This is a genomic window from Bacillus sp. NMTD17 (assembly GCF_002998735.1).
Taxonomy (GTDB): Bacteria; Bacillota; Bacilli; order Bacillales; family Bacillaceae; genus Bacillus.
Genome location: NZ_PVRH01000002.1, coordinates 1 through 461,373, shown reverse-complemented (window position 1 = coordinate 461,373; position 461,373 = coordinate 1). Strand labels below are relative to the sequence as shown.

Sequence of the window (461,373 nt, the reverse complement as noted above, 5' to 3'; positions counted from 1 at the left end):
AAGTGCTGCCAGCTTTCCTTTGCTTGTACGGATGAATTCAAAATGCTGCTTTTTTAAATAGAAGCCAGCTAAAAACATCGGCAAAAACACAAACGTACGCGATAAGCTGAGCGTATTGCTGATGCTGTCCACGTAACCGACAAGTAACGCAATCGACAAACTGACGATCATCGCCCAGTGAAACGGAAGTTTAGAAAAAGGAATGAGCAGCAAATTCCAAAAAAATAAACTAATTAAAAACCATAAAGACCATTGCGGATCAATTGGATTTAAATTGGCCATGCTTTGATCCTGCAAGAGATAATAGTAAACTGAATAGATCACCTGAAAAATTAAATATGGGATGATCAGCTTAACGGCGACTTTTTTCATAAAACCTGGCTTTCTAAAGCCTTTTGCAAAGAAGCCGGAAACCAAGATAAAGGCGGGCATATGAAAAGTATAAATAAACTTGTATAAATAGAGCATCCAATCATTATCATGAATGAATGATCGTAACAAATGACCAAAAACAACTAGAAAAATCAGAAGAAATTTCGCATTATCAAAATAACTATCTCGTGAAGATGCCATAACATCACCTTTCCTGCTTGATTTCAAACATAAATGTCTCTGTGCACTGTTCCCGTATTTGCCCCATTTTAAAATACATTTTGGCTCATTTCGCTATTTGATGTGAAATTGTAGAACGGTTGTAAAAGAAGCGTAAGAAAAGAGAATCGCAGTTCGATCCTGTCATCCAAATGAAATAAATGAGACAGTCTTCGTGTAAAAAGTTATTTTTTTTTATGAGTCGAATGAAGGAACAATGAAAATATTGTAGAAATATTGTAGAGGAATGAGGCTGGAAAAGGAGTGTAAGAGAATGACTGAAACGCTCGATGGCGCAGAAGATATCAGAAAATTAGAAAAAGAGAACGAATATTTGCGAACAGAGTTGATGCAGCAAAAGAGGCTGTTAAATAAGACGTTAGATGCCATTTTCATATTTGATCAGCACCTCAATATTATCCAAGCCAACGAAGCGACATGCAGGCTTGTACAGACATCGAAAGAAGACCTCCTCAATAAATCCGTTCTAGATTTCCTATACGGCATCCCGAAAGACAAAATTGAATGCTCCCTTGATTTATTTTTTCGAAAAGGAAAGTTAAGAAGAGAAATCTCCATTCAGCTTGAAAACGGGGAAACAAAATACATTGAATTTGTCGCAGAGCATGACGTCGTGAATCAGCAATATATCGTGGTCATGCGAGATATTTCCTCAAAGAAAATACTAGAACGAGAACGCTCCATGAATGAGCAGCTGTTCAAAGATTTGTTTGACCGAGCCATTGACGGGATGGTCATTTTTGATCAGGATGGCTGCATGATCGACGCCAATCACTCTTTTTGTCAGAGCTTTGAGCTGCAAAAGACCGATTTAACCGATCGTTATTTAAATGAATTTGTCGAAGATGAAAATCTTCCAGCCTTGCAGCACCTTTTAACGTCACTTAAAGAAACAGGGAAAGCCAAGGGAGAGCTTCCCGTTACCCTTCAATCTGGCCAGCAAAAATTATTCGAGCTCACCATTACATCAAATGTCATGAGCGGTTTTTATATGTCCATCATGCGGGATATTACAGAAAAAAGGTTAATGGAAGAAAAGCTGTTAAAAAGTGAGGAACGCTTTAGAGAAATTTTCGAAAATGCAATGGATGCGATCATCATATGGGCAGATGATGGAGAGATTGTGAGAGCCAATGAATCAGCCTGCCGAATTTTTGAATTGCCTATGCACTCACTGATTGGCAAGAAACTCACAGACTTTCTCGTGAAATCTGATCAGAGATATAGGCCGACTAGAAGACGTTATATTCGGAATCATGAAATAAGGGAAGAGCTGTTGTTCAGAATGGCAAATGGTCAGTTTAAAGAGCTCGAGTTTACATCAAAGCATGCGGTATTAGAAGGACAGCACTTAACCATTTTACGTAATGTGAGTGATCGAAAAAGAATGGAAGAGGAGCTGCGCGAAAGTGAGCTCAAATTCCGTAAAGTATTTAATGGATCAATGGACGGCATTGTTCTTTTTGATAACCAGTACCGCATTATCGAAGTCAATCCATCCGCAAGCGAGCTGCTCGGATTGAAAGACGATCATTTAACGGAAATGAACCTTTTCCATATCCTTGCGCCTTATCAAATTGAACATTTGGCACAGCCTGCTCAGGCGATGTCGTTAGATGAAATGGACAATGAAGTTCCGTTTGTGCTGAACCATCCAGATCAGCGTATATTGGAATTCTCTTTTAAACGCAACATTATTCATAATATGAATTTGGCGATCTTTAGAGATGTGACAGAGCGGAAGGAATTAGAAGAGCGGGTGAGAAAATCAGATACCCTTCATGTGGTGGGAGAGCTTGCCGCTGGAATTGCGCATGAAATTAGAAACCCGATGACAGCATTAAAAGGCTTCATTCAGCTGTTAAAAGGGAATATAGAAGGGGAGTATTCGCTCTATTTCAATGTCATCACATCTGAGCTGAAAAGAATTGAATCCATCATCACCGAATTTTTGATTTTAGCGAAACCGCAAGCCATCGTATATGAAGAAAAAAATGTGGTGCAAATTATGAAAGACACGATGGATCTTTTGCACGCACAGGCGAACCTCGGCAACGTTCAAATGCATCTCAATGTGTTGGATGAGATTCCGCTCATTTATTGTGAACAAAACCAATTAAAACAGGTCTTTATTAACATTTTAAAAAATGCAATTGAAGTCATGCCGAGAAAAGGAAATGTCTATGTGAGCATTCAGCGGAAGGGCGAAGAGCATATTGTCATTTCACTGCGGGATGAAGGCTGCGGAATGGCAGAGGACAAGCTCAAGCGTCTAGGGGAACCATTTTATACGACAAAAGAAAGAGGAACTGGACTTGGCTTAATGGTTAGTTATAAAATTATTGAAGAGCATCAAGGAACGATTGAGGTAGAAAGTGAGGAAGGGGTAGGAACCGTCTTCCATCTCACGCTTCCACTGAGGCAGAAGAAACAAGAAGGAGAGCACTAACGTGTATTATACCGTCTATCACGCACCAATTGGGGCATTATACATACTAGAAAAAGACGATGCCATCATCGAGGTGATGTTTGATGATGAGCCATTTTTAGTAAAAAAGCAGAAAGCCGATCTAAAAGAAGAAGAAACGCCTGTATTACAAGAAGCGAAAAAGCAGCTAGATGAATATTTCAAGGGAGAGCGCCAAGTATTCGATCTCCCGCTCAAGCAAAAGGGATCTCCGTTTCAAGAGCAGGTGTGGGAAGCACTTTCGACTATTCCATATGGTGAATCAAAAAGCTATGCAGACATTGCAGAAGCGATTGGCAACCCAAAAGCTGTAAGAGCGATTGGACAAGCGAACAGACGCAATGCATTACCTATTTTTATTCCCTGTCACAGAGTGATTGGAAAAGACCGCTCTCTGACGGGCTATGCAGGAACAAAAACAGACATGAAAGCGGTCCTGCTAGAATTAGAAGGTATCCCATTTGTTCAAAAATAAATCGATTGACCTGTTCCAAATGTTTGTCAAGCGACATATCCTTTTATTAAGCTAAAAAAGTTGGTTGAGGGAAAAAGGAGGGCGCTAGGGAATGTTTTGGGGCAAAAAAAATAAAATGTATGCCGTCACATCACTATGTGTCAAAATGAACGTTTTGACAGAAGAACAGAAAAAAGAAATCTTAGCAAAAACGAGTGAAATAAAAAAGCGCGGTGCTCTTAAATAATAAGTACACGGCGCTTTTTTTATGATCAGAGTGAGATGTTTTCAGCGAACAGAGTATCAATCTCTTCTGTATAGTTCGATGTGATAATCCCTTTCTCTGTAATGATACCTGAAATGAGATGGTGAGGAGTGACATCAAAGGCGGGATTGAATACCTGAACATCAGGCGGTGCAATTTGGACGCCGTTTAATTCCTTTACTTCCAGCGGATCGCGCTCTTCAATTGGAATATCTGCCCCGTCTTGGGTTGATACATCAAAGGTGGAAAGCGGTGCAGCTATAAAAAACGGAATTTGAAAATGCTTAGCTAAAATGGCGAGACTTAACGTTCCAATCTTATTCGCCGTATCTCCATTACGGGCAATACGATCAGCTCCGACAATGACAGCAGAAATTTTCTTTTCTTTCATCGTATGGGCTGCCATGTTATCTGTGATGAGCGTCACATCTACGCCGCCTTGCATGAGTTCCCATGTTGTCAGCCTAGCCCCTTGAAGAACAGGGCGTGTTTCACAGGCATAAATGTGAAGATCGAGATTTTTCTTTTTGGCTAAATAAAATGGAGCAAGGGCTGTTCCGTACCGGCTTGTGGCGATGGAGCCTGCATTGCAAATGGTCATAATACGATCACCCGATTTAAAGAGCTGGAGTGCATTTTGACCGATTTGTCTGCATGTTTCTTCATCTTCAATTTGAATTTGAATGGCTTCATGGACAAGGTCTGTTTTGGCTGCATTGACCGAAGCTGCACGCTCAATGCGCTGCAATAATCGCTCTAAAGCCCAGGCTAAATTCACAGCGGTTGGACGAGCACTGTTTAAATATTCTTTTATCTGAATGACTTCTTGTTTAAAAACATCAATTTCTTCTGTCTCAATGTCTTGGGCACTGAGCGCCAGTCCAAAAGCTGCTGTAATGCCAATGGCAGGTGCTCCCCGCACTTTTAACGTGACAATGGCATCATACACGTCTTCTTTTGTATATAAATGCTCAAACTCAGTTTCGGCCGGTAATTTTTGCTGATTCAAAATGTTAATATGGTTTTCTTCCCATTCGACAGAACGGGGGACTTCAAATTCTTTAGACAAAACCCGTCACTCCTTTACAGATTGATGGAATAATGCGACGAGGTCAGACGCTGCTTCCACTGCATGATATTGTTTGATCATTGTTTTTCCGAGCGTTAGTGCTGCTTTTTTCTGCTGAATCCTTCTAGATGGTGATGGAATCGCATCGAGATCAGCGGCATGAGCAAGGCCGATTGTTCGGCGGACAAGCTCACAGCCCGCAAAGCCTGCCGCTTCTTTTAAAATACGGTCAAAGGTTGTTGCTAAAAAACTGTCAGATACACTAAATGCTTCAATGCTGTCTTCTTTCCAAGCTTTTGCGAACACTTCTTTGAATGTCGCCCATACATTGATGACATGGTCAAAAAGGTGCTGCTGATCGTGTTCATTCTCACGAGACAAAGCATTGAGGAACAGGTTAGCGATAAAGTGGCCAATATCGAATCCAAAGGGACCGTAAAAGGCGAATTCTGGATCAATGATTTTTGTTTCCGTCTCATTTGCAAAAATACTGCCTGTATGAAGATCTCCATGAACGAGTGTTTCAGCAGATGTCAGGAAAATACGCTTCAGTTCGGCTGCTTTGGCCTGCACTTCAAGATCTGCCCAAAGCGCTTCGGCAGCTTCTCTTAATTCTTCTTCGAAATCATTTGTGCCGCTATCAAAGAAAGGATCTGTGAAGACGAGTTTTTCAGTAATGTCACAAAGGTCCGGATTCGTAAATTGCTTCACAAATTGTTTTTTGATTTTAGGATTTGTGGCAAAGTCAGAAGTGTAAAAAAGTGTTTTTCCTAAAAATTCTCCTACATGATCGGATAAATGCGGATATTGTTTTCCGGCAATTAGCCCTTTTCTGACGATTTCCAGGTGTGATAGATCCTCCATTGCCGTCACAGCAAGAGCTGTATCTGAATAATAGACTGCAGGTACAAGGTGCGGCGTATATTCTGACTGCTTGATCAGGGCAGCACTTTCAATTCTCGCACGGTCTAATGTAAGCGGCCAGCTCTCTCCGACCACCTTGGCATAGGGCAGGGCCTGTTTGATGATCAATCCTTTTTCTTGTTTGTGATCAAAAATATGAAAGACGTAATTTAAATTCCCGTCACCGATTTCCGTACATGTCAAATGACTGCTTTCTTGGATCAAGCCAAGTCTAATTGCGAGTGCAACTGCCGAGCTTTCTGTTAATTCTTCATATGATGCCGTAAGTGTAACCAATTGCTATCCCTCCAAATCATATAAAAAAGCCTCTTTCTCCTGAGAGAAAGAGGCTTGATGGCGTGTATGCTCAAAGCCTCTCTTATCTCTCAGCACATACGTCTGATGGAATTAGCACCGTGCCCTATAAGACAATTGTCTTGGCGCTTACTTGCTGCGCCCCACTTCACAGTGGTATTAACGGTCGGTTGCTGTTGGGGTCAAAAGGCCAAATCCCTCGCCCAACTCTCGATAAGAGAAATCAATATGTAATTATTTCGTGTCTGTTTGCATTTCTTAATTCAAGATATTATCAGAGCTGCGCTTCACATGTCAATCTTTTTTCAAAATTGCTTTACAATTCATAAAACAATCCATTACAGTGTTTGTATTGTTACGTAACTTGAATAGAAGGTGAAGAAATGGAATTCCAGCAATCAGATGTATTGAAACAATTACCGAAACAATTTTTTGCGTCTCTTGTCCAAAAGGTGCAGAAAAAGATGCAGGAAGGGGCAGATATCATTAATTTAGGGCAGGGAAATCCTGATCAGCCAACCCCTTCGCATATTGTAAAAGCCATGCAGGAAGCGGTATTAAAACCTGAAAATCATCAATACTCGTCATTCCGCGGAACAGCGAAATTAAAAAAGGCTGCCGCCGCCTTTTATGAAAGAGAATATGGTGTCACGCTTGATCCGATGAAGGAGATTGCGATTTTATTTGGCGGGAAAGCGGGACTTGTTGAGCTGCCGCAATGCCTGCTGAATCCTGGAGATACACTCCTTGTCCCAGACCCTGGTTACCCTGATTATTGGTCAGGTGCCGTGCTTGCTGGAGCTCAGATGGTGACGATGCCGCTTCTTGAACAAAATGATTTTTTACCTGACTATGATCGATTGCCTGAGAATGATAAGAAAAAAGCAAAGTTGATGTATTTAAATTATCCTAACAATCCGACAGGTGCCACGGCAAGTCGTGCATTTTTTGAAGAAACCGTTACGTTTGCGAAAGATCACAAACTCTGTGTTGTCCATGATTTTGCCTATGGCGGCATTGGGTTTGATGGGAAAAAGCCGATCAGCTTTTTGCAAACAGATGGAGCGAAAGAGACGGGTATTGAAATTTACACATTATCTAAAACGTATAATATGGCCGGCTGGAGAGTAGGTTTTGCAGCAGGAAATCCGTCTGTTATTGAAGCGATCGAGCTTTATCAGGATCATCTGTTTGTCTCACTGTTTAAAGCAACTCAAGATGCAGCAGCGGAAGCCCTATTAAGCGACCAAACGTGCGTACAGGTGCAAAATGATCGATATGAGAAAAGGCGAAATGTGTGGATTGCTGCCTGCAAGGACATTGGCTGGGAGGTCACAGCACCAAAAGGGTCATTTTTTGCTTGGCTAAAGGTGCCAGAAGGATATACATCTGAATCTTTTTCTGACGTATTATTAGAGAAAGCACATGTTGTTGTGGCTCCGGGGAATGGGTTTGGTACTCACGGTGAAGGGTATGTGAGAGTTGGGCTTTTAACAAGTGAGGAGCGGTTACAAGAAGCCGCTCGGCGTATCGCTGCCTTGAATCTGTTTGAAAATAAGCCATTGACAACATAAAAAAATGGTGCGATAATTCAGACAATATTTAAGAAAATTGAATATTCTTATCAAGAGTAGGCAGAGGGACTAGCCCAATGAAGCCCGGCAACCGACTTCCATGAAGCACGGTGCTAATTCTTGCAGCAAGCGCTGAGAGATAAGATTCGGATGAATGACACGAAACAACCTCTTTAAGGCGCTGACAAAGCACTTGAAGAGGTTTTTTATTGACCATATGCATGACGAAATTGAAAGGGGATTCCTAGTGAGTGAATTACTGGCAACATACGTATTAACACATCGAGAGGATGAACAAGTGAACCGAAAAGCGGAGCAGATCGCACTTGGTTTAACAGTGGGATCATGGACAGATTTGCCGCAGCTCAAAAAGGAGCAGCTTCAAAAACATAAAGGGCGGGTAGAAAAAGTATCAGAAAAGGTTGCTTCAGCCGAAAATGGCGTATATCAATCTGAGGTGACCATTGCTTATCCTGAGGCTAACTTTTCAGCTGATATACCGGCCGTTTTGACGACGATCTTTGGAAAGCTTTCACTTGATGGAAAAGTGAAGCTAGTCGACATACAATTCTCGGATAGATTTAAAAGAAGCCTGCCAGGACCGGTATTTGGAATTGATGGCATACGCAAAAAAGCAGGCGTGTTTGATCGTCCGTTGTTGATGAGTATTTTTAAAGGTGTCATTGGCCGTGATATGGCGGATTTAAAAGAGCAGCTCCGTTTACAAGCATTAGGCGGCGTTGACTTTATCAAAGACGATGAAATTTTATTTGAGAGCCCGCTAGCCCCTTTTGAAGAACGAATCAAAGAAGGAAAAAAGATATTAAAAGAAACATATGAAGAGACAGGGCACCGAACGTTATATGCCGTTAATTTAACAGGCAGAACCTTTGAACTGAAGGATCGAGCAAGAAAGGCAGCTGAACTTGGAGCGGATGCACTCTTATTCAATGTCTTTGCCTACGGACTAGATGTCATGCAAAGCTTAGCTGAGGATCCAGATATTCCATTGCCTATTATGGCCCATCCCGCAGTAAGCGGCGCTTTGACATCATCGCCTGAATATGGATTTTCGCATTCTCTTCTTTTAGGTAAATTAAATCGATATGCTGGCGCTGATTTGAGTCTTTTTCCCTCACCTTATGGGTCGGTCGCACTTCCGAAAAAAGATGCCTTTGGAATCTATGAAGCTTGTGTAAAAGAGGATTTGGTTCAAAAAACGTTCCCAGTCCCGTCAGCAGGCATTCATCCTGGAATGGTTCCAGTATTGATTAAAGATTTTGGACTCGATCATGTGATTAATGCTGGTGGAGGAATTCACGGACATCCGCGTGGAGCCATCGGTGGAGGGAAAGCATTTCGATCGATCATTGATGCGGTGATACATGGAGAGTCGATCCAAGAGAAGGCAGCTTCTTGCCAAGACTTAAAAGCAGCACTTGAACTATGGGGAAGGGTAGCAGAATAAATGAAAAAACCAATTGTATGTTGTGATTTTGATGGAACAATTACAAAAAATGATAATATCATTCGCATCATGAAACACTTTGCACCAAGTGAATGGACGAAGCTGAAGGATGATGTTCTCACAAAGGAGATCACCATTCAAGAAGGCGTCGGGCAGATGTTTCAATTACTGACGAGTGATCAAAAAGAAGCTATTCAGTCGTTTATTTTAGAAGATACAGAGATTCGAGAAGGATTCAAGCAATTTGTTGATTATGTGAAAAAGGCTGATATTCCTTTCTATGTGCTAAGCGGCGGGATGGACTTTTTTGTCTATCCCATACTCGAGGGCATTGTGGGCAGAGACAATATTTATTGCAATCATGCCTCATTTGGGGAAGATCATATTCAGATTGAATGGCCGCATGTCTGCGATTCGCAATGTCAAAATGGCTGCGGATGCTGCAAGCCGTCAATCATTCGAGAGCTGACCCATGAGAAGGACTTCATCATCATGATCGGAGATTCAGTCACCGATGTGGAGGCAGCAAAGCATGCGGATCTCACATTTGCGCGCGACTACTTGCTGAATGAATGTAAGGAGCTTGGGGTTGTATATAAAGAGTATGAAACATTTATTGATCTTAAAGCGCAATTTGAACAAATAAAGGAAGTGAAGGAATGGCAGACGCAAAGAGCAAGCGCTGGCAGGAGCTAGCAGACGTCAAACGTGAACTGGCACAAAGAGACTGGTTTTACGGAACAAGCGGCAATTTATCGATCAAGGTGTCGGATGATCCAATCACGTTTTTGGTGACGGCAAGCGGTAAAGATAAACGAAAAGAAACGGATGAAGATTTTGTTTTAGTGAACGCAGCAGGCAAGCCTGATGATCCGAACGAACAGCTTAGACCTTCAGCCGAAACACTGCTTCACACATACGTGTATGAGCGGACGAAAGCAGGTTGCTGCCTCCATGTCCATACAATCGATAATAATGTGATGTCTGAGCTGTATGGGGGTAAGGGCGAGGTTCGTTTGAAAGGAAACGAAATCATCAAGGCGCTTGGTTACTGGGAAGAGGATGCAGAAGTGTCGATACCGATTATTGAAAATCCAGCCCATATTCCGCATCTTGCAGCACAATTTGCAAAGCATCTCACTGAAGAGTCAGAATCAGGTGCGGTGCTCATTCGAAATCACGGCATCACTGTCTGGGGAAAAACAGCCTTTGAAGCAAAACGAGTATTAGAGGCGTATGAATTTTTATTTAGCTACCACTTAAAATTAACGCTTTATCAAAAGCAGCTTGTCAGATAAAAAGGAGGAAAAGCACATGGCGACGATTTTGATTCATAACGAAGAAAACACATTACTTGAAAACGAGCAAGAGGTAGCAGCATATTTAGAAAAGCAAGGGGTCATTTATGAACATTGGGATATTGCAAAGCTGCCAAACCGGTTATCAGAAAAGTATGATTTAACAGATGAGGAAAAGGAAGAGATTTTGACTGTTTTTCAAAAGGAAATCCAGCGTATATCTGAAAAACGAGGGTACAAAGCGCAGGATGTGATTTCATTATCTGACGCCACACCAAATCTAGATGAGCTGCTCCAAAATTTTAAGCGTGAGCATCATCATACAGATGACGAAGTACGTTTTATTGTAAGCGGGCATGGAATCTTTGCCATTCAGGGTAAGGATGGCGTCTTTTTTGATGTGAGACTGAATCCAGGCGATTTAATTTCTGTCCCGCCACATATTCGCCACTACTTTACACTTCAAGAGGATCGCAAAGTGGTCGCAGTTCGCATATTTGTCACAACTGAGGGCTGGGTGCCAATTTACGAGGAAGAAACGGTTTAATGACAGGAGCTGATCATTCCGCATGAGGCGGATGATCAGCTTTTTTTTAGGAAAATAGGCATAAAATGAGAAAGAAAATAGTTGATTTTGATCTTCTGCATAGGATAAAATTCTGTTTAATCCATGTATCAGTCCTGTCCAAATTTGAAGTTTACCCCCAAATTAGATTGGGTAAGAGGTCTTTAGGCTGTAAAAAATTAAATAAAATAAGCATATTTAATTTAATTTACAAATAAAGTATAATTTTGGTGTCGGATCATTTTGAGCATAGACAGTCGAATTCATTGCGGGAGCTGAGATCATGAATATTTATGTAAGGAAAGAACAATTGCTGATGTCCATTGATGAGAAGAGAAAACAGATGGTAGAAGCTGCTCAAGCGGAAGGCTACACTGGTGAGACGACAATTAAATATAGTCAAGAACTAGACAACCTGATGAATGAGTATCAGTATCTCCTTTTTCATGAGAAACAATCTGCCCCCTCCTTTCATGATCTTGTATCTCAAATGAGTCTTCTATCTGTGAACCGCCCTTCTTATTGACATGAAAAACCGGTCTTGCCTAAGCAAAACCGGCTGAATGTTTCAACTATGCTGAGTGAGCAGAAGGAAGCATGATCATGACGGTTGTTCCTTTATTCACTTCGCTTTGAATATCAATTGTCCCGCCATACATCGAAATAATTCGTTTACACACGACAAGCCCAAGACCTGTACCTTTTTCCTTCGACGTAATAAAAGGAAGGAAGATATGCTTTAACATTTCTTCTGGTATGCCTTCACCCGTATCTTTCACTTTAATGATGACATGTTCTGTTTCAGCCTCAATCAAAATCTTCAAATGACCGCCATTTGGCATCGCTTCTAACGAGTTCTTCGCTACATTTAATACGACTTGTTTAATGTGATCCTTTGTGCAATATACCCCAACATCTTGAATCGTATTAATTTGCAAATCAACCTCAACATTATAAAGGTTCGCCTCAGAGAAAACGATCGGCATGATCTCACTTACAATTTCTTTTACAGAGTTATTCTGCCATTTTTCTGCCGTTGGTTTCCCTAATACAAGAAACTCACTGACGATTTGGTTGATTCGTTTAATTTCTTCTTCAATGACAGAAAAATAGAGCTGATCTTCTTCTGAATGATACTTCTTTTGCAAAAGCTGTATAAATCCGCTGATCCCTGTTAATGGGTTGCGAATTTCGTGTGCCGTACTTGCTGCGAGGGTTCCGATTAATTCAAGCTTTTGCGCTTCATTTTGGTGACGCTCCTGCTGGGTTTGACGCCTTAAAATGATATATTGAACAAGTGTGAATAAAATATTTAATAAAATAAAAGCACTGGATAAAGGGATCAGCATAACAGACAGCACTTCACCTGTAGACGCGCGCTGCGGAAAGACCTCCAGCTTCCAGCTGTTTTCATCTAAATATGTAGACACGGTGCTGCCATTTTCTGATGCTGGCTGCGGACCACTTGTAAACACCACATGTCCATTTTGATTCAGCATCTTAAAATGAAGATCAGGGTTCAATACATTCATAATATTTCTTAAATAATCAATTTGAATGGCGGCGACTAGCACATTGGTGACTTCTTCATTTTCATCTAGCACAGGCACGCAAATGGAGAGAATCCGCTGTTTTGTAATTCGGCTCACATAGTTATCTGTGATCACCGTCTGCTTGGTCACTTGAATGCGCTTAAAGTAATCTCTAAATGACAGGTTGATTTTTTCCTTTAACGGTGTGGTGCTTACTGATACATTTCCTTTTTTGTCTAGGAGATACAGACCTGAAAAACGAGGTTCTTGTTTATAGATTTTCTCTAGGATGTTTTGTACTTTTTTTGTCTCAAGAGGCTGGTCAAATCCCATGGCAAGTGAAGTTAATCTCGCTTCTGTTTCACTAATTAAATAATTCATTTGGTTTTTGTGAATATTTAACATAAGTGTAGCAGTTTGTTTGTTTTTTAAGTCGATTTTTTCCGTTTCTTTTTCGTAGATAAAATAACTAATGATTAGGGTTGGAATCATGACCAAAATAAGGTACAGCCTGATCTTCTTCCAAAACCCTTTCAGTATACTCATCATTCATCGCTCCAACGTATTACCTAATAGACTTATTATAGCATTGAACCTATCTTTATTACGATGACTTGTGTGATTTTTAAAAAATTAGGTGATTCGTTCTGGTCTCATTTTCATGCTAAAGATGGATCAAGATGTTGACATTTTACTTATTGTTTATTAATGTCACATTAGTGGGTTGCATTTCATAAAGGATGATAAAAAAATGGAAAATCATAATGTTGAGAAATCTTTGAAATTATTTATTGTATTATCACGTGCCTATCGCTCAATTAATCATCACATGAACAAACATATTGTGAAGCACGGGCTGAATCCGACTGAATTTGCAGTATTAGAATTACTGTATCATAAAGGGGATCAGCCTCTTCAGCAAATCGGTGATAAGATTTTACTTGCAAGCGGCAGCATCACGTATGTGGTCGATAAATTGGAGAAGAAAGAACTCCTCAGTCGTAGGGCCTGTGCAGAAGACCGCAGGGTGACATTTGCGCATATTACCAAGCAGGGACGAGCTTTGCTTGATGATATCTTCCCAGATCATGCGAAAGAAATTCATGAGATGATCAGTGTCCTTAGCGAAGAAGAGAAGGATGCCTGCATTGATATGCTCAAACATGTGGGACTGCGTGCAAAGCATTTATATGATCATACAGAATAAATAGAAAAGGAAGCCGAGGGCTTCCTTTTTTATTTCGCTTTTTTCTCAATCGGTAAAATGAGTACTTCTACGCGTCGGTTTTTACTTCTGCCTTCTGCTGTATCGTTTGAAGCAACCGGCTTGAATTCACCGAAACCTTTTGTACTAAAGTTCTCTTGGTCTAAATTGCTGTTCTCAAGAAGAATACTCAAAAAGTTTACAGCACGAATGGCACTTAAATACCAGTTGGATTCAAATTCTGAATTTCTGATCGGTACATTATCAGTATGTCCGCTAATGACGATGTCACGAGCGGGGTTTATGACAAGTAGTTTTGAGATTTCCTTTGCTAACGGGACATCTTGAGGGCGAATAACCGCCCGGCCAGAATCAAAGAAGATACTGTCTTCTATCGTAATGAGCAAACCTTCGTCCGTGAGCTTTGTTTCGAGCTTAGCTCCAAGTTTCTTATTGGCAATGAAGGAGTCCACTTGCTTTTTGACCTTTGTGAGAACGGCATGGTCTCGAGCTTTCGCTTTGGCTTCTTCATCTTCTTCGGCTGCTTTCTTGGTCTGGTTGCTATTTTCAGTTTCTTCAGTGCTTTGCATGCTGGTTTGATCCATGACACCTGTACCACCCGTAAAGACGACATTAAAAGACTTTGCCATCTGTTCGTATTTTGCCGCATCAATCGAACTAGATGCAAATAGCACAATGAAGAGAGCGAGTAGAAGCGTCAGAAGATCGGCATAAGGGATCAGCCAAGATTCATCTACATGGTCATCGTGATCATGTTTTTTACGTTTCCTAGCCATTTTGTTTTTCTCCTTCTTCAATGACAAGATTTGCACGTTCTTTCGCTGGTAAGTACATGAGAAGTTTTTGTTCAATCACTTTTGGAGATTGACCTTCAAGAACAGAAAGGATCCCTTCGATCATAATCAGACGAAGCTTTACTTCTTCCTTTGATTTACGCTTCAGCTTGTTGGCAAATGGATGCCATAACACATACCCGGTAAAAATCCCAAGCAGTGTGGCAACGAAGGCTGCACTGATTGCATGTCCTAGTGCTTCAATATCTCCCATGTTTGCAAGTGCGGCAATAAGTCCGACAACGGCGCCAAGTACACCAAGCGTCGGAGCGTATGTACCTGCTTGTGTAAAGATTAATGCGCCTGACTGATGTCTTTCAGACATGGCGTCAACCTCTTCTGTTAAGACGTCGCGAATAAATTCTGCACTCTGACCGTCAACCGCCATGCTTAAGCCGTTCTTAAGGAAATCGTCATCTACTTCCTCAATGCTAGCTTCTAATGCCAAAAGACCTTCACGACGCGCAATTTGTGCCCAGTTTGAAAAAAGAGGGATCATTTCTTGAATCGTTGGAAGCTGGTTGTCTTTGAAAATTTTGCCGAACAATTTTGGTGTTTTCTTAATTTCACTAGATGGGAATGCGATGACAACAGCTGCAATCGTCCCAACAACAATGATCAATATAGCCGCTGGGTTGATAAGAGCGGTTAGACTCACACCTTTCAAAACCATACCGACACTCAGTGCAATAAATGCTAAAATAATACCAATTAACGATGTTTTGTCCATTATCTCACCAAATCCTTTAACTATCTTTTTCTATAGTTAATATCGGTGTCTTCTAGAAGGGTTTTAGTCAGAATATAAAATTAAGGCAGTTTCTGTGAAGAAATTTTGACGAAAGCGCTTTCTATTACCTTAAAAAAGAAACTCCCTCTGATATAAAGGGAGTTTCTTTTTAATTTCTTTGAGCAGTTTCATTTAAAAGCAGCTCTTTTAATTTTTCTTCATACATAATTTTGACAAGATCATAGCTCCAATTCATCATGTGATCCACCTCTTTTTCTTTTATCGTAAAGGAAAAGAGGCGGAGGGGGCGTCGGCGTGCGGATGGAACTTAGACACCGCAACATGATGGAGCTGTAGATCCTTCTTAGGATGTACTTATCCTTTTTTTACTACAATTTCGTTATCTTCAACATCTACAGTAAATCCTGAAAGCTTTTCTTCTTCAAGCAATATTTCCGTCATTTGATCTTCAACATGCTCTTGAATGGTTCTTCGCAGTGGACGAGCACCAAATGCAGGGTGATATCCAAGTTCTGCAATTTTTTCTTTCGCTTCTTTTGTCACATGGACTGTTAAATGTTGCTCTTTTAATTGCTCTGACAGCTCATTGAGCAGAAGATCCACAATCTTCACTAAATCATCTCTATCTAATGAGTCAAACTGAATGATGCTGTCAAAACGGTTCAAGAATTCTGGCTTGAAATAGGCGCTGAGTGAATCAATGAGTGATTGTTCCTCAATCGCTTCTTCCTGATCAGACTGGAAGCCGACTTTGACCGTTTTATCTGTGCTGCCTGCGTTACTTGTCATGATGATGACTGTATCTTTAAAGCTGACGGTTCTGCCTTGGCTGTCTGTTAACCGGCCATCTTCCATGATTTGAAGGAACATATGCTGCACATCAGGATGTGCTTTTTCGATTTCATCCAGCAAAATGATGCTGTATGGTTTTCTGCGCACTTTTTCCGTCAGCTGACCCGCTTCATCATGTCCAACATAACCAGGAGGAGAACCAATGAGCTTGGATACTGAGTGTTTCTCCATGTACTCACTCATATCTAAACGGATGATCGCATCTCTTGAACCGAATAATTCTTCAGCTAGCGTTTTTGACAATTCGGTTTTCCCGACACCTGTTGGTCCAACGAATAGGAAGGAGCCTGTTGGTCTATGTTTCGATTTTAAGCCGGCTCTGCTTCTTTTCACAGCTTTCGCCACTTTTTCAACCGCATGTTCCTGACCAATCACCCGTGCTTTTAAGCGGACGTCAATTTCTTTCATTTTGGTTTGTTCGTCTGCTTGCAGTTTGCCGACAGGGATGCCTGTTTTTTGTTCCACAATGGCTTGAATGGCTTCTGCTGTGACGACATGTTCTTTGTCATTTGTTTTGTTTTGAAGTCTTGCTTCAATGGCTTCTTCTTCATCTCGAAGCTTCGCTGCTTTTTCGTATTGTTCTTCTTTTAAAGCAGCTTGTTTTTCAGCAGCAATTTCTCTCAGACGATTCGTTAGTTCATCTTCACTTGCTGCATCAATGGAGAGGTTCGCTTTTGAACCTGCTTCATCCATTAAATCAATGGCTTTATCCGGCAAATGACGGTCTTGAATATACCGGGAAGATAATTGAACACACGCTTGAATAGCTTCGTCTGAATAAGTGACGCCATGATAACTTTCGTACTTATCTTGAATGCCTTTTAAAATCTCGATCGCTTCATCTTGTGTTGGCTCATCCACAATGACGGGCTGGAAGCGTCGTTCAAGTGCGGCATCTTTTTCAATTTGACGATATTCTTTTAATGTCGTCGCACCTACTAGCTGGAGCTCGCCTCGTGCAAGGGCTGGTTTTAAGATGTTTCCAGCATCCATTGACCCTTCGGCAGATCCTGCGCCTACAAGAAGATGGATTTCATCTACAAATAAGATAATATTTTTACGGCTTTGCAATTCTTTGATTAACTGCTTCATTCTTTCCTCAAATTGACCACGTATCCCTGTATTCGCTACAAGGGAGGAGACATCTAATAAATAGATTTGTTTGTTCTTTAATTTATTTGGTACATCGCCACTTGCAATTTTCAGTGCGAGTCCTTCAGCGATCGCTGTTTTCCCAACACCTGGTTCACCAATCAGAACAGGGTTATTTTTATTTCTTCTATTTAAAATTTCAATGACTCTTGCGACTTCTTCATCACGGCCGATGACTGGATCAATTAAACCAGCATTTGCGCCATCTGTTAAATTCCGGCCAAGTTCATCGAGTAAGCCTTTTTGCTTTGGCTGCTCTACGCTTTGTGCATGTCCTGCTTGCTCAGAGAAGAATGAGCTTCCCCCGAACAATTGAGGTCCCATTTTCATTTTTGATTGCTCCATCAAAGAGGTGTAGCAGTCTTCACATAAAACCATTTGGCTCCGGGACGAATTCACTTGCATATTCAGGCGAATAGTTGCTTCATTTACTTGACAATGTTGACAACGCATTTGCCATAACCTCCTTAAAATAAAGTTTGACTTTATTTGACCAATGAATGTTAAAGAAAATGGTCTGTTGTTTGACCATCTTTGACTATAGTATACTCTGACCTATTTTGACTTTCAACTGTTTTGCTCAAAGGCAGTTGAAAATCCTTTTTTGCATTTAATCATGGTTTGTCCTTCTTTTCAAGGAACTCGTCTCATAGGATAAAAAAAGACAATCGAAAGTGATGGGTGCGGAGGGGTCACATGAAACGTTCAAATGAATCCGCTTTTCAGCTTGCCTTTTTATATGTAGGAACAGTGGTTGGAGCTGGGTTTGCGACAGGAAAAGAAATCGTAGAATTTTTTGTTCGTTTTGGCTGGATTGGACTATTCGGAATCTTGATTAGCGGCGCTATTTTTACTGGACTTGGTGCAAAAATGATGCTCATTTCTAAACGAATTGAAGCAGAGTCTTATCAAGATATGAACCGGTTTCTATTTGGCACAGCTGCAAGCAGGTATATTAATGTCGTCATGTTTTTTATTTTACTAGGCGTCACTTCAGTGATGATTTCTGGCGCAGGGGCTATTTTTGAAGAGCAGCTTGGCATATCAAAGGAATATGGAATCTTTTTGACGATCATTCTGAGCGTCATTGTGCTTTTGAAAGGTTCAAAAGGATTATTTGGTGTCAATGTTCTCGTCGTCCCAATGCTTATTTTCTTTTCATTGATCGTATTTCTTGATTCATTCGTTTTTAGCAGTAGTGAAAGTTATGTTCTTGCGCTTCAAATGGGTGAGGGAGAGTGGATTTTATCAGCTATCTCATATGGAGCTTTTAATTTAGCACTTTCTCAAGCAGTGTTAGTGCCCGTCGCAAATGAAATGACCTCTGAAGCGGTGATTAAAAAGGGAGCTGTGCTTGGGGGCGTCATGCTGACCCTTATTTTACTGGCATGCTTTTTATCTCTTTCTTCATTAAATATGCTGGAGGCGTTTGATATTCCAATGGCTCAGGTAGTGTATCAAGTAGCAAACTCCATTCACCTCATTTATTTATTTGTGATCTTCGGCGAAGTCTTTACATCCGTCATAGGCAATTTATATGGACTCGAGAGACAAGTGAGGGCGTATATACGAATGAACAGTGTCATGACAATATCCCTTATTCTCTTATGCTGCTATGTGATTAGTAAAATCGGTTACGGTACATTGATATCAACGGTTTATCCTATTTTTGGCTATGTGAGCATCTTTTTTATCCTCTTTCTTTGTCTAAAAAAAGTGCCTGCATCTCTTGATAAGTAAAGAAGGGATAGCCTGCATGAAAAATATGTGGTACACTATCCTCTGTGAAAATTGAACAAAAATCCGTGTAAAACGGGAGAGGTTCTAGCAAAACCCTCTATAAAAAACTAAGGACTTGCCGTATCCTTGGATGTGGCATTTTTTATTTTTTATGGCTGGGACACCTCATACACTTGTAAAGGTGTCTTTTCTTTTGAGAAAATAGGGGTTTTCAAGAGCCTTTCAGATGCAGCTTTGTACGATTGTATAGATCTGCAAAAGGAGGAGAACAGAAAATGAAAAATGAAAAAGCAGTCGTTGTCTTTAGCGGGGGACAAGACAGTACGACATGTTTATTATGGGCACTTCAACAATTCGAAGAGGTAGAAACCGTGACCTTTCATTATAATCAGCGTCATCAAGAAGAAATTGATGTCGCCAAAAGAATTGCTGACAAGTTAGGTGTGAAGAATCATCTATTAGATATGTCTCTTTTGAATCAGCTTGCACCAAATGCTTTAACAAGAGATGACATTGACATTGAGGAAAAAGAAGGAGAGCTGCCTTCCACATTTGTACCAGGACGAAACTTAGTGTTCTTATCCTTCGCTTCTATTCTTGCATATCAAATCGGAGCAAGACATATTATCACCGGTGTATGTGAAACAGACTTTAGCGGCTATCCAGATTGCCGTGACGAGTTTGTAAAGTCTTGTAATGTCACAGTGAATTTGGCGATGGAAAAACCATTTGTGATCCATACACCACTCATGTGGCTCAATAAAGCAGAAACATGGAAGCTTGCGGATGAGCTGAATGCGCTGGATTTTGTAAAAAATGAAACGCTCACTTGCTATAATGGCATCATTTCTGATGGCTGCGGGGAATGTCCTGCGTGTAAGCTTCGGAAAAATGGCTATGACACTTATATGGAAATGAAGGAGGCAAAATAAGTGCTTTCTCAAATCTATCCACAAACGAATCATCCATACTCATTTGAATTGAACAAAGATATGCATGTATCGGCTGCCCATTTCATCCCAAGAGAAGATGCAGGTGCTTGTAGCCGCGTACATGGTCATACGTACACCATCAATATAACCATTGCGGGAGACGAGCTAGATGAATCGGGTTTCCTTGTCAATTTCAGTACATTGAAGAAGCTCATTCATGGTCAGTATGATCACACACTGCTTAATGATCATGAAGAGTTCTCGTCAACCGATCCATACGCGATGCCTACTACAGAGGTTGTGGCAAAGACAGTCCATGACAAAGTGGCAGCGTATTTATCGACTTTAGCGAACAAACCGGTATGTGTTCAGGTGTTTGTGAGGGAGACTCCAACAAGCTACTGCATTTACCGGCCGAAACGAGTTGAAAACAATGGCTAAAGCGATTCCTGTATTAGAAATCTTTGGTCCGACCATTCAAGGAGAAGGGATGGTCATTGGACAAAAAACTATGTTTGTCAGAACAGCTGGCTGTGACTACTCTTGCAGCTGGTGTGATTCCGCCTTTACATGGGATGGCTCAGCGAAGCATGACATTCAGTGGCTTCACGCAGAAGACATTGTCAAAGAATTAAAAAGAATAGGCGGACAGGCTTTTTCTCATGTCACCATTTCAGGGGGGAACCCTGCGCTTTTAAAACAAATGGAATCACTTATTGATTTGCTGCACGAAGAAGGAATTGATACAGCGCTTGAAACACAAGGGACGATGTATCAGGACTGGTTTTTGAAAATCGATGATTTAACCATTTCTCCGAAGCCGCCAAGCTCAAATATGAAAACAGATTTTACGAAACTAACACGAATCATAGATGAGCTGAAAAGCGGAAATAGATTGCAGCATGCAAGCCTGAAGGTCGTGATCTTTGACGATCATGATCTAGCCTATGCAAAGGATGTTCATGCGAAATATCCAGAGCTTCCTTTTTATCTGCAGGTAGGAAATGATGACACGACGACAGGTGATGATGCGTACTTATTGACGCATTTATTAAAGAGATATGAAGCGCTTGTCGATCAAGTAGCGCAAGATCCAGACTTAAATCGCGTAAGAGTGCTGCCGCAGCTGCACACATTATTGTGGGGAAATAAACGAGGCGTATAGAAAGGAAGAGAAGACATGACGACAAGAAAACCAGAAGAATTAGAAGGTGTCACTTTACTAGGAAATCAAGGGACCAATTATTTGTTTGATTATGCACCACAAGTGCTTGAAACGTTTCCGAATAAACATACAAATAGAGATTATTTTGTGAAATTCAACTGCCCAGAATTTACGTCACTTTGTCCGCAAACAGGTCAGCCGGATTTTGCGACAGTTTATATCAGCTATATCCCAAATGAAATCATGGTCGAAAGTAAATCACTAAAATTATATTTGTTCAGCTTCCGTAACCATGGTGACTTTCATGAGGATTGTATGAACATTATTATGAACGATCTCATTGAATTGATGGACCCAAGATACATTGAAGTGTGGGGCAAATTTACACCAAGAGGCGGTATTTCAATTGACCCGTATACGAACTACGGAAAACCTGGTACCAAATATGAAGAAATGGCATCATATCGTATGATGAACCATGATATGTATCCAGAAACGATTGATAATCGCTAATCAATAGGAAAAGACATGCCTGATGACATGTCTTTTTTTACGGGGTTAAAATGAATCAATCAGGCTGAACTTATAAAAAAAGAGAAGAGTCATGTCGCTCTTCTCATACAAATGGGAATAGAACTTGCTAGGACGGCTGGGGGCTACCAGCTCGTAAACATATTATATATGACAGAACGTATGTTTGTAAAGATAAATCGTGTTTTTTGCTTATCCTATTTGCTTTGAGATAAAATAGGGGGCAATGAACGGAAAACGGAGGCGTTTGAGTTGGCAAACAAAGAAGAAAAGACAGAGAAGCTGCTGATGGAGCTAAGAGAAGAGCTTCAAATGCTCGAACATCAAAACAAAGAACGATATAAATGGAGTGCCTCCACATTGCTTGGAGTGATTGCACTTTTGATTGATAAAGGCGTTATCACCCCCGAGGAAGTTGACATGTACAAGACGAAAGCGGAAATGCAAACCTTTCATACGCAAAAAGACTGACACCGCTTCATATAGTGTCAGTCTTTTTCATATGTGATTGTCAAAGAGAGCTAAACTGTCAAACGAGAGCAGCTTTGCTTCGTATTTACGTATGTAACGATAGTCTGAATTGAGGATTGCAAATTAATGTACGGAGTCTTTGATGATTTTATAGTTTTTATGATTAACGACTGTTAGTGAATCCAGTTCTAAATCTCTATAGTTGTCCATAATGGTGACATCCACAATGACAGAGTTTTCATTCACTTTTTCAACTACACCTGTTAAACCATTTCTAAATTCGATCACATTTCCAATTTTTGCAATCTTCAACCGATCCCTCTCCTTTAAAAACAGATTTCATTCCCTATTAAAAAGTATTTTGCAATATTTTCATACCAATGTAAAGGATAAAGACGTTTTTGTTTCGTTTTCGTTGTATGCTTTCCTAACGGATGGTATATTTAATATTTGATGATGGCTGTAAAGGAGCGGTTTTTTTGACTGAAGAACAAATCCTCACAATCCTTGAATCGTTACGAAATGGGACGGAAAAGCAAGTGACCATCCAAAAAGATGATTTTTTAACGTTTCGTTCGGTCTTGGTGAATCAAGATGATTTTAAGCATTTTCGCGGGATTGCGAAACATGGTGGAGATGTTATTTTTGAATATCTTACAGAAGCAAGAAGCTAAAGCTTTTTCTCATGAATGAGAGAAAGCTTTTTTATTTTAGTTCTTTTGTCACACTTCAAACGAGCTTGATACATCTGAAAAGAAAATGTAATAACCCATAATCAGGTGCATAAGGATGATTATAGGCGGAAACAGGACCTTTTTAAGCGCTAACAATGCCAGTTTATAAGCGATCAAACTAATAAATTCCATTTAATGACGGAATTTGGACAGGCATGCAAATCTTTGTGCGTGAAAATAGAAGGAGCTCTTGTTAGAGTGGACAAGTATCTTACCGCCTATTTTGATTAAAGGAGGAATGAGGCGAATGATGAAAATTCATACAGCTCTTTTTGTCATCCTTATGCTGGTCGCAGCCATGAAGATGGACAACCTACAAGAGCAGCAAGGCACATTAAGTCACGAACTTTCACAAGCACCTGTTAAGCATGAGCTTTCATATATAGATCAAGATGATCACGATCAAGTCATCCCAGCATTTTCAGAGGAGAAGCGTCAGCCGAAAGTCAAAATGCTTAGTACGTCTACAGAAGAAAAGTCTTCAAAAACGAAGCAAAAGAAAAGAGTAAAATCAGAAACGACGAATGAGGAAAGCGCCAAACGCTATTCTAATGAAGAAATGGAGCTACTCTCACGATTGGTACACGCTGAAGCGAAAGGTGAATCTTACGCAGGTAAAAAAGCTGTGGCAAGCGTCGTCTTAAACAGGGTGGAGCATCGCTCGTTTCCTGACAGTGTCAAAGGTGTTATTTATCAGCGAAATGCTTTCCAGCCAGTATCGAATGGAAGTATTCATGATAAAGCAGATCAAGATTCTGTTAAAGCTGTGAAACAGGTAGTGAAAGAACATGACAGAACAACAAAGGCCATCTATTTTTATAATCCCAAAACGGCAACAGATAACTGGATTCGTTCCCGCAAAATTGTAGAACGTATCGGTCGTCACGTATTTGCCGTATAAAGAAAAGAAGCGATCAATCAGATCGCTCCAGCGTGTAGACAAACCCTCGCATTCGTTGTCAGGTCTGCGCTCCGGTGCTCACGAATGTCAAATTCGCTCCGCGCCAGTGCTCGTCCTTCCTAGACTTCAAAGGTTTTCTATCACGCTGAAAGGAAGACAAAGGGCTAAAATAAAGATCATTTTTAGCCCTTTGTCAATATTCTAAAGCGATCAATCAGATCGCTCTTTTTTTTGTCTTCAATTATCAAAATATTTTCAGGACTTGTCTCATAGAATGTGAAAAGAATTTGCTTTTAGACAAAGGGGAGGCTACATGAATCGATTTGTAAAAGGGGTCATTCTGCTATCTGTCGCAGCTTTCATTGCGGAGTGTATAGAGTTTTTAGTCAATATGATTTTAGCGAGAGAGCTTGGAGAACATGGAATGGGTCTATATATGAGTATCCTTCCAATCATCATGCTTGTCCTTGTGATCGCCAGCTTAGAGCTGCCAGTCTCCATTTCTAAATTCATTGCAGAATCGCATGAGCGGCTCCACAAAAGTATGCTCCGCCATGCGTTTAAAATGACGCTTGTGGTGACATGTACAACAACGGGGATCGCAGCGATTGTACTGCCGTTCATTCCTGTATTTCAGTCATATCATCCGCTCATGAAAGGGCTGGTGCTGTCTCTTATTCCGATTATTGCGTTTACCTCTATCGCACGCGGCTATTTTATGGGAAAGCAGCAAATGGGCAGGATCGCTCTCGCCAATATGCTGAAGAAAACGATCCAGCTTATCTGCTTGTTTTTGTTTTTTCATTGGTATTCGTTTGATATTGAAACAGCGGTACTCATTGCCATCGGTGTCATTGTCGCGAGTGATCTCGTCGTCTTTATTTATTTATACTCCCAATACGTCATGGCGAAAAATGCTGTCAATGTCAGGTCTGTTGAATTAAGAGGGATTGACGTGAGAAAGCGCCTCTTAGCCGTCTCCATTCCGACAACGGGCATGCGGATTTTTCATGCGATCGCCAATGCGGTTGAACCGTTTTTAATCAAAGGAGCGCTTATTGCAGCAGGCATCTCTGGCACACTTGCTGTTGATCATTACGGCATGCTGGCTGGTGTCGCGATGTCGATTGGTTTTTTCCCGGCGTTTATCGCCCATTCCATCATGATTGTGATGATTCCCAATGTATCTGAAGCCTATGCATTAGGTCAGTATGATCTTGTGAAAAAACGTGTCAGGCAGGCAATACTCATTACGTTTGGGTACGGGGTGCCGGCAGTGATGGTGATGTATTATTTTGCTTATCCGCTCACACATCTCTTTTTTGATTCACCGCAAGCTGCTGTCTATTTACAGCTGCTTTGGCCGTACTTTTTATGCCATCTGTTTGTGATGCCATTTCAAGCGTGTTTAATCGGTATGGGGCTCATTAAAGATGTGTTCCTACATAATATATGGGTGCATGTCGTCTCGTTTTCTATGGTCTATTTTCTTGGTTCAATTGAAAGCTTAAATATGATGGGGGTTATATTAGGGATGAATACGGGGATGCTGCTGCTGACTGCACTGCATTATGCGACAATATGTAAGGAGCTCGGCGTTTCCATGTTTCTTAGAATGAAAAAAGCTTGAATGTCATTGTGATCGAGAGGGCAAGCTATAAGAAAACTGGGAAGGAAGATCCTGATGAATCGTAAATGTCTACCCGCCAGGCTTCTCATGATGACCCTGCTTCTATTACTCATAGGCAACGATGCTGAAGCAAAAGAATCCGTTATGGCGCCAAGGATAGAGGCTTCTACATTAACTGGTGATACGCAGATGATTCCGCCGAAAGGAAAAAAGACCATCCTGCATTTTTGGACAACATGGTGCCCGTCCTGTAAAATGGAGCTGCCCGTATTTGACCAAATCGTGAAAGAAAATCAGAGTGATGTTGATATCTTAACCGTGAATTTACTAGGGGCTGAACAAAGTAAACATGCGGTTGCCCAATTTGTGAAAGACAGAAAGTTTACATTCCCGGTCATTCTAGATGAGCACGGAGAAATGATGAAGAAATACCAAATCATCACCATTCCAACCACCTTTTTGATAAATGAAAAAGGGGAAATAGTGAAAAATCATGTAGGTCCACTGACGAAAAAACAAATCAAAGAGTGGACGGATTTTTAGAACGAAACCTTATTGTTAAGAACCAAGGCTCATTCCTTTGGTTCTTTTTTGTGTTCAATTGCTTTTCATCTGAATAAACTGTGCTCAGAAGAGACGGAATGGTCCACATCAATAATGATAATTATTATCAAAAAGAAATTATAATAATTATTAATTGAAAATTGATCAGAACCTGTTATAATGAATGACAGACCTATAAAAAGCTTGAAATAGCAGAAAATATAGATGAAAAAAGGAAACGGGCAACGATTGATGATGTGAAAACCATTATCAATTAGAGAGGAGAAAACAATCATGAATGAGAATACAGCACTTTATCAAACAACAAATCAAAAGGAATCGAAATGGTCCCTTCATCAATGGGCACAGCACGGAGAATTAATAGCAGCAGGTATCTCGGGGATTCTCATTTTGATTGGATGGATTCTAAAGGATGAGAGCATGTGGAGTATTCCTTTATTTATCCTTGCGTTTATGATTGGAGGTTTTGCAAAGGCGAAGGAAGGAATTGAAGAAACCATTTCGTCTAAAAGCTTGAATGTTGAACTTTTAATGATTTTCGCAGCCATTGGCTCAGCTATCATTGGATATTGGGCAGAGGGCGCTATCTTAATTTTTATTTTCTCACTAAGTGGTGCGCTTGAAACGTATACGTCAAATAAAAGCAAGAAGGATTTAACAGCTTTAATGAGCATCGCACCAGATGAAGCGACTTTAATTGAAGAAGATGGCACGACCATTCAAATCGCTGCTTCATCTTTAACACCAGGTGACCGTATCATGATCAAAGCTGGGGAACGTATTGCAGCAGATGGTGTGATTTTAAGCGGGAGAACAAGTGTAGATGAATCTGCGCTCACGGGCGAGTCTGTACCACAAGAAAAAGGGCAGGGCGAAGACGTGTTTGCAGGAACAGTGAACTTAAATGGTTCCTTAACAGTAGAAGTCACTAAACATAATGAAGAAACGCTTTTCCATAAAATTATTAAACTTGTCGAATCGGCTCAGGAAAGTGTGTCACCAAGCCAGGCATTTATTGAAAAATTCGAAGGTGCGTATGTAAAAGGTGTACTGATCACCGTCGCGATTTTAATGGTTCTGCCTCATTTTGTACTAGGCTGGAGCTTGAGTGAAACCTTCTACCGGGCCATGGTATTTATGGTTGTTGCATCACCTTGTGCGCTTGTTGCATCCATTATGCCAGCTGCTTTGTCACTGATCTCAAACGGCGCAAGAAACGGAATGCTTGTCAAAGGAAGCGTCTTTTTAGAAAAGCTAGGCACAAGCAGCATGATTGCTTTTGATAAAACGGGGACGATTACAAGCGGAAAGCCGGCTGTAGATCAAGTTGTGATAGCTAAAGGACAAGAGGAAGCTGCTTTTTATCAGGCGCTTTATCAAATTGAAAGTCAATCAAACCACCCGTTAGCGAAAGCGATCTCTGATATGGCAAAAGAGCACCACATAGAAAGATCAGCTCATGTCACCATTGAAGAAACCTCTGGTTTTGGTGTAAAGGCACAATTGAATGGAGAAACGTGGCGGATTGGGAAGAAAGACTTTGCCGGCAAGGCTTCAATGGACCGCGAGATCGAAGAGAAGGAAGATTATCTTTCTGAAAAAGGATACACAGTGGTGTATGTTCAAAAGGATCAAGAAGTCGTTGGCTGCCTTGGCCTTAAGGATCAAATTAGACCTGAAGCTAAAAAAATGATTCAAGAGCTGAATGATTTAGGCATACAAACCGTCATGCTGACAGGAGATCAGCAAAAAACGGCTGAAGCCATTGCGCAGGAAGCCGGCATCCAAACGGTTGTCGCTGAGTGCCTTCCAGATGAAAAGGTACATGAGGTCAATCAACTTAAAAAACAAGGTAATTCCATCATCATGGTAGGAGACGGAATCAATGATGCACCGGCACTCGCCACAGCAGATGTGGGGGTTGCGATGGGCGGAGGCACAGACGTGGCCTTAGAAACAGCAGATCTGATCTTAATGAAGAACAATTTAAATAACTTAACAAAGATGATCCGTCTTTCAAGAAAGATGAATCGAATCATTAAGCAAAATATCATTTTCTCATTAACGGTGATTTGTTTGTTAATTTGTGCGAATTTCTTACAAGTGCTTGATTTGCCTTTTGGCGTCATCGGGCATGAAGGAAGTACGATTTTGGTCATTTTAAATGGACTGCGTCTTCTTCGGGCATCTTAAGCGAATCATCATAGCGCACTTGGCTTCTGCCAGTGCGCTTTTGTGCGAAATATAGCAAAAACTGATACAATAGATCAGTAGAAAAACGTGTGAGGAGGATCACGATGAACCGAATGAAGAGCTTGTCTTCTTGGCTAAAGGAAAAAGACATTCAAGGTGCATTTATACATACAAAGGAAAATGTGTTTTATCTATCTGGATACTTCACAGAGCCGCATGAAAGAGTAATGGGGCTGTTTGTGTTTCAAGAGGCAGATCCATTTTTTGTTTTGCCTAAAATGGAAGTCGAGCAGGCGAAAAATGCTGGATGGTCAGGCGATATCATTGGTTATGAAGACCATGAGAATCCATTTGATTTCATTCAGTCAGCAGTAGAAAAACGCGGTGTAAGAGCAACTCAACTTGCAATTGAAAAAGAGTCGATTCCGCTTCAAAGAGCAGAGCAGCTTCAAGCTGCCACTGGGGCAGAAACTTTTGTCCGGGCAGAAGAAGAGCTCAATCAGCTAAGACTGATTAAAGATGAATCTGAAATTGCTACACTGAAAAAAGCCGCTCAATTGGCAGATGAAGGTGTGAAAATTGGGGTGGACGCCTTAAAAGAAGGAATCACCGAAACAGAAGTGCTCGCTGTCATTGAATATGAGCTAAAGAAAAAAGGCATTCAAGGCATGTCCTTTTCGACGATGGTTCTCTTTGGCGAAAAATCAGGAGAGCCTCACGGAAATCCAGGGCAGACAGCCTTAAAAAAAGGCGATTTTGTGTTATTTGACCTTGGTGTCATTGTTGATGGCTATTGCTCAGACATTACAAGAACATTCATCTATCAGGAAGCTTCTGACAAGCAAAAGGACATCTATCAAACCGTCCTGAACGCAGAAATGGCGGCACTTGAAATGAGTAAGCCGGGCGTGAGAATTGGAGACCTGGACTTAAAAGCACGCGGGCTGATCACAGAAGCTGGATATGGGGCCTATTTCCCTCACCGCCTTGGGCATGGTCTAGGGGTGTCTGTTCATGAGTTTCCTTCTATGAGCCAGGCAAATGATGATCTTCTCCAAGAAGGCATGGTGTATACGATCGAACCGGGGATCTACGTTCCAGGAGTCGGCGGCGTCAGAATTGAAGATGATGTACTGATCACAGCAGATGGTCCAGTCACTTTAACCAATTATCCGAAAGAGCTGACGATCATCAAGTAATAAAAAAATCACGATGAACGTCCATGTCTTGGAAGTGTCATCGTGATTTTTTGTCACTCTTTTCGATCCTTATCAACAAAAAAATCATCAATTGATTCAAACGGTTTGATTTTATGTTCTTTTCCTAAAGGATGTAGTGCAAAACGAGCAGAAAACAAAACAGTCATACATAATATAATCCATATGATGATACCCATCTTGAATTCCCCTTTCCATCCAGTGATTTGTTCAGCTCACATACATCTTAAAGTATGAAACGCTTACCATATCAAGAGAAAGTAGGAGAAAAAATGCCAAACATAAGGGAGATTGCGAAAAGAGCGGGCGTATCTGTGACAACTGTATCACGTGTGTTGAATGATCATCCTTATGTCAAAGAAGAAAAACGAGAACGAGTGCTACATGCGATGAAAGAGCTCAAATATACGAGAAACATTCAGGCTGTACATTTAGCAAAGGGCTATTCAAATATGCTTGGCATTGTTCTTCCAACGATTGATCATTCTTATTTCAGCAGACTTGTCACAGGGATTGCCGAGAAAGCACAGGCGCGCGGTATGCATTTTGCTTTATTTCAAACAGGGTATGATCCTTTAAAAGAAAAAGAAGCATTGATGAGTTTAAAAGAGCGCCGCGTGGATGGGTTAATCTTTTGCTCAAATGCGTTAAGTGATCGAGACATTTTAAGGTGGCAGGAATCCGGGCCTATTATTTTTTGCCATCCGGCGCCTTTTGAAGACTGCTCAACGGTGTCGATTGCACATGATCAAGCATTTAAAGAAGGGCTGCATCATTTAGTAGCATGCGGACATCAGCGAATCGCGATTGTTCTAGCCAGAATAGAAGGCGCAAACAGCCAGTCACGACTTCAAGCTTATCAAAATATGATGAAATCGCTCGGGCAGGAGATTGATGAAGAATGGATCATCGAAGGGAAGCTCACACTTTTTGATGGAAAACAATTATTCACAGAGTGGCAGGAGATGAAGAATCGCCCCACAGCATTATTCATCACAAATGACGACGTATCAGCAGGCTTTTTATTAGAGGCGCAGCGTCATGATATAAAAGTAGGAGAATCTCCAGCCATACTCGGCTTTCAAAATGATCAATTGAGTGAGGCTTTGGGGATTTCCAGCATTGATATTCCGCTTAAACGTATGGGTCAGGAAGCGTTTGACTTGTTCGACCGGGCCGTAAAGGGAGAGACACCAGAAAAAAGAATGCTGCCATTTCGCCTGATCGAGCGATCAACCACCGTTTTCAAAAACAATCGTTGACGCACGTTTCATCTGTTTTGTACGATAAGAGGGATTGAATAAGAAGGAGGTGGGGATGTTCATGGAATCCTTCACCGTTGATAAAGCGTTAAATAATAATGTCATCATCGCAAGACACCCTTCTTGGGGCGAAGTGGTTCTAATTGGGAAAGGAATCGGCTTCGGGAAAAAATCGGGTGATGTTCTCGATCAAGACACATTTGAAAAAATGTTTGTACTTAAAAATACAAAAGAACAAACAGAATATAAACAGCTGCTTCACCACATTGATGAGAACATGATCGAGCTTGCCAATGACGTCATTTATCATATACGAGAAAAAATGGGGCACCGTTTGAATGAGCATATTCATATTGCCCTGACTGACCATATTGCCTTTAGTTTTAAGCGGGTGCAGCAAGGATATGATATCACCAATCCCTTTATGCTTGAGACTAAATCGCTGTATCCGAAAGAATACGAGGTCGCAAAGGAAGTCGTTGAGCTGATTAACGAGCGTTCAGATGTCGAAACAAAGCTGCCAGAAGGAGAGATTGGTTTTATTGCGCTCCATATTCACTCAGCTTTGACGAATCGGCCCTTATCTGAGGTGAACCGTCATTCGCAGCTTATTACGCAGATGGTCCAAGTCATAGAAGATTCATTTCATATGAAAGTAGACCGTGAAAGTATTCATTATTTACGCTTATTGCGCCATATTACATTTTCGATTGAGCGCATTAAACGGGAAGAATCATTAGAGGAGCCAGAAAAATTGCTTCATCTATTGAAAAATGAATATCCTTTATGCTACAATACTGCTTGGAAAATGATCAAAATATTACAACATGCATTGAAAAAGCCTGTACAGGATGCGGAGGCTGTCTACCTGACACTTCATCTGTACAGATTGACAAATAAAATTTCATAGTTTCCTTGAAACGTGTAACTGATTCGATCAGGCATGAGTGACTTAAGGTAAATACAGGATAAGATCCTGTTATTTGCGCAACCTTATATCACCATGCCTTTTTTGTGTTTGAAGGTGAAATGTAAACGGTTAATTATGAAATGTACGTCAGGGAGCGTCCCACATGTATGTTGTAAGCGAAAACAAAAGGAGGTTCAACCAGTGTTTAAATCACTTTTTGGTGTGTTGCAAAAAATTGGACGAGCACTTATGCTTCCAGTTGCGATCCTTCCTGCTGCTGGTATTTTACTAGCACTTGGGAATGCGATGCAAAATCCGCAGCTGATTGATGTGGCTCAATTTTTAAGCAATGATACAATTCAGCTTGTTGCAAGTGTCATGGAAAATGCGGGGAACATTGTCTTCTCGAATCTTCCGCTCTTATTTGCTGTAGGGGTTGCCATCGGTCTTGCTAATGGAGACGGTGTGGCAGGGATTGCCGCAATTATCGGTTATCTTGTCATGAACGTGACAATGAGCGCCGTATTAATGGCCAATGGATCGATTCCATCCGATTCCATCAAATTGGCTAAGTTCTTTAAGGAAAGCCATCCAGCGTATATTAATATGCTCGGCATTCCGACCTTGTCTACCGGCGTCTTCGGCGGGATTATTGTCGGGGTATTAGCAGCTTATATGTATAATAAATTTTACAAAATTGAGCTCCCGCAATATCTTGGTTTCTTTGCTGGTAAACGTTTTGTTCCAATCGTTACATCTATTTCAGCACTTATTTTAGGGCTTTTGATGCTAGTCATTTGGCCGCCAATTCAAGGTGCACTGAACTCGTTTTCAACAGGACTGCTCGCAGCGAATGAGCCGCTTGCTGCCTTTGTATTCGGTGTGATTGAACGCTCATTAATTCCGTTTGGTCTGCACCACATTTTCTACTCGCCATTCTGGTATGAGTTCTTTAGTTATAAGAGCTTATCAGGTGAGCTTGTCCGTGGTGATCAGCGTATCTTCATGGCACAGATCAAAGATGGTGTACAGCTGACAGCTGGTACATTCATGACAGGGAAATATCCGTTCATGATGTTTGGTCTGCCAGCAGCAGCACTTGCGATTTACCATGAAGCAAAACCAAAGAATAAAAAGCTTGTCGCTGGAATTATGGGATCAGCAGCCCTGACTTCTTTCCTAACAGGGATTACTGAACCGCTTGAATTCTCATTCTTGTTTGTTGCACCAGTGTTATTTGCAATCCACTGTGTATTTGCTGGATTATCCTTTATGATTATGGATATTCTAAACGTGAAAATCGGTATGACCTTCTCAGGGGGATTAATCGACTTCTTCTTATTCGGTATCTTGCCAAACAGAACCGCTTGGTGGCTTGTGATTCCAGTTGGTCTCGTACTTGCTGCTATTTATTACTTCGGATTTAGATTCGCCATTCGCAAATTTAATCTGAAAACGCCAGGCCGCGAGGATGAAGCAGCTGACGGTGCAGATAGTGCTAAGTCTGAAAAGGGTAATGACTTACCTTATGAAATTCTTGAAGCAATGGGTGACCAAGAAAACATTAAACACCTTGATGCTTGTATTACGCGTTTACGTGTCACTGTCAATGATCAGAAGAAAGTGGACAAGGACCGCTTGAAAAAGCTTGGTGCTTCAGGAGTTCTCGAAGTAGGAAACAACATCCAGGCCATCTTTGGACCACGCTCTGATAATTTAAAAACACAAATGCAGGACATCATTGCAGGCCGCACGCCTCGTCCAGCGAAAGACCCTTCTGCAAAAGAAGAAGTCAGCCAGCAGGTCGAAGAAGTCATTGCAAAACCGCTTCAAAACGAGCTAGGTGAAGAAATTTTTGCTTCACCAATTACAGGGGAGCTTCATCCGATTACAGATGTACCAGATCAAGTATTTTCAGGGAAAATGATGGGTGACGGTTTCGCCATCTTGCCAACAGATGGAACGGTGGTTTCACCGGTGAAAGGGAAGATCTTAAATGTATTCCCAACGAAACACGCAATTGGCCTGCAATCTGACGGTGGACTTGAAATTTTAATCCACTTCGGTATTGATACGGTCAGCCTTAAAGGAGAAGGATTTGAAGCATTTGTACAAGAGGGAGATCAAGTAGAAATCGGTCAAAAACTCTTAGAGGTTGATATTGATAAAATTAAGTCTGAAGTACCATCTTTGATGACACCAATTGTATTTACCAACTTAGGTGAAGGACAATTTATTGACCTTCAAGAACCCGGTGAAATCAAAGCTGGTCAAGAAAACATCATGAAAATTTCAAAATAATTTTCATAACTGCCGTTCTTGTTAGATGACAAGCTCGGCAGTATGATATAATATTGTGGATGTATTAATTGTATAAAAAGGAGATTGATAAAAATGGCTCAACAAACATTCAAAGTAACTGCAGATTCTGGAATTCACGCACGTCCTGCAACAGTTCTTGTACAAACTGCTAGTAAATATGATGCTGATATCAACTTAGAATATAATGGTAAAACAGTGAACCTGAAATCTATTATGGGTGTAATGTCTCTAGGAATTGCGAAAGGTGCTACAATCACAATCTCTGCTTCTGGTTCTGATGAAAATGATGCACTTGCTGCGCTTAAAGACACAATGAAAAGTGAAGGCCTAGGCGAGTAATGCAACAACTGAAAGGAATCGGTGCTTCAGCAGGCGTTGCGATTGCAAAAGCATATCGTCTGGAAGAACCAGATTTAACAGTTCACCAAAAAGACATCAATGATCCAGAGACAGAAGTGAAGCGTTTTGAAGAAGCAATTCATGTTTCTAAACAAGAACTTGAAGCAATTAAAGAACATGCGCTAAAAGAGCTTGGCCAAGACAAAGCAGATATCTTTTCTGCACACCTTCTTGTGTTAAGTGATCCAGAGCTGCTAAACCCAGTAAAGGATAAAATCAACTCTGATAAAGTAAATGCTGAATTTGCTTTAAAAGAAACAGCGACAATGTTTGTCACCATGTTCGAAGCAATGGACAATGAATACATGAAGGAACGTGCAGCGGATATTCGCGACGTAACAAAACGTGTAACTGGACATTTGCTAGGCGTTGACATTCCAAATCCAAGCATGATTTCTGAAGAAGTCATCATCATCGCTGAAGATTTAACACCTTCTGATACTGCTCAGCTGAACAGACAATTCGTCAAAGGTTTTGCGACAGATATCGGCGGTCGTACTTCTCACTCAGCGATCATGGCAAGATCTATGGAGATTCCAGCAGTTGTTGGAACAAAAGAAGCAACAAAAACGGTGAAAAACAATGATCTGATCATTGTCGATGGTATTAGCGGAGACGTCATCATTCAGCCTTCTGAAGATGAAGTGAAAGCGTATCAAAAAAAGCATGAAGACTACTTAGCTCAAAAAGCGGAATGGGCGAAACTGGTGGACCAGCCAACGGTCACAAAAGACGGCGTTCACGTAGAGCTAGCTGCAAATATCGGAACACCTGAAGATGTAAAAGGTGTACTTGAAAATGGCGGCGAAGCAGTCGGATTGTACCGTACAGAATTTTTATACATGGGCAGAGATCAGCTTCCAACAGAAGAAGAACAGTTCAATGCTTATAAAACAGTGTTAGAGAAGATGGAAGGTAAAGCGGTTGTTGTCCGCACACTTGATATTGGTGGCGATAAAGAACTCCCTTACTTGCAGCTTCCAAAAGAAATGAACCCGTTCCTTGGCTTTAGAGCGATCCGCCTTTGCCTCGAAGAACAGGAGATTTTCAGAACACAGCTACGCGCCTTACTTCGTGCAAGTACATATGGAAACTTGAAAATCATGTTCCCTATGATCGCGACATTATCAGAATTTAGAGAAGCAAAAGCCATTTTACTTGAAGAAAAAGAAGCATTGGTTGCGGCTGGTACAGACGTATCCGATTCCATTGAAATCGGTATAATGGTAGAAATTCCATCAACCGCTGTCATCGCAGACCAATTCGCAAAAGAAGTTGATTTCTTCAGTATTGGAACAAATGATTTGATTCAATACACAATGGCTGCTGATCGAATGAACGAACGAGTGTCTTATCTTTACCAGCCTTACAATCCAGCGATTTTACGTTTGATTACGCTTGTTATTGAAGCAGCGCATAAAGAAGGTAAATGGGTTGGCATGTGCGGTGAGATGGCAGGAGATGAAATCGCAATCCCACTTCTACTTGGATTAGGATTAGATGAATTCTCAATGAGTGCAACATCTATTCTTCCAGCAAGAACACAGCTAAGCAAGCTTTCTAAGGAAGAAGCTGCATCATTTAAAGAGCATATTTTATCACTTAGCACAACAGAAGAAGTGGTTGATTTCGTGAAGAAAACGTTTCAACATCACTAAGTGAATTCAAACCAGACAGTAACCCTGTCTGGTTTTTTTGTCGAATTTTATCATATTGGGTCATATCCGGCAGAGAGAAGGGCATCCTATAAGAAAAATGGAGGTGACCAGATTGCCTTTCTCAGACTATAAACCGGGTGATCAAGTATATGTGATTTATCGAAATCCACATGCAGCAAACGTAGCACAAATCAAAGAAGCAGAAATTGTTTCACATCCATATAACGAAGAGGAGCTTGCCCTATTTTTACTTGAAACGTATCATCCTTTAGCTCCAGATGATGCGGTCTTTCCAACATATGAAGAAGCAGAAGCTCTTTATCAAGATTTGTTTGAATAAGGGAGATTTTAGAAAGGATAAAAGCCATCCTGCGCGGTTAAAGTAACCGTATGAAAACCTATAAGGTAAGGATGTGCTAAATATGATCAAACCTTTTGTGCCCCAGCTTGTTTACATTGAACCAAGGGCGTTAGAGTACCCGTTAGGACGAGAGCTGAAGGAAAAGTTCGAGGGTATGGGTATTGAAATAAGAGAAACGACTTCACATAACCAAGTAAGAAATATTCCGGGTAAAAATGACTTGCAAAAGTATCGTAATGCGAAATCAACGCTTGTCATTGGTGTGAGGAAAACGTTGAAGTTTGATACGTCTAAACCATCTGCAGAGTATGCGATCCCATTTGCGACAGGATGTATGGGGCATTGCCATTATTGCTATCTGCAAACGACAATGGGAAGTAAGCCGTACATTCGAACATATGTGAATGTTGAAGAAATATTAGATCAGGCGGAGCAGTACATGAACGAGCGTGCGCCTGAAATCACGAGATTTGAAGCTTCTTGTACTTCAGATATTGTAGGAATTGACCATTTGACACATACACTAAAGGCAGCGATTGAATACTTCGGCCAGACTGATCTTGGTAAGCTTCGCTTTGTCACCAAATTTCATCATGTCGATCATTTACTTGATGCAAAGCATAATGGCCGAACAAGATTCCGCTTTAGTATCAATGCGGATTATGTCATTAAATATTTCGAACCCGGAACATCACCGTTAGATCAGCGGATTGAAGCAGCTGTTAAGGTTGCAAAAGCAGGCTATCCTCTTGGCTTTATTATTGCCCCAATTTACATTCACGAAGGCTGGCAGGAAGGATATAAAGTTCTTTTTGAAAAGCTCGATGCAGCCCTAACTGAGGATGTCAGGCACGATATCACCTTTGAAATGATTCAGCATCGTTTTACAAAACCAGCGAAGCGTGTGATCCAAAAAAACTATCCGAAATCAAAATTAGAATTGGATGAAGAAAAAAGACGTTACAAGTGGGGGAGATATGGAATTGGGAAATATATCTATCAAAAAGATGAGGAACAAGAACTAAGACAGACGTTAGAATCATATATCGATCAGTACTTTCCGTCTGCAAAAATTGAATATTTTACTTAAAGCAAGCCTTTATGGCTTGTTTTTTCTATTTAAATTTTCTTACAACTATTGAATGCGGTACCAATTTTGCCGATATACAAAATAAGATGCGAAAGTAGGATGTAGGGGTGATGAGATGTTTAAGAAACTTCAAGTGAGAATAGCTGTTTTCATCTCAGTTATTTTAATTTTAACCGTTGTGGCAGTTCAAGTGGGTTCCAACATGGTATTAACACCACTGATTGAACGAGATGCAAAAACGACCGCCACAGCAACGGCAGAAAGCCTGAAAGACATTATTACAGAAAAGCTTGATAATTACGGCAATACAATTAACAAATTGGCAACAGGTAAAATAACTGAAGAATTTGCGCAAAAGCAAACAAAGCAAACACTGGATTTTGAAAAAAGTGCAATAAAAAACTTGCAGGAACAGGATAAACTCATTTCGTTTGCTTATATTGGAACAACTGATGGCAAAATGCTCGGCTTCCCAGAGTTCGATCTTGGCGAAGGGTATGATCCATCTAAACAAGGCTGGTTTAAACAAGCAGCCGAAAAGCCTGATCAGGTTGTTTGGACAGATCCATATATTGATGAAGCAACGAAAAAAGTGATTGTCTCAGCCACGAAGGCGATTGTCAAAAATGGAAAGGTCATTGGGGTCGCTGGACTTGATTTGAAGCTGTCCTCCATTCAATCTTATATAAATGAACAAGAGATTCCTTATAAAGGGACCGCTTTCTTAGTTGATAACACAGGCACCATTTTGGCGCATCCAACAGAGCAAGGAAAAAACATATCAAAGGTCGCCTCTGTGAAAAAAGCGCTTGACAACTCAGGTATTGATGACAGCAAAGAACTGACGGTCATATCTAAAATCAAAGAAGCCGATTGGACGGTTGGTGTCAGCTTTGAGAAAAAGAAACTGCTTTGGATCACAGAACAAATGAATCAGACAAGTATCATTATATCCGTCATTGCTATTATTCTTGCGATGATCCTCAGCTTCTTATTGGCAAGAAGCATTACTACGCCAATCAAGCGTCTAACAGGGCATGTGCGTAAGGTGTCAGAAGGCGATTTAACAAGTACGCTTGAAGTGAAGTCCAAAGATGAAATTGGTCTCCTCACGAAAAGCTTTAATCAAATGATAGAGGACATTAGGGAGTTAATTGAAAAAGTAAAAGGGGCTTCAGACCAAGTAGTGACATCAACGGATGAAGTCACGCAAATTTCAAATGAAACCTTACTGTCGAGCGAACAGATTGCAACGGCCATTCAAGAGGTGGCAACAGGTGCGTCTAAGCAGGCTTCAGAAGCAGAAACGATTAATGAGAAATCAGAGCATTTATATGAAAAAGTACGTCATATGGGTGAGCTTGCCACGCAAATGCAAGCCAACTCAAAATCATCTGAAGATGCAGGCTATAGAGGGCTAGATGCACTAGGTATGCTCGTTCAAAAATCAACACAAGCGAACGAAGAATCGAAGAAAGTGGAACAAATGCTGCTTGACCTTGAACATAAAACGAAAAATATTGAAAACGTTGTGACCGCCATCTCTGAAATCTCTGATCAAACGAATTTACTTGCACTGAATGCAAGCATTGAAGCAGCGAGAGCCGGAGAAAGCGGACGAGGATTTGCTGTTGTTGCAGAAGAAGTCAGAAAGCTTGCTGAACAATCTGCGCAATCAACCAAACACATTAGTGAAACCGTCAAACTCATTCAAGATGAATCGAAGAAGGCGGCTGAAGCGATGACGGCAGCAAGTAAGATGAATGAGGAACAAGGTGACGCCATTAATGCAACAGGCGAGGCACTGAGTAGCATCACAATGGAAATGCAGGCACTTGTCGGCTCAATTGACAGCATTCATACACAGATCAATGAAATGACAGACGAACAGCAGAAAATGAATGACTCCATTCAAAGCATTGCTGCGATCTCAGAAGAATCTGCGGCTTCAGCTGAGGAAGTGCATGCGTCTACAGATGAACAAGTCCAAGCTTTAGAAAGAACGAAAACTTCGACTGAAATGCTGAACGAATCAAGCCAGGCATTACGTCAGGCGGTTGATCGGTTTAAGCTGTAATCAAGCGGAAAGGAACCTTGCGGCGTGAGCAAGGTTCTTTTTGTATGATAAAATAAAGCAGAGGAGGTGTTGACATGAATGTCAATTTATCTGGGAAAAAAGCATTGGTCGCTGCAAGCAGTCAAGGTATCGGAAAAGCGATTGCCTTTGCTCTAGCAAAAGAGGGAGCGGATGTGATGCTTTCAGGAAGGCATGAGCACACGCTGAAAGAAACGGTGAAAGAATTATCTCCGCTTGTAAAAGGAAAGCTGACTTATCAAGTATGTGATGTGTCTGACGCGCAGCAAATCAAGGCGCTCGTTCAAGCGGCAGCTGGTGATGAGAAGTGTCTAGACATTCTTGTGAACAATACAGGCGGGCCAAAAACAGGGACGCTTGAAACCTTAACAGATGAGGACTGGTTGGAATCATTTCAGCTTCATTTACTCAGCTATATTCGATTATTAAAAGAGGCCTTGCCTTATTTGAAAAAACACGGCGCACGCGTATTAAACATTGCGTCCATGTCAGTAAAAGAACCGATCCCAGGCTTGATGCTGTCAAATACTTTTAGACCAGCTATTGTCGGCTGGACAAAAACAGCCGCTCAGGAGCTTGCAAAGGATGGAATTTTGATTAATACGTTAGCCCCAGGGAAAATTGAAACAGACCGCGTTAAACAGCTGGACAAGCACCGCGCACAGGCAGAGCACCAAACAGTTGAAGAAATCAAAGCACAGGCTGAACGTGCGATTCCGCTTGGCCGCTACGGACAGCCAGAGGAATTTGCAGCATATGCAGCTTTTCTTTTATCTGAAGCAAGTACATATATGACAGGTCAAACACTCATCATTGATGGTGGATTGACAAAGTCTCTTTAAGGAGGAACATGGGGTGACAATCAAAACAGTTGGTTTTATTGGAATTGGTGTAATGGGACGCAGTATGGCAGAACATTTAATGGATGCTGGTTATGAAGTTCTCGTTTATACAAGAACAAAAGCGAAAGCAGATGCGCTCATTCAAAAAGGCGCATCATGGAAGCCGGCAGTGAAGGAAATTGCAGAACATGCAGATGCTGTCATCACAATGGTAGGATATCCATCAGATGTAGAAGAAATCTATTTAGGTGAAGAGGGGCTTGTGGCACATGCTACGCCTGGTACTTATCTGATAGATATGACGACATCGAAGCCTCAGCTGGCAAAAGAAATTGAAGTGAAAGCGAAAGAAAAAGGATTGTTTGCGTTAGATGCACCAGTTTCTGGCGGAGACGTAGGCGCAAAAAATGGAACGCTTGCGATCATGATTGGCGGAGAAAAATCAGCCTATGAAGCGTGCCTGCCCTTATTTGAGCAAATGGGCGAAAACATTCAATATCAAGGACCTGCAGGAAGCGGTCAGCATACCAAAATGTGTAACCAAATTGCGATCGCAGCAGGTATGGTAGGCGTTGCAGAGGCTATGGCCTATGCCGAAAAATCAGGACTTGATCCAGAGCACGTGCTCAAAAGCATCACAACGGGCGCAGCAGGAAGCTGGTCCTTGTCAAACCTTGCACCAAGAATGCTGAAAGGTGATTTCGAGCCAGGGTTCTACGTGAAGCATTTTATCAAGGATATGGGCATTGCACTTGAGGAAGCAGAACTGATGGGAGAAGAAATGCCAGGACTTTCACTTGCAAAATCACTTTATGAAAAGCTGAGCGAACAGGGCCAAGAAAACAGCGGCACACAGAGTATATATAAATTATGGGTAAAATAAAAAGACCTGTCCCATTTAGGGACAGGTCAGCGTGTAGACAAACCCTCGCATTCGGTGTCAGTCCTGCGTGCCGGTGCTCACGAATGTCAAATTCGCTCCGCTCCGGTACTCGTCCTTCCTAGACTGCAAAGGTTTTCTATCACGCTGAAAAGAAGACAAAAGGCTAAAATGAAGATCATTTTAGCACTTTGTTAACAATCTGGCCTGTCCCATTTAGGGACAGGTTTTTTAGATATCTTATTTTCCGATGAATTGCTGCGTCCAGTAGTTACCAGATTTCACATAACCAACACCGATATGTGTATAGCTTTTATTTAAGATATTTGCTCTGTGACCTTCACTGTTCATCCAAGCAGTCACCACTTCTTGAGGAGATCTTTGACCTTGGGCAATGTTTTCACCTGCTGTTTTGTAAGTGATACCGAATTTCTTCATTTGATCAAATGGAGATCCGTAAGTTGGGCTTGTATGAGAGAAATAGTTTTTATCTTTCATATCTTGAGATTTTGCGCGAGCAGATTTGCTTAGTTTTGAATCAACAGAAAGTGCTTTTAATCCTTGCTTTGCACGCTCTTTGTTTGTAAGCTCAACGACTTCTTTTTCAAATGCATTCAAGCTGCTGTCTGCTTTTGCTGTCGTTGTGTCTTTTTGATCAGCTTTTGTATTGTTATTGTTGTTTGTATTTTGTTTTGCTGGCGCACTTGGTTTAGAAGCAGTAGGTTTTTTCACTGATTCTTGTTTTTGTTCATTTTTTGCTTTGTTTACTTCTTTCACCACTTTTGTGCCAGTAACAGGTTGACCGCTTTTGATCAGCTTGTTTAAAAGAGCTTCGATCTCTTTTTGATTCGACTTGCTTAGCTTGTTTACATCTGAAGAGATATGTAATTTTGCAGCTAATGTATGAAGATCAATGGTTTGATGCTGTACATGTATTACTTGTTTCAGGTTAAGCTCCTTCGCATCAGCTGAATGTCCCCCAGTGAACGTGATGAGTGCAGCAGCCGTTAGCGCTGAAAAAAAGAATGATTTCTTCTTCATATTGTAACTCCTCCTAAAATCTTTGTTTTGTTTTCTCACAGAAAATCATAACATGGACTTTTTGTTATAAACGTACCAGCATCCTCCATTGACAATGCCTGTTTGTCATTTTTGTTAAAGTCACAAAAAAACCCGCCTCATATCAAAGGATAGGGAATTCTTCCATTTAATGAAAACGACATAAACATACCAATATTTTAAAGTGTTAGTATATTTTTTTGCATAATAGGGATTGACAGCTTTTTTTCACTTGTTTCGCTGTAACAACTATTACAAAAGTGTTACAATAATGAGTGGTAATTGTAAAAGATTGAAAGGATGAGAGGAGCTACATAAGTGGGAGAGAAACAGCATCAAGGTGGTGCCGAGCAGAAAAAATTCAAGCGCCGGAACGCCTGGAGGATTAATCTCTTTTTCTTCGCTGTCTTTAGTTTATTTGCTGGACTTGTGATCAAGCTTGGTGTGCTGCAGATCGTCAATGGTGAGGATTATAAAAAGCAAGCAAACCGAACAGAGGTCAAAACAGCATCATACCCGTCTCCGAGAGGAAAAATGTATGACGCGAGAGGAAGAGTCGTCGTTGATAACGAAAGTGTACCTGCCATCGTTTATACATCAGAAAGTGGTGTGAAGGCGAAGGATAAGATTAAAGTAGCAAGAAAACTTGCAACTTATATAAAAATGGATACTGATTTTTTGAGAGAGCGTGACATTCGAGATTTTTGGCTGGCAAGCCATCCGAAAGAAGCGGATAAGCTCATTTCAAAAGCAGAGCAAAAGAATCTTAAAGCAAAAGATGTCTATCCACTTCAAGTAGAGCGCGTGCCTAAGGAAGAGGTCAAGGCGATCGAAAAAAATGCAGAGGAAAAAGCAGTTGCAGCGATCTATCGTAGATTTACAGGCGGATATGCCTTTGAGCCTCAAATTGTGAAAGCAATGGACCCGAACGAAGAGAAAAAAGGGGACGAAAAAGTGGCTTTGCTTGATGAAACAAAAGAATCCAAGCAGACGTCATCCGTGAGTTTGACATATGAAGAGATTTCACTTGTGTCAGAGCATCTGGATGAACTGCCTGGTGTAAATGTCATCAATGATTGGACAAGAAAATACCCGTATGAAAAGACGCTTTATAATGTACTTGGCGGTGTGACCACACCAGAGCAAGGCATTATAAAAGAGCGTGAAGATTACTATATGGCAAGAGGCTACTCACGAAATGACCGGGTAGGGAAGAGCTATTTAGAGTATCAATACGAGGATTTTCTGAACCCAGAGAAAGCGACCGTTCAATATACTCAGGTTGGCGGGAAGCTGCTCGATGAAATCAAGCGGACAGAGGGACGAAGAGGACTTGATCTTGCACTGACATTTGATATGGAGCTGCAAAAGGAAGTCGACAAGATCGTCGAATCAGAGCTTAGATCCGCTAGTGCGAGAAACTATATGATGGACCGCGCATTTGTCGTGATGATGGACCCTAACACTGGGGATGTTCTTGCGATGTCTGGCAAGAAAATGGATGGCAGAGACGTCACAGATTATGCCATCGGAACATTTACGACCCAGTACGAAATGGGCTCTGTTGTCAAAGGAGCCACAGTACTTGGCGGTTATCAGGACGGGATGTCACACAACCAATCCTATATGGATACACCGCTTTATTTTGCAGGAAGTAATGGAAAGCCGAAACAGTCTTACAAAGTTCTTGGATGGGTCAATGACCTTCAGGCTCTCCAAAAAAGTTCCAACGTCTACATGTTCCAAGTAGCGATGAGAATGGCGGGCATCACCTATCAAAAGGATGGTCCGTTACCGGCAAGACCTGAGCACCTGCAAAAAATGAGAAACTATTATGCGCAATTCGGTCTTGGCGTAAAAACAGGGATCGACCTGCCGCAGGAATCAAGCGGGATGCAGACACATCCTAAGACGGTCGGCGGACTTTTGCTCGATGAAGCAATTGGCCAGTATGACACGTATACACCGCTTCAAGTTGCCCAGTACATGTCGACGATCGCCAATGGAGGAAATCGCGTTCAGCCAAGAGTGGTGAAAAGCGTTCACCTTCCAACGAAGAAGAATGAAGTAGGCCCAGTCGTGAAAAAATATGAGCCGAAAGTGCTGAACACGATTAACAATTCAAAAGCAGATATTGACCGCGTCAAAATGGGGCTGAAAATGGTCACATCAACAGGTGGAACTGCCGCTGGCCGTTTTGGTCAGCATGATGTCGCAGGAAAAACAGGGACGGCCCAAACCTTTTACTATGGTGCTAACCGCAGCTGGTGGGGAAATGCCACGTACAATTTAACCTTTGGGGGATATTATCCATCGTCCAATCCGAAGGTGGCTTTTAGTGTCGTGACACCTTATGTCTCAGATAAAGATTCCGTCATTAAAACCATCCCAAGTAAAATTATTGATAAGTACGTTGAATTACAAAAGAAATACGAAAAGCAGTAAACAGCAGAGAGCACAGCAAGAGAATGTGCTCTTTTTTGCTGAAAATATGGACGTTTCCCTCGATGACGGAAGGAAAATACGGGTTTTCTAGCGAATCTTTTTTATACATCAATCTAAGGACAACCCTAAAAAATGAAAAGGAGGGTCGGACGACGATGGAACAAAAAATGAAAGATTCGAATCAGCTTTATTCGAATATTGATTTACATGCCGTTCTTTCTTCTAATGGCCGCTTTCTCTACATTTCTTCTAACTGTAAGCAGCTTTTGCTCTATGAACAAAAGGATTTACTAGGGTGTTTTTTGAAAGACTTTGTTCATACCGAAGATCAATTTCTCGTCGAGAGTTATTTCTACAATCAGCACATGCTAGAGATTTCCCACTTTAGGCTACTTAGAAGTGACCTAACAGCTGTATGGATTGAAGCTAGTATTGATTTTGTTGCTTGTGATGAGTTAGACAGTGAATTAAGTAGAGAAATGATCCTAAAAATGAGGGTGCTGGACGCTGAACCGCAAAAAGCAGCATTTCAAACAACATCAGAAGTGTCAGAACAGTCGTTAGGCAGTCTGCCGGCTTTCCAACATGTCAGTGAAGCTGAACAATTGATTGCCATGCTGCCAAATCCGTTATGTATTACGATTTTAGGGGAAATTGTTTATGCGAATGATGCGATGCTTCAATTAATGGGGGTAAGTACAAGAGATGACATGATCGGCAAAACTGCATTTGACTTTATTGCTGAGGAGTACCATGACATTGTGAGAAGCCGAATTACGAGGCTGCAGCAAGGCCTTCCAGTCGGAATGATTGAACAGATATGGAAGCGGAAAGATGGGAGCAGCATTCATATCGAAGTGAAGTCATCACCTACGATCTATCAAAATCAGCGGGCAGAGCTTTTGCTGTTAGTGGACATTTCATCCCGTAAGAAATTCCAAACCGTTCTTCAAAAAAGCCGGGAGCGGTATCAGCTGCTCATCCAAAACTCCATTGATACGATTGCGGTCATTCATGATCATAAATGGGTGTTTATGAATGAATCAGGCATTAAATTATTTGAAGCCGAACATTACGATAAATTAATAGGAAAGGATATTTTCCACCAGATACATTCCTGTGACCAGCAAAAAGTGAAAAAGAGCTTGTCGCGTATTATTGAAAGAGCATCAGATTCCGAGATTGTCACGATGAGCTGTCATACATTTAAACACAAGCTGATTTATACTGAAATGGTGTGTATCCCAACCACATTCTTTGGGGAAACAGCCGTTCAAATTATTTTAAGAGATATATCGGAACGTAAGCAGACAGAAGAGCTCATGCTCCGATCTGAAAAATTATCGATCGCAGGTCAATTGGCAGCTGGCATTGCACATGAAATCAGGAACCCATTGACCGCTATCAAAGGCTTTTTGCAGCTCATTAAACCGAAAACAAAAGATCGCGATCAATATTTCGAGATTGTTTTCTCTGAGCTGAGCCGGATAGAGATTATATTAAGCGAGTTGCTCATGCTGGCAAAACCGCAGCAAACGGCATCGATGCAGACACTTGATTTGAAAAAAATCATCAGCGAAGTCACGGCTCTATTAGAAACACAAGCGAACTTAAATGGTATTTTAATGAATACAAGTGAGATAGAAGAGGATCTCCTGATGAACGGGGATCAAAATCAGCTCAAGCAGGTGTTTATCAATTTAATCAAAAATGCCGTCGAATCCATGCCGGACGGAGGTAAGGTTGACATTACGGCCAAAGCAGAAAGAGATGGGATTCTCGTCACCATTCGTGATGAAGGGGTCGGCATTCCTGAATCGGTCATGAAGCGAATAGGAGAGCCTTTTTTAACGACAAAGGAAAAAGGCACTGGACTTGGCCTCATGGTGACATTTAATATTTTAGAAAATCACAACGGGACGATCCGTGTGGATAGTCATCCCGAAAAGGGCACCGTATTTCACATCATGTTTCCTGCAAAATAAAAACAACGGCAAGAGAGCCGTTGTTTCAGTCTGTTAAATGAATTGAACGTTTTTCAAGGACGAATTGTTCTAGGCGGTCAAGTCCTTCTTTCAGTGTTTCAAGTGAATAAGCATAGGACAGACGCACATACCCTTCGCCGAGTGGAGAGAAAGCAGACCCTGGTACAACAGCAAGTCTTGTACTTTCTAACAGCTCCATACAAAAATCAAAGGAACTCATCCCAAACGATTCAATGGATGGAAAAATATAAAAAGCGCCAGAAGGCTTAATGACCGGAAGCCCCATAGAAATGAGCCGATCATATACATAATCGAGTCTTTTCTTATATTGCTCTCTCATGATGAGTGCATCATCCACACCATTTGTCACAGCTTCAAGTGCCGCCTTTTGTGAGACAGCCGAGGCACAAGACACGTTATATTGATGTACTTTTAATACATGTTTAGCAATTGGAGCTGAAGCAAATAAAAAGCCAATTCTCCAACCGGTCATGCTATGAGATTTAGACAGTCCGTTAATCACAATGGTCTGTTCCTTTAAGAAAGAGGCAATTGAATGATGCGGCCGGTCAAATGTCAGCTCGCTATAGATTTCATCGGATAAAATAAAGATGTCTTTTCCTTCAAGGAGCTGGGCAATCTCTTTCAATTCTTCTTCCGAAAGCGTGACACCAGTTGGGTTCGAAGGATAAGGAAGCACAACACACTTTGTCTTTTCCGTTAATGCATCCTCAATCAGCTTGGCATTTAATTTAAAGCCAGCATTCGTTGTGTCGATATGTACAGGCTTCCCGCCACACATTCGAATGATCGGTTCATAGCCAGGGTAGACAGGTCCAGGTAAAATGACCTCGTCACCCTCTGACAAAATGGTTCGAAACGCAGCATCAATCGCTTGACTTGCACCTGTCGTCACAATGATTTCTGACTCTGCATCATAATCAAGATTGACTTTCTTCTTGATGTAGTGCTGGATCGCTTGTCTTAGCTCTAGGAAACCAGCATTATGAGTGTACGAGGTGAAATTCTCGTCAATGGCTGCTTTGGCAGCTGTTTTGACATGATGCGGCGTATAAAAATCGGGCTGGCCTATCGTCAAAGAAACGACATCCTCATATGACGATACGAGATTTGAAAATGTTCGAATGCCTGAAATTTCAATATCCTTTACTCTTGGATTCAGCAAATGCTCCATTTCTCATCACCTTAAAAATTTATGTTTTTATCCTATTTTACCATTCACTGCATAAATGTCACCCGCGAAAGGCACTGGATATCATTATCTGTAGTCTATTCTCCTATTCATCACAGCATGAGTGATATATTGAAGAAAGAGCAACATTTATTATAGCGTAACCTCACGAGAAAATACAGGCTGCGGTGAACAGGATTAGAAAACGTCACAACTGTGTAAACTGAAAGAACGTGAGAATCAGGTCATGGGAATTGCTTTCATAGACATACGATCTCCTAAAGGAGGACGATAGATGGAACAATCAGCGAAGACATCGAAAATCGCGTTTCTATCCGTGATGAGTAACACATTTGTTGTCATCTTAAAAATCATTGTGGGGCTGCTCACTGGATCTGTTGCGGTTTTATCAGAAGCCATTCATTCTTTTCTCGATTTAATGGCATCTTTTATTGCATTTATCTCTGTTCGTATTTCAAGAAAGCCAGCAGATTCTAAACATCCTTATGGACATGGAAAAGTCGAAAATATTTCAGGAACGATTGAGACCTTGCTGATTTTCGTTGCTGGCATTTGGATCATATACGAATGTGTTCACAAATTAATGCACCCAGAGCCAGTCAAGCTGCCTGTGCTTGGCATTGTGGTGATGCTGATAGGCGCGCTCATCAATTTTATCGTATCGAAGGTTGTGAACAAAGAGGCGGAGCGAGTGCATTCTGTTGCCATGAAATCGAATGCATTGCACCTGTTAACAGATGTGTATACGTCACTAGGGGTCGCATTCAGTTTATTGCTTGTAGCATTAACCGATTGGTATTTCTTAGATCCGATCATTGGAATGATACTCGCTCTCTTTATTATGCGTGAAGCATTTAAACTCATGAAAGAAGCCTTCCCGCCGCTTGTAGACGCCCGGCTAACACCCGAGGAAGAAAAATCGATAGAAGCAATCATTCAAGGATTCAGTCAAGAGTTCATCGAATATCATGACTTTCGAACAAGACGATCCGGTGCAGAGGAATATATTGATTTCCATTTGATTGTAGATGGTAAGACAACGATTGAAGATGTTCACCAATTATGTGATCGAATTGAAGAGAAGATTCAGCAAGAATTTCCGCATGCACAAATCTTTATTCATGTAGAACCTGAAAGTGAAAGAACTTCACAAACGTAAAAAAGGCGATCAACCAACTTAGGTTGTATCGCCTTTTTTTACGCTTCATCTATGAAATGAAATCAATATCCATAAGCAGTATCGTAATCTTCATACCAAGAGATATAAGCTGCGTCATCATTTGACAAATCATGCTTCATGTCCAAAAAATCAGCTTCGCAAATATCTTCAATCACAGTCATTTCGTTGTTCTTTAATAGTACGACAGTTCCCATCATGAACACCTTTCTTTAAAAAATCCTTGACTATTGTACCATGTGAAGAGCGGTTGTCAACAGCAGAATGGAAACAAGACGAAAATATCACAAAATGTTAAAAAATCAGGAGGTAAAAGAACTAGAAGTGCCATGATTTTCACAAATTTTCAGTATTTATTCACATAAAACATTAAGAACAAACTGATCTAAAATATATGTAAAAGTGTACAACTCCATTGATCTTACTATATTCATAAGATATAATAACGAATGATTATAAGAAATTTATAGAAAACATACATAATAAAGGAGAAATAGGATGGAAACAAACATAACAGAACCACACATTCAAGAAAAGAAGCATCCTGAGCTAGCAGGCGTGGGCTACCGCTTTCTTGCCCACCTTTTGGACGGCGTCATTATCAGTGTTCCTTATGCCTTCATTATGTTTATTTTGTTCACACTCTTTTTTGTCTCAAGCCCAGAGGCAGCATTTATGCTAGAGGATGACAGCTATTACTATTCCACAACCGTCATGACGGATGAAGAATGGGCTGTCATTATGGGACTTATCTTTTTCTACGTAGCATCGATCTTAATCGGTATCGTGTTGACATGGCTTTATTACGCTATTATGGAAGCATCAAAACTGCAAGGAACTCTTGGTAAGATGGCTCTTGGGATCAAAGTGACAAAAGTAACAGGCGAAAAAGTAACATTCGGACGAGCAACTGGCCGCTTTTTTGCAAAAGTCTTTTTGTCTCCAATCTTATGTATTGGGTACATCATTGCCTTTTTCACAGAGAAAAAACAAGCGCTTCACGATTTAATTGCAAGTACGATTGTTGTGAAGAAATAAAGAAAAAAAGCACCTCTGCTCAATCGTAAGGGGTGCTTTTTGTATAGATTGCTTGTATGGAAGAGTGAAGGATGACATAAAATAGAATGATAGTGAAAAATCAGGTAGGGAAGGGAGACAAACGATTGAGAACAGGAAAAAAGACCATGCAGAAAAAAGGGGCAGGCTTCGGGTTGTTTTTGACAGCACCTGTTTTGGCCTGGGCATTGTATGACTTTGCAAATACGATATTTTCATCCAATATGATCACCATTTTCTTCCCGTTCTACTTGCAGGAAACGATTGGAGAAAGTGCGAGAATGGATCAGATCGCCAGTACGTTTATTTCTTATGCAAACGCACTAGCCAGCATTTTTCTCGTCATTTTTACACCATTATACGGGGTTCTGATCGATCGTACAGGAAAAAAGAAGCGCTACATCACAGTGTTTACTTTAATATGTATAACTTGTACGTTTTTGATGGGGATCTTTGCTGGAATTGATTTCTCAAGCGAATGGTTTGGGCTGCCTGTCTCCTTATTAGTAGTGGTCACCTTGTTTGTGATCGCAAAATTTTTCTATCACTCGAGCCTAGTGTTTTATGACACCATTCTGCCCGATCTTGGGACAAAGGATGAAATACCGCTTATTTCTGGGTTTGGCATTGCCGTTGGTTATTTAGGGACGCTTGTCGGTCTCTCAGTTTATTTACTTGTCGGCAATGACCAATTTCATGAAGCATTTATTCCGACAGCGCTTTTATTCTTTCTCTTTTTCCTGCCCTTTCTCTTTTTTGTAAAAGACCCTCATCCGCTGCCGCAGCAAGAGAAAAAGGCGTCATTTTTCAGCGGGTATAAAGAAATTATTCGCACGTTTAAAGAGATGAAGCAATTCAAACCGGCTTTTATCTTTATGATTGCTTTCTTTTTTATGAATGATGCCTTACAGACAGCGATTGCGATGATGGCTGTTTATGCCAAAATCATCATTGGCTTTACCGCTGGGCAATTTATTCTGCTTTATCTGGTGTCGACCATTTCAAGTATCATTGGCTCCTTTCTATTTGGATATATCACAAAGGCGATTGGGGCAAAGCGCTCGATTACAGTCGTGTATGTGATTTTGATCGTGGCCCTGATTTTGGCTGTGACAGCCACAACGGAATGGGTTTTCTGGGTGGCCGGCAGTTTATTCGGAATTTCACTCGGCGCAAGCTGGGGGGCATCACGAATATTGATAATTGAGCTGACACCTAAGGAAAAGAGAGGACAGTTCTTTGGTCTCTTTGCATTCTCAGGGAAGGTGTCTTCCATTATTGGACCCATCATTTATGGCTCAGTCACTCTGCTGTTTGCAGAGCACGGAAATCTCGCAAGCCGCCTTGCACTAGGGTCTTTACTCATTCTTGCAGCGATAGGACTTGTGATTCATCAATTCGTACGAGAGAAAGCGTAAAGAAACGTCAACTTTTTACCTATGCTGCCGATATAAAAAGTACAATCTTATATTGAAGAATAGAGGGATTTCCGTGGCTTTAAACAAACAAGAAATTTTACTTGACTCTGGTACCAATGAATTGGAAATTGTGAAGTTTGAAATTGGTTCAAATCAATTCGGCATTAACGTCATGAAAGTAAGAGAAATCATTCAGCCGGTTGAGGTGACGGTTGTACCGCACTCTCATCAAGATGTAGAAGGGATGATTAGTTTACGAGGCGAGATTTTACCAGTCATCAATCTATTTTCCTTTTTTAATGTCGAGTCAGATCAGTCAGAACAAGAGAAATATATTGTGACTGAATTCAACCAACGGAAATTTGTGTTCCATACAGGAACGGTATCACAAATTCACCGCGTCAGCTGGGAAGAAATTGAAAAGCCAACTGCACTCAATCAAGGGATGGACCGTCATTTAACGGGCATCATTAAGCTTGATGAAAAAATGATTTTCCTTCCAGATTACGAGAAAATCATTTATGATATTGAATCCGCTTCTGGAGTAGAAACGTATCATATGTTTGACGGTGAGAAAGACGAGAGAAGAACAGGGAAGAAGCTTTATGTCGTTGAAGACTCTCCGCTTCTCATGCGTTTATTAACAAATGAATTAACCGAAGCAGGCTATAAAAACATTGTGACCTTTGAAGATGGCAAACAGGCATATGACCACGTCATGGACCTTGTCAGTAAAGGAATCAGTGTGACAGAAGAAATTGATATGATTATTACGGATATTGAAATGCCAAAAATGGATGGTCACCGATTAACGAAACTGTTGAAGGAAAATCCTTTAACGAGTTCCATACCGATTCTCATCTTCTCTTCGTTAATCACTGAAGATTTGCGCCATAAAGGGGAAACAATCGGTGCAGATGATCAAATTAGTAAACCAGAAATTCATCAGCTGATTGAAAAAGTCGATCACTTTATTATCTAAACAAAAAACCACTCGGCATGAGTGGTTTTTTTGTTTAAAAATAACTTTCCCCGAGTCGTTTGAAGACGGGCTTTGTGTAATGTGATTTTTGTTTTGTGGCGGTAGGTTTTTCTTTTAAACCGACATACGTTTGAAGTAGTTGCTTTGCTCGGTTTAATGACATATTCGCTTTCGGATTGCGATATGATTGATTTAAATTTCCTAAGTGTGGCAAAAATTCGAAGTCTTCTTTGGTTGGTGGCAGGTGAAAATAATAATCTCCAATTTCAATCAGCACGTCGGACTGTTGTTGACTATATTTGGGATTGTTAGAGAAATGTAGGCCCACTTTTCTTCCTTTACCTTCTTGCAATAGTTTTTGCAGCGCACGTTTTTTCAAAAGATAAAGAAACTTGGGGTTTGGTGCGGTTTTAGCATGGCGGTTAACAGTATAAATGGCTTTTGCGATGTTTTCTGCTGTAGGTTCTATGTCTTTAGTATGAGCATAATCGTCCATTTTTTCTCTCCTTTGTCTTTCGTCTTCCTGTGCTTAGTATAAATTATACGTTTTTATTAGTAAATTGCAAATAGAGTTATTGTAAAAGCGATAGGATTCATAGCCCTCTTATCTACAATAGCCATTCAGGAGGGTTCTAAAACGTGGTTGAATATAAAAATGGCAGAATGATCAGCAAAGACACAGCATCTATTCACTATGATTTTTCTTCTATCTGTTTCAGGTGGAAAGAATGCGGCGCATTTCATTTTCTATATGCTAAAGGTGTTGTATATTCATTCTTTTAAGCATAGTTGAAGCTGCTTTGGTAAGCAATTTCTGTATTGAAGTCCGTTTTTTGAAGCAGGATGAGGCTTTGTTGAACTTTCACATAATGAGGAGGTAACTTCTATAAACTTCTTTAATTGAAGGATCTGCAGCATTCAGAGCGGTTTAGCTGACCAGCATGAGGGATATCTTGAAGTAGCATCTTTTCGATAATGTTGGCAAATCCATTGCTGACGGTGTCATTGGTGGGCAAAGGAGAAGAGACGTTCATTGCAAGAAGGGCAGAAGAATTGACTGAATGAAATATATATGAAGTGAACTATTAGTTCATGATAACTACCTATTTAAATAAATGGGTAGTTTCTCAATTTGGATTCATTTTTACATATTTCGTCTGAAACTTTACCATATGCCTGACAACATGTCGAACATATGGTTTAACAACATGGTCTATTTCTTATGACTTGAATAAGCGCAATAAAAACAACCATTAAAATCAGTTTCATTCGTCATTTGTTTAGCTTCATCAATGGCGCTCTCGCCACTCATGTGCAGACCAATCAATTTACGGCTTGCAGCATCACCTAAAAATGCACAATCTTCTGTATGTACAACATACTGTCCTTGATCATCTTTTGTATGAATAAAATAATAACTTTTTAGCATACCCCTCACCTCCAACCTGACTATCCTACTATAAAACTTCCAAAGATGTAAAGAAATTTTATAAAAATTTTTGCAATTTTATACACGTTCCTGTTTTTTGAAAAAAAGAAATAAAGGCTAAATAATGAAAGGGATTGATAGAATGGATGTAAGAGGTAAAAGTTAAAAAAGAAGAATGGATCGATTGAAGGGTATGTTGACTCCTCTATTGGTTGATGTTGCTTCAAATAGCTTCAATCAACAGAGTAAATAACGTCGTAGGGCGTTTCAGCTATGAAAAAAAGGACTTCCTTTTAAAGAAAGCCCTTTTTCCTGTTCAATTATTGCGCTCCCTGGCCTTTTAGTTCTCGCTGCACGTCTAAGTCGGCAGCTTCTCTGCTGAACTTCGGCAGTGTAATGAAGTAAAAAAGGAAAACGAGTAAAATAATAACGCCCATTCCGTAATAAATATAAGAAACGTTTGTAATGAGTTTTGGAAATAGTACCGCAATCAGACCTAATGTCATGGATTGAGCAAACATGGTAAGTGGATCAACCCATCCTGACACACGTCCCATCAGACGAGGATGGACGATTCTCGGCAGCCAGCCGCCAATGACAATGTTGACCGGTCCAATACATGTACCAATGACAAATGATGTGACATAAAACAACCATAGTGTATGGGTGGAACCAAGTACAAAAATCAGAATGCCTGCAACCAAAATCGGAAGCGACATGAGATATTGCATCTTTACTTTTTTAGCGAGAACAGAGCCCATTAAGCTGCCAACAAGTAGACCGGCACCGATCGCGATTGTAAAGAAGGATGTATGCAGTTCAAAATGGTCCGGTGAAAGGCCATATTTCATTGTAAACATTGGAAGTACAGCAAATGCGCCATTGACTAGACCAAAAACAAAAAAGCCAAAAATTAAAGAAGCCAATAATTTATTTTTTATAATGTAAAGAATGCCTTCTTTAAAATCTTTTAGAGACGTTTTAATGGTCATGCCTCTCCAGCCTGCTTGTCCATTTGGCTGACGTGCTTCAATTGGAATGTTACATGAACGAATCAGGATGCCTGAAACAATAAAACTGATCAAATCAATGGTAATGGCACCGTGAAGTCCAATTGTCTTATACATAATAGCACCGATTCCAACACCAAATACCATGAATAAACTAAACAGCATTTGATTTAAGCCAGCGGCTTTGGCATATTGATCTTTATTTAAAATCGCCTGAACGAGAGAGGCTTCAGCTGGATAGAAGAACTTCGTAATGGCACTTCGTATAAACAAGATCAAGAAAATAAGTGGAAGTGAATTGAAATAAATCACAATGAATAAAACAATCGTCAGCCCAGCTCGTATCCAATCGCAATTCTCTGCGACTTTTTTACGATCAAAACGATCTGCTACTACACCGACCATAAAAAAGACAAAGATCGTTGGAAGTGAATACATGAGCTCTGCTAATGTGGCATAGGCGGGCTGATGACTAAAATGATCGAGCAAATAAAAGGCAAACGCCATATTGCCTACTGTTGTCCCCATTTGCGAAGCAAGTGCTGCAAAAAAGAGACGAACAAAATTTCTGTTTTTAAAAATATCCATAAATACGCTCCTTAACCTGAAGATCCCACTTTATATCATATAAAATTTTAAGCATTCATACAATTAATTTCTCCTACTGGCTAATGGTCACAGGTGTTCCGTTTGGAACGATTGAAGCAAGTTCGATGACATTCTGATTATACATACGAATGCACCCTCTAGACACAGCTTTACCAATTGAAGACGGGTTATTCGTACCGTGGATGCCGTAATGAATTTTCGATAGGCTCAGCCAATAGGCGCCAAAGGGACCTCCTGGGTTTGGCTGTCTGTTGACAATATAATAAGAACCTGTCGGTGTCATATTTAAAATTCTTCCTGTTGCGATCGGATACGACCGAATAAGCTGTGATCCAGAAAACAATACGAGACGTTTCCTTGAAATCGAAACAGAGATGCGGTAAGGGATCGAACTAGGATCGGGCAGACCAGGAATGATGATGACCTCATTTTGTACAGGCTCTTGACCTTGAAGTGACGGATTTGCAGCCTTTAAAGCATCTGTTGTTGTTCGGAAATCAAGTGCTATAGAAGCAAGGGTTTCTCCATTTTTCACCGTATATCGCAGCACCAAAGGACACTCCTTTCACTCAAATAAAAGAAGCCATGATGTCCGTCACTAGATATATATATGGACGGAATCAGGCGAAGGAAGGTTTCTCCTAACATTTGTCATGAGAAAGATCTTTGATTATACATATGCAAAAAGGAGCAATTTGGCTTCTGTCTAAATGCGAGAGGAGAGGGTGAAAAAGGTTAATTCAGGTTTGGCTAAAAATCGAAGTGGCAGTCTTGTTGTCCCAAGTCCGCGGTTGACATAGATTCGGTGCTGATAACTTCCGTATAAACCTTCCACATATGTATGGCCGTAAGGTGCTGTGAGAATGGGGCCATAGAAAGGAAGCTGCACCTGTCCGCCATGGGTATGTCCAGAAAGCTGCAAGTTAATGGGAGTTGTATTTAACTCCAATGCTGCATCAGGCTCATGTACGAGCAGTAACGTAAATAAATCAGAGGATACTTCCCGCTTAATCAGGTCATAATCCGGCACACTCATCATCAGGTCATCCAATGTAGCAATCTGAATATGCGCCCCTTCTTTTTCTAATTGAAACACATCATTTTTACATATTGTAAAACCGCAAGCTTTCATCGTTTTCTCATAAAGATCAACGCCAAATGGTCCGTAGTCATGATTTCCGCATATTGCGAGCTTACCAAACGGGGCATGGAGCTTGGTCAAATATGCTTTCGCTTTTTCATGCTCTTCAATCGATGCTTGAAAATCAACGAGGTCACCTGTGAACACAATGAGGTCTGGAGACTCAGCGTTGATTTGCTGGACGACGGATTCTAATTCTTTCGCAGGAAATGTATCACTTAAATGAACATCACTAAATTGAGCGATTTTAAACTGGTCAAATGAAGCTGGAAGTTGAGCATCCTGAATGGTCAGTGACACGGTATCGATCATGCGTGGTTCGATGTATCTGGCATATCCGTATCCACATGTTGTAGCTAAAAAACCGAGAATGCTCGCGCCAGCTGCTCCTTTTAAAAACTGTCTCCGAGAAAGTTGCTTCATATAAGACTCCTTTATAAATAAAATTAAGTATAGCATCATATTTGATGAATCTCCCATATGGTGCATCTAGGGTCAATCATGATATGATAGAAAATAATGAATGAATAGTCATTCAAAACCACAGAGGGGGAGAACAAATGACGAAACAAACAGTGATTGTCACAGGGGGATCAAGCGGAATGGGGAAGGCGATGGCTGCCCATTTGGCACACGGAGGCTGGAATGTCGTGATTACTGGAAGAACGGAAGAAACGTTAGAAAAGGCGGCAAATGAAATAAAGCAGAATGGCGGCTCGATCGCTTACTTCCAAATGGATGTGCGAAATCCAGAGGATGCCGATCAAATGGTCAAGTTTGCGGTAGATACATTTGGTGATGTGGACGCTCTGATTAACAATGCTGCAGGAAACTTTTTGGTTCCAGCAGAAAAACTGTCTCCTAACGGCTGGAAGGCTGTCATAGATATTGTATTAAATGGAACATTTTTTTGCAGTCATGCAGTGGGCAATTACTGGATTCGTCAAAAGAAAAGGGGAAGTATGATCAATATGGTGGCTACCTATGCATGGGGTGCTGGTGTAGGTGTGGCGCATTCAGCGGCAGCAAAGGCAGGTGTTTTATCTCTCACTCGAACGCTTGCAGTGGAATGGGGAAAGCAATATCGAATTCGCGTCAATGCCATCGCACCAGGACCAATCGAGAGAACAGGCGGTGCGGATAAACTGTGGGAATCGGAAGAGGCAGCGCAAAGAACATTAGATAGTGTTCCTCTTGGCAGACTGGGCACACCAGAGGAAATTGCAGAGCTTGCGAGCTTTTTATTATCTGAGCAAGCCTCATATATAAATGGAGATTGTATCACGATGGATGGGGGTCAATGGCTCAACCAATCCCCATTTTGAATGACGATGTAAGACCTGCTTTTGATGTGTTATAATCACACAAAGAGAGAAGCAGGTGATGAAAATGGTCGATCCATTGGATATTTTAACGAATATTGAAGATGTTTTCCCGCACTATCAAGCCATATTCAGTGCGGAAGAGCAAAAAGTGATAGGCTATGAGATTTTAGGAAGAATGAAGCTTGAGTCTGAAACAGTTAGCCTAGGCTCCTTCTTTACGGATTCATCTATTCCTGACGAATATAAAGTGGAAGTAGATCATAAAGTACTGACGCAAGCACTCGATCTTTTCACAACAGCAGATGATGATTTGCTCATTTTTATTAATCATGATGCCAATATCCTGATGCTTGATCATGGTGAAAGCTTTTTAGAACTTTTGAAGGAATATGAAGCAAGGGGCATTCAGCTTAATCGGTTTGTTATCGAATTTACAGAGCATACGTTTAGCGGCGATATTGAACAGCTTTACCATACGATAACGTATTTTCGTACATATGGTATTAAAATCGCCATCTCAAATATTGGAAAAGAAAGCAGCAATCTTGACCGGATTGCCTTGCTCTCACCCGATCTATTAAAAATAGATTTACACGCATTAAGGGCATCGGCTCCTTCTCCTTCCTATGAATATGTCTTGTACAGCATTTCATTGCTTGCGAGAAAAATAGGGGCGGCTTTAATTTATGAAGACATTGAAGCAAATTTTCAGCTGCAATATGCTTGGAGAAATGGCGGCAGATACTTTCAAGGGTTCTATCTTCACGAGCCGGTGGCGGAATTAATCGACCGCAATAAACGAAAAGATCAGCTGAGAGAAGAATTCCAGCAATTTATTGCCCATGAGAAAAAGAAACTTCAAACTGTCTACGAACATTCTGAAACATTTTATAAGCGAATTCATCAAGCGGTCACGATATTAAAAAAATCATGCAGCACAAATGATGAACTCATACAAAAGCTGGCATTAGAATTAACGGATTGCAGCTTTCGGATTTATATGTGTAATGAAGAAGGCTTTCAAATCACTGGTAATGTGTTTAAAAAAGAAAAAGAATGGCTGTTTCAGCCTGAATATATCGAGAAAAACTGGAGCTGGCGCCCTTATTTCCTAGCGAATATTCTCCAAATGAGAATGAGCGGGAAAGGATTTTTCAGTGATATTTACAGCGATTTAGAAACCGGTGAGAGGATACGTACGTTTTCTTATCCGTTAGAGGGAGACATGTATTTGTTTATAGACCTTCCGTATGCCTATTTATATGAGCAAGATGGATTAATTTAAAAGCAGCCGTTTAGGCTGTTTTTTTAAATAGAAAAAAGAAATAAAAAATGGTTGACAATGAAACTGATAATCATTATCATTTAGTTATAGAGAGAAGCTACTCTCTGTTCCCCAACCCCTCTATCAGATCAAGATCCAAAAAACTTGGCGCTACCCCCGCCAAGTTTTTTTGTGCTTTTCATCTTCCCCTCATGCATAGGACATCCCAATCCCTCCATACATCTTAAGTGATGATAGTTAGACGGTAGGAGGGAACGTCATGATCAAACGCGACAAGCGGCTGCTGATTGATTTGCCAAGACCAGATCACCCAGATGCAAATGGTGCTGCTGCTGTGCAAGAATTACTCGGCGGAAAATTCGGTGAAATGTCCACATTAAATAATTACATGTTTCAATCCTTTAACTTTAGAGGAAAACGAAAACTCAAACCGTTTTATGACCTCGTATCCAGTATTACGGCTGAAGAATTCGGTCATGTAGAACTTGTGACCACAGCTGTGAATCTTATGATTACAGGGACCACCCATGGCGGAGATCCAGATACGACACCGATGAAAGCGGCTGTCGATAAACGAAATACACAGCATTTTATTCAAACGGCTCAAACAGGCTATCCGTTTGATTCCATGGCAAAACCTTGGACCGGGGAGAATGTGTTCTCAAGCGGCAACCTGATTCTTGACCTCCTTCATAACTTCTTCCTTGAATGCGGAGCTCGTACACACAAAATGCGCGTATATGAAATGACAGATCATCCTACAGCAAGAGAGATGATCGGTTATTTACTCGTCAGGGGCGGAGTGCATGTTGTGGCATATGCAAAGGCGCTTGAGGTAGCCACGGGTGTAGATCTAGGAAAGATGTTGCCGATCCCAAACCTCGACAACAAATACTTTGATTCAGCGAGGAAATTTGAAGACCAAAATGTCCATACAAAGCTGTACACATTTAGTGATACGGATTACAAGGACATTAATAAGATTTGGAAAGGCAACCATCCGATTGATGGAAAGCCGCTCACAGTGATTGAGGGTACGCCTCAAGGAGCACCTGTGCCAGATTATAGAGAATTACCGGAAGAGTTTGCCCCAGGCATTTCCAAAGAGGATTTTGACGAAATTGCCAAACGGCTGATGAGATCTGCGGGTTTATAAAAAACATGGCGCATGAGATCAGAAAAAAGACTCAAACTAAAAAAACAGATTCTTTTTCTTTTTTTGAATTCAAGAGGAAAAATATCATCTGAGAACACTTTATGGTATGATGCTTTGTAGGACTTGTGTATAATCAATACGGGTTCATCTTGAGTTGTTTTTTTGAAAGGAGTCTTTTTTTAGAATGTCACAATTAATGGGTATCATTACAAGGCTGCAAAGTCTTCAAGAGACAGCAGAAGCTGCAAACGAACCGGCACAGCGTTATTTCGAAGTGAACGGTGAGAAAATCTGTAGTGTTAAGTATTTCGAAAAGAATCAAACGTTTGAATTGACTGTTTTTCAACAAGGGGATAAGCCAAATACTTTCCCATTTGACAACATTGATATGATTTCGATTGAGATTTTTGAGCTTCTACAATCCTAAGCTGAATCGTATGAAATGTTTTTTCTAAGGATTCCTTCGTTTATTTGCGGCAATATACATGTGTCATTATTGGCTGTGTACAAATGGAAGATGATCAATCAGCGCATATTTCGGATAAGAGACCATTAAAAAGGAGTTCCTTTCTGTGAGTGATTCTTTTTACTACAATCTTTCTGAAGATTATTTAGCGTTTTCTGATGTCGTCATGAGAATGAAAGACTTTATTCGAAAAGACCCTAGATCCGCCTATGTGTTATCAATTGGTACGGACTCTCAGGTCAATCAAAATGTCACAAGATTTATGACTGCAATTCATCTCCACCGGATTGGCAAAGGGGCTTGGGGCTGCCTCACACAACAAGTGATCAGCAGGCCTGTGCAAAGTCTTAGAGAAAAAATTTCATTAGAGACAGCGTTTAGCCAAAAGGTATGTGCAGACATCCTTGAGGGACCTTTAACAGAACTGATGGATTTGCTTCTTCCGTTTGCTGAGGAAGGGGCAGACCTCCGGTTTGAAGCCCATCTAGATATTGGCAAAAAAGGAAGTACGAAAGAGCTGATCCAGGAAATGACCGGAATGATCACAGCTATGGGAATTGAAGCTAAAATAAAACCCGACTCATACGCAGCATTTTGCTATGCCAATCGATACACAAAATAAATTCCGTCATTTTTCTCCAAACCTTGTCGAAACGTGCGGTTGACGATTCGATTCTAGTTCCTTATTCTAGCTGTATAGAGAGGAAGCAGACATTCAAAAGCCTGCTAATCAATATAAAAGCATATATGAAACAGGGGGCCTGATGTTGGATGAGCGTCATCGAAAATCGTTTTAATGAAGAAGAGAAAAAGCTATTATTAAACGTATTGCTGAATCAGGAATATGCTGTCGAATTACTAAGCAGTGAGATCAATGATATAGAATGTGGAACAAAAAATGTCGATGACAATACGTATAAGCAATTGATCACATTGTATGACAGAGTAAGGTTTGAGAATTAATATTGATTTAACATTCTATTAGATACTCGGGAGCTGAGTATCTTTTTTATGCAGAAAAAATCTTTCGACAAATTTCGTTTTAGTTTATGCTTAATGGTAAAGGGGAATGTATGATTGATGATCGAGAGAAAAGGGGTCGAAGAAACATGATAGAGATAGAACCAACTCAATTGCTTGAGTCAACAATAGCCGAGCATATGATTGATGCAGATAAAGTGGCACATGTTCAAATTGGAAATAACCTTGAGCATGCCTTATTGGTCCTAACAAAAACAGGATATACAGCCATCCCGGTTTTAGATCCTTCTTATCATCTGCATGGGTTAATTGGAACGAATATGATCATGGATAAGATCTTTGGTTTAGAACGAATTGAATTCGAAAAGCTGGACCAACTGAAGGTAGAAGAGGTCATGCTGACTGATATTCCAAGACTTAAAACAACGGACCCTGTGCTAAAAGGCGTTCACGCTGTGACGAATAATGGATTTGTTTGTGTAGAAAATGAGGAGCAAGTCTTTGAAGGAATATTTACACGACGTGTTGTATTAAAGCGCTTAAATGAAGTGATTCATGCCGCGAAAAAATGAGCTGAAGCCCAGCTTATTTTTTTTGCCTTCATAAGCTATAATTTATATAATGACCATATGGAATAAGAAAATCTTATAGAGAGAAAGGGGACGCCCATGCAGCTTCAGGAGTTACATATGCTTGTTGTGCTTAGTGAAGAATTGAATATGAGAAAGGCTTCGGAGCGGCTCTTTGTCTCTCAGCCTGCTTTATCCCAAAGATTGCAGACGATCGAAAAAGAGTGGGGAACCAAAATCTTTTTTCGTTCTCAGAAAGGGCTCACCGTGACTTCGGCAGGTGAACAGATCATTCAATTTGCAAAAGAGGTGACGGTTGAGCAAGATCGAGTGAGAGAACGAATCGATGAACTTGAAGGGGAAATTCACGGTACACTAAAGCTTGCGGTTGCATCCATTATTGGACAGCACTGGCTGCCGAAAGTGTTAAAGCGGTATGTCGAAAAATATCCAAATGCGAAGGTATCACTTGTGACCGGCTGGAGTAGTGAAATGCTCAAAAGCTTATACGAGGACCACGTGCACATTGGAATTATTCGCGGAAACCCTGATTGGAAGGGAACAAAGGAATATTTGATGACAGATCATTTATATTTAGTCGATTCTGTCATCAAAGACGTGGACGAGTTAATCGAGACAGAACGCCCGTTTATTCAATTTAAAAGTGACAGCACGTATTATCAGGAAATCCAGCACTGGTGGCACCAAAAATTTAAAGTGTCTCCAAAGCAGACGATTCTAGTGGACCAGATTGAGACATGTAAACAAATGGCCTACCACGGCATCGGCTACGCCATTTTGCCTTCAGTCACCTTATATGACCACGAAAAAAGTGTTCATAAAACACCGCTTGTTGACGTGAATGGAGAGCAAATCGGACGTGACACATGGCTGCTAGGCTATGAAGCTTCTTTTCAATTAAAACAGGTGCAAGCATTTGTCGGTGTGGTCAAAGAAATGCTTGAAAGTGATGCGGTGTAAGTACCTTCTTGGAAGAGGAAGGTGCTTTTTTAGGTAAATAATCAGTTTGATTAAATTTACTTATTGCACGCATATCCAATAGATAGATGGAGCGAATCATAGAGGAGACTTCGATCTTATGAAAAACAATCAATTAATCAAAATGAACAAACCTGAATGGGGAGATCGTTTGCGCGTGAGGTGGCGTGAACGTTTTGCTAGTCATCTTTCAATTAAAGAACAAAACGAGATATCAATAGATGATTTTTTATGGCATTTATGCAGTTTTGGAATGGTTACATGCCTTGAAAAGGCTGAAGCGATAGACGCATTTTTTCACCAATCAAAGGATAAATGTACTGTTTTTTATCAATTTGTTGACGAGGCGTATCTTTTCGAAAATGCCAGCTCTCTTTTAATCAATGATTTACCATATGAGTCTAATAATATGGATTATAACGATATGTATGTGATGGATTGGAATGAAAAATGGACATTTGTGATGACGCACGAAACGGATTATGGTCCATATTTTATTCGAATAGATGAATTGAACGAATGAGGAACCGATGATCTCTTCGATATGAAAAACCCGCCTTCCAATTGGAATGAGCGGGTTTTTCATTGGGTTATAGTAATGATTGGTCAAAGCTTTTTCATAAAATCATTTGACAATGAAAATCATTATCATTTAAAGTGTACATATAATAATTGAAAATGATTATCATTTAGATGAGGTGACCGATAGATGAAAGCACTAATTGCATTTGCGAGTATGTCTGGTAATACAGAAGATATGGCAGCAATCATAAAGCAAACACTTGAAGGAAAAGGGATAGATACGGAGATGATGGAATTTGATGATACGAATGCAGAGGACCTTTCTTCATACGATTATGTGTTCATCGGTTCTTATACATGGGGTGATGGTGATTTACCTTATGAAGCTGAGGATTTTTATGAAGAGGTCTCTACGCTTGAACTAAGTGACATCAAAGCAGCTGTGTTCGGATCTGGAGATTACAGCTACCCGAAGTTTTGTGAGGCTGTCCACACATTTCATAACATGCTCAAATCAACCGGTGCATCCGTATTTCCTGAAACATTGAAAATGGAGCTTGCGCCAGATACAGATGAGGATGTGGCGTGCTGTCAGGAATTTGCTACGAGCTTCTTAACGTGGGCGGCGTTATCTGAGAAACGAGTTGAAAATCATGTTTCATAAAGGAGCGACAGCTGTTGCTGCTTCTAAAAGTGGTGGATACTTTGTCGCTGTAAAACGGGAAGGTATTTTTCACTACAGTGTGGAGAGCGGGTGGCAGCAGCTCTTTAAGCTCAAGCATAAAATTCATGCCATCAGCTATATCGGACCTTATTTATTCGGTGTTGGTGAAAATGGCACAGTGATTAGATCAGGAGATGAAGGCAATACATGGGCGCTATCATCATTTCCAACAAATGCAGTCGTTTGGTCTATTACAGGACGCAAAGACGGGTTTGTGTGTGCACATGGAAAACATAGTATTTATGTGTCAAATGATTTCGGGATTTCCTGGGAAATTATGAAGCCATTTGCTCATGTGAACCACCCGCCTGTTATTCGTTCTTTATGTGCTGCAGGTGATCACCTTTATATTGGAACACAGATTCATGAGGTTCACGGAGGAATATGGATGTATGACTTGGAGAGTGAGCAGGTTTTCCTCCTAAACAGAGAGGAGCACCGGATGACAGCTTCTATGCTGCTCTGTCAGGAACATCTTCTTGTTTGCGCATTAGGATCAAAAAAAGGAAAAAAGGGGTCTGTTCAAATTTTAGATTTACATACAAATATGCTGCATGATATTCAATCACAGGCCTTTGCTAGAGAGGAATCATTTTTGGATGTGTCAGAGGATAATGGAATTGTATATGTGACCACCTCACAAGATGAACACGGATTTTCTAAAGTGTATCAGCTTGATATTGAGCAAAAAGAGCTCAAATGGTTTGATACGATCAAAGGACACGGTTTTCGTGTAGCCAATCAAAATGAAAACTTTTTCTGTGCTGGTTTATATGAAAGCAAGTTTGTGAGGCCATATGAGGAGCCGGCATTGATTCATTGATAAGGAGGAAGAAAAAGTGACAGAAAAGGTTTTATTGGTGTATGCCACGATGTCTGGGAATACAGAAGCGATGGCAGATTTAATTGAAAAAGGAATAACAGAAGCGGGAGCTAGCGTGGACCGGCATGAAGCGATGGATATTGATGCAGAGCTTCTCAATGATTACACGCACATTATGTTAGGTGCGTACACATGGGGAGATGGTGACCTTCCTGATGATTTTATTGATTTATATGAAGAAATGGAAGAGCTTGATTTAACGGGAAAAGCATTTGCTATATTCGGTTCTGGGGATACATCTTATGAGCATTTTTGCGGAGCTGTTGACCTAATCGAAGAAAAAGTGAAGGAACTTGGCGGTGACATTGTCTTGCCATCAGTCAAGATTGAGCTGAATCCAGAAGGAGAAGAAGAAGAGAAATTGATTTCTTTTGGCAAACAATTTGTTCATCTTCACCAGCAGGAAGCGGGGTAATCGGTCCCGCTTGTTTTATTTTCCATTGAAGAGTCAACTCTTTCACTTGTCATTAAAACTCTCCTTTGGTACAGTAATGAAGTATAAATTAAGAGGAGGACATACATACATGAAACAAATGGACGCTAATGAAATTATTTCATTTATTCAAAATAGTACAAAATCAACACCTGTGAAAGTCTACATCAAAGGTGATTTAGAAGGTATTAAATTTGGTGAACATGCAAAAACGTTCATCACAGGAAACACTGGAGTTGTTTTCGGTGAGTGGAGCGAAATCCAAGAAGCGCTGGAAACGAACAAAGACAAAATTGAAGATGTTGTCGTGGAAAATGACCGCCGCAACTCTGCAATCCCGATGTTAGATTTAAAGAACATTAAAGCACGTATTGAGCCAGGTGCTATCATTCGTGACCAAGTAGAAATCGGTGATAATGCAGTCATCATGATGGGAGCTTCTATTAATATCGGTTCTGTGATCGGTGAAGGTACCATGATTGACATGAACGTGGTGCTTGGTGGCCGTGCAACAGTAGGTAAGAACTGTCATATCGGTGCTGGGTCTGTTCTTGCAGGTGTCATTGAGCCGCCGTCTGCTAAACCAGTTGTTGTAGAAGATGATGTTGTCATCGGTGCGAACGCTGTTGTTCTAGAAGGTGTGACAATTGGTAAAGGTGCAGTCGTAGCAGCTGGTGCGATCGTTGTGAACGATGTGGAGCCTTACACAGTTGTAGCAGGTACACCTGCAAAGAAAATCAAAGACATTGATGAAAAAACAAAAGGTAAAACGGAAATCAAACAAGAACTGCGTCAGCTTTAATTCACATAATTCGCAGTTGAAGACATAGACGTGGATGATATATATCCACGTCTTATTCGTATAGAGGAAAGGAAGCGAGTTCACTTGTTAAATCGTGAGCAATTAATATCCATTCGAAGAGATTTACACCAAATCCCTGAGCTTGGTTTTAAGGAATTCAAAACACAAGCGTATCTCATCAAGCATCTTGGTGCTTATTCAAAAGATCGAGTTGAGATGGAAACGTGGCGCACTGGACTTTTTGTTAAAGTAAAGGGAACAAATCCTGAGCGCGTTTTTGCTTATCGTGCAGATATGGACGGCCTCTCTATTCCTGAGGAGACAGGGTATCCATTTCAATCAGTACATGAAGGGAACATGCACGCATGTGGACATGACCTTCATATGACCATCGCACTTGGAATCATTGATCATTTCGTTCATGAGCCAATCAAAGAAGATCTATTATTTATGTTCCAGCCGGCAGAAGAAGGTCCAGGCGGAGCTGAACCGATGCTTACAAGCGATGTGCTGAAAAAGTGGACGCCAGACTTTATTACAGCGCTGCATATTGCACCTGAATATCCTGTCGGAACGATAGCCACAAAGCCAGGGCTGTTATTTGCTAATACGAGTGAGCTTGTGATTGATCTTGAAGGAAAAGGCGGACACGCTGCTTACCCTCATTTAGCGAATGATATGGTTGTGGCTGCGAGTGCACTTGTAGGTCAACTGCAATCGGTTATTTCTCGTAATGTCGATCCTCTTGATAGTGCGGTCATTACGATTGGCACAATTACCGGCGGAACGGCTCAAAATATCATTGCCCAGCATGCAAAGCTTGACGGCACTATTCGTACACTTTCACCAGAGTCTATGGATAAGGTGAGAAAGCGAATTGAAGCACTAGCAAAAGGGATTGAAATTGGCTACGAATGCAAGGCAACCGTGCGATACCCTTCATCTTATTACGAAGTGGACAATTCAAAGGATCTGACAGAGGAATTTATGTCATATGTTGCCGGAGAAGGGCTTGCGAATGTGGTTGAATGCAGAGAAGCTATGACAGGAGAAGACTTTGGCTACATGTTGAAAAAATACCCTGGATTCATGTTTTGGTTAGGGGTCGATTCAGAATATGGCCTGCATCATGCAAAACTCATGCCTGATGAAAAAGCGATAGAAACAGCTGTAAACGTTATGACAGCTTATTTCAAAAAGCAAGCAGGTGAATGAATAATCAAGCTGCCTCCTGTACACCTTATGAACAGGAGGTGTTCTTGATTATGACAAAAATTGGTGTAGAACCATCTTTATCCGATGTAGAAGAACTACTGAAGCAAAAAGGGTATGACGTCGTACGTATTCAAAATGAACAGCAAATGGATCAGTGTGACTGCTATGTGGTCACAGGGCTGGATTCAAATGTTCTTGGCATTTCAGACACAACGACAAAAGCATCTGTGATTACTGCGTCAGGTATGACGGCTGATGAAATTTGTCAAGAAGTAGAACAGCGTGTTCAATAAAACAAACAAGAAAAAGAACCGGTAGATTATAACCCCGGTTCTTTTTGCTCTTTTTCTATATCGAGTACTTCTTTCATTTTTTTGCGCAAGATTCGTTCTACCCGCCATTGCTCCATTGTTTCGGTTTTAGCTATGATGCGCAGTACGAGGGAAGAGGAGCCGAACGCCTCCACGCCGACAACTTGAGGTCCTTCGATAATTTGAGGGATTTCTTCCCGAACCTCATCACACGCAGCTTGAAGGGCTGTGATCATTTGATCCACATTCTCTTCTGGAGATAACTCGATATCAACGAGTGCCTGCATCGTCCCTCTTGAATGGTTGCTCACGTTCAATATACTTCGATTTGGGATAAAATGAAGGGTGCCGTCAAAGCTTCGAAGCTGAGTGGTTCTAAGTCCAATTTGTTCTACGATCCCATCAAAGCCAGCAACTGTTATATATTCTCCCACATCGAATTGTTTCTCTAATAATATAAAGAATCCTGTCACAATATCACTCACTAGTCCTTGAGCGCCAAAACCGATCGCAAGCCCCACAACGCCTGCGCCAGCTAGCAAAGCGGTCGGGTTATAATGAAATAAGTCGAGGATCATGACCACTAGAATAAAAATCAATATGTAGGCGAAAATATTTAACGTGAGACTTTGCAGCGTCTGAGCTCTTGATAAAGAGACGTCATGCTTTTCAGAGAATGTGGAATAGGCACGCCTAATCATCTTGTTTCCGATGACTCTGATGATAAAATAAATCGCAAAAATAACGATTAGTTTTAGCAAAATCATACTGCTATTGAGGATAATGGAAACCCAATCTACTTGTTCAAATGCTTTCATGTTCTTCAAAACCTTTCTATGTATGCTCTAATAGAGAAGCTAATCATTTGTTCCCTTATGCAAGACATGTTAAACTTTTGTTTAAGTGGAGCAAGAGATTGTGACAAATCGTTAATTAAATTTATTATTAATTAATATTGACTAAAAACCGCTTAAGTATTATAATTGTAATTGTGAAGTTATTAACTAAATGAGAATTTCAACTTTTGATTCTCATTTTATATACAGCTTAGAAGTCTGTATAAAGATATTATTTTTTGGAGGGATTTACATATGGCAGAGCGTTTTGTAGGAAAACAAGCTCCACGTTTTGAAATGGAAGCAGTACTTGCTAACAAGGAATTTGGTAAAGTGAGTTTAGAGGAAAACATGAAGAATGACAAATGGACAGTTCTTTTCTTCTATCCAATGGATTTCACATTTGTTTGCCCAACTGAAATTACAGCAATGAGCGATCGTTATGATGAGTTCGAAGATTTAGATGCAGAAATCATTGGTGTATCTACTGATACAATCCATACGCATCTTGCTTGGATCAACACAGACCGTAAAGAAAATGGTCTAGGTGAATTGAAATATCCGCTAGCTGCTGACACAAACCACACAGTATCTAGAGAATACGGCGTTTTAATTGAAGAAGAAGGTATTGCACTTCGCGGTCTATTCATTATCAACCCAGAAGGCGAACTTCAATATCAAACAGTATTCCACAACAATATCGGTCGTGATGTAGATGAGACATTACGTGTTCTTCAAGCATTACAAACTGGTGGACTTTGCCCAGCTAACTGGAAGCCTGGTCAAAAAACACTTTAATTGATAGCTGAAGAAACAGGAGGGTCTAACTGATGTTAGACCTTTTTGTTTCGACACATACAATGGATGGAGGCGCTTCAAAATGAAATTACGTCAACCAATGCCAGAACTAACTGGTGCAAAAGAATGGTTAAATGGAGAAGTAACAAAAGAAGATCTAATTGGTGACAAACCAACATTGATTCATTTCTGGTCAGTCAGCTGTCATCTTTGTAAAGAGGCCATGCCTCAAGTCAATCAATTCCGTGATGAATACAAGGATCAACTAAACGTTGTAGCCGTTCATATGCCGCGTTCAGAGGATGACCTAGATCTAGATAAAATCAAAGAGGTTGCGAAAGAGCATGAAATCACGCAGCCAATTTTTGTGGACAGTGATCATCACTTAACAGAAGCCTTTGAAAATGAATATGTACCAGCATATTATGTATTTGATAAAACAGGTGCTCTGCGCCACTTCCAAGCTGGCGGAAGCGGAATGAAAATGCTTGAGAAACGTGTCAATCGAGTGCTTTCTGAGTCTGAAAAGGCTGCAGAATAGGCTTTCCCCCATAAATGGGGGTTTTTTCATGGACAAAAATAGGCGACCTATTGCACGGAATGGACTTTTTATGTACGTGTCATTCCTAAGAAAAGAGAAATTGAGGGAGTTTATTAAAAAATATTCCTGAAACAAAAGGGCATTAAGACCTATTTACTTTTTTGTTTTGAAATGAAAATGTAAAGATTTTAACTTTTTACTATTCAGAACGTTTTTGCACAAAAGAAATTTCAGTTTGGTAAATAACGATGTAAATCAAGTAGTATAAGTGTTTATTCAAATTTTTTACAATATTTTAAAGTTTGTCAAAAGCCTTTAGTGGCAATGAAATGGATGCCGATTGTTCCTCTTTGGCAAAATTTTAGTTGAAAATACCTATCTGATAGCAAACTGTAAAATGATAAAAAAATAGTTGATAAAATTAGTTTTCTAATCTAATATTTACTATAGAATATTTTTTATATGATGAGGGGGAAATCCATTGTTTAATGAGAGGGAAGCGTTACGATTACGATTGGAACAACTAAACGAAGCAGAAGTAAAGGTCATCCGTGAATATCAAATTGAGCGAGATGCGATTTATGCAAAATTAAGAGAATTAGACCGTCAAGGAACAGGTCTAGTGTCAGATACAAAAAAAGAAGTGCGTACAGAAAGAAAGACGGATTCGCTGCCTGTATTAGCTGAACTGGCTGCACAAGAAATGAGAAGCTACCAGCCGCCGGCACAATCACAATCAAATCCTGCATCATCTTTAGGAACAGGACAGCTAAACGGTGTACCTGTAGGTATTCCTGAAGGATCTACTAGACGCAGAAGAGGCACAGCCCGCCCTGGTTCAAAGGCAGCTAAGCTTCGTGAAGCTGCGATTAAAACGTTAAAGCGTCATAATGCGGCGATTAAAAGCTCTGAGCTTCAAAAAGAGATTGAAAAAGAGAGCGGTCTTGAAATTCCAAATATGACAACGTTTATGCAAAGCTTAATTAAAATGTATCCTGAAGTGAAAAAGCCATATCGCGGACAGTATATTTTAGAAGGCGACATTCAAACAGAAGACGAATAAATAAAAAGAAACTGCTGACGTAAAAGCCAGCAGTTTTTTATTGCGAGAATTACTTTTTTTGGTCAACTGTATAGACAATTTTTCGTTCCTTTGACAGGTGATCACGCTGTTTTTTGAAGCCATCGATCTTCACTGTCATGACCTCTCCATTTCGCTGCACCGCATCGACTTGTGCCTGGAGTATTTGAACTTGTTCGTTCAGCTTTTTCAAGATGGGTTCGATTTCTTCCGTTGTTTGCAGGAAGCTGTCTCGAGAGAATGGCTGTGAATTTGTTTGAGCTGACTGGTCAATATCAGCAAAATGAGATGCGATCCATTCCTCACTTTCTGCTAACTGCTTTTGATAGCTTGTGAGCGTTTCATAAAAAATCGTTTCCTTTGCTTTTTCAATTTGCAGTAATTTCTCTTGTGTTTCATAAAAACGCTCCTGAAGATGTCTGACGCCTTCCTGTAATAAATGGAGCTCTGAGTTTTTATCACCCAATGTTTGCTGCAGTTTCTCAATCACAGCGGATAAAGTATTTCCTTTTTTCTCCTCTTTTGCAAGCCGTTGATCTTGATCTTGCATCCGTTCATTTAATTGTTGAGAGATTTCTTTATATTTGATCACTTTTAAATGCAGCCGGTGTTTTTCTTCCGTTTCTTTTCTTCTATGAAAGGTTTCCTTTTGCAGCATTTCATGAAGAAGGACTATTTTATGTAATAATTCAGATTTGCTGTAGGAGAGATCCTGTATTTTTGAGGCTGCATCGTCTTGATCAATGGTCATTTCATCCAATTGTTGTTTTAATAGCGTGTAATCCTTTTTCATCTCATGATATTCTTGAGTTAACTTCTTATTTTTAGAATACGTATATGAGGACTGTAAATCAGAGATCATTTGTTGATATTTGGCTGTTTCAGCTTTTAAGTATAAATTCTCTTGAGATAGGTCATGGAATAGGGGAGAAGCATGGCGCCTGTTCATAGATAGACCCTCCTTATTCATGTTACCAATAAAGTATGCGAAATGAGTGCGATTAGAACAACCATATCCAAGGAGGGTGAGAGAATGGATGTAGTGAATGTCATTTTAGCTGGAGGAGCTTCCAGACGTTTTGGAGAGCCAAAGGCAAGTTATATGTATCAAGGAAAACCACTATATGAGCATGTGAAAAATCAGCTTTTGAAAGGACAGACGGTCATCATCAGCCATCCATCACTTCTGCCCTTTTTTAAAGAAAGAGGTGAACGAAGTGTGTGGTTAGATGATGAACAGGTGCGCGGATGCGGGCCGCTTGCCGGCATGTATACGGCGATGCAAAAGCAAGAAGCAGCATGGTATTTGGTGATGGCATGTGACATGCCCTTCATACGGAGGGAGACCGCCGAAGCATTATCGTCCTATTGCAGCGAGCACGTAGATGCTATCATCCCGCTTGTTCAGGGCAGATTACAGCCTTTATTTGCGCTTTATCACCGCCGCTGTCTGCCGTCCATTGATGCGTGTTTAAAAGAGAATCAATTAGCCATCAAAGAGTTACTTCAAAGGCTTAAGGTGCGCATCGTCCCAGAGGAGGAACTGAACGTAACACCAAATGAATTTCGAAATATCAATAAAAGAAGCGATTTACCTGAAAACGGTATGATATGATACATAAAAATGGTGAGGAGAGAACAGCATTGAATGACCGATATTCAAGACAAATCTTGTTCCCTCCGGTTGGGGAAAAGGGTCAGCGTGCGCTTGCTGACAGTCATGTTCTGATCGTTGGAGCCGGTGCACTTGGAACTGCCTCCGCTGAAGGGCTTGTCCGGTCTGGGATCGGCACGTTGACGATTGTTGATCGTGATTATGTAGAGTTTTCAAATTTACAGCGGCAGCAGCTGTACACAGAACATGATGCAAAGGCACATGTGCCAAAAGCAGCTGCGGCAAAAAAACGTCTCCAAGAGATCAATCATGAAGTGATCATACACGCCCTGATTGAAGATGCAGGCGCGAGGCTGTTAAGACCGTTATTTCAGAGCGCAGATATTGTCATTGATGCGACGGATAATTTTGAGACGAGAATGGTGATGAATGATTTATCGCAGGAAACGAAGACGCCGTGGATATATGGCGCTTGTGTGAGCAGCCAGGGGATGTATATGACCATTTTGCCGGATAAAACGCCGTGTTTATCGTGTGTCTTTACAGAACTGCCTGTTGGCGGCTTGACGTGTGATACAGCGGGGATTATTTCTCCAGCAGTTCAAATGGTTTCTGCTTATCAGCAAACAGAGGCGCTAAAATATTTAACAGGACATGAAGATCAAATCGAACGGAAATTTGTCACATTTGATCTTTGGCAGGCGACATCGTTTAAAATGGATTTGTCTCGTACTAAGCAGAAGAACTGCCCATCCTGCGGTGAAGAAAGAACCTATCCTTATTTACATGAGCAGCGTAAAAAAACGACGATTCTTTGCGGACGGGATACAGTTCAAGTTGTATCTAAAGATTTAGCAAATCTATCATTTCAGCATATGAAAGAGAGGCTGTCATCTATTTGTGAGGTGGAAGTGAATGACTTCTTAATCCATGTCCGCTATGAATCTTATCGTATTGTCTTTTTCAAAGGTGGACGTGCATTAATCCATGGGACGAATGATGAAAAAGCAGCCAATTCATTACTAGCAAGACTGCTAGGGATATAGGAGTGAAGTGTGATGGAAAGACGTCAGCCAATTCCAGTAGAAGAAGCCATTCAGAAAGTCCATCAATATGAAAAGCATGGAGAAGCAGAATGGGTGCCTTTAAAAAATAGCCTTGAAAGGTTCATTGCAGAAGATATTTTAGCAGATCATGATGTTCCTGCATTTGATCGTTCCCCGTATGATGGTTTTGCACTTCGGGCAGAAGATACAAAAGAAGCGTCAAGCGAGCATCCGGTTGAATTTGAGGTCATTGACCATATTGGTGCAGGAATGGTCTCAGCAAAAACCATCGGTCCCTTTCAAGCCATCCGTATCATGACAGGAGCAAAAATCCCGGATGGAGCAAATGTCGTCATCATGCTTGAGCTGACTAAGACCTTCGAAAAAGACGGCAAATCATACATGTCACTTAAAAGACCGCTGAAAAAAGGGGACAATATTTCTCGTCAAGGAGAAGAAGTACTTGAAGGAAATGTGATGGTCAAAAAAGGAACCAAAGTAACTCCGGGCGTTACGGCCCTATTGGCGACATTTGGATATGGTGTAGTGCCAGTTGTCAAAAAGCCAGTGATCGGCATCATCTCAACAGGTACAGAGCTTCTTCAAGTGAGTGATGCGATGGTGGACGGTAAGATTAGAAACAGTAATCTTAGTATGGTTTATGCCCAGATACTTGAGGCCGGGGGAGAGCCGCTTGATTTAGGCGGTGTGTCTGATGATTTTGACAAAAGCTATCATGCAGTCAAAGCAGCCTTAAGCAAGGTAGATTTCTTAATCACAACAGGCGGTGTGTCAGTAGGTGATTTTGACTTTCTCCCTGCGATTTATGAAAAGCTGGGAGCTGAGGTGCTGTTTAATAAAGTGGCCATGAGACCCGGAAGTGTGACGACGGTTGCTGCAATGCCAAATGGTCAACTGCTGTTTGGGCTGTCAGGAAATCCCGCTGCCTGTTTTGTTGGCTTTGAATTATTTGTGAAACCGATGATCTATAAATGGTCTTTGAAGAAGCAGCCGTTTCCTGCTTTTGCTGAGGCGAAGCTGACACACGATTTTCCAAAAGCCAATCCGTTCACTCGATTTGTCAGAGCGGCACTACAATTCACGGGCAGTCAGCTCAGTGTGACCCCAACAGGTCTTGATAAATCAAGTGCCGTGACCTCTATTGCAGATGCTAACTGTTTCATCGTGCTGCCCGGAGGAACAAGAGGTTTTAAGGCCGGTGATCAGGTCCATGTTCTGCTGTTTCAGCACGAAGGAGAGGGTTCCCCATGCTGGATGACACATTAAGCATATTACAGGTGGTCGGTTATCAAAACAGCGGCAAGACTATGTTGATTGAAAAGCTCTGTCAGCTGGCTGTACTTGACGGGCTGAAGCTAGGCTGCTTTAAACACCATGGACATGGCGGTAAACCAGATCGTCTTTTGAAAGAAAAAGACACCGATCGATATGTTCAAGCAGGTGCATTTGCCGCTGGCGTGGAAGGAGAGGGTGAATTTCACTTTTCAATGCAGCACATCACGTTAGAGCAGTTGCTCAACATGTGTCAGCATCTTCCATTAGACGCTGTCTTGATAGAAGGGTATAAACAGGCACCATACCGCAAAATCGTTTGTGTAAAGAATGAAGAGGAGCTCATTGATCTTTCAACTCTTTCCAATATACAAGCAGCTATTTATTTTTCTCAAGAGTTTCAATTAATCGAAAATTACTCGTTTCCAGTGTTTTCAGCCTTTGAAAAGGGCGCAGTCACATTTGGTTTTAACTTATTGAAGGGAGGCGTCTCTGCTTGAGTGAATTTTTTAAAATAACAAAAACGCCGATTGATGTAAACGAATTGATTCAGCATGTGACAAGGCGAAAGGCAGGGGCCATTACGACGTTTATCGGGACGGTCAGAGAGTGGACAAACGGCAAAAAAACATTGCGTTTAACTTATGAAGCATACATACCAATGGCTGAAAGCATGCTAAGTCAAATTGGACAAGAAATCAAGAAACAGTGGCCTGAAACTGAAGCAGCCATTGTGCACCGGATCGGGACACTTGATATAACGGATATTGCTGTTGTGATAGCCGTTTCATCTCCTCATAGGAAGGCTGCATACGAAGCGAACGAATATGCCATTGAGCGAATTAAGGAAATCGTTCCAATTTGGAAAAAAGAATATTGGGAAGACGGGGAAGCCTGGATAGGTGATCAGCTTGAAACGGTTTCATATCCAGAGGGGAAACCTAGCGATCTTCAACTTGCAAAGAAAGAAGGTGATCAGCTTGATTAGTGTATTATTGTTCGCCGGCCTTGCTGAGAAGGCCGGTAAACAACAAATCATCATTCAAAAAGATCAAACAACGGTTGATGAGATTAAATTAGAATTACAGGAGGTATATGGTGTTGATGCTGCACAAAACGTGATGGTTGCAGTCAACGAACTATATACGAGGGAAAACGCTGAAGTGCGTAGCGGGGACACTGTTGCATTCATTCCTCCTGTAAGCGGTGGATAATAGATATTAGAGGATTTGGTTATGGCCAGCGGCTGTAACCAATTTTTTATGTGTGAAAAGATTGTAGAGGTATTTGGGTGTGATCTTCGTAAATAAAACATCCCCTTCGTGCTTTAGAAATGTGAGGGTCGAGCTGCTGGATCAGATCATACAATTCGCTAATTCGTCTCACATTGAAATCTGTCTGGGCTTGAAGCTGTTCTTTTAATTCTTTTGTACTCACAATGCTTCCCTTTTTCTCTTTAATAATATCTACACATCTAGCAGCGTAGTATATTTTGTCATTAGAGGGTCTGCTTTCTTTCATATCAAGTAATTTGAGCTCATGATAAATTAGTTCTCTTTCCTTTCGAAAGTATTGCCATGCTTCTTGTTCCTTTTCATAAAGTAAAATCAATTGTGTTTTCAATTTTTCTCTTAACATTCACTTGACTCCATTTCCACTATCATTTAACCTACCTCTATTTTACATTATATGAAAAAATAACTTTTGATCAAGTAAAAACCTTATATTTTTCATTTTTTAATATGAAAGTATTGATACTAAAGGCTCATTCGTTCTATAAAAGAAACCAATCATAGTCCTATAAAGCCGGGATTTGTCGAAATTACTAGGATTATTTTAACAAAAAATTGTTGTGTCTAACTAAGACCATCCGAATTCAAAGGAAAAGGATATTTATTCCGAAAGACATGTGGTTTTTTGATAAAATGTTTTTAGGTCAGTAAAACCTCTATTTTTTGATATGAATATGGTCTGGTCATGGTGTCATTTGGAGGATGTCATTCGTGATAATAGAATAATAGATAAATTTTTTCCTCAATGAAAATAAGAAAATCAAATCATCCATCACTTATTGGCAATCTTTTGATAAAATAGAAAGAACAAGAGAGAACATGTGCGTTTGCATACTTGCATGACATAGAGAGGAGACATTTGATGAAAGAAAATATGCAAAAGCCCACGATCATTGGAGTGAGCACAAGACCTTCAGAGCACCTGAAAAGAGTATGGGAAAACCCGGTGGTTTGGTGGCCTTTATCCTGTGTGCTTCTTTTAACAGTGATTGTGACTTATTTGTCAGAGCTAGTGAATGAAGGAATGTGGGCAGATTTAAGCTTGCCGGTATCGGTCGTTTATGTGGTGACGCTAATTGGTCTAATTCTCGGACTTGTGATTAATGCTGCTATATATAAGTTCATCGTATTTTTAGCAAAGGGTGATGCATCGTTTCAGCAGCTGTTTTCAGCGGTCCTGTTTATTACACCAGTTACGATCATTGGTACGATTATTTCTCATCTGTCCGTCATCTTGTTCCATGTGCCAAAAAACATCACAATCACCTCATTAAATGCACTCATTCAAACTTCTGGTCCATGGCTCGGTGTGTTTGCTAATATTGATCTCTTTGTGATCTGGAATCTTGTTTTAACAGGCTTTTTATTGATCAAAGTCGGTCATATATCTCCAAGAATATCTTGGATCATGATAGGAGTCTTTTATGTCATTTCTTTCATTCTTCAATATGTAGGAACCGCAATCAACATATCAGTAAGCTGGGGGTAGAATGTCTTTATGAGAAAGAAAATCATCATCGGATCCATTTTTATTATTGTCATCGGTCTATTTATTGGCTTTAACATTGCGAAAAATCAATCAAAGCCTGCTTCGACAGCAGCTATTAAAACAGTAAAACCCACACAAAAAGAAATCACCACTACGGTAATGACGCCAGGGACACTTTCATTCTCTGAAGAGCAGTTCATTTATGCAGAAGAGGAAAAAGGACACTTGAAGGGGATTTCTGTGAAAGAAGGAGAAAAGGTAAAGGCTGGAACGCCGCTTCTTACATATGAAAATAGGGAGCTGGAGCTTGAAGAGCAGCAGCAAGCTCTTGCGGCTGAATCAAGTACGCTAAAACGCGAACAATTACAAAATAGACTGAGCGAATTAGATGAAAAACAAGCAGGCGACTCAGTCGCCCATCCTAAAAACGAGCGAGACCAGCTCGAATTAGAGCTGAAAGCGGCTGAATTAGAACAAAAACAAGCAGAGATCAGCCAAGAAAAAGTAAAAGCACAAATAGAAGATTTAACCGTACATAGTAAAATTGACGGTACAGTGATTTCCATTGAGCAAGAAGAAGGGGCAGGAAAGCCGGAAGAAAGACAGCCGATCATTCATATTGGCAATGAGAAAAAAATGATTGTGCGAGGATTGATTTCTGAGTATGACGCCATAAAAGTGAAAAAGAAACAAAAAGTAAAGGTTACATCTGATGTCATTCGCGGAAAGAGCTGGCAAGGGGTCGTGAAAAAAGTGGGGGCTGTACCTGCTCAGGCAGCATCCGAAACAACTGCAGGTGATCAAACGGTACAATATCCTGTTGAAATCGAAATAAAGGGAAAAAAACCTGAAGCGAAACCTGGTTTTAAAATGATCATGGAAATTGAAACAGATAAGCGTCAAGCCCAAACGATTCCTGAATCAGCTGTAAAAAAAGAGGATGATGGACAATACGTTTATGTTGTCAAAAAGAATGTACTTAAAAAAGTAAAAGTGGTGCTAGGGGAAACGTCAGGTCATGACCTTGAAGTGACAAAAGGTGTCAAGGCAGAGGATCAAATCATTGCTCATCCATCAGATGACATGTATGACGGAATGGAAGTGAATGCTGAATGATTCAGCTTTCAAACGTGATAAAAAGCTATGAGGTCGCCCAAGAAACATTTGATGTATTAAGTGAGATCGATCTTGTCATTGAAAAAGGCGAGTATATGTCCATTATGGGCCCGTCAGGCTCTGGAAAATCGACGTTAATGAATATCATTGGCTGTTTAGACCGGCCAACTACAGGACAATATCATTTTCAAGGAAGAGAGCTGTCAGCTGCAAAGGATCAAGAGCTTGCAGTGATTCGAAATCAATTCATTGGATTTGTCTTTCAGCAATTTCACCTGCTGCCGAGGTTAAATGCGAGGCGTAATGTTGAGCTTCCGATGATTTACGCTGGTATCAGTCAAAAGGAAAGAAAAGAACGCGCAGAAATGGCACTTGAAAAGGTTGGTTTGGCAGACCGAATGAAACATATGCCAAGTGAGTTGTCGGGAGGGCAAAAGCAAAGAGTGGCAATAGCCCGTGCTATTGTCAATAAGCCGCAGCTTATCTTAGCAGATGAACCAACAGGCGCTCTTGACTCAAAAACAAGCTTCTCAATCATGGAACAGTTTACTAAGCTGAATGAGGAGGGGACAACGATTGTGCTTGTCACCCATGAAGAAGAAATGGCTGCGTATACAAATCGGACGGTCGTTGTAAGAGATGGACGGCTCGTTGAAGATAGATTGACACAAGGGGACGCTATGAATGAAACTCTTTGAAAATATCAAAATAGCGATGAATTCTGTTTTAGCTCATAAATTACGTTCTATTTTAACGATGCTTGGGATTATTATTGGTGTTGGATCGGTCATTGCGGTCGTGGCTATCGGTCAAGGCGGCGAGCAAATGTTAAAAGGGTCGATTTCAGGTCCAAACAATACCATTGATATGACATATACGCCTTCTGACGAAGAGTTAAATGCAAATCCAAACGCTTTATTCGACGCCACATTTACTGAGGAAGACATAAAAAGCGTTAAGACAATCAACGGGGTGAATCAGGTTGCCTCTTCGACTGCACAAGGAATGCAGCTGAGATTTCAAGATACGACAGTGGATGCGACAGTTAACGGTATAAATGAAGGGTATACGAATGTACATTCATTACAAATAGCAGAAGGACAGAATTTAAGAGATATTGACTTTAGAAGCGGCAGAAGAGCCGCTCTCATCTCTGAAGGCTTACAAAAAGAATTATTTAATGGACAGAAGGCATTAGGCGAAATGATTTGGATGAACGGACAGCCTGTTGAAGTCATCGGTGTTTTAGCAAAACAGAAAGGGATGTTTTCATTTGATATGAACGAAATATTTGTCCCGTTTGCTATGCTCACCTCCACATTTGGGATCAATGAATATGATAAGTTGTCAATTCAAGTCGCACATGCTGATCAAATGAAGGAAGTAGGAAAGAATGCGGCTGCATTATTAAATGAAAATCATCATACAGAAGATGCTTATGAAATGATCAATATGGAAGAAATCGCAGAAGGCATTGGTCAAATCACATCTGTTATGACAACAATCATTGGCTCAATAGCTGGGATTTCTTTGCTTGTCGGCGGTATCGGTGTGATGAATATCATGCTTGTTTCTGTGACAGAGAGGACAAAGGAAATCGGTATCCGAAAGGCGATTGGGGCAACAAGGGCTCAAATACTCGTTCAATTTTTAATTGAATCTGTCGTCTTAACATTGATCGGCGGGTTGATGGGGATCGCACTTGGCTTAGGTGGCGCCGCGCTAGTATCACTAGTTGCCGGCTGGCCGTCCTTAGTATCTTGGCAAGTCATCTGTGGCGGTGTGCTGTTTAGTATGCTTATTGGGATTGTTTTTGGGTTAATTCCTGCGAATAAAGCAGCAAGACTAGATCCTATTGATTCTCTTAGATATGAATAATTCGGAGAAGAACAAAAGCATACAAACAGAGTGAATTCGCCTGTAATCCACCATCAAAAGCTTTTATGCACATCGCATAAAAGCTTTTTTTAGTTCCATTGAATGAACTGAAAAATGATAGAAATGCTAAGATCATGACTTTCATCTTAATGTCACATATTTTTCAGTTTACAAATGGTACATATAAAGGTAAGATGACCATGGTGAAAGATTTTGATAGTTATTGAATGTATTTGATTGTTTTGTATTGATAATGTTGAAAAAAGCGATTACAATAAAGGTGCGCGCAAAATGAATACGTTTTCAAAAGGGGGTGTTTTCTTGTTGACACCGGAAAGACATCAACTCATTATCGACTGTTTAGAAGAAAATGATGTCATCAAAATACAGGACTTAACGATTATGACAGATGCGTCTGAATCTACAATTAGAAGAGATCTATCAGCCCTTGAAGAAAAAGGATTTCTTAAAAGAGTCCATGGGGGAGCAGCCAAGATATCAAGTATCCGTCTTGAACCAGATGTATTTGAGAAATCTGCCAAAAACCTTCAAGAAAAGTCATTGGTTGCAGAGGCAGCTGCTTCACTTTTAAAACAAGGCGATTGTATTTATTTAGATGCTGGTACGACCACACAGCAAATGATTGAATATATCGATCCCGATCAAGATATTGTTGTGGTGACAAACGGTGTTATGCACATTGAAGCACTCATGAGAAAAGGCATTTCTTTTTACCTGATAGGCGGATCAGTGAAACATCGAACAGGAGCCATGGTGGGAGCCGCAGCTTTGAAAGCGATGGAAAATTACCGTTTTGACAAAAGCTTTGTTGGGACGAACGGCATTCATCCCGAGGCGGGGTTTACAACACCTGATCCAGAGGAAGCGCTCATGAAAAAAAGAGCCATGAAGCAGGCGAAAAAAACCTATATCTTATCAGATGCCTCTAAGTTTGGCGAAATATCGTTTTCAGCCTTTGCTAGTTTACAGGAAGCCACCATTATCACAAACGACGCAAAAGAGGATTCATTCGATAATTACCATGAAAAAACGGTTATAAAGGTAGTGAAAACATGATTTATACAGTTACTTTAAACCCATCAGTTGATTACATCGTACACGTGGAGGATTTCGCAGTCGGCGGTTTGAATCGTTCAACCTATGACAAAAAATATCCAGGTGGAAAAGGGATCAATGTCTCAAGGCTTTTAAAACGTCACGGTGTTGAATCAAAAGCGCTTGGATTCATAGGCGGATTTACAGGAAAATATATTCAAGACTTTTTACAAAACGAACAATTACAAACAGCCTTTCACGAGGTGTCAGAAGATACACGAATTAATGTGAAACTAAAAACAGGTGAAGAAACCGAAATCAACGGACTCGGCCCATCTATTACTGAAGCGCAATTTGAGTCGTTTCTGTCTCAATTTTCTTCATTGACTGAAGGAGATGTCGTTGTCTTAGCTGGCAGCATTCCTTCTTCATTGCCTCATAACACGTATGAACGTATTGCTGAGGTGTGCGAAAAGCAAGGTGTCAGAGTTGTCCTTGATATTTCCGGGGAAGCACTAAAAAAAGCAGCAGGCTTGAAACCGTTCTTAATGAAGCCAAACCATCATGAGCTAGGTGAAATGTTTGAGACGAGCATCTCATCTGCGGAAGAAGCCATTCCTTATGGGAAGAAGCTGTTAGAACAAGGTGCTGAACATGTCATCGTATCAATGGCTGGAGATGGAGCTCTCTTATTCAGTAAGGAAGGGGTTTATCAGTCCAATGTTCCAAAGGGCACGCTTGTTAATTCAGTTGGTGCAGGGGATTCAGTCGTTGCAGGATTTTTAGCCGGCGTTTCGAAAGGCCTTTCGATTGAAGAATCATTTAAGCTTGGCGTCACATCAGGCAGCGCTACAGCATTTTCTGAGGAGCTTGGAACAAAAGAGCTTGTCGACACACTATTACCACAAGTAAAAGTCACACGCATTTAAAGGAGGAGTCATCATGAAAATTACAGAACTACTCACAAAGCAGACAATTAAGCTTCAATTAGACAGCCAGCAGAAAGCAGCAGTCATTGAAGAACTAGTCACTGTTTTAGATACAGCAGGCAAGCTAAATGATAAAGAGGGCTACAAAGAAGCAGTGATCAACCGTGAAAAACAGAGCTCTACTGGTATTGGCGAAGGAATTGCTATCCCTCACGCTAAAACAGCAAGTGTAAAAGAGCCTGCCATTGCATTTGGCCGCTCGACAGCTGGTGTAGATTATGAATCACTGGACGCGCAGCCGAGTCATCTTGTCTTTATGATTGCCGCAACTGAAGGCGCAAACAACACGCACTTAGAAGCACTTTCTCGTTTATCAACACTTCTCATGCGTGAAGAAATCCGAAAGCAGCTTCTTGAAGCGGCTACTGAAGATGAAATCATCGATATCATCAATACGCATGACAAGGACGATGATGAAGAAGAAGAGGAAGTTCAAGAAGAGCCGGCTGTATCAGGTAAAACAGCTAAGATTTTAGCAGTAACAGCTTGCCCAACAGGTATTGCGCATACATTTATGGCAGCAGATGCTTTGAAAGAAAAAGCAAAAGAAATGGGCATTGACATTAAAGTCGAAACAAACGGCTCTGGCGGTATTAAACACGCCCTTACGGCAAAGGAAATCGAAGAAGCACCAGCCATCATTGTGGCAGCGGACAAGCAAGTTGAAATGGAACGCTTTAAAGGCAAACATGTCATTGAAGTACCTGTGACAGCTGGAATCCGCCGTCCTCAGGAATTAATTGAAAAAGCAGTCAATCAAGATGCGCCGATTTATAAAGGCTCAGGCGGCAGTTCTTCAAAAGACGAAAATGAGTCATCTGGCAAAGGTAGAAGTGGTTTCTACAAGCACTTAATGAGTGGTGTAAGCAACATGCTTCCATTTGTTGTCGGGGGCGGTATCCTTGTTGCAATTTCATTTTTCTGGGGAATTAACTCAGCAGATCCTAAGGACCCTTCATTTAATTCATTTGCAGCTGTATTAAAAGGAATTGGCGGAGATAATGCGCTTGCCTTAATCGTTGCTGTTTTAGCCGGATTTATTGCAATGAGTATTGCAGATCGTCCAGGTTTTGCGCCAGGTATGGTCGGTGGATTTATGGCGTCGGCAGCAGGTGCAGGATTCTTAGGCGGACTAATTGCCGGTTTCCTTGCAGGTTATGTCGTTGTGCTACTTAAAAAAGTATTCACATTCGTACCGCAGTCACTCGACGGGATTAAACCGGTTCTGCTGTATCCATTGTTCGGTATTTTCTTCACAGGCATCATCATGCATTACATTGTTAACACACCGGTAAAAATGGTGATGGATGGATTAACTCACTGGCTTGAAACTTTAGGTACTGGAAACCTTGTCTTAATGGGCATTATTTTGGCAGGTATGATGGCGATTGATATGGGGGGCCCAATTAACAAAGCGGCTTACACATTCGGTCTTGCGATGATTGCTGCTGGAAACTATGCACCGCATGCTGCCATTATGGCAGGCGGAATGGTACCACCATTAGGTATTGCACTTGCTACAACAATCTTTAGAAATAAATTCTCAAAACGTGACCGAGAAGCAGGGATTACATGCTACTTCATGGGAGCTGCCTTCATCACTGAAGGGGCGATCCCGTTTGCAGCGGCTGACCCTCTGCGCGTAATTCCTTCAGCTGTTATTGGAGCAGCAGTGGCTGGCGGATTAACGGAATTCTTTAGAGTCACGCTTCCTGCGCCGCACGGCGGACTATTCGTTTTCTGGGTAACAAATCATCCGGTTCTTTATATCATCAGCATCTTAATCGGTGCCGTTGTAACAGCGATTTTACTGGGTATTTTGAAAAAACCAGTCAAACTAGAAGCGTAATTCAGAAGAGAAGCATCGTGAAGAGCGGTGCTTCTTTTTGTTTAATCATGAACAAATTAGGAAAAAATATCTAATTGAATGGTTGTCTTGTGAATTTTTAAATGACATGTGATAAAGTAAAGTTATTCAATTCACGTTTCAAGTCTTTTAGCAGAAAGTCTTAGGAGGAAGCAGTATTTTGAACGAAGAAAACAAACAAAACGAAAATGATATTCAATCTGATGCAAAGCAAGACAAAACAGAGAAGAAAAGTTCACTGTTTGAATGGATCAAAGCCATTTTAATTGCACTTGCGCTCGTCCTGCTCATCCGTACGTTTATATTTGAGCCGTATGTGGTGGAAGGAGAGTCAATGGAACCGACTCTTCATGATGGGGAAAAGCTGTTTGTCAACAAAACCATTAACTATCTAGGTGGTGTCAAACGAGGTGACATCGTGATTATTAATGGAAAAGATGGCCAGAAGATTCATTATGTAAAACGATTGATCGGCCTTCCGGGAGACACGATTGAAATGAAGGATGATACGCTTTACATTAATGGTAAAAAAGTTGATGAGCCTTATTTAAAAGAGAACAAGGCACATGCGAAAGAGTATGAAGTGCATTTAACAGGGGATTTTGGTCCAGTGAAAGTACCGAAAAACGATTACTTTGTGATGGGGGACAACAGACTCAATTCCATGGACAGCAGAAATGGACTTGGACTCATTGAAAAGGATCGGGTTGTCGGGACATCAGAATTTGTTTTCTTCCCATTTGGCGACATTCGGCAAACAAAATAAAAGCACCCTTCTCAGGTGTGTGAGAAAAGTGCTTGAATGGACGACCCTTTAAAAGAAGGGTCGTTTTAATTTGGCGTGAGCACCGTAACAATGATCACAATCGCCAACACAGAAGCGAAGACAGACCCAGTAATGGCTAAAACGGACCGAAACAATCCGACCTTTTGATTTTCTTTCCCTCGCTTTTGTAAAAAGCGTTTCGAAAAGATGTGTACCAGTGTGTAAATAAGCACAAGCCCAATATAAAGGCCAAAATCCCTTGCATTAAAGCCTGTTGCAGATAAATAAATACCCATAAAGAAAATCAATAAACAGTATTCCATAAGTGTAAGTAATCTCAAATCGCACGAACTCCTTCAATAAATCATTCCCATTTATTATACCATAATGGACAAATTGCCTTCGTTCTTAGCGAGAGACGTTTCTATCAAACGTTATTCATGTTATACTTCATAATGATGAATGAGTGATGGAGGATTAATAAATGATTGCAGTAAATAATGTTAGTTTGCGTTTTGCTGATCGTAAACTATTTGAAGAAGTAAATATTAAATTCACTCCTGGCAACTGCTACGGTCTAATTGGTGCCAATGGAGCTGGTAAATCAACGTTTCTAAAGATTCTTTCAGGTGAAATTGAAGCTCAGACGGGCGATGTTCATATGAGCCCTGGTGAGCGTTTAGCGATTTTAAAACAGAACCATTTTGAATACGAAGAATTTGAAGTATTAAAAGTCGTCATGATGGGTCATAAACGTCTATATGATGTGATGCAGGAGAAAGATGCGATCTATATGAAACCTGATTTCTCAGATGAAGACGGGATTCGTGCAGCAGAGCTTGAAGGTGAGTTCGCTGAGTTAAACGGCTGGGAAGCAGAAAGTGAAGCAGCGATCTTATTAAAAGGTCTTGGCATTCCAGAGAGCCTTCAATCGAAGAAAATGTCTGAGCTTGGTGGTTCTGAAAAGGTAAAAGTACTACTAGCCCAAGCTTTATTTGGTAAGCCTGACGTTCTTCTTCTTGATGAGCCAACGAACCACTTGGACTTACAAGCAATCCAGTGGCTGGAAGAGTTCCTCATTAATTTTGAAAATACCGTGATTGTCGTTTCGCATGACCGTCATTTCTTAAACAAAGTATGTACACATATTGCGGACCTAGACTTTGGAAAAATTCAAGTATATGTCGGTAACTATGATTTCTGGTATGAGTCCAGCCAGCTAGCGCTGAAGCTCAGCCAAGATGCGAATAAGAAAAAAGAAGAACAAATTAAGCAGCTTCAAGAGTTCGTTGCCCGGTTCAGTGCGAACGCTTCTAAATCGAAGCAAGCGACCTCAAGAAAGAAATTGCTTGATAAAATCTCTTTAGACGACATTAAGCCATCTTCACGTAAATATCCGTACGTTCATTTTGCGCCAGAGCGCGAAATTGGAAATGATGTCCTTCAAGTAGAAGGTCTATCGAAAACAATTGATGGTGTGAAAGTACTTGATAACGTCAGCTTTATCATGAATCGCGAGGATAAAATTGCGTTCTTAAGCCGTAATGAGCTTGCTGTATCCACTTTATTTAAAATTCTTGCTGGTGAGATGGAGCCAGACAGCGGGACGTTTAAATGGGGCGTTACAACATCTCAAGCCTTTTTCCCGAAAGACAATAGTGAATACTTTGAAGGAAACGATGTCGATCTAGTGGATTGGCTTCGTCAATATTCTCCTAATGATCAAAGTGAAAGCTTCTTACGCGGGTTCTTAGGACGTATGCTTTTCTCTGGGGAAGAAGTAAAGAAAAAAGCAAGCGTCTTATCAGGAGGAGAGAAGGTTCGTTGTATGTTATCGAAAATGATGCTGTCAGGAGCGAATGTTCTGCTGCTGGATGAGCCGACGAACCACTTGGATCTAGAATCCATTACAGCGCTGAATAACGGTTTAATGAGCTTTAAAGGAGCTATGCTCTTCTCATCTCATGACCATCAGTTTGTTGAAACAGTGGCAAACCGTATCATCGAAGTGACGCCAAATGGCATCGTCGATAAACAAACAACATATGATGAGTTCTTATCAGATCAAGACATTCAAAAGAGACTCGATGAGCTTTATGCATAAATAAGCAAAGACATCCAAAAGTGGATGTCTCAGCGTGTAGACAAACCCTCGCATTCGTTGTCAGTCCTGCGTGCCGGTGCTCACGAATGTCAAATTCGCTCCGCTCCGGTACTCGTCCTTCCTAGACTGCAAAGGTTTTCTATCACGCTGAAAAGAAGACAAAAGGCTAAAATGAAGATCATTTTAGCCCTTTGTCAACAATCTGAGACATCCATAAGTGGATGTCTTTTTTTCGATTAAATCGCCCAGTTTCCATTACGGAAGATCGGTTCGCGTTTTCCGTCTTTTGTAATGCCATCAATATTCATTTCCTTTGAACCAATCATGAAATCGACGTGTGTAATACTGTTGTTCACACCATCTGCATCCAATTCTTCACGATTCATCTCTTTTCCGCCTTCGATATTGAACGCATACCCGCTGCCGATGGCAAGGTGGTTCGATGCATTTTCATCATAAAGGGTATTGTAATAGAGAATATTCGAGTTTGAGATTGGTGAATCGTCTGGTACGAGAGCAACCTCACCTAGATAATGGGAGCCTTCATCTGTTTCAACGAGCGAAGTTAAAATGTCTTCGCCTTCCTTCGCTTTCACATTGACAATTCGACCATTTTCAAATATTAATGTAAATTCATCAATGATATTTCCTGCATAACTGAGCGGTTTTGTGCTTGAGACAGTCCCATTTACACCGTCTTTTTTAGGTACGGTAAATACTTCTTCTGTCGGCATGTTGGCCATGAAAGAGACGCCGCGCTCACTCACGCTGCCGGCACCTACCCAAATGTGCTGCTCTGGGAGCTCAATCGTTAAATCTGTGCCAGGAGCATCATAATGAAGCTTGTGGTAGTGGCGCTCATTTAGTATTTTGACCTTTTCATTTAGTGACTCATCGTGCTTTTTCCAAGCCTCAACAGGATCTGCTTGATCAGCGCGTGCGACTTTAAAGATTTGATCCCATAATAAAGCGACAGCTTCTTCATCTGTATGGTCAGGGAAAATCTTTTTTGCCCATTCTTTTGATGCAGCGCCTACGACCGTCCAAGCAACTTTGTCTGATTGAACGTATTGGCGATATGTATGAAGGGCTGATCCAGCGGCCTTTTGCTGTGCAGCGATTTTTTTCGAATCAATGCCTCGCAGAAGGTCAGGGCTTTCTGACAAGATCGTGATAAAAGCGCCGCCGCGTTTTGCGATGGTTTCCATCATCTGTGCTTCCCATTCTGGGAATTGGTCAAACACATCCTGCGGTGCATGTTCATATTTTAAACGGGCAAGAACACCATCACTCCAGCGGATATGTACGTTTTTCGCCCCGCGCTCATACGCATGTTTCGCGACAAGACGAACAAGGTCTGCAGATTCAGTAGATGCAGATACGACGACTTCTTGTCTTTTTTGAACATTCACACCGACTTCAACAATGGTCTTAGCATATTGATCTAGTTGTTTTTCAAATGAACTCATAAAAACCCTCCTTTAGTCATGTTCATCATATCAGATTTAAGACCGAAAAGGAAAATGGGGAGCATGCTTAAAGCCAAAATAAAAAAGCCGCTTTCGTGCGGCTTTTTTAGCGGTTCAGTTGTTTCACAGGCTGTGCATTAGAAGGGGGCATATGTGAAAACGACAGGCTCATTCCTCCTAAAATAATACCCGTTAAAATAACTGTGACAACGACTCGTTTACCTAAATCAAGCAACATGTTCTTCCTCCTTCACGTTTATCCATTTCTCACGATATGATCGAAATGATAAAAAAAGAAGTAGAACAAGAAGATTATTTTAATGTTTTTTGCAATTTATGAATGACTTCTAGTGAACGACCTGTTCCGATTGCGACAGATTCAAGTGGATTTGCTGCAATATGAACTGGAACGACAATCTCCTGTGAGAGCCATTCTTGAATCCCATTTAACAAAGCGCCGCCGCCAGTTAAGATCACGCCGCGGTCTACAATGTCACCACTAAGCTCTGGAGGGCTGTCCTCTAATGTGGCACGAATCGCCTCTAAAATATGAAGAAGTGATTCTCGCATGGCACCTTGAATTTCATGAGATTCAAGTGTGATCGTTTTTGGAAGACCTGTCACCAGATCACGTCCACGTACTTCTAATGATTCCGGCTCATGCTCAATGAGACCATAACCAATTTCCATTTTAACCTGCTCGGCTGTCCGCTCGCCTATTAATAGATTATATTTCTTTCGGACAAACGTAATGATATCTTCATCCAGCTGATCTCCGCCAATTCGAATGGAATGACAAGAGACAACGCCGCCAAACGAAATAATTGCAACTTCCGTTGTTCCTCCGCCAATATCGACTACGACGTTTGCAACAGGCTCATCTACTGGGAGATCAGCGCCGATTGCGGCTGCAACAGGTTCTTCTATTAAATGCACGTGCTTTGCTCCGCAGTTTTTCACAGCATCGCTGATGGCACGGCGTTCAACAGCTGTTGAACCAGAAGGTGTACATACCACGACCGTTGGTTTTCTGAAGGTAAACCCGATATTTTTCCCTGCTTTTTTCATGATTTGTTTGAGTAAATCTGTTGTCATATCATAATCAGCGATGACACCGTCTTTCATCGGACGGATCGCCACAATTTTACCAGGTGTTTTCCCAATCATTTCTTTTGCTTCTGCTCCGACTGCAAGTACAGTTTTTGTTTCTGTATCGACTGCCACGACGGACGGTTCATTTAAAATAATTCCCTTATTTTTACTATAAACCAATATGTTAGCTGTTCCTAAATCAATTCCAATTTCGGCATTTTGAAACATGTTTTCACCCAATCTCTATTTTTGCTGTTTTAAACAATTTTACATTTAAAAGTTCAGAGGGTTGATGTCATTTGTGGGGGTTTGTGATGACCTTGAAATGAACTTGTAAAATTCAAGTATCATTTTGACAATCACAATAAATTTTCCCTTTGTTTTTTCTTTTATGAAAAAAATTTTTATAGAGGAGAAACCTTTTGAGAATCTCTTACGTCTACGATATATCAATTGGTGCAAAACAGATTGATCTTGAGCTAATGAAAGAAAGAGGGAACGAAATTGAAATCTATCGGAGTCGTAAGAAAAGTAGACGAACTAGGGCGTATTGTGATGCCAATCGAATTAAGAAGAGCACTTGATATTGCTATTAAAGACAGTATGGAATTTTTTATAGATGGGGAGAAAATCGTCTTGAAAAAATACCAGCCAGAGGGCGTTTGCCTCATGACTGGTGAGATTACATCGGAGAACCATGATTATGGAAATGGTCAAATTACATTAAGCGCTGAAGGCGCAGAACTACTGTTAAAAGAGCTGCAAGAAGCTCTTCAGCAGTAATTAAAATAGCCTGCTCTCTTCCTTTGTGCTGAGAACAGGCTGTTTTTTTCTGAAAAAGTTCCTTAAAAATGCCCCATCACCCTCAAAAAATAAGTGGAAAATGGTACAATTGACAAAGAATCTCAGGGCGGCAGGTGGAATCATTTGAACAAAACATATCAAGTGCGGATCGTGTTATCTGTTCTTGCATTTATTTTAATCTTAAGCTGGGATTTCTTTTATTATCTAGGCGGCTATCAAATTAATTGGCCGCTCGATCTAGCCTTTACAGTCTTGGTTTTAACAGGGATCTGGGTTGTCTCAGGCTATGTAGACCGCTTAAATCTACTTGTGTCAGACTTAAATAAGAGAGAAAAAGAAGCACACGAACTGACAGAGCGGCTGAATCGAATCACAGATAACTTGCAAGAAATCGTCTTTGAAACAAACGAGAAAGGTGAAATTATTTTCTTAAATCAAGCATGGACACAAATGACAGGCTATGACATAGATGAATGTCTAGGCACCATGTACAATCAGTACTTTGATCAAGAGGAGCGCGTGGTCCAGCATTTGTTATCTGTGATCAAGGAACATAAGGATGCGGGGCGGGTAGAACTGCAGCTTCTCCATAAAGAGGGAAAGAAGGTATGGGGAGACGTTCATTACAAGCTCTATTTTGATGAGCATCACCAGTTTACCGGAGGGATTGGGACGGTTGCTGATATTACGAAACAAAAGCAGGCAAAGCTTGAGCTTGAAAGATCCAATCAGCAATTGCAAATGCAGGCGCAAAAGCTGGCTGTTGCTGGACAAATAGCTGCTGGGATCGCCCATGAAGTCAGAAATCCACTGACATCAGTAAATGGCTTTTTGCAGCTGATGAAGACACAATATCCTGAAAGAACCGATTATTTTGACATTATCTTTTCCGAAATTAAACGGATTGATTTTGTTTTAAGTGAGCTGCTTGTATTGGCTAAGCCTCAAGCGGTCCATTTTCAAGAAGTCCAGCTTCATGAGCTCCTAGAACAGGTGATTACCTTATTAAAAACAAATGCAGTTCTTTCAAATATTGATCTCAAACAGCCATTTAAAAAGCAGGATGCCGGTGCTATCCTAGCAGACGCTAATCAAATGAAGCAGCTGTTCATTAATTTAATTAAAAATGCTATTGAGGCAATGCCTGAAGGTGGCAGCATATACATATCTACAGAAAAAGTATTGAATGAATGGAAGATTACCATTCAAGATGAAGGAAAAGGGATGTCTGAAGAGGATATTCAAAAAATATATGATCCTTTCTTTTCCACGAAAAAAGAAGGGACAGGGCTTGGTTTGACCATCTGTGCGACGATTTTAAAAGATCATCACGGAAGAATGGACGTATCCAGTGAGCTTGGAAAAGGCGCAGCTTTTCAAATCTATTTGCCTGTGTGTCAAAAAAGCAGGCAGCAGCAAGTTGAGAGGACGTGATGTCATGACGATGAAAGCTTTATTTGTATATGGGACGCTATTGCTGCATGAAGAGCACCACGAAGCGTACATGAAGGAAAGCAGGCTTTTAGCTAAATCAGCTTGGATGAGTGGAAGGATCTATGATACAGGTCAAGGATACCCAGCGTGCGTTCCCGCAGGAAAAGGCACTGTATACGGGGAATTGTACGAGGTGACCGCTGATGCGTTGAATAAGATAGACGTACTAGAGGAAGGGTATGACAAGCAGGAAATTAATGTCATGACGGATCAAGGTCAGGTAGAGGCCATGACATACACTTTGCCAGAGCAGAAGACATCAGCTCTGAAAGAAATAAAGAGAGGGTGCTGGAAAGCTTATAGACTGTGGCAGCAGAAGCCGTCATCCTTCTATTATTTTGCCTATGGCTCCTGTATGGACGATGCTAGATTTAAGCTGGCAGAAGTCGATCATCACTTCAAACAAGTCATCGGCGGCGGTGTACTAAACGGTTTTACCACGAGATTTACATTGGTGAGGCCTGATGGATCAAGGGCTGATATGGTAGAAGACGGCGGCGAAACAGAGGGTGTTTTATATGAGGTTCCTTTTGATGCCATTCGTTATTTGTATAAACGAGAAGGAGTATATGAGGGCACATATCGTCCGGCTTATGTCGATGTCAAAATAGGTGATCAAATTTATGAGGACTGTTTAACCTTTCTTGTGCTTCAAAAGAGCGAAGAAATCGCTCCGCCAGCTCATTATCGCAGTGAAATCGAAAAAGGAGCAGACCTCTACTTAAGTGAAGCGTTCCGCAAAAAAATTCGTTCGCATATGGATTCATTAATCAAACCGTAGTAAAATACATGATAAGTGAAATAAAAGGAGTCTGAACATGAAAAAGGAATATGCAGTCATTGGTCTTGGACGCTTTGGCGGAAGTATTTGCAAGGCGCTGAGCGAAGAAGGACTTGAAGTCATGGCCATGGATATGAATGAAGATCGAGTGAACGAATACGCGAAAATTGCCTCACACGCGGTCATTGGCGATTCGACCGACGAATCCGTTTTAAAAAATCTTGGTATTCGTAATTTTGATCATGTCATCGTTGCAATTGGCGAAAACATTCAGGCAAGTATTTTAACAACGATTATGCTGAAAGAGCTTGGCGTCAAAATGGTCACCGTGAAAGCGCAAAATGACTACCATGAAAAGGTGCTCAACAAAATTGGAGCGGATCGCATCGTTCATCCAGAGCGAGATATGGGCAGACGGATTGCACATAAAATTATTTCAAATAACGTGCTCGATTACCTCGAGCTGTCAGATGAGTACAGCCTGATTGAGATTGTTGCAAACAACAGGCTTGCGGGGCATTCTCTTTTAGATCTTGATATTCGGGCAAGATACGGCATCAACATTGTGGCGATTAAGCGCGGAAAAGAAGTCATCGTTTCCCCTCTGGCAGATGAAATGATTCAAAAAGAAGATATCCTCATTGTCATAGGGGCAGTAGCCGATATAGGACGCTTTGAAAAACGAGAAATGCAGAACGATTATTAAACACTCCGATGACGGGGTGTTTTTTTATATGAATGTGTACATGACAGGTGGACATTGAGAAGGAAATAGACACTGAAAAGGGTTGCTTTGTTCATGTATAACCTCAAAAATGAGTCATCATATTTTTCGTGCAATTATCACTATTCAGAAATAAAAAACAGTGTTTTGATATGGTTGATTTTCTCTAAATGTCATTGACTGGGCAAACAGATTCGTTTACGATAAGAAACATTATATTGTTTACTTGGAGGAGGCAGTGTCGTTGGATAAGGAGCTTTTCAGACATCAAATTGAGGTAGCAGCAAAGAGAAAAAAAGCAGCCCTCGTGATTAAACATGCGAAAGTCATGGATGTGTTTAACCAGGAATGGATAGACGCTGATGTCGCTGTTGAAAATGGACAAATAGTCGGGATAGGGGAGTACGAGGGAGAACAGGAGCTGGATGCAGCAGGTCAAATGCTTGTACCTGGTTTTATTGATGGCCACGTTCATATCGAGTCTTCTATGGTTACCCCTGCTGAATTCTCCAAAGCTGTCGTTCCGCGCGGTGTGACAACTGTCGTAACAGACCCGCATGAAATCGCCAATGTGTCAGGTATAACAGGCATCCGTTTTATGCTTGAAGAAGCGAGAAAAGCTGCCTTACATATTTATTTCATGCTGCCATCCTGTGTACCGGCAGTCAGTTTTGAACGATCAGGTGCTACATTAAAAGCGAAAGATTTAAAGCCCCTTTATCAAGAGAAGGAAGTGCTTGGTCTTGCTGAGGTAATGGACTATGTCGGTGTGGAGCAGGCAGAAGAAGATATGCTTCAAAAGCTGCTTGATGCTCAAAACGAGAATAAACTGATTGATGGCCATCTAGCAGGCTTAACAGACCGATTAATAAACGTTTACCGCACGGCCAATGTCCAAACAGACCATGAGGTGACAACAGCACAGGAAGCCCTTGAACGTGTAAAACGAGGCATGTATGTCATGCTGAGAGAGGGATCTGTTGCCAAAAACGTGAAAAACGTTTTACCTGCTGTGAATGAGAAGAATGCGAGACGTTTTTTCTTTTGTACAGATGATAAACATTTAGATGATTTAATGGCGCAGGGAAGTATTGATGAGCAAGTACGGATGTCCATAAAAGCAGGCTTAGATCCATTTTTAGCCTATCAAATGGGAAGCTTAAATGCCGCAGAGTGTTTTGGTCTTAAAACAAAGGGAGCCATTGCACCAGGCTATGATGCTGATTTTATGCTCGTCTCAGACCTTCATCATGTAGACATCTCAAGCGTATTTATTGCGGGAGAATTGGTTGCGCAGCATGGAGTGTACAAACCGAGTGTCGAAAAGATCGCACCGAGCTCAGCATTATTACAATCTGTTCATGCAGTAGACGTTCAAGAGCAAGATATTGCACTGCCTATCACAGACGATCAAAAAATGAATGTCATCCGTATTATTCCGAATCAGCTTGAAACAAAATTAGAACAAGTCACTCCTTCAGAAACGAACGGACAATTTACAAGTGATACAGACAGAGATGTATTAAAAATGGTGCTTGTCGAACGTCATCAAGGTTTATCTGAAATGGGGGTAGGGATTGTCAGCGGCTTCGGCATCAAACAGGGTGCGATTGCAACAACGGTTGCACATGATTCACATAACTTAATTGCAGTTGGCACAAATGATGCCGATATTATTAAAGCGATTGAGGCGTTAAAAGAAGCAGGCGGCGGTTTGACCGTTGTCAAAGAAGGCCAGTCTCTTCATACGCTGCCATTACCGATCTCCGGTTTATTGTCAGATCAGCCGGTACATCTCGTCAATGAAAGCCTCCATGAACTCCATGAAGCACTAAAAGAAACTGGTTTTTCCTTAGACTTTAATCCGTTTTTGACGCTGTCCTTCTTGGCACTTCCAGTCATTCCTGATGTGAAAATGACGACAAAGGGCTTGTTTGATGTCAGAAGCTTTCAGCACCTCCCAATTCAATCATAAAAGAATGAGAAACTGCATGTATACCTTGTATTATATGTGCGGTTTTTTTCAATGCTTGATGAAAAAAAGAGACACAGCCAGTCGGCTCGTGTCTCTTTTTGTTATTACACTTCCATAATAATCGGTAAGATCATTGGGCGGCGTCTTGTTTTTTCATAAAGGAAAGGTGCAAGTGTGTCCGTAATTTCGTTCTTAATTTCCGACCACTGAGTTGTCTTACGTTCCATTACTTTTTCAAGATGCTTTGAAATCAAATCTTGTGCGTCGTTGATGAGGTCTCCAGATTCTCTCATGTAGACAAAGCCTCTTGAGATGAGATCAGGACCAGCAGAGATTTTGAATTCTTTCATGTCCATGCTGACGACCACAATGACAAGACCTTCTTCTGAAAGAATGCGGCGGTCTCTTAAGACGATATTCCCGATATCGCCAATTCCGCTTCCGTCGATATACACGTTACCTGATGGAATTTTGCCAGCGACACTTGCTTCGTCACCTTTTAGTGCAAGAACTTCACCGTTATCCATGATAAAGCAGTTTTCCTCAGGAATTCCGCAATCATTCGCAAGTTTAATATGCGTTTTTTGCATGCGGTATTCACCGTGAATCGGCATAAAGAATTTTGGTTTAATTAAACGGAGCATCAGCTTTTGTTCTTCTTGTCCGCCGTGACCAGATGTATGAATATTATTGAGTGAGCCATGAATGACCTCAGCGCCAGCACGATAAAGCTGGTTAATGGTGCGGCTTACACTAATATTGTTACCCGGAATCGGTGAAGATGAGAAGACAACAGTGTCTCCAGGATTAATCGAAATCTGGCGGTGAGTGCCGTTTGCAATACGTGAAAGAGCAGCCATCGGTTCACCTTGGCTCCCAGTACAAAGAATGGTCACTTTGTTTGCTGGTAGACGGTTGATTTCATTATGTTCAATAAACGTGTTTTTCGGACATTTAATGTAGCCAAGATCTTGTCCAATATCAATGGCAGACTCCATACTGCGTCCAAACACAGCAACTTTTCGGCCGTTGGCAACAGCGGACTCAATGACTTGCTGAAGTCTGTGAATGTTTGAAGCAAACGTAGCAAAGATGATACGTCCGTCGACTTTTCTAAAGATGTCATCAATGCTTTCGCCTACGCGTCTTTCAGACATCGTAAATTCTGGAATTTCACTGTTTGTACTATCGGATAAAAGACATAGAACGCCTTCTTTCCCGATTTCAGCCATTTTTGTTAAGTTGGCAGGCTCGCCAACAGGCGTAAAGTCAAACTTGAAATCACCTGTATGTACGATGTTACCAGGAGGTGTCTTCACGACAATTCCATAAGAATCTGGAATACTGTGTGTTGTTCTAAAGAAAGACACAGCTGTTTTTCTAAATTTAATGGTATCTTCTTCTTCAAAAATGTGAAGTTTTGTTTGTCTCAAGAGACCGTGCTCTTCCAATTTATTACGAAGTAGGCCGATTGCGAGTTTGCCGCCGTAAACTGGAATATTCACTTGCTTGAGAAGGTAAGGGATACCGCCGATGTGGTCTTCATGTCCGTGAGTGATGAAAAGACCTTTGATTTTATCTTCGTTTTTAACTAAGTACGTATAGTCAGGGATGACGTAGTCAATTCCAAGAAGCTCATCTTCAGGGAACTTAATACCAGCATCAATTAAAATGATTTCATCTTGAAATTGAACGCCATACGTGTTTTTACCGATCTCGCCTAAACCGCCGAGCGCAAAAACTGCCGCCTGATCGTTTTTAACAAATTTCATTCCTCTCATAGCTCCAATACTTTAAAATTTTCACTTTCTCGTTCATAGTCTAAAAAAGCACCGTCTACAGGCTGAATGAATTCAATGTTGTAGCTATGTTTTTTCAACTTATCGCGTACGTCTCTTTCAGAAACCGCTTCAACGTATAGTGAATCTGTGTGTTCTCTTACAGGTACCTCAGTAGTACTTGCCTGAAAAAATACCTTATATATCATCCAAATCTCTCCTTAAATACCGTATGTTACACTCGCTAATTCTATTATATTAAAAAAACGCGCATAAGAAAAGTCTCTGAGAAAAAAGGACCTTCGGCAAATGTGCGGAAGATCCTTTTAAGCGATCGATTTTTTACGAAGCATGTCCTTCCATTGTCTTCTAATTTTCTTGCGCAGACGACGAAGCATCACAGGTCGCCTCCTTTCGGTTTGAAGTCAGATTAGACCATGTATTCCGTGCTCTCTTTATACTTGTATTATATGACGATTCCATTGAATGTTACATGGTTATATGTGGGAAATAGGCGTTTTCATAGGAAGTGGTTTCGAAAGAGGGAATCTTTCTGTATGATGAAAGGGAGTGGGTATACATAACAAGAGACAGGAGACGGGATATGAATAAAAAAGTCATCTTCTTTGATATCGACGGTACTTTATATGATCATGATAAAAAAATACCTGAATCAACGAAGCGAGCGGTTCGCTTATTAAAAGAAAAAGGTCATCATCTCTTTATTGCATCTGGGCGTTCGCCTTTTTTGATTCAGCCTATTTTAGAGGAATTAGGGCTTGACTCCTTTATTGCTTATAACGGTCAGTATGTCATGTATGAGGGAGAGGTCATTTACGGCAATCCGCTGAAACTGGAGCTGATGGAGCAAATTTATGAAACGGCGGATCGTCATGATCATCCGCTTGTTTTTATGGGGGAAAAAACGATGAAGGCTTCTGTGCCAAATCATCCGTTTATCCATGAGGGGATTGGGACTTTAAAAACAGAGCATCCTGAGCATGATTTGTCTTACTTTAAAGAAAACGAGATTTTTCAAATGCTGTTATTCTGTAAGGCAGAAGAGGAAGTCCAATACGAGGCGTTCCGCGAAGAAATTGATCTTGTCAGATGGCACGAGCTGTCAACAGATGTCCTGCCAAAAGGCGGGTCGAAGGCTGAAGGCATTAAACGAGTCATCGAAAGGCTGCCTTATGATCAAAAGGATACCGTTGCCTTTGGAGACGGTCTGAACGATCGAGAGATGATTTCATTTGCTGGAACTGGCGTTGCCATGGGTAATGCTGTGAATGAATTAAAAGATTTGGCTGATTTTGTGACAAAGCCAGTAGATGAAGACGGCATATTCCATGCAGTGACTCATCTAGGCCTCATTGAAGAGTAAAAAAAGAAGACCCTTAGGCTAATGGGTCTTCTTTTTATTTTATGATCTGCCGATCGCAACAGAGTTGTCTGGCTCAGCGAAGGGCTGATCCTTTTGAATATGATCATAAAACATAATGCCGTTTAAATGGTCGATTTCATGCTGAAAAACAATGGCCGGGAACCCTTTTAGGCGAATATCAATGTCTTCTCCTTCAAGCGTTGTGGCCTTCACCCTGATCTTTTGATATCGAGGGACAAATCCAGGAATGGCTTCATCAACAGATAAGCAGCCTTCACCAGTTGCTAAATAAGCTCTTTTGACCGAGTGACTGACAATGCGCGGGTTGAAAAGGGCATAGCTGTATTCCTCTCCATCTTCGTCCTCACAGTGAACAGCGATCATCCGTTTACTGATATTAATTTGCGGAGCTGCTAGTCCAACGCCGGGTCTGAGTCCATACTTTTCAGCCATGTCAGCATCCTGACTATTTTTGACGAATTCAATCATGTCAGCTAATTGCTGTTTTTCCTCTTCTGTCGGCGGGAGCTCGACCGCTTCAGCTGTTTGTCTTAATACGGGATGTCCGTCCCGTACGATATCTTCCATGGTAATCACAAATCTTCACTCCTATTTCCTTTGTATGTAAAGTATATAAAATGATACACAACATATGCAATGAAATAAAGAAGACCGGTCCTATGAGACCGGTCAGAGGCTTAAACAGCCATTAGCAGCAGCCGCCACCGCCGCCTAAGAATGCTGCGCCAACGATGATTAATAGGATGAAAAGGACAACGATTAAAGCGAATGTCCGTCCTCCGCCGTATCCGTAGCCACCGCCATAACTTGGGTAACAACAGCCACCGCCATATCCACCACCGTATCCATACCCGTGACCGCCGTATCCACCATACATACTTCCATGACTATAATTAGACATACTTTTGACCTCCTTTGGAAATACACTCGGCCTCTCATAAGTGAAGGCGAAGCGTGTAATATAAACTATGTATGAATGCACTATTTGTATAGTCATGCGCCTATCACTTGAAAAAAATCTTCTCCGGCTCATCAGGATGACCTCTTTCCTTGTCACAAGCGCCTATAAAAATTATAGTGGTATGTGGAGATGTAAAGGGGGAACCTTGTGATGAGACAGATGAGAAGAAGCATGAAAGCATGTGCTGCTTTAGCGGGGATATGTACCCTTTTGCTGGCGGGATGCGGAGGTCAAAGTCCATTTCATGACATGCAAGATGCGATGACGAAAATGAGCGAAAAAGAGGCATCCTTTGAAAAAGAGCAAGGTACACTGCAAAGCTATGAGAAAAAAGAGCAGCAGCTCTATACAAAAATGATTCAAACCACAAAAGATCATACAGAAACAGTGTCAAGCCTTTCTGATCAGGCGTTAGCATCTGCAGCGAAACGAAAAGAACATTTAAAAACAGAAAAAGACAGCATGGATGAATCGAAAAAAGAATTGAAAACGGTAAAGGAATCTGCCGGACGTATAAAAGATACGGATTTAAAAGAAAAAGCAGATGAAACGGTCAAATCGCTTGAGAAAAGATATGCGTCGTATGACCAGCTTTACAAGGAATATCAAAAGGCGCTGAAACAAGATCAGCATTTGTATCAATCTTTAAAGAAGAAGGACTTGGGATATGAAGAGTTGAAATCCAAGCTGAAGACGGTGAACCGTTCTTATAGCAAAGTCAGAAAAGAAGGTAAGAAGTTCAATCAATATACAAAGCAATTGAATGAGCATAAACAGGCTTTGTCTAAAGCGGCAGATCAAGAATCCCAAAAGAGCTGAAAAAAACAGCTCTTTTTTTATTTTTCGACAAAAACAAACATTTTCTATTGTAGTACAGTAGTACAATCTATACTAGTACAGTTCGAGGTGTTTGTTAAACAGATTGATACAGCTCACTATAAAAAGTAAAGCGAATACATTTATTTAAATAAAGCCGTTAAATCAATTGACGGACTATTTTTCTTGTTGTAAACTAGTCCTTGTTAACAGAAGTTGTATTAGTTTTTTGTGAACTATCGTTAATACAGTTAGAAGAACTCAAAAACGAGCGATCATCTAATGTTTCGACAACGATCCTAGTGGCTATTAAATACAGGAGTCATATGAGTATTTTGGGTTATCCTATATCTGTATGTATAAATGGATTCACGACAAATTGACTGTTAAAAGAAAGGAAGAGGTGACTTTAGAATGGCTGCAAAAACAAAAAAAGCAATTGTTGATAGCAAAAAGCAATTTGATGCCATCAAAAAGCAGTTTGAAACGTTTCAAATTTTAAACGAAAAAGGCGAAGTCGTAAACGAAGCGGCAATGCCGGATCTCTCAGATGACCAATTAAAAGAATTAATGCGCCGTATGGTGTTTACACGTGTATTAGATCAACGTTCAATTTCATTGAACCGTCAAGGACGTCTTGGCTTCTATGCGCCTACAGCTGGACAAGAGGCTTCTCAGCTTGCAACTCACTTTGCACTTGAGAAAGAAGATTTCATTCTTCCAGGATATCGTGATGTACCACAATTAATCTGGCATGGCCTTCCATTAACAAAAGCGTTCTTGTTCTCTCGTGGACACTTTGTTGGTAACCAAATGCCTGAAGATGTGAATGCACTTTCTCCACAAATCATCATCGGTGCACAAATCATTCAAGCTGCTGGTGTAGCTCTTGGTTTGAAAAAGCGCGGTAAAAATGCTGTTGCAATCACTTACACTGGTGATGGCGGAGCTTCACAAGGTGATTTCTACGAAGGTATCAACTTTGCAGGGGCTTACAAAGCGCCAGCGATTTTTGTTGTCCAAAACAACAGATATGCAATCTCTACACCTGTTGAAAAGCAATCTGCTGCACAAACAATTGCACAAAAAGCAGCTGCAGCTGGTATCGTAGGCGTACAAGTTGACGGTATGGATGCATTAGCTGTATATGCAGCAACTGCTGAAGCTCGTGAGCGTGCTGTAAATGGCGAAGGTCCAACATTAATCGAAACTCTTACATTCCGTTACGGTCCACATACAATGGCTGGTGACGATCCAACAAGATATCGTACAAAAGAAGATGAAAATGAGTGGGAGCAAAAAGATCCATTGGTACGCTACCGCAGATTCTTGGAAAACAAAGGCCTATGGTCTGAAGAAGAAGAGAATAAAGTCATCGAAGATGCAAAAGAACAAATCAAACAAGCGATCAAAGAAGCTGACGAACAGCCTAAGCAAAAAGTCACTGACTTGATTGAAAACATGTACGATGTGAAACCATTCAACTTAGTTGAACAGCTTGAAATTTACAAACAGAAGGAGTCGAAGTAAGCCATGGCGCAAATGACAATGATTCAAGCGATCACTGATGCGTTACGCACAGAACTGAAAAATGACGAAAACGTTCTCGTTTTCGGAGAAGACGTTGGTAAAAACGGCGGCGTATTCCGTGCGACTGAAGGATTGCAAAAAGAGTTTGGTGAGGATCGTGTATTCGATACTCCACTTGCTGAATCTGGTATTGGCGGTCTTGCAATTGGCCTTGGACTACAAGAATTCCGCCCAGTAATGGAAATTCAATTCTTCGGATTCGTTTACGAAGTATTAGATTCTGTTTCTGGACAAATGGCTCGTATGCGCTACCGTTCTGGCGGACGCTGGCATTCTCCAGTGACAATCCGTTCTCCATTCGGTGGAGGGGTTCATACTCCTGAGCTTCATGCTGACAGCTTAGAAGGTCTTATCGCACAACAGCCTGGTATCAAGGTTGTCATTCCTTCAACACCTTACGATGCAAAAGGACTATTAATTTCTGCAATCCGCGACAACGATCCGGTTGTGTTTCTTGAGCATATGAAACTTTATCGCTCTTTCCGTCAGGAAGTTCCTGAAGAAGAGTACACAATTGAAATCGGTAAAGCTGACGTGAAACGTGAAGGTTCTGACCTTTCAATCATCACTTATGGTGCAATGGTTCACGAATCACTTAAAGCTGCTGAAGAACTTGAAAAAGAAGGCGTTTCTGCTGAAGTGATCGACCTTCGTACAGTAAGCCCGCTTGATATTGAAACAATCATCGCTTCTGTTGAAAAAACAGGTCGTGCGATCGTTGTTCAAGAAGCACAAAAACAAGCTGGTATTGCTGCAAACGTAGTAGCTGAAATCAATGACAGAGCAATCCTTAGCCTAGAAGCACCAGTACTTCGTGTAGCTGCACCTGATACTGTATTTGCTTTCTCTCAAGCTGAGAGCGTATGGCTTCCAAACCATAAAGACGTGCTTGAAACAGCTAAGAAAGTTCTTGAATTTTAATTAAATGACAGAGGGGAAAAGAATTTATTTCTCTTCCCCTTTATCAATTACAAGACCGTGTAAACATACACAACAAGGATTCAACAAAATCTAGGAGGCGAAAAACAGTGGCATTTGAATTTAAACTTCCGGACATCGGAGAAGGTATCCACGAAGGTGAGATCGTTAAGTGGTTTGTTAAACCAAACGACGAAATTAATGAAGATGACGTTTTAGCAGAGGTACAAAACGATAAAGCAGTTGTAGAAATTCCTTCACCTGTTAAAGGAAAAGTATTAGAATTAAAAGTTGAAGAGGGAACAGTTGCAACTGTAGGACAAACAATCATTACGTTTGATGCACCTGGTTACGAAAATCTTCAATTTAAAGGCAGCGAAGAAGAAGGCGAAGCAAAAACTGAAGCTCAAGTACAAGGTACTGCTGAAGCTGGTAACGAGCCAGAGAAGAAAGAAGTGGCACAAGAAGAAGCGGCAGCAGCAACTGGTGCAGGCGCACAAGAGCAAGTAGATGCTGATCCAAACAAACGCGTCATCGCTATGCCATCTGTACGTAAATATGCTCGCGAAAAAGGCGTTGAAATTTACAAAGTTGCAGGTTCTGGTAAAAACGGCCGTGTGTTAAAAGAAGATATCGACAGCTTCGTTAATGGTGGTTCTGCAGCTCAAGAAGCAGCACCTCAAGCAGCTGAAAGTGCGAAAGAAGAAGCAGCTCCAAAAGCGGCAGCAGCTCCAGTTCTTGAAGGAGAATTCCCAGAAACTCGCGAGAAAATGAGCGGCATCCGCAAAGCGATCGCGAAAGCAATGGTGAACTCTAAGCATACAGCTCCTCACGTAACATTAATGGATGAAGTTGATGTAACGAACCTTGTTGCACATCGTAAACAATTCAAACAAGTTGCAGCTGATCAAGGAATCAAGTTAACTTACTTGCCTTACGTTGTAAAAGCTCTAACTTCTGCTTTGAAAAAGTACCCAGTACTTAACACTTCTATCGATGATAAAACAGATGAAGTTGTTCAAAAGCATTACTACAACATCGGAATTGCAGCTGACACTGAAAAAGGCCTGCTCGTTCCAGTTGTGAAAAATGCAGATCGCAAAGCAATTTTCGAAGTGTCTAACGAAATCAATGAGCTTGCAACAAAAGCACGTGATGGTAAACTGGCTCCAGCTGAAATGAAAGGTGCATCTTGCACAATCACAAACATCGGTTCTGCTGGTGGACAATGGTTTACTCCAGTCATCAACCACCCAGAAGTAGCGATCCTTGGTATTGGCCGTATCGCTGAAAAAGCGGTTGTTCGTGATGGCGAAATCGTTGCAGCTCCAGTCTTAGCTCTTTCCCTAAGCTTTGACCACCGTATGATCGACGGAGCTACTGCGCAAAATGCCCTTAACCACATCAAGCGTTTATTGAATGATCCACAATTAATTTTAATGGAGGCGTAATGTCATGGTAGTAGGAGATTTCCCAATCGAAACAGATACTCTTGTCATCGGTGCAGGTCCTGGTGGATATGTAGCTGCTATTCGTGCTGCACAGCTTGGACAAAAAGTAACAATCGTTGAAAAAGGAACACTTGGCGGTGTATGTCTAAACGTTGGCTGTATTCCTTCAAAAGCATTAATCAATGCTGGCCATCGTTTCGAAAATGCTAAGCATTCTGAAGACATGGGTATCAAAGCTGAAAACGTTACAGTTGATTTCACAAAAGTTCAAGAGTGGAAAGCTTCTGTTGTTAACAAATTAACAGGTGGAGTTCAAGGTCTTCTTAAAGGAAATAAAGTAGACATCGTTAAAGGTGAAGCTTATTTCGTAGACAGCAACTCTGTACGTGTAATGGATGAAAATTCAGCACAGACTTACACTTTCAAAAATGCAATTCTTGCAACTGGATCTCGTCCAATTGAATTGCCTACTTTTAAATACACAGACCGCGTGATCAACTCAACTGGTGCTTTGGCGCTTAAAGAAGTACCTAAAAAGTTAGTTGTTATCGGTGGTGGATATATCGGTACTGAGCTTGGAACTGCTTATGCAAACTTTGGAACAGAAGTTGTCATCCTTGAAGGTGGAGACGAAATCCTTCCAGGTTTCGAAAAGCAAATGAGCTCATTGGTTAAACGTAACCTGAAGAAAAAAGGAAACGTTGAAATCCATACAAACGCTCTTGCAAAAGGCGTTGAAGAAAAATCTGATGGTGTCACTGTTACTTTCGAAGTAAAAGGTGAAGAAAAAACAGTTGATGCTGATTACGTACTTGTTACAGTTGGTCGTCGTCCAAACACGGATGAGCTTGGTCTTGAGCAAGTTGGTGTTGAATTGACTGACCGCGGAGTTGTCAAAACAGACAAACAATGCCGTACAAGCGTATCTAACATCTATGCAATTGGTGACATCGTTGATGGACCACCACTTGCACACAAAGCTTCTTACGAAGGTAAAATTGCAGCTGAAGCAATCGCTGGAGAGCCAGCTGAAATTGATTACCTTGGTATTCCTGCTGTTGTATTCTCTGAGCCAGAACTTGCAACTGTTGGGTACACTGAAGCAGAAGCAAAAGAAGAAGGAATCGAAATCGTTGCAGCGAAATTCCCATTCGCAGCGAACGGACGTGCACTTTCTCTTGATGCAACTGATGGCTTCATGAAAATGATCACTCGTAAAGAGGATGGTCTTGTTATCGGTGCACAAATCGCAGGTGTTGGCGCTTCTGATATGATTTCAGAGCTTAGCCTTGCAATCGAAGCTGGAGTGACTGCTGAAGATATCGCAATGACAATTCACGCTCATCCAACTTTAGGTGAAATTACAATGGAAACGGCTGAAGTAGCAATTGGAAGCCCAATTCATATCGTAAAATAATGAACCTATTAAAACCCTCTCTTGATGGAGAGGGTTTTTTTGAGCGCTCCCATATGAAAAACCCCTCATGAGATGAGGGGCTTTTTCATATGGATATATAAGTGCAAGGGTAGGCCATTAATTTGTATTCACGCGGTCTAAAGCGTGGCATAAGGGCGATAAAATATCCTCTTTGCTGCTGACATTTCCTTCAATCTTCACAATGACTTTTTCATTATTTACAAGTAAAATAGCCGGCAATTCGTCTACTTCATTTTTCCAGCCTTTACGATCTTCTTTCACAATCATCTTTGACATTTCCTTCGGATATTCATTCTTTAAATCGAGGACTGCATCATAATAAGGACTTTCTTTATCAAGATTTTCTGCATCTGTAAAAAAGAGAATTCTTGGTTTCTGAATATGACTGACTTGGTCGGTCTGATTCGGTATGATATACGCAAATGAGCATGAACTAAGTACAAAGAGCATGGGGAATATAATGAGAAGTGACCTCATAAAATTCAATCTATTCACCTCAAAATCCTTTGGGGTTGTCCCAACATTTTTAGGAGCTGGTTACCTGTTAGTCACTCTAGTGTATCATGTCCTTTTTGACAATTTTCGATTGTTACTCAATTGTTACAGAATTGATATGAAGCAAAATACAATTGAAACGTTCCCTCAATATGATGAGAAAAAAGCACATATTCATAAAAAATATTTAAATGTGTCATACAATTAACCGTTGACAACTTAAATGTGACATCATATTATAGAGGTATGAAATAGATTAAACGCTTTCAAATTATGAATGAAGAAAAGGGGAATGTACGTGGGTACAATTATTTGTCAAGATTGCAATGAAACCATTGATCAATTTGAAAATGAAAAAGTGACAACGCTATACGGAACGTGTGGTCACTGTCATTGCTGTGATGAAGCCTCTGAATAAATAAAAAAGCATGCAGCTCCATTTGGGGCTGCATGTTTCTTTTTTATAAAATTGGTTTTTGTTCTTTAATCACGCGGATCATTTCAAGCGTTGAATCTTCTGGTCCTTGGACAGGGAGACCAATTTCAATGTTTTTAAAGATATATGAGATATTTTCTTCTGTGATAATTTCTCCTGGTATAAAAATAGGAATGCCTGGCGGGTACACCATAACAAACTCTGCGATGATGCGGCCCGCTGCTTCTTTAAACGGAACCACTTCTGTTGTGGCGTAAAAGGCGTCACGGGGCGTCATGGCAAGCGATGGAATCTCAGGCAGCAGGACTTCTGTGACCGCTTGTGTGCCGCTCTCACTTGTAGAGGTTGCGGCAATTTCCTTCATAGCCGTTATAAGCGTATCGATTGTTTCATCAGAATCACCAGGGGTCACAATACATAAAATGTTGTAAAGGTCAGAGAGCTCCACTTCAATCCGGTAGCTTTCTCTCAGCCATTTTTCGACATCATGGCCATTTAGCCCAAGGTCTTTAATTGAGATAATTAATTTCGTTGGGTCATAATCGTACGTAGAAGCTGAACCGAGTATTTCCTTGCCAATACACGTAATGCCATCAATTTGGTTCAAACGGTTTCTCGCTGATTCAGCCAAACGGATGGCTTCATCTGCAAGTGCCTTTCCTTCAGTGGCTAATCGCTTTCGAGCGACATCAAGTGACGCCAAGAGCAAATAAGAAGTAGACGTTGTCGTCAGCATGCTCAAAATCGATTGTACGCGATCTTTTGAGACAAGCCCTTCCTTCATATTTAAAATAGAGCTCTGGGTAAGGGAACCGCCGAGTTTATGGACACTCGTTGCTGCCATGTCGGCACCTGCCTGCATCGCAGATAGTGGAAGCTCATCGTGAAAATGAATATGCACGCCGTGTGCTTCATCGACAAGGACAGGCACATGAAATGAATGGGCAATGTCTACAATCGATTTTAAGTCTGCTGAAACCCCAAAATACGTCGGATTAATCACAAGCAGACCTTTTGCATCTGGGTGCTCTTTGAGCGCCTTTTTCGCTGATTCTGGTGTAATGCCGTGAGAGATGCCAAGTTCTTTGTCTATTTCTGGGTGAATAAAAACAGGAACTGCGCCAGAAAATACAATGGCGGACATAATCGATTTATGGACGTTGCGCGGAATGATGATTTTATCTCCAGGTCCGCATACGGTCATCACCATTGTCATGATGGCGCCGCTTGTTCCTTGAATGGAGAAAAATGTATGGTCAGCACCGAATGCTTCAGCAGCGAGCTCTTGTGCTTCTTTTATCATCCCTCGAGGTGAATGTAAATCATCGAGAGGTTCTATATTAATGAGATCAATGCTTAATGCATTGTCGCCAATGAATGCTCTGAATTCAGGGTCCATCCCGGCTCCTTTTTTATGGCCTGGAATGTGAAATTGGACTGGATTGGTTGCAGCATGCTTTTTTAGTCCAGTGTATAAGGGTGTATCATGTTGTGACAATTGCTTTCCCACCTTCATCGAAATACCTGCTATTATTGTGCCAATAATGGCAGATTTCATTGCATAAAACAAAAGAATTATATTATGAACTGATCGGAATGTAAAGCATAAAATCAATCGGTTTCTGATCGAACAGATGCTATAATAAAAGTTCAAATAAGAAATGAGTGTTAAAGTGAGGGACAAGTAAATGGAATATCAATATCCAATGGATGTCGACTGGACGACAGAGGAAAAGATTGCCGTTATTTCGTTTTTTCAAGCTGTTGAAAAAGCCTATGAAAAAGGAATTGCGAAGCAGGAGTTATTAGATACTTATAAACGATTTAAAGAGGTTGTGCCATCAAAAGCAGAGGAAAAGACGCATTGTGCAGCGTTTGAAAAGGAAAGCGGGTATTCTCCTTATCGTACAGTGAAATCTGCAAGAGAGGCAGAAGAGACAGCCGTTATACGTATGTAAGAAAAAACGAGCCTGCATGGGCTCGTTTCAGCGTGTAGACAAACCCTCGCATTCGGTGTCAGTCCTGCGTGCCGGTGCTCACGAATGTCAAATTCGCTCCGCTCCGGTACTCGTCCTTCCTAGACTGCAAAGGTTTTCTATCACGCTGAAAAGAAGACAAAAGGCTAAAATGAAGATCATTTTAGCCTTTTGTCAACAATCAGAAACGAGCCTGCATGGGCTCGTTTTTTTTATACAGATTCTTTTTGTGTAAAGCGGTATAGATAAGTCAACGTGCGGAAGGCATCTTCGATTTTTGATAAGTATTCTTCATTATTCATTTGAACGACTTCTTCTCTAGGCAGCTGAATGCCGCAAAGGAGTTCAGCTTTTTTCACCGTTTGGACACGTTCAAACAGCGTTTTCAGCTGTTCTGCATCAAGCTCGCTGTGACGCATGACATCTGGTTTCATATGATCTTTAGACCAAACAAAATCTTGTGGTATTTTCTTCTGAATGGTATCTAGTTCTTTTTCGAACAGCTGACCATACTCGCCTTTCACAGGAGATTCATAAATGAGCGCAAACCATACAAAGACATGTGTTTTCCAAAGCCCAATTTGAAAATGAGGGAGTTTTTTATACCCACGCTTGCTGTTTGCAAAAGCAACCCACGTATCATTTGGCGGATTGACTGATCTTCTAGCATGCTTTGCGACATGTACAAACATTTCGTCTCCTGTAATAGAAGAAAGAAGTGGTGCAAAGTGTTCACCAAGTGCCTCGAGCTTTGGACGGACTCTTTCTTTTAATACGGTCATTCGTTCATCTAAACCGTCAACTGTAAATGTCTCAAAATCTTCATCTCTAAAACGCATTTCACTCATATTATGCCTCCTGTATTCTTTAGCTGATCATATTTTATCATAGCTTGGGTCAAGCTCAAAAAAAGATGCACTGTCAGATCAAAGATTGTAGAGGAAGTAGGACAGCGTTTAAAAACAACGATTTTGTGGTACATAATAAATAGGTAAAGACACAATTTTTAGAATGTCGTTGCGGTTATGCGATCGCTTCATACGATATAAGCAAGAACCAATTCTCTTATCGATTGAATTTTTTATCAATGAAAACTGACAAGGAATGAATCATTCTCTGGAAGGGGCGTTGACCAAATGAAGCAAATCGTGAAGCAGGGGTATAGACAGGAGAAGAAGAATCGCATCGCTGTGTGGAGATTAGAGGTGGATTATGAGCTTTCTACGCTTCATGAAGCCATCGAGCAAAAAGATGACATCCAAATCGAACGCAGCAAACGAAAGCTTGAGCGCCTAAGAAAAGAATGGGAGCAGCTTAAAGGGTAAAACAAGGTGAGGTAAAAACGAACCAATTCATCGGTTCGTTTTTGTATGAAGCTGCTTTTTTCTTGCTTTTACGTACATAATATCAGTATGCTAATACAAATAGGTATTACATAGAAAAGAGGTTTACAGTCTGATGACAAACTGGGTGGAAATTGACCGTCTTGCAAAGCTTTGGGTAAAAGAAGCAGGAAGCCGTATTAAAGCGTCCATGCAGGAAGGTCTATCAATTGAAACAAAATCAAATCCAAATGATCTTGTCACTAATATCGATAAAGAAACAGAACGTTTTTTCATTGAAAAGATACAATCGACATTTTCAGATCATCACATTTTAGGAGAAGAGGGACAAGGGGAAGAGGTGACCTCACTGGATGGGATCGTGTGGATCATTGATCCAATCGATGGCACAATGAACTTTGTCCATCAAAAACGCAACTTTGCCATTTCAATCGGGATATTTGAAAATGGCATAGGGAAAATCGGTCTCATTTATGACGTCATTCATGACGAACTTTACCATGCGGTCAAAGGGGAAGGGGCCTATATGAATGATACCCTGCTTCCGCCATTAAAAGATGTAGCGATTGAAAAAGCCATTGTCGGCATTAACCCGACCTGGGCGATCGAAAGCCCTTATTTTGATGCTAAACCGTTTGCCCGTCTCGTGCGTGATGTGAGAGGGACGAGAACGATTGGATCAGCTGCCCTTGAGCTCGCTTATATCGCAAGCGGCAGAAGTGACGCATACGTTACGTTAAGGCTTGCGCCGTGGGATTATGCAGCAGGGTGTGTGATTCTAGATGAAGTAGGGGCTGTCTACTCAAATATACATGGAGAACGCCTAACTTTTCTAGAGAAAAACAGTATCGTCGCCGGAAATCGATCCGTTTGTGAAAAGATTTTACACGATTACATAAAAGGCAGAGGAAATAAAAAATAAACCAAATCACTTCATGAGAATGAAGTGATTTTTTGTGTTTGATGAAACTTTTTGGTAACAAATGACTAGTTGTCGATATGAAAAAGTCAAGCGATCATTCTTTATTGGCTGAAATAAAAACCCCCCATCTGGGCGAGGGGGGTTTTCGAGCTTAGCTTAATTTTTCTTTTGCCATTTGAACTGCATCATAGAACGTTTTTAATTGCTCTTGAGGAATTTTCTTCAGCATTTGGTTGAAAACAAGTAATTCAGTAGAGCTGAATCCAAGACCTTTTGCAATTTTTGAATCAATTACAACGTTTCCTTTTTTGTCTAGAACAAGTGCATCACCAGCAAGATCAGCAAGTCTGATCACTGATTTGAAAAGTTTTTCGAATTTAGCTGCTTCTTCTTTCGTAAGACCAAGTTCAACAGCTTTTGCTGCATCAAAGATCAATTTCCCTTTTTCGTTTTTAGTGATGCTTTCACTGAAAACGATTGTAAGAACAGCTGCGCGATCTAAGAATTTCTCAGCAGTCGCCGCTTCTTCTTCAGTTAGTCCGAGCTCAACAGCTTTTTTCACATCAAATGTGTAGCTGTTGTCTTCTTCAACAAATGAATTGATGAGAATGTTGATGACGCGCTCGTTTTTCTCCAATAATTCTTTAATGATTTGCTGCTGTTCAAAAGGAATCCCTTTGAAAGTTGCAGCACTTGCTTGCCCAGGAGCTACTGTTGTGAAAGTAAGGATAATAGCTAAAGCGAAAAATACAACAGAGCTGAGCGATTTGCTCAAAAACTTCTTCATGCTTCTTTTCTCTCCCTTTTCTGTTAAATTTTGTTGCAAGAACAGCATACCATGAGAAACTTTGTGGAAGAATAGGAAAATTGTAACTTTATGTTTGGTTTTGGAGAACTATAAACATTATTGTCGAAAAATGAAGAGGTTCATATTGCTTACTTTTGCCAATTCTATATGATATGTTTCGTCTCTACACTCGAGCTTTCATAGGTGGTTGGTCTTATTTTTACTCAAAATAAAAAGCCTTCTACATGTAGAATGTAAAAGGCTTTTGAGGAATTTTATGATTGCACGTTTAATTTTCTTTTTAATGTAAATCCTGTACCCATGAAAATCATGGCGAACATAATACTTAGACAAATACCCAGCACGTTTTTTTCTGCAAGAGATACCCCAATAAACGCCATACTGACAACTGCAAGTAATGCACATAATAATAGAAGCCATTTGATTTGTTTCATTTGTCTCCATCCCTTTTTTTAGAGTTAATATAAGTTTACAGAAAAACGATCGGCATTTAAAGGGGATTGTGATATAATATGAAAGTTATCTAATTATTTTAGGAGATGAAAATGTGAAACTTCGAAAAGATCTTCGCAACATCGCAATTATTGCCCACGTTGACCATGGTAAAACGACGCTTGTTGACCAATTGCTCCATCAAGCTGGTACTTTCCGTGCGAATGAAAATATCGCTGAGAGAGCCATGGATTCAAATGATTTAGAGCGAGAGCGCGGTATTACGATTTTAGCTAAAAATACTGCGATCCATTATAAAGATACACGCATTAATATTTTAGATACACCAGGACACGCCGATTTCGGTGGTGAAGTTGAGCGTATCATGAAAATGGTAGATGGTGTACTTCTCGTTGTGGATGCTTATGAAGGCTGTATGCCTCAAACACGCTTTGTGCTGAAAAAAGCACTTGAGCAAAACTTAACACCAATCGTTGTTGTCAACAAAATTGACCGCGACTTTGCTCGTCCGGCTGAAGTAGTCGATGAAGTAATTGACTTGTTCATTGAATTGGATGCAACAGAAGAACAGCTTGAATTCCCAGTTGTCTATGCATCAGCAATCAATGGTACAGCAAGTAACGATGCGAGCAAGCAAGATGAAAACATGGAATCTTTGTTTGAAGCCATTGTTAACCATATCCCTTGCCCAGTTGATAACCATGAAGAGCCGCTTCAATTCCAAGTGGCACTACTTGATTACAATGATTATGTTGGAAGAATCGGGATCGGCCGTGTATTCAGAGGAACAATGCAAGTAGGACAGCAAGTGGCCTTAATGAAAGTTGACGGCAGTGTGAAACAATTCCGTGTGACAAAGATTTTTGGTTTCCAAGGGTTAAAACGAGTGGAAATCAACGAAGCGAAAGCAGGAGATCTTGTTGCTGTATCGGGAATGGAAGACATCAACGTAGGTGAAACGGTTTGTCCGGTAGAACACCAAGAGGCCCTGCCAATCCTTCGTATTGATGAGCCGACACTTCAAATGACGTTTGTTGTAAACAACAGCCCATTTGCAGGCCGTGAAGGAAAATACGTGACATCACGTAAAATTGAAGAGCGCTTAGAGCAGCAGCTTCAAACAGACGTCAGTCTTCGTGTGGATCCAACTGATTCACCTGATGCTTGGGTTGTATCTGGACGCGGAGAGCTTCACTTATCCATTCTTATTGAGAATATGAGACGTGAAGGATTTGAATTACAAGTATCGAAGCCAGAAGTTATTGTAAAAGAAGTTGATGGTGTTCGATGTGAGCCTGTTGAACGCGTTCAAATTGATGTACCAGAAGAGCACACTGGCTCTATCATGGAATCAATGGGCGCAAGAAAAGGTGAAATGATTGACATGATCAATAATGGTAACGGTCAAGTTCGCCTGATCTTTACAGTGCCATCACGTGGTTTAATCGGATATACAACTGAATTTCTTTCATTAACTCGTGGTTTTGGTATTTTAAACCATACGTTTGACAGCTACCAGCCAATGCAGTCTGGCCAAGTTGGCGGACGCCGTCAAGGTGTACTTGTTTCAATGGAAACAGGTAAAGCGACTGCTTACGGAATCCAAGGCGTTGAAGAGCGCGGTGTGATCTTCGTTGAGCCGGGTACTGAAGTATACCAAGGAATGATTGTTGGTGAGCATAACCGTGAGAACGATCTTGTTGTCAACGTTAGCCGTATGAAACAACAAACAAACGTACGTTCAGCGACGAAAGATCAAACGGTGAGCATGAAGAAACCACGTATTATGTCACTTGAGGAATCTCTTGAGTACTTGAATGAAGACGAATACTGTGAGGTTACACCTGAATCGATTCGTTTAAGAAAGAAAATTTTAGATAAAAACGAACGTGAGAAAGCAGCGAAGAAGAAAAAGCTAGCAGGATTATCGTAATTCCATGAAGAATTAAAAAGATAGAACCCTGAAAGATAAGGGGAGGGAATCTTTTTGAATGATCAGGAAGTCAGTGAAAATCTATCCTTTTTCGCGATGCTGTTTCGTGTCGATGAAAATCCGCAAACAGGGATGTGGCTCCTATATGGAACCATCCTTGTTTTAGCGATTATTGTTTTTAAGCTCGGCTTTGCTAGACGTTTACCGATTTTAAAAGCACTCGTGATTTACTTGTTTTTGATTTTTGGCTGCACGTTTCTCACATTTCTAGGAATCTTTCTGCCAGTAGCGGAAGGCCTAGTCGTGGCAGCTGCCATTTTGATTATTTATAAAATACGGCTGCATCGTGCAAAAAAAGAAGGAACAGTGAATACGTAAAAAAAAGACCTGAACATGTGTCAGGTCTTTTTTATGTCTTTTGTTCTTTTTTTCCTTTTTTCTTCTTTTTCTCTTTCGTCGCAGGATCTTGATAAAGAGAGAATCTGCCAGTTTTGATGCGTGCTTCTGTCTTTACTTTAATGCGTTCCTGACAGTCATCGCACATATATGTATGAATCGGTCGATTTCTTAACCGCTTAGCAACGAGTGTATCATCATCAATTGTTTCAAGCTTCTCACATAATGAGCACTTCACTCTCATCATTTTCACCTCACTTATTGCATTTATTATAGCATGTTTTCCAAGCACTTGAAATCAGCGTAGAAAAAGGCTTATATCACAGGAGATATAAGCCGTTCTCTTTATTTCTTCTGATTCATATGATGGTTTGATTGATCATTTTGATGTTTGTCTAACTGCTTTTGATCGTTTTGTTTGAGCTGATCATTTGGCTCATTCGTCGGGTCTTTTTCGTGACGATCGATTTCATTTCTCGGCATCTCTGGCATTACGCGGCCGACAATGGCAGCTAGTTCATCCATAATCCCACTTACAGGACGGCCTGCTTGTATTTCTTTGCCCATTTCTTTTAACCGGCTGACTGTATCCGGATCAGCGACTACAACAGCATTCGCACCTTCTGGGTCATTTTTCAGCGCTTTTGCAACTGAATATTTAATGGTTTCTACTTTGCTTCTATCTAAATCATCTTTTACATCAATACCAACAACAGCATAGCGGCCGATGACGATCGCCGTTGCATCATTGACATCTGCTACGTTCTCTGTCACTTTGACAAGATGCTGCGCAACATCTGTGGATGACCGGGCTTGATTGGTCTTTTTCTTTGTTGAGTCTGACACCCGTACTACGTGCTGGCGTCCATCTTGCTTGTCCAGTGCTTCTGGCTTTTCCTGCTGCTGGCAAGCGCCCAACAGAATGATGGCTTGAATCATGAATAATGTCATAAATAGTCGCATCTATATTCCCTCCTTCACAAACTGCATGATTTATTTTATTGTTGAATTAACCTTCTAACTTTATTCATGAAAACATATATTTTAACAATCGTTTTGGGAAAGACAAGGATGAATGAAACCCCGATCAGGAGGCGAAGGACCTGAGTAAAATTTATGTATTAGACACAAATGTGTTATTACAGGATCCGAATTCAATCTTTTCATTTGAAGACAACGAGGTCGTCATACCAGCCGTTGTGTTAGAAGAAGTAGACTCGAAAAAGAGATATATGGACGAGGTTGGGCAAAATGCCCGGCGTGTCTCACGCTTAATCGACGGTTTAAGATCGAAAGGGAAACTGCATGAAAAAATTACACTAGAATCAAAAGGGACGCTGCGCATTGAACTGAATCACCGCTCCTTCCATGAGCTTCAAGAAATTTTTATTGAAAAAACGAACGATAATCGGATTTTGGCAGTCGCGAAAAATTTGAGCTTAGAGGAAGAAACAAAGCCTCATGGCCGGCCTGTCATTTTGGTCAGCAAGGATGTGTTAGTGCGGGTAAAGGCAGATGCTATAGGGCTTCAAGCAGAAGACTTCTTAAGTGACCGTGTCCTGCAAAATGAAGACATCGATAATGGCTATCATGAGCTCTACATTCCGACTGAGCAATTGAATACATTTTATAAGCACAATCAATTACCAATAAAAGAGGTCACAAGTGCACCATTTAACCCTCATCAATTTGTCATCATGAAGGGAAATGAAGGCGGTTCTGCTTTAGGAATGCTTGATCAAAAGGCAGAGCATATGAAACGTCTCGTTTATGATCAAGAGTATATTTGGGGAATCCGTCCAAAAAATGTCCAGCAGACGATGGCACTCGAGCTGCTTTTGCGCCGTGACATTCCGCTCGTGACGCTGATCGGAAAAGCAGGGACTGGTAAAACATTGCTTGCGCTTGCTGCCGGATTAATGCAGACAGAGGATCTCGGTATGTTTAAAAAGTTGATCGTGGCGCGCTCAATCGTGCCTGTTGGGAAAGACTTAGGCTACTTGCCAGGAGAAAAGGAAGAAAAGCTCAGACCATGGATGCAGCCGATCTATGACAACCTAGAGTTTTTATTTAATACAAAAAAACCAGGTGAGCTTGATGCGATTTTGGCGGGAATTGGATCTATTCAAGTCGAAGCATTAACGTATATCCGGGGAAGAAGTATACCTGATCAATTTATCATCATTGATGAGGCACAGAATTTAACAAAGCACGAGGTGAAAACATTATTAACGCGAGTCGGAGAAGGAAGTAAAATTGTGCTGATGGGAGATCCAGAGCAGATTGATCATCCTTATTTAGACAGCTTAAATAATGGGCTTACGTATGTGATCGAGCGGTTCAAAGGACAGCAAATCTCTGGACATGTCAAGCTTGTCAAAGGAGAAAGGTCTGGACTTGCACAGCTTGCCGCTGATTTGCTATAGTCCAGACCCTCTGACTTTATGTAATCATCAGCTCTTTGACACCTTTTATCGGCTGAGTGAGGTTGGACTGATCCGCGAAATAGACGTGGATTGGTCCTTCTTCTGTGATTGGCTTACCATTTTGACTGAAATGAGCAATGCTCTCCATTGCCTGAGAAAGCGGCACAGCAATTGTACCTGTTTCTGTGACAAATTCGCATGTATCCGCATGTTCAAGCGGCTCAGCATTTTTTAGCATATCGCCAAGTTTCATCCCGAAGCTGCCTGTGACGAGTCTTTCCTTTTCGTACTTCTTCTCTGTTTTTAACGTGGGTGGAAGTGTTTGACCTTCTCTTATGACCCGCTCTTGGTCAAGCTCCTGATCTAGCTGATTCTCTTCACTTTCTGCACTTTTTTCAAAGAATGAATCCATTAAAAATTTACGGTCATCAAAAATCCATACACTTGGATCAATGGTGATCTTGTACTGTACGTTCCCCTTGATTTGAATGATGCTCATGTTCAAGACAACCCCTTTCCAACATAAATTATAGAAGTTTTCCCCCGCTTTGTCACTTTCATAAACATGCGTCTCCTTGTACACACTAATCTTACATGAAGGATAGGGAGGATATTAGGCATGGCATGTCGCGACAATGAAGAGCTTCATCGATTTGTAGAAGAAGCAAAAAAAGTGGCCAAAGATGGTCAAGTAGCATCCTATATTCCCGCACTCGGCAAAGCGGATCAGACGGATTTATCTGTGGCTGTGTATCATGTGAGTAATACGTGCCACTCGGCAGGAGATGTAGATAAACGGTTTACTCTTCAAAGCATTTCAAAAGTATTAGCACTTGCGCTCGTGCTCTCAGAAGAAGGACCAAAAAAAGTATTTCAATTTGTTGGACAAGAACCAACAGGTGACCCGTTTAATTCGATGATCAAACTGGAAACAGCGAGCCCGAATAAACCGCTGAATCCAATGATTAATGCAGGGGCGCTCGCAGTCACGAGTTTAATCAGAGGAGCGACTCCGCAAGATCAGCTGAGCCGTTTGCTTGGCTTCATTAGAGAGCTGGGAAATGACAAAAGCATTACATACTGCAAAGAAACAGCTGCCTCCGAATTTGAGACATCCATGATTAACCGGGCGATGTGCTATTATATGAAGCAATATCATATTATTAGAGGGAACGTAGAAGAAGTCATGGACGTCTATACGAAACAATGTGCCATCATGATGAATAGCTTGGATTTGGCGAAAATTGCTTGTGTTTTTTCATTAGACGGCAGACATCCAGAGACGGGTAAGCAGATTCTTTCGAAAGATGTCGCTAGAATTTGTAAAACCTTTATGGTGACGTGCGGCATGTACAATGCGAGCGGAGAATTTGCCATTAACATCGGAATTCCTGCTAAAAGCGGTGTCTCAGGCGGGATTATGGGGGCGGCACCATATGATTTCGGGATCGGTATCTTCGGTCCAGCTCTGGATGAAAAAGGGAATAGTATTGCTGGGATTAAGCTGCTTGAGCTGATGAGTGAAAAATATGAGATGAGTATCTTTTAATGAAGGAAGGCTTCTTTTTATTTTTACAAAGCGAACTGTACAAATCTGCTTGCAATTTTGGGCGTTTCGCTTTATGATAAATAGAAGAATTAGGTACTCGCCTGGGGAACGGAGGGATACTTTTGGCGTCAGAAATTTTAGTCGATCATCGGCAAAAAGCACTGGCTTTATTAAAATTGGATGCAGATAAAATTTTAAAATTGATCCAAGTGCAAATGGACAACTTAACGATGCCGCAATGTCCTCTTTATGAAGAGGTTTTAGATACTCAAATGTTCGGATTATCGAGAGAAATTGATTTTGCTGTCCGGCTTGGATTAGTTGATCAACATGAAGGTAAGAAACTACTCGATAAACTTGAGAGAGAGCTTTCCGCACTTCATGATGCGTTCACAAAAAAATAATGATTGAAAACTCAAACTTCCTCAACATAAGTTTGAGTTTTTTTGTCCTCTATTTTCTTTTCATTGATTGATGTCAAACGGACTTGATTCTTTCATGAATGACGAACAATATAAAAGAGGTAAAACGAGATCAAACGGAGAAAATGTAGTAGAATAAAAACAGCTAAGAGGATATCAAGCAGTAGAAACAGACGTTAGGAAGAGGATTATATGTTAAAGAGAATGCTAAAATCGTATGACTACTCATTATTGTTCGCCATTATTTTAATTAGCGCATTCGGTTTGGTCATGGTGTATAGCTCAAGTATGATTACATCTGTGATCAGATACGATGCCGCACCAGATAATTTTTTTAAGAAACAGCTTTTATTTATGATCGTTGGAGCGGTCATCTTGTTCTTTACAGCACTAGTTCCATATCAGCTGTTTTCAAATAAGAAATTCCAGATCGGTATGCTGCTGCTATCAGTGTTTTCACTCATCTATGTGTACTTTGGCGGTCATATTGCAGGGAACGCAAGAAGCTGGATCAAAATAGGCCCATTTAGTCTTCAGCCAGCGGAATTTGTAAAGATTGTCGTCATTATCTATCTTGCTGCTGTGTATGCAAAAAAGCAGCATTATATTGATCATATTTTAAGAGGAGTCACACCTCCCATCGTGATTGTCTCGATCTTATGCGGATTTATCATTTTGCAGCCAGACTATGGGACAGCCTTTATCATTGGCATGATTGCCCTTGCGATGATTTTATGCTCAGGCTTTAGCGGGAAAACACTTGCGAAGCTGCTGGCGCTATTTAGTGCCGTGATGGTCGTCGTGACCCCATTTATTATTCTTTTTTGGGATAAAATTTTCACGCAAAATCGTCTCGGGCGTTTTGAGAGTTTCCAAGATCCATTTAAAGATGCAGGGGCGACTGGACATCAATTGATTAATTCCTATTATGCTATTGGATCAGGCGGCTTTTTTGGACTGGGTCTCGGAGAAAGCGTTCAAAAGTACGGATATCTTCCAGAGCCGCATACAGATTTTATCATGGCGATCATTTCAGAAGAGCTTGGCTTTTTCGGTGTATTTTTTGTGCTCGCTCTCCTTGGCTTCATCGTCGTGAAAGGTTTTTATATTGCAAGAAAGTGTGAAGATCCATTTGGAAGTTTGCTTGCAATAGGAATTTCCTCCATGATTGCGATCCAAACATGCATTAATTTAGGCGGTGTTTCAGGTCTGATTCCGATTACTGGGGTCACACTTCCGTTTATCAGCTACGGGGGATCGTCTATCATTTTACTGAGCGGCTGTATGGGAATATTGCTGAATATCAGCATGTTTACTGAATATAAAGAGCGTTACAAAAAGAAAAAATCAATGAGCAAGCCATCAGTTCAAAAAAATGGATTGCAGAAAACTTTGAATCTTTAGAAAACAAAAGTGTACAGTTTTCATTTCTTCCTTTATTATAGAGTACATATAAAATTTTAAGGGATATGGAGGAGTGAGAAATGTCACAGAGAACAATTCAAAAGGTTCTAGTTGCAAACAGAGGGGAAATTGCTATCAGAGTCTTCAGGGCCTGTACGGAGCTCAATTTACGTACAGTGGCCATTTATTCCAAAGAAGACTCGGGCTCTTATCATCGCTATAAAGCAGATGAAGCATATCTAGTTGGAGAAGGGAAAAAACCGATTGATGCCTACCTTGATATCGAGGGGATCATCGAAATTGCAAAACGAAATGACGTGGATGCGATCCATCCAGGTTACGGATTTTTATCTGAAAATATTCATTTTGCAAGACGATGCGAAGAGGAAGGCATTCAATTTATCGGTCCAACTTCTCAGCATTTAGATATGTTTGGAGATAAAGTAAAGGCAAGAGATGAAGCGAAAAAAGCTGGAATTCCAGTCATTCCAGGAAGTGACGGACCAGTTGATTCGGTCAAAGAAGTCGAAAAATTCGGTGAAGAATACGGTTACCCGTTTATTATTAAAGCTTCACTAGGCGGCGGCGGCCGAGGTATGCGGATTGTCAGAACGAAAGAGGAGCTGAAGGAAGCCTATGACCGTGCGAAGTCAGAGGCAAAAGCTGCTTTTGGAAATGACGAAGTATACGTTGAAAAACTGATTGAAAATCCGAAACATATTGAGGTGCAGGTGATTGGTGACAATCACGGCAATATCATTCATTTATATGAGCGTGACTGCTCTGTTCAAAGGCGGCATCAAAAGGTCATTGAAGTGGCGCCAAGTGTGTCTCTTACAGATCAACTGCGTGAAGATATTTGTGAAGCGGCTGTTCAGTTGGCCCAGAATGTATCGTATATTAATGCAGGGACTGTAGAATTCCTTGTCGCAAATGGAGAGTTTTACTTTATTGAAGTCAATCCAAGGGTACAGGTAGAACACACGATCACTGAAATGATCACAGGTGTCGATATCGTCCAAACCCAAATTCTTGTCGCAAAGGGTCATGACCTTCACAGCAAGGAAGTCGGTATACCAAAGCAAGAAGATATTTTTACACATGGCTTTGCCATTCAATCAAGGGTCACAACAGAAGATCCTTTAAATGATTTTATGCCAGACACAGGAAAAATTATGGCCTACCGTTCAGGCGGGGGATTTGGTGTACGACTTGATACAGGGAACAGCTTTCAAGGTGCAGTCATTACACCTTATTACGATTCACTATTGGTCAAGCTGTCCACATGGGCGCTCACATTTGACCAAGCGGCTGCTAAAATGGTCCGAAATTTACAGGAATTCAGGATTCGCGGGATTAAAACAAACATTCCGTTTCTTGAAAACGTGGCAAAGCATGAGAAGTTTCTAAAAGGGGAATACGATACGTCGTTTATCGATTCAACGCCAGAGCTATTTAATTTCCCTAAGCAAAAAGACCGTGGAACGAAGATGCTGACTTATATTGGTAACGTGACCATTAATGGATTCCCTGGTATAGCGGAGAAAAAGAAGCCTCATTTTGACAAGCCAATTGTACCGAAGCTTCCTCTTCATCAAGAGATTCCGTCTGGGACAAAACAATTGTTAGACACACATGGACCTGAGGGCCTTGCCAATTGGGTGAAAGAACAAAATAGCGTCCTTTTAACAGATACAACCTTTAGGGATGCGCATCAGTCTCTGCTTGCGACACGCTTCAGAACACATGATTTAAAGAAAGTTGCCCAGCCAACAGCAGGTTTATGGCCAGAGCTGTTTAGTATGGAAATGTGGGGCGGTGCTACATTTGATGTTGCGTACCGTTTCTTAAAAGAAGATCCTTGGGAACGATTAAAAGAGCTTCGCCAAGAAGTGCCAAACACGTTGTTCCAAATGCTTTTAAGATCATCAAACGCTGTCGGATATACAAACTATGCGGATAATGTGATTAAAGCATTTGTAAAGGAGTCGGCCGAAGCAGGCATTGACGTCTTCCGTATTTTCGATAGCTTAAACTGGGTCAAAGGCATGACGCTTGCCATTGATTCTGTTCGTGAATCAGGCAAAGTGGCAGAGGCAGCCATTTGTTATACGGGGGACATTCTTGATCCATCTCGTCCGAAATATGATCTTGAGTATTATGTATCTCTTGCGAAAGAGCTTGAATCTGCCGGTGCACATATTTTAGGTATTAAAGATATGGCGGGATTATTAAAGCCGCAGGCAGCTTATGAGTTAGTCTCTGCTTTAAAAGATGAGCTCACGATCCCTATCCATCTTCATACGCATGATACGAGTGGAAATGGACTGTTCACCTATGCAAGAGCGATTGATGCAGGCGTTGATATTGTGGATGTGGCCGTCAGCTCTATGGCAGGACTCACATCGCAGCCAAGTGCAAGCTCACTGTACTATGCTTTAGATGGACATGAAAGAAAGCCAGACATGAACGTCCAATCTGTCGAACACCTTTCTCAATACTGGGATTCTGTCAGAAAATACTATCGTGAATTCGAAAGCGGCATGAACTCACCTCATACAGAAATTTATGAGCATGAAATGCCTGGCGGTCAGTATAGTAACTTGCAGCAGCAGGCGAAAGGTGTTGGCCTTGGCGACCGCTGGAACGAAGTAAAAGAAATGTACAGACGTGTGAATGACATGTTTGGTGATATTGTGAAGGTCACACCTTCCTCTAAAGTAGTTGGAGACATGGCACTTTATATGGTGCAAAATGATTTAACAGAGGAAGATGTCTATGAAAAAGGAGCAACATTAGACTTCCCGGATTCTGTTGTGGAATTATTTAAAGGCTATTTAGGCCAGCCGCATGGCGGATTCCCTGAAAAATTACAAAAGCTGATTTTAAAAGGAGAAGAACCGCTCACTGTCAGACCTGGTGAGAAGCTGAAGCCAGTGGACTTTGAAGACATTAAGCAGCAGTTCAAAGAATCTCATGACCTGACGCTGACAGAGCAAGACGCGATTGCGTATGCCTTATATCCAAAAGTCTTTTCTGAATTTGTCCAAACAGCAGAAAGCTATGGGGACATCTCTGTTCTTGACACTCCAACGTTCTTCTATGGGATGAGGCTTGGTGAAGAGATTGAGGTAGAAATCGAAAAAGGAAAAACCCTGATTGTCAAACTCGTGTCGATTGGAGAACCGAATCCAGATGCCACAAGAGTTCTTTACTTTGAGCTAAATGGACAGCCGCGTGAAGTCGTGATTAAGGATGAAAGCATCAAATCCTCCGTTCAAGAAAAAATGAAGGCGGACCGTTCAAATCCAAATCACATTGCCGCATCAATGCCAGGCACTGTCATCAAAGTGCTCGTGGAAAAAGGACAGAAAATCTCGCAAGGTGAGCATTTGATGATCAATGAAGCCATGAAAATGGAAACGACTGTACAAGCGCCATTCACTGCGGTCGTAGATGAAATACATGTGACAAATGGAGAACCGATTCAAACCGGTGATCTGCTGATTGTGTTAAAGCCTGAATAATAAGTGAGACACATCCGTCGTGATGTGTCTTTTTTTGAGCGCATTAAAATGTGCAGCAGCCTGCGAGAGTAATTACACTATAGAGTGAGGTGAAGAAAGTTTGAAAATTGTTGTGATTTGGTTTCGCCGAGATATGCGTTTGGATGATCATATCGCCCTATCAAAAGCGATCACATATGCAAAAAAACACGAGTACAAATTATTGGCTCTTTATCATCTAGATCCATTTTTTACTGAAATGGAACTGGATATAAACAACGAACATTTCTTTCTAAACTTGGCGCATTTCGTCAAGGAAGCGAGAGAATCTCAAATTTATGTTCACCTTCTCCATGATGATGTCCTGCGCGCCTTTCAGCAGGTCATGGATGTGTATGACATCAAAGCCGTCTTTTTTAATGAAGATGAAGTGGGTATCGGCCAAAGGCGTGACCAGCAAGTAACCGATTTTTTAGAAAAGAAGGCCATTCATGTGTCAATGTGGCAAGATACACATCTTCACGGGGCACGAGATATTTTAAAAGCAGATGGCTCACATTATCAAGTGTTTACCCCATACTATCAATCATGGCGGAAGCAAGAGAAGCAGCCTGTGATAAAAGTTGACAAATCATTTTTCAGCAGCGAGCATACGATTTGTGATGAGTCACTTTCGCAAAAAGGAAATGACAAACTGTGTGACATGATAAAGGGCTGCTCAAGGAAGTTTGATCAAATCGGCTCTGACAAAGCGATGAACACGCTGCATCACTTTATCCAAAAAAGATTAACGCGTTACCATGAGAAACGAGATATTCCGTCTCTTTTTGGAACGAGCAAGCTGTCGCGTTTCTTAAAAACAGGCACTATTTCGATCCGAACGATTTTTCATGCGATGTATGAAGAAGCACTATTTGAAGACGAGGGCAGAGAGACCTTTATCAAAGAGCTGGCATGGCGCGATTTTTACCATATGATTTATGCACATTATCCAGAGATGAAAGAAAAAGAAATCAATTCGGCGTTTCAAGGAATGAAATGGAATGAAGATGAGGCGCTGTTTGAAGCTTGGTGTAAAGGGGAAACAGGCTTTCCGCTCGTTGATGCAGGGATGAGACAGTTAAATGAGGAGGGCTGGATGCATAACCGCTTGCGAATGGTCACAGCCTCATTTTTAACAAAGGATTATTTGATTGATTGGAGAAAGGGCGAAGCGTATTTTGCAAAAAAACTTGTGGATTATGATGAGGCGTCAAATATCGGAGGATTTCAGTGGGCTGCCTCTGTCGGGACAGATGCCGTGCCGTACTTCCGTATTTTTAACCCAACGACCCAGTCGAAGCGATTTGATCCGAGCGGGGAATATATTAGAAGATATGTACCAGAGCTAGAGCATGTCGATGAAAAGTGGATACATGAACCAATTAAAATGCCATTAGATGAACAACTGAAATCGGAATGTGTGCTAGGTGATACATACCCGCTGCCGACAGTTGATCATCAGGAAAGACGCAAAAAAGCCATTTCGCTATTTGAAGAAGCAAAACAACAATAAAACAAATCCCCCATTCCGCATGAAAGGGGGATACAAATTCTTATTTGAATGGTTCTTTGCTTTCATATTTAAACCGGGCAATGAGTAAGCAGAAGTAACAAAGTATCCCAAACAAACCGGAAATAAAGAATGAATGAGCCAGCGCGTAACCAAGTGCAAGCTGAGAATAAACAGACATCACACCTGAAATGGCTTGAAGTGTAATCAGAATGGCTGAAATAATCCATCCATAATACAGCTGCTTTTGTTCTTTATAATGTTTCATGGCATGGAACATCGCAACAAATATCCAGACGAATAAAAGAAGTGCTGCTGCTCGGTGAGACATTTGCACCCACTGATTAAAGTACGCTGGAAGTGCACCGTCTTTTGAACAAAACGGGAAGACAGAACAAGCAAGGCTTGACTTTGTATGCCTCACATAAGCACCCGTATACACCACGATATACGTATAGGTGATCAAACCATAAATATGGAACTGCATTTTTTTGCCGATATGAAGCGGCTTCACAAGCTTTGTTTCAGATCTGGTTGCTTCAAATACAAGAAGCGCAAGCAGTAACACTGAAGCAAAAGAAATGAGTGAAATACCGAAGTGCAGTGCCATCACAAGGGCGTTAGAACCAAACACGACGGCTAGAGCTCCTAAAAGCGCTTGAAGCAGTAAGAATATAATCGACATGATGACCAAAAATTTGGTTTCACGGAATACTGGACTAATCTTTTTCCAGCATAAGACCGCCAGTGCCAGAACAAGAATGGTGGAAACCCCTGTTGACATGCGGTGACTCCATTCGATGATGGAAGCAGGGTTCATTTCAGGGAAGAAACGTCCGTGGCAAAGGGGCCACTGCCGGCCGCAGCCAAGACCCGAGCCGGTTTTCGTCACAAGCGCACCGCCAATCAAAACGATCAGCATCACAAACGTTGTGATCACGCTCAATAACCTTAAAGCAAATTTCATCAAATTATTTCACCTTCTCTAAAAAACTTCTGATCTAAATGAAAAACCTCATATGCTCTCAAGTTTAAGCCAAATGCGTGTTCTGTTGCAATTCATAATGACCAAAGTTCACAAAAAAATGATATGTTAGTTCACAAAGTTTACAGATTTAGAGTGCTTGATCTTTCTTTGACAGTCTGATAGAAATAGAGGAGAGAATATTTCATTTTGCACCGCCTTCTGAAACACACATAAATCCTTATAAATTCACGAAAAGTTCACAAATAACTTCAAGATTGTCGTTTATTATTTAATAGGATGTTTTTTTACAGCTGTTTATCTTGTATGATAGAGTTGTAACGAATTTACGTTTCATTTGTTCGTTTGAAGGTTTGGGCAAGGGAGGTTATACACATTGGCAAATTCCAAAACAGCCGCTGAAGCAGCTATTCATGGACAAATAGAAGAAACAACAGCTTGGAAAGATTTTCTTGCTCTGATTAAAATGGGCATCGTCAATTCCAACTTCATTACAACATTTACTGGAATGTGGCTTGCTTTTTATTTTACAGGTATGAGTTTCCTTGGGAATCTTGATATTGTGCTGTTAACAATGATTGGTTCTTCTCTTATTATTGCCGGTTCATGCGCCATTAATAATGCGTTTGACCGTGATATTGATATATTAATGGAAAGAACAAAAACAAGACCGACGGTTACAGGTAAGATTCAGCCGGGGCAAGCGTATGCATTTGGTATTTTGCTTGTTGTACTTGGACTCATCATGCTTCTGATGACAACCATAACATCAGCAGTGATTGGTTTTATCGGAGTCTTTACTTATGCAGTTCTTTACACCATGTGGTCTAAACGTCATTACACCATCAATACCGTTATTGGAAGTGTATCTGGTGCGGTGCCGCCATTAATCGGCTGGACAGCTGTCACAGGTACAATTGACACAACGGCTTGGGTTTTGTTTATGATTATGTTCATTTGGCAAATCCCTCACTTCCTGTCACTTGCGATTAAGAAAACGGAAGATTACCGTAAGGCAGGTATTCCAATGCTGCCAGTCGTTTATGGCTTTGAAGTCACGAAACGCCAAATTATCATTTGGACAGCATGTCTTCTTCCACTTCCATTTTTCTTAGGTGGATTAGGATGGCCGATTGTCGCACTTGGCACATTGCTGAATATTGGATGGCTCGTCATTGGCCTTATGGGCTTTAAAATGAAAGACGTCATGAAGTGGTCAACGCTCATGTTCGTTTATTCATTAAACTACTTAACCATCTTTTTCGTCGCGATGATTATCATTACACTATTCTAGAGTAAAATACACTTTGATCACATCAAAACAATGGCTATATCTTATAACACAACATTTTCTAACAACTATGAAAGCCGCCTGATATTCAGTTCTATTTAGGCGGCTTTCTGTTTATACATAGATGGTATTTTGAGTAAAAACATCATTTTTTTATGAAAAGAGGAAATGTAAGTGCTTTTATAAGAGGCGGGGGTTATGAATGGGTGAAAAGTGATTTTATAAATAAGAGGTAAAAAGCGAAAGGCAAAGGAGATCAAGCAAAAGGGGTTGGGACAAATTATGATAAGAAAATGGCGTGTTTATTCACTGTTTCTCTTACTGACGCTCGTTTTGGCGGGCTGTGGTGAACCATACTTATCAACACTCAAACCAGTTGGGGAAGTAGCAGATAAACAGTTTTTCCTAACGGTACTGAGTACACTCATTATGGTTCTTGTCGTCATTGTTGTATCGATCATTTTCTTTTACGTCATCATTAAATTCAAACGTTCTAAAGTGGGAGAAGATACGATTCCAAAGCAGGTGGAAGGGAACCGTAACCTAGAAATTACGTGGACAGCGATTCCGATTCTTCTCCTCATTATTCTCGTTGTGCCTGTTGTGGCATACACGCTTGAGCTTGGGGATACAAGCGCTATGGATAAGAAAAAACGAGATCCTGAAAAGACACTTGTCGTCAATGTAAGAGCCAGTTTATATTGGTGGGAATTCGAATACCCTGATTATGGGATTGTCACAAGTCAGGAATTGATTGTACCGACAGATCAAAAGGTGTACTTTAAGCTGAAAGCATCCGATGTGAAACACTCTTTCTGGGTTCCATCGGCTGGCGGTAAAATTGATACAAACACAGAAAATGAAAACAAGTTTTATTTAACCTTTGATTCAAAACGAACGAAAGATGCAGGAGAATATTTCTACGGGAAATGTGCAGAGCTTTGCGGTCCCTCGCATGCTTTAATGGACTTTAAAGTTAAAACGCTTTCTCAAGATGAGTTTTTGGGATGGACGAAAAAAATGGCTGATTACAAGAAGCCTACATCCACAAAAGATCTCGCACTTGAAGGTGAAAAATTATTTAAAGAGAAAAACTGCTTGAGCTGTCATGCAGTAGAGCCTGGTGACGAACGGCCGGAAGCGGCAAGGACGGCACCAAACCTTGCGACCTTCGGAGACCGAACGAAAGTAGCAGGAATCAAAGATATGAACAAAGAAAATGTGAAAGCATGGCTGAAAGATCCAGAGAGCTTTAAACCAGGGAATAAAATGACAGGGACGTACCCTAAATTAAATGACTCAGAAGCAGATGCACTTTATGAGTATTTAAAAGGACTTAAAATCGAGTAATTTCTAATGCGAATGTGCAAGAGGGTATGTGATCGATGTGAAGTTTTTGTTAAGAGCTCCCGAATATGTCTCTACAACCGAGAAGTAGCCATCTGTCAGACACAGTCTGTGTAAAGTTAAGATAGACATCTATATGAAAAGGGGCAAATGGGAGATAAGAGGGGGATTTCATGGTGAGTACAATAGCTAAAAAGCGGGGGTTTGGCGCTGTCTTATGGGATTACTTGACGACGGTTGACCACAAAAAAATTGCCGTACTATATTTAGTGGCAGGGGGATTTTTCTTTTTAATTGGCGGCCTGGAAGCGATGATTATCCGTATTCAGCTAGCCATCCCTGAAAATGATTTTGTAAGTGCAGGGTTTTACAATGAAGTCATGACGATGCATGGAACAACGATGATTTTCCTTGCAGCAATGCCGCTTTTATTTGCATTAATGAATGCGGTTGTACCCATTCAAATTGGTGCACGTGACGTAGCGTTTCCGTTTGTGAATTCACTTGGTTTTTGGCTGTTCTTTTTCGGAGGAATTTTCTTAAACCTTGGATGGTTTATGGGTGGATCACCTGATGCAGGCTGGACTGCATACGCCTCGCTCACGCTGAATTCAGAAGGGCACGGCATGGATTTCTATATTTTAGGTTTGCAGATAGCGGGTATTGGTACGCTGATTGCCGGGATCAACTTTCTTGCAACGATTATTAATATGAGAACGCCTGGTATGACGTATATGAGAATGCCGCTCTTTACATGGACGACATTTGTCGCCTCAGCACTGATTTTATTCGCATTCCCGCCACTTACAGCAGGGCTTGCGATGCTGATGCTTGATAGAATGTTTGATACGAGCTTTTTCAATCCAGAGCTCGGCGGAAATACAATCATCTGGGAGCATTTGTTCTGGATTTTCGGACACCCAGAAGTATATATCTTAATCCTGCCAGCATTCGGAATATTCTCTGAAATCATTCCAGTGTTTGCAAGAAAAAGGTTGTTTGGCTATTCGTCCATGGTGTTCGCTACTGTATTGATTGGTTTCCTTGGATTCATGGTATGGGCGCATCACATGTTCACAACAGGACTTGGTCCGATTGCCAATGCGATCTTTGCTGTAGCCACAATGGCGATTGCGGTGCCTACAGGAATTAAAGTATTCAACTGGCTGCTCACCATATGGGGCGGTAATGTGAAGTTTACAACGCCGATGCTGTATTCCGTTGCCTTTATACCGTCGTTTTTACTTGGCGGGGTAACCGGGGTCATGCTTGCAGCAGCTGCAGCAGATTATCAGTTCCATGATACGTACTTTGTCGTGGCGCATTTCCACTACGTCATTATTGGCGGGGTCGTATTCGGTATTTTAGCTGGTGTGCATTACTGGTGGCCGAAGATGTTTGGAAAAATACTGAATGAGAAGCTTGGGAAAATTGGCTTTGTGCTGTTTTTCATCGGTTTCCATTTAACCTTCTTTATCCAGCATTTTCTCGGGCTTTGGGGCATGCCGCGCCGAGTCTTTACATTCCTGCCAGGTCAGGGGCTAGACCTTGGGAACTTGATCAGTACGATTGGGGCACTGTTTATGTTTATAGCTGTTGTCATCATGCTGATTAACATCATCTGGACTACAGCAAAAGGAGAGCGTGTATCGGGCGATCCTTGGGGAGACGGAAGAACGCTTGAATGGGCAGTGTCTTCACCTCCGCCAGAATACAACTTTAAACAGCTTCCGCTTGTCAGAGGACTAGATCCATTATGGATTGAAAAAATGGATGGTAAAACAGGAATGACAGCATCTGAACCGCTCGATGATATTCACATGCCGAATAATTCCATCTTACCTGTCATTATCTCATTCGGTCTATTTGTTTCAGCGTTTGGCTTCATGTATCGTCAAGAGCACAGCTGGGGACTTCCAGTGATTTTCATTGGTCTTGGCATTACATTTGCGACCATGCTGGTTCGCTCTCTTAAAGATGATCATGGGTACCATATTCACAAAGAAGATTTGACCGATGACGATGATAAAGGGGTGAAAGCATAATGGAACCACAAAAAATGACAGCAGAAACCTTTCCGGCTTCTCCTGAGAAAGCCACGTTAGAAGGAAAGAATAAGTTCGTCGGGTTCTGGTTGTTTCTTGGGGGAGAAACCGTTCTGTTTGCATCGCTCTTTGCCACGTATTTGGCGCTGAAAAACTCTAATGCAGGCGGAGCAAAAACAACTGATATGTTTGATCTCACACTTGTCTTTATTGCCACGATGCTTCTGCTGACGAGCAGTTTAACGAGTGTGTATGCAATGTATCATATGAAAAACTTTGCCTTTAAAAAGATGCAGCTTTGGCTTGGCGTGACTGTGCTATTAGGTGCTTCATTTCTAGGGGTTGAGATTTATGAGTTCTATCATTATGTGCATGCGTATGAATTTACAATTACCAGCTCAGCTCTTGGTTCTTCCTTCTATACACTTGTCGGAACTCACGGGGCTCACGTCGCCTTCGGACTTTGCTGGATTACCGCTCTTATGATTCGAAATATGAGACGCGGACTCGATTTATACAATGCGCCGAAATATTATGTGGCAAGTCTGTATTGGCACTTCATTGATGTTGTGTGGGTCTTCATCTTTACCGTTGTATATTTAATGGGAATGGTGGGATAAGAATGGGAAATAAAAACACAAATCAGTCTAAAGTCGATCTTGTATACCGTAAAAAGAAAAATGCCGAAGAAATGAAGCATCAGCTCATTTCTTTCGGCTTGATGATTGGATTAACCTTTGTTGCCTTTTTAACAATTGCTTCAGAAGACGTTGGGAACTGGTTCGCAGTACCATTTATTTTATTGCTTGCAGTTATTCAGGTGGCTTTTCAGCTTTATTATTTTATGCACATGAACCAAAAAGGGCATGAAACACCCGCATTGTTTCTTTACTCAGGTGTGTTTGTCGCGTTTATTACCGTATTAGCCTTTTTGACCATTATTTGGTGGTAAGCCCGCTTTGCCCTTGAAGGAGGCGCAGCAATGGAGAACTTAGAAATATTCGGATTTCGGGCATTATGGAGCCCTTACTATTTGACTAGTATTGTCATAGCAGCTGCTCTTTATCTGCTTCTTGTGACAAAGGGAAAGCACCGTGCGACGGTGAAAGAGAAAACGTTGTTTCTGACGGGGCTTGTCCTGTTATACGCCGTGAAAGGAAGCCCAATTGATTTAATGGGGCATATTATGTTTAGTGCACATATGGCGCAAATGGCGGTGCTCTATTTAGTCATTCCGCCTCTCCTTATTACAGGATTACCTGCGGCCATTTGGGAGCGGATCATACAAACACCAGGCATTCAGCAAATTTTTCGTTTGTTTTCCAAGCCTTTAATTGCATTGCTTGGATTTAACGGATTGTTTTCGATGTATCACATTCCGCTTGTGTTTGATTTTGTGAAAACAGATCCGTTTTATCATGCGTTGATGACGGTGGTCATTTTTATCGCTGCCTTTTTCATGTGGTGGCCGCTCGTTCATAAAGTCCAAAGTCAGCCGCAGATTACAGGCATTTTAAAGCTTGGTTATATCATGGCAGACGGAATATTGATGACTCCTGCGTGTGCTCTCATCATGTTTAGTGAGGCACCGATCTATGCAACCTATTCTGATGCTGGCGCTTGGATACAGGCACTGCACTTATGCGTGCCAAGTGATATGCTGGCAGGCCTTGCGCTCACAGGTCCTGAAATGTTCCATACCTTGCCTCTGCTAGAGGACCAGCAGCTAGGCGCGATTTTGATGAAAATTATTCAGGAGATTGTGTACGGCTCGATCCTTGCTGTTGTGTTCTTTGACTGGGCAAGAAAAGAAAGAGCGAAAGATGCCGTACCAGATGCGCTGATTCCGAAATATGAATGAAAAAAGCACAGCCGTATGGCTGTGCTCAGATTGTTGACAAAGGGCTAAAATGATCTTGATTTTAGCCCTTTGTCTTCTTTTATGCTTCAGCAGTCATTGCTTCTAGTTTATCTTTCAGCTGTTCAAGCGTTTTCTTGCTTGATTGGATGAGAGATTTAGGGAAATCTTCACCTTCGCCGTATTCAACACCGTGCGGATAATAATGTTTTCCAAGTAAAGGTGTTAGAAGCTGTATGTGTGCTCTTTTGGAACCAACATCTCCTTCGGTGGCGTAGCCGGAAATCCGTAAATAAAAGGTTCCCTCTACCATGTTATACTTTCTGTCGTACGTCACACGCTCATAATCCCATTGATCGGCTCGTACAAATCCTTCACTTTCCATGATGAAATCTAATTTATTTAAGTCAGCTGCTACCTTTTCAATCCCCGTACCTTCAAACTTCACCCAAAACCCCTCCTTATAAAAATTCCCTTTACTGACAATCATAGTATGAAAGCGTTAAACTTTCAACTGTGAAAGGTATGTTCTTTTATAACCTGGTTACAGTAATAAAGAAAATAATAGATGGAGGAATCGATGTGAAAACGAAAAAAATCAAAGATATTATGACAAAAAAAGTAGTGACATGTCAGCAAGACGACAATACGTATGAAGCGGCAGTCAAAATGAGAGACGCGGACATTGGGGCCATTCCGGTGGTTGACGGAGATCAGCTCGTTGGCATAGTGACAGACCGTGACCTTGTACTCAGAGGCATTGCAGAAAAAAAGCCAAACTCACAGGAAGTGGGCTCGCTGATGACGAAGGAAGTACTGACAGCTGAAGAAGATGCAACGCTTGAAGAAATTGTCCGGCTGATGTCAGAGCACCAGCTCCGCCGCATTCCTGTTGTGAAAAATGGCGCATTAACAGGGATTGTCGCTCTTGGAGATTTATCAGTCGAAGATTTATCAAATGATCGCGCGGGAGATGCACTGACAGAAATCTCTCAACAGGATCAAGATCACGGGCAAGGATTTCTTCATTAAGAGGGGCATATTTTAAATTCGTGTTAAATAGGCTGTATTGTCGTTGATAAATGAAGCGAGTTTTGTTTAAATGACAGTAGAAGGTACTTTTTGTACCTTGCCAATTTAACGGAGGTGTTTATTTGAAAACTGTGCTCAAAACACTCCTCATCCTCCTGATTATATCTGGAACGTACGTTCTGTTTATTCAATATGGATCTTCACCAGAAAAAGAAAACAGCAATGAACCGAAGGTGTCTAATGAAGAAACATCTAGCGATAAGCCGATCAACATCCCGAAAAAGGGGCTCATGTCCTTTATGGGAAAATCTTCAAACGAAGTGCTTAAACAGCTGGGAGAACCAGATCGCATTGATCCTTCCGCATATGATTATGACTGGTGGATATACAACCAATCGAAGAAGCACTATATTCAAGTAGGGGTAAAGGATAGTAAAGTGGTGACCCTGTTTGCAACAGGAGACGGGCTCAATGTCGAACCGTTTAAAATCGGTCAAGCCACAAGTGAAGTATTTAAAAAAACACAAATTGCACCTTACATTCATGTAGAGGATGAACAAAATTCATACCGCTTTGAATTCTCAGAAGATGATATGAATACAAGACCCACTGTGAAAGTGGGAGATGATGTGTATGTTCAGCTTTACATGGATAAGTTTGAAAGCACTCTTTCAAGTATCAGGGCGTTTAACGCAGATACATTTGTGAAACAAAAGCCATATGAGGTCGTCTATCGTGGTCAATTGATAGAACCTGAGGCAATATCAGGTGAAAAATGGAAAGAGATCGAAGCTTCCAGTCAAAAACAAATTTTTGATATGACCAATATTATCCGTCATAAGTACAAACTGCCGACCTTAAGGTGGGATGATGAAACCTCTGAAGTGGCATTCATGCATAGTGAGGACATGAAAGAGAATCATTATTTCTCCCATGAATCAAAAAAATACGGTACGCTGAAAGATCGGTTAGAAAGAGGCGAGGTGGCATTTCAGCTCGCAGGTGAAAACATTGCCTATAATTATGTAGATGGACCTGCAGCGGTAGAAGGCTGGCTCAATAGTGAAGGTCATAGGAAGGCGTTATTAAATAAAGATTACACACACCTTGGCGTAGGTGTGAAAGAAAAATACTACACTCAAAACTTCATCAAGAAAACATCTTAAACGAAAGCAGCTGCACAATCGCAGCTGTTTTTTTGATTGAAAAAGAGGCTCACCAAAATAGCTGCTGGTGTATATAGTATAGTAGGCATTTGTATGGGGGGTGAGGATATGACAAACAAACAAAAACAAACATCCATTGATGAATTTAAACAATTCGTCAGACGCCATCCGAAGTTAATTCAAGAAGTGCAAACGCAAGAAAAAAGCTGGCAAAGTGTATACGAAAATTGGATCATGTTTGGTGAAGAAGACGAGATGTGGTCTCCTTACCGGCAAACGCAATCTGAAGGCGGTAAAGAAGAAAAAGCCTCTAAGCCAAGTGAATTGGGAAAAGCAGATTTTATGTCTAAAATGGTTTCTGCCGTGAAAAAAATGGACGCTGATCAAATGAATGAACAAATCAACAAAATGAGCCAGTCTATTTCCTCTTTACAAAGCTTACTCGGACAATTTTCATCAAATGGCTCAAAGAAAGGTTCATCTGGAGGCAGTCAGCACCCATTCTCCTTCAGGAAAGATTAATTGAAAGGGGATGCTTTTGGTGCGGAAAGAAGTACAGGAGTTTGTCATGGCCGAAGAGGATCGAATCAAATTCATCAGACAGCGTCCTCTCTGGTACAGACAGCTGACTCGACATCCTGAAAAGCTATCGTCCTTTGAATTAGATAAAATGAATTTTTACGAAAAAACCATTCCTCATCGTGTGAGTCAGTTGAGCAACAGTGTTCAAATGGCTGAAATGATGATTCAAATGTTCCAAGCAATGCGCAATCAAAATGGAGCCGGGTGAGGCTTTTTTGAGTTGATTAAGATGTCTATTTCCTGAGCATCCTATAAAAGTAGATGAAAGGAGAATCAGAAGATGAAATGGATGCTGTCAATATGCGCATTGCTTTTTCTTGTCACTGGGTGTCAAAGTCAACATGGAGAGAAGCAAGTCATGAAGCAAGATCCAGCTGTACCAGTGATGCAGCAAGCCGAAAGCGAAATGAAGCAGCAAGGCTTTTTAAAATACAAAGTGCAGGGGTCTTCTGTCTATATAGAAAGTACACTACAAGATTTTCATCTTGAACCTTCGCGTCTAAAAAAGAATGAGAAGACGGGATATTTTACAGTGTATGTAGACGGAAAACGTGCAGGCAATGAGTATACTGCTGCATTTGTGGTCAAGCATCTTTCAAAAGGAAAGCATAAAATGACCGTTGTGCTCAATTCCCGTCATCCAGAATATAAGCAGAAAAGAGAAACATGGGATGTATTTGTCACGTAAAAGCATTTTCTGATCCATAGGTTTCGTGGTAAACTATGAATTGGAGGTGCAACATTTATGTATGCGACAATCGAATCTGTGGAGCTCCAAGAGGAAGCGAATCAATTGGCTGCCATGATTCTTCAGTCGGAGGAGGCTGAACATTACCGCAACTGCTTTAAGCGTCTCCAGCAAGACGAAGAAGCCCAACAAATTATTGCCCATTTTACAAAAGTAAAAGAGCAATATGAGGATGTGCAGCGGTTCGGCAAATACCATCCGGACTATAGAACGATCTCAAAGGAAATGCGTGAGGTCAAAAGAAAGTTAGATCTTCACGATACAGTGGTTGATTTCAAAAAAGCAGAAACAGCGATTCAATCCATCTTAGATGAGATTAGTATTGAAATCGGTCAAGCTGTATCAGCATATATCAAAGTTCCAACAGGGAACCCATATTTTGATGGTCTATCATCATGCGGCGGTGGCTGTGGATCAGGTGGCAGCTGTGGCTGTAAAGTATCTTGACGAGACTTGAATGTCTCGTCTTTTACATAATGACTGAAAAGAATTGAAAAAGCGGCAGGTGAAAAGATGGAAACCAAACGTCAAGGGATGGTCGTTTGGCTGCATTCGTTAAAGCAGTCAAAGGCGCTAAGAAAATTTGGAAATGTTCACTATATTTCAAGGAAAATGAAGTATGCAGTGATCTATTGTGATATGAATGATCTCGAGCGTCATATGGCTAAGCTCAGCTCATTGCCATTTGTGAAGCGTGTTGAGCCTTCATATAAACCTTTTATTAAATTAGAGTACGAATCCAAATTGGACAAAGCAAAAGAGTATGATTATAAAGTGGGCTTTTAAAGACACAAAAAAATCCCCGCGGCATCACCCGCGGGGTCCTTCTATTCTTAATGATTCATTAAGGAGAAGGCAAAGGGAGAGGAGAAACCGGAGGAAGAACTTATGGGGAAACGTAAGTCTTCTCCGCGGTTGGCAACAGCACCACATCAGATGCTGTTATAAATAGTATGACCCCGCATTCCTTGATCTATACATAGAAAATGAATGAAAATCCTTGCATTGTCCCCTGCGGAGTGTTGTGGTAAGATAATGTTGAATTTTTTGTCATAAACAATAACCAATAGAAGCAAGCAGAAAAAGTGGTGGGAAAATGAGAGTCATCTCTGGAACGAGAAAAGGCCGCACACTTAAAGCGGTACCAGGTCAATCAACAAGACCGACGACAGATAAAGTAAAAGAATCTATATTTAATATGATCGGCCCGTATTTTGATGGCGGATGGGCCCTTGATTTATTTGCGGGAAGCGGTGGTTTAGGAATTGAAGCGCTTTCCAGAGGATTCGATCATTGCATTTTCGTTGATCGAGATATGAAGGCAATTCAGACGATTAAAGGAAACCTCAACCAATTGTCGCTGCTCGATCAAAGTGAAGTGTTTCGAAACGAGGCAAAGCGTGCACTCTCAGCCGTTGTGAAACGAGAGGAATCCTTTCAAGCGATCTTTCTTGATCCGCCTTATAAAGATCAACAGCTGAAAGCACTTCTTGAAATGATTGACGAGCATGCCTTATTAACAGATGACGGCGTGATCGTGTGTGAGCATGATAAGGACGTCACACTGCCAGAGGAAGCTGGACAGCTTTACATATCAAGACAGGAACTGTACGGGTTGACTGGTATTACGATCTATAGAAAGCGGGGAAATTAAAGCATGGGAAACATAGCCGTTTGTCCGGGTAGCTTTGATCCAGTCACATTGGGCCATTTGGATATCATCAAAAGAGGTGCAAAGATCTTTGATGAAGTGTATGTATGTGTACTAAATAACTCATCCAAACAACCGTTATTTACCGTTGAAGAACGGTGTGAGCTCATTCGCCAGGCGACGAAGGATCTGCCAAATATCAAAGTTGAATCCTTTCACGGTCTGCTTATTGATTATGCGAAACAAAAAGAAGCCAAAGTCATTTTACGCGGATTAAGAGCTGTGACGGACTTTGAATATGAAATGCAAGGCACATCAATGAATAAAGTGTTAAACGATGAAATTGAAACGTTTTTCATGATGACCAACAATCAATATTCCTTCTTAAGTTCCAGCATTGTCAAAGAAGTAGCGAAATATCATGGATTAGTCAAAGATCTTGTCCCAAAAGAGGTAGAAGCAGCGCTGAAAGAAAAATTTAAAGGATGAGTGCACCGCACCGTGCACTCATCCTTTTTTTAATTTCTGATAGTATAGCGCGATATACAAGATCAAGCTGCATAGCGTGATCAATGGGCCAGCTGTCACAAGCTGATTCCAAAGCACACTGCTGTACACGACGACCTGCTGGCTTGCTTCAAAGGCACCTGCTGGGAGAGCCATGTCAGATCGAGAGACATAAAGAGGCTTGAACAATAAAAAGGCAAAAACAGCTGCATAAATTCCGTGAAGCAAACGAGCGAAGAAAAACGGTTTAAAGCGTATATCTGTTGCCGCCAGAATGCCGGCGACCTGAGCTTGAACAGAAAACCCGCTGAATCCTAATATAAAGCTGACGACAATCGTTTTAGCAAGAAGGGTGACTTCCTGTGACCCTGTCAGCTGACTTCCTAATGTGATTTCAAATAAACCGGCAATCATCGCAAGATCTAATTCTGGCGGAAGATGCATCGTTTGCAGCATATATCCGATCCCTATGGATAAGAGGTCCGTCACATGAACAACTGACAGCATTTTACTAAATACAGAAAATAAGATAATAAAGCCGCCAATCATAAAGAGAGTTTGGACTGATGACATCACCGCATCACTTAAAATTTGGCCGAGCGGTCTTTTCTCTGCGAGTCTTGCTGTATGAAGAGCGCTGAATGCCTCTTGAAACGGTGGGAATAAAAATCGCTTACGGCTTCTCAGATGTGCATCATGCCGCGCTTTATATCCCCGCATCGTCACACCAACAGCGAGATTCCCTAAATAATGTGCGCATGCCAAAACAATCCCTAAAGCTGGATGATGAAAAAAACCAACAGCCACCGCACCGAAAATAAACAATGGATTCGATGAATTTGTAAAAGAAACGAGGCGCTCTGCTTCGATTTGTGTCAGTTGTCCTTCCTGCCTGAGTCTTGTGGTTAATTTCGCACCAGAAGGGAAGCCTGATGCCATTCCCATTGCTAGGACAAATCCCCCTACACCAGGCACTCGAAAGATGGGGCGCATAAATGGCTCTAATAATACCCCGACAAATCTGACAATCCCGAAACTAATTAATAGCTCGGACAAAATAAAAAAAGGAAGCAATGATGGAAATACTACCTCCCACCACATTGCAAGTCCATTTTTAGACGCTTGCAAAGAGGCTTGTGGATGTGTAATCACAGTGGCTGTTAAAAAGATAAAAAAAGCAGCGATGAACAGAGTGTTCCATTTTTTCATGGAGATTTCGCCCCTTGCCGTTATGATCTATTGGCGAGCTCGTGATCAAAAAAGAAAGACACTAGCCGAGCCTGTCTTCTATTACTATACGAGCAGAAGGGGCATGTTTAGACCAATAGATTCGTATATATGCATAGAAAAGAGGAGGGTGGATTTTCATGAGGCGACCAGTCATTGGACTTGCGTTAGGCTCCGGGGGTGCGAGGGGAATGGCGCATATCGGAGTTTTATCTAGTCTTGAGAAACAAGGAATTCAGGTAGATATGATCGCTGGCAGCAGTATTGGCGCACTTGTTGGGAGCTTTTATGCGGCAGGACAAGACGTAGAAAAAATGAAAAAACTTGCACTTGTCTTCAGAAGAAAGTATTATGCTGACTATACACTGCCAAAAATCGGTCTTTTAAAAGGGAATCGAATGTTGCAGCTGATTCACACGTTTACATATGGGAAGAAATTTGAAGAATTAAGAATGCCCCTTGCGGTGGTTGCCTGTGACCTCGAGACAGGGGAGAAGGTCGTGTTTAAAAAAGGGTCTGTTTCACAAGCAGTCAGAGCAAGCATCAGCATTCCGGGCGTGTTTGTTCCTCATGAAATGGGAGGCAGACAGCTAGTCGATGGAGCGGTTGTTGACCGCATTCCTGTGTCTGTTTTAAAAGAAATGGGCGCGGACCTCATTATCGCCTCTGATGTATCAAGGGTGAAAAAAACAGAAAAGGCGACGAGATTATCGGATGTGATTATGCAGAGTTTGGACATCCTTCAAAATGAATTGGTCCGTCATCAAACCATTCACGCTGATGTCATGATCCGGCCGAGGCTTGAAACATTTAGCTCGAGTGCATTTACACAGGTACAGGAGATGATTGAAGCAGGTGAGCTCGCCGCAGATCAACTAACAGGTAAACTGAAAGATGTCATTGATAAATGGGAGTGTTAATCGAATGAAAAAATTGAATATTCGCTGGCTCAGCTTTTTTGTCGTTATCCTTGTATTATTTGGCTTAACCTTTGTCAAACTGCCATATTACGTGACAAAGCCGGGTGATGCAACCGAGATTGCTCCCCACATTCAAGTAGACGGCGGATATGACGAGAAGGGCAGCTTCTCACTTATGACGATAAAAGTAGGTCCAGCCAATCCGTATACGTATTTGCTTGCGAAAATGAATAAATATGACGAGATCGTCCCGGAAGAAAATATTAAAGCGGACGGGGAGTCGGATGAAGATTATATGAAAAGGCAGCTTCAGCTGATGAAAAGCTCTCAAGAAAATGCCATGATTGCAGCGTATACAAAAGCAGGCAAAAAAGTAGATTATACGTTTAACGGGGTATATGCTAGCTACGTGATGAAAGGAATGCCTGCTTACGGCAAAATTGAAGTGGGCGACCGAATCAAAAGCGTTGATGGCAAGACCTATGATTCTGCTGATAAAATGGTTTCGTATATCAGCAGCAAAAAAGCAGGTACATCTGTCCGTTTTGTCCTTGAACGAAATGGCAAAGACATCACGGAGAAAGTGACGTTAAAACCATTTAAAGAAGAGCCGAATCGAGTTGGAATCGGTGTATCATTATTTACAGATCGAAATGTGAAAGTCTCGCCTTCCATTAAGGTGGATATTGAAAATATCGGCGGCCCATCAGCAGGTCTCATGATGTCACTTGAAATTTATAACCAGCTCACAAAAGAAGACGAAACACATGGCTATGCGATTGCGGGAACGGGGACGATTGACGCCGATGGAACGGTCGGTCCAATTGGCGGAATCGATCAAAAGGTCGTGGCGGCAGATAAAGCCGGAAAAGATATATTCTTTGCACCAAACGATAAAGGTGATTCAAATTCAGACTACCGACATGCTGTCAAAACAGCGAAAGATATTAAAAGTGATATGAAAATTGTGCCTGTAGATACGATGCAAGATGCCCTGAACTATTTAAACAAATTAAAAGAGAAAGCATCTTAATCAAAGAAGAGCAGCCTTCATCAAGGCTGCTCTTTTTGTTAAGACTGGAAGAGACCAGTCTCTTCATCATATCGGATCGGTGAGGTTTTAAACTCCGCTTCCGTTAAGTCCGTTTGCATTGGCTCACTAACGGGCAGGCTGAAGACGCGGGACGCGCGAATATCAAGATCAAGTGCGGGATGTGAAAAGGCAGACAGCTTGCTTATGAGCGGCACGTCCAATTCTTTTTTCACAAGAGATAAGTATTGCTGCCCTTTCTTTGACATACCAAGTAAACGAATGTAAGGCGCTTCTCTCTCTTTCAGCAGCTCATGCATGGCACTCTTTTTCACCCTCATTAAGAGATGTGTATTCATCCGCTGCAGCCTTGTCCACGTATATCGTTTTGTTTTCACAAGAGATAGATATTCCTCGTAGGAGGACGCATGTGAAATCGCCTTTTGCATGCGGTGTTCGATGCCTTCTTCGATTTCATAGATGCCTTCTAGTTCTGCTGTATCCATTGTGTGAAAGACTTGTTTTAAGAAGCTAAAGTAGGCTTCTTGCGTATGTAAAAGACCATAAGAAGAATGATAGTCATGTAATTGCTTGAGCGTAGCTTCTGGGAGATATGGGGCGACTGTTTCAAATGTGCCGTGATCTTTTAAGGCTTTTCGTATACTTGTTGCGCTTGCGATTTTCTGATTTTTAGGAAGTTCTTCATCATGATAACCAGATGAAATCCTTTGAGAGGTAAAGGGCTGCATGTGAGGGGATCTCTCCAAGATGGCTTTGACATAATGGAAACCTAAAATGTTATTTGGCTTGGACAGATCCAGTAAGTGCTTAGGATCAATCACCTCTTGAAACGCAGCTGCTGCAGCTGCTGGATAACTAAGGCCTTCTTTCACCTTTTCTTTTGTGAAAAGGTCAATTTCTCCTTTTTTCTCAAGCCAAGCATGAGCCGTTCGCTCAAATGCTTTAATGTCACCATCCTCGCTGCCGAAAAAAAGGGAGCGGCATTTTAAAGCATCTAGAATCGCCACAGCACCGTTTGCAAAGGTTTCTGCCTTTTGCACTGCGTATATGTATGGAAGCTCACACACAATGTCTACACCGTTTTGCAGCGCCATTTTTGTCCGCGCCCATTTTGAGACGATGGCAGGCTCACCACGCTGGAGGAAGGAACCGCTCATGACGGCAATGGCAACATCTGAGGAGGTATGTGTTTTCGCCTGACGAACATGATAGGCATGTCCATAATGAAATGGATTATACTCGACAACGACTCCTGTTGCTTTCAATAGATGTTCCGCCTTTCTTGCTATGGTTAAATGGTCTATGCTAAAGTAGCATAAGGGAAAAATGAAGCCCATTTTTTTCAGTGTAGGCATTCCGCGAACTGATGTCAAACAACCCTCTGACATCACAAAGGACTGTAAAGAAAAAATATTGACAAATAACATGATGAAAGCTATAATCATGTTTGTTGCTCTTAGAGGTGATACAATTGAAATGGACAGTTTATCAGTTACATCAAAAAGCTAAAAACAGCTTCGATTTTCATGAGACGGTTGACTTAAATGAACTTACTAGCCTTCATTCAGATATACGTCGCATTTCACCGGTAGAGGTGAAAGGGACTGGAGTGATCGAATCAAAGCAAGTCGCATTTGATTTAACCATCACAGGTGAAATGACATTGCCTTGTTCAAGAACGCTTGTTGATGTAAATTATCCATTTGCGATTTCAACGAAAGAACTATTTGTACTTCATAAGACAGACGATATAGAAGATGAAGACGTTTCTATTGTAGAAGACGACATCATCGACTTAACGCCTATAGTCAAGGAAGAAATTCTTCTTGAAGTGCCGATGCAAATCTTTTGCGACCAAACGGATGTAAAAGGTGCTGCACCACAAGAAGGGAATGACTGGGCGGTCATTTCGGAAGATGCACATCAAAACCGAATTGATCCGCGTCTGGAAGGCTTGAAGAAGCTCTTAGAAGAAAATAATGAATCTTAACTTAACTCTTTAAGGAGGTGGGAATAATGGCTGTACCTTTTAGAAGAACTTCTAAAATGAAAAAAAGATTGCGTCGTACGCATTTCAAACTACAAGTACCTGGTATGGTAGCTTGCCCAGAATGCGGTGAAATGAAAATTTCTCATCGTGTCTGCAAATCTTGCGGAACATACAAAGGCAAAGACGTAAAAAGTAACTAATGCTTGATAAAAAAACGTGAGGGAATCTTCCCTTGCGTTTTTTTATTTGTCTATTTTTTAGGTTTCTCTCCTGCAAATAGTCTATCTACTCTAGTAGGCGCATATGATGTGGTATTCAGATTCAGGGGGGATGATCAATTGACGATTACAAGGCAGGACGCATGGACACAAGATGAAGATTTACTTTTAGCAGAAGTCGTCTTAAGGCACATTCGAGATGGAGGAACGCAGCTTTCCGCATTTGAGGAAGTCGGGAAAGCATTGTCAAGAACAGCTGCAGCATGTGGTTTCAGGTGGAACTCATACGTTAGAAAACAATATCAGGCAGGCATAGAGCTGGCGAAAAAACAGCGGAAAGAACTGCGTAAAAAAATCGGTATTCATTCCTCTGGTTTACCACAGCATGCGTTAACCATAGAAGAGAAGACATCTTCAATTCAGGCTGAATTGACCCTTCGAGAAGTGATTCAGTTTTTAGAGCAGCTTGAAAAAGAACCTGATGGACCTGCTCATTTACGCGAGGAACTGGCAGATGCACAGCATCAATTGAAGACACTTTCAGAAGAAAATGAACACTTAAAGCGGCAATTAAAAATGACAGAAGAAGATTACCGGGCACTCATAGGTATTGTTGAAAGAGTCAAACAGAATATCAGCTTAAAAGAATATGCTAAATAAAGAGACGCCCCTCACAGAGAAAGGAGGGGCGTTTTGTGATCAGTCTTTAAGCGGATTCACCTGTATTTTTTTGAATATGAGCGGGCTCCCAGATGAGTGGATTTTCACCCTTATCGCGCTCCATATCATATTTTACTGCTTCAAAGCCCATTTTATCCCAAAAACCGGCTGATTTGACGCGCGGATTGGTCCGAATTGGCAATCCGAACGATTTGGCGAATTCAACAAGTGCTTCGCCGTACCCTTTGCGCTGATACCCAGGAAGCACTTCCAGCTTCCACAGCTCTAAATAATCATGATTGTGGTTAAAATACGTTGTCGTTGAGCCGTCCACTTGATAAAGGCTCATACGTGCCACTAGCTTATCTCCAAAATAAATTCCGTAAAATGGAGAGTTGCTGTCATTTTCAATCATATTGCTTTCAAGGTCTTCAAGCATGGATAGCTCTTGTATGCCGTATTCCTTAAATTGTTTAAATTCCTCTAAAGTTTTGTAATTAATTAGAAGTCGTTTTACTTGTGCCATATGATCTTCCCCCTTACACACATAATGTCGACAGTGATGTCATTGAAGGCGTTTTCATCCCATCCGCCTCGAAAAGTTTTTACACTTATTATTATAGTTTTTAAATTAAAAAAATTCAATCATAGCGCGCCATCTGCTTTTTGCATCACGACATGAACCTGTTACAATAATTGATATAATGAAGTAAACAGAAAAAGGGAAGTGCGGCAGTTGAACATTGGAATCATTGGCGGCGGTGCGATTGGTCTGCTTTGTGCTAGTTATTTATCACAGCATCATGACATCACGGTCTTTACAAGAAGAAAAGATCAGGCAGAAGAGATTCGAGCATCAGGCATTCAGCGAACAGTAAAAGGAGAAACATGTCAGGCGGCTGTTCATGCACAGACAGGAATAACAGGAGTATTTGATTTGCTCATCGTGACAGTGAAATATCATCATTTGCAAGATGTGCTCGATGAATTATCGACATTACCTCGTCAGCGTATCTTATTTTTACAGAACGGAATGGCTCACTTATTAGATTTGGAGAATTGGAAAACGGCACATTCATTATATATAGGTGTGGTAGAACACGGGGCTATGAAGATGTCAGATCATGCAGTGAACCATACAGGTATTGGTGTCATCAAGTGGGGGGCATTTCAGCATGAGGAAGCAGCTGATATAAAAAATGCATTGAATGAGACATCATCTCATTTTCAGATGATCTATACGGATGAATGGAAAAAGGTGCTGGAGGAAAAACTGCTTGTCAATGTCTGTATTAATCCGCTGACGGCTTTGCTGCATGTGAGAAACGGGAAATTGATCGCAAACCCCTCATATGAATACATGATGAAATGTGCATTTGATGAAGCGGTATCCATCTTGGGATTGTCTGAAAAAGAGCGGCTCTGGCCTTATGTAGTCTCTGTTTGTGAGAAAACGGCTGCGAATCAGTCGTCTATGCTTCAAGATATTGTGAAAGGCCGCCAAACCGAAAGAAAAGCCATCGTTGGCTATCTTTTAAAAAAGGCTCAAGTTCAAGGTGTTGCGGCGCCACATCTCACTTTCTTTTATCGAAGCTTGGAAGTATTGGAAAAAAAGCAAACAAAATCTTTTGAGTGAGATCATTTACATGCTATACTTTTTTCGGGAAACTAACTATTTATTGAAGAAAGGAAGTTCTAAACATGCAATTGACTGAACTTTCCATCCGAAGTCAGAATTTATTCATACGTGATTATATAGAAGAAAAAAAAGAGATGACGACTTTTTTTGATTATGATATACATTCTGAGCACACATGGAAAAAGAGATACGACGATCTCATGGAAATGAGCTTCCCGCGCGAGGCTTTAGCGGATTATATGAGCGCATACCATGCAAAGTTTGAATCGGCAGCGATGCGTCAGAACATTGAAAAGATCCGTGATGAACGGAGTGTCATGGTGGTTGGAGGACAGCAGGCTGGTCTATTAACAGGACCGCTTTATACCATACATAAAATCATATCCATCATTCAGTTTGCAAAAGAAAAAGAAACAGAGCTTGGAGTCCCAGTGATTCCGGTCTTTTGGGTAGCCGGTGAGGATCATGACGTAGATGAAATTAATTTTGTGTACACGTCTGGCGAAAAAGAACCAGTGAAACAAAAGCTGCCATTACATAACGTCAAAAAAGCGGCTGCGAAAAGAATCCCGCTTGATCAAGAAAAAACCGAGAAATGGCTCCGTGATGTGTTTTCAACATATGAAGAATCTGCGTACACCAATGACTTGCTCGATCAGCTTCTTCGATGTTTACGCAAATCACAAACCTTTACTGATTTCTTTGAATGGATTGTAAGTGACCTCTTTGAAGAAGATGGACTGCTTTTATTTAATTCAGGTGACTTAGGTGTCAAACCACTTGAACGTGCGTTATTCAAGCACATTGTTGAGACAAATGATGCAGTCACTGCTCGCTTAAAAGACACGCAGGCCGCCATGAAACGAGCAGGATATCAGCCGATCATTGAAGCTGGTGACAGTCAGGCAAACCTATTTTACGAATATGATGAGGAACGTTTCCTAATTGAGAAAGAGAACGGCCGGTTTTCTATATCAGAAGTGGGGCTTACATGGACAAAGGAAGAGCTTCTGCAGGAAGTTGAGGAGCACCCAGAACGGTTTAGCAACAATGTGGTGACGCGTCCCTTGATGCAGGAAACCCTTCTCCCAACACTTGCTTTTATGGCAGGACACGGTGAGGTTAACTATTGGGGAGAACTGAAAGGAATCTTTGAGCATTTTAAATTAAAGATGGCGCCTGTTCTTCCAAGACTGCATGTGACCATTCTTGAAAGGCACATCAACAAGAAACTGCCGGTTAGAGAACTGTCGGTAGAAGAAGTGCTGACAAGCGGAGTGAATGAAAAGAAAGAAGCGCACTTTGAACAAAGTCTTCCAGACAGCTTTGTTCAAGCAGTTCAACAGGCCAAACGTGAATTAGCGAATGCTCATGGTGTGATGAGACAAGAAGCACTGGAGATTGAACCAAACTTCGAGCAGCTGCTAGATAAAAATGCCAAATTTATCGAAGACCAGCTTCAATTTGTTTATCAAAAGGTGGCGCAGCGTGTGGAAGAGAAGGAAGGATATATCCTTCGGGACTTTGAACGGATTGAAAATAGTTTAAAACCACTGGACGCCCCGCAAGAAAGAATTTGGAATATCATGTATTTTTTAAACAAATATGGACCAGAATTCTTCAAAACGTTCAAAAATCTGCCATTTTCATTTCAAAACAAGCAACAAATTGTCAAACTTTGAAATAAAGTTTTAATGAACCCTGACTAGTTCAGGGTTTTTTTTTATGTAGAAACAGTGTAGAATAAGTTTTGTGGAGAGAAGTGGTGGATAGTGGAGAGTAAGGGTGAGAAAGTGGGGCTCTGATTATCATGTTCATGGGTGAATACCAGCATACGATTGATTCAAAAGGGCGCATGATCATCCCTGCTAAATTTAGAGACGGTCTCGGAGAACAGTTTGTGCTGACGAGAGGGCTTGATCAATGTTTATTTGGCTACCCTATGAGTGAGTGGAAACTAATCGAAGAGAAACTCAAAGCACTACCGCTAACGAAAAAAGATGCACGTGCGTTTACCCGGTTCTTCTTCTCTGGCGCAGTCGAATGCGATCTGGACAAGCAGGGGCGTATAAACATCGCATCAAACCTACTCCAATATGCAAAACTCGAAAAAGAATGTGTGGTCATCGGCGTTTCAAATCGAATTGAGTTGTGGAGTAAGTCGATCTGGGAACAATATACAGAAGAGCAAGAAGATTCTTTTGCTGAAATTGCTGAAAACATGATTGGATTTGATATATAATAATCCCTTGTGCAGCAAGCTTTCTACACATTCATTTCTATTTGAAAAAGGTGGGACCATAACATCATGTTTCAACATGAGACAGTATTATTAAAAGAAACAGTTGACGGTTTAAACGTAAAAGAAGACGGTACATATGTGGACTGCACGCTGGGCGGAGCAGGTCATAGCTCATATTTACTATCTCAATTATCAGAAAAAGGAACATTGATTGGATTTGACCAAGACGATGCTGCACTGGATCATGCACGAGAGAAGCTCGCGGATTCTAAAGCGAACATTCTTTTCATAAAAAGCAACTTCCGATATTTAAAAGAACGTCTGAATGAACAAGGTATTACAAGCGTAGACGGTGTGATTTTTGACCTTGGGGTTTCATCTCCTCAGCTCGACACACCAGAGAGAGGCTTTAGTTATCACCATGATGCACCTCTTGACATGCGAATGGATCAATCAGCCGCATTGTCGGCAAAAAAAGTGGTGAATGAATGGCCATTTGAAGATCTAGTTCGGATTTTCTACAAATATGGGGAAGAAAAATTCAGCAAGCAAATCGCACGCAAAATTGAAGAAGCAAGAAAAAAAGCGCCAATTGAAACAACGGGTGAGCTTGTCGACATTATCAAAGAAGGAATTCCGGCACCTGCAAGACGAACTGGCGGACATCCAGCGAAAAGAGTGTTTCAAGCGATTCGAATTGCCGTAAATGATGAATTGAAAGTATTTGAAGAAGCACTAGAACAAGCAATAGAGTTACTCAATCCGAAGGGGAGAATTTCTGTCATTACATTCCATTCACTTGAAGACCGGATTTGTAAAAGTACATTTAGAGAAATGTCTTCTCTTCCAGAACTTCCGCACGGACTACCAGTGATTCCAGAAGGACTTGAACCAAAGCTGAAGCTGATCACGAGAAAACCGATCGTTGCATCAGAACAAGAGCTGGAACATAACAACCGTGCCCGTTCAGCGAAGCTCCGAATTGCAGAAAAAAAGTAAAACGACACCATAGATGATGATAAAAAGGAGGTTTCTTATGAGTAATTTGGCTTATCAAAGAGAAGTGAAGCAACATCAAACAGAGCAGCAAGGCCAATCGGTTGTCATTAAAAGAAGAGGTTCTATCACACTTGGTGAAAAAATCTTACTTGTCATGTTTGTCATGGCTCTTATGTGCAGCTCCATTCTCATCATTTCTAAAGCCTTTGCTGTCTATCACGCCAATATTGAAGTGCAGAAATTAGAACAGCAAGTATCTTTAGAATCGAAGAAGATCACTGAGCTTCAAAAGGAAAAAGACTTGCTGAGTGAACCAGAAAGAATCATCGAAGCCGCGAAAAAAGCAGGCTTAAGCATATCGAAAGATGTTAAGAAGGTCGATTAACATGGCGATGCCTAAAAAGAATAAAATGATGAACAGAGGCGCGGCAATTGCAAGTATTTGCTTCGCCCTGTTTTTCTTTATCATCCTAGCACGTTTTATCTATATTCAGATTACAGGAACGGTTGATGGACAAGTGTTAGCCGCCAAGGCTAATGAACAATATCAATCGAAGAAAACACTTGAAGCCAAAAGAGGGTCTATTTTAGACCGGAATGGAAATGTGATTGCTGAGGATACATCTGTGTATAAGCTCATTGCGGTCATGAGCAAGAAAATGACAGTGGACCCTAAGCATCCAATGCATGTCGTCGATAAAGAAAAGACGGCAAAAGAGCTCTCAAAAGTCATCGACATGAGTGAAAATGAAATTTTAAAGCGTCTCAATACAAAAGATGCATTCCAAGTTGAGTTTGGTAAAGCGGGGAAAGATATTAGTTTTTCAACGAAGGAAAAAATTGAAAAGCTAAAGCTTCCAGGGGTCGCATTTGAAAAAGACACGAAGCGATATTATCCAAACGGCATGTTTGCTTCTAACCTGATCGGTTATGCCAGATTAGATGAGGCGACAAAGGACATGTCAGGTGCAATGGGACTTGAGAAGGCACTGAACAAATATTTAAAAGAGAAAGACGGCTATGTGACATATAACAGTGACAGAAGCGGATGGGCCTTGCCGAATAGTAAAGAAGACATTGTTGCCCCGAAAGACGGGAAAAACGTCACGCTGACCATCGATCAGAAAATTCAAGCGTTTCTTGAAGAAAGTATGACGCAGGTTGCCAAAAAGTATAAGCCGAAGAAAATCATTGCCACAGTCGTTGATCCGAAAACTGGAAAGGTTCTCGCGATGGGGCAGCGGCCAAGCTTTAATTTAAATGAACTAGACATTACGAATTATAACAATGATGTCATTTCATATGCGTTTGAACCAGGTTCAACGATGAAGATCTTTACCCTCGCTGCGGCGATCCAAGAAGGGGTCTACCAAGGCAGTGACAAATATCAATCTGGTACTTATAAAGTAGGCGGCGGCCTTGTGAGAGACCACAACAACGGAAATGGCTGGGGGAAAATTGACTTTCATCAAGGGGTTCTTCGCTCATCAAACGTGGCCTTTGCAAAGCTGGCGAAAGAAAAACTAGGCTTCACACGATACGAACAATATTTGCAGAAGTTCCATTTCTATGACAAAACGGGGATTGACTTGCCGAACGAAGCGTCTAGCAAAATCAATTATAGATACGAATATGACAAAGCATCGACGGCTTATGGTCAAGCGTCAGCCATCACACCGATTCAACAAATCGAAGCAGCCACAGCGATAGCAAACGGCGGAACAATGATGAAGCCATATGTCATTGACCATATTACAGACCCGAATACAAACAAAACGATTTTGCAGCACGAACCAACAGCAGCAGGAAAACCGATTTCATCTGATACAGCGAAGCAAGTTCGCGACATATTAGGTGAGGTTGTTTCCTCAAAAATTGGAACAGGTCAGCCTTACCAAATCAAAGGCTTCGACGTTGCTGGAAAAACAGGAACGGGGCAAATTGGCGGTGCCGGCGGTTACCTCCAAGGAAGAAACGATTACGTCTTTTCATTTATGGGAATGGCGCCAAAAGATGATCCGAAGCTGCTTGTTTATGTAGCTGTACAGCAGCCGCAGCTGTCTGAAACAGAAACAGGGTCTGCCCCGGTTTCTCAAATCTTTAACCCTGTGATGAAAAATAGTCTGCTATATTTAAATATTGCACCAACAAAAACAGACGATAAAAAATCAGGCGCAGAAAAAGTGAAACAAGAAACGATGCCTTCATTCCTGGATTTAGAAGTGAAGCAGGCGGAAACAGAAGCCAAAAATAAACACTTAGCGCCTGTTGTCATTGGAGACGGCCTCTCCATTAAACGCCAGTGGCCGAGTGCGGGCTCTGAATTCTCTGAAAGCCAGAAAGTCTTCTTGAAAACAGCAGGGAAAACCATTAAGATGCCTGATATGACAGGCTGGTCCAGAAGGGAAGTCCTTCAATATGCTTCGATTTCCGGTGTGCATATAGAAACAAATGGACAAGGATATGCTGTAAAACAAAGTGTCAAAAGTGGAGCGGAGATTTCAGACAAAGTCGTCACTGTGACATTTAAAAGCCCAAATTAACTTTAAACCTAGCAAACCGCTTGCTAGGTTTTTTCTTTTGCTCCAGCTGAATATCACGTAGCGTTCTACAAAAGGACGGGCCTGCATATGATGAAAACAAGCCATATGTAAGGAGTGAACCGGGCGTGCGAGTGTCAAGTGTAACAGTGAGAAAACGATTGCTTTTCGTGCTGCTGTTTGGGGTGATCATTTTTTTCATCATAGATACTAGATTAGGATATGTACAGTTTATAATGGGCGAGAAGCTGACAAGCTTAGCAAAAGATTCATGGAGCCGAAACCTTCCATTCGAACCGGAACGGGGAGATATTTTGGACCGGAATGGGGTAGAGCTTGCGACGAACAAAAGTGCCCCATCTATATTGGTCGTCCCTCGGCAAATTAAAGATCCCGCAGAAACAAGCAAGAAATTGGCAGCAGTACTGAATATGTCTGAAGAGAAAGCGTACAAGCATGTCACGAAGAAAACATCAATTGAACGAATTTCTCCTGAGGGCAGAAAGGTATCTCATGAAAAAGCAAAAGAAGTAAGAGAGCTTGATTTAGAAGGCGTGTATGTAGCAGAAGACAGCATCAGACATTATCCGTTTGGCAGCTTTCTTTCACATGTACTGGGCTTTGCTGGAATCGATAATCAAGGTTTACTTGGACTGGAAGCCTACTATGACGATGATCTAAAAGGCGAAAAAGGTTCTGTGAAGTTTTATTCCGATGCAAAAGGGCAGAAAATGCCAGATGAAGCAGACGATTATACACCGCCTAAAGATGGTCTTGATATGAAATTAACAGTCGATTCAAAAGTACAAACCATCATAGAACGAGAATTAGACAACGCGCAGGCAAAGTATAATCCAGATGGTATGATTGCGATTGCGATGAATCCGAAAAATGGTGAAGTGCTGGGAATGTCAAGCAGACCAGATTTTGATCCAGCTGACTATCAATCAGTTGACCCAAAAGTGTTTAACCGAAATCTTCCGGTGTGGAGCACATATGAGCCGGGTTCGACGTTTAAAATTATTACACTTGCAGCAGCATTAGAAGAAAAGAAAGTAAATTTAAAGCGCGATTCATTTTTTGACAGCGGATCTGTGACAGTTGATGGTGCAAGACTCAGGTGCTGGAAAAAAGGCGGGCACGGATCACAGTCATTCTTGGAAGTGGTTCAAAATTCCTGTAACCCCGGCTTTGTAGAGCTAGGAGACCGTCTTGGGAAAGATAAATTATTTTCCTATATTAAAAATTTCGGATTTGGCCAAAAAACAGGAATCGACCTTCAAGGGGAAGGGCGGGGGATTTTGTTCCCGCTTGATCGTGTAGGTCCTGTAGAGCAGGCGACCACGGCCTTTGGGCAAGGTGTATCTGTTACGCCGATTCAGCAAGTAGCTGCAGTAGCAGCTGCGGTAAATGGCGGGACACTTTACACGCCTTATATTGCAAAAGAATGGATAGATCCAATCACAAAAGAGGTCGTGAAAAAGCAATCACCGATTGCCAAAAAGAAAGTGATTTCAGCAGAGACATCTAAAGAAATCAGGTTTGCACTTGAAAGTGTAGTCGCCCAAGGAACTGGCCGAAATGCATTTGTTGAAGGGTATCGGGTCGGCGGAAAAACAGGAACAGCACAGAAGGTAAAGGACGGAAAGTATATGGAGAATAACCATATTGTGTCGTTTATCGGATTTGCGCCTGCAGATGACCCAAGTATTGTAGTCTATGTGGCTGTGGATAACCCAAAAGGCACCATTCAATTTGGTGGTACCGTGGCCGCACCAATTGTTGGTCATATTATGCGGGACAGCCTGCCAGAGATGGGTGTGAAAAAAAGAAAAGGGCAAATTGAAAAGAAGTACCAGTGGCTGGACACAAAAACCATTGAAGTACCGAATCTTGTAGGAGGATCTGTTTCAGATCTTGAAACCCTCTTGATCAACCTAAAGATCGATGCCTCAGGAACTGGCAGTAAAGTAGTGAAGCAATCACCTGCTGCTGGGACAAAGGTCAAAGAAGGCTCCACGATCAGATTATACTTAAACGATGAATAATAAAGAATGAACAGAGGGTAGCCGCACTCATTCGGCTGCCTCTTTTTGTTGAAAGAGAAGAACCGTTTGAAAAAAAGAGTCCAAAGTGTGTTTTTTCCAACAGAAACTTAAGGAATACGCTGGATGTATCCTTTTTTTTACGATAAAATATAGACTGTGTGTTTTTTTCACAAGACATGCACGTGAACGAATTTGAGAGGTTTGATATGAAAATGAAATTACAAGAACTGCTTACATACTTTAAAAGTGAAAACAACGAATTGATAAACGAAAATCCTGATATCACTTCCATTGAAATGGATTCAAGAGAGGTGAAAAAGGGAAGCCTTTTTGTCTGTATAAAAGGCTATACAGTAGATGGACACGATTATGCTGAAAAAGCGGTGAAAAGCGGGGCTGCAGCAATTGTAGCGGAACACCCTCTTAACATAACAGATGTACCAGTCATTATTGTGAAACACTCTCAAAGAGCACTTGCAAGAATAGCTGATGCGTTTTATGGACAGCCAACTCATAAGCTGAATCTCATCGGGATCACAGGCACAAACGGAAAAACCTCAACAACACACATGATCGAACAAATGATGAGAAAAGCCGAGAAGAAAACAGGCTTAATCGGTACGATGTATATGAAGGTGAATGATGACATTCTCGACGTGAAAAACACCACACCTGAAAGTGTCACACTTCAGAAAACGTTTAAACAGATGCTTGATCAAGATGTAGATACAGCCATTATGGAAGTATCATCACATGCACTCCATCTTGGCAGGGTGCATGGATGTGATTATGATATTGCTGTTTTCACAAACCTTACACAGGATCATCTTGACTACCACAACACAATGGAAGAATATAAACACGCGAAAAGCTTGCTATTTTCTCAGCTCGGAAGCGCCTTTCATCACAATAAACCCAAGCATGCGATTTTAAATGCAGATGATGAGGCTTCGAGTTATTTTGAAAAAGTCACAGCTGCTGAAGTCATGACGTATGCCTTAGAGCAAAAAGCAGATGTCATGGCAAAGAATATTCAAATTATGCCAAAAGGAACTCAATTTGATTTGGTCACTCCAATTGGCACCAAGAATGTGACGGTTGCCCTCGTCGGAAAGTTCAATGTGTATAATATCCTGGCAGCTGTATCAGTCGGGATCGTATCTGGCTTAACGTTTGAGTCGATCGTTAGTGCGATTGAAGAGTTGGAGGGAGTCAAAGGCAGATTTGAACTTGTAAACTGCGATCAAGATTTCCCTGTCATTGTCGATTACGCGCATACACCTGACAGTTTAGAAAATGTCCTCACAACGTGTAGAGAATTAACAGAGGGCAAAATTTTCTGTGTGATTGGCTGCGGCGGCGACCGTGATAAAACAAAGCGTCCTCAAATGGCCCAAATCGCTGTGAAATATGCAGATGAACCTGTATTTACATCAGACAACCCAAGAAGCGAAGATCCTTCAGCCATTTTAAAAGATATGGAAAATGGGGTGCCAGACGCGTATTATCATAGCTTTGTGAATCGGAAACAAGCCATCTTCTTTGCCATTGCCAATGCGAAAAAAGGCGATACAGTCTTAATAGCGGGTAAAGGCCATGAGACATATCAAATCATTGGCGATCAAGTCTATGACTTTGATGATGCAAAGGTTGCAGTTGACGCTATTTTAGATCTAAACAAATCTTAAAATGATGAAAAGAGTGTAATGAAATGAAGCATTTTGTACAAAAACAACATACGAAGAACGCGAATGAATACCATAATAATGAATGCAATTTTCTGATGGAAAACGGCTTTGGAAATTCGGAAGGAGTAAAGAACGATGCTTGAACAGGTGATATTGTTTACAATCATAATGGGATTTTTAATCAGTGTTCTTTTATCCCCGATTTTTATACCGTTTTTAAGAAGACTTAAATTTGGTCAAAGTATTAGAGAAGAAGGCCCGCAGTCTCACCAAAAGAAATCTGGTACTCCGACAATGGGCGGAATTATGATTATCTTTTCTATCACCATTACAACGATTGTGATGATCAACAAATTCTCTGAGATTAGTCCAGAAATGTTTTTACTGTTATTTGTCACACTTGGTTACGGCCTATTAGGATTTTTAGATGATTATATTAAAGTAGCGATGAAACGAAATCTTGGATTAACATCGAAACAGAAATTAATCGGTCAAATTGTGATCGCAGTGATCTTTTATGCAGTTTTCCATTATTATCAGTTTGCAACGACGATTCGCATTCCAGGAACAGACGTCAGCTTTGATTTAGGATGGGCTTACTTTATCCTTGTCGTTTTCATGCTTGTCGGAGGTTCTAATGCCGTGAACTTAACGGATGGACTGGATGGTCTCTTATCTGGAACCGCTGCTATTGCTTTCGGAGCTTTTGCCATACTGGCTTGGAATCAATCCCAGTATGATGTAGCGATCTTTTCAGTAGCTGTTGCAGGAGCCGTCCTTGGTTTCCTTGTGTTTAACGCACATCCTGCAAAAGTATTTATGGGTGATACAGGTTCTCTAGCATTAGGCGGAGCCATTGTAGCAATTGCGATTTTAACGAAGCTTGAAATTTTACTTGTCATTATTGGTGGAGTATTTGTTGTTGAGACGCTATCCGTTATTCTTCAAGTGATCTCCTTTAAAACAACCGGCAAAAGAATCTTTAAGATGAGTCCGCTTCACCACCACTATGAGTTAGTTGGCTGGTCAGAGTGGAGAGTAGTTGTCACCTTCTGGACAGCTGGTTTATTACTTGCTGTTTTAGGAATTTACATCGAGGTGTGGTTATAATTGAATAAGATGCAAATGTTAAAAAACGAACATGTACTAGTATTAGGTCTTGCAAAAAGCGGATATGCGGCAGCTTCAATTCTTCATGAACATGGAGTAAATGTGACGGTAAATGATCAAAAACCGTTTGAAGAAAACGAACCTGCTCAGCTACTTTCTGAAAAGGGGATTGATGTCGTTTGTGGCAGTCATCCTCTTCGTATATTCGAAGATAAAGAAATTACGATTTTAATTAAAAATCCAGGAATTCCATATGAAAATGTGATGGTTCAAGAAGCGCTTCGCCGCCAAATTCCAGTTTGGACGGAAATAGAATTAGCGTATCATTTAACCTCATCCTCTTTTATTGGGATTACTGGATCGAATGGAAAAACCACTACCACGACTTTGATTTATGAAATGCTGAAAAAAGACAGCCAAAAAACATTAGTGGCGGGTAATATTGGAACAGTTGCCAGCGAAGTCGCTGCAAATGCAGCTGGCGATGAGTGGATCGTAACGGAACTCTCTTCTTTTCAGTTAATGGGAACAGTTGAGTTTAGACCTAAAATCAGCTTAATATTAAATATTTTTGATGCACATTTAGACTATCACCACACTCGTGATGAGTATGAAAAAGCAAAGCAGAAAGTATTCGCACATCAACATGAAGATGATATCGCTGTAATTAACCTAGATGATCCATCGGTCGTAAAACTGGCAGAAGGTTCAAAAGCAAAAAAAGTGTTTTTCTCAGTGAAAGAGCCAGTAGAACATGGTGCGTTTATTCAACATGGTGCAATTTATTACATGAATGAACATATCATTGATGTAAAGGATGTTGTCCTTCCTGGTGAGCATAACCAAGAAAACATTCTGGCAGCTATTTGTGTTGTGAAAAATGCAGGCTGCTCAAATGAAGCAATCGTACACGTTCTCACGACATTTAGTGGAGTGAAGCATCGTCTGCAGTTTGTAGATACAATTCAAAGTCGGAAATTTTATAACGATAGTAAAGCAACCAATATTTTGGCAACAAGTAAAGCATTGTCAGCCTTCGAACAACCGACCATTTTATTAGCAGGTGGACTTGATCGCGGCAATGAATTTGATGAATTGAAACCTTTCATGAAAAATGTAAAAGGAATTATCACATTTGGTGAGACTGCACCTAAGTTTGTGAAGCTTGGTGAAGAGCTTGGAATACATCACGTAAAACATGTCGATAATGTTGAACAAGCAGTACCTGCGGCGTTTAACATATCTGAAGAAGAAGACGTGATTTTATTATCTCCGGCTTGTGCAAGCTGGGATCAACATAAAACATTTGAAGAACGTGGAGACATGTTTGTAAACGCCGTGCATATGCTTAAATAAGGGCTTGTCTCTCATATGACTGACAGCCCAAATGAAATTATGCTTGGGGTGTCGGTCTCTTGACGAATAAGAAAACTTCTCCGGATTTTTTGCTTGTTGTCATTACGTTACTTTTATTGACGATTGGTTTAATTATGGTGTACAGCGCTAGTGCTGTGTGGGCATCGTATAAATTTGATGATTCGTTTTATTTTGCAAAAAGACAGCTTTTGTTTGCCGGAATCGGAGTTATCGCAATGTTTTTCATTATGCGAGTCGATTATTGGACGTGGCGGACTTGGTCAAAGATATTGATTGCTGTTTGTTTTCTCCTTTTGCTGCTTGTACTCATTCCTGGTATCGGTATGGAGAGAAATGGATCAAGAAGCTGGATCGGTGTCGGTGCGTTTAGTATTCAGCCCTCTGAATTTATGAAGCTTGCGATGATTGCGTTTCTTGCAAAATTCTTATCTGAAAAACAAAAAAATATCACATCCTTTCGCAAAGGTTTTGCCCCAGCTTTAGGCATTGTATTTTCTGCATTTGCCATCATTATGCTTCAGCCGGATCTGGGAACAGGAACGGTGATGGTTGGAACCTGTATTATTATGATATTTGTTTCAGGTGCGAGAATTGCTCACTTTATATTTCTCGGTCTTATAGGACTCAGCGGGTTTGCTGCACTTGTCTTATCAGCACCCTACCGAATAAAACGAATTACATCGTACTTAAATCCTTGGGAAGATCCGCTAGGCAGTGGGTTTCAAATTATTCAATCCTTATACGCTGTTGGTCCAGGTGGTCTTTTCGGAATGGGACTTGGTCAAAGTAGACAAAAATTCTTCTATTTACCTGAGCCCCAAACGGACTTCATCTTTGCGATATTGTCTGAAGAGCTTGGCTTTATAGGGGGATCACTCATTTTACTCCTCTTTAGTGTTCTATTATGGAGAGGCATACGAATAGCACTTGGAGCCCCAGATTTATATGGAAGTTTCCTGGCAGTTGGTATTATTTCAATGGTGGCCATTCAAGTAATGATTAACATCGCAGTTGTCACTGGACTTATTCCTGTGACAGGTATCACGCTCCCATTCCTTAGTTATGGCGGCTCATCACTGACATTAATGCTGATGGCGATTGGCGTACTTTTGAATGTAAGCAGGTACGCAAGATATTAACGTGCTGAAGCTCATGAAACCATGTTGACGTTTATTTTGCAAAAGTACAAAAAAATGATTTGAAGAGTGAAAATGACAGTTTTTGTTTCGAAAACGTGTTTTTTGACTCTTCTTTACAGGTTTTAACGGAGCCCTGTTGTTTAAAACAGGGTTTATACTTTGTTCAGAGCAGAAAAAAATTGAGGGGAAATGGTATAATGCGTATAGTAATCAGTGGAGGCGGAACAGGCGGACATATTTATCCGGCCTTAGCCTTTATTAAAGAAGTGAAAAGACTGCATCCTGATGTGGAATTTTTATATATCGGTACTGAAAATGGACTTGAAAAGAAAATTGTAGAAAGAGAAAATATCCCTTTCAAGGCGATAGAAATTTCAGGTTTTAAACGAAAGCTTTCCTTTGATAACGTCAAAACGGTGATGAGATTTTTGAAAGGCGTTCAAAAAAGCAAATCTTACTTAAAAGAATTCAAACCTGATGCGGTCATTGGAACAGGCGGTTATGTGTGTGGGCCTGTGGTTTATGCGGCTTCTAAGCTGAAGATCCCGACTATTATACACGAACAAAACAGCCTGCCTGGTATTACAAATAAGTTCCTAGCGAGATATGTTAATAAAGTAGCCATCTGCTTTGACGAAGCAAAGGCACATTTTCCTTCTGAAAAGGTTGTATTTACGGGAAACCCTAGAGCCTCTGAAGTCGTCTCTATAAAAGAGGGGAAATCTCTTAAAGAATTTGGGCTCGATGAACAGAAAAAAACGGTTCTTATTTTCGGCGGGAGCCGAGGTGCTGCTCCTATCAATAGAGCAGTGATCGAAATGCAAGATGATTTAAAGGCTAAAAACTACCAGCTTTTATATATCACAGGTGAGGTTCATTATGAAAAAGTGTTGAATGAGCTAAAGGAAAAAGGTGCAGCACCTAATATGATCACAAAACCTTTCTTACATCAAATGCCGGAGTACCTGAAATCGATCGATGTGATTGTTGCAAGAGCGGGAGCTACAACAATTGCTGAAGTAACGGCTCTTGGAATCCCAACCATTTTTATTCCGAGCCCATACGTGACGGCAAATCATCAGGAAATCAATGCAAGATCACTTGAAAAACATGATGCTGCGATTGTTTTAAGAGAATCAGAGCTTTCAGGGGATCGTCTGCTGCATGCAATTGATGAAATTGCCGGTAATGAAGAAAAACTCAACCAAATGAGCCGTTTAACGAAAGAACTCGGAGTACCAGATGCGGCTGCACGTTTATATAATGTGTTAAAAGATATTACGACTACATGATGGAATGATATTAGGTAAGGCGGAGGGTAATATGGAGAACTTGAAGAATGAATTATTAGAAGCGCAAGTTGGTAAAGTACTTGAAAATGAGCCGCTTGCTAATCATACAACAATGAAAATAGGCGGACCAGCAGATCTTTTGATCATCCCAAAAGATATCGATGCAGTTAAAACGATCATGGATCAGGTGAAAAAACACCATACGAATTGGACGGTCATTGGAAGAGGATCGAATTTACTTGTACTTGATAAGGGAATTCGTGGAGTTGTTCTCAAGCTAGGTGCTGGACTGGATCACCTAACTGTAAATGATGAAGAAATTACAGTTGGCGGCGGCTATTCTGTCGTAAGGCTCGCGACATCTCTTAGTAAGCAGGGTCTTTCAGGGTTGGAATTCGCAGCTGGTATTCCAGGGTCTATTGGAGGCGCTGTTTATATGAACGCAGGTGCACATGGATCTGATATCAGTAAGATTCTTGTGAAAGCTAGAATCTTATTTGAAGATGGAAGCATCGAGTGGCTCACAAATGAACAGATGAATTTCAGCTATCGAACATCAGTCCTTCAAAAAGAACGACCTGGCATTGTTCTCGAAGCCGTGTTTAAGCTCAAACAGGATGATCGCGAAAAAATCACAAAGAAAATGCAGCAAAATAAAGATTATCGTAAAGAAACCCAGCCTTATAACCGGCCATGTGCTGGCAGTATTTTTCGAAATCCGCTGCCTGAATATGCAGGACAGCTTGTAGAAAAAGCGAATTTAAAAGGATACCAAATCGGCGGAGCTAGAATTTCCGATATGCACGGCAACTTTATAGTCAACGCTGGTGGAGCTACTGCTCAAGACGTGCTGGACCTAATTCAGTACATCCAAAAGAAAATTAAAGAAGACTACAACGTAGATATGCATACAGAGGTAGAAATTATCGGTGAAGAAAATTAACAGCTAGTTTTTATGAATGATGGCATCACAGGAAAACAAACGGCATGAAAGAATGCCGTTTGTTTTCTCATCAAAATGATGACCCAAAGATGTGGACAAGCAGCTTTGAATGAGGTGAAGAGTATATATGCGGCCTGATCATGAAAATGAAAAGATCGTCAATATAGAAGAGCGAATTCCTAAAATTAAAGAACAAAGGAAGCAAAAAGCGAATCGTAGACTGATCTCTTTTATACTACTGTTTTTTATCATGGTTTTAATTATTATTTATTTGCAAACACCAATCAGCAAAATTTCTTCTTTAACCATCACAGGTAACGAGCATGTCTCTACAAAACAGCTTGTTAAACTTTCACAAATTAAAGAAGGCGAAACAGAGTTTTGGAATTTAAATAAAGATATAACAGCAGATCATATTAAACAAAATAAACTGATTAAAAGCGTTAGGATCAAAAAGCATTTCCCAAATAAGGTCAGTATTGCTGTCAAAGAATATGCAAATATTGCGTATCTTCAAAAGGGAAATCTATATTATGAGCTTCTTGAAAATGGGACCGCTTTACCAGAAGAAGTTACACCGAGTCATGCAGGACCTATTTTTGTCGATTGGGACAACAAGGAGAAGCTGAAGCAAACCGTTAGATCTTTAAATCAGCTGCCAGCCTCTATTCAGGAACTCATCTCAGAAGTATATTATGTGCCGACAAATTCAAACCAGTGGCTAGTTAAATTTTATATGAATGACGGAAACACTGTGATTGCATCAATTAAAACATTCGGTGATAAAATGAAAACCTATCCAGCCATTGTAAAAGAACTTTCGTCTTCTGAAAAAGGCACAATCCATATGGAAGTCGCTACGTATTTTGAAGCGTTTAAATCTAAGAAAAAGGAAGATGAGCGTTGAGAGGCAAAACAGTTATATTCTCAATTGTCATGCTTGTTCTTGGTTTTCTGATTTCTTTTTCATACCAATATACAAAGCAGCATCAGGCAGATGTCATTCGAACAGAGCAATGGAAAAAAGAATACTCTCTGAAAAGTCAGCTCACAAAGCAAGAAAAGGCGAATCAGAAACTCGAAAAAGAATTATATAGTCTTCAATCAAAGGTTCAAGCGACAGAGTCCAATTTGAAAAATGAAAAAGAGCAGTATTTTAATGTACTGGAAGATGTTGAGAAATACAGAATGTTTACAGGAGAGATTGGTGTAAAAGGAAAAGGGGTCAATGTATCTCTTGAAGATGCATCTTATATCCCGAGTGGACAAAATGTCAATAATTACATTGTGCATGAGAGCCACATTTTTCATGTGATAAACGAACTATTTATATCAGGGGCTTCTGCTGTATCTATTAATGGGCAAAGAATCACACACCAATCATACATACATTGTAATGGTCCAGTTGTCACTGTTGATGGTGTTCAGCATCCAGCACCATTTGTCATTTCTGGTATTGGAGATCCGGCTGTGTTAATACCTGCTTTAAATATTGCAGGAGGAGTGGTCGATCAGCTGACAAGTGATCACATTTCAATGACGATTGAGAAAACGGATATTCGTATGAACCCTCTTTTAAGAAACAAAGATTAAAAGTGAAAAGGTGAGTGGTGTTGAGGAAAAAGAAGCCTTTACTTAGTTTAACAGCTTTAATGATCATATTTGGCATCATGGTCTCCATCCAGTTTAATTCTTTACAAAAGCCCAAAGTTCGTGATACTCGTGATGTTTGGGAACTGAGAGAGGATTTATCTGCATCTAAAAGTAAGGAATTGGATTTGCTCAAAGAAATTGATAAATACGACGAGATGCTAAAAAAATATGGTCATCAAGGAGATCAATCAAAAGAAGCACAATTAACAAAAACGTTAAAAGATTTAAAAGAAAAGGCTGGTTTTACAGAAGTGGAAGGGGAGGGGATTGAAATTGAAATTTCTCAGCTTTTTTCAAAGGACCTTACCGGAGAAGAAGTGAAAAATATCCCGCCTGATCTTCTGAAAAAGTTAATTAATGAAGCCAATATGTTTGGGGCAAAACATATTTCCATCAATGATCGCCGTGTAATTAATACAAGTGTGATTCGAGATATTAATGGCACGACAAAAATAGATGGTTACAGCTTAGATAGTGATGAAGTCAACATTAAAATGATTAGTGAGCAGGCCGACAAATTATACAGCCGTTTAAATGTATCAGATATTGGTGATTTGTTTGCTCAGGAAAACTTCAGCTTGAGTATGAGCCAGCCGAAGAAAAAAATCCATTTAAAAGCATATGACGGTGCAATTCAAGTAAACGAATTGAAGCCTCTTGAAGATGTAAAGGAGGGAAAATCTTAATGTGGCTTCCTGTACTTGGCTTAATCATAGGAGTTGCGATCGGTTTCTTAACAAATTTTACGATACCGAATGAGTATTCTAACTATCTTTCCCTCGCTGTACTTGCTGCGCTTGATACATTGATTGGTGGAATCCGAGCACATCTGCAAGGGGCATACGATGAACTAGTGTTTGTATCAGGCTTCTTCTTTAATATTATACTCGCAATAAGTTTAGCTTTTCTGGGCGTCCATCTTGGTGTAGACTTGTACTTAGTCGGAATGTTTGCATTCGGCGTTAGATTGTTTCAAAATATAGCAGTTATCAGAAGAATTCTACTAACAAAATGGACAATTTCAAGAGAAAAAAAGAAAAAAAGTGAGTCATAAAAAAGGATATACATATGATGTAACGAATATTTTCAGTAATCCTAATAAAAAATGTTGATTTTTTAAGTTTTGTTACACACTTGTAAAAACACATTCATTGTATTGTTGTTCAGCAAATAATAGAATAGAAAGTATTGATATGTGAGGAGGTGCCATAGAATGAACAACAATGAAATTTACGTCAGCCTTGACATCGGTACATCCAATATAAAAGTCATCGTCGGAGAAATGGCGGATGATTCGCTTAACATTATAGGTGTTGGAAATGTCCCTTCAGAGGGGTTAAAAAAAGGATCGATTGTTGATATAGATGAGACAGTTCATTCTATTAGACAAGCATTTGAACAGGCTGAGAGAATGGTAGGATTTCCTTTACAAAAGGCGATTGTCGGAATTAACGGAAACCACATTCATATTCAGAATACGAGCGGCGTGGTCGCAGTATCTAGTGAAAACAAAGAAATACATGCTGAAGATGTGAGACGTGTCTTAGATGCAGCACAAGTAGTATCTATTCCTCAAGAACATCTCGTCGTAGACGTGATTCCGAGACAATTTATCGTCGACGGAAGAGATGAGATCACAGATCCGAAAAAAATGCTTGGTGTTCGGCTAGAGGTGGAAGGATCGTTAATTACAGGTTCTAAAACGATTCTACATAACTGGCTCCGATGTGTAGAAAGAGCTGGAATTGAAATTATGGATATTTGCTTGCAGCCAATCGCATCGGGCTCAGCAGCATTATCGAAAGATGAAAAAAATCTCGGGGTAGCTCTTGTCGATATTGGCGGCGGATCTACAACGATTTCCGTATTTGAAAACGGGCATCTCTATTCTACTCACAGTATCCCTTTGGGCGGAGAGAACATTACAAAAGATTTGTCTATAGGACTTAGAACTTCCACTGAAGAAGCTGAACGAATCAAAAAACAATTTGGGCATGCGTTTTATGATGAGGCATCGACTGAGGAGACATTTGAAGTTTCTGTGATCGGTACCGATCAAAAACAAACGTATACACAACTTGATGCGGCTAACATTATTGAAGCGCGGCTGGAGGAAATCCTGCTCTTTGTGGCAGAGGAATTAAGAAATATGGGTGTCCATGATTTGCCTGGTGGATTCGTTCTAACAGGTGGACAGGCAGCCATACCAGGTATCCTTTCTCTTGCACAAACGGTTTTGCAAAACAATGTCAGGATTGCAAGTCCGAATTATATCGGGGTGAGAGAGCCTCAATATATGACAGGAGTGGGTTTGATCCACTTTGCTTATCGCAATGCAAAGATTCAGGGCAGACAGGTTGGATTCCAAATGCCAGATGAGGCGTTTCATGAAGTAGGCGCATCCATGGAGCCGGTTTCTTCTGCACCACAAGTGAAAGAAGCGCAGCCAAGACCGAAAGTTAAACAAAAAGCACAACAAGAGACAAATAAAAAACCGGGCAAAATGAAAAAACTATTTAATATGTTCTGGGAATAGAATTAGATTTTCGACGGATTAGGAGGATTCAGCATGTTGGAGTTTGAAACAAATATAGACGGCCTAGCATCAATTAAAGTAATCGGAGTAGGTGGCGGCGGGAATAACGCTGTCAACCGAATGATCGAAAATGACGTACAAGGTGTCGATTTTATTGCAGTCAATACAGATGCACAGGCGTTAAATCTATCAAAAGCAGAAACTAAAATGCAAATCGGTGCTAAGCTGACAAGAGGGCTTGGAGCAGGTGCGAATCCTGAGGTCGGTAAGAAGGCTGCTGAGGAAAGCAAAGAGCAGATTGAAGAAGTACTAAAAGGCGCAGACATGGTCTTCGTTACAGCTGGTATGGGCGGTGGAACTGGTACGGGTGCTGCACCTGTCATTGCAAAAATCGCAAAAGATTCTGGTGCATTGACAGTTGGAGTCGTGACTCGTCCTTTCACATTTGAAGGAAGAAAGCGTCAGCTTCAAGCAGTTGAAGGAATTGCTTCTATGAAAGAAGCAGTGGACACATTAATCGTGATTCCAAACGATCGCTTGCTTGAAATTGTTGATAAAAACACGCCAATGCTGGAAGCATTCCGCGCGGCAGATAACGTGCTTAGACAAGGTGTTCAAGGGATTTCCGATTTAATTGCAACACCAGGTCTGATTAACCTTGACTTTGCTGACGTGAAAACAATCATGTCCAATAAAGGTTCGGCTCTTATGGGTATTGGTGTCGCAACAGGTGAAAACCGTGCTGCTGAAGCAGCGAAGAAAGCCATTTCTTCACCACTTCTAGAAACAGCGATCGATGGTGCTCAAGGCGTCATCATGAACATTACGGGTGGCACGAACCTAAGTCTTTATGAAGTGCAAGAAGCAGCGGATATTGTGGCTTCTGCATCTGACGAAGATGTAAACATGATTTTCGGGTCTGTCATCAATGATAACTTGAAGGATGAAATTGTGGTGACTGTGATCGCAACTGGATTTATTGAGCAAGAGCCAGAAGTGACAAAACCACAAAGAAATCCACTAGGACAAGGATTAAAGCAAAATCAATCCATTCCTCAAAAACGTGAAGTAAAACGTGAGGAACATCAGCAGCCATCATCTCAGCCGAGACAAAATACACAATCAAGTGATGATACGCTGGACATTCCAACGTTCTTACGCAACCGCAATAAACGCTAATCGAGTATAGCTTAACCCCTTCCATTGGAAGGGGTTTTTTCATGTCTCAACGTATAAGGGGACTCTAATCAAAAAGTCTTAAAAGCGTGAGAGCCACTTCATCTTTCATATGTAATTTGACTTAAGGTGCTTAAGAAAAAAGAATCATTTTTAACCCCTCTTACAAAAAACGACAAGATGATGACCTTTATTTGACTACATTAAAAAGAACACCATGAATCTTGTCATGAACAAAAGAAGGAAAGGAGTGAGACATATACTCTGTTTGGCCATTTGAGGAGGAGGGATTTGATTGAAATTGAAGTTTCGCAAAACCGCCGGCTATCGTTTGATGAGTCTTTTGGTGATAGGTACTTTAACGATGACAAGCTTTGGGATGGTTCAAGCAAAATCGACTTCTACCTCATATCAGGAGGAAGCTGTTTCCTCTAAGACAACAAAAGCAAAGATCTCATCTAGATTAATGAAACAGTTTCAACAGGATGACAAGGTGACCTTTTTAATCAAAATGAAGGAGCAAACAAATACGCAAAAAGTGGCGAAGGAAGCTGTGTCCAGAGCCAAAAAACAGAAATTAACAGCGGCTAAAACGCAGTACACAAAAAGATCAGCCGTCGTATCAGAATTAAGAGCAACGTCTGAGGAGACGCAGCAAGCGCTGCTTACGTATTTACAAAAGGAACAAAAGAAAAAGCAAGTGAAGGAGATTCATTCGTACTATATTGTGAATGGTCTAGCGGTGACGGGAACGAAAGAAGTCATGGAAAAGGTGGCTTCCTTCCCAGAAGTAGATCAAGTGCTGCCGAATGAAACCCGTCAAATTCATCGCCCCGTTGATTTGAAGACGTCTAAGCAGAAAAAACAAATGAAAGCAGTAGATGGAGTCGAGTGGAACATTTCTCAAGTTCATGCTCCAGAAGCGTGGGCTTTAGGCTATGACGGTACTGGTACTGTTGTGGCAAGTATTGATACAGGAGTGGAATGGGATCATCCTGCTTTAAAGGAAAAATACCGCGGATTTGATCCAGCACACCCGAATGATCCATCTCATGAATTCAATTGGTACGATGCTACAACAGGATCTGAAGCGCCATACGACGATTTAGAGCATGGTACACATGTGACGGGGACGATGGTTGGCTCTGAGCCAGATGGAAAGAATCAAATCGGAGTCGCACCAGGCGCAAAATGGATTGCGGTGAAAGCTTTCTCAGAAGATGGTGGTTCAGATGCTGATCTGCTTGACGCAGGAGAGTGGATTTTAGCACCAAAAGATGAGGACGGAAACCCACATCCAGAAAAGGCACCAGATGTCGTCAATAATTCTTGGGGCGGTGGGCCTGGTCTTGATGATTGGTATAAAGATGTGGTCAATGCTTGGAGAGCGGCGGACATCTTCCCAGAGTTTTCAGCTGGCAATACCGATTTATTTAACCCTGGTGGTGAGGGATCAATTGCAAATCCTGCGAACTATCAGGAGGCCTTTGCAACGGGTGCAACGGATCAAGACAACAAATTGGGGTCTTTCTCGCTGCAAGGTCCGTCTCCATATGGCGTCATGAAACCAGATATTGCGGCCCCAGGGGTAAACATTCGTTCATCCATTCCAGGGAAAGGGTATGAAGATGGCTGGAATGGGACGTCGATGGCTGGTCCGCATGTTTCAGCTGTTGTGGCTCTTCTTCGCCAAGTACAGTCAGATCTTTCTGTTGAAGAGATTGAACAAATTCTCATTGATACAGCGAAGCCGTTGACTGATCAGCAATTCCCGGAATCCCCTAACAATGGCTATGGGGCAGGTTTAGTTGATGCAAAAGAGGCGATTACGGCATTAACAGATGGAATTGGCACGATTGAAGGACAGGTGACAAACGAAGATGTTAATTTAGGTGATATGAAAATAACAGATCAAGCCCTGCCTCAAAAAGAAAAGGCTGTACATCCACATAAGAAGCCTGCAAAAACAAAAGAATTGAAAAAGGGAAAAAATCTTGATGCTCCGTCCATCAAAGCTCTTCCTATGAAAGCGGAAATTAGTGTTCTTGAAAGCGGAAAATCAACGTACACAGATGAAGCGACAGGGAGATATCAGCTTACTCACAGTGCAGGGGAATTCACAGTGAAAGCGGAAGCTTACGGGTTTGAATCACGCAAACAAACAGTCAATATTTCTTCAAATGAAACGGCTGAGGCAAATTTCCCCTTACAGCCACTTAAGAAACGAACGATATCCGGTACAATTGTCAATGAAGCAACGGGTGAAAAAGTAAAGGATGCCACGGTTTATCTTGTAGAGGATGCGAAAATTAAGCCGGTGAAAACAGATGAAGCTGGCGAATTTTCTCTAGAGGCATTGAGCGGTGTCTATACCGTCAAAGTATTTGCGAAAGGGTTTAAAGGTTATTCTTTTACAGCAGATGTGACAGAAAAGCCGGTTAAAAAAGCCATTCAGCTGGAGCCATTCATCGGCTTTGCTGGTGAAATTGGCTACGATGACGGAACAGCTGAAAATGCGCGAGCCTTCTATGATCCTGGCAATGGCTGGGCTGTGAAGTTTTCATTAGAAAAGGGGAAGAAACAAGCGCAACTCACAGGGGGGCTTTTCCGTTTCTGGTCATCAGAGTGGCCAGCTCCTGGCGGGAATGAATTTGCGGTTGAGGTGTATGATGCTTCTGGGAAGAATGGAGCTCCAGGGGAGAAAATTGCAGGACCTCTAAAAGCGAATGCGCTGCGTAATGGTGAATGGACAAAAGTAGATTTAGAAGATCAAGCCATTACGGTGGATGGAGATTTCTATCTTGTCTATATTCAAACGAAAAAGAATACGGAGTCTCCAGGACTTGCAACGGACGAAGATGGTCCAAATGCTGAAAGAAGCTGGCAGCTGACAAGCGGTGCTTTTTCTCCTTCTCCAAAAGAAGAAGGGAATTATATGATTCGGGCGCTTGTTGACTATGAAGCAGATGTGCCAGAGATTATATCTCCGAAGGCGGGAACCATTTCGAACAAAGGTGAACTGGAGATTGAAGGCAAAGCCTCCCCTGGGCTTGATGTAGCGATTTATCAAAACGATGAAGAGATTGCCAAAGTGAAAGCAGATCAGTCAGGCGCTTTCAAAGAAAAGGTCACAGTTTCAAGTGGAGAGCATGTATTCACAGCTGCGACTGTTACGGATAAAGGCGCAACGAAACGATCAAAACCAGTAAAGGTCATCATTGATCAAACAGCTCCAGCACTCACCATAGATACACCTAAAAAAGGGGGAAAGTCTAATAAAGAATCACTCACTGTAGAAGGAAAGGTCACAGATGATCATCTTGATCAAGTCACTGTAAATGGAAAAAAGGCAACCGTAAAAGATGGAAAATATTCCGCAAGAATACTGCTTGAGAACGGGAAAAATACAATAAAAGTAACAGCGAAAGATGCAGCAGGAAACAAAACGACTAAAAAAGTCAATATCGATGTCCAATACGAGGCACCTGAAATTTCTAAGCTGACTCCAGCAGAGAATGTCCATCTATCATCAGGAGAGTCTGTTAAAATTTCATTTAACAGCAGGGAAAAGCTAGACGCAACGTTTGTTATTCACATGCCGCTGACAAACGCGAGATCAAAGCTTCAAAATACAACAGAGCTGCCGCTTCGCGAAGTATCTAGCGGAACATATGAAGGCTACTGGACAGCTACTTCTACCGCCAAAGCAAAAGGTGCGGTCATTGAAGTAATTGTGCGAGATGATTATGGAAATGTCACAAGACAAAAGGCTTCAGGCACATTAAACATCAATGAAAAGTAACTTAAACAAAAGACACGATTTCCAGGAGCGTGTCTTTTTTTTTCGAGCAATTGTTTGAAAGCTTGTCCAGAAGAACACTCTCTTGCTTCGCGCTCTCATTCCTCGACAAAAACAATAACAATCCACCAAAAGTTCTCTATCATCCCCAACAAGAATTGACAGACTTCCATCTCTTGACTGTTTTATACTGGTACAAACAAGTGCAAGTACTGCTTTTGATTCTTTGTTTCAGATGAAAGGAGCAGAAGGTGGTCATTTATTTAGATGTGATCTGGCTGTTAAACTTTTGTTTTGATCTATTGCTTCTCTTACTCACTGCATTTATTCTCAAACGACAAGTAAAAAAAAGGCGATATATGTTAGGAGCTCTCATTGGATCGAGCATTGTTCTCTTGCTCTTTACACCATTTGCAATGGTTGTGTCACACCCTTTAGGCAAACTATTTTTTTCTGTCTTCATCGTTCTTGCAACCTTTGGTTTTCAAAGATTTCGTTCCTTTTTTCAAAATCTGTTTGCTTTTTACTTTGTAACATTTTTGATGGGAGGAGGCATGATCGGGGTTCATTCGTTTTTGCAAACCAACACAGTGATCCAAGATGGCCTGCTCATTTCACAAAATGATGGCTTTGGTGATCCCATTAGCTGGCTTTTTGTTTTAACCGGCTTTCCTGCGATATGGCTGTTTTCAAAGAAAAGATTAGGAGAGGTTGGTGCGAAAAAAAGACAATATGATGAACAAGTGCTTGTAGAGATACACATTCACGGGGAGACCATCCGCTTAAATGGACTCGTCGATTCTGGCAATCAGCTGTATGATCCTATGACAAAAACACCTGTCATGATCGTCCAGGCCGATCAGCTAACGGCCATTTGCGGAGAGCCATTTATAGAGCTCATGAAACAGTCTCATCCTGTTGAAGTGATGCAAAAGATCGATGATCAATTTCCCCTTCTTGATCGATTAAGACTTGTTCCATATCGAGCAGTCGGTCATGATCACGGTTTTCTACTATGCCTAAAACCAGATACAGTCTTCATTTATTCAAAGACGCTTATGATTCAGCCAGCCAAGTGTTTTGTAGGGTTGAGTCTGAGCGGTTTATCAGCAGATCAGGAATTTCAATCCATCATTCATCCAGATATGTTAGACGGGAAAATCATCCAGGGGGTGTCGTAGTTTTTTGTGATGTCTTTTATCTTACGAGGTCAACTTGACATTTAGAAGGGAGAAGAAGATGAAAAAATTAAAATTTAAACTCACTTACTACTGGTATAAACTCCTCATGAAGCTAGGTCTAAAGAGTGATGAAATTTATTATATTGGTGGAAGTGAAGCGCTGCCGCCTCCATTATCAAAGGATGAAGAGCAGGAACTGCTTGTCAAATTACCAAAAGGTGATCAAACCGCAAGGGCGATTCTGATCGAAAGAAATTTGCGTTTAGTCGTTTATATCGCAAGGAAATTTGAAAACACAGGTATTAATATTGAGGATTTAATTAGTATCGGAACCATTGGCCTGATCAAAGCAGTCAATACATTTAACCCTGAAAAAAAGATCAAGCTGGCAACATATGCTTCGAGATGTATTGAAAATGAGATTCTGATGTACTTGAGGCGAAATAATAAAATCCGTTCAGAAGTCTCGTTTGATGAACCGCTCAACATTGATTGGGACGGAAATGAACTGCTTTTATCAGACGTACTTGGAACAGATGATGATATTATCACGCGGGATATTGAAGCAAATGTAGATAAAAAACTGCTGAAAAAAGCGCTGGAGCAATTAAATGACCGCGAAAAGCAGATCATGGAACTGAGATTTGGCTTGGTCGGCGGTGAGGAAAAAACCCAAAAAGATGTCGCTGACATGCTTGGGATTTCCCAGTCGTATATTTCGAGGCTTGAAAAAAGAATCATTAAACGATTACAAAAAGAATTTAATAAAATGGTCTAAAAAAATTTTTTGAAAGCTCGATCCCTGTACTGCCAAAGGGATAACCATTTTTTCACATGATTCTCGTCATCGCTCGTGCATATTTTTCCATCCCAAGGAGATACTGAACTTTGTACAACAGCTCCTGTAGGGAGGGAAAAAAGTGTCCAGAAATAAAGTGGAAATCTGCGGAGTCGACACCTCCAAACTGCCTGTTCTGAAAAACGACGAGATGAGAAAATTGTTCAGACAGCTGCAAGATGAGGGTGACGATACAGCAAGAGAAAAGCTAGTCAATGGCAATTTACGGTTGGTTTTAAGTGTGATTCAGCGTTTTAACAACAGAGGCGAGTATGTCGATGATCTCTTCCAAGTAGGCTGTATCGGATTAATGAAATCAATTGATAATTTTGATTTAAGCCACAATGTCAGATTTTCAACTTATGCGGTTCCTATGATCATAGGAGAAATCCGTCGATACTTGCGTGATAACAACCCGATTCGGGTGTCTCGTTCACTAAGAGATATTGCCTATAAGGCACTTCAGGTCCGTGAGAGGCTGATTAGTGAGACAAGCAAGGAGCCAACAGCAGAAGACATTGCCAAAGTGCTCGAAGTGCCTCATGAGGAAATTGTCTTTGCCCTAGATGCGATTCAAGATCCTGTATCTTTGTTTGAACCGATCTATAATGACGGAGGAGATCCGATTTATGTGATGGATCAAATTAGTGATGAACGGAACAAAGACACACAATGGGTGGAAGAATTGGCCTTAAAAGAGGGCATGCGCAGATTGAACGACAGGGAAAAAATGATTCTTCGTAAACGCTTTTTCCAGGGCAAAACGCAAATGGAAGTCGCTGAAGAGATCGGGATTTCTCAAGCACAGGTCTCAAGGCTTGAAAAAGCAGCCATAAAACAAATGAATAAAAACATCTTTTAAAGCCGCCGCTTCATGTGCGGCTTTTTTCATTCTTGTTAGAGAACATGCCCCTAGTATTGACTCGGTTATTTTTTTCATTTAATCTGTTTTTAACAAATGTTATTTTAGATATCATTTGTTAGGGAACACTTAAGCGGAAAGAAGGGTTATTATGACATTCCATGATGAAAGAAGGCTGCTCATTAAGGTTGCGCATATGTATTACGAAGAAGGCGCCACTCAATCTAACATTGCAGAAGCTGTTGGGGTTAGCCGTTCGCTCATATCGAAATATTTGGCAAAAGCACGTGAAGCAGGAATCGTGGAAATCATTATTCATGATGAAGTCAATCAACAGTATGGATCGTTAGAAAGAAAAATAGAACGCAAATATGGGCTGCGAGAAGTCGTCTGTGTGGAAACGCTTAGCAAAGACACAACCAAAAGCCGAATCGGTGCGGCGGCGGCGGGCTTTTTATTAAAAGTGATGAAGGATGGACAAGTTATCGGCTTTTCCTCAGGGACAACGCTGCATGAAATGGCGAAAGCGCTTACGTCTGTTCAGTACTATCCATCCGTGACATTTGTTCCGCTTGTCGGAGGTGTGGGAAATGAAGACGTCGATATCCACGCCAACTATATTATTGCGAGATGCACAGAGGCACTCAAATCTAAATGTGAGTTTTTACATGTTCCCGTCATGCTTGATACGAAAGAAGCGAAGGAAGTACTGATTAGACAGCCGTCGATCAAAAAAGTGATTGAACTAGGAGAATCATCAAATATTGCGGTTGTCGGAATTGGCGGTGTTCCGCAGCATTCAACGATGGTGAAATCTTATATGACAAGCGGCGAAGAGGACATCCTTCAAGCGAAGGGTGTAGCAGGTGACATTTGCTATAACTTTATTGATCATCAAGGGGAAGTATATCCCCACCCATGGAACGACCGGGTGATGGGCATAAGCCCGCAAAAGCTGAAAGAAATTCCGCTGGTCATAGGTGTCGCCGGAGGCGAAGAAAAAATTGAAGCGATCCGGGCGGCATTAGCAGGTGGATTAATTCATGTATTAATTACCGATGAACGAACAGGAGATGCCTTATTAAAGTAACTACCTAATATTATTAGGTAGTCAGCGTGTAGACAAACCCTCGCATTCGGTGTCAGTCCTGCGTGCCGGTGCTCACGAATGTCAAATTCGCTCCGCTCCGGTACTCGTCCTTCCTAGACTGCAAAGGTTTTCTATCACGCTGAAAAGAAGACAAAAGGTTAAAATGAAGATCATTTTAGCCCTTTGTCAACAATCTGTAACTACCTAATATCATTAGGTAGTTTTTTTTTGAGTCTAAAGACTCAAAAAGATTGAAAATTTTATCGATTTTAGCTTGACACAAAGTTGACACATCATATAAACTAAGTTCATAACAAATGATAAATAAAATAACAAATGTTACAATAAGCAGATCTTTGTTAATTTTTATAACATTTGTTAAAAGTTTCAGATTATATTTCTAGCAATCTATTGAGAAGCAAGAAAACCTGAAAGGATGATTTAGATGTCAATCTATCAACAGTTGTTAGCTCGAGAACGCAGTGGAGATCCAATCAAAGTAGGGATTATTGGAGCAGGCCAAATGGGCTTTGGACTCATTTCACAAATTTCTAAAATTCCAGGCATGATTGTCGCTGGTGTTTGTGATATTCACCTTAGTGCAGCAGAGAAGGCAGCGAATTTTTACAAGCAGCATGCAAAGCCGCATCAAATGGTTGTCACAAATGACTACAGAGAAGTGATTCAATCAGATTTCGTGGAAGTTGTCGTAGATGCAACAGGAGTTCCAGAGGTCGGAGCAAACATTTCTTTGGAAGCGCTTAATTCGAAAAAACATCTCGTTCTTTTAAATGTAGAAGTTGATATTACTATCGGTTTGGTCATGCATAAGTTATTCACAAATGCAGGGCTTGTTTACTCAGGATCAGCTGGAGACGAACCAGCAGCAACACTAGAATTATATGAATTTGCGAAAACAATGGGTCTTGAGGTGCTGGTTGCCGGGAAAGGAAAGAACAACCCATTCTTCCCAGAAGCAAATCCAGATACGTGTAAAGCAGAAGCAGATAGTAAACATATGAGTGCACATATGCTGGCTGCATTCCAGGACGGCACAAAAACAATGGCCGAAATGAACTTATTAAGTAATGCGACAGGGCTTCTGCCTGATAAAGTCGGTATGCACGGAGTCGAAGCGAATTTAGAGAATGTAGCAGATAAATTGAATCAAAAACAGCAAGGCGGCGTGCTGGATAACTTCGGAGTCGTTGAATATGTAAATGGACTTGCACCAGGCGTATTTGTCATCGTCAAGAGTGATCTTGAGCCAGTAGATGAAGAACTGCGCTACTTAAAAGTTGGAAAAGGTCCGCACTATACACTTTACCGTCCTTTCCACTTAGCGAGTCTTGAAACACCTGTCACCATCGCAAAAGCGATCTTACAGCATGATTCATCCATCCACCCAATTGGTGTACCAGTGTCAGAAACAGTAGCTGTTGCGAAAAGAGAGATTAAAGCAGGGGAATCACTTGACGGAATTGGCGGGTACTCCGTAAGAGGTGTACTTGAAACACATCAAGACATGAAAACGAACGGCCACATTCCAATTGGCTTAATCAGCGGAAAAGTCGTAGCGAAAAAAGACATCAAATTAGGACAATTCCTGACTCATGATGATGTAGAACTTGATTCAAACACAACGGTCTGGAAGCTGCGTTCATTACAAGATCATTTATTTCAATCATAAGGACGTGAAGCTATGGAAAAATTAGCAATCGTACTTTGTATCATTCTCATTGTGCAGTATGGGTTATCTTTTATTCAAATCAAGTACTACCGCAAGAGCATGGATTCACTTATTGATGACTACAAAGGGAAGCAAGGCTATCACTTGTTTTCGGGAATGGAACGGCGCAAAGTTGGCCCTGGAGCCATAGCGCTCATCATTGTGGATGAATCTTATATCATTCAAAAATGCCATGTGCTTGGCGGTGTGTCGATCTTATCTAAATTTAAAGAAGTTCCTTCATATGAAGGAAAGCATGTTGGTGCAGTGCTAGACGAGCACCATATGATGAAGCAGACATTGAAAAAACGCAAAAAGGGGCCAGCTGTCATGCACGCACTTTCCATGGCGGCTGAACAAGCACTTGTCTCGATTTCGAAAAAAAATATAACAAATGTGAACTAAAGAAAGGGGAGATGAAACATGGAATGGATTCAATGGTTTGGAGAGCACTTTATCGGAATGTTTGAAGCCGGTGGAAAGCAATTCATGGGTCTTGTTACAGGCATCGTTCCAACGCTTGTTGTGTTACTTACTTTCACTTATGCTGTCATGAAGTTTATTGGAGAAGAGCGAGTGAATAGAGCGATCCAGTTTGCAGCGAAATATACGATTTTGCGCTACACGTTAATGCCGATCTTATCTGTTCTTATTTTGACAAACCCAATGGCTTATACGTTTGGCCGCTTCTTACCTGAAAAACAAAAACCAGCATTCTATGATTCAGCTGTTTCATTTGTTCATCCGGTGACATCACTGTTCCCGTATGCCAACGCAGGAGAACTGTTTGTCTACTTAGGGATTGCAAACGGGATTAAAGAAGCAGGATATTCAATGTCAGAACTTGCTGTTCGTTACTTCTTAGTCGGGATCGTCGTCATTTTACTTCGCGGTATTATTACTGAATGGATTACAAAATACTTAGCAGGAAAAATGAAAGCGAATTCACAATAGGGGAGGGTTAGACATGACAAACCACAAAGTATTTGTTGCAAAAGGTGCTGGCGGATGGGGAAAAGGCTTGGAGCTTGAACCGACTGGTAAAAGAAGAAAGGTTGTTTCCATTACAGGGGGAGGCATTCACCCAGTTGCACGTAAAATTGCAGAAATGACAGGGACAGAAGCATGTGACGGCTTTAAAAACTCGATACCAGAAGATGAAATGATGTGTGTTGTCATTGACTGCGGTGGAACTGCGCGAATCGGACTGTATCCAATGAAGCGCATTCCAACTGTAGACGTTTTGGCATCCTCTCCTTCTGGACCGCTTGCAAAACATATTACAGAGGATATCTTCGTATCAGGCGTAACAGAAAAGGATATTTCCTTTGCGGAAGCATCTGATGGTGAGTCGAAAGTAGAAGGTCAGGAAAACAGTGAGCCAATTGACAAGGAGAATTTCAAAGAAACCTATTCAAAACTGAAAGAGGAAAATATCGAGCGTCAGGAAAAAGGTAATTTCCTCATGAGATTCTCAAGAGGAATCGGGAAAGTCACCGGTACGTTCTATCAGGCTGGCCGTGATTCCGTTGATATGCTTTTGAAAAACATTATTCCATTCATGGCATTTGTCAGTATGTTAATTGGAATTATCAATTATACAAAAATCGGTGACTTGATTGCTCATTTTCTATCGCCACTGGCAGGATCTATATGGGGGCTCTTACTGCTCGTCGTGGTCTGTACATTGCCGTTCCTATCGCCTGTCTTAGGACCTGGAGCAGTCATTGCACAAGTCATCGGTGTTCTCATTGGTAGTCAAATTGCACTAGGGAATATCCCGCCTCAATTTGCACTCCCTGCACTATTTGCCATCAACGGTCAAGTAGGGTGTGATTTCATTCCAGTTGGTCTGTCACTTGGTGAAGCGAAGCCGGAAACGGTACAATATGGGGTACCAGCTGTTTTGTATAGCCGTCTCATTACAGGGGTTCTATCTGTTGTGATCGCATACGTTGCCAGCTTCGGTATGTATTAAACGTATTAAAGGAGGAATCGAGATACATGGTAACACAATCTGTCGTAAAAGAAATTGGGATCTTAGTCCCGCAATTTAAAGAAGATAAGCTGATTGTTTTATTTGGACCCGCAGCGCCGCAGGAATTAAGAGATATGTCCGTCATTCATGAGTTCGAACATTTAGAAGAACAGCCGCTGAAGCTGGGCGGTACCATTCAAGTGGGCGATCAAACGTACACGATCACAGCCCTCGGCAATAAAGCAAATGACAACTTTAAAGAGCTCGGCCATATTTCGATCTACTTCCAAGAGCCGTTTGATGATGTATTACCGGGAGCTGTCTTTGCATTCCCGCACACGTTTCCTGATATAAAAGAAGGCGTACGAATTGAAATTTCGTAACGATAAAGAAAAGCTGTTCCGTAAAAGGAGCAGCTTTTTTTATGTGAGGTTTACCAGAAAGAGCAATTGCGATATGCTGTAAACATTCATTATTTGTTTATTCAGAATTTTTACTCAGGGGGAAATGATGGTGTCACTTGAATTGAAGGATGTTTCTTTAAAACGAAATGGGAAATGGCTGCTGCAATCTGTTGACTGGCAGGTGAACAAAGAGGAGCACTGGGTGCTTTACGGTTTAAATGGTGCGGGAAAAACCGCTTTATTAAATATGCTCTGCTCATATTATTTCCCTACATCAGGTGAGATGACCGTGCTGGGACATGTCTTTGGCAAGGAGGCGCTTGGCGAAAAGCTCAGGAAGAAAATTGGCCTCATTTCTGCGGGACTTGAAAAGAAACTGCACAGAGACGACAATGCATTTGAAATAGTTCTCAGCGGAGCATTTGCTTCGATCGGGCTTTATGAAACCCCGACAGATGAGATAAGAGAGAAAGCCATTGATCTATTAAAAGCATTTGGTTCATTCAAATATGCGAACCGGACATATGAAACACTCTCACAAGGAGAAAAGCAAAAAGTCCTGATTGCGAGGGCTTTAATGAATGATCCCAAGCTCTTGATTTTAGATGAGCCTGTGACGGGTCTTGATTTTTTAGCAAGAGAACAGGTGCTGGAGACCATCTCATTCATTGCTTCAAAGCCTGATGCGCCTACTTTACTTTATACGACCCATCATGCAGAAGAGATTTTGCCTGTTTTTCAGCACACCTTATTATTAAAAGATGGGACTGTTTTTGATCAAGGAGAAACAAAAGAGATGATGACAAGCGATTTGCTTTCTTCCTTCTTTGAATGTCCGGTAGATGTGATGTGGAGAAATGGCCGTCCTCACTTAAGTAAATTGTAGATGAAAGAAACTATTGGTCTGTATCCCTGCTTTTCCATCATACATATTATAGTAGAAAACGAAAGGCGGGGAAGGACAGATGATCAGTATTTCTGAATTCCAAATCAAGGATGTCGTCGATGTGTCGAGCGGAAAAAAACTAGGCACCATTGGGGACATTGATATTAATGTCACGAGCGGTAAAATACAAGCGATCATTATCGGCGGCACAGGTAAAATGATGGGATTTTTCGGAAAAGAAGAGGAAATGATTGTGCCGTGGCGAAATATAGTAAAAATTGGCGAAGATGTGATACTTGTCCGATTGTCTTCTTAAAATTCGTATAACTCCTCAATGAATTATTCAATGATCCTTAAAATAAGCTCTCCATTCTTAGCAAACAATGTCTTTTTCGGGTAAAAAGATTACGTTTTCATATCAATTTGAAAAAAAACCTGTAGAAAGGGCACATTTGAGTGTAATATTTAATGAATCCCACTAACTGTCTACGCATGTCTTGTGGTAAAATAGGAGCGAAATAAAGAGAGATGAATGAAAGGTGGGAGGGCAGCTTTGACACACAAATATGACCCCTTTCAGCAGAAATCACCTTATGCAATGACCATTCATGATTGGACGAACATGACATGTTCTGGTAAAGAGGTATTGGCCGGATTTACGACAAAAAATGGCGGCTTCAGCCTTTCTCCATATCAATCATTGAACACTGGACTCCATGTAGGAGATGATGCTTCTAGTGTCCAAATGAATCGTCAAGTCATAGCAGATGCTACTGCTGTGCCGCTCTCTGATTGGGTGTTTGCAGACCAAACACACGATGACCGCATCAAGAAAGTCACCAAGGAGCAAAGAGGAAGAGGAAGTCTTCATTATCATGAGGCACTGCCTGGAACAGACGGCTTATATACGTCTGAACCGAACATGATGCTCGCTCTTTGTTTCGCCGATTGCGTTCCGCTTTATTTTCTAGCTCCGCAAAATGGACTCATCGGAACAGCCCATGCCGGATGGAAAGGAACCGTCAAGCAAATTGGTGCAAAGATGGTAGATCTATGGGTCAACCAAGAAGGTGCCAAGACCGATCAAATACAAGTCGTCATTGGACCATCCATTGGCAGCTGCTGCTACATAGTCGATGACGTGGTCATGGATCAAGTGAAACAGCTTCCTTTTTCAACAGAGGATGTGTATTCCGAGATTTCACAAGGACAATATAAATTAGACTTAAAAACATTAAACAAAAACGTATTGCTTCATGCAGGGATGAAAGAAGAAAACATACATGTCAGTTCGATGTGCACAAGCTGCAGTGATCAGCTTTTCTTCTCACACCGCCGTGATCAAGGGAAAACAGGACGTATGATGTCTTTTGTCGGGTTTAAGGAGGCATAAGTGCAATTGAATGTACGAGAGAATCTCAGACAAATAAATGAACAAATAAACGAAGCATGTAAAAGAGCCGGCCGGAACCCAGCGGATGTATCGGTCGTCGCTGTCACAAAGTATGTCTCGATTGAGCGAGCACAAGAAGCCAAGGAAGCAGGAATTTTGCACTTTGGAGAAAATCGTGACCAAGGGTTACTTGAAAAACAAGCGGCCATAACCGATGAAAGCATTAGCTGGCACTTCATCGGCAGTTTACAAACACGAAAAGTAAAATCTGTCATTCAAACAATTGACTACTTACATTCGCTCGACAGGATGTCTCTTGCGAATGAAATTGAAAAAAGAGCGGATCACACGGTTCGCTGTTTTGTACAGGTAAACACATCGCTGGAGGAGTCAAAACACGGCTTACAAAGTGAAGACGTGATTCCATTTGTGAAGCAGCTCGCTGATTTCAAAAAGATTGAAATTGCTGGACTGATGACGATGGCTCCATTTACAGATGATCACACTGTGATACGAAACTGCTTTCAAACATTAAAAAATCTTCAAGAAGAAGTAAAACATCTTAACCAAGTAAATGCACCTTGTCAGCATTTATCGATGGGCATGTCAAATGATTTTGAAATCGCAATTGAAGAAGGTGCGACATTCGTTCGGATTGGCTCTTCACTTGTTGGAAATGAAACAGGAGGTGCGTGACATGAGCATAAAAAATAAGTTTAAAAGCTTTTTCACTCTCGACGATGAAGAGTATGAGTACGAATATATTGATGAAGAAAGAGAACCAGTCCAAGAAGAAAAAGGAACAAAGGACAAAGCGGCATTTCAAGAGCGTCCGCAGACTGGAAAACAAAATGTCGTCAGCTTGCAAAGCTTGCAGAAATCCTCTAAAGTGGTGTTAAGTGAGCCGCGTGTTTATGCAGAAGCGCAAGAGATTGCAGACCATATTAAAAACAGACGTGCAGTCGTCGTGAATTTGCAGCGCATTCAGCACGATCAAGCAAAGCGAATCATTGATTTCTTAAGCGGAACTGTTTATGCAATCGGTGGAGACATCCAGCGCATTGGCTCGAATATATTCCTCTGCACACCTGATAATGTGGATGTATCTGGCACAATATCAGAACTTTTGACAGAGGAAGAACCTCAGAGGTGGTAAATCATAGTGATTCTAAATTTCATTTTTAATATTTTAGGAACGGTATTAACGATTTACTCATTCGCGATTATTATTTACATCTTTATGTCATGGGTGCCATCTGCAAGAGAAACATCGATTGGGCGTTTTCTGACAAATATTTGCGAACCGTATTTAGAACCATTTCGTAAAATTATTCCGCCAATTGGCATGATTGACATCTCGCCAATTGTGGCATTGCTTGTGATTCGTTTTGCATCATCATATGGACTAACTGGTCTTTACAATATGATTGTACGCTTCATGTAGACAGGCTGCCGGGCTTGGCGCTGCCAGGCTCTTTTACATAAGAGGGGAACAAAATGAGCGATATTTATCAACATTTTAGAAAAGACGAACAGCCATTTGTCGACCAAGTGTTAGGCTGGAAAAAAATCGCACTCGACCAGTATCGAATGAAATTAACAGACTTTCTTGATCCGCGTGAGCAGTTTATTACCGAGTCCGTCATCCAGCATGCTGATGAGCTTGGGATCATGTTTTTTGGCGGGTATGAAGGAGCGGAGCGCAAAAGAGCTCTCATTTATCCTGAATATTTAGAACCGGCTACTCAGGATGTTGAGCTGTCTTATTTTCAGGTGAACTATGCGAAAAAGTTTATTTCGTTAGAACACCCGAAGCTTCTCGGTTCACTGATTGGGACAGGCTTGAAGCGTCAAAAATTCGGAGATCTGTTATTTTCAGAGGAAGATGTGCAGTTTATTTGTACAAGTGATGTCGCCGATTTTGTGCGGGCGCAGCTGACACATGTCGGCAGAGCCTCCGTTTCATTAGAGGAAATCACGCAGGCAGATTTAAAGCCGGTTATGAGCAAGACTGACATCAAAGAAGATACCATTTCTTCACTGCGGCTTGATGCGGTATGTGCTGCAATCAGCCGTCAGTCTCGGCAAAAGGCACAGCTTTTGGTCAAAAATGGGCTTGTCAAAGTTAATTGGAAAGTCACTGAGGACCCTTCCTTTACAATCGGCGAAGGCGATCAGCTCTCTGTACGGGGATTTGGCCGCTTTAGCTTGAAAACGATTGATGGGAAGACCAAAAAAGATAAATTTAAAGTAACATTTGAGCTTCTGACATAACGAACTTGAATCTGGAGGTGGCGAGGTTGCCATTAACACCTAATGATATTCATAATAAAACGTTCACAAAAAGCTTTCGCGGCTATGACGAAGATGAAGTAAACGAGTTTTTAAGCCAAGTACGTAAAGATTACGAAATCGTGCTTCGCAAAAAGAACGAACTTGAAGAAAAAGTAAACGAACTTGACGAAAGACTTGGTCATTTTGCGACAATTGAAGAGACATTAAACAAATCAATACTTGTGGCGCAGGAAGCAGCAGAAGACGTCAAACGTCATTCTGATAAAGAAGCGAAATTGATTATTCGTGAAGCAGAGAAAAATGCAGATCGTATTATCAACGAAGCGCTATCAAAATCAAGAAAGATTGCGATGGAAATCGAAGAGCTGAAGAAACAGTCGAAGGTCTTTAGAACTCGTTTCCAAATGCTCATCGAAGCTCAGCTTGATCTTCTAAAAAATGACGATTGGGATCATTTACTGGAATATGAAGTTGACGCTGTCTTTGACGAAAAAGAATAAGCGCGTCATCTTGACATGACGTGCACATGTTGCATATAATACCATCATAAATTAACAAGAGATAAACGTTTGAAAGGGACACTCGCAGTTGTCATATGCGTAATAAAGCGAATCAGGGATGGTGGAAGCCTGACATTACGAGACGCTGCAATGAGATCACCCCTTTAGTTCCTTTTCTGAAATGAATGAGTAAGAAAAGGCGTCTGATCACGTTACGATTTTAGAGTGGATAAGCGGCTGTTTCATAGCGCTGTCTAAAAGGGTGGTACCGCGAGACAAGCCTTCTCGTCCCTTATGGGATGAGAGGGCTTTTTTTATTGTTTTTTAATCAGAATTTGCATATGGAGGAATGGGTATGAACTACAAAGACACCTTATTAATGCCGAAAACAGAATTCCCAATGAGAGGGAACTTGCCGAACAAAGAGCCTGAAATCCAAGAGGAGTGGGCAGAAAAAGACATCTATCAAATGGTTTTAGAGCGGACAAAAGGACGCCCGACCTTTATTTTGCATGATGGACCTCCATATGCGAATGGTGACATTCATATGGGGCACGCACTCAATAAAATCCTAAAAGATTTTATTGTCCGTTTTAAATCAATGAATGGGTTCCACGCACCGTACGTACCGGGCTGGGATACACACGGCTTGCCAATTGAAACAGCACTCACTAAAAATAAAAAAGTCAAACGTAAAGAAATGTCGACAGCTGAATTCCGTAAATTATGTGAAGAGTATGCTTGGAAGCAAATCGAGGGTCAGCGCAATCAATTTAAGCGATTAGGCGTAAGAGCAGACTGGGACAATCCATATGTCACGTTAAAGCCTGAGTACGAAGCGCAGCAAATTCTTGTCTTTGGAGAAATGGCGAAGAGAGGCTATATTTACAAAGGGCTAAAGCCTGTTAACTGGTCTCCTTCAAGTGAGTCAGCACTTGCTGAAGCGGAAATTGAATATAAAGACAAACGTTCACCATCCATTTACGTTTCATTTAAAGTGAAAGATGGCAAAGGCGTACTTGAAAACGGCGAACAATTCATCATCTGGACAACAACCCCTTGGACACTTCCTGCAAACCTTGGGATTTGTGTTCATCCAAACCTAGAGTACAGCGTTCTTCAAGTGGGTGCTGAGCGATATGTTGTCGCATCTGAGTTAGTTGAACAAGTGGCAAAAACACTTGGCTTTGAAGAGTATGAAGTCGTGAAAACATTAAAAGGAAAAGAATTAGATACCATCGTTGCAGAGCATCCGATCTATGGCAGAGACTCTCTTGTGATGCTTGGCGACCACGTGACAACGGATGCAGGAACAGGCTGTGTTCATACAGCACCAGGTCACGGGGAAGATGACTTTATTGTCAGTATGAAATACGGTCTTGATGTGCTATGTCCAGTAGACGAAAAAGGTGTGATGACAGAAGAAGCGCCTGGTTTTGAAGGATTATTCTACGAGGATGCCAATAAAGCGATCACAGAACAGCTTGAAGCAAAAGGCGCACTGAAAAAGCTCGACTTTATCACGCACTCTTACCCGCATGACTGGAGAACGAAAAAACCAACCATTTATCGTGCGACAGCTCAGTGGTTTGCATCGATTAAAGACTTCAGAGAAGCGCTATTAGACAATATTAAAGAAACGAAATGGGTTCCAGCATGGGGCGAAACACGCCTATTCAACATGGTGCGAGACAGAGGCGACTGGTGCATTTCAAGACAGCGTGTATGGGGCGTTCCAATTCCGGTCTTTTATGCGGAAAATGGCGAGCCGATCATCACAGATGAAACGATTCAGCATGTCTCTCAATTATTTAGAGAACATGGCTCTAATATTTGGTTTGAAAAAGAAGCGAAAGAACTATTGCCAGAAGGCTTTACACATCCAGGAAGCCCGAACGGTGAATTCACAAAAGAGCAGGACATCATGGATGTATGGTTTGATTCAGGTTCTTCTCACCAGGCCGTTTTAGAAGAAAGAGATGACCTTGTCCGTCCGGCAGACCTCTACCTTGAAGGCTCTGACCAATATCGCGGCTGGTTTAACTCTTCCTTATCAACAGCAGTTGCTGTTACTGGAAAAGCACCGTATAAAGGTGTTCTAAGCCACGGCTTTACGCTTGATAAAGAAGGACGCAAGATGAGTAAATCATTAGGCAATACGATTGACCCAACAAAGGTAGCGAAGCAGCTTGGGGCGGAGATTCTTAGACTTTGGGTATCTTCTGTCAACTATCAAGCCGATCACCCAGTGTCTGATGATATCTTGAAACAAGTAGCAGAGGTCTATCGTAAAATCCGTAACACGTTCCGATTCCTGCATGGAAACCTATTTGACTTTAACCCAGCAGTCAATGCGGTGCCGGTAGAAGAGCTTCGCGAAGTGGATCAATATATCTTGATCAAATTAAACAAATTGATTGATAAAGTGAAAAAGGCCTATGATGATTACGAATTTGCGGTCGTATATCATGCGATTCACAATTTCTGTACGATTGAGCTAAGCTCTTTCTATCTCGATTTTGCAAAGGATGTCGTGTACATTGAGCATGCAGATCATCCAGACCGCCGCAGCATGCAAACGGTCTTCTACGAAACATTAATGGCATTAGTGAAGCTGACTGCACCAATTCTTCCGCATACAGCAGATGAATTATGGAGCCACTTAAGCTTTGTTGAAGAGCCAAGTGTTCAGTTAACAGATATGCCAGAAGGTGTGACTGTTCCTCAAGCGGAAGCGACAGAAGTGAAGTTTGACCGCTTTATGGAAGTGCGTGACGATGTGCTAAAAGCGCTCGAAATTGCGCGTAATGAGAAAGTCATCGGACGTTCACTTGAAGCAAATGTGACTCTTTATGCGACAGAAGAAGTGAAAAATCTTCTTGCATCCATTAAAGAAGATGTGAAGCAGCTCTTTATCATCTCTGAATTAACGGTAGAAGATGAGCAAAATGCTGACGCATCAGCACCTGGATACACATCAGGACGGATTCTGGTTCAAAAAGCAGAAGGAGAACTGTGCGAACGTTCCCGCATTATTTCAAAAGATGTTGGTGCAAATCCGAAATACCCAACATTGTCACTGAAAAATGCTGAAATCGTGGAAAAATATTACCAGAATTAACAGTGTGATATGACCAACTAGCGCCCCGCCATATGCGGGGCGTTTTCTTTTTTGCGAAAATGACAGCGTTTAGAACGAAAGGAAAAATCTTATGGCTTTAAAGTGAGCAGCCGGGGCAACAATATGATTATCACGACAGGGCAGGAGTTGAAATAGCGACATGAATGGCGATCTAGAGACGATTTACACGGAACTCCTTCAAATGAAAGAAGAGCTGCAATCTAAACTGTTTGAATACGCATCATTTCGTTCACCCGCTGAGCATGTCACAATGAACGAGGTCCAAACGACCACGCTTCTTTATCACATCAAAGAAGAGCTGCAAGATGTGTCTCTTGCTATTGCAAAAATTGAGCAGGGAACCTATGGTATATGTGAGGCGACAGGTGAGGTCATTCCGCTTGAACAAATGAGTATTCTTCCTACCGCCCGCACGGCTGACGACTTTCTATATCATAAGCAATACGAGAAAAAAGCCTTCACTCCTTATCCTCACGAATCAGATGATTCTCATTTTGAAGCCTTCCACATGTAGGGAGGTTTTTGTCTGTCAACTAAAGTTTCTTTACTCCTTCCTGTTTTCTTGATAAAATGCTTAAAGATCAAAGTATGAAGATGGAGGAACGTGTGTGTTCTATTACATAATCGCATTCGTGATGATTTGTTTAGATCAATTAACAAAATGGCTCATTGTCAAAAATATGATGCTCGGAGATTCTTATCCAGTGATTGATGGCTTCTTTTATATCACGTCTCACCGAAATTCAGGAGCCGCATGGGGAATTCTCCAAGGACAAATGTGGTTTTTCTATGTGATCACACTCGTTGTTATTGCGGGAATTGTTTATTATTTGCAAAAGCATGGGCAAAAGGACAAGCTGCTTGGAGTAGCGCTGGCCTTAATGCTTGGCGGAGCGATTGGAAACTTTATCGACCGCGTTTTCCGTCAGGAAGTGGTAGATTTTGCTCATTTCGTCTTTGGGAATTATCACTACCCAATTTTTAATATTGCAGATTCTTCTCTATGTGTAGGGGTTATTCTGCTCTTCATTCAAATGCTTTTAGATGGAAAGAAAACGAAGGAGTCAACTACATGAATCAAGTAAATATTGCCGTTTCAGAAGATCAAACGAGTGAACGGCTTGATAAATTTCTAAGCACGACAGAACCAGAATGGTCAAGAACCCAAGTCCAGCAGTGGGTAAAGGATGGGCTGATCGAAGTAAACGGGAAACAAGTGAAAGCCAATTACAAAGTACAAGCTGGAGATGAGATTAAAGTCGAGATTCCAGACCCAGAAGTACTAGATGTAGAAGCAGAACCAATGGATCTTGATATTTATTATGAGGATGCAGATGTGCTAGTGGTGAATAAACCACGAGGAATGGTTGTTCATCCAGCGCCAGGTCACGTCTCTGGAACACTTGTAAATGGACTGATGGCACATTGCACGGACTTATCAGGCATTAATGGTGTGATGCGTCCTGGAATTGTCCACCGAATTGATAAAGACACGTCTGGACTGTTAATGGTCGCGAAAAACGATATGGCGCATGAATCACTCGTCAATCAGCTCGTGGCTAAGACCGTCACAAGAAAATATACGGCCGTTGTACATGGAATTATCCAGCATGATACAGGCACAATTGATGCCCCAATTGGCAGAGACAAAAAAGACCGCCAAAGCATGACGGTTACAAAAGAAAGTGCAAAACAAGCAGTCACTCACTTTGATGTGATTGAACGCTTTCAGGACTTCACGGTTGTGGAGTGCCGTCTTGAAACAGGAAGAACACACCAAATTCGTGTTCATATGAAATATATCGGCTATCCGCTTGCAGGAGATCCGAAATATGGACCGAGAAAGACAGTCGATTTTAATGGACAGCTGCTTCATGCAGGTGTTCTAGGATTTGATCATCCTAGAACAGGAGAATATATCGAGTTCACAGCACCGATTCCTGCTGATATGCAAGCTTTTATCGATTCATTAAGAAATAACGATTGACAGGCAGTTCTTTTTTTGAAATAATAAACGAAGAAATGAAGATTCTTTAAAACAGTCCAGAGAGGCTGAGAAGGATAACGGATCAATTTGTGCACGTGTATGCACAAATGAACGCCCCTCTCTGCCCTTTGCAGAAGGGGCTTTTTATTTGTCAAAAAGAGGTGTAAAAGATGGAACAAAAAGCAGTCATTCTTGATGAACAAGCGATCAGACGAGCGCTTACCCGAATTGCACATGAAATGATTGAGCGCAATAAAGGGATGAAAGATGTCATCCTTGCGGGGATCAAGACAAGAGGCATTCATCTTGCAAAGCGCCTTGCAGAGCGCATCGAGCAAATTGAAGGAAATCCAGTCACAGTGGGTGAACTTGATATTACGCTATACCGTGATGACCTGACAAAAAAGACAGACAACCAAGACCCGCTTGTAAAGGGTGCAGACATCCCAGCTGACATTAATGACAAAACACTGATCGTCGTTGACGATGTCCTGTTTACAGGCAGAACCGTCAGAGCGGCCATGGATGCCCTTGTGGATGTAGGAAGACCATCTTCCATTCAGCTTGCTGTTCTCGTCGACCGGGGACACCGGGAGCTTCCGATTCGAGCGGATTATATCGGGAAGAACATTCCGACATCAAAAGCAGAGACCGTCATGGTTCAGCTGAATGAAGTAGATCAAAACGACCTTGTCGCTATATATGAAAAATAACCTTTTTAAATGCATTCCAGAGAGTTTGCAAAGAGGGCAATAACAGAGACACCGAGCACACGGCTTAAGTGACGTGTACGGTTTTTCTAGGCCTCTTTGCGCATACTCGCAAAGAGGCTTTTTTAATGAAAAAGGACACATCTAGGAGGAAAATCATGAGTCAGCAAAAAGCCAATTTAGGCATTCGAGATATCCCAAAACCGTTCACATGGCTGTCACTTAGCCTTCAGCATTTGTTTGCCATGTTTGGTGCGACCATTCTTGTACCAAAAATCATTGATATGAGTCCGGCCGTCGCGCTCATCTCAAGTGGTGTTGGAACCATTGTTTACTTAATCATTACAAGAGGACAAATTCCGGCATATCTTGGATCGTCCTTTGCCTTTATCGCCCCCATACTGAATGTCAAAGCAACAGGCGGCCCTGGAGCCGCAATGGTTGGTGCCTTCATGGCGGGTGTCGCTTATGCACTCATTGCACTATTTATTAAATGGCTCGGCACAGGCTGGCTGATGAAACTTCTGCCGCCGGTCGTCGTAGGGCCAGTCATTATGGTCATCGGACTCGGACTCGCTGGAACAGCTGTCAACATGGCGATGTATGTTGATCCGAATGCAACCGAGCTTGTTTACAGCCTTAAGCACCTAATGGTCGCCGGCTTCACACTGGCTGTCACGATTATCAGCATGATCTTCCTAAGAGGATTCCTAAGCTTGATCCCAGTATTAATCGGAATTATTAGCGGCTATCTCTTTGCTTTAACACAAGGCATTGTGAACTTCCAGCCGGTCATTGACGCGAAATGGTTTGCTGTACCAGACTTCGTCGTACCATTTGTCGACTACACACCTGCTGTGACTTTAAGCATTCTCACAGTGATGGTGCCGGTTGCCTTTGTGACAATGTCTGAGCACATCGGCCATCAAGTGGTGTTAAGTAAAGTTGTAGGGCAAGATTTTATTAAAAAACCTGGTCTTCACCGCTCCATTTTAGGAGACAGTGCAGCGACGATCTTCGCTTCACTCATTGGCGGACCGCCAACAACAACGTATGGAGAGAACATCGGGGTCCTTGCCATCACAAGAGTGTTCAGTATCTTCGTCATCGGCGGAGCAGCAGTCTTTGCGATCTGCTTCGGCTTTGTCGGAAAAATTTCAGCATTAATCAGTACAGTGCCGTCCGCGGTCATGGGAGGCGTTTCGTTCCTGCTCTTTGGGATCATTGCCTCAAGCGGTCTGAGAATCCTGATTGATCATAAAGTGAATTTTGAAGAAAAGCGTAATCTCATTATCGCATCAGTCATCTTAGTCATTGGAATTGGCGGGGCATTCATTGAGGTGAAACAAATCAACCTCACACTATCTGGAATGGCACTTGCTGCCATCACGGGTGTCCTGTTAAACCTGATCCTGCCGCAGCAAAAAGCGGAGGATGACGAGTCAAATGAATCGAATACAGAAAACCTTTTAAAAGAAGTCCAGTGAGGCTGACAAGGGTTCTAAAATGAGCAGAATGCACGAAAGTGCCGCTGCTTCTTTTGGAGAACCCTAAGCTGCCGAGGCTTAGGGTTTTTTTGAACCTGAAAGTGATGAAAAACTAGAGGGGGAAGAAAAAATGAATGATCTATCGACAATGAGCAGCTTGTCTAAAGAAGAGATTTTACAGCTGATTGAAGAAGCAGCGGCTCTCAAAAAGGGGAAGCAAGAACTTGGCTTAGCGGGAGAATTTGTAGCAAACCTCTTCTTTGAACCAAGCACAAGAACACGATTTAGCTTCGAAGTTGCCGAAAAGAAACTGGGGATGAATGTACTGAGCTTAGATGCAGCAAGCACCTCCGTTCAAAAGGGCGAAACACTTTACGATACGGTAAAAACGCTCGAATCCATCGGCGTGAAAGCATGTGTGATCAGAGACAGCACCGATGAATATTACAATGAGCTGATCGGGAAGGTTGGGATTCCCATCATCAATGCTGGAGATGGCTGCGGGCAGCATCCGACCCAATCACTGCTCGACCTAATGACCATCTATGAAGAGTTTGACGGCTTTGAGGGCTTAACGATTTCGATTCATGGAGACATCAAACACAGCAGGGTGGCAAGGTCGAATGCTGAGGTTCTTTCAAGGCTGGGAGCAACAGTCCTTTTTTCAGGGCCTGCTTCCTTCCAAGATGAGCAAAACCCTCACGGAACGTATGTCCAAGTAGATGAAGCCATCACACAATCTGATGTGGTGATGCTGCTCAGAATTCAGCATGAACGACATGCTGAAAAAATGGGCAGTGAAGATTACTTATCGACTTATGGATTAACAGTAGACAGGGCAAACAACATGAAAGAACGAGCCATTATTATGCATCCAGCACCAGTGAACAGAGGTGTGGAGATAGATGATTCTTTAGTGGAATCAAAGCAGTCACGAATTTTCAAGCAAATGGAAAATGGCGTTTATGTCCGAATGGCCGTATTAAAAAGAGCTTTTCAAAATAGCAGACTACATCAAAAAGGGAGAGATTCTGTCTATGTCATATCTCATTAAAAACGGTTTTATCTTAACAAGCACAGGCGAAAAAGTGCAGCAGGATATTAGGGTAGAAGGAGAAGTGATTCAAGCGATTGGTCACTTAGAAAGAGAAGACGGAGAAGAGGTCATTGATGCTAAAGGGCTATTTGTTTCACCAGGCTTGATTGATCTGCATGTACATTTAAGAGAGCCAGGCGGAGAGAAAAAGGAAACGATTGAAACAGGCTCTAAAGCAGCCGCAAGAGGCGGCTATACGACGATTGCAGCTATGCCGAATACACGCCCAGTTCCAGATACAAAAGAGCAAATGGAATGGCTCATGGATCGAATCGAAGAGACCTCTTCTGTCAGAGTACTGCCATACGCCTCCATTACAACTAGACAGATTGGGGAAGAAATGACGGACTTTGCAGCACTAAAAGAAGCAGGCGCCTTCGCTTTTACAGATGACGGAGTCGGCATCCAAACAGCAGGCATGATGTACGAAGCCATGAAAAAGGCAGCAAGTCTTGATCAAGCGATTGTGGCACACTGTGAAGATAACTCGCTCATTTACGGAGGATGCGTTCATGAAGGAGAATTTTCAAAAGCAAATGAATTAAACGGTATACCGTCCATTTGTGAATCGGTGCATATTGCAAGAGATGTTCTTTTAGCAGAAGCAGCGAACTGCCATTATCATGTATGTCATATCAGTACGAAAGAATCTGTGCGAGTCGTTCGCGATGCAAAAAAAGCAGGCATCCGTGTGACAGCTGAGGTGTCACCGCATCACCTGCTGTTATGTGATGCGGACATCCCTGGTCTTGATACAAACTATAAAATGAACCCGCCGCTCAGAGGAAAAGAGGATCGCGAGGCACTGATCGAGGGACTTTTAGATGGAACGATTGATTTCATCGCAACAGACCATGCGCCGCATACTGAAGAAGAAAAGAACGAAACGATGCAGCGTGCACCTTTTGGAATTGTCGGGCTTGAAACAGCGTTCCCGCTTCTGTATACACGATTTGTCAAAACAGGCGAATGGACATTAAAAGAACTCGTTGATTATATGACAATCAAGCCAGCAGAAGCCTTCTCTCTTCCATATGGAAAGCTGGAAGAAGGACAAACAGCTGATATCACACTCATTGATTTAAACAAAGAAATGGCAATCGATAAAAAAAGCTTCTTATCAAAAGGGCAAAATACACCGTTTGACAAATTGACTGTATCAGGATGGCCGGTCATGACACTTGCATCTGGGAAAGTCGTGTATGAAGAGGGGAGACTAGTAAAATGAAGAGACGCTTAGTGCTAGAAAACGGAACAGTATTCGAAGGAACAGGCTTTGGCAGCTTAGAATCGTCAGTCGGAGAAGTCGTCTTTAATACAGGGATGACGGGCTATCAAGAAATTTTGTCTGATCCATCATACTGCGGACAAATTGTCACACTCACTTATCCGCTCATCGGCAACTATGGCATTAACCGTGATGATTTTGAATCGATCACACCGTTTGTAAAAGGGCTGATTGTGAAGGAGCTTTGTGAAAAGCCCTCAAACTGGCGCTCTTCATACTCACTAGATGAATACTTAAAAATGAAAAACATTCCAGGTCTTAGCGGAATCGATACACGGAAGCTGACGAGAATGATTCGAAGTGCAGGGACTTTAAGAGGGGCGTTTGCAGGACCGGATGAACAAGTGGAAGACTTAGTCCGCCGCCTTCAAACAATGCAGCTGCCGACTGATCAAGTGAGTCAAGTATCTGTGAAAAATGCGTATCCAAGCCCGGGAAGAGGAAAGAGAATTGTCCTTGTCGATTTCGGCATGAAGCATGGCATTTTGCGCGAGCTCAATAAACGTGACTGTGATGTCATCGTGGTGCCGTACAATATCACGGCAGATGAAGTGCTGCAGTTAAAGCCTGATGGGATCATGCTTTCAAACGGCCCTGGAGACCCTGTTGATGTACCAGAAGCAGTCGAGATGATTCAGCAATTGATTGGAAAGGTTCCGCTCTTTGGCATTTGCCTTGGACATCAATTATTCGCTCTTGCGTGCGGCGCAAGTACTGAAAAAATGAAATTCGGACACAGAGGCTCGAATCACCCAGTCAAAGAACTAGCCACCGGCAAGGTGACACTGACATCTCAAAACCACGGCTACACAGTTAGTGCAATTAACGAGGACGTGCTCGAAGTCACACATATCGCCCTAAACGACAATACGATTGAAGGGTTAAAACATAAAGAAGCACCAGCATTCACTGTCCAGTACCACCCAGAAGCGTCACCAGGTCCAGAAGATGCGAACTACTTATTCGACCAGTTCATGGACATGATTCATACAACTGAGAAAGAAGGGGAAGAAGTATGCCAAAACGCGTAGACATCAAAAAGATTTTAGTCATCGGTTCAGGTCCAATCATCATCGGACAGGCAGCGGAGTTTGACTATGCAGGCACACAGGCTTGCTTAGCACTGAAAGAAGAGGGCTATGAAGTCGTTCTTGTGAATTCCAATCCAGCGACCATCATGACAGATACAGAAATGGCCGATAAGGTATACATCGAACCACTGACACCAGAATTCTTAACACGAATCATTCGAAAAGAACGTCCTGATGCGATCTTGCCAACACTTGGCGGACAAACTGGACTTAACCTTGCTGTTGAATTATCAGACCTTGGCGTATTAGCTGAATGCGGTGTTGAAGTATTAGGAACAAAGCTGTCAGCTATTCAAAAAGCAGAGGACAGAGATTTATTCCGTAATCTGATGAATGAACTAAATGAGCCTGTACCAGAAAGTGAAATCATCCATAACCTTGAAGAAGCGATAGCGTTTACGAATCAAATCGGTTTCCCTGTCATTGTGAGACCAGCTTATACATTAGGCGGAACAGGCGGCGGAATTTGTACAAACGAGCAAGAGCTGAAGGAAATCGTCGAAAACGGCCTGAAGTTAAGCCCAGTCACACAATGCTTACTTGAAAAAAGCATTGCAGGTTTTAAAGAAATTGAATATGAAGTCATGCGTGATAGCGGTGATCATGCGATCGTTGTTTGTAACATGGAAAACTTTGATCCTGTCGGTATCCACACAGGTGACAGTATCGTTGTGGCGCCAAGCCAAACATTAAGTGACCGTGAATATCAGCTGCTTCGCAATGTGTCGCTCAAGCTGATCCGGGCACTTGGCATTGAAGGCGGCTGTAACGTACAGCTGGCGATTGACCCAGACAGCTTTCAATACTATATCATCGAAGTAAACCCGCGCGTCAGTCGTTCTTCTGCACTTGCGTCGAAAGCAACTGGTTATCCAATTGCCAAACTTGCAGCGAAAATTGCTGTCGGCTTAACGCTTGATGAAATGATGAATCCAGTCACAGGGAAAACCTATGCTGCCTTCGAACCGGCACTTGACTATATTGTGTCTAAAATCCCGCGCTGGCCGTTTGATAAATTCGAATCTGCTAACAGACGTCTTGGGACGCAAATGAAAGCAACTGGTGAAGTGATGGCGATCGGACGTACATTAGAAGAGTCCCTTCTAAAGGCTGTCCGTTCACTTGAAGCTGATGTGCATCACATTGAATTAAAAGATGAAGCAGATATCACAAACGAAGTGCTTGAAAAGCGGATTATCAAGGCGGGAGACGAACGATTATTCTATATGGCCGAGGCGCTTAGAAGAGGCTATACGGTTGAACAAATACATGAATTCTCAAAAATTGATTACTTCTTCCTTCATAAGCTGGAAGGCATCATCGCATTTGAAAAGACATTAAAAGAAAACAAAGGCAATACAGACGTATTAAAAGATGCGAAAGATAAAGGTTTCTCAGACATCTATATTAGCCGTGAGTGGAATATGAATGAAGCGGATGTCTACAAGCTAAGACAAGAAGCAGGCATCGTACCTGTCTACAAAATGGTAGATACTTGTGCGGCTGAATTTGAATCCGAGACGCCATATTTCTATAGCACGTATGAAGATGAAAATGAATCAGAACGCACAGACAAGAAAAGCGTCATCGTATTAGGCTCAGGTCCTATCAGAATCGGTCAAGGAGTTGAATTTGATTATGCGACGGTTCATTCTGTGTGGGCAATTAAACAAGCAGGCTATGAAGCAATCATTATTAACAACAACCCTGAAACGGTCTCAACAGACTTTAGTATTTCAGATAAGCTCTACTTTGAACCACTCACTGTAGAAGATGTGATGCACATCATTGATCTTGAGCAGCCTGAAGGAGTCGTCGTCCAGTTCGGCGGACAAACGGCGATCAACCTAGCAGATGAATTATCAAATAGAGGGGTGAAGATTCTCGGCACTTCTCTTGAAGACCTAGACCGCGCCGAAAACCGAGACAAGTTTGAACAAACATTAGAAGCACTCGGCGTGCCGCAGCCTAAAGGGAAAACAGCTACGTCTGTGCCTGAAGCTGTAGCGATTGCCAATCAGATCGGCTACCCAGTCCTTGTCCGTCCTTCCTATGTATTAGGCGGTCGTGCGATGGAAATCGTTTATCAAGAAGAAGAGCTTCTTCACTACATGGAGAATGCGGTGAGAGTCAATCCGCAGCACCCAGTGTTAATTGACAAATATTTGACGGGAAAAGAAATTGAAGTAGATGCCGTATCTGATGGGGAAACTGTCGTGATCCCAGGCATTATGGAACATATTGAAAGAGCCGGGGTCCACTCCGGTGACTCGATTGCGGTTTACCCGCCGCAAACATTGTCTGATGAGATCAAAGCGAAGATCGCAGAATACACGATCAAGCTTGCAAAAGGCCTCAATATTATTGGGCTGCTAAACATTCAATTTGTTCTCTCGAAAGGTGAAGTGTACGTACTTGAAGTGAATCCTCGTTCAAGCCGGACAGTTCCTTTCTTAAGTAAAATTACAGGCATCCCGATGGCAAATCTAGCGACAAAAGTCATTTTAGGTGACAAGCTTAAAAACTATGGCTACGAAGAAGGACTTCACACAGAGCAAGAAGGGGTGTACGTCAAAGTTCCAGTCTTCTCTTTTGCAAAACTAAGAAGAGTGGATATTACACTCGGGCCTGAAATGAAATCTACAGGTGAGGTCATGGGGAAAGATGTCACAATTGAAAAAGCCCTCTACAAAGGATTAATTGCATCGGGCATTCAAATTCCTAAAGACGGAACAGTTCTTCTAACAGTTGCTGATAAGGATAAAGAAGAAGGACTTGAGATTGCAAGAAGATTCCATTCGATCGGCTATCATATTTTAGCGACAGAAGGAACGGCGAATTACTTAAAACAAGCCTCCATCCCGTCAAGTGTTGTCGGCAAGATAGGAGAAGAAGGCAAAAACCTTCTCGATGTCATTCGAAACGGGGAAGCTCAATTTGTCATCAACACTCTAACAAAAGGAAAACAGCCGGCAAGAGACGGCTTTAGAATCAGACGTGAAGCTGTTGAAAATGGCGTAGCTTGCTTAACATCGCTAGATACAGCAGAAGCCATTTTAAGAGTGCTGGAAAGCATGACATTTAGAGCGGACGAAATGCCAGAAGTGAAAACGAATGCTGAGGTGACAGTAACGATATGAAAAAAGCATACTTGACGGTCGTCTCAAACCGAGAGATCGCTGATCATATTTACGAAATGACATTAAAAGGTGACCTTGTGGACTCCTTTCAAACGGCTGGACAATTTCTTCATATCAAGGTCAGCGAGTCCATGACACCGCTGCTGAGAAGACCGATCAGTATTGCCAATATTCATGCCGAGAAACAAGAAGCAACCATCATCTACCGCGCAGAGGGAGAGGGCACAAAGCTCCTTTCCCAAAAGCGGGATGGGGAATCCATCGATGTATTAGGACCGCTTGGCAACGGGTACGATCCTTCAGTTGTTCAGCCAGGTCAGACAGCCTTACTAGTCGGCGGTGGAATTGGTGTACCGCCTTTATATGAACTGTCCAAGCGTTTAACGAAAAAAGGTGTCATCGTCAAGCATGTCCTTGGCTTTCAATCGAAAAAGGATGTATTTTACGAGGAGAAATTCCAAGCACTCGGAGATACGTTTATCGCGACAGTTGATGGGACATATGGTTCAAAGGGCTTCGTGACAGGTGTCATTGAAGAGAATGATTTGAGCTTTGATGTCATGCTTTCCTGCGGACCGACACCTATGTTAAAAGCACTAAAAGACTCTTATCCCGATAAGCCTGTCTATATTTCAATGGAAGAACGAATGGGCTGCGGAATTGGTGCTTGCTTTGCATGTGTCTGTCATACCGACCAGCACGAAAAACCTTACGTCAAAGTCTGTCTGGATGGACCTGTATTTAAAGCAGAGGAGGTGGCATTGTCATGCTAAACGTTGAGTTACCCGGCTTATCTTTAAAGAATCCGATTATCCCTGCATCAGGCTGCTTTGGATTCGGAAGGGAATTTGCTTCATTATATGACTTATCAGTGCTGGGCGGTATCATGATCAAGGCCACAACCCTTGAACCGAGATTTGGCAATCCGACACCAAGGGTAGCGGAGACAGGTGCCGGTATGCTCAATACAATCGGTCTTCAAAATCCAGGCCTAAAAGGCGTGCTGGAAAATGAATTGCCTTGGCTTGAGCAGTTTGATACACCGATCATTGCAAACGTCGCTGGCTCACAGGTCGATGATTATGTCGAAGTAGCCAAGCAAATCAGCCAAGCAAAAAATGTCCATGCCCTTGAACTGAATATCTCGTGCCCGAATGTCAAAACAGGCGGAATTGCCTTTGGTACAGATCCTCAAATGGCAGCAGCATTGACAAAAGCGGTGAAGGACGTTTCTTCCGTTCCTGTCTATGTCAAACTGTCTCCTAACGTAGCCAATATTGTGGAGATTGCTCAAGCGATTGAATCTGCTGGAGCGGATGGACTCACGATGATTAACACGTTAATCGGTATGCGTTTAGATTTAAAAACGGGGAAACCGATTCTTGCCAATAAAACAGGCGGATTATCAGGACCGGCAGTAAAACCTGTCGCTGTGCGCATGGTACATGAGGTCAGTCAAGCGGTTTCTATTCCGATTATTGGAATGGGCGGGGTACAAAATGCTGAAGACGTACTTGAATTTTTACTAGCAGGTGCAAGTGCAGTAGCTGTTGGCACAGCCAATTTTGTAAACCCATTTATTTGCCCAGAAATCATTGAAGAACTGCCAAGAGTGTTAGCAGCATATGGCTATTCATCTGTAGAGGAATGTATCGGAAGGAGCTGGAAACATGAAGCACTTGCCCATCATCGCGCTTGATTTTCCGGTAGCGCAGGAAGCGCTCGCCTTTTTAGAACCCTTTGAAGGGACGCCATTATTTGTGAAGGTCGGCATGGAGCTGTTTTACCAAGAAGGACCTGCTATCCTTGACGAGCTCAAAGAAAAAAATTGCCGCATTTTCCTCGATCTCAAATTACATGACATTCCAACAACGGTGCAAAAAGCAATGAACCGGCTTGCCGCACTTGGTGTTGATTTGGTCAATGTGCATGCTGCTGGCGGGAAACATATGATGCAAGCTGCGTTAGAAGGGCTTGAAAGCGGGACGCCTGCTGGACAAAAACGTCCAGGCATTATTGCAGTGACACAGCTGACGAGTACGTCAGAAGACATGATGAGGAACGAATTACTCATAGACCGTCCGCTGCAAGAGACTGTCATCCGGTACGGGCAATTGGCATATGAAAGTGGACTAGACGGTGTTGTTTGCTCTGTTCATGAATCCAAAGCCCTTCATGAGCACATCTCACCTGCCTTTCTCACTGTCACGCCGGGGATTCGCTTACAAAATGATCAAACCGATGACCAAAAGCGTGTGGCGACTCCTGCCTATGCAAAAGAGCAAGGTGTTTCACAAATTGTTGTCGGAAGGTCAATCACAAAAGCTGAAAAACCATTGGAAGCCTATCATCAAATTTTAAAAGAGTGGGAGTGACTGCCAGATGAAAACAAAAATCGCTAAACACCTATTACAAATCAAAGCGGTCTCATTAAAACCAGACGAACCGTTTACATGGGCAAGCGGTATCAAATCACCGATCTATTGTGACAACCGTCTTACCTTGTCCTACCCAGAAGTAAGACACGACATTGCTGAAGGTCTTAAAGAGTTGATCCTCACTCATTTTGAAAGAGCGGAGGTTGTTGCTGGTACTGCAACAGCAGGCATCCCGCATGCGGCATTAGCGGCAGACCGTCTGAACGTGCCGATGTGTTATGTGAGAAGTAAGCCAAAAGCACATGGAAAAGGGAATCAAATTGAAGGAGCCGTATCAAAAGGTCAAAAGGTGGTCGTCGTAGAAGACTTGATTTCAACAGGAGGCAGTGTGCTTGAAGTGGTCGCTGCTCTTCAAGAAGCGGGCTGTGACGTACTAGGAGTTGCCGCGATCTTCACATACGGACTGCCAAAAGCTGCAGCTGCTTTTCAAGAGAAAAACATTCCATATGTCACCCTAACAGACTATGACACACTGACAGACGTGGCACTTGAGCTGAAAGCGATCGAGCCTTCTGCTATGAATAAACTAAAACGCTGGAGACAAGATCCTTCCTCTGAATCTTGGATGGAAGAAACCGTCTAAAAAGCTGTGCGTACCCGCACAGCTTTTTTATTTGGTTAAAAATAGTAAAATAGACTCAAATTCAAATAAAAACTAATCCTATCAATAAAGTCGGGTTGACTTTTGTTTGAATTGTGTTAATATTTAAGACAAATTAAAACACTTATCCAGAGAGGTGGAGGGACTGGCCCGATGAAGCCCGGCAACCTGCGATTTGCAAGGTGCTACTTCCTGCAAAATGATTCTATTTTGAAAGATAAGGAAATGAGCTTCCTCATCTTTCTTTCGGACTGAAAGGAAGTTTTTTTATTTTAACGGTGAGGAGGAAGACGAGATGGAAGTGAAGCGAAATCAGGATGAAGACTTATTGAAGCATATGCAGAAACTGATTGGGGATATGAATTCGGTTCAGTTACGCTGATTGTTCAGGACGGTCAAGTGATTCAAGTGGAAGAAAACAGAAAAAGTCGGTTGACGTAGTGCGGAGAGTAGTGATACTCCGGAAGGGGAGAAACAATGTTAACTTATGAAAATTGGCAAGAGCCGTCCATTACATTTCAAGAGGATGATTTGTATAAAGGGGCCTTATCTGTGCTGAAATGGGCATACGGTCATTATGGTGATCAGCTCGTTTATGCATGCAGCTTTGGTATTGAAGGCATCGTCCTCATTGATCTTATTGCGAAAGTAAAAAAGGATGCAAGAATTGTCTTTTTAGATACAGGTCTGCATTTTAAGGAAACGTACGACACAATTGATGCGGTAAAGGAAAGATACCCAGGTTTAGATATTGTGCTGAAAACCCCTGAGCTGACGGTTGAGGAGCAAAACGAGCAGCATGGTGATCAGCTATGGAAAACGGACCCTCAAAGCTGCTGCTATATGCGTAAGGTCATTCCTTTGCAAGAAGCGCTATCCGGCTATCCGGCATGGCTTTCTGGCTTAAGAAGAGAGCAGTCACCCAAGCGAGCAGGGACGAACTTTTTAAATCAGGATGAAAAATTCAAATCAGTGAAAGTATGTCCTCTTATCCACTGGACGTGGAAGGACATATGGAGATATGCATCTAGAGAGGAACTTACTTATAATCCGCTGCATGATCAGGGATATCCAAGTATCGGTTGTGCCCCGTGTACACAGCCGGCATTTACTGCCGAGGATCTTCGTTCTGGCAGATGGTCAGGCACAGCTAAGACTGAGTGCGGATTACATGAGTAAGGGAGCATAATGTATGGAAATCGCCGCAATTTTATTTAGTTTATTTTTCGCTCTAAACATTGGCGCGAGTGGTGCAGCTGCTTCGATGGGCATCGCGTACGGGTCAGGTGCTATTCAAAAGCCTATCTATGCACTTAGCGTATGTGCAGTTGGGATTTTAGCAGGTTCAGTCATTGGCGGCGGTGAGGTCGTCAAAACGATTAGCTCTGGAATTATGCCTGAATCCGTCATTACACTTGAAATTGTTTGTATTATTATTGGTTCTGCTGCATTATCACTCTTTATAGCGAATCTGATGGCCATCCCTTTATCAACGAGTGAGGTTACGGTAGGAGCTGTGGTTGGAGTCGCGGTCGCATATAAAGTATTATATGTGAAATCCATTTTAGTCATTGTGTCATTTTGGGTCATCATTCCTATTGTTGCTTTTCTTTTTACATTCGTTGTAGTCAAAATCATCAGAATGTTCCCGAAACGAACTTTGTCAAAAAAAGGCACCATGATTTTATCGATCGTTTTGATCATCAGTGGATTTCTAGAAGCGTTTTCTGCTGGGATGAACAATGTCGCAAATGCTGTAGGCCCCCTTGTTGCTTCAGGCATTTTATCCGTTGGGCAAGGAACGCTTTACGGCGGACTTTTCGTTGCACTGGGTGCCCTTTTATTAGGAAAAAGAGTGCTTGAAACAAACGGAAAGAAAATCACCCGCTATCAAACAGGTGAAGGGATTTTGCTTTCGAGTACCGGTGCTGGACTTGTCATCGTCAGCTCTATTTTTGGGCTGCCAGTTCCACTTACCCAAATCACCTCCTCGTCTATCATTGGGCTTGGAATGGCAAAAGGCGGACCAAATATTTTTCATAAACATGTGGTGAAAAAAATGTTGAAAGTGTGGGTAGTGTCACCCTTTTTATCACTTAGCCTATCGTATTTGCTGGTGAGCCTTTTCTTAAAAGGAGACTATTATTCTATCTTTATCATGATGAGTGTACTGCTTGCCTCACTTGGTGCGCTGAGTCTGATGAAGGCAGTCAAAAATGAAAGCAGCTCGATTCATGAACAGGGCGGCGGGATTTAACGGCAAATCCGACTATTTACATCTAATAAATATGAACATTGAGAGGAAGATGAACAAATGAGTTTAACACCACATGGTGGCGTATTAATTAATCGAGTAAATGAAGAGTATGATCTCAGCACGGCTGCAAAGGAAATTGAACTAGATGCTATCTCCTTTGCAGACCTTGAACTCATAGCAATTGGCGGGTATAGTCCAATTGAAGGGTTTTTAACAAAAGCTGATTATGAAGCCGTTGTGAGCAGTATGCGGTTAGCAAGTGGTGTTGTTTGGTCTCTTCCTATTACACTGCCAGTGACAAAGGAAAAGGCAGCGGAGATCCATCAAGGTGATATTGTGCGTCTATCGTATAATGGAACTGTATATGGGGTGATTGAAGTAGAGGATCAATACACACCAGATAAGGAAAAAGAAGCGGTGAATGTATATAAAACTGATGACCGCAATCATCCAGGCGTGAAAAAATTATTTGAACGCGGTGACATATACATTGGTGGTAAAATTACACTGACGAAACGCAGTGAAAAACCATTCCCTCAATTTACGTATGAGCCAGAAGAAACAAGACGGCATTTCAAAGAAAACGGCTGGAAAACCATTGTTGGTTTCCAAACGAGAAACCCTGTTCACCGTGCCCATGAATATATTCAAAAGACAGCACTTGAAACAGTCGATGGTTTGTTTTTAAATCCACTTGTCGGTGAAACAAAATCAGACGATATTCCGGCAGACGTGAGAATGAAAAGCTATCAAGTGTTATTGAACGGTTATTATCCAAAGGATCGCGTCTTTTTAGGTGTTTTTCCTGCGGCAATGCGTTATGCTGGACCAAAGGAAGCAATCTTTCACGCGCTTGTTCGAAAAAATTACGGCTGCACTCATTTTATTGTGGGAAGAGATCATGCGGGTGTTGGTGATTATTACGGCACATACGAGGCGCAGGAGTTATTTGAACAATTTACAAGTGAAGAAATTGGCATTACCCCGTTAAAATTTGAACATAGCTTCTACTGTAATACATGTGAAGCAATGGCAACACCAAAAACATGTCCTCACGATAAAAGCGAGCATGTCATTCTTTCAGGTACAAAGGTTCGAACGATGCTGAGAAACGGTGAATTACCGCCAAGCACGTTCAGCCGAAAAGAAGTTATTGAAACATTAATCGAAGGATTAAAAACGACGGTATCTTAATGGGAGGGTATGACATGAGCAATGAACATATCGTGTGGCATGATTCATCTATTACAAAAAAAGAATATCAACAGAAAAACAATCATACGAGCGGCATTATTTGGCTTACGGGTCTAAGTGGGTCAGGTAAATCAACGATCGCAAATGCAGCGGCCAGAGAGCTGTTTGAACAAGGCTATCAAGTCACCGTTCTTGATGGCGATAATGTAAGGCATGGACTGAATAAAGATTTAGGGTTTTCAGATGATGACAGAAAAGAGAACATTCGCCGCATCGGAGAAGTGGCAAAGTTATTTGTTGAACAAGGAACGATTGTCATCACGGCTTTTATTTCTCCGTTTCAAGAAGACCGCCGCATTGTCAGACAGTTAGTTGAAGCGGGAGAATTTCACGAAGTGTTTGTGAAATGTGATCTGAACGTATGCGAAGAGCGTGATCCAAAGGGGTTATATAAAAAAGCCAGAAATGGAGAAATTCCGTTCTTTACCGGAATTGATTCACCGTATGAAGAACCAGCTGCGCCTGAGCTCGTACTAGATACAGGTGAATTATCTCGTGAAGAGTCCAAACAGCGTCTTGTTGATTATGTAAAGGGAAGAGCGAAATAATTGCCTGATGGCAGGGGGAGAAAAGCACGATGGGGAAAGTATACATTGTGGGGGCTGGACCTGGGGATCCAGACTTAATTACATTAAAAGCCCATAAGGCAATACAGCAGGCAGATGTCATTTTATATGATCGCCTTGTCAATCAAGAAATACTCGCCCACGCCAAACCCGAGGCGGAATTAATCTATTGCGGCAAGCTGCCAAATCATCATACGATGAGACAGGAAGCCATCAATGAAGCCCTTGTGGCCCATGCAAAGGAAGGGAACGTTGTCGTTCGGCTGAAAGGCGGCGACCCCTTTGTATTCGGCCGAGGCGGTGAAGAAATCGAATGCTTAGCTGAGCACGGAATTCCGTATGAAGTCGTCCCTGGAATTACCTCTGGTATTGCAGCGGCCGCTTATGCAGGCATTCCCGTGACGCATCGTGAATTCAGCTCAAATGTCGCTTTTGTCACGGGTCACTATCAAAAGGATGAGCATTTTGAAGAAAAGTGGGAAGCGCTGGCTACAGGGATTGATACCCTTGTGATTTACATGGGCGTCAAAAACGTGAAAAGAGTGCAGCAGCTTCTTTTAAAAAATGGACGCGATCCTGAAACGCCAGCAGCGTTTATACACTGGGGAACCACGACGAGGCAAAAGACGACTTGCTGCACTGTGGCGACACTGTCTGAAACAGTTGAAAAAGAAGGCATCGAGCATCCAAGTTTAATTGTAGTTGGAGATGTCGTTCATTTTCACCAAAAACTGAGCTGGTTTGAACCCGCCTTAATCGAGAAATGAGAATGATAAAGAAAAGACACGTACATCGATCGTGTCTTTTCGTCTGATCAAAACAAGTAGAGGGAGGAGCCACATGAAACAAGCTGTACTTTATGTTGGGCATGGAAGCAGAGTAAAAGAAGCACAAGATAAAGCCATTTCTTTTATGAAAAGCTGTATGCCGTTAGTAGAAGCAGATATACAAGAAATTTGTTTTTTAGAACTGACAGCCCCTTCCATAGAAGAAGGATTTGAAGCCTGTGTGAAAAAAGGAGCTACACACATTGCGATCGTCCCGCTCCTCCTTTTAACTGCCATGCATGCCAAATCAGATATTCCAGTCGAGATTGAGAAAGTACAAAAGCGATATCCGCAAGTGAAGGTCACATACGGAAAACCAATCGGGGTCAATCAAGAAGTGACAAAAGCAGTTGCTGCAAGAATTGAAGAGGCAGGATATCAAGGCGGGAAAGCACGGATTCTTTTAATTGGCCGCGGAAGCTCTGACCCCGATGTGAAGCGGGATGTGTTTGGCATTGCGGACGATGTCAGGCGCCTGCTCCCTCTCGCAGAGGTCTTGCCATGTTTTATTACGGCATGTGAGCCAAATTACCGAGATGTTCTTGCGCAATTAACAGCAGATGATGATGCGCCTGTTTATCTCGTTCCTTACTTGTTGTTTACGGGTATTTTAATGAAAGAGATTGAAAATGAAGCGGCTCAGGCGAGAAAGAGGCTGAAAGATGTCCGGGTATGCCGGTATATTGGCTTTCATCCGCATGTAAAAGCGGCTTATATTGAACGCGTGCAAGAAACCATTTTAAACAAAGACCATGCGTTTCATTTCCAAGGAGAAAGCCATGCTTCCAGTCCATCTTGATTTAACCGATCAACAAGTGCTCATCGCCGGCGGTGGACGAATAGCCGCAAGAAGGGCAGAGGCGCTATGCATGGAGCCTTGCCATATAACCGTCGTGAGTCCTGACATTTCTAAAGAGATGGCACGTCTCATTGATACATACAACCTGAATTGGAAGGAAAAGAAAGTGGACGTGGAAGATTTAGAGGGTGCATTTTTCATTGTAGCTGCTACAAACGATCCAGCGGTAAATGAATGGATTGCACAAACAGCCCGGCCTCACCAGCTAGTGAACTGTGTGAGCCAATCAGAGCTTGGCAATGTGATCGTGCCAAAGGTGGTCAAAGCAGGGAAAGTGACGATTTCAGTCTCTACAAGCGGTGCGAGCCCAGCCCGGACAAAACAACTGGCTGCGGAAATTGAGGCGTTGCTAGAACAAGAGGATGTAGATGCACTTGACGCTCTTTATATCGAAAGAAAAAAACAACAAAGAAAAAGCCGATAAAATCTCTTTAAGGGATTTTATCGGCTTTTATTATTTTCGCAGCTTTAGGACCACATCTTCGTCAGGCGTGACAAATAATGTTTGCTGCTGATCATACGTCACAAATCCCGGCTTTGCTCCATTTGGTTTTTTCACATGCCGGATTTTCGTATAATCGACAGGAACGGAGCTCGACTCCTTTGCTTTCGAGAAGTAGGCAGCGATTTGAGCCGCTTCACGCAGCGTCTCTTCATCAGGTGCTTGATGACGGATGACGACATGTGATCCAGGAATATCCTTCGTGTGCAGCCAAATGTCGTCACGGGCAGCAGCCTTTGTGGTTAAATACTCGTTTTGTTTGTTGTTTTTTCCGACTAAAATCGGAATACCTTGAGACGATTCATACGTTTCAAGCTGAATGGCCGCCTGTTTTTTCTTTTTGGCGTTGCGCTTTTGTTTGGCGCGTAAATATTTTCCTTCAACAAGTTCTTCTCTCATTTCCTCTAAATCCTTCGGTGAGGCAGAGGATAGCTGCTGAATCAACTCTTCAAAATAAGCAATCTCTTCATGCGTCCGCTCAATTTGTTCATTGACCGCTTCTACTGCATTTTTTGCCTTTTGATATTTTGTGAAATACCCTTGCGCATTTTCAGAAGGGGTTTTGTTTGTTTTAAGCGGGATCGTGATCTCTCCGCCATCTTCATCGTAATAATTGATGACAGTCGCTTCTTTATCCCCTTTTTTGATGGCATATAAATTGGCTGTTAACAATTCGCCATAGAGCTGATATTTATGTGCATGTTGAGATTCTTCAAGAGTTCTTTTCAGTTTTTTGAGCTTGTTTTCATTTTTCTTTTTTTCATTTACGACAAACCGTTCAAGGTCAGACGCCTGCTGTTTAACTCTGTCTCTCTCAGCTTTTCCGAAATAAAAGCGGTCAAGCAGCTGGCTGAGAGAGTCGAATGTTTTCATCTCGCCATGGACATGCTGAAGTTCTAATAAATAGAAATATTCTTTCCCGTCTTTTCTTGTGAGCTGCGGGGTAAAGGAGTGCATGCGAATAAGCTGGAACATGTCGAGCAGTGTATTTGGAATCGTTTCCTGATTGACAAGACCGGCCCTGTGTACAGCTTCCTTTGCAAACAGCGGAGAAACCCCAGAGAATGTATCGACAATTTGATTTGCGATCTTTCCTTCTTGAAAGCGTAAATGCTTTAAAATATCATTCTTCGTCACTTCAAACGGATTCAATTTTTGCTGTGCAGGCGGCAGAAGGTATTCGTGACCAGGAAGTACCGTTCGATAGCTGTTCACAGATGGAGAAAGATGCTTTAGGCCATCGATGATCTGCTGCGTGTCATCTTCTACAAGAATCAAATTACTATGCCTTCCCATGATTTCAATGTAGAGCTTTCGAGTCTGTTCGTCGCCAATTTCATTGCGGCTTCGTACATGAAGTACGATCACCCGGTCAAATCCAATCTGTTCAAAACGTTCAATGAATCCGCCCTCAAGATGCTTTCTGAGGAGCATACAAAACATTGGAGGTTCGCTTGGATTGTCATATTGATGCTCTGTGAGCTGAATTCTAGCGTAGCTCGGATGAGCGGATAAAAGGAGCTTATGATTTTTTCCGTTTGCCCGGATATGAAAAATCAGCTCGTGCTTATATGGCTGATGAATTTTTGAAATTCTTCCGCCAGTTAATGTCTCTTGCAATTCATTTGTCATACCATATGTAAAAATGCCGTCAAATGACATGTTGGATACACCCTCTTCTTTCACACAAATCTACTGAAAGAACCTTCCGTTTCTCGTTCTTTAGGCAGTCTTATTATTATAGCATGATTTAGGACGAGTCTGAATAAACTGGCTTATAGAACACTGCATATGAGAGAGAACAAAAGAGGAGTGGACGAGGTCAAATGAATTGGCATGAACTGAACCAAACCGATTTATTAAAAACAATGAATACATCGATAGGTGACGGACTGTCAGAAAAAGATGTACAAAAACGGCTTGAAAAACACGGGCCAAATGAATTGCAGGAAGGGAAAAAGGCGTCGGCTCTGATCATTTTTTTAGCGCAATTTAAAGATTTTATGGTGTTAATTTTGCTTGCGGCAACGATCATTTCTGCTTTTTTAGGCGAATACATTGATGCTGTAGCAATTGTAGCGATTGTTCTGATTAATGGAGTGCTCGGCTTTTATCAAGAACGCCGGGCGGAAAAATCTCTTCAAGCGCTAAAGGAATTATCAACCCCGCATGTGTATGCAAGGAGAAATAATGAATGGGTCAAGATCCCGTCTAAACATCTCGTGCCAGGGGATATTGTGAAATTTTCGAGTGGAGACCGGATTGGGGCAGACATTAGATTACTAGAAACCAAAAGTTTAGAAATTGAAGAGTCCGCTCTCACTGGCGAGTCCATCCCTGCGGTCAAACACGCAAGTCCGCTTTCACGAGACCATGTCTCGCTTGGAGATTTGACGAACATGGCCTTTATGGGGACGCTTGTCACTAGAGGAAGCGGCGTGGGCGTTGTCATTGGTACAGGGATGAATACAGCGATGGGACAAATTGCCGGCATGCTGGATGCAGCAGGGAATATGGAAACACCGCTGCAAAGACGTCTCGAACAGCTGGGGAAAATCCTGATTGTTGCTGCCTTATTTTTAACGGTGCTCGTTGTTGTTCTTGGCGTTGTACAAGGACATGATTTGTATCATATGTTCCTGGCGGGAGTATCTCTTGCAGTTGCTGCCATTCCTGAAGGACTGCCGGCGATTGTAACCGTCGCACTTTCCTTAGGAGTGCAGCGGATGATCAAACAAAAATCGATTGTCAGAAAGCTCCCGGCGGTGGAAACACTTGGCTGCGCTTCGATCATTTGCTCAGATAAAACAGGGACAATGACGCAAAATAAAATGACTGTGACACATGTATGGGCAGAGGGCAAAACGTGGAATATTTCTGGTACGGGCTATGAGCCATCTGGTGATTTCACCTTAAACGGAGAACTTGTCCATGTAGACAAACATCCAAGTCTGCAAAAGGTGTTATTATACGGGGCGCTTTGTAATACATCAACCATCGTTGAAAAAGACGGCGAAATGAGGCTTGATGGAGATCCGACAGAGGGGGCGCTTCTCACAGCAGCACGTAAAGCAGGGTTTACTGAGCAATTCATCGAAGCCGGATTTCACGTTGTAGAGGAGTTTCCTTTTGATTCAGAAAGAAAGATGATGTCAGTCGTCGTCGAAACGAATCAAAAAGAGCGGTATGTCATTGCAAAAGGTGCGCCGGATGTCCTGATGAACCGTTCAAGTCATATCATGCACGGCGGCCGCACAGCTTCTTTTTCAACCACTCACAGGCAAGAAACAGAGGCTGCGATTCAAGGCTTAGCAAGACAAGCGCTGAGAACGATTGCCATTGCGTATAAAAAAGTCGGTCTGACAGAAAAAATCAACTCTGTCCAGCAGGCTGAAACCGATTTGACATTTATCGGGTTAGAGGGCATGATCGATCCACCTCGTCCTGAAGTCAGACGAGCGGTTAAAGAGTGCAGGGATGCTGGTATAAAAACAGTCATGATTACAGGGGATCACGTGGAAACAGCCAAAGCGATTGCCAAAGACTTGAGCCTTTTACCAAAGCAAGGAAAGGTGCTCGACGGAAAAGCGCTGGATCAGATGAGTGACAAAGAGCTTGAGCAAACGGCTGAAAATGTATACGTCTTTGCACGGGTATCACCTGAACATAAGCTGAGAATTGTGAAGGCCTATCAAAAAAATGGACATATTGTGGCGATGACAGGTGACGGGGTCAATGATGCGCCTGCGATTAAGCAAGCAGATATCGGCATCTCCATGGGCATCACTGGAACAGACGTAGCCAAAGAAGCATCTTCTCTTATTTTACTTGATGACAACTTTGCGACCATTAAATCCGCCATTAAAGAAGGCCGGAATATTTATGAAAACATTCGGAAGTTTGTCCGGTATTTGCTGGCATCCAATGTGGGAGAAATTTTGGTTATGCTGTTCGCGATGCTCCTAGCACTTCCGCTTCCTCTCGTTCCTATTCAAATTTTATGGGTCAACCTTGTCACAGATGGTCTTCCAGCGATGGCACTTGGCATGGATAAGCCAGAAGGCGATGTCATGAAGCGAAAGCCGAGGAACATGAAAGAGGGCATTTTTGCTAGAGGGCTCGGCTGGAAGGTTGTATCTAGAGGATTCCTCATCGGGCTTGCGACCCTTTTAGCATTTATGTTTGTGTATCACCGCGATCCAAACAACCTGCAATATGCACAGACTGTTGCATTTAGTACGCTTGTTTTGGCGCAGCTCATTCATGTATTTGACTGCCGCAGTGAACGGTCCATCTTTGAACGCAATCCATTCGGGAATCTTTACTTGATCGGTGCGGTTTTGTCATCACTTTTACTTATGTTTGTGGTCATTTATTATCCGCCGCTTCAGCCGATTTTCAAAACGGTGGCCATTGCACCAATTGATTGGCTGCTGATCATCGGTATGTCTGCACTGCCAACTTTTTTACTGGCAGGATCACTTTTGACAAGAAAAAAATAATTCGTTATGGTATAATTTTGAGGTAATAGTGTCTGCTATTACCTTTTTCATTTTATTAATATGAAAGAATTGGGTGTTTTGACATGATACGCAGTATGACGGGATTCGGCCAAGCGAGTAAAACGGATGGAGAACTGACAGTGTCAGTTGAGCTAAAATCGGTCAATCACCGTTTTAAAGAGGTTCATGCCCGTTTGCCGAGGCCGCTTTTATATTTCGAAGACACATTAAAAAAAATCATTCTTCGTCACGTGCAGCGCGGTAGAATTGAGCTGTTTGTCACGATTGAAGGCGGTAAACTAGCAAGCCGGTCCTTGCAGATCGACTGGCCGCTGCTTGATGAATACATGAAAGCCGCAAAAGACCTCGAGAAGCGCTATCACATTTCAGGCATTCAGCATGCACATGACTTACTGGGGCTGGAGCATGCCGTTCAAGTAGAAGAGTCGGCCAGCCGAAATGAGCAGTTAGAGCAATTGCTGATGGATGCTTGTGAAACGGCTGTCAAGGAGCTTTGCTTCATGAGAGAGCAGGAGGGGACATCACTTCAAAAAGACTGTGAGCTGAGGCTTTCTGAATTAGAGGCCTATACAGAAGAAATCAAAGTCTTTGCACCAGAGGTTGTGAGTCAGTATAAAGACAGGCTCAATCAGCGATTGCAAGAATGGATCGGAGAGGCGCTTGACGAAAGCAGATTGACAACAGAGGCTGCCATCTTTGCTGACCGCTGTGACATTACAGAAGAGATTACGAGATTGAAAAGTCACTTTCAGCAATTCCGGCAAATCTTGATGCAAGGCGGTGCTGCCGGCAGAAAACTTGATTTTCTTGTACAGGAGCTCAACCGTGAAGTGAACACCATTGGCTCAAAAGCGAACCATCATCATTTAACAAAGCTGGTGGTTGAAATGAAAAGTGCTATTGAAAAAATAAAAGAACAAGTGCAAAATATAGAATAGTCATTGTGTAAGCTGTTTACAGTGCGTCTCTTTCGGCGAGACTAGAGACGTTTATATTACAGGGGGACGTTAGAAGATGACCATAAAGTTGATCAATATCGGATTTGGAAACATCATTTCAGCGAATCGGATGATTTCGATCGTCAGTCCAGAATCAGCACCGATTAAACGAATGATACAAGACGCAAGAGATCGAGGCATGCTCATAGATGCTACATACGGAAGAAGAACCCGTGCTGTTGTCATTATGGACAGTGACCATGTCATCTTATCTGCCGTTCAGCCTGAGACTGTCGCGCAAAGACTTTCTGTAAAAGAAGAAATCATAGATGAAGGGCAGGGGTAATACGCCATTATGAAAGAAAGAGGACTTTTAATCGTTCTCTCTGGACCTTCGGGAGTTGGAAAAGGAACGGTCAGACAAGCCATTTTCTCCCAGGAAGATACGAAATTTGAATACTCTATTTCTGTGACGACACGTAAACCGCGTGAAGGTGAAAGAAATGGTGTCGATTATTTCTTTAAATCCAGGGAAGAATTTGAACATATGATTGAAAACAAAAAGCTGTTAGAATGGGCAGAGTATGTCGGGAATTACTACGGCACGCCTGTTGACTATGTAGAACAGACATTAAGCGAAGGAAAAGATGTTTTCCTTGAAATCGAAGTGCAAGGTGCACTTCAAGTAAGAGAAGCATTCCCAGAAGGTCTTTTTATTTTCCTTGCACCGCCTAGTCTTTCGGAACTTCAAAACCGCATCATTACACGTGGTACAGAGTCTGAGGAGCTCATTCGCAATCGAATGGCTGCTGCAAAAGAAGAGATTGAAATGATGGATGCTTACGACTATGTCGTGGAAAACGATGATGTCGAGCTTGCTTGTGAAAGAATCAAAGCGATCGTCCTTGCAGAACACCTGCGCAGAGACAGAGTCGCACCAAGATATAAAAAAATGCTGGGGGTAGAATAAACTATGTTAGATCCTTCAATTGACTCATTGATGAACAAACTTGATTCAAAATATACACTTGTGACAGTGTCTGCACGCCGTGCACGTGAAATGCAGATCCACCAAGATCAGCAAATCGAAAATACAAAGTCTTACAAATTCGTAGGCAAAGCACTGGAAGAAATCGATGCCGGTCTTTTGACATTTGAAAAAGAGGATCAAGAATAACACATCGCTTCTGCTATGCAGATACGATACGTTCAAAAAAGTCAAAACTATGATTGGTTTTGACTTTTTTGAATTGTAGACGAATTTGTGAAAAAGGCCGTTAAGGGGGACAAACAAATGTTACAGTCAAAAAATATTTTGCTCGGCGTCAGCGGAGGAATCGCCGTATATAAAGCAGCTGCTCTTACTAGTAAACTCGTACAGGCGGGCGCAAATGTAAGAGTGATTATGACGGAATCTGCCCGTGAGTTTGTGTCTCCGCTTACCTTCCAAGCTCTGTCTCGACATGAGGTGTATGTGGATACATTTAAAGAAAACAATCCAAAAGTCATTGCGCATATTGACGTAGCTGACTGGGCCGATCTCATTCTTGTTGCCCCTGCAACAGCACATACGATTGGTAAAATGGCGGCAGGGCTTGCAGATGATATGCTCACGACGACCTTACTTGCTTCAACCGCTCCTGTATGGATCGCACCAGCAATGAATGTGCATATGTATGATCACCCGGCTGTAAAGCGGAACATTCGCACATTATATGAGGACGGCTACCGGTTTATTGAGCCGAGTGAAGGTTATTTAGCCTGCGGCTACATTGGAAAAGGGCGGTTAGAGGAGCCTGAAAAAATTGTTGAGCACATCCGTGCATTTTTTGAAGAGCCAAAAAGCTTACCGCTTTCAGGTAAAAAAGTCGTGGTGACAGCAGGTCCTACACGAGAAGTCATCGATCCTGTGCGTTTCTTTACAAATCGATCGTCAGGAAAAATGGGCTATGCGATTGCAGAGGCTGCGCAGCAAATGGGGGCTGATGTCACGCTCATTTCAGGACCTGTTTCTTTAACGGCACCTGACCATGTACATGTGGTGCACGTTGAATCGGCAGAGGACATGTATCAAGCCGTATTAGATGTGTACGAGGAAGCGGACCTTGTCATTAAATCAGCAGCGGTCGCCGACTATACCCCTGTGACATCATATCCTCATAAAATGAAAAAACAGGACGGCGCCTTAGAGATTGAATTCACCCGGACAAAAGATATTTTAAAAGAGCTGGGGAAAAGAAAAGAGCATCAAGTGCTTGTCGGTTTTGCAGCTGAAACGCAGGATGTAGAATATTACGCGAAAAAGAAAATCGAATCCAAGCATTTAGATATGATTGTGGCCAACAACGTCACAAAAGAAGGTGCAGGCTTTGGCACAGACACAAATGTAGCAGCAATCATCAAAGCAGATGGTACAACAAAAGAGCTGCCGATGATGAGCAAAAAAGACCTCGCTTTTGAAATCTTAAAGGAGGCAAAACAGCTGTTGCCAAAAGAGCGTGATCGAGCATGATTGCTGAAGTCATCGTGGATGTCACAACGAAAGCCATTGACCGGCCATTCGATTACCGTGTACCAGATCGATTCAAAGATCTCGTCAAAGCGGGAATGAGGGTGGTCGTTCCCTTTGGCCCAAGGAAGATTCAAGGGTTTGTGACAAAAGTCAAAGACGAAACAGACATAAAGACAGGAAACATCAAGGACATTGTCGATTTATTTGATTTATCACCTGTTCTGACAGATGAGCTATTGGAGCTTTCCCACTGGCTGACGGAAAAAACATTGTCCTATCACATTACGGCACTTCAATCGATGCTGCCTGCAGCCATGAAGGCGAAGTATGAAAAAGAAATTCAGGTGCTGTCAGATGAAGAACTTCCGCAGTCATTGAAAGAGCTTTTCGGTCAGCGAGATAGCATCCTTTACGCTGACATCCCGGCCGAACAACTAAAACAGATTCAAAAGCATGTCCAAAAAGGTCATCTAGAGGTAAGGTATCACGTCTCGCAAAAATCTGGAAAGAAAAAGGTGCGCATGCTCCATCTAGCTGTATCGAAAGATAAGCTTGAAGAAAAACAACAGCAGCTTAAGAAAAATGCGGTGAAACAAAAGGCACTGCTCTCCTTTTTGCTTCAAGCGAGTGAGACGACCTTTTTAGCGAAAGACTTGCAGCAGCAAACAGGCGCGAGTTCTCAAACGCTTAAAACCTTTATTCAAGAAGGGCTGCTAACAGAAAGCTATGAAGAGGTCTATCGTGATCCTTATCGTGACCGGGCGTTTACACCATCTGCTTCACTTGATCTCATGCCAGAACAAGCAGAAGCGGCAAAACATATTCATCAAGCAGTCAGTGATGACCGGCATGAAACCTTTCTGCTGCACGGGGTGACAGGAAGCGGTAAAACGGAAATATACTTGCAGACGATTGATCATGCCCTTCAAAAAGGAAAAGAAGCGATCGTCCTCGTTCCTGAAATCTCGTTAACCCCTCAAATGGTTCAGCGGTTTAAAGAACGGTTCGGCTCAAATGTGGCTGTACTTCACAGCGGCTTATCGACAGGGGAAAAATATGATGAATGGCGGAAAATCCACCGCAAGGAAGTCAAGCTTGTCGTGGGCGCGAGATCTGCTGTTTTCGCTCCATTTGAAAATCTAGGCATGATTATCATAGATGAAGAGCATGAATCTTCTTATAAACAAGAAGAAATGCCTCGTTATCATGCCAAGGATGTCGCCATTGAACGAGCCAGAAGGCATCGATGCCCAGTCGTTTTAGGCAGTGCAACCCCTTCACTTGAAACCTACGCGCGTGCGAAAAAAGGCGTGTTTACATTGCTGACGCTTAAACATCGCGTCAACCAGCAGCAGCTGCCGCACGTTTCGTTAATTGATATGAGAGAAGAATTGAGAAATGGCAACAGGTCCATGTTTTCAGAAGAATTAATGCTCAGATTAAAGGAAGTGCTTGAAAGAAAAGAACAAGCCGTCTTATTTCTGAATAAAAGGGGCTATTCATCCTTTGTGATGTGCCGTGATTGCGGATATGTGGAGCAATGTCCTCATTGCGAAATTTCTCTCACCTATCACCGCTATCAAAAACGGCTGAAATGCCATTATTGTGGGCACGAAGCACCGGTGCCTGCTGAATGTCCAGAATGCCATAGTGAGCATATTCGCTATTTTGGGACGGGTACGCAGCGTGTAGAAGAAGAGCTTACAAAAGTACTGCCTGAGGCAAGAGTGATCCGAATGGATGTAGATACAACGTCTCGTAAAGGTGCTCACGAAAAGCTCCTCACGTCTTTTGGCAATAAAGAAGCGGACATTTTGCTCGGGACGCAAATGATAGCAAAAGGGCTAGATTTCCCAGATGTCACACTTGTTGGTGTTCTCAGTGCGGATACGTCTCTTCATATTCCTGATTTTCGTTCAAGTGAAAAAACATTTCAGCTTCTCACGCAGGTCAGCGGCAGGGCAGGACGTCATGAAAAAGCGGGTTCTGTGATCATTCAATCGTATACGCCTTCTCACTATAGTATTGAATTAACGAAGCAGCATGACTATGAAGCCTTTTATGAACAGGAGATGCTGCATCGCCGCCACCAGTCCTATCCGCCGTATTACTATTTGGCAATGGTGACGGTATCACACGAGGAAGTGACGAAGGCAGCGCATGTCACTGATCAAATTGTCCAGTTCCTAAAAATGAACTGTGCACCGAATACAAGAATCCTTGGTCCGGCTGCATCACCAATCGCTAAGATCAAAGATAGATATCGATATCAATGCGTGATAAAATACAAAAGGGAAAATGAACTGGCAAGTTTACTACGGAAAATACAAGATCATTATCAAAAGGAAATGGAACAAAAACAATTGATGATTTCAATAGATATGAATCCATATATGATGATGTAAAACGGAGGGCTTTAAGTGGCAGTAAAACCAATAGTCATACATCCGGCAGAAGTACTTGAACAAAAGGCAGAGCCTGTTGATACGTTCGATAAAAAGCTCAAAAAACTGCTTGATGATATGTATGATACAATGCTTGAGCTAGATGGAGTCGGACTAGCAGCACCACAAATCGGCATTTCACAAAGAATGGCTGTTGTCGATATCGGAGAGGAACCTGGCAGAATTGATTTAGTGAATCCCGAGGTTCTTGAAGTGAAAGGAAGTCAAACAGATATTGAAGGCTGCCTGAGCTTTCCATCTTTATACGGCACAGTAGAAAGACCGAGCTATGTGAAGGTAAAAGCCTTTGATAAGAAAGGCAAACCATTTACAATAGAAGCAGAAGGATTTTTAGCAAGAGCCTTATTGCACGAAATTGATCATTTAGACGGTATATTATTCACGTCGAAAATCATTCAAACCTATACAGAAAAAGAACTTGCGGAAATGGAAGGGTGAAGAAAATGGCACGTATTGTATTTATGGGAACCCCTGATTTCTCAGTACCTGTGCTGCAAACACTCATAACAGAAGGATACGAAGTTGTCGGGGTCGTCACGCAGCCAGATCGCCCAAAAGGCAGAAAACGAGTACTCACACCGCCTCCTGTGAAAGTAGAAGCCTTAAAGCACGGCATTCCTGTACTGCAGCCTGAAAAGGTGCGTCTTGATGAAGAAATTGATAAAGTGCTTTCATTAAAGCCCGATTTAATTGTAACGGCGGCATTTGGACAAATTCTACCAAAACGATTACTGGATGAACCTCAGTTTGGCTGTATCAATGTTCATGCCTCACTGCTGCCAGAACTAAGAGGCGGCGCGCCGATCCATTATGCGATCCTTCAAGGTAAAAAGAAAACAGGCGTCACCATCATGTACATGGTGGAACGACTCGATGCAGGGGACATGATCAGTAAAGTAGAAGTAGAAATCGACGAATTAGACAATGTCGGTACATTACATGACAAATTAAGTGTAGCAGGCGCCGCATTGCTGAAAGATACTGTGCCAAATGTTCTGAGCGGATCTATTTCTCCAATTCCGCAAAATGAAGAAGCGGCAACCTACGCACCTAATATAAAGCGAGAGCAAGAAAGGTTAGACTGGACAAAGACCGGAGAAGAGCTTTACAACCAAGTTCGCGGCTTAAATCCATGGCCAGTTGCCTATACTGAATGGAACGGGGCTCATCTAAAAGTATGGGAAGCGAAAAAAGTTCCACTTCAAGTGCAAGAAGAACCTGGGAAAGTGATTGAGCTTCAAAAAGAAGGTCCGGTCATTGGAACTGGGAATAAGCAAGGCCTTTTATTAACAGGTGTGCAGCCAGCTGGTAAGAAAAAAATGAGCGGCGAAGACTTCTTAAGAGGCGCAAATATCGAAATTGGACAGAAATTAGGGTTAATGAATGAAGAAAAGTAATGTGAGAGAAGTAGCGCTGGACGCTTTAATCAAACTTGAACAAAACCAAGCTTACAGTAATTTGCTTTTGCAGTCAGTCATGAAAGACAAAGACTTGGCAGATCAGGACAAACCGCTCTTAACAGAGCTTGTGTACGGTACACTGCAAAATAAGCTGGCATTAGATTATATGCTGGCGCCATTTGTGAAAAAACCGCAAAAGGTGGCTCCATGGGTCATGCAGCTTTTGCGAATGTCTCTTTATCAAATGGTCTACCTTGAAAAGATTCCAGACCGTGCAGCCATCCATGAAGCAGTTGAGCTAACGAAAAAGAGAGGGCACAAGGGCATTTCTTCACTTGTGAACGGCGTTCTTCGTTCCGTGCAAAGAGAAGGTGTTCCGGCTTTTGATGACATCAAAGATCCGGTCAAGCGGCTTTCAATTGAGACAAGCCACCCATTATGGCTCGTGCAGGAATGGGTTCAGTCGTACGGATTTGAAGCGGCAGAAAGCATGTGCCGCATTCATTTAGTACCGCCAAAGCAAACCCTCCGTGTCAATCGAATGAAAACTGGCCGCGCGGCATTGCAGCAAGAACTGCTGGATGCCGGAATCGAAACGGAGCTCGGCGACTTATCTGAAGATGCACTCAAGCTGATGAAAGGGTCCATCGTTTCAACCCCTTCTTTTCAAGAAGGCTATGTGACCATTCAAGATGAAAGCTCAATGCTTGTCGCAAGAGCACTAGACCCTCAGCCGGGAGAAACAGTGCTTGACGCCTGTGCGGCTCCAGGCGGAAAATCAACACATATCGCAGAGCGTATGAACGACGAAGGACAAATTGTTTCACTTGATTTACATGAACACAAAGTGAAACTCATCAAACAAGCAGCAAAACGCCTGAACCTTACTCAGATTGAGGCAAAAGCGCTTGATGCGAGGAAAGCGAAAGACTATTACAGCGAAGCTTCATTTGACCGTATTCTGATTGATGCGCCGTGTTCTGGTTTTGGCGTCATCAGACGAAAACCAGATATGAAATATACTAAGTCTCCAGAAGACTCAGCAAGGCTTGCTGCTATTCAGCAGGCAATCTTAAAAGAAGCAGCTCCGCTTTTAAAGCCTGGCGGATCCCTTGTATATAGTACATGTACAATGGACCCAACAGAAAATCAACAAGTGATTCATGCGTTTTTACAAGAACACCAAGACTTCGAACCCGATCTATCTCTTAATGAACGGCTGCCTGAGCAGGTTGCTCCGTTTGTTCAAAACGGAAGTGTACAAATTCTTCCTCATTATTTCGGAACAGATGGTTTCTTTATTTGCAGCATGAGAAAGAAGGGATAAAAAATGACAGAACAAAAAGTAAGAAAAGAACTGAAAACAGATATGCCGTCGATTTATTCATTTGAGCTTCACGAAATGAAAGAATGGTTAAAAGAACAAGACGAAAAGCCTTTCCGCGCAGCTCAAATTTTTGAGTGGCTTTATGAGAAACGTGTGACATCCTTTGATGAAATGTCTAACCTCTCCAAAGATTTAAGAGAAAAATTAAAAGATCAATTTACAATCACAACTTTAAAAACCGTGATCAAACAAACGTCTCAGGACGGAACGATCAAGTTTTTATTTGAACTGCATGATGGCTATACAATTGAAACAGTGCTTATGCGTCACGAATATGGAAACTCTGTCTGTGTCACGACTCAGGTTGGCTGTAGAATTGGCTGTACATTCTGTGCATCTACACTTGGCGGTTTAAAACGAAACCTTGAAGCGGGAGAAATCGTTGCACAAGTATTAAAAGTGCAGCAGGCACTTGACGAAACAGATGAGAGAGTCAGCTCTGTTGTCATCATGGGAATTGGCGAACCGTTTGATAACTTTGAAGAAATGCTTGCCTTCCTTAAAATCATCAACCATGACAACGGCTTAAATATTGGTGCACGTCATATTACAGTTTCGACAAGCGGAATCATTCCAAAGATTTATCAATTCGCTGATGAGCAAATGCAAATCAACTTTGCTGTATCTCTGCACGCACCGAACACAGAGATCAGAAGCCGCCTGATGCCGATCAATAAGGCATATAAGCTGCCAAAATTAATGGAAGCCATTGAATACTACATTCAAAAGACGGGTAGACGTGTCAGCTTTGAATACGGCCTGTTTGGCGGAGTAAATGATCAAGTTCACCATGCGGAAGAACTTGCAGACCTTTTAAAAGGAATCAAGTGCCACGTAAACCTCATTCCGGTGAACTATGTACCAGAGAGAGATTATGTGAGAACACCTAGAGAACAAATCTTCCTATTTGAAAAAACGCTGAAAGAACGCGGCGTAAACGTAACGATTAGACGAGAGCAAGGCCATGACATTGATGCTGCTTGCGGTCAGCTAAGAGCGAAGGAGCGTCAGGAAGAGACGAGGTGACGAATGTTGATAAGGGCAGCCTTTCTAACCGATACAGGAAAAGTCCGTCAGCATAATGAAGATGATGCAGGTATTTTTGAAGCAAAAGAAGACTCACTTCTCGCTGTTGTAGCAGACGGCATGGGAGGTCATCTTGCTGGTGATGTCGCCAGCAAGATGGCAGTCTCTTCTTTGAAAGAATACTGGGAAAAAACATCTTCAATTCCAGAAAAGCCAGCCGATCAAGAAAGCTGGTTAATCTCAAAAATCAGTGACATTAATGACCAAGTATATGAACATGCGAAAAACAATGAGGAGTGCCAAGGAATGGGGACGACCATTGTGTGTGCGCTCGTTCATTTGCAAACGGTCACAATTGCGCATATTGGAGACAGCCGCTGCTACCTGCTAAGAGAAGGAGCGCTGACCCAATTAACGGATGATCATTCACTTGTGAATGAACTTGTGAAAACAGGTGAAATTTCAAAAGCGGATGCAGAATATCATCCAAGAAAAAATGTGCTCACGAAAGCATTAGGAACAGATAAACGTGTTCAAATTGATGCACGCACCTTTGAAGTGGACCCAGGAGATCAAATCCTGCTTTGCTCAGATGGTCTATCGAATAAAGTAGAAGAAGAGAATTTGATTCATATTTTAACGCAAACGAACGCACCAGAGGAAAAAGTAACAGAGTTAATTCAAACAGCGAATGACAACGGCGGTGAAGATAACATTACAGCAGTACTGTTAGAAATCTCCTCCCAGCCAGAGGAGGGTGACAGCAAGTGTTGATCGGAAAAAGGATCAGCGGCCGTTATCAGATTCTTCGCGTCATAGGCGGAGGCGGAATGGCAAACGTCTATTTGGCGGAGGATATGATTTTAGATCGCGAAGTAGCGATTAAAATTTTGCGGTTTGACTTTGCGAGCGATGATGATTTTATTAGACGATTCCGACGGGAAGCGCAATCAGCTGCAAGCTTAGATCATTCGAATATTGTCAGCATCTACGATGTAGGGGAAGAAGATGATATTTATTATATTGTGATGGAATATGTCGAGGGGATGACGCTGAAAGAATACATACACGCCAATGGCCCGCTTCATCCGAAAGAAGCCGTTCGCATCATGGAGCAAGTCGTTGCGGCGATGGAAGAAGCCCATGCGAAACAGCTCGTCCACCGTGACATTAAGCCTCACAATATATTAATAGACAATATGGGGAATATCAAAGTCACTGATTTTGGGATTGCCATGGCACTCAGCTCAGCGACCATTACCCATACAAATTCTGTCCTAGGCTCCGTGCACTATTTGTCTCCAGAACAAGCACGCGGAGGTCTTGCAACGAAAAAGTCAGACATCTATTCGCTTGGGATTGTGCTTTATGAACTCATCTCAGGACGCATGCCATTTGAAGGGGAATCGGCTGTCAGTGTCGCACTGAAGCATTTGCAATCAGAGCCTCCATCTGTGAGGAGATGGAATCCTTCTGTTCCACAAAGCGTGGAAAACATCATTTTAAAGGCGATGGCCAAAGATCCATTTTATCGATATGAAGATGCATCTGAAATGCAAAAAGACTTAAAAACCGCTTTCGATCCAGCCAGATTAAAAGAAAAACGCTTTGTCATTGAAGAAGACCATGAAGCAACGAAAGCGATCCCAATCATTCAAGATCATCTAATCGATCAAGACAATGAAAAAACAGCTGTCCACCCGGCTCAAAAACCGAAGAAAAAAGAGAAACAAAAGCCGAAAAAGAAACGAAAAAAATGGCCATGGATTGTGGCATCCATCTTATTTATTTTGACCGCTGCGACGATTTTAGCCATCACTGTGTTTCCAGGGCTGCTTTTTCCAAAAGATGTTGAGGTCACGGATGTATCTGGCATGACGGTTGAAAAAGCAGAAGATACCTTGAAGAAAGCTGGGTTCACCGTCGCTTCGGAACCAATTGAGATCGCTGATGAGAAAATTGAAAAAGGGCTTGTCGTCAAAACAGATCCGAAAATCGGCACAAAGGTAAAAGAAGGGACAGAAATTCAGCTTTACGAAAGTACTGGCAAGGAAAAGACCGAATTACCTGATGTTACAGGCGAAAAGGTCGATAAAGCAAAAGAATTATTAGAGAAAAAAGGGTTTAAACAGGTCGTTGTGGAGGAAGTGAATGATAATGACACCGAATCTGGGATTGTCATGGAACAGAATCCTTCAGCGAATACAGAGCTTGTAGCAGCAGATGAAGAAGTCACGTTGACTGTCAGCATAGGTCCTGCCGATATTACATTACGTGATTTAACGACGTATAGTAAGCAGGCGGCATCGAATTATTTAGAGGATAACGGATTAAAGCTTGATGAAAAAGAAGCGCATTCTGACGATGTGCCAAAAGGCGAGGTCATGAAGCAGGAACCAGGAGCAGGAACTGCTGTTAAACCAGGTGATACGGTTAAGATTACATTCTCTCTTGGACCGAAGGAAAAACCAGCCAAAACGGTGACTGAAAAGATTGCGATCCCTTATGAACCAGAAACGGAAGGGCAGGAGATGAATGTCCAAATTTCCATTGATGATGCGGAGCATAGCATCTCTGATTCATATGAAAGCTTTAAAATCACTGCGCCGACTGAGCGGACCATTAAGTTTAAGATTGAACCAGGTCAAAAAGGATATTATCAAGTGACGGTTGATGATAAAGTCGTAAGCTCTAAAACGATCGAATACCCTGATGATGAATAAAGGAGGGACTTTATGCCTGAGGGCAAAATTATTAAAGCATTAAGTGGATTCTACTATGTGCTGGATGAGTCACAAGAAAGTGGAAAAGTGGTTCAGTGCAGAGCAAGAGGCATTTTTCGAAAAAACAAAATCACACCTCTTGTTGGAGATTATGTCGTGTATCAAGCAGACAACGATAAAGAAGGCTACTTATTAGAAGTAAAAGAACGGACAAACGAACTTGTTCGTCCGCCTATTAGTAACGTCGATCAAGCGGTACTTGTTTTCTCAGCAGCAGAACCAACCTTTAGCACATCACTTTTAGACAGATTTTTAGTGCTTGTTGAAGCCAATCATATTGAGCCGATTATCTGCATCACTAAAATGGACTTATTGAAAACAGACGAAGAGCGTGAAACGATCATGGCATATGCAGACGACTATCGGCAAATGGGCTATGAGGTTCATTTAACCTCTACGATTGAAGGAGATGGCATTGAGAAGCTGACCCCGCATTTTCACAATAAGATCACTGTATTTGCCGGTCAGTCTGGTGTAGGCAAGTCCTCCCTTTTAAATGCGATGAGTCCTGAATTGGCGCTGAAAACAAATGATATCTCATCCCATCTCGGACGAGGAAAGCATACGACAAGGCATGTTGAACTTATTCGAACAGCAGACGGGCTCATTGCAGATACTCCTGGCTTTAGCTCGCTCGAATTTACTGGGATCGAAGCAGAAGATCTAGGTCTATACTTTTTAGACATCAGAGAGCGGAGTGCAGATTGTAAATTTAGAGGCTGCCTGCACGTGAAAGAGCCTGGGTGTGCGATAAAAGATGCGGTCGAGCATGATCAAATCAAAGAGTATCGTTATCAGCATTATTTAGAGTTTTTAACTGAAATCAAAGACAGAAAGCCGAGGTACTAAATCATGGTTTATATTGCCCCTTCCATTTTATCAGCAGATTTTGCCAATTTGGAGAAAGATATCCGTGATGTGGAACAAGGCGGTGCGGATTACATTCATATCGATGTCATGGACGGTCATTTTGTACCGAATATGACATTTGGGCCGAATGTTGTCGAAGCGATTAGACCGCATACGCGTCTTCCGCTTGATGTTCACTTAATGATTGAGCAGCCAGACCGGTATATTCCTGCATTCGCAAAAGCAGGCGCTGATATTATTTCTGTTCATGTGGAAGCTTGTCCGCACTTACACCGAACAATACAGCACATTAAAGAACAAGGTGTAAAAGCAGGGGTCGTCTTGAATCCTCACACACCTGTTTCTCACATTGAGCATGTATTAGAGGATGTGGACCTTGTGTTATTCATGACGGTAAATCCTGGTTTTGGGGGACAAGCATTTATTCCATCTGTTCTCACGAAGGTAAAAGAAGTAAAAGCACTGAGTGAACAAAAGGGCTTAACCGATTTACTGATAGAAATAGACGGTGGTGTCAATGTAGAAACTGCAAAGGATTGCAAAGAAGCAGGCGCTAATTTACTTGTAGCGGGCTCAGCGGTATACGGTAAAGACAACCGCGCAGCAGCGATCCAGGCAATTCGAGAAGCGTAAAGAAAGGAACCAAAGTCATTGTGATCTTTGGTTCTTTTTATATAGAGAGGAGCGTATATCATGCACATACATATCGTAGCCGGCGGTCCTTTTGAATACATTCCGCCACTTGAACATGAAGCATCACAGAAGGATATTCTCTGGATTGGTGTAGACCGTGGAACCCTCTTCTTACTAGAGCAAGGCATCATCCCTGCCAAAGCCTTTGGTGATTTTGACAGTGTGACAGAAGAAGAGCTTCGGGAGCTGAAAGAAAAATTGCCTGCCCTGAATGTATTTCAAGCTGAAAAGGATGAAACCGATTTAGAGCTTGCACTGAACTGGGCATTGAGTCAGCATCCAGCACATATTTACATCTACGGTATTACGGGAGGAAGGGCTGATCATTTTCTAGGAAATATCCATCTTCTTTACAAAGGGATTCAGCACAAGCAGAATATCACCCTTGTAGATAAACAAAATATCATTCAAATGTTTGAACCTGGTACATACGAAATAAAAGAAGATCAGGATAAAAAATATGTGTCGTTTCTACCCTTTGGAACACCGGTTGAAAAGCTGACATTAAAAGGTTTCAAATATCCTCTGAAAAATTGTCATATTGAGCCTGGTTCCACACTATGTATTAGTAACGAACTCATCCACTCAAATGGTACTTTTTCTTTTCATGAAGGCATATTAATAATGGTAAGAAGCAAAGATTGACCAACCTATCAATGTGGATGGCTGATTAAGCTCAATTGTGCTGCAAGCGGTACTTTTAGGAGGGGGACAAAATGAAATTTTATACAATCAAACTGCCTAGATTTCTTGGCGGCATTGTCCGTGCGATGCTTGGTTCATTTAAGAAAGATTAATGAGTAATCTCCTTTATTTCCACATAAAAACGCCTGCTACAATGAATTGTAGCAGGCGTTTACTCTTGCTTATACACGCTCAACTTTACCAGATTTCAAAGCTCGAGCTGATACATATACTCTTTTAGGCTTACCGTCCACTAGAATACGAACTTTTTGAAGGTTCGCACCCCATGTACGTTTTGTAGAGTTCATTGCGTGAGAACGGTTGTTCCCAGCTTTTGTTTTTCTGCCTGTAATAACGCATTTACGTGCCATTTGTTTCCCTCCTAACTGCGAAAACATCATCATATTCTTCATATACGTACTTAGAGATGCCTCAAGATACTTTAATAATTTACCACAGCTTCAAGGGGTTTGCAAGGATTGTTTACTCCTCTTTCAAGAAAAATACCTTGACATCTTGATAAAAAATCAAGGCTATAGTATAAGTAGGATTGGGTCGGATTGAATGATTTCTTTTAAAAAGAAGGGTCTTATAGTAAAATAGTGATAACTCAGGGCAATTTCTCAAAAAGGGGGAACCAATGTGTCCATTGAACTTAGAACGAAATACGGACAAATTGATATATCAAATGAAGTCATTGCAATGGTGGCAGGAGGCGCTGCGATCGATTGCTATGGTATTGTTGGGATGGCGTCCAAAAATCAAATCAAGGACGGCTTGACGGATATTCTCCGCAAAGAGAACTTCAGCCGGGGTGTTCTTGTGCGTCAAAAAGAAGACCGCATTCATATTGATATGTACATCATCGTCAGCTACGGTACAAAAATATCAGAAGTCGCACATAATGTTCAAACGAAAGTCAAATATACGATTTCTCACACAGTTGGACTTTCTGTTGATTCGGTCAACATTTATGTACAAGGAGTAAGAGTTACGAACCCGTAGTAAGGAGGAAATATATTGTCTATTAGAAATCTTGATGGCCGCTCATTTGCAAAAATGATTCTTGCAGGTGCTCACCATCTTTCTCAAAACGCACAAATTGTTGATGCGTTAAATGTTTTTCCAGTGCCAGACGGAGACACGGGGACAAATATGAATTTGTCGATGACTTCAGGGGCAAAAGCAGTTGAAGAAACAAATACCGATCATATTGGGAAGGTCGGCGTGGCCCTGTCAAAAGGGCTGTTGATGGGCGCAAGAGGAAACTCAGGCGTGATCCTTTCACAGCTCTTTAGAGGTTTCAGTAAACATATTGAACAAAAAGAAACGATTGATGCAAAAGAATTTGCCCTTGCCTTACAGGCAGGTGTTGATACAGCATATAAAGCCGTGATGAAACCGATTGAAGGGACCATCTTAACGGTTGCAAAGGATGCAGCAAAGAAAGCGGTTGCTGTTTCAGCAGCAGAAAATGACATTGACCGCGTTCTTGAGTTAACGATTGAGGAAGCGAGAGCATCACTTGATCGAACGCCAGATCTGCTTCCTGTTTTAAAAGAAGTGGGCGTTGTCGATAGTGGGGGTAAAGGACTTCTGTGCGTATATGAAGGTTTCCTTGCTTCATTAAGAGGAGAGGACCTCCATCTGAAAGCGGCCTCTTTGCCAACGTTAAAAGAACTTGTCAGTGCAGAGCATCATAAAAGTGCACAAAGCCATATGAACACTGAAGATATCGAATTTGGTTATTGTACTGAATTTATGGTGAAATTTGAAGAAGACAAACAGTCCTTTGATGAGAATGCCTTCAGAGAAGACTTAAGCGAATTCGGAGATTCACTTCTTGTGGTGTCTGATGAAACGCTGGCGAAAGTTCATATTCATGCAGAGCAGCCTGGAGATGTCTTATCCTATGCACAGCGCTACGGCAGCCTGATCAATATGAAAATTGAAAATATGAGAGAGCAGCATAGCTCGATTGTGAACGAAGAAAGAGAACACGCGCCCGCTGCACCAAAGGCACCTGCTGCTGAAAAACAGCGCTTTGGAGTCGTCAGTGTCGCAATGGGAGAAGGAATTGCTGACTTGTTTAAAAGTATCGGAGCTTCCGTCGTCATTGAAGGCGGACAGACGATGAACCCGAGCACAGAAGACATTGTCACAGCAATTGAAAGCGTACATGCCGAAACCGTCTTTATCTTACCTAATAATTCTAATATTGTCATGGCAGCGAAACAGGCGGCAACTGTCTCAAGTCGTGAGGTCGTTGTCATTCCGACGAAGACCGTTCCCCAAGGAATGTCGGCACTTCTTTCTCTAAATGAAGCAGCTTCAAATGAAGACAACGAAGCAGCGATGCTAGAAGCGATTGACCACGTGAAAAGCGGCCAAATTACCTTTGCAGTAAGAGATACCCAAATTGATGGTATTGATATTGCCAAAGGCGATTATATGGGTCTCTTTAACGGGAAAATTACCTTAACCGCGAAAAATCAATTAGATGCAGCAAAAGAGCTTTTGACCAAAATGGTGACAGAAGATGATGAGATTGTCACGATCATTAAAGGGGAAGATGCATCATCTGAAGAGATGGATGCGTTAGAAGCCTTTATTGAAGAAACATTTGAAGAGGTAGAAGTTGAAGTCCACGATGGAAAACAGCCGCTTTATTCATATATTTTGGCTGTTGAATAACGAAAGAAGGGCAAATAAAGCCCTTCTTCTTCTTTTGCAATTTTTTACTAGTGATTCAACGGTGAAATGAGTTGCGGGAAACGAATGAATCCATTAGTCTAAAGAAAGAACCAAACCAATATGTGAGTGGTTATGAGAGGGGAAGACCTATGAAATTTAGAAGTGTGTTTGATATTATTGGACCCGTCATGATTGGTCCATCAAGTTCGCACACAGCGGGTGCGGCTCGTATAGGAAGAGTGGCTCGCAGCTTATTTGGAAGAGAACCGAAACAAATTGTCGTTTCATTTTATGGCTCTTTTAAAGATACGTATAAAGGACACGGTACAGATGTCGCCATTATCGGCGGTGTTCTTGACTTTGATACATTTGATGAACGCATCAAAACAGCGATTGATATTGCAAAAAGCAAAGAGATCGACATTGAATTTAAAGAAGAAGATGCGGTGCCAGCGCATCCGAATACAGCAAAAGTAGAGATATCAGATGCAAATGGAAAGCTTGAATTAATCGGGATTTCCATCGGCGGTGGTAAAATTGAAATCACTGAACTGAATGGCTTTGAGCTCAGGCTTTCAGGAAATCATCCTGCCATTCTTGTGGTTCATAACGATCGCTACGGCACGATTGCAGCAGTGGCCAATGTGTTAGCGAAATTCGCCATCAACATCGGTCATATGGAAGTGGCACGTAAAGATGTCGGGCAAGAGGCTCTGATGACCATCGAAGTGGATCAAAATATTGACCCAGCTGTCCTATCAGAGCTTGAAACGCTGCCAAACATTATTCAAGTCACACAAATTGCAGAGTAACAACAAGGAGGTTATGAATGATGTTTAAAAACGTCAAAGAACTCGTGCAGCTAACAGAAGAACGGAATACCTCCATTTCAGAAATAATGATCGCGCAAGAAATGGAAGTGACAGGGAAGTCACGTGAAGATATTTTCTCCCAGATGTACCGCAACCTAGAAGTGATGGAACAGGCCGTAGAAAACGGGCTGAAAGGTGTGAAATCATTATCAGGTTTAACAGGCGGAGATGCGGTCAAGCTTCAAGCATATATCGCATCAGGCAAAACGCTGTCTGGACATACAATATTAGATGCTGTCAGTAAGGCAGTGGCAACGAATGAAGTCAATGCCGCAATGGGGACGATTTGTGCAACGCCTACAGCAGGCTCAGCAGGTGTTGTGCCGGGTACGTTATTTGCAGTAAAAGAAACATTAAAGCCAACTAAGGAACAAATGGTCAGATTCCTATTCACCTCTGGCGCATTTGGCTTTGTTGTGGCCAATAATGCGAGCATCTCTGGTGCAGCAGGCGGCTGTCAGGCAGAGGTAGGTTCAGCATCAGGTATGGCGGCAGCAGCCATTGTCGAAATGGCAGGCGGTACACCTCAGCAATCTGCTGAAGCGATGGCGATTACACTGAAAAATATGCTTGGACTTGTTTGTGACCCAGTAGCTGGACTTGTCGAGGTACCGTGCGTAAAACGAAACGCAATGGGTGCATCAAATGCGATGATCGCAGCAGATATGGCACTTGCCGGCATCACAAGCCGTATTCCATGTGATGAAGTCATTGATGCGATGTATAAAATCGGTCAAACCATGCCAACGGCACTTCGTGAAACAGCACAAGGCGGACTTGCTGCAACACCGACAGCAAGAGAGCTTGAAAAGAAGATTTTCGGAGGTGTGACCTCATCTCGTGATACAGAAACTGCAAGATAATGTCTCTGTCCTCAAAGGGATTGGAGAAGAAACCGAAAAAACACTCAATGAACTTGGAATCTATACAGTAGCCGATTTGCTTGGCTACTTTCCTTATCGATATGACGACTATGAGCTTCGTAATTTAGAAGAAGTTAAGCATGATGAACGTGTCACAGTTGAAGGGAAAGTGCACAGTGAGCCCGTCCTCACCTATTATGGAAAAAAACGAAGCAGGCTGACATTCAGGCTGCTTGTCGGGCGTTTTCTCATCACAGCGATTTGCTTCAATCGCCCTTATTTAAAACGAAGCCTTGTTTTAGGTGATACAGTATCCGTCACTGGGAAATGGGATAAAAACCGTCAATCCATCATGGTGCAGGAATTTAAAAAAGGGACGCACGAGCAAGATGGCAGTATAGAGCCTGTTTATTCAGTAAAAGAAAATGTAACCGTGAAGATGATGAGACGCTTTGTGAAACAGGCCCTGTCACTTTATGTAGACAAAGCTGAAGATCCACTGCCAAAGCAACTTGTCTCTACCTATAAACTCATGTCCTATCAGGAAGCATTAAAAACCATTCACCTGCCAGAAACAAGAGACTCGCTCAAGCAAGCAAGACGCCGCTTTGTGTACGAGGAATTTCTCATCTTTCAGTTGAAGATGCAGGCAATCAGAAAGAAAGAGCGAGAAAAAACATCAGGCATCCAGCATCCGTTTTCCAAAGAGGCTGTTTTTGAGTTTGTTCACAGCCTGCCATTTCCGCTGACGAAGGCACAATCAAGAGTGCTTGATGAAATTATGTCTGATATGGCATCCCCGTACCGGATGAACCGTCTGCTTCAAGGGGATGTAGGCTCAGGGAAAACAGCTGTTGCAGCCATTGCACTTTATGCCGCTCATTTATCCGGCTATCAAGGTGCATTAATGGTCCCAACAGAGATTTTGGCAGAACAGCATGCAGATTCACTTTACCAGCTGTTTGAAAAATGGGGACTGAATATCGCCCTTCTGACAAGCTCTGTGAAAGGAAAGCGCCGCAGAGAATTGCTGGAACGTCTAAAAGAGGGCGAGATTGATATATTAGTCGGTACGCATGCGCTCATTCAAGACGAAGTCGAATTTCAGCAGCTCGGTCTTGTTATCACAGATGAGCAGCACCGGTTTGGCGTAGAACAGCGAAAAAAACTAAGAAGTAAAGGGCAGGACCCAGATGTCTTGTTTATGACTGCCACACCTATTCCGCGAACACTTGCAATCACTGTTTTTGGAGAAATGGACGTATCCGTCATTGATGAATTACCAGCCGGCAGAAAACAGATCGAAACGTATTGGGTCAAGCATGACATGCTTGAGAGGATTCTTGCATTTGTGGATAAAGAGCTGAGAAAAGGAAGACAGGCGTATATTATTTGTCCGCTCATAGAAGAATCAGACAAGCTGGATGTGCAAAATGCGATCGATGTCCACAGTATGCTGACAGAGGCATACCGCGGTAAGTGGTCGATCGGCTTAATGCACGGGAAACTAGCAAGCGATGAAAAAGATCAGGTGATGAGAGACTTTACAGCAAATGAAGTACAAATTCTCGTTTCAACCACAGTCGTTGAAGTCGGGGTCAACGTACCGAATGCGACTATCATGGTCATTTATGATGCAGACCGCTTCGGACTGTCTCAGCTTCATCAGCTCAGAGGCCGGGTTGGACGCGGAGAGCATCAATCATTTTGTGTTTTAATGGCGGATCCAAAATCAGAAACGGGGAAAGAGCGGATGCGGATCATGTCCGAAACAACCGACGGTTTTGAGCTGTCTGAAAAGGACTTAGAACTAAGAGGACCCGGCGATTTCTTCGGTAAAAAACAAAGCGGAATGCCTGAATTTAAAGTAGCAGATATGGTTCATGACTACAGAGCGCTGGAAACCGCTAGAAAAGATGCGGCAGAACTTGTGCAATCAGACGCATTTTGGACAGACCCCGAATACAAAGAACTTCGGCAAACACTTGTAGACAGCGGGGTGCTGGGCGGAGATAAATTAAGCTGATCAAGCGCTGGAGGAATTTTCTTGTCTTTTTGAAACAAGGATTGATTTATCATCTATGAGATTATATACTACTATTAGTACCTAGTCATAAATGTACGGATGGTGTCTGCATATGAAACTAAATAAAAAAGAACGTCAAAAGCTTCTCCAGCAAACGATCAGCTCGACTCCGTTCATTACTGATGAAGAATTGGCAAGTAAATTCGGTGTAAGCATTCAAACGGTTCGTCTTGATCGTTTGGAACTGTCGATTCCTGAATTACGCGAAAGAATTAAGCATGTGGCCGAAAAGACATTAGAGGATGAAGTGAAGTCACTTCCGCTGGATGAAGTGATTGGAGAAATGATTGATGTAGAGCTTGATGACCAAGCCATTTCCATTTTAGAAGTGAGAAAAGAGCATGTATTTAGCCGAAATCAAATTGCCAGGGGACATCATCTCTTCGCCCAGGCTAATTCGCTCGCAGTAGCCGTCATCGACGATGAACTGGCGCTGACAGCAAAAGCGAATATCAGATTTACAAGGCAGGTTAAACAAGGCGAACGAGTCGTCTCAAAAGCTAAAGTAGCCTCACATGATAAAGAAAAAGGCAGAACTGTAGTTGAAGTAAACAGCTATGTCGGTGAGGAAGTTGTCTTCTCAGGTGACTTCGTCATGTATCGCTCAAAACAAAAGTAAAAGGTGGCACGTAATATGAGAATTGCAGTCGATGCAATGGGGGGAGACCATGCCCCTAAAGCCATTATTGACGGTGTGCAAAAAAGCTTAACGGCATTTTCAGATATCGAGATTACACTTGTCGGCGATGAAAACAAAATCAAACCATACATAACAAATAACGAGCGCATCACGATTTTAGATGCAAAAGAAGTCATTGAACCGACAGATGAACCAGTGCGTGCAGTTAGACGTAAAAAGGATTCATCTATGGTGAAAATGGCGCAGGAAGTATCCGAGGGACGTGCAGATGCCTGCATCTCAGCAGGAAATACTGGAGCTCTCATGACAGCAGGATTGTTTATCGTAGGCAGAATCGACGGCATAGACAGACCGGCACTTGCTCCAACACTGCCAACACTTGATGGCAGCGGGTTTTTATTACTGGATGTCGGCGCAAACGTTGATGCCAAACCAGAACACCTAATGCAATATGCCATGATGGGATCAATCTACGCAGAGCGTGTCTTTCCAAAGAGCAATCCGCGCGTTGGATTGTTAAATGTAGGAACAGAAGATAAAAAAGGTAACGATCTCACGAAAAAAACCTTTGAATTATTAAAAGCATCAGACTTGAATTTCGTAGGAAATGTGGAGTCTCGTGATTTACTAGAAGGTGTTGCTGATGTTGTTGTCACAGATGGTTTCACAGGAAATATCGCCTTGAAAACGATTGAAGGCACAGCCCTTTCTGTATTTAAAATGCTGAAAGAAACATTAACATCCAGCTTCACAGCAAAAATAGCAGCTGGCATGATGAAGCCGAAATTGATGCAGATGAAGTCTAAAATGGATTACTCCGAATATGGCGGTGCCGCTTTATTTGGTTTAAAAGCACCTGTCATTAAAGCACACGGCTCCTCTGATGAAAACGCCATTTTTCATGCAATTCGTCAGGCACGTGATATCGTAGAAAAAGACGTTTCAGCCATCATTCATCAAGAAGTCCAAAAAGAAACCACGAACGAGTCTTAATGGAGGTAAAGCAGCATGACTAAAATTGCATTTTTATTCCCTGGCCAAGGCTCTCAAAAAATTGGCATGGGAAAAGATTTATTTGACCAAGAAGCAGTATCTAAAGCTGTATTTGAAGAAGCAGACAAGACCCTCGGTTTTGACTTATCTTCGATGATTTTTGAAGGAGATGCAGAAGAACTGACGCTCACTTATAATGCGCAGCCAGCTCTTTTAACGACAAGTATCGCCATCTTAAAGAAATTTGAAGAGAGCGGAATCAAAGCAGATTACGCAGCAGGACATAGCCTTGGTGAATATACGGCCCTCGTTGCAGCAGGCGCACTTTCGTTTCAAGATGCTGTCTATGCAGTAAGAAAGCGCGGCGAATTAATGAACGAAGCTGTTCCAGCAGGAGAAGGCGCCATGGCAGCGATTCTTGGCTTAGATCAAGCGGCGCTTCTAGAAGTGACAAAAGAAGTGACAGAGAGCGGTCACCTTGTAGAACTCGCTAACCTAAACTGTCCTGGTCAAATCGTCATCTCTGGTACAGCAAAAGGTGTAGAACTAGCTTCAGAGAAAGCGAAAGAAAAAGGCGCAAAACGTGCGATTGCCCTTGAAGTGAGCGGACCTTTCCATTCTGCCTTAATGAAACCAGCCGCTGAAAAATTCACAGATGTTCTGTCAAAGCTAGACATTTCGGATGCCAAAACACCAGTGATCTCAAATGTAACAGCAGACATCGTCACATCTCGTGATGCTATTGAGACAAAGCTCATTGAACAATTGTATTCTCCTGTTCGATTTGAAGAAAGTGTGGAACGCCTCATTGATTTAGGCGTGACAACGTTTATTGAAATTGGTCCGGGCAAAGTACTTTCAGGCCTTGTGAAAAAGGTCAATCGCCGCCTGACAACCATTTCTGTTTCAGATCAGGAAACAATTGAAGCAGCTATTCAAACATTGAAGGAGGATTCTTGATGCTGACAAATAAAACAGCCGTTGTAACAGGTGCATCACGCGGGATTGGCCGTTCCATCGCGATCGATTTAGCGAAGAATGGTGCAAATGTTGTCGTCAACTATTCTGGAAACGAAGCAAAAGCAAATGAAGTCGTAGACGAAATCAAAGCACTTGGCCAGCAGGCATTTGCCGTTAAAGCTGATGTTTCAAATGCTGAAGAAGTACAAGCGCTCATGAAACAAGCAATTGACACATTTGGTTCAATTGACATCCTTGTCAATAATGCAGGGATCACAAAGGACAACCTGCTCATGAGAATGAAAGAAAATGAATGGGATGACGTCATTAACATAAACTTAAAAGGGGTCTTTAACTGTACAAAAGCCGTGACACGTCAAATGATGAAACAGCGCAGCGGAAGAATCATCAACTTGGCTTCAGTGGTTGGCGTATGTGGAAACCCTGGACAAGCAAACTATGTTGCAGCAAAAGCTGGCGTCATCGGGTTAACGAAAACAACAGCAAAAGAGCTGGCAACCCGTCATATTACAGTCAATGCAGTAGCACCAGGCTTTATTTCGACAGATATGACAGACAAGCTTGATGAGAATGTGCAGTCTGAAATGCTCAAACAAATCCCGCTTGCACGCTTTGGTGCACCTGAAGATATTAGCAACGTCGTTGTCTTTTTAGCTTCAGAAGGAGCAGGTTATATTACAGGCCAAACCATCCAAGTAGATGGCGGAATGGTTATGTCCTAAGAAATATCAAAATTTCATTAGGTTTTCTCTAGTTTTTTAAAAACGAATCAACTATAATACTTTGAGGGGAGGTGAAAGGCAATGGCAGACGTATTAGAGCGTGTATCAAAAATTATTGTAGACCGCCTTGGCGTTGATGAGGCTGACGTGAAAATGGAAGCTTCATTTAAAGAAGATTTAGGCGCTGATTCCCTTGATGTAGTTGAGCTAGTTATGGAACTTGAAGATGAGTTCGATATGGAAATTTCTGACGAAGATGCTGAAAAAATTGCAACAGTCGGTGACGCTGTGAACTACATAAATAGCCAGCAATAAGCGTAACAAAGTCCCGTCTATTTTCATGACGGGACTTTGAAAATTTATGTTAGTTTCAACACATTCAGCTGATCAATTGTCAGCCTTTTTCAGATGCTAAGGAGCAATGTTTCCTTGCATGTAGAAAGAGAGACTCCATATAATCAGTATCCTTAAAGGCGATTAAGCCTACCTGGAGGTTGCTATGCCAAAACACTATAAAGACAAACAGAAACAGAGCAAAAAACTAGAGCAATTTAGAGAGTTCCAGCAGCGCATTTCTGTACACTTTCAAAATGAAAAACTTCTATATCAAGCCTTTACGCATTCCTCTTATGTGAATGAACACCGGAAAAAGCCATACGAGGATAATGAAAGACTTGAATTTCTAGGAGATGCTGTTTTAGAATTGACGATCTCTCAATTCTTATTTGCGAAATATCCAGCGATGAGCGAGGGAGATTTAACGAAACTGAGAGCGGCAATCGTATGTGAACCGTCACTTGTGTCACTGGCACATGAGCTGTCCTTCGGAGACCTTGTTCTTTTAGGAAAAGGCGAAGAAATGACAGGCGGGAGAAAACGCCCAGCACTCTTAGCGGACGTATTCGAGGCGTTTATCGGAGCACTTTATTTAGATCAGGGGCTGGAGCCAGTGGAACGATTCCTAGTTGCCTATGTCTATCCGAAAATTAACGATGGAGCGTTCTCGCACGTCATGGACTTTAAAAGCCAGCTGCAAGAATTCGTTCAGCGCGATGGAAAAGGTGTACTGGAATACCACATCCTGCATGAAAAAGGACCAGCACATAACCGGGAATTTGAAGCAAATGTATCCCTTCGCGGAGAAGTGCTCGGAATTGGAAATGGCCGCTCTAAAAAAGAAGCAGAACAGCATGCTGCACAGGAAGCACTTGCTAAATTGCAGAAACATCATATGAACCAATAAAATCCCCCTCGTCATTCAGGGGGATTTCACTCTGTTTTCCATCATCTTTTTTCACTTCATATGGTAAGATGATAGTACTTTAAATACATAAGGAGGATCACTCTCATGTTCCTCAAACGTTTAGACGTGATAGGATTCAAATCTTTTGCACAGCGAGTGACCGTGGACTTTGTCAAAGGGGTCACAGCTGTTGTTGGACCAAACGGAAGCGGCAAAAGTAATATTACCGATGCCATCCGCTGGGTACTTGGAGAACAATCAGCGAAAAGCCTCCGCGGAGGAAAAATGGAAGACATCATTTTTGCAGGAAGCGACTCAAGAAAAAGAGTCAATCTAGCAGAGGTGACTTTAACATTAGATAACGAAGATCACTTTTTACCGATCGATTTTCACGAAGTCAGTGTGACAAGAAGAGTCTATCGTTCAGGAGAAAGTGAATTTCTCATAAACAATCAATCTGTCCGCTTGAAGGATATTATTGATCTTTTCATGGATTCAGGTCTTGGAAAAGAAGCTTTTTCGATCATCAGCCAAGGAAAGGTAGAGGAAATTCTATCAAGCAAGGCAGAAGAGAGAAGAAGCATCTTTGAAGAAGCGGCTGGTGTTTTGAAATATAAAACAAGAAAGAAAAAAGCCGAGAATAAACTGTTTGAAACGCAGGACAACTTAAACCGAGTAGAAGATATTCTGCATGAACTAGAAGATCAAGTAGAACCATTAAGAATGCAGGCATCTATTGCAAAGGACTATTTGCAAAAAAAAGAAGAGCTTGAAAATGTCGAAATTGCCTTAACTGTCCATGACATCGAAGCACTTCATGAAAAATGGACAACACTTGGTGAAGCTGTCGAGCGCTTCAAACAAGATGAAATGAAGCAGTCCACAGATATTCAAGCAAAAGAAGCCAAAATTGAAGAGTCAAGAGACCGCATTCAAGCGCTTGACGAATCAATTAATGACCTGCAAGAAGTTCTTCTTTTCACAAGTGAGGAATTAGAAAAGCTTGAAGGAAAAAAAGAAGTATTAAAAGAACGGAAAAAAAATGCAGCTGCAAACCAAGGACAGCTAGAAGAAACGCTCATTCGCTTAACTGAAAAGCAGACGCAGTTAACCGAAAAGATTCAGCAGCAGAAAATCACGCGGGACAGCCTTCAAAAAGAAGTGCAGCAGCTAAAAGATGAAGTGAAAACAAAGCAGCATCAACTGTCGCTCCATAGTGAAGATGTGGAAGGTCAAATTGAACAGCTGAAAAGCGATTATTTTGATCTGCTTAATGAACAGGCTACCATCCGCAATGAACGTAAATTACTAGAAGAACAGCAGCGCCAAGCGGCCATGCAGCTGGAGCGGCTCACGCAAAACAACCAAAAACACATCGAAGAACGTGTGTCTGTCAAAGAAAAGAAAATAGAAGCTGAGCAGCAGCTTTCCGCACTAGAAGAAGACATACTGGGTCAGGTCAAGCGCTTTAGGGAAGCGGAACAAAAGCTTGAGCAAATGAAACGTCAATACGAGAAAAAAGAAACGGCTCTTTACCAAGCCTATCAATATGTGCAGCAGGCAAGATCAAAAAAAGAGATGCTAGAATCCATGCAGGAAGACTTTTCAGGCTTTTTCCAAGGAGTGAAAGAGGTCTTAAAGGCAAAAGAGCGTTTAGGCGGTATTCACGGTGCCATTGCAGAGCTGATTCAAACAGATCAGCAGCATGAGACAGCGATTGAAATCGCGCTAGGCGCAGCAACGCAGCACGTAGTCACAGAAAATGAAGCAGCTGCGAGACAAGCAATTGCATACTTAAAGCAGCACTCCTTTGGACGTGCGACCTTCCTGCCAATGAATGTGATCAAAGAACGAACCATTCAGCATAGGGACGTCCAAACAGCTGAGCAGCATGCTGCATTTATCGGTGTAGCAAGTCACCTTGTTTCCTTTGATGAAAAGTATCAAAAAGTCATACAGAACTTGCTTGGAACGGTACTTATCGTTAGAGACTTAAAAGGCGCCAATGAACTGGCAAAAATGCTTGGTCATCGTTATCGCATCGTGACCCTTGATGGAGATGTCGTGAACCCCGGCGGTTCAATGACCGGTGGCGGTGTAAAGAAAAAGAACAACTCCCTTCTTTCAAGAAACCGGGAGATCGAAACATTAACAAAGCAGCTCGTTGAAATGGAAGAAAAAACAACGATCCTTGAAAAAGAAACAAAAGAAACGAAGCAATTGATTGCAGCAAACGAAAGCCAATTAAACGAACTGCGTCAACGCGGAGAAACCCTTCGAGAAAAGCAGCAAGAGCTCAAAGGGAAGCTATACGAACTGCAAGTAGCCGAAAAAAATATTAATGCTCACCTTGAACTCTATGATCAAGAAAAAGAAGAATTGCAGCAGCGTTCTACTGAACTTACAGATAAGGACAAAACGCAGGCAGCCCTTGAAGTTTCAATAGGGGAGAAACTGACCACGCTTGATCAAGAGATCAATACATTAACAAAGCGTAAGCAGACTCAAAGCTCAACGAAAGAAACCATTTCTGCCGAATTAACAGAGCTGAAAATCTCGCTGGCCAAAAAAGAGCAGTCCTTAGCGAATGAACAAGAAAAGCTTTCGAGCTTAATGGCCGAATTAGAAGAGGCTGAACAAACGCTGATGGAAACAAAAGAAGACCTGTCACTCTTAACAAGTGAAATGACGTCTAGCTCAAGCGGAGCAGAACAGCTGGAAGAAGCGGCGAAAGAGAAACTGGAAAATAAAAACAAAACAACCGCACTTATTTCAGAGCGTCGTAAACAGCGCCTGGCTCTTTCTGAAACGTTAGAATTTGCTGAACGTGAACTGAAAGAGCAAAAGCGCCTTTACAAGCAGCTCACCACAAGCTTAAAAGATGAAGAGATTAAGCTTGGCCGTATGGAAGTTGAGCTCGACAACCTCATCGCTTATTTGAACGAAGAGTATGCCCTTTCGTTTGAAGGGGCAAAAGAGATGTATCATCTGACGTTATCACCAGATGAAGCAAGAAAACGAGTGAAGCTGATCAAATTAGCCATTGAAGAGCTAGGAACAGTGAACTTAGGCAGCATTGATGAGTATGAACGAGTAAATGAACGCTATCTCTTCTTAACAGAACAGCGAAACGATCTGACAGAAGCGAAAAATACATTATTCCAAGTGATCGAAGAAATGGATCAAGAGATGACAAAGCGCTTCTCTGAAACATTCTCGCAAATTCGCGGGCATTTTGAATCAGTTTTCCAAGCGTTATTTGGCGGCGGAAGAGCAGATCTTAAGCTGACAGATCCAAACGATTTACTAAACTCTGGCGTTGATATTGTCGCGCAGCCGCCAGGGAAAAAACTGCAAAACTTAAGCCTGCTTTCAGGCGGAGAGAGAGCATTAACAGCGATTGCTTTACTATTCTCTATTTTAAAAGTCAGACCTGTTCCATTCTGCGTGTTAGATGAGGTCGAAGCGGCGCTTGATGAAGCAAATGTTTTCCGCTTTGCGCAATATTTAAAGAAATACAGCCAGGAAACACAGTTCATTGTCATTACGCACCGTAAAGGAACAATGGAAGAAGCAGATGTGCTCTACGGCGTTACTATGCAGGAGTCAGGTGTTTCTAAGCTTGTATCCGTCAAACTAGAAGAAACGAAAGAGCTTGTCCAGTAATTAAAGGAGGTTTTTGAACCAAATGAGCTTTTTTAAGAAATTAAAAGAAAAATTTACGCAGCAAACCGATTCAGTATCAGAAAAGTTTAAAGATGGACTTGAAAAAACGAGAAACTCCTTTCAAGGAAGAGTAAACGAACTAATTTCACGCTACCGTAAAGTCGATGAAGACTTTTTTGAAGAATTAGAAGAAGTTCTGATCGGAGCAGATGTCGGTTTCACAACGGTGATGGAACTGATTGATGAGCTGAAAAAAGAAGTGAAATTAAGAAACATTCAAGACCCAAGTGAAGTACAATCGGTCATCTCTGAAAAACTGGTTGAAATCTACAATAGCGGAGAGGAACAAATCTCTGCGCTGAACATCGAAGACGGCCGATTAAATATCATTTTATTTGTAGGTGTCAATGGCGTTGGGAAAACAACGACTATCGGCAAACTTGCGAATAAGCTGAAAAATGAAGGGAAATCCGTCATTTTAGCAGCAGGTGATACGTTCCGTGCCGGTGCGATTGAGCAGCTTGAAGTATGGGGAGAGCGTTCAGGTGTCCCTGTTGTCAAACAGACGGCTGGCTCTGACCCTGCAGCGGTGATCTATGATGCCGTTCAATCAGCAAAAGCGAAAAATGCGGATGTCCTTATCTGTGATACAGCAGGAAGACTGCAAAACAAAGTGAACTTGATGAAAGAGCTAGAGAAGGTCAAGAGAGTCATTGAACGCGAGGTTCCAGATGCACCGCATGAAGTACTGCTCGCTCTTGATGCAACAACCGGTCAAAATGCGATGGCACAAGCGAAGGAATTTTCTAAAGCGACGAATGTGACAGGAATTGCTTTAACAAAGCTTGACGGGACTGCAAAAGGCGGGATTGTCCTTGCAATTCGAAATGAGCTGAACATCCCCGTGAAGCTTGTCGGTTTAGGTGAAAAGGTAGACGATCTGCAAGAATTCGATGCAGAATCGTATGTGTATGGATTATTCTCAGACGTGATTGATCAAGAGGACTAACAAAAATGCCGGCAAAACTGCTGGCATTTTTATTTATACGCCGCTTTATGGAGTGACAAGATAAAAACTTGACACACAGTAGAGAACCGTGTAAACTTAGTTGATGTAAAGGGAATGAACTTAACAAAGGGGAGAGAGCCCATGACGCTTGAAAAAACAACGAGAATGAACTACTTGTTTGACTTCTATCAATCGTTGTTAACCGCAAAGCAAAAGAGCTACATGTCGCTTTACTACCTAGACGATTTTTCCCTCGGTGAAATTGCGGATGAATATGAAGTATCAAGACAGGCTGTTTATGATAATATTAAACGGACTGAAGCGATGCTTGAACAATATGAAGAAAAGCTGCTCTTGTTTAAGAAATTTAAAGAGCGTAAAGAACTTCTCAAAAAAATGAGAGAGCTCGTAGCAGATTCCGCTCAGACGGAAGAAGCAGAAGCTTTAATTGAATCGCTTGAGAAATTAGATTAGGAGGCGGCACAGTATGGCATTTGAAGGATTAGCCGACCGACTGCAGCAGACGATTTCAAAAATCCGCGGCAAAGGAAAAGTGTCAGAGCAAGATGTAAAAGAAATGATGCGCGAGGTACGCCTTGCCCTTCTTGAAGCTGACGTCAATTTTAAAGTAGTCAAAGACTTTGTGAAAAAAGTAAGCGAGCGGGCAGTTGGACAAGAGGTGATGAAAAGCCTTACCCCTGGACAACAGGTCATTAAAGTTGTAAAAGAAGAACTCACTGAATTAATGGGTGGGGAAGAGAGTAAAATCGCTGTAGCGAAAAAATCTCCGACAGTCATTATGATGGTTGGTCTTCAAGGGGCAGGTAAAACAACCACAACTGGGAAGCTTGCCAATTTACTTCGCAAAAAACATAATCGCAAGCCGATGATGGTGGCTGCAGATATTTACAGACCAGCAGCGATCCAGCAGCTTCAAACGCTGGGGAAACAGCTTGATATGCCTGTGTTTTCATTAGGTGATCAAGTCAGCCCTGTCGACATTGCCAAACAGGCAATCGAAAAAGCGAAAGAAGAACACCACGATTATGTCATTTTAGATACAGCAGGACGCCTTCATATCGATGAAGAATTGATGGATGAACTTCAGAAAGTAAAAGAAGTAGCGAGTCCAGAAGAAATTTTCCTTGTTGTTGACTCTATGACAGGTCAAGATGCTGTCAATGTAGCAAAAAGCTTTAATGAACAGCTTGGTTTAACAGGTGTCGTTCTAACGAAACTAGACGGGGATACACGAGGCGGGGCAGCACTTTCCATTCGAGCTGTCACCAATACGCCGATTAAATTCGCCGCACTAGGAGAAAAGCTGGATGCGATTGAACCATTCCACCCGGAGCGGATGGCATCAAGAATTCTTGGCATGGGAGATGTGCTTACACTTATTGAAAAAGCACAGGCAAACGTTGACCAAGATAAAGCGAAAGAGCTTGAACAAAAAATGCGGACCATGAGCTTTACGCTCGATGATTTCCTCGAGCAGCTTGGGCAAGTTCGTAATATGGGTCCACTTGATGATTTGATCCAAATGATGCCGGGAGCCGGTAAAATGAAAGGGCTCAAAAACGTCCAAGTAGACGAAAAGCAGCTCAATCACATCGAAGCGATCATTAAATCAATGACGACCGAGGAAAAAGAACAGCCAGAGGTCATCAATGCAAGCCGAAGAAAACGGATTGCAAAAGGAAGCGGAACATCTGTACAGGAAGTCAATCGCCTTTTAAAGCAATTTGACGAAATGAAAAAGATGATGAAGCAAATGACCAACATGTCCAAAGGGAAGAAAAAAGGCTTTAAATTACCATTTATGTAATTGGTTATACATGATAAAACCGTTGTTAAGAAAAAACACTTTACAAACCCTTTTATCATTGTTAATATACTATCTTGTTGAAATATTTTCGGAGGTGCTAGTAAAATGGCAGTAAAAATTCGTTTAAAACGTATGGGATCAAAAAGATCTCCTTTCTATCGTATTGTAGTAGCAGATTCTCGTTCACCACGTGACGGTCGTTTCATCGAAACAGTTGGAACATACAATCCAGTGTTATCACCAGCTGAGGTGAAAATCAACGAAGAATTAGCTCTTAAATGGCTTCAAAATGGTGCGAAACCATCTGATACAGTTCGTAACCTTTTCTCAAGCCAAGGAATTCTTGAAAAATTTCATAATGCGAAAAACAGCAAATAATGAATGAGCTGTCCTTGGAAGAATTGATTGTGTCCATCGTCGAGCCACTTGTTGATTTCCCTGAAGATATTCATGTATCTTCATTAGAAAAAGATGAGCAAGTGATTTACACACTGTCTGTCAATGCTGAAGATACCGGAAAGGTCATCGGAAAGCAGGGGCGTACAGCAAAAGCGATACGAACAGTCATGTTTGCAGCAAGTGCAGAGTCTTCTAAGAAAGTTCAACTTGAGATTGCTGACTAAAAAGGGAGAGGGCTTAGGACCTCCCCTTTTTTTACACGTTTAAATCTATTTTTCGTTATACTGTAGAGGACAAATGCCTTCGGATAGGGGGACAAAAAGGAAGATGCAGATCATTCAACATGTCACCGTCATGCAAGTATTAACTGAAAGCAGTAAGGACAAACTGTTAACGACTTTTTTGGAGAAAAAAGAAAGACTAGAACGTGAGTGCAATCAACTATATTTTCAACTGAAAAAACATGAAAAAGAACCACATCAGCAAGAAGCCATCCCTCAATTTCAAAAAGCCATCGATAAACGGCAGGAGAAGATCCAGCAAATTGACTTTCAAGTAGAGCAGCTGCATATTTTGCCGCTTGGGAGTGAAATGAAAGAGACAGAAGTGGATGCGCTGGTTGAAGTGAAAATAGGTGATAAATGGGATGACAAGATGCAAGATAATGTCATCGTCGTGAAAGACGGCACCATTGTGGAAATACGTCAGGGGTGATTGAGAACATGGAACAAGAATGGTTAAATGTTGGAAAGATTGTTAATACACACGGAGTTCGCGGAGAAGTACGCGTCGTGTCAAAGACAGATTTCCCAGAAGAGCGTTACAAAAAAGGAAGCGTCCTCTATATTTTTAAGCAAGGTCAAGGGGAGCCGCTGAAAGTCACTGTCGCATCACATAGGCAGCACAAACAGTTTGATTTGCTCACATTTGAAGAAATTAGCTCATTAAATGAAGCAGAGCTATTGAAAGAATCAATCTTAAAAGTAGAAAAAGAACATCTCGGCTCTTTAGATGAAGGAGAGTTTTATTTCCACCAAATCATTGGCTGTGAAGTATACGATGAAGATGATCAGCTTGTCGGTCAAATCAAAGAGATTTTAACACCAGGGGCAAATGATGTCTGGGTTGTCGGAAGAAAAGGTAAAAAAGATGCCTTGATTCCTTATATCCCATCTGTCGTCAAAAAGATCGATATCTCATCCAAAACCATACACATTGAAGTGATGGAAGGACTCATTGACGAATGAAAATCGACTTCTTAACACTTTTTCCTGAAATGTTCGAAGGTGTGCTCCACTCATCGATCTTAAAAAAGGCACAGGAGAAAGAAGCTGTCTCATTCAATGTTGTCAATTTTAGAGAGTATTCGGATCATAAGCATAAAACAGTAGATGACTATCCGTATGGCGGCGGTGCTGGTATGGTACTGAAAGCACAGCCCGTATTCGATGCGGTAGAAGATTTGACGAACAAAGCAAGCAAGAAGCCCCGAATTATTCTTGTCTGTCCTCAAGGAGAAAGATATACGCAAAAGAAGGCAGAGGAACTTGCAAAAGAAGAACACCTTATGTTCATTTGCGGCCATTATGAAGGCTACGATGAGCGCATCAGGGAGCATCTTGTCACAGATGAAATCTCAATCGGAGATTTCGTTCTCACAGGCGGAGAGCTGCCAGCGATGATGATTGCAGACAGTGTGGTCAGGCTTTTGCCTCATGTGCTTGGAAAAGAAGCGTCTCACATTGAAGATTCATTTAGTACAGGTCTGCTAGAGCATCCTCACTATACAAGACCAGCCGATTATAAAGGACTAAAAGTGCCGGATGTGCTCCTTTCTGGAAATCATGCCAAAATAGAAGAGTGGCGGCGCAAAGAATCTTTGAAGCGAACTTATACAAGACGGCCAGATTTGATCGATTCTTGCAAAACGTTAACAGAAGAAGAAAAAAGATGGCTTTGGCAGCTTCATAATGACTAGATTGTATTGCACACTGCATATAGGTATGGTATGATACTACTTGTGACTTGGACGGCTTGCCGATTCAAGTTTGAAAACGATGTTCCGCTGCAATGAAGAAAGAGGACATGAGCATCTGTTGGAAGGAGTTGAAAACGATGCAACATTTGATTGAAGAAATCACAAAAGAACAATTACGCACTGATCTTCCTGCGTTCCGTCCTGGTGACACTTTACGTGTACACGTTAAAGTTGTCGAGGGTACTCGTGAGCGTATCCAGATCTTTGAAGGTGTTGTAATTAAGCGTCGTGGTGGTGGAATCAGCGAAACTTTCACAGTTCGTAAGATTTCTTACGGTGTAGGCGTTGAGCGTACATTCCCTGTACACACACCAAAAATCGCTAACATCGAAGTTGTACGTCACGGTAAGGTACGTCGTGCGAAACTTTACTACCTACGTGAACTTCGCGGTAAAGCGGCTCGTATCAAAGAAATCAGACGATAATGATATCAAAAGAAAGAGCTTGTTACCTGTAACAGGCTCTTTTTTTGTACAATGTATAGAGATAATCGATAGAAGAGAAGGTGCACATATGACGATTCAATGGTTTCCAGGCCATATGGCAAAAGCAAGACGTGAAGTCACAGAAAAATTAAAGCTCATCGACATCGTATTTGAATTAACCGATGCTAGAATTCCGATGTCCTCTAGAAACCCAATGATCGAAGAAATCCTTCAGAACAAACCCAAAATCATGCTATTAAACAAAGCAGATAAAGCGGATCCTCGTGTGACAAAGGAGTGGCAGGCGCACTTTGAGCAGCAAGGTGTTCGGTCACTTGCTATTAACTCTGTCGATGGACAAGGGTTAAATCAGATCATCACAACTTCAAAAGAAATCTTAAAAGAAAAATTCGACCGCATGAAAGCAAAAGGTGTCAAACCGCGTGCAATCCGGGCGCTGATTATCGGAATTCCCAACGTCGGGAAATCGACCTTAATCAATCGTTTAGCGAAAAAGAACATTGCCAAAACAGGAGACCGGCCTGGTATTACCACCTCACAGCAATGGGTGAAGGTAGGTAAAGAACTTGAACTGCTTGATACACCTGGAATCCTCTGGCCTAAGTTTGAAGATGAGCAAGTAGGACTCAGGCTAGCGGTGACTGGAGCGATCAAAGATTCTATCATCAACTTACAGGATGTCGCTGTGTATGGACTTCGCTTTCTAGAAGAGAACTATCCAGAGCGATTAAAAAAACGCTATGACCTGGCGGAGATCCCTGAAGATACGGTTGAGCTGTTTGATGCAATAGGTACAAAGCGCGGCTGTCTCATGAGCGGTGGATTTATTAATTACGACAAAACCACCGAAATCATTATTCGGGATATTCGAACAGAAAAATTTGGTCCCCTCACTTTTGAGAAGCCTGAAAGCTAAAAGACACGCAGCTCATGCGGGTCTTTATTTTTTGCGGAAAACTGCCGATATAAAGAAGGAGGCTGACGAAAAGCTGATGTACACGGTGAAACAAATAAAAGAACTGATAGAAAAGCATTCGCAAGACGAGTCATACATTCGTGAGCTTGTAAAAGATGATACGAGAAAAAGTGTCCAAAAACTGATAGAGAAGTGGCACAAAGAGAGAGAAAAGCAGCAGCAACTTCGTGCAGCATGGAATGAAATGCTGCAATTTGAAAACAAAGCTAAGGCGCAGGGATACACATGTATTGCTGGAATAGATGAAGCAGGAAGAGGACCGCTGGCAGGCCCCGTTGTCGCAGCAGCTGTCATATTAAAGGAAGACACAGTCCTGCTCGGTTTAAACGACTCAAAGCAATTATCTGAGAAAAAAAGATTGGCGTATTATGACCTGATCCAAAAAGAAGCACTTGATATCGGAATCGGCATTGTTGATGCGGCTACGATTGATGAAATCAATATTTACGAGGCATCAACACTGGCGATGGTGAGAGCGGTGGAGCAGTTAACTCATATACCTGATTATCTACTCATAGATGCCATGACGCTCCCGCTTCCTATTCACCAAGAGAATATCATCAAAGGAGATGCAAAAAGTGCGTCCATCGCAGCTGGTGCATGTATTGCAAAAGTGACAAGGGATCAGATGATGGAAGAATACGGGCATAAGTACCCTGAGTATCAATTTGAAAAACATAAAGGGTACGGAACAAAAGAGCATCTGGCTGCCATTCAAACACATGGAGCTGCCCCAATCCATCGATTATCGTTTGCGCCAGTGAAATCCGTTATATCATAAATTTTTGACCTAAGGAGGCTGCCTGTGATGACAAGAGTTGAGGACATACATACAGCACTGAATAGCCGGTTAAGTGAGGCAGAATCTGTTACATTAAACACCGAAGGAAAGGAAAATGTGCATCGGCTGATTCTCGGTAAAGTACTGAAAATGCTTGGAGATGATACAGCCCTTGTTCAAATAGGCTCAACAAAAATAAAAGCACAGCTAGCGGCTCAGCTCAAAGCAGACGCATTTTATTGGTTCCAATTTGAACAAGAGGGTGGAGGCAGCCTCAATAAACTAAGGCCAGTACAGCAATTTGATCAAGACCCTAAGACATTAAAGGATGCAGCTGCCAAACTATTAGAAGGTCTCTCACTTAAAAACGGACTTGAAAACATCCTAACAGCCACAGCTTTTTTAAAAGAAAAATCCGTTATCAACGAAGCAGAGTTAAAAACGGCAGTGAAGTGGATCGAACAGCTTCAAGGAGCTGATGTGAAAAAAGGTCTTCAGGCACTCCTATTTGCTTTAAAAAAAGACTTGCCGATCCAGGAAGGAGTGCTTCAATCAATTTTAGCCGTGAAATCATCCTCTGCTCTTCATCAGGATATGACAGCGTTGCTAGAACGATTAACACAGCTCCCGAAGCACTCAGACGCCACACAGGCCCTTACACAAGCCATTCGATCAGTCATAGATACTGAGACGACCGTCCATGCAGAAAAGCTCTTATCGGTCCTTCTAGCAGCGAGAGAAGGGGCGGCGAAGCAAGGAGGCAGTCTACCTGTAACGCCTCAGCCCAATCTGTCTCAGCCAAAAGAAAATAGCCAAACTCCAATCGCTCAAGAGCGTCAGACGACCCAAGTTCTTCAAACTAACGTGCAGCAGTCAACAAGTCCAAAAGAGCTGCAAATCCCGCTTCAGCAAATTGAGCGGATAATGGCAAGTTTGACGAAGCAAGGTGCAGACGGGCAGCAAGAGCCTAGCTTAAAACAGCTCACGTCATTGCTGCAAGGGCTTCAGCAGGCAGGATCTCAGCCTGACGCAAAAGCATCCGTGCTTCAAAAAGAATTTCCGTTCCTGTCAAAAACAGAGGCGAAAGCATTGGCTCAGGTGGTGCAGCAGACGGAACCCGCATTAAGCAATAAAACCGATGTGCTCGATTTACTCATGACGATGAAAAAGGCAATAGGTGTACGAGATGAAATCGGTATGCTGAAACTACTCGAAAAAGGCAGCCAGGATGTAAAAAGTCAGGAGCTTCACCAATTAAAGCTCGTCTTAAATGATGTGAGGCAGGCTGATTTACCAGAGCCCGTAAAAAAAGAAGTCGATCAATTGTTTCATAGATTGAACGGCCAGTTATTTGTGCAGCAGGAGAACCAAACCATCAGCCAAATGATGGTCTCTTATCCGCTCTTTTCAAAACATAGTGTTCAAGATTTAACCTTTATTCTAAAAGGACATAAGAAAAAAGATGGCTCTATTGATATTTCTCAGTGCCGTCTCATGTTTTACTTAAACATGGAAAACCTCGAAGAGACATTAATCGACTGTACGATTCAGCAAAAGGTCATGTCAATTACAGTTGAAACCGGTCATGAACTTCAAGGAACCATTAATCCGATGATTCCAGCTGTTCGGGAGAATTTAAATGCCTTAGGATACAGTCTAACGGGAATTACAGCAAAGAAGAGACAAGAGCCAGTAGATCCGTCTCACTTTCTAGATGAACACTTTCATAAAATAAGCGAGAAAGGGCTGGACTTACGAGTATGAAGGATTCAAAACCGCTTAGAAGGGCGGTCGCTCTACATTATGATGAAGAAAAACAAAAGGCGCCAAAAGTCGTCGCAACAGGGAGCGGCTATGTGGCAGACCATATTATTGAAGAAGCAAAAAAGTCGGGAGTTCCTATCCAAGAAGACCGTAATTTAGTCGAACTCATGCGCCATTTAACACTTGATGAGGAGATCCCTGAAGCGTTATACGATACTGTAGCAGAAATATTTTCGTTTATCTATAGGTTAGATCAAAAAATGAAAAAATAAGGAAAAATAAGTGATTTGGCTGAAAAATTTATATTTTTAATAAAATAAAAGTTTGAATGTTTAGAAGGATTTTACGATTTTACATAGAACCCTAGACATTCTCTTTTTTATTCTTTAAAATGAAAGCGCAGTCTATTTTATAATTTTTGTTTCTACATATGTTGGGAGGATGGGAAATGAATATCCATGAGTACCAAGGAAAAGAAATCCTAAGAAAATATGGGGTTTCAGTTCCAAATGGTAAAGTAGCATTTACACCTGATGAAGCAGTGAAAGCATCAGAAGAGCTAGAAAGCTCTGTATATGTCGTAAAAGCACAGATTCATGCAGGCGGCCGTGGTAAAGCAGGCGGGGTAAAAATTGCAAAAACAAAAGATGAAGTGAAAGGGTTTGCAGAGGAATTGCTCGGTAAAACACTTGTCACACATCAAACTGGGCCTGAAGGGCGCGAAATAAAACGCTTACTTATTGAAGAAGGCTGCGATATTCAAAAGGAGTACTACGTTGGACTTGTTTTGGACAGAGCGACATCAAGAATTGTATTGATGGCTTCTGAAGAAGGCGGTACTGAAATTGAAGAAGTAGCAGAAAAAACGCCAGAGAAAATCGTCAAAGTGGTCATCGACCCAGCGATTGGCTTGCAAGGCTATCAGGCAAGAGAAGTAGCGTTTAAAATTAATATTCCAACAAAATTAGTTGGCCAAGCTGTTAAGTTTATGACAAGTCTTTACAATGCGTTTATTGAAAAAGATTGTTCAATTGCTGAGATTAATCCACTTGTTGTAACAGGCGATGGAAAAGTCATGGCACTTGATGCGAAATTAAACTTTGATAGCAATGCTTTATATAGACAAAAAGATATATTAGAATACCGTGACCTTGATGAAGAGGATCCAAAAGAAATTGAAGCATCTAAATATGATCTAAGCTACATTTCTCTAGATGGAAATATTGGCTGTATGGTCAATGGTGCAGGTCTTGCGATGTCTACAATGGATATCATCAAGCATTACGGCGGGGACCCTGCAAACTTCCTGGATGTTGGGGGCGGTGCAACAGCTGAAAAAGTAACGGAAGCATTTAAAATCATCTTATCTGATCAAAATGTAAAAGGGATTTTCGTGAACATTTTTGGCGGTATCATGAAATGTGATGTCATTGCAGAAGGTGTCGTTGAAGCGACGAAACAAGTCGGCTTAACATTACCACTCGTTGTACGTCTTGAAGGAACAAACGTTGAATTAGGGAAGAAAATCCTGAGTGATTCAGGCTTAAATATCACTTCTGCTGAGTCTATGGCTGACGGGGCAGAAAAGATTGTATCTTTAGTCAAGTAGAGCAGAAAGGCAGGGAACCTAAATGAGTGTATTTATTAATAAAAATACGAGAGTAATTGTTCAGGGGATTACCGGTTCAACCGCATTGTTCCATACAAAACAAATGATTGAGTACGGAACAAATATTGTTGGCGGTGTCACACCTGGAAAAGGTGGAACTGAAGTAGAAGGAGTTCCTGTATTTAATACAGTATCTGAAGCTGTTCAAACAACTGGAGCAAATGCTTCTGTTATCTATGTACCAGCACCATTTGCAGCAGATGCCATTTTAGAGGCTGTTGATGCAGAAGTCGATCTAGTTATTTGTATCACAGAACATATTCCAGTGCTTGACATGGTCAAAGTGAAACGGTATATGGAAGGGAAAAAGACAAGACTTGTTGGCCCTAACTGCCCAGGTGTCATTACACCTGAAGAATGTAAGATTGGGATCATGCCTGGCTACATTCATAAAAAAGGTCATGTGGGTGTTGTTTCTCGTTCTGGAACGCTTACATATGAAGCGGTACATCAGCTTTCAGAAGCTGGCGTTGGTCAATCGACAGCTGTAGGAATCGGCGGAGACCCTGTCAATGGGACGAACTTTATTGATGTATTAAAAGCATTCAATGAAGACCCTGATACACATGCTGTGATTATGATCGGTGAAATCGGCGGTACGGCTGAAGAAGAAGCAGCTGAATGGGTAAAAGCAAATATGACAAAGCCAGTCGTTGGCTTTATTGGCGGTAAAACGGCGCCTCCAGGAAAACGCATGGGACATGCTGGTGCCATTATTTCTGGTGGTAAAGGAACAGCTGATGAAAAAGTAAAAACAATGCGTGAATGTGGAATTGAAGTGGCAGAGACACCATCTGTCATGGGAGAAACTTTGATTAAAGTGTTAAAAGAGAAAAATCTCTTCGAAGCTTGTAAAACGCATTAATGACACAAGAAGACTTGTTCTTTGACAAGTCTTCTTCTTTCTATCTTAAACTGGAGGAATGGTATGTACAACGTGTCCGAAAGAATGATTTTTCACCGCTTAAAAGGCCTCATCTCACCCTCTTTGTTAACAAAATGGTGGAAAGTCGATCCTGAGCTATATATAAATGAAGAAACACAACATTTCAAACAGGATCGATCATTACAAACGATCGACTTTACCCGCTTAAAACAAGCCGAAGAAAATGAATTCCCCATTTTTCAACACATCGTTCAAGCCTATTTAAAGCAAAACATTCACATGATACCCATCACATCACCCTTATATCCCAGCACACTAAAACATATTTATGATCCTCCCCCTGTGTTATTCCTAAAAGGAAACATATCATATTTAAATGAAGAAAAAAGTTTAGGTGTAGTAGGCACACGAGTTCCATCGTCTTATGGAGAAGCATGTGTGAAGAAAATTGTTGGTGAGCTTGTAAAGGAAGATTGGACGATTGTCAGTGGCTTAGCAAAAGGAATTGATGGACTTGCACATAAAGAGTGCATTCGGAATAAAGGGAAAACCATCGGTATTATAGCAGGCGGATTTCAGCACTTATACCCAAAGGAACATGTGCAAATGGCTCAATACATGGGAGAGCATCATTTGCTTTTATCCGAGCATCCGCCTTATGTGAAACCAGAAAAGTGGCATTTCCCAATGAGGAATCGTTTAATTAGTGCGCTGACAAGTGGAACCATCGTGATTCAGTGCAAAGAAAAGAGCGGTTCGCTCATTACCGCGTATCAAGCACTTGAGCAAGGTAAAGAGGTATTTGCGGTTGCAGGATCTATCTTTGATCCTAATTCCACAGGACCAGCCAGACTTATACAGCAGGGAGCAAAGCTTGTTCATTCAACGAAGGATATTTTAGAGGAATTCTCCTTCCGCAGCGTTCAATATACTGAACTCTCATAAAAATATCGTTTGACAAAAGACATAGGAATATTTAATAATAGTGAGGATTTAAGTTTACACTTTGTTTTTCGTGTTTATAATGATGTTCATCATAAAGAATTTTTAATGATTGCCTGTTAGATAAGTGCAATTAACATAAATATGAATTGTGAAATGTATAAAGAGAGAACACCTCTTAAGGGGGATTTTGAGTATGGCTGATTATTTAGTCATCGTTGAGTCGCCAGCCAAGGCGAAAACGATTGAGCGTTATTTAGGTAAAAAGTATAAAGTAAAGGCTTCAATGGGGCACATAAGAGATTTACCGAAAAGTCAGCTTGGTGTTGACACTGAGCATGACTTCGAACCGAGATATATTACGATTCGCGGGAAAGGCCCCGTTTTAAAAGAATTAAAAACAGCTGCGAAAAAAGCAAAGAAAGTCTATCTCGCAGCTGACCCCGATAGAGAGGGAGAAGCGATTGCTTGGCATTTAGCGCATAGCCTTGACCTTGACCTCTCTTCTGACTGCCGCGTTGTCTTTAATGAGATTACAAAAGATGCCATTAAAGATTCCTTTAAGCATCCACGTATGATCAACATGGATTTAGTTGATGCACAGCAGGCAAGACGGATCTTAGATCGTCTCGTCGGGTATAAAATCAGTCCGATTTTATGGAAGAAAGTGAAAAAGGGCTTAAGTGCCGGTCGTGTTCAATCAGTTGCACTCCGCCTGATTATTGATCGCGAGAATGAAATTAATGAATTTAAACCAGAAGAATACTGGACAATTGACGGTACATTCCTAAAAGGAAAAGAAAGCTTCGAAGCGAGCTTCTTTGGCGTCAATGGCAAAAAGCATCCACTGAAAACAAAAGAAGATGTAAAAGAAATCCTTTCGAAACTAAAAGGGAGCAAATTCTCTGTAGAGAAAGTGACGAAAAAAGAGCGTAAACGCAACCCAGCTGTTCCGTTTACAACATCTACTTTACAGCAGGAGGCTGCAAGAAAATTAAACTTCCGTGCGAAAAAGACGATGATGATTGCACAGCAATTATATGAAGGAATAGATCTTGGTAAAGAAGGTACAGTCGGACTCATTACATATATGAGAACGGACTCAACACGTATTTCCAATACGGCGATTGAAGAAGTATCTGCTTTCATTGATCAGACGTACGGTAAGAATTTCTTAAATACAACAAAACGAACCGCTAAAAAGAACGAAAATGCACAAGATGCTCATGAAGCCATCAGGCCGACTTCTACGCTAAGAAAACCAGCAGATGTCAAACATGTCTTAAGCCGAGATCAGCTTCGTCTGTATAAATTGATTTGGGAACGATTCGTGGCAAGCCAAATGGCGCCGGCTGTTCTTGATACAATGAGTGTAGACCTTGACAATAACGGGCTTACATTCCGTGCTAACGGGAGCAAAGTGAAATTCCCTGGATTCATGAAGGTATATGTAGAAGGGAAGGACGACCAGCTAGAAGAAAAGGACAAAATGCTGCCTGATCTTAAAGAAGGTGATACGGTTCTTTCAAAAGATATCGAACCTGAACAGCACTTCACGCAGCCGCCTCCGCGCTACACTGAGGCAAGACTTGTCAAAACACTTGAAGAGCTGGGTATAGGCCGTCCGTCTACGTACGCACCAACATTAGATACGATTCAAAAGCGCGGCTATGTCGCACTTGATAATAAACGGTTTATCCCAACAGAGCTTGGGGAAATTGTTCTTAACTTAATCATTGAATTCTTCCCTGAAATCATTAACGTGGAATTCACAGCGAAAATGGAAAAAGAACTTGATAGCGTTGAAGAAGGTACGATCGAATGGGTTCGCATTATCGACAGCTTCTATCAAGACTTTGCAAAACGGGTAGAAAAAGCAGAAGCAGAGATGCAAGAAGTTGAGATTGAGCCTGAATACGCCGGAGTTGACTGTGAAGAGTGTGGACATCCGATGGTGTACAAAATGGGTCGATACGGTAAGTTCATGGCTTGCTCTAACTTTCCTGACTGCCGTAACACAAAACCAATTGTCAAAGACATCGGTGTGAAATGCCCGACATGTCATGAAGGAAACATTGTTGAACGAAAATCTAAGAAGCGCCGCATTTTTTATGGCTGTGATCGTTTTCCAGAGTGTGAATTCGTCTCTTGGGACAAACCGATTGAAAGAAAGTGTCCAAAATGCGAAAATATGCTTGTAGAGAAAAAACTGAAAAAAGGCATTCAAGTTCAATGTGTGAACTGTGATTATAAAGAGGAACAACAAAAATAGCGGTGAACAGCCTTGTTCACCTGCTTTTTTATGTCATCAAACAGAACTTACGAAATAGGAGAGTTGTACAATGAGTCAATTTGTAAATGTGATCGGAGCAGGTTTAGCCGGAAGTGAAGCGGCATGGCAAATTGCCAAACGCGGAATTAAAGTCAACTTGTATGAAATGAGACCTGTCAAACAAACGCCAGCTCACCACACAGATAAATTTGCAGAGCTTGTATGCAGCAATTCACTGCGTGCCAACGCTTTGACGAATGCGGTCGGTGTATTAAAGGAAGAAATGCGTCATTTAGATTCAGCGATTATCGCAGCAGCAGACGAAAGCTCAGTCCCTGCTGGCGGAGCGCTTGCAGTAGATCGTCATGAATTTGCAGCAAACGTTACCGATCGCGTGAAAAATCATCCGAATGTGACGGTTTTTCAAGAAGAAGTGCAAAGCATTCCTGAAGGTCCGACAATTATTGCAACGGGCCCGCTTACATCTGAAGCACTTTCAAAAGAATTAAAATCTTTAACTGGTGAAGAGTATCTGTACTTCTACGATGCAGCGGCACCTATTCTAGAGAAAGATAGCATTGATATGGATAAGGTGTACTTGAAATCACGTTATGACAAAGGAGAAGCCGCTTATTTAAACTGTCCAATGACAGAAGAGGAATTTGATCGTTTTTATGAGGCGCTCATTTCTGCTGAAACTGTGCCATTAAAAGAGTTCGAAAAAGAAATCTTCTTTGAAGGCTGTATGCCAATTGAAGTCATGGCGAAAAGAGGAAAGAAAACGATGCTGTTTGGTCCGATGAAGCCAGTAGGACTTGAAGATCCGAAAACAGGAAAAAGACCTTACGCTGTTGTTCAATTAAGACAAGATGATGCAGCAGGTACTTTATATAACATCGTCGGCTTCCAGACACATCTGAAGTGGGGCGACCAAAAGGAAGTATTCCGCTTGATTCCAGGTCTTGAAGAAGCAGAAATCGTTCGATACGGCGTAATGCACCGCAATACATTTATTAACTCACCAAGTCTTTTAAAACCAACGTATCAGTTTAAAAATAGAGAGGATCTATTCTTTGCCGGACAAATGACAGGCGTTGAAGGCTATGTCGAGTCCGCAGCTTCCGGACTAGTGGCTGGAATTAACGCCGCTCGTTTTGTCAAAGGAGAAGAGCTTGTGACACTTCCGGAGGAAACGGCGATCGGCAGCATGGCTTATTACATCACATCGACAAACAAGAAAAGCTTCCAGCCGATGAATGCGAACTTTGGCTTGCTGAAAGATCTTGGTGTTCGTATTAAAAACAAACAAGAGCGTTATGCAGAGTACGCTAAGCGCGCAATCGAAACTATTCAAACTATTTCGAAATCTCTGTAGTAAAACATTGCACGGAAAGCAAGATATGTGATACCATTTAAAAGCCTTAAAGAGGTGTAAAAATGACGAATAAACAGCGTCTTGTCCACTTATTCATTGAATATCTGCAAATTGAAAAAAACTATTCTGCTTTAACAATCTCAGGATATACAGAAGCGATTGAAGAGTTTGTCAGATTTATGAACATTCAAGGAATAGACGGTTTTGAAGAGGTATCCTATCAAGATACGAGAATTTATTTAACAGAAGCTTATGAAAAAGGCCTGACAAGAAGAACGATTAGTAAGAAAGTCTCTGCGCTTCGCAGCTTTTATAAATTTCTATTAAGAGAACAGCTTGTGAAAGAAAATCCTTTTTTACTCGTTAGCTTACCAAAGCAGGATAAGCGAATTCCTTCATTTTTGTATGAAGAGGAACTTAAAGAGCTTTTTACAGTTTCTGATGTCAGCACACCGCTTGGGCAAAGAAACCAAGCGATTTTAGAACTTCTTTATGCAACAGGTATGAGGGTCAGTGAGTTATGTTCATTAAAAGAATCTGATCTTGATTTATCGTTGGATACAGTGCTTGTTCATGGGAAAGGCAGCAAGCAGCGGTATGTTCCTTTCGGTTCATATGCTCATGAAGCGCTCATCACTTATTTAGAGGATGGAAGGCAGAAACTGAAAGCTAAGGGGAATGATCGTGCTGATGCATATGTGTTTTTGAATCAGCGCGGGGCGCCTCTTACAGACAGAGGCGTTCGATTCATTCTCACTGAATTAATGAAAAAGGCGTCAGGCACACTACATATCCATCCTCACATGTTAAGGCACACCTTTGCCACACACCTCTTAAATGAGGGGGCAGATTTGAGAAGTGTTCAAGAACTTCTCGGTCATTCGAATTTATCATCAACTCAGGTGTACACGCATGTATCAAAAGATTCTTTAAGGAAAACATACATGTCTCATCACCCAAGGGCTTTTAAACGATCCTAAAAGGAGGTTTTTTCATGTCATCATTTCATGCAACAACCATCTTTGCCGTTCAACATAAAGGAAAAAGTGCGATGGCTGGAGACGGTCAAGTCACTTTCGGGCAGGCTGTCGTGATGAAACACACGGCAAAAAAAGTGCGCCGTCTTTTCGGAGGCAAGGTGCTTGCAGGTTTTGCAGGTTCAGTAGCAGATGCATTTACACTCTTTGAAAAGTTTGAAACGAAGCTTGAAGAATATGGTGGTAACTTAAAGCGGGCAGCCGTAGAACTAGCGAAAGAATGGCGAAGTGACAAGATGCTCAGACAGCTTGAGGCCATGCTGATCGTTATGAACAAAGACAGCATCCTGCTTGTCTCTGGGACAGGAGAGGTCATCGAACCAGATGACGGTATTTTGGCCATCGGCTCAGGCGGCAATTATGCGCTTAGCGCCGGGAGAGCACTCAAAACACATGCAGGTGATCATCTCACAGCGAGAGATATTGCAAAGGCTGCTCTTGAAACCGCCGGAGAAATCTGTGTCTACACGAACGATCAAATCACTTTAGAAGAGCTTGAATAGAAAGGACATGAGACGTATGGAGAAAAAGCCGTTCACCCCAAGAGAGATAGTTGAAAAGCTTGATCAATATATTATTGGTCAGCTTGATGCGAAAAAAGCAGTGGCGGTGGCTTTAAGAAACCGTTACAGAAGAAGCCTTTTACATGATAAGCTAAAGGATGAAGTCGTTCCGAAAAATATTTTAATGATCGGCCCAACAGGTGTGGGGAAAACAGAGATTGCCCGCAGAATTGCAAAAATTTCTGGTGCGCCTTTTATTAAAGTGGAAGCGACGAAGTTTACTGAAGTTGGTTATGTCGGCCGTGATGTAGAATCGATGGTCAGAGATCTAGTTGAGACAGCGATCAGAATTGTCAAAGAAGAAAAGATGAAAGACGTTCAAGAAGAAGCAGAAAAACAAGCAAATAAACGTCTTGTTCATTTACTTGTTCCTGGCAAGAAAAAAAGCCAGTCTGTGAAAAATCCTTTTGAGATGCTGTTTGGCGGTTCTGATGAAGATGACCGTGATCGAGATCAATCAAGTGAAGAAGTTGAACTTGAATCGACAAGAAAGCGAATCACTCATCAGCTGGCTATGGGAGAACTTGAAGATCATTACGTCACGATCGAAGTTGAAGAGCAGCAGCCATCCATGTTTGATATGCTTCAGGGCTCGGGTATGGAGCAAATGGGCATGAACATGCAGGATGCGCTTGGCAATCTCATGCCTAAAAAGAAAAAACGCAGAAAGCTGACCGTCAGAGAAGCAAGAAAGGCGTTAACTGCTGAGGAAGCTTCAAAACTAATTGACATGGATGAAGTCAGTCAGGAAGCCGTTTATAAAGCAGAACAGCAAGGGATTATTTTTATCGACGAAATCGACAAAATCGCCAAAAGCGGTGGTGCATCATCTGCAGATGTTTCTCGTGAAGGTGTTCAACGTGATATTTTACCGATTGTAGAAGGTTCAACTGTGATGACGAAATATGGGGCAGTGAAAACAGACCATGTGCTTTTTGTAGCAGCAGGTGCATTTCATATGGCGAAACCATCAGATTTGATTCCAGAGCTTCAAGGGCGCTTCCCAATCCGTGTAGAATTAGATAAATTAAGTATCGAAGACTTTGTGAAAATCTTAACGGAACCAGATAATGCATTATTAAAGCAATATAAAGCTTTACTTGAAACAGAAGGTATATCTCTTGAATTTTCTGACGATGCTATTCATAAGATTGCCGAAGTGGCTTATCATGTCAATCAGGAGACAGATAACATCGGTGCAAGAAGGCTTCATACCATACTTGAAAAGCTGCTTGAAGAGCTTTCATTTGAGGCGCCTGATATTACACTGGAGACAGTGACCATTACCCCTCAGTATGTAGAAGAGAAGCTAGGAAAGATTGCAAATAACAAAGACTTAAGTCAATTTATACTTTAACAAATGAATAAAGTAATCTAGGAGGATCATTAATATGGCGTTACTACAAAAAACAAGGATTATTAACTCAATGCTGCAAGATGCAGCGGGGAAACCAGTTAATTTTAAGGAAATGGCAGAAACGTTGAGAGATGTCATTGATTCAAACATTTTCGTGTTAAGCAGAAGAGGGAAGCTTCTAGGCTACTCGATCAACCAGCAGATTGAAAATCCGCGTATGAAGAAAATGCTTGAAGACCGTCAGTTCCCTGAAGAATATACAAAGAGTCTATTCAACATCCCTGAAACATCTTCAAACCTTGACATTAATAGTGAGTATACAGCTTTCCCGATTGAGAACCGTGATTTATTCGAATCAGGTTTGACAACCATTGTTCCAATTATCGGAGGAGGAGATCGTTTAGGCACGTTAATCCTGTCTCGTTTGCAAGATACATTCAAAGATGATGATTTAATTCTTGCTGAATACGGTGCAACAGTTGTTGGAATGGAGATCCTTCGTGAGAAAGCAGAGGAAATCGAAGAAGAAGCAAGAAGTAAAGCCGTTGTCCAAATGGCGATTAGTTCTCTATCATATAGTGAGCTTGAAGCCATTGAGCACATCTTTGAAGAACTTGATGGCAACGAAGGGCTTCTTGTGGCAAGTAAAATTGCTGACCGTGTAGGAATCACTCGTTCAGTGATCGTGAACGCCTTACGTAAGTTAGAAAGTGCAGGCGTCATCGAATCTCGTTCTCTTGGAATGAAGGGAACGTATATCAAAGTGTTAAACAACAAATTTTTAATCGAACTTGAAAATTTAAAATCTCATTAATCAAAACCCCTTTTCGGCCAAAATTACAAGCTGAAAAGGGGTATTTTTTTATAAAAAAGAGGATTTGTCCGAAAAATGACACTCTTTTTTCCAAGAAAACCCTTACAATTCTTAGTTCTTTGAATCTAGGTCTTTATACCTATTCGTAAAATAGATATATATTACGAGTTTTTTTTACATATACATCATAGACTTTAATCCTATTATTTCTTACAATGAACATATGGTTTTACAAATCTCGACATGATTAAATGGAATGAAATACATATGATTGGAGGTATATGGTTTTGGATATATTTTCTGGAACGATAAGCAACCTTGAGAATGCCTTGGGCAGAGCGAATGTTAAGCAAAAAGTCATAAGCAATAATATCGCGAATATAGACACACCGAACTACAAGTCGAAAAACGTCGCTTTTCATGATATGCTAAACGATGCGTCGATCAAGTTAGATGCTAAAAAAACATACCAAGGTCACATTGATTTTTCTAAAACAGGGTCTAATTATTCAGTTGTTTCGAGCAACCGTACTTCATATCAAGAAAACGGAAATAATGTCGATATTGATCAAGAGATGAGTGAACTCGCTAAAAACCAAATTCAGTATAATGCGTTGGTTGAAAGAATGAGTGGAAAATTCAATTCTCTTAAAACAGTTTTGACAGGAGGTAAGTGATGTCAATTTTTTCAGGCGTTAACGCTTCGGCCTCAGCATTAACAGCTCAGAGGCTCAGAATGGACGTTGTATCCTCTAACCTTGCAAATATGGATACAACAAGAGCGAAACAGGTTGATGGCAACTGGGAGCCTTATAGACGTAAGCTCGTCACATTACAGCCGTCAGGTGAATCGTTTTCATCTATATTGAACTCAAGCATGAATTCGAGCGGCAAATTAGGAAACGGCGTGAAAGCAACGAAGATTACAGAAGACGAAACTCCATTCAACCTTCAATATGATCCTACAAATCCCGATGCCAATGAAAATGGATATGTTCAAACACCTAATGTTGATCCATTAAAGGAAATGGTTGACCTCATCAGCAGCTCAAGGTCATATGAAGCAAACGTGACCGCACTAAATGCGAATAAAAGCATGTTGATGAAAGCTTTAGAAATAGGAAAGTAAGGTGAAAAGAATTGGTTAACGCAATATCTCCTTTCCAGCTTCAAACCGCTCAGCAAGCAAGTGAATTGACGAATGCATCGTCCGTTCAGGCGGCTGCACCTAAAAGTCAAACGAATTTCTCTGATGTGCTGAAGAATTCCATTGAGGCATTAAATCAATCACAGCTGAAATCAGACCAGTATACAAATGCTCTTGCACAAGGAAAAGATGTCAATCTCGATGAAGTCATGATTGCCTCGCAAAAAGCGAGTGTGACACTCACAGCTGCAACGGAGTTTCGAAATAAAGCAGTCGAAGCGTACCAAGAGATTATGAGAATGCAGATGTAGGAGGTGCTGACGGACAAAAAAAGACTGAATGGAATGACCGGGGGTTAAGATGAATCGTACTTTAATGCAATTAAGAACAAAAACAGTTGAGTTTTGGCGAAATCGATCAAAATTACAAAAAATACTCATGATTGGCGGCGTTGCTGCCCTAGCAATCATTATTACGGTTGTTAGCATCTTTGCTTCTTCTGAAAAAATGGTTCCATTGTTTAGAGATTTGTCTGAGGCAGAAGCTGGGCAAATCAAACAGGAACTGGATGGCAAAAACGTTAAATCGGAACTTGCGAATAATGGAACAACGATTCTCGTTCCAGAAAAGCAGGCCGACACTTTAAAAGTAACACTCGCATCTGAGGGTCTCCCTAAGACAGGGAATATTGATTATTCCTTCTTTGCGAACAATTCCGGCTTCGGTTTAACAGATAATGAATTTGATGTTCTGAAAGTAGACGCAACTCAGACAGAACTATCCAATCTGATCAACACGATTGATGGGATTAAAGATTCAAAAGTTATGATTAACCTGCCAAAAGATTCCGTTTTTGTTGGAGAAGAGCAAAGTAATGCATCAGCATCCATTGTGCTGCAAGTTGAGTCTGGCTACACGCTCGCGCCGCAGCAAGTAAAAGGCCTTTATCATCTTATTTCAAAAAGTGTGCCGAATTTAAAGACAGAAAACATTGTCATTATGGACCAAGATTCCAACTACTACGACTTAAACAGCAGTTCCGATTCTTATGCAAGTGGAATGGATGCACAGCAGCAGAAAAAAGAAGAGATTGAAAAGAACCTTCAAAGAAAAATTCAACAGCTGCTCGGAACAATGATGGGTCAAGAAAAAGTGGCTGTATCGGTCACAACAGACATTGATTTTACTGAAGAGAAAAGAAAAGAAGATCTTGTAGAACCAGTTGATAAAGAAAACATGCAAGGCATTGCTGTCAGTGCTGAAAAGATTGCTGAAACTTATTCAGGAAATGGTGCAGCAGCTGGAGGCACCGCTGGAACAGGCGACGATGATGTCACAAATTATCAAGGCGCCGATGGAGCGAACGGTAGCGGAGATTACGAAAAGAGCGAAGATCGTATCAACTATGAAGTCAACCGCATTCATAAAGATATCAAAGAGAGCCCTTATAAAATTAGAGATGTTGGCATTCAAGCATTGGTCGAACCACCAACTGCAAACGATGTGAACTCTTTAACACCTGAAAGGCAAGATGATATCAAAAAGATTCTTTCAACGATCATTAGCACTTCAATTGATAAAGAATACACAAATGGTCAAGCGCTCACTCAAGCGGACTTAGATAACAAAATTGTTTTATCTGTATCAAAATTAGACGGTAAACAGCAAACTGCAGCAGAAAACCCATCAAACAATATTCCAATCTGGGTTTATATTGTAGGCGGTGTGCTACTACTTGCAATTATCGCTCTCATTATTCTTCTTGTGCGTAAACGCAGAAAAGAAGAGGAAGAAGAGTTTGAGTTTGATGAACGTACACCAATCCATGTTCCTGATATCGACACTGAACCAGAAACAGAAGAAATGGTGAGAAAAAATCAGCTTGAAAAAATGGCAAAAGAAAAACCAGAAGACTTTGCTAAATTGCTACGCAGCTGGCTGTCCGAGGATTAGGAGGAATACACATGTCGAGAAAAGATCCAAATCGACTAACAGGCAGACAAAAAGCAGCAATCCTAATGATTTCCTTAGGGCTAGACGTGTCAGCATCTGTATACAAACATCTGTCTGAAGACGAAATAGAAAAATTAACATTAGAAATTTCCAATGTACGAAGTGTAGATACTGCTAAGAAAGATGAAATCATCGAAGAGTTTCACAGCATCGCCATCGCGCAGGACTACATATCACAAGGCGGTCTTATGTACGCAAGACAAGTGCTTGAAAAAGCGCTTGGTGAGGACAAAGCGGACAGCATCTTAAACCGATTAACATCCTCGCTTCAAGTGAAACCGTTTGATTTTGCTCGAAAGGCTGACCCAGAACAAATCTTAAACTTTATCCAGCATGAGCATCCACAAACCATCGCGCTCATCCTTTCCTACTTAGATCCAGTCCAAGCTGGGCAGATTTTATCTGAATTAGGAGAGGAAGTACAAACAGAGGTTGCGAGACGTATTGCTTTAATGGACCGCACATCTCCAGAGATCATCAATGAAGTGGAACGCATTCTTGAACAAAAGCTTTCTTCAACCTTTACGCAGGACTATACGCAAACGGGCGGGGTCGAAGCGGTTGTAGAAGTACTAAATGGTGTAGACCGTGCGACCGAGAAGACCATTTTAGACACACTTGAAATTCAAGATCCTGAGCTTGCTGATGAAATTAAGAAACGTATGTTTGTCTTTGAAGATATTGTCACTCTTGACAGTAGAGCGATTCAGCGCGTGATCAGAGATGTTGAAAATGACGACTTATTGCTCGCGCTCAAAGTGGCAAGCGAAGAGGTCAAAGAAATTGTCTTCCGCAACATGTCACAGCGAATGGTCGAAACGTTCAAAGAAGAAATGGAGTTTATGGGACCTGTCCGGCTTAGAGATGTCGAGGAAGCACAAACTCGTATTGTCAGCATCGTAAGACGACTCGAGGAAGCTGGAGAAATCGTCATAGCTCGAGGCGGAGGAGACGATATCATTGTCTAGGATTATCAAACATGAAACATCTGTTATTCCTGAGCAAGGCCGGCAAACGATTCCTTTGCAGCAAGTGGAGTTTAAAAAAGAACATCACGAAGAAGAGCTTGTCAATGAAACAGAAGCATCGCAGCTTGTACTAAGTGATGCTGAAGATCAAGCAAGCCGTATAGTAGAACAAGCAAATAGTGAGCTTGAAAAAACAATGGCTGAAATCAATCAGCGCCGCGCTGCTTTTGAAGAAGAAAGAATGCAGCTCATTGAAGAAGCGAAACAAGCAGGTTACCAAGATGGCTTCCAAAAGGGTGAAACAGATGCGAATATGCAGTACCAATCGATTCTTGATCAAGCGAATGACATTGTCAGTCTTGCCAAGCAGGATTACGAAGAAAAAATTGAAAGCTCCGCAGAAAAAATTGTGGAACTGGCTTTCGAACTCGCCAAACGCGTTTGGTACTCGGCTGAGGACACGAAAGATCAATTTTTGGCTCTCGTGAAGCAGGTCATTTCAGAAGTGAAAGAATATGACGATATTTCCATCTATGTTGACCCTGAACATTACGATCATGTGATGGAGTATAAAGACGAATTAATCAGAATCCTTCAAAAGGATACACACCTTGCCATTTACTCGGATGAAAAAGCGCCAAAAGGGACTTGTTACGTAGAAACAAGCTTTGGAAAAGTGGAAGCGAGTGTTGATACCCAAATGAATCAGTTGAAAGAAAAGTTACTAGAAGTCATTGATTCAGGTGATCACAAATGAACATTGATGTGTTAAAAGAAACAATTGAAACCGCCGATCCTTATAAACGATTTGGCAAAGTCAATCGAGTTGTTGGGCTGATGATTGAATCTAAGGGGCCGGAGAGTTCTATCGGAGACGTGTGTCTCATTCATAAAAAAGGGCGTAGGCACGATCCGATAAAAGCAGAGGTCGTAGGGTTTAGAGATGAAAACATTCTGCTCATGCCTTATGTAGAAGCATCCAATATTTCACCAGGAAGTCTAGTTGAAGCGACAGGTGAGTCGCTGAAGGTCAAAGTTGGGACTGGATTAATCGGCGAAGTCGTTGATGCCTTCGGTGATCCGCTGGACGGCAGTATGCTTCCAAAGGGACTTGCGCCTGTTTCGACAGAACAGTCTCCCCCAAATCCGATGGACAGGCCGCCGATTCGAGAAAAGATGGGCGTTGGTGTCAGAGTGATCGATAGTCTGCTCACAGTTGGCACTGGTCAAAGGATCGGGATTTTTGCTGGAAGTGGTGTTGGAAAAAGTACCTTAATGGGGATGATTGCAAAGCAGACAGAAGCAGATCTGAATGTCATTGCCCTTGTAGGAGAGCGTGGCCGTGAAGTTCGTGAGTTTATTGAAAAGGATTTAGGTGCCGAAGGACTGAAGCGATCAATTGTTGTTGTCGCAACTTCTGACCAGCCTGCACTGACGAGAATGAAAGCTGCTTATACAGCAACAGCTATTGCGGAATATTTTAGAGACAGAGGGAAAAATGTCATGTTCATGATGGACTCTGTTACACGGGTCGCTATGGCACAAAGGGAAATCGGTCTTGCAACTGGCGAACCGCCAACGACAAAAGGATATACGCCTTCGGTGTTCGCTATACTGCCTAAATTACTTGAACGAACTGGAACGAATCAGCTTGGTTCCATCACAGCGTTTTACACAGTGCTTGTTGATGGTGACGATATGAATGAGCCAATCGCTGATACAGTCAGGGGGATCTTAGATGGCCACATTGTACTTGATCGTGCTTTAGCCAACAAAGGACAATTTCCCGCTGTCAATATTCTGAAAAGTATCAGCCGCGTTATGAGCAATATCGCAAGTCATGATCACAAGGAGGCGGCCAACCGGTTCCGCCAGCTTTTATCCACTTATCAAAACGCTGAAGACCTCATTAACATTGGAGCTTATAAAAAAGGCTCCTCGAAAGACATTGATGAGGCCATGCAGGCTTATCCTCATCTGATTTCATTTTTGAAGCAGGATGTAGAAGAGGCTGTATCTATTGAAGACAGTGTGAATTTATTGCTCCGTTTGATGAATAGAGAGGATTGACAAAAACAGTGAGATATCAATACAAATTTCAAAAGCTCTTAGAACTGAAAGAAAGTGAAAAAGACAAGTCACTCGCAGCGTACCAACAATCCGTTTCAGCATTTGAGCAAGTCGCTGAAAAACTCTATGAAAATATGAGTAAAAAAGAATTAATGGAAAAAAGCAAAGAAGAAAAGCTGAGAAGTGGTATGAGTGTTCAAGAAATGCGTCATTACCAGCAATTTGTGACCAATTTAGATAACACCATTCAGCACTATCAGCAGCTTGTGATCATGAAACGCCATCAAATGAATGAAAAACAATCTGATTTAACTGAAAAAAACATTGAGTTTAAAAAGTTTGAAAAAATGAAAGAAAAGCAGTATGAAAAGTTTTCCCTTGAACATAAGGCCATTGAAATGAAAGAAATGGATGATATCTCTATCAGCCAATTCATGTTTCAAGGACATTAGGAGTCGAGATAATGCCTAAGAAGGAAAAAACGAAGGAATCAAGCGGCGGTAAATTTCAATGGATCTTGTTTATTGTCATTATCCCATTGATTGTGCTTGTGATTGTGACTGGCACAATCCTTTATATTGCGGGTTTTGATCTAAAGAAACCGCTCCAAAACATTCCGGTGATCAGCAGTTTGGTTGGTTCAGATGACACCTCAAAAACGTCATCTTCACATAATGATCAAAGCGATGCAGAATTGAAGGAACTGAAAAAGACCATTAAAGAGCAAAAAAATGAACTTGAAATTGCGCAAAAAGATTTAAAAACAAGTGATGAAGAGATTAAAAGACTGAATCAAAAAATCAGTTCGCTTGAAAAAACATCTAAAAATGATGCGAATAATACGTCAGCGAGTGATAGTTCAACAAACAACAGCTCATCAAGAGATACATCAGGTAATAATGCGTCAGGGACAACTTCTGATGGGGCAGGAGCCTCTAACCAGAAACCTAAAGGGAAGATTGTCAGTATCTATGAAAGCATGGACGCAGGGAAATCCGCCAAAATTTTATCAGAATTAAGTGATAAAGAGGCATTGAAGATCCTCGAAGAGCTGAGCAAAAATAAACTAACAGACATATTAGCAAAACTAACACCTCAGAAGGCAGCTACGTTTACGAAAGAGCTTTCTAAAAAAGAAAGTGAAAATGGGGGTGGACAATAAGTGAAGCTATTGGATATTGGAGCCTTACAGCAATCGTCTCAAGGTCTCTCGGGACCAAAGGGGAGCGGCGTGGCCTCTGCAAGCGGGTTGTTTAAACAATTACTTAGCGGGGCAGGCGCTCAAAGCGACCTTGTGAATACTGAGACAGCGGGTGCCACTCTTTCCATCAATGATGCGATGCAAATCATTGAAAAATGGATGCAATCACCTGAAGAAGGCATCAACGGAGACCTTCTTAGCGCGCTTCAAACACTTCAAGGTCAAACGCTTGATTCGTCTGATCTCAAGTCACTAGAAGAGCTATTTAAAAAAATGGAATCATCCATTTACGGTGATCAAGCTGATAAGCCAGCTTCTGAACATAGTGAGCAGCTCATACAAGTCCACTTTTTCTTATATCAACTGCTCAATCAACAGCCGCTCAGCTTTGATGCAAAGTTAGTGCAGGATATTGAAGCAAAGGGTCAAGACTTCATTCACTTTCTTTCAAAAAATGGGGTAGATGAGAAACTGATTCAGCAAGTAAAAGAGCAGTTTTTCTCGCAGGGTTCAGCACCAAAGCTGAATTCGATGTCTCAAAGTGAGCTGAAACACTTTAATCAGTTAATCGACCATATGATGGCAAACGCAAAAGGATCAGACAAAGAGTTGAAAATTGCTTTAGGAGAGTTAAAAGAATTGGTCTCTCCAAGACAAGAATCTACTCTTGCTTCTCCGGCAAAAGGTGCTTCCTCCCTTGAATGGCTCATCAAAAAGGAAGTTGTCAAAGGACAAAGCACTGCTGCACCTGCTTCTGAAAAAAACATCACTCATACGCTTTTGCCAGGTCATAAGCAGTTTTTTCAACTGCAATCAGCAGCTCCTGTTCAACAGACACAAACAACTGATGAAAAGCCAGGAACGGTTGATCAACAAATACTAAATACGTGGAAGCAAATGAAATTCACGCCATTTGGAAACTCAAGCGGACGCTTCACAGTTCGATTAAATCCAGAAAATCTCGGATTTATCACGATTCAGCTGACGAAGCAAAACGGCATGTATGCGAGTAAAATTACAGCTTCAACGCAAGCAGCGAAAGAGCTGTTAGAGCACCATCTGCCGCAGCTCAAACAGGCGCTTCCGAATATGTCGGTTCAAGTGGACCGTTTCCATATACCGCTTCAATCAAATGAGCAGTCGTTATTTGGACAGTTTAATGAAGAAAACAAGCAGCAGCAGTCAAAAGGGCAGAATTTCCAGAAGCCTGATGAACAGGAAGCAGAATTCCAAGATGTACTGGATGCTCTTGTTGGGTCAGATGAAGAAGAGGAGGAAATCTAATGGCAACAGTTGATGCTACAAATAGAACAGTCGCACAAACAGACACTTCTTCAAAGACAGAAAAGAAAACAGATACGCTCGGTAAAGATCAATTCTTGAAAATATTGCTTACACAGCTTCAAAACCAAGATCCAACAAACCCACTAGATGACCGTGAGTTTGTCACACAGCTTGCAACATTTTCATCTTTAGAACAACAAACCAATATGAATGATTCTATTACCAAGCTGAATCAGCTCATGTCTACATTTGTTGCTCACCAAGATCCGTTTACGACGTATGTAGGATGGATTGGTAAAGAAGTATCCGGTAAACAAGATGATAAAGAGATATCAGGCACTGTGAAGTCTGTTAAAAACATAAACAATGAATACTTCTTGTATTTAGAAGATGGAACGAAAATCAGCCCTTGGGATGTTACAGCAGTTGGAGAAAAAACGAAGTAATTCGAGGAGGAAAATAAATGTTACGCTCACTTTACTCAGGAATTAGCGGAATGAAAAACTTCCAATCAAAATTAGATGTTGTAGCCAACAACGTAGCCAACGTCAATACACACGGATACAAAAAAAGCCGTATCACTTTTAAAGATATGGTCAGCCAAACCATTGGAAGTTCTGGTGGACCAACGAACAACTCTGGTTCAATCAACTCAAAACAAATTGGTTTAGGATCATCTTTATCTTCTATTGATAAAATCATGTCAGCGGGATCTTCTCAAAATACAAATGAACCTTACGACTTCTATATCAATGGAGATGGGTTTTTCCGGATTGAAAGTCAAGGAGAAATTCTTTATACAAGAACAGGGAATTTCGACACTGATTCAGAGGGAAGCTTAGTCACCCCTGATGGAAATTATCTGCTTGGAATGAATGGACAAAAGATAACGATTCCAGACGGCGTTTCGAGTGTGAGTGTTGGTCCAGATGGAACGGTTTCGGTTGTTGAAAACAATGTATCAAGAACCGTTGGTCAAGTATCACTCGTATCTTTCCGTAACGCAGGAGGATTAGACAAAGTTGGTGACAACCTTTACCGCCAAACGTTAAGCTCAGGTGCTCCAAGTAACCCTATCGTACCTGGTGAACAAGGAACGGGCGTCATCCAAACAGGTAGACTTGAAATGTCAAACGTTGATTTAACAGACGAGTTTACTGAAATGATTATCGCACAGCGTGGTTTCCAATCGAATGCAAAGACGATCACAACATCTGATGAAATCCTGCAAGAGCTTGTGAATCTGAAACGATAGGAGGTAGGGGGAGCGGTTTATCGCTTCTCTGCTTAATATGATTGAAGTGACAAGATTAAATGGCAAAGGATTTATGCTGAACGCTCTCCATATCGAGCAAATCGAAAGCTTTCCAGACACGACCATTACATTAGCCAATGGAAAGAAATTCGTTGTGAAAGAAGATAAAGAGCAGCTTCAAGAGAAAATCATTTCTTTCTACAGAAAAATCCAAGTCATTTCATTGAATCAAGGAATAGAGGAGTTTGAATGAAGAAGAAATTAGTCGTAGTAATGCTAATCATGATTATTGCCATCGTCGGAATTGGAGCAGGCATCTTTTTTCTGCTGAATGGGTCAGACGAAGCAAAAGCAGAAAAAGAGCCAACAGCAGATGAAGTCGTAAAAGCTTCTGTTGAAATTCCTGAGATTATTACTAATTTAAAGTCTGAAGGAAATGCTGTCAAACTTGTATTGAATATTGAAACGGATTCTGAAAAAGCAAAAGAAGAGCTCGAGAAAAGAAGTTTTCAAGTGAAAGACGCCGTAATCGACATTTTATCAGACACGAATGCAGATGAACTTGATGGCAAAAAAGGCAGAGAACATTTTAAAACACTAGTCAAAAACAAAGTGAATAACTATTTGCAAGATGGCAAGGTGAAAGAAGTATATATAACCTCCTTTAATCTGCAATAGAGGCGATTAATTGACACGATGGAGGTGAAGAAATGTCAGGAGAAGTGCTTTCCCAGAATGAGATCGATGCATTATTATCCGCCATATCTACAGGCGAAATGGATGCAGAAGAGCTGAAAAAAGAAGAAACGACGAAAAAAGTGAAGGTGTATGATTTTAAACGTGCACTGCGCTTTTCGAAAGACCAGATTCGAAGTTTAACAAGGATTCATGATAACTTCGCTAGACTGCTCACCACGCACTTTTCAGCTCAGCTAAGATCATATATTCAAATTACTGTCAGCTCGGTTGACCAAGTACCATACGAAGAATTTATTCGTTCGATTCCTAATATGACATTATTAAACTTATTTTACGTCAGCCCGCTTGAAGGAAGAATCATGCTTGAAGTGAACCCAACAATCGGCTATGCCATGATGGACAGGCTGATGGGCGGGATTGGCATTAGTCATAATAAGACAGAATCACTTACAGAAATCGAAACAAAGATTATCTCAAACATGTTTGAGGGAGCTTTGGAAAATTACAGAGAAGCGTGGCAGTCCATAACCGACATCGAGCCTGAAATGGCAGATTTCGAGGTAAATCCCCAGTTTGTTCAAATGGTGTCACCAAACGAAACAGTTGTCGTCATTTCTCTTAATACACAAATTGGTGAGGTCAGCGGGGTTATTAACCTATGTATTCCTCATGTTGTATTGGAGCCTATTATTCCGAAGCTGTCTGTACACTACTGGATGCAGTCTGAACGAAATGAACCAAAACAACAAGAAACAAAGGCCATTGAAAAACGGATTATGACGGCAAAAATACCGGTAGTCGCAGAGCTAGGGGAATCGGAAATGACGGTGGAAGAGTTTTTGAATTTGGAAATTGGTGATTGTATTGCCTTGGACAAACCAGTAAATGCGCCTCTTACTGTTATGGTCGGAAATAAACCGAAATTCTTGGGACAGGCCGGCCGCGTGAATCGGAAACAGGCGATTCAAATTCTAGATCACGACATAAGAGGTGAAGAAGATGGAGAATAACGGAAGTAAATTATCACAAGACGAAATCGATGCGCTCCTTAAAGGAGGCAGCAATGACGATATAGAGCCTGATACAATCCTTTCTGCAATGGAGCAAGATGCCATTGGGGAAATCGGAAACATTTCATTCGGTAGCTCTGCAACAGCACTTTCAACCCTATTAAATCAAAAAGTGGAGATTACTACTCCAACTGTTACAGTGATTCAAAAAAGTATGCTGAATGAGGAATTTCCTCATCCGTATGTCGCTATTGAAGTGAATTATACAGAAGGCTTCAGCGCAAGTAACTTGCTTGTCGTCCAGCAAACAGATGCAGCAGTCATTGCGGACTTAATGATGGGCGGAGACGGGACAAATGCTGACCCTTCTTTAAGCGAGATTCACTTAAGTGCAGTGCAAGAAGCGATGAACCAAATGATGGGGTCTGCTGCGACATCCATGTCGACGGTCTTTAATAAAAAGATTGATATTTCTCCGCCGCGCGTCGAATTACTTGATGTGAAAGAAGGAGAAGGGACAGACCGCATTCCAGCTGAAGAAATGCTTGTCAAAGTATCCTTCAGATTAAAAATAGGTGAACTCATCGATTCAAATATTATGCAGCTTTATCCTATTACATTTGCAAAAGATCTAATCGCAGAATTAACAGACCCTGCGCAAGAGGAAGAGCAGGTTCAAGACACGCAAGTGAGCACACCTGAACCTCAGCCGGCAGCTCCGCAAACGCAGTCTGCACCAGCGCAGCAAGCAGCTCCGGCGAAAAGACAGGCGAAGCCAAAGCCGGCAGCACCTGTAAATGTAGCGCCTGTTGAATTTGAAGCGTTCAGTGAGCCTCAGCATACAACAAGCCAGCTTGGAAATCTTGATATGCTGATGGATATTCCGCTTTCCATTACGGTGGAACTTGGAAGAACTCAGCGCAGTGTAAAAGAAGTCCTTGAGCTTTCAGCTGGAAGTATCATTGAACTGGACAAACTTGCTGGGGAGCCAGTAGACATTCTGGTGAACAAACGAATCGTCGCCAAAGGGGAAGTCGTTGTCATTGATGAGAACTTTGGTGTTCGTGTGACTGATATATTAAGTCAGTCAGAAAGACTTTCTAATTTAAAATAAACAAACATATAGGGAGAGAATAAGTAAATGGCTACTAAGGTATTAATCGTAGATGATGCAGCATTCATGAGAATGATGATAAAGGATATTCTTGTAAAAAACGGATTTGATGTCGTAGGAGAAGCAGAAAACGGCGCTCAAGCAGTTGAAAAATACAAAGAAACTTCTCCAGATCTTGTCACAATGGATATCACAATGCCAGAAATGGACGGGATCACAGCACTTAAAGAAATTAAACAAATCGACGCTTCTGCAAAAATCATCATGTGTTCTGCAATGGGGCAGCAGTCAATGGTTATTGACGCGATCCAAGCAGGTGCAAAAGACTTTATCGTGAAGCCGTTCCAGGCAGACCGTGTACTTGAAGCAATTAATAAAACGTTAGGCTAAAAAAGGGTGTAAGACTTGTTGAAAAAACGTTTGATATGTATAGCCATGATCAGTTTTATGCTTTTCTTGACGATGCAGCCTGCCTCACTGCTTGCTGAAACGAAAGATCCTGAAAATGGCACAGTGAATGACTGGATCAAAGAAGAGAAAAGCAGCAAAAAGGATACAGAAAAGACAACCACTGACAATCAAACGAATCCGGCAGAAGAAGTTCCCTCTTCTTCTGTCTCCATTATGGATTTTGTCAAAATGATTGGTGCCTTACTTTTTGTCATCCTGCTCATATATGGATTGGTGAGATTTGTTGGTAAGCAAAACCGTTTACTCAAACCATTTCGCTATGTTGAAAATATTGGCGGAACGACGGTTGGCCAAAACCGTTCAGTCCAGCTTATCAAAGTGGGCAAACGAGTATTAGTTGTCGGTGTAGCGGACTCAATCCAGCTGCTAAAAGAAATTGATGATGAACAAGAATGTGAAGCGATCGTGAAACAATATGAAGAAGCGATGGAAAGCAAAACAGATTTACCAAAAATCGTTCAAAAATTCACATCGCAGGTAAAGAAACAAAATCAGCCAACCACTTCTTCTTTTTCAGCCAATTTGAAGGCGCAGCTAGCCGAATTGAAAAAGACCCAATCAGAAGTCAGAAAGAAAGGCCCGAAACAAAATGAATGAGTTTATCGATTTATTTAATTCCAGCGGTGCAGGGAATATTAGCACGTCAGTCCGTCTTCTTTTACTTTTAACCGTATTTTCGGTTGCACCAGGCATTCTCATTTTAATGACGTGTTTTACACGGATTGTGATTGTACTTTCATTCGTTAGAACGTCACTTGCAACCAACTCAATGCCGCCAAACCAAGTGCTTGTAGGGCTTGCTTTGTTTCTCACATTTTTTATCATGGCACCCACGTTCTCAGAGATTAATAAAGAGGCACTGACGCCGCTTTTAAATGATGACATTACGCTAAATCAGGCATATGAAAAAGCCGAAGTGCCGATTAAAGAGTTTATGAGTAAACATACGAGACAGAAGGATTTGGCTTTATTTCTTAGTTACGCAAAAATGGATACACCTGAATCGATAAAAGATATTCCGTTAACGGCGATGGTACCCGCTTTTGCGATTTCAGAATTAAAGACGGCATTTCAAATTGGTTTCATGATCTTTATTCCATTTTTAATTATTGACATGGTGGTCGCAAGTGTCCTGATGTCAATGGGGATGATGATGCTTCCGCCGGTTATGATATCGCTCCCTTTCAAAATATTGTTATTTGTTTTAGTCGATGGATGGTATTTGATTGTTAAATCTTTGCTGCAAAGCTTTTAGAGTAGGTGCTTAAAACATGAGTTCAGAATTTGTCATTACGATGGCTGAAAGATCAGTGTATGTGGTATTGCTTGTCAGTGGGCCGCTTCTAGCGCTCGCTCTTATTGTGGGACTGATTGTCAGTGTGTTTCAGGCGACAACCCAAATTCAAGAACAGACGCTTGCGTTCATTCCTAAAATTGTTGCAGTTCTGATTGGGCTTGTTGTGTTTGGTCCATGGATGCTGTCAACCATTGTGTCCTTTACGACAGAGCTGTTCTCGAATTTAGATCGATTTGCAGGTTAACCGGCGATGTCAATCATAGAATTATTCCCTGCTTTTCTGTTAGTTTTTATTCGGATCACCGCTTTTTTTGTGACAGTACCGCTTTTAGCGCATAGAACAATCCCAGCAGTACACAGAGTTGGATTCTCACTGTTTTTAGCTGTGATTAGTTTTAGCACGATTAAGGAACCGCCAGCACTCGACATAGACGGTCTTTATATGATGCTTGCGGTGAAAGAAGCAATGGTTGGACTTCTGCTTGGCCTGATTGCATATATCATGGTGTCCGCTGTTCAAATTGCCGGCTCATTCATTGATTTTCAAATGGGCTTTGCGATCGCCAATGTGATTGATCCACAAACAGGGGCGCAAACGCCGCTGATGGGGCAGTTTTTTTATACGGTCACATTGCTATTGATGCTGGCAACCAATGCACATCACCTGCTGCTTGATGGAATCTATTACAGCTTTCAATATATTGCAGTTGATCAGTACGCACTGAATTTCGGCAGTGAATCCTTTGCTTACTTTATTGCAAAGAGCTTCAACCAAATGTTCATCATTGCCTTTCAAATCTCAGCACCGGTTGTCGCCAGCTTGTTTTTGGTCGATTTGGCACTGGGCATTGTGGCACGAACAGTTCCTCAGATGAACGTTTTTGTGGTCGGACTTCCTATTAAAATGGGTGTGAGTTTTATTATGATCATCATCTGTATGGGCGTCATCTTCGGTGTTGTCCAAAATACATTTGATACGATTGTACTCACCATGAGGAATTTCTTAGCATTGGTCGGTGGTTCGTCATGATGACAAGGCTTAGACTAGACTTGCAATTTTTCGCAGGTGAAAAAACAGAAAAAGCAACGCCGAAAAAGAGACAAGATTCACGTAAAAAAGGTCAGGTTGCCAAAAGTACCGACGTCAATACAGCCATCTCATTTCTATTAATCTTTTTATCATTCTTTTTTATTGGGCCTTTTATGAAAGAGCGTATTATTGCGCTTATTGAACGTTTTTATTCAACAACCATGCTAATGAAGGTTAGCACATCTAATATTCATCAACTATTCATGGAATTGCTTCAGGAAACAGCGCTCCTTCTCATGCCAATCCTTGGTGTTGGTATGCTGGCAGGTGTCATCAGTAACTATTTACAAGTTGGCTTTCTCTTTTCAACAGAAGTCATCAAACCGAAATTAGAAAAGCTAGATCCTATCAAAGGGTTTAAACGGATATACAGTATTCGAGCCCTCGTAGAGCTATTAAAATCTATTTTGAAAATTGGTTTTGTTGGTTTTGCGACATTTATTGCACTTTGGATGCACTTTGACGAAATTCTGCGGCTTCCTTTATTAACAGCAGAGGAAACCCTTCATTTCGTCGCAAATATGACCTTGATTATGGGTCTATATGCAGCAGGCGCTCTCATGATCTTAGCAGGGCTTGATTATATGTATCAGAAATTTGATTATGAAAAAAACTTACGGATGTCTAAACAAGACATCAAAGATGAGTATAAAAAATCTGAGGGTGACCCGCTCATAAAATCAAAGATTAAACAGCGCCAGCGGGAAATGGCCATGAGACGGATGATGCAGGAAGTCCCAAAAGCGGACGTCATCATTACAAACCCAACCCACTATGCAATTGCTTTAAAATATGACGAAGAAAAGATGGACGCGCCCTTTGTTGTGGCAAAGGGAACAGATATTTTGGCTTTGAAAATTAGAACGATTGCGAAAGAGCACGATATCATGACCGTAGAAAACCGGCCGCTCGCTCGTGCACTATATGATCAGGTCGACATCGACCAAGCGGTGCCAGAGGAATACTTTAAGGCGATCGCAGAAATTTTAGCTTACGTATATAAAACGAAACAAAAGATTTTATGAATTTTTGGTTTTAAAAGGAGAGAACAGGCATGGCAGCAAGAGATTTATCTGTTTTATTCAGTGTTATTTTAATTGTGGCGATGCTGGTCATACCATTTCCGCCAATGCTATTAAGTATTTTAATCATTATTAATATTTCTCTTGCGCTTATCGTGCTTCTCACCACAATGAACATGCAAGAACCACTGCAATTTTCAATATTTCCATCATTGCTTTTGCTCTTAACGCTGTTCCGCTTAGGGCTTAACATCTCTACAACACGATCTATCCTATCAACTGGAGACGCTGGAAAGGTTGTAGAAACGTTTGGTTCATTTGTTGTTGGAGGTAATGTACTCGTGGGTCTGGTGGTCTTCCTTATTCTGATCATCATTCAATTTGTTGTAATCACCAAAGGGGCTGAGCGTGTTTCAGAGGTTGCGGCAAGATTTACCCTTGATGCAATGCCAGGGAAACAAATGAGTATTGATGCAGATTTAAATGCAGGGATGCTGACAGAAAGTGAAGCAAGAAATCGCCGTGAAAAAGTAGCGAGAGAAGCAGACTTTTATGGTGCGATGGATGGTGCAAGTAAGTTCGTTAAAGGGGATGCCATCGCAGGTATTATTATCGTCATTATTAATATTATTTTTGGCATTATTATTGGGATGCTTCAGCAAGGAATGTCGATTCAAGAATCAGCTTCCCACTTTACACTATTAACGGTAGGAGACGGGATTGTTTCACAAATTCCTGCACTTCTCATTTCAACAGCGACAGGGATTGTCGTCACAAGGGCTGCTTCTAATGGGAACCTTGGTTCAGATATCACTGAACAGCTGTTTGCATTCCCGGCTATGCTTTACGTCACATCAGGTACGATCTTCCTTCTTGGGTTGTTTACTCCAATCGGCGTACTTTTGACAGGACCGATCGCAGGTTTACTTGCCCTCGGCGCATACTTGATGTCGAAAAACAAACAGGATCAAGAAGAAATCGAAGAGGTACTAGAGGAACAGGCAGAGGTAGAAGAGATGAAAAGTCCAGAAAGCGTCATTCACCTTCTGCAAATGGATGCCATTGAATTTGAATTTGGCTACGGCCTGATTCCGCTAGCCGATGCAAATCAAGGCGGTGACCTGTTAGACCGAATTGTGATGATCCGAAGGCAGCTTGCCCTCGAACTAGGTCTTGTGATTCCAGTTGTCCGAATTCGAGACAACATTGCACTTAACCCAAATGAGTATCGGCTCAAAATAAAAGGGAACGAAGTGGCAAAAGGTGAGCTGCTGCTTGATCACTACTTAGCGATGTCTCCTACGCCTGATGATGATCCGATTGAAGGGATTGAAACAATCGAGCCATCCTTTGGTCTTCCGGCTAAATGGATCTCAGAAGCAGAAAAAGATCAGGCTGAGATGCTTGGCTATACGGTTGTAGATCCTGCATCTGTTGTGTCTACTCACATCACAGAGAAGATTAGACAAAACACACACGAACTGCTCGGACGCCAAGAAACGAAGCAATTAATCGATCATCTGAAAGAAAGTTATCCTGTCTTAGTGGATGAGGTGACGCCAAATCCACTAGCAGTTGGTGATATTCAAAAAGTATTGGCAAAACTGCTGAAAGAAAAGGTTTCTATTCGAAATCTTGTCACCATTTTTGAGACGCTTGCAGACTACGGAAAATTAACGACGGATACAGATTTGTTAACAGAGTATGTCAGACAGGCGCTGGCAAGACAGATTACCGCACAATATGCAAGAGAAAATGAATCGCTCAAAGTCGTGACATGCTCAGGCCGAGTCGAAAAGGTAATTGCTGACAGCGTACAGCAAACAGAGCATGGCAACTACTTATCATTAGATCCAGAATCCTCTGAAAGTGTGATTCAATCAGTGGCGAGAGAAATTGAACAGCTTTCGCTTCGTCAGGAAACGCCGGTTCTATTGTGCTCACCTCCTATAAGAATGTACGTCAAGCAGCTGTTAGAAAGATATTTCCCGGATTTACCGGTACTATCTTATAACGAACTAGAAGCAAATGTGGAAGTACAGAGCATCGGAGTGGTGGATATCTAATGAAAATGAAAAAAATCACAGCGAATTCAATGCAGGAAGCAACGATTCAAATTAGGCAGCAGCTTGGGAAGGATGCCGTCATTTTAAATTCCAAAACCGTTGTGAAACGAAAGCTATTCGGTTTAAAGAAACAGCAAATGGTTGAAGTAATAGCTGTGCTGGATCAAGATTTTGAAGAAAGAGCGGGTAAAGGTGGACATCCTGCGCCTCCTCTTCAAGTATTTCCGAAAAAGGAGCAGGTGCAACACCGGCCTGAAGAGCCATCCTTTGCTCCTGAGGCATTGAAACCAGTACCTTCTCATACTCAGCCTTTAGAATATGCGAGGAATGAGCGGCATGCTGGTATTCTGCCCGATCCTCTCATGGCAATCGATCAAAAGCTTAAGGATCAAGGTCTTGATGATTCAATTCGAGACGAATGCCTAAAAGGTCTTTTAACGAAGGGTGCTGTCAAGGAAGATCAAATTCAAAAAGAACTTGAACAACTGCTGACAGGTATGCTGCCGGCTCATACCTCTGATGAGCCGATGATTCGTTCAAAATACATTGTGCTGTTTGGTTCAACTGGGGCTGGTAAAACAACAACAATTGCAAAGCTGGCTGCCAAAACTGCCATTCAGAAGCAAAAGAAAATCGCTTTTATTACAACAGATACGTACCGAATTGCAGCGATCGAACAACTGAAAACATACGCGGAACTGCTCAATGCACCGCTTGAGGTTTGTTATTCGAGAGAGGATTTTGTGAAAGCTCAAGAGACCTTTAAAGAGTATGATCATATTTTCGTAGACACAGCCGGTCGTAACTTTAAAGAAGAAGCGTATATCAAAGAGCTGACAGACATTATTCCATTTGATGAAAGCTTTCAAAGTTTCCTAGTGATGAGTGCGACCTCGAAGTATCAGGACATGAGAGCCATGGTTAAACGATTTGAACACGTTCCAATCGACCAATTCATTTTTACAAAGGTAGATGAAACAGACACGATGGGAACAATCTTTCAAATCATTGCAGACTCTCAAATCGGACTTGGCTTTTTAACAAATGGTCAAAATGTACCTGAGGATATTCTTGAGGGCTCTCCTCTTGAATTAACAAGGATGGTCTTACAATGATGAAGCCCGACCAAGCGGAAGGTTTAAGAAAGCTCGTTCAGCAGAATCAAACGATCACACCGGCTCCTCTTGGTATAAGCAAACAGGCAAAAACCATTGCTGTCATGAGCGGTAAAGGCGGGGTAGGAAAATCGAATTTGACGCTGAATATGGCACTGTCTATCGCAAATGCAGGCAAGCGAGTGTTAGTCATCGACCTTGATTTTGGTATGGGGAATATTGATATTTTACTAGGAAAAACATCGACTAGCTCTATATTAGATGTTCTTGTCAGGAAGAAATCCTTCCAAGCAGCTATGACACAAGGAACGAACAACCTTTATTACATTTCTGGCGGAAGCGGACTTGAACAGCTGTTTTCTTTAGATAAAGATCAATGGTCTTTCTTTCTAGAGGAAATGGAAAGAATGATGCACGACTTTGATTGTATCTTCTTTGATATGGGTGCCGGCTTGTCAAAAGATCAACTGCCTTTTGTTTTATCAGCAGGAGAAGTTGTGGTTGTGACAACGCCAGAACCAACATCGATCATGGATGCTTACAGCGCAATTAAACACTTAGCTATTCATCAGTTTGAACAATCTGTGCAAATCATTGTCAACCGGTGTAAAACCCCGTCAGAAGGGTCTGAAACCTACCGGAAATTAGCAGGAGTGGTCACATCATTTCTACACAGAAAGCTAGTATTTGCTGGTGCTGTGCCAGATGATCCTGCGGTTCCTAAAGCAGTGGCTGAACAAATTCCATTTTATATCAAGCAGCCTCACTCAAGGCTGAGTAAAACGATCAAGATGCTGGCAGAAACACTTTATCAACAGCAGATAAGAGAGGCACAGAGAGAGCAGCATACGTTTATAGATAAGTTGTCCTCTTTTTTTAAAAGGAGGAAGGTGGACTCATGATTAGAGTGCTTGTAGTAGATGACTCGGCCTTTATGCGAAAGCTCATTAGTGATTTCCTAAGTGCCGAGCAAGAAATAGAAGTCGTCGGAACGGCGCGAAATGGGGAAGATGCCTTAAAACGGATCAAGGAACTGAATCCAGATGTTGTCACACTAGATGTGGAAATGCCTGTTTTAAATGGAACAGAAGCATTAAAACAAATTCTGGCTGAACATGACCTTGCCGTGATTATGGTGTCAAGCCAGACAAAGCAAGGGAAAGATTTAACTATCCATTGCTTAGAACTTGGTGCGTTTGACTTTGTGACAAAGCCTTCAGGAAGTATTTCGCTCGATTTGCACAAAGTAAGAGGCCAAATTGTAGAGCGAGTGCTTGCGGCAGGGATGTCAAGGAAACGCACAGAAGTGCAGATTTCTCCTAAGCCGGTGATGAAGACGCCAAGTCCAGTGGCTTTTCCTCGCCCGCAAGCAGTAAAAAGCAGCTCACTCCGAAAGATTATTTCAATCGGAACATCGACGGGAGGGCCAAGAGCACTTCAACGAGTCGTCACGAAGCTGCCAAAGGACATAGAAGCACCCATTTTGATTGTGCAGCATATGCCGGCAGGATTTACGGCATCACTTGCTACTAGGTTAGACCATTTATCTCAAATTTCGATTAAAGAAGCACAAGATGGAGATATCGCTAAAAATGGAGTGGCTTACATAGCTCCTGGTGGAATGAATATGTCACTTCATGAACAAGGGGCATCCTTAGTCATCAGGCTGTCTCCAGAGGACACGGAAAGCCGGCACAAACCTTCTGTTAACTATTTATTTGAATCCATCAGCAATATAAAGGGTTACGAGAAAATTGCTGTCATTATGACAGGCATGGGTAGTGACGGCACAGAAGGTGTCAAAAAAATGGTCGCAAGCGGTCATACGAAAGTCATTGCAGAAAAAGAAGAATCATGTGTTGTTTTCGGAATGCCTAAATCAGTCATTAAAGCAGGCCTTGCACATGAAACAAGGCATGTGGATGACATCGCACATGCAATTATAAGCTCCATGAAAAAAGAGAGGGCGTGAACACGTTGGATGTAAACCAATACTTAGATATCTTTTTAGATGAAAGCAGAGAACACTTACAAACTTGTAATGAAAAACTTCTTGATTTAGAAAAGAACCCAACCGACTTGCAGCTAGTGAATGATATATTCAGAGCGGCTCACACATTGAAAGGCATGAGTGCAACGATGGGCTACGCTGATATGGCTCAGCTCACACATCATTTAGAAAACATGTTTGATGCCATTCGAAATGAACAAATGATTGTCACACCTGAGTCAATGGACACGATGTTTGAAGCACTTGATCACCTTGAAGCAATGGTTCAATCAATTGCAGAAGGCGGAGATGGGAAACGCGATGTCACAGAGGTTAGTAAAAAGCTAGATGTGACAGGAAGCCATGCTGAGGCAGCTCCTAGTGTTGAAACAGCGGATGTATCAGCTGCGGCTGCTAACGACTTAGACTATAACGAATTTGAACGAACAGTGCTTGATGAAGCGAGAGAACAAGGCTTTAAATGTTATGAACTCAATGTAACATTAAGTGACGCATGCTTATTAAAAGCTGTTCGTGTCTATATGATCTTTGAAAGACTGAACGAAGCAGGCGAGGTCGTCAAAACAGTTCCAAATGCAGAACTTTTAGAATCAGAAGATTTCGAATCTGAATTTAGTATTTCTTATTTATCTAAACAACCGATGGATGAAGTGAAAAAAATCGTGATGACGATCTCAGAAGTTGAACAAGTTGAGATCTCAGAAGTCTCTGCATTTGAAGACGCGGCTCCAGCTGAAAAACAAGAAGCAAAACCTGAACAGGAAAAAGAAGAAGTCTCCGTGCCTGCTGCGAAAGCACCAGCAAACGATGCGCCAAAAGCAAACGGCAATAACGGTGCAGCTGCCGGCGGAACAAAAACGATTCGTGTCAACATTGACCGTCTCGATTCTCTCATGAATCTATTTGAAGAACTGGTGATTGACAGAGGCCGTTTAGAGCAGATAGCCAAAGAATTAGAAAATAATGAACTTACAGACACAGTTGAAAGAATGACACGTATTTCTGGAGATCTGCAATCGATCATCCTGAACATGAGAATGGTCCCTGTGGAAACAGTGTTTAACCGATTCCCTCGTATGATCCGTCAATTGACAAAAGAGCTGAATAAGAAAATTGAACTGATCATTGAAGGTGCTGAGACAGAGCTTGACCGAACAGTCATCGATGAGATTGGAGATCCGCTCTTACACTTACTTAGAAACAGTCTAGATCACGGTATTGAATCGCCAGAAGAACGTGTGAAAAAAGGCAAGCCAGAAAAAGGCACCGTTCTATTAAAGGCGTATCATAGCGGAAACCACGTCTTCATTGAAGTAGAAGATGATGGCGGCGGAATTAACCGTAAGAAAGTGCTTGAAAAAGCATTAGAGCGCGGGGTTATTACTGAAAGAGAAGCGGAAACGCTTGAAGATCATCAAATTGATTCATTGATCTTTGCAGCAGGTTTCTCTACAGCTGATACGATTTCTGACATCTCAGGCCGCGGTGTAGGCCTTGACGTTGTGAAAAACAAGCTGGAATCACTAGGCGGATCTGTGAGCATCAACTCAACAGAAGGACAGGGCTCACTATTCTCGATCCAGCTTCCGCTTACATTATCGATTATTTCCGTTCTTCTTGTGAAATTGGAAGAGGAAACATTTGCGATTCCGATTTCTTCTATTATTGAAACGGCTGTCATTAAGAAAAGCGACATCCTTCAAACGCATGATCGTGAAGTGATTGATTTCCGCGGATTTATCGTACCGGTCGTGTACTTGAAGAAACAATTCCACGTACCAAATGCGAATGAATTAGAGGAAGAACTGCACATCATCGTTGTTCGTAAAGGAGATAAGCTGACAGCATTTGTGGTCGATTCATTTATTGGTCAGCAAGAGGTTGTATTGAAATCACTAGGAGATTACCTGCCAAACGTGTTTGCGATCTCAGGCGCAACAATCCTAGGTGACGGTCAAGTTGCACTCATCGTTGACTGTAATGCACTGATCAAGTAAAAAACAATAGAGGAGCGGTCTGAAATGAGTACAGATATCAAAACTGGCGAAAAGATGATTGTGTTTATCGTAAACAAAAAAGAATACGCCATTTCAGTATCAGAAGTAAAGTCCATTGAAAAATGGCAGCAGCCGACAAGAGTCCCTGGCGTTGCCCCTTATATATGTGGTGTTATTAATCTGCGCGGTGTCGTGACACCTGTCATCGACCTTAGAGTCAGACTTGGATCAACTGACAACGACATTACAGATGAAACAAGAATGATTATTGTACAAGTTGGTGACATTGAAGTCGGCTGGATTGTTGATGAAGCGAATGATGTCATTACAGTCCATCAAGAAGAAGTAGAATCTTCTCCTGAATCAGCTGAAAAAGAAGGACAATCATGGGTGACAGGTATCATTAAGCATGATCAGCGTCTATTTAATATCATTCATCCTGGTGCCGTCCTCGACAAGAGCGTTCAAGATGCACCTGTTCATTAAGGAGGATGTGAAATGAGCATTTTCAATGAAATAAAAGATGAACAGCTGGATGTATTAAGAGAGGTTGGGAATATTGGAGCAGGCCACGCCGCGTCTGCTCTTGCCAGCCTATTGGATCGCAAAATAGATATGGCTGTTCCGTTTGTCAAGGTTCTCTCGTTTGAAGAATTAATGGATTTCTTTGGCGGTGCAGACCTCCCAGTTGCAAGTATTTTCCTGCGGATGGAAGGAGATTTATCCGGCTCTATCTTTTTCATTATGCCATTTGAGCAAGCAGAGCAATTTGTAAGAGAGCTTGTACAGGATCCGGCATTTGATATTGATACCATTCACGAGCATGTGATGGGGACGTCAGCACTACACGAGCTGGGAAATATTTTAGCAGGCTCTTATTTATCAGCCCTTGCCGATTTAACAAAATTGCAGCTTCACCCAAGTGTTCCAGATGTTACGCTCGATATGTTCGGGGCTGTCATTAGTGAAGGGTTAATGCAATTCAGCCCTCTAGGGGATCAGGCAATTGTGATTGATACATCGATTTTTGATGATCAAAATAAGCAAGAGCTGAAAGGAAATATGTTTCTATTACCAGACTTTGAATCGTTTGAAAAACTATTCAAAGCATTAGGTAACCTGTAATGAACGTTCAGATTCCGGCAGTTGTAAAGGTTGGTATAGCGGATGTTCAGATTGTGAAAACACCGGACCGCATTCGGACATCCGGACTTGGTTCTTGTGTAGGACTTGTTCTGTTTGATCAAGAAAAAAAACTGGCAGGTCTTGTCCATGTCATGCTTCCAGACTCATCCCTTGCAAAAGGGGCAGTGGAGAACTTGGCTAAATATGCAGATACAGGTGTCAAGCATACAATTGATCTGCTTCTTAAAGAAGGAGCACGCAAACATGCGCTAAAGGCAAAACTTGCTGGCGGCGCAGAAATGTTTAAGTTTAAGTCAACCAATGATCTGATGAGAATTGGACCTAGAAACGTATCAGCTGTTAAAGAACATCTGTCTCTTTATCGCATCCCGATCATTAGTGAGGATACGGGCGGGAACAATGGCCGTACGATTGAATTTGATCCGCTTACGACAGAGCTTGAGATCCGCACTGTGAAGCAAGGCACTATGAAGATATAACTAAGGAAGTATAGGGGGAGAAAGATGCAATCCTTAAATTACGAAGATCAGGCGCTATGGGCTAGATGGAAAGAGTGGAAGGACCCAGCTGCTGGAGATGATCTTATGCGCCGCTATATGCCGCTCGTCACATATCATGTTGGAAGAATTTCCATCGGACTCCCGAAGTCAGTGCATAAAGAAGACTTGATCAGTCTAGGGATGCTCGGTTTATATGATGCCCTTGAAAAATTCGACCCCGGAAGAGATCTGAAGTTTGATACATATGCATCCTTCAGAATCCGCGGGGCCATCATCGACGGTCTTCGTAAAGAGGACTGGCTGCCTCGTACATCAAGAGAAAAAACAAAAAAAGTAGAAGCGGCTATTGAAAAGCTTGAACAGCGCTATTTACGAAATGTGACGCCGACAGAAGTGGCAGAGGAACTTGGCATGAGTGAACAGGATGTTGTCACAACAATGAATGAAGGTTTCTTTGCGAATCTGCTTTCAATCGACGAGAAGCTGCATGATCAAGAAGACGGTGAAAACGTCCAAGTCATGATTCGCGACGAGAAAACAGTGACACCTGAAGAGAAGATGCTGAAAGATGAATTAATAGAACAGCTTGCTGAAAAAATGACCGAGCTATCGGAAAAAGAAAAGCTCGTGATCAGTCTTTTCTATAAAGAGGAACTGACGTTAACAGAAATCGGTCATGTGCTCAATTTATCGACCTCGCGCATTTCGCAAATTCATTCAAAGGCATTGTTCAAGCTTAAGCATCTGCTTGATAAAGCCATTCAATCTTAAAGAGTTAGTGAGTGAAAAAATATGTTATGGCTGATTAGCTTCATGCTTCATGCTGCACTTATTTATTTTGTGATCATTTTATATACGAGAATGAATTCGCTGAAGATAACTGAACAAAAGCAGCGAGAACTTCTAGAAGAAACGGAAAATACCCTGGCTGCATTTTTGATGGAAGTCAAAGAAGAGAATGACAAACTATCAAAAGTGGCAGCCGCTTCCCCTGATTTTTCTGCTGAAGAGCTGAAATCGGATTTTCAGACACCAAAGCAGCCACAACCACCAATTGAATCCCAGCAATCGGTAGAAAGTGAAGATCCAGTACCAGAGCACTTGTCGGCTCTCCTTAGTGAAGTTGAAGTGCAGGAAGAGAAGGTAAACGAACCCGTTCCACATCTTGAATCAGAAGCTTCTGTGCCTTCTGAAAGTGAAATAGAAGAAACATTCGAGGACCAAGTGAAGACCTTATATGACAAAGGGCATTCGCTAGAAGAAATAGCGAAAGAACTGAAAACGGGCAAGACAGAAATCGAGCTTTTATTAAAATTTAGCGGAAAGCTGTAAAGGATTCTTGATTGTCAGTCCATCATGTGTTATATTATTTCTTGGTGTTAAATACACACGCTTAATGATTCGTATGAAGGTGCTGCCGTGGCGCAGTTTTATGTGAACATGACTTGAGCGGAGGAAAAAAAACCATTATATTAGGAGGCAACAAAATGTCAGTTATTTCTATGAAACAATTGCTAGAAGCTGGTGTTCACTTCGGTCACCAAACGCGCCGTTGGAACCCAAAAATGAAGCGTTACATCTTTACAGAGCGTAACGGTATCTACATCATCGATCTTCAAAAAACGGTGAAAAAAGTAGAAGAAGCTTACAACTTCACGAAAAACCTTGCTGCTGACGGAGGGAAAATCCTTTTCGTTGGTACGAAAAAGCAAGCACAAGATTCAGTGAAAGAAGAAGCAATCCGTTCTGGTATGTTCTATGTGAACCAACGCTGGCTTGGTGGAACTTTAACAAACTTTGAAACAATCCAAAAACGTATCAAACGTTTAAAAGATATTGAAAAAATGCAAGAAAACGGTACATTCGATGTTCTTCCTAAGAAAGAAGTCGTTCAACTGAAAAAAGAATTAGAGCGTCTTGAAAAATTCCTAGGCGGAATCAAAGACATGAAAGGTCTTCCGGATGCACTTTTCATTATCGACCCTCGTAAAGAGCGTATTGCAGTTGCAGAAGCTCGTAAATTGAATATCCCAATCATCGGTATCGTTGACACAAACTGTGATCCAGACGAAATTGATGTTGTGATCCCTGCAAACGATGATGCAATCCGTGCTGTAAAACTTCTAACTGCTAAAATGGCAGATGCGATTCTTGAGTCTAAACAAGGCGAAGAAGAAGCTGTTGTAGAAGAAACGACAGAAACTGAAACAACAACTGCGTAACCTATTCAAAAGGTGATAAGAGGGAAATGCCTTTTATCACCTTTTTTTCACCTAGTAATCCGTGTTTTAACATAGAAGGAGGAAATGTAAAATGGCAATTACTGCTCAATTAGTTAAAGAACTGCGTCAAAAAACTGGTGCAGGTATGATGGACTGTAAAAAAGCGTTAACAGAAACTGATGGTGACATCGACAAAGCAATCGATCTTCTAAGAGAAAAAGGAATTGCAAAAGCTGCGAAAAAAGCAGACCGTATTGCTGCAGAAGGATTAACTCTTATCAAAACTGACGGCAACACAGGCGTGATCCTAGAAGTGAACTCTGAGACTGATTTCGTTGCGAAAAACGAAGGATTCCAATCACTTCTTAACGAACTTGCTGATCATTTGCTTGCTGCTAAACCTGCAACAATTGAAGAAGCTCATGCTTCTAAAATGGAAAACGGTTCAACTGTTGAAGAGCATATCACATCTGCAATTGCAAAAATCGGAGAGAAAATCACTCTACGTCGTTTCTCTGTTATCACGAAAGAAGATAACGCAGCATTCGGTTCTTACTTACACATGGGCGGACGCATCGGTGTGTTAGCTGTTCTTAACGGAACAACTGACGAAGAGCTTGCAAGAGACATTGCAATGCACGTTGCTGCTGTAAACCCTAAATACATTTCTCGTGACCAAGTGTCAGAAGAAGAAGCAAACCGTGAGCGCGAAGTATTAACACAGCAAGCGCTTCAAGAAGGAAAGCCTGAAAATATCGTAGCTAAAATGGTAGAAGGCCGTCTAAACAAATTCTTCGAAGAAATTTGCTTACTTGACCAAGCATTCGTTAAAAACCCAGATGAAAAAGTGAAACAAGTAGTAGCTGCGAAAAACGCAAGCATTCAAACTTATGTTCGCTATGAAGTGGGCGAAGGTATTGAAAAGCGTCAAGACAACTTTGCTGAAGAAGTTATGAGCCAAGTGAAAAAATAATGTTTGAAAAGCTCTCTGGGGCTTTTTTAGGGAGCACAAGCACTGTGTTCCCTATTTTTTAGAGGATATTGATTTACAAAAGACAGTTTCTTACGCATAATAAGAGACGGTATAGTTTACACTTGGAGGTTATCATGAGCAAACCGAAATATAATCGCATTGTACTGAAGCTAAGTGGCGAAGCACTAGCAGGTGATGCTGGAAATGGAATTAACCCAACTGTCATTCAATCAATTGCAAAGCAAGTAAAAGAAATTGCAGAGCTTGATGTTGAGGTTGCAGTTGTTGTAGGCGGAGGAAACCTTTGGCGCGGTAAGACAGGCAGTGACTTAGGAATGGACCGTGCAACAGCAGACTACATGGGCATGCTGGCAACAGTGATGAATTCACTCGCGCTACAGGACAGCCTAGAAACGCTTGGCATTCAGTCTAGGGTACAAACCTCTATCGAAATGAGACAGGTTGCAGAGCCATACATAAGAAGAAAAGCGATCCGTCATCTTGAGAAGAAACGTGTCGTGATTTTTGCTGCAGGTACTGGTAACCCTTATTTCTCTACAGATACAACGGCAGCACTTCGTGCAGCAGAAATTGAAGCAGATGTCATTTTAATGGCGAAAAATAATGTAGACGGTGTCTACAGTGCTGATCCTCGTACAGATGCGGATGCAGTAAAATATGATAAGCTTTCATATCTTGACGTGTTAAAAGAAGGGCTTGCTGTAATGGATTCTACTGCGTCCTCATTATGTATGGACAATGACATTCCATTAATCGTATTCTCCATTATGGAAGAAGGAAATATTAAACGTGCCGTCAATGGCGAATCAATTGGAACGATTGTGAGGGGGAAATAACGTGTCAAAAGAAGTATTGAACCAAACGAAAGAAAAAATGGAAAAAGCTGTTCAAGCATACGGACGTGAACTAGCAACTGTTCGTGCGGGCAGAGCAAATGCTTCATTGCTTGATAAAGTGACGGTTGATTATTACGGTGCACAAACACCACTCAACCAAATCGCGTCAATCACAGTGCCAGAAGCACGTATGCTGATTATCACACCTTATGATAAAACAGCCATCGGTGATATCGAAAAATCGATCCAAAAGTCTGATCTTGGCATCACGCCAACAAGTGACGGAAATGTGATCCGCATTGCGATTCCTGCACTAACAGAAGAAAGACGTAAAGAGCTTGTGAAAGTGGTAAGAAAATATTCAGAAGAAGCAAAAGTAGCTGTTCGTAATGTTCGTCGTGATGCAAACGATGAGTTGAAAAAGCTTGAGAAAAATGGTGAGATCACTGAAGATGAATTAAGATCATCGACAGAGGATGTTCAAAAATTGACAGATGAATATGTCGCTAAAATTGATGACGTGACGAAAGATAAAGAAAAAGAAATCATGGAAGTTTAAGAAAAAACTATGTACAATAGATAATAGTGAAAAGACCCTCTTCATGTTTACAGGGGGTTTTTTTGTTAATACTGTTGGTGACTATATTATTAGCGGGAACGCAACCTTTTTGGGTGATGGAGGAATCTCATGCTCAATATACTCAAAAATTGGAAGAATCAGCAAACTGCTGCTTCCAACTTAGAAAGCCTGACAAAAGAAGACATATTAAATGGAGAAATTCCTGAACATATCGCCATTATCATGGATGGGAACGGAAGATGGGCGAAAAAACGTGCTCTTCCACGGGTAGCAGGACATCATGAAGGAATGAAAGTCGTCAAGCGCATGACAAAGCTTGCAAATGAGCTGAATGTCAAAGTGCTGACTTTGTATGCTTTCTCTACGGAAAATTGGAAACGTCCAAAACTAGAAGTAGACTTTTTAATGAAGCTTCCTGAAGAATTTTTGAACATCTACCTGCCTGAACTCATCGAGGAAAATGTCCGTGTGCGCTTAACAGGTGATCCAGACGGCCTCCCGCAGCATACGAAAAGAGCGGTAGAGAACGCAGTAAAGAGTACGGCGAATAACGACGGACTCGTTTTGAATTTTGCGCTCAACTATGGAGGGCGCACAGAAATCGTCTCCGCATGCAGACAAATTTCTGAAAAAGTCAAAGAAGGTAAGCTTCAAGCAGAAGACATCACAGAAGAGATGTTTTCAGCTTATTTAATGACAGAATCTCTTCAAGATCCGGATTTGCTTATTCGCACAAGTGGAGAAATTAGATTAAGTAACTTTATGCTTTGGCAAATTGCATACAGCGAGTTTGTCTTTACGGATGTGCTTTGGCCTGACTTTTCTGATGAGCATCTTATAGGCGCTATCGGAGAATACCAGCGCCGCGGCCGGAGGTTCGGTGGAATTTAGAGGGTGGTGCAGATGAAACAAAGAATTTTGACGGGTGTTTTGGCAGCTGCAGTCTTTTTACTTGCGGTTATATATGGACAGATGCCATTTACCCTGCTGATTTACTTAATGGGAAGTGTCGCTCTCTTTGAGCTTCTAAGAATGAAAAAGATATCGATTTTCAGCTTTCCTGGTATTGTCAGCTTAATATTGCTTTGGCTTTTAATGGGCGGAGAGAACAGCTTCTTCCCGAACGTAGACGCATCAAAAATGCAAATTGCTTTATTTGCAGTCTTAATCCTTTTAACTTATACAGTGTTGAGCAAAAACTCTTTCACATTCGATGAGGTTGCTTTTGTTGTATTAGCGACATTATATATTGGCGTCAGTTTCTATTATTTCATCCAAATTAGAGGCTTATATGGCATGAGTGCGATCTTCTTCGCAGCAGTGATTATTTGGTCCACTGACTCAGGTGCTTACTTTATTGGGAAATCTATGGGGAAACGAAAGCTCTGGCCAGAGATCAGTCCAAACAAAACAGTAGAAGGATTTATCGGCGGAATCGTCACAGCGGTCGTGTTGTCATTTGTGTTTCAGGCGGTTACAGGATTTTTGCCATCATATCTGCTTGTTATGTTTATTACTCTTTTGCTCAGTATCTTTGGACAGCTTGGCGACCTTGTGGAATCTGCTTTAAAGCGTCATTATCACGTAAAGGATTCAGGGACAATTCTCCCTGGACATGGCGGGATTTTGGACAGGTTTGACAGCTTTTTGTTCGTTCTGCCGTTTTTATATTTACTGCTCGCAACGTTTGCCAGCTAACCTCATAGAAACTTATTGAACGAGAGAAGGAGTGGCAATTTGAAATATATTTCGCTATTAGGCGCAACAGGATCAATTGGAGAACAAACATTAGATGTGATTAGGCAGCACCCAGACAAATTTAAGCTGAAAGCCATGACATTTGGCCGAAATGTAGATAAGGCCATTCCAATCATAGAACAGTTTCAGCCTGAATTTGTCGGATGTTTAAGTGAAGAGACTTATCAGACGCTAAAAGGTCATTCATTTGAATACGATGTCAAGATGGCTGCTGGTGATGAAGCCAACATCGAGGCAGCGACCTATGATGCAGTGGACGTTGTGGTCAATGCACTTGTAGGAAGTGTTGGGCTTGTTCCAACATTAAAGGCCATTGAACAAAAAAAGACGATTGCACTCGCAAATAAGGAAACACTTGTCACAGCTGGTCATATAGTAAAAGAGTACGCGAAAACATATGATGTACCTTTACTTCCTGTCGATAGTGAGCATTCCGCTATTTTTCAATGCCTGCAAGGTGAACAAGCTAAAAACATTGAACGCTTAATCGTGACAGCTTCAGGTGGTAGTTTCCGAGATAAAAAACGAACTGAACTTGAAGGTGTTACGGTTGAAGAAGCGCTGAACCACCCAAACTGGTCAATGGGAGCGAAAATTACCATTGATTCAGCGACGATGATGAATAAAGGGCTCGAGGTGATTGAGGCACATTGGTTGTTTGATATACCGTATGAACAAATTGATGTGCTGTTACATAAAGAGAGCATTATCCATTCGATGGTGGAATTTCACGACAAAAGCGTCATGGCTCAGTTAGGGACACCAGACATGAGAGTGCCCATTCAATATGCACTCACATACCCTGACAGGGCGCCATTACCAGAAGCGAAATCATTGAACCTTTGGGAGATTGGACAATTGAATTTCCAAAAAGCGGATTTTGACAGGTATCGCTGCTTACATTTTGCTTATGAATCAGGTAAAATAGGAGGGACAATGCCTGCTGTGCTCAATGCAGCAAATGAAATGGCAGTTGATGCATTTCTGAAAGGCAAAGTAACGTTCCTGCAAATTGAAGAATTGATTGAAAAGGCACTAAATAGACATCATGTGATTTCAACGCCTAGTTTGCAAGATATCCATGAAGTGGACAAAGATACACGAGACTTTGTTCAATCAATCCTCACATAAGGTGGTATGTTCGTGAATACAGTGATTGCGTTTATTATTATTTTTGGAACGCTCGTTTTTTTCCACGAGCTTGGCCATTTAATTATGGCGCAGCGAGCGGGGATTTTATGCCGCGAGTTCGCAATTGGTTTTGGGCCGAAGATTTTCTCCTTTAAACGAAAGGAAACCGTTTATACCATTAGACTGCTCCCTATTGGCGGATTTGTTAAAATGGCAGGAGAGGACCCTGAAGTCATTGAAATTAAACCAGGTCATACAGTGGGGCTCTTATTCAATGAGCAAAATGAAGTAGAAAAAATCATTTTAAATGACAAAGAAAAATATCCTGATGCACTTGTCATCGAAGTTGAGCAGATTGATTTAGATCATGCCATGAGAATCTCAGGATATGAAGCTGGAAATGAAGATATTTTAACTGGCTACAATGTCAGTCAAACAAGCTTTTATATTGCAGATGGTGAAGAAATTCAAATCGCACCATACAATCGTCAATTTGGATCAAAAACGGTATGGCAGCGTATTAAAGCGATCGCAGCTGGACCGATTATGAACTTTATCCTGGCGTATGTGATTTTGGTTGCTTTAGGCTTTATTCAAGGGGTAACCGTTGATGATCCTGTACTCGGCAAGCTGACGAAAGACGGCCGAGCGGCAGAAGCTGGACTCATGCAGGGAGACCACATCGTGTCCATTAACGGGGATAAAATGAATTCTTGGACAGACGTCGTTCAAACCGTTCAAAAGAACCCTGAGAAAAAAATGAATGTCGTCATTGACCGAGACGGCAAAGAAAGCACTGTGCAGGTTGTTCCAGAAGCTGTGAAAGCAGACGGAAAAAGCATTGGCCGTTTCGGATCTTATCCGCCAACTGAAAATGGATTTCTGAAGGTTATTTCATCCTCAGGAACGACTGTGATTTCAACAGCAGGACTGATTTTAACGAACTTGCAAAAAATTGTCACAGGACAATTTTCACTAGATATGTTAGCAGGTCCTGTTGGGATCTATGACATGACAGGAGAAGTAGCCAAGCAAGGTGTGTTAACATTAATGCAGTTTGCGGCGTTCCTTAGTATCAACTTAGGCATCGTGAATTTATTACCGATTCCTGCACTAGACGGAGGACGTTTACTATTCTTGTTTGTTGAAGCCATTCGTGGTAAACCAATTAATCGTGAGAAAGAAGCACTTGTTGTCTTTATCGGTGTTGCATTCCTCATGCTGTTAATGCTAGTGGTTACGTGGAATGACATCCAGCGATTATTTTTATAAAAACCAATGTCTCTTGTTTCTCATTACGGGAAACAAGAGTTTTTGTGAGTAGTCCTATTTCATAAATGAGGTGTAACGACATGAGACAATCCCTGACTTTCATTCCAACTCTTCGAGAGGTGCCGGCAGATGCTGAGGCAAAAAGTCATCAGCTCTTAGTAAGAGCTGGGTTCATTAGACAAAATACAAGCGGAATCTATCATTATCTGCCGCTTGCTCATAAAGTCATCCAGCATATTCAATCCATTGTTCGCAAGGAAATGGAAAAGGCAGGAGCAGCTGAGCTGTTAATGCCAGTGCTGCAGCAGGCAGAAATGTGGCAAGAGTCAGGAAGATGGTATACATACGGTCCAGAATTGATGCGTATGAAAGATCGTCATGGCCGCGAGTTCGCACTTGGCCCAACGCACGAAGAGGTGATCACATCACTCGTACGCAGCGAAGTAAAATCGTATAAGAAGCTTCCTTTAACTCTTTATCAAATTCAATCAAAATTCCGCGATGAACAGAGACCGCGTTTTGGGCTGCTGCGCGGACGTGAATTTATTATGAAGGATGCGTACTCATTCCATTCTTCACCAGAAAGCCTTGATGACACATACAACAAGATGTTTACAGCTTACTCCAATGTATTCTCAAAAGTAGGTCTTAATTTTAGACCAGTCATTGCAGATTCTGGTGCAATGGGAGGAAAAGATACACATGAGTTTATGGCACTGTCAGAAGTAGGAGAAGATACAATTGCATACTCTGACACATCTTCCTATGCTGCGAACATTGAAATGGCTGAAGCTGTTTATCACGGAGAAGAAGCAAATCCTGCGGACTTCAAAGAACTTGAAAAAGTCCACACACCGCAAGTGAAAACGATTCAAGACATCGCTGGATTTTTAGAAGTTGATTCTTCTCTTTGTATCAAATCTGTTTTGTTTAAAGCAGATGATGCGTATGTTCTAATCCTGACTAGAGGCGACCATGAAGTAAATGATGTGAAAGTGAAAAACTTGGTAGGAGCACAGCTTGTAGAGCTTGCTACTCGCGAAGAAGTACTAGAAGTCATTGGAACAGAGCCTGGATTTGTTGGTCCTGTGAAGCTGGAAGCAGGAGTCGATATTTATGCAGACCTTGCGGTTAAAGGCATGACAAATGCTGTCGCAGGTGCAAACGAAGCGGATTATCACTATGTCAATGTCAATCCTGCGCGTGATGTATCAGTGAAAGAATTCACAGATCTTCGTTTGATTCAAGAAGGAGATGTTTCTCCAGATGGAGAAGGCACAATCCAGTTTGCCAAAGGGATTGAAGTAGGACAAGTCTTTAAACTAGGCACTCGTTATTCTGAGTCAATGGATGCGACGTACCTCGATGAGAATGGACGAGCGCAGCCAATGATTATGGGATGCTATGGTATCGGTATCTCTAGAACTCTTTCAGCAATTGTTGAACAGCATCACGATGAGAAAGGAATCATTTGGCCCGAAACTGTTGCGCCATATGACCTTCATCTCCTTGCATTAAATATGAAAAACGATGCTCAAAAAGAGCTGGCTGAAACGTTATACGAGCGCTTAGAAGATGAGGGCTTTGACGTACTTTTCGATGACCGCCAAGAGCGTGCCGGAGTAAAATTTGCAGACAGTGATTTAATTGGGCTGCCAATTCGCATTAGCTGCGGAAAACGTTCAGAAGAAGGCATTGTTGAAGTGAAGTTTAGAAAATCAGGTGAATCACATGAAGTATCTGTTGATGAGCTGATTTCATTTATACGCCAAGCATAAAAACGAACAAAAAAATGAAGGTACCTCCTGTAGAAAAGAGGTACCTTTCTGATTGACAAAAGGAGGGTTCTGTCTTGGATGAACAATTACCGATCACACGGCGGCAATTTCATATATTACTCAATCAGATTCAAATGACAGATGATGACCTCAGTCGTTACTTTGAAGAAGGAGAAATCGTCAAATTGACGGTGCATAAGGCGACGAAAACGTGGCATTTCCTTTTTAAATTTAAGGCGCTTCTGCCTTACAAGGTATATGCGATGTTTCTCAGCAGGCTGACAAATGCATTTTCTCATATTGCACAAGTCGCTTGTACGATTGAAGTCAATGATCCGAACATCTCTGAAGAGCTCGTTCAATCGTATTGGTCACATTGTGTGGAAGAGCTTCAAGGAATATCTCCTCCAATCATCAGCTTGCTTCAGCAGCAAAAACCATCGCTGTCTGGACATAAAATCATCATCAAAACGAAAAGCGAAACAGAGGCTTTGGCCATCAAGAAGAAGTACAGCCCAATGCTCCAGGCTGCTTTTAAACAAGTGGGCTTTCCAGAGCTGCAATTCGATACAGAAATTTTTGTATCAGATCAAGAGATTCAGAAGTTCAGAGAACAAAAGCTTGCTGAAGATCAAGAAAGAGCGATGCAAGCCCTCACTGAGATGGAGAAGAAGGAAAGTGAGGAGCAGGATGAAGCTCCGTCTGGTCCTCTCATGATTGGCTATCAAATTAAAGACAATGAAGAAATTCGTACGCTTGATAGTATTATGGATGAGGAACGAAGAATCACCGTTCAAGGCTACGTATTCGATGCAGAAACGCGTGAGCTGAAAAGCGGCAGAACGCTTTGTATCTTTAAGATTACAGATTATACAAACAGTATTTTAATCAAAATGTTTGCAAGAGAAAAAGAAGATGCCCAGCTGATGAAATCATTGAAAAAAGGCATGTGGGTCAAAGCAAGAGGAAGCATTCAAAACGATACGTTTGTCAGAGACCTTGTCATGATTGCCAATGACGTCAATGAAATGAAACCTCAGCTGAAAGAGGATACGGCACCTGAGGGTGAAAAACGTGTCGAGCTTCATTTGCATTCCCCAATGAGCCAAATGGATGCTGTCACTGGCATTGGCAGGCTGGTGGAACAAGCAAAAAAATGGGGACATGAAGCGATTGCCCTGACCGATCATGCGGTTGTACAATCCTTCCCAGATGCGTATGCAGCAAGTAAAAAACATGACATCAAAATGATGTACGGTGTGGAAATCAACTTGGTCGACGACGGAGTACCCATTGCCTATAATCCGGAGCACCGTTTGTTAGATGACGCGACGTATGTCGTATTTGACGTAGAGACAACTGGACTTTCAGCCGTTTATGACACGATCATTGAGCTGGCAGCAGTGAAAATAAAAGGCGGGGAAATCATTGACCGCTTTGAGGCATTTGCAAATCCTCATCACCCATTATCAGCGACAACGATCGAATTAACGGGTATTACGGATGATATGGTCAGAGATGCTCCAGATGTCGTCGATGTCGTGCGCGATTTCAAAGAATGGATTGGACAAGATATCCTTGTTGCGCACAATGCAAGCTTTGATATGGGCTTTTTAAATGCAGCGTACAAACGCCTGTTAAAAACAGATAAGGCGTCAAACCCTGTGATTGATACACTTGAACTCGGCCGATTCCTTTACCCTGAATTTAAAAATCACCGGCTCAATACACTTTGTAAAAAGTTCGATATAGAACTGACGCAGCATCACCGGGCCATTTACGATGCAGAGGCGACAGGCTACCTCATGCTGAAGATGCTAAAAGATGCGGCTGAAAAAGGAATTGCCTATCACGATCAATTGAATGAAAACATGGGTCAGTCTAATGCCTACCAGCGCTCACGTCCTTACCATGCCATTCTGATCGCACAAAATGAGACCGGTCTGAAAAATTTATTCAAACTTGTTTCTCTTTCTCATATTCATTATTTCTACCGGGTGCCGCGCATTCCGCGCTCACAGCTTGAGAAATATCGAGAAGGTTTAATTATCGGGTCTGCCTGTGATAAGGGTGAGGTCTTTGAAGGGATGATGCAAAAATCACCTGATGAGGTGGAAGACATTGCAGCATTTTACGACTATTTAGAAGTTCATCCGCCAGAAGTGTATCAGCATCTGCTGCAGCTGGAGCTTGTTCGAGATGAACGTGCGTTAAAAGAAATCATCACAAACATTGTGAAGCTTGGCGAAAAGCTCAATAAACCAGTCGTGGCAACTGGAAATGTGCATTATCTGCATCCAGAAGACAAAATTTATCGTAAAATCTTAATTTCATCACAGGGTGGAGCAAATCCGCTTAACCGTCACGAACTGCCAAAAGTTCATTTTAGAACGACAGATGAAATGCTTGAAGCATTCTCCTTCCTAGGAGACGAAAAAGCGAAAGAGATCGTCGTGGCGAATACGAAAAAAGTATCTGAGATGGTCGAAAGCATTAAACCAATCAAAGATGACCTATACACACCAAAAATTGAAGGTGCAGATGAAGAAATACGGGAAATGAGCTATCAAATGGCGCGCAGCATCTACGGAGATGATTTGCCGAAAATTGTAGAAGACCGTATTGAGAAAGAATTAAAAAGTATTATCGGCCATGGATTCGCCGTTATTTACTTAATCTCTCATAAGCTTGTAAAGAAATCACTTGATGATGGATATCTTGTTGGTTCAAGGGGATCTGTCGGCTCATCTCTTGTTGCAACATTAACAGAGATTACCGAAGTGAACCCACTTGCTCCGCATTATGTATGTCCAAGCTGTAAGCATTCGGAGTTCTTTAATGACGGATCTGTTGGTTCAGGCTTTGACCTTCCTGACAAAGACTGTCCAGAATGTGGTACGCCGTACAAAAAAGACGGACATGATATTCCGTTTGAAACGTTCTTAGGTTTTAAAGGAGACAAAGTCCCTGATATCGACTTGAACTTCTCAGGTGAATATCAGCCGATTGCACATAACTATACGAAAGAGCTGTTCGGTGAAGAGTATGTATACCGAGCAGGTACGATTGGTACTGTTGCAGAAAAAACAGCTTATGGTTACGTGAAAGGCTACGCTGGAGATCATAATCTTCATATGAGGGGCGCAGAAATCGACCGGCTTGTCCAAGGCTGTACTGGGGTCAAACGGACAACGGGCCAGCATCCAGGCGGTATTATCGTAGTGCCGGATTATATGGACATTTATGATTTCTCACCAATTCAATATCCAGCAGATGCGACAGGTTCTGATTGGAAAACGACGCATTTTGATTTCCATTCAATCCATGACAACTTGCTCAAGCTGGATATACTAGGGCACGATGATCCAACGGTTATTCGTATGCTACAGGATTTAAGCGGAATCGATCCAAAAACGATTCCAACAGACGATCCAGAAGTGATGAAAATTTTCCAAGGAACAGAGCCTCTAGGTGTAACAGAAGAGCAAATTGGCTGTAAAACAGGTACACTCGGTATTCCGGAGTTTGGGACAAGGTTTGTTCGGCAAATGCTTGAGGATACAAAACCAACGACCTTCTCAGAGCTCGTTCAGATCTCTGGACTATCACACGGGACGGATGTATGGCTCGGAAACGCGCAAGAACTCATTCACAATAAAACGTGTGAACTAAGTGAAGTGATTGGGTGTCGTGACGATATTATGGTCTATCTCATCTATCAGGGCTTAGAGCCGTCACTTGCATTTAAAATCATGGAGTCTGTTCGTAAAGGAAAGGGACTTCCCCCTGAATGGGAAGAAGAAATGAAGAATAATAATGTACCGAACTGGTATATTGATTCTTGTAAAAAGATCAAATACATGTTCCCTAAAGCCCACGCAGCTGCTTACGTATTAATGGCTGTACGGATTGCCTACTTCAAGGTGCATCATGCACTTTTATACTATGCGGCTTACTTTACCGTTCGTGCAGATGACTTTGATATCGAAACGATGACAAAAGGATCGAATGCGATTCGAGCAGTCATGGACGATATTAACTCAAAAGGTCTAGATGCATCACCGAAAGAAAAGAACCTATTAACTGTACTAGAGCTTGCACTTGAAATGTGTGAAAGAGGCTACCATTTCAAAAAAGTGGACCTCTATCGATCAAGTGCAACAGAGTTTATCATTGATGGAGATGGATTAATTCCGCCATTCAACTCGATCCCTGGACTCGGAACAAACGTTGCGTTAAATATTGTTCGCGCACGACAAGACGGGGAATTCCTTTCAAAAGAAGATTTACAAAAACGCGGAAAAGTGTCGAAAACGATTCTAGAATATTTAGATCGTCAAGGCTGCTTAGAAGCACTTCCCGATCAAAACCAGCTTTCTTTGTTTTAATGCGATTCATGAAGAGCGTCCTTAAAGGGGCGTTCTTTTTTAATATACAATAATTTTATTATGTTAACTAATAAAGATTTTCCACCAAATGGAATCATTTTCTTATTCATTCATATACCTTGATTTAACGTGATGTTTTAAGAGAAGAGATTGTATGTCATTCTTTCTACCCAAATAGAGCAAAAAAGAGAATTTCGCCGTCTGAAATGTTCTCATGCGACATATGATCATTCTGGGTACAGTCACAAAAAGAATCAAGAGAAAAAACCTTCGATGAGCGTAAAGCTGATTGCTGTTTACTATGCTTATTTTTGAAACGTATTTGATTCTTTTCAAAACTGTTCAAATCACGTTCTGAATAAAAGGAGGTGGCTGTCTATTCATGTTTGACTAAAAAGAAGGAGTGAGTCATACGGAAATGGCATCTTATAACTATGTAGAGGTTCTTCAAAAATCCTTGTTGTTTTATGAAGCGCAGCGGTCTGGAAAGCTTCCCGAAAGCAGCCGTCTCAACTGGCGGGGAGATTCTGGACTAGAGGACGGGAAGGATGTAGGGCATGATTTAACTGGCGGCTGGTATGACGCAGGTGATCATGTGAAATTTGGGCTTCCGATGGCCTACTCAGCAGCTGTGCTTGCATGGACAGTATATGAATACCGAGAAGCCTATGAAGAGGCAGAACTGCTTGATGACATCCTCGATCAAATCAGGTGGGCAACGGATTATTTTTTGAAAGCACATACAGGTCCGAACGAGTTTTGGGCGCAGGTAGGTGATGGGAACGCTGATCATGCTTGGTGGGGACCGGCAGAAGTGATGCCGATGAGCCGGCCAGCTTTTAAAATTGATGAAAATTGTCCAGGAACAGAAGTAGCCGCACAAACTGCTGCAGCTTTAGCAGCGAGTTCTATCATTTTTAAAGAGACAGATGCCCCTTATGCAGCAAAGCTTCTGACCCACGCGAAACAGCTTTATGCATTTGCTGACAGGTATCGCGGCGAGTATACAGATTGTGTCACAAACGCTCAGCCGTTTTACAACTCCTGGAGCGGCTATATTGACGAACTCATTTGGGGCGGAATCTGGCTGTACTTGGCAACAAATGAAGAAACCTATTTAAATCAAGCACTAAAAGCAGTAGAGGAATGGCCGAAGGATTGGGATTATACGTTTACCATGTCATGGGACAATACTTTTTTTGCTTCGCAAATCTTACTCGCCAGAATCACGAAAGAAAATCGATTTATAGAATCGACAGAGCGTAATCTCGATTACTGGACGACGGGTTTTGTTCAAAATGGAAAAGTCGAAAGAATCACTTATACGCCTGGCGGTTTGGCATGGCTAGATCAATGGGGATCGCTTCGTTATACAGCAAATGCAGCATTTTTAGCCTTTGTCTATGCTGATTGGGTTTCAGATGAAGAAAAAAAGAATCGATATCAAACGTTTGCGATCAAGCAAACTCACTATATGCTAGGTGATAATCCGCTAAATAGAAGCTATGTCGTTGGGTTTGGCCAGAACCCGCCGAAGCATCCACACCATCGAACTGCACATGGCTCATGGTCTAACCAGCTGACAAATCCTCCGTATCATCGGCACACTCTTTATGGAGCGCTTGTTGGCGGGCCTAATGCACAGGATCAATATGACGATGACATCTCTGATTATGTATCAAACGAGGTGGCGACGGACTATAATGCCGCCTTTACTGGAAATATAGCCAAAATGGTGCAGCTGTTTGGAAAGGGGCAATCTAAGCTTCCAAATTTCCCGCCTAAAGAACAGGCTCAGGATGAGTTTTTTGTAGAGGCAGCTCTGATGAATAACGATACAACATCAACTCAGGTGAAGGCGGTTCTATACAATCGGTCCGGCTGGCCGGCAAGAAGCAGTCAAACGCTGTCCTTTAGATATTATGTCAATCTGAGTGAGGTCTTTGCAAAGGGATTCACTGAAAAAGATATTCAAGTGACAGCAGCCTACAATGAAGGCGCTTCCTTATCTCCGCTGAAGGTATATGACGCATCAGCCCACGTATATTATGCAGAAATTGATTTTACGGGCGTAGCGATTTTTCCTGGAGGAGAATCAGAGCATAAGAAGGAAATACAATTTCGATTATCTGCACCAAATGGGGCGAATATATGGGATGCCTCAAATGATTATTCCTTTCAAGGCTTAACTTCCAATATGCAAAAAACAGCGAGGATTCCTGTTTTTGATGATGGTGCTTTGGTATTTGGTGCACTTCCAGACAATTAAAAATCAAGATGTATTGAAAGGGTGAAGAACTTGTCAAACAAAGAACGGTTTTTAACGCTTTATCATCAAATTAAAAGTGATGCGAATGGATATTTTTCATCAGAAGGAATTCCGTATCATTCAATCGAGACGCTCATTTGCGAAGCGCCTGATTACGGGCATATGACAACTTCAGAAGCGTATAGCTATTGGCTGTGGCTTGAGGTGTTGTACGGACATTACACAGGGGATTGGAGCAAATTAGAGGCAGCCTGGGACAATATGGAGAAGTACATCATCCCAGTAAATGAAGATGGAAATGATGAGCAGCCGCATATGAGCGCCTACAATCCTTCTAGCCCAGCCACATACGCAGCAGAAAAACCATACCCGGATCAATACCCTAGCCAGTTAAGCGGTGCTCGTCCTGCGGGTCAAGATCCGATTGATGGTGAATTGAAATCAACCTATGGAACGAATGAAACGTATTTAATGCACTGGCTGCTTGATGTCGATAACTGGTATAAATATGGAAACTTGCTCAACCCATCACATAAAGCTGCATATGTGAACACATTCCAGCGCGGGCCGCAGGAATCCGTATGGGAGGCCATCCCTCATCCTTCACAAGATGATAAATCTTTTGGAAAGCCGAATGAAGGCTTTATGAGCTTGTTCACAAAAGAAAATCAAGCACCAGCTGCTCAGTGGCGCTATACCAATGCGACGGATGCTGATGCGCGTGCAATACAAGTGATGTATTGGGCGAAGGAACTCGGCTATAATGAGTCAGCCTATCTTGATAAAGCGAAAAAAATGGGGGATTTTCTTCGTTACGGTATGTACGATAAATATTTTCAAACGATTGGAAGCGGCAAACAGGGGAATCCGTACCCTGGAAACGGAAAGGGTGCCTGTCATTACTTAATGGCGTGGTATACCTCTTGGGGCGGAGGACTTGGCGACCATGCCAACTGGTCATGGCGTATTGGAGCTAGCCATTGTCACCAAGGGTATCAAAACCCTGTCGCCGCTTATGCTTTATCCTCAGACAAAGGAGGCTTAAAGCCATCTTCCGCTACTGGTGCAAGCGATTGGGAAAAAACATTAAAAAGGCAGCTTGAATTTTATGTATGGCTTCAATCTAAAGAGGGAGCGATTGCAGGAGGTGCAACCAATAGCTGGAATGGAGACTATAGTGCTTATCCGGCGGGAAGAAGTACTTTTTACGATATGGCATATGAGGATGCACCTGTTTATCTTGACCCGCCTTCTAATAACTGGTTTGGGATGCAGGCATGGCCGATGGAGCGCGTAGCAGAGCTTTATTACATTTTTGTGAAAGATGGAGACAAAACATCTGAAAATGTCCAAATGGCCAAATCTTGCATCACAAAATGGGTCAACTATGCATTAGATTACATTTTTATCGGCAGCCGTCCTGTGTCGGATGAAGAGGGTTATTTCTTAGATGACCAAGGACAAAGAATTCTAGGAGGAACAAATGCTGCTGTTGCTACAACGAGTGCACCTGGCGAGTTTTGGCTTCCTGGAAATATTGTTTGGAGCGGACAGCCTGACACTTGGAATGGGTTCCAGTCTGCAACAGGAAATCCAAACTTAACAGCTGTAACAAAAGATCCAACTCAGGATACGGGCGTACTAGGGAGTCTAGTCAAGGCTTTAACTTTCTTTGCTGCTGCCACTAAGCTAGAAACAGGGGATTATACAGCGCTTGGTGTCAGAGCGAAAGATGCTGCCGCACAGCTCCTTGAGGTTGCGTGGAATTACAATGATGGCGTGGGCATTGTAACAGAAGAAGAAAGAGAGGACTATGACCGCTTCTTTAAAAAAGAAGTGTATTTCCCAAATGGTTGGAACGGGACATTTGGTCAAGGGAATCAGATTCCTGGAGCCAGCACTATTCCTTCTGATCCGCAGCGAGGAGGTAATGGGGTCTATACGAGTTTTGCTGATCTTCGTCCGAACATTAAACAAGATCCAGCATGGTCTTCACTCGAGAGTAAATATCAGTCTTCATTTAATGAAGCAACAGGCAAATGGGAGAATGGGGCACCGGTTTTCACCTATCACCGTTTCTGGTCTCAAGTGGATATGGCCACTGCCTACGCTGAATATCATCGTCTCATCAACTAGCAAGTCAAATTTAAGCTGCCGGTTTCTTTGAGCCGGCAGTTTGATTAGGAAATATAAATCCAGTGAAGATAAGGGTGTTTTTACATGGTCAAAGAAAGAAGTTTTCTTCATCAATCATTAAACAAGGGCGAAAATGGGCAGATAAATCTGAAGTGGAAAAAAGAGGCGAATGATCGAATTTCAGAGCATAGACAAAGAGATCTTGAAATAAATGTCACAAATCACGAAAAAAAGCCAATAGCAGGTATAGAGGTTGAGATTAAGCAAAATAGGCATGAATTCGCATTTGGTTCAGCGATGAATGACCAAGTGTTGTTTAATCAACAATATGCCGATTTTTTTGTGAAGTATTTTAATTGGGCTGTTTTTGAAAATGAGGCAAAATGGTATGCGAATGAGCCGGAAAGAGGGAAAATCACCTACGAAAAAGCAGATGCGATGCTGAATTTTGCAGATAAACATCAACTTCCAGTGAGAGGGCACGCTTTATTTTGGGAGGTAGAGGATGCGAATCCAAGCTGGCTGAGGTCACTACCGAATCACGAAGTGTATGAATCGATGAAAAACCGGCTTGAGCATGCGGGTAATCATTTTAAAGGGAGATTCCGTCATTGGGATGTAAACAATGAAATGATGCATGGTTCATTTTTTAAAGATCGCTTCGGGAAAAATATTTGGAAGTGGATGTATGAAGAAACGAAAAAAATTGACCCTCAAGCACTATTGTTTGTGAATGATTATAATGTGATCTCATATGGTGAGCACCACGCTTATAAAGCGCATATCAATGAACTGCGTCAGTTAGGCGCACCTATTGAGGCGATTGGTGTTCAAGGACATTTTGAAGAACGGGTCGATCCAGTCGTTGTAAAAGAGAGGCTCGATGTGCTTGCTGAGCTTGGTCTTCCTATATGGGTTACAGAGTACGATTCTGTTCACCCTGACGCTAATAGAAGAGCGGATAACCTAGAGGCTTTATATCGCGTCGCATTTAGTCATCCAGCCGTAAAAGGAGTGCTAATGTGGGGATTTTGGGCAGGTGCCCATTGGAGAGGTGAGCATGCGGCCATCGTGAATTATGATTGGTCTTTAAATGAAGCAGGCCGACGTTACGAAAAGCTTCTAAATGAGTGGACGACACAAAGAGTTGAAAAAACAGATGCGAATGGCAATGTGACATGTCGAGCATTTCACGGGACATATGAGATTCGAATCGGTAAAGAAAGTAAACTGTTAAAACAACAGACAATTGAACTTGATTCAAATGAACAAACACCGCTTCGGCTAGATGTGATCGTACCTGAAGAAGGCTAGATTGTGAGGGGAATTTAAATGAAGAAATGGACTCAAAGAGTGTTTTGCTTCATACTTGTGGCCGCTATATGGGCCGGCTGGTTTTCACTTACGATTAAGGCCGCCTCTTATGTACAGACGTCTGGTACACAATTTACGCTGAACAATCAACCATTTTACTTCGCTGGCACAAATAATTACTATTTCCATTACAAATCTAAAAAGATGGTAGATGCTGTGTTCGATGATATGAAAGCAATGAATTTAAAGGTCATACGTATTTGGGGATTTCACGATGGGGCCCCTCAAGAAAACTCAGTCTTACAATCTAGTCCAGGGGTCTATGAAGAATCGGGTTTTCAAAAACTAGATTATGCGATTTATAAAGCGGGACAGGAAGGAATAAAACTTGTCATCCCACTAGTGAACAATTGGGATGATTTTGGCGGGATGAATCAATACGTAAAGTGGTTCGAGGCAGGAACGCATGATGCCTTTTATACAGATCCTCGTATACAAAAAGCTTACAAAAATTATGTGCGCTATGTATTAGAAAGAACCAATACGTACACAGGTGTTCAATATAAGGACGATCCAGCTATTATGACTTGGGAATTAGCCAATGAGCCGCGTGTGCAGTCAGATCCAACGGGAAATATACTAGTCAAATGGGCAGATGAAATGAGTACGTGGATCAAATCGCTGGATCGTCACCATCTTGTTGCAGTAGGAGATGAAGGGTTCTTTCGCATACCAGGACATGAAGACTGGTTTTATGGAGGCGGAGAAGGCGTCGATTGGGACCGTTTGACGGCTCTCTCTAATATCGATTATGGAACCTATCATCTGTACCCAGATCACTGGAACAAGTCAGCTGCTTGGGGAGTGAAATGGATCGAAGACCATATCACCCGCGGGAAGTCAATCGGAAAACCAGTTGTGTTAGAAGAGTTTGGCGTTCAAAATCAATCAGCGCGTCCTGACGTATATCAAAGCTGGCTGTCAGCGGTTGAGCGGCTCGGAGGAGCTGGCAGTCAATTTTGGATTTTAACAAGTATTCAGGACGATGATTCGCTCTATCCGGATTATGACGGTTTCCGCATCATAAAGGGGAGCAGGGAGTCAGCACTTATCAGTGAACATGCGAAAAGAATGAACGAAAAGAACTGATGGCGAATGCCTGCTGAATAAGGAACTTCATTTGCATAAAAAAATTGGATATGGTATAGTTTTTATGGAAATGCTAACGATTACCGAGACAAGAGTGGGGAAACCCGCTCTTTTGTATTGAACAGGCAATTTTTGTCTCGACATTATTCATCCGTTTTCTGCTCCCCCTGCTCACATAAAGCAGGGTTTTTATGCAGAATGATTGATAAGAGCGTTTATCGAAAGCACAAGGAGGAAGAGAATGAGCAAAAAAGTAGTGGATGTCGTAAGCGAAATGGTGCAGCCAATTTTAGATGGCTTACAGCTTGAACTCGTTGATGTTGAATTTGTCAAAGAGGGTCAAAACTGGTTCCTTCGCGTGTTTATTGACTCTGATAAAGGTGTCGATATCGAAGAATGTGCCAAAGTGAGCGAAGCCTTGAGCGAAAAGCTTGATGAGGCAGATCCGATTAGCCAAAACTACTTTCTTGAAGTGTCCTCTCCTGGAGCGGAGCGCCCATTAAAGAAAAAAGCTGATTTTGAAAAAGCACTTGGAAAAAATGTTTTCATGAAAACATATGAACCAATTGATGGTGAAAAAGCATTTGAAGGTGAGCTTACAAGCTTTGATGGTGAGATTGCAACAGTGACAGTGAAGATCAAGACAAGAAAGAAAGAGATCAATATTCCATACGAAAAAATAGCTAACGCAAGATTAGCAGTTTCGTTCAATTAACCTTTTCATTGATATAAGGGGGAACCATAAAAATGAGTAGTGAGTTGTTAGATGCCCTGACTGTTCTTGAGAAAGAGAAGGGTATTAGTAAAGAAATTATTATTGAAGCGATAGAAGCTGCACTCATTTCTGCATATAAGCGTAACTTTAATCAAGCACAAAATGTTCGTGTTGATTTAAACCGCGAAACGGGAACGATTCGCGTATTTGCAAGAAAAGATGTTGTAGATGAAGTGTATGATTCTCGCCTTGAAATCTCTGTAGATGATGCAGCCAATATCAACCCGAATTACATGGTAGGTGACGTCGTTGAAATTGAAGTCACGCCAAAAGACTTCGGACGCATTGCAGCTCAGACTGCGAAACAAGTGGTGACGCAGCGAGTGAGAGAAGCAGAGCGAGGTGTGATCTACACTGAGTTTATCGATCGCGAGGAAGACATTATGACGGGAATCGTTCAGCGAATTGACAGTAAATTCATTTACGTGTCACTTGGCAAAATCGAAGCCCTTCTTCCGGTCAACGAACAAATGCCAAATGAGGACTACAAACCACATGACCGCATTAAGGTGTTTATTACAAAAGTCGAAAAAACAACAAAAGGACCACAAATTTATGTGTCTAGAACACATCCAGGTCTTTTAAAGCGTTTATTTGAAATTGAAGTGCCAGAAATTTATGATGGTACTGTAGAGCTTAAATCGGTTGCTAGAGAAGCTGGGGACCGTTCTAAAATATCTGTTCGTACAGATGATCCTGATGTTGACCCAGTTGGTTCTTGTGTTGGACCAAAAGGTCAGCGTGTACAAGCAATTGTCAACGAGCTAAAAGGCGAAAAAATTGACATTGTCCATTGGTCTAATGACCCGGTTGAATTTGTTGCCAACGCATTAAGTCCATCAAAAGTACTTGATGTCATTGTAAATGAAGAAGATAAGGCGACAACAGTTATTGTCCCTGATTATCAGCTGTCGTTAGCCATTGGTAAAAGAGGTCAAAATGCTCGTCTTGCAGCAAAGCTGACTAGCTGGAAAATTGACATTAAAAGCGAAACAGATGCAAGGGAACTCGGTATTTTCCCAAGAACTGAAGACTCTGAATCTCTTTTCTTAGAGGCTGAACCAGTAGCTGAGGAATCTGACGAATAAGAGGTGATGTAAAAGGTGAATAGCCGAAAAAAAATCCCGCTTAGAAAATGTGTCGTGACGGGAGAAATGAAACCAAAGAAAGAACTGATCCGTGTTGTTCGATCTAAAGAAGGTGAAGTGTCTGTTGACGCAACCGGAAAAAAGAACGGACGCGGAGCTTACCTTTCTCTCGATAAAGAAACCATTCTTGCGGCAAAGAACAAACGCAGTTTACAGCAGCAATTTCAGACACAGATTGACGAACACATATTTGAAGAATTACTAGAACTAGCTGAAAAGGTGAAAAAACCAAATGACTCAATCTGAATGGTATCCTTTGCTTGGTCTAGCAAATCGAGCTCGTAAAGTCGTGTCAGGAGAAGATCTTGTGATCAAAGAAATTAGACATGCGCGTGCTAAGCTGGTTCTTCTTGCAGCAGATGCCTCATCGAACACAGAGAAAAAGGTATCTGACAAATGCAAATTTTATAATGTTCCGGTTAGAAAAGTTGAAGACCGTTCCGTTCTCGGACGTTCTATTGGGAAAGAAGCTCGCGTAGTTGTCGCTGTCACTGACCAAGGCTTCGCTAAGAAGCTGATAAGCTTGCTCGATTAATTTATTTGGGGGTGAACGAATGGCTAAAGTGAGAGTATATGAATACGCAAAAGCCATAGATGTTTCAAGTAAAGATATTATAGCAGCGCTTAAGGATATGAACGTGGAAGTGAACAACCACATGGCGACGCTTGAAGACGACACTGTGAAAAAGCTAGACGCTATCTATAAAAAAGCCAAAGCAAAAGAGACAGCTAACGAGAAACCCGCAGAACAAAAAAAACAATCATCTAACAAAAACAATGATAGAAAGAAGAATGACGTGCAGAATAATCAATTTAATAAAAACAAAAAAAACAACAACCAAAACAAAAACAAAAATAAACGCGGTGGGAATAACAAACCGCAGCATCAGCAAGCTAGACCTGTGAAGCCTAAGAAAGAGCTTCCTGAAAAAATTGAATTTACAAATTCAATGACAGTCGGCCAGTTGGCTGAAGAGCTTGGAAAAGAAACAGCTGAAATTATCAAAAAGCTGATGATGCTTGGTGTTATGGCAACCATTAACCAAGAGCTGGATAAAGATACAGTTGAATTAATCGCTTCTGAATATGGCGTTCCAGTAGAGGAAGTCATTATTTTAGAAGAAACTGAACTTGAAAAGTATGAAGTTGAAGATAAAGAAGAAGATATGCAAGTACGCCCTCCAGTTGTGACGATCATGGGACACGTTGACCACGGGAAAACAACGCTTCTTGACAGCATTCGTAAGACGAAAGTCGTCGAAGGCGAAGCTGGTGGAATCACGCAGCATATCGGTGCTTACCAAATTGAAGAAAACGGCAAGAAAATCACGTTCCTTGATACACCTGGACACGCAGCATTTACAACGATGCGTGCACGTGGTGCTGAGGTAACAGATACGACAATTCTGGTCGTTGCAGCAGATGATGGCGTGATGCCGCAAACGATTGAAGCCATTAACCATGCGAAAGCGGCAGAAGTGCCAATCATTGTCGCTGTCAACAAAATTGACAAACCAACAGCGAACCCTGACCGTGTGATGCAGGAATTAACGGAGCATGGTTTAGTACCAGAAGCTTGGGGCGGCGAAACGATCTTCGTTCCTCTATCTGCAAAAACAGGTGAAGGCATTGACGAATTGATCGAAATGATCCTTCTTGTCAGCGAAGTAGGAGAACTGAAAGCCAACCCAAATCGTGCGGCAAAAGGGACTGTCATCGAGGCTGAGCTTGATAAAGGAAGAGGATCTGTTGCAACCCTTCTTGTTCAAACTGGTACACTTCATGTAGGTGATCCAATCGTTGTCGGAAATACATTTGGCCGCGTTCGTGCAATGGTTAATGACATCGGACGCCGCGTGAAAACAGCAGGACCATCTACACCTGTTGAAATCACTGGTTTAAATGATGTACCGAATGCAGGGGATCAGTTCCTCGTATTCAAAGACGAAAAAACAGCTCGTCAAGTGGGTGAGGCGCGTGCTTCGAAACAGCTTGATGAACAGCGTTCAGACAAAGCAAAATTATCTCTAGATGACCTATTTGAGCAAATCAAACAAGGTGAAGTGAAAGATATCAACTTGATCGTGAAAGCAGACGTACAAGGTTCTGCTGAAGCACTGACGGCCGCTCTTCAAAAAATTGAAGTAGAAGGCGTAAAAGTGAAAATCATCCATACGGGTGTTGGAGCGATTACAGAATCTGATATTATTTTAGCAAGTGCTTCTAATGCGATCGTGATCGGATTTAACGTACGTCCTGATGGAAATGCGAAGAGCACAGCTGAAACAGAAAACGTAGATATCCGCTTACACCGCATTATTTATAAAGTTATCGATGAAATTGAAGCTGCGATGAAAGGAATGCTTGACCCTGAATATGAAGAAAAAGTCATCGGTCAAGTTGAAGTTCGTCAAACGTTCAAAGTTTCTAAAATCGGTACAATTGCTGGTGGCTATGTCACTGAAGGAACCATTACAAGAGATAGTGGTATCCGCTTAATCCGTGACGGCGTCGTTATATTTGAAGGCGAAGTCGACGTATTAAAACGATTCAAAGATGACGTGAAAGAAGTTTCACAAGGCTATGAATGTGGTATTACCATTAAGAAGTACAATGATATCCGTGAAGGTGATGTCATGGAATCATTCGTTATGCAAGAAATCGAAAGAAAATGATCGGTTATACCGAATGTGAGTGCATCATCTATGATGCCTCCTCACTGAAGGAAAAACGTGCGGTTCTTCAACGTATATTGACAAGAACGCGCCATAAATTCAATGTAACCATGGCTGAAATGGATTACCAGGACACATGGCAGCGTACATCAATTGGAATCGCCGTGATTTCCTCCTCTCGGGTTCAAGTGGAAAAGGAATTGCAGCGTGTTTTAAGCTTTATTGATTCTTTTCCTGAAATTGAACGAACGATCACGAAAACTGAGTGGTTTTAATTAGAGGTGATAAGATCATGAGTATGAGAGCAACCCGCGTGGGTGAGCAGATGAAAAAAGAATTAGGTGACATCCTAGGCAGAAAGCTAAAAGATCCAAGAATTGGCTTTTTGACTGTAACCGATGTTGAAGTATCCGGTGATTTGCAAATTGCGAAAGTTTACATTTCTGTTCTCGGTGACGAGAAAAAAAGAGAGGAAACCTTAAAAGGCCTTGCAAAGGCTAAAGGGTATATCCGCTCTGAAATTGGCAATCGAATTAGACTTCGCAAAACACCAGAACTGCACTTTGAATTCGATGAATCCGTAGATTATGGAAATCGAATTGAAAGCCTGATTGCTGAACTAAACACAAAAGATCATGAATAAGACGTTGAAATAAGGATAGGCGATGATCGTCTGTCCTTTTTCATCGTTTATGAAAGGAGAGAACGCAGATGATAAATGGTGTTCTTTTATTACATAAAGAAAGAGGAATGACCTCTCACGACTGTGTGTTCAAAGTGAGAAAGATCTTGCATACAAAAAAAGTCGGACATACAGGCACTCTCGACCCGGAGGTATCAGGTGTTCTGCCCATTTGTATCGGAAGAGCAACGAAGATTGTCGAATACTTAACAGATAAATCGAAAACGTATGATGCAGAAATCATGATTGGCTTTTCTACAACAACAGAAGACCAAACAGGTGAGATCGTAGAAGAAGAAAAGGTGCAAAAACCCATCTCAGAAGAAGAAATTGATGCTGTGCTGAAACAGTTTCAAGGAACCATTGAACAAATTCCTCCCATGTTTTCTGCTGTGAAAATTGGCGGAAAAAAACTCTATGAATATGCAAGAGAAGGCATTGAAATTGAGCGGCCGAGCCGTGAAATTACGATTCACCGTATCGAGCGGACAACACCTGCTTTATTTGAGAATGGGAAGGTATCATTTAGATTCACCGTTTTATGCTCAAAAGGAACGTATGTCAGAACCTTAGCGGTTGATATTGGAAAGAAACTAGGGTTTCCAGCCCATATGTCACATCTCATTCGCACAGGGTCAGGTGATTTTACACTAGATGAATGCATCACCCTTGATGAGCTCCGAAATATAAGCGAGGAAGGAGCAGTAGATGAGCACCTTGTCCCGATCGAGCGCGCGCTCAATCATTTGCCGAAATGGGAGATAAATGATACATTAGCAAGTAAAGTGGAAAACGGTGCAGTCCTGCCAATGCCTGATGAATTCGCTCATTTCGCAGAGGAAGATCGTGTCGCTGTCTTTGCTCCTTCAGGTCGCTGTATGGCGATATATATGAAGCACCCGACCAAACAGAATCTGATGAAGCCGGCGAAGATCTTATCTCAGGACAAGCAATCTTAAAGAAAAGGTGACCATCTCGTGAAGACTATACATATTTCACACCCACATACATTGAATCAAAAGGATCAAGACCCTTCTGTTATGGCTTTAGGGTATTTTGACGGTGTTCACCTCGGACATCAAAAAGTTATTGACGCAGCGAAAAGCATTGCGAGAAAAGAAGGATTGGCTTTAGCAGTCATGACCTTTCATCCGCATCCATCACATGTTTTGCAAAAAGCACGTGAACCAAAGGACTTAATTACACCGCTTGAGGATAAAATTGATTTCATCGAACAGCTGGGCGCTGACTATTTATACATTGTGCAATTCAGCGAAACCTTTGCAGCGCTGTCTCCTCAAGAGTTTGTGGATCAATATTTGGATGAGCTGAATGTGAAGCACGCAGTAGCCGGTTTTGATTTTACGTTTGGCCGTTTTGGTGCAGGCACAATGGAAACATTCGATGAGTACGGAAAAGGGCGTATCACGGCCACCATCGTTCCTAAGTTGTCCAATCAAGACCGTAAAGTCAGCTCTACACTCATACGTTCCGCATTGAAAAATGGGGATGTTGAATATGTGAGTGAGCTTTTAGGAAAACCTTATCAGCTGCGCGGTATTGTCATTCATGGAGATAAGCGAGGACGGACGATCGGCTTTCCGACTGCAAATGTCGGTTTATCTGCTGAATACATTATTCCGCCAACAGGGGTTTATGCAGTAAGAGCAGAAGTCAAAGGCAAAGTGTATGACGGTGTTTGTAACGTTGGCTATAAACCAACCTTTTATGAAAAGCGCCCTGATCAGCCTGCCATTGAAGTAAACCTCTTTGATTTTAACGAAGAAATATATGGTGAACCGATTAAATTACAGTGGTTCAAACGCATTCGCAGTGAACAAAAATTTAACGGAATCCAGGAGTTAACGGCTCAAATCAGTCAAGATAAAGAAGAAGCGATTCAGTTTTTTCAAGATCAGCTAAGGCAAACAAAAAATTCATAGAAAAACAGCTCTACCATTTGCAAATTCAGCATATTTTTAGTATGATTATTCCTGTAGCTTTAAAACCACTTACTTGGCAGGCCGACTTCACCGACGGTTGCGAGGTAGATGGGGCTAACATGATTTGGAGGTGAAACAGGATGGCTATTACTCAAGAGCGTAAAACTCAATTAATTAATGAGTTCAAAACACACGAATCTGATACTGGATCTCCAGAAGTTCAGATCGCTGTCCTAACAGAATCAATTAACAACTTGAACGAGCATTTACGTACTCATAAGAAAGATCACCACTCACGTCGCGGTCTTTTGAAAATGGTAGGTAGACGTCGTAATCTTCTTACGTATCTACGTAATAAAGACGTAACTCGTTACCGTGAGTTAATTAACAAACTAGGCTTACGTCGATAATCGTAAAAAGCGGGAGGATTCCCGCTTTTTTATCGTATAATCACTAATATTTTATGGTTAAAATGTTGAAAGAATGGCAAAAACCCTTCTACATACACCTTTCACATTGATATGTGAAAATCATTTTGTTCATAATAAGAATTAACTAAAATTTCAAGATAAGAGAGGAGTTTTTCTCAGAATGGGACAAGAGAAACATGTCTTCACCATAGACTGGGCTGGACGTCAACTGACAGTTGAAACTGGCCAGCTTGCAAAGCAAGCAAACGGAGCGGTCCTCGTACGCTACGGAGATACAGCTGTGCTTAGCTCAGCAACAGCTTCTAAAGAACCAAAACCACTTGATTTTTTCCCGCTCACTGTGAACTACGAAGAAAGATTATACGCAGTAGGTAAAATTCCTGGAGGCTTCATTAAAAGAGAAGGCCGTCCAAGTGAAAAAGCGATCCTTGCGAGCCGCTTAATTGACAGACCAATCCGTCCATTATTTGCAGATGGATTTAGAAACGAAGTACAAGTCATTAGTATCGTCATGAGTGTGGATCAAGATTGTTCATCTGAAATGGCTGCAATGTTTGGCTCATCTTTAGCATTATGTGTGTCTGACATTCCATTTGAGGGACCAATCGCCGGCGTTACAGTAGGACGAGTTGATGGAAAGCTGATCATCAATCCAAATGTAGAGCAGCTTGAACAAAGTGACATCAACCTTGTAGTCGCTGGAACAAAAGATGCGATCAATATGGTCGAAGCTGGTGCTGATGAAGTACCAGAAGAAACAATGCTTGAAGCCATCATGTATGGTCACCAAGAGATCAAACGCTTAATCGAATTCCAAGAGGAAATTGTCAAGGCAGTCGGTAAAGCAAAAATCGATATTCCTTTATATGAAGTAGATCAAACGTTAGCAGACGAAGTAAAAGCACTTGCTGAAACAGACCTGCTGAAAGCGATTCAAGTACATGAGAAGCATGCACGTGAGGATGCAATCAGTGCTGTGAAAAAAGCTGTGGTTGAGAAATTTGAAGAAGAAGATCGCGACGAAGCGACGATTAAACAAGCGAAGGATGTATTAAACAAGCTTGTCAAAAATGAAGTTCGCCGTCTGATCACTGAAGAGAAAGTACGTCCAGATGGACGCGGTGTAGATCAAATCCGTCCACTTTCTTCAGAAGTAGGACTTCTGCCAAGAACGCACGGTTCAGGTCTATTTACAAGAGGACAAACACAGGCGCTCAGTATTTGTACATTAGGTGCACTTGGCGATGTGCAAATTCTTGACGGTCTAGGCGTTGAAGAATCGAAACGCTTCATGCACCATTACAACTTCCCGCAATTCAGTGTTGGTGAGACAGGTCCAATGCGTGGCCCAGGCCGCCGTGAAATCGGACATGGAGCGCTAGGTGAACGTGCATTAGAACCAGTGATCCCATCTGAAAAAGATTTCCCTTATACGGTTCGCCTTGTGTCTGAGGTACTAGAATCAAATGGATCTACTTCACAAGCAAGTATTTGCGCAAGCACACTTGCGATGATGGATGCGGGTGTTCCAATTAAAGCACCAGTTGCAGGGATTGCAATGGGGCTTGTGAAATCTGGTGAATACTACACAGTGCTGACAGACATTCAAGGAATGGAAGATGCACTTGGTGATATGGACTTTAAAGTTGCAGGTACATCAAAAGGTGTAACAGCGCTTCAAATGGATATCAAAATCGATGGTCTATCAAAAGACATCTTGGAGGAAGCTCTCCAACAAGCGAAAAAAGGAAGAATGGAAATCTTAGAAAGCATGCTGTCAACGATTCCTGCTTCTAGAGGAGAATTGTCTCGTTATGCACCAAAAATCTTAACGATGAAGATCAATCCTGATAAAATTCGTGATGTCATTGGACCAAGCGGTAAACAAATCAATAAAATCATTGAAGATACCGGTGTGAAAATCGATATTGAACAAGATGGTACAATCTTTATCTCTTCTACAGAAGAAGACATGAACCAAAAAGCGAAGAAAGTCATTGAAGATCTTGTGAGAGAAGTTGAAGTGGGGCAACTTTACTTAGGTAAAGTAAAACGCATTGAAAAATTCGGTGCTTTCCTTGAAATCTTCAGCGGCAAAGATGGACTTGTTCATATTTCTGAGCTTGCGCTTGACCGTGTAGGCAAAGTAGAAGATGTCGTGAAGATTGGCGATGAATTACTTGTCAAAGTCACTGAAATCGATAAACAAGGCCGTGTGAACCTTTCTCGCAAAGCTGTTTTACGTGAAGAAAAGGAAAAAGAAGAAAAACAGTCTTAATGAAATGTGTTAGAAGCCAGGTATCCGTACCAGGCTTCTTTCTTTTCTTGCGCTAACAATAGTTCTAGCTTGTTTCTCCCCATCATAATTTGTGGTAAAGGGGAGGGACAGCCATTGAAAAAAACGTTACCATTCATTGTGTTTGTATTTTTACTGCTCGTGTCATATCAAACGATGAAGCAGCCGGCTGCTGTTACATATATTGAATCAATGAAAGAGCATGCTGAGGTTGCATCTGTTTCAAAAGATATTTTATATCAAGAGATTGAATCGAAGTCTTCTGACTATGAAGTGAAGGCGCAAAATGCTAAGATTGATAAAGTGTGGAAAAAGATGCCTGGTTTAAATGGACAGACAGTCAATATCGATGCCTCTTATGAAAAAATGAAAAAACAAGGGTCATTTGATGAAAAGCTGCTTGTTTTCAATGAAACAAAACCTTCTATTCATTTACACGAACTTGGTGCTGAGCCCATTTACAAGGGACATCCAGATAAAAAAATGAATGCTTTCCTCATCAACGTGGCTTGGGGTGACGAGCATTTAATCAAGATGTTAAAGACACTGGAAAAGCATCAGGTCAAGGCGACCTTTTTCTTAGAGGGCAAATGGGTGAAAAAAAGCACGGATCTTGCTAAAAAAATCGTGGCAGATGGTCATGAAATTGGAAACCATTCATACAATCACCCGGATATGCGCACACTGACAAGAGAACGAGCATTAGAGCAAATTACCAAAACGAATCGTCAAATTGAAGAATCCCTTGGAAAAAAACCGAAGTGGTTCGCCCCTCCTAGCGGCAGCTTTAAAGAAGAAACAGTGAAACTCGCTGCTGAAGAAGGAATGGAAACCATTATGTGGACGGTAGACACCATTGACTGGCAAAAACCGTCACCAGACATATTACAAAAACGGGTGCTTGGGAAAATTCACAATGGGGCGATGATATTAATGCATCCAACAGATTCGACGGCGAAAAGTCTTGACGCACTTATCACTCAAATTAAGGAAAGAGGATATGAATTAGGAACGGTTTCAGACCTCCTAAGTGAAAAAAGACATCCGTGATCCGATCTGTTTGTTGAATAGGAGGAGCAAAACTTGGTCAAAACGTATACATGCCAAAACGGAGTAAGAATTGTACTTGAAAACAATCCCACTGTAAGATCTGTCGCAATTGGCGTCTGGATTGGAACTGGTTCTAGACATGAGACACCAGAAATTAATGGAATCTCACACTTTCTGGAGCATATGTTCTTTAAAGGGACAAAGACGAGATCTGCACGTGATATCGCAGAATCCTTTGACCGCATTGGTGGTCAAGTGAATGCCTTTACGTCAAAAGAATACACTTGCTACTATGCAAAGGTGCTTGATTCACATGCTGGCTACGCCCTCGATGTATTAAGCGACATGTTCTTCCACTCCGCTTTTGATGAAGAAGAGCTGAAAAAAGAAAAAAATGTAGTCTATGAAGAAATCAAAATGTATGAGGATACACCTGATGATATCGTTCATGATCTGTTGAGCAAAGCGATTTATGGTGATCATTCTTTAGGCTTCCCGATTTTAGGAACAGAAGAAACACTTTCTACTTTTAACGGAGACTCTCTTAGAGCTTATATGGATGAATTCTACACGCCGGACCGCGTTGTGATCTCTGTTGCAGGGAATGTGGATGACACCTTCATTCGAGAGGTTGAAAAGTTGTTCGGTTCGTATGAAACGAAAGGGAAAAAACAGCCTTTAGAAGCGCCGCAATTTCACTATGACAAGCTCACACGCAAAAAGGAAACAGAGCAAGCGCATCTATGCATGGGCTTTAATGGCCTCCCAGCTGGAGATAAAGGCATCTATGACTTAATCGTCTTAAACAATGTTCTTGGCGGAAGCATGAGCAGCCGCTTGTTCCAGGATGTAAGAGAAGACAAAGGACTCGCTTATTCCGTTTTCAGCTATCACAGTTCATTTGCAGATAACGGCATGCTGACGATTTATGGCGGGACTGGAGCGAAGCAGTTAAACCTGCTCTCTGAAACCATCTTACAAACATTAGACGTCTTAAAACGTGAGGGAATCACGCAAAAAGAGCTTGAAAACTCTAAGGAGCAAATGAAAGGGAACCTCATGCTCAGCCTTGAAAGCACAAACAGCAAGATGAGCCGAAACGGTAAAAATGAACTGCTCCTTGGCAAACATCGTACACTCGATGAAATTATTGACGAAATCAACCACGTCACATTAGACGGCGTGAATAACTTATCAAAACGAATCTTTACAGAAGATTATGCGCTCTCGCTTATTAGTCCGACGGGTGATCAGCCATCATAATGTAAACAACACGGCAGGCTTCTAAGAGGTCTGCCGTTTTATTGTATATAAAGAAGAAGGGAGCACTGCTTTCATGGAACATGAAAAACTGAAACGCCTCTCTCCGCTTCTGACACAAGCCATCTCCTTCCAGCCGATGACATCTGGCTTTTCAGGAAACCGTACTTATCTCGTCACAACATCCTCTAGTGAAAAGCTAGTGCTCAAGCTATCAAACCTCAAAACGTATTCCAGCTTTAAAAGAAAAGCGTCAGTTCAGCGAAAGTTAAAAGATCGAGGGCTTCTATGTTCTGAAGTGATGGAGATTGGAATGAATGCTGAACTTAACTGTACCTATCGTATTTTCTCCTTGATTGAAGGAGAGAATGCTAGAGCATCCATCCATCTGCTCACAAATGAAGAGCAGTATGAAATCGGGAGGCGGGCAGGTAGAGAGCTAAGTTTCATGCATACATGTCCCGCACCTTCTCATGTCGCACCGTGGGATGAGAGGGTCATGGCGAAACATGAACGGTATGTACATGCCTATCAATCAAGTGGAGTAACTTTTGCTCAAGATCAATTCGTATTAGATTTTATCAAATCACATGTTGATGCGGTAAAGGCGAGACCGAACCAGTTCCAGCATGATGATTTTCATTTAGGGAATATCATCATTCAAGGAGGTGAGTATGCCGGCGTGATTGATTTTGATCAATCTGACTGGGGTGACCCGGTTCATGACTTTTATAAATTGTCCTTATTTAGTCGAGAAAGCAGTATTCCGTTTTCAGCAGGGCAACTGGATTACTATGTAAGTACGCAGGCCACAGACGATTTTTGGCTTCTTTTTTCCATCTATACAGCAATGAGCTGCTTTTCTTCTATTGTATGGACGCTTTCTTATGACCCTAAACATGTAAAAGAAATGGTGAACCGAGTGGAGAGAATGCTGGCAGACCATGATCGCTTTCATCTACTGAAACCAGCTTGGTATTCAAATTGGCATCATTCATAACTTGAAAAAGCGGGACGGTCTATTTCTTCTTGTGGCTGCATATATGATACGGAAGGGAAGTGATGCGATTTTGAGGCTAAGTGAGCTGTCAGGAAAAGAGATCGTCGATATCAAAAGAGCGGAGCGGCTTGGCGTGCTTGGACAAACCGACCTTGAAATCAATGAACAGGACGGTCAAATTACAGCACTCATCATACCTTCCGTGAAGTGGTTTGGCTTTCGAAAGCAAGGAAATGACATCCGCGTCCCGTGGAATCACATTCAAAAAATAGGATCAGATATGATCATTCTCGATGTGCCTGAATCACTTCAGCCGCCCGGGGAAAAAGAGCATCCATCATAAATGGGTGCTCTTTTTCTTTTCTCTCTCCGATTTGTTCACAGGCTGAATCCTCTCCTCATATGCTGAAAGGGAGATTCAGAAAATATTACAGACTTTTTTAAATAAAGAAGGTGAACGGTCAGTATGTTGAGCGGTTTAACGGTTGCGGTGATCGGGGGAGATGCAAGGCAGCTTGAAATTATTCGCAAGCTGTCACAGCAGCATGCCAAAGTGTTTTTGGTTGGATTTGATCAGCTGGATCACGGATTTATTGGGGCTGAAAAGCTAAAAATGTCAGAACTTCCATTCGAACAGGTAGACAGTATGATCCTGCCAGTATCAGGCGCAACGGATGAAGGTGTTGTCGCGACAGTTTTCTCAAATGAACAGGTTTTACTAGAAGCAACATATTTAGAAAGAACCCCTGCCCATTGTACCTTGTACTCAGGTATTTCTAATACGTACTTAGACAATCTGGCAAAGCAGGTGAACCGAAAACTTGTGAAGCTGTTTGAGCGAGATGATATTGCCATATATAACTCTATTCCAACAGTTGAAGGGATTATCATGATGGCCATTCAGCAAACGGATTATACGATTCATGGATCACGTGTTGCTGTCCTCGGGCTCGGAAGAACAGGACTCACCATTGCCCGCACATTTCGGGCACTCGGTGCGGACGTAAAAGTAGGGGCAGCAGATACAGCGCATTTAGCGCGGGCCTTTGAAATGGGACTCGATCCATTTTCAATGGACCGGTTAAAAGAAGAAGTAACGGATGTAGATATCATCATCAATACCATTCCAAGCCTTGTATTAGATTCATCTGTCATCGTCAGTATGACACCAAAGACACTCATTTTGGATATCGCCTCCCGCCCAGGGGGAACAGACTTTGACTTTGCACAAAAACACGGAGTGAAGGCGCTTCTTGCTCCAGGACTCCCGGGAATTGTTGCACCAAAGACAGCAGGGCAAATCATTGCAAAAGTGCTTTCTGGGCTCTTATGTGAACTTGCAGAGGAAAAAAGGGGGATGGAATCATGACAACATTAAAAGGGAAAAGAATCGGCTTTGGCTTAACTGGTTCCCACTGTACGTACGAAGCTGTTTATCCGCAAATCGAAGCACTTGTAAAAGAAGGAGCAGAAGTGCGTCCAGTGGTGTCATATACGGTCCAGAGTACGAATACAAGATTCGGAGATGGGGCTGACTGGATTGAGCGGATTGAGAAGCTGACTGGTTTTAAGGCGATTGACTCAATCGTGAAAGCAGAGCCGCTCGGACCTAAGCTGCCACTTGATTGTATGGTCATTGCTCCATTAACAGGGAACTCGATGGCGAAATTCGCAAATGCCATGACAGACAGCCCTGTTTTAATGGCTGCAAAAGCAACCATTCGAAATCATCGTCCTGTCGTTTTAGGAATTTCAACAAATGATGCGCTAGGCTTAAATGGTACAAATCTGATGAGGCTGATGTCGACAAAGAATATTTTCTTTATTCCATTTGGCCAAGATGATCCATTTAAAAAACCGACCTCCATGGTCGCAAACATGGATTTGCTTTCTCAAACAGTAGAAGAGGCGCTCCAGCATAGACAAATTCAGCCGATTTTAATTGGAGCAAACGAATAATAGATTCACTAGAAAATCATGAAAGATTCAAAAAAGATGCTTCAAGCCTTGCTTTTCTATGGTAAAATAAAATGTAAAAAGTCATAGGATGGCCATCCGAAAGAAAAGAATCATGGATGGGTCGGAAGGAGTTTTACTGATGGGAAGAGGATTGCATGTAGCTGTAGTTGGAGCGACTGGAGCTGTCGGTCAACAAATGTTAAAAACACTAGCTGACAGAGATTTTGAAATGGATACACTGACTCTACTATCCTCAAAACGTTCTGCTGGAACAAAAGTGACATTCAGAGGTCAAGAGTATACCGTTCAGGAAGCAACACCTGAAAGCTTTGAAGGAGTGAACATTGCATTATTCAGTGCTGGAGGAAATGTTTCCAAGGCGCTAGCTCCTGAAGCAGTCAAACGAGGTGCGATTGTTGTAGACAACACAAGTGCTTTTCGTATGGACGAAAACATCCCTCTTGTCGTACCAGAGGTAAACGAAAAAGACTTGCATGACCATCAAGGAATCATTGCAAACCCTAACTGTTCAACGATTCAAATGGTAGCGGCATTAGAACCGCTTCGTCAGGCGTATGGCATGAAAAAAGTCATCGTGTCCACTTACCAAGCCGTATCAGGTGCAGGACATGAAGCCATTGACGAACTATACAGCCAATCACAAGCCATTTTAAATAAAGAAGATGTAAAGCCGGAAGTCATGCCTTATCAAATTGCATTTAATGCGATTCCGCAAATTGATAAATTCCAAGACAATGGCTATACATTTGAAGAAATGAAAATGATCAACGAAACGAAAAAAATTATGCATATGCCAGAGCTAGAAGTAGCGGCAACATGTGTGAGACTTCCAATTGAAACAGGACATTCAGAATCTGTCTACGTCGAACTAGAATCAAATGACGCAACAGTTGACGACATTAAGTCAATTCTTAAAGATGCACCAGGCATTACACTGCAAGATGATCCGTCTCAGCAAATTTATCCAATGCCTGCAGATGCTGTTGGAAAAAACGACGTATTTGTCGGCCGCATTCGGAAAGATTTGGACCGTCCAAACGGGTTCCATATGTGGATTGTATCTGATAACCTGCTAAAAGGCGCTGCATGGAACTCAGTTCAAATTGCAGAAAGCTTAAAAGCATTAAAATTAGTTTAACATTCAATGGATGATGAGGACGAACAGAAGAGAGTTAGGCATCTTTCGCCTGCTCTCTTCTGTTACGTCAGAATGAACTTGGAGTGAAAACAGTGAAAATAATTGTCCAAAAATTTGGCGGTACATCTGTCAAAGATGATCAAGGTAGAAAAAGGGCACTTGCACATATCTTATCGGCAAAAGAGAAAGGCTATAAGTCGGTTGTCGTCGTTTCCGCAATGGGACGAAAAGGCGACCCTTATGCGACAGATACGCTGCTTGGTCTGCTTTATGGCAGCGCGCAGCATATGACAAATCGAGAAAAAGACTTGCTCGTTTCCTGCGGAGAGAATATTTCAGCTGTTGTGTTTTCAAGTATGCTGAATGAAAACGGGCTAAAGGCTGTAGCAATGACAGGCGCACAGGCGGGCTTTGTGACAGATAAGGAGCATACGAGTGCGAAAATTATTGATATGAAGTGTGAACGTCTCGAGGCGGCACTGTCTGAACATGATGTTGTCGTTGTTGCTGGGTTCCAAGGAGCTGCGAAAAATGGGGACGTGACCACAATCGGACGAGGCGGCAGTGATACGTCCGCAGCTGCTTTAGGTGCTGCATTACAGGCAGACTTCATTGATATTTTTACAGATGTAGAAGGCGTCATGACAGCAGATCCCCGCATTGTTGAAAATGCAAAGCCGCTCAGAGTCGTGACATATACGGAAATTTGCAACCTTGCATATCAAGGGGCGAAAGTCATTCACCCGAGAGCTGTCGAAATTGCGATGCAAGCAAAAGTACCAATGAGGGTCCGTTCAACATACTCTGATGATGAGGGCACACTCGTCACGTCACACTACTCAGATAAAATGAGCCATGATGTGTACGACCGCCTCATTACGGGTATTGCACATGTCAATGATGTGACGCAAATCAAGGTCCCGGCAAAAGAAGGGCAGTACAGCGTCCAAACAGAGGTCTTCAAGGCTATGGCTAACGCACAAATCAGTGTCGACTTCTTCAACATTACACCGAGTGAGATTGTGTATACAGTGACAGGTGCAATGACTGAAAAGGCAACATCGATCCTAAAAGATCTTGGCTATACGCCAATTGTGACAACAAATTGTGCAAAAGTATCAGCTGTTGGCGCAGGCATCATGGGTGTACCAGGTGTCACATCTAAAATTGTATCGGCTCTATCCGAGCAAAACATTCCGATTTTACAATCGGCTGACAGCCATACGACCATTTGGGTGCTAGTGAACGAAGAAAACATGAGAGCGGCTGTCAATGCCCTGCACGAAGTGTTTGAACTTTCAAGATAAATGTGATTGAATCATGATGAGGTGAAAAAAATGAATTTCGGAAATATCGCAACAGCTATGATTACACCTTTTGATAAAAAGGGCAACATTGATTTCCAAAAGCTATCAATTCTCATTGATTACTTATTAAAAAACGGCAGTGACTCTTTAGTCGTTGCAGGGACAACAGGCGAATCGCCAACTTTATCGACTGAAGAAAAAGTCGCTCTTTTTCAGCAATCGGTGAAATTAGCAAATGGTCGTTGTAAAATCATTGCAGGAACAGGCAGTAATAATACAAATGCGTCTATCAAACTAACGAAAAAAGCAGAAGAAGCGGGCGTTGATGCAGTGATGCTTGTCGTACCTTACTACAACAAGCCATCACAGGAAGGCATGTATGCACACTTTAAAGCCATTGCCGAGTCTACATCTCTTCCTGTCATGCTTTACAATGTACCAGGGAGAACGGTTGCGTCATTAGCCCCAGAAACAACCATTAAACTTGCGCAAATACCTAACATTGTCGCGATCAAAGAAGCAAGCGGTGATCTTGATGCCATGACAAAAATCATTGCAGAGACACCAGAAGATTTCGATGTATATTCAGGTGACGACAGCTTAACACTTCCAGCTGTATCTGTTGGTGCAAAAGGAGTGGTCTCTGTGGCGTCTCATATCGTAGGACTTGATATGCAGCAAATGCTGAAAAGCTATGCTTCAGGTCAAACGGCCAATGCCGCATTGATCCATCAAAAGCTGCTCCCAATCATGAAACAGCTTTTCACAGCGCCAAATCCAACGCCTGTCAAAACAGCTCTTCAGCTGAAAGGACTAGATGTCGGATCTGTTCGTCTTCCGCTTTTACCTTTGTCAGAAGAAGAGAGACTGGATTTAAGCAGCGTCTTAAACAGCTGATCAAAACAAAAGATTTCGTAAGCGGTCATTCTCAGATGTCCCTGAGTATGACCGTTTTTTATACATAAACACTTTCTTAAAATGTGACTTCATCTTGTTTTCTAAAATTAGATTCAGTTATAATAGCATTAAGCGATGATGGACGGGCTTGAGACTAGGAGGATAAGAATTTTGAAAAAGAAAAATACAGAGAACGTAAGAATTATTGCACTGGGAGGCGTTGGAGAAATCGGGAAAAACTTATATGTCATTGAAATTGATTCCGACATATATGTGGTAGATGCAGGCTTGATGCATCCAGAAAACGAAATGCTAGGCATTGACGTCGTTATTCCTGATATCTCTTATTTAACAGAACGTGCTGATCGGGTGAAAGCAATTTTTCTTACCCACGGACATGATGAAGCAATCGGAGGCGTATTCCATTGCTTAAGCAAATTGTCTGTACCAGTTTACGGAACGAAGCTGACCCTTGCGTTACTTCGAGAAAAATTAAAGCAGTATGGCTTCAATCAAAAAGCTGATTTACGTGAGGTACATGCGAAATCAGTCATTACGTTTGAAACAACAAAGGTATCATTCTTTAGAACGAATCACAGCATCCCTGATTCAGTTGGGATCAGCTTCAAAACCTCTCTTGGTTCAATCGTATGCACAGGTGATTTTAAATTTGATCAAACCCCAGCGCTTAACCAAGCCTGTGACATCGGAGAGATTGCGAAAATTGGAAACAATGGCGTTTTAGCACTACTTTCAGACAGTGCCAATGCTGAAAAACCAGGTTATACACCTTCTGAGGCGCTCGTCCAAGACGAAATCTCAAATGCGATGTACAATGCTGAAAATCGAGTAATTGTCGCTGTATCTTCATCGAACATTAACCGCGTGCAGCAGATCATTAATGCAGCGAATCAAAATGGTCGTAAGCTTGCCGTAGCAGGGAAGAATATGATGACGATTCTTCAGCTGGCGATCAAACTTGGTTATGTCACAGCAGACGAAGAATTATTTGTACCAGTTCAAGAAGTGAAGAAAATGGCGAAAAACGATGTGGTCGTCCTCACAGCTGGAAGCCACGGAGAGCCTCTTGCTGCTTTAACAAAAATGGCAAAACAAAATCACAAACAGCTTCATATTGAAAAAGATGACACTGTTGTGATTGCATCTACACCTCTTCCAGGACAAGAACTCACATATTCAAAAACAGTGGATTTCCTCACAAGAAGCGGCGCACAAGTCATTTTTGCGCAAAAACGTGTGCATGTCTCTGGACATGGCTGCCAAGAAGAGTTAAAGCTGATGCTGAACTTACTAAAGCCAAAGTATTTAATTCCGGTGAATGGCGAATATCGTATGCAAAAAGCACATTCTCGTATTGCTGAAGAAGTGGGAATGAAACGAAGTGACATTTTCTTGATTGATAAAGGGGATGTTGTGGAGTTTAGAGGACAGAACGTAAAAATCGGTGAAAAAGTTCACCAAGGCAATATTTTGATCGATGGTCTTGGCGTTGGTGATATCGGGAACATTGTGTTACGCGATAGACGCCTATTGTCTCAAGATGGTATCTTAATTGTCGTTATTACGCTTGATAAACAAAAGAAACAATTAATTTCTGGACCTGAAATCATCACAAGAGGATTTGTGTATGTCAGAGAATCCGAAGAGCTGATTGTAAAAGCGACAGAAATGGTCAAAGGAATTGTCAAAGAGCAAACGGAAAACTCAATTGTTGAATGGTCAACATTGAAACAATCCATGCGCGACGTACTTAATCAATTCCTATATGAAAAAACAAAACGTAAGCCGATGATCATTCCAATTATTATGGAAGTGTGATGAGAAAGCCCAAGGAGCATAAGCTCTTTGGGCTTTTTTGATGTGGCGCTAGGAATGCGGATTGAATACGGCCTTCTTGTTCATAATAGAAGGAGAGTTTGAGGAAAGGATGGAGACAAATGGACGAAAAGAATGAACAGCAGCCTGAGCGAAAGCCAGAAGAAAAAGACAGCATTATGAGCAAAATACAGCAGCTTGGTGAAACAGCCATACCACAGCTGCCGCAAGATACAAATATACATTGCCTTACCATTATTGGACAAATTGAAGGCCACATGCAACTTCCGCCACAAAATAAAACAACCAAATACGAACATGTCATTCCGCAAATCGTCGCAGTTGAGCAAAACCCGAAAATTGAAGGTCTTTTGATCATCTTAAATACAGTAGGCGGCGATGTTGAAGCGGGACTAGCGATTGCAGAAATGCTTGCATCTTTATCGAAACCGACTGTATCGATTGTACTTGGCGGCGGCCACTCTATTGGTGTCCCGATTGCTGTATCGTGTGACTATTCCTATATTGCAGAAACAGCCACGATGACCATTCATCCTGTGCGTTTAACTGGTCTAGTGATTGGTGTCCCGCAAACCTTTGAATACTTAGATAAAATGCAGGAAAGAGTCATTAACTTTGTAACAAGCCACTCCAATATTACAGAAGAGAAGTTTAAAGAGCTCATGTTCTCAAAAGGCAATTTGACAAGAGACATTGGAACAAATGTTGTTGGTCATGAGGCAGCAGAATACGGACTCATGAATGAAGTAGGCGGCGTAGGACAAGCGATTAAAAAGTTGAACGAACTGATTGGAGACAGGGCATCTCAAAATGAGGGGCTGATCCAATGATTTTATATACACCTATGCCATATGAAGCCATTTACGCGGAGGAACAAGGAGATCGCAAACTTCAACAGGTAAACATCCAAGGCGTGCCAGTTATGGTTGAAATGAAAGAGGATGAAGCAGAAATTGTTCAAGTCATGAGTACCAATCCAATGGACTTTCTGAATCAAGAGCTTGCACCAGGCAAGCGATTGAAGTTACAATTAGGCACCAATCAAACCGACTCATATGAATGATTCTATGCTATAATAAAGGGAAAACTTACAACAAGATGCAGCCAAAACCAGGCTGCTTTCTTTCTGATCTTTCGGTAGGTTATATTTTCTTTCGTAGTAAGGTGATGAGTATGGCTAAAAAGAGAAAACGGAAAACGAGAAAAAAACAAAATAAACAGCTAAAACTGAAATATGAATTAAATGGGTTAGTCTGTATTGCCATAGCGATCATTGCCATTTTACAGCTAGGCGTCGTTGGACAAACCTTCGTACATTTATTCCGATTCTTTGCAGGTGAATGGTTCATTCTCTGCCTTATCGGATTATTTCTTTTTGGCGTGACCATCTTCTGGAAAAAACAAATCCCAGATATGTTGACAAGGAGAAAAGCAGGGCTATACTGCATCATTGCGAGTATCTTGCTTTTGTCTCATGTGAAGCTCTTTCAGCACCTCTCATCTGCGGGCGCGATAGGCTCTCAAAGTGTGATGAGAAATACATTTGAGCTTTTCTTGATGGACATGAAAGGTGAGACTGGGTCATCTGATTTAGGAGGCGGCATGATCGGTGCCGTATTATTTGCTGCTTCTTATTTCTTATTTGCACAAGCAGGCTCTCAAATTATGGCAATCGTTCTGATGCTGATTGGAATTGTGCTGATTACAAATCGTTCTCTTCAAGAAATGGTGAAAAAAGTGACAGTGCCTGTCTCACAATTTATGGTGAAGCAGTGGAAAGCGTTTGTTGAAGATATGAAAGGAATCAGGCAGGCGAAAAAGAGCGCGCCCCCTCAAAAAACAGGTGAAAAGAAAAAACGGTCTCGTATTCAGGAAGAGGACGATGATGATCAGATCTTGATCGAAGAGGAAACGCCGGTTTCTGACAATAGCCAGCCGATTATCTCAAGCTTTGCTGACAGAGATGACATTCTCACCCCGCTCGTTCAAAAAGAGCAGGTGGCAAAAGAGACAGAGCCTCTTCAAGAGTCTGTGCAAAATGCACCGGTTCCATCAGATTCTGCTGATGAACCAAAAGAGGCGCCGCCGATGACATTTACTGAACTTGAAAACAAAGATTACGAATTGCCGTCACTTGATATTTTGGCAGAGCCGCAGCACTCAGGGCAGCAAACAGACAAGAAAAATATATACGAAAATGCAAGAAAGCTTGAAAAAACGTTTCAAAGCTTTGGTGTAAAAGCAAAAGTTACACAGGTCCACTTAGGACCGGCGGTCACCAAATATGAAGTCTATCCAGATGTCGGCGTGAAGGTAAGTAAGATCGTCAATCTAAGTGATGACTTAGCCCTTGCTCTCGCAGCAAAAGACATTCGGATTGAGGCGCCGATTCCTGGTAAATCAGCCATCGGTATTGAGGTTCCTAATGCAGAAATCGCGATGGTTTCTTTAAAAGAGGTATTAGAATCAAAGCAAAATGACCGTCCAAACGCCAAGCTGCTGATTGGACTGGGCCGAAATATTTCCGGTGAAGCTGTGCTGGCTGAAATGAACAAAATGCCGCATTTACTTGTAGCAGGCTCGACTGGAAGCGGAAAAAGTGTGTGCATCAATGGTATTATCACAAGTATTCTCATGAGAGCGAAACCTCATGAAGTGAAAATGATGATGATTGATCCGAAAATGGTTGAACTAAATGTGTATAATGGCATTCCGCATCTGCTCGCTCCCGTTGTAACGGACCCTAAGAAAGCCTCACAGGCACTTAAAAAAGTAGTCAGCGAAATGGAGCGCCGCTATGAATTATTTTCTCATACGGGGACAAGAAATATTGAAGGATACAATGATTACATTAAACGTATGAATCAATCAGAAGAGGCCAAACAGCCAGAACTTCCTTATATTGTCGTCATTGTAGACGAGCTTGCAGATTTAATGATGGTCGCTTCCTCTGATGTAGAAGATTCCATTACAAGACTTTCGCAAATGGCTCGTGCTGCCGGGATTCATTTAATTATTGCTACACAAAGACCTTCTGTCGATGTCATTACAGGTGTCATTAAAGCCAACATCCCATCTCGCATCGCCTTTAGCGTGTCCTCGCAAACAGATTCAAGGACGATCCTTGATATGGGTGGCGCAGAAAAACTGCTGGGCAGAGGGGATATGCTGTTTCTACCGGTAGGTGCAAACAAACCGGTTCGTGTGCAAGGCGCCTTTTTATCAGATGAAGAAGTGGAGCATGTCGTTGATCATGTGATCACCCAGCAAAAAGCACAATATCAAGAAGAAATGATTCCAACTGAAGAAACGCAGGATCAGCTTACAGCTGTGGATGACGATTTATATGATGAAGCAGTGGAACTCATCATCGGCATGCAGACGGCTTCTGTCTCTATGCTTCAAAGAAGATTCCGCATCGGCTATACCCGAGCGGCCCGCCTGATTGACGCAATGGAAGAGCGAGGCGTTGTCGGCCCTTATGAAGGAAGTAAACCGAGAGAAGTCCTGCTCTCAAAAGAACAATATGACGAGCTCTCTTCATAAATCGAAGAGAGCTTTCCTAAAAAAGAAGTAAACGATAGTATGATTATGTTAACTGGAAGTCAGACTATTTATTTATTTGCAAAAACATGATATAGTTGTGTTCAACTTATCTCGGAATAGAGATTTCTCATCTTATCATTTGCATTGATTAGACGGAGGGAAAACATGTCGACCAAAACAGACAATCGCCATTTATATTTGAAAGTGATTGACCGTATTAAAGAAGATATACAAACAGGCGTATATGCAGAAAAAGAAAAGCTGCCTTCTGAGTTTGAGCTCTCAAAGCTTTTAGGCGTGAGCAGAGCGACACTGCGTGAAGCCCTTCGTGTATTAGAAGAAGAGAAGTATTTAATTAGAAGGCATGGTGTGGGAACGTTCGTCAACTCTAGACCACTCTTTTCAACAGGCATAGAACAGCTGGCAAGTGTCACGAAAATGATCGAGCAGGTCAATATGACGCCTGGTACCATCTTTTTATCCTCGCAAGAAGGGGAGCCAACAGAGAATGATGTGATTCGTTTTCAGTGTGATGAATCTGATGAGATTTTTTCAATGGAACGCGTTCGAACGGCAGATGGACAGCCAGTGGTATATTGTTTAGATAAAATTCCGGTCAAGCATCTTCCCGCTTCTTTTACACATGAAGAAGAGTCTCTTTTTGAGCTGTTTGGAAGAGAACCACACAGCGGGATTAAATATGCAGTTGCTGACATCGAACCAATCGGCTACCACGATCAGGTTTCACCGATACTCGAATGTGACCCTGAAACAGCATTATTATTACTGAAACAAATGCACTATGATCAGGATGATCAGCCGGTCTTATACTCGCTTAATTATTTTCGAGCGGATAAATTTAGCTTTCATGTGATACGTAAACGATTTTAACAAGCAGTCGCTTCCATAAGCGGTTGCTTTTTGTTTGCCCATACATAATACCCGTAAAACTTGCCACACTAATACGTAACAGTATATAGAATTGGGTGAATGATGTTGGGCGAGAAAACAGTCAGTAAAAAGAATATTATTGCATTATCATCAGTGCCTCTAATCATGACACTTGGGAACTCGATGTTAATACCTGTATTGCCAGAGATAGAAAAGACACTCTCCATCACTTCCTTTCAAGTCTCCCTCATTATTACGGTATACTCTGTTGTAGCGATCTTATGTATTCCAATCGCCGGCTATTTATCGGACCGAATCGGGCGTAAAAAGGTACTCCTGCCGTGTCTGTTAATCGCAGGTCTTGGTGGGGCTGTGGCAGCAGTTGCCTCAACGATCATGAAAGAACCCTACATGTGGATTCTATTTGGAAGGGTCCTTCAAGGTGTTGGCTCAGCCGGGGCAGCACCTGTCGTGATGCCGTTTATAGGAGATTTGTTTCATGATGATGAAGAAGTAAGTGCGGGACTTGGCGCCATCGAAACCTCTAACACAGCTGGAAAGGTATTAAGCCCGATTATTGGGGCGCTTCTGGCTTCATGGTTTTGGTTTGTGCCGTTTTGGTTTATTCCGTTCTTTTCAATCATCAGCTTTCTCATGGTACTGTTCATGGTAGAGTCCGCGAAAAAAGAGGAGGACCCGCCTACATTCAAAGAATTTTTAAAATCAACAAAGACCATTTTTAAGCATGAGGGACGCTGGCTTTATGCCATTTTTGCAATTGGCGGTTTTATTATGTTTCTTCTTTTTGGTGTGCTTTTTTACTTATCTGATAACCTAGAGGCAGCTTATCAAATTAAGGGTGTCAAAAAAGGGCTCCTGCTTAGTATCCCGCTCCTTTTTCTATCCATCAGTTCATACATTGCTGGGAAAACGATTGGAAAAGAAAAAGGGAAAATGAGAATCTTTATAATCGTAGGCATGGCCTTGTTATCACTTTCCTATATGTTTTTATGGTGGAATCACAGCTTTTACGTATTGTTTATCTGTTTAAGCGTTGGCGGTGTTGGCATCGGTATTGTACTGCCTGCACTTGATGCCCTGATTACAGAAGGAATCGAAAAAGAGCAGTGCGGAACCATTACGTCATTTTACAGCAGTATGCGTTTTATCGGTGTCGCTTTAGGACCTCCGATTTACGCCTATCTCATGGATAAAGGGGACTCCATCGTTTTTATTCTCTCGACCATTTGCAGTCTTATTTCACTATTTTTGGTCCTCTTCTTCATCCAGCCAGATGAAAAGGATGAAAGTGAACAATTAAAAACGGTTTAATCTAGAAAAAAGACGGTATTTTGCCATCTTTTTTCTTTTTTATAAATTGACATGTAAAATTTTGATAGTTAAACTAATGTATAGTAATATCTTTTAAATTATCCCAAATAGGAGGTGTTCAAAAACATTCATTTTCTGTCTTTCTTCAGGCAGAAATTGAGCTCGCGTGCTGATGATGAATATGTGTTTCTTCAACACGAAAAGACAATTGAATAGGTCATCCTGCCATTAGCACGTTGAAGGAGACGCAGTCAGCACTTCAGACACGCTCAAATACAGCAAATTGATTGATGAACTAGAAGGAGCTTGAAGCAGCTATGTTGCAAATAATTAAAGCAAGATGGATTGTATTAGTGGTGTGGATGATAACAGCTGTGATTCTGTTTATTACTGCGCCTAATTTAGAGGAATTAACAAGAGAAAAAGGGCAATTAAAGGTTCCGGAGGGGACACCAACAGCTGAGGCACTTCACTTATTGGATAAGCTATCAGATCATAACGGGAAAAAAGATACGGGTGTCATTGTATTCTCCGAACAACATCTGTTCCCTGAGAAAGAGCAGGAATTAAAAAAGGCTTTATCTGCACTCATGACTCATGCCCCAGACCTCCACATTGACGGAATTACTTCGTATTTTCATGTAGATCCGGACATTCAAAAACAACTTTTATCAAAGGATAAAAGTACACTTCTTGTTCCATTCAAATTCGACCACTACGAAACAAAAGCTGTGAAGATTAAAGAACAAATTGAGGAAGTTTTAAAGCCCTATCATGTCTCATATGAAATGACGGGTCAAAAATTTGTGGATTCAGATGTCATTAAAAGCTCTCAACAAGGTCTGAAGAAAACTGAACTTATTACGATGATTTTTATTTTCTTTATTTTAATCATTGTTTTCAGATCGATTTTGGCACCTGTTGTTCCGCTCATTACAATCGGCATTTCTTATGCCGTCAGCCGGTGTATTGTGGCTTTTCTAGTAGAATATATGCAATTTCCTCTATCTAATTTTACTCAGATTTTTATGGTAGCTATTATGTTCGGTATAGGAACAGATTATTGTATTTTGCTGTTAAGCCGTTTTAAAGAAGAGATCGGACAAGGTCGTGATGTCAAAGAGTCGATTATCATCACATATAAATGTGCAGGGAAAACGGTCTTTTTCAGTGGCTTAGCCGTGTTAGTCGGCTTCTCAAGCATTGGGTTTGCCAAATTTCAATTGTATCAATCAGCCGTTAGTGTTGCTGTTGGAGTTGGCATACTGCTGATTGCCCTAGTCACCATCGTTCCCTTTTTTATGTCTGTTTTCGGACAATCCCTTTTTTGGCCATCTAAAAGAGAAAACATTCGCCACCCGCAAAGTAAAATGTGGGAATGGGCTGGGCGTTTTTCATTTAAAAGGCCGCTGATCAGTTTAGGTTTAGTTGCACTAATTACTGTGCCTCCTATTTTGATGTATGACGGAACTCTTTCTTATAACAGCTTAAATGAGATTGGGACAAAGTATGAATCAGTGTCTGCATTTAATACGATATCAGAGCAATTTGGCTTTGGGGAAGCGCTGCCCCTGAATGTACTTGTTGAAAGTGACAATAAGTTAGATAACCAAGAAAAGATTGTCATGATTGAAAAACTGACCCGTAAATTAAATGACATTGACGAAGTAAAAACAGTCCGCAGTGTCACTAGGCCTGTTGGAGACGGGCTAAGTCAGCTTTACGTCACCTCTCAAGCAAAAGAGCTGGGAGGAGAACTTGGCAAAGGCCACGAAGGAATCGGGAAAATTTCAGATGGCCTGACCGAAACAAATCTTGCCCTTCTCAAACAAAAACCAAAAATTCAAGAATCCGCTAAAGGCATTGACCAGCTGATTGATGGAACAAAAGCGATCAAAAGCGGAATTGGAGAAGTAAGGGAGTCCTTGATCTCTTTAGAAGATGGGGTAAGGCGCAGTAAAGATGGCGTCGGGACCATCCGAAGTAAAATCAAAGAAGCGAAAAAGGAATTAGAGCAAGAATATCGCAGCAGTGAAGCGATGATTCAAGAGCTTAAGCGAATGGTGAGTACGCTGGAACGTCATGCGAAATCCAATCAGCAGCTGATGACCACCATTAAAAAAGTAAAAAATTCCTATGAAAATGTATCGTTTGAAGCACTTGAAAAACGGCTTCCAGAAGTAAAAGATATGGATGAATATAAAGAAATCAAGAAAGTATTCAAAGACACAAAAGAAATGCTTGATCAAGCTGGGGACCAAATGAGTGTGTATGAAGAGGAAGCCTCTCACTTTAAACAAAAGATCAAAAAAGCAGATCAAGTAATTCAAACCTTATCAAGCAAGCAAAAAGACGTAAAACGCCAAGTGCAAGCACTCATGGACGGGCTCGATCAAATTTATGACGGTCTTGAACAAACAAATGAAGGACAAAAACAATTGATTAAAGAAATGCCTAAAATTGAAGATGGCGCAGATCAACTGACAGGCGGACAAAAAGCCATCAAAAAAGGATTTAATCAGCTCTCATCAAAACTTACATTATTAACAGATGGATTAGGTGAAAGTATTGAAGGGCTCGAGCAGGTCAAAAGCGGCTTCACCGAGGCGGACGGCTATTTAAAGCAGCTTCAGCAAGCGCCAGATGAAGAAATAACGGGCTGGTTTATTCCAGAAGAAGTGCTGAAACGCCATGAATTTAAGCAAATCTTTAAAACGTATATGTCTCCAGATCGTAAATTAACAACCTTAGAAGTTATTTTAAATGTGAATCCATACAGCAATGAAGCGATGAAAGGCGTTGCCAAAATTGAGGACACCCTTGATCAATATTTACCTGTCAGCGGGTTAAAGAATGCAAATTACGGTGTGTCTGGTATCTCAAGTTTAAATGTAGATTTAAAAGAAACATCTGACGGTGACTTTATTCGAACGGTCATTTTCATGTTAGTTGGCATCTTTATCATTTTAATTATATTATTACGGTCAATCGTCATGCCGATATACTTAACACTTTCACTCATTTTAACGTATTTTACTTCCGTCGGATTAACAGAATGGATCTTCAAAACATTTTTTGGCTACGACGGTCTTAGCTGGGCTGTCCCATTTTTCAGCTTTGTCATTCTTGTCACCCTTGGCATTGATTATTCGATCTTCCTAATGGATCGCTTTAATGAATGGAAGGGAGAGCATGTGCAAGCATCAATGATATCAGCGATGAGAAATATGGGTTCTGTCATTATTTCAGCAGTCGCGATATTAGCGGGGACCTTCGCCGCCATGCTGCCGTCTGGTGTATTATCACTTGTTGAAATTGCAACGGTCATACTCATTGGACTTTTATTATATGCGTTTGTTGTATTACCTCTCTTTATTCCGGTCATGGTTCGTATTTTTGGAAAATGGAATTGGTGGCCTTTTAGAATGAAATAACGACCGGCGCCTCTGCTCATAGCAGAGGCGTTTTTATTTCCTATCCTTTCCTCTGATTGATATAATGTCTATTAAATGGCTGTTTCACGTATATATCAGCTATGTTCTAATACATAATAAATAGGATGAACAAAGGAGGTTTCTCATGACGTACTTACAAGAGAAGACACTAGACACACCTGGTCTTCATACTCATATTGTCAAAACAGAAAAATTTAAAACGGTCACAATCCTTTTTAAAATGCTTGCGCCTCTATCGAAAGATGACGTCACCATGCGTTCACTTTTCCCGCATGTGCTGTTAAGAGGAACAGAAAAAATGCCGAAAACAGGAGAATTGCGTGCTTATTTTGATGAGCTTTATGGTGCTACTGTTTCAGCAGACATGGCGAAAAAAGGGGAGAATCACATCATTACCTTCCGCCTGGAAATGGCGAATGAAAAATATTTAAAGGATCAAACACCTTTACTAGAAAAAGGAATTGCTTTACTATCTGATCTACTATTCCATCCGTATGTTGAAGATGGAGCGTTTAGTCAATTATATGTAGATCAAGAAAAACGTACTTTAAAACAGCGAATTCAAGCAGTGTATGATGATAAAATGCGTTACTCGAACTTAAGGCTTGTGCAGGAAATGTGCAAAGGTGAACCATATGCACTGCACGTCAATGGAGAAATGGAAGATATCGAAACGATCACAGCTCACTCGCTTTTTGAAGCTTATGAGCGTGCGCTTCAATCGAATCAGCTTGATCTTTATGTTGTGGGAGATGTTGACGAACAAGACATCAGCCGAATGGTCTCTCAATACTTCAAAACAAGTGATAGAGAACCGGTCAAACAACACGCTGACTCAACAAGAACGCAAAAAGAAGCAAAAGAAGTCATTGATGAAGAGGACGTGAAGCAAGGCAAGCTGAATATCGGCTTTCGCACGCATACGACGATTGCAGATGAAGATTATCCGGCGCTGCATTTGTTTAATGGCATATTTGGCGGCTTCTCGCATTCGAAGCTATTCATCAATGTTCGGGAAAAAGCAAGTCTTGCGTACTACGCTGTGTCTAGACTTGAGAGCTTTAAAGGCTTGATGATGGTCATGTCAGGAATTGAAGTCGGCAACTACCAGCAGGCAGTAGACATTATTAAAGAACAATTTGAAGCGATGCAAAAGGGTGATTTTTCAGATGAAGCGATTGACCAAACAAAGGCTGTCGTCAAAAATCAGCTACTTGAAACGATCGATACATCTTATGGGACAGCAGAATACCTGTATCAGCATGCCGTTGTGCCAACAGGAGAAACGCTTGATTCCTTTTTACAAGCACTTGACCGAGTGACAAAAGAGGACATCATCAAAGTGGGTCAGAAAATCGAATGGGATACGACCTATTTTCTTAAAGGAACGGAGGGTGCTTCATGACAGTGAAAACAATTCAATTCGACCAGCTGCAAGAAACGGTCTATCACGAAAAAATGGAGAGCGGACTTGACGTTTATGTGCTCCCAAAGCAAGGGTTTAACAAAACCTATGCGACTTTTACAACCAAATATGGCTCTGTCGATAACGAATTTGTGCCGCTTGGCAAAGAAGACATGATTCGAGTGCCTGACGGAATTGCCCATTTCTTAGAGCATAAACTGTTTGAAAAAGAAGATGGAGACGTATTTCATACATTTAGCAAACAAGGAGCATCCGCAAATGCTTTTACGACATTTACGAGAACAGCTTACTTATTCTCAAGCACCTCAAATGTCGAACAAAATCTTGAGACGCTCATTGATTTTGTTCAAGAGCCTTATTTTACTGAAAAAACGGTCGAAAAAGAAAAAGGCATCATTGGTCAAGAGATTAACATGTATGATGACAATCCGGACTGGCGTTTATTCTTCGGTCTGATTGAAAATCTATATCAAGAGCATCCCGTGAGAATTGATATTGCTGGAACAGTAGAAAGTATTGCTCCGATTACAAAAGATCATTTGTATGAATGCTATGAAACGTTCTATCACCCGAGCAATATGCTTCTATTTGTTGTCGGTCCCGTTGACCCGAAGCAAATATTAGACCAAGTTCGAGCGAATCAGGCGAAAAAACCATTTACAGACCAGCCAGATATCAAACGAAAAGACATCAATGAGCCTGAAGGTGTGTACCGAAAAGAATACGAACTTCCAATGAACGTACAAGGCTCGAAATGTATGTTCGGATTAAAAACAAAGAATCCTCATAAAAAAGGAAATGAGCTGCTAAAACATGAGCTCGGGATGAATCTCATTTTAGAGACGCTGTTTGGTAAAAGCTCTTTACAATATGAACAAATGTATGAAAAAGGCTTAATTGATGAGACCTTCAGCTACGATTATACGGAAGAAGGCGGCTTTGGCTTCACGTCAGTTGGCGGAGATACAAATGATCCTGATCAACTGGCAAAAGAATTAAAAGAAACCCTTCTTCAAGCAAAGAACTTGATGTCAGAAGAAAAAATTGAGCTAGCGCGCAAGAAGAAAATCGGCAGCTTTTTAAAAGCCATGAACTCTCCCGAATACATTGCGAACCAATTCACTCGATATGCATTTTTAGACATGAGCTTATTTGATGTCGTGACCATGCTGGAACAAATCCAATTAGCCGACATTCAGCAAATTTTAGAGGAAGAAATTGATGAAGAACGGATGTCCGTTTTCAAAGTCGTCCCGAAAACAAAATAAATAAAAAAAGACAAACTTAGATCAAATGAGTTTGTCTTTTTTATGTCTAATTGATAAAAGCATGTTATTAGTGAGGATTTTCATTGACAATCAATTTGTTCGTTAGTTAAACTCTTTAATAGTTAAACACTTAAACTAAAAAGGAGCAGCGTATGGAACAAAATAAAATTGCACAGCTCATTCAGAGATATGCAGACGTCTATCTCATGATGGAAAAAAAGGTATCGAGTATGATCACGGAAAAGCTTGATAAAGAGCTGACGCTTGATCAGTATTACTCGCTTCGATACATCAATTTACATCCTGGATGTACATCAACTGACCTTGCAAATGTATGTAATGTGAACAAAAGTGCTGTAACCTCCATGACAAATCGTCTTTTTACGAAAAACTATATTGTCCGTGAGCACGATCAAGCCGATCGAAGAAATGTTCACCTATACGTCACGCCAGAGGGCAAAGATGTGGTCAGCCGAATGGAAAAGCAGCTTCAGGATCTAGTTCGATCTTATTTTGAAAAGCTGGAAGAAAAAGAAATGGAATCATTTATTCAAACATATGAAAAGATCTATCAAGTGATCATCGAAGAGGAGGCACAAAGTACTAATGAGAGCAATCATAAAGGGTAGATGGCTGATCACGATTCTATGGATCGTATTAGCGGCAGTGTTACTCATCACCGCTCCTAATATGGCGCAATTAACAAAAGAAAAAGGGCAAATTTCTGTACCAGACGGCTATCCGTCCTCATATGCGGATCAGTTATTAAAGAAAATGTCTGAAAACGGCGATACAGAAAAATCAATCGTCATTGTCTTTCAAGAAAAGAACATCGTAAAAGAAAGAGAAACATCTTTAAAAAAGGCAATGGAGATTTTAGAAAAGGATCATGATCTACATGTAGAAGATATCACTTCTTATTTTGACGCCAACAAAGATATCAAAAAACAGATGCTCTCTAAAGATCGCACGACGCTCCTTGTTCCAGTTACATATGACTCAAACAAAATCAAAGCTTCCGATTTTAAAGAAAAAGTCAATGAAAAGCTGAAGAGCTTAAACCTAACATTTGAAATGACAGGACAGCCGTTAATTGATGATGATGTGATCACAAGCTCGCAAGAAGGTCTGAAGAAAACAGAGTTCATTACGATTGGGTTTATTCTCATCGTTCTTGTCCTTGTCTTTAGATCAGCTGTGGCGCCTTTCGTACCATTAGTCGCAGTAGCTCTGTCTTACTTGGTGAGTCAATCCATCGTGGCTTATTTAGTTAAATATCTCGACTTCCCGCTCTCGACCTTTACCCAAATTTTCATGGTCGCGATCATGTTTGGAATAGGAACGGACTACTGCATTCTGCTTCTCAGTCGCTTTAAAGAAGAGATCGCACACGGTAAAGATAAAATTGAGGCGATTCTGATTACGTATAAAACAGCAGGAAAGACCGTTTTATTCAGCGGAATTGCTGTGCTAATCGGTTTTACCTGTATAGGCCTGGCGCAATTCCAGCTCTATAAATCAGCTGTTGCAGTAGCAGTTGGTGTCGCTGTGCTGATTGTGGCGCTTCTCACGATTGTTCCGTTCTTTATGGCGGTTTTAGGAAAAGTGTTATTTTGGCCGATTAAAGGTGATATTGCTCATCCGCAGTCAAAAATGTGGGAAACAGCAGGACGCTTTTCATTTAAAAAACCACTTTTCAGTTTATTAATCGTAGGAATCATTACGCTTCCGCCCATTCTCATGTATAAAGGAACGCTTTCGTATAACAGCTTAGATGAAATCGGTAATAAATACGAATCAGTCAATGCATTCAATACCATTTCTGACAAATTTGGGCCAGGAGAAGCACTGCCGGCAACGATTGTCGTCAAATCAGCTGATCTGTTAGACAACAATAAAGGGCTGATTGCTGTTGAAAAACTCAGCCGTGCAATTGAACAAACAGATGGCGTAAGTAAAGTGAGAAGTGCGACACGTCCTGTCGGTAAAGGGCTGAGTGATCTGTACGTGAAATCACAAGCCAAAGAGCTGAATACCGGACTTGATAAAAGCAATGAAGGCTTGAAAAAAATCCAAGATGCACTGACGACAATGAGTAAATCTATTGAAGATCAAACGCCGCAGATCAAATCATCTGGAAGAGGCATTAACCAGCTGATTTCTGGCACTGAATCAGTACAAACAGGCATTCAAAATGTCGAGAAAATGTTAAGAAAACTGCAAAGCGGAATCGATCAAAACAAAAACGGTGTAGCAGAGATTAAAGAAAAAATTAAAAGTGCGAAAAAGGAATTAACGGCTCAAGTCGCACAAGTGAATCAGCAAGTTGCGCTATATAAAAGCATTTCCAAAGAATTAAAGGCAGCATTAGCGCAAGTTGATACGTCATCCTCTGCCGCAGCGGATGTAAAAGCATTAATCACACAAGCAAATCAACAATTTAGTACACTCGAAAAACAAATTCCGCAGGTAAAAGAAAATCAATCGTATCAAGCCATCAAAGCTTCATATAATGAACTTTCTACGACGTTAAAAGAAGGGGCGAAACAGGCAGACAGCTATGCCAAACAAGCAAAAGAAGCCAAAAAACAGCTTGAAGCAGCGGATGCCTTTATCGCAAAAGCTTCAGAGCAGCAGAAAGTCTTGACGAGTCAAATCGATGAGCTCATTGCTGGCTTAGACGCAATTGAAACTGGACTTGATCAAACGTCTAAAGGTCAAGGACAGTTAGCTGATAATATGCCGAAGCTTGCAAATGGAGCTGGCAAAGTGATTGATGGTCAAAAACAAATGAAAGAAAAGATTGGCGGCTTTGGTGATGACCTGACCAAGCTGACAGATGGGCTGAACAAGAGCGCAAGTGGCCTGGAGAAAATTTCAAGCGGGTTAATGGGTGCAGGTGACTACTTAGACGAACTGAAAAATGCACCAGATCAAGACATGGCCGGCTGGTTTATCCCAAAAGACGTGCTGAAAAACAAAGCATTCAAGCAAGTATTTGATTCATACATGTCGGATGACCGCAAGATGACAAAAATTGATGTCATTTTAGAAAAAAATCCATATGGCAATGAAGCCCTGTCGACGATCAAACAAGTAGAAGCTTCTGTCGAGCGGGCACTTCCTGAAACGAACCTAAAAGATGCATCATTCGGCGTTTCAGGTGTATCAAGTATGAACGCTGATTTAAAACAGCTGTCAGACCAAGATTTCAATAAGACGGTTCTTTACATGATGATCGGTATTTTCCTCATCCTGGTGATCCTGTTCCGTTCGCTTGTTATGCCGCTGTACTTGGTAGGTTCACTTATTTTGACTTACTTTACAGCTATCGGGATGACAGAATTTATTTTCACCCATTTCTTCGGATACCCGGGCATTAACTGGGCTGTTCCATTCTTTGGATTTGTCATATTAATGGCGCTCGGAGTCGATTATTCGATTTTCTTAATGGAGCGGTTCAATGAATACAAAACAAAAGACATTCAGTTTGCTATGACCGAATCAATGAAGAATATGGGCTCTGTCATTATGTCTGCTGCTGTTATTTTGGCAGGAACCTTTGCAGCAATGCTTCCTTCAGGAGTGCTGTCTCTCCTGCAGATTGCAACACTTGTTCTAACAGGACTTTTGCTGTACGCACTCGTTGTGCTACCATTGTTCGTACCTGTGATGGTGAAATTGTTCGGATCAGCTAACTGGTTCCCATTTAAACGAAAAGAATAGATATTTCAAATAGAAAGTAGGAATCCATGTGATGAGTCGTTGGGCGCTGATAACAGGTGCCAGTGGCGGGATTGGGCAGGCTGCAGCCAAAAAGCTTGCCCATGAAGGCTGCCACGTGATGCTCCATTATCACAAAAATGAACAGGCAGCCGTGCAGCTTGCCGCTCAGCTGGAAGAAACAAGTCATATTCAGACGCACGTCGTTCAAGCGGATTTAGCTAAAATGGGCGGAGCAGATGAGCTCGTCAGCCGTCTGCCTGTACCCCCAGATATTCTTGTATTAAATAGCGGTAAAAGTCATGTCGGATTAGTGACAGATACAGAAAAAGATGTATTAGCCAGTATGGTGCAGCTGCATGTCACAAGTCCATATGAGCTCACCCAACACCTATTGCCAGCCATGATTCAAAAAAAAGCAGGTCATATTGTTGTAGTAAGCTCGATATGGGGAGAAACAGGTGCATCGTGTGAAGTGCTGTACAGCATGGTGAAGGGGGCGCAAAATGCGTTTATTAAAGGTCTGGCAAAAGAGCTTGCCCCAAGTGGAATTAGAGCAAATGCTGTTTCGCCAGGTGCTGTCCGTACAGACATGATGAAAAGCTTCACACAAGAAGATATTGCAATGCTTGAGGAAGAAATCCCGCTTGGCCGGCTTGCATCACCTGAGGAGATTGCAAATGTCATTTGGTTTCTCGCCTCAAAGCAGTCAAGTTATATGACAGGTCAAATTTTATCCGTTAATGGCGGCTGGTACTGTTAAAAAACGTGTATAATTCGTCTCTCCATGACAAAAGCTATGGCTGTAATTCATCTTTTCGAATGGAGGAATCGACATGTCAGTACTTGAGAACTGGGACCATTGGAAAAACTTTTTAGGTGACCGTTTAAATCATGCGCAGGATAAAGGTTTAAAAGATGATACCATCAATAACCTTGCGTATGAAATTGGCGGATATTTAGCTAACGAAGTTGAAGCAAAGAACGAGCAAGAAAGAGTACTTGCTGACCTTTGGAGCGTTGCATCAGAAGATGAGCAGCGCGCTATTGCCAATATGATGGTCAAGCTGGTTGAAAATAATAGCTCGCACTAAACAAAAAGAGGGGTCGTTTGTGCCTCTCTTTTTATTTTAACCGTTTAGCAACATTGTGCTTTCTAAAAATGTGAAAATGCTTTATGATAAAGGAAGGTAAAAATTTGCCACAATGAAGGGGGTAATATCATTTGGCAAAGCTCGAATGGTATTTTGAATATGAGATACAGGTAAACCGTCCCGGACTATTAGGAGACATTTCTTCTCTAATGGGGATGCTTTCAATTAATATTGTGACAATTAATGGTGTTGATGTATCAAGACGCGGAATGCTTTTGCGCTGTGACCACACAGATCAAATTAAGCGCCTTGAATCAATTTTAAATACAATGGAAACGATAAAAGTAACGAAATTAAGACAGCCAAAACTTCGTGACCGCTTAGCGGTTCGTCACGGCAGATATATTCAGCGTGATGCGGATGACAAAAAGACGTTCCGTTTTGAAAGGGACGAGCTTGGTCTTCTTGTTGATTTTATGGCTGAACTATTTAAAAAAGAAGGACATAAATTGATTGGGATTCGCGGGATGCCGCGTGTCGGAAAGACAGAATCAATTGTGGCTTCAAGTGTATGTGCCAGCAAGAGATGGCTTTTTGTATCGTCCACTCTTTTGAAACAGACGATCCGAAGTCAGCTGATTGCGGATGAATACAGCCCAGATAACGTCTTTATTATTGATGGGATTGTGTCGACGCGAAGAGGTTCTGAGAAGCACTTGCAGCTTTTAAGAGAAATTATGAGACTGCCGGCAACGAAGGTGGTTGAGCATCCAGACATCTTTATTCAAAATTCAGAATATACAATGGATGATTTCGACTATATCATTGAATTGCGTAATAGTGCAGATGAAGAGATTACATATGAGCACGCTGAAGAACCACAAGTGTTTGATCATTCTGGTTTTTCTGGCTTCGATTTTTAATATGGTAATGGTAGGTGTTTGTTTTGACTGAATTGGGAAAACGGCTCATTGAGGCCAGAGAGGAAAAAGGGATGTCGCTGGAGGATCTTCAGACGGTGACCAAAATCCAAAAGCGCTACTTGCTAGCAATCGAACAAGGAAACTATGATATTATTCCAGGTAAATTTTACGTCAGAGCGTTTATTAAACAATATGCCGAAGCCGTTGGACTAAATCCTGAACAATTGTTCGAAGAATTTCGTAAAGATGTACCGAGCACGTATAACGATGAAGTATCTGATAAATTATCAAATATTAAGCCGCAAAGAGAGCTGCCAAAGCCTGCCTCGAAGGTGCTTGAGCTGCTGCCGACCATCTTGATTATTGGAGGCGTCCTTGTGGTCATCGCGATCATTTATGTAATTGTGCAGGCGGTCAATCATGATAGCGGGCAGAAGAACAATCAGGCGGCTCCTCAGCAGTCAGAATCTAAATATGAAGTATCTGAGGATTCATCTCTTGCAAAGGATCAAAAGAAAAAAGAAAAAGCTTCGTCAGATGATCAAGAAAAATCATCTAAAAAAGATGATTCATCAAAGGATTCATCCAAAGACGATGAAACGGTCTCTTTGAAGGCAGCGAATACGGAAGGCTCAACGACAACGTATGAAGTGTCAGGTGCAGATGAGATGGAGTTAACCATTTCTGCAACAAAAGCTTCATGGCTGCGCGTCAGAGACGAATCTGGAAAATTGCTGAAGATGGGTGAACTAAAAGATGGCGAATCGTTTAAAACAGACTTGTCTGAGCTCTCTCAGGTCGATATCCGTCTAGGCAATGCGACTGGAATTGATATCAAGGTGAATGACGAAACGCTTAAGTACGAATTAGACCCTAAAAACACCATGACACAAAACATTGTGATTGTGAATAAAGGAAAGGAAAAGTCATCTTAAGCAAGTAGATGACTTTTCTTTTGTTCCTACTATTATATATACATAAAAAAATGGCTTATTGGAGGATTGAATTTCATGTTTAACTTACCGAATAAAATAACTCTTTCCAGGATCGCCTTGATCCCTGTTTTTATGATCATTATGCTTGCACCTTTAGATTGGGGTGTTGCGCGTTTTGGTCACGTCAGCATCGAAGTGACGCATCTTGTTGGAGCAATCCTGTTTATTGTCGCTTCGACAACTGACTGGATTGATGGGTACTATGCGCGTAAACTTAACTTAGTGACAAACTTTGGTAAATTTTTAGATCCGCTTGCAGATAAATTGCTTGTTTCAGCTGCTTTAATTATACTTGTTCAATACAACCTCACACCGGCATGGATGGCGATTGTGATCATTAGCCGTGAATTTGCTGTAACCGGTCTAAGGCTTGTATTAGCCGGAGGCGGTGAAGTGGTAGCAGCTAATATGCTTGGAAAAGTGAAAACATGGGCGCAAATCATTGCGATTTCAGCACTTCTATTGCATAACCTGCCATTTGAACTTGTATCATTCCCGTTTGGTGACCTTGCGATGTGGGTAGCAGTGTTCTTCACTGTTGTGTCAGGCTGGGATTACTTTGCAAAAAACTGGGAAGCTTTAAAGAATTCTAACTAAAAAGGACGTGTACGCTTTGAAGTCAGAGAGAAAAGCAGAAATTATTGCAGTCGGGTCCGAACTTTTGCTAGGGCAAATTACGAATACGAATGCACAATTTATCAGCAAACAGCTAGCTGAAATTGGTGTGAATGTTTATTACCACACAGCAGTTGGTGACAATCCAGAGCGTTTAAAAAGGGCCATTCAAGTGGCGCAGGAAAGATCGAATTTTATTATCTTCTCAGGTGGTCTTGGACCAACCAAAGATGATTTAACAAAAGAAACCATTGCGAGTACGCTCGGAAAAGAGCTCGTGCTAAATGAAGAAGCATTTGAATCCATTCAAGACTACTTTCGAAAGACTGGACGAGACATGTCGCCGAATAACCGTAAGCAGGCACTCGTTCTAGAAGGATCTGATGTGCTCGTAAACCGGTTTGGGATGGCCCCAGGTATGTTTATTCAAGAAGACGATACATTTTATATGTTGCTTCCTGGACCGCCAAGTGAACTGCATCCGATGTTTGAGAACGAGGCGAAGCCGCTGATTTCTGAGAAACTGGGTTTAAAGGAAAAAATCGTGTCTGTTGTTCTCCGCTTCTTCGGAATCGGTGAATCACAGCTTGAAACAGACCTAGAAGATTTAATTGATGCTCAAACCAACCCAACGATTGCACCTCTCGCATCTGACGGTGAAGTGACACTTAGGCTCACGGCTAAGCATGAGGATGAAAAAGAAACGGAGCGTCTGTTAAAAGAAACAGAAGCGAAAATTTTAGCGCGGGTAGGTGAGTACTTCTACGGGTATGGTGATACATCACTTGTCCGTGAAGCTTCCAAGGCCTTGCACGAACACGGGAAAACAGTGGCAGCGGCTGAGAGCCTGACTGGCGGAATGTTTTCTGAATGGCTGACAGATCTTGAAGGTGCATCGTCGATTTTAAGCGGCAGTGTCGTTTGTTATACAAATCAAGTCAAACAGCAGGTGCTTGGCTGCCGGGAGGAAACGTTGTCTTCTCATGGTGCTGTCAGCAAAGAGTGTGCTCTAGAGCTTGCTGAAGGTGCTAGAAAGCTCGCGGGAAGTGATATTGGCATTAGTTTTACGGGTGTAGCAGGCCCTGATACCCACGAGGGACAGCCTGTCGGAAAAGTGTTCATTGGGCTATCTACGAAAGACCATACAGACGTGTTTGAATGGATGTTTACAGGAAGCCGGTCGGGCATTCGAAAGCGCGCTGTGAAATACGGTCTGCATCACTTGCTCAATTTATTAAAAGAGAGTTAATTTTGTTTTTTGTTAGGTTTACTCCTTTATAAAAGAGTGTTTTTTCTAATAGAAATCACTCTTTTCTTAAAAATCTGCCAAGAAAAAATCGAATATGTGTTCGTTTTTTTCTTGGCAAATGACGTAAAACAAGGTATAGTATAGATAGTGGAATTGATAAAGGAGGAAACAATAGAATGAGTGATCGTCAAGCAGCCTTAGATATGGCTCTTAAACAAATAGAAAAACAGTTTGGTAAAGGCTCTATTATGAAACTAGGAGAGCAAACAGATACACGCATTTCAACAGTACCGAGTGGTTCGTTAGCACTTGATACTGCACTTGGAATAGGTGGATATCCTCGCGGCCGTATTATTGAAGTATATGGTCCAGAGAGTTCTGGTAAAACGACAGTAGCACTTCATGCCATTGCTGAGGTTCAGCAGCAGGGAGGACAAGCTGCATTTATCGATGCAGAGCATGCGCTCGATCCAGTTTACGCTCAAAAACTAGGTGTCAATATTGATGAGCTGTTACTTTCTCAGCCTGATACAGGAGAACAAGCACTTGAAATTGCAGAAGCTCTTGTCCGCAGTGGTGCAGTTGATATTGTTGTTATTGACTCAGTAGCTGCTCTTGTACCAAAAGCAGAGATTGAAGGGGACATGGGTGATTCACATGTTGGTTTACAAGCACGTTTGATGTCCCAAGCACTTCGTAAACTATCAGGTGCCATTAATAAATCGAAAACAATTGCCATCTTTATTAACCAAATTCGTGAAAAAGTTGGGGTCATGTTCGGTAACCCTGAAACAACGCCAGGTGGACGTGCGCTGAAGTTCTATTCGTCTGTTCGTTTAGAAGTGCGCCGTGCTGAACAGCTGAAGCAGGGCAATGACATTATGGGGAATAAAACGAGAATTAAAGTGGTGAAAAACAAAGTAGCACCGCCATTCCGTATTGCAGAAGTAGACATTATGTACGGTGAAGGAATCTCAAAAGAGGGAGAAATCATCGACCTTGGAAGCGAACTAGATATCGTACAAAAGAGCGGTGCTTGGTATTCTTATCAAGAGGAACGTCTTGGGCAAGGCCGCGAAAATGCGAAACAGTTCCTTAAAGAAAACAAAGATATTCTTCTCATGATTCAAGAACAAATTAGAGAGCACTACGGTTTGGACACAAACGGAGTGAAAGCAGCTGAAGAAGAAGAAGGACAAGAGGAATTGGAAATTTAAAGACTAAAAGACGCTGAAAAGCGTCTTAGATGGTTGACAAAGGGCTAAAATGATCTTTATTTTAGCCCTTTGTCTTCTTTTCAGCGTGATAGAAAACCTTTGAAGTCTAGGAAGGGCGAGTACCGGAGCGGAGCGAATTAAACATTCGTGAGCACCGGAGCGCAGACCTGACACCGAATGCGAGGGTTTGTCTACACGCTAAAGACGCTGAAAAGCGTCTTTTTTTTACATTTACATGACAGCTAGCAGGTCAAAAGTTCTGTCTTTGCTTGAAATAACGACTTACGCCTCAGTCTGACTAGCTTGACAAGTATTTCCGACACAATTACAATGGGAATGTATCACTTGTTTTTCTTAACATGATTGATAACTAATTTAAACTTGACAAGGGCAGTGAGGATCTCATTCCCTGTGAAGGCCCTGTATGTTGAGACACAAAACAATGTACATGCCGACACTTTATTTGTAAAACCAAGTTCATAGCAAGAGGAGGTGAAAATATGTCGCCTACGATGTTTACGATCATCTCCATTTTGCTGAGCCTAATCTGTTTAGTTGTTGGCTACTTTGTTCGTAAAACCATTGCAGAAGCAAAAATATCCGGCGCAAGAAACATGGCCGAACAAATTGTTGAGGATGCAAAGCGTGATGCGGAAGCATTGAAGAAAGAAGCGCTCTTGGAAGCGAAAGATGAAATTCATTCCTTTCGTGTAGAGGCGGAGCAAGAAGTTCGTGAAAGACGTAATGAGCTTCAAAGACAAGAAAACCGTTTACTTCAAAAAGAGGAAAATCTTGATCGCAAAGACGAATCTTTAGATAAACGGGAGTCCCTGTTGGAGAAGAGAGATCATTCTCTGAATGAACGACAACAACATATTGAAGAGATGGAAAGCAAAGTGGATGATATGATTCGTTTGCAGAAAGCCGAGTTAGAACGCATTTCTAGTTTAACTCGAGATGAAGCGAAACAAATCATTCTGGATCAAGTTGAAAATGAGCTTTCCCACGACATTGCAGTCATGACGAAAGAATCTGAAAACCGAGCGAAAGAAGAGGCTGATAAAAAGGCGAAAAACATTCTTTCACTTGCGTTACAGCGTTGTGCAGCTGATCATGTAGCTGAAACGACGGTATCTGTAGTCAATCTTCCAAATGATGAGATGAAAGGTCGTATTATCGGACGTGAAGGACGAAATATCCGTACGTTAGAAACGTTAACAGGTATTGACTTGATCATAGATGATACACCTGAAGCTGTTATCCTATCGGGCTTTGATCCGATTAGACGTGAAACAGCGAGGATAGCTCTGGACAAGCTAGTCCAGGATGGCCGCATTCATCCTGCACGAATTGAAGAAATGGTGGAAAAATCACGCCGTGAAGTCGATGATTATATCCGTGAGATGGGTGAGCAAACGACATTCGAAGTCGGAGTTCACGGTCTGCATCCGGATCTCATCAAAATTCTCGGTCGCTTAAAATTCCGTACAAGTTATGGACAAAATGTCCTGAAGCATTCAATTGAGGTTGCACATCTTGCAGGTCTCATGGCTTCAGAGCTTGGAGAAGATGCAAAGCTTGCAAAACGAGCAGGTCTTCTGCATGACATTGGAAAAGCCATTGATCATGAAGTAGAAGGAAGCCACGTAGAAATTGGCGTTGAGCTTGCGACGAAATATAAAGAGCATCCTGTTGTCATCAACAGTATTGCCTCTCACCACGGTGACCAAGAACCGACATCCATTATCGCTGTTCTTGTTGCGGCAGCAGATGCATTATCTGCAGCACGCCCTGGTGCAAGAAGTGAGACGCTTGAAAATTACATTCGGAGACTTGAGAAATTAGAAGATATCTCTGAATCTTATGAAGGTGTTGAAAAATCGTTTGCGATACAGGCTGGACGTGAAGTACGTATTATGGTGAAGCCAGATTCAATTAATGATCTTGAAGCTCACCGTCTAGCAAGGGATATTCGTAAGCGGATTGAGGACGAGCTCGATTACCCTGGTCACATTAAAGTGACGGTCATTCGAGAAACTCGCGCAGTAGAGTATGCAAAATAGAGCGGTGCGCTTAGCGCCGCTTTATTTTTTTGTGTAAATATGCAACACTGATAAGAAGTCAATTTATAAGAGAAAGGGTTCAAAGCGCATGAAAATATTATTTGTTGGAGATATCGTCGGTTCACCTGGACGAGACACACTGAAAGAATACTTACCAAAGCTAAAGAAGAAATATCAGCCCCACTTTACCATTGTCAACGGAGAAAATGCTGCTCATGGGAAAGGGATAACTGAAAAAATCTATCATGAGCTGCTGCAAGCAGGAGCTGACGTGCTTACAATGGGCAACCATACATGGGATAAAAGAGACATTTTTGATTTCATCGATGACGCAGCCAACATGGTTCGTCCGGCGAACTTCCCAGAAGGCACACCTGGTAAAGGTCTTACATTTATAAAAAAACAAGGAAAAGAACTGGCCGTCATCAATTTACAAGGACGCACTTTTTTACCGCCAATTGACTGCCCGTTTCAAAAAGTAGACGAGTTAATTGCGGAAGCATCCAAACGTACACCGTTCATTTTTATTGATTTTCATGGTGAAGCCACAAGTGAAAAGCAAGCGATGGGCTGGTATACAGACGGCCGTGCATCATGTGTCGTTGGAACGCATACACATGTTCAAACAGCAGATAACCGCGTTTTGCCAAAAGGAACTGCGTATATTTCAGATGTGGGAATGACAGGACCTTATGATGGCATTTTAGGTGTTGATCGGGAGACGATTATTAAACGATTCAAAACGAGTCTTCCAGTCCGTTTTGAGATTGCAGAAGGACGCACAACATTAAGTGCAGTAATCGTAGAAATTGACGAACAGTCGAAAAAAGCTGTCAAAATTGATCGAATTTTGATAAATGATGACCATATTTTCTTTGAATAAATGTTCACATATTTATTTCAGAAAAATATTAATCAGAAAGAAGGAATATGCGCCCTCTATCGTGAATATAGTAAAAATGGTAGGTAGCCTGCTATTTTTGAAAAACATTTTGGGGATGGATTTTCAAAAAATAGCATCATCTAACAAAGATTGTTCTAATGAACACTCACTTATCCATTGTAAATTTAAGGGGGAGCAGAAATGGAAATTTTAAAAGTTTCAGCAAAGTCAAATCCGAATTCAGTAGCAGGAGCATTAGCAGGCGTTTTACGTGAACGCGGTGCAGCGGAAATACAAGCAATCGGCGCTGGAGCGCTGAATCAGGCGGTCAAGGCTGTAGCCATAGCAAGGGGATTTGTTGCACCAAGCGGAGTGGATTTGATATGCATTCCAGCCTTTACTGACATTCTTATCGATGGAGAAGAAAGAACAGCAATCAAATTGATTGTTGAGCCGCGATAATTCTAATTTTATTATTTTCAACCTGCTTACATCATGTGAGCAGGTTGTTTTTGTTTACCACTATACATTTCTTATATAACATATTCAGTTCATGAAATAGATAAAAATGACATATTAGAGCTTGCATTTTTTCACCAGAATGATAAATTAAGATGAAGTTAAAAATACTTCATCAAAAATAAATATTTAAGTAGGTGAAATAATGATTGAAGCTTTTTTGAAAAGAGGAAAGCTTGTTTTTATTTTATTTTTTATTGTTCTCATTGCTGGCGGCTATTTATTCGCGCAGCTCCCTAAACGAGAACTGCCAGAATTCCAAGCGAATATCGTCACGATTTCCACCGTGTTTCCTGGTGCGGATGCAAAACAGGTGGAAAGTAATGTAACCAATAAGCTCGAATCAGCCATATCTGATATCAATGGTGTAGAGAAAACGAGCTCTGTTTCTGCCATTGGTTTTTCAAATATTGTGCTTGAAATTGATGATCAAGCCGACTTTCAAAAGGTGGCAAGTCAGATTAAGAATGAAACCACGAGTGCTGCGTCGTCCTTTCCTAATGGAGTGATGGAGCCGGATGTAAAGGATGAGTTCGGCAACGTGCCGGTTGGTTCTTATATGGTTGTGGCGAGTCAATTAACGGACTTGGCAAAAAGTCAGGAATCGCTGCGTGCGTTGAAGGAAAAGGTTGAGGACATCAAAGGGGTAGACAGTGTCGTCATCAAAGGATTCAATGACAAACAAGCGGTATTAAACTTAGACTCGAGTAAACTGGAGGATGAAGGGTTAAATGTAACGGATGTTACAAATGCCATCAATCAGGAATTTGACACATCTCCACTAGGCGACATTCGGGCAGGCGGCGAGAAGGTTAAGCTGTCCATTGATGCCTATGACCGTTTGGATCAAGTGACAAAGATTGAGCTTTTCTCCAAAACGAACCGTGAGCCGGTCACAATCAGTCAGCTTGGCAGCTTAAAAGAAGTAGAAAAAGAGAAAAGTGACATTGTGTCGTATAACGGAAAGCCCGCCTATTCATTTACAGTCAATATCAAACCAGGGCTTGATATTCCTAAAATGTATGACAAAGTCAGTGATGTTATTAAGAAAGAGAAGCAGCTTCCAAATGGTGTGGAGTGGGTAGACTACTATTCACAAAAAAGTGATGTGGATGCCATTTTTAATGATTTAATAAAAGAAGCCATTGTTGCGGTCATCGCTGTCATTATCGTCACCACACTTGGTCTTACCATTGGCGGTGCGTTCATCGTTTCACTTGCCATCCCATTATCGATCACAATCGGAACGATTCCGCTGCCATTTTTACAAGTGGACCTCAATCAGATTTCGATTATCGGCTTTATCATTGCCCTAGGAATACTTGTCGATGATGCCATTGTCGTCAACGATAATATTTTAAGGCAGATGAAAAAATACGAAAGTCCGCTTAAAGGAACGATTGCAGGTGTGAAAGAAGTTGCAGGGTCTATTTTGACTTCAACACTTGCGGTTGTGTTTGCTTTCTTGCCACTTGTTTTCTTATCAGGTGCAAACGGTTCATTTATACGAGCATTACCGTCTGTCCTAGTCACGACTGTACTTGCGTCTATGGTGATTTCTCTGACACTAGTGCCAGTCTATCAATATACCGTGAACCGAAAAAGAAAGAACAAGAAAATTCAAAAAGAGCCAGGGTTCCTAGGCAAACCGTTAAAAAAATTAGCTGATTTTTATGCAGACCGTGTGCTGACGAATATTGTGAAGCGTCCGCTGCTTATTGGCCTAAGTGGTTTGCTCGTTGCAACGCTTGCCTTTTTACTGATTTTCGTCACACCATTTGAATTTTTCCCTGCAGCGAATAAGAAAGAAGTGGTTGTCACTGTCACACTTCCAAGTGAAACAACATTAGACAAAACAAAAGAAACATTAGAGAAAATAGAACAAGAGATGAAACAGCAGAAAGGCATTGAAGAGACGGCGATCTTTGCAGGCGGCGGTGTACCGAACCTGTTTAATGAAAGTATCTCAAATGCAAGTGATCATACTGGTCAGGTTGTTGTGAGAGTAGACAATGATCAGATGACGAGTAAACAATTGATAGATCGTATGACAGAGCCTTTGCGTAAGAAATTCAAAGATGCTGATATCTTTATGAAAACCATTGTTCAAGGGCCGCCAACCGGTGCGCCTGTGACTGTAACCATTGCGGGTGACTCTTTTGCAAAGCTCATTAATATCAAAGAAACGCTCACAAGTGAAATGAAAGAAAAAGGAGCGAGCTTGATCACTGACGATGTCAATCAGCCGGTAAAAACCATCTCCTTTGAATTAAACCGTGACCGAATGGCAGAGGATGGACTCAGCGCTCAGTTTGTCAGCAGACAGCTCGGTCTTGTGACAGAAGGCATGCCATTAGGCAGCTTTAAACAAGGAACAAAAGATATCGACCTAGTGGTCAAACAGGATATGGCTACACACCAAAATGGATTAAAGCTAAAAGAAATAAAAGTGCCTGTCAATTCAAATGAAGGTGGTATGCCTTCACTCGAGCCGCTTAGCCGATATGTAAAAGAAAAAGAAACAGAGCAGTACGAAAGCATTCCACATGAAAATGGAATTCCGACCATTACGCTGAAGGCGTACCCTGGCACGTCAGAGTCGTTTAAAGATGACATGAAAGAAGTCGTCAATCAAGTAGGAAAAACGGATGCAGCGAAGGAGCTAACCATTTCTCAAGGTGGAGAAAATGAAGATCAAACCCAGTTCTTTATTGAAATTAGTCTCTTATTTGGGGTTGTCTTGCTGCTCATTTATGTGACCATCGCTTTTCAGTTCAATTCATTGATGCTTCCATTGTTAGTTCTAGGTACGGTTTACTTAGCGATATCTGGAGCTGTTATAGGACTGTTTGTCACACAAACACCGTTCAGCTTCATGGCAACAATGGGAATTGTCTCATTAGCTGGTATCGTGGTCCGAAATGCGGTTGTCTTGTTCGAATTTATTGAGCAGCGGCGTAAGCAAGGATTCGATCAACAGACAGCTGTCATTGAAGCTGGAAGAGCAAGGATTAGGCCAATTTTACTAACAGCCTTTACAGCACTGGTTGCCCTTATGCCTGTAGCATTAAGTAATGACCCGCTCTTTAAGCCGCTGGCAATCTGCATAGTTTCGGGTGTCTTTTTCTCAACGATTCTCACACTCTTCATTGTGCCAGCCTTATATATTGCCGTTTCAAAAAGACGGTGACGCAAAAAGCAAATCTCCTTCTCTACGGGGATTTGCTTTTTTTTAGAAAAATATCCAAAAAAATATGTGGAGTGTTCATTTGTCTTTTTACAGTAGACAGTGGTATTTACGACTAAAATAAGACGTGTTAAAATCTCATTGGGAGAAGTTTTTTTAACAAAGGGGTTGTACGTCATGTGTGGAACGATGAAAGCAATTGTTAAAAAAGAAAGCGCTTACGGAGCGGTACTGATGGAAATGCCGATTCCAGAAATCAATGATCATGAAGTATTGATTCAGGTGAAAGCCACTTCGATATGCGGAACAGACGTGCATATTTATAACTGGGATGACTGGGCAAAGGGAAGAGTTAAAGCGCCCTACATTTTTGGACATGAATTTACAGGGGAAGTTGTCAAGGCGGGAAAGCAAGTCTCGCGTGCAAAAGTAGGGGATTTTGTATCGGCAGAGACACATGTTGTATGTAATCAGTGCTATATGTGTTTAACCGGTCAGCAGCATTTATGCAGTGAAACGAAAATTTTAGGGGTAGACATTGACGGCTGCTTTGCTGAATATGTCAAAGTACCTGAACAAAATGTGTGGCACAATCCAGCTCAAATGCCAGTAGAGCTTGCGTCTATCCAAGAGCCGCTTGGAAATGCTGTTCATACAGTGCTGCACACACCCGTTTCAGGTAAGTCAGTGGCGATTTTTGGCTGCGGACCAATCGGTTTAATGGCGATCGCCGTCGCGAAAGCTTCCGGTGCTGTTCAAGTGTTTGCCGTCGATCAAAACGAATACAGGCTGGATCTTGCCCGAAAAATGGGGGCAGATCATATCGTGGATATTGGAAAAGATGATCCTGTTGAGGTGATTAAGCAGTTCACACGGATGGAAGGAGCAGATGTGATATGCGAGATGTCAGGACATCCAGTTGCCATTAATCAAGCTCTCGAAGCTTGTGCAAATGGAGGGAAAGTCAATATACTAAGCTTGCCAGAAAGGCCAGTGACAATTGATATTACGAATCAAATTGTTTTTAGGGGATTAACCGTCCAAGGAATCACGGGGAGAAAAATGTTTGAGACGTGGCGTCAAGTATCTGAGTTATTAAGAACGAATACCATCGATGTCCAGCCAGTTGTCACCCATACGCTGCCATTTGAACAGTTCGAAAAGGGATTTGAACTCATGAGAAATGGTACGTGCGGAAAGGTCGTACTGATGCTGCCATCAAATCAAAGGGGGAAGAAATGATGAAAGAATTCACGTATTTACAAGATGAATTGGAAACAATGAAGCAGCAAGGCACCCACCAAACATTGAAAGAGATCGACTCAAAACAATCATCCACTGTGACATTAAATGAACAATCTGTCATACAGCTCTCCTCAAATAACTACTTAGGCCTCACCTCACATCCAAGGCTGATGAAAGCGGCAAAAGAGGGAATTGATGAATTTGGTGCTGGCACAGGGTCTGTACGAACCATCGCCGGCACAATGACGATGCACGAACGTCTTGAAAAAAAGCTCGCTGCATTTAAAAAGACAGAGGCAGCCCTTGTGTTCCAATCAGGCTTTACGACCAACCAAGGGGTCTTATCAAGTATCCTGACAAAAGATGATATTGTGATTTCAGATGAACTGAATCATGCCTCAATCATTGACGGCATCCGATTAACAAAAGCAGATAAAAAGGTATACGGTCATTCCAATATGGAACAGCTTGAGAAAATTTTAAAGAAATCTATGAATTACCGCATGCGTCTCATCGTCACAGATGGTGTGTTCTCGATGGATGGAGATATTGCGCCACTTCCTGAGATTGTCAGGCTCGCAGAAGCATATGATGCATTTGTGATGGTAGACGATGCGCATGCCTCGGGCGTGCTTGGTGAAAATGGCCGCGGGACAGTCAACCATTTCAAACTCGACGGCAGAGTGCATATTCAGGTTGGGACACTTAGCAAGGCTGTCGGAGTGCTCGGCGGCTATGTAGCGGGATCAGCCGTTTTAATTGATTATTTAAAGCATAAAGCAAGACCGTTTTTATTCAGCACCTCACATCCGCCAGCAGTGACTAGAGCGTGTGAAGAAGCGATTGAAGTGCTGTTAGATGAACCGGAGCGAATTGGCACGCTCTGGGAGAACGCCGCCTATTTTAAAGAAAAAGTCGTCAGTCTTGGATTTCAGGTTGCACCCACAGAAACACCGATTATTCCAATTATGATTGGAGACGAAGCCCTTACTTTCCGCTTTTCAAAGGCTTTAATAGAGCGAGGCGTGTTTGCTCAAGGCATCGCCTTCCCAACTGTGGCAAAAGGAAAAGCGAGAATTAGAGCCATCATCACAGCAGAGCACACAAAAGAAGAACTAGACCGTGCACTGACGGTGATCAAAGAAGAAGCAAAAAAACTGAATATACTTGATTGAGAGAGCGCAGGCTCTCTTTTTTTTGCACTATTCTTTCCATATTTCATCAAATCTACCGTTTGTTATGTATAATGTATGTAAAAAGATCTATTGAGGTAAGTGATGAGAGAAATGTTATTTAATAAAGATGAGTTTTATAAGCAATTTTTAGATTATAAGAACAATGCAAGAACAGATAAGAATCACCCTTTTCACAAAATGTTTAATAAAGAAATACCAAACAAAATTCAATGTGAATTAGAAAAACGTCATATGAGGAATTTGGATAGGATCGATATTAAAGCATCTACAGGAAATGGAAAAGTTGCAGAATGTTTTTGGATTGCACTTTTAGACAGGAGATTAACCACAAATCCTAATTCCCAAAAAACAACGACACAAAAAGGAATATTTATTGTTATTTTATTTGCTGAGAACGGGGAAGATTTTTATTTAACAATTGAAACTGGAACTGAAAATTTATCTTTGTCTGAAATTAAAGAAGAGGCAGCCGTTTGGAGGGAAAGGCTACAGCCAGAATTAAAGCACCATAAAAGATTAGAGGGCTTTCATATAGGTGATTTTCATTTGGGTAAATCATTAAGACCTAAAAAATATGTAGCAAGCTCATTGGTCTTTAAAAAGTATAATATTGATCATTTTGACCATCACCAATTAATAGAAGATATCAATTCTTTAAACGAGTTTTTTTATGATTTTGTTTACGAAGTATATTTGGATCAGGACCTTACTCCAAAAGTGGAACATCAGAACAAATTTAAAAGAAAAAGAATCATTCATAGAGATGTTTATAAACAATTAAGAGAAGAAAGAGCAAAGCAAAACGAAGAGACAGGTAGAATAGCTGAGAAATTTGTTTATCATATGGAAGTAGAGCAATTAAAAGCAGCGGGTCAGGAACAATTAGCGGAAGCTGTCAATTGGGTGGCTGAAACGGAAGATGGTCATGGATTTGACATCAAATCTTATTACCCCGATGGAAAAGAGAAACTAATAGAAGTAAAAGGATCTAAACTTACTCATCAAGACTTTCCATTTTTCTTATCTGAACAAGAAAGAATGGTAGCAGAAGAGGAAAAAGAAGCATATGTGATTACTTTAGTTGAGAGTGTCGGTACACAGCAGATGAAAATTGTCAAAGAAATACAAAACCCTTTAGGCAAAGACGATCTACATCTGAAACCTACTCAATATTCATGCAGAATTCGTGTGGATTGAAAAGTGATGGCACATATGAATTTATTTTCAATTCATCACAAAATAGTCTATACTGTAGGGTGGAGCTTGGTTTGAAAGGAGTACAAATTCATGAATGAAGAGCAGAGAAAAGCGAGCGGACAAGTAAGTTCATCGGACAAAAAATCCGAGAAGGACTACAGCCAGTATTTTGAAGCTGTGTACATTCCGCCTTCCTTAAAAGAAGCAAAAAAACGGGGTAAAGAAGAAGTCGAATACAATCAATTTCAAATTGACGAGCGGTTTCAAGGTTTAGGGAACGGCCGCAAGTTTTATATTCGCACATATGGCTGTCAAATGAATGAGCATGACACAGAAGTGATGGCTGGTATCTTTATGGCGCTTGGTTATGAGCCAACAAACTCAACGGAAGATGCAAATGTCATCTTATTAAACACTTGTGCGATTCGTGAAAATGCGGAAAACAAAGTGTTCGGAGAGCTTGGTCATTTAAAAGCATTAAAACGTGAAAAGCCAGATTTAATTTTAGGTGTCTGCGGATGTATGTCGCAAGAGGAATCTGTCGTCAACCGTATTTTGAAGAAACATCCATTTGTTGATTTGATTTTCGGTACACACAACATTCACCGCCTGCCAGAGTTGTTATCTGAATGCTATCTTTCAAAAGAAATGGTCATCGAGGTTTGGTCAAAAGAAGGCGATGTCATTGAAAACCTTCCGAGAGCCCGCCAAGGAAAAATTAAGGGCTGGGTGAATATTATGTACGGTTGTGATAAATTCTGTACATACTGTATCGTCCCTTACACGCGCGGTAAGGAAAGAAGCCGCCGCCCGGATGAAATTATTCAAGAGGTCAGACGTTTAGCGGCAGAAGGATATAAGGAAATTACCCTTCTTGGTCAAAACGTGAATGCGTATGGAAAAGATTTTGAAGACATGGAATATGGTCTTGGACACCTGATGGATGAGCTGCGTAAAATCGATATTCCGCGTATCCGTTTTACAACAAGCCACCCGCGTGACTTTGACGATCACTTAATTGAAGTGCTTGCTAAGGGTGGGAACCTTCTCGATCATATTCATTTGCCAGTTCAATCAGGAAGTTCTTCTGTATTGAAACTCATGGCGAGAAAATATGACCGTGAGCGTTATCTTGATCTTGTGCGCAAAATCAAAGAAGCCATGCCAAATGCTTCATTAACAACGGACATTATTGTTGGGTTCCCAAATGAGACAGATGAGCAGTTTGAGGAAACACTTTCCCTCTATCGCGAGGTTGAGTTTGATGCCGCTTATACGTTCATTTACTCTCCAAGAGAAGGAACACCAGCAGCGAAAATGCAAGACAACGTGCCAATGCATGTGAAAAAAGAACGTCTGCAGCGCCTGAATGCCCTCGTGAATGAAATTTCCGCGAAAAAAATGAAGGAATATGAAGGGCAGACTGTCGAAGTATTAGTAGAGGGTGAAAGTAAAAACAACCCTGAAATCCTAGCCGGATATACAAGTAAAAGCAAGCTTGTGAATTTTAAAGCACCAAAAGAAGCGATTGGCAACATCGTCAAAGTGAAAATCACACAAGCCAAAACTTGGTCTCTTGACGGAGAAATGGTTGGAGAAGCTATCGAGGTGAATTAAAATGACGCTTTATTCAAAAAAAGAGATTGTCGAGCGTGCAAGAGAGCTCGCTAAAATGATTTCTGAAACAGAAGAAGTTGATTTCTTCAAGAAAGCAGAAGCGCAAATCAATGAAAATACAAAAATTTCAACGATTATTAATCAAATTAAGGCGCTTCAAAAACAAGCTGTGAATTTAAAGCATTACGGCAAACATGAAGCCTTAAAGCAAGTGGAAGAAAAAATCGATGCCCTGCAAGAAGAACTGGATGAAATCCCGGTGATTCAAGAATTCAAAGAATCACAAGTGGAAGTCAATTCCCTGCTTCAGCTCGTAGCGCATACGATTTCTAATCAAGTAACAGATGAAATCATTCTTTCAACCGGCGGTGACCTCTTATTAGGAGAAACCGGTTCAAAAGTGAAAAACTCATCACCAAGTTGCTCCATTAAATGAGAAAACCCCGCAGATGCGGGGTTTTTTGCTTTGCTATCATCATTTTTTGAAAGAACAGAAGAAATTCACCCTTCCTGTTCTACCTCTTGCTTCGTCACCCCAAAATCTCTCACTCTCCAACTTTTCCAATTTTCAAGGCAAGTTTATGGGCGACCATGCATACACTGAAACAGAAATGAATTTAATTGAACATGAAGTTCAAAATCGTGACACACTAGACGAATGCCCAGCATAAGATAAAACGATCAAGAACAAGGAGGCATGCCGGAATGTCTGAATACAGAGAGATTATTACAAAAGCGGTGGTTGCAAAAGGGAGGAAATTCACCCAAAGCACACACACCATTTCTCCATCGCAAAAACCAACCAGCATCCTAGGTGGTTGGATCATTAATCATAAGTATGATGCTGAAAAGGTCGGTAAAACTGTTGAGATTGAAGGAACCTTTGATATTAACGTATGGTATTCTTACGCTGATAACACAAAAACAGAAGTCGTCACAGAACGGGTGAAATATGTAGACATCATCAAACTGAGATATAAAGATAAAAATTTCCTTGATGATGAGCATGAAGTGATTGCAAAAGTGCTGCAGCAGCCGAATTGTTTAGAAGTGACCATTTCACCAAACGGCAATAAAATTATCGTTCAGGCAGAACGTGAATTCATTGCTGAAGTGGTAGGAGAAACAAAAATTGTTGTAGAGGTCAATTCAAGCTGGAAAGAAAAAGATGATCACGAGTGGGAAGAAGAGGTGGATGAGGAGTTAGAGGATATTCATCCAGAATTCCTAGCGGGTGATCCAGAAGAGTAATTGATGACTAGGGCGCATATCCCCCTAGTTTTTTTGTGTCCTATCTAGGAGAAAAAAGGGGATTTTTTATGCTATAATGAAAGATGGTATGAATTCGAATGTAATATAGTGAGGGATTAGAAATATGGCAAGTTATACGCCCATGATACAGCAATATTTAAAAATCAAGGCAGAGTATCAAGATGCCTTTTTATTTTTTCGCTTAGGCGATTTTTATGAAATGTTTTTTGATGACGCAAAAGAAGCGGCACAAGAATTGGAAATTACGTTAACAAGCAGAGATGGCGGGACAATACCAATGTGCGGTGTGCCTTATCATTCTGCTTCTGCATACATAGAACAATTGATTTCAAAAGGCTACAAGGTCGCGATTTGTGAGCAGGTGGAAGATCCTAAAACGGCAAAAGGTGTGGTCAAAAGAGAAGTCGTTCAACTCATTACACCAGGTACGGTGATGGATGGTAAAGGCTTAAGTGAAAACGAAAACAACTTCATTGCATCTGTTACAAGATTTGAAAATGGATACGGACTTGCACTTTCCGATTTATCTACAGGTGAAAATATGGCGGCTTTCATAGATCGATTAGATGAAGTCGTGTCTGAAATTTATTCTGTCGGTGCAAAAGAAATTGTGGTGTCAAAGCAGCTGGATGAGGAAACAGTCAAAACATTAAAGGAACGGTGCCAAGCGACCATTTCATACGAAGATAGTGATGAGTTAATCGATGAAGCTGAGCGACTCGTGTCCCGCCTGAGCGAGCAGCTAAGATCGACCTTTTTGACATTATATGCTTATTTAAGAAGAACGCAAAAAAGAAGTCTCGATCACCTTCAGCAAGTGCAAGTGTTTGAGCTCGAACAAACAATGAAAATTGATCTTTACTCAAAACGAAATCTTGAATTAACAGAGACGATCCGCTCAAAAAGCAAGAAGGGCTCTTTATTATGGCTGCTAGATGAAACAAAAACAGCGATGGGCGGAAGGCTGCTCAAACAGTGGATCGACCGGCCGTTAATTCGTCTTTCGCAAATTAAGGAACGTCAGGAAATGGTGCAAATTCTCATGGATCATTTCTTTGAACGAGAGGATCTGCGTGAACGATTAAAGCAAGTATATGATCTCGAACGTCTAGCGGGCCGCGTCGCATTTGGCAACGTAAATGCCCGTGATCTCATTCAGTTAAAAGAATCCTTAAAGCAAGTGCCAGCCATTAAAGAGCTTGTGCACTCACTGCCAGAGGAAATGGCGAAATCAAGAGCGAATGATATTGATCCTTGTGGTGACTTACTTGATTTATTAGAAGATGCGCTATATGAGAACCCGCCGATGACGTTAAAAGAAGGCAATTTGATTAAAGACGGCTACAATGCAAAATTAGATGAATACCGTGATGCCAGCCGAAATGGGAAGGACTGGATTGCACGGCTTGAACAGCAAGAAAGAGAATACACAGGCATTCGCTCCTTAAAAGTCGGGTTTAATAAAGTGTTCGGTTATTATATCGAAGTGACACGCGCGAATACGCATCTTCTGGAGGAAGGGCGTTATGAAAGAAAACAAACGCTTGCCAATGCAGAGAGGTATATTACACCTGAATTGAAAGAAAAAGAAGCGCTGATTCTTGAGGCAGAATCAAATATAAGCGAACTGGAATATGAACTATTCGCAGCTCTCAGGGAACAAGTGAAAGTCTATATTCCGAGATTACAGCTGCTCGCAAAACAAATGAGTGAGCTGGATGCCCTCCAATGTTTTGCGACTGTCAGTGAAAAGCGCCGTTATATCCGTCCGGAATTCTCAGAGGATGAGGTGGATGTCATAGATGGCCGTCACCCAGTCGTTGAAAAAGTGATGGATCATCAGGAGTATGTGCCAAATGACTGCCATATGGGAAATGGCCGGCAAACCTTACTCATTACTGGGCCGAATATGTCAGGGAAAAGTACGTATATGAGACAAATGGCGCTTATCTCAATTCTTGCGCAAATTGGCTGCTTTGTGCCGGCATCAAAGGCGACCCTTCCGATCTTTGATCAAATCTTTACACGCATTGGTGCGGCAGATGATTTGATTTCTGGTCAGAGTACTTTTATGGTAGAGATGCTTGAAGCAAAAAATGCGATGGTGCATGCAACGAAAAACAGCTTGATCTTATTTGATGAAATTGGACGCGGGACAAGCACTTATGATGGAATGGCTCTTGCGCAGGCAATCATTGAATTTGTTCACGATCATATTGGTGCCAAAACGCTATTTTCTACACATTACCATGAGCTTACAGTCCTTGAGTCTCAATTAAGCGAGCTGAAAAATGTCCATGTACGTGCTGAAGAGCATGAAGGCACGGTCGTTTTCTTACATCAAATCAAAGAGGGGGCAGCTGATAAAAGCTATGGTATTCATGTAGCGCAGCTTGCTGAATTGCCTGATGCCATCATCGATAGGGCCCAGACCATTTTGACGGAGCTTGAGAGCGGATCACATGAAGTGACCCCGCACGTATCTGCAGCCCCAAAAACAGAAAAGACCGAGGGAAAACAGCAGCTTTCTTTCTTTGAAGTAGAAGAAAAACCGCAAACTAAACCAGTTCTAAAACAGAAAGATCAAGCGGTGATCGAGGAATTAAAGTCATTCAACCTAATGGATATGACCCCGCTCGAAGCGATGACAAAGCTATATGAATTGCAAAAGAAATTATAATATAAGGTGAGGTGAGCAAAATGGCAAAGATTATTCAGTTATCAGATGACCTATCCAATAAAATTGCTGCAGGTGAAGTAGTCGAGCGTCCGGCTTCTGTCGTAAAGGAGCTTATGGAAAATGCAATCGATGCAAGCAGTACAGTGATTGAAATCGATGTAGAAGAAGCAGGTCTTTCCTCTATTAGAATGATTGATAATGGTGTTGGAATCGATGCTGAAGATTGTAAGCTCGCCTTTCAGCGCCATGCAACGAGTAAAATCAAAGATGAAAATGATCTGTTCCGTGTCAGAACGCTCGGGTTCAGGGGAGAGGCGCTGCCAAGTATCGCATCTGTCTCTCATCTAGAAATGAAAACAAGTACTGGTGAAGGAGCTGGAACGCACCTGGTACTGCAAGGCGGAAAGATCATTTCAGAGAAAAAAACCTCAGGCCGCCGCGGTACCGAGATTGTCGTTACCAACTTATTTTACAATACGCCTGCCCGCTTAAAATACATGAAAACCGTTCATACGGAGCTTGGCAATATATCAGATGTCGTCAATCGAATTGCGCTGGCTCACCCAGAAGTATCGATTCGCTTGCGACATCAAGGGAAAGTCCTGCTTCAGACGAATGGAAACGGGGATGTGCGGCATGTGCTTGCGGCCATTTACGGGACAGCTGTTGCGAAAAAAATGGTGCCGCTTCACGTGCAATCACTTGATTTTGAAGTGAAAGGATATATCTCCTTGCCAGAAGTGACAAGGGCATCACGGAATTATATGTCTTCTGTTGTAAACGGCAGATATGTTAAGCATTTTCCGCTCGTGAAAGCGGTCCATGAAGGGTATCATACCCTGCTGCCGATTGGCCGCCATCCGATTACATTTATTGAGATGAAGATGGACCCCATTTTAGTGGATGTGAACGTTCACCCTTCGAAGCTTGAAGTGAGACTAAGTAAAGAGCAGGAACTTCATGAGCTAATCAAACAAGGAATTAAGGAAGTATTTCAAAAGCAGCAGCTTATTCCAAGTGCTTCAGTGCCAAAGAAAGCACCAATGCCAGCAGTGAAAAATGAGCAGCAATCCTTAACTTTTGATGCGAAAAAAATAAACACAAGCGTGTCGGAAACGCCGCTATCCTATCAGCCGGAGCCTCTCGAATCGGTTGTATACGAGACAAATCAGATGGGCACATACGGGACGCCTGCGCAGGAAATGACTGAGGCGTCATCACCCGTATTTAATGAAGATGCTCCATCTGAGCGTGTTCATTTAGAGGAATCCGCTGCTTCTCTTGAATATGAAGAGTCAGTACTGAGAGAAGATGCAGCAGAAGCCATTTCAGAAAACGAACGTGTTCCAGTCATGTATCCCATCGGGCAAATGCACGGCACATATATTTTGGCTCAAAATGAACGAGGGCTTTATATTATCGATCAGCATGCGGCCCAGGAGCGAATCAAGTATGAGTATTATCGTGAGAAGGTAGGAGAGATCAAGCAGGAAGTGCAAGAAATGCTCGTCCCATTAACATTCCACTACTCGAAAAACGATATGCTGATTATTGAAGAGCATAAAGAGATACTAACGAAAGTGGGCGTCTTCTTAGAGCCTTTCGGTTCAGGAAGCTACATTGTTCGGTCGCATCCGCAGTGGTTTCCAAAAGGGGAAGAGGCTGAACTGATCGAAGAGATTATAGAGCAAGTGCTAAATGAGAAGCGTGTTGATATCAAAAAATTGAGAGAAGAGGCGGCGATCATGATGAGCTGTAAAGGTTCTATCAAAGCAAATCGCCATTTGCGTCATGATGAAATCAAAGCCTTATTAGATGAACTCCGGCAGACAAAGGACCCCTTCACTTGTCCGCACGGCCGGCCGATCATCATTCATCACTCGACATATGAAATGGAAAAAATGTTTAAACGGGTCATGTGATCAAATGAAAAAAAGACAAAGGGCTAAAATCATCTTGATTTTGGCCCTTTGTCTTCTTTTCAGCGTGATAGAAAACCTTTGCAGTCTAGGAAGGGCGAGCACCGGAACGGAGCGAATTGAACATTCGTGAGTAACGGAGCACAGACCTGACAAAGAATGCGAGGGTTTGTCTACACGCTGAAGCGCTCTTATTAGAGCGCTTTTTTATTTAGCATCCACAAGGATTTGGCGGTGTGACCACAACTGGTCGTGTTTGAATATCAAGGGTGTCCTCTGCATAAAATTTAGAACCAATGCTAAGCGCACGGTTTTCTGCGCGGAACGTATATGTACCTGCAGCAGGAAGTACTTTATGAGAAAGTTGTAATTTATATTGTGAGATTCCTAATAAATCGATTCTAGCTGGAATGCGGACAGTTTTTCCACTGTTCAAAATGTAGCTGTCTTTTAATGCTTTTCCATTGAAGATGTCTTTTGTTGTCGCTTGAAAGCCTGCAGGCAATGTGAACTCAATGGCACCGATACTTAAAATAGAATTTGGGCGGTATGTCAGCTCAATGTCAGAAAAAGACCATTCCTGCTTACTTGTACCTGTAATTTTTGCATAAAGTTCAGCTGGTCTTGCATTCGTTGATGCTTTGCCTTCCTCCGTTTTGACTCCTTCTGCGGATGCGGCAATCGGTACCGATAGTGCCATGACCAGTGTAAGCATTCCGATCATGATCATTGTCCATGTTTTTTTCATTTTTTCCTTCCCCCTTGTTGAATATAGGCAAATAATAGATGATTACACCCATTATTTACCTATAAGGTTACCATATTCCTATATGGTATTAAATGGTATATTGTACCCTTATTTTTTCACTTTGTTTAGTAATAACGGGGGAAAAACGCATTTGGTTGGTTCATTCCATAACCATGGCCTGTCATTTGCTGATTTGGCATCATCATATGCATATCTTGATATCCGTATGGATGATATGGCATCATTCCGTATCCACCATAGTGGCCAAGATGATGGTGATCTTTCATTGGAACATGTGAAAAGGCATCATGCTGATTTGGAAACGGCGAATAGGTTGAATGATGATGCGGATAGTGTCCGCTGTACATATCTTTTTTACCGGTATGATCATGCTTTGGCATATTCATAGGATCCTGCATGTTTGGCGCGACCACATGCTCATGATTGGCTGTATACACATTCTCAAATGTATGATAGGGGTTTTCTTGGTGATGATGATTCATTGGGCTATTCATATTGTTCATTTGATATCTCATCCTTTATGTCAGGTTGCCATATCCTATGAGCATGATCCGTTTCATGAGCCTATCCATATGAAAAAAACCGGCTTTTCAGCCGGGAAAACGAAAAGCAGGTGAAAGCGTCAATTGCTAATATGAGAAGCCATGTCTTCTTCTACGACGCTTCTTACAGCTGCTGCAGACACTTTTAGGACAGTAATAGGGATCGTAGCTTCTAGAAGTATCCCAGAAATCGCTCTCAAACCATTTATCTTTTTTATGATGAAACTTTTTTTCTTTACATGGATCCTCATGGCAATGATCGTCATGCTTTTTATAACAGTTTGAGTGGGAATGTTTGCACTTGCATTTGCACATTGTCATCCCTCCTAAATGTGACTCAATGCTAGTATATGCAAGAATAAGACAAGGGGACTGGATAATGGCGCTTTTTTTGTAAAAAAAGGCTTTTTCTGAAAAACTCAAATAAAAAGAATTGACTAGTGCTAAAATAACATGATAGAATATAAATTTTTATCCACCGATGAAATGTGTTATAATCATAATGTGAATACTTTCGGAGGTGGCGGATTTGTTTCAAATAGGTGATAAAATTGTTTATCCTATGCATGGTGCCGGTGTGATTGAAGGAATGGAAGAAAAAGAGATTTTAGGTAAGACGGAGGAATATTTTCTGATTCAAATGCCGAATATGCAGATGATGATCCCAAGAGGCAGAATCAATCAACTAGGTATACGTCCGGTAGCAGATCAAGCAACGCTGAAAGTTGTGATGAACAATTTTGCAGAAGAAACAAACGACGACACGCTTACTTGGAAGCAAAGATATGATGAAAATCTGAAAAAGCTAAAAACAGGTGCGATCGAAGATGGTGCAGACGTTGTCAAAGATCTGATGAGACGCAATCAGAAGAAAGCATTAAATTCAAGTGAAAAGAAGATGCTTGAAGATGCACGAGGCATGTTAGTGAGTGAGATTTCTCTTGCACAAGGACTGTCGCAAGATGAAGTCCTTTCAGCTTTAGAGAATGAACTAAGAGTTTAATGATGGATATACAGTAATTGGCTGTAAACAGAAGGGCATACCTTTTGTTTACGGCTTTTTTTGTTTGAAATCAGAAGAATATGTCCATTTTTGTAGGTGATTTTAACTAAAGCTAAAATAAGGTCATACGATGCAGTTTTTGTTCAAGCAACGAATGATTCAAAGAAGTCAGAAATACCTAGGGCAGCATAAAAAACAGGTAAGTTCTCCTGATTCGTTCAAATGAGCCGGACAACCTTTGAATTCTGTTAGCCATTGATAGTAAAATAATGCGATAAGATGACACCTAAGAGAATGAAAAGGAGCGGTGAAATGAAAAGGCTACTGATATGTGGATTCATCTTTCTGATCCTGTGTGCTCTTTTAATGGTGAAATGCAGCCATTCTGTTCAAGAAAAAAAAGAGCAAAAGCAATATCAAGAAGAGGTAGAAAAGTATCAAAAAGAGCGAAAAAAAGGGGATCAATATGAAAGCTTTAAACAGCTTATCCGACATGAAAGAGAAGGCTATGAAATAGAATTTCACGAAAAGGGTGGAAGTGATTTACTCGTCTTTTCTCCTCATGGAGGGGAAATTGAACCAGGAACAAGTGAAATTGTAGAAGCATTTCAAGAAAAGTACTCTACGTATTTGTTTGAAGGAACAAAACAAGACAATAATCGTGATTTGCATATTACAAGCACCAAGTTTGATGAACCGATATTGGTTCAAATGATTAAAACGTACCCCTTCTCCATTTCTATCCACGGCTATAAAAGTGATAAAAGACACACGCTAGTTGGCGGGACAAACGAAAAAATGCAAAGAGCAGTTGTACGAGAATTAAAGGATCGAGGATTTTCTGCAGAAATGGTGCAAGAAGGCGAACGGCTTTCAGGAACAGATCCCAAAAATATTAATAATCGAAATGCGAGTGGTGAAAGTGTTCAGCTAGAAATTAGTACGGCGCAGAGAGAAGCCTTTTTCGACAATTTTGATACGAGAAAAGGAAAGAAAAAAGCATTCAGACGTTATATCAGTGCTTTAAAAGAAGTATTAAGAGAATTTGACCCATCTTCGTAGAAAAACCGTTTTGATGGGCAAAAGTACTCTATTTAAACTTGGTAAAAAAGATAGAAATATGCGAAATGAACATAAATTATGTAATAACTTACAATTTGCCTTAAAAACATAAATTATGTAAAATAATAGTTATCAGTTTGATATGATAGAATGGGGCTGAAGTGGATGGCACACAAAATACCATCTTCCGAAGTAGGTGTAAAGATCAATCAATGGTACACGCATATTTGCAAATTTGAAGTCGAACAAGCAAACGATATGAAGCGCCTTGTTGAAGAAGAAATTCATGAGATGGAAGAGGATCAAGATTTACTTCTATATTATTCTCTAATGGATTTTCGCCATCAAATGATGCTTCAGCATTTAACGCCAGTCCATGCAGGGAGTGAAACGCTTCAAGCCGTGTCTTTTCCGAAAGAAATGGAAGATGGAGAAGATGAGATGACAGGCTTGCTCGGCTATTACTTTCATTTTTTCCATGGAATGTATGCGTTTATCCAGCGCCGGTATATCGAGGCTATTTCCTATTACAAGCATGCGGAACATCAACTGATCTTAGTGACAGATGAGATTGAAAAAGCGGAATTTTACTATAAAATCGCTGAAGTATACTATCATATGAAACAAACTTATTTCTCCATGCATTATGCTAAAAAGGCGAGAGACATTTATAAGAAACATCAGCTTTATGGAAAAAGAAGCATTCAATGTGATTTTGTCATGGCAGGTAATTGGATTGATGTGAGTCAGCACCAAAAAGCGCTTCCTTATTTAGAAAAAGCGTTAAAGGTCTGTGAAGCGATGGAACGGCAAGAATGCACATCTTATTTTAAAGCGATGGCTCTTAATAACTTAGGTGCTTGTCATTATAGTATGGGAACGTATCATACAGCGACTGTCTTTTTTGAACAAGCCATTTCCCTTTATCAAAAAGATCAAGCATCCACGATGATCAAATCATTATTCTCACTTGCCCTTACTTGTTTTAAACTCGGAGATATCCAGCGGGCTGGCGAGGCTATACGTAAAGGAATGAAAGAGGCTTGTTTATTGGAAGATGAAATTTATCAGTTGAAATTCCAATTTTTGCAGGCGCTTTATATAGAAAAAGACAGCTGTGAGCAATTAAGGTCGGCCCTTTTTGGTCTGCGAAGCAAAAAAATGTTTGCTGATTTAGAGGAATTAGCACTTGATGCGGCTAATTATTATAAGGAACGCGACATGTACAAGGAATCTTCCACTTTTTTTGAGATTGTGATCGAAGCGCGTACGCACATTCAAAAAGGAGATGAGATGTATGAGAACGAAGCATAACATGTCAGCTGCTCAAGTAGATGAAAGACTTCACACGTAATAACAGACAAACAACACCCTTTACGAATCAACGTAAAGGGCTTTTTTAATTTATTCTTTGATGGCTTTTTCTGCGTCAATGGCACCTGCTCCGTAAATCATCGGGTCATCTCCAGACCACTTGCTTGTATTTTCTTTTAACAGGGTTTTGACATCATCGGGCGTTAAATCTGGTGAATGCTCTAATAGAAGAGCGCAAATACCAGCACAAATCGGTGTTGCCATAGATGTGCCAGATAACGCCGTGTAATCGTCCTCGACTCTGCTTGATTTATCGAGTTTATCTAGAAAGGACCTTGGTGATCTGAGAGAGACGATGTTCACTCCTGGTGCAAGGATATCAGGCTTTGTTTCACCATAAACAGTAGGGCCTCTGCTCGAAAATGGTGCCACGATATCATCGTTTGATTCTGGTGTATTCCGGTCATCAAAAGCGCCAACCGTAATAACTTTTTGACTGACGGCAGGGCTCGCAATCGTTTGACTGTTAGGACCAGAGTTTCCGGCAGCGACGCATACAACAATGCCTTGATCCCAAGCAGCATTGACAGCGCGCACCATCGGATCGTCTTGTTCGTCATCATAACGCTGGGCATCTCCGCCTAGTGACATACTCATAATATGAATCGGATCATCAGGGTGATCTTCATTGAACTGGATGCACCATTCAACCCCTTCTATAATAGTAGAAAGTGATCCAGCCCCTTGTTTATTTAACACTTTCACGCCAATTAAATGAGCTTTTGGAGCAGGTCCTTTGTACAAGCCATCTGAGGCAGCTCCGTCTCCAGCTACATCTCCAGCGCAGTGAGTGCCATGCCCGTTATCATCATAAGGCTTTGTTTTTTGCTTGACTAAATCCACAAAATCGCGAATTCTTCCTTCTAGATCTTCATGCGGATAAATCCCTGTGTCAATGACAGCGACCGTAATACCTTCCCCTGTTAAGGTTGTACCGTTTCGGATGACTTCATCAGCATGACTTGCTTGTGTGGCCATATCCAGAAGTGCATGAACTTTCCGGTCTAAATAAATTTTACGAATATGCTCACCATTCGCTAACAGTTCCTCTAAAGCATCCGGTGTTAGGTCAGCAGCGCAGCAGTCGATATGTGAAAAGTGCCGTTTAATTTTTGTTTTTCTACTTTTTTTCATGAACTGTTTTGCGCTTTGAATACCTGCTTCGACCGCACCTTCCTTAAATTCAATGATCACACGAAGCTTCTTTCTCTTCTTTAATCTTCCTTCAAAGAAACGATGAAGAAAGCATGGCGTCCATTTAAAAGGTTTATAAAGGTGAAGGACGGTTTCTCTTAAAGGCTGATCCAGTTTACTAGCATGTGTTCTGACCATTTGCACCATAGAAAATCCAAACATGTAATGCCCTCCATTCTAGCTATCCATTCTTGTACACTATTACGTTATGAGAATGAGAGCTGCTTGGTTCGGATTCATGCCCCTCCTTTTCTTCATATTGGCGGCTGACTGATTTCTCTTTAAAAAGAAAAGCGCTTACATTTTGTAAAATAATAGAAAAAGGTGAAAAACATGTAGAATCTGCCGATGATAGGTGGGAGAGTTCTTCAAAGAGAACCGGTGAAACAATCGATTTTGCAGAAAAAAGGGGGGGATAAACAGGGTCAATGCTCATACAAATGTGGCTTGTCACAGAGGAAAAAAATCAAATCCATATAAATACAAGCCGAATTAAAGAAAACAGACTGGATAGAACTAGGCCATTTTAAACATAACTTCATTTGTCTGTCATACTATTCTAACTCTGTTTTCAAAGAGGAGAGGCGTTTCTGTGTATATAAATGCAATTATCTTATTTTTGAGGAATCTCATGATCTAGAGTGTTATGATCAAATTTGAAGAGAAAAAGTGGAAAAAATGAAAAGAAATGATGATTCAGTATAAATCATAGAAACGGCTTAGAAATCTGTTAAAGGAGAACGGGAATGAAGAAGTTTTTTGCTTTGCTTCTCCTGCTTGCGATCGGATGGGGCGTTTATTATACAATGCAAGCACAGGAACATGATGAGCCAGTGTCATCAGGTGGGGAAGACGAAAGCGGTTCAAATGATATTTATCGCAATTTTAAAGAACTGGAAGAAAACGAATCAACAAGCAGCTATCAGATTACAGCCAACCCAGTGCCTGGAAGCCGTCTTCTAGTGATGTCACCCCATGGCGGGAGGATTGAAGGCGGCGTGAGCGAGATCGTCCATTTTTTCGATAATGATTTCTCTACGTATTTGTTTGAAGGCTTAAGAGAGAATGCGTCAGAACTTCATATTACAAGCACAAACTTTGATGAGCCAGTCGGCGTCGCGCAGGCAAAAGCACACGATTATATCTTAGCAGTTCATGGATACAAAGGTGAGGAAGGAATTGACCATACTCTCGTTGGCGGAACAGATTACGACCGTGCAGAAAAAATTGTGAACTCATTAGAGCGGAACGGATTTTCTGCTGAACTGGCTGTCGCACACGCAACCCTGAGCGGAACAAGCAATCATAATATTAATAATCTTACAAAAACAGGGCAAAGTGTACAGCTAGAGATTAGTAGAAGTCAGCGTGAAGCTTTATTTGACAGTTTTGACTTTCGGCGGCGGTCGAGTACAAAAAACGAGACGTTCTACCGGTATGTCAGGGCGATTCGGACAGTGCTGGATGAGGAATATACATAAAGATGGTGCACATGTTAAGACAAGCAGCGTGAATTCTTGTTACACTATAAAAAGTGATAATAAAAGGAGAGACGAATATGGCGCGTCATCATTTTCATCTTCAGGCGAGCTGGCCTGGTCTGCGTAACGATGTGGGTACAATCTCATGTGAACAGTTAAAAACGAAGATTTCAATTCCAAAAGAAATGGACGGTCCCGGCATTGGAACAAATCCAGATGAGATGCTTTTAGGTGCAGCGGCTACGTGTTATATTATTACACTTGCCGCTATGATGGAGCGGAGCCAATTAGAGAAAGAGGATCTAACGATGAGTTCTGAGGCTGTCGTAGATGTGACCAATGGTGTGTTTACATATGAAAAAATCATTCACCGGCCTGTCATCATCCTCAAACAATCCGCTTCCCCGCATGATATTGAGCTGGCCCGCAAGCTCGCGCATAAAGCCGAAAGCTCATGTATGATCTCAAGAGCTGTTCAAGGAAATGTGGCCATTTCCTTAGAAGAAACCATTCAAGTTGGCGGGTAAAAACAAAAAAGTCATTTTCTCTTATTAAATGGAGAAAATGACTTTTTTTATGACGTCCATTCGGTTTGATCGATTTGTTCTTTGTTTTCTTCCTTTTGTTTTTTGGACAGGTTCAAGACAATCACGCCGCATATCACAAGTGCAAGGCCTATGAAGCCTTTTATGTGAATGGTTTCGTTAAACAGCACGAGTCCGATAAGAGCAGTGAGTGCTGTTCCAACGCCAGACCATGTCGCATAAGCAGACGAAAGGTCAATGGTTTTAAGTGCCAAACTGAGGAAGGTAAAGGCGCAGCCAAATCCGATCAGGACCCCAATACTCGGCAGCAGTTGCGAAAAACCTTGTGAAAGCTTCAGCATCGTACTGCCAAAAACCTCCGTCAAAATGGCTCCTGTTAAATAGAGCATTCCTTTCATGATCTCCCACATCCTTTATGACATATTTAAAAGTACAACCCCTGAGACAAGCATCGCTATCCCAATGACTGCTCTTTGGTTCAAGGTTTCTTTGAAAAAAAGCACGCCAAAAATAGCCGTGAGGACTGTACCAACCCCAGACCATGTTGCGTAAGACATGCTAAGCGGAATGATGTTAAGTGTCAATGACAGCATATAAAATGCAAGTGTATAGCCAGCAACAACGACAGCGCTAGGCTTAAAGCGCGTAAAGCCATTTGAGAGTTTTAACATCACGGCGCCAATGGCTTCTGAAAAAATGGCCACAGCCAGAAAAAGATATCCGAGGATCATGATCATCCCTCCTCTAATAGGTGTAAAATCCGATGAAGTAAAAGGGTTTTTTCTTCTCGATTCAGCGGTTCAAGCTGAAACATTTCTGAAAACCATATCCCATCACATGCGAGTCGAATTAGCTGACTCAATGCAGGGTCGTTTATTTCCTCAGCTGCTTTCGCTTTGAACTCCGCATAAAAATCACGCCAAGGGTTCAATAACGCTTCATCAAATGACATGGTAGCCATCATACTTGTACATAGCTGGGTCGTATTTTGATGATCAAGATCATGTAATGTGGCCAATATATATGCACGTACATAAGGCGCTTTTTCGTGTTTGTAAGTTTCTTGATACGTTTCGAGCTGCTGACGAAAGCAAAGAATCGCGTGCTCATTCATTTTTTGGATGAGCTCTTCCTTGCTTGCAAAATGATAAAGCAGGCCGGCTTTGGTCATATGTGCATGTTCTGCCACTTGCTGAAGGGTAAGCTGGCTTAATCCTTCTTCTAAAATCGTGCGGGCAGCTGCATCAAAGATTTGCTCTTTTTTGGTTTTAGACATAAAAAAAACACCTACTTTACTGAACGGTCGGTAAAGTAAATGTTAACCCATCAAAAACGAGTGTGTCAATCGATTCATTTGATGAACAGATATTTTCACTAAAACGTCATATTTAATAATAAGGGTATGGTCCATATGGCGGATAAGGCGGCGGATAAGGGTACCCATATCCATATCCTGGCGCAAGCAGAGACCCAGCAAGCAGACCTCCAGCAAAACCACCTAAAAATGGAGGTCCGAAGAATCCAGGTCTACCATAACCGAATCCAGGTCTCCCAAACCCAAAGCCCGGGCGTCCAAAACCAAAAGGTCTTCTCATGTCTTCTTGCATAAATGGCTGTGCGTCAAAATAATTCATAAAAAAAGGCTCCTCTCACATAAAATCACTGTAACTGACATCAGTGTATTCGAATGGCCTATATGTGTTTGGGTGAATGCCTAATATAAGGAGGAATGTTAAAAATGGGCCTGTATTCATCTGATTGGGCAAAATGCCCGCCGCATGCTCATGCCTATAAAGCACGAACGGATGTAACAGAGGAGCATTATCATTTAATAGAAGGCATTTCTCAGCCTGTCAATGGAAGCAATACAGATCAGCATACACATTTTTATCGCGGGATCACCTCTTTTGAGAGGGGGCATTTCCACAGATACTACGGCATCACAGGGCCTGCGATACCGAGAGTGGATGGTACGCACTATCACGAGATTGAGGAAGTCACGTTTTCTGCCTATAACGATTCTGTCCCTATTCCGTATGGAGGAGTCGTCTATAGTCCGGACGAAGAGCGGCCAACGCATACGCACCGTTTAAAAGGAAAAACATACGAAGTGGTCGGAAATGAACCACTCGGCTGGTGATAGGCCCTATATAGGAGAGAATGAGAAGTTATGCTATACTGTAGGCAGTTTGTAAAAGAGAGTGATGTTATGAAAAAAACGAAACAACCAGTGATTGTATTAGTAGGACCGACGGCTGTCGGCAAAACAAAACTGAGCATTCATATAGCCAAAGCATTTAATGGAGAAATTATCAGCGGTGATTCTATGCAGATTTATAAAGGAATGGACATTGGAACAGCTAAAATCACCCCTGAAGAAATGGATGGTGTCCCGCATCACTTAATTGATATTAAAGAGCCGGACGAATCCTTTTCTACAGCTGAATTTCAGCAGCTGGTCCGTTTGAAAATCAAAGAGATTGCCGCTAGAGGGAAAACACCCATGATTGTCGGCGGAACAGGTTTGTATATCCAATCTGTTTTATATGATTATACATTTACCGACGAGAAAAGTGATCCTGCTTTTAGAGAAGAAATGGCGCTGTTTGAACAGCAGCATGGCCCCCTTCAGCTGCACGAAAAGCTAAAGGCAGTAGACCCTGATGCTGCAAAAGCCATTCATCCGAATAATGTCCGCCGCGTGATCCGGGCGCTGGAAGTGATCCATACAACAGGTCAGAAAATGTCGGAGATGCAAAACGGTCATCAAGAAGTTCCTCTTTATGATACAGCCTTCATTGGGCTGAAAATGGATCGAGAGCTTTTGTACGAGCGCATTCACCAAAGAATTGATATGATGATAGATGAAGGCTTAATTGAGGAAGTGAGCGCACTTTATCAATCTGGCTTGAAGGATTGTCAATCGGTTCAAGCGATTGGTTATAAAGAGCTGTATGCGTATTTTCAAGGTGACTGCTCACTTGATGAAGCCACCCGGCAATTAAAGCAAAATTCCCGCAGATATGCGAAGCGTCAGTTCACGTGGTTTCGTAATAAAATGGATGTCACTTGGTTCGACATGACACCGCCTTGCCACTTTTCAGACAAAAAAGAGGAAATTTTCGCATATATAGCAGGAAAGCTTGAACTTAAAGCGAAACTGTAGTTATCAGAATCAAGGAGGACGAAACATGAAACCGATTAATATTCAGGACCAATTTTTGAATCAAATCCGTAAAGACAATACCTTTGTCACAGTATTCTTACTGAATGGCTTTCAGCTTCGCGGTCAAGTGAAAGGGTTTGACAATTTCACGGTGCTGCTTGAAACAGAAGGGAAGCAGCAGCTTATTTATAAACACGCCATTTCTACATTTGCACCTCAAAAGAATGTAAATCTAGAATTAGAATAGGATATGTTCGACCTAATAGCCCCATGCATCTGCGAATAAACCGGCCGGAACCCGCTACGTTTTTTGTCAGTGCAGAGGGGCTATTTTGCATGCCGTGAAACTTTTCTGTCTATTTTACGTATAATCCCTTATTGGATATGAAGAAAGGTGAGGGAAGCGATATGGAAAATGCAGAGCTTGAATTAAGAAGGATTAGAGTGATCCTTCTATTGATTGGGATTGTTGTCTTATTTGGATCGTGCGCCATTTCAAACATTGAATCGAGACAGGAAAGCTCGCATAACTATGCTAATCAAGATGATAATGGACATATAGAAGGCCTTTTACAATCAGCTGTTGCACTAAAAAATAATCACTTTGCTGTTGTGAAAGATGATGAAGTACATGTGTACCGGTTTGATGAAAAAGAGGGAGAACTGACCCTCGTTAAAACGAAGTACATAGATGAATGGGACGAGGAATATGATGATGATTCTGTTGAAGAGTAAGCACGTAAATTTACAAATGAATGTGAAGTCGCTACACTATAATCATGTATCAGACATCTAGACAGAAAAGGATGAGTTCATGACACACAAAATTAAAATTAATCACTGGGAACAAACTTGTGAAGACGACTCCTGTTTCGAATATGGAACAAGCGTTTCTGTAAATGGGAAAGAATTAGTCAGAGAAGCTTCAATCGTCTCTGCGCTTGAAGCGGTGCTAAAAGAATTAGGTGTTGAAGTGGAAATTACAGAAGTGTCAGAAGATTTACAGTGCGATGCCTACAAAAAATAAAACAAAAAGTCTAGTCTACTAAGCGATTTTTTTTCGTGTTATGATAGATTTCGGTTTCAGTTGAATAGGGAGTAGAGCAGTCTATTTTTAGATCCTGTTCTGCTCTATTTATTTGAACGTACGAGTTCGGCTATGAATGTTCGGCCGGGTTGGTTGATTTTTTTCGTTTCGAACATCTATATGTTGTGTTTTGAAAAAACATAGTATACTATATATAGTGAATAACGAAATGATCAACAATACTAAAAACTAGGTCGTGATGGAATTGATTCAAATCGTATTTGATTCAAAAACAGGAAATGTTCAACGCTTTTTGGACAAGACCCCTTTTACAGACAAACGAAAATTGACTGGAGAAGAGTTTTTGGATACGCCGTTTATTCTCGTCACCTTTACGACAGGATTTGGACAAGTCCCTAGTACCACTCAGTCCTTTTTAGAGAAAAATGCTCACCTTTTACTAGGTGTAGCGGTGAGTGGAAACAAAGTGTGGGGAGATAATTTTGCCAAAAGCGCCGATACGATTTCTAAACAATATCAAGTTCCTATTTTGCACACCTTTGAACTAAGCGGAACAAAAAGGGATGTTGAATTGTTTACACAGGAGGTAGAAAGAATTGTCACAAAATCAGGTTCCAAAGTGGATACAATTAAATAACGAGATTATGATTCAAAAAGAAGGAAAGTTTCAGTTTGATAAGGACAAAGAAGCTGTACATAGTTATTTCGTAGATTATATTAATCAAAACACGGTCTTCTTTCACAACTTAGAAGAGAAGATTGATTACTTAATAGAAAACGACTACTATGAGGAAGAATTTTTAAGACAATACAGCATGGCAGATATTAAAGAAGTATTCGAAGCTGCATATGCGAAGAAATTTAGATTCCCATCATTCATGAGTGCGTTTAAGTTTTACAACGACTATGCGCTGAAAACAAATGATAAAAAGAAAATCCTTGAACGCTATGAAGACCGCATTTCAGTTGTAGCGCTTTTCTTTGCGGGCGGGGATAAAGAAAAAGCACTTGAGTTTGTAGAACTGATGATCAATCAGGAGTACCAGCCAAGTACACCAACATTCTTAAACGCTGGACGTAAAAGACGCGGTGAGCTTGTGAGCTGTTTCTTGCTTGAAGTGAATGACTCATTAAACGATATTTCAAGAGCGATTGATATTTCAATGCAGCTTTCAAAACTAGGCGGCGGCGTCAGTTTGAACCTGTCAAAACTTCGTGCAAAAGGCGAAGCAATCAAAGATGTTGAAAACGCGACAAAAGGTGTCGTCGGCGTGATGAAGCTTCTTGATAATGCATTCAGATATGCAGATCAAATGGGACAAAGACAAGGATCAGGCAGTGCCTACCTCAATATTTTCCACAGAGATATCAATGATTTTTTAGATACAAAAAAAATCTCTGCTGATGAAGATGTTCGTGTGAAAACATTGTCCATCGGTGTTGTCATCCCGGACAAATTTATCGAGCTGGCAAGAGAAGATAAAACAGCTTACACCTTCTATCCACACACAGTCTATAAAGAATATGGACAGCATCTTGATGAGATGGACATGGAAGAAATGTATGATGAGCTTGTAGAAAACCCGGAAATCAAAAAAGAAAAAGTCAATCCGAGAAAGCTTCTTGAAAAATTGGCTGTTCTTCGCTCAGAATCAGGCTATCCATATATCATGTTCCAAGATAATGTGAATAGAGAGCATGCATTAAACCATATTTCACGAGTGAAATTCTCAAACCTTTGCTCAGAAGTGCTTCAGGCTTCAGAGGTCTCTTCTTACACGGACTATGACCAAGAAGATGAAATTGGTCTTGATATTTCTTGTAATCTTGGTTCATTAAATATCATGAATGTCATGAAAAACAAATCGATCGAAAAAACGGTCAAACTTGCAACAGACTCACTAACACTTGTGTCTGAAACAACAGACATTCGCAATGCACCGGCTGTTCGAAAAGCGAACAAGGCGATGAAATCAATCGGACTTGGCGCGATGAACCTTCACGGGTATTTGGCTCAAAACCAAATTGCCTATGAAAGTGAAGAAGCAAGAGATTTCGCGAATACGTTCTTTATGATGGTGAACTATTATTCAATTAAACGCTCAAGTGAGCTTGCAAAAGAAAAAGGAGAAACATTCCATCGTTATGAAGGCTCTGGCTATGCAACGGGTGAGTACTTCAATAAATACGTGGAGAATGATTTCACACCAAAAACAGAAAAAGCAGCAGCACTATTTGAAGGCATGCACATTCCAACAAAAGAAGACTGGGCAGCACTCAAAGACTTTGTAGCGGAAAATGGCATGTACCATAGCTACCGCTTATGTATTGCACCAACAGGTTCCATTTCTTATGTGCAATCGGCCACGGCCTCTGTTATGCCAATTATGGAACGTATCGAAGAAAGAACATACGGCAACAGCAAAACCTATTACCCGATGCCAGGTCTTTCAGCGCAGAACTGGTTCTTCTATAAAGAAGCGTACGATATGGACATGTTTAAAGTGGTCGATATGATCGCAACGATTCAGCAGCACGTCGATCAAGGAATCAGCTTTACACTATTCCTGAAAGATACGATGACAACGCGTGACTTAAACCGCATCGATCTGTATGCACACCATAAAGGCATTAAGACACTTTATTACGCAAGAACGAAGGATACAGGGCAGGAAGGCTGTCTTTCTTGTGTTGTTTGATTAAAGGAGAGTTTAACGTGACAAAAATTTATGATGCAGCCAACTGGTCAAAACACGAAGACGATTTTACACAAATGTTTTACAACCAAAATGTGAAGCAGTTCTGGCTTCCTGAAGAGATTTCCTTAAACGGGGATCTCTTAACATGGAAATATTTAGGTGAAAAAGAGCGAGATACGTACATGAAGGTACTTGCTGGCCTGACTTTACTTGATACAGAACAAGGAAATACAGGGATGCCGATTGTGGCTGAACATGTAGACGGCCATCAGCGTAAAGCGGTATTAAACTTTATGGCGATGATGGAAAATGCGGTACATGCGAAATCATACTCAAATATCTTCATGACACTCGCACCAACTGAAACGATCAGTGAAGTGTTTGAATGGGTCAAGAAAAATAAATTCTTGCAAAAGAAAGCAGATATGATTGTCAGTTTATACCGTTCGATTCAAAAGGACGATCCGATTTCCCTCTTTAAAGCAATGGTTGCTTCTGTTTATTTAGAAAGCTTCCTATTTTACAGTGGTTTTTACTACCCGCTTTATTTCTATGGACAAGGAAAGCTCATGCAAAGTGGTGAAATCATCAACTTGATTTTGCGTGATGAAGCGATTCATGGTGTATACGTTGGATTATTAGCACAAGAAATTTACAACAAACAAACACCTGACGTGCAAAAAGAGCTATACGATTTCTCAATTGACCTCTTGAACGAGCTTTATGAAAATGAACTTCATTACACGGAAGATATATATGACCAAGTCAATTTATCGCATGATGTGAAAAAGTTCATTCGTTACAATGCCAATAAAGCGTTAATGAACCTTGGATTTGCCCCTTACTTTGAAGAAGAAGAGATCAATCCAATTGTATTGAACGGACTCAATACAAAAACAAAATCGCATGACTTCTTCTCAATGAAAGGGAACGGCTACAAAAAAGCGACGGTTGAGCCGTTAAAAGATGACGACTTCTTCTTTGGAGATGAATCATAAGTAAGGCGTAAAAGTCAAAACGCATCACTCGTTTTGGCTTTTTGCCATTTCATACAATGCGTTACATACTGGAGGTTACCGAACATGGGAAAAATGGATGAAATCATACTAGTTGCACCGCGCGCACGCGTGTTCCAAAACGAAACGCTTGCGTTTAATGGTGTGAATAGTGAAGAGAAAACAATCAACACCATTATGAAAGAAATCGAAGAGCACTTCAAGCAGATGCGCAGAGGCGATGCGGAAGAAAATCCTGACTTCAAGCAGCCGATTCCTTATGTCGTGATTAAGCGTGAGGACGAAGTGTATGTATATGAAAGGCTTCAAGGCGGGGGAGAGACTCGATTGCATCATAAGTTATCTCTTGGCTTTGGTGGTCACATGAATTTTATCGAAGGAAAAAACTTTGCTGAAATTCTAAAAGAAAATACGGATCGTGAACTAGACGAGGAACTTTCTATTCAAGAAGAAGACAAACTTGAGATGAAAACCCTTGGATTAATTAATGATGATGACAACAGTGTTGGCCGTGTGCACATTGGCCTGTTATCAGCGCTTGAATTATCTTCAGGTGCTCATGTAGAAGTGAAAGAAACAGATCAAATCTCAGGAAAATGGATGAAAGCATCCGATTTGAAAAAGCCCGAATACTTCGATCGACTTGAAACATGGTCTCAATTTGTCGTGAACATTTTAGCATAAAAGAATCAATCATAAACCGGCTCAGCAGCAGACTTGAGCCGGTTTATTTCGTTATAACAGCTTCAGTTATTGGAAAACGAATGCGTCGTGACCGGCCTGTTTCAATCTTGCGACGAGGTCATCCGCATTTTGCTTTGTACGAAAAGCTCCTGCTTGCACTCGGAACATACCGCCCTCTAATACAACGAAGGCGTCAAAGCCTTTTGATTTCAGCGTGGCTGCTAATTCATCTGCATTGGCTTTCACCTTGAAAGCTCCAGCCTGTACTTTATAAAGATTACCTGCTTTTTTTTTCAGCTGAAAGGCTTTCTCTAATCCAGTGGCATGAGCGCGAGCGATGCCTTGAAGGAAGGTCGCATTGCGGAGCTTATTTGCATCAGCTGTCGTATCGATGAAACCATTCTCTGTTAAAATAGCGGGCATAGAAGTTTCTCGAAGAACGTGGAAGTTCGCTGTTTTCTTGCCGCGGTTGGCAAAATCCACCGAGCGAACAATTTCATCATGAAGGGCATTGCGATACGTGGTGGTCGGTGCTGAAACGCCAGGATACACAAAGCTTTCAAAACCTGTGCCCCCGCCTGCATTAACATGAATAGACACGAAATAGTCAGCTCCCCAGCTGTTTGCCGCATTTGTACGCTGGGACAAAGTGACGGATTGGTCAATTGAACGACTTAAGCGGACGGAAACCCCATCATATTCACTAATCATGATATCTCTCAGTAAAAGTGCGATTTGAAGTGTGATGTTTTTCTCCAAAAGTCCATTAGCAGCAGCTCCAGAATCTGTTCCTCCGTGGCCAGGATCAATAAAAATCTTCACCATCTATTCATCACCTCGTCTTTATTTTATGAGAAAATAGAAGAATTGCCTGTACAAAATGCGGAAATCATTGAGACTCTTTTCTGCATAATTTGTGATGAGAAAGCTACATTTTTCTAAGAAAAAGTAAATTGTTGGTTTGTCCGCCTAAATTGGATGAATACAATGGAAATAGCACATCATTTCCTGGGAAACCGCAGAAATCCCTACAATATTCGGTATCTCGGGTCATTTTGACAGCAAACTTGGGCTTAAGCGGGCGATTGTCACGATTACAGCTCCACCCGAATAGAATAAAGAGAGAAGAGCGAGAGGTGAATACGTTGGAGCGAGCTGTCACATATAAAAACAACGGCCAAATCAATATTATACTTAACGGACAAAAGCAAGTATTGGTTGATGCAGATTCAGAGGCAGAATACCTAGAAGCCTTACAGAAAAATGAGGCAAAACACAGCATCTTACGGGAAATAGAGCGTGAAATGAACAGCCTTGTTGGTATGGATGAAATGAAACGAAACATAAAAGAGATTTATGCTTGGATCTTTGTCAATCAAAAAAGGCAGGAACAAGGGTTAAAGGTAGGCAAACAAGCGCTTCATATGATGTTCAAAGGGAATCCAGGCACAGGGAAAACAACGGTTGCAAGGCTTGTCGGGAAGCTTTTCTTTGAAATGAATGTCCTCTCAAAGGGGCACTTAATTGAAGCGGAACGCGGAGATCTTGTCGGAGAGTACATTGGTCATACTGCGCAAAAAACAAGGGAGTTAATTAAAAAATCACTAGGCGGCATTTTGTTCATCGACGAAGCCTATTCTCTTGCCCGCGGAGGCGAAAAGGATTTTGGGAAAGAAGCGATTGATACCCTAGTAAAACATATGGAGGACAAACAGCACGAATTCATTCTCATTCTTGCTGGCTACTCCAAGGAAATGGATCATTTTCTATCATTAAACCCCGGCCTGCAATCAAGATTTCCAATCAATATCAGCTTTCCTGATTATACAGTCGATCAGCTCATGGACATTGCCAAACGAATGATGGCTGACAGAGAATATATATTTACGCAAGAAGCTGAATGGAAGCTGCGAGATTATTTAATGCACATTAAAAGCACCACAAGCCCTGCAAAATTCAGTAACGGCCGGTTTGTGCGAAACACGATTGAAAAGGCCATTCGAACTCAAGCCATGAGACTTCTGCTTGTGGATCATTATGATAAAAAAGATTTGCTCACCATTAAAAGTCACGATCTGCAAATGAAAGAGGATACGCCTACTTAAAATGGCGTATCCTTTTTATAAAGAGATACTAAAATAAACCATCCGAATAGTGGTATACGTGTGATGTGTTTGGTATGATGGTACTACTGAAAACTTAAGTACAGAAAGGAAACAACTGACGTTGAATGAACATGAAATGACAGAAAAAGCGATCCTTGTCGGCTGTCAATTGCCGCATGTCACGGATGAACGCTTTCAATACTCAATGGAAGAATTAGCTTCCTTAACCAAAACGGCTGGCGGTGAAGCTGTCAGCGTAATGACGCAGAAGAGAAATAGACAAGACAGCGCAACATATATCGGTAAAGGCAAAGTAGAAGAGCTTGAAGTGCTTTGCGAGGAATTCGAATGTGATGTCATTATTTTTAATGACGAACTGTCTCCAAGTCAGCTAAAAGCTTTGGCAACTGCCTTAGATGTGAAAATTATTGATCGTACACAATTGATTTTAGACATCTTTGCAAAAAGGGCTCGTACAAGAGAGGGGAAGCTGCAAATAGAGCTTGCCCAGCTTCAGTATGCCTTGCCGAGACTAAGCGGACAAGGGATCAGCCTCTCAAGACAAGGAGGCGGAATTGGCGCAAGAGGTCCAGGTGAAACAAAACTTGAAACAGATAGACGCCATATTCGAAACCGCATTCACGAAATTAACGGGCAATTATCTACAGTCAAAGAACACCGTACAAGATACCGGGAACGCCGGAAGAAAAATGGGGTGTTCCAAATTGCCATTGTCGGATATACGAATGCTGGAAAATCTACTTTGTTTAATCAATTAACAGAAGCAGATAGTCATGAAGAGGATCTGCTGTTTGCGACGCTTGATCCAATGACACGTAAGATGACATTAGCATCTGGCTACAGTGTGCTGATTTCAGATACTGTTGGCTTTATCCAGGACCTTCCAACAACACTGATAGCGGCATTTCGTTCCACTCTTGAAGAAGTGAAGGAAGCTGATTATTTGCTTCACGTCATCGATTCTTCTAATGAGGATTACGAAGGTCACGAACGGACGGTTCATGAGCTTTTAGAGGAATTAGAAGCAGATCGTATTCCAATGCTGACGGTTTATAACAAAGAAGATCGAATCAGACCGGATTTCATCCCATCTTCAAAGCATCGTCATCTGTTAATCAGTGCGAGACGCGAAGAAGATGTGAAGCGGTTAAAAGCGGATATCATGGCTGAACTGAAAAAAACCTTTTTAAAGCCATATCATGTGAAGATTCCAGCGTATGAAGGAAAGCTCATCTCCGCATTAAAATCAGAAACGCTCGTGGAATCACTAGAATTTCAAAAAGAAGCAGAACTTTATGACATCACCGGGTTTAGTGGTGAGGAGCAGACCATATTAGGTCAAATCAAGAAGTATATGTTGTAAGAAAGGAATTAAATCAAGATGTTTCATACATTAAAACACGGCAGTATTTTAGAAAAAGTAGCAGCAGAAACAGAACAAGACATTTTACACGTGCATCAGCAAATTGATCAAAAGAGCGAACAAAATGAGTGGCGGGTGCTTGAAAGCTACCGAAAGCATAAAGTCAGTGACTCTCACTTTAACCCGACAACTGGATATGGCTACGATGATATGGGAAGAGACACGTTAGAAAAGATCTACGCGGATGTCTTCGGAGGAGAAAGCGGCCTTGTGCGTCCGCAGATCATTTCCGGCACACATGCGATTTCCATTGCGTTATTTGGTGTGCTGAGACCTGGCGATGAATTGATCTATATGACAGGAAAACCATACGATACGCTAGAAGAAATTGTAGGGATTCGCGGCAAAGAAGGGACAGGCTCATTAAAAGATTTCCAGATTGATTACAAGGCCATTGATTTAAGGCTAGATGGATCAGTCGATTATGACAAAGTAAAAGAGTCGATCTCCTCGAAAACAAAAGTCATCGGCATTCAGCGTTCGAAAGGCTATGCTTCAAGACCCTCCTTTACAATAGAAGAAATCGAGCAAATGATCTCATTTGTAAAAGAGATCAATGAAGAAATCATTGTGTTTGTGGACAACTGTTATGGTGAATTTACTGAATTACAAGAACCATGTCATGTGGGAGCGGATCTTATGGCAGGTTCTCTCATTAAAAACCCAGGCGGCGGCCTTGCCAAAACAGGCGGCTACATCGTTGGAAAAGAAAAATGGGTAGAAGCTTGCTCTTATCGAATGACATCTCCGGGCATCGGCAGTGAAGCGGGTGCATCGCTGTATGCGCTCCAGGAAATGTATCAAGGATTTTTCTTAGCACCGCATGTTGTGGCGCAAAGCTTAAAGGGCGCAGTGTTCACGGCTCGTTTTCTTGAGAAGCTCGGGTTCCAAACGAACCCAGCGTGGAATGCGAAAAGAACGGATTTGATTCAATCAGTCGAATTTGGCGATCCTAACAAAATGATTGCGTTCTGCCAGGCGATTCAATATGCATCTCCGATCAACAGTCACGTCACACCGCATGCGAGCTATATGCCGGGCTACGAGGATGATGTCATCATGGCAGCGGGCACCTTCGTCCAAGGAGCTAGCATCGAATTGTCAGCCGATGGACCGATCAGACCGCCTTATACAGCCTACGTTCAAGGCGGACTCACGTATGCCCATGTGAAAAATGCGATTTGCAGTGCTGTAGATGCCTTATTGGAACAAGGTTTTATCGACATACCTGCTCAATAAAAAAACCCATGTTAATATTCCTAACATAGTGTTGACACATAATATAACATGACATATAATAAATTTAAGCAAAGAGGAGGAGACAGTTGAGATGAGTGATAACATTCGCCGCTCAATGCCTTTATTCCCAATTGGGATTGTCATGCAGCTAACAGAATTATCTGCAAGGCAAATTCGCTATTATGAGGAAAATGGATTAGTATTTCCAGCAAGAAGTGATGGGAATCGCCGATTATTTTCTTTCCATGATGTTGATAAATTACTAGAAATTAAAAACCTCATCGAACAAGGTGTAAACATGGCAGGAATCAAAAAACTTTTTGCCAAAGCTGAGGCAGAACATCCAGCGTCTAATACAAAGGCCGAGGAGAAAACCACAGCCAAGCACAACTTGACAGATGATGAACTCAGGAAGCTACTGAAGAAAGAACTCATTCAGGCTGGACGTTTCCAACAAGGAACGACCTTTAGGCAGGGGGATATGTCAAGGTTCTTCCGTTAACCAATTAGCAAAAGCATTGCTATACAATTTTACCTTTTGTAGGGGAGGAGTTTTACGAAATGGCAAAATACACAAGAGAAGATATCGTAAAATTAGTAAATGAGGAAAACGTAAAGTACATTCGTCTGCAATTTACAGACATTCTCGGAACGATTAAAAATGTTGAAATTCCTGTGAGCCAGTTAGAAAAAGCTCTCGATAACAAATGTATGTTTGACGGTTCATCTATTGAAGGCTTCGTACGTATTGAAGAATCAGATATGTATCTATACCCAGATCTCAACACATTTGTTATTTTCCCTTGGACAGCAGAAAAAGGTAAAGTTGCACGCTTTATTTGTGACATTTACAAGCCGGACGGGACGCCATTTGATGGAGACCCACGTAATAACTTAAAGCGTGTCTTAAAGGAAATGGAAGAACTAGGATTTAGTGATTTCAACCTTGGACCTGAGCCAGAATTCTTCTTATTTAAATTAGATGAAAAAGGCGAGCCAACGCTTGAACTAAACGATAAAGGTGGATACTTTGACCTTGCACCAACAGATCTAGGCGAAAACTGCCGCCGTGATATCGTGCTTGAGCTTGAAGAAATGGGCTTTGAAATTGAAGCGTCTCACCATGAAGTAGCACCTGGACAGCATGAAATTGATTTCAAATATGCAGGCGCCATCCGTTCTTGTGATGACATTCAAACGTTCAAACTCGTTGTCAAAACGATTGCGAGAAAGCACGGTCTTCATGCGACATTCATGCCAAAACCATTGTTCGGTGTAAACGGTTCTGGTATGCACTGTAACCTATCATTATTCAAAAATGGCAAAAACGCATTCTTTGATGAAAAAGCAGATTTACAATTAAGCGAGACTGCTAGACACTTTATCGCAGGTATCGTCAAGCACGCAACAAGCTTCACAGCGGTCACAAACCCAACGGTTAACTCTTACAAGCGTCTTGTACCTGGTTATGAAGCACCTTGCTACGTTGCATGGAGTGCACAAAACCGCAGTCCATTGATCCGTATCCCTGCATCACGCGGCATTAGCACACGTGTAGAAGTGCGCAGCGTTGACCCATCTGCAAACCCATACCTTGCACTAAGCGTATTACTTGCAGCAGGTCTTGACGGAATCAAAAATAAACTAGACGCACCAGCACCAATCGACAGAAACATTTATGTCATGGACAAAGAAGAGCGCCTTGAAAACGGCATCTCTGACCTGCCTGCAACACTTGCAGAAGCACTTGAGTTGCTCAAATCAAACGAAGTCATGATCAACGCACTAGGCGATCACCTATTCGAACACTTCATCGAATCAAAAGAAATCGAATGGGATATGTTCCGCACCCAAGTACACCCATGGGAACGCGATCAGTATATGTCTCAGTATTAATAAATAAAACCCCTTGGAGCCATTGGCTTCAGGGGTTTTTATTTTGGTCAAATTATATTCAGAAAAGAAGAAAACGATGTGTAAACCTATGTTTAAAAAGAGAATTAGTGTTCCTAAAGAAACTGTTTTAAAGTTGTTTCTACGCCACCAACTTCAATATCACTTCTAAGCAATTCTTTATGTTTTGAAGCAGCAACTTGCGCTTCTTTTTGTACTAAATTCACCTTTAGAAAGCTCTGTTACTTCTTGTGTTACAGGATCCATATGTTTAATTCTGTACTGCCATGTCGTTCCTCTTTTAATGCACTCTACATAAAACATACCTTTTATAGATAAGTATTTTTGCATTTTGCGGGATACCGAAAACTTTTAAAATGAACACTTCGACTTTACATATGTTGTAAATTCCATGTTAAAATTATACAAAGGAAATGATAGCAAGGGGGTAATGGGATGTCAGGTTTGATCTCCTCTGTAGATGTAGCAAACACTCTCAACAAATGGTATTTACATATTAAAAAGAGGGAAGTTTCACAAGCAGTAGAGTTGAGGGATGAGATTCAAGAAATGTTAGGCGAAATGGAAGAAAATCAAGATGTTTTACTCTATTTCAATATTCTTGATTATAGATTTAAGGTACTGATGGAAGATTTAGTGGGGCAACCAACAATAACAGAAAGTGAAAGAGTCAAAACAGATGACATGCTAAGGTTTTACTTTTATCTTTTCAAAGGTATGTACGAGAGTGCAAAGAATAATTATTCAGAAGCTCTAGTCCTATTTAGAGTGGCTGAGAGACAATTGGACAAGGTACATGATGAAATTGAAAAGGCTGAGTTCCATTATAAAATTGGCACACTCTACTATTTCAATAAGGTCACGCTCCTTTCTCACCATCATCTACAAACAGCAAAGGACATCTACAAAGGTCATGAAGGCTACAGCATACAGACCATAAACTGTAATATGTTGCTGGCATTAAATTTGATTGATGATGGTAGACTAGACAAAGCTGAAAGAATGCTTTTGGAGTGTGTTGATAGACTGATTGAAAAGAATGATAAGAGATTATTAGCGTTGGCTTATTATGATTTAGGATTTCTCAAAATTCAGGATGACCACCATATAGAAGCAATAGAATATTTCAACAAAGCAATTTCCGCAGATGATCTAAAACAGTCAGCTCCTGTTTCATACTTACAATGTGCGTATGAATTTGCAAGATCAAGCCATAAATCAAATCAAGTGGATAAGGCAATAAGTTGGGTTGCTGAGGGGAAATCCTTTTCTAAAGATCAGCAGAACACAAACTTTATTTTGAAATTCAATATCCTTGAGAAATGTTATACAACACCACAGGAAAGCTATGAAGATATCAAGAAAGGGCTATGTCTTTTGGAAGAAAGGAAAGCATATGTTGATATAGAGGCTTTAGCTCCTGATGTTGCATCCATTTATAAGAAGTTAAATCTTTATGAAGAAAGTAACTACTTCTTGGAATTGGCCTTAAAATCTTGTACGCTTATAGGAAAGGAGGTCATATGATCATGAAAAAAATAATGATGATGATTACTACTGCTTTGCTATTAGGTACAATTCTTGGAATACCTGTTGGACAACAAACTCAAGCAGATGCTAAAAATGAGGTAGTGTTGCTTTTCTCAAGAGGTGCAGGATCATAAAAGCGTAGGATTTTAATCCACCACTACGGAGGATAATTGGTTTAAAAACGATAAAGTGGATTAAAGTGTCAGGCTCCTTATGGTATTCTAGTAAAAGAATATTCCATAAAAGGAGTCTTTTTTATATGAAAATATTAGATGCTCCATCTTTACTATCAGCTGTCGAACAGAGGTCAAAGGCCTATCATGAGCTTCAAGAAGAAATGAAACTTGTGAAAAAAGCATTAAAAAGTGTATCGGGATTAGGTGACGAGTTTACTGGAAAAGGTGCAGATAATATCAAAGCTTTTTATAATGATCTTGCACTATACACGGACACTTATCTTGATTTTCTCGATATGCAAAAGGCTTTTTTAGATGGAGTGAAAGGAAAGCTTGATGATGAATCATTAGGCGGGAGTACATTTATTGATGAGCACTTCTTAGACGCTCAATTGAAGCAAGGCATTCAGAACAATCAAGATATGGTCAAGGAACAAAAAGAAGCTCTTACGGCAATTTTTGACGATATTAGTGATTTGATTGAATTGCAGACATTTTCCAGTAAAAAAGTAGACGAGCACTTAGATGATGCGAACAAAAAAAGAAAAGATGCAATTGAGGCTATACATACATTAGATCATGCCCTAAAAACAGAATACGCAAAATCAGAAGCGATTGAGAAACATCTTGCAACTTTTTATACAAAAATGATGGCTGCTACAGGAAAAGGAAAGAACGCTCAGCCCATGTATTATGATGCAAAAGCATTTCATGAGACAGATGTGTACAAGAATCATGATAAAATCGATGCTCAGGTGAAAGCGTATTTAAAAGTGAAAAAAGAAGAAAAAGAGAAACGAAGAATCAAAGAATTGAAAGAAAAGCTCAATGATCCTTCGTGTATATCAGTAGAGAAATACTTTGAGATTGTAGACGAAATTGGATATGAAAATCTTTCTTACGATCAAAAAATGTATTACAGCCAGCTGCTCCAAATCAAAGCGCAGGAAGAAGCATCAGAGGTATTTGTTGATAGTGTAAAAGGTGCTGCAGTTGGTCTATATGATGTGGCAAAAGATACAGTTGTTGGCATCTACGATCTTGTAACAGACCCTGGAGGTGCCGTTGAATCAGTCGTAACGGCTGTTTCTCACCCAATTGAAACATCGAAAGCGATTGGAAAATCAATTTCAGACTCATTCCAAAAAGAAGTCATAGATGGTGATGCGTATTCTCGGTCACACTGGTTTGCCTATGCGACTGGTTCTTTAGCAGAAATCGTCTTTGGTTCTAAAGGGGCAGGAGCCATTACAAAAACAGGGACAACAGCGGCCAAAACTACGGTGAAGAAAGGGCTTGAACAAGGAGTAAAATCATTAGATAATGTCTCCATTCCGAATCTATTGCCATACTCACCAAAGTTCCAAATAGCTGGTGGAGGGAAACTACCGTATAACGTTTTTGACGGGGAGAATATCAAAAATAAACTCCTTTCCATGGCAAAGCGTCTAGACAACAACTCAGGATACGGCATCTCTCAGACAGGTAGACGCTTACCAGCACCAAAATCACCGCCAACCGTTGTAAGTTACGGAGATCACTATGTAAGGTGGAAACGCAAAAAAGTATTAAAACCAAATGTCGTTTATTCAACAAAGCAAGGGTACACCTACACAACCGACCACTACGGAAGGATTGTCAAAGTCGAAGCAAGTGATTTAAAATACGGAGAGATCAAAAGAAACCAATACGCTCAATCCAATTCAGGAAAGCCTGACAGATTACTAGATGATGATGGTGGGCATTTAATTGCTTCAATTTTTAAAGGATCTGGAGATATTGATAATCTTGTGCCGATGAATGGGAATTTAAACAAAGGTGAGTGGAAAAAGCTTGAAAATACTTGGGCTGATGCTCTTCAAAATGGTGATGAAGTTAAAGTGAAGATTACACCTAACTATAAAGCGGATTCTCTACGCCCAGAAACTTTTGATATTAAATATAAAATCGGTGATGATGAATGGGAAATCAAAAGGTTCGACAATGTGTATGGAGGTAAAAAGTAATGAATGAAGAAAAAATAGAACATTTGTATAAAGAGATAGTTGATGTTGTAGTGGGAACAATACCAATTGAATGGGGAAAGGTGTATTTATATGGTGAGGTAGTTGAAGGTTCTCAAACTGTTTACTTTTATTTTTCATCTAAAGAAAATGAGGGTAAACTGGTATATAGTCATGAGATCACTGAACTTTTTGAAGTGAGTGAACATGAATACAAAGAAAGATGGCATCAATTAGTTGACTGTATCCAAGAACTTAAGAGAGAGTTTGAACAAAATGGTCAAGAACCTTGGACAAACTTCACAATGATATTTGATGAAACGGGGCATTTTAATATAGAATTTAATTATGATGACCTTTTGAATACAAACCCTCATGAAAGAAAAACTATTTGGAAATATAATCATCTAGGTATTATACCTAAAAGTAATTCTGGTAAAAAACATTTAGAAAAATACTTCTCTACATTGGAGTAACTTTTAGAGATGTTATAAAATTCGTTTTGATAGATTAAAGAAATAAAGACTAGAGAACATATTGAGAGCATCATTCCAAGCAGAAATGGTGCTCTTATTCAATAATGCCCCCTATTAATCAATAACAAAACAGACACACTTAGCAACAAAATAAAAATCAATACATATGGAATCAACTGTGTATTGATTAGCATGTCAAAGAAACCGATTCACGAAAGCAAAAATATCGAAAAACACAATATTCTTTTCTAATTAAATCTTTCTTTTCACTTTATCGAAACCAATAAACCGTCACTTCACAATCACTCAATACCTCTTCAATCATGTCTTCCACAATCGTCCAATCGCCGCCCGCCAGTCCGCAGCCGATCCCGTAAGGAATGGCGATGGAAGTTCGGTTTTTCTCTTCATGTGAATGGGTTACTGTGTCTTTTAGGCTTTGTAAGCAGCTGCGTAGGGCGTCGTAATCAGTTTGCATTCTTTTTCTTCCGTATCCAGTTTGAGCAAATAAGTTGGCAATTGTTTTTCCGTCATTAGTTGTGATGAGTTGAACGGAGCTTAACAAGTCATCTCCTTGTTCTGTACATAATTGTTTATACTTTTTGTATACATTGGGGTATTTGCTTTTGATTTGTTTGGCTAATCCAGCGCCCATGACCCCTTTACAGTTCACCTGGTGACAGATGATGTCTTCACTTGCCTCTAAAATGTTACCATCCACTGTTTTGATCATATCAAGTAACCCCTTTTTAATAAAATAAATAGAAACTTATGTTCTATTTTATCAGTTTTGATCAAATTATTTAATAGCAAAAATGCTTTTTATGAGTTTCGTTTATTTGAAGACACTTCACAACAACTTGATTGTCAAAGCTGGTGCATGTCATCTAAAATATGGAGAGACTAGAAAACACGAAATGATGACAAAGAGGAGTCATTTATGAATCAATTAGAAACGAATCGTTTAATTCTTAGACCGTTTTGCGATGAAGATGCGGCAGGGATGCTGGAGTACTTGTCCAATCCAAGAGTAAATTGTTTTCTTAGTGATCGAATTTTTTCATTAGAAGAAGCTGTGGCTAAAGTGCAAAAGAGAAAAGAAGATCATTCATATGTAGCGGTTTGTTTAAAAGAAAGTCAACAAATTATCGGTGAGTTGTTTCATTTAAAAGAGGAGCCTGATACGTATTCAATCGGCTGGAATTTCAATGCAGCATATGAAGGAAAGGGGTATGCACGTGAGAGTGCTGAAGCATTCTTGACCTATTTATTTGTAGAAAAGGGAGCAAGGCGGCTTTATGCCTATGTAGAAGATGATAATGTCCGTTCACAGGCATTATGTGAGCGATTAGGCATGCGGAAAGAAGGCCTTTTTCTTGAGTTTATTTCATTTACTACTTATGAGGACGGCACCCCTAAATATGAAAACACGTATCAATATGCTTTGCTAAAAAAGGAATGGGAGCAGCATCACTCTCTATAGAGCACTCAGTGAATGATGTGCAGGTGACAGCAAAGTGACAAACATGTCATATGATTCCATGGTTTGTTCGTTCGATCGATGGAGCGGTCATCTCATTTCAATTATCCTTGTCATAAATCGAGGAAAAAGGGATGAAATGAGATGCAGGGATATAATGAAGATTTATTTAGGTGGGTGAATCAGCTCAGTATCGATCATGGTTACTTGAATCCGTTATTCATTGGACTAGCTGAATATACAGTGCTGTTAGCAGCGCTCATGTGTCTGTTCATATGGTTTCAAAATCGGAGCAGAACCAATAGGCGGGTGGTCGTATCTGCCGGATTTACTTTCATATTGGCAGAGTTAATTGGCAAAATTGCAGGAATTTTTTATTCCAACCAGCAGCCCTTTGCCGAAATGAGTCATGTCAATCTTTTGATTCAAAAGGAAGTAAATAACTCTTTTCCGAGTGATCATACCATCTTTATTTTTTCTGTTTGTCTGATCTTTTGGCTTTTTCACAAACGCCATGTTTATTGGCTGATCATTGCGTGCGCCGTTGGTTTTTCAAGGATTTGGGTAGGTGTCCATTATCCATTTGATGTCTTAGCAGGTGCTGTCATAGCGTGTTTAACAGCGGTCGCTGTTGTATATTTGCCGATATGCCAAAGGAGCGTTAATACCATTTTGTCATGTTATGAGTGGCTTGAGCAGAAAGTTGTAAGGAAGAGAACAAAATAACATGTTGCAGCAAAATACCCCGATCTGTTAATGGCTCAGATCAGGGTGCTTTTTATTTTCGCCAAAACGTTGAACAATCCGCTTTGTCTTCGATATTAAATTCGATGATTTTTTTTAGGAGAGGATAATCAACTGGCAAGCTTTCCTTCATGCGAAACATCTTTTTTCCATGATCGTAACCCGCTTGTACAATGTCAGCTGAAAAGTGATCGATTCCTTTACCTTCTGGTGCGACAGAAATGTGATGTTTTGCTACGCTAAACCCAATAATAAATGTGCCGTGGTCTGTGAACATGGGCTGATTCCAAGCAATTCTTGGCTCTAATTGAGGGAATGTGTCTAAAATCCATTGTAAAATGTCTTGTGTGCGCTGCTTCAGCTTTGGATTACCGATATTGCTTACATATTCTTCAAACACATGCATGATGTTTTATCCTCCAATTCCATCGACCTCATACGTCTCAGACGGGATTCGAACCCGGTAAGCATAGGTTAGGGGCAACACGCTTCCCTACGGAATTTCACCTGTCTCAGTGTGCTTTTTGATGCTTCTGAAACCCTTACCTTGCGGCCCGCCAGCTATAATTCGTTTTACAGTGCTCTAGCCTTCTAGAGCTGCTGAGGCGCGGAAGTTATTAATCTTATTATATATAGTAAAATGTTAATAGGGTTATTGTAAAGAAAAACCTATGTATAAAGAGATTAGGGAGATTAAACCAAAATATGCTCCATTATTAACTATTACAAGGTATATAATGAAATCGGTATGAGTGAAAGATTGTATACACGTTTAAAAGCAAAGACTTTCCTAGACCTGGATTATGCTCTCAATGAGGTTTAATTTAAAGCACCCGTTTAGAGGAGTTTGACTTTGAAGTAAAAAACGACCCCAAAATTGGAAGTCGTTTTGTAAATATTTTTATTTTGAAACAAAGCATTTTCCATTAGATAATACTTCGCATTTTACAAGGAAATAACTGTTACTACTTGTCCAAACTTGAGTGTAACTTACCCCATTTTGTTTAATTAATACGTAATCCCACTGATCAGGATAAGCATCTCTGACCCACTCTAACGGAGCAGCACTTGCAGTATTCATAGAAAATAACATTGTTGCAGAAAAGGCGATAGATAATACAGCTTTTTTTAATGTTGATTTTTTCAAACAAAACAACTCCTTAATTTGAATTAACCTATTATTTGTAAATAAGTTAATTCAATAGTATCAAAGAGAAAAAGCATTTTGTGTCGAATTTTGTAAAAATACCTTAAATTTACCTATTTATATAAGGTGATAATTTTCACAATGTATGAATAAACCTTTTAACACTTTAAAAGGTGTATTGATTTGTTTTTTTATTTGCGTATAACTGGCGTCGTTTTTTGCGGAGCATGACGTAATATCGTATTATGCGATAGATTAATTGAATAGCTTTTAAAAGTGACTTTTCGTTCGGTAAATTTTGCGATTAGTTCCATGGGTTCTCTTTCTGCCGCTGATCTTTACGCGAATCGCACAAAATAGTCAAGGGCACATATGATAAAAGACCATATGGATTTGTATACAGCATTGAATTGGGCTGATAGAAAGTGACAAACCTGTTGATGAGTAAACTGAAAGAGATAATCAATCAAACAAAAAATGAAGGCTTTACTCACAAACGTTCAATGAGTTCTCCTTTTTTGCTCATCATGGAAAATGGGGAACCTTTCTACTCCTGGGTGTTCGTTGAAAGAAGTGTGTTTAAGACTTGCTATTTTTCTTTGATTTCCATCAATGAAGAACAGAATTGTGTGGTATTAGAGCTCCTTGTTCCATGCTGCATGAGGTCGACTTGCTGTCAGAAAGTCTTGTATCGATCCAGTTCAAAGATCCTTGTTGATCTTTCTTTTTTATGCGGAATGATTGAAGCAGAGCTGCCAGTATATGATGCGCTCATTTTAAAGAACATAGAACCTCACCACCTCCTTCTTGATTTTTCAACATCTCCCAGTTCGGTTGAAATCTGGCGTAATGGAACAAGATTACTAAATACAGCAACAGTGGTTTTGCATCATCATGATGATCAAGAAGTGCCAGTTTCTATCACCATTCAAACAAAAAAAGCATGTCATGACATATGTGTCCAAAAAGGAGAAAGTCGATCGATTACTGTAAAAGATATGATGTTGATTTTAAAGAAACAAGCCACTGAAAACGTGCAAGCGCGCTTAGACATTCAATTAAACATGGTACAAAGGAAAAAAATAAGGCTTTGAGTCTGGGATAATCGCACAATCTTCATAGATCACTAGATCATAGTCTATCAAGAATAGGTTGAAGGAGGGTTAAAATGGCTATTTTAGGCGGGTGTAGTAATGAGCGAACAGGCTTTGTGAATGATGCGGTATGCTTCACAGTCGATTTAGCAGCAGCAGCGGATCCAGTTGTCGTCTGGACGGATGGAACACCATTTGTCATAAAACGGGACCATTATGGTGGAAAACAACGGAATCGTGGCTGTAGCACCAACTGTGACATTAGAGGTCAACGGTGCGGCTGTTCCAGATTTCACTGTACCTCCAGGAGAGAGTCGATCCATTACGCTCAGCGATCTTAACTCCATTGGGATTGTAGCTACTGGCGGGACCTCGACTGGAAGTATTGTCGTTTCTTTTTCTCTCAATTATCAGTATTAGTGTGTATGTCTTAAAGATTCCACAGTTTGAAAGAAGTGAGAGGCATGTGCGCCCAACTTAATATGTGTGGAGGAATAACAGGTCCAACGGGAGCAACCGGCCCGACCGGAGTAACCGGAACAACAGGATCAACAGGCCTGACCGGAGTAACCGGAACAACAGGATCAACAGGCCTGACCGGAGTAACCGGAACAACAGGATCAACAGGCCCGACCGGAGTAACGGGTCCAACAGGATCAACCGGCCCGACCGGAGTAACGGGTCCAACAGGATCAACCGGCCCAACAGGATCAACGGGAGCAACCGGCCCGACCGGAGTAACGGGTCCAACAGGATCAACCGGCCCAACAGGATCAACGGGAGCAACCGGCCCGACCGGAGTAACCGGAGTAACGGGAGTAACGGGTTCAACAGGATCAACCGGCCGGACCGGAGTAACAGGTCCAACGGGAATAACCGGAATAACGGGTCCAACCGGAGTAACGGGAACAACAGGATCAACGGGCCCAACAGGAGTAACAGGTCCAACCGGCACAATTGTGACCGCTAACTCAATGTACGCGTCCAATACGTCGGGAAGTACAGTGCTTGTTGTCATAGGCGGGACAGCGGTTTCCTTGCCTAATAATCAGAGCTTAGATGGTTTTACGGCAAGTGGTGGAAATACGATTTTTACAGTGCCTGTCTCAGGTCGCTATTTCATCACATATCAAGTGAACACAAGTGTAGCGCTGCTTGCCGGAACAAGGATCATTAACAGCGGATCTGCCATTCCTGGTTCTATATTAACACCCGCTTTATCGGCATCTACCTACAACGTATCACTCATTACAACACTTGCAGCAGGTAACCAGATTTCTCTCCAAATTTTCGGTTTAGTCGCAACAATAGTGTTACTTGGGGGAGGATCGGTTGGAGCGGCACTCACCATCATACGATTGGAATAAGGAAAAAAAGCCCAAAAAGGGCTTTTTTCATTTCATCACGAGATGATTGGGTACTTTAAAACCGAAAAAAGGTGAAATATTTACGCAAACATCATTGACTAGAAGAAAGAAACGCATTTTCAATGGAAACGGTTATTGAAGATTCAAGTGATTCATATTAAAATGATCTCAAATGGACAATTAGCAATTGCTAATAGAAGTTCCATATTTAGTGAAATCATGTGATGCAGCTGAAAGTGATTGGGGGTGTAGAATGAGCAAGATTCCTGTTGCGGAATTGGCATCATTATTAAATGACTGGAACATGGAAATCAAAAAAGATCATGCAGATGAGGCAGAACGGTTATTTGCTAAAGCGAAACAAGCGGTAGAGGAAATTGACGATGCGGACATCCTTATGTACTATTCTCTTCTTGAGAAGAGGCATCACATTCTCATGTACAATTTAAGAGGGCAAAAGGGCAGTGTTTCAACGAGAAGTATAGAAGGTCATCACGGAAAAAAAGAGGATGACTTGTCTAACCGACTTGCCTACTATTTTGATTTTTATGAGGGTGTGTATGAGCAGCATCAAGGAAATTACGAGGTTGCATTGCAAATGTATCAAAGTGCTGAAAAGCTCTTAGATAAAATTCCAAGTGAGATCGAACGTGCTGATTTCGATTTTAAGGTGGCCTGGCTTTACTACCGGCTTAGTCATATCATGCTCTCATTAAGCTATATCCGCAGAGCACTTCACGTCTATAAACGGCACAAGCATTATGAAAGAAGAACGGCACTTTCATACTCTCTCATTGCGGCGAATCAAACAGAGATCGGCCGGTATGAAGAGGCGCTTGAAAATTATCGTCTGGCGGAAGAGGTTTTGACAAGCGAGCAGGATGACTTTATGCTGGCTCAGCTCCATCACAATGTAGCCATTTTATATTCATTTTGGAACAAACCGAAAGAATCAATACGTCATCTTGAAAAAGCACTGTCCCATCAAGAATATTATGAGTCGGATTTCTTTTTCCATTCTACGTATCTGATCAGCCGGGAACTCTGTGTGATTGGTGAAAAGCAGCGTGCAAGCCAATATATAGAGGCTGCGTATGCCAGAATAAAAGATGCTTCTCATGAAGTGTTTCAGCTGAAAATAGGCATCGTCCATGACCTTTACTTAACGAATGCACCACAAAGATTTCAGCAAATTGATGAGAAATTAAGAAAGTTAGAAGAGAAGAATGAATATCATGAAGTAAAAGAGCTTTCACATTTTGCTGCTAAGTATTGTGAAAAGCAAGCACTTTATGAGCAGTCTGTTTTTTACTTGAACAAAAGTTTAGAAGCGGATTTACATATGAAAAGAATGGGGTTGATTTAAGATGAAAACAGGTTTAAAAGTATTATTCGTTGTAGGTTTAGCGATCGCTGCGTCAGTTCTGACTCAAAACGTTGCGGGTTCTTTCGAAGTAGCAGAAAAAATCATTGGTGGTTAATCCACCATTTATCTCTCGCCCTTGTTGATCATCGTCAGCAAGGGTTTTTTGTATGTTGTTAATAGGCTCTTCTTATTAAACGCTACAAGAACGTTTAATAAGAAGAATTCGCAACAAAGGGGGTGTGCAAATTTGTTACCTGCCCCATTATTCTAAATAAACATAGGGCAGCGCAACAAGTTAAAAAGGTCACCTTTCTTTGCTTAATTTAATTTTTTGCAGGACTTTTCATTCACATTTTATCAAATTGGTCTATTGTACATAGAAGTAAAAGAAAAAGTCGGAACACCGCTCCATTTGTCATGCATATGATGTGATGAGTTGTTAGACGAAAGCAGGTGATTGTATGTATCCACGAGTTTATGGAGGTTTTCATGGAGGCGGTTTTAGCGGTGGGGGAGCACATATCGGATCGGTTGGTTCTCATATCGGCTTTGGCGGGTATTATGTGAGCCCTGGTGTGTTTTCTGGTTTAGGCGGTTTCCCTGGATACGGTGGATTCGGGACATTTTCTGGATATCCGTATGGCTCCACGTTCATTATGGGGCGTCCTCCTGGTTTTTATGTGAGAAGTTATGAGTGAACGTTGAAATAGCCATCTAACGATTGACTATTTCAATTGGTGAAAATGCTTCAATGCAGCAGTGATCACAATCACCCCAAGGATAGAGATAGGCAGCCAAATGATGATAAACGGATCGTACGCATCTGTGTATGCCGCTAAAGCGGCACCTAGGCAGTAAAAGACAATAGAGCCTATTCGCATGAAACTGACATGCTGAATAGGAGCTTTTCTTTTTTCCCGGTGTGAAATGCGCTGAGCCAAATCTTCAAATAGGTTAGCGAGTGTACTCGTTAGAACCGTTGTGGAAATGCCAGCCACATTTAATTTGCGGGCGGCCGCTGTCTGGAGACCCATGGCCATACTTAAAAGGATAATCAGCATAAAATAAGCACCTTGTGTATAAGGGAATATGGTCATGAGAGCAAATAGAAGTAGTATCATGACTTCTATGATAAAGATACGTGTAACGGCTTTTGGCCAAAATGTTTTCTCATGCTTTCCGCCTATCACAACAGCAAGTAAAACCCCTAGAACGAATCCACTCAGTGCAGTGATGGAATGAAGGGCTGTTAGCTGCAAGGAGCTTCCTGCTGCAATGCCAAGCAGCACAATATTACCTGTCATATTGGCTGTAAACACATGCCCTAGGCTCAAATAGCCAATCACATCCACAATTCCTGCGGAAAGGCACAAGAAGATTAGTGCTATATTTCGAAATGAATGTGCGGTCAAAATGGTCATCCCTTTCTTACTCTCTAATGAATAAGTGTAACGCTTAATGACCGCGTATGTCCATCTTATGTGCCGGTATGATGTCTTCAAGCCGATGTAAGACTTGTCTGAAAGTGTCATCATTTACAAGATGCCTCATGCGGCGGAATGGATCGCCTTTTTCCTTTAGACGCTCTATAACAACTGGCATGGTAAACAAAGAAGGATGAAGTCCATCTTGATGGAGTTCGTCCCATTCAAGCGGTGTCGCTACAAGTCCAAGCTCATTTCCTCTTGGTGAATAGGGCGCGATGATTGTTTTTCCAGCATCGTGCTGAATATAGTCTAAATACAAGCGATTGCCGCGTTTTTTCTTAAGGCGTTCTAAAGTAAATAGCTCAGGAGCTTGTTCACATAAAAATTGACATATAAACGCGGTGAATGATCTCGTTTCTTCGTATGTGAAGGCATTTTTCTTTAATGGAATATACACTTGCAGTCCTTTACCGCCGCTTGTTTTAATAAAGGCTGTGAGAAAGAGACCGTCTAAAAGCGCTTTGATTCGCTTGGCAGCCTCTATGGCTAGATGAAACTCGTTAACAGATGGCGGGTCTAAATCAAAGACGATTTCGGTCGGCCGGTCCGTATCCCTTGTTTCAAAAGGAATATGAAATTCCATCGCCAGCTGGTTACCGAGCCAAAGAAGCGTCTGCGGGTCATTACAGACCGTGTAAGCAATATCATCAACTTGATCGGTCAACACAAAATCTGGTGCATAATCAGGTGTCGACTTTTGATAAAAGAATTCATCCCCAGCGCCATGAGGGAACCGAATTAAAGTAAGTCGTCTTTCACGTAAAAAGGGCAAGAGATAGGGAGCCGCTTGTCTCAAATAAAGTAAGTAATCTGCCTTGTTCAGATGAAGAGCCGGCACAATCGGTTTTTCAGGATGAGTGACCTCAATCACGGCAGGGAGCGGATACAGCTGTTTGAGCATTTGCTGAAACGTACATGCTGCTGGGTCAGTATCTAGTAAAAAGGAAGAAAAACGCGGCTCTCTTAAGGCGGATCCATCAAAGGATATACAAGCAATACTGGCGACGATAGAAGGAGGGATTTCATATCCTGATGCTCCTTTTAGCTGGCCTTTAGTTTGAAAGAGTGTACGTAGCGTTTGTTCTTCTTCTTTAGAAAACCCATGCTTGAATTGGACAACCTCGGTGAGATGATGATCTTGATAAATACAGCCTTGGAAATAGCCATTTTCTTTATCAAAACGAGTCACAATGACAGAGACATAGCGCCAGTTTTTGACTTTCAGCCATTCTTTTGACCGGGTATTGTCGTGCCATTTACTCGTCTTTTTTTTCGCAACGAGTCCTTCTGCTAAATACGTCGTCATCAGCTTTTTCATATATTCATGATTTGTGTCTGTATGAATAAGTTGAAGAAGGGAAGGGTGCTCCAACTGAACAGTTGGCGGAAGTTTTGCTTCTTGGAAAACTTGCTGTAACTGTTTTTTCCTATCCATCAACGGTAAATCAACAAGGGATCTCCCTGTGCATCTTAATAGATCAAATGCAATCAAATGACATGGAAACCGCTCAGCCTGCAGCTTTATAGCCTCTTTGTTTTTCAGCCTGCCTCTTTGCTGAACCCTCGCAAAATCGCTTTGCTGTTCATCCAGTAAAAAGACCAATTCCCCATCAAACGTAAGTGGTAAAAAAGGAGCAAACTGGTCCCTTAATTGTTCGCACTGTTCAATAACCTCAGGAAACTGTTCGTTTAATCGTTTTCCGGCTCTACTTTCTAAATGAATCTCGTTTTCCTCCCACATCAGGATGGTCCGAAAGCCATCATATTTTAATTCATACACCCAGTCTGAACCGGTAGGAATATCATGTGCCGCCGTTAATCGCATAGGTTTCATTGTCATGTCACTTCCTCATATGATGTGTTCTTAGAGTGGGATGAAATTTTCATTCGCATACATAAGTCTAACGAAAACATTACATAGTAAGGAGAAAAGAACGGAGGCGACGCGATGCATACAGTTTGGAAAGGCGGCATTAGCTTTGGACTAGTCAATATTCCAGTTAAGCTGTTTACTGCTACAGAGAACAAAGATATTAAATTAAGACAGCTGCATAAAGAGTGTCACACGCCCATTAACTATAAAAAGGTTTGTGCCAACTGCGGGGAAGAGGTGGCACCAGAACAAATCGTCAAAGCGTACGAGTATGCGAAAAATAAATTCATTGAATTAGACGAGGAAGAGCTTGAAAAACTGCGAAAAGAAAATGAAGAAAAAGCGGTTGAAATCATTGATTTTGTGAAAATAGAAGAGATTGATCCAATCTATTATGAAAGAAGTTACTTCTTATCACCAGATACTGGCGGTGCGAAGGCTTATTCATTATTAAGAAAAGCTTTAGAGGAATCGGGAAAAATTGGTGTGGCGAAGATTATGATCCGCTCAAAGGAGCAATTAGCGATCGTTAGGTGCTATGAACATATTTTGCTGATGGAAACCATTCATTTCCCTGACGAAATTAGACAAGTATCTGATGTACCGAATATCCCCCAAGAGGAGAACATTGTGAAAAAGGAGTTAGATACAGCGCTCCTTTTAATCGAGCAATTAACCACAACTTTCGATCCAGCGGCATATCAGGATGAATACAGAGAACAGCTGATGAACTTAATTGGCGATAAAATATCTGGAGAACATACGGTTCAGCCAGAAACGACAGGCAAAAAAGATCCTGCATCCAATGTGACTGATTTAATGGCAGCTCTACAGGCTTCAATCGACCGATCAAAACCAGCCAAAGCGAAAAAAGCGGCTCCTAAAAAAAGAAAAGCACCAGCGAAAAAAGAAAAGAATGCATAAGAAAAGACCGCTTTCGAGCGGTCTTCACTTTCTTCTTTTCAGCGTGATAGAAAACCTTTGAAGTCTAGGAAGGACGAGCACCGGAGCGCAGACCTGACAACGAATGCGAGGGTTTGCCTACACGCTGAGACCGCTTACGGGCGGTCTTATTGCGGTTTTAACACGTCCTGAATTTCCCCGTCTTTTCTGTGAATAACAACAGAAGTCCCTTTATTAGATGCAATCTCCTTTGCCCGGTCAATTGCTTCTTGTTTCGTTTCTTTGACCTCACTTGCTCGTTTCGCTTTCTCTGTCTGAACCGCCCAGCCTTCTTCATGTTTGACGACATGCTGCGCATGATCCATGAGCTCTGGTCTTGCGGAGCTGCTGTTTTTAGAAGGCGTGACTGAACCATGAGCTGAGAAATTCTCTATCTCATTCTTCGTTGCATTCTTTTTCCACTCTTTCGCTTGACTGATCGCAATTGGGATGGCTCTATTTTCGTCATAGCCTTCCTGTATCATTTTGTTGGCAATCTCAAGCGCTTTTTTTCGAATGACGTTATCTAACGATTGAAATGAAGCCGGATAATCATTCATCGTCCAAGGCATATGAAACGCTCCTTTCTTTTATTTGAACACCTTCCCCCATCTGCAATGGATCAAACATATCATTCTTCTCAAACCAATGAAGGGGATAAAATACATCGTTTTGCTGAGGCGGAATCTCATCAAATCCAGCAGAATAGAAGGGAGAAAAGGAGTGGTTTTGATGATGATAAAAGGTTTGTATGAAGCCCATTTACCTGTGAGTGATTTGAAGGCATCTATTGCGTTTTATGAAAAATTGGAATTGACACTTGCTCACGAAAATGAACGAGTTGCTTTTTTATGGATTGAGAAAGGAAAGAGCTGGCTTGGCTTGTGGAAAGTAGATATGAACGCCTATCCATACCATCCATCAACTCGGCACGTTGCCTTTCAAATTACAACGTCCAGTATCGAACAGATCAAGGCTTGGCTGGTTGAAAAAGGCATCAGTATTCACCCAATGTTTGGCTTTTCAGAAGAGGAACAGCCTTTAGTTCTGGATAATCCGCCGCAATTTCATGCAGCGATCTATTTTCTTGACCCAGATGAGAATTTGCTTGAATGCATTGCCCCGCTTGAACTTGATACAGCAGAAGACTACGATATCATGACATATGAGGACTGGGATCGAAAGAAAAATCCGTTTATTGATTGACAAAATCACTCATTGTAACTATATTGATTACAACGGTGGTGAAAGATTGTGAAACAAATTAGCAGCAGGTATCCAATTGCTGTTCATATTTTGTCATTTATTGCAGGTGTTCCAAAAGAGTGTACAGGGGATTTTATTGCGGAAAGTGTGAATTCAAATCCAGCCATTGTTCGAAAAATGATGGCAATGCTCAAACGGGCGGGACTTATTGAGATACGCCGCGGAGTAGGCGGTGCTTACTTAAAAAGGCCGCCAGAGGAAATCACGCTATTAGATGTGTACCGTGCTGTCGATGTAAGCGAGGATGAAGAATTATTTAACTTCCATCAGCCAGTCATCGCATGTCCGATTGGTCAAGCAATGGATACAAGACTGAGGAGTGAACTAAAAGAAGCTCAGGCAGCGCTTGAAAATCACCTCAAACAAGTGACCATCCAGCAATTGTTGACAGAGTCAGAATAAAAGAAGCTCAGGCTGAACTTGAGCTTTTTTTACACCAGTTGTTGTAATCGAGATGGTTATAACGAATAAACGGATACGTAAAGCTGTACCAAAACATCACCGTCGAATCACAAAATGAGGAGGTCAAACAAATGAAGTTATTAGTAACAGGCGCAACAGGACAGCTTGGATCGCTCGTCGTCCAGCATTTGCTTACAAAGGTACCGGCTGAACAAATTGCGGTCAGTGTTCGGGACCCGCAAAAAGCAGCACATTTGAAGGAAGCTGGGGTGGATGTACGCCATGGAGACTTTACTCAGCCAGACACCCTTAAGGCAGCCTTTCAAGGCATTGACCGTCTTTTGATGATTTCAACTGCAGAAGGAGACCGCGTGCAGCAGCATACGGCTGCCATCCAAGCGGCGAAAGCAGCTGGTGTATCCTTTATTGCTTATACAAGCGTTGTGAGTGCAAGAGAGAGTCAGCTTGTCCTTGCACATGACCATGCAAAAACAGAAGAAGCGATTGTGGCCTCTGGCATTCCTCATGTGTTTTTAAGAAACAATTGGTATGTAGAAAACGAAAAAGATACGATTCTAGCAGCCGTTAGCGGCGCACCATTTTTAAGTCCAATTGGTGATGGCAAGGTTGGCTGGGCAACAAGAAATGACTACGCAGAAGCGGCCGCAAATGCGTTAACACTTCCTGTACATGACCAGGAGATATATGAGCTGTCAGGACCTCTTCGGACGCATACTGAACTTGCACACATTGTCAGTGAGGTAAGCGGAAAAGAGATCAAAGTCGAGCAAATTGATGTCGACACATTTGGAGAATTTTTAGCTTCAAATGGTGTACCAAAAGAAGCTGTGCCATTTGTCAAAGCCATTCAAAGCGGCATTCGCGATGGTGCCTTAGCTGTTGAAAGCCGTGATTTCGAAACATTATTAGGCCGGCCCTTAACACCTATCGAAGAAAGAATTCGTGAATTGATTTCAAAATAAATCTTCTCAAGCGCCCTATCAAAAGGGCGTTTTTTTCATTCAAGCTACACATGCCATATGTCCAAATTTAGACAAATCACTTCGTTGAAATTTCAGAAATTTGGGATTAAAATGAAAATAAGGCCTGTTATTTCGTCATCAGATGACCAAAATGATGAATCAAATTGCAGCAAAGAAGGGAAGTTCGCCGATGAAAGTCCATTTATTCGTTACCTGTTTAATTGACACCATGCAGCCAAATGTAGGAAAGGCGACAGTGAAAGTACTAGAAAGGCTCGGTGTAGAAGTGGAATTTCCAGAGGCACAAGTGTGCTGCGGACAGCCAGCCTTTAACAGCGGCTATACAAAAGAAACCATCAAAGCAGCAAAAAACATGATCAAAGCCTTTGAATCAGCTGAATATGTCGTGACGCCGTCAGGTTCTTGTAAGGCGATGTTTTTAGAATATCCTCATCTTTTAAAAGAAGACCCAGTGTGGTCAGCAAAAGCTGAGGCACTTGCTGAGAAAACATTTGAATTAACCGAGTTTATTGTTGATATATTACACGTCACAGATGTAGGGGCGAGCCTGAAAGGAAACGCAGCCTATCACACATCCTGTCATATGACGAGACTGCTGCGAATTAAGGAAGCACCTTTCACACTGTTGTCAAATGTCAAAGATTTGACGATGACACCATTGCCGCGCGCAGAAAATTGCTGTGGATTTGGAGGAACCTTTTCAGTAAAAATGACATCTATTTCTGAGCAAATGGTCGATGAGAAAGTCCAAAGCATAGAGGAGACAGGCGCTGAATACATTATTGGTGCTGACTGCGGCTGTCTGCTGAATATTGGCGGGAGGCTGAATCGTCTTGATAAGCCCATTCAAGTGATGCATATCGCAGAAGTATTAAATAGCCGCTGACTTTAAGAGGGGGAACGGCACATGAGTATGAAAATTGGAGAGAAGGGCTTTAAAGAACGAATCGGGGAAGGGTTAGAAGATACTGTCATGAGAGGTGCTGTATCCTCAGCGCAGGAACGCCTGTATGAAAGGCGGCTATCTGCGAGCGAAGAGCTTGGCAACTGGGAAAAGTGGCGAGAACTTGGCGAGGAAATCCGGCAGCATACGCTGACGCATCTTGATGACTACTTATACCAATTAAGTGAAAGCGTTAGTGCACGTGGAGGACATGTCTTTTTTGCAAAAACAAAGGAAGAGGCATCGGCGTATATACAAAATGTGGCACAGAAAAAAGCGGCCAAAAAGATCGTTAAATCAAAATCAATGGTCACAGAAGAAATTGAAATGAATCAAGCGCTTGAAGAGATCGGCTGTGAGGTGGTGGAAAGCGATCTTGGCGAGTATATTCTGCAAGTAGATGATCATGAACCTCCTTCACATATTGTGGCACCTGCTCTTCATATGACGAAAGAACAAATACGAGAAGTCTTTCACGAAAAGCTCGGATATGAGATGTCAGAGACACCTGAAGATATGACGAGTTTTGTGAGAGCCATATTACGTGAAAAGTTCCTCGAAGCTGACATTGGTGTCACTGGCTGTAATTTTGCTGTCGCCAATACAGGTTCCATTTGCCTTGTGACAAATGAAGGGAATGCGGATCTTGTCACGGCTATCCCGAAGACACATATCGCCGTTATGGGCATGGAACGGATTGTTCCAACGATGGAGGAACTGGATGTCCTTGTTGGTCTTTTGTGCAGAAGTGCAGTTGGTCAGAAATTAACAAGTTATATTTCTGTCGTCGGGCCAAAAGGAGGAGAAGAAGTGGATGGACCAGAAGAATTTCACTTGGTCATTGTAGACAATGGGCGGTCCAATATATTAGGTACTGCCTTTCAGCCTGTTCTCCAATGTATCCGGTGCGCAGCCTGTATTAATGTGTGCCCAGTTTACCGGCATGTGGGCGGACATTCATACGGATCGATTTATCCGGGGCCAATTGGCGCTGTTCTTTCGCCGCTTCTTGGCGGCTATGATGACTACCAAGAGCTCCCCTTTGCATCAAGCCTTTGCGCAGCCTGCACAGATGCTTGTCCAGTAAAGATCCCGCTTCACGAGTTATTAATAAAACATCGACAAGTCATCGTTGAAAAAGAGGGGAGAGCGTCTAAAGCTGAAATGATGGCGATGAAAATGTTCGGAATGGGCGCATCGACTCCCGGAATGTATCAATTCGGAACAAAAGCAGCCCCTGTATTGATGAATCGTATGGCTTCAAACGGACAGATTTCAAAAGGAATAGGTCCTTTAAAGAATTGGACAGATATTCGTGACCTGCCAGCTCCAAGTAAAGAAAGATTCAGGGATTGGTTTAAAAAGAGACAGAAGGAGGAGCAGTGATGAAGGGAACCATTTCTCACCGAGAGTCGTTTTTAGCTCATATCCGTAAGCAATTAGGTAAAGATTCCTCCCCGTCTGCATCTATTCAGCGTCCAGCTTGGAAGCATCAAGTCCAGTGGGAAACAAACGGACTTTTGTCTAAAGAAGAACTAGTCGAGCAACTGAAGAAGCAATGTCAACGAATTCACACAAGAGTGGTCGAAACAACACCACAGGAAGCGCCCTCTGTATTAAGATTATTGATGACAGAGTATGGAGAGGGTTCTGTGATGACATCGGGCGATCATCGTTTTGAACAATATGGATTTCATCCGATGTTTGACAGCTTGCAGCACGAAGGATTCGCAGTCACCAGATGGAATGCTGAGGCATCAAGGGAAGAAAATATCAGGCTGGCAGAACAAGCGACATATTCGGTTGTATTCAGTGATTACACCCTTGCAGAATCAGGTACAGTCGTCCTTTCATCCCATCAAGGCCAAGGCAGAGCGCTGCATTTTTTACCGATGATGTATATCGTGTGTATCGAAAAAAGCACAGTGGTTCCGCGGATGATTCAGGCTGTTTCGGCTCTTAATCGCTCGGTAGAAGAGGGGGAGCAGGCGAAAGGTGCTATTCATTTCATATCAGGTCCGAGTAACTCTGCGGATATTGAGATGAATTTAGTGGTAGGTGTTCATGGTCCAGTTCGGGCCGTTTATCTATTGATAGATGATGAGTAGGGCTTTCGAGATGAAAGCCTTTTTTTCATGCAAAAAAGCTCACACAAGTTTTAAAATCATCTTGCCTCTAGCGGATTGGACATAGTAAGATGACGACATACAAGATGAACTTCTCATCTACTGCTGATGTAAAGGAAGCTGCTTATGGAAATGAAGTCAACTGCTCAAAAGAAATCAATTGCACTACCGCTTGTGATTTCAATTATTGCCATTTCGTTTTCTGCTATCATTGTGAAATGGTCAAATGCACCTGCTGCTATTTTAAGCATGTATCGAATGATCTTTGCCGCGGCTTTTATGCTGCCGTTTATCCTGCCACGTAAAAAAGAATTTCTTTCAATAAAGCGCAGAGACTGGTTTTTCCTATGTATGTCAGGCTTCTTTTTAGGACTCCATTTTGTGTTGTGGTTTGGCTCACTGAAGCTGACGACTGTGGCAAGCTCTACTATTATTATCGCCCTTCAGCCGATGGTCTCCTTATTAGGCGGCTTTCTCATTTTCCGTGAACGAACCACGCTGCCCGCACTCTTGACGATGTGTGCAGCGATTGCTGGTGCACTCATGATTGGATGGGGAGACATAGGTCATAGCCAGGAAGCCATCCTAGGAGACATTTTATCCTTTTTAAGTGTGATCGCGGTTGTTTGTTATTTATTAATAGGTCAACAGGCTGTAAGGAAAATATCTCATTGGATTTATAGTTTTTGTGTGTTTGGTTTTGCTGGTCTTTTTTTAATTCTATTCAACCTAATGCAGCAAACTCCTTTTACAGGCTATCCGGGTAAAGAGTGGGGGATTTTTTTATTGCTTGCCATCATTCCCACCATGTCTCATGTCATTAATAATTGGCTTTTAACTTATGTCAATGCCACAACGATTTCAATGAGTATACTTGGCGAACCTGTTGGGGCCACGATTCTTGCTGTATGGCTACTTGGAGAGAAAGTCACGCTGTTTCAAATGCTTGGAGGTCTTCTTGTCCTTTTAGGCGTCTTTTTCTTTTTGATGCAGCAGCGTCAAGGAATTGTGATGAAACCAAAAAAATCCGGTTAAATCCCGGATTTTTTACTCTTTTAAATCATTTTTTTCAATCACTTTGTTCAATCTTTCCTCAACCTTCTTCAATTCCATTCGTCTTCTTCTGATCATTCGAAAAGAGGTGACAATCATAGTCACGATAACAGCAATGAATAGAAGAGAGAACACTTGAAATAAAAAATCTCCAAGATTGAATGCCATATTCTCTCCATTAGACATACGTAAAACCTCCCTTTCTATCTATATATTACCATAATCAATAAAAGATTGAGATTTATCCATAATTTATCTATAATAGGTAAAATATCACTCATTAAAGGAGAACCAATATGAGAACTTTAGTCCTTTTACGAGGTCTCCCAGGCGTAGGTAAATCAACATGGATCAAAGAGCAAGGCTTAGAGCCATATACTTTATCAGCTGATCAGATCCGTCTTTTGACCCAGCCGCCGCAGTTATCTGTCAATGGGAAACCGGAAATTACGAGCAAGCATGATCATAAAGTGTGGTCTTTATTATTTGATTTACTCACAGCCCGAATGGAACGTGGAGATTTTACTGTGATTGATGCGACACATGTCACAAGCAAGTCGATTTCTCAATATAAGTCGTTAGCTACTACGTATCGTTACAGGGTGTATGTCGTCGATTTCACGCAGGTGCCGCTTGAAACAGCCCTTCTGCAAAATCGCTCACGGGAACCTCACAAAGTTGTGCGGGAGTCTGTTTTATATCAAATGAACGAGCGGTTAAAAACAGAAAAGGTCCCATCATGGGTGACTGTTTTGCAGCCTGAGGAATATCCGCAAGTGATGACCTATCAGCCTCGATCCTTCGATCAATATGAGGCCATTCATGTCTTTGGAGATATTCACGGCTGTCATACCGCTCTGACCACCTATTTACAAGGAGATATTAAAGAAAACGAACTTTATATCTTTGCAGGTGATTTGCTTGATAGAGGAATAGAAAACAAGGAAGTATTAGAATGGATGCTCGCACATAGAGAATGCCGGAATGTCATCGTGATTGAGGGCAATCATGATCAGCATTTATACCGGTTTGCACATGGTGAAAAAGTAAGAAGCAATATGTTTAACCGGCATACTGCACCTGAAATCGAAGCAGCAGACTTTGATTTAAAAGAAGTACGGAAGTTTGTCAGAACATTTCATCAGCTTACTTATTTTACGTACCATGGCAAGACATTTCTTGTTACCCACGGGGGACTTGCTCATATGCCAGAAGAGCTTCTGCATGTCTCAACACAGCAGCTCATTCATGGTGTAGGTGAATATTCAGATGACATTGACCACTTGTTTGTTCAAAACACCGCTGGATTAGATGTCATTCAAATTCACGGGCATCGCAATTTATACAGGCTGCCTATTCAAGCATCGGAAAGGTCTTATAATCTAGAAGGCCAGGTTGAATTCGGGGGGCAGCTGAGGGTCTTGAAAATCACAGCAGACGGGATTGAGACTCATGAAATTGACAACCCAGTCTATAGAGCTTCTGAGAAAAAAACATCGGGTGCTCTTCAACCAGATATCTCACTGGATGACTTTTTAGCTCACTTAGATCAGCATGAATATGTACAGGAATTAAAGCTTCCTCACCATATTTCATCTTTTAATTTTACGAAAAAAGCTTTTAGTGAACGGCAGTGGGATGATGTGAATGTGAAGGCAAGAGGTTTGTTTGTCAATATGGTGTCAAAGCAGATTGTTTCAAGAAGCTACAACAAATTTTTTAATATTGACGAGCGTCCGGAGACAAAAATGCATCATCTAGTGAACCATCTTCAATTCCCTGTTACCGTCTATGATAAAGCAAATGGATATTTAGGAACGGTTGGGTATAACGAAATGGAAAATGAATTGGTGTTTACGTCCAAATCGTATACATCACATGTGAAGCAAAATCCGCATGCTTCCTGGGTCGAAGAGCTATTTTATGCAACCTTTGACGATGTGCAGGTCGACTACATCAAATCATACGTACGTGACAACAATGTATCTCTTGTGTTTGAAGTCATTTTACCAGAGAAAGACCCACATATTATCACATATGATCAAGATCAACTCATTTTGCTTGATATTGTGAAGCGTCAGCTAAGCTATGAAAAAGCACCATTCACTGAAGTGAAAAGGTTAAGCGAACAGCTTGGAATGTCCTGCAAGCAGGAAGTGGCTGTGTTCCATGATTGGACGTCTTTTTATAAATGGTATCAGGCAGTCTCTCATGACGACTCGATTAAAGAAGAGGGATTTGTCATAGAGGATCATCGCGGATTCATGACCAAGCTCAAGCTCCCTTATTATCAATTCTGGAAGCAGATGCGTGCTATTAAGCAGCGTGTCGCCGAGAAACGTTCCACACAAAAATATATGCAGGCTTTGCAAACAGCGGAGCAAGCTAGATTTTATACGTGGCTTCTTGAGCAAGATGCCAATGATGTCAGGAATAGCTCAATTATTGAGCTGCGAACACAATTTGAGCAAAGCGATGCTGCCCAATTGAATAATGAAGAAATAAATGCATAGTCTAAACATGAGTCTTTTCTAAGGAAAAGGCTTTTTTTGATGCAATTGAAAGGTAGACCCATATATGCCTGATCATATTGAAGTGATTCTTCGAACGATGTTTGCTTTTGCGATTTTATTTGGTGGAGCACGTCTTCTTGGAAAGCAAACATATTGATACATATGACGGCCATATTCAGTCTCCGATTGATTAAGAATGAACGTGTAGTGCAGAGGTCACCCGCATGACACATATCTGCCAATATTTCTAAGTCCTTTGGATGCTGTCTGACTAGGCATCATTTCTCAATTATTATTATTTTCAGAAAATGTGATGACGGAGAAAAATAAGTGTGTTTAAGTATATATAGAAGAAATTAAAATATTAATATAATATACCGCATGCGGAATGAACATTCATTCCTGAAATGAGGAGGGGATGAAGTGCCAGCAGTGACTGATAAACAAGAACAGATTATGAAGGCTTCACTAGATTTATTTATTGAACGGGGCTTTGATGGGACCACGATGCCGATGATATCAAAAAGAGCAAACGTCGGAGCAGGAACCATTTACCGTTATTTCGACAGTAAAGAGGCCCTCGTTAATATTTTGTACCAGCGCAGCCTTTCTGCATTTATCGAAAAAATGAACACAAACAGTCCAGATCCAAAGGCAAGTATTCGGGCGTACTTTAAGCATGTATTTTATTGCTTGGTTTTATTTACAAAGGAGAATCCAAGCGGGCTATATTTCTTAGAAATTGATAAACGATCCCATTACTTAGACGAGACGAGCAAAGAGAAAATGCAGCTTTTGTTACATGAGCTATTCCTTATCTTTGAAGAAGGGAAAAAGGATGGGATTCATCCAAATCTCTCAGGTAGAACCATTTTATCGATTGTATTTGGTGCCTTTGTACAGCTGCATAAACAAATTCTTGCAGAAGAAATAGAGCCAACGATTGAATTTCTAGAGGACATTGAGCAATGTTTATGGCGCGCCATTAGCGTTGTTTCTTAATGATATAAAGGGAGTGGGCACATGCAACAAACATCAATCATTCCAAAACCAAAAACATACGGACCTTTTAAAAATATTCCCCATATCAAAAAGGGGGAGCTTTCTCAAACCTTTTGGCGTCTTGCAGATGAATTAGGACCGATCTTTCAGTTTGAATTTTCAAAAGCAACAAGTATTTTTGTTTCCAGCCATGAACTTGTCCAAGAAATATGTGATGAGAGCCGTTTTGATAAATACATTGGGAGCAGTCTCAATAAAGTAAGAGCATTTGCAGGAGATGGGTTATTTACGAGCTGGACAGAAGAACCGAACTGGAGAAAGGCTCACCACATCTTGATGCCTGCGTTTAGCCAGCAGGCCATGAAGGGCTATCATGAGATGATGCTCGATATTGCCACACAGCTTGTACAAAAATGGCAAAGAACAGGCCGTGATGAAGAAATTGAAGTAGCAGAGGATATGACAAAGCTTACTTTAGATACGATCGGACTTTGCGGTTTTGATTTTCGATTTAACAGCTTTTATAAAGAAAATCAGCATCCATTCATCGAAAGTATGCTGAATGGTTTAAACGAAGCGATGGATCAGGCGAGCCGGTTGCCGGTTGCAGATAAGCTAATGATCAAAAGAAGAAAAAAATTTGACCAAAATGTCGATTTTATGAAGCAATTAGTAGATGACATTATTCAAGAACGAAAAAAACAAGATAAAACGGGCGATGATTTACTGTCCCTCATGCTGCATGCAAAGGACCCTGAAACAGGAGAGCGCCTGTCAGATGAAAATATCCGCTATCAAATCATTACCTTCTTAATAGCTGGGCACGAAACAACAAGCGGGCTGCTATCCTTTGCGATTTATTTCTTATTAAAGAATCCAGAAAAATTAAAGAAAGCCGTCCAAGAAGCAGATGATGTGCTGCAAGGCGGACTGCCAACATTTAAGCAGGTACAAAATCTAAATTACACTCGTATGGTTTTAAATGAATCACTTCGCCTCTGGCCAACAGCGCCTACGTTCTCTCTTTATGCGAAAGAGGACACCGTCATCGGAGGGAAATATTCGATTGAAAAGAATCAAAGTGTCTCCGTGCTTCTCCCTAAGTTACATCGTGATCAAGCGGTATGGGGAGAGGATGCGGAAGAATTTAAACCAGAGCGGTTTCTGCACCCTGAAAAGATCCCGCAGCATGCCTACAAGCCTTTTGGGAATGGGCAGCGTGCATGTATCGGCATGCAATTCGCCCTTCATGAAGCCACAATGGTGCTAGCGATGGTCCTGCACAATCTGGAATTGATTGATCACACATCATATGAACTTGATTTAAAAGAATCTCTGACGATTAAGCCAAACGATTTTAAAATCAAAGTGCGGCCACGGAAGCAGAAACTCTTTATGGCACCACCGAAAGAAGAGGCGAAAAAAAGCACAAAATCTGATGAGTCAAAAGTGGCCAGTCACGGTACACCACTGCTTGTTCTATATGGATCAAATCTTGGCACAGCGCAGCAAATCGCAAACGAATTTGCTGAAGACGGGAAAGCAAAAGGGTTTGACGTGACCACTGCTCCGCTTGATGACTATACACGCCAATTACCAGATAAAGGTGCAGTCTTAATCGTGACCGCTTCATACAATGGACATCCGCCTGACCATGCGAAAAAATTTGTGGATTGGGTCACGCAGGATGAAGAGCAGGATTTATCAAACGTGACATTTGCTGTTTTTGGATGCGGAGATCGAAATTGGGCGAGTACGTACCAGCGTATTCCGCGTCTCATTGATGAAGCACTTGAAAGAAAAAGTGCAAAGCGTGTAGCTGATTTAGGAGAAGGCGATGCAGGCGGAGATATGGATGAGGATAAAGAAACATTCCAGAAAACGGTCTTCAAGCAGCTTGCAAAAGAATTTAAGCTCACCTTCCAAGAGAAAGGTAAGGAAAATCCAAAATTATCAGTTGTTAATACAAATGAGCTAGTAGAACGTCCTGTGGCGAAAACGTATGGTGCTTTTTCAGCTGTTGTACTGAAAAATGAGGAATTACAATCTGAAAAAAGTGAGCGGCAAACAAGACATATTGAACTGCAATTGCCTGAAGGGAAACAATACAAAGAAGGGGATCATATCGGAATTGTTCCGAAAAATAGTGATGCACTCGTGCAGCGGGTGATCAATCGCTTCAATCTTGATCCTAAGCAGCACATCAAGCTTTCTTCTCAGAAAGAAGCAAGTCATTTACCTTTAGATCAGCCGATTCAAATGAGAGAATTACTTGCGTCACATGTTGAGCTTCAAGAGCCTGCAACACGTACGCAGCTAAGAGAGCTCGCAGCATATACAGTTTGTCCGCCTCACCGCGTGGAGCTTGAGCAAATGGCTGGTGAAGCATATCAAGAAGCCGTTTTAAAGAAACGAGTAACCATGCTGGACTTATTAGATCAATATGAAGCGTGTGAGCTGCCGTTTGTGCACTTTTTAGCACTTTTACCAGGTTTGAAGCCGCGCTATTACTCAATTTCTAGCTCACCAAAGGTCGAAGAAAAAAGAGTCAGTATCACAGTGGCGGTTGTGAAAGGTAAAGCGTGGAGCGGCCGCGGAGAATATGCCGGAGTCGCATCAAACTATTTATGCGGTCTGCAGGCAGGAGAAGAAGTCGCCTGCTTCCTCCACGAAGCGCAGGCAGGATTCCAGCTGCCACCTTCATCTGAAGTACCGATGATCATGATCGGACCGGGTACAGGAATCGCTCCATTTAGAGGGTTTGTTCAGGCAAGAGAAGTGTGGCAGAAGGAAGGAAAACCACTAGGCGAAGCTCACCTATATTTTGGCTGCCGTCACCCTCTTGAAGATGATCTGTATTTTGAGGAAATGCAGCTTGCAGCGCAAAAAGGAGTTGTTCACATCCACCGGGCTTATTCTCGTCACAAAGAGCAAAAAGTATATGTCCAGCATTTGTTGAAAGAAGACGGCGACATGCTGATCAAGTTACTTGACCAAGGTGGGTATCTTTACGTGTGCGGGGACGGAAAAGTTATGGCACCAGACGTAGAGGCTACGCTTATCGACCTCTATCAAAACGAGAAACATTGCTCGAAGGAAACAGCTGAGAATTGGCTGACAACCCTTGCAAATGACAATAGATATGTAAAAGATGTGTGGAGCTGAAAAATTAGGAAGACCGCCAATTAGGCGGTTTTTTCTATTTCAGAGAGATCAATAGAATGAAGGTTGGAAAGATACAAAACACCTAATTTAAAAATGAAATATTTTGTAAAAAATAAGAATATTCTCTCATTTACTCCAATATGAAACAATCGTATGATTTTTGATATAGGACATAAAGGAGGAATATGATGAAAAAGGTGAAAATGTTACTCCCTTCTCTACTCGTTTTTGGTGCTTTAAGTGTGCCTAGTTTTGCCCATGCCACATCGGATTCAGTACTAACGTCTGATTATGACATGGTGACTTCTGATGGAAAGGTGATCTCTTCAAGTGATTTCCACAATGATACGAAATCCCCCTCATCCTTTGACAAAGTGGATGATCTTTCTTCTACTGTTGGCGAAAAAGTAAAACCACTATCAAAATATTTAAAAGACTTTCAAACAAAAGTCGTCATTGGAGACGATGGTAGAACAAAAGTAACAAACACAAGAGTGGCACCATATAATTCAATTGCTTATATTACATTTGGCGGCTCAAGCTGCACGGGGACACTCATTGCCCCTAACAAAATTTTGACAAACGGGCACTGCGTGTACAATACAGCATCGAGAAGTTATAGTGCAAAAGGATCGGTGTATCCAGGCATGAACGATAGTACTGCGGTGAATGGCTCAGCAAACATGACGGAGTTCTATGTACCAAGCGGATATATCAATACAGGCGCGAGCCAATATGATTTTGCCGTGATCAAAACAGATACGAACATTGGCAATACGGTCGGTTACCGCTCTATCCGTCAGGTGACAAACTTAACTGGGACAACGATTAAAATTTCTGGATACCCAGGTGATAAAATGAGATCGACTGGCAAGGTGTCGCAGTGGGAGATGTCAGGTTCTGTGACAAGAGAAGATACAAATCTCGCATACTATACGATTGATACATTTAGCGGAAATTCAGGCTCAGCGATGCTAGATCAAAATCAGCAAATCGTTGGGGTTCACAACGCAGGGTATTCAAACGGAACGATTAATGGCGGTCCAAAAGCGACAGCTGCCTTTGTTGAATTTATCAACTATGCAAAAGCGCAATAAAAGCTAGAGCACAAAGCTTGTTTCCTTCATAGGGGACAAGCTTTTTTATATGGATAGAATCACTGGTTTCTATCTGTCTACGCTTGAGAGATTCATTGAGTTCTCAGCCTCATCATTTTTTTCACATGTCATTCGTGAACCGCTCATACATTAAAATGACACATTTCCTTTAAGTCAAGATTCTGCTTGAGAAAAATGAGGAGGTCTCACACTTTTGAAAATGAGAAGAGGCTGGATCACTGGTGCCGCCCTATGCTTTGTGATATGGATGGGCACGTTGTTAGGTGGATTTGGGGAGAAACATGCGGCAAAAGGTGCGGATCGATATGATCATGTCATTCAATTTCCAAAGGAACGGTACCCTGAAACAGGCAGCCATATTCAAGAAGCCATTCGAAAAGGGCATTCAGATGTGTGTACGATAGACCGAAATGGAGCAGATGCCCGCAGGCAAGAATCATTAAAAGGAATTCCGACTAAACCTGGCTTTGACCGGGATGAGTGGCCGATGGCGGTTTGTCTTGAGGGAGGAAAAGGTGCGAGTGTTCAATATGTCAGCCCATCTGATAATAGGGGAGCAGGCTCATGGGTTGGACACCAGATCAGCGGTTATCCTGATGGGAAAAGAATTTTATTTATTGTGAAATAAAACTGGAAGAGAGGCACCTGTGAGTAGGTGCCTTTTTTGTTGATGATCAGAGCGTATTGGAGCTAGCAGGGACAAAAGATTCAGTGGTACAATGGATCTATAAGGTACAAAGACTGACAAGAAGAAAATGTGAAGGGACATATGCTTATGGATAAGAACCGTGCATTATACGATTTTTTCATGCAACATGCAGAGAAACTGACTGAAACTTGGTATGAATCAATTGAGGATAATGATCCAGAATCAATATATCGTTCAACAGATTCCAGCATCATAGCAGAGCTGAAACGGCAAAATCAAGATTATTACCAGCATTTTATACGTGCTCTTATTGAAGACAAGACGTATTTACATACTGAGTTTATAAAGTGGTCTGAAGACTTAGCCAGTGACCCGAAGCATTTAAACACACCATTAGATTATGTTGTGAGAGAATACATGTCCAATCAAAGAGTGGTCCTTCATTACTTAAAAGAATTTATTAAGCAGCGTCAAGATGAAATTGATATTGACCGCATCTTTTATTGGTATGATTTAATTTCAGAGGCGTTTAATATTTCAATTCATGTGTTCATCCAGCAATATGTGAAAAATACAACGAAGAAACTCGTGGCACAAAGAGACATGATTTACGAGCTGAGCTCACCTGTCATTGTCTTAAAAAATCATATTGCGTTATTGCCGTTAGTAGGTGACATTGATACAGCGAGAGCAAAGATGATTTTAGAAAATACGCTGAAACAGTGCTCGCAAAAAGGCGTACAGCATTTATGTATTGATTTATCGGGCGTTGTCATTATTGATACAATGGTGGCTCATCAAATCTTTGATCTTGTCACATCACTTCGGTTAATTGGAGTAGAGACGACCATTTCAGGAATCAGACCAGAAATTGCCCAAACAGCCGTGCAGCTTGGGCTTCCTTTTAATGAATTTCGCACGGCATCATCACTTGCTCACGCGCTGGATCGCATGACTGAATTTTCTCCAATATAAAAACCAGGCCGATTGAATGGCCTGGTTTCTTATTTAGATGACAGCGTCAATTTTTGTGACTTTCCAATCTTTTTGTACTTTTTCGTACGTAACAGTTCGTTTTACTTTGCGTCCATCAAGTGTTGGGACGGTGAATTCATATGTGCGGACCGTTTGTTTTTTAGAGACAAGTTTAGGTGTGGCTTTATCCCAATTAAGCATGTTGTCTCCGTCACCGACTGGAACAGCCATTTTTCCTTTATGAACAATGAACTGGTAGTCTTTTAAACCTTGATTGATGGCATCTTTTGTGAAAACTTGAGATAGGTAGCTGTTTAGTTTTTTCTTTGTATCAAATGTTTTAGAAAGATAGTTGTATGTCATGTCTTTATAGCTAAATGATTTTAATTTGTAATCGGAATGTTCATTAATTTTGTAGCCTGACATCGCACTCCAAAAGTGTTCTCGTGCGTCAAGGGCAATATGTAACGCTTCTTTATTTGTCAAAGCGGCTGGTTTTTTAGAAGCGGCCAATGTTGTAGATTGTAATGACATCATAAGCATAATAGCAGTTAATAAAACGAATAATTTTTTCAAGGCGATTGCCTCCTTTTCTCAATGAAAACTTCTTATGTTACAAATGTTACAACAATTACAGTGATATTACAAGTATTAAATCTAAATGTTTTTTATTTCTTTTCTTTCTATATATATAACGTTTGAGGGAGACAAAAAGTTTTCATTTTTTTATTTTTTCTTTATATCTACTATTTAACCGTTCTAAAGAAGAACAAAACGTTTTTTGGAAAAATTTTTGTTTGGACGTTCAACACGCTTTTTCATTTATGACATATACTATCGTGATGAATGTCTAAGAAAGTGGTGTTGAATATGTATTATCCGTATGAAGGTATGTGGAATGGTTACTCATATGACAGGCAGATGCAAGGATGGCCATCACTCCCTATTCCTCAAGTTGGAGGATTTCCAGGGTTTCCAATCGGAGGAGGAGGCACTGGACCCGGATCAAGCGGATCAGCTCCGCCAGCTCCGCCGCAGCATATCATTTCGCAGTATCAGCAAGCATTATCACAGCCTCAAAGCATGCAGTCACTTATTTCAGGGCAAACAGGTGGAGGCCAGCAATCTGTTCAATTTGCAGCGGGATGTAATAGAAGATGGACGATTGTGTTCATGAGAAACGGTCAAGTGTTTTTAATGTATGTCCTATCCTCACAGCCTTTCGGGAGAACAACTGGCTTTATTTGGCCAAACTTTACATTTGGTTCCTTCCCAAGCTCGCGTATTCTAGCATATTCTTGTTCATAAAAGAAAAAGCCGGTTCTCATCAGCAGCTGATGAAATACCGGCTTTTTTTAGTGAATATTTCTAAATACGCCAATCACTTTACCTAGTATACTTACATTCTGTAAAATAATCGGTTCCATAGATGGGTTCTCTGGCTGTAATCTAAAGTGTGTATCTTCTTTATAGAAACGTTTCACTGTCGCTTCATCTTCCTCTGTCATGGCGACGACAATATCTCCATTGTTAGCGGTGCTTTGCTGACGCACAATGACATAGTCCTTGTCCAAAATTCCTGCATCAATCATACTTTCTCCCATAATTTCAAGCATAAATACTTGTTCATCTGGTGCTGCAAAAGTCTCTGGAAGAGGGAAGTATTCTTCTACATTCTCAACAGCCGTAATAGGCAGGCCTGCTGTTACTTTTCCGATGACTGGTACGTTCATTACAGCACTCTTAGGAATATTCATTTCCTCTTCATCTAGTACTTCGATCGCTCTAGGTTTTGTTGGGTCTCTTCTAATTAAGCCCTTTGTTTCTAGTCTAGCTAAATGTCCATGAACCGTTGAACTGGATGCTAGACCGACAGCTTCTCCAATTTCACGAACGGATGGGGGATAGCCCTTACTTTTTACTTCTTCTTTGATGAATGTCAGGATATCGAGTTGTCTTTTTGATAGCTTCGTCATCTTTTGCACCTCAAAACGTCAATTTTAAAGAAATTATAGCATGTTTTTCCTAACAGTACAAACATAGGTTCGAAAAAAACGTTTGACAGAAACGTTTGTTCGTATTTATAATGAGTGACAGAAAGAGCGAACACATATTCTGTTAGGAGAGATGACATTATGAGGTTAAAAGAATCTATTATTTTTATTGGGGTATTCTCATTCATCGTTGGCATATTTCTCTCACTTATTGCAGTCACAAGCCATAATGATCCAAATCAGTATGTTAAAATAGAGGTTCAATCAGGTGATACTCTTTGGGGGTTAGCTGATCAAGTAAACGACAGCAAATCAATCGACAAAAATGCGTTTATTGACTGGGTCACTCAGCACAATGATCTTGCTTCAACGGAAATCCAGCCTGGTGACATTCTTGTCATACCAGTCAAAAAAGAGCATCCAGTCGTATATCAACTTGCAACAGTACAATAGAAAGGTCGATTGAAGTCATGAATGCAATCATCTATGCGAGAGTAAGCACTGTCAAAGAAGAGCAGGAAACCTCGCTGAAGAGACAAGAAGAAGAACTGCTGGCTTTAGCTGCTATGCACAAGATGAATGTGGTGAAAGTCATCAAAGAAAAAGCAAGCGGATATGATCTAGATCGTGATGGTGTGTTTGATATGCTAGCTACACTAAAAGAAGAGTCAATTGATGCCGTTCTTATCCAGGATGAAACGCGTCTCGGAAGAGGACAAGCAAAAATTGCGCTTCTTCATTGTCTTTTTAAAGAGAACGTAAAGGTGTACAGTACGTTTCATAGAGGCGAGCTTGAGCTTTCAGAAGCAGATGAAATGGTTATTGAGATCGTAGGAGTAGTTGAAGAGTATCAACGAAAAATTCATAACCTGAAAATCAAGCGGGGAATGAGAAGAGCTGTTGAGCGCGGGTATCAGCCCGAACTGAATTTAAAACAGCAGGATCATGCGCCTGGCCGTGAGCGTATTGAAGTGCCGATTTCAGAAATTGTTCGATTAAGAAAAAACAACATGACATTCGCAGAAATTGCAGCAACTCTTCAGGCACTAGGTTTTGACATTTCAAAAGCAACGGTCCATAGAAGGTATCAAGAATATGAAAAAGGTCTGACCACCTAAAGCTTGATTTGTTGTCAAAGTGATTGATATTTAGTAGTATGTAGAGAAAATGTTTTAAAGGAGTTTGTCATGATTTCTAAAAAGCAGCTTGCAAGAATCAATGAGCTTTCAAAAAAGTCGAAAGAGACCGGTTTATCAGACGCTGAAAAAACAGAACAAAAGCTATTGAGAGAAGAGTATTTAAAAGCTTTTCGTTCTTCTATGAAAAATACACTTAAAACCGTGAAAATCGTTGATCCTGAAGGAAACGATGTCACACCAGAAAAATTAAAAAGAGAAAGAGATCAAAACCTTCACTAAGTCTGTGATTTCTTAAATTTTGAAAAGATGGGAAGTATATTCTCATCTTTTTTCATATTTGCATAACTTTTTAGGTGATCGATAAACTAAATGTGACAAAATCACTCTTTTTCAGCGTGAAATAGTTGTGAAAAAAGGACAGTAGATTTATGATAATGGTGTACACAAGATACGGAAGGGGATTTATATGGAAACGATTGAATTGAAATCTATTGCAACAATACGTACTCTCTCCATAGACGCAATTGAAAAAGCGAATTCCGGTCACCCTGGAATGCCAATGGGTGCTGCACCAATGGCATACGCTTTATGGACGAATCACTTAAACGTAAGTCCGCAAAACCCTAATTGGTTTAACAGAGACCGTTTTGTTTTATCTGCGGGGCATGGTTCTATGCTTCTATATAGCATGCTTCATTTAAGCGGATACAACCTGAGCATCGATGATCTAAAACAATTCCGCCAATGGGGTAGCAAAACACCTGGACATCCTGAATTTGGACACACAGAGGGCGTAGATGCCACAACAGGTCCTTTAGGGCAGGGGATTGCCATGGCAGTTGGTATGGCACTTGCAGAAAGACATCTTGCGGAAACGTATAACAAAGACAACTTTGATGTTGTAGATCACTATACATACAGCATTTGCGGAGATGGGGACTTAATGGAGGGAATTTCCTCTGAAGCTGCTTCACTTGCTGGTCATTTAGGCTTAGGCCGTTTAATTGTTCTTTATGATTCAAATGATATTTCCTTAGATGGCGACCTAGATCGTTCATTCTCTGAAAATGTGAAGAATCGTTTTGAAGCGATGAACTGGGAAGTTCTCTATGTGAAAGACGGCAACAACATTGAAGAAGTGACGGCTGCTATCGAAAAGGCGAAACAAAGTACAGACAGACCTACATTGATTGAAGTGAAAACAACGATTGGTTTCGGATCGCCTAACCGTGCAGGAACGTCTGGTGTGCATGGTGCACCGCTTGGCAGCGATGAAGCCAAGCTGACGAAGGAAGCTTACTCTTGGACGTTTGAAGAAGATTTCCATGTACCTTCTGAAGTGTACGATCATTTCAAAGAAGCTGTAAAAGACGCTGGTCAGAAAAAAGAAGCAGCTTGGAATGAACTATTTGAACAATATGAAAAAGAATACCCTGAGCTTGCAGCTCAACTGAAGCTTGCGATTGAAGGAAAGCTTCCTGAGAATTGGGATCAAGAGGTTCCTGTTTATGAAGCAGGTTCAAGTCTTGCCTCCCGCGCTTCTTCAGGCGAAGTATTAAATGGCATTGCGAAGCAAGTACCTTTCTTTATTGGTGGGTCTGCTGACCTTGCAGGTTCAAACAAAACAACGATTAAAAACACAGACGATTTTGGTAAAGATAATTATGCCGGCAAGAATATTTGGTTCGGTGTCAGAGAATTTGCAATGGGTGCCGCGTTAAACGGTATGGCACTTCACGGCGGCCTTCGTGTATTCGGCGGAACGTTCTTTGTTTTCTCAGATTACTTAAGACCAGCTATTCGTCTTGCTGCCTTAATGGGACTTCCAGTCACATATGTTTTTACTCATGACAGTATCGCTGTTGGTGAAGATGGTCCGACACATGAGCCGGTTGAACAGCTTGCTTCATTACGTGCGATGCCTAATCTTTCAGTTATTCGCCCAGCGGATGGAAACGAAACAGCTGCAGCGTGGAAACTTGCGGTATCTTCAACGGATAAACCGACAGCACTAGTTCTGACTCGTCAAAACCTTCCAACGATTGACCAAGCACCAGAGAAGGCGTATGAGGGAGTAGAAAAAGGTGGATACGTCGTCGTTGAAGCTGCTGATGCACAGCCAGAAGCACTTCTACTCGCTTCTGGATCTGAAGTCGGTTTAGCGATTGAAGCGCAAAAAGCACTTGAAAAAGAAGGGATCCGCGCGTCTGTTGTCAGTCTTCCTGCATGGGATCGTTTCGATCAGCAGTCAGATGAATACAAAGAATCAGTCCTTCCTACAGCAGTGCGGGCTCGTATTGCGATTGAAATGGGAGCTTCACTTGGCTGGGAGCGTTACACTGGTCTTGATGGTGACGTGATTGCCATTGATAAATTTGGTGCTTCTGCACCAGGTGAAACCATTATTGAGAAATACGGATTTACTGTCAGCAATGTGGTCAGCCGTGTGAAAGCAAAGCTGAACAAATAATCAATCTCCAAGCATCATGCTTTTTTTCCATCTGTTTGCAGAGCATTTTCATCCGCTCTGCAAACTTTTTTCTTTTTTCTTGTTTTTTTGACAAAACTAGTTTCTTCTTGCTTCATATATAGACAATTCTTTCTTTCACATTTTTGTATAATACAAGCAATAAACGAGATTGACGAAATGTGAAAGGAAGGGATAGACATGGAACGCCATTATTATATTTATTGGATTGAGGATGAATTTGCACATCATTATTTTGGCAGAGAATCAATTTTGTTTCATTTGTTTGAGTCGTTACACTGGACGAACCGCACGGAAGATGAATTGGTGATGCTTGTGAAACAAGTGGATTACGTGACGAAACGAATCCCTGCTTTTCATATGCACCAGCGATTAATGAACAACTTAACGAACATTCACTATACACAAATTGGCTCGATATACAGCGCTTCCTTACCTGATGGAAAAGGAACGGCTGCATTTATTATAAAAGACCGTTATATCCAAATGTCTGCCACCGGCAGTTACGAGGCAGAAGCGGTGTTTTTTGAAGTGCTGAGAAAAATTAGTCCTTGCTTTCTTGCGATGGACTTCGGTTCAAAGAAGCACGGGTGGCTCAATCCGGTAAAAGTGAGGAATTTTGTTTAAAAAAATAAAATTGAACGTGAAATGTTGTATAATAGCCTTTTGTTTAGTACACTTTATACGAGACAACATGAAGGAGGAAGAATTATGGATTTATGGGTTGTCATCCTTGTAGGCGTTGTTGCACTGCTTGCAGGAGTTGCACTCGGATTCTTTATTGCTCGTAAGTATATGATGAGCTACTTGAAAAAGAATCCACCAATTAATGAACAAATGCTTCGAATGATGATGATGCAAATGGGCATGAAACCGTCCCAGAAGAAAATCAATCAAATGATGAAAGCCATGAACAACCAAGCGAAATAATACGGTACGATATTATGATCATAGATGGAACATGGTTATAAAGAATGGACAAGCGTTGTCCTTTCTTTATTGAATTCACCTTCATCAGACGCTTTAAAACCACTGTACTTGCATGAATAAAGCAGGGAAGGTGGTTTTTATTTTGGCGTCAGCCTCCTTAAAAAACAAAAAACCCCTGTCATCAGAGGTTTTTGTTTCGTTTATGGTCACACATATCAACTGTTCTAAAAATCGTGCAGCATGATAGATATCATGAGATATGATTAGTTGGCTGAGTTTGAGTGTAAGTGTCGTTGATATTGTAAGAGGAGATGATCTAGCTGCTGGCTATGTTCGATGGTCACTGTTGATGTCATCCCATTATGCAAGACAACTTTCATCAGCTCTTCTCTTTTTTCTTCGATTTGAGTTAATAATGATGTTTTTACCAAAGTCATGTTCCTTTCATGCAAATCTTGATAAAAAGAATCGATTCTATTATATCCATTTTAAGGTTTATTTTCAAATTTAAAGGATTCGTTATCTTGATGTCAAATTAAATTATATAAGGTTTTAAGAGAATAGACCATCTTTATTGAGAGGATGTAAAAAAAATGAAATGATTTTGTCATCTCTTATTGTATATTGTAAGAAGGGGGTGTTCTTTTGACAGATTTGAATTACTTTTTAGCTTTTGGAGCAGGGTTTCTTTCTTTTATCTCACCATGCTGTCTGCCGCTTTATCCAGCCTTTTTATCGTATATTACGGGCGTTAGTATAGATGAAGTGAAATCTGAGAAGGTGATGCTGAGAAGAAGAAGTCTGCTTCATACCTTATTCTTTTTAGTTGGGTTCTCTATTATATTTATTGCGATTGGCTTTGGAACATCATTTGTTGGGAAGTTTTTTTATGATTACCATCAAGCAATTCGCCAGGTTGGAGCCATTCTCATTATTTTCTTTGGTTTTATGATTCTTGGTGTATTCCAGCCTTCTTTCCTTATGGGGGAAAAGAGAATGCAGTTCAAAAATCGTCCTGCTGGTTTTTTTGGGTCGATTCTCATCGGAATGGGCTTTGCTGCTGGATGGACACCTTGTACAGGACCTATTTTATCTGCTGTTATCACACTTGCTGGCAACAATCCGGAGTCGGCTGTCACATATATGATTGCGTATGTATTCGGATTTGCCGTTCCGTTTTTTGTTCTATCCTTTTTCATCACGAAAATGACGTGGATCAGAAAGCGCCAGCAGCTTATCATGAGAATTGGCGGGATCATTATGATTGTGGTAGGGATATTGCTGTTCTTTGATCTTCTGACATGGATTATCATCATGTTCTCCTCATTGTTCGGCGGATTTACAGGCTTTTGAAATCGTTTTCTACAGTCGCGGCGAATGGTTTTTTTTCGTCAATTGGAGTATATTATACATAGGCTGACCTTAAAGAATAAAGGAATGATTTGATATGATGGTCTTGATCTCTTCTATAATTGCGATATGTATGGCGGTAGCCGTCATGTTTATTCGCATTAAGTCATCTGCAAAACCTGCAACTGCGAAAAAAATTATATTACCTCCTATTTTCATGAGCACTGGGGCACTAATGTTTTTTGTTCCTATGTTTCGAGTAACTGGGGCTGAATTTCTAGAGGCGATCACAGTGGGGATGTTTTTCTCCATATTTTTAATCAAAACATCGAAGTTTGAAATTAGAGGGAATGACATTTATTTAAAGCGATCAAAAGCATTTGTGTTTATTCTCATTGGACTTCTTGTTCTTCGTATCGGGATGAAGACCATCCTGAGTTCTTCTATTGATTATGGTTCTCTAAGCGGGATGTTTTGGATTCTTGCCTTTGGCATGATCGTACCTTGGCGCGTTGCTATGTATTTGTCGTTTAGAAAGCTGTCTAAGCAATTAGATCCGCAGCAGGTTCAAATGAATTAAACCTCCTTTTGATAAAGGAGGTTATTTTAATAACGATTCATATGGCGTGTGATCGATATCTTTTTCTTGAAGGCGCTTCAGTAAAAACTTATGATCCCGCTTTGGGGTAGCGATAATATAGCCGCGAATGATTAAGTCTAAATTAATGCTGGCAGCTTGTTCTTTTAAAGCCAGCTCGCCAATTTTTCCTGCAATTTTTTCTTTGGCGACATCTCTAAACAGCTCTGGAACAGGTAATACGAGTTCATTTAAAAGCTGTTTGTCTTCTTCCCGCCATAGGTGGAGGCTCTTTTGAATATATTCATCCTGCCAATCAAGCTCTGATTTCCCATCTTCCTTCGGCAATCGTTTTAAAAATTTGCGAAACATAAAAAAGCCACCGATTGCGAGTAATCCGATCATCACCGTGCCCCAAAATAAAATGAACCACAAAAACCAGCCGCTTAACATGTTCTCACTCCTTATACCCCTCGTCTCTCTATCTTATTTTACATGAAGAGATGATAGAAGAAAATAACAAAAATGTATGTCTCTCATCTCTATGAACGCCTTTTTTCATTCATAACTGCCCATTTACTAGAAAGACCCAAACCATCTAGTAGAAAAAGAATACATTATCATATAGCGACTCTACTATTTGGCCATGGTGGTTCGCAAAAGGTATTGACTTGACACGAACGGAAGAGAGCCCACCAAATGAAGGTGGGCTCTTAATGTTTGAAGTGCGGGATTTGAAAGGAAAATGCCCCGCTTGGATAGTCGGAACTTTTTTTAATTCTTATCGAAATGATTCGGTTTTCGTATTCTGTTTCAATATCTTTGTCGTTCAGATAAAAAGGGAGCATGACACTTTTTTCAATTGGCTGTTCGCCTTCATCATTTGGCTTTTGTACCGTGTAAGCGAGAGTCAGCTCATGTCCAGCGAAGGTCAGCTTTACATCAGTGATCGACAGGGTGGAGACATCAATCTCAATAATATAATCGCGGCTTGTTTCATAAAGATCAATTGGGAGGTGTTCATCATACCAGGCAAATGGATCATCCATTAAGACATTGAGCCAATCATCTATTTCTAGAAAATCAGAGGAATTCGATTGTTTTTCATTCTCCATAAACACTCCTCCATCACATCTCATAATAAATGATATGTTGAGAACTGAAATGTGTGAAAGACCTAAAACATCCCGCTTTGCCACGGGATGAGAGGAGGATGTTTACATATCATGATGAGAATTGTGCTTTTGTCTTGAATGGTTGCGGTTTTTTACTTTTTTACTGCCTGATAATGGCTCCGGCTGTCCGCTTTGATGTTCCTTAGGCGAGTTTTGACGGATGTCTTTTCCTGTGTTTTTATTCGTCATAATGTTTGCTCCTTTCTTATTGGTTTTTTTTACGTTTTTTATTATTTTGTCTTTGTTCTTCTGTTAAAACGAGTTGATCATTTTCAATATAGCCTGCACCATTTCCTTGGCTTTTGGCTGCGTTCATGCCGTCAATCACATGATTTGCTTTACGTTTTGTCATGTTCTATCACCTCAATTGTAGTATGAACCCGCTCTGCTTGGATTATGAAGAGTAATCATTTCCTAATGATAAGATAAACTTATTGAATTTAATAAAAGCATTGTTATTTACTTATGTATGAATTTGTTTTAAGATGAAATTGTGAGAAAATTGTGGTGAAATACGACGATTTTTCTGAGAATTGAAATTGATCTTGATCATCAAAAGGGGGATTTTGGACATGTCGAAACAGCAGCAAGTCGCTAAACAAGACGCTTTTCAATCTAGAAAAACGTTTTCGACAAATGGGAAAACGTATCACTATTATTCGTTAGAAGCACTAGAGAAACAAGGAATCGGAAATGTTTCTAAGCTGCCTTATTCCATTAAGGTACTTTTAGAATCAGTGCTTCGCCAAGTAGACGGTAGAGTGATCAAGAAGGAACACGTTGAAAACTTGGCAAAATGGGGAACTGCCGAGGTCAAAGAAATTGATGTTCCATTTAAACCTTCTCGTGTTATTTTACAAGACTTCACGGGTGTACCAGCCGTCGTTGACCTTGCTTCTTTAAGAAAAGCAATGGCAGATGTAGGCGGGGACCCGGATAAAATCAACCCTGAAATTCCAGTTGACCTTGTCATTGACCACTCAGTACAAGTTGATAAAGCTGGAACTGAAGATGCTTTAAACATTAACATGGATTTAGAATTCGAACGTAACGCAGAGCGTTATAACTTCCTTAGCTGGGCAAAGAAAGCGTTTAATAACTATCAAGCTGTTCCGCCTGCAACAGGGATTGTTCACCAAGTAAACTTAGAGTACCTTGCAAGTGTTGTTCATGCGATTGAAGAAGATGGCGAGATCATCACTTACCCAGATACATTGGTTGGTACCGACTCACATACAACCATGATCAACGGTATCGGCGTACTTGGATGGGGCGTTGGCGGTATTGAAGCGGAAGCTGGTATGCTCGGTCAGCCTTCATACTTCCCAGTACCAGAAGTCATTGGTGCTAAATTAGTTGGAGAGCTTCCAAACGGAACGACTGCAACTGACCTTGCATTAAAAGTGACACAAGTTCTGCGTGAAAAAGGCGTAGTGAACAAATTCGTTGAATTCTTCGGACCTGGAGTTGCACAGCTGCCGTTAGCGGATCGTGCAACGATTGCGAATATGGCGCCTGAATACGGTGCTACTTGCGGATTCTTCCCAGTAGATGAGGAAGCTCTTGCTTACCTTCGCCTTACTGGACGTGATGAAGAGCAAATTAATATCGTTGAAGAATATTCTCGCGCAAATGGCTTATTCTATACGCCAGATGCAGAAGAGCCAATTTTTACGGATGTTGTGGAAATTGACCTTTCTCAAATTGAATCAAACTTATCTGGTCCAAAGCGTCCACAAGATTTGATTCCACTTTCTGAAATGAAAGAGACGTTCCATCAGCACATTGAAAGCCCAGCTGGTAACCAAGGATTTGGCTTAGAAAAATCAGAGCTGGATAAACAAATTGAATTTGATCTAGCAAATGGTGAAAAAGCTGTGATGAAGACAGGTGCGATTGCGATTGCAGCGATTACGAGCTGTACGAATACATCGAACCCATACGTCTTAATCGGAGCAGGTCTTGTTGCGAAGAAAGCAAGTGAGCTTGGTATGAAGGTGCCAAACTACGTGAAAACGTCACTAGCACCAGGTTCTAAGGTTGTGACAGGATACCTCGTGAACTCAGGACTTCTTCCATACTTAAGAGACCTCGGATTTAACATCGTTGGGTATGGCTGTACAACATGTATCGGAAACTCAGGACCGCTTGCGCAAGAAATCGAGGATGCTGTCTCTGAAAATGATCTGCTGATCACTTCTGTTTTATCAGGTAACCGTAACTTTGAAGGGCGTATCCACCCGCTTGTGAAAGGAAACTACCTTGCATCTCCACCATTAGTTGTGGCGTATGCACTTGCTGGTACGGTGAATATTGATTTAACAAAAGACCCTATCGGTGTGGATAAAAATGGTGAGAACGTTTATTTCGATGATATTTGGCCATCAATGGACGAAATCAACAGCGTCGTCAAAAGCACTGTCACACCTGAGTTATTCCGTTCAGAGTATGAAACTGTTTTTGACAACAATGACCGCTGGAATGAAATTAAAACGACGGATGATGCATTGTACAAATGGGATGAAAATTCCACATACATTGATAACCCGCCATTCTTTGAAAACCTATCAGTTGAACCTGGTAAGGTTGAACCGCTTAAAGGCTTGCGCGTCGTTGCCAAGTTCGGTGACTCTGTGACAACTGACCATATTTCTCCTGCTGGAGCGATTGGTAAAGACACACCTGCGGGTAAATACTTGCAAGAAAGAGGCGTATCGCCTAGAGACTTTAACTCATACGGATCTCGCCGTGGTAACCACCATGTCATGATGAGAGGTACTTTTGCAAACATCCGTATTAAGAACCAAATCGCACCAGGAACTGAAGGCGGATATACAACTTATTGGCCAACTGGTGAAGTGACATCCATTTATGATGCATGCATGCGTTATAAAGAAGATGGAACAGGTCTTGCAATCTTAGCAGGTAAAGACTACGGAATGGGTTCTTCACGTGACTGGGCTGCAAAAGGAACAAACCTTCTTGGAATTAAATTTGTACTAGCTGAAAGCTTTGAGCGTATCCATAGAAGTAACCTTGTCTTCATGGGCGTACTTCCTTTACAGTTTAAAGACGGAGAAAGTTCAGAAACTCATGGTCTAACAGGAACAGAAACATTTGAAGTTCATGTTGATGAAACAGTTCGTCCACGTGATCTTGTCACTGTGAAAGCAATTGATACAGATGGCAATGAGAAAATATTTGAAGTGGTTGTTCGTTTTGATAGTGAAGTCGAAATTGACTACTATCGTCATGGCGGTATCCTTCAAATGGTACTTCGTGAAAAATTGGCAAGCAACTAATACTCATACAGCAAAGAAGAGAAGGCGCCTAGACAGCTTTCTCTTCTTTTTTAAAATAGTGGAGGATCAATCATGTGGAAAAAAGGAATGGCAAGCGCTGTTTTACTTGTGTTGATTGGTTTACTTGTGTGGAATTTACTTGAACCAAAAGAGCCCGCAATCGGTCTTGAAAAAGGGGATCAAGCCCCTGATTTTGAACTTAAAACCCTAGATGGTCAAACGGCCTCGTTATCTGATTATCAAGGGAAAAAGGTGCTCGTCAATTTTTGGGCGACATGGTGTAAGCCATGCAGGACAGAAATGCCGGATCTAGACGCAATTAGAAGCGAATATGATCAGGTCGAAGTACTTGCGGTGAATTTGACGACCACTGAAAAAAGTGCAGATCATGTTGCAGCATTTGCAGATGAATTAAAGCTGAGCTTTCCTATTTTATTGGATCAAAAAGGCATTCAAGCACGATATCAGGTGCTTTCATACCCCACGACATACATATTAGATGAAAAAGGACGAATCGTGTCTGTAAAGCATCAAATGCTGACAAAAAAAGAAATTGAGCAAGAGCTGGGTCTATAATGATTCAGCTTTTTTGCTTATTTTCTAAATGTTTTGGCGAAAATGAAATACAAACACTGGAGGTGAGTACAATGAGAAGAAGAAAACGACGTACATTTGAAGAGCTTGTACTTGAAAATAAAAAAGAATTATTAAGCAATGAGGAATTTTTAAACCAGCTTGAAGAAAAGTTGGAAGAGCGTTTTAGACAGAAATAAGTTATGAATTATCCTTTTTCGTTCATCCTAAAGAAGAGGGAGGGATGAATGATGGGCAGAGAGCATGATAAACAAGCGCAGTTTACACCAGACCATTTAGGGACAAAACCTGTAGCGTACAAACGTAATAAAGGAAAAAAGATGCATAATAAATCAAATGAACAGCCTGATGTCATACAGACGAAGGGCGAATAAGGAGGGAATCATGATGAATGGAAAGTCATATCAATCCAATCCAGATGATCGTTCTGATAACGTTGAAAAGCTGCAAGATATGATCGAAAACACCCTTGACAATATCGATGAATCTGAAGCAGCGATGGCCCTTTCGACAGATCAAGAAAAACAGATGATCAAGCAAAAAAATGAAAATAGAAAAATGAGTATTGATGCCATGCGTTCTGAGATCAAGGACGAAGAAGCAGCAAGAAAAAATGGCTATACCGAATAAACCAGGGATTCCTGGTTTATTTTATTGCCTCCTTTTAGAAGAACCATTTCGATTGTGGTAAAATGGCAGAGACCTTAGGTTTTGATAGGAGAGCGATGAAAACGTGTATGTATCTAAAAAAGAAATAGAAGTCCGTTATGCAGAAACAGACCAAATGGGCATCGTGTATCATGCCAATTATTTAATCTGGATGGAAGTCGGCAGAACAGCACTGATTAAAGAATTAGGATTTTCCTATGCGCAGCTAGAAGCAGACGGCGCTCTTGCACCCGTTATAGATTTACAGGTGCAATATAAAAAACCATTGCTGTACGGTGAAACAGCGACAGTTCATACGTGGATTGAAGAATACAATGGACTCAAAACGGTGTATGGCTACGAAATTCAAAAGCCTGATGGGCAAACAGCGATTACAGGGACAACCTCACATATTTGTGTAGACAAAGAAACCTTTAGACCTATTCAATTTAGAAAAGCTTTTCCTGCCTGGCACAAAGTATACGAACAGTCGAAGAAGCAGGTTTAATTCATGGCGTTTGGTATTAAAAGAAGCGATCTAAATGCGTGGAAATCAGCTGTCCAGCAAGGAGAACTGGCCTTTTTAACCCATTATTGGCTTGATGACCGTTTCCCGCATGCCAATACCGTCACTAAAGCAGCCTGTCAGGATATGAAGCAGTTAATTGAGTGGGGAGAAAAACATGGACTCAAAAAAGAATGGATTCATGACCGCGCAGGGTTTCCACACTTTGACTTGATTGGTGAACCACAAAAAAGAATCCTGCAAAAGGAGCGGTCTTTAGGAAACATTCATGAGTATGGGCTATATATTGAAGGATAAAACAAAAAAGATACCCGAGGGATGAGGTATCTTTTTTGTTTATTCATAATGAAACTCTGGTTCTTTCACGGACTCGTTATAATCAATATGCAGATCATGGTTGTCAAAATACCAAATATCACTTTCTTCAACAAAGAAAGTAATACCTTCTATTTCAGCGGTTGCGCCGGCATTTTGAGGTTCATCTTTTGCGACGCCGAGAGAAAAGCCTTTTTGTACATTACTGCACCCGCCATATCTCACAAAAAAGCGAACTTGATCACCTTTTTCTAAATCTAGTTCATCCTTGTACCAATTGAGTGCATCTTCTTTTATCGTTAATTTCAATGTGATCGCCCCTTTTTGAAGTCATGCTGTTTTTTTAAATGCAGGATGCAAAAACAGCTTTTCTTTCCTTTTACCACATAATGAAACTTATGAAACGGCTAGAGCCATTTGATTTTCGGTTCAGTTTTGTTGAGGATTCGTTTGAGGTTGGCGATGTGTCTGTAGATCACAAAACCAGCTAGAACGGCAACAACAATGATTAAGAATACGTCTTTGGTGAAAATGCTGTAAATGAATGTATAGATACCGGTCAGCATAGATGATAGTGAAACATATTTACTAATGTATAAAAATAAGAAAAAAGCAGCGATCATCGTGATAAATAAGAATGGGGCATAAAATAATAACACGCCGCCAGATGTAGCGACTGCTTTTCCCCCTTTAAATTTTGCAAAGACAGGAAAGCTGTGACCGATAACAGCAGCAACTCCTGCTAATAAGGGATGAATGTCCAGTTGCATGAAAAACGGTAAAGCAGAAGCAAGGGTTCCCTTTAAAATATCAGCTGAAATCACGATAGACCCTGCTTTTACGCCAAGTGTACGAAATGCATTCGTTGCACCTAGGTTTCCGCTGCCATGTTCACGGATATCGATACCCTTTGCAGCTTTCCCGACAATGAGACCGGATGGAATACTGCCGAGAAGATAAGCCAAAATAAACATCAAAGCAATTAACATCTGCATAACTCCTTTATATTCTCCCTCTTGTCTTACATTTTAACATGATCTTATGAAAAACATGGGGATCTTTTTTTGAAAAAATCAAAAGCAGATGGATTCAGCTTTGTTTTTAAGCAGAAGTTCGCTAAAATAGAGGAAAAGGGGTGTTTGGATGAATCATCCTACGAAACAAGAAATTGGCCGTATATTAAAGAGCAGTAAACGAATTGCTGTTGTTGGATTATCAGATCAGCCGCACCGAACGTCTTATATGGTGTCTAAAGCGATGCAAGATGCCGGATATGAGATCATTCCGGTGAACCCAACGATTGATGAAGCACTTGGTGTGAAAGCAGTCGCTTCTTTAAAGGACATCAAAGATCCTGTTGATATCGTCAATGTCTTTAGACGTTCAGAGTTTTTGCCCGAGGTGGCAGAAGAATTTCTTGAAATGGACGCACCTGTTTTTTGGGCGCAGCAAGGCATCTATCACGAGGAAGCGAAAAGGCTGATTGAGGAAAATGGCAAGGTCGCCATCATGGATTTATGTATCAAGGTGGCTCATGCAATGACAAAAACTCATTAAATCGTCAAAAATCCTTGGTTTTCAAGGATTTTTGCTTTTTTGTTGCAGAAATATATTTGCGATTCTAGAAGAAAGCGATAAAATAAGGCGACAGGGACATAGCGGTGACCTTGCATATCAAGAAAAAGAGCGATAAGATAAAGGTAGAACGTTTGTTCTGTTTTGTGAAAACCATCATATGATTGCATTTGGCTTATCAAACAGTCTTGTTTATAATGGACTTCTAGTTCTGATTGCAGAATGTAGAACATTTCTCATAGCCGTGCAAAAGAGCATGTTTTGTTGATTCACACATGCATGGTGATGATGCAGCTTATTAAAGTGGACAGTAATGAGCAGCATGATCATCATTAAAATCTAGAGAGATCATTTGATGGTTTGCCGGTTATGTTTGTTAGTGAAAGGGGATTAAGCATTTGGTTAAAAAGCAGCAAGTAGATTATAACGATGATTCTATTCAGGTGCTAGAGGGACTTGAAGCGGTCCGTAAACGTCCAGGGATGTATATTGGGTCTACGGATTCACGCGGTCTTCATCACCTTGTCTATGAGATTGTAGACAACTCTGTCGATGAAGTGCTCGCTGGCCATGGAGATCATATCATTGTCAAAATACATAAAGATAACAGCATTTCCGTTCAAGATAAAGGACGCGGGATGCCTACTGGTATGCATAAGCTTGGAAAACCGACACCTGAGATCATTTTAACGGTCCTTCACGCAGGCGGAAAATTTGGTCAAGGCGGATATAAAACAAGTGGTGGGCTTCACGGAGTTGGGGCATCTGTAGTAAACGCGCTGTCAGAATGGCTCACTGTCACAATTGAACGCGACGGCTTTATTTATCATCAGCGCTTTGAAAATGGCGGAAAGCCTGCCACATCACTTGAAAAAGTCGGAAAAACGAAAAAAACAGGAACACTGATTCATTTTAAACCTGATCCAACTATGTTCAGTGTCACGACCTATAACTTCGATACTTTATCAGAACGTTTAAGAGAATCTGCCTTTTTATTAAAAGGATTAAAAATAGAGCTGATTGATGAACGACATGATGTACAAGAAACCTTTTATTATGAGACGGGCATTGAAGCCTTCGTTGCTTATTTAAATGAAGAAAAAGATGTTCTGAGTGAAGTGGTCTCATTTGAAGGAGAGCATCAATCCATCGAAGTAGATTTTGCTTTTCAATTCAATGACGGCTACTCGGAGAATATTCTTTCTTTCGTCAATAACGTCAGAACGAAAGATGGCGGTACGCATGAGTCTGGTGCCAAAACGGCGATGACGAGAGCCTTTAATGAATATGCACGCAAAGTAGCCCTTTTAAAAGAAAAAGACAAAAATTTAGAAGGCACTGATATTCGCGAAGGACTGTCAGCCATTATTTCTGTCAGAATTCCTGAAGAACTGCTTCAATTTGAAGGCCAGACAAAAGGAAAGCTTGGGACAAGTGAGGCTCGCTCGGCTGTTGATGCTGTTATTTCTGAAAAGCTGGCTTATTTCCTTGAAGAAAACCGGGAAACAGCCACTCTTCTTGTGAAAAAAGCGATTAAAGCGCAGCAGGCAAGAGAAGCTGCTAGAAGAGCACGTGAAGAAGCAAGGAGCGGCAAGAAACGGAAAAAGTCCGAAGCAACACTGAGCGGAAAATTAACACCTGCTCAATCTAGAAACCCAGCAAGAAACGAATTGTACCTAGTAGAGGGCGACTCAGCGGGCGGATCAGCAAAGCAAGGGCGTGACCGTAAATTCCAAGCGGTGCTGCCGCTTCGTGGAAAGGTCATCAACACAGAAAAAGCGAAGCTTGCTGATATTTTCAAAAATGAAGAAATCAACACCATTATTCATGCGATCGGTGGAGGCGTCGGTGTCGATTTTAATGTAGAAGACATCAATTATGACAAAATCGTGATCATGACAGATGCTGATACAGATGGAGCGCATATTCAAGTGCTTCTACTGACGTTCTTCTACCGCTATATGAAGCCGCTGATTGAGCATGGCAAAGTGTTTATTGCACTACCCCCTTTATATAAAGTCAGCAAGGGCTCAGGGAAAAAAGAAATCATTGAGTACGCATGGTCTGATGAAGAAATGGATGACGTACTGAAGAAAGTTGGAAAAGGGTACACGATTCAGCGCTATAAAGGTTTAGGTGAAATGAACGCCGACCAGCTATGGGAAACGACAATGAATCCAGAATCGAGAACACTTGTCAGGGTCAAAATCGACGATGCTGCACGTGTGGAACGCCGCGTCACGACATTGATGGGTGACAAAGTAGAACCACGACGTAAATGGATTGAAAAGAATGTCGCCTTTGGACTTGATGAGGAAAGCAACATTCTTGAAAATGAAAACTTGTCGCTAGCTGAGGAGGTTTAAACATGGCACAACAAGAACGATTTCATGATTTACCATTAGAAGAAGTGATCGGAGACCGGTTTGGTCGCTATAGTAAATATATTATCCAAGACCGTGCGCTTCCAGATGCGCGAGATGGACTAAAGCCTGTACAACGAAGAATCTTATATGCGATGTACGCAGAAGGAAACACGCAAGATAAAAACTTCCGTAAAGCCGCGAAAACAGTCGGTAACGTGATTGGTAACTATCATCCGCACGGTGACTCATCTGTTTATGAAGCGATGGTGAGAATGAGTCAGAATTGGAAAGTACGAAATGTGCTCATTGAGATGCATGGGAATAACGGGAGTATCGATGGAGATCCGCCTGCTGCCATGCGTTATACGGAAGCAAGGCTTTCTGCCATTGCTTCAGAGCTATTAAAGGACTTAGACAAGGAAACGGTCGAATTTGTCGCAAACTTTGATGATACAAGCAAGGAGCCAGTTGTTTTACCAGCGATGTTTCCAAACCTTCTCGTGAATGGATCAACAGGGATTTCAGCAGGTTATGCCACCGATATCCCGCCGCATCATCTGGGAGAAGTGATTGATGGTGTCATTAAACGAATCGAACAGCCGCATTGTACGGTTGAGGATTTAATGACAGTCATCAAAGGTCCAGATTTCCCAACAGGCGGTATCATTCAAGGGGTCGACGGCATTAAGAAGGCTTATGAAACAGGAAAAGGAAAGATTATGATTCGCGGAAAAGCGGAAATTGAAACCATCCGCGGCGGACGCCAGCAAATCGTGATCACAGAAATTCCTTATGAAGTGAATAAAGCCAATCTTGTCAAAAAGATGGACGAGTTCCGAATTGAAAGAAAAGTTGAAGGAATTTCAGAGGTTCGAGATGAGACTGACCGAACTGGGCTTCGAATCGTGGTAGAGCTGAAAAAAGAAGCAGATGCAAATGGTGTCTTGAATTTCTTATATAAAAACTCAGATCTGCAAATTCCATATAACTTTAATATGGTGGCGATACATAATCGTAGACCAACCTTAATGACGCTGACAACTATACTTGATGCATATATTGCCCATCAGAAAGAAGTGGTGACGAACCGCTCAGCATATGAGCTTCGAAAAGCGAAGGAACGCCACCATATTGTAGACGGATTAATTAAGGCGCTTTCCATCTTAGATGAAGTCATTGCCACAATCCGCTCCTCTAATGATAAGCGAGATGCGAAAAACAACTTGATGGAGAAATATGACTTTACAGAAGCACAATCAGAAGCGATTGTTTCCCTCCAGTTATATCGATTAACGAATACGGATATTACGCAATTAAGAGACGAAGCTAGTGAGCTTGATGTGCGTATAACAGAACTTGAAGACATTTTAGGTAACGAGAAAAAGCTGCTAAAGGTCATTACAAACAGTTTGAAAAAGCTCAAAAAGACATATGCTGATGAGAGACGGTCTGTCATTGAGGAAAAAATCGAAGAAATTAAGATTAACCTTGAAGTGATGATCGCCTCAGAGGATGTTTACGTCACGGTGACGAAGGATGGGTACATCAAACGGACAAGTCAGCGCTCCTATGCTGCATCTAACGGTAAGGACTTTGGCATGAAGGATACAGACCGCCTGATTCATCAGTTTGAAATGAATACAACGGATGTCCTCCTATTGTTCACGAATAAAGGGAGCTATATTTATTGTCCAGTTCATCAGCTGCCAGACATACGCTGGAAAGACATGGGGCAGCATATTACGAATATCATTTCAATTGATCGTGATGAATCAATTCAAAAAGCCATACCAATTAAAGAATTTGATGAAACGTCGTATCTTCTGTTCTTTACAAAAGGTGGAATGGTGAAGAAAACAGAGCTTCTTCAATATAAAGCGCAGCGCTATTCGAAACCGCTTGTCGCCTTGAACCTAAAAGGGGACGATGAACTCGTGGATGTTCATGTGACAACAGGACAGCAGGAATTGTTTATTGCGACGAAGAATGGCTATGGATTGTGGTTTGATGAAGAAGAAGTAAGTGTTGTTGGTCCGAGAGCGGCCGGTGTCAAAGGTATCAACTTGAAAGATGGGGACGAAGTAGTCTCTGGCCAGATCATTGATCCGAAAAACGATGTCCTCGTACTGACGACACAAAGAGGGGCTGTGAAGCGAATGAACCTCTCTGAATTTGATAAAACATCTAGAGCCAAACGCGGAGTTCTGATGCTAAGAGAATTAAAGAAAAACCCGCACCGTATTGTGGCTGTTATTGCTGCATCACTGCACGATACACTTGAGATTGATACGGATAAGGGTGCAACGATTCCGCTTGATATCTCTACTTTAAGAGCGAATGACCGCTATAGCAATGGATCATTTATTGTAGATGAGGAAGAGCAGGGAGAAGTAACACATGTCCTTGTCACACCTCAACCTGCACCAGATGACAATAAATAAGCAAACGAAAACCCCCTGTTTATCGCAGGGGGTTTCTTTTATATACGGGTCATTTAGCTCTCGTGGTTGCCAAACATGCTTGTAATGGCGTGCACTACTTCAATTCCTTGGTAGACGAAAAGAGAAAGTGAAGTGACAGAGAATAGACCTAGAATGAATACTCTTAAGAAAAATAACATCGTGTAAAACCTCCCAATTTTTGTTTTGATTTAGATGGTTGGGTTAAACACGAGATAGTCGGAAATAAGAAGATTGATAGAATACTGCAAGTAAATGCTTCTTTTTCCGGTCAAATTGATCAGTATGAGTGATGCGTGCAAATCCAGCTGTCATACTGCCAATCATCAGCAGTACTGTAAATGCGGCAAATACTGCGCTCACATGTTTTTGTTTCTTTTCATCGCCCATTGTCTGAGCGATTTTCATTTCATGTGATTCTTGATCGGCAACCACCTTTGCATGATGGTATACCTGAACGGAATGAGGCATTGAGAACAAATGAAAACTTGCGAGTGCTATAAATAAGACAGCTAATTTTAGCAGCATATTTTTTTTCATTTTTCTCACCCCTTCCTGTTTATTTTCATGATCTTACCACGTTTTCTGTTATTTGAAAAGTCTTATTTTTTTACTTTCCCTCTTTAAAAAAGCGATAAACATCAGGACATTTATAGGACTGTTTCACTTCATGAAAGGTTTCAATTTTATTTTTTAAATTTAAAAAAAGTGCCATGATCGAGGATCAGACACTTTTAGTGAACTTGTAATGAACGCGGTTTTGCTACAGCTTTTGTAAAGATTCCTGCAATACATATGGCGAATAAAACAAAAATAAAGGCATGAAGCAGTCCTACTTGATTGGCAAGCAGCCCTAATATAGGCGGCCCAGAAAGAGAGGCTGTATAACCTGATAAGGTCACAATGCTGACGCGTTTCACGGCGTACCGGCTATCATCACCAGCTGCAGAAATGGTTAGCGGGAAGCCTAAAGAAGCGCCAAGTCCCCATAAAAAGATCGATATCATACATACAACAAGTGAAATCTTTAAAATGACCAGAAATAGTCCGGCGGCGGCTGATAAAATCGCAATTCTTAGCAATAACACCCTGCCGAAACGATCGATCAAACGTCCGCTAATTAGTCTGCCGCTAATCATCCCGCATAAAAATAAAGCATAGATGACTGTACTCATGGAATGTGAAACCTGGTAGCCATCCACCATTGCAAGTGGAATCCAATCATTGGCAGACCCTTCGACAAACGCAAGACATAAGGCGATCATCGCAAGAGAGACTGTTCGTTTGTTCAGCCATGGCGTTTGAGTATCATCTATTGTATCTGACTGCTTCTCATGCTGATCCTTTCCTGTACCGTGCGGAATAAACCGTGTGCAAATCAAGATGCTGAGAAAGAAAAGAAGGGCAATGACAAGTAGGTGATTCAGCACAGAGACCCCTAGATGGATAAAAAGAATGCCAGCTCCTGCTCCAATTAAAGTGCCAATGCTAAAGGAAGCGTGCAATATAGGCAAAATGGTTTTCTTGATACTGTATTCAATTTCTGTCCCTTCTAGGTTCATCGCCACATTGCACATACCTGAGCCTGCTCCAAAAAGAAATAGACCGGCAGTGACGACAAAGATAGAAGAGAGTGTTGAACCAATGGCAAGAGTGGTGAATCCAAGGAACATCAAAAAAGCACTGATCACAATCGCCACGCGGCCGCCTTTTTTTCGAACAAATACATTTGAAAGAACAAGCCCGACAATTGAACCAACGGATAAGCCAAGTAAAATAAGTCCCATCGTTCCTGTATTGGCTTGTAATAAATCTCTGACTTCCGGTGTCCGTGAAAACCATGTAGAGATGGAAATTCCAGACATCGTGAAAATGACTATTATCGCTTTATACCACTTTAATTCCATCTAATCCCTCACATTTAAAGATGTATCTGTCACTGAACAAATCTACTCGATTATAAATGAGATGGGCTGATTCGTAAATAACTTGAGGCAGGAACATGAACAATTCTAGTCAAAAGAAATCTTGCCTTCCCAATTCTTCTGACGAGAAGGTAAAATAAACATAAAGGGGGAGGAAGCATGAATTCATATCGTATCGGTGTGTTGAAAGGAGACGGGATTGGGCCAGAAATTGTACAAGCAAATATGCGCATCTTAAAGGCAGCGCTATCACAGTTTCAGGAGTCATTTGTGGAATATGTCGAATGTCCAATTGGCTTTGAAGCCATCCATTCTCACCAAGATCCTGTGCCAGCATCTACTATAGAAGAATTAAAAAAGTGCCATGGGTGGATTTTAGGTCCTCATGATTCTGCCTCATATCCAGAGATATTGACAGAGAGGAGAAATCCAAGCGGAGAGCTCCGTCATACGTTTGATTTATTTGCAAACATTCGTCCATCTCAATCATTACCTGGGGTACAGGGCCTTGTGCAAAACGTCGATCTCGTGATTTTTCGAGAGAACACAGAAGGCTTTTATCCAGATCGGAACATGTATCATGGGGTAGGAGAGTGGATGATTACGCCAGAGGTCGCTATATCCACAGGTGTGTTTACCAAAAAAGCGATTACACGTATTGCTCATGCAGCTTTTCAAAGTGCAATGGAGCGCAGGCGAAAGGTGACCATTGTTCACAAGGCAAACGTAATCAAATTAGGATCTGGTTTATTTCTGCGAACATGCCAAGAGGTGGCAAAAGCATATCCGCACGTGACAGTAGAAGATCTACATATCGATGCAATGGCAGCTCACTTAGTAAGACGTGCCGGTGATTTTGATGTCATTGTGACAGAGAATATGTTTGGGGATATTTTATCGGATTTAACAGGGGAACTAGTCGGAAGTTTAGGGATCGCCCCTTCATTAAATTGTAACGAAAACCAAGCGATGGCACAGGCAGCACATGGATCAGCACCGGATATTGCTGGGCAAAATATCGCCAATCCCATGGGGTTAATTCTTTCTACAGTCATGCTTTTTGACTGGTTATATGTGAAATATCATGATGACAGGCTGAAAAAGACGGCTGTTCTTATAAGACGCACTCTGGATGAGATGATGAAAATGAACATAAAAACGAAGGATTTAGGAGGAAGCGAAACCACGACACAATTCACAGATGCATTCATTCAAATGATGAATCAGGATAAATAGAAGTGAAAAGGAAAAAATGATCCAAGGAGAACATTATGTTTCTAGTGACCAAACCCTGATCGCAGATCGAGAAATTGACATTTGCATACCAGCAAACCAATCAGCCAGAAAAAAGAACATCCATTTTAAAGGAATTAGAGGTTGGCGAGCATTTTTTTGCAAATTTTGATGCATCGGCTGGACACCCGCTTGACCTAATAGAACGTGCAAAAGGCATTGAATTCGGCAAACCAGTCACCATTGGAACTATGTATGGATTGGCGGTGGCGCCATTATTAATCCAGATGTCACAATAAATATCTTGATAAATCAAAATCTGGCGAATAAACGTGGGATTTTGATTTTTTCTTTTTTTGTCTCAATAAGATAAGTATACTTAGATTTGAGACAAGAGAAATTCATTTGTGCTGTAACTTCCTAGAATATATATTATGTAAACTAAGAGAGCTCAGCTCAAGTTTAAGTTTTGGTTGTATTCATAATATTCCCTTGACAGCTACTGCACCTAAGTTCTTGAGCAACTTTGTAAGCTGCTCAAGAACTTCTTTTTCATTTTTATATTTATGCTCAATGCTTTTTCAACAACGGTAAGTTATTAAGCATATTTGAAAGTGTAAGTGCATCCCAAGGCAGATGTTCCGTAATACCTAACCCAACAATATCAAATTCATTGCTAACATCTTGAATCAGGCGAGTTACAGATTGAATGGATGAACGTTTTAACCCTTTACTTACATATTCACCATAGCGCTCTGGTTTAGCAATACCTTGCGAACGGAACTCGCGTAAATCCAATACATCCAGATCAAAATGAACGGCAATCCGAGAAGCACCTGTTGCTCGCAATGCTGCCAGTACATTTTCGCTAGATGAAGCAAATTCCTCTGAACTCACATTAGGAAATTTATATTTTTCGTAAACTGAAGGTGTTTTTTCTTTCTCATCATTAATCCCTGCAAATAGTAAATTGCTTGGATTAACTTTTCGAGAGACAAGCGAAGCGAAATTAGGATCCCCTTCTCCAAGAAGTGTTGCCAGTACCATGGCATGATAATGCGGATATAGCTCTGCTGTTTTAATGTCCGGATGGGCATCTATCCAAAGTATAGCCAATTCCTCTTTATATTTTTCTGTAAGATAAGCGAACGGTGCAAGTTCTACGCTACAGTCTCCTCCTAAAACAACCACCCGGTCTGGATTTCGTTCATGAAGAATATTTAAAGCTAAAGAAGTTTGCTTAATGATTTGCTTTTTGGCTACGATTCCCTCTTCTTTTTCATCATTAGTAGGATCCGTGGAAATAGGTACTTCGATTGTTTCATCATCTGTGGGTGGAGCAAGCCATGCTAGTAACTGAGCTCCAAAGTGATACGAAAGGTTGTTACCGCCCTGCCATTGTGGCATGATCAATCGTAATGTCTTCTCTTCGTTATCCATAATACCTCCATTTAAATTAATACATGTTTAGTAAGATAGGATTGTTACTCAAACAAAGATAGGTATAGTACTTAAAAGCTTTTTTAAATTAATAGAATCCCAAGGCAAATGCTCCGTGATGCCCAATCCTACCACATTTGTTTCTTTTGATACATCCTGGATTATCTCCGTCAATTGTGGAAAATGCATTTTGCCCATAGGAAAGTCTATCGTTTCTTTTGAATCCGGATTTGCAAAAATCAAAGAACGGAATGCACTAGGATCAAGAACATCTAAATCAAGGTGAATAGCTAGATGCTTAATATTTTGTTCAACAATCCACTCTTTAATAGCCTTAGGATTATTTATCAGTTCTTTTGTACTTGCAGTTTTCATACCGAGCCTTTGTATTAATTCTGTTTCATGTGAAAATGTTTCTTCAAGTCCAGCAAAAAAGACATTGCTTGGCTTTAATGGAACTTTTACTTCATTTGCAAATTCCGTATCTCCCTCTCCTAATAAATTCCCTAATACCATAGTATGGCTGTTCTCAAACTCATTTGGACTAGATACATCAGGATGTGAATCAATCCATATCAGTCCTAGTTCTCCATTATAGCGTTCGTTTAAATAAGCAAAAGGTGCTTGTTCAACCAGACAATCACCACCAAACATAATGATGCTATCTGGCTGATGGGCAGCAATAATTTGTTGAGCAGACTTCAACTGATTTATTACTTGGGTTCTACCGCGAACCCCTCTTTCCAATTCAAGGGGACTCTCATCCGGGTCATAAACAGGAACTTTTATAAGCGGCTGTTCATTTTGTGGAGCTAACCAAGCGAGAAGTTCAGCACCAAATGAATAATTAGGATTATTTCCACCTTGCCATTGCGGCATTAGAAGACGAATTGTTTTATTTGTCATTTTTAATCTCCTTTACTTTTCAACTAATTTCAGTATAAACCAATTAAAATCAATTAATAGTACGCACTAAAATGAAAGGTACTATCTAAAAAGATAGTACCTTTTCAAGTCTTACAGTTCACTGTAAACTAATATAAGACATCTATACAATCATTTTAGTTCATACAGATGTTTATTTGAAAGGATGATCTCAATGACAATGAATGGATATCATGGTAAAATCAAGAATATACAGGATACTCCTTTTGGTTATACTTTGTCCTTGGTTGGCGGAAAATGGAAAATGGTAATCCTATATTTACTAGCAGAAAACCATCCGATCCGCTACAATGAGTTGCATAGAATGATTGGTAACATAACATTTAAGACACTTAGTTCACAACTCAAGGAACTAGAAATGAGTGAATTAATAGTTAGGAAAGAATATCCACAGATTCCCCCAAAAGTTGAATATTATCTTTCAGCTAAAGGAGCTTCACTCATTCCGATTTTGGAAGAAATGTGTGAATGGGGTATAGAAAATCAACCGCCTTCTGAAATAGAACCACAATAAGCTAACGCGTTTGGGTTAGCTTATTTGGTTTAATTGATTTCAAAATCTTTTATATTAGCTACTGGATAAAGAACTTCGTCTGGATTAAAAACGGTTAATGGTTCTGCCTTTTCAACTTTTTTTACCCAGTCGTGATTAGCTAAAGCACCTTTTCCTATTGTTACAACATCAGCATCACCGTTACTTAACATTTCAGTTGCTCTTTCAATACTATCTAATTGACCGTTTGCTATTATTGGTAACTGGCTATATTTCTTTGCTAAAGAAACTAAGGATTTTTCTCCTCCATCAAATGCATGCTGCCAGGCTTTATACTCCGTTACGTGAATATAGTCTAATCCTGATTGACCTAGAGAACCAAAAATGATTTTTGCATCTTCCTCTTCTCCTGACCATTTATAGGTATAATCATTTACTTGCGATTGAGAGATTCGCATGCCAACTATGAAATCATCTCCTACAGATTTAGTTACTTCGGATGCAATTTCAACTAAAAACCTTACACGATTTTCTGTGCTTCCTCCGTATTCATCTGTACGTAGGTTGGTATACTCTGTAAGAAAAGCATCTAAGAGATAACCATTGGCCCCATGGATTTCAACCCCATCAAATCCAGCAGATTCTGCCCTCTGAGCAGCTTTTACAAAGCTTTTTTTCACATTATCCATTTCCTCTTTAGTCATTTCTCGAGGTATTTTATACTCTCCTTCTCCGAAATAGAATTTTAGTTGTTCCCCTTGTGGCTTTACTGACGACGGAGCAATCGTTTCCTCTGAAAAATGATTTCCTTGTGAAAGTGGTCCACTATGCTGTAATTGCATAAAAATCTTGCTACCTTCTTCATGAACTGCATCTACAATCTTTTTCCAAACTACTGCTTGTCCGTCGAATGCAATACCTGGTTGATATTGATATGTCTGGCTATTTTTATCATCAATATACGTACCTTCAGTTATTATTAACCCAAATCCCCCTTTTGCGAAAGAACGGTAGTATTTAACCATCTTGTCTGTAACATAACCATCCTTTGTAGCACTAATTCGTGTCATTGGTGCTAGTCCAACTCTATTTCTTAACTCCGTTTTATTAATTTTAAAAGTATCAAATAATATATTTTTTTTCATTTCTTTTACCTCCTAAAATTATTGTTTGACAACCTCTTGGTTATTAGCTTAAATGAATAATACAGTTTAGTAAAATGAATATATTAGATAGGGTAGTTCAATATTATTAAACTATCCTAAGAGGAGATATTAAGTTGGAACTTCGACATTTAATTACTTTCAAGACAATTGTTAACAAAAATGGTTTTAATAAAGCAGCTGAGCATTTGGGTTATGCTCAATCGTCTATAACTACACATATTAAAGAATTAGAAAAAGAATTAGGTAGGCCCCTTTTCGACCGATTAGGAAAGAGAATAATATTGACTCACTTCGGAGAGCAATATCTTCCTTATGCAAATCAAATAATTGAACTATACGAACAATCACTAACTATTGATAAGGAACCTCAAGGAGATCTAACTATAGGAATATCAGAATCCTTAACTATTTGCCGGATTCCTCTTATTCTCCTCGAATTTAAGCAGAAATATCCGAAAGTGAGTCTTTACGTTAAGTCATTAGAAAATTACGATGTCACCAAGAGCCTTCAAAGTGGTGACATTGATTTAGCTTTGGTTTTGGAAAACAAGAACTGGACACAGGAGGAGTTGTATATCGAAGAATTAGTACGGGAGATAATGGTCTTCATTAGTCCACACAGCAAAGGGGAAACATTAAATACTGCATTATATTCTGATTTAAGATGTAGTTATAAATCAGTTTTCGATGATTACATTATATCAAATGAACTTTATATAAAAGATAGTATAGAGTTTCAAAGCATTGAAGCAATAAAACAATGTGTTAAAAATGGACTAGGGGTATCTCTTGTTCCCTTCTTTTCTGTAAAAGAAGAACTAAAAAATGGCCTATTTAAGGGAGAGAAAGTTTCAAACCAACAAAATTCCCTATCGACTTACTTGACATATCACAAAGATAAATGGCTATCACCCTCTATTACTAGCATGATTGAACTAGTTCAGAAACATGCAAAAACTTGGGAATAAGTATAGAAGGTGCTTTATAAAGCGCCTTTCAGACCGTAGTTTTTACCGAAGGTAGAAAAGTGCGGAATTTTCTCGGAAAACCCATACCCAATAAACCAACGATAAGCAACATTGGTTTCAATTTCTTTAATGGTTTGACGCATGGAGCGAATGCCAAATAGATATTGGATCAAAACCATTTTAATGAGAACAACGGGGTCCACACTTGGTCTACCATTTTTGAAACTATAATGATCTTTAACAAGATTATAAACGAAGTCAAAATCGATCGCTTGATCTATTTTCCGTACAAGATGATCTTCAGGCACTAATTCATCTAAAGCCACTACTTCTAATTGGTTTCGTCTTTCTTCTTCACGTTTCGATAACATGTTCATTCCCCACAGAATTGTGTTATTACCCTTTATTATTATATGTATATTTTTTAGGGTCATAATTGTTCAAGTAAAGTTAGTTGCTCCGTTTGTTCAATAAGAAAAGGAGGTGCCGCAGCTACCTCCTTTGTTAAGTCAAAGCACCCTTTAGTTTTATAAGCAACACTTCGAAAATACGAGATTATTGTAGCATACTCTCCAATTTGTCCTTCACTAGCACCCATTCTTGGTCGATTACACTGTAATACACAGAGTCTCTTAAATAACCGTCAGGCATAACCATATGATTCCGAAGCACCCCTTCTTTTACCAAACCCAACCGTTCAATTGCCTGCTGAGACCGCACATTTCTGCTATCTGTTTTCAACTGAACACGAATTATCCCAAGTGTTTCAAAGCAGTGTTTCAAAAGAAGATACTTACATTCTGTATTTATTCTAGTTCGCCAAACAGTTGGAGACAGCCATGTCCAACCAATTTCCAAGTTACGATTTGGTATGGATATATTAAGAAAACGAGTGCTTCCCACAATTTTCTCCGAATTCTTATCGAAGATAACAAAAGGAAATTCGCTTCCTTGCTCTCTCGCTTGAAGTGCTCCATTCACAAGGGACTTCATATCTTCAATCGATTGAACCCTCATTGGCATGTGTGCCCATATATCTGAATTGTTTCCCGCATCAAATAATTCCTGTACGTGATAATCTTCCATAGGTTGTATCTTTACTCTATCTCCTATTAATACTACAGGCGTTATCTCCATAATTCTTCTTCTCTCCTTTTCTTCTTTGGTATGATTATATCAACTAAGTAATTTTTCTTTTGACAACTCAGATAGTTTGTTATGCTTTGTTAAATAGACGAGAGTATTATAAATGTTTTGTAAAGTAACGCGTTTAGAAGTTGTTCTCATGCCTACAATTGTTCCTAAATCATGAAATGGACTGTCTGGTTGGATAATAAGTTGTGCTGCCACCCAACTCAAATCTTCTGAGTCCTTTTTTAGATATCGGCTTAAAGAAGACCCTATACCTTTAGCTTTAGTGTTGATAGTATCAAATAAACTGATCTTTTCTTCATCTTCCAAATAATGAAAAGCTAAAAATGGCACATTAATGAATGCATTTGTTTCTTCTAAATATAACTTAATTCCACCTAATCGATGCTGACCATCCATTTGTTAAAGAGACATTTGAAAATGGTGACAAGTAATATCTAATCCAACTTTAAGGTAGAATCTATGTGCATCATGCCTATGAACACCAGAATCTAAATGAAATTGTTCACACTCATTTTCCTTTGCTTGACTTATTAGCCAATCCCATAGAATTTTTGCATACTCGATCATCGCAATCCACTGAATTGATGTCTCCTTTCACATATAAAAGATATTATTCTCCAGTCTCAGCAAACTGTTTCAATCGATCTCCAATTTCATCTCTTACCCTTTGGAAAAATGCCCACCTCTCTTCTTCTGTTCCTTCTGCTTTTGCTGGATCATCAAAGCCCCAATGGACACGTTCGACATGTGGTGGAGTCATCGGGCATTTATCAGCTGCATCACCGCATAGTGTGACGACTAAGTCAGCGTGATGCAATATCTTTTGATCAATCAGGTCAGACGTTTGATTAGAAATATCAATCCCTATTTCTTTCATTGCTTTTACAGCATTTGGATTTAATCCATGAGCTTCAATACCAGCGCTATAGACCTTCCACTCATCTCCAAGATGTTTTTTAGCCCAACCTTCAGCCATTTGACTACGGCAAGAATTACCGGTACATAAAAAGTAAATTGTTTTCTTTGACATGTTGATCGTCTCCTTTAATGTATAATCATTAGCCAGAAATACAAAGCTAAAAGCGTGATGAATAGTGTTGGTACAGTTAAAATGACTCCTATTTTGAAATATGTGCCCCAGGAAATCTTCACACCTTTTTGAGAAAGGACGTGGAGCCACAGTAGTGTTGCTAAGGAGCCAATGGGCGTAATTTTTGGTCCTAAATCAGAACCAATGACATTTGCGTAAATTAACGCTTCTCTCATTATTCCTTGTGTATCGGTACCGGATATGGCTAATGCATCAATCATGACAGTCGGCATATTGTTCATGACAGATGAAAGCATTGCTGCGATAAATCCCATACCAAGAGTCCCTGCCAATAAACCTTGATCTGCTACAGCTTGGATCACGCTTGAAAGAGCATCAGTGAGCCCTGCATTTCGCATGCCATAGACAACAACGTACATACCTATGGAAAAGAAAACGATCGCCCATGGTGCTTCTTTTAGAACGCTTTTTGTTTGGACAGCAGGGCTTTTTTGTGCAATGACCAAGAATAAAATGGCAATCACACCAGCTATGACTGATACAGGTATAGATAAAAATTCGCTTGCAAAATAACCAATCAACAAAAAAGCTAATATATACCAAGATAATCTAAACATCTTTGGATCTTTTATTGCTTCACAAGGATGCTTTAACTCAGTCATATCATAGCGTTTAGGTATACTCTTTCTAAAGAAAAGGTACAGTACAGTGATACTCGCTAGCAATGAAAAAAGGTTTGGAACAACCATTCTGGATGCATATTCAATAAACGTAATGTTGAAATAGTCGGCTGTTACAATGTTCACCAAATTACTAACGACAAGGGGAAGCGAAGTTGTATCTGCAATAAACCCACTCGCGATAATAAAAGGGAATACAATTTTTTCATTGAAGTGTAATGCTCTGACCATTGCTAAAACAATGGGTGTCAAAATAAGTGCTGCACCATCGTTTGCAAATAAAGCAGCGACGATTGCACCAAGGATGGTCACATACACAAACATACGCAGCCCACTGCCTTTTGCAGCCTTTGCCATATGCAATGCTGCCCATTCAAAAAAGCCGATTCGATCAAGTATGAGTGAGATGACGATAATGGCAACAAAAGCTAAAGTCGCATTCCATACGATGCCTGTCACGGTGATCACATCATCAACATTCACAACACCTACGATTAATGCTAAAATGGCCCCTCCACATGCGGACCACCCTATGGATAAATTTTTTGGCTGCCAAATAACCAATACCAAAGTTAACAAAAATATGAGTAATGATAAAACGGCAAAACTCAAACCCATCCCTCCTTACGAACAAGAAATGTTTGTTGCGTTATGTTGTATGCTTTTTAAAAGGTCATCTTCTTTATCAATTAGATTTAAGATGATACAAATCGTCTCAAATTCTGGACACAGTGTATTGATTGAATAATAACGCCACTGCCCTTTTCTGTTCTCATGGACAAATCCAGCTTTTTTTAATTTTCGTAAATGCTGACTAATCGCTGGTTGACTCATTTCGAACTTATCTACCAGTTCACAAACACAATATTCCTTCTCCAAAAACAATTTCATCATAATGAGTCTTGTTTGATCACTGAGTATTTTTAAACAATTCGACATATGTAACAAACCAATTGAAACATCTGAAGTCACAATGGTTCCCTCCCTCTTTTCAAATATTGGTGACGGTCCCTGTTATCAACTCCTCCAATATTATATAACTGAATACTTATATAATCAATTGATTATATGGATTTGAACAAAAATTTGTTCGCGTTAAAATTATTGATTAATGTTTATTTCTTTTATTTTTTATTCATCAAAAAAATTGATTATTGTAGAATCCTTATTTGACTATTGTTTATAAAGCAAAAAATGGATCTACATTTCTTTCAATGGTCTGTCATATGACAATTCCTATTCTTATATAAATCCCAATGGCTCATTTTGTTGATGCGCTAGCTCCATTCCTCCTACCAAATAGAGAGCGTTCTTTTTATTTATATCATCATCAGGCCAAGTGCGGATTAGTTGACGCAATCTAACTGTAACGGTCTTACACACATCTGGCATTAAGTAACTATCAGAATCCTAAAGATCCAGCAATGGATATGTCATCTTGATAGTTTTCAAATGGAAGTCGGTGTAAGACCAATCTGCTTCACAATGGCGGATTTCCATATTTTCAAAGAGAGACAATTCTAATAGGGTTATTTTGATTTAATCCCTGCACCACAAAGAGGTATGACAATGGTTTCTTCTGATTCCTTTTTATATTTCATGTAGCCAGCCAAATTGACTGCAGATGTCACTTCTACATAAAATCCTTTCTCACTTAGTTTAGAGCGTGCATTTAGAATCTCATCTTCTTTAATATCAATAAACGTACCATTGGTATCTAGTACAGCTTCTAAAATTTGTTTGGAGCGTGCTGGAGCAGCAATGGCAATCCCTTCTGCTAAGGTCCCTTTATTCGTCACAGGTGATGCTGATTCCTCTTCATTTTGATAAGCTTTCACAAGGGGTGCACAGTTTTTCGCTTGTACGGCAACGATTTTCGGTATTTTATGAATGAAACCATTTTCAAATAACTCTTTAAAGCCATAATACGCACCTAGGAGGAGAGTACCGTTTCCAACCGGAATGATTAAAGCATCAGGTGCTCCTTTTAGTTGCTCATAGATTTCATAGGCATATGTTTTTGTTCCTTCAAAAAAATAAGGGTTATAGACATGGCTTGCATAAAAAACGTTTTCATTGTCTACTGCCTTTTGTGCCGCAGCTGCAATGTCCTCACGTGTACCATGAATTGTTTTAATCGCTGCTCCATGTGCTTTTATTTGAGCAACCTTTTTAGGCGAAGTTTCATCGCTTAGATAGATGTCACAGGCAATACCACAACGTGCTGCATAAGCTGCAATCGCCGTTCCTGCATTCCCACTACTGTCAGCAATCACTTTTGATACCCCTAATTCTTTAGCCTTTGTCATTAGAACAGCGGCTCCTCGGTCTTTAAAGGATAATGTCGGCATCATATAATCAACTTTTACATAAGTGTTTGGCTCATTAGGGTCTAGAACGATTAAAGGGGATTGACCCTCCCCCATTGTGACAGTTTCCCAAGTCTTTGAACCTTTTGTAAATGGCATGGTTTCAACATAACGCCATAATGAATTTGGATAGTCATCCCAAGCTGCAACATCTATTTTCGGAGTATCTTTCACCAGATTTAATACTCCACCACAATCACATTTCCATAGAGTTGGTGTCATCTCATACTTTCTCCCGCAATGGTTACAAATCAATTGATTCATCGATCATCTACCCCTTCGAATATTTTTTTATATGAAATATAATTTTTTATATAGAGTAGGCAAAAAAATATCTTAAATATATGCAATGGCATCAATTTCAATTTTGAAACCAAAATGTAATTCATTCGTTGGTACAATAGTACGTGCTGGTTTATGTTCACCGAAAAAATTAGTATAAACAGCATCTACTTTGTCCCATAAATGAATATTCGAAATGTATAATGTCATGCGCAAGATCTTCTTTTTTTTACTTCCAGCAGCCTCTACAATCATCTCTACATTCTTAAGCGCTTGTAATGTCTCTTCTTCAATGTGGCCGAACTCTTTTTCTCTCGTTTCGGGATTGATGGCAAATTGTCCTGAAACATAGACCGTGTTTTGATGAATGGTTGCGAATGCATAGTGTCCGTTTGATTTTAGATTTCCTACCTCGAGTATGCTTTTCATTTTGACACTCCTTACCTCGATTTATTTTTGATTTCATCCAAATAGCTATAGACGGTTACTTTGGAAATGCCTAACATAGATGCGACCTTCTCAACAGATCCTTTCATTAAAAAGATGCCCTTTTCATCCATAAATTTAATTAGTTCAATTTTTTCATGACGTTTCATGACTGGATGAACACTGTTTTGAATAATTTGTTGAATCAATTGATCTACTATTTCTTCCACATTTTCAAGATCATCATTTGATGTTGTTTCTTTCTCTTGAGCTTCCACTTGTGTAGAAAGAAAAGTATCCATAAATTGCTGCATTTGATTTAGTGCTTCAACATCAAAATTGATACAGAAAGCACCAATCACCTTTTGCTTTGAATCACGTATTAATGAAGTCGAAGAACGAATCGTACGCTTATCTTCTGTTACAAATGTATAACCAGCCAGATAATCTTCTTTAAAATCTTCTGATTGTAATACAGTCTTTACTAGATGATCAAATGATTGGCCGATTTCTCTTCCTGTCACATGGTTATTTACTGTAAACATGACAGATGCTTGAGGGTTCGTTAAATCATGAATAACCACTTCGCAATTTGGTCCAAACATTTTTGCAGTAGATTTTGCTAAAGGAATATAACTCTCTAATAAATTCTTCATATGTTCCATGTCTAAGGTGGGAAATGAAGACGTCGATATCCACGCCAACTATATTATTGCGAGATGCACAGAGGCACTCAAATCTAAATGTGAGTTTTTACATGTTCCCGTCATGCTTGATACGAAAGAAGCGAAGGA

The 461,373-nt window shown here is 41.3% G+C and carries 466 protein-coding genes, 4 pseudogenes and 4 riboswitches (1 of these 474 only partly in view); of the genes and pseudogenes, 388 read left to right on the top strand and 82 right to left on the bottom strand.

Annotation, left to right across the window (positions count from 1 at the left end; all coding sequences use genetic code 11):
• Window positions 1–573, bottom strand: partial view of an acyltransferase family protein gene (locus C6347_RS07440; RefSeq protein WP_106036736.1) — the 5' portion only. Its footprint begins 447 nt before the window's first position; the window shows 573 of its 1,020 coding nt (coding positions 1–573); its start codon is at window positions 571–573; the stop codon falls past the left edge of the window.
• Between the two features lie 292 nt (window positions 574–865).
• Here C6347_RS07440 and C6347_RS07435 point away from each other — a divergent pair, with 292 nt between their 5' ends.
• The 3 genes from C6347_RS07435 (at window position 866) to C6347_RS19405 (ending at window position 3,780) form a co-directional block, all read left to right on the top strand.
• Window positions 866–3,061, top strand: a complete 2,196-nt coding sequence (locus tag C6347_RS07435) for a PAS domain-containing sensor histidine kinase (RefSeq protein ID WP_060596110.1) — start codon at window positions 866–868, stop codon at window positions 3,059–3,061.
• 1 nt (window position 3,062) lies between these two features.
• The gene (locus C6347_RS07430) at window positions 3,063–3,554 is read left to right on the top strand and encodes a methylated-DNA--[protein]-cysteine S-methyltransferase (RefSeq protein ID WP_066030983.1); all 492 of its coding nucleotides are present in this window, start codon (window positions 3,063–3,065) and stop codon (window positions 3,552–3,554) included.
• 91 nt (window positions 3,555–3,645) lie between these two features.
• The gene (locus C6347_RS19405) at window positions 3,646–3,780 is read left to right on the top strand and encodes a hypothetical protein (protein ID WP_258182057.1); all 135 of its coding nucleotides are present in this window, start codon (window positions 3,646–3,648) and stop codon (window positions 3,778–3,780) included.
• 25 nt (window positions 3,781–3,805) lie between these two features.
• Here C6347_RS19405 and mtnA read toward each other — a convergent pair whose 3' ends face one another.
• The gene (gene mtnA / locus C6347_RS07425) at window positions 3,806–4,867 is read right to left on the bottom strand and encodes an S-methyl-5-thioribose-1-phosphate isomerase (RefSeq protein WP_060596112.1); all 1,062 of its coding nucleotides are present in this window, start codon (window positions 4,865–4,867) and stop codon (window positions 3,806–3,808) included.
• Between the two features lie 6 nt (window positions 4,868–4,873).
• The gene (gene mtnK, locus C6347_RS07420) at window positions 4,874–6,067 is read right to left on the bottom strand and encodes an S-methyl-5-thioribose kinase (RefSeq protein ID WP_066030982.1); all 1,194 of its coding nucleotides are present in this window, start codon (window positions 6,065–6,067) and stop codon (window positions 4,874–4,876) included.
• A 79-nt stretch (window positions 6,068–6,146) separates the two neighbouring features.
• A riboswitch (SAM riboswitch) is annotated at window positions 6,147–6,305 on the bottom strand.
• A 163-nt stretch (window positions 6,306–6,468) separates the two neighbouring features.
• On the opposite strand from mtnK, the gene C6347_RS07415 reads away from it, so the two are divergent.
• The 6 genes from C6347_RS07415 to C6347_RS07390 all read left to right on the top strand — a co-directional run bounded on the left by C6347_RS07415 (window position 6,469) and on the right by C6347_RS07390 (window position 11,516).
• Window positions 6,469–7,659: a pyridoxal phosphate-dependent aminotransferase gene (locus C6347_RS07415; protein WP_106071539.1), complete on the top strand. Its 1,191-nt coding sequence runs from the start codon at window positions 6,469–6,471 to the stop codon at window positions 7,657–7,659.
• Between the two features lie 44 nt (window positions 7,660–7,703).
• A riboswitch (SAM riboswitch) is annotated at window positions 7,704–7,805 on the top strand.
• Between the two features lie 71 nt (window positions 7,806–7,876).
• Entirely contained in the window at window positions 7,877–9,127 is a 1,251-nt protein-coding gene (gene mtnW / locus C6347_RS07410) for a 2,3-diketo-5-methylthiopentyl-1-phosphate enolase (protein WP_181185450.1), read from the top strand.
• On the top strand, window positions 9,128–9,823 hold the full coding sequence (locus tag C6347_RS07405; protein WP_106047715.1) for a 2-hydroxy-3-keto-5-methylthiopentenyl-1-phosphate phosphatase: 696 nt from the start codon (window positions 9,128–9,130) through the stop codon (window positions 9,821–9,823). It abuts the gene before it with no gap.
• A complete protein-coding gene (locus tag C6347_RS07400; RefSeq protein WP_060596117.1) occupies window positions 9,787–10,425 on the top strand; it encodes a methylthioribulose 1-phosphate dehydratase in 639 nt (212 codons plus the stop codon). The genes C6347_RS07405 and C6347_RS07400 overlap by 37 nt, the downstream gene beginning before the upstream one ends.
• Window positions 10,426–10,441: 16 nt before the next feature.
• Window positions 10,442–10,972 carry a 1,2-dihydroxy-3-keto-5-methylthiopentene dioxygenase gene (locus C6347_RS07395; protein WP_060596118.1) on the top strand — a complete coding sequence of 177 codons (531 nt, stop codon included), beginning with the start codon at window positions 10,442–10,444 and terminating at the stop codon, window positions 10,970–10,972.
• Between the two features lie 301 nt (window positions 10,973–11,273).
• The gene (locus C6347_RS07390; RefSeq protein ID WP_034662891.1) at window positions 11,274–11,516 is read left to right on the top strand and encodes an aspartyl-phosphate phosphatase Spo0E family protein; all 243 of its coding nucleotides are present in this window, start codon (window positions 11,274–11,276) and stop codon (window positions 11,514–11,516) included.
• Between the two features lie 46 nt (window positions 11,517–11,562).
• Here C6347_RS07390 and C6347_RS07385 read toward each other — a convergent pair whose 3' ends face one another.
• The gene (locus tag C6347_RS07385; RefSeq protein ID WP_066030978.1) at window positions 11,563–13,068 is read right to left on the bottom strand and encodes a sporulation kinase KinD; all 1,506 of its coding nucleotides are present in this window, start codon (window positions 13,066–13,068) and stop codon (window positions 11,563–11,565) included.
• A gap of 205 nt (window positions 13,069–13,273) precedes the next feature.
• Between C6347_RS07385 and mhqR the strand changes: the two genes are divergently transcribed.
• Window positions 13,274–13,729, top strand: coding sequence for a MarR family transcriptional regulator MhqR (mhqR, locus tag C6347_RS07380; protein ID WP_034662884.1), 456 nt, complete (start codon window positions 13,274–13,276; stop codon window positions 13,727–13,729).
• A 29-nt stretch (window positions 13,730–13,758) separates the two neighbouring features.
• Here mhqR and motB read toward each other — a convergent pair whose 3' ends face one another.
• From motB to C6347_RS07365, 3 genes are all read right to left on the bottom strand, one after another.
• Complete coding sequence (gene motB / locus C6347_RS07375; RefSeq protein WP_060596120.1) at window positions 13,759–14,523, bottom strand: flagellar motor protein MotB; 765 nt, start codon at window positions 14,521–14,523, stop codon at window positions 13,759–13,761.
• Complete coding sequence (gene motA / locus C6347_RS07370; RefSeq protein ID WP_034662877.1) at window positions 14,516–15,310, bottom strand: flagellar motor stator protein MotA; 795 nt, start codon at window positions 15,308–15,310, stop codon at window positions 14,516–14,518. The genes motB and motA overlap by 8 nt, the downstream gene beginning before the upstream one ends.
• Window positions 15,311–15,685: 375 nt before the next feature.
• Window positions 15,686–17,788, bottom strand: a complete 2,103-nt coding sequence (locus tag C6347_RS07365; protein ID WP_066030977.1) for an ATP-dependent Clp protease ATP-binding subunit — start codon at window positions 17,786–17,788, stop codon at window positions 15,686–15,688.
• Between the two features lie 243 nt (window positions 17,789–18,031).
• Between C6347_RS07365 and C6347_RS07360 the strand changes: the two genes are divergently transcribed.
• The 6 genes from C6347_RS07360 (at window position 18,032) to C6347_RS07330 (ending at window position 22,174) form a co-directional block, all read left to right on the top strand.
• Window positions 18,032–19,075: a YkvI family membrane protein gene (locus tag C6347_RS07360; RefSeq protein ID WP_066030976.1), complete on the top strand. Its 1,044-nt coding sequence runs from the start codon at window positions 18,032–18,034 to the stop codon at window positions 19,073–19,075.
• A 72-nt stretch (window positions 19,076–19,147) separates the two neighbouring features.
• Window positions 19,148–19,192: riboswitch (PreQ1 riboswitch) on the top strand.
• Between the two features lie 158 nt (window positions 19,193–19,350).
• Entirely contained in the window at window positions 19,351–20,007 is a 657-nt protein-coding gene (gene queC, locus C6347_RS07355; RefSeq protein ID WP_024424683.1) for a 7-cyano-7-deazaguanine synthase QueC, read from the top strand.
• Window positions 20,008–20,448, top strand: coding sequence for a 6-carboxytetrahydropterin synthase QueD (gene queD / locus C6347_RS07350; RefSeq protein ID WP_060596123.1), 441 nt, complete (start codon window positions 20,008–20,010; stop codon window positions 20,446–20,448). It begins immediately after the preceding gene.
• The gene (gene queE / locus C6347_RS07345; protein ID WP_034662862.1) at window positions 20,441–21,172 is read left to right on the top strand and encodes a 7-carboxy-7-deazaguanine synthase QueE; all 732 of its coding nucleotides are present in this window, start codon (window positions 20,441–20,443) and stop codon (window positions 21,170–21,172) included. The genes queD and queE overlap by 8 nt, the downstream gene beginning before the upstream one ends.
• A 15-nt stretch (window positions 21,173–21,187) precedes the next feature.
• A complete protein-coding gene (gene queF, locus C6347_RS07340; protein WP_003211403.1) occupies window positions 21,188–21,685 on the top strand; it encodes a preQ(1) synthase in 498 nt (165 codons plus the stop codon).
• Between the two features lie 270 nt (window positions 21,686–21,955).
• On the top strand, window positions 21,956–22,174 hold the full coding sequence (locus tag C6347_RS07330; RefSeq protein ID WP_034662856.1) for a hypothetical protein: 219 nt from the start codon (window positions 21,956–21,958) through the stop codon (window positions 22,172–22,174).
• Window positions 22,175–22,297: 123 nt separating this feature from the next.
• Here C6347_RS07330 and C6347_RS07325 read toward each other — a convergent pair whose 3' ends face one another.
• Entirely contained in the window at window positions 22,298–22,486 is a 189-nt protein-coding gene (locus tag C6347_RS07325) for a YkvS family protein (RefSeq protein WP_003211747.1), read from the bottom strand.
• A 167-nt stretch (window positions 22,487–22,653) separates the two neighbouring features.
• On the opposite strand from C6347_RS07325, the gene C6347_RS07320 reads away from it, so the two are divergent.
• The 6 genes from C6347_RS07320 to C6347_RS07295 all read left to right on the top strand — a co-directional run bounded on the left by C6347_RS07320 (window position 22,654) and on the right by C6347_RS07295 (window position 29,395).
• Window positions 22,654–22,848, top strand: coding sequence for a hypothetical protein (locus tag C6347_RS07320; RefSeq protein WP_024424688.1), 195 nt, complete (start codon window positions 22,654–22,656; stop codon window positions 22,846–22,848).
• 307 nt (window positions 22,849–23,155) lie between these two features.
• A complete protein-coding gene (locus C6347_RS07315) occupies window positions 23,156–23,809 on the top strand; it encodes a cell wall hydrolase (protein ID WP_095285075.1) in 654 nt (217 codons plus the stop codon).
• A 313-nt stretch (window positions 23,810–24,122) separates the two neighbouring features.
• Window positions 24,123–25,439 (top strand): polysaccharide biosynthesis protein, encoded by a 1,317-nt coding sequence (locus C6347_RS07310; RefSeq protein ID WP_034662848.1) that lies wholly within the window; start codon window positions 24,123–24,125, stop codon window positions 25,437–25,439.
• Window positions 25,440–25,493: 54 nt separating this feature from the next.
• Window positions 25,494–25,982, top strand: coding sequence for an endospore biogenesis thiol-disulfide oxidoreductase StoA (gene stoA, locus C6347_RS07305; RefSeq protein ID WP_060596125.1), 489 nt, complete (start codon window positions 25,494–25,496; stop codon window positions 25,980–25,982).
• A 294-nt stretch (window positions 25,983–26,276) separates the two neighbouring features.
• Window positions 26,277–28,196 (top strand): heavy metal translocating P-type ATPase, encoded by a 1,920-nt coding sequence (locus tag C6347_RS07300; RefSeq protein WP_106071537.1) that lies wholly within the window; start codon window positions 26,277–26,279, stop codon window positions 28,194–28,196.
• A 104-nt stretch (window positions 28,197–28,300) separates the two neighbouring features.
• Window positions 28,301–29,395 (top strand): M24 family metallopeptidase, encoded by a 1,095-nt coding sequence (locus tag C6347_RS07295; RefSeq protein ID WP_060596127.1) that lies wholly within the window; start codon window positions 28,301–28,303, stop codon window positions 29,393–29,395.
• 53 nt (window positions 29,396–29,448) lie between these two features.
• Here the strand turns inward: C6347_RS07295 and C6347_RS19215 are convergent, their stop codons facing one another.
• Complete coding sequence (locus tag C6347_RS19215; protein WP_162839370.1) at window positions 29,449–29,592, bottom strand: hypothetical protein; 144 nt, start codon at window positions 29,590–29,592, stop codon at window positions 29,449–29,451.
• A 93-nt stretch (window positions 29,593–29,685) separates the two neighbouring features.
• Between C6347_RS19215 and C6347_RS07290 the strand changes: the two genes are divergently transcribed.
• The 11 genes and pseudogenes from C6347_RS07290 to C6347_RS07245 all read left to right on the top strand — a co-directional run bounded on the left by C6347_RS07290 (window position 29,686) and on the right by C6347_RS07245 (window position 41,235).
• The gene (locus tag C6347_RS07290; protein ID WP_106071536.1) at window positions 29,686–30,675 is read left to right on the top strand and encodes a LacI family DNA-binding transcriptional regulator; all 990 of its coding nucleotides are present in this window, start codon (window positions 29,686–29,688) and stop codon (window positions 30,673–30,675) included.
• 55 nt (window positions 30,676–30,730) lie between these two features.
• Window positions 30,731–31,585 (top strand): glucose PTS transporter transcription antiterminator GlcT, encoded by an 855-nt coding sequence (glcT, locus tag C6347_RS07285; RefSeq protein ID WP_034662832.1) that lies wholly within the window; start codon window positions 30,731–30,733, stop codon window positions 31,583–31,585.
• A 201-nt stretch (window positions 31,586–31,786) separates the two neighbouring features.
• Window positions 31,787–33,886 carry a glucose-specific PTS transporter subunit IIBC gene (gene ptsG, locus C6347_RS07280; RefSeq protein WP_106071535.1) on the top strand — a complete coding sequence of 700 codons (2,100 nt, stop codon included), beginning with the start codon at window positions 31,787–31,789 and terminating at the stop codon, window positions 33,884–33,886.
• A gap of 93 nt (window positions 33,887–33,979) precedes the next feature.
• On the top strand, window positions 33,980–34,246 hold the full coding sequence (locus tag C6347_RS07275; protein ID WP_003211078.1) for a phosphocarrier protein HPr: 267 nt from the start codon (window positions 33,980–33,982) through the stop codon (window positions 34,244–34,246).
• Window positions 34,246–35,964: a phosphoenolpyruvate--protein phosphotransferase gene (gene ptsP, locus C6347_RS07270; RefSeq protein ID WP_106038798.1), complete on the top strand. Its 1,719-nt coding sequence runs from the start codon at window positions 34,246–34,248 to the stop codon at window positions 35,962–35,964. Before C6347_RS07275 ends, ptsP begins: the two co-directional genes overlap by 1 nt.
• 112 nt (window positions 35,965–36,076) lie before the next feature.
• A complete protein-coding gene (locus C6347_RS07265; protein WP_003211490.1) occupies window positions 36,077–36,304 on the top strand; it encodes a transcriptional regulator SplA domain-containing protein in 228 nt (75 codons plus the stop codon).
• An 82-nt stretch (window positions 36,305–36,386) separates the two neighbouring features.
• The gene (gene splB, locus C6347_RS07260; RefSeq protein ID WP_060596131.1) at window positions 36,387–37,415 is read left to right on the top strand and encodes a spore photoproduct lyase; all 1,029 of its coding nucleotides are present in this window, start codon (window positions 36,387–36,389) and stop codon (window positions 37,413–37,415) included.
• A 115-nt stretch (window positions 37,416–37,530) separates the two neighbouring features.
• Window positions 37,531–38,553: pseudogene (locus tag C6347_RS19635) on the top strand (HAMP domain-containing protein); the annotation flags it as partial.
• Window positions 38,545–39,492 (top strand): methyl-accepting chemotaxis protein, encoded by a 948-nt coding sequence (locus tag C6347_RS19630; RefSeq protein WP_374955733.1) that lies wholly within the window; start codon window positions 38,545–38,547, stop codon window positions 39,490–39,492. The pseudogene C6347_RS19635 and the gene C6347_RS19630, both read left to right, overlap by 9 nt.
• A 74-nt stretch (window positions 39,493–39,566) precedes the next feature.
• On the top strand, window positions 39,567–40,352 hold the full coding sequence (locus C6347_RS07250) for an SDR family oxidoreductase (protein WP_066030970.1): 786 nt from the start codon (window positions 39,567–39,569) through the stop codon (window positions 40,350–40,352).
• Between the two features lie 52 nt (window positions 40,353–40,404).
• Window positions 40,405–41,235, top strand: a complete 831-nt coding sequence (locus C6347_RS07245) for an NAD(P)-dependent oxidoreductase (protein ID WP_374955732.1) — start codon at window positions 40,405–40,407, stop codon at window positions 41,233–41,235.
• A gap of 237 nt (window positions 41,236–41,472) precedes the next feature.
• Here the strand turns inward: C6347_RS07245 and C6347_RS07240 are convergent, their stop codons facing one another.
• Window positions 41,473–42,273, bottom strand: a complete 801-nt coding sequence (locus C6347_RS07240) for a CAP domain-containing protein (protein WP_060596134.1) — start codon at window positions 42,271–42,273, stop codon at window positions 41,473–41,475.
• 336 nt (window positions 42,274–42,609) lie between these two features.
• Here C6347_RS07240 and C6347_RS07235 point away from each other — a divergent pair, with 336 nt between their 5' ends.
• Window positions 42,610–44,736, top strand: coding sequence for a peptidoglycan D,D-transpeptidase FtsI family protein (locus C6347_RS07235; RefSeq protein WP_106071532.1), 2,127 nt, complete (start codon window positions 42,610–42,612; stop codon window positions 44,734–44,736).
• A gap of 155 nt (window positions 44,737–44,891) precedes the next feature.
• Window positions 44,892–46,721, top strand: coding sequence for a PAS domain-containing sensor histidine kinase (locus tag C6347_RS07230; RefSeq protein ID WP_060596136.1), 1,830 nt, complete (start codon window positions 44,892–44,894; stop codon window positions 46,719–46,721).
• A 25-nt stretch (window positions 46,722–46,746) separates the two neighbouring features.
• On the opposite strand, the gene C6347_RS07225 is transcribed toward C6347_RS07230, so the two are convergent.
• Window positions 46,747–47,916 (bottom strand): aminotransferase A, encoded by a 1,170-nt coding sequence (locus C6347_RS07225; RefSeq protein ID WP_003210942.1) that lies wholly within the window; start codon window positions 47,914–47,916, stop codon window positions 46,747–46,749.
• A 292-nt stretch (window positions 47,917–48,208) separates the two neighbouring features.
• Between C6347_RS07225 and C6347_RS07220 the strand changes: the two genes are divergently transcribed.
• A complete protein-coding gene (locus C6347_RS07220; protein WP_060596138.1) occupies window positions 48,209–49,093 on the top strand; it encodes a cation diffusion facilitator family transporter in 885 nt (294 codons plus the stop codon).
• Window positions 49,094–49,155: 62 nt separating this feature from the next.
• On the opposite strand, the gene C6347_RS19210 is transcribed toward C6347_RS07220, so the two are convergent.
• Window positions 49,156–49,308, bottom strand: a complete 153-nt coding sequence (locus tag C6347_RS19210) for a hypothetical protein (protein ID WP_162839369.1) — start codon at window positions 49,306–49,308, stop codon at window positions 49,156–49,158.
• A 301-nt stretch (window positions 49,309–49,609) separates the two neighbouring features.
• Between C6347_RS19210 and C6347_RS07215 the strand changes: the two genes are divergently transcribed.
• The 3 genes from C6347_RS07215 to C6347_RS07205 all read left to right on the top strand — a co-directional run bounded on the left by C6347_RS07215 (window position 49,610) and on the right by C6347_RS07205 (window position 52,567).
• Window positions 49,610–50,149 carry an RDD family protein gene (locus tag C6347_RS07215; protein ID WP_060596139.1) on the top strand — a complete coding sequence of 180 codons (540 nt, stop codon included), beginning with the start codon at window positions 49,610–49,612 and terminating at the stop codon, window positions 50,147–50,149.
• A gap of 125 nt (window positions 50,150–50,274) precedes the next feature.
• Window positions 50,275–51,585, top strand: coding sequence for an MFS transporter (locus C6347_RS07210; protein ID WP_181185446.1), 1,311 nt, complete (start codon window positions 50,275–50,277; stop codon window positions 51,583–51,585).
• Window positions 51,586–51,658: 73 nt separating this feature from the next.
• Window positions 51,659–52,567 (top strand): chemotaxis protein, encoded by a 909-nt coding sequence (locus C6347_RS07205; RefSeq protein WP_034662787.1) that lies wholly within the window; start codon window positions 51,659–51,661, stop codon window positions 52,565–52,567.
• Between the two features lie 34 nt (window positions 52,568–52,601).
• Here C6347_RS07205 and C6347_RS07200 read toward each other — a convergent pair whose 3' ends face one another.
• The 5 genes from C6347_RS07200 to C6347_RS07175 form a co-directional block, all read right to left on the bottom strand.
• Window positions 52,602–53,063: a YkyB family protein gene (locus tag C6347_RS07200; RefSeq protein WP_012009774.1), complete on the bottom strand. Its 462-nt coding sequence runs from the start codon at window positions 53,061–53,063 to the stop codon at window positions 52,602–52,604.
• A 717-nt stretch (window positions 53,064–53,780) separates the two neighbouring features.
• Window positions 53,781–53,996 carry a hypothetical protein gene (locus C6347_RS07190; protein ID WP_003211341.1) on the bottom strand — a complete coding sequence of 72 codons (216 nt, stop codon included), beginning with the start codon at window positions 53,994–53,996 and terminating at the stop codon, window positions 53,781–53,783.
• A gap of 320 nt (window positions 53,997–54,316) precedes the next feature.
• The gene (locus tag C6347_RS07185; RefSeq protein ID WP_034662784.1) at window positions 54,317–55,594 is read right to left on the bottom strand and encodes an MFS transporter; all 1,278 of its coding nucleotides are present in this window, start codon (window positions 55,592–55,594) and stop codon (window positions 54,317–54,319) included.
• Between the two features lie 73 nt (window positions 55,595–55,667).
• Window positions 55,668–56,165, bottom strand: coding sequence for a L,D-transpeptidase family protein (locus C6347_RS07180; RefSeq protein ID WP_060596140.1), 498 nt, complete (start codon window positions 56,163–56,165; stop codon window positions 55,668–55,670).
• Window positions 56,166–56,321: 156 nt separating this feature from the next.
• Window positions 56,322–57,179, bottom strand: a complete 858-nt coding sequence (locus tag C6347_RS07175) for a metallophosphoesterase (protein ID WP_060596141.1) — start codon at window positions 57,177–57,179, stop codon at window positions 56,322–56,324.
• Between the two features lie 137 nt (window positions 57,180–57,316).
• Between C6347_RS07175 and fadH the strand changes: the two genes are divergently transcribed.
• The 15 genes from fadH to C6347_RS07100 all read left to right on the top strand — a co-directional run bounded on the left by fadH (window position 57,317) and on the right by C6347_RS07100 (window position 68,409).
• A complete protein-coding gene (gene fadH, locus C6347_RS07170) occupies window positions 57,317–58,081 on the top strand; it encodes a 2,4-dienoyl-CoA reductase (protein ID WP_034662771.1) in 765 nt (254 codons plus the stop codon).
• A 64-nt stretch (window positions 58,082–58,145) separates the two neighbouring features.
• Window positions 58,146–59,366, top strand: a complete 1,221-nt coding sequence (locus C6347_RS07165; RefSeq protein ID WP_106071611.1) for an EAL domain-containing protein — start codon at window positions 58,146–58,148, stop codon at window positions 59,364–59,366.
• Window positions 59,367–59,625: 259 nt separating this feature from the next.
• The gene (locus tag C6347_RS07160; protein ID WP_060596142.1) at window positions 59,626–60,522 is read left to right on the top strand and encodes a manganese catalase family protein; all 897 of its coding nucleotides are present in this window, start codon (window positions 59,626–59,628) and stop codon (window positions 60,520–60,522) included.
• Window positions 60,523–60,706: 184 nt separating this feature from the next.
• Window positions 60,707–60,949: a YkuJ family protein gene (locus C6347_RS07155; RefSeq protein WP_003212254.1), complete on the top strand. Its 243-nt coding sequence runs from the start codon at window positions 60,707–60,709 to the stop codon at window positions 60,947–60,949.
• Window positions 60,950–61,094: 145 nt separating this feature from the next.
• On the top strand, window positions 61,095–61,610 hold the full coding sequence (locus C6347_RS07150; RefSeq protein ID WP_034662766.1) for a ribonuclease H-like YkuK family protein: 516 nt from the start codon (window positions 61,095–61,097) through the stop codon (window positions 61,608–61,610).
• A 149-nt stretch (window positions 61,611–61,759) separates the two neighbouring features.
• On the top strand, window positions 61,760–61,951 hold the full coding sequence (gene abbA / locus C6347_RS07145) for an antirepressor AbbA (RefSeq protein ID WP_003210802.1): 192 nt from the start codon (window positions 61,760–61,762) through the stop codon (window positions 61,949–61,951).
• A 146-nt stretch (window positions 61,952–62,097) separates the two neighbouring features.
• Window positions 62,098–62,541, top strand: coding sequence for a cyclic-di-AMP-binding protein CbpB (gene cbpB / locus C6347_RS07140; protein WP_034663872.1), 444 nt, complete (start codon window positions 62,098–62,100; stop codon window positions 62,539–62,541).
• Window positions 62,542–62,637: 96 nt separating this feature from the next.
• Window positions 62,638–63,519 (top strand): transcriptional regulator CcpC, encoded by an 882-nt coding sequence (locus C6347_RS07135; protein WP_003211236.1) that lies wholly within the window; start codon window positions 62,638–62,640, stop codon window positions 63,517–63,519.
• Between the two features lie 118 nt (window positions 63,520–63,637).
• Window positions 63,638–64,060 (top strand): DUF4275 family protein, encoded by a 423-nt coding sequence (locus tag C6347_RS07130; protein WP_060596143.1) that lies wholly within the window; start codon window positions 63,638–63,640, stop codon window positions 64,058–64,060.
• A 186-nt stretch (window positions 64,061–64,246) separates the two neighbouring features.
• The gene (locus tag C6347_RS07125; protein ID WP_060596144.1) at window positions 64,247–64,723 is read left to right on the top strand and encodes a flavodoxin; all 477 of its coding nucleotides are present in this window, start codon (window positions 64,247–64,249) and stop codon (window positions 64,721–64,723) included.
• Window positions 64,713–65,606 (top strand): WD40/YVTN/BNR-like repeat-containing protein, encoded by an 894-nt coding sequence (locus tag C6347_RS07120; protein ID WP_060596393.1) that lies wholly within the window; start codon window positions 64,713–64,715, stop codon window positions 65,604–65,606. The genes C6347_RS07125 and C6347_RS07120 overlap by 11 nt, the downstream gene beginning before the upstream one ends.
• 16 nt (window positions 65,607–65,622) lie before the next feature.
• Window positions 65,623–66,081, top strand: coding sequence for a flavodoxin (locus tag C6347_RS07115; protein WP_081311417.1), 459 nt, complete (start codon window positions 65,623–65,625; stop codon window positions 66,079–66,081).
• Between the two features lie 109 nt (window positions 66,082–66,190).
• Window positions 66,191–66,901 carry a 2,3,4,5-tetrahydropyridine-2,6-dicarboxylate N-acetyltransferase gene (gene dapD, locus C6347_RS07110; protein WP_034662753.1) on the top strand — a complete coding sequence of 237 codons (711 nt, stop codon included), beginning with the start codon at window positions 66,191–66,193 and terminating at the stop codon, window positions 66,899–66,901.
• An 84-nt stretch (window positions 66,902–66,985) separates the two neighbouring features.
• Entirely contained in the window at window positions 66,986–68,116 is a 1,131-nt protein-coding gene (locus tag C6347_RS07105) for an N-acetyldiaminopimelate deacetylase (RefSeq protein WP_060596145.1), read from the top strand.
• 50 nt (window positions 68,117–68,166) lie between these two features.
• Window positions 68,167–68,409 (top strand): YkuS family protein, encoded by a 243-nt coding sequence (locus C6347_RS07100; RefSeq protein ID WP_058014110.1) that lies wholly within the window; start codon window positions 68,167–68,169, stop codon window positions 68,407–68,409.
• 26 nt (window positions 68,410–68,435) lie between these two features.
• Here C6347_RS07100 and C6347_RS07095 read toward each other — a convergent pair whose 3' ends face one another.
• Complete coding sequence (locus tag C6347_RS07095) at window positions 68,436–69,245, bottom strand: mechanosensitive ion channel family protein (protein WP_060596146.1); 810 nt, start codon at window positions 69,243–69,245, stop codon at window positions 68,436–68,438.
• A 273-nt stretch (window positions 69,246–69,518) separates the two neighbouring features.
• Between C6347_RS07095 and ahpA the strand changes: the two genes are divergently transcribed.
• From ahpA to C6347_RS07080, 3 genes are all read left to right on the top strand, one after another.
• A complete protein-coding gene (gene ahpA, locus C6347_RS07090; protein ID WP_034662744.1) occupies window positions 69,519–70,061 on the top strand; it encodes a biofilm-specific peroxidase AhpA in 543 nt (180 codons plus the stop codon).
• Between the two features lie 82 nt (window positions 70,062–70,143).
• Window positions 70,144–70,602 carry a TlpA family protein disulfide reductase gene (locus tag C6347_RS07085; RefSeq protein WP_034662741.1) on the top strand — a complete coding sequence of 153 codons (459 nt, stop codon included), beginning with the start codon at window positions 70,144–70,146 and terminating at the stop codon, window positions 70,600–70,602.
• 481 nt (window positions 70,603–71,083) lie between these two features.
• Window positions 71,084–71,665: a Rok-like winged helix domain-containing protein gene (locus C6347_RS07080; protein WP_034662739.1), complete on the top strand. Its 582-nt coding sequence runs from the start codon at window positions 71,084–71,086 to the stop codon at window positions 71,663–71,665.
• A 49-nt stretch (window positions 71,666–71,714) separates the two neighbouring features.
• Here C6347_RS07080 and C6347_RS07075 read toward each other — a convergent pair whose 3' ends face one another.
• Window positions 71,715–72,632: a sigmaE regulated sporulation protein gene (locus C6347_RS07075; protein ID WP_106047733.1), complete on the bottom strand. Its 918-nt coding sequence runs from the start codon at window positions 72,630–72,632 to the stop codon at window positions 71,715–71,717.
• 84 nt (window positions 72,633–72,716) lie between these two features.
• Here C6347_RS07075 and C6347_RS07070 point away from each other — a divergent pair, with 84 nt between their 5' ends.
• From C6347_RS07070 to moaD, 6 genes are read left to right on the top strand one after another with little or no spacing between them, the layout of a single operon-like run.
• Window positions 72,717–73,298, top strand: coding sequence for a molybdenum cofactor guanylyltransferase (locus tag C6347_RS07070; protein WP_060596148.1), 582 nt, complete (start codon window positions 72,717–72,719; stop codon window positions 73,296–73,298).
• A 29-nt stretch (window positions 73,299–73,327) separates the two neighbouring features.
• The gene (locus C6347_RS07065) at window positions 73,328–74,344 is read left to right on the top strand and encodes a thiazole biosynthesis adenylyltransferase ThiF (RefSeq protein WP_060596149.1); all 1,017 of its coding nucleotides are present in this window, start codon (window positions 73,328–73,330) and stop codon (window positions 74,342–74,344) included.
• Between the two features lie 9 nt (window positions 74,345–74,353).
• The gene (locus tag C6347_RS07060; RefSeq protein WP_060596150.1) at window positions 74,354–75,631 is read left to right on the top strand and encodes a molybdopterin molybdotransferase MoeA; all 1,278 of its coding nucleotides are present in this window, start codon (window positions 74,354–74,356) and stop codon (window positions 75,629–75,631) included.
• A complete protein-coding gene (gene mobB / locus C6347_RS07055; RefSeq protein WP_034662725.1) occupies window positions 75,613–76,137 on the top strand; it encodes a molybdopterin-guanine dinucleotide biosynthesis protein B in 525 nt (174 codons plus the stop codon). Before C6347_RS07060 ends, mobB begins: the two co-directional genes overlap by 19 nt.
• The gene (locus C6347_RS07050) at window positions 76,134–76,625 is read left to right on the top strand and encodes a molybdenum cofactor biosynthesis protein MoaE (RefSeq protein WP_060596151.1); all 492 of its coding nucleotides are present in this window, start codon (window positions 76,134–76,136) and stop codon (window positions 76,623–76,625) included. Before mobB ends, C6347_RS07050 begins: the two co-directional genes overlap by 4 nt.
• Window positions 76,618–76,851 (top strand): molybdopterin converting factor subunit 1, encoded by a 234-nt coding sequence (gene moaD, locus C6347_RS07045; RefSeq protein WP_060596152.1) that lies wholly within the window; start codon window positions 76,618–76,620, stop codon window positions 76,849–76,851. Before C6347_RS07050 ends, moaD begins: the two co-directional genes overlap by 8 nt.
• Before the next feature lie 46 nt (window positions 76,852–76,897).
• Here the strand turns inward: moaD and C6347_RS07040 are convergent, their stop codons facing one another.
• The gene (locus C6347_RS07040; RefSeq protein WP_003211488.1) at window positions 76,898–77,275 is read right to left on the bottom strand and encodes a Rok-like winged helix domain-containing protein; all 378 of its coding nucleotides are present in this window, start codon (window positions 77,273–77,275) and stop codon (window positions 76,898–76,900) included.
• Window positions 77,276–77,791: 516 nt separating this feature from the next.
• Between C6347_RS07040 and yknW the strand changes: the two genes are divergently transcribed.
• The 8 genes from yknW to lepB all read left to right on the top strand — a co-directional run bounded on the left by yknW (window position 77,792) and on the right by lepB (window position 86,090).
• On the top strand, window positions 77,792–78,418 hold the full coding sequence (gene yknW, locus C6347_RS07035; RefSeq protein ID WP_060596153.1) for a YknW family membrane protein: 627 nt from the start codon (window positions 77,792–77,794) through the stop codon (window positions 78,416–78,418).
• A gap of 9 nt (window positions 78,419–78,427) precedes the next feature.
• On the top strand, window positions 78,428–79,534 hold the full coding sequence (locus C6347_RS07030; protein ID WP_066030961.1) for an efflux RND transporter periplasmic adaptor subunit: 1,107 nt from the start codon (window positions 78,428–78,430) through the stop codon (window positions 79,532–79,534).
• The gene (locus tag C6347_RS07025) at window positions 79,531–80,232 is read left to right on the top strand and encodes an ABC transporter ATP-binding protein (RefSeq protein ID WP_060596154.1); all 702 of its coding nucleotides are present in this window, start codon (window positions 79,531–79,533) and stop codon (window positions 80,230–80,232) included. Before C6347_RS07030 ends, C6347_RS07025 begins: the two co-directional genes overlap by 4 nt.
• Entirely contained in the window at window positions 80,219–81,412 is a 1,194-nt protein-coding gene (locus C6347_RS07020; protein ID WP_060596155.1) for an ABC transporter permease, read from the top strand. Before C6347_RS07025 ends, C6347_RS07020 begins: the two co-directional genes overlap by 14 nt.
• 321 nt (window positions 81,413–81,733) lie before the next feature.
• Window positions 81,734–82,489: a DeoR/GlpR family DNA-binding transcription regulator gene (locus C6347_RS07015; protein WP_106071531.1), complete on the top strand. Its 756-nt coding sequence runs from the start codon at window positions 81,734–81,736 to the stop codon at window positions 82,487–82,489.
• Window positions 82,486–83,397 carry a 1-phosphofructokinase gene (gene pfkB / locus C6347_RS07010; RefSeq protein WP_060596156.1) on the top strand — a complete coding sequence of 304 codons (912 nt, stop codon included), beginning with the start codon at window positions 82,486–82,488 and terminating at the stop codon, window positions 83,395–83,397. The genes C6347_RS07015 and pfkB overlap by 4 nt, the downstream gene beginning before the upstream one ends.
• A gap of 13 nt (window positions 83,398–83,410) precedes the next feature.
• Entirely contained in the window at window positions 83,411–85,306 is a 1,896-nt protein-coding gene (locus tag C6347_RS07005; protein WP_060596157.1) for a PTS fructose transporter subunit IIABC, read from the top strand.
• Between the two features lie 211 nt (window positions 85,307–85,517).
• Window positions 85,518–86,090: a signal peptidase I gene (lepB, locus tag C6347_RS07000; RefSeq protein ID WP_034663870.1), complete on the top strand. Its 573-nt coding sequence runs from the start codon at window positions 85,518–85,520 to the stop codon at window positions 86,088–86,090.
• 65 nt (window positions 86,091–86,155) lie between these two features.
• Here the strand turns inward: lepB and C6347_RS06995 are convergent, their stop codons facing one another.
• Complete coding sequence (locus C6347_RS06995) at window positions 86,156–86,431, bottom strand: hypothetical protein (RefSeq protein WP_060596158.1); 276 nt, start codon at window positions 86,429–86,431, stop codon at window positions 86,156–86,158.
• Between the two features lie 143 nt (window positions 86,432–86,574).
• Between C6347_RS06995 and C6347_RS06990 the strand changes: the two genes are divergently transcribed.
• The gene (locus C6347_RS06990) at window positions 86,575–88,194 is read left to right on the top strand and encodes an ABC-F family ATP-binding cassette domain-containing protein (RefSeq protein ID WP_034662692.1); all 1,620 of its coding nucleotides are present in this window, start codon (window positions 86,575–86,577) and stop codon (window positions 88,192–88,194) included.
• Window positions 88,195–88,430: 236 nt separating this feature from the next.
• Here C6347_RS06990 and C6347_RS06985 read toward each other — a convergent pair whose 3' ends face one another.
• The 3 genes from C6347_RS06985 to mreBH all read right to left on the bottom strand — a co-directional run bounded on the left by C6347_RS06985 (window position 88,431) and on the right by mreBH (window position 90,983).
• The gene (locus C6347_RS06985; RefSeq protein ID WP_106071530.1) at window positions 88,431–89,663 is read right to left on the bottom strand and encodes an aminopeptidase; all 1,233 of its coding nucleotides are present in this window, start codon (window positions 89,661–89,663) and stop codon (window positions 88,431–88,433) included.
• Window positions 89,664–89,769: 106 nt separating this feature from the next.
• Window positions 89,770–89,901: a protein YkpC gene (locus C6347_RS19205; RefSeq protein WP_003210922.1), complete on the bottom strand. Its 132-nt coding sequence runs from the start codon at window positions 89,899–89,901 to the stop codon at window positions 89,770–89,772.
• A gap of 74 nt (window positions 89,902–89,975) precedes the next feature.
• Window positions 89,976–90,983 (bottom strand): rod-share determining protein MreBH, encoded by a 1,008-nt coding sequence (gene mreBH, locus C6347_RS06980; protein WP_060596160.1) that lies wholly within the window; start codon window positions 90,981–90,983, stop codon window positions 89,976–89,978.
• 276 nt (window positions 90,984–91,259) lie between these two features.
• Here mreBH and C6347_RS06975 point away from each other — a divergent pair, with 276 nt between their 5' ends.
• From C6347_RS06975 to ade, 5 genes are all read left to right on the top strand, one after another.
• Entirely contained in the window at window positions 91,260–91,538 is a 279-nt protein-coding gene (locus C6347_RS06975) for a transcriptional regulator AbhA (protein WP_034662686.1), read from the top strand.
• A 144-nt stretch (window positions 91,539–91,682) separates the two neighbouring features.
• Window positions 91,683–92,993 (top strand): ATP-binding protein, encoded by a 1,311-nt coding sequence (locus C6347_RS06970; RefSeq protein ID WP_034662683.1) that lies wholly within the window; start codon window positions 91,683–91,685, stop codon window positions 92,991–92,993.
• A gap of 4 nt (window positions 92,994–92,997) precedes the next feature.
• Window positions 92,998–93,834 (top strand): gamma-glutamylcyclotransferase family protein, encoded by an 837-nt coding sequence (locus C6347_RS06965; protein WP_106071529.1) that lies wholly within the window; start codon window positions 92,998–93,000, stop codon window positions 93,832–93,834.
• Window positions 93,835–93,871: 37 nt separating this feature from the next.
• A complete protein-coding gene (locus C6347_RS06960) occupies window positions 93,872–94,540 on the top strand; it encodes a potassium channel family protein (RefSeq protein WP_034662681.1) in 669 nt (222 codons plus the stop codon).
• Between the two features lie 262 nt (window positions 94,541–94,802).
• Window positions 94,803–96,533 carry an adenine deaminase gene (gene ade / locus C6347_RS06955; protein WP_106061530.1) on the top strand — a complete coding sequence of 577 codons (1,731 nt, stop codon included), beginning with the start codon at window positions 94,803–94,805 and terminating at the stop codon, window positions 96,531–96,533.
• 104 nt (window positions 96,534–96,637) lie between these two features.
• Here ade and rnjA read toward each other — a convergent pair whose 3' ends face one another.
• On the bottom strand, window positions 96,638–98,305 hold the full coding sequence (gene rnjA / locus C6347_RS06950) for a ribonuclease J1 (protein WP_012009818.1): 1,668 nt from the start codon (window positions 98,303–98,305) through the stop codon (window positions 96,638–96,640).
• Window positions 98,306–98,310: 5 nt separating this feature from the next.
• Window positions 98,311–98,520 (bottom strand): DNA-dependent RNA polymerase subunit epsilon, encoded by a 210-nt coding sequence (locus tag C6347_RS06945; RefSeq protein WP_003211882.1) that lies wholly within the window; start codon window positions 98,518–98,520, stop codon window positions 98,311–98,313.
• Window positions 98,521–98,915: 395 nt separating this feature from the next.
• Between C6347_RS06945 and C6347_RS06940 the strand changes: the two genes are divergently transcribed.
• Complete coding sequence (locus C6347_RS06940; protein WP_034662673.1) at window positions 98,916–99,695, top strand: Cof-type HAD-IIB family hydrolase; 780 nt, start codon at window positions 98,916–98,918, stop codon at window positions 99,693–99,695.
• A 39-nt stretch (window positions 99,696–99,734) separates the two neighbouring features.
• Here the strand turns inward: C6347_RS06940 and def (C6347_RS06935) are convergent, their stop codons facing one another.
• Entirely contained in the window at window positions 99,735–100,292 is a 558-nt protein-coding gene (gene def, locus C6347_RS06935; protein WP_034662672.1) for a peptide deformylase, read from the bottom strand.
• Window positions 100,293–100,404: 112 nt separating this feature from the next.
• Complete coding sequence (locus C6347_RS06930) at window positions 100,405–100,593, bottom strand: YjcZ family sporulation protein (protein ID WP_034663866.1); 189 nt, start codon at window positions 100,591–100,593, stop codon at window positions 100,405–100,407.
• Between the two features lie 234 nt (window positions 100,594–100,827).
• On the opposite strand from C6347_RS06930, the gene C6347_RS06925 reads away from it, so the two are divergent.
• The 5 genes from C6347_RS06925 to lpdA all read left to right on the top strand — a co-directional run bounded on the left by C6347_RS06925 (window position 100,828) and on the right by lpdA (window position 106,869).
• Window positions 100,828–101,496 carry a YkyA family protein gene (locus C6347_RS06925; RefSeq protein ID WP_060596161.1) on the top strand — a complete coding sequence of 223 codons (669 nt, stop codon included), beginning with the start codon at window positions 100,828–100,830 and terminating at the stop codon, window positions 101,494–101,496.
• Between the two features lie 411 nt (window positions 101,497–101,907).
• Window positions 101,908–103,023, top strand: a complete 1,116-nt coding sequence (gene pdhA / locus C6347_RS06920) for a pyruvate dehydrogenase (acetyl-transferring) E1 component subunit alpha (protein WP_060596162.1) — start codon at window positions 101,908–101,910, stop codon at window positions 103,021–103,023.
• A 3-nt stretch (window positions 103,024–103,026) separates the two neighbouring features.
• Complete coding sequence (gene pdhB / locus C6347_RS06915) at window positions 103,027–104,004, top strand: pyruvate dehydrogenase complex E1 component subunit beta (protein ID WP_012009824.1); 978 nt, start codon at window positions 103,027–103,029, stop codon at window positions 104,002–104,004.
• 107 nt (window positions 104,005–104,111) lie between these two features.
• Entirely contained in the window at window positions 104,112–105,452 is a 1,341-nt protein-coding gene (locus C6347_RS06910) for a dihydrolipoamide acetyltransferase family protein (protein WP_024426891.1), read from the top strand.
• Window positions 105,453–105,456: 4 nt separating this feature from the next.
• Window positions 105,457–106,869, top strand: a complete 1,413-nt coding sequence (gene lpdA, locus C6347_RS06905; RefSeq protein WP_034662665.1) for a dihydrolipoyl dehydrogenase — start codon at window positions 105,457–105,459, stop codon at window positions 106,867–106,869.
• 117 nt (window positions 106,870–106,986) lie between these two features.
• On the opposite strand, the gene C6347_RS06900 is transcribed toward lpdA, so the two are convergent.
• Entirely contained in the window at window positions 106,987–107,367 is a 381-nt protein-coding gene (locus tag C6347_RS06900) for a hypothetical protein (RefSeq protein WP_223250460.1), read from the bottom strand.
• A gap of 316 nt (window positions 107,368–107,683) precedes the next feature.
• Between C6347_RS06900 and C6347_RS06890 the strand changes: the two genes are divergently transcribed.
• The gene (locus C6347_RS06890) at window positions 107,684–107,803 is read left to right on the top strand and encodes a GapA-binding peptide SR1P (RefSeq protein ID WP_003212464.1); all 120 of its coding nucleotides are present in this window, start codon (window positions 107,684–107,686) and stop codon (window positions 107,801–107,803) included.
• A 43-nt stretch (window positions 107,804–107,846) separates the two neighbouring features.
• Here C6347_RS06890 and C6347_RS06885 read toward each other — a convergent pair whose 3' ends face one another.
• Entirely contained in the window at window positions 107,847–109,319 is a 1,473-nt protein-coding gene (locus C6347_RS06885; RefSeq protein WP_106071610.1) for an aminotransferase class I/II-fold pyridoxal phosphate-dependent enzyme, read from the bottom strand.
• A 190-nt stretch (window positions 109,320–109,509) separates the two neighbouring features.
• On the opposite strand from C6347_RS06885, the gene C6347_RS06880 reads away from it, so the two are divergent.
• Complete coding sequence (locus tag C6347_RS06880) at window positions 109,510–109,779, top strand: UPF0223 family protein (RefSeq protein ID WP_060596166.1); 270 nt, start codon at window positions 109,510–109,512, stop codon at window positions 109,777–109,779.
• A 230-nt stretch (window positions 109,780–110,009) separates the two neighbouring features.
• On the opposite strand, the gene C6347_RS06875 is transcribed toward C6347_RS06880, so the two are convergent.
• A complete protein-coding gene (locus C6347_RS06875; RefSeq protein WP_060596167.1) occupies window positions 110,010–110,645 on the bottom strand; it encodes a DUF1054 domain-containing protein in 636 nt (211 codons plus the stop codon).
• Between the two features lie 288 nt (window positions 110,646–110,933).
• On the opposite strand from C6347_RS06875, the gene C6347_RS06870 reads away from it, so the two are divergent.
• Window positions 110,934–111,122: a hypothetical protein gene (locus C6347_RS06870; RefSeq protein ID WP_003211901.1), complete on the top strand. Its 189-nt coding sequence runs from the start codon at window positions 110,934–110,936 to the stop codon at window positions 111,120–111,122.
• A 133-nt stretch (window positions 111,123–111,255) separates the two neighbouring features.
• Entirely contained in the window at window positions 111,256–112,062 is an 807-nt protein-coding gene (locus C6347_RS06865; RefSeq protein WP_060596168.1) for an inositol monophosphatase family protein, read from the top strand.
• 151 nt (window positions 112,063–112,213) lie between these two features.
• On the opposite strand, the gene C6347_RS06860 is transcribed toward C6347_RS06865, so the two are convergent.
• Window positions 112,214–112,849: a hypothetical protein gene (locus C6347_RS06860; RefSeq protein ID WP_106071528.1), complete on the bottom strand. Its 636-nt coding sequence runs from the start codon at window positions 112,847–112,849 to the stop codon at window positions 112,214–112,216.
• A 275-nt stretch (window positions 112,850–113,124) separates the two neighbouring features.
• The gene (locus C6347_RS06855) at window positions 113,125–113,304 is read right to left on the bottom strand and encodes a DUF5325 family protein (protein ID WP_034662648.1); all 180 of its coding nucleotides are present in this window, start codon (window positions 113,302–113,304) and stop codon (window positions 113,125–113,127) included.
• A 113-nt stretch (window positions 113,305–113,417) separates the two neighbouring features.
• Between C6347_RS06855 and typA the strand changes: the two genes are divergently transcribed.
• Together typA and C6347_RS06845 are read left to right on the top strand one after the other, a co-directional pair.
• The gene (typA, locus tag C6347_RS06850) at window positions 113,418–115,256 is read left to right on the top strand and encodes a translational GTPase TypA (protein ID WP_034662645.1); all 1,839 of its coding nucleotides are present in this window, start codon (window positions 113,418–113,420) and stop codon (window positions 115,254–115,256) included.
• A gap of 96 nt (window positions 115,257–115,352) precedes the next feature.
• Window positions 115,353–115,634, top strand: coding sequence for a YlaH-like family protein (locus tag C6347_RS06845; RefSeq protein ID WP_044334035.1), 282 nt, complete (start codon window positions 115,353–115,355; stop codon window positions 115,632–115,634).
• A gap of 31 nt (window positions 115,635–115,665) precedes the next feature.
• On the opposite strand, the gene C6347_RS06840 is transcribed toward C6347_RS06845, so the two are convergent.
• Window positions 115,666–115,896, bottom strand: a complete 231-nt coding sequence (locus C6347_RS06840; protein ID WP_012009835.1) for a YlaI family protein — start codon at window positions 115,894–115,896, stop codon at window positions 115,666–115,668.
• A 101-nt stretch (window positions 115,897–115,997) separates the two neighbouring features.
• The gene (locus C6347_RS06835; RefSeq protein ID WP_034662638.1) at window positions 115,998–116,615 is read right to left on the bottom strand and encodes a YhcN/YlaJ family sporulation lipoprotein; all 618 of its coding nucleotides are present in this window, start codon (window positions 116,613–116,615) and stop codon (window positions 115,998–116,000) included.
• Window positions 116,616–116,755: 140 nt separating this feature from the next.
• Here C6347_RS06835 and C6347_RS06830 point away from each other — a divergent pair, with 140 nt between their 5' ends.
• A complete protein-coding gene (locus C6347_RS06830; protein ID WP_106036760.1) occupies window positions 116,756–118,078 on the top strand; it encodes a PhoH family protein in 1,323 nt (440 codons plus the stop codon).
• A gap of 16 nt (window positions 118,079–118,094) precedes the next feature.
• On the opposite strand, the gene C6347_RS06825 is transcribed toward C6347_RS06830, so the two are convergent.
• The gene (locus tag C6347_RS06825; protein ID WP_034662633.1) at window positions 118,095–118,577 is read right to left on the bottom strand and encodes a hypothetical protein; all 483 of its coding nucleotides are present in this window, start codon (window positions 118,575–118,577) and stop codon (window positions 118,095–118,097) included.
• Between the two features lie 120 nt (window positions 118,578–118,697).
• Between C6347_RS06825 and glsA the strand changes: the two genes are divergently transcribed.
• The 5 genes from glsA (at window position 118,698) to C6347_RS06800 (ending at window position 126,514) form a co-directional block, all read left to right on the top strand.
• Window positions 118,698–119,627 (top strand): glutaminase A, encoded by a 930-nt coding sequence (gene glsA / locus C6347_RS06820; RefSeq protein ID WP_106071527.1) that lies wholly within the window; start codon window positions 118,698–118,700, stop codon window positions 119,625–119,627.
• Window positions 119,628–119,749: 122 nt separating this feature from the next.
• Window positions 119,750–120,031 carry an Fpa/YlaN family protein gene (locus C6347_RS06815; RefSeq protein WP_003212509.1) on the top strand — a complete coding sequence of 94 codons (282 nt, stop codon included), beginning with the start codon at window positions 119,750–119,752 and terminating at the stop codon, window positions 120,029–120,031.
• A 210-nt stretch (window positions 120,032–120,241) separates the two neighbouring features.
• Window positions 120,242–121,453 (top strand): putative lipid II flippase FtsW, encoded by a 1,212-nt coding sequence (gene ftsW / locus C6347_RS06810; protein ID WP_034662626.1) that lies wholly within the window; start codon window positions 120,242–120,244, stop codon window positions 121,451–121,453.
• Window positions 121,454–121,533: 80 nt separating this feature from the next.
• On the top strand, window positions 121,534–124,980 hold the full coding sequence (pyc, locus tag C6347_RS06805; RefSeq protein ID WP_095285105.1) for a pyruvate carboxylase: 3,447 nt from the start codon (window positions 121,534–121,536) through the stop codon (window positions 124,978–124,980).
• Window positions 124,981–125,080: 100 nt separating this feature from the next.
• A complete protein-coding gene (locus C6347_RS06800; protein ID WP_106071526.1) occupies window positions 125,081–126,514 on the top strand; it encodes a cryptochrome/photolyase family protein in 1,434 nt (477 codons plus the stop codon).
• A gap of 40 nt (window positions 126,515–126,554) precedes the next feature.
• Here C6347_RS06800 and C6347_RS06795 read toward each other — a convergent pair whose 3' ends face one another.
• On the bottom strand, window positions 126,555–127,478 hold the full coding sequence (locus C6347_RS06795) for a COX15/CtaA family protein (RefSeq protein ID WP_060596176.1): 924 nt from the start codon (window positions 127,476–127,478) through the stop codon (window positions 126,555–126,557).
• 394 nt (window positions 127,479–127,872) lie between these two features.
• On the opposite strand from C6347_RS06795, the gene cyoE reads away from it, so the two are divergent.
• From cyoE to ctaG, 6 genes are all read left to right on the top strand, one after another.
• Complete coding sequence (gene cyoE, locus C6347_RS06790) at window positions 127,873–128,790, top strand: heme o synthase (protein WP_003211774.1); 918 nt, start codon at window positions 127,873–127,875, stop codon at window positions 128,788–128,790.
• A gap of 279 nt (window positions 128,791–129,069) precedes the next feature.
• Complete coding sequence (coxB, locus tag C6347_RS06785) at window positions 129,070–130,137, top strand: cytochrome c oxidase subunit II (protein WP_034662616.1); 1,068 nt, start codon at window positions 129,070–129,072, stop codon at window positions 130,135–130,137.
• Between the two features lie 170 nt (window positions 130,138–130,307).
• On the top strand, window positions 130,308–132,179 hold the full coding sequence (ctaD, locus tag C6347_RS06780) for a cytochrome c oxidase subunit I (RefSeq protein ID WP_060596177.1): 1,872 nt from the start codon (window positions 130,308–130,310) through the stop codon (window positions 132,177–132,179).
• Entirely contained in the window at window positions 132,179–132,799 is a 621-nt protein-coding gene (gene ctaE, locus C6347_RS06775) for a cytochrome c oxidase subunit III (protein ID WP_034662610.1), read from the top strand. Before ctaD ends, ctaE begins: the two co-directional genes overlap by 1 nt.
• A gap of 2 nt (window positions 132,800–132,801) precedes the next feature.
• A complete protein-coding gene (ctaF, locus tag C6347_RS06770; protein ID WP_003211520.1) occupies window positions 132,802–133,131 on the top strand; it encodes a cytochrome c oxidase subunit IVB in 330 nt (109 codons plus the stop codon).
• Window positions 133,132–133,161: 30 nt separating this feature from the next.
• Window positions 133,162–134,040, top strand: a complete 879-nt coding sequence (gene ctaG / locus C6347_RS06765; protein WP_060596178.1) for a cytochrome c oxidase assembly factor CtaG — start codon at window positions 133,162–133,164, stop codon at window positions 134,038–134,040.
• Between the two features lie 79 nt (window positions 134,041–134,119).
• Here the strand turns inward: ctaG and C6347_RS06760 are convergent, their stop codons facing one another.
• Entirely contained in the window at window positions 134,120–134,485 is a 366-nt protein-coding gene (locus C6347_RS06760) for a YugN family protein (RefSeq protein ID WP_060596179.1), read from the bottom strand.
• A 161-nt stretch (window positions 134,486–134,646) separates the two neighbouring features.
• Here C6347_RS06760 and C6347_RS06755 point away from each other — a divergent pair, with 161 nt between their 5' ends.
• The 9 genes from C6347_RS06755 (at window position 134,647) to coaD (ending at window position 139,705) form a co-directional block, all read left to right on the top strand.
• Window positions 134,647–135,069, top strand: coding sequence for a CBS domain-containing protein (locus C6347_RS06755; protein WP_034663862.1), 423 nt, complete (start codon window positions 134,647–134,649; stop codon window positions 135,067–135,069).
• 122 nt (window positions 135,070–135,191) lie between these two features.
• A complete protein-coding gene (locus C6347_RS06750) occupies window positions 135,192–136,235 on the top strand; it encodes a CAP domain-containing protein (protein ID WP_060596180.1) in 1,044 nt (347 codons plus the stop codon).
• Window positions 136,236–136,343: 108 nt separating this feature from the next.
• Window positions 136,344–136,757: a YlbD family protein gene (locus tag C6347_RS06745; RefSeq protein ID WP_034662600.1), complete on the top strand. Its 414-nt coding sequence runs from the start codon at window positions 136,344–136,346 to the stop codon at window positions 136,755–136,757.
• Window positions 136,758–136,776: 19 nt separating this feature from the next.
• Complete coding sequence (locus tag C6347_RS06740) at window positions 136,777–137,025, top strand: YlbE-like family protein (protein WP_034318044.1); 249 nt, start codon at window positions 136,777–136,779, stop codon at window positions 137,023–137,025.
• Between the two features lie 72 nt (window positions 137,026–137,097).
• Window positions 137,098–137,505, top strand: coding sequence for a hypothetical protein (locus C6347_RS06735; protein ID WP_060596181.1), 408 nt, complete (start codon window positions 137,098–137,100; stop codon window positions 137,503–137,505).
• A 57-nt stretch (window positions 137,506–137,562) separates the two neighbouring features.
• Window positions 137,563–138,012 carry a regulatory iron-sulfur-containing complex subunit RicF gene (ricF, locus tag C6347_RS06730; protein ID WP_007499807.1) on the top strand — a complete coding sequence of 150 codons (450 nt, stop codon included), beginning with the start codon at window positions 137,563–137,565 and terminating at the stop codon, window positions 138,010–138,012.
• Window positions 138,013–138,078: 66 nt separating this feature from the next.
• The gene (locus C6347_RS06725; RefSeq protein ID WP_003212137.1) at window positions 138,079–138,351 is read left to right on the top strand and encodes a YlbG family protein; all 273 of its coding nucleotides are present in this window, start codon (window positions 138,079–138,081) and stop codon (window positions 138,349–138,351) included.
• 280 nt (window positions 138,352–138,631) lie between these two features.
• Window positions 138,632–139,219 carry a 16S rRNA (guanine(966)-N(2))-methyltransferase RsmD gene (gene rsmD, locus C6347_RS06720; RefSeq protein WP_258182064.1) on the top strand — a complete coding sequence of 196 codons (588 nt, stop codon included), beginning with the start codon at window positions 138,632–138,634 and terminating at the stop codon, window positions 139,217–139,219.
• A 3-nt stretch (window positions 139,220–139,222) separates the two neighbouring features.
• Window positions 139,223–139,705, top strand: a complete 483-nt coding sequence (coaD, locus tag C6347_RS06715) for a pantetheine-phosphate adenylyltransferase (protein WP_060596183.1) — start codon at window positions 139,223–139,225, stop codon at window positions 139,703–139,705.
• Between the two features lie 18 nt (window positions 139,706–139,723).
• Here the strand turns inward: coaD and ylbJ are convergent, their stop codons facing one another.
• Window positions 139,724–140,932, bottom strand: coding sequence for a sporulation integral membrane protein YlbJ (gene ylbJ, locus C6347_RS06710; protein ID WP_060596184.1), 1,209 nt, complete (start codon window positions 140,930–140,932; stop codon window positions 139,724–139,726).
• A gap of 158 nt (window positions 140,933–141,090) precedes the next feature.
• On the opposite strand from ylbJ, the gene C6347_RS06705 reads away from it, so the two are divergent.
• Window positions 141,091–141,870: a patatin-like phospholipase family protein gene (locus C6347_RS06705; RefSeq protein WP_034662583.1), complete on the top strand. Its 780-nt coding sequence runs from the start codon at window positions 141,091–141,093 to the stop codon at window positions 141,868–141,870.
• 4 nt (window positions 141,871–141,874) lie between these two features.
• Window positions 141,875–142,903 carry a SepM family pheromone-processing serine protease gene (locus C6347_RS06700; protein ID WP_066030950.1) on the top strand — a complete coding sequence of 343 codons (1,029 nt, stop codon included), beginning with the start codon at window positions 141,875–141,877 and terminating at the stop codon, window positions 142,901–142,903.
• Window positions 142,904–142,941: 38 nt separating this feature from the next.
• On the opposite strand, the gene C6347_RS06695 is transcribed toward C6347_RS06700, so the two are convergent.
• Window positions 142,942–144,186 carry a nucleotidyltransferase gene (locus C6347_RS06695; RefSeq protein ID WP_060596400.1) on the bottom strand — a complete coding sequence of 415 codons (1,245 nt, stop codon included), beginning with the start codon at window positions 144,184–144,186 and terminating at the stop codon, window positions 142,942–142,944.
• A gap of 206 nt (window positions 144,187–144,392) precedes the next feature.
• Here C6347_RS06695 and C6347_RS06690 point away from each other — a divergent pair, with 206 nt between their 5' ends.
• The 3 genes from C6347_RS06690 to gerR all read left to right on the top strand — a co-directional run bounded on the left by C6347_RS06690 (window position 144,393) and on the right by gerR (window position 145,789).
• Window positions 144,393–144,911 carry a YceD family protein gene (locus C6347_RS06690; RefSeq protein WP_034662575.1) on the top strand — a complete coding sequence of 173 codons (519 nt, stop codon included), beginning with the start codon at window positions 144,393–144,395 and terminating at the stop codon, window positions 144,909–144,911.
• A 26-nt stretch (window positions 144,912–144,937) separates the two neighbouring features.
• Window positions 144,938–145,111, top strand: a complete 174-nt coding sequence (gene rpmF / locus C6347_RS06685) for a 50S ribosomal protein L32 (RefSeq protein ID WP_008354700.1) — start codon at window positions 144,938–144,940, stop codon at window positions 145,109–145,111.
• Window positions 145,112–145,249: 138 nt separating this feature from the next.
• Window positions 145,250–145,789, top strand: a complete 540-nt coding sequence (gene gerR / locus C6347_RS06680) for a sporulation-specific transcriptional regulator GerR (RefSeq protein ID WP_066030949.1) — start codon at window positions 145,250–145,252, stop codon at window positions 145,787–145,789.
• Between the two features lie 46 nt (window positions 145,790–145,835).
• Here the strand turns inward: gerR and C6347_RS06675 are convergent, their stop codons facing one another.
• Window positions 145,836–146,315, bottom strand: coding sequence for an N-acetyltransferase (locus C6347_RS06675; protein ID WP_003211702.1), 480 nt, complete (start codon window positions 146,313–146,315; stop codon window positions 145,836–145,838).
• A gap of 210 nt (window positions 146,316–146,525) precedes the next feature.
• On the opposite strand from C6347_RS06675, the gene C6347_RS06670 reads away from it, so the two are divergent.
• The 59 genes from C6347_RS06670 (at window position 146,526) to C6347_RS06375 (ending at window position 208,293) form a co-directional block, all read left to right on the top strand.
• Window positions 146,526–147,425, top strand: a complete 900-nt coding sequence (locus tag C6347_RS06670; RefSeq protein ID WP_066030948.1) for a 2-dehydropantoate 2-reductase — start codon at window positions 146,526–146,528, stop codon at window positions 147,423–147,425.
• A 65-nt stretch (window positions 147,426–147,490) separates the two neighbouring features.
• Window positions 147,491–149,110 (top strand): bacillithiol biosynthesis cysteine-adding enzyme BshC, encoded by a 1,620-nt coding sequence (bshC, locus tag C6347_RS06665; RefSeq protein ID WP_066030947.1) that lies wholly within the window; start codon window positions 147,491–147,493, stop codon window positions 149,108–149,110.
• 128 nt (window positions 149,111–149,238) lie between these two features.
• Window positions 149,239–149,670 (top strand): division/cell wall cluster transcriptional repressor MraZ, encoded by a 432-nt coding sequence (gene mraZ / locus C6347_RS06660; protein ID WP_060596189.1) that lies wholly within the window; start codon window positions 149,239–149,241, stop codon window positions 149,668–149,670.
• A 66-nt stretch (window positions 149,671–149,736) separates the two neighbouring features.
• Window positions 149,737–150,669: a 16S rRNA (cytosine(1402)-N(4))-methyltransferase RsmH gene (rsmH, locus tag C6347_RS06655; RefSeq protein WP_003210993.1), complete on the top strand. Its 933-nt coding sequence runs from the start codon at window positions 149,737–149,739 to the stop codon at window positions 150,667–150,669.
• Between the two features lie 37 nt (window positions 150,670–150,706).
• On the top strand, window positions 150,707–151,054 hold the full coding sequence (gene ftsL, locus C6347_RS06650; RefSeq protein WP_012009864.1) for a cell division protein FtsL: 348 nt from the start codon (window positions 150,707–150,709) through the stop codon (window positions 151,052–151,054).
• A gap of 7 nt (window positions 151,055–151,061) precedes the next feature.
• Window positions 151,062–153,212, top strand: coding sequence for a penicillin-binding protein (locus tag C6347_RS06645; protein ID WP_060596402.1), 2,151 nt, complete (start codon window positions 151,062–151,064; stop codon window positions 153,210–153,212).
• A gap of 125 nt (window positions 153,213–153,337) precedes the next feature.
• Entirely contained in the window at window positions 153,338–155,257 is a 1,920-nt protein-coding gene (locus tag C6347_RS06635; RefSeq protein ID WP_060596190.1) for a stage V sporulation protein D, read from the top strand.
• Window positions 155,258–155,469: 212 nt separating this feature from the next.
• Window positions 155,470–156,945, top strand: coding sequence for a UDP-N-acetylmuramoyl-L-alanyl-D-glutamate--2,6-diaminopimelate ligase (locus tag C6347_RS06630; RefSeq protein ID WP_066031763.1), 1,476 nt, complete (start codon window positions 155,470–155,472; stop codon window positions 156,943–156,945).
• A gap of 135 nt (window positions 156,946–157,080) precedes the next feature.
• Window positions 157,081–158,055, top strand: a complete 975-nt coding sequence (gene mraY, locus C6347_RS06625; protein ID WP_003211854.1) for a phospho-N-acetylmuramoyl-pentapeptide-transferase — start codon at window positions 157,081–157,083, stop codon at window positions 158,053–158,055.
• A gap of 9 nt (window positions 158,056–158,064) precedes the next feature.
• Entirely contained in the window at window positions 158,065–159,411 is a 1,347-nt protein-coding gene (gene murD, locus C6347_RS06620; RefSeq protein WP_374955731.1) for a UDP-N-acetylmuramoyl-L-alanine--D-glutamate ligase, read from the top strand.
• Between the two features lie 59 nt (window positions 159,412–159,470).
• Complete coding sequence (spoVE, locus tag C6347_RS06615; RefSeq protein ID WP_003212197.1) at window positions 159,471–160,571, top strand: stage V sporulation protein E; 1,101 nt, start codon at window positions 159,471–159,473, stop codon at window positions 160,569–160,571.
• A gap of 197 nt (window positions 160,572–160,768) precedes the next feature.
• Window positions 160,769–161,863 carry an undecaprenyldiphospho-muramoylpentapeptide beta-N-acetylglucosaminyltransferase gene (murG, locus tag C6347_RS06610; protein WP_066030946.1) on the top strand — a complete coding sequence of 365 codons (1,095 nt, stop codon included), beginning with the start codon at window positions 160,769–160,771 and terminating at the stop codon, window positions 161,861–161,863.
• Window positions 161,864–161,894: 31 nt separating this feature from the next.
• Complete coding sequence (gene murB, locus C6347_RS06605; RefSeq protein ID WP_034662552.1) at window positions 161,895–162,806, top strand: UDP-N-acetylmuramate dehydrogenase; 912 nt, start codon at window positions 161,895–161,897, stop codon at window positions 162,804–162,806.
• Window positions 162,807–162,933: 127 nt separating this feature from the next.
• Window positions 162,934–163,713 carry a cell division protein FtsQ/DivIB gene (locus C6347_RS06600; RefSeq protein WP_060596191.1) on the top strand — a complete coding sequence of 260 codons (780 nt, stop codon included), beginning with the start codon at window positions 162,934–162,936 and terminating at the stop codon, window positions 163,711–163,713.
• Entirely contained in the window at window positions 163,710–164,399 is a 690-nt protein-coding gene (locus C6347_RS06595) for a DUF881 domain-containing protein (protein ID WP_106036774.1), read from the top strand. Before C6347_RS06600 ends, C6347_RS06595 begins: the two co-directional genes overlap by 4 nt.
• A gap of 20 nt (window positions 164,400–164,419) precedes the next feature.
• Window positions 164,420–165,145, top strand: coding sequence for a DUF881 domain-containing protein (locus C6347_RS06590; protein WP_066030945.1), 726 nt, complete (start codon window positions 164,420–164,422; stop codon window positions 165,143–165,145).
• Window positions 165,145–165,513 carry a small basic family protein gene (locus C6347_RS06585; protein WP_003210988.1) on the top strand — a complete coding sequence of 123 codons (369 nt, stop codon included), beginning with the start codon at window positions 165,145–165,147 and terminating at the stop codon, window positions 165,511–165,513. The genes C6347_RS06590 and C6347_RS06585 overlap by 1 nt, the downstream gene beginning before the upstream one ends.
• 159 nt (window positions 165,514–165,672) lie before the next feature.
• Window positions 165,673–166,995, top strand: a complete 1,323-nt coding sequence (gene ftsA, locus C6347_RS06580; RefSeq protein ID WP_034662541.1) for a cell division protein FtsA — start codon at window positions 165,673–165,675, stop codon at window positions 166,993–166,995.
• Between the two features lie 33 nt (window positions 166,996–167,028).
• Window positions 167,029–168,174 (top strand): cell division protein FtsZ, encoded by a 1,146-nt coding sequence (gene ftsZ / locus C6347_RS06575; RefSeq protein ID WP_024424252.1) that lies wholly within the window; start codon window positions 167,029–167,031, stop codon window positions 168,172–168,174.
• Between the two features lie 292 nt (window positions 168,175–168,466).
• Window positions 168,467–171,973 carry a S8 family peptidase gene (locus C6347_RS06570; protein WP_106071525.1) on the top strand — a complete coding sequence of 1,169 codons (3,507 nt, stop codon included), beginning with the start codon at window positions 168,467–168,469 and terminating at the stop codon, window positions 171,971–171,973.
• A 248-nt stretch (window positions 171,974–172,221) separates the two neighbouring features.
• The gene (gene spoIIGA, locus C6347_RS06565) at window positions 172,222–173,151 is read left to right on the top strand and encodes a sigma-E processing peptidase SpoIIGA (RefSeq protein WP_060596194.1); all 930 of its coding nucleotides are present in this window, start codon (window positions 172,222–172,224) and stop codon (window positions 173,149–173,151) included.
• A gap of 58 nt (window positions 173,152–173,209) precedes the next feature.
• Window positions 173,210–173,929: an RNA polymerase sporulation sigma factor SigE gene (sigE, locus tag C6347_RS06560; RefSeq protein ID WP_007499746.1), complete on the top strand. Its 720-nt coding sequence runs from the start codon at window positions 173,210–173,212 to the stop codon at window positions 173,927–173,929.
• 142 nt (window positions 173,930–174,071) lie between these two features.
• A complete protein-coding gene (gene sigG, locus C6347_RS06555; RefSeq protein WP_003211879.1) occupies window positions 174,072–174,851 on the top strand; it encodes an RNA polymerase sporulation sigma factor SigG in 780 nt (259 codons plus the stop codon).
• A 151-nt stretch (window positions 174,852–175,002) separates the two neighbouring features.
• Window positions 175,003–175,941, top strand: coding sequence for a sugar-binding transcriptional regulator (locus C6347_RS06550; protein ID WP_066030943.1), 939 nt, complete (start codon window positions 175,003–175,005; stop codon window positions 175,939–175,941).
• Between the two features lie 445 nt (window positions 175,942–176,386).
• On the top strand, window positions 176,387–177,631 hold the full coding sequence (locus tag C6347_RS06545; RefSeq protein ID WP_066030942.1) for an NAD(P)H-dependent oxidoreductase: 1,245 nt from the start codon (window positions 176,387–176,389) through the stop codon (window positions 177,629–177,631).
• A gap of 12 nt (window positions 177,632–177,643) precedes the next feature.
• The gene (locus C6347_RS06540) at window positions 177,644–178,075 is read left to right on the top strand and encodes a transcriptional regulator GutM (RefSeq protein ID WP_034662530.1); all 432 of its coding nucleotides are present in this window, start codon (window positions 177,644–177,646) and stop codon (window positions 178,073–178,075) included.
• A gap of 18 nt (window positions 178,076–178,093) precedes the next feature.
• Window positions 178,094–178,624 (top strand): PTS glucitol/sorbitol transporter subunit IIC, encoded by a 531-nt coding sequence (gene srlA, locus C6347_RS06535; RefSeq protein ID WP_003210918.1) that lies wholly within the window; start codon window positions 178,094–178,096, stop codon window positions 178,622–178,624.
• A 13-nt stretch (window positions 178,625–178,637) separates the two neighbouring features.
• Window positions 178,638–179,648 (top strand): PTS glucitol/sorbitol transporter subunit IIB, encoded by a 1,011-nt coding sequence (srlE, locus tag C6347_RS06530; RefSeq protein ID WP_060596196.1) that lies wholly within the window; start codon window positions 178,638–178,640, stop codon window positions 179,646–179,648.
• Between the two features lie 26 nt (window positions 179,649–179,674).
• Window positions 179,675–180,031, top strand: coding sequence for a PTS glucitol/sorbitol transporter subunit IIA (locus C6347_RS06525; protein WP_060596197.1), 357 nt, complete (start codon window positions 179,675–179,677; stop codon window positions 180,029–180,031).
• Window positions 180,032–180,158: 127 nt separating this feature from the next.
• The gene (locus C6347_RS06520) at window positions 180,159–180,938 is read left to right on the top strand and encodes an ABC transporter ATP-binding protein (RefSeq protein WP_106036777.1); all 780 of its coding nucleotides are present in this window, start codon (window positions 180,159–180,161) and stop codon (window positions 180,936–180,938) included.
• A 79-nt stretch (window positions 180,939–181,017) separates the two neighbouring features.
• Window positions 181,018–181,254 carry a YlmC/YmxH family sporulation protein gene (locus C6347_RS06515; protein WP_008344958.1) on the top strand — a complete coding sequence of 79 codons (237 nt, stop codon included), beginning with the start codon at window positions 181,018–181,020 and terminating at the stop codon, window positions 181,252–181,254.
• Window positions 181,255–181,491: 237 nt separating this feature from the next.
• A complete protein-coding gene (gene pgeF / locus C6347_RS06510) occupies window positions 181,492–182,331 on the top strand; it encodes a peptidoglycan editing factor PgeF (RefSeq protein ID WP_080869533.1) in 840 nt (279 codons plus the stop codon).
• A gap of 6 nt (window positions 182,332–182,337) precedes the next feature.
• The gene (locus tag C6347_RS06505; protein ID WP_066031761.1) at window positions 182,338–183,027 is read left to right on the top strand and encodes a YggS family pyridoxal phosphate-dependent enzyme; all 690 of its coding nucleotides are present in this window, start codon (window positions 182,338–182,340) and stop codon (window positions 183,025–183,027) included.
• Window position 183,028: 1 nt separating this feature from the next.
• Window positions 183,029–183,487: a cell division protein SepF gene (locus tag C6347_RS06500; RefSeq protein WP_034662521.1), complete on the top strand. Its 459-nt coding sequence runs from the start codon at window positions 183,029–183,031 to the stop codon at window positions 183,485–183,487.
• A gap of 6 nt (window positions 183,488–183,493) precedes the next feature.
• Window positions 183,494–183,775, top strand: coding sequence for a YggT family protein (locus C6347_RS06495; RefSeq protein WP_060596198.1), 282 nt, complete (start codon window positions 183,494–183,496; stop codon window positions 183,773–183,775).
• 53 nt (window positions 183,776–183,828) lie between these two features.
• Complete coding sequence (locus tag C6347_RS06490) at window positions 183,829–184,605, top strand: YlmH family RNA-binding protein (RefSeq protein WP_034662515.1); 777 nt, start codon at window positions 183,829–183,831, stop codon at window positions 184,603–184,605.
• 26 nt (window positions 184,606–184,631) lie between these two features.
• The gene (locus C6347_RS06485; protein WP_003211323.1) at window positions 184,632–185,126 is read left to right on the top strand and encodes a DivIVA domain-containing protein; all 495 of its coding nucleotides are present in this window, start codon (window positions 184,632–184,634) and stop codon (window positions 185,124–185,126) included.
• A 355-nt stretch (window positions 185,127–185,481) separates the two neighbouring features.
• Complete coding sequence (gene ileS, locus C6347_RS06480; RefSeq protein WP_060596200.1) at window positions 185,482–188,247, top strand: isoleucine--tRNA ligase; 2,766 nt, start codon at window positions 185,482–185,484, stop codon at window positions 188,245–188,247.
• A gap of 160 nt (window positions 188,248–188,407) precedes the next feature.
• Window positions 188,408–188,782 (top strand): TraR/DksA family transcriptional regulator, encoded by a 375-nt coding sequence (locus C6347_RS06475; RefSeq protein ID WP_060596201.1) that lies wholly within the window; start codon window positions 188,408–188,410, stop codon window positions 188,780–188,782.
• A gap of 94 nt (window positions 188,783–188,876) precedes the next feature.
• Window positions 188,877–189,344, top strand: a complete 468-nt coding sequence (gene lspA / locus C6347_RS06470) for a signal peptidase II (protein WP_012009890.1) — start codon at window positions 188,877–188,879, stop codon at window positions 189,342–189,344.
• Window positions 189,341–190,255, top strand: coding sequence for an RluA family pseudouridine synthase (locus tag C6347_RS06465; RefSeq protein WP_066030939.1), 915 nt, complete (start codon window positions 189,341–189,343; stop codon window positions 190,253–190,255). The genes lspA and C6347_RS06465 overlap by 4 nt, the downstream gene beginning before the upstream one ends.
• Before the next feature lie 170 nt (window positions 190,256–190,425).
• Entirely contained in the window at window positions 190,426–190,968 is a 543-nt protein-coding gene (pyrR, locus tag C6347_RS06460) for a bifunctional pyr operon transcriptional regulator/uracil phosphoribosyltransferase PyrR (RefSeq protein WP_024424234.1), read from the top strand.
• A 155-nt stretch (window positions 190,969–191,123) separates the two neighbouring features.
• The gene (locus tag C6347_RS06455; protein ID WP_060596204.1) at window positions 191,124–192,452 is read left to right on the top strand and encodes a solute carrier family 23 protein; all 1,329 of its coding nucleotides are present in this window, start codon (window positions 191,124–191,126) and stop codon (window positions 192,450–192,452) included.
• Window positions 192,453–192,582: 130 nt separating this feature from the next.
• Entirely contained in the window at window positions 192,583–193,506 is a 924-nt protein-coding gene (locus C6347_RS06450; protein WP_060596205.1) for an aspartate carbamoyltransferase catalytic subunit, read from the top strand.
• Window positions 193,490–194,776 (top strand): dihydroorotase, encoded by a 1,287-nt coding sequence (locus C6347_RS06445; protein WP_060596206.1) that lies wholly within the window; start codon window positions 193,490–193,492, stop codon window positions 194,774–194,776. The genes C6347_RS06450 and C6347_RS06445 overlap by 17 nt, the downstream gene beginning before the upstream one ends.
• Entirely contained in the window at window positions 194,773–195,867 is a 1,095-nt protein-coding gene (locus C6347_RS06440) for a carbamoyl phosphate synthase small subunit (RefSeq protein ID WP_060596207.1), read from the top strand. Before C6347_RS06445 ends, C6347_RS06440 begins: the two co-directional genes overlap by 4 nt.
• Window positions 195,852–199,067, top strand: a complete 3,216-nt coding sequence (carB, locus tag C6347_RS06435; RefSeq protein ID WP_106071524.1) for a carbamoyl-phosphate synthase (glutamine-hydrolyzing) large subunit — start codon at window positions 195,852–195,854, stop codon at window positions 199,065–199,067. The genes C6347_RS06440 and carB overlap by 16 nt, the downstream gene beginning before the upstream one ends.
• Entirely contained in the window at window positions 199,064–199,840 is a 777-nt protein-coding gene (locus C6347_RS06430) for a dihydroorotate dehydrogenase electron transfer subunit (protein WP_060596209.1), read from the top strand. Before carB ends, C6347_RS06430 begins: the two co-directional genes overlap by 4 nt.
• A complete protein-coding gene (locus tag C6347_RS06425; RefSeq protein WP_106071523.1) occupies window positions 199,834–200,766 on the top strand; it encodes a dihydroorotate dehydrogenase in 933 nt (310 codons plus the stop codon). Before C6347_RS06430 ends, C6347_RS06425 begins: the two co-directional genes overlap by 7 nt.
• The gene (gene pyrF / locus C6347_RS06420; RefSeq protein ID WP_060596211.1) at window positions 200,738–201,442 is read left to right on the top strand and encodes an orotidine-5'-phosphate decarboxylase; all 705 of its coding nucleotides are present in this window, start codon (window positions 200,738–200,740) and stop codon (window positions 201,440–201,442) included. Before C6347_RS06425 ends, pyrF begins: the two co-directional genes overlap by 29 nt.
• Window positions 201,443–201,449: 7 nt before the next feature.
• A complete protein-coding gene (pyrE, locus tag C6347_RS06415; protein ID WP_106047776.1) occupies window positions 201,450–202,088 on the top strand; it encodes an orotate phosphoribosyltransferase in 639 nt (212 codons plus the stop codon).
• A 139-nt stretch (window positions 202,089–202,227) separates the two neighbouring features.
• A riboswitch (SAM riboswitch) is annotated at window positions 202,228–202,330 on the top strand.
• A 103-nt stretch (window positions 202,331–202,433) separates the two neighbouring features.
• Window positions 202,434–202,547, top strand: a complete 114-nt coding sequence (locus C6347_RS19625) for a DUF2292 domain-containing protein (protein WP_223253264.1) — start codon at window positions 202,434–202,436, stop codon at window positions 202,545–202,547.
• 36 nt (window positions 202,548–202,583) lie between these two features.
• Window positions 202,584–203,285, top strand: coding sequence for a phosphoadenylyl-sulfate reductase (locus C6347_RS06405; RefSeq protein WP_060596213.1), 702 nt, complete (start codon window positions 202,584–202,586; stop codon window positions 203,283–203,285).
• Window positions 203,286–203,298: 13 nt separating this feature from the next.
• Window positions 203,299–204,363 (top strand): sulfate permease, encoded by a 1,065-nt coding sequence (locus C6347_RS06400; RefSeq protein ID WP_060596214.1) that lies wholly within the window; start codon window positions 203,299–203,301, stop codon window positions 204,361–204,363.
• Window positions 204,364–204,420: 57 nt separating this feature from the next.
• Window positions 204,421–205,557: a sulfate adenylyltransferase gene (sat, locus tag C6347_RS06395; RefSeq protein ID WP_034662474.1), complete on the top strand. Its 1,137-nt coding sequence runs from the start codon at window positions 204,421–204,423 to the stop codon at window positions 205,555–205,557.
• 14 nt (window positions 205,558–205,571) lie between these two features.
• The gene (gene cysC, locus C6347_RS06390) at window positions 205,572–206,165 is read left to right on the top strand and encodes an adenylyl-sulfate kinase (RefSeq protein ID WP_034662471.1); all 594 of its coding nucleotides are present in this window, start codon (window positions 205,572–205,574) and stop codon (window positions 206,163–206,165) included.
• A gap of 29 nt (window positions 206,166–206,194) precedes the next feature.
• Window positions 206,195–206,950 carry a uroporphyrinogen-III C-methyltransferase gene (cobA, locus tag C6347_RS06385; protein ID WP_034662468.1) on the top strand — a complete coding sequence of 252 codons (756 nt, stop codon included), beginning with the start codon at window positions 206,195–206,197 and terminating at the stop codon, window positions 206,948–206,950.
• Window positions 206,951–207,023: 73 nt separating this feature from the next.
• Complete coding sequence (locus C6347_RS06380; protein ID WP_060596215.1) at window positions 207,024–207,809, top strand: sirohydrochlorin chelatase; 786 nt, start codon at window positions 207,024–207,026, stop codon at window positions 207,807–207,809.
• On the top strand, window positions 207,790–208,293 hold the full coding sequence (locus C6347_RS06375; RefSeq protein ID WP_060596216.1) for a precorrin-2 dehydrogenase/sirohydrochlorin ferrochelatase family protein: 504 nt from the start codon (window positions 207,790–207,792) through the stop codon (window positions 208,291–208,293). Before C6347_RS06380 ends, C6347_RS06375 begins: the two co-directional genes overlap by 20 nt.
• Window positions 208,294–208,323: 30 nt before the next feature.
• On the opposite strand, the gene C6347_RS06370 is transcribed toward C6347_RS06375, so the two are convergent.
• Window positions 208,324–210,033, bottom strand: a complete 1,710-nt coding sequence (locus tag C6347_RS06370) for an Rqc2 family fibronectin-binding protein (RefSeq protein ID WP_060596217.1) — start codon at window positions 210,031–210,033, stop codon at window positions 208,324–208,326.
• 164 nt (window positions 210,034–210,197) lie between these two features.
• Here C6347_RS06370 and C6347_RS06365 point away from each other — a divergent pair, with 164 nt between their 5' ends.
• The 17 genes from C6347_RS06365 to spoVM all read left to right on the top strand — a co-directional run bounded on the left by C6347_RS06365 (window position 210,198) and on the right by spoVM (window position 227,765).
• Window positions 210,198–212,873 (top strand): calcium-translocating P-type ATPase, SERCA-type, encoded by a 2,676-nt coding sequence (locus C6347_RS06365; protein ID WP_106047779.1) that lies wholly within the window; start codon window positions 210,198–210,200, stop codon window positions 212,871–212,873.
• Between the two features lie 83 nt (window positions 212,874–212,956).
• On the top strand, window positions 212,957–213,832 hold the full coding sequence (locus C6347_RS06360) for a YicC/YloC family endoribonuclease (protein WP_060596218.1): 876 nt from the start codon (window positions 212,957–212,959) through the stop codon (window positions 213,830–213,832).
• 76 nt (window positions 213,833–213,908) lie between these two features.
• Window positions 213,909–214,178 carry an extracellular matrix/biofilm regulator RemA gene (gene remA, locus C6347_RS06355; RefSeq protein ID WP_008344898.1) on the top strand — a complete coding sequence of 90 codons (270 nt, stop codon included), beginning with the start codon at window positions 213,909–213,911 and terminating at the stop codon, window positions 214,176–214,178.
• A 9-nt stretch (window positions 214,179–214,187) separates the two neighbouring features.
• Window positions 214,188–214,802, top strand: coding sequence for a guanylate kinase (gmk, locus tag C6347_RS06350; RefSeq protein WP_003212381.1), 615 nt, complete (start codon window positions 214,188–214,190; stop codon window positions 214,800–214,802).
• A 3-nt stretch (window positions 214,803–214,805) separates the two neighbouring features.
• Complete coding sequence (gene rpoZ, locus C6347_RS06345) at window positions 214,806–215,009, top strand: DNA-directed RNA polymerase subunit omega (RefSeq protein WP_003211647.1); 204 nt, start codon at window positions 214,806–214,808, stop codon at window positions 215,007–215,009.
• A 117-nt stretch (window positions 215,010–215,126) separates the two neighbouring features.
• Window positions 215,127–216,344 carry a bifunctional phosphopantothenoylcysteine decarboxylase/phosphopantothenate--cysteine ligase CoaBC gene (gene coaBC, locus C6347_RS06340; protein ID WP_060596219.1) on the top strand — a complete coding sequence of 406 codons (1,218 nt, stop codon included), beginning with the start codon at window positions 215,127–215,129 and terminating at the stop codon, window positions 216,342–216,344.
• A complete protein-coding gene (priA, locus tag C6347_RS06335; protein WP_060596220.1) occupies window positions 216,341–218,749 on the top strand; it encodes a primosomal protein N' in 2,409 nt (802 codons plus the stop codon). The genes coaBC and priA overlap by 4 nt, the downstream gene beginning before the upstream one ends.
• 15 nt (window positions 218,750–218,764) lie before the next feature.
• Window positions 218,765–219,247, top strand: a complete 483-nt coding sequence (def, locus tag C6347_RS06330; protein WP_034662448.1) for a peptide deformylase — start codon at window positions 218,765–218,767, stop codon at window positions 219,245–219,247.
• Window positions 219,248–219,252: 5 nt separating this feature from the next.
• The gene (gene fmt, locus C6347_RS06325; protein WP_060596221.1) at window positions 219,253–220,206 is read left to right on the top strand and encodes a methionyl-tRNA formyltransferase; all 954 of its coding nucleotides are present in this window, start codon (window positions 219,253–219,255) and stop codon (window positions 220,204–220,206) included.
• On the top strand, window positions 220,193–221,536 hold the full coding sequence (rsmB, locus tag C6347_RS06320; RefSeq protein WP_060596222.1) for a 16S rRNA (cytosine(967)-C(5))-methyltransferase RsmB: 1,344 nt from the start codon (window positions 220,193–220,195) through the stop codon (window positions 221,534–221,536). The genes fmt and rsmB overlap by 14 nt, the downstream gene beginning before the upstream one ends.
• A 3-nt stretch (window positions 221,537–221,539) precedes the next feature.
• The gene (gene rlmN, locus C6347_RS06315; RefSeq protein WP_034662441.1) at window positions 221,540–222,622 is read left to right on the top strand and encodes a dual-specificity RNA methyltransferase RlmN; all 1,083 of its coding nucleotides are present in this window, start codon (window positions 221,540–221,542) and stop codon (window positions 222,620–222,622) included.
• A gap of 3 nt (window positions 222,623–222,625) precedes the next feature.
• On the top strand, window positions 222,626–223,396 hold the full coding sequence (locus C6347_RS06310; protein WP_034662439.1) for a Stp1/IreP family PP2C-type Ser/Thr phosphatase: 771 nt from the start codon (window positions 222,626–222,628) through the stop codon (window positions 223,394–223,396).
• Complete coding sequence (pknB, locus tag C6347_RS06305; RefSeq protein ID WP_060596223.1) at window positions 223,390–225,345, top strand: Stk1 family PASTA domain-containing Ser/Thr kinase; 1,956 nt, start codon at window positions 223,390–223,392, stop codon at window positions 225,343–225,345. Before C6347_RS06310 ends, pknB begins: the two co-directional genes overlap by 7 nt.
• 12 nt (window positions 225,346–225,357) lie before the next feature.
• Window positions 225,358–226,254, top strand: coding sequence for a ribosome small subunit-dependent GTPase A (gene rsgA, locus C6347_RS06300; protein WP_060596224.1), 897 nt, complete (start codon window positions 225,358–225,360; stop codon window positions 226,252–226,254).
• 3 nt (window positions 226,255–226,257) lie between these two features.
• Window positions 226,258–226,908: a ribulose-phosphate 3-epimerase gene (gene rpe / locus C6347_RS06295; protein ID WP_060596225.1), complete on the top strand. Its 651-nt coding sequence runs from the start codon at window positions 226,258–226,260 to the stop codon at window positions 226,906–226,908.
• A gap of 60 nt (window positions 226,909–226,968) precedes the next feature.
• Window positions 226,969–227,613: a thiamine diphosphokinase gene (locus C6347_RS06290; protein WP_060596226.1), complete on the top strand. Its 645-nt coding sequence runs from the start codon at window positions 226,969–226,971 to the stop codon at window positions 227,611–227,613.
• Window positions 227,614–227,684: 71 nt separating this feature from the next.
• Complete coding sequence (spoVM, locus tag C6347_RS06285; RefSeq protein WP_008354550.1) at window positions 227,685–227,765, top strand: stage V sporulation protein SpoVM; 81 nt, start codon at window positions 227,685–227,687, stop codon at window positions 227,763–227,765.
• 69 nt (window positions 227,766–227,834) lie between these two features.
• Here spoVM and rpmB read toward each other — a convergent pair whose 3' ends face one another.
• Complete coding sequence (gene rpmB, locus C6347_RS06280) at window positions 227,835–228,023, bottom strand: 50S ribosomal protein L28 (RefSeq protein ID WP_003212514.1); 189 nt, start codon at window positions 228,021–228,023, stop codon at window positions 227,835–227,837.
• Window positions 228,024–228,294: 271 nt separating this feature from the next.
• On the opposite strand from rpmB, the gene C6347_RS06275 reads away from it, so the two are divergent.
• The 130 genes from C6347_RS06275 to mutL all read left to right on the top strand — a co-directional run bounded on the left by C6347_RS06275 (window position 228,295) and on the right by mutL (window position 369,825).
• Window positions 228,295–228,657 (top strand): Asp23/Gls24 family envelope stress response protein, encoded by a 363-nt coding sequence (locus C6347_RS06275; protein WP_003211680.1) that lies wholly within the window; start codon window positions 228,295–228,297, stop codon window positions 228,655–228,657.
• A 15-nt stretch (window positions 228,658–228,672) separates the two neighbouring features.
• Window positions 228,673–230,346 (top strand): DAK2 domain-containing protein, encoded by a 1,674-nt coding sequence (locus C6347_RS06270; protein ID WP_060596227.1) that lies wholly within the window; start codon window positions 228,673–228,675, stop codon window positions 230,344–230,346.
• Between the two features lie 149 nt (window positions 230,347–230,495).
• Window positions 230,496–231,158, top strand: coding sequence for an L-serine ammonia-lyase, iron-sulfur-dependent subunit beta (sdaAB, locus tag C6347_RS06265; protein WP_034662425.1), 663 nt, complete (start codon window positions 230,496–230,498; stop codon window positions 231,156–231,158).
• Window positions 231,159–231,178: 20 nt separating this feature from the next.
• Window positions 231,179–232,081 (top strand): L-serine ammonia-lyase, iron-sulfur-dependent, subunit alpha, encoded by a 903-nt coding sequence (gene sdaAA / locus C6347_RS06260; RefSeq protein ID WP_034663849.1) that lies wholly within the window; start codon window positions 231,179–231,181, stop codon window positions 232,079–232,081.
• Entirely contained in the window at window positions 232,059–234,107 is a 2,049-nt protein-coding gene (recG, locus tag C6347_RS06255; protein ID WP_060596232.1) for an ATP-dependent DNA helicase RecG, read from the top strand. The genes sdaAA and recG overlap by 23 nt, the downstream gene beginning before the upstream one ends.
• Before the next feature lie 112 nt (window positions 234,108–234,219).
• Complete coding sequence (fapR, locus tag C6347_RS06250; RefSeq protein ID WP_024424199.1) at window positions 234,220–234,786, top strand: transcription factor FapR; 567 nt, start codon at window positions 234,220–234,222, stop codon at window positions 234,784–234,786.
• Between the two features lie 15 nt (window positions 234,787–234,801).
• Window positions 234,802–235,800 carry a phosphate acyltransferase PlsX gene (plsX, locus tag C6347_RS06245; protein WP_034662420.1) on the top strand — a complete coding sequence of 333 codons (999 nt, stop codon included), beginning with the start codon at window positions 234,802–234,804 and terminating at the stop codon, window positions 235,798–235,800.
• A 15-nt stretch (window positions 235,801–235,815) separates the two neighbouring features.
• Entirely contained in the window at window positions 235,816–236,760 is a 945-nt protein-coding gene (gene fabD, locus C6347_RS06240; RefSeq protein ID WP_066030920.1) for an ACP S-malonyltransferase, read from the top strand.
• Complete coding sequence (gene fabG / locus C6347_RS06235) at window positions 236,760–237,503, top strand: 3-oxoacyl-[acyl-carrier-protein] reductase (RefSeq protein ID WP_060596235.1); 744 nt, start codon at window positions 236,760–236,762, stop codon at window positions 237,501–237,503. Before fabD ends, fabG begins: the two co-directional genes overlap by 1 nt.
• Before the next feature lie 81 nt (window positions 237,504–237,584).
• Complete coding sequence (acpP, locus tag C6347_RS06230; protein ID WP_003212028.1) at window positions 237,585–237,818, top strand: acyl carrier protein; 234 nt, start codon at window positions 237,585–237,587, stop codon at window positions 237,816–237,818.
• 184 nt (window positions 237,819–238,002) lie between these two features.
• Window positions 238,003–238,746: a ribonuclease III gene (gene rnc / locus C6347_RS06225; protein WP_060596236.1), complete on the top strand. Its 744-nt coding sequence runs from the start codon at window positions 238,003–238,005 to the stop codon at window positions 238,744–238,746.
• Between the two features lie 105 nt (window positions 238,747–238,851).
• Window positions 238,852–242,412 (top strand): chromosome segregation protein SMC, encoded by a 3,561-nt coding sequence (smc, locus tag C6347_RS06220; protein WP_060596237.1) that lies wholly within the window; start codon window positions 238,852–238,854, stop codon window positions 242,410–242,412.
• 22 nt (window positions 242,413–242,434) lie between these two features.
• Window positions 242,435–243,421 carry a signal recognition particle-docking protein FtsY gene (gene ftsY, locus C6347_RS06215; protein WP_034662411.1) on the top strand — a complete coding sequence of 329 codons (987 nt, stop codon included), beginning with the start codon at window positions 242,435–242,437 and terminating at the stop codon, window positions 243,419–243,421.
• Window positions 243,422–243,562: 141 nt separating this feature from the next.
• Window positions 243,563–243,895 carry a putative DNA-binding protein gene (locus C6347_RS06210; protein ID WP_012009935.1) on the top strand — a complete coding sequence of 111 codons (333 nt, stop codon included), beginning with the start codon at window positions 243,563–243,565 and terminating at the stop codon, window positions 243,893–243,895.
• A gap of 13 nt (window positions 243,896–243,908) precedes the next feature.
• The gene (ffh, locus tag C6347_RS06205) at window positions 243,909–245,249 is read left to right on the top strand and encodes a signal recognition particle protein (protein WP_060596240.1); all 1,341 of its coding nucleotides are present in this window, start codon (window positions 243,909–243,911) and stop codon (window positions 245,247–245,249) included.
• Between the two features lie 105 nt (window positions 245,250–245,354).
• Window positions 245,355–245,627, top strand: coding sequence for a 30S ribosomal protein S16 (gene rpsP, locus C6347_RS06200; protein ID WP_003212139.1), 273 nt, complete (start codon window positions 245,355–245,357; stop codon window positions 245,625–245,627).
• The gene (locus C6347_RS06195) at window positions 245,627–245,872 is read left to right on the top strand and encodes a KH domain-containing protein (protein WP_012009937.1); all 246 of its coding nucleotides are present in this window, start codon (window positions 245,627–245,629) and stop codon (window positions 245,870–245,872) included. The genes rpsP and C6347_RS06195 overlap by 1 nt, the downstream gene beginning before the upstream one ends.
• A gap of 103 nt (window positions 245,873–245,975) precedes the next feature.
• Window positions 245,976–246,362 carry a YlqD family protein gene (locus C6347_RS06190; protein WP_050945054.1) on the top strand — a complete coding sequence of 129 codons (387 nt, stop codon included), beginning with the start codon at window positions 245,976–245,978 and terminating at the stop codon, window positions 246,360–246,362.
• Window positions 246,363–246,370: 8 nt separating this feature from the next.
• Entirely contained in the window at window positions 246,371–246,895 is a 525-nt protein-coding gene (gene rimM / locus C6347_RS06185; RefSeq protein WP_060596242.1) for a ribosome maturation factor RimM, read from the top strand.
• On the top strand, window positions 246,892–247,626 hold the full coding sequence (gene trmD, locus C6347_RS06180; RefSeq protein ID WP_012009939.1) for a tRNA (guanosine(37)-N1)-methyltransferase TrmD: 735 nt from the start codon (window positions 246,892–246,894) through the stop codon (window positions 247,624–247,626). Before rimM ends, trmD begins: the two co-directional genes overlap by 4 nt.
• A gap of 137 nt (window positions 247,627–247,763) precedes the next feature.
• Complete coding sequence (gene rplS, locus C6347_RS06175; protein ID WP_003212364.1) at window positions 247,764–248,111, top strand: 50S ribosomal protein L19; 348 nt, start codon at window positions 247,764–247,766, stop codon at window positions 248,109–248,111.
• 88 nt (window positions 248,112–248,199) lie between these two features.
• Window positions 248,200–249,048 (top strand): ribosome biogenesis GTPase YlqF, encoded by an 849-nt coding sequence (gene ylqF / locus C6347_RS06170; RefSeq protein ID WP_060596244.1) that lies wholly within the window; start codon window positions 248,200–248,202, stop codon window positions 249,046–249,048.
• A 76-nt stretch (window positions 249,049–249,124) separates the two neighbouring features.
• Window positions 249,125–249,889, top strand: a complete 765-nt coding sequence (locus C6347_RS06165; RefSeq protein ID WP_106071522.1) for a ribonuclease HII — start codon at window positions 249,125–249,127, stop codon at window positions 249,887–249,889.
• 27 nt (window positions 249,890–249,916) lie between these two features.
• On the top strand, window positions 249,917–251,653 hold the full coding sequence (locus tag C6347_RS06160) for a glycosyltransferase (protein ID WP_106071521.1): 1,737 nt from the start codon (window positions 249,917–249,919) through the stop codon (window positions 251,651–251,653).
• Window positions 251,650–251,925: a FlhB-like flagellar biosynthesis protein gene (locus C6347_RS06155; RefSeq protein ID WP_003211418.1), complete on the top strand. Its 276-nt coding sequence runs from the start codon at window positions 251,650–251,652 to the stop codon at window positions 251,923–251,925. The genes C6347_RS06160 and C6347_RS06155 overlap by 4 nt, the downstream gene beginning before the upstream one ends.
• A 176-nt stretch (window positions 251,926–252,101) precedes the next feature.
• Window positions 252,102–253,262, top strand: a complete 1,161-nt coding sequence (gene sucC / locus C6347_RS06150) for an ADP-forming succinate--CoA ligase subunit beta (RefSeq protein WP_012009945.1) — start codon at window positions 252,102–252,104, stop codon at window positions 253,260–253,262.
• 22 nt (window positions 253,263–253,284) lie between these two features.
• Window positions 253,285–254,187 carry a succinate--CoA ligase subunit alpha gene (gene sucD / locus C6347_RS06145; RefSeq protein WP_003212080.1) on the top strand — a complete coding sequence of 301 codons (903 nt, stop codon included), beginning with the start codon at window positions 253,285–253,287 and terminating at the stop codon, window positions 254,185–254,187.
• Window positions 254,188–254,250: 63 nt separating this feature from the next.
• Window positions 254,251–255,153: a DNA-processing protein DprA gene (dprA, locus tag C6347_RS06140; RefSeq protein ID WP_034662389.1), complete on the top strand. Its 903-nt coding sequence runs from the start codon at window positions 254,251–254,253 to the stop codon at window positions 255,151–255,153.
• Window positions 255,154–255,346: 193 nt separating this feature from the next.
• Window positions 255,347–257,422: a type I DNA topoisomerase gene (gene topA / locus C6347_RS06135; RefSeq protein WP_060596250.1), complete on the top strand. Its 2,076-nt coding sequence runs from the start codon at window positions 255,347–255,349 to the stop codon at window positions 257,420–257,422.
• Between the two features lie 70 nt (window positions 257,423–257,492).
• Window positions 257,493–258,797 (top strand): FADH(2)-oxidizing methylenetetrahydrofolate--tRNA-(uracil(54)-C(5))-methyltransferase TrmFO, encoded by a 1,305-nt coding sequence (trmFO, locus tag C6347_RS06130; protein ID WP_034662383.1) that lies wholly within the window; start codon window positions 257,493–257,495, stop codon window positions 258,795–258,797.
• Between the two features lie 62 nt (window positions 258,798–258,859).
• On the top strand, window positions 258,860–259,777 hold the full coding sequence (gene xerC, locus C6347_RS06125; protein WP_060596252.1) for a tyrosine recombinase XerC: 918 nt from the start codon (window positions 258,860–258,862) through the stop codon (window positions 259,775–259,777).
• A gap of 14 nt (window positions 259,778–259,791) precedes the next feature.
• On the top strand, window positions 259,792–260,337 hold the full coding sequence (gene hslV, locus C6347_RS06120) for an ATP-dependent protease subunit HslV (RefSeq protein WP_003211247.1): 546 nt from the start codon (window positions 259,792–259,794) through the stop codon (window positions 260,335–260,337).
• 16 nt (window positions 260,338–260,353) lie between these two features.
• Window positions 260,354–261,754 carry an ATP-dependent protease ATPase subunit HslU gene (gene hslU, locus C6347_RS06115; RefSeq protein WP_060596254.1) on the top strand — a complete coding sequence of 467 codons (1,401 nt, stop codon included), beginning with the start codon at window positions 260,354–260,356 and terminating at the stop codon, window positions 261,752–261,754.
• Between the two features lie 34 nt (window positions 261,755–261,788).
• The gene (codY, locus tag C6347_RS06110; RefSeq protein ID WP_012009951.1) at window positions 261,789–262,568 is read left to right on the top strand and encodes a GTP-sensing pleiotropic transcriptional regulator CodY; all 780 of its coding nucleotides are present in this window, start codon (window positions 261,789–261,791) and stop codon (window positions 262,566–262,568) included.
• A gap of 287 nt (window positions 262,569–262,855) precedes the next feature.
• A complete protein-coding gene (flgB, locus tag C6347_RS06105) occupies window positions 262,856–263,245 on the top strand; it encodes a flagellar basal body rod protein FlgB (RefSeq protein ID WP_012009952.1) in 390 nt (129 codons plus the stop codon).
• A complete protein-coding gene (gene flgC / locus C6347_RS06100; protein WP_012009953.1) occupies window positions 263,245–263,697 on the top strand; it encodes a flagellar basal body rod protein FlgC in 453 nt (150 codons plus the stop codon). The genes flgB and flgC overlap by 1 nt, the downstream gene beginning before the upstream one ends.
• Window positions 263,698–263,708: 11 nt before the next feature.
• Window positions 263,709–264,026, top strand: coding sequence for a flagellar hook-basal body complex protein FliE (gene fliE / locus C6347_RS06095; protein ID WP_007499609.1), 318 nt, complete (start codon window positions 263,709–263,711; stop codon window positions 264,024–264,026).
• A 49-nt stretch (window positions 264,027–264,075) separates the two neighbouring features.
• On the top strand, window positions 264,076–265,668 hold the full coding sequence (fliF, locus tag C6347_RS06090; RefSeq protein WP_060596256.1) for a flagellar basal-body MS-ring/collar protein FliF: 1,593 nt from the start codon (window positions 264,076–264,078) through the stop codon (window positions 265,666–265,668).
• 11 nt (window positions 265,669–265,679) lie between these two features.
• Complete coding sequence (gene fliG / locus C6347_RS06085; protein ID WP_008344808.1) at window positions 265,680–266,696, top strand: flagellar motor switch protein FliG; 1,017 nt, start codon at window positions 265,680–265,682, stop codon at window positions 266,694–266,696.
• Window positions 266,689–267,453 (top strand): flagellar assembly protein FliH, encoded by a 765-nt coding sequence (gene fliH / locus C6347_RS06080; RefSeq protein ID WP_034662367.1) that lies wholly within the window; start codon window positions 266,689–266,691, stop codon window positions 267,451–267,453. Before fliG ends, fliH begins: the two co-directional genes overlap by 8 nt.
• On the top strand, window positions 267,450–268,766 hold the full coding sequence (gene fliI, locus C6347_RS06075) for a flagellar protein export ATPase FliI (RefSeq protein WP_034662365.1): 1,317 nt from the start codon (window positions 267,450–267,452) through the stop codon (window positions 268,764–268,766). Before fliH ends, fliI begins: the two co-directional genes overlap by 4 nt.
• Window positions 268,767–268,774: 8 nt before the next feature.
• On the top strand, window positions 268,775–269,218 hold the full coding sequence (fliJ, locus tag C6347_RS06070; RefSeq protein WP_034620036.1) for a flagellar export protein FliJ: 444 nt from the start codon (window positions 268,775–268,777) through the stop codon (window positions 269,216–269,218).
• Between the two features lie 11 nt (window positions 269,219–269,229).
• The gene (locus tag C6347_RS06065) at window positions 269,230–269,928 is read left to right on the top strand and encodes a MotE family protein (protein WP_066030910.1); all 699 of its coding nucleotides are present in this window, start codon (window positions 269,230–269,232) and stop codon (window positions 269,926–269,928) included.
• Window positions 269,929–271,251 carry a flagellar hook-length control protein FliK gene (locus tag C6347_RS06060; RefSeq protein ID WP_066030909.1) on the top strand — a complete coding sequence of 441 codons (1,323 nt, stop codon included), beginning with the start codon at window positions 269,929–269,931 and terminating at the stop codon, window positions 271,249–271,251.
• The gene (gene flgD, locus C6347_RS06055) at window positions 271,251–271,697 is read left to right on the top strand and encodes a flagellar hook assembly protein FlgD (protein ID WP_106047793.1); all 447 of its coding nucleotides are present in this window, start codon (window positions 271,251–271,253) and stop codon (window positions 271,695–271,697) included. The genes C6347_RS06060 and flgD overlap by 1 nt, the downstream gene beginning before the upstream one ends.
• Window positions 271,698–271,714: 17 nt before the next feature.
• Window positions 271,715–272,506: a flagellar basal body rod protein FlgG gene (flgG, locus tag C6347_RS06050; RefSeq protein ID WP_066030908.1), complete on the top strand. Its 792-nt coding sequence runs from the start codon at window positions 271,715–271,717 to the stop codon at window positions 272,504–272,506.
• Between the two features lie 37 nt (window positions 272,507–272,543).
• Window positions 272,544–272,759 (top strand): swarming motility protein SwrD, encoded by a 216-nt coding sequence (gene swrD, locus C6347_RS06045; protein ID WP_034662354.1) that lies wholly within the window; start codon window positions 272,544–272,546, stop codon window positions 272,757–272,759.
• Window positions 272,756–273,184 carry a flagellar basal body-associated protein FliL gene (gene fliL, locus C6347_RS06040; RefSeq protein ID WP_034662353.1) on the top strand — a complete coding sequence of 143 codons (429 nt, stop codon included), beginning with the start codon at window positions 272,756–272,758 and terminating at the stop codon, window positions 273,182–273,184. Before swrD ends, fliL begins: the two co-directional genes overlap by 4 nt.
• Window positions 273,185–273,216: 32 nt before the next feature.
• Window positions 273,217–274,215: a flagellar motor switch protein FliM gene (gene fliM / locus C6347_RS06035; RefSeq protein ID WP_003212239.1), complete on the top strand. Its 999-nt coding sequence runs from the start codon at window positions 273,217–273,219 to the stop codon at window positions 274,213–274,215.
• Window positions 274,205–275,329 carry a flagellar motor switch phosphatase FliY gene (gene fliY, locus C6347_RS06030; RefSeq protein ID WP_106047794.1) on the top strand — a complete coding sequence of 375 codons (1,125 nt, stop codon included), beginning with the start codon at window positions 274,205–274,207 and terminating at the stop codon, window positions 275,327–275,329. The genes fliM and fliY overlap by 11 nt, the downstream gene beginning before the upstream one ends.
• A 27-nt stretch (window positions 275,330–275,356) precedes the next feature.
• Window positions 275,357–275,719, top strand: coding sequence for a chemotaxis protein CheY (gene cheY / locus C6347_RS06025; protein WP_007499584.1), 363 nt, complete (start codon window positions 275,357–275,359; stop codon window positions 275,717–275,719).
• A gap of 18 nt (window positions 275,720–275,737) precedes the next feature.
• Window positions 275,738–276,397 carry a flagella biosynthesis regulatory protein FliZ gene (gene fliZ / locus C6347_RS06020; RefSeq protein ID WP_060596262.1) on the top strand — a complete coding sequence of 220 codons (660 nt, stop codon included), beginning with the start codon at window positions 275,738–275,740 and terminating at the stop codon, window positions 276,395–276,397.
• A complete protein-coding gene (gene fliP / locus C6347_RS06015; protein ID WP_007499580.1) occupies window positions 276,390–277,055 on the top strand; it encodes a flagellar type III secretion system pore protein FliP in 666 nt (221 codons plus the stop codon). Before fliZ ends, fliP begins: the two co-directional genes overlap by 8 nt.
• 16 nt (window positions 277,056–277,071) lie before the next feature.
• The gene (fliQ, locus tag C6347_RS06010) at window positions 277,072–277,341 is read left to right on the top strand and encodes a flagellar biosynthesis protein FliQ (protein ID WP_003211206.1); all 270 of its coding nucleotides are present in this window, start codon (window positions 277,072–277,074) and stop codon (window positions 277,339–277,341) included.
• Between the two features lie 6 nt (window positions 277,342–277,347).
• Entirely contained in the window at window positions 277,348–278,127 is a 780-nt protein-coding gene (gene fliR / locus C6347_RS06005) for a flagellar biosynthetic protein FliR (protein WP_012009967.1), read from the top strand.
• Window positions 278,124–279,212: a flagellar biosynthesis protein FlhB gene (gene flhB, locus C6347_RS06000; protein ID WP_106036788.1), complete on the top strand. Its 1,089-nt coding sequence runs from the start codon at window positions 278,124–278,126 to the stop codon at window positions 279,210–279,212. Before fliR ends, flhB begins: the two co-directional genes overlap by 4 nt.
• 29 nt (window positions 279,213–279,241) lie before the next feature.
• Entirely contained in the window at window positions 279,242–281,275 is a 2,034-nt protein-coding gene (gene flhA / locus C6347_RS05995) for a flagellar biosynthesis protein FlhA (RefSeq protein WP_060596266.1), read from the top strand.
• Window positions 281,275–282,390 carry a flagellar biosynthesis GTPase FlhF gene (gene flhF, locus C6347_RS05990; RefSeq protein ID WP_106071520.1) on the top strand — a complete coding sequence of 372 codons (1,116 nt, stop codon included), beginning with the start codon at window positions 281,275–281,277 and terminating at the stop codon, window positions 282,388–282,390. Before flhA ends, flhF begins: the two co-directional genes overlap by 1 nt.
• Window positions 282,387–283,292, top strand: coding sequence for a MinD/ParA family protein (locus C6347_RS05985; protein ID WP_106038744.1), 906 nt, complete (start codon window positions 282,387–282,389; stop codon window positions 283,290–283,292). The genes flhF and C6347_RS05985 overlap by 4 nt, the downstream gene beginning before the upstream one ends.
• The gene (locus tag C6347_RS05980; protein WP_060596270.1) at window positions 283,289–284,362 is read left to right on the top strand and encodes a protein-glutamate methylesterase/protein-glutamine glutaminase; all 1,074 of its coding nucleotides are present in this window, start codon (window positions 283,289–283,291) and stop codon (window positions 284,360–284,362) included. The genes C6347_RS05985 and C6347_RS05980 overlap by 4 nt, the downstream gene beginning before the upstream one ends.
• Before the next feature lie 5 nt (window positions 284,363–284,367).
• Window positions 284,368–286,398: a chemotaxis protein CheA gene (locus C6347_RS05975; RefSeq protein ID WP_060596272.1), complete on the top strand. Its 2,031-nt coding sequence runs from the start codon at window positions 284,368–284,370 to the stop codon at window positions 286,396–286,398.
• 24 nt (window positions 286,399–286,422) lie between these two features.
• Entirely contained in the window at window positions 286,423–286,884 is a 462-nt protein-coding gene (locus tag C6347_RS05970; protein WP_034662331.1) for a chemotaxis protein CheW, read from the top strand.
• Window positions 286,885–286,896: 12 nt separating this feature from the next.
• On the top strand, window positions 286,897–287,523 hold the full coding sequence (locus C6347_RS05965) for a chemotaxis protein CheC (protein ID WP_034662328.1): 627 nt from the start codon (window positions 286,897–286,899) through the stop codon (window positions 287,521–287,523).
• Window positions 287,523–288,023: a chemotaxis protein CheD gene (locus C6347_RS05960; RefSeq protein ID WP_106030845.1), complete on the top strand. Its 501-nt coding sequence runs from the start codon at window positions 287,523–287,525 to the stop codon at window positions 288,021–288,023. Before C6347_RS05965 ends, C6347_RS05960 begins: the two co-directional genes overlap by 1 nt.
• A 24-nt stretch (window positions 288,024–288,047) precedes the next feature.
• A complete protein-coding gene (locus C6347_RS05955; protein WP_012009976.1) occupies window positions 288,048–288,815 on the top strand; it encodes a FliA/WhiG family RNA polymerase sigma factor in 768 nt (255 codons plus the stop codon).
• 21 nt (window positions 288,816–288,836) lie between these two features.
• Window positions 288,837–289,376, top strand: a complete 540-nt coding sequence (locus tag C6347_RS05950; RefSeq protein ID WP_060596274.1) for a hypothetical protein — start codon at window positions 288,837–288,839, stop codon at window positions 289,374–289,376.
• A gap of 155 nt (window positions 289,377–289,531) precedes the next feature.
• Window positions 289,532–290,266 carry a 30S ribosomal protein S2 gene (gene rpsB, locus C6347_RS05945; protein WP_003212093.1) on the top strand — a complete coding sequence of 245 codons (735 nt, stop codon included), beginning with the start codon at window positions 289,532–289,534 and terminating at the stop codon, window positions 290,264–290,266.
• Window positions 290,267–290,357: 91 nt separating this feature from the next.
• A complete protein-coding gene (gene tsf / locus C6347_RS05940) occupies window positions 290,358–291,239 on the top strand; it encodes a translation elongation factor Ts (protein WP_012009978.1) in 882 nt (293 codons plus the stop codon).
• Window positions 291,240–291,373: 134 nt separating this feature from the next.
• Window positions 291,374–292,096 (top strand): UMP kinase, encoded by a 723-nt coding sequence (gene pyrH, locus C6347_RS05935; protein ID WP_008344767.1) that lies wholly within the window; start codon window positions 291,374–291,376, stop codon window positions 292,094–292,096.
• 1 nt (window position 292,097) lies between these two features.
• A complete protein-coding gene (gene frr, locus C6347_RS05930; protein ID WP_003212469.1) occupies window positions 292,098–292,655 on the top strand; it encodes a ribosome recycling factor in 558 nt (185 codons plus the stop codon).
• A 129-nt stretch (window positions 292,656–292,784) separates the two neighbouring features.
• Window positions 292,785–293,567: an undecaprenyl pyrophosphate synthase gene (locus C6347_RS05925; RefSeq protein ID WP_034662319.1), complete on the top strand. Its 783-nt coding sequence runs from the start codon at window positions 292,785–292,787 to the stop codon at window positions 293,565–293,567.
• A 12-nt stretch (window positions 293,568–293,579) separates the two neighbouring features.
• Entirely contained in the window at window positions 293,580–294,374 is a 795-nt protein-coding gene (locus C6347_RS05920) for a phosphatidate cytidylyltransferase (RefSeq protein ID WP_060596276.1), read from the top strand.
• Between the two features lie 39 nt (window positions 294,375–294,413).
• Window positions 294,414–295,565: a 1-deoxy-D-xylulose-5-phosphate reductoisomerase gene (gene dxr, locus C6347_RS05915; RefSeq protein WP_060596277.1), complete on the top strand. Its 1,152-nt coding sequence runs from the start codon at window positions 294,414–294,416 to the stop codon at window positions 295,563–295,565.
• A gap of 6 nt (window positions 295,566–295,571) precedes the next feature.
• Window positions 295,572–296,837 carry an RIP metalloprotease RseP gene (rseP, locus tag C6347_RS05910; RefSeq protein WP_095285177.1) on the top strand — a complete coding sequence of 422 codons (1,266 nt, stop codon included), beginning with the start codon at window positions 295,572–295,574 and terminating at the stop codon, window positions 296,835–296,837.
• A gap of 80 nt (window positions 296,838–296,917) precedes the next feature.
• Window positions 296,918–298,615, top strand: coding sequence for a proline--tRNA ligase (locus C6347_RS05905; protein ID WP_106071519.1), 1,698 nt, complete (start codon window positions 296,918–296,920; stop codon window positions 298,613–298,615).
• A 134-nt stretch (window positions 298,616–298,749) separates the two neighbouring features.
• The gene (locus tag C6347_RS05900) at window positions 298,750–303,003 is read left to right on the top strand and encodes a PolC-type DNA polymerase III (RefSeq protein WP_258182062.1); all 4,254 of its coding nucleotides are present in this window, start codon (window positions 298,750–298,752) and stop codon (window positions 303,001–303,003) included.
• Window positions 303,004–303,421: 418 nt separating this feature from the next.
• A complete protein-coding gene (locus tag C6347_RS05895) occupies window positions 303,422–305,272 on the top strand; it encodes a glycoside hydrolase family 9 protein (RefSeq protein ID WP_106071517.1) in 1,851 nt (616 codons plus the stop codon).
• Window positions 305,273–305,302: 30 nt separating this feature from the next.
• A complete protein-coding gene (locus C6347_RS05890) occupies window positions 305,303–307,408 on the top strand; it encodes a glycoside hydrolase family 48 protein (RefSeq protein WP_106071516.1) in 2,106 nt (701 codons plus the stop codon).
• A gap of 84 nt (window positions 307,409–307,492) precedes the next feature.
• Window positions 307,493–308,722, top strand: coding sequence for an endo-1,4-beta-xylanase (locus tag C6347_RS05885; protein WP_060596289.1), 1,230 nt, complete (start codon window positions 307,493–307,495; stop codon window positions 308,720–308,722).
• A gap of 18 nt (window positions 308,723–308,740) precedes the next feature.
• Window positions 308,741–309,871 (top strand): glycoside hydrolase 5 family protein, encoded by a 1,131-nt coding sequence (locus C6347_RS05880; protein WP_106036795.1) that lies wholly within the window; start codon window positions 308,741–308,743, stop codon window positions 309,869–309,871.
• 241 nt (window positions 309,872–310,112) lie between these two features.
• The gene (gene rimP / locus C6347_RS05875; RefSeq protein WP_003211398.1) at window positions 310,113–310,586 is read left to right on the top strand and encodes a ribosome maturation factor RimP; all 474 of its coding nucleotides are present in this window, start codon (window positions 310,113–310,115) and stop codon (window positions 310,584–310,586) included.
• Between the two features lie 32 nt (window positions 310,587–310,618).
• Window positions 310,619–311,734, top strand: a complete 1,116-nt coding sequence (gene nusA, locus C6347_RS05870; protein WP_007499530.1) for a transcription termination factor NusA — start codon at window positions 310,619–310,621, stop codon at window positions 311,732–311,734.
• A gap of 15 nt (window positions 311,735–311,749) precedes the next feature.
• On the top strand, window positions 311,750–312,040 hold the full coding sequence (gene rnpM, locus C6347_RS05865) for an RNase P modulator RnpM (protein WP_058013969.1): 291 nt from the start codon (window positions 311,750–311,752) through the stop codon (window positions 312,038–312,040).
• Window positions 312,027–312,329 carry a YlxQ family RNA-binding protein gene (locus tag C6347_RS05860; RefSeq protein WP_034662287.1) on the top strand — a complete coding sequence of 101 codons (303 nt, stop codon included), beginning with the start codon at window positions 312,027–312,029 and terminating at the stop codon, window positions 312,327–312,329. Before rnpM ends, C6347_RS05860 begins: the two co-directional genes overlap by 14 nt.
• 19 nt (window positions 312,330–312,348) lie before the next feature.
• On the top strand, window positions 312,349–314,469 hold the full coding sequence (gene infB / locus C6347_RS05855) for a translation initiation factor IF-2 (protein WP_066030896.1): 2,121 nt from the start codon (window positions 312,349–312,351) through the stop codon (window positions 314,467–314,469).
• The gene (locus tag C6347_RS05850; RefSeq protein WP_012009994.1) at window positions 314,466–314,744 is read left to right on the top strand and encodes a DUF503 domain-containing protein; all 279 of its coding nucleotides are present in this window, start codon (window positions 314,466–314,468) and stop codon (window positions 314,742–314,744) included. The genes infB and C6347_RS05850 overlap by 4 nt, the downstream gene beginning before the upstream one ends.
• A gap of 17 nt (window positions 314,745–314,761) precedes the next feature.
• Window positions 314,762–315,112, top strand: a complete 351-nt coding sequence (gene rbfA, locus C6347_RS05845; RefSeq protein ID WP_007499525.1) for a 30S ribosome-binding factor RbfA — start codon at window positions 314,762–314,764, stop codon at window positions 315,110–315,112.
• A gap of 68 nt (window positions 315,113–315,180) precedes the next feature.
• The gene (gene truB / locus C6347_RS05840) at window positions 315,181–316,110 is read left to right on the top strand and encodes a tRNA pseudouridine(55) synthase TruB (protein WP_106071515.1); all 930 of its coding nucleotides are present in this window, start codon (window positions 315,181–315,183) and stop codon (window positions 316,108–316,110) included.
• Window positions 316,111–316,128: 18 nt separating this feature from the next.
• Window positions 316,129–317,094: a bifunctional riboflavin kinase/FAD synthetase gene (gene ribF / locus C6347_RS05835; RefSeq protein WP_106036796.1), complete on the top strand. Its 966-nt coding sequence runs from the start codon at window positions 316,129–316,131 to the stop codon at window positions 317,092–317,094.
• A gap of 140 nt (window positions 317,095–317,234) precedes the next feature.
• On the top strand, window positions 317,235–317,504 hold the full coding sequence (gene rpsO, locus C6347_RS05830; RefSeq protein WP_008354438.1) for a 30S ribosomal protein S15: 270 nt from the start codon (window positions 317,235–317,237) through the stop codon (window positions 317,502–317,504).
• A 181-nt stretch (window positions 317,505–317,685) separates the two neighbouring features.
• Window positions 317,686–319,803: a polyribonucleotide nucleotidyltransferase gene (pnp, locus tag C6347_RS05825; protein ID WP_034662272.1), complete on the top strand. Its 2,118-nt coding sequence runs from the start codon at window positions 317,686–317,688 to the stop codon at window positions 319,801–319,803.
• 174 nt (window positions 319,804–319,977) lie between these two features.
• Window positions 319,978–320,871 (top strand): polysaccharide deacetylase family protein, encoded by an 894-nt coding sequence (locus C6347_RS05820; protein ID WP_223250457.1) that lies wholly within the window; start codon window positions 319,978–319,980, stop codon window positions 320,869–320,871.
• Window positions 320,872–320,904: 33 nt separating this feature from the next.
• On the top strand, window positions 320,905–322,134 hold the full coding sequence (locus tag C6347_RS05815) for a M16 family metallopeptidase (RefSeq protein ID WP_034662267.1): 1,230 nt from the start codon (window positions 320,905–320,907) through the stop codon (window positions 322,132–322,134).
• A gap of 73 nt (window positions 322,135–322,207) precedes the next feature.
• Window positions 322,208–323,131, top strand: coding sequence for an aminoglycoside phosphotransferase family protein (locus C6347_RS05810; protein ID WP_060596298.1), 924 nt, complete (start codon window positions 322,208–322,210; stop codon window positions 323,129–323,131).
• Between the two features lie 70 nt (window positions 323,132–323,201).
• Window positions 323,202–323,474 (top strand): YlmC/YmxH family sporulation protein, encoded by a 273-nt coding sequence (locus C6347_RS05805; RefSeq protein ID WP_060596407.1) that lies wholly within the window; start codon window positions 323,202–323,204, stop codon window positions 323,472–323,474.
• 123 nt (window positions 323,475–323,597) lie between these two features.
• The gene (gene dpaA, locus C6347_RS05800; protein ID WP_003212195.1) at window positions 323,598–324,500 is read left to right on the top strand and encodes a dipicolinic acid synthetase subunit A; all 903 of its coding nucleotides are present in this window, start codon (window positions 323,598–323,600) and stop codon (window positions 324,498–324,500) included.
• A complete protein-coding gene (gene dpaB, locus C6347_RS05795; RefSeq protein ID WP_060596299.1) occupies window positions 324,497–325,090 on the top strand; it encodes a dipicolinate synthase subunit B in 594 nt (197 codons plus the stop codon). Before dpaA ends, dpaB begins: the two co-directional genes overlap by 4 nt.
• Window positions 325,091–325,229: 139 nt before the next feature.
• Window positions 325,230–326,249 (top strand): aspartate-semialdehyde dehydrogenase, encoded by a 1,020-nt coding sequence (asd, locus tag C6347_RS05790; RefSeq protein ID WP_034662256.1) that lies wholly within the window; start codon window positions 325,230–325,232, stop codon window positions 326,247–326,249.
• A 92-nt stretch (window positions 326,250–326,341) separates the two neighbouring features.
• Entirely contained in the window at window positions 326,342–327,556 is a 1,215-nt protein-coding gene (gene dapG / locus C6347_RS05785; protein WP_034662253.1) for an aspartate kinase, read from the top strand.
• Window positions 327,557–327,586: 30 nt separating this feature from the next.
• A complete protein-coding gene (gene dapA / locus C6347_RS05780; protein WP_044142095.1) occupies window positions 327,587–328,453 on the top strand; it encodes a 4-hydroxy-tetrahydrodipicolinate synthase in 867 nt (288 codons plus the stop codon).
• A gap of 171 nt (window positions 328,454–328,624) precedes the next feature.
• On the top strand, window positions 328,625–330,292 hold the full coding sequence (gene rnjB, locus C6347_RS05775) for a ribonuclease J2 (RefSeq protein WP_060596304.1): 1,668 nt from the start codon (window positions 328,625–328,627) through the stop codon (window positions 330,290–330,292).
• Between the two features lie 119 nt (window positions 330,293–330,411).
• Complete coding sequence (locus C6347_RS05770) at window positions 330,412–331,140, top strand: ClpP family protease (protein WP_034662249.1); 729 nt, start codon at window positions 330,412–330,414, stop codon at window positions 331,138–331,140.
• Window positions 331,137–331,373 (top strand): YlzJ-like family protein, encoded by a 237-nt coding sequence (locus C6347_RS05765; RefSeq protein WP_060596305.1) that lies wholly within the window; start codon window positions 331,137–331,139, stop codon window positions 331,371–331,373. Before C6347_RS05770 ends, C6347_RS05765 begins: the two co-directional genes overlap by 4 nt.
• A 110-nt stretch (window positions 331,374–331,483) precedes the next feature.
• Window positions 331,484–333,856, top strand: a complete 2,373-nt coding sequence (locus tag C6347_RS05760) for an FtsK/SpoIIIE family DNA translocase (protein WP_106071514.1) — start codon at window positions 331,484–331,486, stop codon at window positions 333,854–333,856.
• 165 nt (window positions 333,857–334,021) lie between these two features.
• Entirely contained in the window at window positions 334,022–334,747 is a 726-nt protein-coding gene (locus C6347_RS05755) for a GntR family transcriptional regulator (protein WP_060596309.1), read from the top strand.
• A 102-nt stretch (window positions 334,748–334,849) separates the two neighbouring features.
• A complete protein-coding gene (bcbE, locus tag C6347_RS05750; RefSeq protein WP_223250456.1) occupies window positions 334,850–336,079 on the top strand; it encodes a bacillibactin exporter BcbE in 1,230 nt (409 codons plus the stop codon).
• A 317-nt stretch (window positions 336,080–336,396) separates the two neighbouring features.
• Entirely contained in the window at window positions 336,397–339,513 is a 3,117-nt protein-coding gene (locus C6347_RS05745; RefSeq protein WP_106030897.1) for an MMPL family transporter, read from the top strand.
• Window positions 339,514–339,658: 145 nt separating this feature from the next.
• A complete protein-coding gene (gene yfmF / locus C6347_RS05740) occupies window positions 339,659–340,939 on the top strand; it encodes an EF-P 5-aminopentanol modification-associated protein YfmF (protein ID WP_106071513.1) in 1,281 nt (426 codons plus the stop codon).
• A complete protein-coding gene (gene yfmH / locus C6347_RS05735; RefSeq protein ID WP_106071512.1) occupies window positions 340,936–342,228 on the top strand; it encodes an EF-P 5-aminopentanol modification-associated protein YfmH in 1,293 nt (430 codons plus the stop codon). The genes yfmF and yfmH overlap by 4 nt, the downstream gene beginning before the upstream one ends.
• Before the next feature lie 152 nt (window positions 342,229–342,380).
• Window positions 342,381–342,857: a MarR family winged helix-turn-helix transcriptional regulator gene (locus C6347_RS05730; protein ID WP_012010014.1), complete on the top strand. Its 477-nt coding sequence runs from the start codon at window positions 342,381–342,383 to the stop codon at window positions 342,855–342,857.
• Window positions 342,835–345,954 carry an MMPL family transporter gene (locus C6347_RS05725; protein WP_106071511.1) on the top strand — a complete coding sequence of 1,040 codons (3,120 nt, stop codon included), beginning with the start codon at window positions 342,835–342,837 and terminating at the stop codon, window positions 345,952–345,954. The genes C6347_RS05730 and C6347_RS05725 overlap by 23 nt, the downstream gene beginning before the upstream one ends.
• Window positions 345,955–345,985: 31 nt before the next feature.
• Window positions 345,986–346,714: an elongation factor P 5-aminopentanone reductase gene (gene ymfI / locus C6347_RS05720; RefSeq protein ID WP_106071510.1), complete on the top strand. Its 729-nt coding sequence runs from the start codon at window positions 345,986–345,988 to the stop codon at window positions 346,712–346,714.
• Between the two features lie 73 nt (window positions 346,715–346,787).
• Window positions 346,788–347,045, top strand: a complete 258-nt coding sequence (locus C6347_RS05715) for a DUF3243 domain-containing protein (protein WP_003211590.1) — start codon at window positions 346,788–346,790, stop codon at window positions 347,043–347,045.
• 131 nt (window positions 347,046–347,176) lie between these two features.
• Window positions 347,177–347,968, top strand: a complete 792-nt coding sequence (locus C6347_RS05710; protein ID WP_003211480.1) for a DUF3388 domain-containing protein — start codon at window positions 347,177–347,179, stop codon at window positions 347,966–347,968.
• 23 nt (window positions 347,969–347,991) lie between these two features.
• Window positions 347,992–348,903, top strand: a complete 912-nt coding sequence (locus tag C6347_RS05705) for a helix-turn-helix domain-containing protein (protein WP_106071509.1) — start codon at window positions 347,992–347,994, stop codon at window positions 348,901–348,903.
• Window positions 348,904–348,978: 75 nt separating this feature from the next.
• Window positions 348,979–349,560 carry a CDP-diacylglycerol--glycerol-3-phosphate 3-phosphatidyltransferase gene (gene pgsA / locus C6347_RS05700; RefSeq protein WP_066030887.1) on the top strand — a complete coding sequence of 194 codons (582 nt, stop codon included), beginning with the start codon at window positions 348,979–348,981 and terminating at the stop codon, window positions 349,558–349,560.
• A 16-nt stretch (window positions 349,561–349,576) separates the two neighbouring features.
• Window positions 349,577–350,827 carry a competence/damage-inducible protein A gene (locus C6347_RS05695; RefSeq protein WP_060596326.1) on the top strand — a complete coding sequence of 417 codons (1,251 nt, stop codon included), beginning with the start codon at window positions 349,577–349,579 and terminating at the stop codon, window positions 350,825–350,827.
• Window positions 350,828–351,003: 176 nt separating this feature from the next.
• A complete protein-coding gene (gene recA, locus C6347_RS05690; RefSeq protein ID WP_034662211.1) occupies window positions 351,004–352,044 on the top strand; it encodes a recombinase RecA in 1,041 nt (346 codons plus the stop codon).
• 500 nt (window positions 352,045–352,544) lie between these two features.
• Entirely contained in the window at window positions 352,545–354,107 is a 1,563-nt protein-coding gene (gene rny, locus C6347_RS05685) for a ribonuclease Y (RefSeq protein ID WP_003211958.1), read from the top strand.
• Window positions 354,108–354,195: 88 nt separating this feature from the next.
• On the top strand, window positions 354,196–354,990 hold the full coding sequence (locus tag C6347_RS05680) for a TIGR00282 family metallophosphoesterase (RefSeq protein ID WP_034662209.1): 795 nt from the start codon (window positions 354,196–354,198) through the stop codon (window positions 354,988–354,990).
• A 201-nt stretch (window positions 354,991–355,191) separates the two neighbouring features.
• Window positions 355,192–355,452: a stage V sporulation protein SpoVS gene (gene spoVS, locus C6347_RS05675; RefSeq protein WP_003211281.1), complete on the top strand. Its 261-nt coding sequence runs from the start codon at window positions 355,192–355,194 to the stop codon at window positions 355,450–355,452.
• A 202-nt stretch (window positions 355,453–355,654) separates the two neighbouring features.
• A complete protein-coding gene (locus C6347_RS05670; protein ID WP_106071508.1) occupies window positions 355,655–358,699 on the top strand; it encodes an efflux RND transporter permease subunit in 3,045 nt (1,014 codons plus the stop codon).
• Window positions 358,700–358,873: 174 nt separating this feature from the next.
• A complete protein-coding gene (gene tdh, locus C6347_RS05665; RefSeq protein WP_066030885.1) occupies window positions 358,874–359,938 on the top strand; it encodes an L-threonine 3-dehydrogenase in 1,065 nt (354 codons plus the stop codon).
• Window positions 359,935–361,116, top strand: a complete 1,182-nt coding sequence (locus C6347_RS05660) for a glycine C-acetyltransferase (protein WP_106071507.1) — start codon at window positions 359,935–359,937, stop codon at window positions 361,114–361,116. Before tdh ends, C6347_RS05660 begins: the two co-directional genes overlap by 4 nt.
• 102 nt (window positions 361,117–361,218) lie before the next feature.
• Complete coding sequence (locus C6347_RS05655; protein WP_106071506.1) at window positions 361,219–362,334, top strand: MrcB family domain-containing protein; 1,116 nt, start codon at window positions 361,219–361,221, stop codon at window positions 362,332–362,334.
• Window positions 362,335–362,424: 90 nt separating this feature from the next.
• A complete protein-coding gene (miaB, locus tag C6347_RS05650; RefSeq protein ID WP_060596336.1) occupies window positions 362,425–363,951 on the top strand; it encodes a tRNA (N6-isopentenyl adenosine(37)-C2)-methylthiotransferase MiaB in 1,527 nt (508 codons plus the stop codon).
• A 1-nt stretch (window position 363,952) separates the two neighbouring features.
• Complete coding sequence (gene ricA, locus C6347_RS05645) at window positions 363,953–364,387, top strand: regulatory iron-sulfur-containing complex subunit RicA (RefSeq protein ID WP_003211238.1); 435 nt, start codon at window positions 363,953–363,955, stop codon at window positions 364,385–364,387.
• 269 nt (window positions 364,388–364,656) lie between these two features.
• On the top strand, window positions 364,657–365,202 hold the full coding sequence (gene cotE, locus C6347_RS05640; RefSeq protein ID WP_003212450.1) for an outer spore coat protein CotE: 546 nt from the start codon (window positions 364,657–364,659) through the stop codon (window positions 365,200–365,202).
• A gap of 124 nt (window positions 365,203–365,326) precedes the next feature.
• A complete protein-coding gene (gene mutS, locus C6347_RS05635) occupies window positions 365,327–367,903 on the top strand; it encodes a DNA mismatch repair protein MutS (protein WP_106036804.1) in 2,577 nt (858 codons plus the stop codon).
• A 20-nt stretch (window positions 367,904–367,923) separates the two neighbouring features.
• Entirely contained in the window at window positions 367,924–369,825 is a 1,902-nt protein-coding gene (mutL, locus tag C6347_RS05630; RefSeq protein ID WP_106071505.1) for a DNA mismatch repair endonuclease MutL, read from the top strand.
• Window positions 369,826–370,033: 208 nt separating this feature from the next.
• Here mutL and bslA read toward each other — a convergent pair whose 3' ends face one another.
• Together bslA and C6347_RS05615 are read right to left on the bottom strand one after the other, a co-directional pair.
• Window positions 370,034–370,570: a biofilm surface layer hydrophobin BslA gene (gene bslA, locus C6347_RS05620; RefSeq protein ID WP_060596340.1), complete on the bottom strand. Its 537-nt coding sequence runs from the start codon at window positions 370,568–370,570 to the stop codon at window positions 370,034–370,036.
• Window positions 370,571–370,695: 125 nt separating this feature from the next.
• The gene (locus C6347_RS05615) at window positions 370,696–371,094 is read right to left on the bottom strand and encodes a hypothetical protein (protein WP_034662180.1); all 399 of its coding nucleotides are present in this window, start codon (window positions 371,092–371,094) and stop codon (window positions 370,696–370,698) included.
• Window positions 371,095–371,662: 568 nt separating this feature from the next.
• On the opposite strand from C6347_RS05615, the gene C6347_RS05605 reads away from it, so the two are divergent.
• The 3 genes from C6347_RS05605 to C6347_RS05595 all read left to right on the top strand — a co-directional run bounded on the left by C6347_RS05605 (window position 371,663) and on the right by C6347_RS05595 (window position 374,512).
• The gene (locus C6347_RS05605; protein ID WP_034662177.1) at window positions 371,663–372,136 is read left to right on the top strand and encodes a CarD family transcriptional regulator; all 474 of its coding nucleotides are present in this window, start codon (window positions 371,663–371,665) and stop codon (window positions 372,134–372,136) included.
• Between the two features lie 312 nt (window positions 372,137–372,448).
• A complete protein-coding gene (locus C6347_RS05600; RefSeq protein WP_034662173.1) occupies window positions 372,449–373,198 on the top strand; it encodes a poly-gamma-glutamate hydrolase family protein in 750 nt (249 codons plus the stop codon).
• Window positions 373,199–373,363: 165 nt separating this feature from the next.
• On the top strand, window positions 373,364–374,512 hold the full coding sequence (locus C6347_RS05595; RefSeq protein ID WP_034666524.1) for a Rap family tetratricopeptide repeat protein: 1,149 nt from the start codon (window positions 373,364–373,366) through the stop codon (window positions 374,510–374,512).
• A gap of 90 nt (window positions 374,513–374,602) precedes the next feature.
• Here the strand turns inward: C6347_RS05595 and aprX are convergent, their stop codons facing one another.
• A complete protein-coding gene (gene aprX, locus C6347_RS05590) occupies window positions 374,603–375,928 on the bottom strand; it encodes a serine protease AprX (RefSeq protein WP_060596349.1) in 1,326 nt (441 codons plus the stop codon).
• A gap of 584 nt (window positions 375,929–376,512) precedes the next feature.
• Between aprX and C6347_RS05585 the strand changes: the two genes are divergently transcribed.
• Window positions 376,513–377,247, top strand: coding sequence for a poly-gamma-glutamate hydrolase family protein (locus C6347_RS05585; protein ID WP_034662166.1), 735 nt, complete (start codon window positions 376,513–376,515; stop codon window positions 377,245–377,247).
• 77 nt (window positions 377,248–377,324) lie between these two features.
• The gene (locus C6347_RS05580; protein WP_106061493.1) at window positions 377,325–377,774 is read left to right on the top strand and encodes an OsmC family protein; all 450 of its coding nucleotides are present in this window, start codon (window positions 377,325–377,327) and stop codon (window positions 377,772–377,774) included.
• 47 nt (window positions 377,775–377,821) lie between these two features.
• Here the strand turns inward: C6347_RS05580 and erbB are convergent, their stop codons facing one another.
• From erbB to C6347_RS05560, 4 genes are all read right to left on the bottom strand, one after another.
• Entirely contained in the window at window positions 377,822–378,190 is a 369-nt protein-coding gene (gene erbB / locus C6347_RS05575; protein ID WP_034662159.1) for an SMR family multidrug efflux transporter EbrB, read from the bottom strand.
• Between the two features lie 15 nt (window positions 378,191–378,205).
• Entirely contained in the window at window positions 378,206–378,523 is a 318-nt protein-coding gene (gene erbA, locus C6347_RS05570) for an SMR family multidrug efflux transporter EbrA (protein ID WP_060596350.1), read from the bottom strand.
• A 2-nt stretch (window positions 378,524–378,525) separates the two neighbouring features.
• Entirely contained in the window at window positions 378,526–379,068 is a 543-nt protein-coding gene (locus C6347_RS05565; RefSeq protein WP_066030878.1) for a TetR/AcrR family transcriptional regulator, read from the bottom strand.
• Between the two features lie 112 nt (window positions 379,069–379,180).
• On the bottom strand, window positions 379,181–379,426 hold the full coding sequence (locus tag C6347_RS05560; protein WP_106047819.1) for a spore coat protein: 246 nt from the start codon (window positions 379,424–379,426) through the stop codon (window positions 379,181–379,183).
• A gap of 104 nt (window positions 379,427–379,530) precedes the next feature.
• Here C6347_RS05560 and C6347_RS05555 point away from each other — a divergent pair, with 104 nt between their 5' ends.
• The 9 genes from C6347_RS05555 to C6347_RS05515 all read left to right on the top strand — a co-directional run bounded on the left by C6347_RS05555 (window position 379,531) and on the right by C6347_RS05515 (window position 386,405).
• Window positions 379,531–379,932, top strand: a complete 402-nt coding sequence (locus C6347_RS05555) for a YmaF family protein (RefSeq protein WP_106071504.1) — start codon at window positions 379,531–379,533, stop codon at window positions 379,930–379,932.
• A 69-nt stretch (window positions 379,933–380,001) separates the two neighbouring features.
• Window positions 380,002–380,958, top strand: a complete 957-nt coding sequence (gene miaA / locus C6347_RS05550) for a tRNA (adenosine(37)-N6)-dimethylallyltransferase MiaA (RefSeq protein WP_106071503.1) — start codon at window positions 380,002–380,004, stop codon at window positions 380,956–380,958.
• 25 nt (window positions 380,959–380,983) lie between these two features.
• The gene (hfq, locus tag C6347_RS05545; protein WP_003211269.1) at window positions 380,984–381,205 is read left to right on the top strand and encodes an RNA chaperone Hfq; all 222 of its coding nucleotides are present in this window, start codon (window positions 380,984–380,986) and stop codon (window positions 381,203–381,205) included.
• Window positions 381,206–381,366: 161 nt separating this feature from the next.
• Window positions 381,367–381,693 carry a YmzC family protein gene (locus C6347_RS05540; RefSeq protein ID WP_106030919.1) on the top strand — a complete coding sequence of 109 codons (327 nt, stop codon included), beginning with the start codon at window positions 381,367–381,369 and terminating at the stop codon, window positions 381,691–381,693.
• 79 nt (window positions 381,694–381,772) lie between these two features.
• Window positions 381,773–381,985, top strand: coding sequence for a hypothetical protein (locus C6347_RS05535; protein ID WP_003212415.1), 213 nt, complete (start codon window positions 381,773–381,775; stop codon window positions 381,983–381,985).
• A gap of 265 nt (window positions 381,986–382,250) precedes the next feature.
• Entirely contained in the window at window positions 382,251–382,643 is a 393-nt protein-coding gene (gene nrdI / locus C6347_RS05530) for a class Ib ribonucleoside-diphosphate reductase assembly flavoprotein NrdI (protein WP_008360380.1), read from the top strand.
• Complete coding sequence (gene nrdE / locus C6347_RS05525) at window positions 382,603–384,705, top strand: class 1b ribonucleoside-diphosphate reductase subunit alpha (RefSeq protein ID WP_066030874.1); 2,103 nt, start codon at window positions 382,603–382,605, stop codon at window positions 384,703–384,705. The genes nrdI and nrdE overlap by 41 nt, the downstream gene beginning before the upstream one ends.
• 17 nt (window positions 384,706–384,722) lie before the next feature.
• On the top strand, window positions 384,723–385,703 hold the full coding sequence (gene nrdF, locus C6347_RS05520; protein WP_024424085.1) for a class 1b ribonucleoside-diphosphate reductase subunit beta: 981 nt from the start codon (window positions 384,723–384,725) through the stop codon (window positions 385,701–385,703).
• 84 nt (window positions 385,704–385,787) lie between these two features.
• A complete protein-coding gene (locus C6347_RS05515; protein WP_066030873.1) occupies window positions 385,788–386,405 on the top strand; it encodes a hypothetical protein in 618 nt (205 codons plus the stop codon).
• Window positions 386,406–386,471: 66 nt separating this feature from the next.
• Here C6347_RS05515 and C6347_RS05510 read toward each other — a convergent pair whose 3' ends face one another.
• Window positions 386,472–387,230, bottom strand: coding sequence for an N-acetylmuramoyl-L-alanine amidase (locus tag C6347_RS05510; protein WP_106047822.1), 759 nt, complete (start codon window positions 387,228–387,230; stop codon window positions 386,472–386,474).
• 320 nt (window positions 387,231–387,550) lie between these two features.
• Between C6347_RS05510 and spoVK the strand changes: the two genes are divergently transcribed.
• From spoVK to C6347_RS05465, 9 genes are all read left to right on the top strand, one after another.
• Window positions 387,551–388,510, top strand: a complete 960-nt coding sequence (gene spoVK / locus C6347_RS05505; protein ID WP_034662129.1) for a stage V sporulation protein K — start codon at window positions 387,551–387,553, stop codon at window positions 388,508–388,510.
• Window positions 388,511–388,631: 121 nt separating this feature from the next.
• On the top strand, window positions 388,632–389,894 hold the full coding sequence (gene hflX, locus C6347_RS05500) for a GTPase HflX (protein WP_106061490.1): 1,263 nt from the start codon (window positions 388,632–388,634) through the stop codon (window positions 389,892–389,894).
• A gap of 18 nt (window positions 389,895–389,912) precedes the next feature.
• On the top strand, window positions 389,913–391,193 hold the full coding sequence (locus C6347_RS05495; protein ID WP_060596370.1) for a methionine gamma-lyase family protein: 1,281 nt from the start codon (window positions 389,913–389,915) through the stop codon (window positions 391,191–391,193).
• A gap of 91 nt (window positions 391,194–391,284) precedes the next feature.
• Window positions 391,285–391,695 carry a MerR family transcriptional regulator gene (locus C6347_RS05490; protein WP_060596372.1) on the top strand — a complete coding sequence of 137 codons (411 nt, stop codon included), beginning with the start codon at window positions 391,285–391,287 and terminating at the stop codon, window positions 391,693–391,695.
• 59 nt (window positions 391,696–391,754) lie between these two features.
• Window positions 391,755–393,089, top strand: coding sequence for a type I glutamate--ammonia ligase (gene glnA / locus C6347_RS05485; protein WP_060596374.1), 1,335 nt, complete (start codon window positions 391,755–391,757; stop codon window positions 393,087–393,089).
• A 453-nt stretch (window positions 393,090–393,542) separates the two neighbouring features.
• The gene (locus C6347_RS05475; protein ID WP_106061489.1) at window positions 393,543–394,634 is read left to right on the top strand and encodes a Rap family tetratricopeptide repeat protein; all 1,092 of its coding nucleotides are present in this window, start codon (window positions 393,543–393,545) and stop codon (window positions 394,632–394,634) included.
• A 2-nt stretch (window positions 394,635–394,636) separates the two neighbouring features.
• Complete coding sequence (locus C6347_RS19400; RefSeq protein ID WP_258182056.1) at window positions 394,637–394,771, top strand: hypothetical protein; 135 nt, start codon at window positions 394,637–394,639, stop codon at window positions 394,769–394,771.
• A gap of 125 nt (window positions 394,772–394,896) precedes the next feature.
• Window positions 394,897–396,819, top strand: a complete 1,923-nt coding sequence (locus C6347_RS05470) for a T7SS effector LXG polymorphic toxin (RefSeq protein ID WP_066030868.1) — start codon at window positions 394,897–394,899, stop codon at window positions 396,817–396,819.
• A complete protein-coding gene (locus tag C6347_RS05465; protein WP_060596377.1) occupies window positions 396,819–397,292 on the top strand; it encodes an antitoxin YezG family protein in 474 nt (157 codons plus the stop codon). Before C6347_RS05470 ends, C6347_RS05465 begins: the two co-directional genes overlap by 1 nt.
• Before the next feature lie 271 nt (window positions 397,293–397,563).
• Here C6347_RS05465 and C6347_RS05460 read toward each other — a convergent pair whose 3' ends face one another.
• Window positions 397,564–398,025: a macro domain-containing protein gene (locus C6347_RS05460; protein WP_106071502.1), complete on the bottom strand. Its 462-nt coding sequence runs from the start codon at window positions 398,023–398,025 to the stop codon at window positions 397,564–397,566.
• Between the two features lie 207 nt (window positions 398,026–398,232).
• Here C6347_RS05460 and C6347_RS05455 point away from each other — a divergent pair, with 207 nt between their 5' ends.
• Entirely contained in the window at window positions 398,233–398,775 is a 543-nt protein-coding gene (locus C6347_RS05455; protein ID WP_106071501.1) for a GNAT family N-acetyltransferase, read from the top strand.
• A gap of 141 nt (window positions 398,776–398,916) precedes the next feature.
• On the top strand, window positions 398,917–399,498 hold the full coding sequence (locus C6347_RS05450; RefSeq protein WP_066030866.1) for an undecaprenyl-diphosphatase: 582 nt from the start codon (window positions 398,917–398,919) through the stop codon (window positions 399,496–399,498).
• A gap of 52 nt (window positions 399,499–399,550) precedes the next feature.
• On the opposite strand, the gene C6347_RS05445 is transcribed toward C6347_RS05450, so the two are convergent.
• Both C6347_RS05445 and C6347_RS05435 read right to left on the bottom strand, forming a co-directional pair.
• Window positions 399,551–399,922 carry an iron chaperone gene (locus tag C6347_RS05445; protein ID WP_034660752.1) on the bottom strand — a complete coding sequence of 124 codons (372 nt, stop codon included), beginning with the start codon at window positions 399,920–399,922 and terminating at the stop codon, window positions 399,551–399,553.
• 495 nt (window positions 399,923–400,417) lie between these two features.
• Window positions 400,418–400,663: a hypothetical protein gene (locus tag C6347_RS05435; protein WP_034660753.1), complete on the bottom strand. Its 246-nt coding sequence runs from the start codon at window positions 400,661–400,663 to the stop codon at window positions 400,418–400,420.
• Between the two features lie 440 nt (window positions 400,664–401,103).
• Between C6347_RS05435 and C6347_RS05430 the strand changes: the two genes are divergently transcribed.
• The 5 genes and pseudogenes from C6347_RS05430 (at window position 401,104) to C6347_RS05410 (ending at window position 405,188) form a co-directional block, all read left to right on the top strand.
• Window positions 401,104–401,757, top strand: a complete 654-nt coding sequence (locus C6347_RS05430; RefSeq protein ID WP_060596385.1) for a CotZ-related putative spore coat protein — start codon at window positions 401,104–401,106, stop codon at window positions 401,755–401,757.
• Window positions 401,758–401,831: 74 nt separating this feature from the next.
• A pseudogene (locus tag C6347_RS05425) lies at window positions 401,832–402,177 on the top strand (DUF3992 domain-containing protein).
• 44 nt (window positions 402,178–402,221) lie between these two features.
• Window positions 402,222–403,124, top strand: coding sequence for a BclA C-terminal domain-containing protein (locus tag C6347_RS05420; RefSeq protein ID WP_106071500.1), 903 nt, complete (start codon window positions 402,222–402,224; stop codon window positions 403,122–403,124).
• A 253-nt stretch (window positions 403,125–403,377) separates the two neighbouring features.
• Entirely contained in the window at window positions 403,378–404,490 is a 1,113-nt protein-coding gene (locus tag C6347_RS05415; RefSeq protein WP_060596408.1) for a response regulator aspartate phosphatase, read from the top strand.
• A gap of 461 nt (window positions 404,491–404,951) precedes the next feature.
• Complete coding sequence (locus C6347_RS05410) at window positions 404,952–405,188, top strand: hypothetical protein (RefSeq protein ID WP_060596409.1); 237 nt, start codon at window positions 404,952–404,954, stop codon at window positions 405,186–405,188.
• Between the two features lie 27 nt (window positions 405,189–405,215).
• Here C6347_RS05410 and C6347_RS05405 read toward each other — a convergent pair whose 3' ends face one another.
• Together C6347_RS05405 and C6347_RS05400 are read right to left on the bottom strand one after the other, a co-directional pair.
• The gene (locus tag C6347_RS05405) at window positions 405,216–405,911 is read right to left on the bottom strand and encodes a YoaK family protein (RefSeq protein ID WP_106030930.1); all 696 of its coding nucleotides are present in this window, start codon (window positions 405,909–405,911) and stop codon (window positions 405,216–405,218) included.
• 34 nt (window positions 405,912–405,945) lie between these two features.
• Complete coding sequence (locus tag C6347_RS05400; protein ID WP_106061551.1) at window positions 405,946–407,811, bottom strand: DNA ligase D; 1,866 nt, start codon at window positions 407,809–407,811, stop codon at window positions 405,946–405,948.
• Between the two features lie 114 nt (window positions 407,812–407,925).
• On the opposite strand from C6347_RS05400, the gene ku reads away from it, so the two are divergent.
• Window positions 407,926–408,774: a non-homologous end joining protein Ku gene (gene ku, locus C6347_RS05395; RefSeq protein ID WP_003211891.1), complete on the top strand. Its 849-nt coding sequence runs from the start codon at window positions 407,926–407,928 to the stop codon at window positions 408,772–408,774.
• Between the two features lie 146 nt (window positions 408,775–408,920).
• Here ku and C6347_RS05390 read toward each other — a convergent pair whose 3' ends face one another.
• Window positions 408,921–409,364, bottom strand: a complete 444-nt coding sequence (locus C6347_RS05390; RefSeq protein WP_060596411.1) for a DUF2188 domain-containing protein — start codon at window positions 409,362–409,364, stop codon at window positions 408,921–408,923.
• A gap of 160 nt (window positions 409,365–409,524) precedes the next feature.
• Between C6347_RS05390 and C6347_RS05385 the strand changes: the two genes are divergently transcribed.
• From C6347_RS05385 to C6347_RS05355, 7 genes are all read left to right on the top strand, one after another.
• Window positions 409,525–409,998, top strand: a complete 474-nt coding sequence (locus C6347_RS05385; RefSeq protein WP_060596412.1) for a VOC family protein — start codon at window positions 409,525–409,527, stop codon at window positions 409,996–409,998.
• 48 nt (window positions 409,999–410,046) lie between these two features.
• Window positions 410,047–410,460, top strand: a complete 414-nt coding sequence (locus C6347_RS05380) for an Rrf2 family transcriptional regulator (RefSeq protein WP_060596413.1) — start codon at window positions 410,047–410,049, stop codon at window positions 410,458–410,460.
• A gap of 131 nt (window positions 410,461–410,591) precedes the next feature.
• Entirely contained in the window at window positions 410,592–411,443 is an 852-nt protein-coding gene (locus C6347_RS05375; RefSeq protein ID WP_060596414.1) for an SDR family oxidoreductase, read from the top strand.
• A gap of 190 nt (window positions 411,444–411,633) precedes the next feature.
• Window positions 411,634–412,350, top strand: coding sequence for a (Fe-S)-binding protein (locus C6347_RS05370; RefSeq protein WP_060596688.1), 717 nt, complete (start codon window positions 411,634–411,636; stop codon window positions 412,348–412,350).
• A gap of 21 nt (window positions 412,351–412,371) precedes the next feature.
• Window positions 412,372–413,793, top strand: a complete 1,422-nt coding sequence (locus C6347_RS05365; protein ID WP_060596415.1) for a LutB/LldF family L-lactate oxidation iron-sulfur protein — start codon at window positions 412,372–412,374, stop codon at window positions 413,791–413,793.
• On the top strand, window positions 413,793–414,515 hold the full coding sequence (locus C6347_RS05360) for a LutC/YkgG family protein (RefSeq protein ID WP_106071499.1): 723 nt from the start codon (window positions 413,793–413,795) through the stop codon (window positions 414,513–414,515). Before C6347_RS05365 ends, C6347_RS05360 begins: the two co-directional genes overlap by 1 nt.
• Before the next feature lie 144 nt (window positions 414,516–414,659).
• Window positions 414,660–415,568, top strand: coding sequence for a DMT family transporter (locus C6347_RS05355; protein ID WP_066030861.1), 909 nt, complete (start codon window positions 414,660–414,662; stop codon window positions 415,566–415,568).
• 12 nt (window positions 415,569–415,580) lie between these two features.
• Here C6347_RS05355 and C6347_RS05350 read toward each other — a convergent pair whose 3' ends face one another.
• Complete coding sequence (locus C6347_RS05350; RefSeq protein WP_060596417.1) at window positions 415,581–415,772, bottom strand: hypothetical protein; 192 nt, start codon at window positions 415,770–415,772, stop codon at window positions 415,581–415,583.
• Window positions 415,773–415,882: 110 nt separating this feature from the next.
• Between C6347_RS05350 and C6347_RS05345 the strand changes: the two genes are divergently transcribed.
• The 6 genes from C6347_RS05345 (at window position 415,883) to C6347_RS05315 (ending at window position 425,008) form a co-directional block, all read left to right on the top strand.
• The gene (locus C6347_RS05345; protein WP_106071498.1) at window positions 415,883–418,099 is read left to right on the top strand and encodes an RNA ligase; all 2,217 of its coding nucleotides are present in this window, start codon (window positions 415,883–415,885) and stop codon (window positions 418,097–418,099) included.
• A gap of 456 nt (window positions 418,100–418,555) precedes the next feature.
• Window positions 418,556–419,101 carry a TetR/AcrR family transcriptional regulator gene (locus C6347_RS05335; protein WP_253294504.1) on the top strand — a complete coding sequence of 182 codons (546 nt, stop codon included), beginning with the start codon at window positions 418,556–418,558 and terminating at the stop codon, window positions 419,099–419,101.
• Between the two features lie 21 nt (window positions 419,102–419,122).
• Window positions 419,123–422,266 carry a bifunctional cytochrome P450/NADPH--P450 reductase gene (locus C6347_RS05330; RefSeq protein ID WP_106071497.1) on the top strand — a complete coding sequence of 1,048 codons (3,144 nt, stop codon included), beginning with the start codon at window positions 419,123–419,125 and terminating at the stop codon, window positions 422,264–422,266.
• A 188-nt stretch (window positions 422,267–422,454) separates the two neighbouring features.
• Window positions 422,455–423,363, top strand: coding sequence for a trypsin-like serine peptidase (locus tag C6347_RS05325; RefSeq protein WP_066030857.1), 909 nt, complete (start codon window positions 422,455–422,457; stop codon window positions 423,361–423,363).
• Between the two features lie 268 nt (window positions 423,364–423,631).
• Window positions 423,632–424,012 carry a NucA/NucB deoxyribonuclease domain-containing protein gene (locus tag C6347_RS05320; RefSeq protein ID WP_045210079.1) on the top strand — a complete coding sequence of 127 codons (381 nt, stop codon included), beginning with the start codon at window positions 423,632–423,634 and terminating at the stop codon, window positions 424,010–424,012.
• A gap of 147 nt (window positions 424,013–424,159) precedes the next feature.
• The gene (locus C6347_RS05315) at window positions 424,160–425,008 is read left to right on the top strand and encodes an STAS domain-containing protein (protein ID WP_066030856.1); all 849 of its coding nucleotides are present in this window, start codon (window positions 424,160–424,162) and stop codon (window positions 425,006–425,008) included.
• 33 nt (window positions 425,009–425,041) lie between these two features.
• Here C6347_RS05315 and C6347_RS05310 read toward each other — a convergent pair whose 3' ends face one another.
• Window positions 425,042–425,584 carry an IseA DL-endopeptidase inhibitor family protein gene (locus tag C6347_RS05310; RefSeq protein ID WP_106071495.1) on the bottom strand — a complete coding sequence of 181 codons (543 nt, stop codon included), beginning with the start codon at window positions 425,582–425,584 and terminating at the stop codon, window positions 425,042–425,044.
• Window positions 425,585–425,878: 294 nt separating this feature from the next.
• On the opposite strand from C6347_RS05310, the gene C6347_RS05305 reads away from it, so the two are divergent.
• Window positions 425,879–426,316: a hypothetical protein gene (locus tag C6347_RS05305; protein WP_034660769.1), complete on the top strand. Its 438-nt coding sequence runs from the start codon at window positions 425,879–425,881 to the stop codon at window positions 426,314–426,316.
• Between the two features lie 47 nt (window positions 426,317–426,363).
• Here C6347_RS05305 and lexA read toward each other — a convergent pair whose 3' ends face one another.
• Window positions 426,364–426,984: a transcriptional repressor LexA gene (gene lexA / locus C6347_RS05300; protein ID WP_003212311.1), complete on the bottom strand. Its 621-nt coding sequence runs from the start codon at window positions 426,982–426,984 to the stop codon at window positions 426,364–426,366.
• Between the two features lie 159 nt (window positions 426,985–427,143).
• Between lexA and yneA the strand changes: the two genes are divergently transcribed.
• The 6 genes from yneA to C6347_RS05270 all read left to right on the top strand — a co-directional run bounded on the left by yneA (window position 427,144) and on the right by C6347_RS05270 (window position 431,559).
• Window positions 427,144–427,455: a cell division suppressor protein YneA gene (gene yneA / locus C6347_RS05295; RefSeq protein WP_003211955.1), complete on the top strand. Its 312-nt coding sequence runs from the start codon at window positions 427,144–427,146 to the stop codon at window positions 427,453–427,455.
• A 17-nt stretch (window positions 427,456–427,472) separates the two neighbouring features.
• Window positions 427,473–428,120 (top strand): YneB family resolvase-like protein, encoded by a 648-nt coding sequence (locus C6347_RS05290; protein ID WP_003211322.1) that lies wholly within the window; start codon window positions 427,473–427,475, stop codon window positions 428,118–428,120.
• A gap of 69 nt (window positions 428,121–428,189) precedes the next feature.
• Window positions 428,190–428,420, top strand: a complete 231-nt coding sequence (locus tag C6347_RS05285) for a DUF896 domain-containing protein (RefSeq protein ID WP_034660771.1) — start codon at window positions 428,190–428,192, stop codon at window positions 428,418–428,420.
• Window positions 428,421–428,607: 187 nt separating this feature from the next.
• Window positions 428,608–430,611 (top strand): transketolase, encoded by a 2,004-nt coding sequence (gene tkt / locus C6347_RS05280; protein WP_060596422.1) that lies wholly within the window; start codon window positions 428,608–428,610, stop codon window positions 430,609–430,611.
• 198 nt (window positions 430,612–430,809) lie between these two features.
• A complete protein-coding gene (gene sirA / locus C6347_RS05275) occupies window positions 430,810–431,256 on the top strand; it encodes a sporulation inhibitor of replication protein SirA (RefSeq protein ID WP_012010100.1) in 447 nt (148 codons plus the stop codon).
• 84 nt (window positions 431,257–431,340) lie between these two features.
• Complete coding sequence (locus C6347_RS05270; RefSeq protein ID WP_003212379.1) at window positions 431,341–431,559, top strand: YneF family protein; 219 nt, start codon at window positions 431,341–431,343, stop codon at window positions 431,557–431,559.
• 263 nt (window positions 431,560–431,822) lie between these two features.
• Here the strand turns inward: C6347_RS05270 and C6347_RS05265 are convergent, their stop codons facing one another.
• Window positions 431,823–431,996 (bottom strand): aspartyl-phosphate phosphatase Spo0E family protein, encoded by a 174-nt coding sequence (locus C6347_RS05265; protein WP_369810454.1) that lies wholly within the window; start codon window positions 431,994–431,996, stop codon window positions 431,823–431,825.
• Between the two features lie 208 nt (window positions 431,997–432,204).
• Here C6347_RS05265 and C6347_RS05260 point away from each other — a divergent pair, with 208 nt between their 5' ends.
• A complete protein-coding gene (locus tag C6347_RS05260) occupies window positions 432,205–432,912 on the top strand; it encodes a cytochrome c biogenesis CcdA family protein (protein ID WP_060596423.1) in 708 nt (235 codons plus the stop codon).
• Between the two features lie 94 nt (window positions 432,913–433,006).
• The gene (locus C6347_RS05255) at window positions 433,007–433,489 is read left to right on the top strand and encodes a CcdC family protein (protein ID WP_034660774.1); all 483 of its coding nucleotides are present in this window, start codon (window positions 433,007–433,009) and stop codon (window positions 433,487–433,489) included.
• Between the two features lie 21 nt (window positions 433,490–433,510).
• Here the strand turns inward: C6347_RS05255 and C6347_RS05250 are convergent, their stop codons facing one another.
• The 4 genes from C6347_RS05250 to sspO all read right to left on the bottom strand — a co-directional run bounded on the left by C6347_RS05250 (window position 433,511) and on the right by sspO (window position 435,013).
• A complete protein-coding gene (locus C6347_RS05250; protein WP_060596424.1) occupies window positions 433,511–433,939 on the bottom strand; it encodes a DUF2621 domain-containing protein in 429 nt (142 codons plus the stop codon).
• A gap of 260 nt (window positions 433,940–434,199) precedes the next feature.
• Window positions 434,200–434,601, bottom strand: coding sequence for an Hsp20/alpha crystallin family protein (locus tag C6347_RS05245; RefSeq protein WP_106071494.1), 402 nt, complete (start codon window positions 434,599–434,601; stop codon window positions 434,200–434,202).
• 102 nt (window positions 434,602–434,703) lie between these two features.
• Window positions 434,704–434,850: a small acid-soluble spore protein P gene (locus C6347_RS05240; RefSeq protein WP_066030853.1), complete on the bottom strand. Its 147-nt coding sequence runs from the start codon at window positions 434,848–434,850 to the stop codon at window positions 434,704–434,706.
• Window positions 434,851–434,866: 16 nt separating this feature from the next.
• Window positions 434,867–435,013: a small acid-soluble spore protein O gene (sspO, locus tag C6347_RS05235; RefSeq protein ID WP_003210995.1), complete on the bottom strand. Its 147-nt coding sequence runs from the start codon at window positions 435,011–435,013 to the stop codon at window positions 434,867–434,869.
• Between the two features lie 220 nt (window positions 435,014–435,233).
• Between sspO and acnA the strand changes: the two genes are divergently transcribed.
• The 7 genes from acnA to C6347_RS05200 all read left to right on the top strand — a co-directional run bounded on the left by acnA (window position 435,234) and on the right by C6347_RS05200 (window position 440,028).
• Window positions 435,234–437,963, top strand: a complete 2,730-nt coding sequence (gene acnA / locus C6347_RS05230; protein ID WP_106071493.1) for an aconitate hydratase AcnA — start codon at window positions 435,234–435,236, stop codon at window positions 437,961–437,963.
• 72 nt (window positions 437,964–438,035) lie between these two features.
• Window positions 438,036–438,539, top strand: coding sequence for a TlpA family protein disulfide reductase (locus C6347_RS05225; RefSeq protein ID WP_106047847.1), 504 nt, complete (start codon window positions 438,036–438,038; stop codon window positions 438,537–438,539).
• A gap of 71 nt (window positions 438,540–438,610) precedes the next feature.
• A complete protein-coding gene (locus C6347_RS05220; RefSeq protein WP_003211002.1) occupies window positions 438,611–438,736 on the top strand; it encodes an FbpB family small basic protein in 126 nt (41 codons plus the stop codon).
• A gap of 51 nt (window positions 438,737–438,787) precedes the next feature.
• Complete coding sequence (locus C6347_RS05215; RefSeq protein WP_008357830.1) at window positions 438,788–438,931, top strand: acid-soluble spore protein N; 144 nt, start codon at window positions 438,788–438,790, stop codon at window positions 438,929–438,931.
• A gap of 13 nt (window positions 438,932–438,944) precedes the next feature.
• Window positions 438,945–439,187 carry a small acid-soluble spore protein Tlp gene (gene tlp / locus C6347_RS05210; protein ID WP_003211760.1) on the top strand — a complete coding sequence of 81 codons (243 nt, stop codon included), beginning with the start codon at window positions 438,945–438,947 and terminating at the stop codon, window positions 439,185–439,187.
• Window positions 439,188–439,290: 103 nt separating this feature from the next.
• Window positions 439,291–439,713, top strand: coding sequence for an acyl-CoA thioesterase (locus C6347_RS05205; protein ID WP_034660781.1), 423 nt, complete (start codon window positions 439,291–439,293; stop codon window positions 439,711–439,713).
• Between the two features lie 3 nt (window positions 439,714–439,716).
• Window positions 439,717–440,028, top strand: a complete 312-nt coding sequence (locus C6347_RS05200; protein WP_034660782.1) for a hypothetical protein — start codon at window positions 439,717–439,719, stop codon at window positions 440,026–440,028.
• A gap of 39 nt (window positions 440,029–440,067) precedes the next feature.
• Here the strand turns inward: C6347_RS05200 and C6347_RS05195 are convergent, their stop codons facing one another.
• Both C6347_RS05195 and plsY read right to left on the bottom strand, forming a co-directional pair.
• A complete protein-coding gene (locus tag C6347_RS05195) occupies window positions 440,068–440,355 on the bottom strand; it encodes a HesB/YadR/YfhF family protein (protein WP_003210876.1) in 288 nt (95 codons plus the stop codon).
• A 98-nt stretch (window positions 440,356–440,453) separates the two neighbouring features.
• A complete protein-coding gene (gene plsY / locus C6347_RS05190) occupies window positions 440,454–441,035 on the bottom strand; it encodes a glycerol-3-phosphate 1-O-acyltransferase PlsY (protein ID WP_060596428.1) in 582 nt (193 codons plus the stop codon).
• Window positions 441,036–441,189: 154 nt separating this feature from the next.
• Here plsY and C6347_RS05185 point away from each other — a divergent pair, with 154 nt between their 5' ends.
• The 3 genes from C6347_RS05185 (at window position 441,190) to parC (ending at window position 446,428) form a co-directional block, all read left to right on the top strand.
• Window positions 441,190–441,603, top strand: a complete 414-nt coding sequence (locus C6347_RS05185; protein ID WP_034660785.1) for a CoA-binding protein — start codon at window positions 441,190–441,192, stop codon at window positions 441,601–441,603.
• Between the two features lie 416 nt (window positions 441,604–442,019).
• Window positions 442,020–443,987, top strand: a complete 1,968-nt coding sequence (gene parE / locus C6347_RS05175; RefSeq protein WP_060596429.1) for a DNA topoisomerase IV subunit B — start codon at window positions 442,020–442,022, stop codon at window positions 443,985–443,987.
• A gap of 2 nt (window positions 443,988–443,989) precedes the next feature.
• Window positions 443,990–446,428, top strand: coding sequence for a DNA topoisomerase IV subunit A (gene parC / locus C6347_RS05170; protein WP_060596430.1), 2,439 nt, complete (start codon window positions 443,990–443,992; stop codon window positions 446,426–446,428).
• A gap of 53 nt (window positions 446,429–446,481) precedes the next feature.
• Here the strand turns inward: parC and C6347_RS19395 are convergent, their stop codons facing one another.
• The 3 genes from C6347_RS19395 to C6347_RS05160 form a co-directional block, all read right to left on the bottom strand.
• Window positions 446,482–446,607: a hypothetical protein gene (locus C6347_RS19395; RefSeq protein WP_008343787.1), complete on the bottom strand. Its 126-nt coding sequence runs from the start codon at window positions 446,605–446,607 to the stop codon at window positions 446,482–446,484.
• Window positions 446,608–446,650: 43 nt separating this feature from the next.
• Window positions 446,651–446,986, bottom strand: coding sequence for a hypothetical protein (locus C6347_RS05165; protein WP_034660789.1), 336 nt, complete (start codon window positions 446,984–446,986; stop codon window positions 446,651–446,653).
• 194 nt (window positions 446,987–447,180) lie between these two features.
• Window positions 447,181–448,353, bottom strand: a complete 1,173-nt coding sequence (locus C6347_RS05160) for an MFS transporter (protein WP_066030851.1) — start codon at window positions 448,351–448,353, stop codon at window positions 447,181–447,183.
• 177 nt (window positions 448,354–448,530) lie between these two features.
• On the opposite strand from C6347_RS05160, the gene C6347_RS05155 reads away from it, so the two are divergent.
• Together C6347_RS05155 and C6347_RS05150 are read left to right on the top strand one after the other, a co-directional pair.
• Window positions 448,531–449,607, top strand: a complete 1,077-nt coding sequence (locus C6347_RS05155) for an isocitrate/isopropylmalate dehydrogenase family protein (RefSeq protein WP_060596432.1) — start codon at window positions 448,531–448,533, stop codon at window positions 449,605–449,607.
• A gap of 16 nt (window positions 449,608–449,623) precedes the next feature.
• Window positions 449,624–449,902, top strand: a pseudogene (locus C6347_RS05150) (maltose acetyltransferase domain-containing protein); the annotation flags it as partial.
• Window positions 449,903–450,174: 272 nt separating this feature from the next.
• Here the strand turns inward: C6347_RS05150 and C6347_RS05145 are convergent.
• Window positions 450,175–451,044 (bottom strand): arginase family protein, encoded by an 870-nt coding sequence (locus C6347_RS05145; RefSeq protein ID WP_258182055.1) that lies wholly within the window; start codon window positions 451,042–451,044, stop codon window positions 450,175–450,177.
• A gap of 48 nt (window positions 451,045–451,092) precedes the next feature.
• The gene (locus tag C6347_RS05140; protein ID WP_106071491.1) at window positions 451,093–451,950 is read right to left on the bottom strand and encodes an arginase family protein; all 858 of its coding nucleotides are present in this window, start codon (window positions 451,948–451,950) and stop codon (window positions 451,093–451,095) included.
• 193 nt (window positions 451,951–452,143) lie between these two features.
• On the opposite strand from C6347_RS05140, the gene C6347_RS05135 reads away from it, so the two are divergent.
• The gene (locus C6347_RS05135; RefSeq protein WP_106042027.1) at window positions 452,144–452,503 is read left to right on the top strand and encodes a winged helix-turn-helix transcriptional regulator; all 360 of its coding nucleotides are present in this window, start codon (window positions 452,144–452,146) and stop codon (window positions 452,501–452,503) included.
• Window positions 452,504–452,532: 29 nt separating this feature from the next.
• On the opposite strand, the gene C6347_RS05130 is transcribed toward C6347_RS05135, so the two are convergent.
• Window positions 452,533–453,627: an NADH:flavin oxidoreductase gene (locus C6347_RS05130; RefSeq protein ID WP_106042029.1), complete on the bottom strand. Its 1,095-nt coding sequence runs from the start codon at window positions 453,625–453,627 to the stop codon at window positions 452,533–452,535.
• Window positions 453,628–453,761: 134 nt separating this feature from the next.
• On the opposite strand from C6347_RS05130, the gene C6347_RS05125 reads away from it, so the two are divergent.
• On the top strand, window positions 453,762–454,616 hold the full coding sequence (locus C6347_RS05125) for a LysR family transcriptional regulator (RefSeq protein ID WP_106071490.1): 855 nt from the start codon (window positions 453,762–453,764) through the stop codon (window positions 454,614–454,616).
• A gap of 35 nt (window positions 454,617–454,651) precedes the next feature.
• Here the strand turns inward: C6347_RS05125 and C6347_RS05120 are convergent.
• The 9 genes and pseudogenes from C6347_RS05120 to C6347_RS05075 all read right to left on the bottom strand — a co-directional run.
• Window positions 454,652–454,987 (bottom strand): annotated as a pseudogene (locus C6347_RS05120) (transposase); the annotation flags it as partial.
• Window positions 454,988–455,171: 184 nt separating this feature from the next.
• On the bottom strand, window positions 455,172–455,753 hold the full coding sequence (locus tag C6347_RS05115) for a GNAT family N-acetyltransferase (protein ID WP_106071489.1): 582 nt from the start codon (window positions 455,751–455,753) through the stop codon (window positions 455,172–455,174).
• A gap of 39 nt (window positions 455,754–455,792) precedes the next feature.
• Complete coding sequence (locus tag C6347_RS05110; RefSeq protein WP_106071488.1) at window positions 455,793–456,167, bottom strand: ParB N-terminal domain-containing protein; 375 nt, start codon at window positions 456,165–456,167, stop codon at window positions 455,793–455,795.
• A 214-nt stretch (window positions 456,168–456,381) separates the two neighbouring features.
• Window positions 456,382–456,801, bottom strand: coding sequence for an arsenate reductase (thioredoxin) (gene arsC, locus C6347_RS05100; RefSeq protein WP_106071487.1), 420 nt, complete (start codon window positions 456,799–456,801; stop codon window positions 456,382–456,384).
• 14 nt (window positions 456,802–456,815) lie between these two features.
• Window positions 456,816–458,120: an arsenic transporter gene (locus C6347_RS05095; RefSeq protein WP_374955727.1), complete on the bottom strand. Its 1,305-nt coding sequence runs from the start codon at window positions 458,118–458,120 to the stop codon at window positions 456,816–456,818.
• A gap of 6 nt (window positions 458,121–458,126) precedes the next feature.
• Entirely contained in the window at window positions 458,127–458,474 is a 348-nt protein-coding gene (locus C6347_RS05090) for an ArsR/SmtB family transcription factor (RefSeq protein ID WP_060596446.1), read from the bottom strand.
• Window positions 458,475–459,031: 557 nt separating this feature from the next.
• Entirely contained in the window at window positions 459,032–460,135 is a 1,104-nt protein-coding gene (locus C6347_RS05085; RefSeq protein WP_066030841.1) for a threonine synthase, read from the bottom strand.
• Window positions 460,136–460,207: 72 nt separating this feature from the next.
• Entirely contained in the window at window positions 460,208–460,582 is a 375-nt protein-coding gene (locus tag C6347_RS05080; protein ID WP_106071485.1) for a RidA family protein, read from the bottom strand.
• A gap of 11 nt (window positions 460,583–460,593) precedes the next feature.
• The gene (locus C6347_RS05075) at window positions 460,594–461,244 is read right to left on the bottom strand and encodes a helix-turn-helix transcriptional regulator (RefSeq protein ID WP_106071484.1); all 651 of its coding nucleotides are present in this window, start codon (window positions 461,242–461,244) and stop codon (window positions 460,594–460,596) included.
• Window positions 461,245–461,373: the final 129 nt, after the last annotated feature.

Excerpts from the sequence above, each read along its gene's own strand:
- C6347_RS07435 (WP_060596110.1), top strand. The coding sequence starts at position 866 with ATGACTGAAACGCTCGATGGCGCAGAAGATATCAGAAAATTAGAAAAA.
- C6347_RS19405 (WP_258182057.1), top strand. The coding sequence starts at position 3,646 with ATGTTTTGGGGCAAAAAAAATAAAATGTATGCCGTCACATCACTATGT.
- C6347_RS07415 (WP_106071539.1), top strand. The coding sequence starts at position 6,469 with ATGGAATTCCAGCAATCAGATGTATTGAAACAATTACCGAAACAATTT.
- mtnW (WP_181185450.1), top strand. The coding sequence starts at position 7,877 with ATGCATGACGAAATTGAAAGGGGATTCCTAGTGAGTGAATTACTGGCA.
- C6347_RS07405 (WP_106047715.1), top strand. The coding sequence starts at position 9,128 with ATGAAAAAACCAATTGTATGTTGTGATTTTGATGGAACAATTACAAAA.
- C6347_RS07400 (WP_060596117.1), top strand. The coding sequence starts at position 9,787 with ATGGCAGACGCAAAGAGCAAGCGCTGGCAGGAGCTAGCAGACGTCAAA.
- C6347_RS07395 (WP_060596118.1), top strand. The coding sequence starts at position 10,442 with ATGGCGACGATTTTGATTCATAACGAAGAAAACACATTACTTGAAAAC.
- C6347_RS07390 (WP_034662891.1), top strand. The coding sequence starts at position 11,274 with ATGAATATTTATGTAAGGAAAGAACAATTGCTGATGTCCATTGATGAG.
- C6347_RS07385 (WP_066030978.1), bottom strand. The coding sequence starts at position 13,068 with ATGAGTATACTGAAAGGGTTTTGGAAGAAGATCAGGCTGTACCTTATT.
- mhqR (WP_034662884.1), top strand. The coding sequence starts at position 13,274 with ATGGAAAATCATAATGTTGAGAAATCTTTGAAATTATTTATTGTATTA.
- motB (WP_060596120.1), bottom strand. The coding sequence starts at position 14,523 with ATGGCTAGGAAACGTAAAAAACATGATCACGATGACCATGTAGATGAA.
- motA (WP_034662877.1), bottom strand. The coding sequence starts at position 15,310 with ATGGACAAAACATCGTTAATTGGTATTATTTTAGCATTTATTGCACTG.
- C6347_RS07365 (WP_066030977.1), bottom strand. The coding sequence starts at position 17,788 with ATGCGTTGTCAACATTGTCAAGTAAATGAAGCAACTATTCGCCTGAAT.
- C6347_RS07360 (WP_066030976.1), top strand. The coding sequence starts at position 18,032 with ATGAAACGTTCAAATGAATCCGCTTTTCAGCTTGCCTTTTTATATGTA.
- queC (WP_024424683.1), top strand. The coding sequence starts at position 19,351 with ATGAAAAATGAAAAAGCAGTCGTTGTCTTTAGCGGGGGACAAGACAGT.
- queE (WP_034662862.1), top strand. The coding sequence starts at position 20,441 with ATGGCTAAAGCGATTCCTGTATTAGAAATCTTTGGTCCGACCATTCAA.
- queF (WP_003211403.1), top strand. The coding sequence starts at position 21,188 with ATGACGACAAGAAAACCAGAAGAATTAGAAGGTGTCACTTTACTAGGA.
- C6347_RS07315 (WP_095285075.1), top strand. The coding sequence starts at position 23,156 with ATGATGAAAATTCATACAGCTCTTTTTGTCATCCTTATGCTGGTCGCA.
- C6347_RS07310 (WP_034662848.1), top strand. The coding sequence starts at position 24,123 with ATGAATCGATTTGTAAAAGGGGTCATTCTGCTATCTGTCGCAGCTTTC.
- stoA (WP_060596125.1), top strand. The coding sequence starts at position 25,494 with ATGAATCGTAAATGTCTACCCGCCAGGCTTCTCATGATGACCCTGCTT.
- C6347_RS07300 (WP_106071537.1), top strand. The coding sequence starts at position 26,277 with ATGAATGAGAATACAGCACTTTATCAAACAACAAATCAAAAGGAATCG.
- C6347_RS07295 (WP_060596127.1), top strand. The coding sequence starts at position 28,301 with ATGAACCGAATGAAGAGCTTGTCTTCTTGGCTAAAGGAAAAAGACATT.
- C6347_RS19215 (WP_162839370.1), bottom strand. The coding sequence starts at position 29,592 with ATGGGTATCATCATATGGATTATATTATGTATGACTGTTTTGTTTTCT.
- C6347_RS07290 (WP_106071536.1), top strand. The coding sequence starts at position 29,686 with ATGCCAAACATAAGGGAGATTGCGAAAAGAGCGGGCGTATCTGTGACA.
- glcT (WP_034662832.1), top strand. The coding sequence starts at position 30,731 with ATGTTCATGGAATCCTTCACCGTTGATAAAGCGTTAAATAATAATGTC.
- C6347_RS07275 (WP_003211078.1), top strand. The coding sequence starts at position 33,980 with ATGGCTCAACAAACATTCAAAGTAACTGCAGATTCTGGAATTCACGCA.
- ptsP (WP_106038798.1), top strand. The coding sequence starts at position 34,246 with ATGCAACAACTGAAAGGAATCGGTGCTTCAGCAGGCGTTGCGATTGCA.
- splB (WP_060596131.1), top strand. The coding sequence starts at position 36,387 with ATGATCAAACCTTTTGTGCCCCAGCTTGTTTACATTGAACCAAGGGCG.
- C6347_RS19630 (WP_374955733.1), top strand. The coding sequence starts at position 38,545 with ATGATAGAGGACATTAGGGAGTTAATTGAAAAAGTAAAAGGGGCTTCA.
- C6347_RS07250 (WP_066030970.1), top strand. The coding sequence starts at position 39,567 with ATGAATGTCAATTTATCTGGGAAAAAAGCATTGGTCGCTGCAAGCAGT.
- C6347_RS07245 (WP_374955732.1), top strand. The coding sequence starts at position 40,405 with ATGGGACGCAGTATGGCAGAACATTTAATGGATGCTGGTTATGAAGTT.
- C6347_RS07240 (WP_060596134.1), bottom strand. The coding sequence starts at position 42,273 with ATGAAGAAGAAATCATTCTTTTTTTCAGCGCTAACGGCTGCTGCACTC.
- C6347_RS07230 (WP_060596136.1), top strand. The coding sequence starts at position 44,892 with ATGGAACAAAAAATGAAAGATTCGAATCAGCTTTATTCGAATATTGAT.
- C6347_RS07225 (WP_003210942.1), bottom strand. The coding sequence starts at position 47,916 with ATGGAGCATTTGCTGAATCCAAGAGTAAAGGATATTGAAATTTCAGGC.
- C6347_RS07220 (WP_060596138.1), top strand. The coding sequence starts at position 48,209 with ATGGAACAATCAGCGAAGACATCGAAAATCGCGTTTCTATCCGTGATG.
- C6347_RS19210 (WP_162839369.1), bottom strand. The coding sequence starts at position 49,308 with ATGGGAACTGTCGTACTATTAAAGAACAACGAAATGACTGTGATTGAA.
- C6347_RS07215 (WP_060596139.1), top strand. The coding sequence starts at position 49,610 with ATGGAAACAAACATAACAGAACCACACATTCAAGAAAAGAAGCATCCT.
- C6347_RS07200 (WP_012009774.1), bottom strand. The coding sequence starts at position 53,063 with ATGGACGATTATGCTCATACTAAAGACATAGAACCTACAGCAGAAAAC.
- C6347_RS07190 (WP_003211341.1), bottom strand. The coding sequence starts at position 53,996 with ATGCTAAAAAGTTATTATTTTATTCATACAAAAGATGATCAAGGACAG.
- C6347_RS07185 (WP_034662784.1), bottom strand. The coding sequence starts at position 55,594 with ATGGATATTTTTAAAAACAGAAATTTTGTTCGTCTCTTTTTTGCAGCA.
- C6347_RS07175 (WP_060596141.1), bottom strand. The coding sequence starts at position 57,179 with ATGAAGCAACTTTCTCGGAGACAGTTTTTAAAAGGAGCAGCTGGCGCG.
- fadH (WP_034662771.1), top strand. The coding sequence starts at position 57,317 with ATGACGAAACAAACAGTGATTGTCACAGGGGGATCAAGCGGAATGGGG.
- C6347_RS07165 (WP_106071611.1), top strand. The coding sequence starts at position 58,146 with ATGGTCGATCCATTGGATATTTTAACGAATATTGAAGATGTTTTCCCG.
- C6347_RS07160 (WP_060596142.1), top strand. The coding sequence starts at position 59,626 with ATGATCAAACGCGACAAGCGGCTGCTGATTGATTTGCCAAGACCAGAT.
- C6347_RS07155 (WP_003212254.1), top strand. The coding sequence starts at position 60,707 with ATGTCACAATTAATGGGTATCATTACAAGGCTGCAAAGTCTTCAAGAG.
- abbA (WP_003210802.1), top strand. The coding sequence starts at position 61,760 with ATGAGCGTCATCGAAAATCGTTTTAATGAAGAAGAGAAAAAGCTATTA.
- cbpB (WP_034663872.1), top strand. The coding sequence starts at position 62,098 with ATGATAGAGATAGAACCAACTCAATTGCTTGAGTCAACAATAGCCGAG.
- C6347_RS07135 (WP_003211236.1), top strand. The coding sequence starts at position 62,638 with ATGCAGCTTCAGGAGTTACATATGCTTGTTGTGCTTAGTGAAGAATTG.
- C6347_RS07130 (WP_060596143.1), top strand. The coding sequence starts at position 63,638 with ATGAAAAACAATCAATTAATCAAAATGAACAAACCTGAATGGGGAGAT.
- C6347_RS07125 (WP_060596144.1), top strand. The coding sequence starts at position 64,247 with ATGAAAGCACTAATTGCATTTGCGAGTATGTCTGGTAATACAGAAGAT.
- C6347_RS07120 (WP_060596393.1), top strand. The coding sequence starts at position 64,713 with ATGTTTCATAAAGGAGCGACAGCTGTTGCTGCTTCTAAAAGTGGTGGA.
- dapD (WP_034662753.1), top strand. The coding sequence starts at position 66,191 with ATGAAACAAATGGACGCTAATGAAATTATTTCATTTATTCAAAATAGT.
- C6347_RS07100 (WP_058014110.1), top strand. The coding sequence starts at position 68,167 with ATGACAAAAATTGGTGTAGAACCATCTTTATCCGATGTAGAAGAACTA.
- C6347_RS07095 (WP_060596146.1), bottom strand. The coding sequence starts at position 69,245 with ATGAAAGCATTTGAACAAGTAGATTGGGTTTCCATTATCCTCAATAGC.
- ahpA (WP_034662744.1), top strand. The coding sequence starts at position 69,519 with ATGGCAGAGCGTTTTGTAGGAAAACAAGCTCCACGTTTTGAAATGGAA.
- C6347_RS07085 (WP_034662741.1), top strand. The coding sequence starts at position 70,144 with ATGAAATTACGTCAACCAATGCCAGAACTAACTGGTGCAAAAGAATGG.
- C6347_RS07075 (WP_106047733.1), bottom strand. The coding sequence starts at position 72,632 with ATGAACAGGCGCCATGCTTCTCCCCTATTCCATGACCTATCTCAAGAG.
- C6347_RS07070 (WP_060596148.1), top strand. The coding sequence starts at position 72,717 with ATGGATGTAGTGAATGTCATTTTAGCTGGAGGAGCTTCCAGACGTTTT.
- mobB (WP_034662725.1), top strand. The coding sequence starts at position 75,613 with ATGCTGGATGACACATTAAGCATATTACAGGTGGTCGGTTATCAAAAC.
- C6347_RS07040 (WP_003211488.1), bottom strand. The coding sequence starts at position 77,275 with ATGTTAAGAGAAAAATTGAAAACACAATTGATTTTACTTTATGAAAAG.
- yknW (WP_060596153.1), top strand. The coding sequence starts at position 77,792 with ATGAAAGAAAATATGCAAAAGCCCACGATCATTGGAGTGAGCACAAGA.
- C6347_RS07030 (WP_066030961.1), top strand. The coding sequence starts at position 78,428 with ATGAGAAAGAAAATCATCATCGGATCCATTTTTATTATTGTCATCGGT.
- C6347_RS07025 (WP_060596154.1), top strand. The coding sequence starts at position 79,531 with ATGATTCAGCTTTCAAACGTGATAAAAAGCTATGAGGTCGCCCAAGAA.
- C6347_RS07020 (WP_060596155.1), top strand. The coding sequence starts at position 80,219 with ATGAAACTCTTTGAAAATATCAAAATAGCGATGAATTCTGTTTTAGCT.
- pfkB (WP_060596156.1), top strand. The coding sequence starts at position 82,486 with ATGATTTATACAGTTACTTTAAACCCATCAGTTGATTACATCGTACAC.
- C6347_RS07005 (WP_060596157.1), top strand. The coding sequence starts at position 83,411 with ATGAAAATTACAGAACTACTCACAAAGCAGACAATTAAGCTTCAATTA.
- C6347_RS06990 (WP_034662692.1), top strand. The coding sequence starts at position 86,575 with ATGATTGCAGTAAATAATGTTAGTTTGCGTTTTGCTGATCGTAAACTA.
- C6347_RS06985 (WP_106071530.1), bottom strand. The coding sequence starts at position 89,663 with ATGAGTTCATTTGAAAAACAACTAGATCAATATGCTAAGACCATTGTT.
- C6347_RS19205 (WP_003210922.1), bottom strand. The coding sequence starts at position 89,901 with ATGTTGCTTGATTTAGGTAAACGAGTCGTTGTCACAGTTATTTTAACG.
- mreBH (WP_060596160.1), bottom strand. The coding sequence starts at position 90,983 with ATGTTTCAAAATGCCGAAATTGGAATTGATTTAGGAACAGCTAACATA.
- C6347_RS06965 (WP_106071529.1), top strand. The coding sequence starts at position 92,998 with ATGACGATGAAAGCTTTATTTGTATATGGGACGCTATTGCTGCATGAA.
- C6347_RS06960 (WP_034662681.1), top strand. The coding sequence starts at position 93,872 with ATGAAAAAGGAATATGCAGTCATTGGTCTTGGACGCTTTGGCGGAAGT.
- rnjA (WP_012009818.1), bottom strand. The coding sequence starts at position 98,305 with ATGAAATTTGTTAAAAACGATCAGGCGGCAGTTTTTGCGCTCGGCGGT.
- C6347_RS06945 (WP_003211882.1), bottom strand. The coding sequence starts at position 98,520 with ATGATATATAAGGTATTTTTTCAGGCAAGTACTACTGAGGTACCTGTA.
- C6347_RS06940 (WP_034662673.1), top strand. The coding sequence starts at position 98,916 with ATGAATAAAAAAGTCATCTTCTTTGATATCGACGGTACTTTATATGAT.
- C6347_RS06930 (WP_034663866.1), bottom strand. The coding sequence starts at position 100,593 with ATGTATGGTGGATACGGCGGTCACGGGTATGGATACGGTGGTGGATAT.
- C6347_RS06925 (WP_060596161.1), top strand. The coding sequence starts at position 100,828 with ATGAGACAGATGAGAAGAAGCATGAAAGCATGTGCTGCTTTAGCGGGG.
- pdhA (WP_060596162.1), top strand. The coding sequence starts at position 101,908 with ATGGCTGCAAAAACAAAAAAAGCAATTGTTGATAGCAAAAAGCAATTT.
- pdhB (WP_012009824.1), top strand. The coding sequence starts at position 103,027 with ATGGCGCAAATGACAATGATTCAAGCGATCACTGATGCGTTACGCACA.
- lpdA (WP_034662665.1), top strand. The coding sequence starts at position 105,457 with ATGGTAGTAGGAGATTTCCCAATCGAAACAGATACTCTTGTCATCGGT.
- C6347_RS06900 (WP_223250460.1), bottom strand. The coding sequence starts at position 107,367 with ATGAGGTCACTTCTCATTATATTCCCCATGCTCTTTGTACTTAGTTCA.
- C6347_RS06880 (WP_060596166.1), top strand. The coding sequence starts at position 109,510 with ATGGAATATCAATATCCAATGGATGTCGACTGGACGACAGAGGAAAAG.
- C6347_RS06875 (WP_060596167.1), bottom strand. The coding sequence starts at position 110,645 with ATGAGTGAAATGCGTTTTAGAGATGAAGATTTTGAGACATTTACAGTT.
- C6347_RS06870 (WP_003211901.1), top strand. The coding sequence starts at position 110,934 with ATGAAGCAAATCGTGAAGCAGGGGTATAGACAGGAGAAGAAGAATCGC.
- C6347_RS06865 (WP_060596168.1), top strand. The coding sequence starts at position 111,256 with ATGACAAACTGGGTGGAAATTGACCGTCTTGCAAAGCTTTGGGTAAAA.
- C6347_RS06860 (WP_106071528.1), bottom strand. The coding sequence starts at position 112,849 with ATGAAGAAGTTTTTGAGCAAATCGCTCAGCTCTGTTGTATTTTTCGCT.
- C6347_RS06855 (WP_034662648.1), bottom strand. The coding sequence starts at position 113,304 with ATGAAACAAATCAAATGGCTTCTATTATTATGTGCATTACTTGCAGTT.
- C6347_RS06845 (WP_044334035.1), top strand. The coding sequence starts at position 115,353 with ATGCTGTTTCGTGTCGATGAAAATCCGCAAACAGGGATGTGGCTCCTA.
- C6347_RS06840 (WP_012009835.1), bottom strand. The coding sequence starts at position 115,896 with ATGAGAGTGAAGTGCTCATTATGTGAGAAGCTTGAAACAATTGATGAT.
- C6347_RS06835 (WP_034662638.1), bottom strand. The coding sequence starts at position 116,615 with ATGCGACTATTTATGACATTATTCATGATTCAAGCCATCATTCTGTTG.
- C6347_RS06825 (WP_034662633.1), bottom strand. The coding sequence starts at position 118,577 with ATGAGCATCATTCAAATCAAGGGGAACGTACAGTACAAGATCACCATT.
- glsA (WP_106071527.1), top strand. The coding sequence starts at position 118,698 with ATGGCATGTCGCGACAATGAAGAGCTTCATCGATTTGTAGAAGAAGCA.
- ftsW (WP_034662626.1), top strand. The coding sequence starts at position 120,242 with ATGTTAAAGAGAATGCTAAAATCGTATGACTACTCATTATTGTTCGCC.
- pyc (WP_095285105.1), top strand. The coding sequence starts at position 121,534 with ATGTCACAGAGAACAATTCAAAAGGTTCTAGTTGCAAACAGAGGGGAA.
- C6347_RS06795 (WP_060596176.1), bottom strand. The coding sequence starts at position 127,478 with ATGAAATTTGCTTTAAGGTTATTGAGCGTGATCACAACGTTTGTGATG.
- coxB (WP_034662616.1), top strand. The coding sequence starts at position 129,070 with ATGATAAGAAAATGGCGTGTTTATTCACTGTTTCTCTTACTGACGCTC.
- ctaD (WP_060596177.1), top strand. The coding sequence starts at position 130,308 with ATGGTGAGTACAATAGCTAAAAAGCGGGGGTTTGGCGCTGTCTTATGG.
- ctaE (WP_034662610.1), top strand. The coding sequence starts at position 132,179 with ATGGAACCACAAAAAATGACAGCAGAAACCTTTCCGGCTTCTCCTGAG.
- ctaF (WP_003211520.1), top strand. The coding sequence starts at position 132,802 with ATGGGAAATAAAAACACAAATCAGTCTAAAGTCGATCTTGTATACCGT.
- ctaG (WP_060596178.1), top strand. The coding sequence starts at position 133,162 with ATGGAGAACTTAGAAATATTCGGATTTCGGGCATTATGGAGCCCTTAC.
- C6347_RS06755 (WP_034663862.1), top strand. The coding sequence starts at position 134,647 with ATGACAAAAAAAGTAGTGACATGTCAGCAAGACGACAATACGTATGAA.
- C6347_RS06745 (WP_034662600.1), top strand. The coding sequence starts at position 136,344 with ATGACAAACAAACAAAAACAAACATCCATTGATGAATTTAAACAATTC.
- C6347_RS06735 (WP_060596181.1), top strand. The coding sequence starts at position 137,098 with ATGAAATGGATGCTGTCAATATGCGCATTGCTTTTTCTTGTCACTGGG.
- ricF (WP_007499807.1), top strand. The coding sequence starts at position 137,563 with ATGTATGCGACAATCGAATCTGTGGAGCTCCAAGAGGAAGCGAATCAA.
- C6347_RS06725 (WP_003212137.1), top strand. The coding sequence starts at position 138,079 with ATGGAAACCAAACGTCAAGGGATGGTCGTTTGGCTGCATTCGTTAAAG.
- coaD (WP_060596183.1), top strand. The coding sequence starts at position 139,223 with ATGGGAAACATAGCCGTTTGTCCGGGTAGCTTTGATCCAGTCACATTG.
- ylbJ (WP_060596184.1), bottom strand. The coding sequence starts at position 140,932 with ATGAAAAAATGGAACACTCTGTTCATCGCTGCTTTTTTTATCTTTTTA.
- C6347_RS06705 (WP_034662583.1), top strand. The coding sequence starts at position 141,091 with ATGAGGCGACCAGTCATTGGACTTGCGTTAGGCTCCGGGGGTGCGAGG.
- C6347_RS06700 (WP_066030950.1), top strand. The coding sequence starts at position 141,875 with ATGAAAAAATTGAATATTCGCTGGCTCAGCTTTTTTGTCGTTATCCTT.
- rpmF (WP_008354700.1), top strand. The coding sequence starts at position 144,938 with ATGGCTGTACCTTTTAGAAGAACTTCTAAAATGAAAAAAAGATTGCGT.
- C6347_RS06675 (WP_003211702.1), bottom strand. The coding sequence starts at position 146,315 with ATGGCACAAGTAAAACGACTTCTAATTAATTACAAAACTTTAGAGGAA.
- bshC (WP_066030947.1), top strand. The coding sequence starts at position 147,491 with ATGCAATTGACTGAACTTTCCATCCGAAGTCAGAATTTATTCATACGT.
- mraZ (WP_060596189.1), top strand. The coding sequence starts at position 149,239 with ATGTTCATGGGTGAATACCAGCATACGATTGATTCAAAAGGGCGCATG.
- rsmH (WP_003210993.1), top strand. The coding sequence starts at position 149,737 with ATGTTTCAACATGAGACAGTATTATTAAAAGAAACAGTTGACGGTTTA.
- ftsL (WP_012009864.1), top strand. The coding sequence starts at position 150,707 with ATGAGTAATTTGGCTTATCAAAGAGAAGTGAAGCAACATCAAACAGAG.
- C6347_RS06645 (WP_060596402.1), top strand. The coding sequence starts at position 151,062 with ATGCCTAAAAAGAATAAAATGATGAACAGAGGCGCGGCAATTGCAAGT.
- C6347_RS06630 (WP_066031763.1), top strand. The coding sequence starts at position 155,470 with ATGAAATTACAAGAACTGCTTACATACTTTAAAAGTGAAAACAACGAA.
- mraY (WP_003211854.1), top strand. The coding sequence starts at position 157,081 with ATGCTTGAACAGGTGATATTGTTTACAATCATAATGGGATTTTTAATC.
- murD (WP_374955731.1), top strand. The coding sequence starts at position 158,065 with ATGCAAATGTTAAAAAACGAACATGTACTAGTATTAGGTCTTGCAAAA.
- murG (WP_066030946.1), top strand. The coding sequence starts at position 160,769 with ATGCGTATAGTAATCAGTGGAGGCGGAACAGGCGGACATATTTATCCG.
- murB (WP_034662552.1), top strand. The coding sequence starts at position 161,895 with ATGGAGAACTTGAAGAATGAATTATTAGAAGCGCAAGTTGGTAAAGTA.
- C6347_RS06600 (WP_060596191.1), top strand. The coding sequence starts at position 162,934 with ATGCGGCCTGATCATGAAAATGAAAAGATCGTCAATATAGAAGAGCGA.
- C6347_RS06585 (WP_003210988.1), top strand. The coding sequence starts at position 165,145 with ATGTGGCTTCCTGTACTTGGCTTAATCATAGGAGTTGCGATCGGTTTC.
- ftsA (WP_034662541.1), top strand. The coding sequence starts at position 165,673 with ATGAACAACAATGAAATTTACGTCAGCCTTGACATCGGTACATCCAAT.
- ftsZ (WP_024424252.1), top strand. The coding sequence starts at position 167,029 with ATGTTGGAGTTTGAAACAAATATAGACGGCCTAGCATCAATTAAAGTA.
- sigE (WP_007499746.1), top strand. The coding sequence starts at position 173,210 with ATGAAAAAATTAAAATTTAAACTCACTTACTACTGGTATAAACTCCTC.
- C6347_RS06550 (WP_066030943.1), top strand. The coding sequence starts at position 175,003 with ATGACATTCCATGATGAAAGAAGGCTGCTCATTAAGGTTGCGCATATG.
- C6347_RS06545 (WP_066030942.1), top strand. The coding sequence starts at position 176,387 with ATGTCAATCTATCAACAGTTGTTAGCTCGAGAACGCAGTGGAGATCCA.
- C6347_RS06540 (WP_034662530.1), top strand. The coding sequence starts at position 177,644 with ATGGAAAAATTAGCAATCGTACTTTGTATCATTCTCATTGTGCAGTAT.
- srlA (WP_003210918.1), top strand. The coding sequence starts at position 178,094 with ATGGAATGGATTCAATGGTTTGGAGAGCACTTTATCGGAATGTTTGAA.
- srlE (WP_060596196.1), top strand. The coding sequence starts at position 178,638 with ATGACAAACCACAAAGTATTTGTTGCAAAAGGTGCTGGCGGATGGGGA.
- C6347_RS06525 (WP_060596197.1), top strand. The coding sequence starts at position 179,675 with ATGGTAACACAATCTGTCGTAAAAGAAATTGGGATCTTAGTCCCGCAA.
- C6347_RS06520 (WP_106036777.1), top strand. The coding sequence starts at position 180,159 with ATGGTGTCACTTGAATTGAAGGATGTTTCTTTAAAACGAAATGGGAAA.
- C6347_RS06515 (WP_008344958.1), top strand. The coding sequence starts at position 181,018 with ATGATCAGTATTTCTGAATTCCAAATCAAGGATGTCGTCGATGTGTCG.
- C6347_RS06500 (WP_034662521.1), top strand. The coding sequence starts at position 183,029 with ATGAGCATAAAAAATAAGTTTAAAAGCTTTTTCACTCTCGACGATGAA.
- C6347_RS06490 (WP_034662515.1), top strand. The coding sequence starts at position 183,829 with ATGAGCGATATTTATCAACATTTTAGAAAAGACGAACAGCCATTTGTC.
- ileS (WP_060596200.1), top strand. The coding sequence starts at position 185,482 with ATGAACTACAAAGACACCTTATTAATGCCGAAAACAGAATTCCCAATG.
- C6347_RS06475 (WP_060596201.1), top strand. The coding sequence starts at position 188,408 with ATGAATGGCGATCTAGAGACGATTTACACGGAACTCCTTCAAATGAAA.
- C6347_RS06465 (WP_066030939.1), top strand. The coding sequence starts at position 189,341 with ATGAATCAAGTAAATATTGCCGTTTCAGAAGATCAAACGAGTGAACGG.
- pyrR (WP_024424234.1), top strand. The coding sequence starts at position 190,426 with ATGGAACAAAAAGCAGTCATTCTTGATGAACAAGCGATCAGACGAGCG.
- C6347_RS06455 (WP_060596204.1), top strand. The coding sequence starts at position 191,124 with ATGAGTCAGCAAAAAGCCAATTTAGGCATTCGAGATATCCCAAAACCG.
- C6347_RS06450 (WP_060596205.1), top strand. The coding sequence starts at position 192,583 with ATGAATGATCTATCGACAATGAGCAGCTTGTCTAAAGAAGAGATTTTA.
- C6347_RS06445 (WP_060596206.1), top strand. The coding sequence starts at position 193,490 with ATGTCATATCTCATTAAAAACGGTTTTATCTTAACAAGCACAGGCGAA.
- C6347_RS06440 (WP_060596207.1), top strand. The coding sequence starts at position 194,773 with ATGAAGAGACGCTTAGTGCTAGAAAACGGAACAGTATTCGAAGGAACA.
- carB (WP_106071524.1), top strand. The coding sequence starts at position 195,852 with ATGCCAAAACGCGTAGACATCAAAAAGATTTTAGTCATCGGTTCAGGT.
- C6347_RS06430 (WP_060596209.1), top strand. The coding sequence starts at position 199,064 with ATGAAAAAAGCATACTTGACGGTCGTCTCAAACCGAGAGATCGCTGAT.
- C6347_RS06425 (WP_106071523.1), top strand. The coding sequence starts at position 199,834 with ATGCTAAACGTTGAGTTACCCGGCTTATCTTTAAAGAATCCGATTATC.
- pyrF (WP_060596211.1), top strand. The coding sequence starts at position 200,738 with ATGAAGCACTTGCCCATCATCGCGCTTGATTTTCCGGTAGCGCAGGAA.
- pyrE (WP_106047776.1), top strand. The coding sequence starts at position 201,450 with ATGAAAACAAAAATCGCTAAACACCTATTACAAATCAAAGCGGTCTCA.
- C6347_RS06405 (WP_060596213.1), top strand. The coding sequence starts at position 202,584 with ATGTTAACTTATGAAAATTGGCAAGAGCCGTCCATTACATTTCAAGAG.
- C6347_RS06400 (WP_060596214.1), top strand. The coding sequence starts at position 203,299 with ATGGAAATCGCCGCAATTTTATTTAGTTTATTTTTCGCTCTAAACATT.
- sat (WP_034662474.1), top strand. The coding sequence starts at position 204,421 with ATGAGTTTAACACCACATGGTGGCGTATTAATTAATCGAGTAAATGAA.
- cysC (WP_034662471.1), top strand. The coding sequence starts at position 205,572 with ATGAGCAATGAACATATCGTGTGGCATGATTCATCTATTACAAAAAAA.
- cobA (WP_034662468.1), top strand. The coding sequence starts at position 206,195 with ATGGGGAAAGTATACATTGTGGGGGCTGGACCTGGGGATCCAGACTTA.
- C6347_RS06380 (WP_060596215.1), top strand. The coding sequence starts at position 207,024 with ATGAAACAAGCTGTACTTTATGTTGGGCATGGAAGCAGAGTAAAAGAA.
- C6347_RS06375 (WP_060596216.1), top strand. The coding sequence starts at position 207,790 with ATGCTTCCAGTCCATCTTGATTTAACCGATCAACAAGTGCTCATCGCC.
- C6347_RS06370 (WP_060596217.1), bottom strand. The coding sequence starts at position 210,033 with ATGTCATTTGACGGCATTTTTACATATGGTATGACAAATGAATTGCAA.
- C6347_RS06365 (WP_106047779.1), top strand. The coding sequence starts at position 210,198 with ATGAATTGGCATGAACTGAACCAAACCGATTTATTAAAAACAATGAAT.
- C6347_RS06360 (WP_060596218.1), top strand. The coding sequence starts at position 212,957 with ATGATACGCAGTATGACGGGATTCGGCCAAGCGAGTAAAACGGATGGA.
- remA (WP_008344898.1), top strand. The coding sequence starts at position 213,909 with ATGACCATAAAGTTGATCAATATCGGATTTGGAAACATCATTTCAGCG.
- gmk (WP_003212381.1), top strand. The coding sequence starts at position 214,188 with ATGAAAGAAAGAGGACTTTTAATCGTTCTCTCTGGACCTTCGGGAGTT.
- rpoZ (WP_003211647.1), top strand. The coding sequence starts at position 214,806 with ATGTTAGATCCTTCAATTGACTCATTGATGAACAAACTTGATTCAAAA.
- coaBC (WP_060596219.1), top strand. The coding sequence starts at position 215,127 with ATGTTACAGTCAAAAAATATTTTGCTCGGCGTCAGCGGAGGAATCGCC.
- priA (WP_060596220.1), top strand. The coding sequence starts at position 216,341 with ATGATTGCTGAAGTCATCGTGGATGTCACAACGAAAGCCATTGACCGG.
- fmt (WP_060596221.1), top strand. The coding sequence starts at position 219,253 with ATGGCACGTATTGTATTTATGGGAACCCCTGATTTCTCAGTACCTGTG.
- rsmB (WP_060596222.1), top strand. The coding sequence starts at position 220,193 with ATGAAGAAAAGTAATGTGAGAGAAGTAGCGCTGGACGCTTTAATCAAA.
- rlmN (WP_034662441.1), top strand. The coding sequence starts at position 221,540 with ATGACAGAACAAAAAGTAAGAAAAGAACTGAAAACAGATATGCCGTCG.
- C6347_RS06310 (WP_034662439.1), top strand. The coding sequence starts at position 222,626 with ATGTTGATAAGGGCAGCCTTTCTAACCGATACAGGAAAAGTCCGTCAG.
- rsgA (WP_060596224.1), top strand. The coding sequence starts at position 225,358 with ATGCCTGAGGGCAAAATTATTAAAGCATTAAGTGGATTCTACTATGTG.
- rpe (WP_060596225.1), top strand. The coding sequence starts at position 226,258 with ATGGTTTATATTGCCCCTTCCATTTTATCAGCAGATTTTGCCAATTTG.
- C6347_RS06290 (WP_060596226.1), top strand. The coding sequence starts at position 226,969 with ATGCACATACATATCGTAGCCGGCGGTCCTTTTGAATACATTCCGCCA.
- spoVM (WP_008354550.1), top strand. The coding sequence starts at position 227,685 with ATGAAATTTTATACAATCAAACTGCCTAGATTTCTTGGCGGCATTGTC.
- rpmB (WP_003212514.1), bottom strand. The coding sequence starts at position 228,023 with ATGGCACGTAAATGCGTTATTACAGGCAGAAAAACAAAAGCTGGGAAC.
- sdaAB (WP_034662425.1), top strand. The coding sequence starts at position 230,496 with ATGAAATTTAGAAGTGTGTTTGATATTATTGGACCCGTCATGATTGGT.
- sdaAA (WP_034663849.1), top strand. The coding sequence starts at position 231,179 with ATGTTTAAAAACGTCAAAGAACTCGTGCAGCTAACAGAAGAACGGAAT.
- fapR (WP_024424199.1), top strand. The coding sequence starts at position 234,220 with ATGAAACTAAATAAAAAAGAACGTCAAAAGCTTCTCCAGCAAACGATC.
- plsX (WP_034662420.1), top strand. The coding sequence starts at position 234,802 with ATGAGAATTGCAGTCGATGCAATGGGGGGAGACCATGCCCCTAAAGCC.
- fabD (WP_066030920.1), top strand. The coding sequence starts at position 235,816 with ATGACTAAAATTGCATTTTTATTCCCTGGCCAAGGCTCTCAAAAAATT.
- fabG (WP_060596235.1), top strand. The coding sequence starts at position 236,760 with ATGCTGACAAATAAAACAGCCGTTGTAACAGGTGCATCACGCGGGATT.
- acpP (WP_003212028.1), top strand. The coding sequence starts at position 237,585 with ATGGCAGACGTATTAGAGCGTGTATCAAAAATTATTGTAGACCGCCTT.
- rnc (WP_060596236.1), top strand. The coding sequence starts at position 238,003 with ATGCCAAAACACTATAAAGACAAACAGAAACAGAGCAAAAAACTAGAG.
- smc (WP_060596237.1), top strand. The coding sequence starts at position 238,852 with ATGTTCCTCAAACGTTTAGACGTGATAGGATTCAAATCTTTTGCACAG.
- ftsY (WP_034662411.1), top strand. The coding sequence starts at position 242,435 with ATGAGCTTTTTTAAGAAATTAAAAGAAAAATTTACGCAGCAAACCGAT.
- C6347_RS06210 (WP_012009935.1), top strand. The coding sequence starts at position 243,563 with ATGACGCTTGAAAAAACAACGAGAATGAACTACTTGTTTGACTTCTAT.
- ffh (WP_060596240.1), top strand. The coding sequence starts at position 243,909 with ATGGCATTTGAAGGATTAGCCGACCGACTGCAGCAGACGATTTCAAAA.
- rpsP (WP_003212139.1), top strand. The coding sequence starts at position 245,355 with ATGGCAGTAAAAATTCGTTTAAAACGTATGGGATCAAAAAGATCTCCT.
- C6347_RS06195 (WP_012009937.1), top strand. The coding sequence starts at position 245,627 with ATGAATGAGCTGTCCTTGGAAGAATTGATTGTGTCCATCGTCGAGCCA.
- C6347_RS06190 (WP_050945054.1), top strand. The coding sequence starts at position 245,976 with ATGCAGATCATTCAACATGTCACCGTCATGCAAGTATTAACTGAAAGC.
- rimM (WP_060596242.1), top strand. The coding sequence starts at position 246,371 with ATGGAACAAGAATGGTTAAATGTTGGAAAGATTGTTAATACACACGGA.
- trmD (WP_012009939.1), top strand. The coding sequence starts at position 246,892 with ATGAAAATCGACTTCTTAACACTTTTTCCTGAAATGTTCGAAGGTGTG.
- rplS (WP_003212364.1), top strand. The coding sequence starts at position 247,764 with ATGCAACATTTGATTGAAGAAATCACAAAAGAACAATTACGCACTGAT.
- ylqF (WP_060596244.1), top strand. The coding sequence starts at position 248,200 with ATGACGATTCAATGGTTTCCAGGCCATATGGCAAAAGCAAGACGTGAA.
- C6347_RS06165 (WP_106071522.1), top strand. The coding sequence starts at position 249,125 with ATGTACACGGTGAAACAAATAAAAGAACTGATAGAAAAGCATTCGCAA.
- C6347_RS06160 (WP_106071521.1), top strand. The coding sequence starts at position 249,917 with ATGACAAGAGTTGAGGACATACATACAGCACTGAATAGCCGGTTAAGT.
- C6347_RS06155 (WP_003211418.1), top strand. The coding sequence starts at position 251,650 with ATGAAGGATTCAAAACCGCTTAGAAGGGCGGTCGCTCTACATTATGAT.
- sucC (WP_012009945.1), top strand. The coding sequence starts at position 252,102 with ATGAATATCCATGAGTACCAAGGAAAAGAAATCCTAAGAAAATATGGG.
- sucD (WP_003212080.1), top strand. The coding sequence starts at position 253,285 with ATGAGTGTATTTATTAATAAAAATACGAGAGTAATTGTTCAGGGGATT.
- dprA (WP_034662389.1), top strand. The coding sequence starts at position 254,251 with ATGTACAACGTGTCCGAAAGAATGATTTTTCACCGCTTAAAAGGCCTC.
- topA (WP_060596250.1), top strand. The coding sequence starts at position 255,347 with ATGGCTGATTATTTAGTCATCGTTGAGTCGCCAGCCAAGGCGAAAACG.
- trmFO (WP_034662383.1), top strand. The coding sequence starts at position 257,493 with ATGAGTCAATTTGTAAATGTGATCGGAGCAGGTTTAGCCGGAAGTGAA.
- xerC (WP_060596252.1), top strand. The coding sequence starts at position 258,860 with ATGACGAATAAACAGCGTCTTGTCCACTTATTCATTGAATATCTGCAA.
- hslV (WP_003211247.1), top strand. The coding sequence starts at position 259,792 with ATGTCATCATTTCATGCAACAACCATCTTTGCCGTTCAACATAAAGGA.
- hslU (WP_060596254.1), top strand. The coding sequence starts at position 260,354 with ATGGAGAAAAAGCCGTTCACCCCAAGAGAGATAGTTGAAAAGCTTGAT.
- codY (WP_012009951.1), top strand. The coding sequence starts at position 261,789 with ATGGCGTTACTACAAAAAACAAGGATTATTAACTCAATGCTGCAAGAT.
- flgC (WP_012009953.1), top strand. The coding sequence starts at position 263,245 with ATGTCAATTTTTTCAGGCGTTAACGCTTCGGCCTCAGCATTAACAGCT.
- fliF (WP_060596256.1), top strand. The coding sequence starts at position 264,076 with ATGAATCGTACTTTAATGCAATTAAGAACAAAAACAGTTGAGTTTTGG.
- fliG (WP_008344808.1), top strand. The coding sequence starts at position 265,680 with ATGTCGAGAAAAGATCCAAATCGACTAACAGGCAGACAAAAAGCAGCA.
- fliI (WP_034662365.1), top strand. The coding sequence starts at position 267,450 with ATGAACATTGATGTGTTAAAAGAAACAATTGAAACCGCCGATCCTTAT.
- C6347_RS06065 (WP_066030910.1), top strand. The coding sequence starts at position 269,230 with ATGCCTAAGAAGGAAAAAACGAAGGAATCAAGCGGCGGTAAATTTCAA.
- flgD (WP_106047793.1), top strand. The coding sequence starts at position 271,251 with ATGGCAACAGTTGATGCTACAAATAGAACAGTCGCACAAACAGACACT.
- flgG (WP_066030908.1), top strand. The coding sequence starts at position 271,715 with ATGTTACGCTCACTTTACTCAGGAATTAGCGGAATGAAAAACTTCCAA.
- swrD (WP_034662354.1), top strand. The coding sequence starts at position 272,544 with ATGATTGAAGTGACAAGATTAAATGGCAAAGGATTTATGCTGAACGCT.
- fliL (WP_034662353.1), top strand. The coding sequence starts at position 272,756 with ATGAAGAAGAAATTAGTCGTAGTAATGCTAATCATGATTATTGCCATC.
- fliM (WP_003212239.1), top strand. The coding sequence starts at position 273,217 with ATGTCAGGAGAAGTGCTTTCCCAGAATGAGATCGATGCATTATTATCC.
- fliY (WP_106047794.1), top strand. The coding sequence starts at position 274,205 with ATGGAGAATAACGGAAGTAAATTATCACAAGACGAAATCGATGCGCTC.
- cheY (WP_007499584.1), top strand. The coding sequence starts at position 275,357 with ATGGCTACTAAGGTATTAATCGTAGATGATGCAGCATTCATGAGAATG.
- fliP (WP_007499580.1), top strand. The coding sequence starts at position 276,390 with ATGAATGAGTTTATCGATTTATTTAATTCCAGCGGTGCAGGGAATATT.
- fliQ (WP_003211206.1), top strand. The coding sequence starts at position 277,072 with ATGAGTTCAGAATTTGTCATTACGATGGCTGAAAGATCAGTGTATGTG.
- fliR (WP_012009967.1), top strand. The coding sequence starts at position 277,348 with ATGTCAATCATAGAATTATTCCCTGCTTTTCTGTTAGTTTTTATTCGG.
- flhB (WP_106036788.1), top strand. The coding sequence starts at position 278,124 with ATGATGACAAGGCTTAGACTAGACTTGCAATTTTTCGCAGGTGAAAAA.
- flhA (WP_060596266.1), top strand. The coding sequence starts at position 279,242 with ATGGCAGCAAGAGATTTATCTGTTTTATTCAGTGTTATTTTAATTGTG.
- flhF (WP_106071520.1), top strand. The coding sequence starts at position 281,275 with ATGAAAATGAAAAAAATCACAGCGAATTCAATGCAGGAAGCAACGATT.
- C6347_RS05985 (WP_106038744.1), top strand. The coding sequence starts at position 282,387 with ATGATGAAGCCCGACCAAGCGGAAGGTTTAAGAAAGCTCGTTCAGCAG.
- C6347_RS05980 (WP_060596270.1), top strand. The coding sequence starts at position 283,289 with ATGATTAGAGTGCTTGTAGTAGATGACTCGGCCTTTATGCGAAAGCTC.
- C6347_RS05970 (WP_034662331.1), top strand. The coding sequence starts at position 286,423 with ATGAGTACAGATATCAAAACTGGCGAAAAGATGATTGTGTTTATCGTA.
- C6347_RS05965 (WP_034662328.1), top strand. The coding sequence starts at position 286,897 with ATGAGCATTTTCAATGAAATAAAAGATGAACAGCTGGATGTATTAAGA.
- C6347_RS05960 (WP_106030845.1), top strand. The coding sequence starts at position 287,523 with ATGAACGTTCAGATTCCGGCAGTTGTAAAGGTTGGTATAGCGGATGTT.
- C6347_RS05955 (WP_012009976.1), top strand. The coding sequence starts at position 288,048 with ATGCAATCCTTAAATTACGAAGATCAGGCGCTATGGGCTAGATGGAAA.
- C6347_RS05950 (WP_060596274.1), top strand. The coding sequence starts at position 288,837 with ATGTTATGGCTGATTAGCTTCATGCTTCATGCTGCACTTATTTATTTT.
- rpsB (WP_003212093.1), top strand. The coding sequence starts at position 289,532 with ATGTCAGTTATTTCTATGAAACAATTGCTAGAAGCTGGTGTTCACTTC.
- tsf (WP_012009978.1), top strand. The coding sequence starts at position 290,358 with ATGGCAATTACTGCTCAATTAGTTAAAGAACTGCGTCAAAAAACTGGT.
- pyrH (WP_008344767.1), top strand. The coding sequence starts at position 291,374 with ATGAGCAAACCGAAATATAATCGCATTGTACTGAAGCTAAGTGGCGAA.
- C6347_RS05925 (WP_034662319.1), top strand. The coding sequence starts at position 292,785 with ATGCTCAATATACTCAAAAATTGGAAGAATCAGCAAACTGCTGCTTCC.
- C6347_RS05920 (WP_060596276.1), top strand. The coding sequence starts at position 293,580 with ATGAAACAAAGAATTTTGACGGGTGTTTTGGCAGCTGCAGTCTTTTTA.
- rseP (WP_095285177.1), top strand. The coding sequence starts at position 295,572 with ATGTTCGTGAATACAGTGATTGCGTTTATTATTATTTTTGGAACGCTC.
- C6347_RS05905 (WP_106071519.1), top strand. The coding sequence starts at position 296,918 with ATGAGACAATCCCTGACTTTCATTCCAACTCTTCGAGAGGTGCCGGCA.
- C6347_RS05900 (WP_258182062.1), top strand. The coding sequence starts at position 298,750 with ATGACAGATGATGACCTCAGTCGTTACTTTGAAGAAGGAGAAATCGTC.
- C6347_RS05895 (WP_106071517.1), top strand. The coding sequence starts at position 303,422 with ATGGCATCTTATAACTATGTAGAGGTTCTTCAAAAATCCTTGTTGTTT.
- C6347_RS05885 (WP_060596289.1), top strand. The coding sequence starts at position 307,493 with ATGGTCAAAGAAAGAAGTTTTCTTCATCAATCATTAAACAAGGGCGAA.
- C6347_RS05880 (WP_106036795.1), top strand. The coding sequence starts at position 308,741 with ATGAAGAAATGGACTCAAAGAGTGTTTTGCTTCATACTTGTGGCCGCT.
- rimP (WP_003211398.1), top strand. The coding sequence starts at position 310,113 with ATGAGCAAAAAAGTAGTGGATGTCGTAAGCGAAATGGTGCAGCCAATT.
- nusA (WP_007499530.1), top strand. The coding sequence starts at position 310,619 with ATGAGTAGTGAGTTGTTAGATGCCCTGACTGTTCTTGAGAAAGAGAAG.
- C6347_RS05860 (WP_034662287.1), top strand. The coding sequence starts at position 312,027 with ATGACTCAATCTGAATGGTATCCTTTGCTTGGTCTAGCAAATCGAGCT.
- infB (WP_066030896.1), top strand. The coding sequence starts at position 312,349 with ATGGCTAAAGTGAGAGTATATGAATACGCAAAAGCCATAGATGTTTCA.
- C6347_RS05850 (WP_012009994.1), top strand. The coding sequence starts at position 314,466 with ATGATCGGTTATACCGAATGTGAGTGCATCATCTATGATGCCTCCTCA.
- rbfA (WP_007499525.1), top strand. The coding sequence starts at position 314,762 with ATGAGTATGAGAGCAACCCGCGTGGGTGAGCAGATGAAAAAAGAATTA.
- truB (WP_106071515.1), top strand. The coding sequence starts at position 315,181 with ATGATAAATGGTGTTCTTTTATTACATAAAGAAAGAGGAATGACCTCT.
- rpsO (WP_008354438.1), top strand. The coding sequence starts at position 317,235 with ATGGCTATTACTCAAGAGCGTAAAACTCAATTAATTAATGAGTTCAAA.
- pnp (WP_034662272.1), top strand. The coding sequence starts at position 317,686 with ATGGGACAAGAGAAACATGTCTTCACCATAGACTGGGCTGGACGTCAA.
- C6347_RS05820 (WP_223250457.1), top strand. The coding sequence starts at position 319,978 with ATGAAGCAGCCGGCTGCTGTTACATATATTGAATCAATGAAAGAGCAT.
- C6347_RS05810 (WP_060596298.1), top strand. The coding sequence starts at position 322,208 with ATGGAACATGAAAAACTGAAACGCCTCTCTCCGCTTCTGACACAAGCC.
- dpaA (WP_003212195.1), top strand. The coding sequence starts at position 323,598 with ATGTTGAGCGGTTTAACGGTTGCGGTGATCGGGGGAGATGCAAGGCAG.
- dpaB (WP_060596299.1), top strand. The coding sequence starts at position 324,497 with ATGACAACATTAAAAGGGAAAAGAATCGGCTTTGGCTTAACTGGTTCC.
- asd (WP_034662256.1), top strand. The coding sequence starts at position 325,230 with ATGGGAAGAGGATTGCATGTAGCTGTAGTTGGAGCGACTGGAGCTGTC.
- dapA (WP_044142095.1), top strand. The coding sequence starts at position 327,587 with ATGAATTTCGGAAATATCGCAACAGCTATGATTACACCTTTTGATAAA.
- C6347_RS05770 (WP_034662249.1), top strand. The coding sequence starts at position 330,412 with ATGGACGAAAAGAATGAACAGCAGCCTGAGCGAAAGCCAGAAGAAAAA.
- C6347_RS05765 (WP_060596305.1), top strand. The coding sequence starts at position 331,137 with ATGATTTTATATACACCTATGCCATATGAAGCCATTTACGCGGAGGAA.
- C6347_RS05760 (WP_106071514.1), top strand. The coding sequence starts at position 331,484 with ATGGCTAAAAAGAGAAAACGGAAAACGAGAAAAAAACAAAATAAACAG.
- C6347_RS05755 (WP_060596309.1), top strand. The coding sequence starts at position 334,022 with ATGTCGACCAAAACAGACAATCGCCATTTATATTTGAAAGTGATTGAC.
- bcbE (WP_223250456.1), top strand. The coding sequence starts at position 334,850 with ATGTTGGGCGAGAAAACAGTCAGTAAAAAGAATATTATTGCATTATCA.
- C6347_RS05745 (WP_106030897.1), top strand. The coding sequence starts at position 336,397 with ATGTTGCAAATAATTAAAGCAAGATGGATTGTATTAGTGGTGTGGATG.
- yfmF (WP_106071513.1), top strand. The coding sequence starts at position 339,659 with ATGACGTACTTACAAGAGAAGACACTAGACACACCTGGTCTTCATACT.
- yfmH (WP_106071512.1), top strand. The coding sequence starts at position 340,936 with ATGACAGTGAAAACAATTCAATTCGACCAGCTGCAAGAAACGGTCTAT.
- C6347_RS05730 (WP_012010014.1), top strand. The coding sequence starts at position 342,381 with ATGGAACAAAATAAAATTGCACAGCTCATTCAGAGATATGCAGACGTC.
- C6347_RS05725 (WP_106071511.1), top strand. The coding sequence starts at position 342,835 with ATGAGAGCAATCATAAAGGGTAGATGGCTGATCACGATTCTATGGATC.
- ymfI (WP_106071510.1), top strand. The coding sequence starts at position 345,986 with ATGAGTCGTTGGGCGCTGATAACAGGTGCCAGTGGCGGGATTGGGCAG.
- C6347_RS05715 (WP_003211590.1), top strand. The coding sequence starts at position 346,788 with ATGTCAGTACTTGAGAACTGGGACCATTGGAAAAACTTTTTAGGTGAC.
- pgsA (WP_066030887.1), top strand. The coding sequence starts at position 348,979 with ATGTTTAACTTACCGAATAAAATAACTCTTTCCAGGATCGCCTTGATC.
- recA (WP_034662211.1), top strand. The coding sequence starts at position 351,004 with ATGAGTGATCGTCAAGCAGCCTTAGATATGGCTCTTAAACAAATAGAA.
- rny (WP_003211958.1), top strand. The coding sequence starts at position 352,545 with ATGTCGCCTACGATGTTTACGATCATCTCCATTTTGCTGAGCCTAATC.
- C6347_RS05680 (WP_034662209.1), top strand. The coding sequence starts at position 354,196 with ATGAAAATATTATTTGTTGGAGATATCGTCGGTTCACCTGGACGAGAC.
- spoVS (WP_003211281.1), top strand. The coding sequence starts at position 355,192 with ATGGAAATTTTAAAAGTTTCAGCAAAGTCAAATCCGAATTCAGTAGCA.
- C6347_RS05670 (WP_106071508.1), top strand. The coding sequence starts at position 355,655 with ATGATTGAAGCTTTTTTGAAAAGAGGAAAGCTTGTTTTTATTTTATTT.
- tdh (WP_066030885.1), top strand. The coding sequence starts at position 358,874 with ATGTGTGGAACGATGAAAGCAATTGTTAAAAAAGAAAGCGCTTACGGA.
- C6347_RS05660 (WP_106071507.1), top strand. The coding sequence starts at position 359,935 with ATGATGAAAGAATTCACGTATTTACAAGATGAATTGGAAACAATGAAG.
- C6347_RS05655 (WP_106071506.1), top strand. The coding sequence starts at position 361,219 with ATGAGAGAAATGTTATTTAATAAAGATGAGTTTTATAAGCAATTTTTA.
- miaB (WP_060596336.1), top strand. The coding sequence starts at position 362,425 with ATGAATGAAGAGCAGAGAAAAGCGAGCGGACAAGTAAGTTCATCGGAC.
- ricA (WP_003211238.1), top strand. The coding sequence starts at position 363,953 with ATGACGCTTTATTCAAAAAAAGAGATTGTCGAGCGTGCAAGAGAGCTC.
- cotE (WP_003212450.1), top strand. The coding sequence starts at position 364,657 with ATGTCTGAATACAGAGAGATTATTACAAAAGCGGTGGTTGCAAAAGGG.
- mutS (WP_106036804.1), top strand. The coding sequence starts at position 365,327 with ATGGCAAGTTATACGCCCATGATACAGCAATATTTAAAAATCAAGGCA.
- mutL (WP_106071505.1), top strand. The coding sequence starts at position 367,924 with ATGGCAAAGATTATTCAGTTATCAGATGACCTATCCAATAAAATTGCT.
- bslA (WP_060596340.1), bottom strand. The coding sequence starts at position 370,570 with ATGAAAAAAACATGGACAATGATCATGATCGGAATGCTTACACTGGTC.
- C6347_RS05615 (WP_034662180.1), bottom strand. The coding sequence starts at position 371,094 with ATGAACAATATGAATAGCCCAATGAATCATCATCACCAAGAAAACCCC.
- C6347_RS05600 (WP_034662173.1), top strand. The coding sequence starts at position 372,449 with ATGAAAAGGCTACTGATATGTGGATTCATCTTTCTGATCCTGTGTGCT.
- C6347_RS05595 (WP_034666524.1), top strand. The coding sequence starts at position 373,364 with ATGGCACACAAAATACCATCTTCCGAAGTAGGTGTAAAGATCAATCAA.
- aprX (WP_060596349.1), bottom strand. The coding sequence starts at position 375,928 with ATGTTTGGATTTTCTATGGTGCAAATGGTCAGAACACATGCTAGTAAA.
- C6347_RS05585 (WP_034662166.1), top strand. The coding sequence starts at position 376,513 with ATGAAGAAGTTTTTTGCTTTGCTTCTCCTGCTTGCGATCGGATGGGGC.
- C6347_RS05580 (WP_106061493.1), top strand. The coding sequence starts at position 377,325 with ATGGCGCGTCATCATTTTCATCTTCAGGCGAGCTGGCCTGGTCTGCGT.
- erbB (WP_034662159.1), bottom strand. The coding sequence starts at position 378,190 with ATGAAAGGAATGCTCTATTTAACAGGAGCCATTTTGACGGAGGTTTTT.
- erbA (WP_060596350.1), bottom strand. The coding sequence starts at position 378,523 with ATGATCCTCGGATATCTTTTTCTGGCTGTGGCCATTTTTTCAGAAGCC.
- C6347_RS05565 (WP_066030878.1), bottom strand. The coding sequence starts at position 379,068 with ATGTCTAAAACCAAAAAAGAGCAAATCTTTGATGCAGCTGCCCGCACG.
- C6347_RS05560 (WP_106047819.1), bottom strand. The coding sequence starts at position 379,426 with ATGAATTATTTTGACGCACAGCCATTTATGCAAGAAGACATGAGAAGA.
- C6347_RS05555 (WP_106071504.1), top strand. The coding sequence starts at position 379,531 with ATGGGCCTGTATTCATCTGATTGGGCAAAATGCCCGCCGCATGCTCAT.
- miaA (WP_106071503.1), top strand. The coding sequence starts at position 380,002 with ATGAAAAAAACGAAACAACCAGTGATTGTATTAGTAGGACCGACGGCT.
- hfq (WP_003211269.1), top strand. The coding sequence starts at position 380,984 with ATGAAACCGATTAATATTCAGGACCAATTTTTGAATCAAATCCGTAAA.
- C6347_RS05540 (WP_106030919.1), top strand. The coding sequence starts at position 381,367 with ATGGAAAATGCAGAGCTTGAATTAAGAAGGATTAGAGTGATCCTTCTA.
- C6347_RS05535 (WP_003212415.1), top strand. The coding sequence starts at position 381,773 with ATGACACACAAAATTAAAATTAATCACTGGGAACAAACTTGTGAAGAC.
- C6347_RS05515 (WP_066030873.1), top strand. The coding sequence starts at position 385,788 with ATGGGAAAAATGGATGAAATCATACTAGTTGCACCGCGCGCACGCGTG.
- C6347_RS05510 (WP_106047822.1), bottom strand. The coding sequence starts at position 387,230 with ATGGTGAAGATTTTTATTGATCCTGGCCACGGAGGAACAGATTCTGGA.
- C6347_RS05495 (WP_060596370.1), top strand. The coding sequence starts at position 389,913 with ATGTTTCATACATTAAAACACGGCAGTATTTTAGAAAAAGTAGCAGCA.
- C6347_RS05490 (WP_060596372.1), top strand. The coding sequence starts at position 391,285 with ATGAGTGATAACATTCGCCGCTCAATGCCTTTATTCCCAATTGGGATT.
- glnA (WP_060596374.1), top strand. The coding sequence starts at position 391,755 with ATGGCAAAATACACAAGAGAAGATATCGTAAAATTAGTAAATGAGGAA.
- C6347_RS05475 (WP_106061489.1), top strand. The coding sequence starts at position 393,543 with ATGTCAGGTTTGATCTCCTCTGTAGATGTAGCAAACACTCTCAACAAA.
- C6347_RS19400 (WP_258182056.1), top strand. The coding sequence starts at position 394,637 with ATGAAAAAAATAATGATGATGATTACTACTGCTTTGCTATTAGGTACA.
- C6347_RS05470 (WP_066030868.1), top strand. The coding sequence starts at position 394,897 with ATGAAAATATTAGATGCTCCATCTTTACTATCAGCTGTCGAACAGAGG.
- C6347_RS05465 (WP_060596377.1), top strand. The coding sequence starts at position 396,819 with ATGAATGAAGAAAAAATAGAACATTTGTATAAAGAGATAGTTGATGTT.
- C6347_RS05460 (WP_106071502.1), bottom strand. The coding sequence starts at position 398,025 with ATGATCAAAACAGTGGATGGTAACATTTTAGAGGCAAGTGAAGACATC.
- C6347_RS05455 (WP_106071501.1), top strand. The coding sequence starts at position 398,233 with ATGAATCAATTAGAAACGAATCGTTTAATTCTTAGACCGTTTTGCGAT.
- C6347_RS05450 (WP_066030866.1), top strand. The coding sequence starts at position 398,917 with ATGCAGGGATATAATGAAGATTTATTTAGGTGGGTGAATCAGCTCAGT.
- C6347_RS05445 (WP_034660752.1), bottom strand. The coding sequence starts at position 399,922 with ATGCATGTGTTTGAAGAATATGTAAGCAATATCGGTAATCCAAAGCTG.
- C6347_RS05430 (WP_060596385.1), top strand. The coding sequence starts at position 401,104 with ATGAGTAAACTGAAAGAGATAATCAATCAAACAAAAAATGAAGGCTTT.
- C6347_RS05420 (WP_106071500.1), top strand. The coding sequence starts at position 402,222 with ATGTGCGCCCAACTTAATATGTGTGGAGGAATAACAGGTCCAACGGGA.
- C6347_RS05415 (WP_060596408.1), top strand. The coding sequence starts at position 403,378 with ATGAGCAAGATTCCTGTTGCGGAATTGGCATCATTATTAAATGACTGG.
- C6347_RS05410 (WP_060596409.1), top strand. The coding sequence starts at position 404,952 with ATGTATCCACGAGTTTATGGAGGTTTTCATGGAGGCGGTTTTAGCGGT.
- C6347_RS05405 (WP_106030930.1), bottom strand. The coding sequence starts at position 405,911 with ATGACCATTTTGACCGCACATTCATTTCGAAATATAGCACTAATCTTC.
- C6347_RS05400 (WP_106061551.1), bottom strand. The coding sequence starts at position 407,811 with ATGAAACCTATGCGATTAACGGCGGCACATGATATTCCTACCGGTTCA.
- ku (WP_003211891.1), top strand. The coding sequence starts at position 407,926 with ATGCATACAGTTTGGAAAGGCGGCATTAGCTTTGGACTAGTCAATATT.
- C6347_RS05390 (WP_060596411.1), bottom strand. The coding sequence starts at position 409,364 with ATGCCTTGGACGATGAATGATTATCCGGCTTCATTTCAATCGTTAGAT.
- C6347_RS05385 (WP_060596412.1), top strand. The coding sequence starts at position 409,525 with ATGATGATAAAAGGTTTGTATGAAGCCCATTTACCTGTGAGTGATTTG.
- C6347_RS05375 (WP_060596414.1), top strand. The coding sequence starts at position 410,592 with ATGAAGTTATTAGTAACAGGCGCAACAGGACAGCTTGGATCGCTCGTC.
- C6347_RS05370 (WP_060596688.1), top strand. The coding sequence starts at position 411,634 with ATGAAAGTCCATTTATTCGTTACCTGTTTAATTGACACCATGCAGCCA.
- C6347_RS05365 (WP_060596415.1), top strand. The coding sequence starts at position 412,372 with ATGAGTATGAAAATTGGAGAGAAGGGCTTTAAAGAACGAATCGGGGAA.
- C6347_RS05360 (WP_106071499.1), top strand. The coding sequence starts at position 413,793 with ATGAAGGGAACCATTTCTCACCGAGAGTCGTTTTTAGCTCATATCCGT.
- C6347_RS05355 (WP_066030861.1), top strand. The coding sequence starts at position 414,660 with ATGGAAATGAAGTCAACTGCTCAAAAGAAATCAATTGCACTACCGCTT.
- C6347_RS05350 (WP_060596417.1), bottom strand. The coding sequence starts at position 415,772 with ATGTCTAATGGAGAGAATATGGCATTCAATCTTGGAGATTTTTTATTT.
- C6347_RS05345 (WP_106071498.1), top strand. The coding sequence starts at position 415,883 with ATGAGAACTTTAGTCCTTTTACGAGGTCTCCCAGGCGTAGGTAAATCA.
- C6347_RS05335 (WP_253294504.1), top strand. The coding sequence starts at position 418,556 with ATGAAGGCTTCACTAGATTTATTTATTGAACGGGGCTTTGATGGGACC.
- C6347_RS05330 (WP_106071497.1), top strand. The coding sequence starts at position 419,123 with ATGCAACAAACATCAATCATTCCAAAACCAAAAACATACGGACCTTTT.
- C6347_RS05325 (WP_066030857.1), top strand. The coding sequence starts at position 422,455 with ATGAAAAAGGTGAAAATGTTACTCCCTTCTCTACTCGTTTTTGGTGCT.
- C6347_RS05320 (WP_045210079.1), top strand. The coding sequence starts at position 423,632 with ATGGGCACGTTGTTAGGTGGATTTGGGGAGAAACATGCGGCAAAAGGT.
- C6347_RS05315 (WP_066030856.1), top strand. The coding sequence starts at position 424,160 with ATGGATAAGAACCGTGCATTATACGATTTTTTCATGCAACATGCAGAG.
- C6347_RS05305 (WP_034660769.1), top strand. The coding sequence starts at position 425,879 with ATGTATTATCCGTATGAAGGTATGTGGAATGGTTACTCATATGACAGG.
- lexA (WP_003212311.1), bottom strand. The coding sequence starts at position 426,984 with ATGACGAAGCTATCAAAAAGACAACTCGATATCCTGACATTCATCAAA.
- yneA (WP_003211955.1), top strand. The coding sequence starts at position 427,144 with ATGAGGTTAAAAGAATCTATTATTTTTATTGGGGTATTCTCATTCATC.
- C6347_RS05290 (WP_003211322.1), top strand. The coding sequence starts at position 427,473 with ATGAATGCAATCATCTATGCGAGAGTAAGCACTGTCAAAGAAGAGCAG.
- C6347_RS05285 (WP_034660771.1), top strand. The coding sequence starts at position 428,190 with ATGATTTCTAAAAAGCAGCTTGCAAGAATCAATGAGCTTTCAAAAAAG.
- tkt (WP_060596422.1), top strand. The coding sequence starts at position 428,608 with ATGGAAACGATTGAATTGAAATCTATTGCAACAATACGTACTCTCTCC.
- sirA (WP_012010100.1), top strand. The coding sequence starts at position 430,810 with ATGGAACGCCATTATTATATTTATTGGATTGAGGATGAATTTGCACAT.
- C6347_RS05270 (WP_003212379.1), top strand. The coding sequence starts at position 431,341 with ATGGATTTATGGGTTGTCATCCTTGTAGGCGTTGTTGCACTGCTTGCA.
- C6347_RS05265 (WP_369810454.1), bottom strand. The coding sequence starts at position 431,996 with ATGACTTTGGTAAAAACATCATTATTAACTCAAATCGAAGAAAAAAGA.
- C6347_RS05255 (WP_034660774.1), top strand. The coding sequence starts at position 433,007 with ATGATGGTCTTGATCTCTTCTATAATTGCGATATGTATGGCGGTAGCC.
- C6347_RS05250 (WP_060596424.1), bottom strand. The coding sequence starts at position 433,939 with ATGTTAAGCGGCTGGTTTTTGTGGTTCATTTTATTTTGGGGCACGGTG.
- C6347_RS05245 (WP_106071494.1), bottom strand. The coding sequence starts at position 434,601 with ATGGAGAATGAAAAACAATCGAATTCCTCTGATTTTCTAGAAATAGAT.
- C6347_RS05240 (WP_066030853.1), bottom strand. The coding sequence starts at position 434,850 with ATGACGAATAAAAACACAGGAAAAGACATCCGTCAAAACTCGCCTAAG.
- sspO (WP_003210995.1), bottom strand. The coding sequence starts at position 435,013 with ATGACAAAACGTAAAGCAAATCATGTGATTGACGGCATGAACGCAGCC.
- acnA (WP_106071493.1), top strand. The coding sequence starts at position 435,234 with ATGTCGAAACAGCAGCAAGTCGCTAAACAAGACGCTTTTCAATCTAGA.
- C6347_RS05225 (WP_106047847.1), top strand. The coding sequence starts at position 438,036 with ATGTGGAAAAAAGGAATGGCAAGCGCTGTTTTACTTGTGTTGATTGGT.
- C6347_RS05220 (WP_003211002.1), top strand. The coding sequence starts at position 438,611 with ATGAGAAGAAGAAAACGACGTACATTTGAAGAGCTTGTACTTGAAAAT.
- C6347_RS05215 (WP_008357830.1), top strand. The coding sequence starts at position 438,788 with ATGGGCAGAGAGCATGATAAACAAGCGCAGTTTACACCAGACCATTTA.
- tlp (WP_003211760.1), top strand. The coding sequence starts at position 438,945 with ATGAATGGAAAGTCATATCAATCCAATCCAGATGATCGTTCTGATAAC.
- C6347_RS05200 (WP_034660782.1), top strand. The coding sequence starts at position 439,717 with ATGGCGTTTGGTATTAAAAGAAGCGATCTAAATGCGTGGAAATCAGCT.
- plsY (WP_060596428.1), bottom strand. The coding sequence starts at position 441,035 with ATGTTAATTGCTTTGATGTTTATTTTGGCTTATCTTCTCGGCAGTATT.
- C6347_RS05185 (WP_034660785.1), top strand. The coding sequence starts at position 441,190 with ATGAATCATCCTACGAAACAAGAAATTGGCCGTATATTAAAGAGCAGT.
- parC (WP_060596430.1), top strand. The coding sequence starts at position 443,990 with ATGGCACAACAAGAACGATTTCATGATTTACCATTAGAAGAAGTGATC.
- C6347_RS19395 (WP_008343787.1), bottom strand. The coding sequence starts at position 446,607 with ATGTTATTTTTCTTAAGAGTATTCATTCTAGGTCTATTCTCTGTCACT.
- C6347_RS05165 (WP_034660789.1), bottom strand. The coding sequence starts at position 446,986 with ATGAAAAAAAATATGCTGCTAAAATTAGCTGTCTTATTTATAGCACTC.
- C6347_RS05160 (WP_066030851.1), bottom strand. The coding sequence starts at position 448,353 with ATGGAATTAAAGTGGTATAAAGCGATAATAGTCATTTTCACGATGTCT.
- C6347_RS05155 (WP_060596432.1), top strand. The coding sequence starts at position 448,531 with ATGAATTCATATCGTATCGGTGTGTTGAAAGGAGACGGGATTGGGCCA.
- C6347_RS05145 (WP_258182055.1), bottom strand. The coding sequence starts at position 451,044 with ATGGATAACGAAGAGAAGACATTACGATTGATCATGCCACAATGGCAG.
- C6347_RS05140 (WP_106071491.1), bottom strand. The coding sequence starts at position 451,950 with ATGACAAATAAAACAATTCGTCTTCTAATGCCGCAATGGCAAGGTGGA.
- C6347_RS05135 (WP_106042027.1), top strand. The coding sequence starts at position 452,144 with ATGACAATGAATGGATATCATGGTAAAATCAAGAATATACAGGATACT.
- C6347_RS05130 (WP_106042029.1), bottom strand. The coding sequence starts at position 453,627 with ATGAAAAAAAATATATTATTTGATACTTTTAAAATTAATAAAACGGAG.
- C6347_RS05115 (WP_106071489.1), bottom strand. The coding sequence starts at position 455,753 with ATGGAGATAACGCCTGTAGTATTAATAGGAGATAGAGTAAAGATACAA.
- C6347_RS05110 (WP_106071488.1), bottom strand. The coding sequence starts at position 456,167 with ATGGATGGTCAGCATCGATTAGGTGGAATTAAGTTATATTTAGAAGAA.
- arsC (WP_106071487.1), bottom strand. The coding sequence starts at position 456,801 with ATGTCAAAGAAAACAATTTACTTTTTATGTACCGGTAATTCTTGCCGT.
- C6347_RS05095 (WP_374955727.1), bottom strand. The coding sequence starts at position 458,120 with ATGGGTTTGAGTTTTGCCGTTTTATCATTACTCATATTTTTGTTAACT.
- C6347_RS05085 (WP_066030841.1), bottom strand. The coding sequence starts at position 460,135 with ATGAATCAATTGATTTGTAACCATTGCGGGAGAAAGTATGAGATGACA.
- C6347_RS05080 (WP_106071485.1), bottom strand. The coding sequence starts at position 460,582 with ATGAAAAGCATACTCGAGGTAGGAAATCTAAAATCAAACGGACACTAT.
- C6347_RS05075 (WP_106071484.1), bottom strand. The coding sequence starts at position 461,244 with ATGGAACATATGAAGAATTTATTAGAGAGTTATATTCCTTTAGCAAAA.